The following is a 456,011-nucleotide window of genomic DNA, read 5'->3' as shown; positions in this document are numbered from 1 at the left end:
GGGTGACCGGCGGCGGGGGAGGTACGGCGGCGACCGGGACGGGCTGCTCGGTGCCCGCGCCGATGCCCAGCGCGATGGCGGTGAGCAGCGCGGCCCCGGACGTGGTCGCGGTCAGCGTCTGGCGCGGTCCGGCGCTCAGCGCGCCGCCCGCTGATCCGGCCGCGGCGGCACCGCCGACCGCTCCGGCGCCCGAGGTGCTGAGGTAGCCGGTCGCGGCGGTGCCCAGCAGCAGCGGTGCCACGATGAGCCGCAGCCCGCTGTTGACCTCGGCGAGTTCCCCGGCCAGCGCACGGCACCGGTCGCACCCGTCGAGGTGGGTGTTCACCTGCGCCGTCTCCCGCTTCGACAACCCGCCCCGGGTCCAGGCCCCGAGCCGGTCCACCACCGCGCGGCAGCGGTCCACGTCCGGGCCGAGGCGGGACAGGTGGACCTGGAGGTAGGCCTGCCGCAGCCCTTCGCGGGCCCGGTAGGCCAGCGCGGACACCCCGTTGGGCGTCAGCCCCAGCAGCGGGGCCACCTCGGTGGGGCTCTGGCCCTCGACCTCCAGGTGCCACAGCGCGGTCTGCCACCGCTCCGGGAGCCGGGCGAACGCCTGCGCGGCCAGCGAGCGCTCCAGCCCGGCCACCGCCGTGTCGGTGAACGGCACCCCGACGTCGGCCACCTCGCCCACGTCGTCGGCCAGCCGCACCTTGCGGTCCCGGCGGCCGCGGTCGTAGGCGGTGCGGCGCAGCGCGGTGAGCAGGTAGGCGCGGAACGCGGTGGTGGGGCCGCTGCCCGCGCGCAGCAGGTCGAGGACCTTGGCGAAGGACTCCGACACGAGGTCGTCGGCCTCCGCCGCCGAGCCGGCGACCTGCCGCGCCATCCGGTAGGCGGCGGCGACGTGCCGTTCGTAGAGCTGCGCGTAGGCCTCGGTGGAGCCGTCGCGGACCGCGTCGAGCAGTTCCGCGTCGCTGGGTTCCTGCGGTTCCGGCGGAGCTGTCGACACTGCACGCCCTTCCCTGGTCGCCTGTCCCGCGTTCGGCGCGCGGGCACCCCGTCGTGGGGCGCTCGGTGATCAGTCGCGCACCGAGCGTCACTCGGGGGATCATATTGTCCGCGAGATCGACCCCACGACGCCACGGTCGGCACCGTCATGGGCGACCGGTCCGCACGTCTCCCAGGTGGACGGAGCAGTTCTCCCCGAGCGGGGAGGATCCCTCCCGCTCGGGCACGCGGGAGGGCGTGGAGGAGGCGACTGTGAGCGGTCGGGAATGGAGCGGCGCGGCGTTGCCCGCGGGGAGCGGAGCGCTGCGGTCCCGGTGGCGCGCCGCGAGCTTGGCCGCCGGGTGGCCCTTCCCCGGCGACTGGCCCGGGGGCGCGGTGGACGCGGTGTGCGCGGCGGTGGTGACGGGGGCCGGCGGGCTGGTACCGCTGCTGGCCGACCTGGGCGCGGCGCGGGCCGAGGCGGGCGTCGGGCTCGCCGGTGCGCTGGACGACCTCGCCGCCTTCCACGCCGCGTCGGCGCCGGGCGCCCCGGCGGGCCTCGACCTCGACGCGGTGCCGAACTGGATGGTGCGGGCGCTGGCGCTGGGCTGGGCGGAGGTCACCGCCCGGCACGCGATCGGCCGCGAGGTGCGCGACCCGCTGACCGGCCTGGCCACCCCCGGCTACCTGCGCACCCGGCTGCACGAGGTGTACCGGTGGGCGCGGGCGGCGGGGCGCACCCCGGCCGACGAGCACGCCTTGATCACCGTTTCGCTGCGGGTGCCCGACCACGGCCACGGCTACCCGCGCTCGATGGGCATGGTGCTGGTCGCCGAGGTGCTGCGCGCGGTGTTCGACGCGGGCGAGACGGTGGCGCTGCTGCGGGCCTCGACGGCGGCCGTGCTGGCACCCCGGGACCGGACCCTGGGCGTGCGCTGCGCGCGCGTCCGCCACCTCGCCGAGCGCAAGCTGGCCGCCGACCCGGCGCTGCGCGTCCCGCGCCCCGACCCGGTCTCGGTGTCCCTGGAGGCCCTGCCCGCGGAACCGGACCAGGCCTGCGCCATGCTCGCCGCCCTGACCTGAGGCCCGAGCGTGAGCTGGGTCGCGTTCGGAGGAGTCCCGGGGCGGTGGTCGGCGGCGCCCGAACTAGGCTGGTCGTGTGGACCAGCGCACCGGAACTCCCGTCGTCGGCATGGTCGGTGGTGGCCAGTTGGCCCGGATGACCCACCAGGCCGCGATCCCGCTCGGGCAGTCGCTCAAGGTGCTCGCCACCTCCGAGGACGACAGCGCCGCGCTGGTGGCCTCGGACGTGGAGCTGGGCCACCACACCGACCTGGACGCCCTGACCAAGTTCGCGCAGGGCTGCGACGTCCTCACCTTCGACCACGAGCACGTGCCGGGCGAGCACCTGCGCGCGCTGGCCGCCGCCGGGGTGTCGGTGCAGCCGGGTCCGGACGCGCTGCTGCACGCCCAGGACAAGCTGGTGATGCGCCGCGCGCTCGCCGGGCTGGGGTTGCCGGTGCCGCCGTTCGCCGAGATCTGCTCGGTGGACGACGTGCTCGCCTTCGGCGCCGAGCACGGCTGGCCGTGCGTGCTCAAGACCGCCCGGGGCGGCTACGACGGCCGCGGCGTGTGGCTGCTCGACGGTCCGGAGCAGGCCCGCGAGACCGTCGCCGAGCTGCTCGCCGGGGGTGCGGTCCTGCTCGCCGAGCAGCGGGTGGCGCTGCGCCGCGAGCTGGCCGCGCTGGTCGCCCGGTCGCCGTTCGGGCAGGGCGCGGTGTGGCCGCTGGTGGAGACGGTGCAGCAGGACGGCATCTGCGTGCAGGTGCTGGCGCCGGCGCCGGACGCCTCGCCGGAGCTGGTCGAGCAGGCGCAGGACCTGGCGCTGACCGTTGCCGAGTCGCTCGGCGTCACCGGCGTGCTGGCCGTGGAGCTGTTCGAGACCGACGACGGCCTGGTGGTCAACGAGCTGGCGATGCGCCCGCACAACTCCGGGCACTGGACCATCGAGGGCGCCCGCACCTCCCAGTTCGAGCAGCACCTGCGCGCGGTGCTGGACTACCCGCTGGGCAGCACCGACCTCACCGCGCCCGCCGTGGTGATGGCGAACCTGCTGGGCGCGCCCGAGGAGCCCGCGATGGGCGTCGACGAGCGCCTGCACCACCTGTTCGCCCGCTACCCGCACGCCAAGGTCCACCTCTACGGCAAGAGCGAGCGGTCCGGCCGCAAGCTCGGGCACGTGACGCTGCTCGGCGACGACCTCGACGAGGTCCGCGAGCAGGCCCGGTTGGCCATCCACTGGCTGTCCCGGGGCGAGTGGGCCGACGGACACCCGATCCACTGACTGAGGAGCGAGGCGTGGCGGAGGAGCGACCCCTGGTCGGCGTCATCATGGGCAGCGATTCGGACTGGCCGGTGATGCGCGCCGCGGGCGAGGCGCTGGCGGAGTTCGAGGTGCCCTTCGAGGTCGGCGTGCACTCGGCCCACCGGACCCCGCAGCGGATGCTGGACTACGCGCGGGAGGCCGCGGACCGGGGCCTGCGCGTGATCATCGCGGGCGCGGGCGGTGCCGCGCACCTGCCGGGCATGGTCGCCTCGGCGACGGTGCTGCCGGTGATCGGCGTGCCCGTTCCGCTCAAGCACCTGGACGGGATGGATTCGCTGCTGTCCATCGTGCAGATGCCCGCCGGGGTGCCGGTGGCGGCGGTCTCGGTCGGCGGGGCGCGCAACGCGGGCCTGCTCGCGGTGCGGACGCTGGCCGCCGACTCGGGTGAGCTGGGTGCCCGGCTGCGGGCCGCGATGGCCCGGTTCCAGGCCGGCCTGGCGGACATGGTGCTGACCAAGCACGACGCGCTGCGCGCCGAGGTCCACGGCGGCTGACCGCTTCCCGCCGACGATGTGCGCGCCGGAACCCCAGTGGTGCTCTCGCCGCGCCATGATGTAGCCACCTGTCCTCGCGAGGGGATCGCTGAGCGCCCGCGGTGGCGCCGGTCGCGCGCCGCACCGCACTGCGGCTCCGCCGCGTCCGGGTCGCAGGCCTGATCGCGCGCGGACCCCGTCGTACCTGCTCCGCCGCAGGTCGGACCGGGGTGCCGGGTGGCTTTCGCGGTTCTGCGGCGGCTTCCGGACGATGCCGGGCGGCAGCGCACGCCGCGTGTGAGCATCTTCGCACCGGCCACCCCGGACTATTTGAAGCTTCATGTATATGCTCGCCGGTGGTCTACCTGATGAGGGGCTCCCGCAGCGTGGCGGCGCCCGAGGTGCCACCCGAGCGCGACATCGCGCACCTCCCGAACCCTCCCGGAAAGGGGTCACCGATGCGGCAGACCTTGTCCGACCTCGCCCTCCTCCTGGCCCGCGTCGTCGTGGGCGTGACGTTCATCGCGCACGGCTACCAGAAGCTCGCGATCAACGGCATGGACGCCACCGCGAGCGGCTTCGCATCGATGGGCATCCCGCTGCCCACCGCGGCGGCGTGGTTCGCCGCGCTGGTCGAGCTGCTGGGCGGGATCGCCCTGGTGCTCGGCGTGCTGCTGCCGGTTGCGGGCGTGCTGCTGGCCGCCGTCATGCTCGGCGCCCTGCTCTTCGCGCACCTGGGCACCACGTACTTCGTCACCGACGGCGGTTTCGAGTACGTGCTGCTGCTGGCGGCGGTGAGCCTCGCGCTCGGCTTCGGCGGTCGGCGCTACAGCGTCGACGCGGCGCTGCGCCGCCGCCAGCCCCAGCAGGACCTCGCCGGGGTCTGAGCACGCACCACCCGTTCGCGAACTGAGTGAGGGGCACCTTCATCCGGCTTACCCGGATGAAGGTGCCCCTCACTCGGCTTTCGGTCGGGTCAGGCCAGGCGGGCCGTGGTGCGTTCGTCGGCCCGGCGCCGCTCCAGCAGGGCCGGGTCGGCGTGGGCGCAGTGCACCAGGGACGCCCCGGCGGCGAGCACGGCGAGCAGGCCGTCCAGCACCCCGCCGGGCAGCGTCCACTCCACGGTGGACAGCACCCGGTCCCCGGCGCTGAGGCCGAGCCCGGCCGCCCGCTCGCGGGCGGCGGCGACCAGCTCCCCGGCGGAGTGCCCCAGCAACGCCGGGGTGTCGGCCGGGACCGGCAGCAGCGGGCTGAAGTCGTCGCCGTGCACGCGGATCTCGGTGGCGTAGTCGAGCACCCCGTCCGGCAGGTCGCGCACCGGTGCCCCCAGCGCGTCCAGGCCCACCGCGGCCACCGTCCGCGCGCCCTCGCCGCGCGCCGGGTCCGAGGCCGCCACCACGGCGAGCTCCGCGCCGTCCGGGTCATCGACGACGTGCGCGCCGCACCACCACGCGCCGAGCAGCACGCCGGCCGTCTGCCAGTGCGCGGGCAGGTCCACCGCGACCGGCGTGCCCGGTTCCACGTCGAGCTCGTCGACCAGCCAGTTCGCCGTCTTCGCGGCCCAGTTCGCCGTCGTGGCCCCGGACAGCTCCACCCGCGCACCGGTCGCGTCGTCGTAGTAGGTGATCAGCGGCTTCGCGGCGTTGCCCGCCAACACCGGGCCGAGCAGTTCCTGGGTGGCGCTCATGGCGACGAGGGTATCGCCCGGCCGCGGCTCCGGCGTGCGCCCGTCAGTTCACGCAGGGCACGCCGTCGGAGGTGATCGGCGGCGGCTGCGCGGTCGCGTCCAGCCGCAGCGGTGCCGCCGGGGCGAGCCCGGGCGGTGGCGGCGCGACCAGCCCGGCGAAGAAGTCCCGCACGGCGGGCGGGTCGACGGTGACGATGCTGCGGTCCCGGTCGTCGCGCAGGCCCACCCCGGTCAGCGGCAGCGTCACGAACGACACCCCGCCCGCGGCGAGCTCGCGCATCCGCTGCGCGAAGGCCATCACGTCCCAGTCCTGGTCCAGCACCACCGAGCGGCGCAGCGCGGCGATGAGCCCGTTCAGCCGCGCCGGATCGGTCAGCGTGCCGGAGGAGAACACCTCGCCGGCCAGCGAGGCCATGAAGACCTGCTGCCGGACGATCCGGTCCAGGTCGCCGCGCGGCAACCCGCCGCGCTGCCGGACGAACGCCAGCGCGTCGCCACCGGCGATCCGCTGCGGACCCGCGGCGAAGTCGGCGCCGGAGTCGGGGTCGCTGGTGGCCTGGCGCAGGCACACCCGCACCCCGCCGACGGCCTCGGTGATCTCGTAGAAGCCGAGCAGGTTGATCTCGGCGTAGCGGTCGATGCGCACCCCGGTCAGCCGCTGCACGGTGCGCACCAGCGCCCGCTGCCCGGCCAGCCGCGACCCGGCCTCGTCGGCGCCCTCCTCCCGGGCGGCCGCGGCCTTGGCGAGCCCGTAGACGGCGTTGATCTTCTCCGGGCGACCGCCGGGGACCTCGGTGTAGGTGTCGCGCGGGATGGACACGGCGGTCGGCGCCGCGCCGTCGTGCGGGACGCGGACCACCACCAGGGTGTCGGTGTTGAGACCCGGGCTGCTCTCGGTGCGCAGCTCCCGCAGCACGCTCTCCGGCAGCGGGTTGCCGTGGGCGTCGGTGCGGCTGTCGCTGCCGACCAGCAGCAGGTCCAGCGCGCCGTCGTCGCGCGGCGGCGGGGGTTCGGCCTCGTCCGGCGCGGCGGGTTCGGCCAGCACCGTGGAGCTGCTGACGTCGTCGAGCCGGTCCAGCAGGAACCAGCCGGTCGCCGTCGTGCCGAGCACCACGGCGGAGAACAGCGCGATCAAGCCGCGGCCGGTGATCCGGGCGGCCGAGCGCCGCCCGGTGCGCGGCGCCTCCGGCGCGTCGTCCTGCGCTTCCGCCACCTGTGCCTCCCCGATCGAGCAACCGCACAGTGCGCGGTGCGGGCCGCCCAGACCCTAACCGGAGGCCCCCCGGGCGTGTCCGGAGAACCGCGCAACGGCCACCCGGTTGCCGCAGCCGCGCGGTTCTCCGGCGCCGAGGTCAGTACACGCAGGGAACGCCGTTGGCGGTGATCGGTTCCTCGTCCGCGGTGTCCGGCGCCTGCGCCTGGACCGGGGCCCGGCGGAGACCGTCGAGCCGCACCGACTGCCGCCCGGCGAAGTCCGCGCCCGGACCGGCGTAGTCGTCGCCGAGGTAGACCTCCAGGTTGCCCGCCGACAGGTTCGTGCTCTCGGCGATCTCCACCCCGCCCAGCATCTCCGCGAGCTGCTGCGCGGCGGCCTGGTCGCCCGGCGCGTGGTAGATCAGCGAACTGGCCCGGGAGTCGGCGTTGGCGCTGCCGCCCGTGGTGAACCCGGCGGTGCCGACCTCCTCCAGCACCCGACCGGCCAGGCCGGTTTCGCCGGAGGCGTTGAAGACGCTGACCGTGGTGTCCTCGCGGGCCGCCGCCTGCTGCGCCTGCTGCTGCTCCTTGCGGGCGCGCTCCGCGGGCGGCAGCAGCAGGTTCGCCACGAACTGCCGCACCTCGGGCACCTGGATGGTGACGTCCTCCTCGCCGCTCTCGCCGACGAAGTGCACCGGCGCGGTGTGGAACTCGACGTCGCCCCCGGCGATGCCCTGCAACTGCGAGGCGAACCCGAGGATGTCGTTGGCCAGCTTGTCGTCCAGCACGACGGACCGCTCCACCGCGCTGACCAGATCGGTCAGCCGTGCCGGGTTGGCCAGCGTGCCCGCCGAGAGCACCTTGCCCACCAAGGCGGACATGAACACCTTCTGCCGGGTGACGCGGTCGAGCTCGTTGGTCAGGCCGTGCCGCTGCCGGACGAAGGCCAGCGCGTCGGCGCCTTGGATGGTCTGCGGTCCGGCGGGGAACACCGCGCCGGACCACTCGCTGTCGTCGACGGGCTCCTTCAGGCACACCTCGACGCCGCCGACGGCCTTGGTGACCTCGTAGAAGCCGAGCAGGTTCACCTCGGCGTAGTGGTCGATCCCGGCACCGCTGATGTCCTCGATCGTGCTGATCAGGAAGTTGCGCCCCGCCTCGCGGGCCTTCTTCTCGATCTCCTTGGGATCGGACAGGCCCTGCTCCTGCAGCTTCTCCGCCTCGGCGTTCTTGGCCCGGCTGAAGGCCTCGGTGAGCTTGTGCTTCCCGAACTCGCCCATGTCGACCAGGGTGTCGCGGGGGAAGGACACCGCGCTGGCCCGCTGCCCGCCGTTGGGGATCCGGACCAGGATCATGGTGTCGGTGAGGTCGCCGCTCTCGTAGGTGGTCCGCAGCTCGCGGAGCACCGATTCGGGCAGCGGGTTGCCCTCCTTGTCGTTGCGGCTGTCGTTGCCGATCAGCAGGAGGTCCACCGCGCCGTCCTCGGCGTACGGGCGCTCGGCCAGGTCCACGGCGCCCTCGCCGCCGCCGAACCGGTTCAGGTTCGCCCAGGCCAGGCCGGTGTAGCTGAGCACGATCACCGACAGCAGCGCGATGGCCGTGCGGCCGATCACCCGCCACGCCCGGCGGCTCCGGCGCTTGCTCGGCCGCGACCAGGTGTCGCCGGTCGGGGCTTCCCGCGAGCGCGACGGCGGGCGGCGGTGCTCACCGCTGCCCGCTCGGCCCGGGCCGGTGCCCGCGCCCTCGGCGGGACGGGCGCGCCGTTCCGGTCGGCGGGAGCCCGGGAGGTCCCCCGAGCCGTTTCGTGGCCCGCGGGGCGGGACGGGTCGGCCAGGTTCCCCTGGCCACCTCGGCCGGTCCTCCACGCCTGATCCTCCTTGGCACGCCGGGCGTTACACCTTCGCGAGTGATTTTGCTCGTGTTCGATGTGCAGGCTAGCGGTGATCCTTATGCCTCGGGTGAGGTCCCGGTAAGAGTGGTGAGATCATTCATAGGGTCTCGCACTCCGCGCGCCGGTTCGCGACCCGGGGGTGCGCGCGGACCGCACCCGGCCGTGTCAGACTTCGCACGCGGTCGCCCGGATGCGCGGTCGTGACGAGCTGGAATGGGGCGGAATGCGGATTCTGGTCACCGGCGGCGCCGGCTTCATCGGGTCGCACTACGTGCGGCAGCTCCTCGGCGGGGCGTACCCGGCGTTCGCCGGCGCCGAGGTCGTGGTGCTGGACAAGCTCACCTACGCGGGCAACGAGAAGAACCTGGATCCGGTCGCCGACGACCCGCGGTTGCGCTTCGTGCGCGGCGACATCTGCGACCGCGAGCTCACCCGCGAGCTGATGACCGGCACCGACGTGGTGGTGCACTTCGCGGCGGAGAGCCACGTGGACCGCTCCATCGACGGCGCGGACGCCTTCGTGGTGACCAACGTGCTGGGCACCAACACCCTGCTGAACTCGGCGCTGGAGACCGGCGTCGGCAAGTTCGTCCACGTCTCCACCGACGAGGTCTACGGGTCCATCGACACCGGCTCCTGGCCGGAGGAGCACGCGCTGGAGCCGAACTCGCCGTACTCGGCGGCCAAGGCGGGCTCGGACCTGCTGGCGCGGGCGTACTTCCGGACCCACGGGCTGCCGGTGTGCGTCACCCGCTGCTCCAACAACTACGGGCCCTACCAGTTCCCCGAGAAGATGCTGCCGCTGTTCGTCACCAACCTGATCGACGGGATCGAGGTGCCGCTCTACGGCGACGGGCTCAACGTGCGCGACTGGCTGCACGTCACCGACCACTGCCGGGGCGTCCAGCTCGTCGCCGAATCCGGTCGTCCCGGTGAGGTCTACAACATCGGTGGCGGGACCGAGCTGACCAACCGGGAGCTGACCGGACGGCTGCTCGCCGCCACCGGCCGGGACTGGTCGCTGGTCCGCGAGGTCCCGGACCGCAAGGGCCACGACCGGCGCTACTCGGTGGACCACGGCAAGATCGCCGAGGAGCTCGGCTACCGGCCCGTCGTCGACTTCGAGACCGGCCTCGCCGAGACCGTCGAGTGGTACGCGACCCACCGCGACTGGTGGGAACCGCTGAAGGCGCAGGCGGTCGCCGGGTGAGCGGGCGGCTCGCGGTCCTGGTGCCCGGCGGTCGGGGGCAGTTGGGCGGGGAGCTGAAGCGGCTCGTCCAGCAGCGGTCCGGGTGGCTGGCGCACGCCCCGGGCTCGCGCGAGCTCGACGTGACCGACGAGGGCGCCGTGGCCGACGCGGTGGACTCCTTCGCCGAGACCGCCCGGGACGCGCGGCTGCGCCCGGTGGTGATCAACGCCGCCGCCTACACCGCGGTCGACGCGGCCGAGTCCGACGCCGGGGCCGCCGAGCGGATCAACGCGACCGGTCCGCGGTTGCTGGCCGCGGCGTGCGCGGGCAGCGGCGTGCCGCTGCTGCACGTGTCCACCGACTACGTCTTCGACGGGACGGCCACCGAGCCGTACGAGCCGGACGCGCCCGCCGCGCCGCGCACCGCCTACGGCCGCACCAAGCTGGCCGGGGAACGCGCCGTGCTCGACTCCGCCGCGCCCGCCTGGGTCGTCCGCACCGCCTGGGTCTACGGCGGCGGCGGGGCCAACTTCGTGCGAAGCATGGTGCGGCTGGCCGCCGAACGCCCGGAGCTGTCCGTGGTCGACGACCAGATCGGCTCCCCGACGTGGGCCGCCGACCTGGCGGCCGGGCTGGTCGAACTCGCCGAGCGGGCGGCGCGGCGCGACGGCCCGCGGCAGCCGGTGCTGCACTGCACCAACACCGGTTCGGCGAGCTGGTGGGAGTTCGCGCGCGCCATCTTCGCCGAGCTGGGCAGCGACCCGGAACGGGTCCGCCCGTGCGGCACCGCGGACTTCCCGCGACCCGCCCCGCGCCCGGCCTACTCGGTGCTGTCCGACCGGGCGTGGCGCGACGCCGGGCTCACCCCGCTGCGCCCCTGGCGCGAAGCCCTCGCCGCAGCCTTCGAGCAGGACCCCAGGCTCACCACCTGACGGTGAACTGAGTGAGGGGCACCCTCGTCCGAGTAGGGACCGCTTTCGCCAATGGCCTGCGTGGCGGTGCGGGTGGCGGAACCTCAGCGGTCCCCTCGCTGCGCCGATCGCCTCCTGATGTACCCACGACGTGCACGGCGTCGGCGCTGTCCTCGCGAGAAGACCGCTGAGCGGTCACGTCCGAGCACGGGCCGCGGTGCCGGTTGCGTGCCTCACCGCATGCGGCTCCGCCGCATTCTGAAACGCCCCGCAACCGGGACAAGGGTGCCCCTCACTCACGTCGGGGGTCAGGTGCGGGCTGCGCGGTGGTAGGCGGCGCGGGTGGCTTCGGCGCAGGCGCGCCAGGTGAACCCGGCGGCGTGCGCGCGCCGCGCCGCGTCGGAGGTGGCGTCGCGGGGCCGGGCCGCGGCGGTGCGCAGGGCTTCGCGCAGCGCCTCGGGATCCCCGGGCGGGACCAGGTCCGCGTGCCCGCCGGTGACCTCGCGCAGCGCCGGGACGTCCGAGCACACCACCGGGACGCCGCAGGCCAGCGCTTCCAGGGCGGGCAGCCCGAAGCCCTCGTCGCGGGACGGCAGCACCAGCGCGGCGGCCCCGGCGACCAGCCCGCGCAGCACGTCGTCGTCGAGGTAGCCGGTCCGCGTCACCGCACCGTCCGGTGCGGTGAGCTCGCCCGCGGCGGCGGGGCCCGCGACGACCAGCGGCGGCAGGTCCGCCGACAGCGCCCGCAGCAGCACCGGCAGGCCCTTGCGCGATCCCCCGGCCCCGACGAACAGCAGGTACTGGCCGGGAACGCCGAGCCGGGCGCGGGCCTCGGCGTCCAGCGGCGCGGCCGACGACCACGCCGGGTCCACGCCCAGCGGGGTGACCGCGATCCGCTCGGCGGGCACGTCGAGCCGGGTCCGCACCACCTCGGCGACCGCGGCGGTCGGGGTGCACACCACCGCGGCGCGCCGCGCCGAGCGCCGGACCAGCGCGGGCAGGTCCGGTTCGGCCAGCGCCGGATCGTCCAGGAACGCCAGGTCGTGCACGGTGAGCACGCCGGGGGAGCGGGACGGCGGCAGCACGAAGTTCGTCCCGTGCACCACGTCGCCGACCGCGCCGAGCAGCTCGACCGGCGGGAGCGGCAGCCGGCGCCAGCACGCGCGCAACGCCCGCGCCGGCACCGGCGGCCCGACCACCCGGGCACCCGGCGGGACCAGCCCGGGCAGCGCGGCCCGGCCGCGCGCCGTGAGCCCGATCACCCGCAGCGGCACCGTGCCCGCGAGTTCGGCCAGCAGGCACGCGGTGTAGCGGCCGATGCCGGTGCGCCGCCCGAGCAGCGGGGTGCCGTCGACGACGACCGCGGGTTCAGCCACGGCCGGGCAGCCGGTCGGCGGCCAGCCGCCGCAACCGGCCGGTGGCCCGCCGGGCGACCTCCAGCGGCCCGCCCGCGTCGAGGTACTCGCGCACCAGCGACAGGTCCCGCCGCACCCGCTCGCCGGGCAGCAGCGGGGCGCTGCGCACCAGCGGCGCGGTGGCCCGCAGCCGGTCGGCCGCCGGACGCGGATCGCGGCAGAACGCGGTCAGCGGGGCGAGCACCGACTCCCAGGTGAACCGCTCCCGCACCGCCTCGATGCGGTCCCGGCAGCCCGCCGCGAACTCCTCGTCGTAGAGCACCTTCTCCAGCGCCTCGGCCAGCGCGGCCGGGTCCTCGGCGGGGACCACGACGCCGATCCGCTCCTGGCGCACCAGGTCGGCGAACGAGTCGCCGTCGGTGGTCACCACCGGCAGCCCGGACCACAGGTAGTCCAGCACCCGGGTGCGGAACGCGAACGTGGTCTCCACGTGCTCGAAGTGCGTGGTGGCACCGCAATCGGCGTCCAGCAGGAAGTTCTGCCGCTGCGCGTAGGGCACCCAGGTCTCGTTGAAGAACGCCGTCTTGCCCGTCATGCCGAGCTCCCGCGCCAGCGCCCGGGTCCGGTCGGCCATGCCCATCTCCGGCACGTCCGGGTTCGGGTGCTTCATGCCGAGGAAGAACAGCCGGACGTCGTTGTGGTCCTGGGCCAGCCGGTACACCGCGCGCAGCAGCGTCAGCGGGTCGAACCAGCTGTAGACGCCGCCCGCCCACAGGATCACCTTGTCGTCGGCGTCGATGCCCGGCTGCGCCCCCTTGATCGCCGGGCCGGTGCGGCGCGGCGCGACCGAGGGCAGCCCGAACGGCACCACCGACAGCAGCGAGCGCACCGTCGGGTCGTCGTCGTAGAGGCCGGGGGTCAGCCTGCCCAGCGAGGCCAGGTGGCCGAGCCAGAAGTGCCGCTGCCGCTCCGAGGCGCACAGGAAGAAGTCCCCGCGCCGCAACTGGGTGTTGAGCACCTTGGTCACCCCGGCGAGGTCGGCCGCGCGCCGCTCGTCGTCGGTGTCCCGGCCCTGCTCCAGCAGTTCCAGGTGCATCGGGTCGTAGACGTCGCAGACCACGACGGTGGTGGAGTCGAGCTTCTTCAGCGCGGGCACCATCTCCAGCACGTGCCCCTGCAGGATCACCACGTCGGCCCACTCCACGTGGCCGGGCAGCTCGCGCTGCGTCGAGGCCACCACCGGGAACGCCGCGTCCGGCGCGTCGACCCTGGAGTTGACGCTGACCAGCCGCACCTCGTGCTCGGCGGCCAGCACCTCGGCCATGTGCCAGGCGCGGATCGCCGGACCGGCCATCCGCTCGGTGACCGCGTCCCCGGTGATCACCGCGATCCGGCGCGGGCGGCCGAAGACCTCGTCGAGCTCGAACGCCTCGACCAGCGCGTCGTGCGCCGCGAGGTAGCGGGGCAGCGGGTAGGCGGGCTCCATCGCCTTGCGCATCAGCGGGACCAGGTCGGTGTCGCTGCGGACGCGGTCGCGCTGCTCCTGCTCCCGGGAGCGCTTCAGCGACGGCAGCAGCTCGACGAACTGGTCGATGGCCAGCATCCCGGCCAGCGCGCTGCGGTCCACCGGCACCGGGGAGGCGTCGTCCGGCCCGTCCGGGCGGCGGGTGATCTCCAGCTGCGTCGGGTCGACCTCGCCGCGCGCGGTGGCCCGCCGCACCGCCAGCGCCAGCGCCGCGGGCAGCGCCTTGGCCAGCGTCTCGTCGGAGACGTTCTTGTAGAGGGTGGCCAGCGCGTTGCGCTCCAGCAGGTAGTGCTCGCGGGCGTCGCCGACCTCGGCCATCGACGCGTGGTGCCGGTGGTAGGTCAGCGACCTCGGCTCGTAGCGCACCCGCCAGCCGCGCAGGTTCAGCCGCCAGCCGAGGTCGACGTCCTCGTAGAACATGAAGTAGCGATCGTCGAAGCCGCCCAGGGCGGTGAACAGCTCGGCGCGCACGAACAGCGCCGAACCGGTGCCGAACAGCACGTCGCGGGCGGCGTCGTGGGAACCGTCGTCGAGCTCGCCCGCGTGCCGCTTGTAGCCCATGCCGAACCAGGTCAGCCCGCCGTCGACGAAGTCGATCCGCTGCCCGTCCCAGTCCAGCACCTTGCTGGCCACCGCGCCCACGGTCGGTTCGCCGCGCAGCACCGCCACCGCGGCGCGCACCCACGCGCGGTCGGGCCTGGCGTCGTTGTTGAGGAAGGCCAGCACTTGCCCGGTGGCCTGCTCCGCCGCGGCGTTGCAGCCGCCGGCGAACCCGGTGTTGGTGGCGGACTCGATCACCCGCACGTCCGGCGCGGCGGCCCGGATCCGGTCCGCGCTGCCGTCCCCGGAGGCGTTGTCGAGGCAGATCACCTCCAGCAGCTCCGCCGGGTAGTCGAGCTCGTCGCGCACCGCGCGCACGCAGGTGATGGTGTCGTCGGCGCCGCGGTGGTTGACCACGATCACCGACACGAGGGGGAGCTGCTCGGCCATGCCCCAAGCCTGCACCATCAGGTGATCGCGCGGGGCCGCACCCTGTGCATCCGACGGGCGCATCCGGCGGGTGCACCCGACGGGCGCGCATCCGGCGGGTGGCTCAGCGACCCGCCCAGTCGCGCCAGACCCGGGCCCGCGCCCGGGCGTCGCCCGCGGTGCGGCGGACCCGCAGCGCGGCGGGCAGCCCGCGCAGCACCTCCGCCAGCACCCGGAGCCGCAGCGGCACCCGGAAGTTCGCCGCGTCCGGCACCGCGCGGCGCAGCGGCAGCGCCGCGGTGATCGCGGCGAACCGGGCCAGCTCCCGCGCCGCCACCCGCGCGGGGGCGCAGCGCAGCAGGGTCAGCAGCCGGTTGCGCTCGTTCCAGCGGTGGAACGGGGCCGACCCCGGAGCGCTGCTCGCCCCGTGCAGGTGCACGGCGGTCGCGTCCGGGACCGCGACCACCGAGCGACCGGCCAGCCGGAACCGCCACGCGGTGTCGGTGTCCTCGTAGTAGCAGAAGTAGTGCGCGGGAACGCCGCCCGCGGCCCGCAGCACCTCGGTGCGCAGCAGCGCGGCCCCGCCGCAGAAGCCGAACACCTCGGTCGCCCCCGGGACGTCGGCGCCGTGCCCGTCGGCGGTCAGCCGCACCCCCGACGACTGCACCCGCCCGTTCGGGGCGCGCAGCACCGACGAGGCCGCGGCGGCCGCCGGGTCCCGGTCCAGCGCCGCCTCCAGCGCGCCCAGCCAGCCCGGGTCGGGCGCGGCGTCGTCGTTGAGCCAGGCCATGAACGGCGTGCGCACCCGGTGGAGGGCGACCGCCATCGCCCCCGCGTAACCGGCGTTCACCGGCAGCCGGAGCACCTCCGGGGCGCTGGGGTGCGCCGCGAGCAGCTCGGCGGTGCCGTCGGTGGAGCCGTTGTCCACCACCAGCGCCCGGTGCGGGCTCCGCTGGGCGGCCAGCGCGTCCAGGCAGGCCGTCAGGTGCCGCGCCCCGCGCCAGGTCACCACCACCACGGTGCTGCGTGCCGTCGTCACGACCGACGACGGTAGCGGGCACCGGGCGTGGCAGGCTGGGCCGGTGCCCGAGCTCGTCGTGATCGCCGAGCAGCTGGTCGCCCCGGTCCCCGGTGGCACCGGCCGCTACACCCGCGAACTGCTGCGCGCGATGGCCCGCCTCGCCCCGCCGGGTTGGGAGCTGAGCAGCGCGGTCAGCCGCTCCGGTGATCCCGGCGCCGCCGAGGTGCCCGGGGTGCGGGGTCCCCGGGTGCTCCCGCTGCCGCGCCGCGGGCTGATCGCGGCCTGGGAGCGCGGCGTCCCGCTGTGGCCCGGCGGGGACGCGGTGCACGCCCCGACCCCGCTGGCCCCGCCCCGCCGCCGGGGTCGCCGCCTGGTGGTCACCGTGCACGACGCGGTCCCGTGGACCTGCCCGGACACGCTGACCCGGCGCGGCGCCGGGTGGCACCGGCGGATGATCGGGCGGGCCGCGCGGCACGCCGACGCGCTGGTGGTGCCCACCCGCGCGGTGGCCGCCGAACTGGCCCACCGGGTACCCGGCATACCGGCCGACTGGGCGCCACCGGTGCACGTCATCGGCGAAGGCGTCCCGCCGTCGCTGCTCGCCGAACCCGACCCCGGTCGGCTGCCGGACCTGCCGCCCCGCTACGTGCTCGCCGTCGGCACCGTGGAACCGCGCAAGGGCTACCAGCACCTGGTGCCCGCGATGGGCCTGCTGCCCGAGCGCGACCTGCCGCTGCTGATCGTCGGCTCGCCGGGCTGGGGCGGGCTCGACGTGCCCGCGCTGGCCGCCGAGCACGGCGCCGACGTGCGGCTGCTCGGTGCCGTCGACGACGCCGACCTCGCCGTCCTGCTGCGCCGCGCCACCGCGCTGGCGGTGCCCAGCCTCGACGAGGGGTTCGGGCTCCCGGCGCTGGAGGCGATGGCCTTGGGCGTCCCGGTCGTGCACTCCGACGCCCCGGCCCTGGTGGAGGTCGTCGGCGGCGCGGGCTTCGCCGTGCCGCGCGGTGATCCGGCGGCGCTGGCCGCCGCGCTGCGCCGGGCCACCGACCCCGAGGTCCGCGCCGGGGCGGCCGAGCGGGGCCGCCGCCGCGCGGCGGACTTCGACTGGGAGCGCACCGCCCGCGCCGTCTGGCACCTGCACACCGGCGACGTTCACACTGAGTGAGGGGCGCCTTCATCCGGCATGGTCGGATCCGGGCCGGTGGGCGGCGACCGTTTTCACCGGAACGTGCCCGGCCGCTCCCGGTCGTTCCGTACCCTGCTCGGGTGCGCAGAGGTGATCCGCGAATCCTGATCGACGCCACCGCGGTCCCCGCGGACCGGGGCGGCGTCGGCCGGTACGTGGACTCCCTGCTGGCCGCGCTGGACGCCGACGGCGCCCGGATCGCGGTGGCGTGCCAGCCGCGCGACGCCGAGCTGTACCACGCGCTCGCCCCGCGCTCCCGGATCGTCCCGGCGGCCGAGGCGGTGGCGACCCGCACCGCCCGGCTCACCTGGGAGCAGACCACGCTGCCCCGCCTGGTCCGCCGCCTCGGCGTCGACGTGCTGCACTCGCCGCACTACACCACGCCGCTGGCCAACCCGGTCGCCTCCGTGGTGACGCTGCACGACGCGACGTTCTTCACCGACCCGGCGCTGCACTCCCCGGTCAAGGCGCGGTTCTTCCGGGCGTGGACCCGCGCGGCGCTGCGCCGGGCCACGCTGTGCGCGGTGCCGAGCCAGGCGACCGCCGCGGAGCTCGCCCGCACCGCGGGGGCCGACCGGCGCGCGATGCACGTGATGTACCACGGGGTCGACCCGGACCGGTTCCACCCGCCCGCGCCGGAGGAGATCCGCGCCGTCCGCGAGCGGCTCCAGCTCCGCGACCAGCCCTACGTGGCGTTCCTCGGCGCGCTGGAACCGCGCAAGAACGTGCCCGCGCTGATCCGCGGCTTCACCCTCGCCTGCCTGGGCCGCCCCGACCCGCCCGCGCTGGTGCTGGCCGGGCAGCCCGGCTGGGACACCCGGGTGGAGCGGGCGCTGGAAGCGGTGCCGCACCGCTTCCGGGTCATCCGCGCCGGGTACCTGCCGTTCGACCAGCTCGCCGGATTCCTCGGCGGCGCCGACGTCGTCGCCTACCCGAGCATCGGCGAGGGCTTCGGCCTGCCGGTGCTGGAGGCGATGGCGTGCGGGGCGGCGGTGCTCACCACCCGCAGGCTGAGCCTGCCCGAGGTCGGCGGCGAGGCGGTCGCCTACGGCGGTGTCGACGAGGGCGCGATCGCCACCGCGCTCGCCGAGCTCCTCGACGACCCCGCCCGGCGCGCCGCGCTGGCCGAGGCGGCGCAGCGGCGGGCCAAGGAATTCACCTGGGCGGCGTGCGCCGTGCGGCACCGCGCCGCCTACGAGCGCGCCCACGACCTGCACGGCCGCACCCGCTGAGCGCCCGACCGGAACCGGCGAGGACCTCCGTCCGGGCGGGCACCCGCCGGACGGCAGAATCGACCGGGTGACCGACGTGCGCACCTATGGCGATGAGCTCGCCGTCGTGACCGTGACCTACTCGCCGGGCGAGACGCTGGAACGCTTCCTCGACACCCTGGCCACCGCCACCGAGCGGTCGGTGCGGGTGGTCCTCGCCGACAACGGATCGACCGACCAGGCGCCGCAGCAGGCCGCCGCAGCCCACGACCACGTCGAATTCCTGCCCACCGGCGGCAATCTCGGCTACGGCGCCGGTGCCAACCGGGGCGTCGCCGCGCTCGGCCCGGAATGCGGTTGGGTGGTGGTGGCCAACCCCGACCTGGAGTGGGGCGAGGGCTCGCTGGACGAGCTGCTCGCGGCGGCGGGCCGGTGGCCGCGCGGCGGTGCCTTCGGGCCGCTGATCACCGAACCCGACGGCGCGGTCTACCCGTCCGCCCGGCTGCTGCCCTCGCTCGGGCGCGGCGCCGGGCACGCGCTGCTGGGCAAGGTCTGGCCGGCCAACCCGTGGACCCGGGAGTACCGGCAGTCCGAGGCCGAGATCACCGAGCGCGCGGCGGGCTGGTTGTCCGGGTCCTGCCTGCTGCTGCGCCGCGAGGCGTTCGACTCGGTCGACGGCTTCGACCCGCGCTACTTCATGTACTTCGAGGACGTCGACCTCGGCGACCGGCTCGCCCGCGCCGGGTGGCGGAACGTGTACGTGCCCAGCGCCCGGGTGATGCACATCGGCGGCGCCTCCACCAGCAGCGCCTCCGGGCGGATGCTCGCCGAGCACCACCGCAGCGCCTACCGCTACCTCGCCGACCGCCACCCCGGCCCGGTCAACGCCCCGCTGCGCCTCGCGCTGCGCGGCGCCCTGTCGGCGCGCGCCAAGCTGGAGACCCGCTCGGCGAAGACCTGATGGGGTGAGGCCAGGCGTTAGGGGCCTTCCGGAATGCGGCGGGGCCGCGTGCGGTGAGGCACGCGACCGGCACCGCTGAGGTTCCGCCACCCGCACCGCCACGCAGGCCATCGGCGAGGGCGTTCCTCGCTGGTCAGTACTGGGGGTAGTGCTGGGGTGCGGAGCCGAGGGGGCCGAATTCGTCCGGGCCGCGCTGGGCGTGGTACGGGTTCGGCGGGAGCTGCCCGTAGTCCTGGGACGGCCAGCCGGTCTGCTGCTGCGGCGGTGCCTGCGGGGCCTGCGGCTGCTGGACCTGCTGGGGCGGCGCGGAGTTCGGCAGCACCTGCGTGGTGTCCGGGTGCTGCGCCTCCTCGGCGGCGCCGACCACGGAGCGCGGTATGCGGACGGTGTTCGCGGCATCCATCGGGGAGGTGGCGTTGTCGGGGTGACGACGAACGCGCTGCGTGCCCGCGCGCGAGCAAGTGCTTCGTCGGCTCGATGGCGCGGGTCCATAAGGAAGCCCTCTCAGTCGCCGGGTCGGTGTCCGCAAGGTCTGGGCATCGGGTCGGGCGTTCGGCCCCCACGAGGTGGCCCCGCCGTCCATTATGACGTGGCCCCTGCCAGAGTATTCCCCCAATGGGTTTTCGTCATGGTAAGCGCGAGGAGGAGCCGTCCCGATGTCCACCGATGCCGAAGCGGTCGTGCTGGTCGGCGGCAAGGGGGTGCGGCTGCGCCCGCTGACCCTGTCGGCGCCGAAACCGATGCTGCCCACCGCCGGAGTGCCGTTCCTGAGCCACCTGCTGTCCCGGCTGCGCGCGATCGGGGTCCGGCACGTGGTGCTGGGCACCTCCTACAAGGCGGAGGTGTTCGCCGAGCACTTCGGTGACGGATCGGAGCTGGGCCTGGACCTGGAGTACGTGGTCGAGGAGGAGCCGATGGACACCGCCGGGGCGATCCGCAACGTCGCCGACCGGCTCAGCGCGCCCGACGTGCTCGTGTTCAACGGCGACATCCTCTCCGGCGTCGACCTCGGCGCGCTGCTCGCGGCGCACCGGGCCGATGCGGCCGACGTCACCCTGCACCTGGTGCGGGTGGACGACCCCCGGCGCTTCGGCTGCGTGCCGACCGACGCCGACGGCCGGGTCACCGCCTTCCTGGAGAAGACCGACGACCCGCCGGTGGACCAGATCAACGCCGGTTGCTACGTGTTCCGCCGCGAGGTGATCGACGCCATCCCCGCCGGGCGGCCGGTGTCGGTGGAGCGCGAGACCTTCCCCGGCCTGCTGGCCGACGGCTCCCGGGTGGCGGGCTTCGTGGACTCCTCGTACTGGCTGGACATGGGCACGCCCGCGGCGTTCGTGCGCGGCTCGGCCGACCTGGTGCGCGGCGTGGTGCCCTCCGCGGCGCTGCCGGGCGAGCCGGGTGAGGCGCTGCTGCTGCCCGGGGCCGAGGTGGCGGCGGACGCGGTGGCGCGCGGTGGGAGCACCGTCGGTGCGGGTTGTACGGTCGAAGCGGGGGCCCGCGTCGACGGGTCGACCCTGTTCGACGGCGCGCGCGTGGGCGCGGACGCCGTGGTGGAGCGCAGCGTGCTCGGTGCCGGGGCCGTGGTGGGTCCGGGCGCGGTGCTGCGCGACGTGGTGGTCGGCGACGGCGCGACGATCGGCGCCGGCTGCGAACTGCTCGACGGGCTGCGCGTGTGGCCGGGCGTGGAACTGCCCCCCGGCGGCGTGCGGTTCTCGGCGGACTGATCAGGAGCCCCTCCCGGCCCCGCGCGCCGGCGGGCGGCTCCGGCTCGGAGAGGACCCGATGGACGCTGAACGGACCCGGACGTGGCTGCCGCCGTACCCGCTCGACCTGGAGCGGGTGCTGGCGCCGCTGCGCCGGGGCAGCGGCGACCCGACCTTCCTGGCCGGGCCGGACGGCCTCTGGTGGGGCACCACCACGACCGCCGGTCCGGCGACGCTGCGCCTGCGCGAGGCCGCCGGCGGCGAGGTCGTCGCGACCGCCTGGGGGCCCGGTGCGGCCCGGGTCCTCGACGGGGTGCCCGACCTGCTCGGCGCCGCCGACGACGACACCGGGTTCGAGCCCGTGCACGACGTGGTCGCCCGGGGCAGGCACCTGTCCCGGGGGATGCGGCTGGGCGCGACCGGCCGGGTGTGGGACGTGCTGCTGGCCGCGGTGCTGGAGCAGAAGGTCACCGGCCGCGAGGCGTGGCGGTCCTGGCGGGAGCTGGCCCGCCGCTTCGGCGCCGCGGCGCCCGGCCCCGCCCCCGACCGGCTGCGGGTGCCGCCGGACGCGCAGCGGGTGCGGGCCGTCCGCGACTGGGAGTGGCACCGCGCCGGGGTTGACGGCGCCCGCCGCCGCACCCTGCTCGCGGCGGCCTCGGTCGCCGGAAGCCTGGAGCGGGCCGCCGAGCTGCGCGGCACCGCCGGGCGCGAGCTGCTGCGGAAGGTGCCGGGCATCGGACCGTGGACCGCCGCCGAGATCGCCCAGCGCGCCTGGGGCGACCCGGACGCGGTCAGCGTCGGCGACTACCACCTGCCCACCATCGTGGGGCTGGCGCTCACCGGCCGCCCCGCCGACGACGAGGGCATGCTGGCCGCCCTGGAGCCCTACGCGGGCCACCGGCACCGGGCCGTCCGCTGCCTGATCGCGGCCGGGGCCGGGCGGCCGCGGTACGGCCCCAGGATGCCCGCCCGCGACTACCGGGCGATGTGAGCCGGCGGAACCTCAGCCGCCGCCGTGCTTGGTGCAACGCCGAGCAGTTCCGGAACTGAGAAGGCCGCTGCGGCCACCGGCACCGCCACGCGCACCGTTGGCGGAAGCGGTCCTCAGAACCGCCCGGAGCTGCTCAGCCGTCCCGCTGCGCGGTCAGCCGGGCGCGGGCGGCCGCGACCATCGGTTCGAGGCCGGACTCCGGCGGGAGGGCGCCCACCGGCCACCAGCGCAGGTCCAGGGACTCGTCGCTGCGCCGGGGTTCGGCCCCCGCCGGCGCGCGGACCGCGAAGCGGACGTCGAAGTGCCGGGTGGGCACGCCCAGCGAGCAGGTGATCGGGTGGACCTCCAGGTGCACCGGGTCCGGGTCGACGACCAGCCCGTCGATCCCCGACTCCTCGGTGGCCTCGCGCAGCGCGGCCCCGGCCAGCGAAAGGTCCTCCGGCTCGCAGTGCCCGCCGAGCTGCAACCACAGCCCGACCCTGGGGTGCAGGGTGAGCAGCACGTGCTCGCCTGCCGCGTCGAACAGCACCGCCGAGGCGGTCAGGTGCCCGGGCTCGCAGGCGCGCAGGCACGCGTCGTCCGGGCGGGCCGCCAGCAGGCCCAGGTAGGCGTGCCGCAACGAGCTCTGCTCGGGGCCCTCCGGCGCCCAGTCCCGCAGCACCGCGCGGGCGTCCGCGCTCAGCGCGCCGGTCACAGCTCCACCCACCCCTCGTCGAGGTCCCGGGGCGGCCGGGGGCCGGAGGCGGGTTCGGCCGGGTGCCCGATCGCGACGGCGCCCAGCGGCTCCCAGGAGTCCGGCAGGTCGAGCTGGCCGCGGACCACGTCGGGGCAGAACAGCGTCGAGGACACCCAGCAGGAGCCCAGCTCCTCGGCGGCCAGCGCCACCAGCAGCCCCTGCACCGCCGCGCCGCCGGCCACGGTGAACATCCGCTCCTCGGCCGCGGACCGCCGTTGGTCGGGGTAGTCGTGCGCGCCCTCGCGCACCAGGAACGGCAGCACCACCTCGGGGGCGTCGTAGAGCAGCCCGCCGCGAGCGGTGCGGCGCCGCGCGGCGTGCTCGTCCATCCCGTCGCCGTGCAGGTCGTCCAGCCAGGCGGTGCGCATCGCGTCCAGCAGCTTCGTCCGCAGTGGACGGTTGCGGAGCCGCACGAAGCGCACCGGCCGGGTGTGGTGCGGTGCCGGTGCGGTCAGCGCGGCGCCGACCGCCCGCCGCAGCGCCTCCGGGTCCACCGGTTCGTCGCTGAACGAGCGGATCGAGCGGCGCACCAGCACCGCCTCCCGGCGGCCCTGCTGGAGGGCCTCCCGGGTGCCCATCCGGAACAGGTCCTCCGCGGCCGGGCGGGCCAGGTCCCGCGCGGTGGAGCCGTCGTCCTCGGCGGTGAACCCGCGCAGCACCGCCACCGGGACCCCGCCGAGCTTGCCCTTGACCAGGTCGGCGGCCCCGGCGATCTCGTCGGCGACGGCGACCGAGGTGACCGCGAGCTCGTTGCCCTGCGCGTCGGTGCTGCCCGCGTAGCCGTGCAGCACCCGCAGCCCGGCGGAACCGATCGCCACGTCGGTCTGGCCGTTGCGCCAGGCCCGGCCCATGGTGTCGGTGACGACCACCCCGACCCGCACGCCCAGCCGCGCGGCCAGCCCGTCGACCAGCCGCCGCGCGGAGGCGTCGGGGTCCTCGGGCAGCAGCGCGATGCGGTCCCGCGGCACGTTCGAGGCGTCGACGCCGGAGGCGGCCTGCACGATGCCGAGCCGGTTCTCGGTGATCAGGGTCCGCCGGAACCGGGCGAGCACCGAGGTGGACTCGGCGAGCACCAGTTCGCGCCGCACCCGGTCGCGCTCCTCCGGGTCGGGCGGGACGGGCACCATCCGGTCCTCGACCTTGGACACCACCTTGCTGGTGACCACCACGACGTCGCCGTCGTCGAGCCACGGCGCGGCGGCGGCGATGGCGGCGGCCAGGTCGTCGCCCGCCCCGAACTCGGGCAGCCCGGTGACCGCGTGCAGCGCCAGCCCGGCGGCGGCGTGATCCTTCATCGGTCCCCTCCCGGCAGCCCGGCCAGCTCGAAGGCGGCCCGCGCCATCTCGGCCGTGGCGTCCACATCGGACATCAGCAGCGGCACCGCGCGGACCGCCACGCCCGGGACCTCGGCGGTGTCGCCGGAGTGCACCAGCCAGCCGTCCAGGATGCCATCCGCGCTCCGCGCGCCGTAGTGCGCGGCGACCGCCTCGGCGGTGCTGTCCACGCCGATCGCGCGCAGGCAGGCGTCGGCCATCCCGCGCAGCGGTCGGCCGCCGACGATCGGGGACAGCCCCACCACGGGAGCGGGCCCGGAGCGCAGCGCGTCCCGGAAACCGGGGACCGCGAGCAGCGTGCCGACGCTGACCACCGGGTTCGACGGCGCCACCAGCACCACGTCGGCCTCGGCGAGCGCGGCGAGCACCGCCGGGCTCGGCGCGGCCTCGTCGGCGCCCACCGGCACGATCGCGCCCGCCTCGGGCTCGGCCCGGTAGCGCACCCACCACTCCTGGAAGTGCACCGCGCGCGGCTCGCCGCTGGCCGGGTCCTCGATCGCGACGTGGGTCTCCACCCGGTCGTCGGTGACCGGCAGCAGCGCCGCGCCGGGCCGCCACCGGTCGCACAGGGCCTCGGTCACCGCCGACAGCGAGTACCCGGCGCGCAGCATCCGGGTCCGCACCAGGTGGGTGGCGATGTCCCGGTCGCCCAGGCCGAACCAGCTCGGCTCGGCGCCGTAGGCGGCCAGCTCGTCCTTGACCGACCAGGTCTCGTCGAGCCGTCCCCAGCCCTTCGCCGAGTCGATCCCGTCGCCCAGGGTGTACATGCAGGTGTCGAGGTCCGGGCAGATCCGCAACCCGTGCATCCAGGCGTCGTCACCGACGTTGACCACGGCGGTGATCTCGTGCTCCGAGGGCTGCGCGGGCTCGCCCACCGGGGGCAGGCCCAGCGCCGCCTTCACGCCGAGGAGGAAGCGGGCGCCGCCGACGCCGCCGACCAGAACTACGACCTTCACGGCTCCGATCCTCGCACGCGCGCGAGTCCGCGCGGCGGCGTCCCACCGGGCGGACCCGCGGTCAGTCCCAGAACCGGAACAGGCCCTGGCCCTGGATCGACAGCAGCGCGTCCCCGCCGACCACGTCGAAGACGAAGTAGGCCAGGCCGAAGAACGCCGGTGCCACCCCGGGAACGCCCAGGATCACCATGAACAGCACCAGCGGCGCCCACGGGCGGGCCCGCTCGCCGAACTGCCGCGCCGGACCGGACAGCCACGGCTCCAGCGCGCCGTACCCGTCCAGGCCCGGCACCGGGAGGATGTTGAGCACGAACGCGATCACCTGCAGGAAGGCCAGGTAGGACAAGCCCGCCGCGAGCCCGGGCGGCATCGGCAGCAGCGCCACCGCGGTGGCCAGCAGCAGGCCCAGCACCAGGTTCGTCGCCGGTCCGGCCAGCGACACCATCGATTCGGTGCGCCGCCCGCGCAGCGCGTGGTGGTTGATCCACACCGCCCCGCCCGGCAGCGGGATGCCGCCGATCGCCACGAACAGCAGCGGCAGCACGATGCTCAGCACGGGATCGGTGTAGCGGCGCGGATCCAGCGTCAGGTAGCCCTTCAGGGCCACTTCGCGGTCGCCGCCCCGGAACGCGGTGATGGCGTGCCCGAACTCGTGCAGGCACAGCGAAACCGCCCAGCCGCCGAGGACGATCAGCACCACCCCGGCGATCCGCAGCGGGGTGGCGTCGAAACCGGCGAGCACGCAGCCCAGGGCGGTCACGCCGAGCAGGGCGAGGAAGACGGGGCTGACCCGTGTCGCGGAATGTGTCACACCACCAGTGTCCACAACCGCTCACCGGGCGAGGTCGTCCGCGGGGTGGTATCCATGATCACGGACACCGGCGGGGCCGGAAGGACCACAGGTCGTTGCGCTGAACGAGCCCTTCCGAGCGCCGTCCGGGGAGATCCCCGCGGTGTCCCCCTACGGAAGGTTTCCGCTTGACCGCAAGGAGCTACACGGGTGTAATCACAGCAGTGTTATTCGCTGACGTGAACCGCTGCCGCCCTGGTCGGTGCGGTGATCGTGCGGCGCCCGACCGGCGCGGGAGGCCAGGTCGGGATACGGGTCGATCGAGGTCCGGCGGCCGCTGAGGAGCCGGGACCCGTCGGCGACGGTGGCGAGGACGCCGTCGAAGGTGCGGCACGCCGCGAAGAGGAGCGGTGGCAGGCCCACCGCAGCCTGGAGTGCGTCCCTGTTCCGGCCCTGGGGAGGGCCGGTGGGATCGGGAGAGACCGGGGGCTTGAGCCATGTGGGAATCAGGAGAGGGCCGGCTGATGGAGCGTGGGGACGCTCGGATCGCGGAACTCGACATGCTGTCCGACCTGTTCGAACTCGACGAGGAAGAGCAGGAGTGGCAGGAACGCGCGCTGTGCGCGCAGACCGACCCGGAGGCGTTCTTCCCGGAGAAGGGCGGATCCACCCGGGAGGCCAAGCGGATCTGCGCCGGCTGCGAGGTCCGCACCGAATGCCTCGAATACGCGCTGGCGCACGACGAGCGCTTCGGGATCTGGGGCGGACTGTCCGAACGGGAGCGTCGCAAGCTCAAGCGCCGCGCCGTGTGAGGCGGCCTCCGGACCGGTGGGGAAATCCGCCGGTCCGGAGCCGTCCCGATTCCCCCGGTGGTGCACTACCGTTGCGCGGTGGGTGGACCAGCCGTGGGGAGGTTCAGTGGCCGCGACCGCGCCGGTGCTGGCGATCGTGCTGTGCCGGGACGAGTCCCCGGTGGACGCGCTGGAAGCCTTGCGGCACCAGGAGATCCGTCCGCGCCGGGTGATCGCGGTGGGCCGGGGCGAGGAGCTCGCCGCGGCCCGCGCCGACGGCCTGGTCGACGAGGTCCTCGACGTCGGTCCCGGCACCGCCGCCGTGCGGCGGGCCGCCGAGCGCGCGACCGGCGAGGAGTGGCTGTGGCTGCTCCCGGCGGGCACCGCGCCCGAACCCGGTTGCCTGGCCGCGCTGCTCGCCGTCGCCGCGCGGGATCCGGACGCCGCGGCGGTCGGCCCGCTGGTGCTCGACCGCGACGATCCCCGGCTGGTCGTCGCCGCCGGTCTGTCCACCGACAGCAGCGGGAACCGGCGATCCGGCGGCGATCTGTCCGAAGTGGACCCGGCCTTGCTCGGCGCCGCACCCGGGATCGCCGAGGTGCTCGCCGTCCCGGCCGCCGGAGCGCTGCTGCGCCGCGAGGTCGTCGAACGGCTCGGCGGGCTCGACCCGGAGCTGCCGCTGCGCGGTGCCGACCTCGACCTGGGCTGGCGGCTCAACCTCGCCGGGCACGCGGTGGTGTGCGCGAGCACCGCGCGGGTGCGGGCGCCGCGCCCGGAACCCGCGCCCGCCGACCGCGCGGCCGGGGTGCGCACCTTCCTGGTCGGCACCGCGCGGTGGTCCGCCCTGCTCGGCGCGCCCCGGCTGGCGTGGCTGGCGCTGCTCCGGCTCGCCGGGTTCGCGCTGCTGCGCCGCTGGACCGAAGCCCGCACCGAGGCGTCGGTGCTCACCGCGCTGCTGCGCGGACGGCTCGGGATCACCGCCGCCCGGGCCCGCCGCGCCGAAGTCCTCCCGACCCGCCACGACGTGCGCGGGCTCCGCACCGGACGGCCCGAGCGGCTGCGCACCGCCCTCCGCCGCCGGGTGGCGGCGCTGGTGCGCGCCCGCGTCGCGCAGGACCCGGCGTGGGGCGATCCGGTGCCCGTCCCCGACGAGCCTCCCGGCGGGGGCGGCGCCGAACCGGTGCGGCACCGGGGTCGCCGGGGCGGCGGTCCGGTCGTGGTGACCGCCGGGACCGGGGACGTCCCCTCCCCGGTGCAGCGCCGCCCCGAGCTGCTGGCGGTGCCGGTCGACGGCCGCCGGCTGCTGCGCGCCCTGGTGCTGACCCCGCCGCTGCTGCTCACCGCCGCGCTGCTGGTGTTCGCCGTCGTCGCGGGCGGGGTGCTGGCCGAGGCGAGCAGGTTCAGCACCGAGCTGCACGGCGGCCGCCTCTTACCGGTCGCCGACCTGGGCACCACCTGGGGCGACTACCTCGCCGCCTGGCACCCGGCCGCCGGGGGCACCGCCGCCCCGGCGAGCCCGTCGCTGCTGGTGCTGGCCCTGTTCGGGTCGGTCCTCGGCGGTCCGGCGGTGGTGGTCGCCGGGCTGTTCGGCCTCGGCGTCGTGCTGGCCGGGCTCACCGCCTACGCGGCGACCCGGGCGCTGCCGGTGTCGCGCACCCGGCGCGCGCTGGTGGCGGCGGCCTACGCGCTGCTGCCCGCGGTGGCGCTGTCGGCGGTCCAGGGACGGCTCGACGTGCTCGTGGTGCACGTGCTGGTGCCGCCGGTCCTGGCCGGGATCGCCGCGGCGGCCGGGCCCTCGCCGGGCCGGAGCTGGCTGGCCACCGCCTGCCTGACCGCGCTGGGCCTGGCCGGGATCGGCGCCTTCGTCCCCCTGCTGCACCTGGTCCTGGTGGCCCTCGCGGTGCTCGGTTTCGTCGCGGTGCCCGCCGCCCCCGGCCACGCCCGCCGCCGCGCCGCCGGTCTGGCCGCGCTGGTGCTGCTCCCGGTGGCCTGCCTGCTGCCGTGGCCGCTCCAGTGGGTGCGCCACCCGGAACTCCTGCTGCACGGCACCGGCGCCCCGCTGCCCGCCGCGCCCGCCGGGCCGTGGCTGCTGGCGCTGAGCCCGGACGGCACCCCGCTCGCGCTGGCGGGCGTCCTGCTGGTGGTCGGCGCGCTGGGGGCGCTGCTGCTCGCGCCGAGCAGGCGGATGCTGCCCGGCGTCGTGGTGCTCGTCGCGGGCTGGGCGGCGGCGGTGCTGGTCGGCGCCTGGACCGCCGCGCCGATCGGGGGCGGTCCGAGCGGACCCGGTTGGGCCGGGGCGCCGCTGGTGCTGGCCGCCGCCGGGTGCTGCTGGATGCTGCTCGGCACCGGCCGGCTCACGTCCGGCCCGGGCAGCGCCTGGGTCGGACGTCGCGCGCTGCCCGTCGCCACCTGCCTCACCGCCGCCGGGTTGCTGGGGCTCGCCGCCGCGGGAGCGCTGGTGGGGGTGGACGGGCCGCTGCGCGCCCGCTCCGCCCCGGTCGATCCGGCGCTGGCCGCCGAATTGCGGGAACCCGGTCGGCTGCTGGACCTGGGCGAACCCGCCCGGCTGCCCGGTGGTGCCCGGCCGCGCTTCGGCGACGCCGACCTGGCCCCGGTGCCCTCGGCCGCCCGCTGGTGGGACCGGGCGAGCGCCGACCTGCGCTCCGGCGACCCGGAACGGGTGCGCGGGGCGCTGGCGTCGGCCGCCGCGCGCGGGGTCTCGCACGTGGCCACCGACGACCCGCGGCTGGTGTCGGCGGCGGGCAGCCTCGCCACCGAGCGCGGCCGACTGCCGGACGGGCGGGTGGTGCTGCGCCTGCTGATCCCGGGCAGCCCCGTCTCGCTGCTCGGTCCCGACCTGGCCCGGCAGGCGCGCACCGAACCGGCCCCGGCGCCGCGGGCCCGGCCGCTGCCGGTGGACGCCGCGCCGCCCGCGGTCGCGGTGCGGGTGACCCCGGGCGGGGTGGGCCGGACGCTGGTGCTGGGCGTTCCGCAGGAGCCCGGGTGGTGGGCCACCGTCGACGGTCGGGCCGCGCCGCTGGCGACCGCCTGGGGCGACCAGGTCGCGGTCCCGCTGCCGGAGCGGGCCGCCGAGGTGCGGGTCGGCTACACCGAGGCGCCGCGCACCGCGCTGCTGATCGCGCAGGCCGCGGCGATCCTGTTCACCGCGGTCGCCGCGCTGCCCGGGCGGGTCACTGCTCGTCGATGACGTCCGGGTCCAGGCCCAGGTAGGCGGCCACCTGCTCGACCAGCACGTCGTGCAGCAGGTCGGCCATGTCCGTGCCGTCGCGCGCGCGGGCCTCCAGCGGGCGCCGGTAGAGCACGATGCGGGCCCGCGTGGGCAGCCCCCTGCGGTCCACGCCCGCCGGGACGAGCCTGGCCAGCGGCACGTTGGCGTCCACCACCACGTCGTCGTCCCAGACCAGCTTCTCCGGGACGGTGGTCTCGATCTCGGGCACCTCGTCGACGGCGACGTCGAGCTGGGTCAGCTCGGCGTGCCAGCGCTGCTCGATCGGCTCCAGCGCCTCCAGCACCAGCGCGTCGAAGCGCTGCGAGCGGCTGCGCGAGACCGGCACCGACGACGGGTACAGCGGTCCGCGCAGGCCGCGGCCGCGCCGGTCCCGCTGAAGCCGGCCGCGCCGCCGAGATCCACGTGCGGTCACCACGCGCCGAGGGTACGCCTCCCACCCGGTCGCGGAAGAAGCGCTCCGCGCCGCGGCGTCGGCTTTTCGCACGGCAGGTGCGGCGGGAGCACCCGTTGTGATCCGTTCCGCCCGAGCCGTTCCCGCGTGCCTGCGGCGCGGGCCGGGCCCGGGGCGCTATCGTGCGTGTCGTGCGGAGCGTGAGGCGTTGCTCGCGGACGGGATGTACCAACCCGGCCGTCGCCACGCTCACGTATGCCTACGCCGACTCGACCGCGGTCGTCGGCCCGCTGGCCACCTCGGCCGAGCCGCACAGCTACGACCTGTGCGAGGCGCACGCGCTGCGGCTGACCGCGCCGAAGGGGTGGGAGGTCGTCCGGTACGAGGGCGAGTTCGCGATGCCCGAGCCCTCGGACGACGACCTCACGGCGTTAGCCGAGGCGGTGCGGGAGGCCGGACGCTCCGACCGCCCGGTGCCGCCTGACCTGGGCACCACCGGCATCCGCCGCGGCCACCTCCGGGCGCTGCCCGATCCAGTGGACGAATAGGGCCGGTGCACGGGAGCCGATCGAGGAGCGGACGCGGCGGTGTCGCGGATCGAACGGCTCGGTGAACACCGTGATGAACGGCTCGCGGGCGCCGAGCGACCCCCAGCGGGACGGTGCTCGCCGGTAGGCTTCGGTCCACACCGAGGCCGTATCTGGGAGGGCAAGCGTGCGGGACCTGTCCGGGATCGTCAAGGCGTACGACATCCGCGGGGTGGTGGGGGAGCAGCTCGACGAGGACCTCGTCCGCGAGTTCGGCGCCGCCTTCACCCGCCTGGTCGGCGGACCGGCGATCGTCGTCGGCCACGACATGCGGGAATCGTCGCCGGGTCTGGCCGCGGCCTTCGCCGAGGGCATCGCCGGCCAAGGCATCGACGTGATCAACATCGGGCTGGCCAGCACCGACATGCTGTACTTCGCCTCCGGTCGGCTGGAGCTGCCGGGCGCCATGTTCACCGCCAGCCACAACCCGGCGCAGTACAACGGCATCAAGCTGTGCCGGGCGGGCGCGGCCCCGGTGGGCCAGGACAGCGGGCTGTCCGAGATCCAGGAGCTCGTCACCCACGGGGTGCCGGAGTTCCTCGGCGCCCAGGGCGGCATCTCGGAGCGGACCATGCTCGGCGACTACGCCGAGTTCCTGCGCGGGCTCGTCGACCTCCGGTCGATCCGGCCGCTGAAGATCGTGGTCGACGCGGGCAACGGCATGGGCGGGCACACCGTGCCGACCGTGTTCGAGGGGCTGCCGATCGAGGTGGTGCCGATGTACTTCGAGCTCGACGGCACCTTCCCGAACCACGAGGCCAACCCGCTGGACCCGGCCAACCTGGTCGACCTGCAGGCCAAGGTGCGCGAGGTCGGCGCCGACGCGGGCCTGGCCTTCGACGGCGACGCCGACCGCTGCTTCGTGGTGGACCAGAACGCCGACCCGGTCCCGCCGAGCGCCATCACCGCGCTGGTCGCGGTGCGCGAGCTGGCCAAGGAGCCCGGCGGGACGGTCATCCACAACCTGATCACCTCGAAGTCGGTGCCGGAGATCGTCGCCGAGCACGGCGGGCAGCCGGTCCGCACCCGCGTCGGCCACTCCTTCATCAAGCAGACGATGGCCGAGACCGGTGCGATCTTCGGCGGCGAGCACTCCGCGCACTACTACTTCCGCGAGTTCTGGCGCGCCGACTCCGGGATGCTGGCGGCGCTGCACGTGCTCGCCGCGCTCGGCGGGCAGGACCGGCCGCTGTCGGAGCTGATGGCCGAGTACACCCGGTACGCGGCCTCGGGGGAGATCAACTCGACGGTCGACGACCAGGCCGAGCGGATGCGCGCGGTCGCCGACGCGTTCCGGGATCGCAACGGTGCTCGTGTCGACGACCTCGACGGGCTTACCGTGGAGCTCGGCAACGGATCGTGGTTCAACCTGCGTCCCTCCAACACCGAGCCGCTGCTCCGGCTCAACGTGGAGGCGGGGGACGCCGACACCGTGGCCGCGCTGCGCGATGAGGTGCTGGCGGTAGTCCGCGGCTGAAGACGTCGTCTACCCGACGGCCGGAGTGCGAGCCCGGGGCGATCCGGGCGACCTTGGGAGGAAATATGGCCGCCGCGCTGGAACCCCAGTTGCTGGAGATCCTGGCCTGCCCGTGCGAGCAGCACGCACCGCTGCGACCGGGACTCGTCGACGATCCGGAAGCCGACTACCTGACCTGCACCTCGTGCGGTCGCGGTTTCCCGATCCGGGACGGCATCCCGGTCCTGCTGCTGGAGGAGGCCGTCGACGGCCCCTCCGGAGGCAGGTGAGGGCGATGCTCGACGACACCCTCTTCGACGACCCCGCCCGGCTGGTAGAGGCCGACGGGCGGGGGCTGCTGCGGCAGGCGGCCCTGTCCGGGGCGCAAGTGCGCGCGGCCGTCGAGACGGCCGCCGAGAAGGGCCTCGACGACCTCGCCGAACTGCGCCCGCGCGCCCTGGTGCTGCTGGCCCGCCCCGGGGTCGGCGACGGGGTGTGCCGGGTGCTGGCGGCGCTGCTCGGCCCGGCGTGCCCGGTGCCGGTGGTGATCGCCGACAGCGCCCCGTCCTGGATCGGTGCGCTGGACGTGGTGTTCGCGCACACCGACGACGGCAACGACCAGGTGCTCGCCGAGTCGCTGTCGCGGGCCTCCCGGCGCGGCGCGACGGTCGTGGTGGCCGTGCCGCAGGACGGTCCGGTGGCCGCCGCGGGCGCCGGACGAGCCACGGTGCTGCCGCCCCGGTTGCCGGTGCCGCCGGAGCTGTCGTTCGGCCACGCCTACGCCTCCGGGTTGGCGGTGCTCGGCGCGCTCGGGCTGCTGCGCACCGACACCGAAGCGCTGGCCGACGCGCTGGACCGGGAGTCCGAGCGGGCCCACCCGGACAACGACGTGCTGGTCAACCCGGCCAAGTCGCTGGCGCTGCGGGTCGCCGAGCACACCCCGCTGCTGTGGGGGATCGAGCCGGTGGGCGCCGCGGTCGCCGCGCACGGCGGGTTCGCCTTCGGCTGCCTCGCCGGGGTGGCCTGCGACGTCGCCGACTACCACCAGGCGGTCACCCGGACCGCGCTGCTGCGCGCGGCGAGCTCGGTCGGTTCGGAGGCCGACCTGTTCGCCGACCCGGACGAGCGCGGTGCCGGGGCGCTGCGGGTCTTCCTGGTCCGGGCCCGGCAGGACGACCGGACCGAGGCCGTCGAGCGGGCGGCGGTCCGGGACCTGCCCGGCGCGGACCTGCTGAGCCCGGACGGGTCGGAGCAGGAGGACGCCGCGGTGCGCGCCGGGGTCTTCGCCGCTCGCTTCGACCTCGCCGCCGTCTACCTCGGGCTGGCCTCCGGCACCGTCAACGGCCCGGGCTGGCCGGCCCTGGCGGTGCACTGAGGGGAAAGGTCAGGGCCACCCCCGATGCGGGCGCGGCCACCGGACCGGTGTGCTGTCCCCGGTAGGTGGTCCGCCGAGCGCCCGGGCACCGGGCACGACGAGGAAGCGAGACGACTGTGGAGTTACTGCGAAACGCGGTGCGCCCCTACGCGTGGGGTTCGCGCACCGCGATCGCGGACCTGCTCGGCCGACCCGTTCCCACGCCCCACCCGGAGGCCGAGCTGTGGATGGGGGCGCATCCCGGCGATCCCTCGCGGGTGGTCCGCGGCGACGGGTCCGAGGTCACCCTGCTGTCCCTGCTCGACGACGAGCCGGACCGCCACCTCGGTCCGGACTGCCTGGACCGCTGGGGCGGGCGGCTGCCGTTCCTGCTCAAGGTGCTGGCGGCCGACGAGCCGCTGAGCCTGCAGGCGCACCCGTCGGCGGAGCAGGCGGCGGAGGGGTTCGCCCGGGAGGAGGCGACCGGGATCCCGCGCACCGCCTCGAACCGCAACTACCCCGACCCGACCGCGAAGCCGGAGCTGATCTGCGCGCTGACCGAGTTCCACGCGCTGGCCGGGTTCCGCGACGCGCAGCGCACCGTCCGGCTGCTCGACGACCTCGACGTGCCGCGGCTGCGCCCGCACCGGGACCTGCTCGCCGGCCAGCCGGACGCCGACGGCCTGCGCGCCCTGTTCACCACCTGGATCACGCTGCCCGAGCACTACCTGCGCGAGCTGATGCCGGAGTTGCTCGACGCCTGCGTCCGGCACGTCCGGGAACGCGGCGAGTTCGCGCTGGAGTGCCGCACCGCGCTGGAGCTCGGCGAGGCGTACCCGAACGACGCGGGCGTGCTGGCGAGCCTGCTGCTCAACCGGCTGGTGTTGCAGCCGGGCGAGGCGATCTTCCTGCCCGCCGGGAACCTGCATGCCTACCTGCACGGCACCGGCATCGAGATCCTGGCCAACTCGGACAACATCCTGCGCTGCGGGCTGACGCCCAAGCACGTGGACGTCCCGGAGTTGCTGCGGGTGCTGGACTTCGCGTGCGGCGACATGCGCGTGCTCAAGGGCGAGTCGCTGGACGCCAACCTGACCGTCTACCCCACGCCCGCGGAGGAGTTCGAGCTGTCCCGGTTGGACTGGTCGCCCGCCGAGCGACGTCCGGTGCACCTGGACTCCGGCGGTCCGCAGATACTGCTGTGCACCAAGGGCAGCGTCCGGCTGACCGGCGGTGGTGCGGTCCCGCGCGAGCTGGACCTGGTGCGGGGCCAGTCGGTGTGGCTGGCCGCCCACGACCCGGCGGTCGAGCTGCGCCCCTTGGAGCTCGACGCCGACGGGGCCGCGCAGGTCTTCCGGGCGGCTCCCGGGCCGACCGATTCCCACGTGCTGGAACGGTGAGACCAAGAACGCTCGACCCAGCCCGTCCGAGGGCGTTCGCGCAGCTCAGCGCCGGTTCGCACCGGGGTGTTCGCGGGCGGTCGGCGCGGCGCACCGCCCCCGGCGGGCTGCGCGCGGTGATCGCGGCGGTGCGGTACGTCGACCTCGGTGCCCGGTGCGGCGCTCCGGTGCGCGGACCCGGCCGGTGACCGGCGCGGTCGGCCAGTACCTTGGGCGCGACGTCAGAGCCGATCTCCGCCGCCTGTTCGCGGCGGCGGTCGGGGTGCGCGCGGCCGTGCCTGCTGCGAGGCTTCTCGCACGCCGGTGCGGTGCGGGCGGTGCTGCTGGGCGGAGCGGTGTTCGCTGAATCACAAGCCGTTAACGAATCGCGTGCTTGCTTCAGGTTCACTCGTTCCGGTTGCGAGACTGCGGCGCTAAGGTGCGACCCACCACATGGGATGGAAGAGGGAGGCGACAGTGCCAGGTAATGGGCTGTGGCGAACCAAGTCGGTTGAGCAATCGATCTTGGAGACCGACGAACCGGGCAGCAAGCTGAGGAAGAACCTCGGTACCTGGGACCTCATCGTCTTCGGCGTGTCGGTCGTGATCGGCGCGGGGATCTTCACCCTCGCCGCGCGGACGGCGGGCGACGTCACCGGACCGTCGGTCTCGCTGGCCTTCGTCATCGCGGCGATCGCCTGCGGCCTGGCGGCGGTCTGCTACGCCGAGTTCGCCTCCACCGTCCCGGTCGCGGGCAGTGCGTACACCTACTCGTACGCCACCTTCGGCGAGTTCATCGCGTGGATCATCGGCTGGGACCTGATCCTGGAGTTCGCCGTCGCCGCCGCGGCGGTCAGCAAGGGCTGGTCGGCCTACCTGCAGCAGGTGCTGGAGATCTTCGGCCTCGGCCTGCCCACCTCGGTCGCCCTCGGGCCGCTGGAATTCGACTGGGGCGCGGTGCTGCTGGTCGCCGTGCTGACCACGCTGCTGGCGCTGGGCACCAAGCTCTCCGCCCGGTTCAGCCTGGTGATCACCACGCTCAAGGTCGCCGTGGTGCTGCTGGTGATCGTGGTCGGCGCCTTCTTCATCAAGGCCGCCAACTACACCCCGTTCATCCCGCCGGCCCAGCCGTCCCAGGAGGGCGGCGCGGCCATCGACCAGTCGCTGCTCTCGCTGCTGCTCGGCGGTGAGACCAGCAACTTCGGCGTGTTCGGCCTGCTGGCCGGTGCCTCGCTGGTCTTCTTCGCGTTCATCGGTTTCGACGTGGTGGCCACCACTGCCGAGGAGACCCGCAACCCGCAGCGCGACGCGCCGCGCGGCATCCTCGGCTCGCTGGTCATCGTCACCGTGCTGTACGTGGCGGTCGCGCTGGTGCTGACCGGCATGTCGCACTACACCGACCTCGCCACCACCGAGGACGGCACCCAGGCCACGCTGGCCACCGCGTTCCAGCTCAACGGCATCACCTGGGCGGCGACGATCATCGCCATCGGCGCGCTGCTCGGCCTGACCACGGTGGTCATGGTCATGCTGCTCGGCCAGATCCGGGTGCTGTTCGCGATGTCCCGCGACGGGCTCATCCCGCGCGGGCTGGCCAAGACCAGCGACAAGCACGGCACGCCGGTGCGCGCCACCGTGCTGGTCGGCGTGGTCGTCTTCCTGGCCGCCGGCTTCTTCCCGGCCGAGCGGCTGGAGGAGATGGTCAACGTCGGGACGCTGTTCGCGTTCGTGCTGGTCTCGGCCGGTGTGATCGTGCTCCGCAAGACCCGGCCGGACCTGCCGCGCGGCTTCCGGGCGCCGCTGGTGCCGCTGGTGCCGATCCTGGCGATCATCGCCTGCATCTGGCTGATGCTGAACCTGACCGCCCTGACCTGGGTCCGGTTCCTGGTCTGGATGGCCGCCGGTGTGGTCATCTACTTCCTCTACGGGCGCAGCCACTCGCGGCTGGGCCGGGGCGAGTTCGACCTGCCCCCGTCGTCCTCGCCGAAGGACCAGGGCTGACCGTCTGATCGCACGTCGGAGGGCGCCGTCCCCGCTGGGGCGGCGCCCTCCGCCATTTCCGGAGCCCGGACGTGGATTCGAACTGATGTTCACACCGTCGAGCGATGACTTCCCGCCGGGAACGGCGGAACATCGAGGATGTGCGACGACGACGAGCAGTGCGAATCCCGTTCCCCGCCCCGCTTCCCGGTGTCCTTCCGACGCCGGCGCGCGCCGCGGTGGCGGCGCTCCCGCCCTTTCCCGCAGTGCCCGTTCCCGCAGTGCCCCGGGCCGGTGCCGGTCCGGGCGGAGGCCTCGGTGCGGAGGTGGTGGTCCGGCCGCCGGTCCCGCGCGCGGTGGCGCGGTGGGCGGTGGCTCGGCGGATGCGGTGCCGACCCGGCACCGGTGGTGATCCGCCGCGGGCGTCCCCACCTCCGGGGCGGCTGCCGCCCCGGGCCCCGGCCTCGGGAGAGTTCCGGACGTGCCGTGCGACCACCGGCCGCTCCGCGCGTCCGGGGTGCGACCGCCGTGGCCGCGCTCCGCGCCGCGCCGGTCCGGTGGGGTGCGGTCAGCGCTCGGAGGGCCGCAGCGACAGGCCGCGCTCCCACGGGGCGGTGCGCGCCCGGGGTTCGGTGATCTCGGGCAGGACCGCCGGTTCCGGTCGTTCGGGCGGTCCGTCGGTCTCGCGCGCGGTCTCCTCCTCGGGGACGGCGTCGACCTCGTCCAGCGGGATCGCGCCGTTCCCGGCCACCCGGTCGGTGACCACCTCGGCACCGTCGCGGGACGCCGCGCCCGCGGGCGTCGGCGGTTCGTCGTCCCCGGCGCTCACCGGGGCTCCAGCCGCCGCCGAGTCCGCCGCCGGAGCCACGCCCCGGCCACCGGGCTGGTGCTGGAGCGGCAGCGACGCGCCGCGCGCCGGGCTCTCCAACCCGGCGGCCATCGCGACCGCGCGGTCCCACTCGGGGTCGCCGGTGTAGTCGCTGTGCCCCAGCACGCCCGGCACCCAGCGGCGGCAGGCGAACGGCCCGCGCTGCGGGTCCGGGAGCCAGTGGTCGCCGCCGAGGACCAGCGCACCGGTCGGTCCCCGGGTGGCAGGCGGCAGCGGTCCTTCGGAACCCTCGCGGAAGCCCACGCCGATCAGCGTGCCGCCGTAGACCTGCCGGTTCCAGGTGCTGACCGCACCGCCGATGGGATCGGTGCCCCGGCACAGCGCGCGCCAGCGACCTTCCAGCGATCCGGCGAGGTCGCGCAGCGCGTAGTGCGGCACCACGCCGGGGAACGCCCGGGGGTAGGCCCACTGCAACTGCGAACCCGCGGTGACCAGCCCGACCCGCTCGCGGTCCTGCTCCGGCAGGGTCTCCAGCAGCCGGGCGGTGGTCACGGCGGCGAGCAGGCTGCCCTGGCTGTGGCCGACGAGCACCACCCGGGTGTTCGGGTCGGCCAGGTGCTCGGTGGCGCGGGCCGCGAGCTCCGGGATCACCTTCATCGCGTAGCACGGCGGCACCACGGGGTGCGCTTCGCGCGGCCAGAACAGCACCAGGTCGCAGAGCACGCCCAGGTACCGCCCCGCGTCCGGCTTGACCGCGGCCAGGTACACCATCCGCAGCAGCCCGACGGCCAGCGCCGCCAGCGCGAGGACGCCCAGGCCCACCAGCCAGTCGGCGAACGGCCAGCGGGGCAGCCCGAAGGTCTTGGCCGCCAGCGTCACCGCAGTGCTGCCGACCAGCACCCCGCTGATCACCAGCAGCACGCGATGCAGGTTCCGGCGTTGCAGACCGGCCCACTTCCACGCGCTCGCCGCGGACCGCTGGTCCTCCTTGCGGCCCGCGTGCAGCAGCGCGACCTCCTCCGGGATCTCCTCCGGACCGCCCCGCCACCGGCGGATCAGCAGCCACGGCCCGCCGAGCGCGGCGGCGAGCACCGCCAGCACCGCGCCGGTCCCCCAGAACAGCGTCACGTCGTCGTAGGTCGCGGGCAGCACCAGCGCCGGGTCGAGCGCCTGCCGGACGGTGAACGCCAGGCCCGCGCCGAAACCGTTGCCCAGCAGGCAGGCGATCATCAGCACCGGGGCGCCCATCCAGCCGCCCGCCCACGGGCGCAGGTCGGCGGGCAGGTCCTGCCAGGTCGGTCGCGCCAACGCGGCCGCGGGCAGCAGCAGGACCGCGATCGCCACGCAGCTCAGCACCATCGCGGCGGTGATCGACCCGGTGACGGCGCCGGAACCCGGCAGCGGGCCGGACAGCGGCCCGGGCAGCAACGCCACCGACAGCACCAGCACGGCACCGGTGGTCAGCAGCACGCGGCGCGGCACCCGGCGCAGCGCGGTGCGCAGCGCCCGACCGCCGCTCTCGGTCATCCCGGTGGGGTCGTCCAGGGCGCCGCAGCCCACCGCGCACCCGACCAGCAGCAGGACGGCGACCAGCCAGCGTGGGTCCGCGCTCGGGGCGAACGGTCCGCCGAGGGCCACCAGCGCCATCGCGGCCAGCGCCGCGGTGGTGTGCAGGACCCGCAGCGCGGCGGTGTCCGGGTCGGTGACGACGTTGGCGCCCGGCAGCATCGGCGCCCGGGCGGAGTGCTGCGCGCTCCCGCCGCGTCCCGTGGTGACCCGCCACGAGGTCCGGGACAGCCGGTGCATGAGCAGCACCACCAGGCCCACCGGCAGCAGGCCGAGGAAGGCGCGCAGCTGGTCGACCTCGCGGAACGCGTCCGGGACCCAGCCCTGGCAGGTCCCGCCGGGGCGCAGGCACTGCGCCGCGACCAGGTCCAGCAGCACCACGGTGAGCTGGCTGACGAACAGCGTGGTCAGCAGCAGCGCGGAGAGCCGGAACAACGCCCGCAGGACGGCGCTGAGCAGCCCGCTCACCCGGTGGCCCGGCCGGGCGGGCGGCAGCATCCAGTGCGCGACGTTGGCCAAGGCGAAGGGGAACAGCAGCGCCCAGGACGCCTTCGACAGGCCGCCGGAGGTCATGCCGCCCCAGACGTAGCCCTCGACGATCCGGGGCACCGAGCGGTCGCCGGCCGAGAGCATCGGGCCGGGGACCGGGCGCAGCAGCCGGTCGGCGGGGCGCACGATCCGGCCGACCCCGTCACCGGCCACGTCCACCGAGGCCACCGACTCGGTCAGCTCGTCGGGCGTGGTGCCGAGGATGCCGTGCACCCGCAGCTCGACCACTCGGGTGTCGGGCCCGGGTAGTGGCACTGGTCCTCCAGGGTCGCGGTGGGCGGGTCGTCGGCGGGCTCGCCGGTCGACGCGGCGCCGGGCGGCCGTGTCGATCTTGCGATTGTCCTCCGACGTCCCGGGCGAAGCGAGTGCTCCCCTCCGATTGTGATCGTCCGACGACCCGCTGTCCGGGATTTCGGCCGAGTCGTCCTCGGCCGCGTCATCGCACCGCGAAGGCGACCGGTCACTCCCGGTAGTATCCGGTGCGGCCCGCGCACCCACCACCAGCCGTCCCCCGTCCGTCCTTCCCGAGGCCGCGAGGAGTCCCCAGATGAGTGCCGATCGACCGAGCGGCGGTGGCGGTTTCGCCATCGCCGATCCGGAGCTGGCCGACGAAGGCCGCCACCAGATCCGGCTCGCCGAGCAGGAGATGCCGGGCCTGATGACGCTGCGGCGCGAGTACGCCGAGGTGTTCCCGCTGCGCGGAGCGCGGATCACGGGCTCGCTGCACATGACGGTGCAGACCGCCGTGCTGATCGAGACGCTGGTCGCGCTGGGCGCCGAGGTCCGCTGGGCCTCCTGCAACATCTTCTCCACCGACGACGCGGCCGCCGCCGCGGCCGTGGTCGGCCCGCACGGCACGCCGGACGCGCCGCGCGGTGTCCCGGTCTTCGCCTGGAAGGGCGAGACGCTCGAGGAGTACTGGTGGTGCACCGAGCAGGCGCTGACCTGGCCGGAGCAGCCGGGGCCGACGATGATCCTCGACGACGGCGGCGACGCCACCCTGCTGGTCCACAAGGGAGTCCAGTACGAGCGCGCCGGGGTCGTGCCCAACCCGGCGGACGACGATCCGGACGAGTTCAAGGTGGTGCTGGCGACGCTGCGCGCCTCGCTGGCCGCCGACCCGGCGAAGTGGACCCGGGCCGCGGAGAGCATCCTCGGCGTGTCCGAGGAGACCACCACCGGCGTGAACCGGCTCTACCAGCTCGCCGCGCAAGGCGAACTGCTGTTCCCCGCGATCAACGTCAACGACTCGGTGACCAAGTCCAAGTTCGACAACAAGTACGGCATCCGGCATTCGCTGGTGGACGGCATCAACCGGGCCACCGACGTGCTCATCGGCGGCAAGGTGGCCGTGATCTGCGGCTACGGCGACGTCGGCAAGGGCTCGGCCGAGGCGCTGCGCGGCCAGGGCGCGCGGGTGGTCATCACCGAGATCGACCCGATCTGCGCGCTGCAGGCCCAGCTCGACGGCTACCAGGTCGCCAAGCTCGACAGCGTCCTCGGCCAAGCCGACATCGTGATCACCACGACCGGCAACCGGGACATCATCACCCTCGACCACATGCGCCGGATGAAGCACCGGGCGATCGTCGGCAACGTGGGCCATTTCGACAACGAGATCGAGATGGCCGCGCTGCAGCGGATGCCCGACGTCCAGCGGGTGCGGATCAAACCGCAGGTCGACGAGTGGGTGTTCCCGGACGGCAAGTCCGTCATCGTGCTCTCCGAGGGCCGGCTGCTGAACCTGGGCAACGCCACCGGGCACCCGAGCTTCGTGATGTCGAGCTCCTTCGCCAACCAGACCATCGCCCAGGTCGAGCTGTTCACCAAGCACCAGGAGTACGACAACGAGGTCTACCGGCTGCCGAAGGTGCTCGACGAGAAGGTCGCCCGCATCCACGTCGAAGCCCTCGGCGGGGAGCTGACCAAGCTCTCCAAGGACCAGGCCGAGTACATCGACGTCGACGTGGAGGGGCCGTTCAAGCCGGAGCACTACCGGTACTGAACCCGGTCAGCCGGCGCGGACCTCCGGCTCGTGGCGCACCGGGAAGTTCACCGAGTTCGCGATGAAGCACTTGCGGTGCGCCTGCTCGTGCAGCTCCTCGGCGCGCGGCACCATCGCGGCCTCGGCGACCACGACCCGGGGCCGGAGCACGACCTCGGTGAACCGCCCGCCGCCGTCGCGCTGCTCGGCCATCGTGCCGACCGGCTCGTCCCGGTAGGCGGTGACCACCACGCCGGAGGCCGCGCAGAGCCCGAGGTACCACAGCAGGTGGCATTCCGAGAGCGCGGCGAGCAGGAACTCCTCCGGGTTGTGCAGCCCGGGGTCGCCCCGGAACGCCGGGTCGGCCGAGGCGGTGAGCGGGGGCTTGCCCGCGACGTCGACGACGTGCTCCCGGCTGTAGGCGGTGTAGGAGGACGTCCCGGTCCCGGTGTTGCCGGTCCAGGTCACGGACGCCCGGTAGGTGTGGGTCTGCGCGCTCATGCGGACCTCGTCTCGGGTAGCGGCGGTGGCGGGCTCCCGGCGGAGCCGTCGAGCTGATGTCTAGCGGACCGGCCCGGTCCGGCGGAAGCCGTTTCCGGCCGCGCGCCGCGCCCGCACCGCGCTCGGCTACCGTCGTCGCCGTGGGCCGACTCATCGTGATCGAGGGACTGGACGGCGCGGGCAAGCGGACGCTCGCCGACGGCATCCTCGCCGAGCTGCGCCGCCGCGGCCGCTCGGCGACCCGCACCGCGTTCCCGCGCTACGCCGAGGACGTGCACGCCGAACTCGTCGCCGAGGCGTTGCGCGGCGGCCACGGCGACCTCGGCTCCTCGGTGCACGGCATGGCGGTGCTCTACGCCCTCGACCGGCGCGGTGCGGCCGACGAGCTGCGCGCCGCGCTCGACGCCCACGACGTCGTGCTGCTCGACCGCTACGTGGCCTCCAACGCCGCCTACGGCGCCGCCCGCCTGCACCAGGACGCGACCGGGCGGTTCGTGCGGTGGGTGGCGGAGCTGGAGATCGAACGCTTCGGGCTGCCCCGGCCGGACCGGCAGCTCCTGCTGCGGGTCCCGACCGAGGTCGCCGCCGAACGCGCCCGGCACCGGGAGCGGACCGAAGCCGACCGGGCGCGGGACAGCTTCGAGTCCGACGACGGGCTCCAGCGCCGGTGCGGCGAGGTCTACGCGCAGCTCGCCGCGGCGGACTGGTGGTCGCCGTGGACGGTCCTGGACGGCGTCGCCGACGTCGACTTCGGTGCCCTGGTGGACCTGCTGGACTCCGACCGCGACGCACCTCACGTCGGCTGAAGCCGCCGGTCACCGATCCGGTGCCGAACCCCTGCTCCGTTCAGCGGTATGCAGGCCGCGGGACCGGTGCCCGCGCGGCGACCTGGGACGACCAGCAGCGGGTGGATGTTCGCGGAGTCGGTGACAAGTGCAACCATGGTGGCCATGAAGGCGCGCGTGCTCGTGGTGGACGACGATCCGGCCCTGGCCGAAATGCTGACCATCGTGCTCCGGGGCGAGGGCTTCGAGACCGCTGTCGTCAGCGACGGCACCAAGGCGATGCCCGCGCTGCGGGAGCTCAAGCCGGACCTGGTCCTGCTGGACCTGATGCTGCCCGGGATGAACGGCATCGACGTCTGCAAGGCCATCCGCACCGAGTCCGTCGTGCCGATCGTGATGCTGACCGCCAAGAGCGACACCGTCGACGTGGTGCTCGGGCTCGAATCCGGTGCCGACGACTACATCGTCAAGCCGTTCAAGCCGAAGGAGCTGGTGGCCCGGCTGCGCGCCCGGCTGCGCCGCACCGACGCCGAGCCCGCCGAGGTCCTCGCGATCGGTGACGTCACCATCGACGTGCCCGGCCACGAGGTCACCCGCGAGGGCCAGCCGATCGCGCTGACCCCGCTGGAGTTCGACCTGCTGGTCGCGCTGGCGCGCAAGCCCCGCCAGGTGTTCACCCGCGAGGTGCTGCTGGAACAGGTCTGGGGCTACCGGCACGCCGCGGACACCCGCCTGGTCAACGTCCACGTGCAGCGACTGCGTTCGAAGGTCGAGCGCGACCCGGAGAGCCCCGAGGTGGTGCTGACCGTCCGCGGCGTGGGGTACAAGGCAGGCCCACCGTGATGAGCCGTCGCCCCGCGGCGTGCTCGGCGGGGCGGCGGCGATGAGCGCCTGGGGGTACCGCGGGGGCCGGGTGCGCTGGTCGCTGCGCCGCGGTCGCGAGGAGATCCGGAACCGGTGGCACCGGTTCGAGTCGATCTGGCGCCGGTCCATGCAGCTGCGCGTGGTGGTCAGCACCCTGGCGCTGTCGACGGCCGTGGTACTGGTGCTGGGCATGGTGCTGCAGACCGAGATCACCACGCAGCTCCTGTCCGCCAAGGAGCAGGCTGCGGTCACCCAGGTCGAGGTCAGCAAGCAGACCCTGGAGCAGGAGCTCACCGCGGTCGACCCGAACGCCGAGGGCGTCTCCGACCAGCTCGAAGCCGCCCTCAACCGGTTGACCACGTCGACGTCGGAGGACAGCGCCGACGCCGCCGCCGGGGCGTTCCACCCGGTGTTGGTCGACGGGGAGGCCCCCGGGGACCCGCGGTTCGAGCCCTCCGCCGGTCCGATCGGGTACGTGCCCGGGGACCTGCGCGCGTTCGTGGAGCGCGGACAGCTCGCCACCAAGATCCACACCGTCCAGATGGACTCCGAGCCGGTCACGATGCTGACCGTCGGCATGCCGGTGAGCACCGCCACCCGGCCGTTGCAGGTCTACCTGCTGTTCCCGCTCACCGCCGAGCAGAAGACCCTCGCCGTGGTCCAGCAGACCCTGCTCGTCGTGGGCGGCGTGCTGCTGGTGCTGCTCGGCGCGATCACCAACCTGGTCACCCGGCAGGTGGTGCGCCCGGTCCGGCAGGCCGCGCAGATCGCCGAGGAACTCGCCGAGGGCGAGCTCGACAAGCGGATGCGGGTGATCGGCGAGGACGACGTGGCCCGGCTCGCCGAGTCGTTCAACGAGATGGCCGACAGCCTCAAGCAGCAGATCACCCAGCTCGAGGAGTTCGGCCAGCTCCAGCGGCGCTTCACCTCCGACGTCTCGCACGAGCTGCGCACCCCGCTGACCACCGTGCGGATGGCCGCCGACGTGCTGCACGCGTCCCGCGAGCAGTTCCCGCCCGGCCTGTCCCGGTCCAGCGAACTCCTCGTCGACGAGCTCGACCGCTTCGAGCTGCTGCTCGCCGACCTGCTGGAGATCTCCCGGCTGGACGCCGGGGTGGCCGACCTCGCCGCCGAACCGCTCGACCTGTGCGAGGTGGTCCGCGACACGGTGCGGTCGTTGCGGGCCATCGCCGAGTCCAGCGGTGTCGAGCTGCGCGTGGACCTGCCCGAGAAGGCGCAGACCATCCACGCCGACCACCGGCGCATCGAGCGCGTCCTGCGCAACCTCGTGGGCAACGCCATCGACCACGCCGAAGGCGGGCCGGTCGAGATCCGCATCGGCGTCAACGACAAGGCCGTGGCGGTGACCGTCCGCGACTACGGGGTGGGGCTGCGGCCCGGCGAGGCCGAGCTGGTGTTCACCCGGTTCTGGCGCGCCGACCCGTCCCGCAACCGGCGCACCGGCGGGACCGGGCTCGGGCTGTCCATCAGCCTGGAGGACGCCCGCCTGCACGGCGGTGGGATCGACGCCTGGGGCGAACCCGGCGAGGGCTCCTGCTTCCGCCTGACCCTGCCGCGCCGGCCCGGCGAGCCGTTCGACGCCAGCCCGCTGGCGATGCCCGAGACCCGGCGCATCGCCGCACCGGGTGCCCTGCTCGCCGCGCCCGACCCCGTCCAGGAAGGCGAGCCCGGGGAGGTCCGGGACACCGGGCCCGCGCGGCTCACCGAGCAGAGCTGGGAGGACGACCGATGAGCCGACCCGTCCGGAGGGCGGCCGCGGCCGTGGCCCTGCTGCTGGTGCCGGTCACGGCGTGCGCGTCGATCCCCGAGAGCTCCGAGCCCAGGGCCGTGCGCTCCATCGACGAGGGCAACGCCACCCAGGAGCTCAAGCCGCTGCCCAAGGGCATCGACGCCCTGTCGCTGGTCCGCAGCTTCGTCGACGACAGCGCGAAACCGGCCAGCGACCACGAGGCCGCGCGCAGGCACCTCACCCCGCAGGCCGCGCAGGAGTGGTCGCCCACGCCCGGGCTGCTCATCGTCGAGGACGTCGACACCATCCCGGTGCCGCAGGACATGCCGCTGCCCGAGGGCGTTCAGCTCGTCAGCGTGCAGGGCGACAAGGTCGGCAGGCTCCAACCGGACCAGTCGTTCGTCCCCGAGTCCGGGCCGTACCGGATCGAGGTGCGGGTGGAGCGGCAGCCCGACGGCGAGTGGCGCATCGCCGAACCACCGCCGGGCCTGGTCGCCGGCCGCGCCGCCTTCGCCGAGACCTACCGCCAGCTGCCGATCTACTTCCTCAACCACGAGGGCACCGGGGTGGTCCCCGACCTGCGCTACGTCCCCGCGCTGCCGTCGAGCACCCTGCCCCGGCGGGTGATCGACCTGCTGGTCACCGGGCCGTCCGAGGCCTTCCGCGACTCCCTGCGCAGCGCGATCCCGCCCGGGGTGGTGCCCAAGACCAACACCAGCGAGTCCCCGGACGGCGCCCTGGAGGTCAATCTCAGCGACCTCGGCGACCTCACCGCCGAGCAGCGCCAGCAGATCGCCGCGCAGACCGTGTTCTCGCTGCAGAGCGTCAGCAGCGCCCGGGTGCGGCTCAAGGAGGAAGGACGACCGCTGCTCGACGAGGCGGGAGACCTGCGGCCCAGCGACGTGGCCTCCTTCGAGACCGAGCACCAGGTGCGCGCCGACCTGCCCGGGATGGCGGTCGTCAACGAGAGCCTGGTGCTCATCGACGACAGCGCGACCCCCGTGCCCGGCGCGGTCGGCTCCGGGGAGTACCGCGTGCTGCAGGCCGGCCGCTCGCTCGACGGCGAATACCTCGCGGCGGTCACCCGCCGACCCGGCGGCGTGGCGCTGCGGGTCGGCGAGTACGGCGCCCAGCAGCTCGCCGAACTCGACGTCGCCGGCTCCTTCATGACCAAGCCGACCTGGCGCACCGAATCCGAGGTGTGGACCGTGGTCGACGGCAGCACCGTGGTCCGGGCCCACAAGGACGGCGACCGCTGGGTGACCGAACGGGTCGAGGCGCCCGAGCTCGTCGGCGCGGGCCAGATCGAGGACCTGCGGATCGCCCCGGGCGGCACCCGGCTGGCCGCGGTCGTCGACGGGCGGATCCTGGTCGCGGGCATCGGGGAGCGCGACGACCAGCTCGTCGTGCAGCACCCGACCCCGCTCGTGCCCCCGGAGAACGTGGAGATCACCGGGCTGGAGTGGCGCGGCAACGATGCCCTGGTGGCCATCACCGGCAGCAGCTCCTCGCCGGTCTACGACGTGTCCGTCGACGGCTTCGAGTGGACCCGCTACACGGCCCTGAACCTGGGGCAGCGCCTCACCGGCGTGACCGTCGCCCAGGACGGGCGCGTGATCGTCGCCGACAGCGTCGGCCTGTGGCAGACCGAGGAGCCCGACAACGTCTGGGCCGTGGTGCGCGTCCCCATCGGCGGCGGCTCGATCCCCTTCTTCCCCGGCTGACCGGCCCGCCCCGCGCCGATGGCAGCAGGGGAACCTTCCTGCCACAGATGGCAGCAGGGGAACCTTCCTGTCAGAAGTGGCGGCACCCGCTCGGCACCGCTCGCCGGAGGCGAGGGCGTTCCTGCCCGGCAGGAAGCCGAACGATCCGAGCCCGAACGCGGGGCCAGGAACGCCCGCCGCGCCGGTCGAGTCGGAGGCGTCCCGCTGGCCGCGTCGCGGCGGGATCGCGCGCTCCCGGTCGCGAACGTCCCCGCTCCACTGCTCGGCAGGGTTGCCGACACGCGTGCGGTGAGTCCGACGCGACATCGGCGCATCCTGCGGAGATGCGTGCTGATCTGTTCCGCGACGCCGCCACCGGCCTGCTCGACCTCGTGTTCCCGCTGCGCTGCGCGGGGTGCCGCCGCGGGGGCACGGCGTGGTGCCGCACGTGCGCCGGTGAGCTGGGCGGACTCCGCCGCGTCGATCGTCCGCTGTTCACCGGGGAGGTGCCGGTCTACGCGTTGGGACGCTATCGGCGCGCGGCGCGCCGGGCCGTGCTCGCGTTCAAGGAGTCGGGCCAGCGGCACCTGGCCGAGCCGCTGGGGCAGCAGCTCGGAACCGGCCTGCGGGCGCTCGCCGACCAGGTGGGCCTGGAGGGGCGCTGCTGCCTGGTGCCCGCACCGTCGAAGGCCATCGCGGCGCGGCGGCGTGGTGGCCCGCACGTGCTCCGACTGGCCGACCGGACGGCATCCGCTCTGGTGGTGCGGGGTTGGCAGGTGGAGGTCGCGGATTGCTTGGTGACCGATCGCTCGGCTGCGGACTCCACCGAGCTCGATACACCCGAAAGGGTGAAAAACCTGGCCGGTCGAGTGCTGGTCCGTTCGGGTCGGCTCCCGACTTCGGGGTGGCCGGTGGTGCTGCTGGACGATGTCGTCACCACCGGCGCGACGGTGGCCGAATGCCTGCGCGTGCTCCTGGCTTCGGGGTTCGACGTGCGCGCGGCGCTGTCGTTGACCTCGACGTCCGGGTGAGATGTGCGAACGGGAACGCCGATGCGGAACTCCCGGCGGTCGGTGTTCGTTGTCCGGGTGTGCGCAGGGTCGAGTCGCGGCTGGATCTCCCGCTCCGCGAGCGGGAGGAGCGACGTGCGCGGCGAGTGACGCCCGAACGAGTGGATTCGACCTCGATCGGACCGCACCCGTTCCGCGCTGACCGACTGCGTCCAACAGTGGCACGCGATCACTCTCCGTGGTTGCTTGACTTTCCCCGGGCCGGGGGATGTCACGAATCGGTAAAGAGGTCTACCGTGCCACTCACTCAGCCAGCCCGGCCGAGGGAAGGAGCTTCGCACCATGTTCCTGGCGCCGGAAAGAAGCTGATCAGGCCTGGCAGGCCGGCGCCGCCGTACACACCTCGCTCACGGAGCACGCAGGAACGGAGGTCGTGAATGGACATCGTCGTCAAGGGCCGCAACGTCGACGTGCCGGACCACTACAGGGAGCACGTCAACGAGAAGCTGAACCGGCTCGAGCGGTACAACAAGAAGGCCATTCGCGCAGAGGTGGAGCTGTTCCACGAGCGCAACCCGCGCCAGGCCAAGAACTGCCAGCGGGTGGAGATCACCCTGGTCGGCAAGGGTTCACCCGTGCGGGCGGAGGCGTCCGCCGGCGACTTCTACGGAGCCCTGGACGCCGCCACCAACAAGCTGGAGAACCGGCTGCGGCGGATGCACGACCGGAGGAAGGTGCACTACGGACAGCGCAACCCCACCTCGGTCGCCCAAGCGACGGCTGAGCTGGCGGACCGGCCCGTGGTGATGGGCAACACCGCGGCGGAGAGTCGCACCGCGTTGCTCGAAGCGCCCCAGGAGGTCGAGTACGAGCTTCCGGAGCAGCGTGCGTGGGCTGATGACCAGGACTACGAGCCCGGCAGGATCGTCCGGGAGAAGGACCACTCGTCCGAACCGATGACGGTCGAACAGGCGCTCTACGAGATGGAGCTGGTCGGCCACGACTTCTACCTCTTCGCGGATGCCGAGTCGGGCCAGCCGAGCGTCGTCTACCGCAGGAAGGGATTCGACTACGGGGTAATCCGGCTGGCCGACTCGCACTGACGGCGAGTCTGAGCCAAGTCGGACGGCACCCGTTGTCCCCCGCGTACCGTGGTGCGCGGGGGACAACCGTGCGCGGGGCCCGCACCCGTCACGGATGGTCCCGCGACCAGCTCTAATACGATGACCAGAAAGCGTCCGTGACGGGCGCGTCACGATCAGCTAGTGAGGTCGACCGGATGGTCCTGTCCCGACTGCTCCGCGCCGGCGAGGGCAAGTTGCTCAAGCGCCTGCGCGGCATCGCAGCGCACATCAATGAGCTCGAAGCAGACATCGTCGAGCTGTCCGACGACGAGCTGCGGGGCAAGACCGACGAGTTCAAGCGTCGCCACGAGGAGGGCGAGACCCTCGACAGCCTCCTGCCCGAAGCCTTCGGGGTCGCCCGGGAAGCGGCCAAGCGCACCCTCGGCCAGCGCCACTTCGACGTGCAGCTCATGGGCGGCGCCGCCCTGCACCTCGGCAACATCGCCGAGATGCGCACGGGTGAGGGCAAGACGCTCACCTGCGTGCTGCCCGCCTACCTCAACGCGATCAGCGGCAAGGGCGTGCACGTCATCACCGTGAACGACTACCTGGCCAAGCGCGACGCCGAGTGGATGGGCCGGATCCACCGGTTCCTCGGGCTCGAGGTCGGCGCGATCCTCGCGGACCTGACCCCGGAGCAGCGGCGGCAGGCGTACGCGGCGGACATCACCTACGGCACCAACAACGAGTTCGGGTTCGACTACCTGCGCGACAACATGGCGTGGAGCCTGTCCGACTGCGTGCAGCGCGGCCACAACTTCGCGGTCGTCGACGAGGTCGACTCGATCCTCATCGACGAGGCCCGGACGCCGCTGATCATCTCCGGTCCGGCCGACCAGTCCTCGCGCTGGTACCAGGAGTTCGCCCGGCTCGCCCCCATGCTCAAGCGCGAGGAGCACTACGAGGTCGACGAACGGAAGCGGACCGTCGGCGTCACCGAGGACGGCGTCACGATCATCGAGGACCAGCTCGGCATCGACAACCTCTACGAGGCCGCGAACACGCCGCTGGTCGGTTTCCTCAACAACGCGCTGAAGGCCAAGGAGCTCTACAAGCGCGACAAGGACTACATCGTCCGCGATGGCGAAGTGCTGATCGTCGACGAGTTCACCGGCCGCATCCTGGCGGGGCGCCGCTACAACGAGGGGATGCACCAGGCGATCGAGGCCAAGGAAGGCGTCGAGATCAAGGCCGAGAACCAGACGCTGGCCACGATCACGCTGCAGAACTACTTCCGGCTCTACGACAAGCTCTCGGGCATGACCGGTACCGCCGAGACCGAGGCGGCCGAGTTCCAGGGCACCTACAAGCTCGGTGTGGTGCCGATCCCGACCAACGAGCCGATGGCCCGCGTCGACCAGCCCGACCTCGTCTACAAGGGCGAGCCGGCCAAGTTCGAGGCCGTCGCCGAGGACATCGAGGAGCGCCACCACAAGGGGCAGCCCGTGCTGGTGGGCACCACCAGCGTGGAGCGCTCCGAGTACTTGTCGAAGCTGCTGACCAAGCGCGGCATCCCGCACAACGTGCTCAACGCGAAGAACCACCAGCGCGAGGCGGCGATCATCGCCGAGGCGGGCCGCAAGGGCGCGGTGACGGTGGCCACCAACATGGCGGGCCGCGGTACCGACATCGTCCTCGGCGGCAACATCGACCACCTCGCCGATGCCGAGCTGCGCAGCCGAGGGCTCGACCCGGTGCGCAACGGCGAGCAGTACGAGGCGGAGTGGCCGGGCGTGGTCGAGAAGATCAAGTCCCAGGTCGAGACCGAAGCCGAGCAGGTTCGCGAGGTCGGCGGCCTCTACGTGCTGGGCACCGAGCGCCACGAGTCGCGGCGCATCGACAACCAGCTCCGCGGTCGGTCCGGCCGCCAGGGCGACCCCGGGAGTCGCGGTTCTACCTGTCGCTCGGCGACGAGCTGATGCGCAGGTTCAACGCGGCGATGGTCGAGACCGTGATGGTCCGGCTCAAGGTGCCCGACGACGTGCCGATCGAGCACAAGATGGTCACCCGCGCCATCCGCAGCGCGCAGACCCAGGTCGAGCAGCAGAACATGGAGATCCGCAAGAACGTCCTCAAGTACGACGAGGTGATGAACCAGCAGCGCACCGTCATCTACGACGAGCGCCACCGGGTTCTTGCCGGCGAGGACCTGCGGGAACAGGTCTTGCACATGCTGACCGACGTCGTCACCGAGTACGTCAACGCCGAGACCGGCGAGGGCTACGCGGAGGACTGGGACTTCGAGAAGCTGTGGAAGGCGCTCGGCTCGCTCTACCCGGTGTCGCTGAACTGGGAGGAGCTCGTCGACGACGAGGAGGACCTGAGCAAGGAGCGCCTCCTCGAGCTGCTCCTGGAGGACGCCCGCAACGCGTACGAACGGCGCGAGGCCGAGGTCGACGGCAAGGTCGGTCCCGGCGCGATGCGCGAGCTGGAGCGCCGGGTCGTGCTCAGCGTCCTGGACCGCAAGTGGCGCGAGCACCTCTACGAGATGGACTACCTCAAGGAGGGCATCGGGCTGCGCGCGATGGCGCAGCGCGACCCGCTCATCGAGTACCGCCGCGAAGGCTTCGACATGTTCGGCGGGATGCTCGAAGCCCTCAAGGAGGAGTCGGTCACCTTCCTGTTCAACGCGCAGGTGGAGGCGGCCGAGCCAGAGCCCGCGCCGGAGCAGCCGTCCGTGCCGGTGTCGGTGAGCCGGGATGGCAGCGGGGTCCCGGAGGTCCCCCAGACGCCGCAGGGACAGGGCCGCGGCGGTCAGCAGGGGCAGGCTCCGCAGCGCCAGGCCCAGCAGCGCCCGGCACCGCAGCAGGCGGGGGCGCAGCCCCGTGCCAAGCGTGCTCGGACGGCCTCGGCTGGCCCGGCGCTGAGCCAGCTCGGCGGAGCGCCGCCGACCGGCGAGGGCGCCCCGGTGCCGACCGCGCTGCGCGGGACCGGTGGCCCGGACCAGCAGCGGCTGAACTACTCCGGTCCCTCGGAGACCGGGGAGGTCCAGACGAGCAGCGATGGTCCGGCCGCGCAGTCCGGGTCCAACGGCACGCGGCGCGAGCGGCGGGCCGCTGCCCGAGCGGAGCAGAAGAAGAACAAGAAGCGCTGAGACCGCTGGCGCCGTCGTGATCAGACCGGCGCCAGCAAGGTGCATCGCCATCGGTTGTGCTCCTTTTCGACGCGGAGGACCAGGGCCCGGGCCCGGCTGAGCGATCCGACGACCACGCAGGCTTCGACCAACCGGTCGGAGACGACGCAGGCGTGGACGGAACGCAGCCGGTAACCCGGGCCCTGCTCGTGGGGAGAACGTGCTCCGTGGAGCAGCCTGCGCACCGCGCCGGGCGAACAGCCCTCGATCGCCCGCCACGAGGCTTTCCCGTTCAGCACGGCGAAGATCTGCTCACCCAGGTGGTGCGCGAGTGCGTAGGCGGTGCGCCCGGCGGCGGTGAGGTCGCGCTGCGGTTCCGCCTCGAGCATTGCGGTGGTCATCGGAAACCTCCCGTGGTCCTTGTGCTTCGCCCGGTAAAGAGGCGCCCCGGCGGCCAGTGCGGTCACCGAGAACCCGGATGCAAGCCGATCGTGTGAGCTACGGTGCGATCCGTGGAGTTCAGGGGCCTGTTGCTCGACTACGCGGGTGTGCTCGACGAGCCGGTCGGCAACGGGCACGCATCGTTGCTCGACGTGGCGGGGCGTGTCCGCGCGGTCGGGATCCGCACCGGGATCGTTTCCAACGCTCGTTCGATCGCCGATCCTGATCTCGTCGATCGTTTCGACGCGGTGGTGCTCTCGGGCGAGGTGCGGGTCGCCAAGCCGAACCCCGAGATCTTCCGGCTCGCGGCGCAGCGGATCGGCGTGGATCCGTCCGAGTGCGTCTTCGTCGACGATCTGCCCGCCAACGTCGCGGGCGCGGTGGAGGCCGGCATGGTCGGTGTCCGGTACCGGGACGTCGGATCCACCATCGAGGAGCTGGAAGTCCTGTTCGGCCTCGACCTGGCACATTGACCCCCGTTGACCTGCGGTGTTGATGTTCGCAGGGGGGTGCTGCACAGGGGGTTCGGAAGGGTGTGTAAATTAGTTCAGGCCAGAGCGGAACGGGCCGGAAAACGGACCGGGCACTGGCGAACGGGATCGCATCGGACTCGATGACTGCTTTTGAGCGGTGGTCGACGATGGCCCGGACTACTGGAAAAGGATCGGAACTCGGTTGTTCCGCAGCGGTCTTCGGTGCGAACCGGACCCCCGCGCGGAAGGGTTTCGACCCCTGGTAGTCTCCGAAACTACAGCAAGACTGCTTCGGATTGACAAGTTGAGATCGCGGTTCCTGATTGCGGGAAAGACCGGTACGGCCGGTTGAACCCCGGTTTGACAATCGGAAAAGCGATGCTCTAAGCTTGGAGGCACGAAGCGAACGGGAAATGCTCCCTGCGACTGTGCGCCTTGTTGGGTGTGTGGTTGTGGTGTGGGTGTGTTCTTTGAGAACTCAACAGCGAACTGTTTTTGGCTAGTGTTCATGATGAACAGCCCCTTTTTGTTTGGGGTTTCTTTGAGTATGGCGCTCGCCGGCCTTTGCACTGTGTGTGGGGGTGTGGTTGGAGTGTCTGCTGGGATTGTTTCAACAGTCATTGTTGGAGAGTTTGATCCTGGCTCAGGACGAACGCTGGCGGCGTGCTTAACACATGCAAGTCGAACGCTGAAGCATCTTCGGGTGTGGATGAGTGGCGAACGGGTGAGTAACACGTGGGTAATCTGCCCTGCACTCTGGGATAAGCCCTGGAAACGGGGTCTAATACCGGATAGGACATTCTGCCGCATGGTGGGGTGTGGAAAGTTCCGGCGGTGCAGGATGAGCCCGCGGCCTATCAGCTTGTTGGTGGGGTGATGGCCTACCAAGGCGACGACGGGTAGCCGGCCTGAGAGGGTGACCGGCCACACTGGGACTGAGACACGGCCCAGACTCCTACGGGAGGCAGCAGTGGGGAATCTTGCGCAATGGGCGAAAGCCTGACGCAGCAACGCCGCGTGGGGGATGACGGCCTTCGGGTTGTAAACCTCTTTCGACAGGGACGAAGCTTTCGGGTGACGGTACCTGTAGAAGAAGCACCGGCTAACTACGTGCCAGCAGCCGCGGTAATACGTAGGGTGCGAGCGTTGTCCGGATTTATTGGGCGTAAAGAGCTCGTAGGCGGTTTGTCGCGTCGGCCGTGAAAACCTGCAGCTTAACTGTGGGCGTGCGGTCGATACGGGCAGACTTGAGTTCGGCAGGGGAGACTGGAATTCCTGGTGTAGCGGTGAAATGCGCAGATATCAGGAGGAACACCGGTGGCGAAGGCGGGTCTCTGGGCCGATACTGACGCTGAGGAGCGAAAGCGTGGGGAGCGAACAGGATTAGATACCCTGGTAGTCCACGCCGTAAACGTTGGGCGCTAGGTGTGGGGACCGGTTCCACGGTTTCTGTGCCGTAGCTAACGCATTAAGCGCCCCGCCTGGGGAGTACGGCCGCAAGGCTAAAACTCAAAGGAATTGACGGGGGCCCGCACAAGCGGCGGAGCATGTGGATTAATTCGATGCAACGCGAAGAACCTTACCTGGGTTTGACATGCACCAGATTGCCCCTGAGAGGGGGTTTCCCTTGTGGTTGGTGTACAGGTGGTGCATGGCTGTCGTCAGCTCGTGTCGTGAGATGTTGGGTTAAGTCCCGCAACGAGCGCAACCCTTGTCCTGTGTTGCCAGCACGTAATGGTGGGGACTCGCGGGAGACTGCCGGGGTCAACTCGGAGGAAGGTGGGGATGACGTCAAGTCATCATGCCCCTTATGCCCAGGGCTTCACACATGCTACAATGGCTGGTACAGAGGGTGGCGATACCGTGAGGTGGAGCGAATCCCTTAAAGCCGGTCTCAGTTCGGATCGGGGTCTGCAACTCGACCCCGTGAAGTCGGAGTCGCTAGTAATCGCAGATCAGCAGTGCTGCGGTGAATACGTTCCCGGGCCTTGTACACACCGCCCGTCACGTCATGAAAGTCGGTAACACCCGAAGCCCATGGCCTAACCCTGTTGGGGTGGAGTGGTCGAAGGTGGGACTGGCGATTGGGACGAAGTCGTAACAAGGTAGCCGTACCGGAAGGTGCGGCTGGATCACCTCCTTTCTAAGGAGCACGAAAACACCCGCCGAGGCCCTGTGCAGTGGTCGCCCTTTGTTGGTGGTGCTGTGGTGGGGGTGGTGGAGTGGCCTGTGGTGGAGGGACCGTGTGTGTTCCTGCCGTGGGGTGCTTGAGGGATTGTGGAACAGCACTGGTGTGATCAAGAATGGTTCGCTGTTGGGTGTCTGAGAGGGCACGCTCTGTGTGGGTGTGTTGTCTTGGGTTGTTGTTTGAGAACTGTATAGTGGGTGCGAGCATCTTTGTGGCCAAGTAATGTAGGGCACATGGTGGATGCCTTGGTACCAGGGGCCGATGAAGGACGTGGGAGGCCGCGAGAGTCCTCGGGGAGTTGTCAACCGAGCTGTGATCCGAGGGTGTCCGAATGGGGTAACCCAGCCCGGGTGATGCCGGGTTACCAGCATCTGAATGTATAGGGTGTTGGGGGGAACGCGGGGAAGTGAAACATCTTAGTACCCGCAGGAAGAGAAAACACTGGTGATTCCGTGAGTAGTGGCGAGCGAAAGCGGAGGAGGCTAAACCGTGCGCGTGGGAGACCGGACAGGGGTTGCGTGTGCGGGGTTGTGGGGCACTGTTGGAGGGGTCTGTCTGCCCTTCAGCACCGTCGGTGTGTGTTAGTTGAACAGGTTGGGATGCCTGGCCGGAGTGGGTGAGAGTCCCGTAGGCGAAAATGCATGCTGGGTGTGTGGTGGTGTTCCCGAGTAGCAGCGTTTCCGTGGAGGGTGCTGTGAATCTGGCGGGACCACTCGCTAAGCCTAAATACTTCCTGGTGACCGATAGTGGATAGTACCGTGAGGGAATGGTGAAAAGTACCCCGGGAGGGGAGTGAAAGAGTTCCTGAAACCGTGTGCCTGCAATCCGTCAGAGCTTGCCCGTTGGGTGGGTGATGGCGTGCCTTTTGAAGAATGAGCCTGCGAGTTGCTGCTGCGTGGCGAGGTTAACCCGTTGGGGGGTAGCCGGAGCGAAAGCGAGTCTGAAGAGGGCGTGGAGTCGCGTGGTGCAGACCCGAAGCGGAGTGATCTACCCATGGCCAGGGTGAAGCGCGGGTAAGACCGTGTGGAGGCCCGAACCCACCAGGGTTGAAAACCTGGGGGATGAGTTGTGGGTAGGGGTGAAAGGCCAATCAAACTTCGTGATAGCTGGTTCTCCCCGAAATGCATTTAGGTGCAGCGTCGTGTGGTGCTCGGGTGGGGTAGAGCTACTGGTTGGCTGATGGGCCTTCGCGGGTTACTGAGGTCAGCCAAACTCCGAATACGCCCGGGTTGGAGCGCGGCAGTGAGACGGCGGGGGAGAAGCTTCGTCGTCGAGAGGGAAACAGCCCAGAGCATCGGCTAAGGCCCCTAAGTGTGCGCTTAGTGGAAAAGGATGTGGGATCGCTGAGACAACCAGGAGGTTGGCTTAGAAGCAGCCATCCTTGAAAGAGTGCGTAATAGCTCACTGGTCAAGTGGTCCTGCGCCGATAATGTAGCGGGGCTGAAGCGCACCGCCGAAGCCATGCCGGCGATGCCCTGTGGGGTGTTGTTGGGTAGGGGAGCGTCCTGTATGCGGTGAAGCGCCCGAGTGATCGTGGTGTGGAGTGTGCGGGAGTGAGAATGCAGGCATGAGTAGCGAGTGCAGAGTGAGAATCTCTGCCGCCGGATGACTAAGGGTTCCTGGGGAAGGTTCGTCCGCCCAGGGTGAGTCGGGGCCTAAGGCGAGGCCGACAGGCGTAGTCGATGGAGAACGGGTTGATATTCCCGTACCCGTGTGCACGCGTCCGTGATGGAACGGTTGAGACTAACCATCCCGACGCGGCGTGGACCTTCGGGTTTGTGTCGTGGTTGGCATGGGGCCTGATGCCGGAGTAGTCAAGCGATGGGGTGACGCAGGGGGGTAGCTCTGCCAGTGAGTGGTTGTACTGGTGTAAGCCTGTAGCCCGGTGTGTAGGGAAATCCGCACATCATAGGGGTGAGGGGTGATGCGTAGCCGTGGTGGTGAAGTGAGTGATCCCGTGCTGCCGAGAAAAGCCTCTAGCGAGTGTGTGCATGGCCCGTACCCGAAACCGACACAGGTGGTCAGGTAGAGAATACCGAGGCGGTCGGGTGAACTGTGGTTAAGGAATTCGGCAAATTGCCCCCGTAACTTTGGGAGAAGGGGGGCCATTGCTGGTGAACCCACGTGCTGGGGGAGCTGGTGGTGGTCGCAGAGGCCAGGGAGAAGCGACTGTTTACTAAAAACACAGGTCCGTGCGAAGCTGTAAGGCGAGGTATACGGACTGACGCCTGCCCGGTGCTGGAACGTTAAGAGGACCCGTGAACCCCTTTGGGGTGTAGCGGAGAATTTAAGCGCCAGTAAACGGCGGTGGTAACTATAACCATCCTAAGGTAGCGAAATTCCTTGTCGGGTAAGTTCCGACCTGCACGAATGGCGTAACGACTTCTCCGCTGTCTCGACCACAGGCCCGGTGAAATTGCAGTACGAGTAAAGATGCTCGTTTCGCGCGGCAGGACGGAAAGACCCCGGGACCTTTACTATAGCTTGGTATTGGTGTTTGGTTCGGCTTGTGTAGGATAGGTGGGAGACTGGGAAGCATTCACGCTAGTGGGTGTGGAGTCGTTGGTGAAATACCACTCTGGTCGTTCTGGGCATCTAACTTCGGGCCCTGATCGGGTTCAGGGACAGTGCCTGGTGGGTAGTTTAACTGGGGCGGTTGCCTCCTAAAGGGTAACGGAGGCGCCCAAAGGTTCCCTCAGCCTGGTTGGCAATCAGGTGTTGAGTGTAAGTGTATAAGGGAGCTTGACTGTGAGACTGACGGGTCGAGCAGGTGCGAAAGCAGGGACTAGTGATCCGGCACTGGCTGGTGGAAGCGGTGTCGCTCAACGGATAAAAGGTACCCCGGGGATAACAGGCTGATCTTGCCCAAGAGTCCATATCGACGGCATGGTTTGGCACCTCGATGTCGGCTCGTCGCATCCTGGGGCTGGAGTTGGTCCCAAGGGTTGGGCTGTTCGCCCATTAAAGCGGCACGCGAGCTGGGTTTAGAACGTCGTGAGACAGTTCGGTCCCTATCCGCCGCGCGCGTTGGAGACTTGCGGAAGGCTGTCCCTAGTACGAGAGGACCGGGATGGACGAACCTCTGGTGTGCCAGTTGTACCGCCAGGTGCATGGCTGGTTGGCTATGTTCGGGAGGGATAACCGCTGAAAGCATCTAAGCGGGAAGCCTGTTCCTAGATGAGGTCTCCTGCCCCCTTTGTGGGGTTAAGGCTCCCAGGAGATGACTGGGTTGATAGGCTCGGCATGGAAGTTCGGTAACGGATGGAGTGGACGGGTACTAATAGGCCGAGGGCTTGTTCACGAGATGTTTGCACCCACTGTATGGTTCTGGGACAACAACCCAGGACGTGTTTGATAACTGGATTGTTTTGTGTGTCCGCTGGTTGGCGGCTGCTCATGGGTTTCCCCCATTGTGTGTGGGGGGTGTGGGTTGTCGGTGGCGATGGCGGGGAGGGTACGCCCGGTCCCATTCCGAACCCGGTAGCTAAGCTCCTTAGCGCTGATGGTACTGCACTCGTGAGGGTGTGGGAGAGTAAGACACCGCCGACACATTACGATGGAAGGGGCGGGGCACGAAGAATGAGGGTTCTTCGTGCTCCGCCCCTTTCTTTTTTTGCGTGTGGGGTTCCGGGGCCTGGTGGGCCTGGGGGTCCCGCTTTTTTGTCTGCCCCCGGACCGGATGGGCAGTGGCCCGTGGCGGGCTTGGCGTTCTCTGCGCGGTAGGCGGGGAGGCGCACGTATCGCGTTGGACGGAGTTCGTGGCGCCTGCTTCATGCGTCGGGATGGCAGCAGGGGAACCTTCCTCCCACCAGTGACAGCAGGGGAACTTTTCTCTCAACAGGCAGGGCCAGGTATGTTCGCCCGCTCGGGCCGGCATGACAGCAGGGGAACCTCCTGTCACCCGTGGCAAGAGGGGAACCTTCCTGTCAGGCGTTGAGCGGAAGGTTCCCCTGCTGCCATCCCAGGGGCGGGTCAGCGGCGCTGGCGGCGGAGGAGTTCGTAGCAGACGACTGCGGCGGCGTTGGCGACGTTGAGGGATTCGACGCCGCCGTGCATCGGGATGGCTATGGACTGCTCGATGCGGTCCTGGACGTCCTCGGAGAGTCCCGCGGTCTCGCTGCCGAGGACGAAGACCGCGCGCGGGCCGAAGTCGGCTTCGAACAGGTCCTGGCCGCTCCCGGCCTCGAGCGCGTAGAGGGGGTAGCCGGCTTCGGTGAGCTGTTCGGCGGCCTCGCCCGCGGTGCGGCTGCGGAGCACCGGGGCGTGGAAGGCGATCCCGGCCGACGCTTTGATCACCAGCGGATCCAGGCCCGCGACACCGCGGTGCGGCACGACGATTCCGTCGATGCCCGCGGCGGTGGCGGTGCGCAGGATCATGCCGACGTTCGCGGGGGTGGTGAGCCCGTCGAGCAGCAGCACGTTGCGCGGGGCATGGGCGGGGTCGGCGAGGGCATCGGCCAGCGGCCGCATCTTGCGGGCGACCACATCGGCGACGACGCCCTGGTCGTGACGCCCGTTGCCCGCGAGGACCTTGACTCGGTGCGCGCTGGCCCGCTGCACCCGGATGGCCCGGTCGGCGGCGGCTTCCTTGATTTCGTTGATGACCGAGCCGCCCAGCCCTTCGGCGATGATCACCTTGTCGACCCGCAGTTCGAGGTCGGCCAGCGCCTCCAGCACCGGCTTGCGGCCGTAGACGGTCACGAATCGGTCTTTGGGGGAGACTTCGCTGGTCACGCCCACCAGTGTCACACGGGCCGCCGCGACGACCGCCGCTGGTGTGCCAGGATCTGCGCATGTCCGATCGGCTCTCCGCCCTCGACGCATCCTTCCTCTACCTGGAGGACTACACGACGCCGATGCACGTCGGCGGTGTCGCGGTGTTCCGGCGTCCGCGCGTCGGGTTCGACTACGACGCCGTGCTGGCGCTGATCGAACGCAGGCTGTCGCTGGTTCCGCGCTACCGGCAGCGGGTGATGCAGGTGCCCGGTCGGCTCGCGCGTCCCGTGTGGGTGGACGACCAGGACTTCGACATCACCTACCACGTCCGCCGCTCCGCGCTGCCGCGTCCGGGCACCGACGAGCAACTGCACGAGCTGGTCGCGCGGCTGATGTCGCGCAAGCTCGACCACACCCGGCCGTTGTGGGAGACCTACCTGGTCGAGGGGCTGTCGCGGAACCGGGTCGCGGTGATCACCAAGACCCACCAGGCGATGGTGGACGGCATCGGCGCGCTGGACATCGGTCAGGTGCTGCTCGACTTCGAGTCCGGGGGTGACGGGGCGCCGACCGACGACCTGTGGATGCCGCGGCCCGAACCGAGCTCCGTCGCGCTGGTCACCGAGGCGGTCACCGACGCGGTGCAGCGGCCCGGCGAGGTGGTGGAGAACGTGCGCGCGGCCGTGGCTGACGCGACCGCGACGGTGCGGAAGGTCGGCCGCGCGGTGGGCGGGGTGGCTTCGGCGGTGCGGACCGCGGTGGTGCCCGCGCCGAGCGGTCCGCTGAACGGCCCGACCTCGACCCAGCGCCGGTTCGCGGTGGCCCGGGCGAAGCTCGACGACCTCCGCGCGGTGCGCCAGGCCCACGGCGGCACGATCAACGACGTGGTCCTCGCGGTGGTCGCGGGGGCGCTGGGGAACTGGCTGCTGTCCCGGGGTGAGATGGCCGGCCCGTCGAGCACGCTGCGGGCGATGGTGCCGATGTCGATCCGCGGCTCCTCCGGCGCTCCCGAGGTCTCGGCGTACCTGCTGGACCTGCCGGTGGGCGAGACCAATCCGGCGGTGCGGCTGCACCAGGTGGGGCACGCGATGCGGGCGCATTCCGAGTCGGGGCAGTCGGTGGCGGCCGACGCCCTGGTGAAGGTGTCCGGTTTCGCCCCGCCGACGCTGCACGCGCTCGGCGCGCGGGTCGCCAGCGGGTTCTCCGACCGGCTGTTCAACGTGCTGGTCACCAACGTTCCGGGCCCGCAGGTGCCGCTGTACGCGGCGGGGGCGAGGATGGTGGAGATGTTCCCGGTGGTGCCGTTGGCGAAGAACCAGTCCCTGGCGATCGGGGTGACCTCCTACGACGGAGGCGTGTTCTTCGGCCTCAACGCGGACCGGGACGCGATGCCCGACGTCGACGTGCTGGCGGCGATGATCGGGGAGGCTCTGGACGAGATGATCGGGACGGTCGACGCATGAGGGTTTACGTTCCTGCCACGGTGCCGATGCTGCGGCGGCTGGTGGAGGACCGGCAGTTGCAGCCGCTGTCCGGGACCGCGTTCGCGCTGACGCCGGCGTTGCGCGAGTCCTACGCGACCGGCGACACCGAGGAACTGGAGTACGCGGCGATGCGGGAGGCGGCGCGGGCGTCGCTTCGGTTGATCGCCGCGGAGCTGGACGAGTCCGGCGCGGAGGCGGAGCTGCGCCGCGTGGTGATCTCCGCCGACGTGGAGGACGCCACGCTGCGCCCGGACCTCGACTTCGCGGTGGTGCGGCTCGCCGGTCCGGTCGCGTGGAAGCTGATCGCCGCGGTGCACGTGGACGTCTCGGAAGCCGAGGAGGCGGTCCGCGCCGCCGCCGAGGTGATCGACGCCGCGGATCTGGGGGACCCGGACGCCGAGTTCACCCTCGGCGAGGCGGAGGACCACGAGCTCGCCTGGTACGGCGCCCAGGAGGTGCCGTTCCTGCTCGAGCTGATGTAGTCGCCGGTCAGCGCGGTTGCGCCTGCGGCATCGGCAGGTCGCGGAACGCGCCGACCCGGTCGGCGGGCGGCGGCTGGATGTCGACGCGGGTCCCCCAGTCGCGGTAGGACGAGGTCAGCGACATCTGGCCGGCCTGCGCGACGTCCTGGGTGGCGGCGAAGCGCACCGGCAGCCCGGACTCGTCGAGCCAGAGCTGGTAGCCGATCTCGCGCTGACCGGAGTCGGCCGCGCTCCGGTAGCGCTCCCGCTGCTGCGGGTCGGTGCTCAGCTCGGCCGCCCGCGCGGTGAGGATGCGCAGGTCGTAGCGGGTGGTCTGGCGGCCGTCGATGACTTCCGGCGCGCTGGTCTCGATCTTCGTGGCGGACTCGATGCCGGCGAACGTCGCCCGCGGGTCGATCGCGGCGAGGACCTGGGCGAGGGCCGGGGAGAACAGCTTCGCGGCGAAGTCGGTGCCGTCCGAGGCGATGCGCAGCCACGGCTTGCCCGGCTCGGGGCGCATCAGCGGGGTCTTCAGGTACCCGACCCCGTCCACGAAGGACAGTGTGACCGGATGCGGGCGCTGCCCCTCGGGCTCGGTGTGCCCGGTGAGGGAGAACTCCGCCGCCCCGCCCTGGTACTGCACGACGCCTTCGCCGTTCAGTTCGCCGACGATGCCGAGGCTGCCGCGCACGGTGTTGTGCACACCGCCGCTCCGGTTGATCTTCTCCACGGTGGTGGCCAGCAGTTGGGTGGCGTCCGGGCGCGTGTCGGTGCGCATCGTCGCGGCCCCCGACGAGGGTCTGGGCGGCGCGGGCGGCTCTGCGCAACCACCCACCAGGGCGGCCAGGACGAGGCCCGCGGACAACGCCGCGGTGGCACGGGCTCGGGACATGGTGATCGAGCTCCCTCGAAGCCGGAGGCGATGACGGACGGCAGTACCGGAAGGGAAAGCCGTTGGCAGTGCGGAAAGACCGCGTCGGTGGCGCGCCCTGGCCACATCGCGCAGCGCGCCGCCCGCACCCACGCTAGCAACGATCGCCCGCCGCGCCAGGAATGAAGCTCGTTCGGGGGAGAACGCTCAAGCCTCGTCGTAACCGGCCCGGGAGAGCAACAGGTGGCGGAGCGCGTTGAGCCGTTCGGTGGACCCCGTCTCGGTGGCGAAGACGTCCAGGTGGCAGTCCGGATCGTCCTCCCCGCCCAGGTGACCGCAGTTCGGGGGGCACTCCTCGGCGGCCTCGGCGAAGCCTTCGAAAACCGCGATGACGTCGTCGGCGGTGACGTGGGCCAGCCCGAACGACCTGATGCCGGGGGTGTCCACCACCCAGCCGCCCTCGATCAGCGGCAGGGCCAGCGCCGAGGTCGAGGTGTGCCTGCCCTTGCCGACCCCGCTGACCTCGGCGGTGGCCCGTTCCGCGGCCGGGACCAGCCGGTTCACCAAGGTGGACTTGCCCACGCCCGAATGGCCGACCAGGGCTGAGACGCGGCCGGTCAGCACGGCCCGGAGATCGTCCGGATCTTCATCCTCCCGGGTGCGCACGATCGGCATCTCCAGGGACGAGTACTGCTCGATCCACTCGCCGGGCTCGGCCAGGTCCGCCTTCGTCAGGCACAGCACCGGGGTCAGACCACCGGCGTAGGCGGCGACCAGGCAGCGGTTGATGAAGCCGGGGCGCGGCGGCGGATCGGCCAGCGCGCTGACGATCACGAGCTGCTCGGCGTTGGCGACCACCACCCGCTCGTACGGGTCGGTGTCGTCGGCGGTGCGGCGCAGCACGCTGGTGCGCTCGGCCACCCGCACGATGCGGGCCAGCGCGTCCGGCCCGCCGGAGACGTCGCCGACCAGGTCGACCCGGTCGCCGACGACCACCGGCGTGCGGCCGAGCTCGCGGGCCCGCATCGCGATCACCAGCCGCTCCGGGTCGCCGTCCAGCGCGCACGTCCACCGGCCGCGGTCGACGGTCAGCACCATCGCCTCGACGGCGTCCTCGTGCTTGGGTCTGCGCTTGCTGCGCGGCCGGGTGCCCGATCGCCCGGGACGCACCCGGACGTCCGACTCGTCCAGGTCCCGCCAGCCGCGCTTGCCCATCAGCCCCGCGCCCCCGAGCCGACCGCCGCGTCCTCGGCCGCGAGCATCGCCGCCCACATGCCGGGGAAGTCGGGGATGGTCTTGGCGGTGGTGGCGATGTCCTCCACCCGCACGCCCGGCACCCGCAGGCCGAGGATGGCGCCCGCGGTCGCCATCCGGTGATCGGCGTAGGAGCGCCAGGTGCCGCCGGTGAGCTCGCGCGGCTCGACGACCAGCCCGTCCTCGGTCTGCCGCACCGCGCCGCCGAGCCCGGTGAGCTCGCGTTCCAGCGCGGCCAGCCGGTCGGTCTCGTGGCCGCGCAGGTGCGCGACGCCGCGCAGCCGGGAGCCGCCCTCGGCCAGCGCGGCCAGCGCCGCCACCGTCGGGGTCAGCTCGCCGACCTCGTGCAGGTCGATGTCGATGCCGGTCAGCGCGGCCGGGCCGGTGACCGTCAAGCCCGCGTCGGTGCGGCGGACCTCGGCGCCCATCCGGGCCAGGATGTCGCGGATCGCGTCGCCGGCCTGGGTGGTGCGCGCGGGCCAGCCGGGGACCGTGACGGTGCCGCCGGTCACGGCCGCCGCGGCCAGGAACGGGGTGGCGTTGGACAGGTCCGGCTCCACGGCCAGGTCCAGCGCGCGGACCGGCCCCGGGGACACCTGCCAGCGCTCCGGCTGCTCGGCGTCCACCTCCACCCCGGCGTCGCGCAGCATCGCCACCGTCATGTCGATGTGCGGCAGCGAGGGGACCGGCCCGCCGCGGTGCCGGACCACCACGCCCCGGTCGAAGCGCGCCGCGGACAGCAGCAGGCCGGAGACGAACTGCGAGGACGCCGAGGCGTCGATGGTGACCTCGCCGCCGGGGACGCCGCCCGCGCCGCGCAGCTCGAACGGCAGCGCGTCACCGCCGACCTCGGCGCCGAGGGCGCGCAGCGCGTCGAGCACCGTGCCCAGCGGGCGTTCCCGGGCCCTCGGGTCGCCGTCGAAGGTGATGCGGCCCTCGGCCAGCGCGGCCACCGGCGGCACGAACCGCATCACGGTGCCCGCCAGCCCGCAGTCCACCTCGACCGGGCCGCGCAGCTCCCCCGGCTCGACCAGCCAGGAGCCGTCCGGGCCGTCCCGCACCGTCGTCCCGAGGGAGCGCAGCGCGGCGGCCATCAGCTCGGTGTCCCGGCTGCGCAGCGGAGCGCTCAGCGTGGAGGGGCCGTCGGCGAGCGCGGCGAGGACCAGCGCGCGGTTGGTGATCGACTTCGAACCGGGCACCGGGACGGTCGCGCGCACCGCACCGGGGGCGGTCGGGGCAGGCCAGAGCTGGGTCATGGGGTCAATGATCCCGCATCCTCGGCCCGGCGACCGGTGATGGGGGTGCGAGCAGGGGAACTTTCCTGTCACCGGTGACAGGAAAGTTCCCCTGCTCGCACCCCTCGTCGGGGGTTGCGAGGATGCTGGACGCACGTCGAACGGCGGGAGGGTGAGGACGATGTGCGGCAGATACGCTTCGACCAAGGACCTGGGACGGCTGGCCGCGGAGTTCGCCGCGCTGGACGCCACCGGGGGCGCGGCGCCGGGCGCCGACTTCAACGTCGCCCCGACCAAGCAGGTGCTGACCGTGGTGCAGCGCCACCCGCGCACCGAGGACGGGCAGCGCGACGAGTCGCGCACCGAGCGGTCGATCCGGGTGATGCGGTGGGGGCTGGTCCCCCCGTGGGCCAAGGACCCCAAGATCGGCAACCGGATGATCAACGCGAAGGCCGAGACGGTCACCGGCAAACCGGCCTTCCGCTCCGCGGCGAAGCGCCACCGCTGCCTGCTGCCCGCCGACGGCTGGTACGAGTGGAAGCGCGACGGCGACCGCAAGCAGCCGTACTTCACCACCTCGCCGGACGGGACCAGCCTCGCCATGGCCGGGCTGTTCGAGACTTGGCGCGATCCCGCGGCGGAAGATCCGGAACCGCTGGTCACCTGCACGGTGCTGACCACCGAGGCGCTCGGGCCTGCGGCCGAGGTGCACCACCGGATGCCGCTGGTACTGCCGTCCGAGCGCTGGGCCGACTGGCTGGACCCGGACCGCGCCGACGTCACCGACCTGCTGGCACCGGACCCGGCGCTGGTCGCGGCGCTGGAGATCCGCCCGGTGTCCAGCGCGGTGAACAACGTCCGCAACAATGGATCGGCACTGGTCGAACGGGTGCCGGACGTTGCCGGGGGTGCGGAGCACCGGCCGGTGCCGTTGGACCCGCGGCGGGAGGAGCGGTGAATGTGCGGCCGGTACGCCGTCCGGCCCGATCCGGCGGCGCTGGCGGTGGAGTTCGAGGCGATCGACCGCACCGGTGGTGAGCTCGCGCCCGACTACAACGTGACGCCGACCCGGACGGTGCCGATCGTGGTGGACCGGGGTGAGCGCAGCGTCCGCCCGGTGCGCTGGGGATACGTCCCGACGTGGGCCAAGGACGCGGGCAGCGGCCCGCCGATGATCAACGCCCGCGCCGAGTCGGTCACCACCAAGCCGTCGTTCGCCGACGCCGCGGCCAAGCGCCGCTGCCTGATGCCGGCGACCGGGTGGTACGAGTGGCGGCCCGGCGACCGGCGCAGGCAGCCGTACCTGTGCGCGCACGCGGGCGGGGACAGCCTGGCGATGGCGGCGGTGTTCTCCGCGTGGTGGCCGCCGGACTCGCGCACCCCGCTGGTGACCTGCGCGGTGGTCACGACCGAGGCGGTGGGGCCGCTGGCGGAGGTGCACCACCGGATGCCGCTGGTGCTGCCCCGCGACCGCTGGGCCGACTGGCTGGACCCGGCGCGCACCGAGATCGGCGGGCTGCTGGAGCCCGCAGCGGGGATGCTCGACGCACTGGAGATCCGGCCCGTCTCCACCGAGGTGAACGCGATGCGCAACAACCACCCGGCCCTGCTGGACCGCGCCGACGAGGTGCCCGAACCGGCCGAGCAGGCCGCCCTGTTCGAGTCATGACGCGCGCCGAGATCGACACCCCGCACGGGGCCGCCCGCGCGGAGCTGCACTCCGCCGAGGAAGGCCGGGCGGCGCTGCTGCTCGGGCACGGCGCCGGTGGCGGGATCGAGGCCCCGGACCTGGTCGCCGCCACCCGCGCCGCCACCGCCGCCGGCGTGCACGTCGCGCTGGTGGAGCAGCCGTACCGGGTCGCCGGGCGCCGGGCACCCGCTCCGGCGCGGCAGCTCGACGCGGCGTGGCTGGCGGTGGCCGCCGACCTGGGTGAGCGCTGGTTCCCGGACCTGCCGCTGCTGTTCGGCGGCCGTTCCTCGGGGGCCCGGGTGGCCTGCCGGACCGCCGATGCCGGGGCGGCCTCGGCGGTGCTGTGCCTGGCGTTCCCGGTGCACCCGCCGGGCAAGCCGGAGAAGTCCCGGATGGACGAGCTGCGGGCGGTGGAGCCGCCGGTGCTGGTGGTGCAGGGCGAGCGGGACGCGTTCGGCCGCCCCGAGCCCGCCCCGGAGCGCGAAGTGGTGCTGGTGGCGGGCGATCATTCGCTGAAGGCGGACCCGGAGTCGGTGGGGCGCGCCGTGCAGGAGTGGCTCGGCCGGGTGCTGCGGCTGATCGACTGATCGGGCGGCGCCCGATCGGGTCGGCTGGCTCGTTCGGCCGTCCGAATCGCCCGTTCGGACTCCGCTTCCTCACCCGGACGGTGGGCGAGGGCGCGGGGTTCGGAAACCCGGGGTGCTGGCGTAAGGTAGCTGGTCATCTCGATGGTGATCACCGGTCGCACGGGCCCGGCCGAGGTGGTGCGGGTGCGGGTGGGAGGGGCGCCGGAATCCGCATCGCGCGAGTCGATCGACGGCCGAGGAGAAGTGATGACACGGGGCAGCGGTGAGCCGACCCTGATCGCATCCGTGCAGCGCGCCTTCCACCTCTTGGAGGAGGTGAGCCGCAGGCCGGGTGGGGCCACCGCCAAGACCTTGTCCCGGTGCAGCGGCATCGCCCTGCCCACCACCTACCACCTGCTGCGGACGCTGGTGCACGACGGCTACCTGGCCAAGCTCGACGACGGCGCCTTCGTGCTCGGCGAGCGGGTGCGGGAGATCTCCGAGGTGAGCCGCGAGCACACCACCCGGCACCGGCTCCGGACCGCGCTGGCGAACCTGCGGGACGAGCTGCGCGCCGCGGTCTACCTGGCCCGCTACCACGACGGCGAGGTGGAGGTCACCGAGGTCGTCGACAGCCCGCGCGCACCGCGGGTGGACACCTGGGTGGACTTCCGGGAGGCCGCCCACGCCACGGCGATCGGCAAGTGCCTGCTGGCCACCCTCAGCTCGGAGGAGCGCGCCGACCACTTCAGCAGGCACCCGCCGCTGGACCTCACGCCGCGGACCCGGACCCGGGTGCGCGAGCTGGTGCGCTCCGAACCGGCCGCGCTGGCCTCCGATTCCGAGGAGTACGCGTTGGGCACGGCGTGCCTGGCCGTCGCGGTGCCCGGCTGGAGCGGCCCGGTGACGCTGGCGACCTCGTTCCCGGCGCGGCGGCTCGGGCGCAGCGACGGCTACACGGGGCCGCTGACCGAGACGGCCCGGGACATCGGCCGCCTCCTGGCGGTGTCGGGCAGCTACCCGATGCGGTAGGGGGCGGCCCGCAATCATCATCTGAAAAGCCGGGTGTTGCTGTACCACCCCGGTGGTAACAAGATCTACTCCCAGAGGGCCGGAGGTGGACGGCTCGCGGCCGGTGGCGCCGCTCGCTCCGCCTCCCTGGTCGCGGCGTGCCCGACCGGCCCGAGAGCTGCCTGGAACCGGCGAGTGCCCGCGCCGGTGTCGGGCATGGTGCGGTCCCCTGAGGGGGCTGGCCGCACCTGGTGCTCGGGGGAGCGGTTCCGTCTGACGATGGGTGATCGGAATCGCTCCTCCGGGGTCATCCCGCGATCGCGGCCACCCGGGCGTCGACCAGCCGGACCAGCTCCGCGGCGGCGAGTTCGATCTCCAGCCCCCGGCGGCCCGCGCTGCACAGGATCGTCGGGTGCTCCAGCGCCGAGGCGTCGAGCACCACCGGGAGCCGCTTGCGCTGGCCGAGCGGGGAGATGCCGCCGGTCACGTACCCGGTGGCGCGCTCCGCCTCGGCCACGGCGGCCAGCTTCGCCTTCTTCCGACCCAGCGCGGCGGCCAGCGCCTTCAGGTCGAGCTGGCCGGTGACCGGGACCACCCCGACGGCGAGCACGCCGTCGACGTCGGCCACCAGCGTCTTGAACACCTGCTCCGGCGCACGCCCCAGCGCCTCGGCGGCCTCCAGCCCGTAGGACTCGGCCCGCGGGTCGTGCTCGTAGGTGTGCACCTGGTGTTCGACACCGCGCGCGGCCAGCAGAGCCGTCGCCGGGGTTCCCCTTCCAGCCATGCCGCTCAGGTTATGGCCGGAGCGCGCCGGCGCCTCGGGCGGTGGGGTGACAGCAGGGGAACTTTCCTCCCACCCGTGACAGGAAGGTTCCCCTGCTGTCATCCCCCCGGCAGCGCGGGCGGGTGGGAATAGGTACCCGCGGGGCCGGTGTTGGAGGGAACGTGCAGACGGACCACAACACCACGTGCGTGCTCGACCGCCCGGAGCTGTCGCCACCAGGTGGGCGTTCCCGCAGGCCGGTACCCTCGGAGGCGGGCCATGCGTCGGACCGCATGGATTCGTCGCCGAACCTCACCTCGTCCAGGCGGCGGGAAAGGAGCCCGGTGCCCAGCACCCCGAAGCGCTCGGACGTGACCGAACGCCCGGACACCCCCACCGGTCAGGTCGCCGACCAGGCGGCGGACCGGGCGGAGGAGCGCGCGCCGGAAACCGAAGAGACCGAACAGCAGCGCGCCGCCCGCTTCGAGCGCGACGCCATGCCCCTGCTCGACCAGCTCTACGGCGCCGCGCTGCGGATGACCCGCAACGCGCCGGACGCCGAGGACCTGGTGCAGGAGACCTACCTCAAGGCGTATTCGGCGTTCCACACGTTCAAGCAGGGCACGAACCTGAAGGCGTGGCTGTACCGGATCCTCACCAACACCTACATCAACGGCTACCGCAAGCGGCAGCGCCAGCCCCAGCAGCAGCCCACCGACGAGATCGCCGACTGGCAGCTCGCCCAGGCCGAGAACCACACCTCGACCGGGTTGCGCTCCGCCGAGGTGGAGGCGCTCGACCGGCTGCCGGACAGCGACGTGAAGAACGCGTTGCAGCAGCTCGCCGAGGAGTTCCGCATGGTGGTGTACCTCGCGGACGTGGAGGGCTTCGCCTACAAGGAGATCGCCGAGATCATGGGCACGCCGATCGGCACCGTGATGTCGCGCCTGCACCGCGGGCGCAGGCAGTTGCGCGGGATGCTCACCGACGTCGCCCGCGACCGGGGTTTCCTGCGCGCCAAGGAGCAGGAGGTGAGCACTTCATGACCTGCGGCCAGCCGGAGGAGGCGTCGTGCGAGGACGTGCTCGCCGAAGTGTGGCTGTTCCTGGACAACGAGTGCGACCAGGAGCGCAGGCAGGCGCTCCAGCGGCACTTGGACGAGTGCGGGAGCTGCCTGGAGCACTACGGCATCGAGGAGCACATCAAGGCCCTGCTGCACCGCAAGTGCAGCGGTGAGCACGCCCCGGACGAGCTGCGCGAGCGATTGCGGTCGTCGCTGCGGCGGGCGGTGCTGACCCAGGCCGAGCTCACCGTGGAGAGCGGGCCGGAGGGCACCTCCGTCGAGGTCCGCAAGCGCACCACGCTGGAATGAACGACGCGCACGACGAGGGCCCCGGACCGTCGGTCCGGGGCCCTCGTGGCGTCGGTGGCGCCTCAGGAGTTGGGGCGCTTGCCGTGGTTCGCCTTGTTCTTCTTCCGGTCCTTCTTCTTGCGGGCCCGCTTGCCCATCGGCCCCTCCTCACTGGTCGGTTCGGCTCACTGGTCGGTTCGAGTGGGCGCGCCGACTCCGCCACCCGGCCTTCGGCCGGGGCGGGCGCGGCGGCGCTCAACCGGTTTCCAGCTCGCCAGTCTGCCATGCCCGGCACCTGCCGCCCGGAGCCGGTCGGGCACGTGGTTTCCTTGTCCCGGGGTGTTCGCCGCACCCTGGTGCGAGGGAGGAATGATGGCCGAGGAGATCCGGGCCGAGATGGTCGCCAACGTGATGACGGTGTCGGTGGCTGAGGGCGACCCGGTGGCCGACGGTGACTTCGTGGTGATGCTGGAGTCCATGAAGATGGAGATCCCGGTGCTGACCGAGCGGTCCGGCACGGTGCGCACGATGGCCGTCCGGCCCGGTGACGTGGTCCAGGAAGGCGATCTGATCGCGATCGTGGAATGACCGCGATCGCCCGCGCGGGAGGTGGGCCTTGTCCACGCTGAGCGACCTGCTCGCCGAGCACACCGGGCTGTCGGGCGCTGCCGCCGACCACCTGCAACTGGTGGTCGCCGAGTGGCAGCTGCTCTCCGACCTGTCCTTCGCCGATTTCCTGCTGTGGGTGCCGGTCGGCCCGGAGGAGGCCACCGAGACCCGCTTCCTGTGCGTGGCGCAGGCGCGGCCGACCACGGCGCCGACGGCGCACCCGGAGGACGTCGTCGGCTCGGTGGTGACCCGGGACGAGCACCCGCAGCTCCGGCGGGCCGCGCTGGACGGGCGGATCTGCCGCGAGGAGGACCCGCGCTGGCACCTGGGCGTCCCGGTGCGGCGGGAGACGATCCCGGTGCGGTTGGGCGAGGAGATCGTCGCGGTGCTCAGCCGGGACACCAACCTGGCGGTGCCCCGGGTGCCGAGCCCGCTGGAGATCTCCTACCTGGGCAGCGCCGCGGACCTGTGCCAGATGGTTGCCGACGGGACCTTCCCGACGCCGGAGCCCGCGCCGGACGTGCACACCAGCCCCCGGGTCGGGGACGGCCTGATCCGGTTGGACGGCACCGGCACGGTGGTGTTCGCCAGCCCGAACGCGCTGTCGGCGTACCACCGGATGGGGCACGCCGCGGATCTGGTCGGGGCGCAGCTCGCGCCGCTGACCCGGGCGCTGCTCAACGACCCGTTCGACGCCGACGAGGTGGCGCAGCGGGTCCGCAAGGCCCTCGGCGGGACGCCGAGCATGCGGATGGAGGCCGAGGCGCGCGGGGCGACGGTGCTGTTCCGATCGCTGCCGCTGCTGCCGCGCGGCCAGGCCGCCGGCGCCTTGGTGCTGGTGCGTGACGTCACCGAGGTCAAGCGCCGCGACCGGGCGTTGATGTCGAAGGACGCGACGATCCGGGAGATCCACCACCGGGTCAAGAACAACCTGCAAACCGTCGCCGCGCTGCTGCGGTTGCAGGGCCGCCGGACGAACAACGGCGAGGCGCGGCTGGCGCTGGACGAGTCGGTGCGCCGGGTGACGTCCATCGCGCTGGTCCACGAGACGCTGTCGATGTCGGTGGACGAGCGGGTCGACCTCGACGACGTGGTGGACCGGGTGATCCCGATGATGAGCGATGTGGCCACCGCGGAGACCGGGGTGAAGGTGCGGCGCGAGGGCCGCTTCGGCGTGGTGTCGGCGGAGCTGGCCACGCCGCTGGTGATGGTCCTCACCGAGCTGGTGCAGAACGCCTTCGAGCACGCGTTCCCGCCGGGTCAGGGCGGGGAGGTCGTGGTGCAGGCGGAGCGTTCGGCGCGCTGGCTCGACGTGGTCATCACCGATGACGGTCGCGGCCTGCCGAAGGGTTTCTCCCTCGAGCGCGCCGAACGCCTCGGCCTGCAGATCGTGCGGACCCTCGTGGAGTCGGAACTCCGAGGATCGTTGAGCCTGCGCGGTCGGGGGCGGGAGAAGGGAACGGAAGCCGTCCTGCGCGTTCCCCTGAAGTACCGCCGCTGAGAGCGCTACCGCGCAGCGGGTGTCGATATGTCCGGTGGCCCACCCGGGGTGGAGGGCCGTGGCCGATCGGATCGGTCGCCGGGAACCGCTCTCGGGGGAGTCCGGTTCCGCCGGGACCGACATCGACGGTGATCGGCCGGGGTCTCGTCGGGTCATCACATGCGATCGCCGCGGGTCACCCGGGGCGGAGGCGGAGCCGGTCGGCATTGGGGTGACCGACTCCGCTGCTCCTGCGAGTGCGCCTGTTCAGGCGTTGGTGCGAGCGGACCGGGTGCGGGCGTTGCGCCGCTTGAGCGCACGCCGCTCGTCCTCGCTCATACCGCCCCACACGCCGGCGTCCTGTCCGCTCTCCAAGGCCCAGGCCAGGCACTGGGAGGCGACGGGGCAACGGCGGCAAACGGCTTTCGCCTCGGCGATCTGCAGCAGCGCAGGCCCGCTGTTCCCGACGGGGAAGAACAGCTCGGGGTCCTCGTCACGGCAAACCGCGTCGTGGCGCCAGTCCATCGTTCCTTGCTCCTCGCTAGGCGTGCCCACGCGGCACGCCGGTTGGTTCGGTTCGGGGTGTTTGTGAATGCTTTCACGGAGTCCGTGTGCTTGTGAATGCTTTCACGAACTGCCGCAAAGTCAAGACTTCGATCTAGGCCGGTGAGGCAACTCACCCGAAAGATCGACAGTCCATGACCTGGGGGTTCGGTGGGCCACCCGGCTCAGACGGGGGTCACGAGCCTGGGGCGGCGCCAATCCGTTGCCAAAAGGTTATACGGCGACGCGGAGGGCATCGGAGATCGAGCGGAACTCGACCTCGGAGCGTTCGCCCACGCTGTCGCCGTCGACCTGCAAGCGCAACGGCTCCTCACACGTTACGCGGAGGGACCCCACGTTCGCACGTCGAAATGAGTTTCTTCCGTGTGGTTTCGCTCTATCGCGGAGCATGTCCGCTACCTGTCGCAACACTGCGTACACGTTCATGCCCGTGACGGCCATCGCGCCGAGACCGTTGTCGAAGGTGGTCTCCGGGCACATCCGCACCGGGTGCGAGCCCAGGTAGGTCCACGGGTCGGTGTTGCACACGAACAGGCTGTGCACGTGGTCGACGGGATCCTCGCCGTCGAACCGCACGGTGATCCGCGGGTCGCGCCGGGCCGTCCGGAAGTAGCAGGCCAGCGCCGTCCGCGCGTACAGCGCCGGGGTCACCTCGCGGCCGTGCTCGCGCAGCCGCTCCACCTCGGCGACCACGTCGGCGTCCCAGCCCACCCCGGCGTTGAAGGTGAACCAGCGCTCGTCCGCCCGGCCCAGCCCGACCCACCGGCTGCTGCCCTCGGCGACCGCGCGCAGCAGGCGGTAGGTGGCCTCGATGGGATCGCGCGGCAGCCCCAGCGCGCGGGCGAACACGTTGGCCGAGCCGCCCGGCACCACGCCGAGCATCGGGACCGACGGGTCGCCGACCTCGGCGACCGAGAAGATCCCGTTGACGATCTCGTTGACCGTGCCGTCGCCGCCGTGGGCGATCACCAGGTCGACCCCGTCGGCGACCGCGGCGCGCGCGGTGTCGGCGGCGTGGCCCCAGTAGGCGGTCTCGACGATCTCCAGCTTCAGCTCGCTGGCCAGCGCGTGGCCCAGCACGTCGCGACCGGCCGCGGTGGTGGACGTCGCCTGCGGGTTGACGACGAGTACGGCTCGCACACCCGCACCCTAGGCGAGCCCCGCCGACCTCGTGGCACGGCGGGCGCCGCGGCGCACCGGTTGTGGTTCAGCTCTCCCGGGTCGCCTCCTCCCGACGCGCGGCGACGGGACGGCCGGACGACCCGGGCCGGGCGGTGCGCACGGGCGCGAGGAGCAGGCGCGCCGGGCCTTCCGCTCGCCGGTCCGCACGGCGGGCGCGACCCCGGAGCGCCGTCGCGGTGCGGCCGGTGGCCGGGCGGACGGCGGCGCGGGCGGGCACCCCGACGCCCACCGCGGCCACCGCTCCAGCCATGGAACGATCATGGACCGGGCACCGAGCCGCGGTCATGCGGCGTTCGGGCGGTATTACCATCGGATGTTGCACACGCAGAGTCACCACCACCAGTTCGGAAGGGCGGACCGCCGTGTCGACAGAGGCTGTCCCGCGCGCCGTGCGCATCGCAGGGGTCCTGACCACGCTCCAGGCGGTGGCGGCGTTCGCCTTCGTCGCCGCGCTGCTCGTCCGCGGCACCGCCTCGGACCTCGGTCAGCGCGGCACCCTGTCGCCGGTCGACCTCTACGGCGAGGCGGGCTACTACGCGGTCCTGGCCGCGGGCGTGCTCGCCGCGGGCATCGGTCTGCTCAAGGGCAAGCACTGGGCGCGCACCCCGTCGCTGCTGCTGCAACTGCTGCTGCTGGGCACCGCCTGGTACGCGCTGGGGCCGTCGGGGCGACCGCTGATCGCGCTGGTCATCGCCGCGCCCGCGATCGCGGTGCTGTGGTTCCTGTTCAACCGGGAGGGCCGGGAGTGGTCCTTCCACGCCCAGGCCGCCCCCGACGCCGACTAGGCGGAACCGGTCCTCAGGCCGCGAAGTCCCGCAGCGCCGAGCCGGTGAGCCGGAACGTGGTCCACTCGTCCATCGGGACCGCGCCCGCCGCCTTGTAGAACCGGATGGCCGGTTCGTTCCAGTTCAGCACCGACCACTCCAGGCGCGCGTAGCCGCGTTCCGCGCACTCCCCGGCCAAGGTCCGCAGCAGCGCCTTGCCGAGCCCGCTGCCGCGCTGCTCGGGGCGGACGTAGAGGTCCTCCAGGTAGATGCCGTGGCGGCCTTCCCAAGTGGAGTAGTTGAGGAACCACAGCGCGAACCCGACCACCTCGCCGCCGCTCTCGGCGACGTGCCCGAACAGGGCCGGGGCGGGGCCGAACAGCGCGGTGCGCAGCTGCTCCTCGGTGAGGTGGCACTGCTCCGGGGCCTTTTCGTAGTCGGCCAGCTCGTGCACCAGGGACACCACGGCGGGCACGTCGGCTTCGGCGATCCGGCGGATCATCAGGGGCGCTCCTTCAGCGTTCGGTGGTGCCGACCGGGACGTTGCCGCGGACGAGCTGCGGCGTGCCGCGCTCGTGACCGAGCACGGTGATCCCGGCGGCGTCGAGCGCGAAGTGCACGCCCGCCGCCGCGGGCAGCCCCAGCCAGCGGGCGATGAGGACCCGGCTGAAGTGGCCGTGCCCGACCAGCACCGCGTCGCCCCCATTCTGGCGGAGCTCGGCGAGCAGGTCGTCGGCGCGGTAGGCGACGTCGGCCGCGGTCTCGCCGCCCGGGCACGGGTGCGTCCACACGGTCCAGCCCGGCACCTGCTCGCGGATCGCCGGGGTGGTCAGGCCCTCGTAGTCGCCGTAGTCCCACTCGACCAGCCGGTGCTCGGTGCGCGGGCCGGTGAGCCCGGCGAGCTCGGCGGTGCGCCGCGCCCGCACCCGCGGGCTGACCAGCACGTCGGCCGGGCCGTCGGCGAGCGCGGTGAGCAGCGGGCCGACGCGGCGCGCCTGCTGCTCACCGCCGGGGGTCAGCGGGAGGTCGGTGCGGCTGGTGTGCCGCCCGTCCTGCGACCACTCGGTCGAGCCGTGCCGGAGGAGGTAGATCCGCTGCTCGCGCGCCACGATCCGAGCCTAGGACCGCGCGGGCCGGTCAGCAGTCCGTCGTCTCCGACTCGATGTCCTGCGGAGACACCTGGTAATTCTCGCGGTCCAGCTCACCGCGGAACGCGTGCTTGAGGTGGTCCCACCAATCGCGTTGCACGTACTCCTTGAGCCAGTCCTTGACGGCAGCGCAGCTCACCGGGCTGTTCTTCGGGATGCCGATGCCGTACTTCTCCGCCGGGCCGATCTCGGGGTTCACGATCGTGAGAGCCGGGTTTCGGAGAGCCACGCCCTGGAGGATGATCTCGTCGGTGGCGACGAGGTCCACGTCACCCGCCTTGAGGCTTTCGACGCACTCGGTGACCGAACTCCTCACTAGCGGCCCCGCGCCGTCGTTGAAGTCCGTGAGGTATTCGTCCGTCGTGCTGTTGTCCAACGTGCAGATCCGTTGGACCGAAATGTTGTCCAGCTCGGTAGGGCCGGTGTAGCCGGCTTTGGCCATCAGGGCTGCCTGGGTCTCGAGGTAAGGGCCGACCATGTCGTACCGTTCGTCGTCGTTCCGTTCCGGGGACATCGACATGGACGCGATCATGACGTCGACCCTGGCAGTGCCGTCGGGCTCGTCGGTGGTCAAGTAGCTCTCCCGCGCGTGGGAGACGACCGGCTCCCACCGGGTTTCCATGTTGAGCTCTTCGGCGAGCGAATCCGCGAGCGTGATCTCGAACCCGAAGGGCGCGGTCGGGTCGGGGCCGTAGTAGGCCAGCCCGTACTGGCTGCTCTTGATCCCGACATCGAGCCATTCGTCCTCGGATGCCGAACAAGCGGTTGCGGTGGCGGCGAGCAGCACTGCGCTCGCGACTGCGGCGGTCCTCATTGTCCGTCCTCCCTACCGGTGCAGCTCGGCCTGCTGGACTGACAGCCACAGCGCGCAGAAGTTGCTGGTCCGCATGGTCACCGTGCTGTCGAATGAACTGGCTCCCCGGAGTTCCACCACGTGCTCGTCGCCGGGCTCCAGCTCCACCGCCGCCCCCGTCGTGTCCGACACCAGTTCGAGTCCTGTTTCCGGCTCGTCCGCGCACCCGTAGAGCTTGCCGAGCTCGGGATCGTCGCTCACCCGGAAGGTGATCGAGAATCGTGCCCAGCCTTGGGGTATCGGCACGCTGATGTCCGCCTCCTCGTTGCCACGCAGGAACACCCGGGGCTGCGCTTCACCGCCGCGGGGTCGGAGCAGCACGTCTTCGGTGATGTCGAGCGGGCGGAAGCGGCCGTAGGCGTGCACGGCGAGCACGGCGATCAGAACGAGCACCAGCGCGGAGGCCAGCGCCGCCAGGATCGAGCCGCGCATCTCGGTGGGGCTCACGATCAGCGCCAGGGCGCTGACCACGACACCGACCACGGCGGCGACGAGCTCGGCGTTGTCCAGCGTGAAAAGCCACGCACCCAGGCCGAACACGCAGAGGAAGAACAGCAGCGCCCAGAAGAACTCCCGGGACACCAGTGCCGCGATCCGGTCACGCACCACGTCCACCCCCTTCCGCCACGCACCGCGAAACGACCGTTCCGCGCTGTGACCCAGTAGACGAATGCAACCCGATGGCGGTTCCTGAAATGAGGGGTTTTCCGCTTTCCTCGGAGGTTTCACGCTTTCGGCGCAGTGGGGCGGGACCTGGACACGACAAGACGCCGCCGGGCGGAAGTGGTGTTCCGCCCGGCGGCGTCCGGTTGAGGAGCCGGGGCTCAGCCCTGCTTGGTCTCCCAGAAGATCTTGTCGATCTCGGCGATGTAGTCCAGGAGCTGCTGGCCGGTGGCCGGGTCCATCGAACCCTTGGTCCCGGTGGCGCCGGCCGCCTTGGTGGCCTTGTTGACCAGCTCGTGCAGCTGCGGGTACTTCTCGAAGTGCGGCGGCTTGAAGTAGTCCGTCCACAGCACCCACAGGTGGTGCTTGACCAGTTCCGAGCGCTGCTCGGCGATCACGATGGCCCGGGTGCGGTACTCCGGGTCATCGCTGTCCTGGTACTTCTGCTGGATCATCTTGACCGACTCGGCCTCGATCCGGGCCTGGGCCGGGTCGTAGACGCCGCACGGGAGGTCGCAGTGCGCGGTCGCCTCCAGGCGCGGGCTGAGGATGCGAGACAGCAGTCCCATGTTTCCTCCCTGACAGGTGAGTGCTCCGACAGCGCCGACCCTACTCCGGAAGATCCCCGGCGTCCTCTTGGAGGTGACGGTGGACTCGCGCGGCCGCTCCTCGCCTGGCGCGGCGGCCCGGAGTCGGTGTATGGGGGAGGTATGAGCGAGGGCGCCCGGAACGAGGCGACGACCGGGGTTCGGCGACGCGGGCTGCGGTCGGTCCTGGGCCGGTGGCCGGTGCGGCGGGTGCTGGTGCGCGGGGCTTCGATGGTCCCGACGTTGCGCGACCGCGACGTGGTGCTGCTGCGGGTGGGCGGTCGGCCCGCCGCGGGCAGCGTGGTGCTGGTGCGCTGGTCGGCCCGGCCGGGGCAGCTGTCGGTGAAGCGCGCGGTGCGCCCGGAGGGGCCCGGCTGGCACGTGGAGGGCGACAACGGGTACGGCTCGACCGATTCCCGCGAGCTGGGCCCGGCCGAGGTGCTGGGTTCGGTGCGGTGGCGGTTGTGGCCGAACCCGGGGCGGGTGCGCTGAGCTGCTGCCGCTCAGCCCGCCCGGCGCAGCGATTCGTAGTGCTCCAGGCAGGTCCGGTGGTCGGGCAGCAGCCCGTCGGCCTGCGCCTCGGCGAGCCGGGGGGCCTTGCGGTCCTTGTCGGACAGCACCGGTTCGACGTCCAGTTCGGACCACGGCAGGTCCAGGTCCGGGTCGAGCGGGTCGATGCCGTGTTCGGCGGCCGGGTTGTACGGCGTCGAGCACAGGTAGCTGACCACGGTGTCGTCGGTGAGGGCGGCGAACGCGTGGCCGAGCCCTTCGGCGAGGTAGAGCGCGCGGTACTCGTCGGAGTCGAGGCGGACCGCCTCCCACCGGCCGAAGGTGGGCGACCCGGTGCGCACGTCGACGACCACGTCGAGGATCGCGCCGCGCGGGCAGTACAGGTACTTCGCCTGGCCGGGCGGGACGTCGGCGAAGTGCACGCCCCGGATGACGCCGCGCGCCGAGACGCTGTGGTTGGCCTGCGCGAGCCGCATCCGGTGCCCGGTGGCCGCGACGAACGGCTCTTCCTGGAAGGGCGCGGCAAACAGTCCGCGGTGGTCCGGGAAGGACGGGGGCGTGAATTCGAACGCGCCGCTGATGTCGAGTTCGCGTACCTGCACGGTCCGAGCGTACGGAGCGGCCGGCGCGGTGCCGCGCCGCGGGTGCGGCACCGGGTCCAACCGGATGCGCGTACTGCTGAACATTGTCAACAAAGTGTTGAAAACGCTGGTCGGGTGTGATCCCCATCGCTGACAGTGATCCGCTCGCCTGGCAGACTGTCCCGACCGCAGCGTCCGCCGGACCGCTTCCCGGACCACGGAGAGCCGGCCCGGTCAACGAGGCGTCCGCCCGGTACGCCCGGGCGGACGGCCGAGTCCAGTCGAACCGGGCGGCGCACGACCGCCGCCCACCGCCGGGCCCCAGGGGCTCCCGGGCATGGCTATCAGGAGGGACGCCGTGACCACCGTGAACGACGACAAGCAGGTCTCCGGCAACGGGACCGGGCTGACGCAGGAGGAGATCTTCGCCGCGCACGAGGGCGGCAAGCTCGGCGTCGACGTGACCGCGCCGCTGGCCAGCGCGCGCGACCTGTCGATCGCCTACACCCCCGGCGTGGCGCAGGTGAGCCGCGCCATCGCCGCCGACCGCGCGCTCGTCGACCGCTACACCTGGACCCAGCGCCTGGTCGCGGTGGTCAGCGACGGCACCGCGGTGCTCGGCCTCGGCGACATCGGCCCGCGCGCCTCGCTGCCGGTGATGGAGGGCAAGTCGGCGCTGTTCAAGTCCTTCGCCGGGCTCAACTCCATCCCGCTGGTGCTCGACACCACCGACGTCGACGAGATCGTCGACACCCTGGTCCGGCTGCGCCCGTCCTTCGGCGCGGTCAACCTGGAGGACATCGCCGCGCCCCGCTGCTTCGAGCTGGAGCGGCGGCTGGTCGAGGCGCTGGACTGCCCGGTCATGCACGACGACCAGCACGGCACCGCCGTGGTCACCCTCGCCGCGCTGCGCAACGCCGCCCGGGTGACCGGGCGCGAGCTCGCCGACCTGCGGGTGGTGATCTCCGGGGCCGGCGCGGCCGGGGTGGCGTGCGCGAAGATCCTGCACACCGCCGGGGTCGGCGAGATCGTCGTGCTGGACTCGCGCGGAGTGCTGCACGCCGGGCGGGACGGCCTCACCCCGATCAAGCGGGAGCTGGTGGAGTTCACCAACCAGCGCGGCCTGACCGGCGGCATCGGTGACGCGCTGCGCGGCGCCGACGTGCTCATCGGGGTCTCGGCCGGGACCATCGACGAGGAGCTGGTCGCCGGGATGGCCGACGGCGCCGTCGTGTTCGCGCTGTCCAACCCGGACCCGGAGGTCCACCCGGACGTCGCGGGCAGGCACGCCGCGGTCGTGGCCACCGGGCGCAGCGACTTCCCGAACCAGATCAACAACGTGCTCGCCTTCCCCGGCATCTTCCGGGGCGCGCTGGACGCCGGTGCGCGGATGATCACCGACCGGATGAAGGTCGCCGCCGCCGAGGCCATCGCCAACGTCGCGGCCGACGACCTCGGCGCCGAGCACATCGTGCCGAGCCCGCTGGACCCGCGGGTGGCGCCCGAGGTCATCGCCGCGGTGGCCGCCGCCGCCCGCGAGGACGGCGTGGCCACCGCGTGAGCCGACCGGTCCGGGGCGGTCCCGCCGTCCCGGACCGGTTCCGCGCCGGGGCCGGAAAACGTTCCCCCGGCGGCGTCACGAACACACTCCTCCGTCGTCACTCGGGCGGGGCACGCCCGCGAACCTCCGGTGCTGGGCCGGTAAGGTCGCGCCGGAACTCGCTGTGGTGCCGGTCACTCGTTCGAGGCGTGCTGGAGCGACCGGAGTCCGCGTCGTACCCGACGTGACCGCTACGCAGGAGGAGTGCAGTTGACCGACGAGCCCTCGGCCGGGGCGCTGGGATACCAGCACCGCGACGGCCCCGAGGACGACGAGCGGGTGCGGACCGCGCTGCCGCTGCCGGACGCGCCCGCCCTGCTCAGCACCGCCGACGGCCTGGTGGTGCGGGCGACCGAGCACGCGGTGCGGCTGGCCGGGCTGCGCTGCGCGCGCGAGCTCACCGGGCGCCGGCTCGCCGACCTGGTGGTCCGGCACGGTGACCGGTCGGTGCTGCGCACCTCAGCCGAGGACGTCCCGGTGCGCGCGCTGACCTGGCGGCACAGCGACTCGGCGGACCTGTGGGTCACCGTCCTGGTCGACCTCTCCGACCTCGCCGCCCCCCGCGCCGCGGTCCCCGAGGACGACGACCACGCCCGGTTGCTGGAGGCCCAGCAGCTCGCCCGGGTCGGCAGCTTCGCCTACTACCCGGACACCGGCGAGTTCTACCGCAGCCCGATCCTCACCGACTTCCTCGCCGGGTCCCGCGCGGGCGAGGTCGACGACGCGCACGTCCTGGTGGACTTCACGTTCGCGGCCGACCGGCACAAGGCGCTGGCGTTCTACCGGGGGCTGTTCGAGGGCCCGCCGGGCAGCGTGCAGGAGGCCGAGCTGCGCGATCTGCCCGGCAAGCGGGTCTACCTGTGCACCGGCCGCGCCGAGCACGACCGGTCCGGCCGGGTCGTGCGGGTGTTCGGCACCGTGCAGGACGTCACCGAGCACCGCGCCGCGGTCACCCGGATGGAGCGCACCAGCAAGCGCTTCACCGACCTGGTCCACATCACCCCGGTCGGCATCGGGCTGTTCGACCCGGCCGAGCGGCTGGTCACGGCCAACGACGCGCTGTGCGAGCTGCTCGGCTACCGGCTGGAGGAGCTGCGCGGGCGCGGCATCCAGGACCTCGCCCACCCCGCGGACCAGCCGGTGGCGCTGGCCGAGCTGCCCGGGGAGCGGCGCAGGCGGGTGCCGCACCGGGTGCTGGTCCGCGCCGACGGCGAGCCGGTGCACTGTGAGCTGCACGTGTCCTCGTCGGTGCAGGACGACGGCACCCGGTTCTGGCTGGTGGTGTTCCAGGACGTCACCGAGCGGCGGCGCGCCGCCGAGGCGCTGCGCTACCAGGCCACCCACGACGACCTCACCGGGCTGCCGAACCGCGCGGCGGTCAAGGAGCTGCTGCGGTCGCTGCTCGGCGGTGCGGACCCGGTGGACGTGGCGGTGCTGTTCTGCGACATCGACAACTTCAAGCGGATCAACGATTCGCTGGGCCACGACGCGGGGGACGAGCTGCTGGTCGCGCTGGCCCGGCGGCTCGAAGGCGGGCTGCCCGATTGCTGCACCGCCGCCCGGTTGTCCGGTGACGAGTTCGTCATCATCTGCTCCGACGTGGGCGCGGTCGGCGGGCTCGACTCGGTGGCGACCCGGGTGTCCGGGTTGCTGCGCACCGCGGTCCCGGTGCACGGCCAGCTCATCCGGGTGTCGGCGTCGATCGGTGCGGCGGTGCCCAGCGGACCCGGCGCCGGGGGCGAGGACCTGCTGCGCTTCGCCGACGCGGCGATGTTCGAGGCCAAGCGGCGCGGCTCCGGTCGGGTGTCGCTGGCGAGCCCGGCGCTGATGGCCTCGGCCGACCGGCAGCTCCAGCTCGAAGGCCAGCTCCGGGAGGCGCTGCACCGCGACGGGCTCACCCTGCACTACCAGCCGGTCGTGGCCCCGGACGGTTCGGTGGTCACCGCGGAGGCGCTGGTCCGGTGGCCGCACCCGGACCGCGGGCTGCTCGCCCCGGACGCGTTCCTGCCGGTCGCCGAGCAGGGCGACCTGCTGCGCGACCTGGACCGCTGGGTGCTGCGCACCGCGTTGCGCGAGGCCGCCCGGTGGCCGCGCAGCGGCGGTCGTCAGGTCGGGGTGGCGGTGAACCTGGCCGGTCTGGTGCCCGGCGGCCCGGACTTCGTCGACACGGTGACCGACGTGGTCGCCGAGACCGGGCTGGACTGGCACCGGGTGGTGCTGGAACTGGTGGAGACGGCGCTGGTGGACCTGCCTTCGCGCACCCGGCAGGAGATGGCCGAGCTGGTCGCGCGGGGGGTGCGCTTCGCGGTGGACGACTTCGGCACCGGGTACTCGTCGCTGGCCCGCCTCAAGGAATTGCCCGCGCAGATCATCAAGGTCGACCGCCGGTTCGTCGCCGGGGTCGGCGGCGACGCCTCGGACTTCGCGGTGGCCCGCGCGGTGGTGGACATGGCCCGCGCGATGGGCCGCTACTGCGTGGCCGAGGGCGTGGAGACCGCCACCCAGTTCCACGCCCTCTGCGGCGTCGGGGTGGACGCCTACCAGGGCTGGTTGTTCTCCAAGGCGATGCCCGCCCGGGACTTCCGCGCGCTGCTGGCGGACGGCCCGCTGGCCACGCCGACACCGTGATCGGCGACCTCGCCGCGCCACTGCGGACCACGACGAGGCCGGTGAGGTCCGCGCGGCCGGACCGTTCCGGCAGCGGGTGAGCCCGTCGCTCAGGCCGTGCGGGCCGCGGTGAGGAGCTCGGCGATGCGGTGGCGGGGGAGGTCGATCAGCCGCAGCGCCAGGTCCTCGGGGTCCGGGACCAGCGCCGCGACCCGGTCGGCGGCCTCGCGCTTGGTGCCGCCTCCGGTGGCGATCAGCGCTTCCCGCCACACGTTGCCGAGCTTGCCATGGGCGCGGCGGAGCAGCCCTCCCGCCGCCGAGTCGTCGGTGACCGCCTCCGCCACGACCACCGCGTGCGCGGGATCGGGGGCGCTGCGGTGCAGCCGCAGCGCGTACTTGCCCGCGACCAGGTCGGCGAGCGCGCGCTGCCCGCGTTCGTCGGCGAGGTCCGGGTGCTGGTTGGGCAGCAGGAACGCGACCCGGTCGGCGCTGCAGGCCAGCAGCATCCGGGCCAGCCACGGCCCCGGGTCGGCGCGCAGGTCGAACACCGCCGCGGCGCTGACCGGCGCGGTCCAGTCCGGGCCGCGCAGCGCGGTGACCGGGGTGCCGAGCAGGGCGCCCAGCGCCTCCAGCGGAGCGGGCCCGCCCGCGGACTCCACCGCCTGCGGGCCGTGGGTGTAGATGGCCTGGCCGCGGGCGCCCTTCTTGCGGGCCTTGCCGGTCGGCTGGCAGACGTAGAGGTCGGCGGCGCTGCCGATGGCCTGCGCGCCCTCGTAGCGGTGGAAGCCGGGCAGCACCGCCTCGAAGACCATGCCCAGCCGCAGCAGCTCCTGCTGCACCTTCAGGCCGAGCGCGGGCGTGCGCGGGCTGAAACCGTAGGCCAGCAGCAGCCTGCTGCCCGGCCCGGCCATCGCCTCCGCCGCACGCCCGGCGAACAGCCCGATCCCCTCCGGGGTGTAGGGCGGATCGGTGAACACCAGGTCGGCCCCGGCCCGCACCGCCGGGGGCAGCCCGAAGCGCAGGTCGGCGTGCAGCGTCCGCACGCCGAGCCGGTGCTCGGCCGACAGCGCGTCGAGGTGCCGCAGGATCCGCTCGTCGACGTCGACGACGGTGATCGAGGCCTCCGGCGCCAGCAGCGCGACGGCCGTCGAGGTCAGGTCGTGGTCGCCGAGGAACAGCAGCCGGGCCCCGGTGAGGTCGTAGTGGTCGCGCAGCCATTCGGCGCGGCGCAGCACCGTCTCCGGGGTGGCGGTGACGTGGTCCAGCGCGGCCAGCGGGGCGGGTCCGGTGGCGATGAACCGGCGCAGCAGCGCGGCCACCTCGGCGTCCGGTTCGGCGGCGGGCGGCGCGAGCCTGGACCGGTACTCCGCGCGGACCGCCGGGACCAGCCGGCACCCGTCCGCATCGCGGTCGAGGTCCGGGCCCAGCGCGGCGAGCAGGTCTTCCACGGTGCGGCGGGGCAGCGCGCTGCGTCGGACCAGCTCGTCGAAGGGCAGCGGTCCGGCGGCGAGCAGCGCCAGGACCTCGCGCAACGGCCTGCTGTGCACGCCGGCGTCGTCGAGCAGGGCGTCCACGGCGTCGAGGGAGGTGGTGTTCATCGGACCTGCCAGCCTACGGACCGCGCGGAGCGCGGCACCGCCGGTCCCGTCCCACCTGGTGAGAGGGCGATCACACGAGGGTCTCGGTGCCCGGCAGGTTTCGCCTGATCGGGTTAGGGTCGGCCGGGTTCGGAGCGGTGCGGCCGCTCGGAGGGCGATCGACGAGGGGCGTCGGTGATCGAGTTCCAGGCGGTGCGCAAGGAGTACCCCAACGGCACGGTCGCGGTGCACGAGCTGAGCCTTTCGGTGCCGGAGGGGACCATCACCGTGCTCGTCGGCCCGTCCGGCTGCGGCAAGACCACGCTGATGCGGATGGTCAACCGGATGATCGACCCCACCTCGGGCCGCATCCTCGTCGACGGCGCCGACGTCCGCGACCGCGACCCCGCCGACCTCCGCCGCGGCATCGGCTACGTGATCCAGCAGGCCGGGCTGTTCCCGCACCGCACCGTGCTGGACAACGTCGCCACCGTGCCGATGCTCTCTGGCACCACCCGTCGCGCCGCCCGCGCCCGCGCCGCCGAGCTGCTCGACCGGGTCGGCCTGCCCGCCGAACTCGGCCGCCGCTACCCGGTGCAGCTCTCCGGCGGGCAGCAGCAGCGCGTCGGGGTGGCCCGCGCGCTGGCCGCCGACCCGCCGGTGCTGCTGATGGACGAGCCGTTCAGCGCCGTCGACCCGGTGGTGCGCGAGGACCTGCAGAACGAACTGCTGCGGTTGCAGGACGAACTGGACAAGACCGTCCTGTTCGTCACCCACGACATCGACGAGGCGATCACCCTCGGCGAGCGGGTCGCGGTGCTGCGCCAGGGCGGGCACCTCGCCCAGTACGCCGACCCCGACCACCTCCTCGCCGAACCCGCCGACGACTTCGTCACCACGTTCGTCGGCCGCGACCGCGGCTACCGGCGGCTGTCCTTCGTGGACTCCGCCGCGCTGCCGCTGCGGCACGCCGACCCGGTGCCGCTGGGCGAACCCGTCGCGGACGCACCGGACTGGCGGCTCGCGGTGGACGCCGACCGGCGCCCGCGCGGCTGGCTGCCGCCCGGCACCTCGGTGACCGACCCGCTCACCGAGGACCGGCTGGTCGCGGGAGGTTCGCTGCACCCCGAGCACGGCCCGCTGCGCGGCGCGCTGGACGCGGCGCTGTCCGCGCCCTCCGGCCTCGGCGTGGTCGTCGACGCCGACGGCGGGTTCCGCGGCGTGGTCACCGCCGACGACGTCCTCGCCGTCCTCCGCGACGCCCGGGACCGGCCGTGATCGACGCGCTGCTCGACTTCGCCGCCAGCCCCAGCAACCGGGAGCTGGTGCTGCGGCAGCTCGCCCAGCACGTCTACCTGGCGCTGCTGCCGCTGCTGCTCGGCGTCGCGCTGGCCCTGCCGCTGGGGCGGCTCGTGCAGCAGGTGCGGTGGGTGCGCGGGCCGGTGCAGGGCGCGGCGAACGTGCTCTACACGATCCCCTCGCTGGCGCTGTTCGTGATCATCCCCGGCATCCTCGGCACCCCGCTGCTGTCCTCGGTCAACGTGGTCATCGCCCTGACCCTCTACACCGCGGCGCTGCTGGTGCGGCCGGTCGCCGACGCGCTGCGCTCGGTGCCGGAGCAGGTGGTGGCCGCCGCGACCGCGATGGGCTACCCGCCGGGGAAGCGGTTCGTCGCGGTGGAGCTGCCGCTGGCGGTGCCGGTGCTGACCGCCGCCGTGCGGGTGGCGTCGGTGAGCAACATCAGCCTGGTCAGCGTCGGCGCGCTGGTCGGCATCGGCGGCCTGGGGCGGCTGTTCACCGACGGCTTCCAGCGCGACTACCCGGCGCAGATCGTCGTCGGCATCGTGCTGACCCTGCTGCTGGCGCTGCTGGTCGACCTGCTGCTGGTGGCGGTGTCGCGGTTGCTGACCCCGTGGGCGCGGGCGAAGGGAGCGGCCGGTGTTCGCTGAGCTGATCGCATGGCTGATCGATCCCGCGCACTGGCGCGGCCCGGACGGCATCCCCGCCCAGACCCTGCTGCACCTGTACTACTGCGTGGTGTCGGTGGCCGCCGCCTCGGTGCTGGCCATCCCGCTCGGCGTCTGGATCGGGCACACCGGGCGCGGCGGGGTGTTCGTCGTCGGCGTGAGCAACGCGCTGCGGGCGCTGCCGACGCTCGGCCTGGTCACCCTGCTGGTGCTCGGCTTCGGGCTCGGCGAGGTCCCGGCGCTGGCCGGACTGGTCGTGCTGGCCGTCCCGGCGATCCTGTCCGGCGCGCACGCGGGCGTCCGCAACGCGCCGCCGGACGCCGTCGACGCCGCGCGCGGCATGGGCATGACCCCGCGCCAGCGGCTGTGGCAGGTCGAGCTGCCGACCGCGCTGCCGCTGATCCTCGGCGGGGTGCGCAGCGCGATGCTGCAGGTCGTGGCGACCGCCGCGGTCGCCGCCTACGTCGGGCTCGGCGGGCTCGGGCGCATCCTGCTCGACGGCCTCAAGGTCAGCGACTACGCCCAGATGGCCTCGGCGGCCATCGTCATCGCGGTGCTCGCGGTGCTGCTCGACCTGGTGTTGGCCGGGGTGACCCGGTTGCTCGTGCCGCGCGGCCTCACCACGGCCGCCCGACAAGGAGGTAGTCGAGGATGAAGCGGTTGCTGCTGGGCGCGCTCGCCGCGCTGCTGGTGCTCACCGGCTGCGGCGCGCAGGACCCGCTGGAGGCCAACCGGGAGCAGCAGCGCGACAGCGGTGCGCTGGTGGTCGGTTCCGCCGACTTCGCCGAGAGCGAGCTGCTCATGCACGTCTACGCCGAGGCGCTGCGCGGCACCGGCGCGGAGGTGGAGACCCGGCCGCGCATCGGTGCCCGCGAGTTCTACGTCAACGCGGCGCGCTCCGGCGAGCTCGCCGTGGTGCCCGAGTACACCGGCAACCTGCTCCAGTACCTCGACCCGCGCGCCACCGCGACCGAGAGCACCCAGGTCACCGAGGCGCTGCGCGCCGCGCTGCCGCCGGAGCTGGAGGTGCTCACCCCGTCCCCGGCCGAGAACTCCGACGTGCTGACGGTGACCCCCGAGACCGCCGCCACCGGCGTGCGCTCGATGGCCGACCTCGGTCCCCGCTGCGGGGACCTGGTGCTCGGCGCGCCCGCCGAGTGGAAGGAGCGCTGGGAGTCGGTGATCGCCCGCGAGTACGGCTGCACGTTCCGCGAGATCCGCAGCGTCGAGGCCGGGACCATCACCGTCGACGCGCTGCTCGCCGACCAGATCCAGGTGGCGAACCTGTTCACCACCTCGTCCCAGATCGCCACCCACGGCCTGGTGCAGCTCGACGACCCGAAGAACATGTTCCCGGCGCAGAACGTGGTGCCGCTGGTCGGTTCCGGTCGGCTGTCCCCGGAGCAGACCGCGGTGCTCGACCGGGTCTCGGCGGCGCTGACCACCGAGAAGCTCACCGACCTCAACCGCCGCCTCGAAGTCGACAAGGCCAACCCGGCGGACGTGGCCCGGGACTTCCTAGCCGAAGCAGGCATCTGAACCCAGGACCGCTTTCAGCGCGATCTGCGTGGCGGTGCGGGTGGCGGAACCTCAGCGGTCTTCTCGCTCCGGGAGCCGTTCCTGATGTACCAACGACGTACACGGCGTCACGGCTGTCCTCGCGAGAAGACCGCTGAGCGGTCACGTCCGAGCACGGGCCGCGGTGCAAGCTGACAGCCGCACCGCATGCGGCTCCGCCGCATTCTGAAAGGACGCCTTACTCGGGGTGACGCGCAGCGCGGGAGCGGAGCGAGCCGGACTCCGGGCTCCCGTTCGGGTGATCTCCTGGTGAGGGGCGCCTTCATCCGACTGTGCCGGATGAAGGTGCCCCTCACTCACCACCCTTCCGGGGGTTTCCGGGGGACGGGGCGGCCGTCGAGGCGGGCCGCGAGTTCGGCGGCCGCCCGGCGGACCTGGGCGGCGAGGTCCGGCCAGGTCCGCTCGCACCCGTCCGGGCAGTGGTGCCGGAAGGTGACGCTGATCGCCGCCACCGGCCACCCCGACCGGTCCAGCACCGGGCAGCCCACGGAGGCGAACCCCGCGGTGACGTGGCCGTCCTCCACCGACCAGCCCCGGCGCCGCTCCACCGCCAGCACCCGGCGCAGTCCCGGCAGGTCGCGCGGGCCGCGTCCGGTGCGCAGCACGAACCGCTCCTGGCCCGGCAGCAGCGCCCGCACCTGCGCGGCGGGCAGCCGGGCCAGCATCGACCGGCCGGACGCGGTGAGCTGCGCGGGCAGCCGCACCCCGACGGCGGTCACCAGCGTCTGCGGTCGCGCCGGGCGCTGCTTGACCACGTACCGGGCCTCGCCGCCGTGCAGCACGCCCAGGTGCGCGGTGGCCCCGACCTCGTCGACCAGCCTGCGCAGCAGCGGATCGCCGAGGCGCCGCAGCGGGAGGTGCCGCAGCGACGCCGCGCCCAGCTCGAACGCCGCCGCGCCCAGGCCGTAGCGGTGCTCCTCGGGCAGGTGCGTCACGTACCCGGCGGCGACCAGCTCGGCCAGCAGGTGGTAGGTCGTGGAGCGGGGCAGCCGCAGTTCGCGGACCAGCACGTCCGCCGGGACCGGGCCGGCGTGCCCGGCCAGCACCCCCAGGATGTCCAGGCCGCGCCGCAGCGCGGGAACCTTGCCGCTGGTGCCCATGCGCCCTCCCGCGTTCATCCGGGAGTCTGGAATCCCGGACACCGACAGCGCAACCGTCCGCCGCGGGGACCGCGAGCCGCGTTCAATGGGGCCCATGCCCGAGATCGCGATCGGTCCCGAACCGCTGACCCGAGACCAGGTCGTCGACGTCGCCCGGCGCGGCGCCGCGGTGGCGCTGAGCCCGGCCGCCGAACGGGGCATCGCCGCCACCCGCGAGCACATCGCGGCGCTGGCCGCCGATCCCACCGCCACCTACGGGGTGTCCACCGGGTTCGGCGCGCTCGCGGTGCGCCGCATCCCGGCCGAGCTGCGCGCCGCCATGCAACGGTCCTTCGTCCGCTCGCACGCGGCGGGCGCCGGCGCCGAGGTGGAGTCCGAAGTGGTGCGGGCGATGGCGCTGCTGCGCCTGCGCACCATCGCCAGCGGTCGCACCGGCGTCCGCCCGGCCACCGCGCACGCGCTGGTCGCGCTGCTCAACGCCGGGATCACCCCGGTGGTCCACGAGCACGGGTCGCTGGGCTGCTCCGGCGACCTCGCGCCGCTGGCCGCGGTGGCCCTGGCGCTGACCGGTGAGGGCGAGGCGCACGACGCCACCGGCGGCCGGGGCCGCGCCGCGGACCTGCTCGCCGCGGCGGGGATCACCCCGGTGGTGCTCGCCGAGAAGGAAGGGCTGGCGCTGACCAACGGCACCGACGGGATGCTCGGGATGCTGGTGCTGGCGCTGCACGACCTGACCCGGCTGGTGGAGGTCGCCGACGTCACCGCCGCGATGAGCGTCGAAGCGCTGCTGGGCACCGACCGGGTGTTCGCCGCCGACCTCCAGCGGCTGCGCCCGCACCCCGGCCAGGCCGTGTCGGCGGCCCGGATGCGCGCCGCCCTCGCCGATTCGCCGATCGTGGCCAGCCACCGGGGCCCCGAGTGCTCGCTGGTGCAGGACGCCTACTCGCTGCGCTGCGCCCCGCAGGTGCACGGCGCGGCCCGCGACACCCTGGCCCACGCCACCGGGGTCGCCGACCGGGAACTGGCCGCCGCCATCGACAACCCGGTGGTGCTCGACGACGGCCGGGTCGAGTCCAACGGCAACTTCCACGGCGCCCCGCTGGGCTACGCGCTGGACTTCCTGGCGATCGCGGTCGCCGACGTCGCCTCGATGGCCGAACGCCGCACCGACCGGATGCTCGACGTGGCCCGCTCGCACGGGCTGCCGCCGTTCCTCGCCGACGACCCGGGAGTCGACTCCGGGCACATGATCGCCCACTACACCCAGGCCGGGATCGTCAGCGAGCTCAAGCGGATCGCGGTACCGGCCTCGGTGGACTCGCTGCCCACCAGCGCCATGCAGGAGGACCACGTGTCGCTGGGCTGGTCGGCGGCCCGCAAGCTGCGCCGCGCCCTCGACGGGCTCACCGAGGTCCTCGCGGTGGAGCTGCTCACCGCCGCCCGCGCCCTCGACCTGCGCGCCCCGCTGCCTCCCGGCCCGGTCACCGGCGCGGTCCGCGACCTGCTGCGCGAGCACGTGCCCGGACCCGGACCGGACCGCCACCTCGCCCCCGAGATCGCCGCCGCGGCGGCGCTGATCCGCACCGGCGCGGTGCACACCGCCACCGCGCACCTACCCGACGGGAGCCGACGATGACCGGAGCCAGGACCGTGCGCGCCCCGCGCGGACCCACCCGCACCGCCCGGAGCTGGAGCACCGAAGCCGCGCTGCGGATGCTGCGCAACAACCTCGACCCCGAGGTCGCCGAACGCCCCGAGGACCTCGTGGTCTACGGCGGCAGCGGTCGGGCGGCCCGCGACTGGGCCAGCTTCGACGCGCTGGTCGCCGAACTCACCGGGCTCGCCGAGGACGAGACGCTGCTCGTCCAGTCCGGCAAACCGGTCGGCGTGCTGCGCACCCACGAGTGGGCGCCCCGGGTGCTCATCGCCAACTCCAACCTGGTGGGGGACTGGGCGAACTGGCCGGAATTCCGCCGCCTCGACGCCCTCGGCCTCATGATGTACGGGCAGATGACCGCCGGGTCGTGGATCTACATCGGCACCCAGGGCATCCTGCAGGGCACCTACGAGACCTTCGCGGCCGTCGCCGAACAGCGCTTCGGCGGCAGCCTCGCCGGGACCCTCACCGTCACCGCCGGGCTCGGCGGGATGGGCGGCGCGCAACCGCTGGCGATCACCATGAACGGCGGCGCCGCCCTGGTCGTCGAATGCGATCCCGAGCGCGCCCACCGCCGGGTCCGGCACGGCTACCTCGACGAGGTCGCCGACGACCTCGACGACGCGGTGCGCCGCGCGGTCGCCGCCAAGGACGCCCGCCGGGCGCGGTCGGTCGCGGTCCTCGGCAACGCCGCCGAGGTGCTGCCGGAACTGCTGCGGCGCGGGGTCCCAGCCGACGTCGTCACCGACCAGACCTCCGCGCACGACCCGCTGGCCTACCTGCCGCGCGGCGTCGCGCTCGCCGACTGGGCCGACCGCGCCCGGCGCGACCCCGAGGACTTCACCGCGCGGGCGCGGGAATCGATGGCCGAGCACGTCGAGGCGATGGTCGGGTACCTCGACGCCGGGGCCGAGGTCTTCGACTACGGCAACGCGCTGCGCGGGGAGGCGCTGACCGGCGGCTGCGCCCGCGCCTTCGACTACCCGGGCTTCGTGCCCGCCTACATCCGGCCGCTGTTCTGCGCCGGCAAGGGGCCGTTCCGGTGGGCCGCGCTGTCCGGCGACCCCGCCGACATCGCCGCCACCGACCGCGCCGTGCTGGAGATGTTCGGCGACGACGACCACCTCGCCCGGTGGATCCGGCTGGCCGGGGAGAAGGTCTCCTTCCAGGGCCTGCCCGCGCGGATCTGCTGGCTCGGGTACGGCGAGCGCGCCCGCGCCGGGCAGCGGTTCAACGAGATGGTCGCCGCCGGCGAGCTCGCCGCGCCGCTCGTGCTCGGCCGCGACCACCTGGACTGCGGATCGGTGGCCTCGCCGTACCGGGAGACCGAGGCGATGGCCGACGGCTCCGACGCCGTCGCCGACTGGCCGATGCTCAACGCCCTGGTCAACACCGCCTCCGGCGCCACCTGGGTGTCGCTGCACCACGGCGGCGGCGTCGGCATGGGCCGGTCGCTGCACGCCGGACAGGTCACCGTCGCCGACGGCACCGACCTCGCCGCCCGCAAGCTCGACCGGGTGCTCACCAACGACCCGGCGACCGGGGTGCTGCGGCACGCCGACGCCGGGTACCAGCGGGCCCGGCAGGTCGCCCGCGACGGCGGACTGCGGGTGCCGCTGTGAGCGGGCTCCTCGACGACCTCGCCGACATCGGCCGCGACCCGCACCGCGGCGGCTACTCCCGGCACGTCTTCGACGACGCCGACCGCCGGTCGCGGAAGTGGTTCGCCGACCGCGCCGCCGCCTGCGGGCTGACCACCACCACCGACCGCAACGCGAACCTGTGGGCGTGGTGGGGCCCGCCGGGACCGGACGCGGTGGTCACCGGCAGCCACCTCGACTCGGTGCCCGGCGGCGGCGCCTTCGACGGCCCGCTCGGCGTCGCCTCCGCCTTCGCCGCCGTGGACTCGTTGCGGCAGGCGGGTTTCCGGCCCGCCCGACCGGTGGCGGTGGTGGCCTTCGCCGAGGAGGAAGGCGGCCGGTTCGGGGTGCCGTGCCTCGGTTCCCGCCTGCTCACCGGGGCGATCGACCCGGACCGGGCGCGGGCCCTGCGGGACGCCGACGGCACCACCTTCGCCGAAGCGATGCGCGCCGCCGGGGGCGCCCCGGAGCACCTCGGCCGCGACGAGGAGGCGCTGCGGCACCTCGGGCGGTTCGTCGAGCTGCACGTCGAGCAGGGCCGGGCGCTGGACCGGGCGGTCGGCGTGGCCCGCAGCATCGACGCGCACGGCCGCTGGCGGTTCCGGTTCACCGGGCGGGGCGACCACGCCGGGACCGCCCGGCTCGACGACCGGCGCGACCCGATGCTGCCCGCCGCCGCGCTGGTCACCGCGGCCCGCCGGGTCGCCGCCGCCACCCCCGACGGCCGGGCGACGGTCGGGCGGCTGCGGCCCGTCCCCGGCGGCACCAACGTCATCGCCTCCGCCGTGGACGTCTGGCTCGACGCCCGCGCCCCCGGCGACGCGCGGGTGCGGGACGTGGTCGCCGAACTCACCGTGCTCGCGCGGCAAGCCGCCGCCGACGAGGGCTGCGCGGTCGTCGTCACCGAGGAATCCCGCAGCGGCGCCGTGCGCTTCGACGCCGCGCTGCGGGACCGGTGCGCCGCCCTGCTCGACGACGCGCCCGCGCTGCCCACCGGCGCCGGGCACGACGCGGGCGTGCTCGCCGCCGAGGTGCCCACCGCGATGCTGTTCGTCCGCAACCCCACCGGCATCAGCCACGCACCGCAGGAGCACGCCGAACCCGACGACTGCGCCGCGGGCGTGCGGGCCCTGACCCGCGTGCTGCGCGAGCTGGCCGCGCCGTGACCGCCTACTGGTGCGAGCGCGCGTGGCTGCCCACCGGCCCCGCGCCCGCCGTGCTGCTCGACGTCGACGGCGACCGGATCACCGCGGTGCGCCCCGGCGCCGAACCCGGCTTCGCCACGCGGCTGACCGGGCTCGTGGTCCCCGGCGCGGCCAACGCGCACTCGCACGCCTTCCACCGGGCGCTGCGCGGCGCCGGCGGACCCGGCACCTTCTGGACCTGGCGGGACCGGATGTACCGGCTCGCGCGGCGCCTCGACCCCGACCGCTACCACCGGCTCGCGCGGGCCGTCTACGCCGAGATGGTGCTCGCCGGGTACACCGCCGTCGGCGAATTCCACTACGTCCACCACGCGCCCGGCGGTACCCGCTACGCCGACCCCAACGCGATGGGGGAGGCGCTGCTCCAGGCTGCGCGGGACGCCGGGATCCGCTGCACGCTGCTCGACACCTGCTACCTCGCGGGCGGTTTCGGCACCCCGCTCGGCGAACCGCAGCTGCGCTTCTCCGACGGCGACGCGCACGCCTGGGCCGAGCGCGTCGACGCGCTGCGCCCCGGACCGGGCCAGCGCATCGGCGCCGCCGTGCATTCGGTGCGCGCGGTGCCCGCCGAGCAGATCCCGCACGTCGTCGACTGGGCGCGCCACCGGGGCGCACCGCTGCACGCGCACCTGTCCGAGCAGCCCGCCGAGAACACCGCCTGCCGCGCCGCGCACGGCACCACGCCCACCGGGCTGCTCGCCGCGCGCGGCGCGCTCGACGCCGAGTTCACCGCGGTGCACGCCACCCACCTCACCGACGAGGACGTCACCTCGCTCGGCGGCGCCGGGGTCTGCCTGTGCCCGACCACCGAAGCCGACCTCGCCGACGGCATCGGCCCCGCCGGCGCCCTCGCCGCGGCGGGCGCGTCGCTGTCCATCGGCAGCGACGGGCACTCCGCCGTCGACCCGTGGGCCGAGGCGCAGGCCGTCGAAGCCGGGCAGCGGCTGGCCACCGGTCGGCGCGGCCACTTCACCTCGGCCGCGCTGCTCGGCATGGCCACCGCCGCCGGACACCGCGCCCTGGGCATGCCCGGCGGGGCCCTCGCCCCCGGCGCCCCTGCCGACCTCGTCGCCCTCGACCTCGGCTCGGCCCGGTTGGCCGGGGTCGAACTCACCGACGTGCCCGCCGTCGCCGGGGCCGCCGACGTCCGCGACGTCGTCGTCGGCGGCGAGCACGTCGTCCGCGACCGCGCGCACCGCACCATCGACGTCCCGGCCGCGCTGAGCTCCGCGATCGACGACCTGCGGGAGGACCCGTGACCAGCACCGCCATCACCGGCATCGGCGAACTCACCACCCACGACCCCGAGCTCGGCACCCCGCGCGGTGCCGCCCTGGTCCTCGACGGCGAGCGGGTCGCCTGGGTCGGCCCCGACCACCGGGTACCGCCCGCCGACACCCGCGTCGACGTCGACGGCGCCGCGGTGCTGCCCGGCTGGGTCGACAGCCACACCCACCTGGTGTTCGCCGGGGACCGCACCGACGAGTTCGCCGCGAGGATCGCCGGGGAGCCCTACCGGGCGGGCGGCATCGAGGAAACCGTGCGCGCCACCCGCGCCGCCACCGACGAGCAGCTCGCCGCCACCCTCCGGCGGCACCTCGACGAAGCGCTCGCCCAAGGCACCACCTGCGTCGAGACCAAGACCGGCTACGGGCTCACCGTCCACGACGAACTCCGCGCCGCCCGGATCGCCGCGACCGCCGCCGACGAGGTCACCTTCCTCGGCGCCCACGTGGTGCCGCAGGACGCCGACGACTACCTCGACCTCGTCTGCGGCGCCATGCTCGACGCCGTGGTGCCGCACGTCGGCTGGTGCGACGTGTTCTGCGAGCGCGGGGCCTTCGACGCCGAGCAGTCCCGCCGGGTGCTGCGCGCCGCCCGCGCCCAAGGCCTCGGCCTGCGCGTCCACGGCAACCAGCTCGGCCCCGGCCCCGGCGTGCGGCTCGCCGTCGAGGAAGGCGCCGCCAGCGTCGACCACTGCACCCACCTCGAACCGTCCGACGTGGAGGCGCTGGCCGGGTCCGGAACCGTCGCGACCCTGCTGCCCGCCTGCGACCTGTCCACCCGGCAGCCCCTGCCGCCCGCCCGCGCGCTGCTCGACGCCGGAGCCGTCGTCGCCCTCGCCACCAACTGCAACCCCGGCTCCTCCTACACCACCTCGATGGCGCACTGCGTGAGCACCGCCGTGCTGCAGATGGGCATGAGCGTCGCCGAGGCCGTGCGGGCCGCGACCTGGGGCGGGGCGCGAGCGCTGCGGCGCGACGCGGGCGACGGTGCCGTCGGCGTGCTCCGCCCCGGCGCCCGCGCCGACGTGCACGTGCTCGACGCGCCGAGCACGACGTGGCTCGCCTACCGGCCCGGCGTCCCCCTCACCCGCGCCGTCTGGCGCCTCGGCATCCGGCGGTGAGGGGTGGCAGCAGGGGAACCTTCCTGTCATGGGTGACAGCAGGGGAACTTTGCTGTCACTGGTGGCAGGAGGGGAACCTTCCTGTCACGGATGAGAGGAAGGTTCCCCTGCTGCCACTCACCCCGCACGTCAGCTGAAGGGCTCGGCCCGGGACGGCTTCGGCGCGGGTCATCAGCACTGCGCCGTCATGGTCGTCGTGATCGGTATCGGTCGGGGGAGCGCCGGTGCGGTGGCCCGTCGCGCGGTTCCCTGGACGGCCGAATCATGTCCGCCTACTTGTGCTGTGCGCACAAACGCAACGGGCGAAGCTCATCGCGCGGGCATGATGCGACCGCTCCGCATGCGGTGGAAGGTGGGATCCAACATCAACGAAAGGACTCGCCGTGAAGATCGCCGTACCGCGCGAGATCAAGAACAACGAGTACCGGGTCGCGATCACCCCGGCGGGAGTCCACGAGTTGGCTTCGCGCGGGCACGAGATCTTCCTCGAGGCGGGCGCCGGTGCCGGGTCGGCCATCCCGGACGAGGACTACCTCGGGGCGGGAGCCACGGTGCTGCCGGATGCCGACGAGGTGTGGTCGCAAGGCGACGTGGTCCTCAAGGTGAAGGAGCCGATCGCCGAAGAATACCCGCGGATGCGCCGTGACCAGGTGCTGTTCACCTACCTGCACCTGGCGGCTTCGGCGGGGCTGACCGAGGCGATGCTGGCGTCCGGGACGACCGGCATCGCCTACGAGACGGTGCAGAACGCCGCGGGCGCGCTTCCGCTGCTGGCCCCGATGAGCGAGGTCGCGGGCCGACTCGCTCCCCAGGTCGGAGCCTATTCGCTGATGACGCCCGAGGGCGGTCGCGGGGTGCTCCCCGGCGGCGTCCCCGGTGTCCACCCCGCGCGGGTCGTCGTGATCGGTGGCGGGGTCGCCGGCCTCAACGCCGCCCGCGTCGCGCTCGGGCTCGGTGCCGATGTCGAACTGCTGGACACCAACGTCGACAAGCTCCGCGACATCGACCGCGACTTCGCCGGACGCATCCGGACGGTGACGTCCAACCGGTACTCCGTCGAGAAGTCGGTCCGGGCTGCCGATCTCGTCATCGGTGCCGTGCTCATCCCGGGAGCCAAGGCCCCGACGCTGGTGTCCAACGAGCTCGTCTCCACGATGAAGCCCGGCAGCGTGCTGGTGGACATCGCGATCGACCAGGGCGGGTGCTTCGCCGATTCGCGTCCGACCACGCACGACGCACCGACCTACCGGGTCCACCAGTCGGTCTTCTACTGCGTGGCGAACATGCCGGGGGCGGTGCCCAACACCTCCACGCACGCGCTGACCAACGTCACCCTCCCGTACGTGCTGCGGATCGCCGAGCAGGGCTGGCGGCAGGCCGCCCGCGACGACGCCGCGCTGGCCCTCGGGCTCAACACCCACGGCGGCGACCTCGTCAACCAGGCGGTGGCCGAGGCGCACAGCCTCTCCAGCACCTCGCTGGCCGCCGTGCTCGGCTGAACAGGGATGACAGCAGGGGAACTTTCCTCCCACAGGTGAGAGGAAGGTTCCCCTGCTGTCACGGGTGACAGGAAGGTTCCCCTGCTCGCAGCTGCTGAGGGAGCACCCTTTTCCGCAGCGGTGCTCGGCTCGTCGTATCCCGCGCGGATGCGGAGGGCGCGCTGCGCTGCGATGGAAAGGCGACGGTGCGTGAGGAGTCGTTCACCTCTAGGGGGCGGCCCGCTCAACCGGCCTGGGGGTTACCGGGAGCAGGCCGCCACTTTCAGTGTACGGCAGCTTCCTTCCTCTGCCGACGTTTCGGACCTGCTCGTCCGCCGGTCGGTCCGGACCCGAATCGATAAGCACTCGATAGGGTGAGCATCAAGCGTCACCCGTGCAGGCCTGGATTCACCGTGCCGATGTCACCCGTTGGAGTCGATCACTGACCCGATCGGGCTCTCCGTCGTTCCGGCGAGCGGCGGCTGTGACGAGTGGGGAGGCGACGTGGAGCACGGGACGCTGCGCAAGGCGGTCCTGGACCGATTGGATGACCTCGACCGGGTGGCCGCCGATGGTGCGGTCGAGATGCTGCTCCCGGTGGCGCGGGCCGAGCTGCCGCGGCTCGCGGAGAGCATGCGGGCACTGCTGCGGGACCACCGCCCGGACTCCGACGGCCGGTGCCGGAACTGCCTCGTGCGGGCCCGGCCGTGGCCGTGCCGGGTGTGGTCGACCGCACACCGGCAGCTCGTCGTCGAGCACTCCGCGATCCCGTACCGCCGCGCCCTGCGGTTGCGCCGCGCGGCGGAGCCGACCGCGGTGGTCGACCCGGTGCTGCCCGAGGTGCAGGCCACCATCGTCACCGAGGGCGGTCGCGGCCCGAGCGACTGGGACACCGAGGAGTTCACCAGACCGGAGCTGACGACGCCGCCGCCGAACCCCACTCCGGTCGGCGGCCACCTGGAAACCGCGCACGAGAAGATCCACCGGGCCTCGGTGGTCGACCGGGACATCCGGTGGCCGCCCTGAACGTCGCCGCGAAAACGTCCACTCCGCACGAGTCGCTGAGCGGCGTCGGGCAGGATGGGGCCCAGGCCACGACCGACCGCGACGATGGAGGAGCGTGTGCACGATGGCAGCGGCCGGATCCTGGTGCAGGGTCTGAGCAAGGACTTCGGCCCCGTCCACGCGGTGCGGAACCTGGACTTCGCCGTGCACCCGGGGACGGTGACCGGGTTCCTCGGCCCCAACGGCTCGGGCAAGACCACGACGCTGCGGATGGTCCTGGGGCTGGTGACACCGACGGCGGGGACCGCGACGATCAACGGGGTGCCGTTCGAACGGCTCGCCAACCCCGGGTCCATTGTCGGCGCGGTGCTGGAGGCCCAGAGCTTCCACCCGGGGCGCACCGCCCGCAACCACCTGCGCAGCTACGCGGCCGCGATGAACGTGCCGGACGCGCAGGCCGACCGGGTGCTGGAACTCGTCGGCCTGGCCAGCGCCGCCCAGCGCAAGGCCGGGACGTTCTCGATGGGGATGCGGCAGCGGCTGTCGCTGGCGACCGCACTGCTCGGCGACCCGCAGGTGCTGGTGCTCGACGAGCCGGTCAACGGGCTCGACCCCGAAGGCATCGCGTGGCTGCGCAACTTCCTCAAGGCCTTCGCCGCGAACGGGCGGACGGTGCTGGTCTCCAGCCACCTGCTGCGCGAGATGGAGCACACCGTCGACCACGTGGTGATCGTCAGCCGCGGGGAGTGCGTCTACAACGGTCACCTCGACGATTTGCGCGCCGCCCAGCGCGCTCGCGTCCTCGTCCAGGCCGGTGACCCGAACACCCTGGTCGCCGCGCTGCACCAGGAATCCTTGACGGTCGAGCACCTGCCGGACGGTCGGCTCGCGGTGACCGGAGCCGACGCCCCCCGGGTGGCCGACCTCGCGTTGCAGGCCGGTGTCGCCCTGTACGGGATGCAGGAGGAGCGCGTCGACCTGGAGCAACTGTTCTTCCAGCTCACCCAGGGCCAGTACGGCGGAGCGCAGATCCAGCAGCCGGGTCAGTGGGGCCCGCCCGGCGGTGCCGGCTTCGGCGGCCCCGGAGGGGGCTACTGATGCGCGGGCTGGTCAAGGCCGAGATCCGGAAGATCTTCACGATCAACCTGTGGTGGGGGCTGCTGATCCCCGTCGTGGTGCTCAGCTTCGGCGCGGGATGGCTCGGCACCGCGGTCGGCACCATCAACGAGCTGGAGTCGATGCTGGGCGCCACGTTGCCCATCGGGCTGCTCACGGTGTCGATGTCGACGAACTTCAGCACCATCTTCGCCGCGCTGTTCGGGGCGCTGGCGGTCTCCGGCGAGTACTGGAACAAGAGCATCACCACCAGCTACCTCACCGGGAACCCGCGCGGCGCCGTGCTCGGGGCGAAGCTCATCGTCTACACCGCCATGGGCCTGCTCTACGGGATCGCCAACGTGGTGTGCGCCAGCCTCGGCGGGCTCGTCGGGGCCGGGCTCGACGGGTTCGGCAACCCCGCCGACTGGTTCACCGTCGGTGCGGCCGGGGTGCTGTCGATGGTGCTGTGGACGCTGCTCGGGGTCGGGTTCGGTGCGCTGGTCGCGAACTCCGTCGCCGCGATCCTGTCGCTTGTCCTCTACCGGTTCGCCTTCGAGTTCATCGTTTCGGCGTTCCTGATCGGTTCGGGCACCGGCGTCGACGCGTACCTGCCGGTCGCGGCGGGAAGCGGCATCGTCGGCAACCTCGCCGTTCCGATCTTCATCAGCGCCGTCGCCGGGGCCGACGAGCCCTACGTCCCGGCGGAGGTGTTCGAGCTGCTGCACTTCTTCGCCGGGGGCAGCTACGGCAACCCGTGGTGGGCGAGCCTGCTCACGTTCATGGGCTACACCGCCGTCATCGTCGCAGGTGGCTGGCTGCTCAGCCGTCGGCGCGACGTCACCTGAGTTCTGGCAGCAGGGGAACCTTCCTCCCACGGGTGACAGGAAGGTTCCCCTGCTGTCACGGGTGACAGGAAGGTTCCCCTGCTGTCACGGGTGACAGGAAGGTTCCCCTGCTGCCACCTGTGACAGGAAGGTTCCCCTGCTCGCACCTGCGGGTGGTGGGCGGGCGACGCCCGCCCGGCCGGGCTGCGACGTCGGGGGCTCGGCATAGGCTGGCGGGGTGAGCGACTCCGGTGATCCCCGCCAGCACCGCGGCGGCTGGATCCGTCGCCTCTTCGCCGCGTGCCGTCGGCATCCGGTGGCGCTCGCGCTGGCGCTGGGCGCCTCGGTGACGGCGGTGGGGCTGGAGGCGGCGGTCCCGCTGCTGACGAAGGTCGCGGTGGACGACGCCGTCGCGGGCGGCTCGGACCGCCTCGGGTGGGTGGTCGCCGCGCTGCTGGCCCTGGGGGTGTTCCGGTTCGGGGCCGCGTTCGTGCGCCGGTACACGGCGGGGCGGCTGGCCCTGGACGTGCAGCACGACCTGCGGCGCGCGGTGTTCGGGTCGGTGCAGCGGCTGGACGGCGGCAAGCAGGACGCGCTGCGCACCGGCCAGGTGGTGTCCCGCTCGATCAGCGATCTGCAACTGGTGCACGCGCTGCTGTCGATGGTGCCGCTGGCGGCGGGCACGCTGGTGCTGGCGGTGATCGCGTTGACGGCGATGCTGTGGCTGTCGCCGGCGCTGACGGTGGTGGCGCTGGTGGTGGCGCCGCTGATCGCGGTGGTGACGGCGCGCAGCAAGAAGCGCTTGTTCCCGGCGACGTGGGCCGCGCAGCAGCGGGCCGCCGACATCGCGCAGCAGGTGGAGGAGACGGTCTCCGGCGTCCGGGTGGTGAAGGGCTTCGGGCAGGAGGAGCGCGAGGTGTCCCGCCTGGAGGGGCGCGCGCGCACCTTGTTCGGCGCGCGGCTGCGGGCCGCGCGGCTGACCGCGCTGCCGACCGCCAGCCTGGCCGCCCTGCCGTCGGCGGGCCAGGTGGGCGTGCTGGGCCTCGGCGGCTGGATGGTGCTGCAGGACCAGGTGAGCCTGGGCACGTTCGTGGCCTTCGCGGGCTACGTGTCGATGCTGGGCGGACCGGCGCGGATGCTGTCCAGCGTGGTGATCCAGGCGCAGCTCGCGCGGGCGGGCGTCGAGCGGATCCACGAGCTGATCGACTCCCGCCCGGACGTCCGCGACGCGCCGGACGCCGTGTCGCTGCCGGACGCCCCGCTGGAGGTGCGGCTGGACGGCGTCGACTTCGGCTACACCCACGACCAGCCGGTGCTGCGGGACGTGTCGCTGCGGGTCCGGCCCGGTGAGACGGTGGCGGTGGTCGGACCGGCCGGCTCGGGCAAGTCGACGGTGTCGTTGCTGCTGCCGCGCTTCTACGACGTGCACGCCGGGTCGATCACCCTCGGGGCGGCGGGGGAGCCGGCGCACGACGTCCGGCAGGTGCGGCTGGACTCGCTGCGCGGCGCCGTCGGGGTGGTGTTCGAGGAGGCGTTCCTGTTCTCCGACACGATCCGCGGCAACATCGCCTACGGGCGGCCGGACGCCTCCGAGGCGGAGGTGATCGCCGCCGCCGAGGCCGCCGAGGCGCACGGGTTCATCAGCGAGCTCGCCGCGGGCTACGACACGGTGGTGGGCGAGCGGGGCATGACGCTGTCCGGCGGGCAGCGGCAGCGGGTGGCGCTGGCCCGGGCGCTGCTGTCCCGCCCGCGGGTGCTGGTGCTCGACGACGCCACGTCGGCGGTGGACCCGACGACCGAGGCGGCGATCCACGACACCCTGCGCTCGGTGACGGCGCAGCGCACCACGCTGCTCATCGCGCACCGGCGCTCCACCTTGGCGCTGGCCGACCGGATCGCGGTGCTCGACGAGGGCCGCATCGTCGACGTCGGCACCGAGGCGGAGCTGCGCGAGCGCTGCGCGCTGTTCCGCGGTCTGCTGGCGGGTCCGGGGGAGTCGCTGGACACTGCGGCCGCCGAGCGCACCGCGATCCCGGGTCCGGACGGCATCACCCCGGAGCTGTGGCCGGAACCGGCCGAGGAAACGGGCGGGGAACCGGGCGGGGGCGCGGCGCCGGTCTCGCGGGGCGCCGACGGGCTCGCGGTGCCGCCGACCGCGGAGCTGCTGGAGGGCGTGCGCCGGTTGCCGCCCGCCCGCGACGAGCCGCCCGCGTCGACCTCCGACCAGACCGCCCCGGACCCGCACTTCCGGCTGTCCCGGATGCTGCGCGCGCTGCGCTGGGGATTGGTGCTGACGGTGCTGCTGGTCGCGGGCGACGCGGCGACCACGGTGGCGCTGCCGTCGCTGGTCCGCCACGGCATCGACGGCGGGGTCGGCACCGGTGAGGTCTCGGTGCTGTGGCAGATGACCGCGGTCGGCGCGCTGGTGGTCGTCGCCGGGTGGCTGTTCGTGCGGTTCCAGACGGTGGTCGCGGCGCGCACCGGGGAGACGCTGCTCTACCGGCTGCGGCTGCGCAGCTACGCGCACCTGCAGCGGCTCGGCCTGGACTACTACGAGCGGGAGCAGGCCGGGCGGATCATGACCCGGATGACCACCGACGTCGACGCCCTGTCGACGTTCCTGCAGACCGGCTTGGCGACGTTCGTGGTCAGCGCCCTGACGCTGGTCGGGATCGCGGTCGCGCTGCTGGTCACCGACCTGTCGCTGGCGCTGGTGGCGATGTCGGTGCTGCCGGTGCTGCTGGTGGCGACGGTGATCTTCCGCCGGGTGTCCTCGCGGGCCTACGCGGAGGCGCGGGAGCGGGTCAGCACGGTCAACGCCGACATGCAGGAGAACGTCTCCGGGTTGCGGGTCGCCCAGGCGCACCGCCGGGAGGACTACGCCGCCGACCAGTTCGCCCGGCGCAGCGACGCCTACCGGCGCTCCCGGCTGCGCGCCCAGCGCTACATCGCGACGTACTTCCCGTTCGTGGCGCTGCTGTCCGAGATCGCGCAGGCCGTGGTGCTGGGCGTCGGCGCGGCGCGGGTCGCCACCGGCGGGCTGACCCCGGGCGTGCTGGTGGCGTTCCTGCTGTACCTGGGCATGTTCTTCTCGCCGGTGCAGCAGCTGTCCGGCGTGTTCGACAGCTACCTGCAGGCGCGGGTCGGGCTGCGCCGGATCGCCGACCTGCTGCGCACCCCCACCTCGGTGCCCGCCCCGGCCGACCCGGTCGCGGTGCCGGAGCGCTTCGCCGGTGCGGTGGAGCTGGACGAGGTCACCTTCCGCTACCCGGGCACCGAGCGCAGCGCCGTGCGCGGGGTGTCGCTGCGGATCGAACCGGGGGAGACGGTGGCGCTGGTCGGGGCGACCGGTGCGGGCAAATCCACGCTGATCAAGCTCATCGCCCGGTTCTACGACGTCACCGAGGGCGCGCTGCTGGTCGACGGCACCGACGTGCGCGGCTGGGACCCCACCGCGTTCCACCGGCGGCTGGCCGTCGTCCCGCAGGAAGGCCACCTGTTCAGCGGTGACGTCGCGGACAACATCGGGTACGGGCGGCCCGGCAGCGGTCCCGCCGAGATCGAGGCCGCCGCGCGGGCGGTGGGGGCGCTGCCGGGGATCGCGATGCTGCCCCGGGGCTTCCGGCAGGAGGTCGGCGAAGGCGGGCGCGGCCTGTCCGCGGGGCAGCGGCAGCTCGTCGCGCTGGCCCGCGCCGAGCTCGTCGACCCCGATGTGCTGCTGCTCGACGAGGCGACCGCAGCGCTGGACCCGGCGACCGAATCGCTGGTGCTCGACGCCAGCGACCGGCTCGCCGCGCACCGCACGACGTTCGTGGTGGCGCACCGGCTGGGCACCGCGGCGCGGGCCGACCGCATCCTCGTGGTGGACGGCGGCGAGGTCGTCGAGCAGGGCGACCACGCCGCGCTGCTCGCCGCCGACGGCCGCTACGCGCGCCTGTGGCGGGCCTCGGACGCGTCCCGCGCCGAGCACGGGCAGCGGGTGTGAGCAACGGAACTCCGCGGGTTTCGGAGCCGGTGGAGCCACTTGATCGTGCTCGTGAACGATTCAGCGCGGCCCCCGTCCCAGGCTGCGGACGTCCGCGGCGGAACTCGGCGCGTCGCCGCCCGGTCACCCTCCGCGTTCGGCGTGCACGACCCGGACGCCGACGTCCGCCGTGCGGGAATGTCCGGTGCGGCGGAAACGTCTTACCGGTGGCGGGCGACAATCCACGGGGAGTACCTGCAAGCGGCGGGCGGGCGATCGTAGGGGCGAGCACCCGGCATCCGCGTGAGCCGAACGGGGGAGAACCGGCCCCACCTCGGCTTTCCTGATCGATCCTGTGGTCGGGCCGAGGAGGCGGGGGTGGACCACTCGTGCTGGCCGCGCCCGTCGGACCGCTAGCCTGGTACTCGAGTGTGTCTGTAAATCACGAGCAGATGGATCGAGGCGAACGCGAGCCGTGTCCAGCAGCCCTGCGTCACAGTTCGGCCCCAACGAGTGGTTGATCGAGGAGATGTACGAGCGGTACCTCCAAGATCCTTCCGCCGTAGACTCGGCGTGGCACGAATTCTTCGCCGACTACAAGCCGGGCCAGGCAACCGAGAACACCGCGGCCGGCGCCGCAGCGACCCGGGGGCGACCGCGTCGGGCACCGCATCGTCGAACGCCGGGTCCACCGGGACCGCGACCGCGGCCGCACCACGCACCGGTGCCACCAACGGCCAGGTGCCGACATCCCCGAACGCCCCGGCGGCCAAGCCCTCACCGCAGCAGGCGGCCAAGGCCGCCCCGGTGAAGCCGTCCGAGGGCGCCGAGGTCAAGACGCTGCGCGGACCCGCCGCGGCCATCGCCAAGAACATGGACCAGTCGCTGACCGTGCCGACCGCCACCAGCGTGCGCGCGGTCCCGGCCAAGCTGCTGTTCGACAACCGCATCGTCGTCAACAACCACCTCAAGCGGAACAAGGGCGGAAAGGTCTCCTTCACCCACCTGATCGGCTACGCGCTGGTCCGGGCGGTGCGCGACTTCCCGAACATGAACCGCCACTACGGCACGGACGCCAAGGGCAAGCCGGCCGTGGTCACCCCCGAGCACGTCAACCTGGGCCTGGCCATCGACATGCCGGGCAAGGACGGGTCGCGCAACCTCGTGGTCGCCTCCATCAAGGGCTGCGAGGACATGAGCTTCTACCAGTTCTGGCAGGCCTACGAGGACATCATCCGCAAGGCCCGCAGCGGCGCGCTCACCGCCGACGACTTCGCCGGCACCACCCTCTCGCTGACCAACCCGGGACCGTCCGGCACCAACCACTCGGTGCCGCGGCTGACCGCCGGGCAGAGCGCGATCATCGGCGTCGGCGCCATGGACTACCCGGCCGAGTTCCAGGGCGCCAGCGAGAAGGCGCTGGTCGACATGGGGATCAGCAAGATCGTCACGCTGACCTCCACCTACGACCACCGGGTGATCCAAGGCGCCGAGTCCGGTGACTTCCTGCGCCGGATGCACGAGCTGCTGCTCGGCGAGGACGGGTTCTTCGACGACATCTTCGCGTCGCTGCGCATCCCGTACGAGCCGATCCGCTGGGCCAAGGACATCCCCGAGGGCGCCGTCGACAAGACCGCCCGGGTGCTGGAGCTCATCGACGCCTACCGCACCCGCGGTCACCTGATGGCCGACATCGACCCGCTGAACTACCGGCAGCGCAAGCACGAGGACCTCGACGTCCTGTCCCACAGCCTCACCCTGTGGGACCTGGACCGGGAGTTCGCCGTCGGCGGGTTCGCGGGCAAGGAGCACCTCAAGCTGCGCGACGTGCTCGGCGTGCTGCGCGACTCCTACTGCCGCACCGTCGGCGTGGAGTACATGCACATCCTCGAACCCGACGAGCGCGAATGGCTCCAGCAGCGGGTCGAGAAGCCGCACACCAAGCCGGAGCCCTCCGAGCAGAAGTACATCCTGTCCAAGCTCAACGCGGCCGAGGCGTTCGAGACGTTCCTGCAGACCAAGTACGTCGGGCAGAAGCGCTTCTCGCTGGAGGGCGCCGAGACCGTGGTCCCGCTGCTGGACGCGGTGCTCGACACCTCCGCGGCCCACGAGCTCGACGAGGTCGTCATCGGGATGCCGCACCGCGGCCGGCTCAACGTGCTGGCCAACATCGTTGGCAAGCCGATCTCGCAGATCTTCCGCGAGTTCGAGGGCAACCTCGACCCGGGCCAGGCGCACGGTTCCGGCGACGTGAAGTACCACCTCGGCGCCGAGGGCAAGTACTTCCGGATGTTCGGCGACGGTGAGACCAAGGTGTCGCTGACCTCCAACCCGTCGCACCTGGAGGCCGTGGACCCGGTGCTGGAGGGCATCGTCCGCGCCAAGCAGGACATCCTGGACAAGGGCCAGGAAGGCTTCACCGTGCTGCCGGTGCTGCTGCACGGCGATGCCGCGTTCGCCGGGCAGGGCGTGGTCGCCGAGACCCTGAACCTGTCGCTGCTGCGCGGCTACCGCACCGGCGGCACCGTGCACGTCATCGTCAACAACCAGGTCGGCTACACCACCGCGCCGGAGCACTCCCGCTCCAGCAAGTACTGCACCGACGTGGCGAAGATGATCGGCGCCCCGGTGTTCCACGTCAACGGCGACGACCCCGAGGCCTGCGTCTGGGTCGCCAAGCTGGCCGTGGAGTACCGGCAGGCGTTCGGCAAGGACGTCGTGATCGACATGGTGTGCTACCGCCGCCGGGGTCACAACGAGGGCGACGACCCGTCGATGACCCAGCCGCAGATGTACGACGCCATCGACAAGATGCGCAGCGTCCGCAAGGTCTACACCGAGTCCCTCATCGGCCGCGGTGACATCACCGTCGACGAGGCCGAGAAGGCGCTCAAGGACTACGCGGCCCAGCTCGAGCACGTCTTCAACGAGGTGCGCGAGCTGGAGAAGCACCCCGCCGGGCCGAGCCCGTCGGTCGAGTCCGAGCAGCAGATCCCCAAGGGCCTGGCCACCGCGATCAGCCGGGAGATGCTCACCCGCATCGCCGAGTCGCAGACCGGCCTGCCGGAGGGCTTCACCCCGCACCCCCGGGTCAAGCCGGTGCTGGAGCGGCGCACCAAGATGGGGCGCGAAGGCGGCATCGACTGGGCCTTCGCCGAGCTGCTCGCCTTCGGCTCGATCGTCATGGACGGCCACCCGGTGCGGCTCACCGGCCAGGACAGCAGGCGCGGCACCTTCGGGCAGCGGCACTCGGTGCTCATCGACCGCAAGAGCGGCACCGACTACACCCCGCTGCAGAACCTCTCCGAGGACCAGGCGAAGTTCCTCGTCTACGACTCGGCGCTGTCGGAGTTCGCCGCCATGGGCTTCGAGTACGGCTACTCGGTGGCCAACCCCGACGCCCTGGTGGCGTGGGAAGCCCAGTTCGGCGACTTCTTCAACGGCGCGCAGTCCATCATCGACGAGTTCATCTCCTCCGGTGAGGCCAAGTGGGGCCAGCGCTCCGACGTCGTGCTGCTGCTGCCGCACGGCCACGAGGGCCAAGGGCCGGACCACTCGTCGGCGCGCATCGAGCGGTGGCTGCAGCTCTGCGCCGAGGGGTCGATGACGGTCTCCATGCCGTCCACCCCGGCGAACTACTTCCACCTGCTGCGCAGGCACAACCTCGACGGCATCCACCGCCCGCTGGTGGTCTTCACGCCCAAGTCGATGCTGCGCCTGAAGGCCGCGACCAGCTCGGTCGAGGACTTCACCGACAGCAAGTTCGCCTCGGTGATCGACGACCCGGCGCAGCCCGACCCGGCGTCGGTCCGCCGCGTCGTGTTCTGCTCCGGCAAGCTCTACTACGACCTGGCCGCGGCCAAGGAGAAGGGCGGCCACACCGACACCGCCATCGTGCGGCTGGAGCAGCTCTACCCGCTGCCCCACCGCAAGATCGGCGCGGTGCTGGAGCGCTACTCCCAGGCCACCGAGTTCCGGTGGGCCCAGGAGGAGCCGGCCAACCAGGGTGCCTGGCCGTTCCTCGGCATGGCGCTGCCCGAGCAGTTCCCGCAGCTGCTCGGCCGCCTGCAGCGGGTCTCGCGGCGGCCGATGGCCGCCCCGGCCACCGGCCTGGCCAAGGTCCACGAGGTCGAGCAGGCGGAGGTCGTGCAGGCCGCCTTCGCCTGACCCGCACCAGCCACGGGCCGCCGGTTCCCCGGAACCGGCGGCCCGTCGTCGTGCGGCGGCTGGCAGCAGGGGAACCTTCCTGTCACGGGTGACAGCAGGGGAACTTTCCTGTCACGGGTGGCCGTGCTGGCGGAGCGGATGACAGCAGGGGAACTTTCCTCCCACGGATGACAGGAAGGTTCCCCTGCTGCCACCGGCTCACACCGTGGAGTAGAGGCGCTCCGGCTCCGCCTGGGTGGTGTAGAGCTCCCAGTAGACCTCCGCGATGGTCTCGGCGGAGGTCTCCGGTCCGCCCTGCCCGATGAACGTGGCGAGCGGGACGTGCGCGGCGTAGATGCCCTTGTCGGCGAGCGAGGCGTTGAGGGCGAGCACCCAGTTGCGCAGGGCCGCCCCGGCGATGCCGACGTTGCCCATCGGCGGGAACACGAGCGTGGACGAGGCGCCGGTGGTGAACAGCAAGGTGCCGCTACCTCGCTCGATCATCCCGGGCAGCACCTGCCGGGCCGCGGTGACGGCTCCGTAGACGTAGTGCTCCACCTGCGGCTGGATGTCGGCCACGGTCACGTCCAACGCGTGCACCGGTGCGAGCCGCGGATCGGTGGCACCGCTCGGCGCGGGCGAGTACTCCAGCACGTCGACGGTGCCGTACCGGCGTTCGACCGCGCGCAGCGCGTCGATCAGCGATGGCCGGTCACCCACGTCGGCGGGGAAGCCTTCGGCTTCGACGCCGTCCCCGGCGAGGTCGCGGGCCAAGGCGTCGAGGCGTTCGGCGTCGCGGGCGAGCAGGGCGACCTGGAACCCGCGGCGACCGAACCGGCGGGCGAGCGAGGCCCCGAGCCCAGGTCCCGCTCCGACGATGGCGATGGTGGGCATCCGTTTCCTCCCCGGTCGGTGGCTCGTCCACCACGGTGGCCGAACACCTCGCCAGCCGCTCGTCGAGGACGTGGCGCTCCACACCGGACCGAGGGGGCCGCGGTGATCGGTCCCGAGCCGGTGTGGACACTGTCCCTACCGGCGGGGCCGATCGTTCCCCGACCGGCTCCCCGACTAACCCCGCTCGCCAGATGCGTGCGCCCCGATGAGGAGGAATCCGTGTACTTCACCGACCGCGGCATCGAGGAACTGGAGGACCGTCGCGGCGACGAGGAGGTCACGCTGTCCTGGGTCGCCGACCGGATGCGCGCCTTCGTCGACCTCAACCCGGAGTTCGAGGACGCCACCGAGCGGCTGGCCACCTTCCTCGCCCGCGACGACAGCGCCGAGGACTGACCCGCCGGATCATCGCTACAGCGCGCGACGGGTCCGGCCGGGCGCCGCTCGGTGACTCCCCACGCCTGTTCGACGCCGTGGGCGGATGGCGGGCGATGAACCCGCTCCCGGGCCGTGCGGAGGTCGCCGACGAACTCGCCTCCCGGCACGCCAGTGCGCTCGTCACCCGCCGCTCGTCGTCGGCGACGGTCGGCGGGACCGGCGCGGTTCGCCCCCGATACGTCGCAGCGCGTGCAGGGGTCCCGCAGCCGGGAGCTGGCAGCAGGCGTCGCGAGCGCGGTGGACCAGGTGCTCAGGGAGACGGCTCGACGAGCAGCTCGGCGGGGTCGCGGCGCGGCGTGGCCGGCACGGGAGAGCCGAAACCCAGCCGCAGCACGGCCTTCGGTCGCAGCGTCCCGCCGAGCAGTCCGCACAACGCGTCCCGGGTGTCCGGCACCTCCACGACCTGCGACAGGAACGAGGCGCTCAGCCCCAGCCCGGTCGCGGTCAGCAGCATGCGCTGCACCGCTTGCCCGGCTCGCACGTCCGCCTGCCAGTCGACGCCGCCGATCGCGACCACCACGATCAGCGGGTCGTCCTCGAAGTCCTTCCCCGGGACCCTCGGTCGCGACGCGCCCGCCGCGAAATCCCGCAGCACCCACTCGTCCTGCGGTTCCGGCTCCGGTCCGGCCGACTCGACCGGGACACCCCGACGCTCCTCCCCGGACCGCCCGGTCCACCGGGCCAGCTCGGCGCGGAACCCCGGATCGGCGGACTGCGCGGCGTGGGCGCGGTGCACCAGTTCGACCAGCCGAGCGCGTTCGGCGCGGTCCACCACGTGCAGCACCGCCCCTTCGGCTTCCACCGCTCCGGCGAGAGCGTGCCGGGCGCTCGTCGGCACCGCATCGGCCCGGAACGGCCGCCGGTTGGTGCGGCGTGCCTCGATCGACCGGAACAGGCCGTCAACACCGTCCGGACGTGACGTCGCGGCCACCCGCGCCAACAGCGTCGAGTTCGCCGCGGGACGAGGTGGCAGCACCACCGCCGCGTCGACGCCGTGGTGGGCGAGCGCGACCCGCAGGGTGAACAGCGCCGCACCGCACCCCAGCCGCAGCTCCGCATCACCCGGATCGGTGTGCGGCAGGCGGGTCGTCGGGTCCGCGTGCAGCTCCAGCACCTCGGGGCACAGCGCGAAGCGCCACGGTTGGACGTTGTGCAGCGAGGGCGCTCGGCCGGCCAACTCGACCACCTCGCGCACCTGCTCGGCGGTCAGCCCCAGGGCGGGGCGGAATCCTGTCATCACGGCCTTCCCCGTCGCCGCCTTCGCGCTCGCCGTCACCGTGGCACAGTCCACCGGCCCCTGCCATCGCGGCGGCGGGGTGACGGTGGCAGCAGGGGAACCTTCCTCCCACCGATGGCAGCAGGGGAACTTTCCTCTCACCGGTGACAGGAAGGTTCCCCTGCTGCCATGCCGCCGGTCGTCTACCGGTCGCGGGTCCAGCGGTCGGTGGCGAGCTGGATGAGCAGGGCGGTGCGGACGTCGGGGTCGTCGAGGTCGACCGGTGCGATCTCGACCAGGCGCTTCATGCGGTAGCGGAACGTGTTGGGGTGCACGCGGAGCTCGTCGGCCGCCGCGCGCGGCCGTCCGGGGTGGCGTAGCCAGGCGTGCAGGGTGCTGAGGTAGTCGGTGCCCTGTGCGCGATCGTGCTCGCGCAGCAGTCGCAGCGGACCGAGAGCGCCGATCTCGGGTCCGGCGACGGAGGCGCGATGCACCACCACCCGGTGCCACACCTGCTCGTGCACCGCGACCGGGCCCCGAACCCGCCCGCCGCGCAGCAACCCGATCAGCTCCTCGGCTTCGGCTCGCGAGTCCGCCAGACCGCTCACCGGGGACGGGCCGCCGACTGCGATCAGCGGTCGATTGGGCGACCGGTCGTCCAGCAGCGCGGCGCGCAGCGCGGGCCATCCGGCGTCGTCGTCGGGGACCACCGCGTAGAGGAGCGTGCCGATCTCGGTCAGCAGGGGACGCTGTCCGACGCCGCGGTCGAGCCGTTCCCACGTCGACAACCGGTGCGCCTCGGCGGGTGCGTCGCCGGAGGCGACGTCGATGGCGACGACCCGGTGCGGCCGGTCGCGCACGGCGAGTTCGTCCGCCGCGGTCCGCCAACCCGCGCGGCCTTCCAGCAGCAACCGGACCTGTTCGGCGGTGCGCTGCCGTTCGGTGTCGGCGAGGGACCGCCAGCGCAGCAGTTGCAGCGCGACCAGCGGCGCGGTCTCGGCGAAGGCGGCCGCCCGTTCCTCGCCGACCTCGTCGGGGACCACCGCCCACATCGACCCGAGCAACTCGCCGCCCACCCGCAGCGCGACGACCAGGCGAGGCAGCGTGCCGTCCTGCTGGGCGGGTACGAAGATCGTCGCGCTGCCCTTGCTGAGCTGCCGGAACGTGCCGCGCGCCCGGAATTTCGCGAGCACGTCGGCGGGCTGGCCGCGTCCCATGATCGTCGACACCCGGGCCGGATCGATCATGTCCTGCCGCGCGGAGTACGCGAGCACCTGCGAGCGGGCGTCCTCGATGGTCACCGGCGCGTCCACCACCTCGGCGACCGCGTCGGCCAACCGGAACAGGTCGTCGCGCCCGCCGCCGCGCGGGTCGCCGTCCGATCCCTCGGCCAGCGCCGCGCGGACCAGCCACACCAGTTGGGCCCACGCGGTCCCGGAACGCACCTCGACCAGCGCGATCTCGGCCCGCTCCGCGGCCGCGACCACGGCCGGCCGCTCGGCCAGCGGTGGTTTGAGCAGCACCGCCGCCGCGTCGAGGTCAGCGCACGCGCGTACCAGTTCCGCGGCGTCGGCACCATCGGTGACCGCCACGCCCAGCACGAGATCCCCCGTTCCGGCGGATGGTCGCTCACCCGGTTCGGCGATGACCACGTCGGTGACGCGGCGCGTCGGGTCCGGAACGACCACCGGGCGCAGCAGGGCCGGGCTCATGCGATCGAGCAGCTCCCGGACGCCGCGCACCCCTGTCCCTTCCTCCGGCCCACCGGGCGGGAGGCATTGACACCCGGGCAGGCGCGATTATCGTTGCTGAGCACGTCGACAATCGCATATCGGCCGATGATCCCGGGCGGGAGAGCCCGTGGCCGCTCACCGAGCGCAACCACGGCGCCGAAGGAGCAAGACTCCCCGCACACTCTCAGGCACCCATGACCGTCCGGGCCAGGCAACTCTGGAAAGCGCGCGTCGACGAGGACGCCCACCCACGGTGCAAGCTGCTCGCGCGGCGAAGCTCTCAGGTTCCGAAACAGAGGGGGAGGCCCAGCACACCCGGGCACCCGCGTGCCCCTGAAGCGATGGAGCCTCCCGAGATGACGCTGCCTGCGAACCTGAGCTACACCGAAGAGCACGAGTGGATCGAGGACCGCGACGAGCTGGTCCGGATCGGCATCACCCAGCACGCGGCCGAGGCCCTCGGCGACATCGTGTACGTGCAGCTCCCCGACGTCGGCGACACGATCGAATCGGGCCAGTCCTGCGGCGAACTGGAGTCCACCAAGTCGGTCAGCGACCTGTTCGCGCCGGTGACCGGCGAGGTGGTCGCCGTCAACGAGGCGGTCGTGGACGATCCCGCGCTGGTCAACGCCGAGCCCTTCGGCAGCGGCTGGCTGCTCGAGGTGCGCGTCACCGCGAGCGGCCCGGTCCTCACCGCCGAGCAGTACGCCGAACTCATCGGCTGACCGGTTCCGGCCTGTTCGCGCGCGAGCAGGGGAACTTTCCTCCCACCGCTCGTGCGGCCGCGCGCGTCCGGCCTCGGTTGGCAGCAGGGGAACCTTCCTGTCACGGGTGAGAGGAAGGTTCCCCTGCTCGCACCTGCTCAGCCGATCCCGACCAGTTCGACCTCGAAGTGCAGGGTCGCGGCGGGCGGGATGACCGGCGGCACGCCGCGGTCGCCGTAGGCCTGGTGGGGCGGGACCACGAGCTTGCGGACGTCGCCGACGCGCATGCCGACGACGCCCTTGTCCCAGCCCTCGATGACGTGCCCTTCGCCGAGCGGGAACACCAGCGGCTCGCCGCGATCCCGCGACGAATCGAACTTGCTCCCGTCGGCCAGCGTGCCGACGTAGTGGACGTGCACGGTGTCGCCCGGCTTCGCCTCGGCGCCGTCGCCCGCGGTGACTTCCTCGATCTGCAGCTCGGCCATGCGGTACCTCCTCTGGTGCAGTCGGCACATCCGATCACACCTCGGCAGGGGCGGCGCGTCCGCGGCTGGTCGATTGTGCGCAGTTGAATTGCGCGCTCCCGTGATCTCGTGGAGTCCTCGGAGTCGCGCTGTCGCTGGACGCCCAACTGTGCTTCGCGCTCTACAGCGCGTCGCGGGCGTTCACGAACCTCTGCCGTCCGCTGCTCGACGGGCTCTCGCTCACCTACCCGCAGTACCTGGTGCTGCTCGTGCTGTGGGAGCGCGAGCAGTTTGTTCGCCGCCGGATACGCGGCCTGCTTCCACAGCGCGCTGCACTGGTCACGCGCAAGGAGGAGGTCCAGCTCACCGACTCGTCGGTCACGGCACGGGTCGGTATCGGCGACAACGGTGCCGACGGGTTCCAGCTCGGCGTGGCACTGGTCGTCTCGGTGCCCGGTGTGGAGCGCGAGCACGGGTAGCGGCTCGTCGAGAGGGCCGACTCGGTGTGCCCGTATTCCAATGCGGTGCGCGGCAACGTCGGCATTCGGCTCGAGGTCGCCTGCCGGTCCGGTTCGTCCGCTTCGGATGTGGCAGCAGGGGAACCTTCCTGTCACCGGTGACAGGAAAGTTCCCCTGCTGTCACCCCCGGTGGTTGCATGGCTATGCGCGGTGAGCAATAGTCATGTCCGGAGTCGGTGAGGGGGAGGACGCCCGTGGCGGTCGTCGAGTTCGCGCAGTGGCAGGCGTCGGCGTCGCCGACCGCGCGCCGGTTGCGCGAGGGTGCTGGGCTGCTGTCCGCGATGCTGCCCAGCGGCACGCCGGTCGCGGTGCCGGTGATGGAAGCCACCGGGGTCACGGGCGAGGGGGTGCACCACGTCGACGTGCTGGCCGCGAACCTCGCCGCCGCGCGGGTGGCGGTCGCCCAGGCGGGTGGCGGTCCGCTGATCACCGTCGGTGGCGACTGCGGCGTGGACCTCGCGCCGGTGGAGGCGGCGCACCGCCGCCACGGCGCGGGCTTGGCGGTGGTGTGGTTCGACGCCCACGCCGATCTGAACACGCCGCGGTCCTCGCCGTCGGGGGCGTTCAACGGCATGGTGCTGCGCACGCTGCTGGGCGAGGGCCCGTCCGGGTTGCTGCCGGAGAACCCGCTGGCCCCTTCGCAGGTCGTGCTGGCCGGGACCCGGGACCTCGACCGGGGCGAGATCGACTGCATCGACGCGCGCGGGATCTCGGTGGTGCCGCCGGAGCAGGTGGCGCGCCCGGACGCGGTGGGCGACGCCGTGCGGGCGGGGACCACGGCGGTGCACCTGCACGTGGACCTCGACGTGCTGGATCCGGACATCGTCGGCTCGGTGGGCACGCCGGTGCCCGGCGGGTTGACGGCCGACGAGCTGCTGTCGTCCGTCGCGGCGCTGGCCGCCCGGTTCGCGGTCGCCGGGCTGACGATCGCGGAGTACCAGCCGACGGATTCGCGGGACCAGGACCTGCTGACCGGATTGGTGCCGAAGCTGGTGTGCTCGGCCGGGTTGGCGTAGCGGTGGGTCAGGACAGCGCGACGTAGACCAGGCCGCAGAACCCGACCAGGCAGGCCAGCGCGGTCAGCGCCGCGGGCAGCCTGCCGTCGGGCAGCGGCTGGTCGGCGCGCACGCTGCGGTCGACGCGGAGGTGCCTGCGCCAGGCGAAGCCGGCCACGCCGACGGCCAGCGGCAGGGTCGCTGCCGCGCAGAGGGCGGCGGCGAGGGCGCTGGCGTGCACGATGAGCCGCAGCAGCACCAGCATCCCGACGGTGAAGGCCAGCGCGGTGCGCAGCCAGGCGAGCGTGGTGCGCTCCACCTGGAGCCCGGGGTCCCAGGGGCCGAGCACGTCAGAACCCGGTGACCAGCAGCAGCACGCAGGCGGCCAGCCCGATGACGCCGAGCCCGTAGCCCAGTACCGGGGCGAGCCGGGGCGCGGGCAGCGAGCCGCCCCGGCGCAGCGCGCGTTCGGTGTTCATCCAGCGGGTGAACGCGGTGGCGGCGCACAGCACCCCGCCGAGCAGCAGCAGCACGGCCAGGGCGGTGCGCAGCGGTTCCGGCGCGGGGCTGACCGCGTTGAGCGCTTCGACGCCGACCCCGGCGGCCATGAGCGCGAGCGCGGTGCGGATCCACGCCAGGAAGGTGCGCTCGTTGGCCAGGGTGAAGCGGGCGTCGGGTTCCTCGCCGGACTCGTAGAGCCGCCGTGGCCAGCGGGAACCGGATGGTGCGTCGGACATGCCCCCACGCTAGCCGTACCGGTGCCGGGCCTCGGCCCGGCACCGGAACCGGTCAGAAGGCGAAGACCTCGCCGGTGCTCGACGTCGCGACGCAGTCGTTGGAGAACGTCTGCTCGAACGAGACCGGCTTGCCGCGCCAGGTGCCCTGGGCGGTGACCGTCACCGGCTGGTAGATCAGCGGGCACATCTTGGCCGGGCGGGACTCGGCCAGCGCGGTGAGGTCGCCCCGCACCCCGGCCAGGTCGGTGCAGGCCGCCTCGGCCTTGGGGTGGGTGCCGCCCGCCGGATCGCAGGTGAGCAGGGCGGTCCGGAGTGCTGCGCCGGGCTCCGCGGTGCTGCCGACGGCCTCGCCGTGCACGGCGAGGCGCAGCGCGCTGACCGGTTCGGGGGACGCCGCCGCCGGTGCGGCGGCGACTCCGGCGAGCGCCGCCGTGGCGAGCAGCGTGCGGCCGATCAGCCGTGGTGCAGGCATGTCGTGGTTCCTCCAGGTCGATGTGAGCGGATTCGCCTCTACTTATCGCCCCGGTCGCCCACTTCGTCGCAGGAATGTCGCGAGAACACCATTTCGTGTGACACGCGAACCGGTCTTGATTACCGGGCGTGCGTGAAATCGGCGGGCCTTCGCTCGAAAGAACCGGTCTCCGGCGAGCGGGCATCGAGTACCTTCCCGGAAGCCGGACGTGATCACCGGCACGGGAGGGAGGACCGATGGCGACGACGCCGTTGGCCCCGGACCGCACCGCCGTGCGGAAGGCGGCGTTCGCCAGCGCCGTCGGCAACACGATCGAGCTCTACGACTTCCTGATCTACGGCACCGCCGCCGCGGTGGTGTTCAACCACCTGTTCTTCCCCGCCGGCGACCCGTGGGTCGGCGCGCTGCTGGCCTTCGCCACCTTCGGCGCCGGGTTCTTCGCCCGCCCGCTCGGGGCCGCGGTCATCGGCCACTTCGGCGACCTCGTCGGCCGCAAGCGGATGCTGGTGATCACCCTCGGCGTCACCGGGGCGTGCACCGCGGCGATCGGCGTGCTGCCGACCTACCAGGAGGTCGGGGTGTGGGCACCGCTGATGCTGGTGGTGCTGCGCCTGGTGCAGGGATTCTTCCTCGGCGGCGAGCAGGGCGGGGCGGTGCTGATGGCCGTGGAGCACGCGCCGCCGCACCGGCACGGCTGGTACGGCGGGTGGACGTTCCTCGGGTCACCGGCCGGGATGTTCCTGGCCACCGGCGTGTTCGCGGCGGCGGGTGCGGTCTCCGGCGACCAGTTCCTGGTGTGGGGCTGGCGGATCCCGTTCCTGCTCAGCCTGGTCCTCGTCGGGGTCGGTCTCTACGTGCGGCTGCGGCTGGCCGAGAGCCCGGAGTTCGCCCGCATCCGGGAACGCGGCGAGCGCGCCCGCACCCCGGTGGCCGAGGTGTTCACCGGGGCCTGGCGGCAGGTCCTGCTCGCCGCCGGGGTCAACCTCGGCTTCAACACGTTCATCTTCATCCTCACCACGTTCCTGCTGACCTACGGCACCGAGGCGCTCGGCGCCCCGCGCGACCTGATGCTGCTGGGCAGCCTGTGCGGGTCGGCCGCGCAGATCGCCGGGATCCTGCTGTTCGCGCACTTGTCGGACCGGCTCGGCCGGACCCGGGTGATGCTCGGCGGCGGGATCTTCCTCGCGCTCTACGCGCTGCCGATGTTCCTGCTGCTCGACACCGCCGAACCGGCGTTGATCGTGCTGGCGATGTGCCTGGGCTACGCCGGATCGGCCGCGGTGTTCGGCCCGATGGCGGCGTTCTGCGCGGAGCTGTTCCCGACCCGGGTCCGCTACACCGGGGTGTCGCTGGGGTACCAGAGCGGGTCGGTGCTCGGCGGTGGGCTCTCGCCGTTCGTGGCGACGGCGCTGCTCGGCCTCGCGGGCGGGGCGTCCTGGCCGATCGCCGCCTACCTCGTCGGCGGGGCGCTGGTCACCGTGGTGTGCCTGGTCATCACGGGCGATCCGCGGCGCTGGGCCCGGGAGTGACCGGCCACCGACCCGGTGCGGTCAGACGTGGTCCCGGATGACCCCGTTCACGGCCTGCTGGAAGCCGTTGACCAGTACCTGGATGGTCAGCGGCCGGAGCTGGTCGGTGACCTCGCGGACCCGCTCGCGCTCCTGCTCGGGCCGGCCGGCCTCGACGTAGGGGCGCAGCACGTTGGCGACGAACAGCTCGCGCAGCTCGGTGGCGATCTGGGTGGTGTGGGAGTCGACGATCTCCTTGGCGCGCACCAGCATGTCCAGCGGCAGCCCGAGGTCCAGGATCTGCAGGCCGAAGCCGAGCATCGCCGGGTTGGGCAGCCGCAGCCGCTCGTCGTCGGGGATGCGGGCCAGCACGCCGAGTTCCACGAGCTGGTCGATCCGGTCGTCGTCGAGGTGCCTGCCGCAGCGGCGGTCGAGCTCGTGGCGGTCGAGGTCCTCGCTGTGCTCGTCGGTCCACGGCGCGATCAGCGCGCGGTGCAGCGCCAGCTCGTCGGGACCGGCGTCGGCGGGGATGCGTTCCAGGTGCCGTTCGATCGCCGACAGCGTGAACCCCAGCGCCTGCAGGTCCCGGACGAGGTCGAGCCGGGCCAGGTGCTCGGCGCCGTAGACGCCGAGCCTGCCGCGCAGCCGGGGCGGGGGCAGCAGCCCGCGCGAGGCGTAGAACCGCACCGTGCGCACGGTGATCCCGGCGCGCTGGGCCAGTTCGTCGATGGTCAGCTCGGCGTCGGCGGTACGGAGCATGGCCGCCACGCTACTCCTTGACCGCTGTGACACCAACGGTGTAACACTGATCGCGTCGCATCGGTGCGGACCGGAGGTGGGCGATGGGCGGCGGACCGCTGGCCGGGATCAAGGTCGTGGAGCTGGCCGGGATCGGTCCCGCCCCGTTCTGCGCGATGCTGCTCGCCGACCTGGGCGCCGACGTCGTCCGCGTCGACCGGCCCGGCGCGGGCAGCGACCGCCACGACCTGCTCAACCGGGGCAAGCGCTCGGTGGTCGTGGACCTCAAGCAGGAGCGCGGTCCCGCCGCCGTGCGCGCCCTCGCCGCCCGCGCCGACGTCCTGCTCGAAGGGCTGCGGCCCGGGGTGGCCGAACGCCTCGGCGTCGGCCCGCAGGACTGCGCCCGGGACAACCCGGCGCTGGTCTACGGGCGGATGACCGGGTGGGGGCAGGACGGCCCGCTGGCCAGCACCGCCGGGCACGACGTGGACTACATCGCGCTGACCGGGATGCTGCACGCGATCGGCCGCGAAGGCGGGCCGCCGCAGGTCCCGGCGAACCTGCTCGGCGACTTCGGCGGCGGCGCGCTGTACCTGGCCGTCGGGGTGCTCGCCGCGCTGCTGGAAGCCCGCGGCAGCGGTCGCGGGCAGGTCGTCGACGCCGCGATCGTCGACGGCGCCGCGCACCTCGGGTCGATGCTGTTCGGCTTCCTGGCCGCGGGCGGCTGGAGCACCCGGCGCGGCACCAACCTGCTCGACACCGGGGCGCCCCACTACGACGTCTACGAGACCGCCGACGGCGAGCACGTCGCGGTCGGCGCGCTGGAACCGAAGTTCTACGCGGCCCTGCTCGACGGGCTCGGGCTCACCGGCGAGGTGCCCGACCGCGACGACCCGGCGAACTGGCCCGCGCTGCGCGAGCGGTTCGCCGCCGAGTTCCGGCGGCGAACCCGGGACGAATGGGCCCAGGTCTTCGCGGGCACCGACGCGTGCGTCGCGCCGGTGCTGTCCATGGCCGAAGCCGCCGACCACCCGCACGTGGCGGCCCGCGGCACCCTCACCGAGCGCGACGGGGTCCGCCAGCCCGCCGCCGCACCCCGGTTCAGCCGGACCCCGAACGCGCCACCGGGCCCGGTCGCCGCGCCCGGCGCCCACGCCGCCGAGGTGGCGCGGGACTGGGACGTGCCCGCCGACCTGCTCGATCCGACCCCGGGAGCGTGACCCCATGCGCAGGGAGATCTTCGAACCCGAGCACGATGCCTTCCGCGAGGCGGTGCGGACCTTCATCAGCAAGGAACTCGCCCCGCACGTCGAGCAGTGGGAGCACGACGGCGTGGTCAGCCGGGAGGCGTGGCGGGCCGCGGGCGCGCAAGGGCTGCTCGGCTTCGCCGTCGAGGAGCGCTACGGCGGGGGCGGCATCGACGACTTCCGGTTCAACACCGTCTTCGACGAGGAGCTCGCCCACGCCGGGATCTCCGGCTTCGGCTCCCCGCTGCACAACGACATCGTGGCGCCCTACCTGACGTCGCTGGCCACCGAGGAGCAGAAGCAGCGCTGGCTGCCCGGGTTCTGCTCCGGCGAGCTGATCACCGCCATCGCGATGACCGAACCCGGCGCGGGCAGCGACCTCCAGGGCATCCGCACCAGCGCGGTCCGCGACGGCGACGACTTCGTGCTCAACGGGCAGAAGACCTTCATCACCAACGGCATCCTCGCCGACCTGGTGATCGTGGTGGCCCGCACCGACCCGGACGCCGGGCACGAGGGGATCAGCCTGCTGGTCGTCGAACGCGGCATGCCCGGCTTCGAACGCGGCCGCAACCTCGACAAGATCGGGATGAAGGCGCAGGACACCGCCGAGCTGTTCTTCTCCGACGTGCGCGTCCCGGCCGCCAACCTGCTCGGCGAGCAGGGCCAGGGCTTCATCCACCTGATGCGCAACCTCCCGCAGGAACGGCTGTCCATCGCCGTCGCCGCGGCCGCCGCCGCGGCCACCGTGCTGGAGCTGACCACCGAGCACTGCCGCACCCGCACCGCGTTCGGCCGCCCCATCGGCAAGTTCCAGAACACCCGCTTCGCGCTCGCCGAGATGGCCACCGAGGTGCAGGTTGCCCGCGAGTTCACCGACCGCTGCATCCGCGAGCACGTGCGCGGCGAGCTCGGTGTGGAGCACGCCGCGATGGCCAAGTGGTGGGTCAGCGAGATGAACCAGCGCGTCGTGGACCGCTGCCTGCAACTGCACGGCGGCTACGGCTACATGTCCGAGTACCCGATCGCCAAGGCGTTCCTGGACGCGCGGGTGCAGACCATCTACGGCGGCACCACCGAGATCATGAAGGAGATCATCGGGCGCACCATGGGCTTGTAGCCGCCGCGAGCTGCTCGTCAGCGCCGCGCACCGCCGGTACGCTGCCAGGCACGCCCCGGAGGGGAGACGGCTTTGGACTGGATCGTCGCACCGGACCGCGACGGGCGGGGCCTGCCCGACGTCGTGCCCTCGCTGCTGGGCGCGCTGGGCGTCGACGGGTGCACCGACACCATCGGGTTCCCGGAATGCCGCAGCGCGGCCGTGCTGCTGGTCGACGGGATGGGCTGGGAGCTGCTGCGGGAGCACGCCGCCGACGCGCCGTACCTGGCCTCGCTGCTCGGCGCCCCGCCGCTGACCGCCGGGTTCCCGACCACCACCGCCACCAGCATCACCTCGCTGGGCACCGGGCGCTGCGCCGGGGAGCACGGCGTCGTCGGCTACACCTTCGCCGAACCCGGCGGCGGCCTGCTGCACCCGCTGAGCTGGTCCACCCACGGCACCGCCGAGGACGCCGCCGGGCACCGCCGCAGCCTGCTGCGCCGCTGGCCACCGGAACGCGCCCAACCCGAGCCGACCGCGATGGACCGGGCCGCCGCGGCCGGGATCGACGTCCGCATCGCCGTGCCCGCCGACTTCCACGACACCGGCTTGACCCGGGCCGCCCTGCGCGGCGCCCGGTTCCGCGGCACCCACGCGCTCGGCGACCTGGCCGCCGAACTGCTCACCGCCCTCCACGCGGACGGGCCCGCGCTCTGCTACGGCTACCACGGCCACCTCGACATGCTCGGCCACCAGCACGGCCCCGGCTCGCTGCCGTGGCGGTTGCAACTCGCGCAGGTCGACCGGCTCGTCGCCGCGGTCGCCGAGCGGCTGCCCGCCTCGGCGGTGCTGGCCGTGGTCGCCGATCACGGCATGGTCGGCATCGACCGCGAGCAGGTGCTCGACGCCGACCGCGAACCCGCGCTGCGCGAGGGCGTCCGGCTGCTCGGCGGCGAGGTCCGGGCCCGCCACGTCTACGCCGAACCCGGCGCGCGCGAGGACGTCCTCGCCGCCTGGCGCGAGACCATCGGCGACCGGGGCGCGGTGCTCACCGGCGAGCAGGCCATCGACGAGGGCTGGTTCGGCCCCGTGGTCACCGACGACGTCCGGCCGCGCATCGGCGACGTGCTCGCGGTGATGCGCGAGTCCGGGGTGATCCGGTCCGTCGTCGAACCCGGTGAGTCCTCGCTGCGCGGGCAGCACGGCTCGCTGACCGCCGCCGAACAGCTCGTGCCGGTGCTCATCGCCGGAGGCCGCGGATGACCGACGCGGGCGTCTTCGGACCGGACACCGTCACCTGGCAGCTGCACGCCGACCCGGCCATGTGGGTCGCCGGGATCGCCAGCCTGCACCTGCAGGCGCTGCACCCGCGCGCGGTCGCCGGGGTGGTGCAGAACTCCCGCTTCCAGGCCGACCCGCTCGGCAGGCTGCTGCGCACCAGCGGTTTCGTCGGCGTCAGCACCTACGGCACCCGCGAGGAGGTCGAGCGCGCCGCGGCGCGGGTGCGCCGCGTGCACCGGGTGCTCACCGCCGTCGACCGGCGCGACGGCAGCACCATCCGGCTCGACGAACCCGACCTGCTGCGCTGGGTGCACTGCGCCGAGGTCGCCATGTTCGCCGCCGTCGTCCGGCGCGCCGGATTCCCGCTCACCGACCGGCTCTGCGACCGTTACTTCGACGAGCAGCGCCGCAGCGCCGCACTCGTCGGGCTCGACCCCGCCGACGTGCCCGGATCGCGCCGGGAGATGGCCGCCTACTTCGCCGAGGTGCGACCGCAGCTGCGGCGCACCGCGGACGCCGACCTCGTGCGCCGCTTCCTGCACCACCCGTTCACCGGGGCCCGCGCGTGGCCGGTGAACCTCGGCTACCGCCCCGTCGGGCACCTGGCGTACTCGGCGCTGCCCGGGTGGGCCCGGCGGCTGCACGGCCAGCGCGCCTATCCGGGGGCGGCCACCACCGCCGGTCTGGTCGCGCTCCGCTCGGCCGGGCTCGCCATCCCCGCCGAGCTCCGGCGCCGGAAGCCGCACGGCCAGCTCCACCGCGCCGTGCGCCGGCTCGGTCCCGGTGCCGTGCCCTCCGCCCGTCGGTTGTCCCGGCTGGGCGGATGACAGGAAGGTTCCCCTGCTGTCACGGGTGACAGGAAGGTTCCCCTGCTGTCACGGGTGACAGGAAGGTTCCCCTGCTGTCACGGGTGACAGGAAGGTTCCCCTGCTGTCACCCATGACAGGAAGGTTCCCCTGCTGTCATCCTCACTGCCGGAGCAGCAGGGAAGAGCCGTCGGTGAAGTCGACCCGGGCGAACGGGGCGCCGCTGAACGTGCGCCCGAGCAGTTCGTCGCGCACGCCGCGCACCACCGACGGCGGTGCTTCCCACCAGGTCACCAGCGATGTCTCCAGCCCGCGCACCGGGGCCGGTGGCGGCAGCCGGTCCGGCGGCACGTCGGTGTACCGGGCCGGGATGACGACGGCGATCCGCTGCGCGGTGGCCACCAGCCAGGCGTAGCCGTTCCCGGCGGTGAGCAGGTCCGCGACCCGCGCGGCGGCGTCTTCGGCGCGGCTCGCCGTGGCCCAGCCGCGCACGCCGTGGTCGTGCACCCACTCGTCGCCCAGGTAGCCGTGCTCGGTGACCAGTTCGGACGGGCGGAGGTAGCTGTCGGAGACCTCCTGGGTGCAGCGCGGCACCGGGCCCGGCGGCTCGTGCGGGACGGAGGTCCGCCCGGCCACGGTGGACACCAGGAAGCCGGGCCGCCGTTCGAAGATCCGCTCGAAGGTCTCGCCCGGCCGGAGCCAGGTGTGCTCGGCGACCTGCGCCAGGTCGGCGGGGCGGGCTACCACCGGGCCTCCTCTCCGCGCACGAGGCGCAGGACCCGGTCCGGGTCGGCGCCACCGGGCACGTCCAGCTCCAGCGCGGAGCCGTCGTCGAAACCGATCCGCAGGTACTTCCCGCGGCGGTTCTCGCCGTCGTAGCCGAGCCCGCGGAAAGTCCGGTCCACCACGTCGAACCCGGAGATCCGGTCGGTGGCCACGCAACCCCGCTCGACGACTTCCGGGGTCCTCGTCCGCCCCTGGTGGTCGAAGTACCGCCCGCGCGTGTTGTGCGTGGAGCCCAGGGTCCCGGCGAAGTCCTCGGCGAGGCTGTACACCGCGCCCGCGTACGTGCGCACGGCGTCGAAAGCACCGGCGCCGGCGGGATTCTCGGCAACCTCCAGCACGGCGAGCCGTCCTGGTGTCGCGACCACGATGCCCGGATCGCGTCCGGTGATGCCGGTGCCGTCCGTCCCGGTCAGCCGCACCGCGAGCGAATCGACGACGCGGGCCGTGACGATGGCGGACGGTACGGCGCGCTGGTCGGCGTTCTCCTCGGCGTTGAACGAGGACCACGCGCTGAGCCGAGCGGGCATGGCCCCCACCTGGAATGCGGCGCGGGTGAGCAGGTTGCGCTGCTTCTTCCCGTGCTCGGTCAGGCCGCGCACCTCGAACAGCGGTACCCGGAACGGGTCCAGGAACGACCACAGGATCGGCTCGCCCGGTTCGCACCACCACGACCGGGCGCTGAGCACGAGGTGTTCCACGCGGCCACCTTCCTACTGCCGGATCAACAGCGACGAGCCGTCGCTAAAGTGTAGGCGGGCGAACGGCGTCCCAGTGAGGGTGCGCCCGTGCCGCTCGTCGCGGATGCCGCGCAGCGCCCCGATCGGCGCTTCCCACCAGGTGTGGAGCGTCGGCCCGGGCACCAGCGGATCGGCGAGTTTGCGCGGTGTTTCCTCCAGCGCTCCTTCTCCGGGCGGGGCGACGACCGCGATGCGGTGCGAGGTGATGACCAGCCAGCCGTAGCCGTTCGCCGCCGTGAGCATGTCGGCGACCAGGACCGCGTGCTGGCCGGGTGCGTCAGCGATCGCCCATCCGCGCAGGCTCGGGTCGTGCGCCCATTCGTCGCCGACGTGCTGACCGTTGACGACGAGGTCCGACGGGTGACCGAAGCCTTCTTCGCGGGGGCGGGGGTAATCCGGAACGGGATTGAGCGGGGTGTGCGGCAGCGTCGTTCGCCCGCTGACGGTCGAGGCGAACAGCCCGGGGTAGTGCGGAAGGATCCGGCCGAAAGATTCACCGGGGTGCAGCCAGGGGTGCTGCGCGAGGGTCGGCTGGCGCAGGCTGGGTGGCCCGACGCTGGGGCTACCGACACCATCATGAGCCATCCGCATGATGCGTTCGTGGTCGGGATTGTCCGCGACGAGCAGGTCGAGGTGTGAACCATCGGTAAAGGTGATCCGCAGGTAGTCGCCGTTACGGTGCTCGTCCTCGTAGCCGAGTCGGCGGAACTTGCGGGAAACTATCTCGGTCCGTTCGACCTGTTCCGCCGGGACGCTCGCCTTCTCCCGGACTTTCAAGGTGTGGGTCTTTCCGCCGTGATGGAAGTTCCTGCCCTTGGAATTGATGGTGCTGTCCATCGTCCCGGCGTAGTCGTAGAACAACCGGTACACAGGACCGGTGTACTTGGCGATGTTCGCCTCGATGCGCTCTATGATGTCCGGATCGGCGGGGTTCGGTGCTTCCAAGAACGCCAAGCGGTCCGGGGTCGCGATGAGCACGCCCAAGTCCTCACCGGGAGACCGTTCGGCGCCGGTCGCGCACATCCGCACGGCCAAGTCGTCCTTGCTGCGCCCCGTGATCACGGCGCTCGGCCTGCTCCGATAGTCCGCCTGTTCCGACCCTCCGGAGAACGCCGCGCTGACCCGTTTCGGTACGGCTGCGACTTGGAAGGCGGCGCGGACGAGGGAGCTGCGCTTGGGGGTGCCGTGCTCGTTGAGCCCGCGCACCTCGAACAGCGGGACATGGAACGGATCGACGAACGCCCACAGGAACGGTTGGCCGTCGCGGTACAGCCATGCGCGTGCGCTGAGCACGAGGAATTCCACGTCGAGATGCATCGGGTCCCGTTCCGGAGATCAGAGCAGGTGTGTCGCCGCGAAAGCGGAGTCAGCGCGTGGGCGCCACCGTCACGAGAAACCCCGCTCCTGGGTGGCCTGCCGCTCCTCCGGTGTGATCTCACCGTTCAACCGCTGGTCGGCTTCGTTGTACATCTCCTTGGGAATCTGCTTGACGGCATAGCCTTCGGCGGTTTCCATCGCGCCCGCTCCGACGGCCTTGCCGATGGTGTACTCGCCACCGAGTACGGCGCCGAGGCCCTTGCCCGCAAGGTTCGCCGCCAGAGCTTCCTCACCCGTCTTGTGCAGGTCGTTGCGCCCCATGAAGACGTTCTTCGTCTTTGACGTGCCGAATTCGCCTAGCTTGTTGCCGTTCGGGTCGACGATGTCCTCCATCTTGCCCTTGGAGACCATGTTGGCCATGCGCCGCCCCCAAAAGCCGCTTTCGCGCATGCGGCTCAGGATCTCTTCCAGCTTCTTCAGCAGCTTGTAGAGCTTGGCCTGGACCTTGGCGACCTGGGTGGCGATGCGGCCGCCGGTGATGCCGACCGAGGCGGTGGTGGTGGCGCCCGCGGCGCCGACGGAGGCGCCCGCGGTGATCCAGGACGCGGCGAGCGCGGCGAGCCACTGGATGATCAGGCTGATGATCAACTCGGTGATGATGTTGATGAACAGCTCGACGAACATGTCGAAGAGGTCCGCGGCGTTGTCGAGGGCGTCCTTGAGCCCGCGCACGTCCTCGGCCAGCGCCTTGGAGCCGTCACCGAACTCGGTCATCTGCTTGCGGAAGGCGTCGCCGTCGGCGCCGACCCAGCTGGACGCGGTGGCCTCGGCGCGCTGCTTCTCCTGGTCGCCGACCTCGTCGAGCCACTGCGCGACCTGCTCCCAGCCCTTGCCGGTGGCGCGCATCTGCTCGGGGTCGCCGACGGCCTGTTCGGCGATCTCGATCAGCGGGCTCAGCACGATGGAGACCAGGAAACCCAGCCCGTTGTCGAGGAACGCCTGACCCGGGTTCTGCATCAGTTCGAGCTGCTGCTGGCGGGCCGAGATGACCGCGGAGGTCCACTCGGGTGCCGACGAGCCGTCGGCGAGGTTGCCCGCGTTGGTGTTGGCCGCTGCGTCGCGCACGCCGTAGGCCGCGTTGGCGGCGCTGGAACCGCGGGTCAGTGCCTGCTCGGCCCAGTTCTTGGTGGTCGGCCGGTCCGCGTTGAGGTCGGCGAAGGTGCCGGGCCCGTTCGGGGTGGTCATCCGCCCAGCTCCTGTCCGATCTGGTTCAGCGACTCGCTGATTCGCTGCTCGTTGTCCGCGTAGTCCTTGACGGTGTCGTCCAGGGCCTGCTTGGTGCCGGTCAGGAACTCCTTGGCCTTGCCCGACATCTCCTGGCAGCTCTGGAGCGTCTCGAAGTACTTGTCGCTGAACCCGATGGCGTTGCCGATGGGGCCGAAGCACTGGTCGTCCGTGCGTGCCTGTTCGAGGAGCTGTTCGAGCTGCCCGAACTTGTCCGCCAGGCTCTCGCTGCCCGCGCCGTGCGCGGTCAGCGTCTCCGGGTTCATCTGCAGGTTGCCGCCCACATCGGCCTCCGATCAGCGCGGGAACGAACGGGTCTCATCTTCTCCCGACGCAGCTCCCGGCGCGGCGGTTCCGAGCAATTCGCGGGCTCGGTCGTCGTTGTGTCGTGCGGCACACTGAGGTGGTCGACGCGGGAACCTTGTCGACCTCTTGTATCTATGTTGTCGACGACCTAGTGTTCCCGTGAGCCGGAACAGTGCTTCCGCAGAACGGAAACCGGAGGCTGACGATGCAGGCGCTCGATCCCCTCCGCCCCTCGACCTCGTGGTGCGGCGGTTCCGCGACGTCCTCCCGCCCGAGGCCGTGATCACCGACCCGCAGCGGTTGCGCACCTACGAGTGCGACGGGCTGGCCAGCTACCGGGTGGTGCCCGCCGCGGTCGTGCTGCCCGAGACCGCCGAGCAGGTCCGCGGCATCGTCGCGACCTGCGCCGAGCACCAGGTGCCGTTCGTCGCGCGCGGTTCCGGTACCGGCCTGTCCGGCGGCGCCCTCCCGCACGCCGAGGGCGTGCTGGTGGTGACCTCCCGGATGCGCGCCATCCGGGAGATCGACCTGGCCAACGAGCGCGCCGTGGTCGAACCCGGCGTGATCAACCTCGACGTCACCGGGGCCGTCGCCGCCGACGGCTACTACTTCGCGCCCGACCCCTCCAGCCAGCAGGTGTGCTCGGTCGGCGGCAACGTCGCGGAGAACTCCGGGGGCGCGCACTGCCTCAAGTACGGGTTCACCACCAACCACATCCTCGGCCTCGAGGTGGTCACCCCCGACGGGGAGCTGGTGCGGCTCGGCGGCGACGCCCGCGACGCCCCCGGCTACGACCTGCTCGGCGCGTTCATCGGCAGCGAGGGCACCCTCGGCATCGTCACCGGCATCACCGTGCGGCTGATGCGCTCGCCGGAGTCGGTGCGGACGCTGCTCGCCGGGTTCGACTCCACCGACGGGGCCGGGGCCGCGGTCTCGGCGATCATCTCCGCCGGGGTCACCCCCGCCGCCGTCGAGATGATGGACGCGCTGGCCATCGAGGCCGCCGAGCAGGCCGTGGCCTGCGGTTACCCCGAAGGGGCGGGCGCGGTGCTGGTCGTCGAACTCGATGGTCCGGCCGACGAGGTGGAGCACACCTTCGCCGAGGTCGAGCGGCACTGCCGGGAGCACGGCGCCTTCGAAGTCCGGGTCGCCGCCGACGACGCCGAGCGCGCGATGATCTGGAAGGGGCGCAAATCCGCCTTCGCCGCCGTCGGCCGGATCAGCCCCGACTACATCGTGCAGGACGGGGTGATCCCGCGGACCGCGCTGTCCGAGGTCCTGGGCCGGATCGCCCGGCTCTCCGCCGAATCCGGGGTGCGCGTGGCCAACGTCTTCCACGCCGGGGACGGCAACCTGCACCCGCTGGTGCTCTTCGACGGTGCCGAACCGGGTGCCGCCGAACGCGCCGAAGAGGTCTCCGGTGCCATCCTCGACCTGTGCATCGAGCACGGCGGCTCGATCACCGGCGAGCACGGCGTCGGCGCCGACAAGGTCAAGTACATGGGGCGGATGTTCACCCCCGACGACCTCGACACCATGCAGCGGGTGCGCTGCGCCTTCGACCCGGCCGGGATCTGCAACCCCGGCAAGGTCTTCCCGACCCCCAGGCTGTGCGGCGAGGTCCCCGGACCGCGCCGCGGCGTGCACCCCCTCACCGAAGCCGGATTGGCGGACCAGTTCTGATGAGCACCACACGGGACGCCCTGGTCGCCGCGCTCGGCGCCGACCGGGTGCGCGACGCGGGCCCGGACGACGAGGTGGCCGGGGCGCGGCCGCGGTGGGTCGCCTCGGTGGACTCCACCGCGAGCACCGCGCAGGCGATGACCACCGCCGCCGAGCACGGGCTGCGGGTGGTCGCGCGCGGCTCCGGCAGCGCGCTCGACCGCGGCGGACCACCGACCGGCCTCGACCTGCTGCTGGACCTGTCCGCGGTCACCGGCGTCGTCGAGCACGCCGCGGGCGACCTCGTGGTCCGCGTCGCCGCGGGCACCCCGCTGGCCGAGGTGCAGCGCGTGGTCGGCGCCGCCGGGCAGCAGCTCGCCCTCGACGCCCCCGCGCCGACCAGCACCGTCGGCGGCATCATCGCCACCGGTGCCGCCGGCCCGGGCGCGCACCTCTACGGCGGCGTCCGCGACCTGCTCATCGGCATCACCGTCGTGCGCGCCGACGGCACCCCGACCACCTCCGGCGGCAAGGTCGTCAAGAACGTCGCGGGCTACGACCTCGGCAAGCTCTACACCGGGTCGTTCGGCACCCTCGGGGTGATCACCGAAGCCGTGTTCCGGCTGCACCCGCTGGCCGCCGAGCACCGCTGGATCCGCACCCGCACCACCGACCCGGGCGGCGCCACCGCGCTGCTGCGGCGCTCCCAGGCCGTGCCCACCGCCATCGAACTCGACCGGCCCGACCCGCACGGCCCCACCGAGGTCTGCGCGCACCTCGAAGGCGGCTCCGGCGCCACCGACGCCCGGGCCCGCGCGCTGGCCGCCGAACTCGGCCCCGACGCCGAGGTGCTCGACCGCGCCCCCGACTGGTGGGGCGCGCCGCTCCCCGGCACCGCGCTGCGGCTCGGCGCCGCACCCGCCCGGCTGGGGGCCCTGCTCGACGACCTCGCCGCGCTCGCCCCGGAGGCCGCCGTGCGCGGCTCCGCCGGACGCGGCGTGCTGCACGCCGGACTGCCCGGCACCACCGACCTCGCCGCGCGGGTCGGCGCGCTCCGGGACCGCTGCGACTACGTCGTCGTCGAACGCGACCCGCACGCCGACGTCGACCCGTGGGGCCCGATCGCACCCGGCGCGCTCGCCCTGATGCGCCGCACCAAGGACCAGTTCGACCCGGAGCACCGGCTGGCCCCCGGCCGGTTCGTCGGAGGGATCTGACATGACCGACGCCTTCCACGCCGCCAGCAAGGGCGAGCTCATCGACGACTGCGTGCACTGCGGGTTCTGCCTGCCGTCCTGCCCCACCTACGAGTTGTGGGGCGAGGAGATGGACTCGCCGCGCGGGCGGATCCACCTCATGAAGCAAGGGCTCGAAGGCGAACCGCTGACCGACAACGTCGTCGAGCACTACGACGCCTGCCTCGGCTGCATGGCCTGCGTGACCGCCTGCCCCTCCGGCGTCCAGTACGGCGCGCTGATCACCGACACCCGCGCCGAGGTCGAACGCCACCATCGGCGGTCGCGCTGGGAACGGGTGCTGCGCGGCGGCATCTTCGCGCTGTTCCCGCACCCGAAGCGGCTGCGCGCGCTGCGCGGTCCGCTCGCCCTCTACCAGCGGCTCGGGATCGGTCGGCTGCTGCACCGCTCCGGCTTGCTGCGGCGGCTGCCCGCCCAGTTGCAGGTGATGGAATCGCTGGCACCGCCGGTCGGCCGCACCCCACGCCTCGGCCACCGGGTGCCCGCGCGCGGGCCGAAGCGCGCAGTCGTCGGCATGATCACCGGCTGCGTGCAGAGCGCGTTCTTCCCCGACGTCAACGCCGCCACCGCGCGCGTCCTCGCCGCCGAGGGCTGCGACGTCGTCATCCCGCCCGCCCAGGGCTGCTGTGGTGCGCTCAGCGAGCACTCCGGCCGGGAGGAAGAGGCGATCCGGTTCGCCCGTGCCCTGCTCGACACCTTCGACCGCGCCGACGTCGACCACGTCGTGATCAACTCCGCCGGCTGCGGCTCCACCCTCAAGGAGTACCCGCGGCTGCTGCGCGACGATCCCGCCTACCGGGAGAAGGCCGAGCGGTTCTCCGCCAAGGTGCGCGACATCGCCGAGCTGCTCGTCGAACTCGGCCCCGTCGCGCAGCGCCACCCGCTGCCCGTCGAGATCGCCTACCACGACGCCTGCCACCTCGCCCACGGCCAAGGCATCCGGTCCCAGCCGCGGGAGCTGCTGCGCGGCATCCCCGGGCTCGAACTCCGGGAGATCAACCGCGCCGAGCTGTGCTGCGGCTCGGCCGGCGTCTACAACCTGCTGCAACCCGGGCCCGCCCGCGAACTCGGCGACCGCAAGGCCGACAACGTGCTGCGCACCGGCGCCCGGCTGCTCGTCACGGCCAACCCCGGGTGCTCGATGCAGATCCGCACCGCCCTGGAGCGGCGGGAGGAGCGGCTCGCCATGGCCCACACCGTCGAGGTCCTCGACGCCTCCCTCCGCGGCCTCGACGTCTCGGGGTTGCTCGGGCGGGGATGACAGCAGGGGAACTTTCCTGTCACCGGTGACAGCAGGGGAACCTTCCTGTCACCAGGGCGCGGGGGCGCGGGTGCCGGCACGGGGTGGTGGCAGCAGGGGAACTTTCCTCCCACCCGTGACAGGAAGGTTCCCCTGCTGCCACCCGACACACCCACCAGGCCATTGACTGTGACAACGTTGGTGTCACATCCTCGGTGCACACCTGCCGCAACGAGGAGGCACGCCAGCCATGTCCGAGGCGTTCGTCTACGACGCGATCCGCACCCCGCGCGGGCGCGGCAAGAAAACCGGGTCCTTGCACGGGACCAAACCGATCAGCCTGGTCGTCGGCCTCATCGATGAGCTCCGGCGCCGCCATCCCGAACTCGACCCGGAGCTGATCGACGACGTGGTGCTCGGCGTGGTCTCCCCGGTGGGCGACCAGGGCGGCGACATCGCCAAGACCGCGGCGCTGGCCGCCGGACTCCCGGAGACGGTCAGCGGCGTGCAGCTCAACCGGTTCTGCGCTTCGGGCCTGGAGGCGGTGAACACCGCCGCGCAGAAGGTCCGCTCCGGCTGGGAGGACGCGGTCCTGGCCGGGGGCGTGGAGTCCATGTCGCGGGTGCAGATCGGTTCCGACGGCGGGGCGTGGGCGATGGACCCGGAGACGAACCTGGCGACCTCCTTCGTGCCGCAGGGCATCGGCGCCGACCTGATCGCGACGTTGGAGGGCTTCGACCGCGGCACCGTCGACGCCTACGCCGCCGAGTCCCAGTCCCGGGCGGACAAGGCGTGGGCCGACGAGCGCTTCGCCCGGTCGGTCGTCCCGGTGCGCGACCGCACCGGGCGCACCGTGCTGGACCGCGACGAGCACATCCGCGCGGGCACCAGCGCCGAGTCCCTCGGCGGGTTGAAACCGTCGTTCGCGGAGATGGGCGAGGCGGGCGGCTTCGACGCGGTGGCGCTGCAGAAGTACCACTGGGTCGAGCGGATCGACCACGTGCACACGGCGGGCAACTCCTCCGGCATCGTCGACGGCGCCGCGCTGGCCCTGATCGGCAGCGCCGAGCTGGAGGCGCGCACCGGGCTGCGCCCGCGGGCGCGGATCGTCTCCGCCGCGCTCAGCGGCGCCGACCCGACGATCATGCTCACCGGCCCCGGACCCGCGGTGCGCAAGGCGCTGGACAAGGCGGGCATGACGATCGGCCAGATCGACCTGGTCGAGATCAACGAGGCGTTCGCGGCGGTCCCGCTGAAGTTCATGAAGGACTTCGACGTCCCGCACGACCGGGTCAACGTCAACGGCGGCGCGATCGCGATGGGGCACCCGCTGGGCGCCACCGGGGCGATGATCCTCGGCACCCTCATCGACGAATTGGACCGGCGGAACCAGCGCTACGGCCTGGCGACCTTGTGCATCGGCGGCGGCATGGGCATCGCGACCGTCGTCGAACGGATCGGCTGAAGGACGGGACGGACATGAGCGAGCAGAACACCATCCGCTGGGACGCCGACGCCGATGGCATCGTCGTGCTGACCCTGGACGACCCGCAGCAGCAGGCCAACACGATGAACGAGCGCTACCTGCGCTCGATGGACGCGGTGCTGGAGCGGCTGCGCGCCGAGCGGGAGCGGATCACCGGCGTCGTCCTCACCTCGGCCAAGAAGACCTTCTTCGCTGGCGGCGACCTCCGCGAGCTGGTCCGGGCCCGCCCGGAGGGCGCCGAGCAGGTCGCCGGCAGCGTCGGTACCGCCAAGCGCCAGCTCCGCGAGCTGGAGACCCTCGGCGTCCCGGTGGTCGCCGCGCTCGGCGGCACGGCGCTGGGCGGCGGGCTGGAGATCGCGCTGGCCTGCCACCACCGCATCGCCGCCGACCTGCCGGGCACCCGCTTCGGCTTCCCCGAGGTCTCCCTCGGCCTGCTGCCCGGCGGTGGCGGGGTCGTGCGCAGCGTCCGGTTGCTCGGCATCGCCGAGGCGCTGCTGAACCTGCTGCTGCAGGGCCAGCAGGTGCGCCCGGGCAAGGCGCGCGAGCTGGGCATCGTCGATGCCCTGGTGGGCGGTCCGGAAGAGCTGCTGCCCGCCGCGAAGGAGTGGATCAAGGCCAATCCGGACGCGGCCCAGCCCTGGGACCGCCCGAAGCACCGCATCCCCGGCGGCACTCCCGCCGACCCGAAGTTCGCGGCGAACCTCCCGGCGTTCCCGGCCAACCTCCGCAAGCAGCTCAAGGGCGCTCCGCTGCCCGCTCCCCAGCACATCCTGTGCGCGGCGGTCGAAGGGGCCCAGGTGGACTTCGACACCGCGCTGGAGATCGAGGGCCGCTACTTCCTGGACCTGGTGTGCGGGCAGACGTCGAAGAACATGAGCAAGGCGTTCTTCTTCGACCTGCAGCACGTCAACTCCGGTGGCAGCAGGCCCGACGGCGAGCCGGAGAACCCGGCGCGCAAGGTCGCGGTGCTCGGCGGCGGGATGATGGGCGCGGGCATCGCCTACGTGTGCGCCAAGGCGGGCATGGAGGTGGTGCTCAAGGACGTCTCGCTCGCCGCGGCCGGGCAGGGCAAGGCGTACTCGGCGGGCCTGCAGGACAAGGCCATCGCCAAGGGCAGGTCCACCGAGGACAAGCGGGATGCGCTGCTGGCCCGGATCACCCCGACCGACCAGGTGGAGCCGGTGCGCGGGTGCGACCTGGTGATCGAGGCGGTGCCCGAGGACCCGGCGGTCAAGCACCGGGTCTACGCGGAGGTGCAGGACCTGCTCGCCGACGGCGCGCTGATCGCCTCCAACACCTCGACGCTGCCGATCACCGAACTCGCCGAAGGCGTCGCCCGACCGGCGGAGTTCATCGGACTGCACTTCTTCTCACCGGTGGACAAGATGCCGCTTGTCGAGATCATCCGCGGCGAGCGGACCGGCGACCGGGCGCTGGCCACGGCGTTCGACGTGGTGCGCCAGATCGGCAAGACGCCGATCGTGGTCAACGACAGCCGGGGCTTCTTCACCAGCCGGGTGATCGGCACCTTCCTCAACGAAGGGGTGGCGATGCTCGCCGAGGGCGTCCACCCGGCCTCGATCGAGCAGGCCTCGGCCCAGGCCGGCTACCCGGCGCCGGTGCTGCAACTGTTCGACGAGCTGACCCTGACCCTGCCGCGCAAGATCCGCGATGAGACCCGGCGCGCGGTGGAGGCCGCGGGCGGCACCTTCGCCCCGCACCCCGCCGATTCCGTGCTGGACCGGATGGTCGAGGAGTTCGGCCGCGCGGGGCGTTCCAGCGGTGCCGGCTTCTACGAGTACGGCGAGGACGGTGGGCGCACCCGGTTGTGGCCCGACTTGGCGGAGCACTTCAGCACCGGCGACCCGTCCGCTGTGGACATCGCCGAGCTGGCCGAGCGGATGCTGTTCGTCGAGGCGCTGGAAACGGTGAAGTGCTTCGACGAAGGCGTGCTGACCTCGGTGCCGGACGCCAACGTGGGCTCGATCCTCGGGATCGGTTTCCCGCCGTGGACCGGGGGAGTCGTGCAGTACGTCAACGGCTATCCCGGCGGGCTCGCGGGATTCGTGGCGCGCGCCAGGGAACTCGCCGCCCGGCACGGCGAGCGCTTCGAGCCGCCTGCCTCGCTGGTGGCGACCGCGGCGGCGGGCGGGACGCTCGACGCCGGTGAGCCCGACGCCGAGATCGTCGCGGCCACCGCCGCGCCGGCGCGGGACGCGGCGACCACCGCGGCCTGACGAGCGGAGGCGCCGGAACCCGCTGGGCTCCGGCGCCTCCGCCTGCCGACCAGCTCAGTCGACGTGCGCGTGGTCCACGATCGGCGAGTTGTTGCAGTCGGGGACCTGCGGGGAAGCGACCGGCACGATGACCCCGATGAGGGCGGCGACGTTGTTGCCGCAGACGTTGATCGGCACCGCGTTGATGTTGTTGTCGTTCACGGCGTTGATGCCGTCGTTGCCGATGCTGTCGGCGAAAGCGGGGGACGCAACCGCCAGCAGGCTGGCCGCACCCGCGGCGACGCCGGCAATCCGTGCAGTGGTACGCACTGTGTTCTCCTTCGTGGAAGCGATCTTGCGCGCCAGAGTTTGGCCGACGCGCGTTGATCGCGTCGAATTCTTCCGGGCGTTTTCCGGGGATTTCCCACGATGGTGTGAAGTGTCCGTTGTGGACTCCATCGCCCCCCGTCGGGACCATCCGGCGTCCACGGTCCGGAGCTCGTCGAGCGCGGTGCGACCGCGCCTCCGGACGTCTCCGCCGGGCGTGTCCTTCGCGCTTCCATCGGGAGCTGTCGGGAAGGCCTTGAGGAGCTCTCCGTCGAAGTCGCCCGGAGGGGTGACGGTCGTCGATTCCCGGCCGGACTTCAGGCGCCGGTGCCGAGGCTCGGCAGCAGCAGCGACATGAGGTGCTCGGTGGCCTGCCGCGCGGTGACCTCGGGGCGCCGCTCGCGCCACAGGGCCAGCCGCTCGCAGGCGCCGATGATCGACTCGGCGTAGGCCTCCAGCCGCACCTCGTCGAGGTCCGGGCGGGCTCCGCGCAGCAGTTCCGCGGTGAACCCGATCTGCTGCAGCCGGATGGACTCCAGCTCCGAGCTCACCGAGGAAACCGGCACGGCGGCCTCGTTGCGCAGCAGCGCCCACGCCTGGGCGTGGTCGTCGCTGAACCGGAAGAAGGCGAGCAGGCAGTCGTGCAGCAGGTCGTCCGGGCCGTTCGCGCCCGCCGCCGCGGCCGTGGTCGTGTCGAACAGTTCCTGCTTGGCGCGGTGCAGGCACGCCATCAGCAGGCCGTCCTTGGAGCCGAAGTACTCGTAGAGCATGGGCTTGGACAGCCCGACGCGGTGCGCGATGTCGTCCATCGAGGCGGCTTGGTAGCCCTCGTCGGCGAAGACCTGCTCGGCCACCGCGAGGATCTGCCGCTCGCGCTCGGCGCGGGACCGGCGCTTGCGGGGAGACGCGGTGGGGGCGGGGCGAGCGGTCACGACAACACCCTACCGCAGGTAACTTACTCGTAGTAGGCTACTGCGCAGTAGTCCTGATCGCGCCCCCGGCGGAGGAGGTCCGAATGGTGCAGGAGCAGGCTCGGGAGCAGCGGGGCGAACGCGCCTCGGTGGTCATCGTGGGCACCGGGTTCTCCGGGCTGGGGATGGCGATTCGGCTCAAGCAGGCCGGAATCCACGACTTCCTGGTGCTGGAGAAGTCCGACGGCCTCGGCGGGACCTGGCGGGACAACACCTACCCGGGTTGCGCCTGCGACGTCCCCTCGCTGATGTACTCCTTCTCCTTCGAGCAGAACCCGGCCTGGTCGCGGCTGTTCGCCGAGCAGCACGAGATCTCCGACTACCTGCGGTACTGCGCCGACAAGTACCGGATCCACGAGCACATCCGCTACGGCACCGAATTCACCGGCGCCGAGTTCGACGAGGACAGCGCCACCTGGCGGATCAGCACCGCCGACGGCACCGAGTACGTGGCCCGCGCCCTCGTCTCCGGCGTCGGCGCGCTGCACATCCCGAGCTACCCCGAGATCACCGGGCTCGACTCGTTCCAGGGCGAGGTCTTCCACTCCGCGCAGTGGAACCACGACTACGACCTCACCGGCAAGCGGGTCGCCGTGATCGGCACCGGGGCCAGCGCCATCCAGTTCGTGCCGCGGATCGCCGAGCAGGTCGAACGGCTGCACCTGTTCCAGCGCACGCCCCCGTGGATCCAGCCCAAGCCCGACCGCGCCGTGCCCGAGCGGATCCGACGGTGGTTCCGCCGCGTCCCCGGTCTGCAGCGGTTGGCCCGCGCCGGGGTCTACTGGCTGCTCGAAGCGCGGTTCCTCGCCGTGTTCAGCCAGCGGCTGCGCCCGTGGTCCGAGCGGCTGTCCAAGCAGTACCTGCGCTCGGTGGTCAAGGACCCGGAGCTGCGCGCGGCCCTCACCCCCGACTACGCCATCGGGTGCAAGCGCATCCTGCTGTCCAGCGACTACTACCCGGCGCTGAACCGGGACAACGTCGACCTCGTCACCAGCGGCGTCCAGGAGGTCCGGGAACGTTCGGTGGTCACCGGCGACGGCGCGGAGCACCCGGTCGACGCGATCGTCTTCGGCACCGGCTTCCACGTCACCGACGCCTTCGACCACCTCGACATCGTCGGGCGCGAGGGGCGCAAGCTGCAGGACGCCTGGCGCGACGGGATGGAGGCCTACCTCGGCATCACCGTTTCCGGCTTCCCCAACCTGTTCTTCCTGCTCGGGCCCAACACCGGGCTCGGCCACAACTCCGTGGTGTTCATGATCGAATCGCAAATCAACTACGTGCTGAGCTGCCTGCGCCCGATCTGCCGCGACGCCATCGACCACCTCGACGTCCGCCAGCAGGTGCAGGACGACTTCAACCGGGAGATCCAGGGCAAGCTCACCGGGGAGGTGTGGAGCCAGGGCGGTTGCCGGAGCTGGTACCTCGACGAGAACGGCATCAACCGCACCGTCTGGCCCGGCGGCACCTGGCGGTACTGGCTGCGCACCCGCAAGGCCGACCCCGCCGACTACGAGATCGTCGCCCGCGGACGCCGTTGAGCCGTCGCACGGGCGTTCGATAGGGTGGCGCGGTCACTGTCGAGCAATCCGGCGCGACGCCGCCGGTCTCCCTGAGCAGGTGCCGATGTCCAAGGCCCGCGCCCTGTCCTCCGAGGAACTGGGCGACCTCCGCGAGCAGCTGGCCTCCGGTGCGACGCCCGTGGTGTGGTTCACCGCCTCGGCCGTGGGCGTGCCCGAAGGCCGTTCCGGAAAGGTGATCGCCCTCGGTGAACCGGCCGAGGGCGATTTCATCCAGGTCCGGCCCGCCGGCTCCAAGGACGTGCTGTCCTTCTCCGCCGCCGAGGTCACCCTGGTCAAGCCCGCCCGCAAACCCGCCAAACCGCGCAGCCAGGCGCCCGCGGCAACCCCGGTCGACGAGCCGCGCTACGAACCCGTGCCGCCCCCGGAACCGGTCCAGGCCGCCCCGCCCGCCGCCGAGCAGCCCCGCCCGGCGGCCCGCCGCAGCAAACCCCGCCCGCCCGCCGGCGCGTCCGTGGTGCTCACCGCCGATCAGGAAGGGCAGTGGAGCGTCGAGGTCACCACCGGCAAGAAGCGGGTCGTGCGGCCGACCTCCGTGCCCGCCTCCGCCGTCGCGCAGGCCGCCAAGGCGCTGCACGACGACGTCTCCGCCGCCGTCGAACCGATGATCGAAGCCGCCCGCGAGCAGCAGCGCGCCCGCGTCGAGCAGCTCCGCGAAGAACTCGACGCCGCGCAGCAGGCCTTGGCCGAGCTCACGGAGTGACAGCAGGGGAACCTTCCTGTCACCGATGACAGCAGGGGAACCTTCCTCTCACGAGTGGCAGCAGGGGAACCTTCCTGTCACCGATGACAGGAAGGTTCCCCTGCTCGCACCTCACTCGATGTCGGTCGCGGTGCGCAGGACCTGGTCGCCGCGCTGGGTCGGCGGGATCTGGTCGTAGCGGGCCGGGTCGAGGTGGTTCACCTGGCCGCTGGCGACGGACGACAGGATGCCGTCGAGCCCGATGTAGACGGCGCGGGTCAGCATCTCCCGGTGCTGCTCACCGAGGGTCTGGGTCTGGCCGCGCACCTCGAACAGGACCGCGCCGCTGCCGTTGAGCTGGAACGAGCCGAGCCCGGTCCCGGGTAGGTTCACGTCCTGCGGGTACAGCGTGATGTTGCCGAAGTCGGGGTTGCGGTTGGCGGCCGACTGCAGCGCGTTGTACGCGGCGACGTTGAGCTGCTTGGAGTACTCGGGCCGGTAGGTGTCGGCGAACTCGGCGAACGCCGCGCCCTCGGGCGTCGAGGGGTCGGCCACGAACTTGCCGGACAGGCTCAGGGTGACGAACCGGTCGGTGCCGGGCACGGTGTAGCAGGCGCCCTGGTGGTGCAGGTCGACGTAGGTGTCGACGGTGCCGAACTCCGCGCGCAGCGCGCGGTACACGTCGCGCACGGTGCGGGTCTCGGGACTCAGATACCAGCCGGGCCGGTCGCTGGCGCCGGGGAAGTCGGCGCGCTGCGGCCGGTAGTCGAGATCGGGGTGGTAGTCGCGGTTGATGTCGAAACCGGGCCGCTGCGAGTAGTCGTCGCCCTGCCGGGAGCCGGTGTAGTAGTTCCAGGGCTCCGGGGCGCCCCGGAGCTGCGGGAATTCCTGCTGGACCTGCTCCCAGGTCAGGTCGTTGCCGCGTCGGTCCAGCTCCCCGGCATCGGGGTTGATCTTCGGCATCGCGACGACGGTGAGCTCCGAGCGGATCTGCCGCGCCTTGGCGCTCTCGGAGGTGCCGAGGAATTCGAGGACGTCCATCGCGGCGTCCGGGCCGGTCTTCTCGTTGCCGTGGATCTCGGCGGTGATCAGCACCACCTTGGGTCCGGTGCCCACGCGCGCGGACATGATCTCGCGCCCGCGGTGGGACCGGCCGACCTCGCGGACCGACACCCGGCCGTCGCTGATCCGCTCGATCCGGTCGAGCTCGACGAGCATCTCGTCGTGGCTGGTGAATTCGGTGACCGAGTTCTCGCGCGGTTCCTCGCTGCACGGCGGGGGTGCGGCGGGAGCCGGTGAGCTGGTGGCCGCGGCGGGGGTGACCGCGCAGCCGAGGACGGCGGTTGCCAGGGCCCAGGCTTGCCAGCGTCGCATCTGCAACTCCTCGTTGTCCGATTCGTGCGCCCCAGCCAAACCGATCTTCCGGAGCCCCACAATCGGCCAGCAGGTGAACCTTGGTCAGGCTGTATGAAGGACGGGTGGGTTCCGAAACTGCTCCGCCGCTGTGGCGCCACCGGTCTTTCCTGCTGCTGCTGATCGCGACGTTCGGCGGCTTCGCCGGTTACGTGCTGCTGCTGCCGGTGGTGCCGCTGTGGGCGGTCCTCGGGGCGCGGGCGAGATCGCGGCCGGGGCGATGAACGCGGTGTTCATGCTGGTCACAGTGCTGGTGCAGCTCGGGATGCCATGGCTGCTGAGGCGGATCGACCACCGCGTCGCGCTCGGCCTCGGCACCGCGCTGATCGGTGCCCCGACCCCGCTGTACGCGCTGTCCGGCGAGCTGTGGCTGCTGCTGGGCGTGTCCGGGCTGCGCGGCATCGGTTTCGGCCTGCTCACCGTGGCGGGCAGCGCGATGGTCGCGGAGCTGTTCCCGCCGCAGCGGCGCGGTCGGGCGGCCGGTGCCTACGGGCTCGCCGTCGGGCTGCCGAACTTCGTGCTGCTACCGGTCGGGGTGTGGTTCGCCCAGACGATCGGGTTCGCGCCGCTGTTCTGGATCGCCGGGGTGGCGCCGCTGCTGGCCACCGCCGCCGTGCTCGGCATCGCCCCGGTGCGGGCCCGCCGGACGTCCGGGCGCCGTGCGTTCCCGGTGGTGCTGCTGCCGTCGTGGCTGGTGATGACGGCCTCGTCGATCGCAGCGGGCGGTCTGCTGGCGTTCCTGCCGCTGGCGGTCGGCGCGGTGTCCCCGCTGGCGCTCATGGCCTTCGGCGGCTGCTCGCTGCTCGGCCGGTTCGCCGCGGGGCAGTGGGCGGACCGCCGCGGCGCGGCCGCCGCGCTGACCCCGGCGCTGTGCTGCACCGGAGCGGGGGCGCTGCTGCTGAGCGTCGCGTCGTGGGGACCGGAGGCGCTGGCGGTGCTGGGGGCCGCCGCCTTCGGGCTGGGCTTCGGCGCGGTGCAGAACTCCACGCTGGTGATGATGTTCGAACGGGCCGCGTCCGGACCGGCCAGCACCGCGTGGAACATCGCCTTCGACGCGGGCAACGGGCTGGGCTCGGTCGGGTTCGGCCTGTTCATCACCTGGTCCGGCTATCCGGGGGCATTCGCCGCGGCCGCCGTCCTGGTGCTGCTGTGCACGCCGTTGGCGCTGGGGTCCGCCCGCCGGCCGGTACCGGACGGATCGGACGCACCCGAGCGGACCCGCGAGGGCACCACCTAGACTCGGGAACGTGAAACGCAGTCTGCTGACCCCGCGCTGGCTGCTCCTGCACGCGCTGTTCGTCGTGGCTTTCATCGCGACGTGCTTCCTCGCGGTGTGGCAGTGGGAGCGCGCGCACGACGCGGGCGGCAGCTTCCAGAACCTCGGCTACGCGCTGCAGTGGCCGCTGTTCGGGGTGTTCACCCTCTTCCTGTGGGTCCGCATGGCGCGGATGACGCTGCACGACGAGGCCGAGGCCACCTCGGGGCAGGCCGAGGACACCGCCGGGCAGGAACCGGCCGAGGAGCCGGAACGGGCGGCGGCCCGGGCCGGGCGCCCGCGGCCGCTGGTGCCGCCGCAGGCCCCGTCGGTCGATCCCGACGAGGATCCGGAGCTCGCCGCCTACAACCGGTACCTCGCCGAGCTCAACGAGGCCGAAGGCCGTTAGTGGAAGGTGATCCCGCCGGAGACGTCGCGGGCGTTGATCACCTTCTCGGCGTTGCCGTTGAGCACGTTGACCACCGAGCCGTCCCCGGCCGTGATCGTGTCGCCCTCGCGGATCACCCGCACGAGCTCGGCGCCCTCGGTGTTGAGCTGCTCGGCGAACTCCGCGTCGGCTCCGGCCGCGCGGTCCAGCCGCTCTGCCAACGCGGTGATCTGCGGCTGTTCCGCCTCGGGTTCCTCGGCGGCCTCGAGCGCGGCCAGCATCTCGGGATCGTCGTCGGACTTGCGCCGCACCAGGGTCCGCACCTTCTTCAACGCGGCGGCTCCCGCCGTGCCGAGAGCGGTCGCGACCTGGCCGGCGAGTGCGGCGGCCAGCGCATCGAAGAACGGGTCGGTCATCTCTCCTCCGCAGTGATCGGCGATGGCCACCAAGTGTAGTGATCCCGCTGCCCGCGGTCGGCGTTCTCGGCCCGGTTGGGCCGATCGGCTCACGATCGCCGGGGACGGGCGGTGTGATATCAACGAACTGGACAGCGATGCGCCCCCGCAGGCGTGATCGGTCGGCGGACGGGGTGGTCGCCGCGAGCCGCGGGGTTGAGGTCGGATCACGTGAATCGTTGACGATTGGGGCAGGCGTGCGCAGCGGCGTGCTGTTGAAGATGTTCGGGCTGTGCGTCTTGGCCGGCGTGCTCGTGGCGTGCTTGATGCTGCCCGCGGCGACCGGGGCCGGCGCGATGGTCAACCAGACCACCGACGCCATGTCCAGGATGTCCAGCTCCCTGGCCAAGCGGGAGATGCCGCAGGTCTCCACGGTGACCGACCGGGCGGGCGAACCGATCGCCTACTTCTTCGACCACTACCGCGTCGAGACCCCGCCGGGGCAGATCTCCGAGACCATGAAGGCGGCGATCACCGCCGTCGAGGACAAGCGGTTCTGGGACCACGGCGGGGTCGACTGGCACGGCACCATGCGCGCCCTGGCCACCAACATCACCACAGGTGAGACCGCCCAGGGCGCGTCCACGCTCACCCAGCAGTACGTGAAGAACTACCTCGTCCACGTGGCGAACCGGAACGACCCGGTCGAAGCGGAGAAGGCGCAGGAGACGACCATCGCGCGCAAGCTGCGCGAGGCCAAGATCGCCGTCGAGCTCGAACGGACCATGACCAAGGAGGAGATCCTCACCGGATACCTCAACGTGGTGCCGTTCGGGAACCAGACCTTCGGCGTCGGCGCCGCCGCCCAGACCTACTTCGGCACCACGCCGGACAAGCTCACCGTCGCCCAGTCGGCGCTGCTCGCCGCGATCGTCAACGCCCCCGGCTCGCTGAACCCCAACAGCAACCCCGAGGACGCGATCCAGCGGCGCAACCTGGTGATCGACCTGATGACCGATCCCACCAACGCCCTCAACATCACCGAGGAAGCCGCCGAAGCCGCCAAGCAGGAACCGCTCGGCGTGCTCACCCCCCTAGGCCGGCCGCCGAACGGCTGCGTCGGACTCGGCGACGGCATGACCGACGGCTTCTTCTGCCGCTACGTCTCCGACTACCTCGAACGCGTCGGCATCGACGAGGAAGAACTGCGCACCGGCGGCTACACCATCCGCACCACCCTCGACCGCAAGGCCTCGGACGCCGCCAAGCAGGCCGCGCAGCAGCAGGTGCCGACCCAGACCGACGGCATCGCCAACGTGATGGCCGCCGTCGAGCCGGGTCAGGACAAGCACAAGGTGCGCGCCCTGGTCGCGAACCGGGACTTCGGCAACGACGCCTCGAAGGGCCAACGCGCCTACGACATCGTCAGCGGTGTGCAGAAGTTCGGTGCGGGCTCGGTGTTCAAGACCTTCACCGCGGCCGCCGCGATCGAACAGGGGATGAGCATCCACGACATCGTCCAGGTGCCTCCCACCTACACCTCGCACGCGTACAAGAACAACGGCGCGCCCTACACCGTCGGCAACGCCGAGGGTTCCCAACCCGGGCCCCGAACGCTCCAGGAAGCCCTCGCCACCTCGCCCAACACCGCCTTCGTCGCCCTGCAGGAACGCGTCGGCCTGGACAACGTGGTGAACATGGCCAGCAAGCTCGGGCTGCGGCAGACGCTCAACGGGGTCGACCGCAGCGGTGATCCGATCGACCAGGACGACCCGGAATCCACCTCGCTCGGCGAGTACGTCAAGAACAACAAGATCGGCGCCTTCACCCTCGGCTACTCGCCGGTGAGCGTGCTCGAACTGTCCAACGTCGCGGCCACCATCATGAGCCAGGGCATGTACTGCCCGCCCACGCCGCTGGAGGAGATCCGGGACCGCCACGGCAACCCCGTCGACGTCAACGAGGCGCCCTGCGAGCAGGTCGTCGCCCCGCACGTCGCCAACGCGCTGGCCGTCGGCCTCAGCCGCGACCACGAGCCCGGGGGCACCGCCCACGCCGCGGCCGCCGCCGCCGGCTGGAACCGCCCCATGATGGGCAAGACCGGGACCACCCAGGCCCACCAGTCCGCGGCGTTCCTCGCCGCCACGCCGCAGCTCGCGGGCGCGGTGCTCACCTACGCCGACGGCAACCGGCCGGAGGGCATCTGCGACGGCGGTGGTGAGGCACCGCCGTACCTGTGCGGGTCCAACGGCAACATCTACGGCGGCAAGGTGCCCGCGCGCACCTGGTTCGACGCCATGAAGGTGATCCACGAAGGATGGCCGACCGCCCCGCTGCCCCCGGCGTGAGCCCCCTGCGGGTGGGGTGACAGCAGGGGAACTTTCCTCTCACCCGACGGGCCGGTGCTCCGCGGAGCACCGGCCCGTTCTCGTGTCCGCCCGCGCTGCGGGTGGCAGCAGGGGAACCTTCCTGCCACAGGTGACAGCAGGGGAACTTTCCTGCCACGACCGGCGGTGAGCGGCAGGGCTGAGTGCCCCGGCGGTAGAGCGTGGCAGCAGGGGAACCTTTCTGTCACGGGTGACAGCAGGGGAACCTTCCTCTCACCCGCGACAGGTGCCCCGCCTAACGTCGACTGCGCCGACGAACCCCCTGCGAAATGCCCGATCCATCCGTGTCCAGCCGGACCGGGAGCTTGTTGACCATCGTCAGCACGAGGATGAGCAGGCCCAGCACGATCCACCCGCTCCAGCCGAGCAACCCCTCGGAGATCCCGGTGATCGGGTGGCCCGCGGCGCCGAAGACGATCGGCAGGGCCGCCGAGGCGTTGACGAATCCGTGCGCGATGGCCGCGGGCCACACGCTCTCGGAAGCCAACCGGAGCCAGCCGAGCAGCACCCCGAGCAACGTGCAGTAGCCGACCATCATCAGCACCGCCGCCACGACCGGCGCGGTCGGGTAGTTGTAGCCGAGCACGAGCAGCGGCGTGTGCCACAGCCCCCACAGCACCCCGGTGGTCACGAACATGCCCGGCTGGCCGAGCGGCAACAACGCGCGCGACAGGTATCCGCGCCAGCCCCACTCCGTGCCGAACGCGGGGATGACGTTGAGCCACCCGAACAGGAACAGCTTGCCGATCTCGGCCATCGCCAACGAGCCCGGGGAAGTGGTCTCGGCTTCCCCGACGACCACCTGCTGCTGGGCGAGGCCGGAGAAGCCGGTCCAGTCGGCTTGGTACACGCCGAGCAGGCTGCCGACCAGCAACGCCAGCACCATCGCCACCGGAGCGCCCAGCCATGCCAGCACGCCGTAGCGCCACCACCGCCGGACCCCACCGTCGTTGGTCACACCTTCGTACCGCAGCGGTCGAGGGCGCGGGCTGATCCACTTGTCCACCACGTAGGCGGCGACCGCGGGCATGAACATCATGAGCACCAGCACCGCCGGTGACCACACCCACGTGAGGCCCTGACCGGTCAACCACAACGGCAAGGTCAGCAGCCAGGCGGGGGCGTAGGCGATGGCGACGAAGCTCACGACGCCGCGGACGTCGACCCTGTCCTGATCTGTGCGCACGGCGGCATTTTGCCAACCGATGCTGAGCGTGCGCTGAGCGTCACCGTGAAAGCATGAGGCCATGTCGACAAGCCTGTTGCCCTCCACGCAGCGCGCTCTGCTCCGCCGATTGGCCGTGGAGCAGAGCGAGAATCGGATCCCGTCGCTGATCGCCGGTTTGGTCCGCGACGGCGAAACGCTCTGGGTGGACAGCCGCGGTGCGGTCGGCGGGATGCGACCCACCACCGACACCCAGTACCGGATCGGCTCGATCACCAAGAGCTTCGTGGGGGTGCTGGTGATGCGGCTGCGCGACGAGGGCCGACTCGACCTCGCGGACCGGCTCGACGAGCACGTTCCCGGCACCGCGGTCGGCAACCGCAGCATCGGGGAGCTCCTGGCGCACTCCAGTGGCTTGAGCGCGGAGCCCGCGGGCCCGTGGTGGGAGCGCGCGCCGGGACGCCCGGCTGAGGAGTTCCTCGCCGAGATCGACCAGGACGCGGTCCGGCCCGCCCCTCGGCACACGTTCCACTACTCCAACACGGGCTTCGGCGTCCTCGGCGAGCTCGTCGCCCGGCATCGCGGTCGCCCCTGGTACGAGGTGCTGCAGGCCGAGGTCCTCGACCCGCTGGACCTCAACCGGACCACCATCGGACCGGTCGCTCCGCACGCCGACGGCTACGCCGTGCACCCGTGGGCCGACGTGGTGCTGCCCGAACCAGCCGAGGACGCGGTCGCGATGGCACCAGCCGGCCAGCTCTGGTCGACCTTCGACGACCTCGTGCGCTGGACGAAGTTCGTCGGCGGAGACACGGGGGAGGTGCTGCACCCCGACACCGTCGCCGAGATGCGCGCCCCGGGCGCTGTCGACGACGGCGCGGTGTGGCGGGCCGGTTACGGGCTGGGTTTCCAGCTCGTGCGGCACGGCGGGCGGCGGCTGGCCGGGCACACCGGGTCGATGCCCGGGTTCCTCGCGACGGTGTGGTCCGACCCGGCGGAGCAGTCCGGCGTGATCTTCATGGCCAACACCACCGCGGGCGTCGGGCCCTTGGCCACCGACCTGCTCGACCTGCTCGAAGAGCACGAGCCGCGGATCCCGGCGGAGTGGGAGCCGAGCCCGGACGTCGATCTCGCGCTGCTCGACCTCACCGGCCAGTGGTACTGGGGCCCGAGCGCCTACGTGCTGCGGGTGCAGCCCGATGGCCTGCTCGACCTCCGGCCCATGCAGGGGCGCGGGCGCGCGTCGCGGTTCCGCGCCAACCCGGACGGCACCTGGACCGGGCTGGACGGCTACTACTCCGGTGAGACGTTGCGCGTCGGGCGCGACGCCGCGGGCGTGGCCACGCACCTGGACCTCAACACGTTCATCTTCACCCGCACGCCCTACGACCCCCAGGCGCCCGTCCCCGGCGGCGTGAGCCCCTGGCGCCCGGCATCGTGAGGTGCGAGCAGGGGAACCTTCCTGTCACCGGTGACAGGAAGGTTCCCCTGCTGCCACCCGCCACCGAACCCCGGAGGAGGCCGGAGGCATGGTCGACGACCTGCGCGTGAACCACCGCTGGACGATCCCCGGCAACGAACTCTCCGAACGCTTCTCGCGTTCGTCGGGGCCGGGCGGCCAAGGTGTCAACACCACCGACTCCCGCGTCGAACTGTCCTTCGACCTCGCCCGCACCGAGGCGCTGCCGGAATCGCTCCGACAACGTGCCCTGCAGCGGCTCCACCACCGGCTCATCGACGGCGTCCTCACGCTCGCCGCCTCGCAACAACGGGCCCAGCTCGCGAACCGCCAGGAGGCACGGGACCGCATGGCGGCGCTGCTCCGCGACGCCGTCGCGGCCCCACCGCCGAAGCGACGGCGCACCAAACCCACCAGGGGATCCCAGCAGCGCCGACTCGACGCGAAGAAGCGGCGCTCCGAGATCAAACGCCGCCGCCGCGACCCGGGTGACGGCTGAGCACGCGAAATCCCGCAGCGCGATTAGCCTCGGAAGAGGTGTCGAACAGGAAGGACCACGGCATGCGGACGGCGTGGGTGTTGCCCGGTGGATCGACCTTCGGCGCGATCCAGGCAGGCCTCGTGGGGGCGTTGTTCGAAGCGGGGATCGAACCGGACGTGCTGGTCGGAACGTCGGTCGGTTCGCTCAACGCGGCGTGGTTGGCGGGTGATCCGTCCCACGGCGGTGCCGCGTCGCTGCGCTCGGTCTGGCTGTCGATGCGGCGCAACCACGTCTTCCCGATCCAGCCGTCCCGGATCCTGGCGGGCAAGCTCGGCCTGTCCAACCACGTGATGAGCAACCACGGTCTGGCGAAGTGGCTGCACGGGAAGCTGCCGTTCCGGCGGCTCGACGAAGCCAGGGTCCCGCTGACCGTCGCCACCACCGATCTGGATACCGGGGACCCGGTGTACTTCGACAGCGGCCCGGCCCTGCCGCCGCTGGTCGCGTCCTGCTCGATCCCGGGCATGTTCCCACCGGTGCGCATCGGGCAGCGCTGGCTCGTCGACGGTGGTCCCGCGGCGTTCATGCCGGTCAGCCGCGCAGTGGAGCAGGGGGCCGAGCGGGTGTTCGTGCTGCCGTGCGGAGGCACCGAACCGTTCGAGGCACCGAAGCCCCGGCGGGGCATCGGCGCCATCGCCACCTGGCCGACACCGGCGACTCCGCCGCGCTCGGTCGGCGGGGTCAACGGGGCGGCGCTCGGTGCCGCGATGGCGGCCAACGCACGGCTCGACCTCCAGCTCAACGCCCAGCGCTGCGAGCTCTACGTCCTCCCGGCGCCCTCGGTGATCGGCCTCTCGCCTTACACCTTCGAGCACGCCGCCGCGCTGATCGACGCTTCGTTCGAGATCGCCCGGGCGTGGTTGCCGGGGGCTCGTCCAGTGCCGACCGGGCCCGTTGACATCGGTGGCCGCCCCGACCCGAGCGGCGAATTCGGAGTGGAGGCCGCCGCGCGCTGAACGCTCACCCACGCCCCGGGGCGGCCACCTCTTCGACGGCGAGCCGCTCCGGCGGGGTGTCCGCCGGGCGCCAGAAGGTCACAGCGACGTTGACGGCGACGTTCACCACGAGGCCGAGCAGCCCCGCGTTGATCCCGTACCACGGATCATTGCCGGTCAGCACCAACGCCGCGACGACCACCACACCGCTGGCCAGCCCGGCTGCTGCCGCCGAGGTCGACATCCGCTTCCACAGCAGGCTCAGCAGCACGACCGGGAGCAACTGGGCCAAGCCCTGGTAGGACAGCACCGAGAGCTGCACCAGCGTGCTCGGCGAGATGAAGGTGAACAGCAGCGCCACCAAGCCCACCAAGAAGGTCACGAGCTGCGACAACTGCTTCTGCCGGGGAGCGGTGCGCGGGTGCGCCCCCAGGATCGATCGTCCCCACATCGTGCCGATGACCAGCATGAACACCGCCATCGGCACGATCGACGAGAGCGCTCCCGCCACGCCGACCAGACCGACCAGCCAGGCGGGCATGGAGTCGACCACCAGCTCGAACATCGCGAGGTTCGAATTCGTCAGGCCCGGCACCACGAAGATCGCCGCGAGTCCGAGCAGGATCGGGACGAACAGCAACACCTGGTAGAACGGCATGATCAAGGCGTTGCGGCGCAGCACCCCCGGGCTCCGGGCACCGAGATAGCCCGCCACCGTCGTCGGGAAGATCGTGTAGACCACCCCGTTGAGCAGCCCGGTGGTGGCGAACCACATCAGACCCAGCGACTCGTCGCCCTGGCCGGGCAGCACGAGCCATTCGGGGCGCTCGGTGACGAGCCGGTCCAGCATCGGCCCCAGGCCGCCGAAGTAGTGCACCGGGACGTAGACGAAGACGATCAGCAGCGTGATGATGACCAAGCTGTCCTTCAGGATCGAGACCCACGCGCTGCCGCGCAGGCCCGACAGGATGATGAAGGCCTCCGTCACCACGAACGCGATGAGGTAGCCCACGCCCAGGCTGATCGTGCCGTAGCTGATCGTGGAAACCACGACGCCCATCCCGGTGATCTGCAACTGGATGTACGGCAGGAGGAACACCGTGGTCAGCACGGCCACCACCGCGCCGAGCAGTGGGGAATCGAAGCGGTGCGAGGTGATGTCGGTGATGTTGTGCAGGTGGTTGCGGTGGGCGTAGTGCCACAGGATCGGTCCGACCAGGTAGCCGACCGCGAACCCGATCGCGAGGTAGGCGATCAGGTAGAACACCGGCATCCCGTAGTCGTACGACCAGCCGGCGGCGCCGAGGTAGCTGAAGCTCGTGTACGTCTCCCCGGCCATCAGCACGAAGATCAGCACGATGCCCAAGCTCCGGCCGCCGACCGACCACTCGGCGAGGTTCGCCCGGTCCCGGCCGCGCAGCGACAGCAGTCCCAGCGCCACCGCGGCGAGCAGGAAGGCGGCGAGGATGCCGACCGAGATCGCTGCGTCGGTGTTCATTCCGCATCACCCTTCGCGCGTTCGCGGTCGGCGATCCACAGGGGATCCTTGCGCGCGGCCAGCCAGATGAACCCGGGCGTGAGCAGCGTCGCGAGCAGCGTCCAGAACATGAAGAACGGCAGCCCGAGGATGACCGGTTCGATGCGGTTGTACAGCGGCAGCGCCACGACGTAGAGCACCACCGGGCCCAGCAGCCACCACAACGACCTGCGATTTCGGAACACGTCACCCCTCCCGCTCCGGGTTGGCAGCAGGGGAACCTTCCTCTCACCGCTGACAGGAAGGTTCCCCTGCTGCCAAACGCCCCAGTCTCCTGCACCCCCGCCGATCGCTCAGACCCGGTCGCCCTTCGACCACACCAGACGGCCACCGACCCACGTCTGCCGGACATCGATGTCGGCCAGCCGGTGAGCATCGACGGCCAGCGGATCGTCGTCGAGCACGACGAAATCGGCGAGGCAACCCGGCGAGAGCCGTCCCTTGATGTCGGCTTCGCCGGAAGCCTGCGCCGATCCGGTGGTGTAGAGCCCCAGAGCTTCGACCGCCGTGATCCGCTGCGCGGCACCGAGGACCTGCCCGGTCGTCCGGCCCGAGGTCGACTCCCTCGTCACGGTGCTCCTGAGCGCGGTCAACGGCTCGAACGGTCCGCACGGGTAGTCGCTGGACCCAGCCACCGCGATGCCGGCGTCGAGCAAGCTGCGGTGCGCGAACATGCGACCCAGTCGCTGCTCGCCGTAGTAGTCGAGCAGCTTGTCCCCGTGGAAGGCGACGTAGCTGCCGAAAGGCACCGCGATGGCGTCCAACGCCCGCATCCGGCGGAGGATCTCGTCGTCGATCACGCTGCAGTGCTCGATCCGGTGCGCCGTGCGGTGCTCCGGATGTGCTTCGCGCGCCTTCTCCAGCGCGTCCAGCACGAGCTTGATCGCGCGATCGCCGTTGGCGTGGATCGCCAGGCGACTGCCCGCCGCGTGCACCGCGCGCGCGAGATCGTCGAGCTCCGCGCTGGTCAGCGTCTGGATCCCGTGGTCCTGCGTTCCTTCGAACGGTTCCTCGACGAGGCAGGTCCCGCCGGCGACGGCACCGTCCGCGAACGCCTTGATGCCACCGATGCGCAGCCAGTGATCGCCGTACCCGGTGCGCAGGCCGATCGCGTGAAGGGAATCCACGTGCGGGTAGGTCAGCAGCGCGTTGACCCGCACCGTCAGCTCACCGCGGTCGCGGGCCGACTGCAGCAGTGCGAGCTCCGAGGGCCCGACCATGGCATCGCCGACGCTGGTGATGCCGACGGCGTTGAGCGTGCGCATGACGGCGCCGAGTTGCTCACGCCCCGTGCCGATGTCCAGAGGGGGTACGACCGGTTCCGCGCGGGACAGCGACGGGTATGCCACGTCGAACAACGCCTGCTCGTGGACCACACCGGTCAGGCGGCCCGCGGCGTCGCGCGTGAGTTCGCCACCAGGTGGGGGCTCGCTGCTGTCGGACAGTCCTGCGGCCGCCAAGCCGGCCGAATTGAGCACACCCCAGTGCGCACCGATGTTGATGACCAGGATCGGTGCGGTGCCGCTCACCTCGTCGAGGTCCGCTCGGGTCAACGGAACCCCGCCGGTGGACCTGCCGTGGTCGTAACGGGTGCCGATGACCCAGCACCCAGCGTCGACCTCGTCGGCACGCTCGCGCAGCGCCGACAAAAGCTCAGCCCGGGAGCGCGCACCGGAGAGGTCCGCACCGCGCCGGTTCGCCGCGGTCATCGTCGGGTGCTGGTGGGCGTCGTTGAACCCGGGCACGATCGTCGCGGCACCGAAGTCGACCAGTTCCGCTTCCGGGAACCGTTCGCGCGCGTCCGCGAGTTCGCCGGTCGCGACGACGCGATCGCCGACGATCGTCAAGGCGGGTTCGGCCGCGGCCAGGCGCACACCGCCTCGTTCCATCGTCACGATTGAGCTCGCGGTGACCAGGGTCGGTCGTGGTGCGCTCGTCACAGCACCTCCCAGCGTTGGCCGTTCTGGGCATCGTGCCTCGCTGACGCAGCGAAGACCAGACCTCCGGCTCAGCCCGCCCGCGCTCGGCCGCCCGTGGAGCCGGGGCCGTAGGCCACCACGTCCGGGCGTGCTCGTGCGGCGGCGGAACCGTGCGCTCGACGGATCTCCTCCAGCACCGCTTCCGGTTCCGCGCGAAGTCGTCTCGGCAGCACCTGCACCGACGACACCCCGTGCGTGCTGTACCGGTTGTTGCGCCGCAACGTCCTCGCGTAGTCGCTCTTGGAGAAGTGGAATTGCACTGAATCGATCTCCACGGCCAAGCCCACATCGTCGAACCACGCGTCCGGGCAGGCGATGAACTCACCGGTACCGCTGAACAGGCGGATGTTCCATTGCGGTTCGGGAAGGCCCGAACGCTGCAGCAGTTCGTGCGCACGGAACTCCGGCAGCGATCGGATGTCCGCGGTGATGGACCGCAGCACCTTGCGCGGCATTCGAGTCCCGCGGCGGCACCCGCGCTCCATCTCCTCGGCCAGCCGGTCCGGGTGGCAGCTCCGGGTGTGTTGGACCGCTTCCACGATGAGTTCCTCGGTCACCGCCCGCGGCTGCCAGGTCCGTGCCGCGTCCATCACGGCGCGTGTCAACGGGGCGACCGGGGTCGTTTCGACGATCACTGGATCTGGGAGCCGTTTGGTGCGTTCGAACCGGAATCCGGGGTAGTTCTGCAACTTCTTGCCGTGCGGGACCAGCACGTGCACGTCGGCGTCATCCGGCGGCATCTTCAAGCCGTGGAGCTTCGCCGCGCGAAATCCCGTGATCAGGGCCTGGGGGCCGGCGCGTAGCAGTGCTGCCTGCATCAGGTCGTCGGCCGTCGGTGGCCCTGACTCGACGAGCACGATCCCGGGCAGTAAGCGCGTCCAAGGCCCACCCGGCTGCGCCCGGCGGTACGACGTGCTTTGCGAGACCCCGAGCTGCTCGAGTTCGGTGACGCGGAAGACCCGGCGGCTGGCGACGGCGGCGATCAACGCCGTGCGGTGCGTATCCATGCCAGAAATTTGGCACGGGACGCCCTGGGAGGGCGTTCCAACATTCGTCGGCGAGTTCGACAGCGTGTCGGTCCTTCGCGTGGACAGACGGTGCGAGCAGGGGAATCTCGATCTCGCTCCCACCGGTGGGAGGAAAGTTCCCATGCTGACACGACATTCCACCGAGACGTGTTCTCGCCGGTGAGGTGACAGCAGGGCCACTTTCCTCTCACCGCTGACAGGAAGGTTCCCCTGCTGCCACTACGCCGTGCGCCGGACCCACCACTGCATGGCGTACTCGACCAGCTTGATCAGCGTTTCCTTCGTCGAATCGCGGTCGCGGGCATCGCACGTCACGATCGGTACGTCCGGGGAGATGGCGACGGCCTCCCGGATCTCCTCCACGCGGTGCAGCAGGGTGTTGTCGAAACAATTCACCCCGACGATGTACGGCAGTTTGCGGTCCTCGAAGAAGTCGATGGCCGAGAAGCAGTCCGCGAGCCTGCGGGTGTCGACGAGCACCACGGCCCCGATCGCCCCGCGCACGAGGTCGTCCCACATGAACCAGAAGCGCTGCTGGCCGGGGGTGCCGAAGAGGTAGAGGATCAGGTCGGAGTCCAAGGACAACCGACCGAAGTCCATCGCAACGGTGGTGGTGTTCTTGTACGGCGTGGCGTTGAGGTCGTCGATGCCGTGGCTGGCCTCGGTCATCACGGCTTCCGTGGTCAGCGGCACGATCTCCGAAACCGAACCGACGAACGTGGTCTTGCCGACGCCGAACCCACCCGCGACGACGATCTTCGCCGACGCAGTGGTCGCGGGAACGGCGGGCAGGTCCGTCCGGGATCGCGTGTCAGGTGTCATATCCGTGCACCTTCAGTGGTCGAGTCGAAGTGGTGGCAACGTTGCGGTTCACAGGCGGCGGAGGCCGCTGAGCACCCGCTCCATTAGCAGCAGGTGCGAGGTGGAGTCGGATTCGCTGGCGGTGTCGTGCACCGTGATCAAGCCGAGGTCCGCCAGATCGCCGACCAGCACCCGCGCCACGCCCAGCGGTACGCAGAGCATCGCCGACACCTCCGCGAGGGATTTCGGGTGCGTGCACAGCTCAGCGATCGCATGGTGCTCTGTCCGCTGCAGTCGGGACTGCTGGCCGAGTTCACTGGTGGAGACCAGGGTTTCCAGCTCCAGGCGCTGGTTGGACCGGGTGCGGCCACCGGTCCAGGCGTAGGGCCTGATCGAGGTGGACTTGATCTCCTCTTGCCCGTTGTCGGTACGGGGAGACGGCTCGTCCTCCGGCCACGAGGCCTCCGGTTCGGAGGGCTGCTGGCTGGTTTCCTCGTCAGGAGGGGAACCATCCTTGCGCTTGCGTCGGCGCCGACGGCCGCTGTCGAGCGTGAACCGGTTGAAGACCTCCGCCACGGCGTCGGCTTCGGACGATTCGCGGGCGTCCTGGTGCCCTGCTGAGTCCGGACCTGTGCTCATGACGTCCTCACACCGACTGGCTGGTCATCACTCGATTCGATCCCCGGAGCTGGGAGCGCAGTTCGGGGGTCAGAATCTGGCCCACGCGCTCGACGAGCAGGGCCATCTCGTAGGCGATCAGTCCCATGTCGCACTGCGGCGCGGCCAGCACGGTCAGGCAGGAACCGTCGCTGATAGCCATTTGCAGCATCAGACCGCGTTCCATCTCCACGACCGTCTCGACGACGGTGCCCGCTTCGAAGCATCGCGCGGCTCCCTGGGTCAGGCTGAGCAGCCCGGACGCGACCGCCGCCAACTGGTCGGCCCGGTCGGTCGGGAGCTTCGCCGAAGCCGTCAGCAGCAGCCCGTCCGCCGAGACCACGACGGCGTGGGCGACACCCGGCACGCGTTCGGTGAAATCCGTGACCAGCCAGCCGAACTGGCCGGGTTGGGATTGGTGTGAGTTCATACGGGCACGTTCTCCTCACTGGTTCGGTTGCTCGCCATTCGGCCGCAGGCTGTGCTTTCCTTCCCGAGCACCGCGCTGGAAGCTGTTCAACCGCCCGCGCAGCAGGTCGGCATCGCGCCGCGAGTGGTCGGGAGCATCGGTGCTGCTGCTCGCGGCGGACCGGGACTGCGGGGTGCGCCGGGGGAGGCCGGATTCGGTGTGCTCGGGGAGCGAATGGTCGGCCTCCGGCTGGTCGCCGCCGCCCTCGTTCGAGGTGTGTTCGCCGCCCTGACGATGGCGGCCCCGACGCAGTCCTTCTTGGAAGCTGGCGAACCGGTCGCGGGCCACGGCGGGGTCCCTCGGCGGCTGCGGCGGTGGCTCCGGGCGTGCGTTGTGGACGCTGCCCGCCACCAGATGCGCCTGCGGGATGCGGACCGGGAGGCCCGCAGGGGTGTAGTCCGCCGGCTCGGCGTTGGCCACCTGCTCCGCTCGGCGCTGCTCCAGGTCCGCGGTGAAGTGCCAGCTCTCGCCTTTGGGAGGTGGCGAGGAGGGGAATCTTCCTGCCACATCTGAGAGGAAAGTTCCCCTGCTGTCACAGCCGTCCCCACCCGAAGGCCACCGAGGCTGGGGTGGCTGGTTCGGGAGGCTGCGGAACCACGCCGACGACAGCGCGTCGATGACGACCGTGTCGTCGTCGTGCTCCGGGCGCTGCAGCGGGATCGAAGCGGGTGCGTCGCCTGCGGGCGAGTCGTGTTCCGGCCGAAAGAGGTGGAAGCCGTTGCGCATTCCGGGCTCGGCATCGCGCTCGGCTGCGGCCCAGTCGAACTGGTGCACCAGCGTGCGCTCGGCGGGGTCGGGTGCGCCGGGCAGCGCGGGCAGGCCGTTGGTCATCGCGGCCAGCGGTGGCAGGGAGACGAGCAGGTCGGCGGGCAACTGGACGGTGGCGTGGACGCCGGTGTCGTCGGCGCCCGCCTGCAGGTGCACGCCGATGCGGTGGCGCGTCGCGAGCCTGCCGACCACGAACAGCCCCATCCGCCGCGAGGTGGACGGGTCGATCTCGCCGTCGCTGGCCAGCCGCTGGTTGGCGGCGGTCAGTTCCGCGGTGCTCATCCCGATGCCCTGGTCGACGATCTCGATGACGATCGCGCCGTCGTCGAGTTCGAAGCCGGAGACGACCACTTGGGTAGTCGGGGCGGAGTACTGCGCCGCGTTGTCGATCAGCTCGGCCAGCAAGCGCACCACGTCGCTGGCCGCGTAGCCGACCACGCCGACGGCGGGCACCCGGTGGACGACCACCCGCGGGTATTCCTCGATCTCGGACACGGCGGCGCGAATGAGGTCGGCGGGTGAGGTGGGGTGCACGAAGCGGCGGGCCGGATCGGTCCCGGACAAGACCATGAGGTTCTCGTTGTTGCGGCGCATCCGGGTGGCGAGGTGGTCGAGCTGGAACAGCGTCTCGAGCTGGTCCGGGTCCTCTTCGTCGCGCTCGAGCTGCTCGAACAGCCGCAGCTGGCGTTCCAGCAGGCTCTGGCTGCGCCGCGAGACGTTGACGAACGAGTCGCTGTAGGCGCGGCGCAGTTCGGCCTGCTCGGAAGCGAGGTTGACGGCTTGCGTCTGCACCGCGTCGAACGCCTGCGCGACGTCGCCGATCTCGTCGGTGGTCTCCACCGGCACCCGGCGGATCATCGTGGGGCGGCGGCGCCCGGCGCGGATGTCGGTCACCGCGCGGGGGAGCTGGTGGGTGGCGGCGTCCAGGGCGCTGCGCCGCAGCAGGTCCAGCGACGCGACGAGCTGCCGCGTCACCAGGATCACCACGGCACTGGCGATGAGCAGCGCGGACAGCAGGATGACCGAGTCAACGCCGGCCAGGTCGCTGGCGGCGTCCTGCAAGGTGAAGGCGGTGTGCAGGATCCGCTGGTCCACCGCCGCCTGCAAGGCGCCGATCGCGGCGAGCGCCGTCCGCGATTGCTCCTTCCACCCGGACGGGGAGAACAGCGGCGAGGACGTCCCGGACGGTTCCTCGCCGCGCTCGGCCATCGCGAGCTGGACCGCGGATTCGCGGGCGGGCACGTCCGGCTCGGCGTAGAGCCGGTCGTAGCGGTTGCGCAGGTCGGCGCTCGCCGAGGCGCGGAACTCCTTGACCGCCGCGGTTCGGCGGGCCTCGCTGGCGGACAGCTTCGCGAGCGTGTCGCTGCTGAAGTGCCGGTTGTTGAGCCCGGTGAGGACCAGCGCCTGCTGGAGCTGGATCTCTTCGCTGATCTTGGCCAGTTCGTGCGCGGTGGTGGCCCTGGCGACCAGTTCGGCGGAGGAGATCTGGCTGATCAGCGTCCGGTCGAGCGCCATCAGCACGCCGATGACCTCGGTGTAGGAGCTGGTGACCACGTCGGGGTCGACGTCGGTGCCGAGCACGTCGCGGCGCAGGTCGGCGAGCTCGTCCAGCAGTCGTTCGGCGTCGTTCCGGGCGAACCGCACCGCCTCGCTGGCGGGGACCGCGTCGAGCGCGCTGCGGGCGGTGCGGACCGCCCGTTCGGAGGCGCGGTGGTACCTGTCGGGCTCGTCGGTCAGGAAGCGCGGCGCGGTCAGGTATTCGGCGGCCTGGCTGCGTTCCCGCTGGAGTTCCACGATGCTCGTGCGCACCGCCCCGGCGGCGGCCACGATGTGCTCGATCTCGCGGTACTCGTCGGCCCGCAGGATCTGGTCGCGGATCTGGACCACGCCCAGCGCCAAGGCGAAGACCACCGGCACTAGGACCACCGCGGTCAACTTGACCGGCAGCTTCCAGTTGCGCCACTTGGTGATCCGTTCGCGCCACGTCGGTGCGGCGTGTTCCTGGGCGTCTTCCCGGATCGCGCTCGCAGGGGAGTTGTCGAGTCCGCTGCTCACGACGCAGTCCTTTCCCGCGCGGCTGGATTTTTCGGCGGCAGCGCGTTCGTGTTGTGGGCAGTACGGGCCCGTCCGTGGTGCGCGGCGGCTCTCACCCGAGGGTCGCAGTGCGGTGCACGGGTGAGGGTTGCGTTCGGTTCCCGGGAACGGGCTGGTCTTCCCGTGATCCTCGGTCGTGCCGGATGCCGATTCTTGGCCGGTTGTCGGTTGCCGAACTTTACCCGATTGCCCGAATGCTCCTCGCGCTTCGCCGCCAAGGCGCTGACCAGCGATGATGGGTGTCCGGTGGGTGATCGGCGCGGAAGGTGTCGCGGTCGTGGAACCGGGCTGCGCACGGCGCGTGGTCGAAGTGCGAGGAAACGGGTTCCCGAATATCACCCGATGGTTGAAGGGGCGATGTCGTGATTCCGTTCCGGGGCGGAGCCCGCTTTGACTTCTTCGTCGAACAGTCCTCCGGGTGGTGGTGGAAAAAGCGCACGCGGGCCGAGGTCCAGCAGGCCGTGATGAATTCTTTTCAGCTTGGTGCGGCGATTGCCTGACGACCGGCGATGCTGACGAAGCGTGACCGCCCAATTCATCAATGTGTGTGCAGCGTCGTCGCAGGCCTCGGGAAAACGAGCATTGCTGGCTAGAATTCCGCCCTGGTCGCGGTTCGGTTCCTCCGCCCGGATGTACGTCGAGTCGGCGGTCGTGCGTCCGGGGGACGGTCGGTGCTCGGAAATGCCGTCGCGAAAGGACAGAGGAAAGGACGCATGCCCCAGCCCACCCGCACCTCGCACCGCCAGCCCGCCGACCCACCGGCGACGTTCGGCGAGATCGGCCGGGCACCGGCCCGGGATCCCGGTGCCCCGCCCGACTTCGCCGCGATCGCCGCCAGCCCAGAGTTCCAGGAGCTGCGCAGGCGGCAGCGGCGGTTCATCTTCCCGATGACCTCGCTGTTCCTGCTCTGGTACATCGGCTTCGTCGTGCTGGCGGCGTACCTGCCGGAGCTCATGGCCGTTCGCGTGGTCGGCGTCATCAACGTCGGCCTGCTCCTCGGCCTCGCCCAGTTCCTCAGCACGCTGCTGATCACCGCGCTCTACGTGCGCTTCGCGACCCGCGTGATCGACCCGCGGGTGCGCGAGATCCACCTCGAGGCCACCGGGGAGGAACCGCGGTGATCGACGCCAATCCGGTGCTCAACGCCGGGATCTTCGGCCTCTTCGTGCTGATCACGCTGTACATCGTCTACCGGGTCAGCAGCCGAGGCACCGCCAGCGACTACTTCGCCGCCGGCGGCCGGTTCACCGGTGCGCAGAACGGCATCGCGCTCTCCGGCGACTTCCTGTCCGCCGCCTCGTTCCTCGGCATCGCCGGGGCGATCGCGGTGCACGGCTACGACGGCTTCCTGTACTCCATCGGCTTCCTGGTGGCCTGGCTGGTCAACCTGCTGCTCATCGCCGAGCCGCTGCGCAACACCGGCCGCTTCACGATGGGCGACGTGCTCAGCTTCCGGATGCGCCAGCGCCCGGTGCGGGCCGCCGCGGCGGTGTCCACGATGATCATCTCGGTCGTCTACATGGTCGCGCAGATGGCCGGCGCGGGCGGACTCGTCGCCTTGCTGCTCAACGTGCACAGCGCTCAAGGGCAAGCGATCGTGATCGTCGTGGTGGGCGTGGTGATGGTCGCCTACGTGCTCATCGGTGGGATGAAGGGCACCACCTGGGTGCAGATCATCAAGACCAGCTTGCTGCTGCTGTGCGTCGTGCTGATCACCCTGTTCCTGCTCGGCAAGTTCGGGTTCGACATCAGCTCGCTGTTCCAGCAGGCGGCCGCGAACAACCCGCTCGGCGAGCGGATCCTCGAACCCGGCGCGCAGTACGGGCAGACCCCGCTGAGCCGGATCGACTTCCTCTCCCTGTCGCTGGCCCTGGTGCTCGGCGTCGCGGGGTTGCCGCACGTGCTGATGCGCTTCTACACCGTGCCCAACGCCCCGCAGGCGCGGCGCTCGGTGGTCTGGGCGACCAGCGGGATGGCGCTGTTCTACCTGTGCACGCTGGTGATCGGCTACGGCGCCGGCGCACTGGTCGGCAGTGAAGCCGTTCTCGGTGCGCCCGGCGGGGAGAACTCCGCCGCGCCGCTGCTGGCCTACCGGATCGGCGGAACCGTGCTGCTCGGAATCGTCGCCGCCGTGGCGTTCGCGACGATCCTCGCCGTGGTCGCGGGGCTGACCCTGACCGCCTCGGCCTCCTTCGCCCACGACGTCTACGCCAACGTGATCAAGCGGGGCAACGCCGAACAGGACGCCGAAGTCCGCGTCGCCCGGTGGACGGCGCTGGTCATCGGCGCGGGTTCCATCCTCGGCGGCATCCTCGTCAACGGGCAGAACATCGCCTTCCTCGTCGGCCTGGCGTTCGCCTTCGCCGCCTCGGCGAACTTCTCCACGCTGCTGTTCAGCCTGTTCTGGCGGCGGTTCAACACCACCGGCACGCTGTGGGGCATCTACGGCGGATTGGCGTCCTGCCTGGTGCTCGTCGTGTTCTCGCCGGTGGTGTCCGGCGCACCCGACGCGGTCGTGCCCGACGTGGACTTCGCCTGGTTCCCGTTGAGCAATCCCGGCATCGTGTCGATCCCGGTCTCGCTGCTGTGCGGCTACGTCGGCACGTTCGTCGGCGAGGGCGTCAGCAGGCGGCGCAGTGCTGAGATGGAGGTGCGCGCTCTCACCGGCATCGGCGCTTCGTGAGTGGCAGCAGGGGAACCTTCCTCTCATGCGTGACAGGAAGGTTCCCCTGTTGCCAGTGGTGACAGGAAGGTTCCCCTGCTGCCACCGGTGACAGGAAGGTTCCCCTGCTCTCACTCGAACAACGACCAGAGCCCGGTGAGCAAGGCTCGTATCTCGCTGGTGCGGGGAGCCGGGTGCAGGCCGTGGGTGGTGACGGGCTCCTCCACCGGTTGCTGGAGCACCAGCGTTGCCGGGCCTGGGAGCACGGTGATGTCACCGCAGGGAGGCCCGGCCGGGATCATCCGGTGCGCGGCCGCACGGGGACTGAGGTGTCCTTTCTGGTCTCCTCCGGATCCGCTCGGCGGCTGTGGCCGCCCGTCGGAGTCGGTCGTCGAGCGGGAACCGACCAGCTCGTGGGGTCCCGATCGGCACAGGTGGATCTCCGCCGGCGGTTCCCCGGTGGCGTGGGCCACTTGCGGTGGAAGCGAGCAGGCGAGCGACAGGAGGCCTGCGGCAGCAGCGCGTCGACGCCGGTTCACGTCGGGTCTCCTCGATGGCGGGCGAGTCGGCGAGAGGTTCGTGGAACATTCCGCCGAACGGGACTGTGTTGATCATGCCAACGGAGCGGTCCTGAAGTCCACGGCTCCGTGTTCAGGACCGACGGCCTTCCCGTCGCTATCGCCGCAGGTCACGTCGGGTACACCGGTCGTCGGCGGAGGCGTTATGGGTAGCCGACGGTGGGGATAACCGGTCCTTAACCGGTCACCGCCCGATGGCCGGTTCGCCGCGACCGGTGGGCTTCCGCGCGATGCGGTCCTGTGGGGTTCGCCGCGACCGTAGGCTGGCGTTCCCAACCGTCCGATCCGAGGAGTGATGTGGGTTCGGCGAGTCAGAGCCCGTGGGAGCCGGTCCGGAAGATCCGCGCCTACGAGCAGGTGATGGCACAGATCGAGCAACGCATGTTGGACGGCCTGCTGGCTCCCGGCGATCGGTTGCCCAGTGAGCGCGAACTCTCGCAGCTCCTGGGGGTGAGCCGACCGTCGTTGCGCGAAGCACTGCGCGTGCTCGAAGCGCTCGGGATCGTCGAGGTGCGCGTCGGGCGGGGACCGGATGGCGGCACCGTTTTCGTCGGAACCCCGGGGTCCGGATTCGCGAACCTGCTGCGGATGCAGCTCGCGCTCGGGCATTTCGGTGACGGTGATGTCCTGCGCACCCGTTCGATGCTCGAAGAGTGGGCGATCGTGGAAGCCTCTGCCCACGCGGGAGAGCAGGACTTCCGCGAGCTCGAAGCCTTGCTCGGCGAGATGGACGCGCCGGAGCTGACCGCGCGCGGCTTCAATCGCCTCGACACCGAGTTCCACGTCCGCCTCACCGAGGCGACCGGCAATGCGCTGGCGTCGTACTTGATGAGCTCGTTGCGCATGGCCATCCAGCGCAACATGATCGAGGCGTACGAGAAGCTGCCGGACTGGCGCCGGACGGCCAGGTCGGTGCAGGAGGAGCACCGGGCGATCCTGCACGCCGTCCGCACTGGTGACACGCAACGCGGTGTGGAGCTCGTGCGTCATCACATCATCGACTTCTACGCCGTTGGGCGGCCGTGAACCCGGTGGGAGGAAGGTTCCCCTGCTGTCACTCCACCTCGATCGCGCGCACCGTTGGTGAGGGCTGCGCGGCTGTGCGGTTCGCCGGGGTGGCCGTCAGTGCCAACGTCATGAAGGTGCTGTTCGGGCTCGGAGCGTAGTCGGCGAACGGAGGGCATGCGGTGAACCCCGCGCTGGTGTACAAGGTCCGTGCCGGCGCGAAAGCTGACATGGATCCCGTTTCCAAGCTGACCCTGGCCAGCTCGCGTTCGCGAGCGATTTCGAGTAGGTGGGTGACCATGGCCCGTCCGACCCCCTGCCCGCGTGCTGCTCGCGCGGTGTGCATCGACTTGATCTCCGCGTGGTGGTCGTCGAGCTGCTTCAACGCACCGACGGCGAGGAGTTGGCCGCCGGTGCGGTAGCTCCAGAACGTGACCGCGGGATCCAGCAGGCCGTCGAGGTCCAGTGCGTGGACGTCCTCGGGTGGACTGTGCGTGCGGGTGAACTCCCAGTGGTGCCCCAGGAACGCGCGCACGTCGGCCGCGCGAGGGTCGTCCAGCGCGATCAGGGGCTCGGGCACGCGTGGAGGTTACGAGGTCTGCGTTTCGTGCGAATCACCGATTCGAGAAGCCGGGATGCACGGTTCCTGTGGTGTCGGACACGCCGCGCAGGCGAGTGTCAGTCGGCGCCAGAAAAACGAGAACGCCCCTGCTGGCATCCTGCCTGATCAGGGGCGTTCACATGTCTTCGTTGGGCGCCCTCGGCAGGACTCGAACCTGCGACACCTGCCTCCGGAGGGCAGTGCTCTATCCGCTGAGCTACGAGGGCCCGTCGTTTTCGACGTTGACTAGCTTAGCGCACGCCTGCGGCCAGCTGTGCCGGGGGTGGGCCCTGTTGTTCGCGTGCTGCTCATCGGTGGTTTTCGTTCCTGAGGTGGCAGCAGGGGGAACCTTCCTGTCACGGATGGGAGGAAGGTTCCCCTGCTCGCGTCACTCAGGTTGCACTCATGCGTACTTGACTATATATCTTGGGGTGTCGACGAGAGGAAGTGATCATGGGGCACGGACACGGGCACGGCTCGGCTGCTGATGCGGCCAGCGCGTCGGGGCGGTACGTCACACGACTGGCATGGTCGTTCGGAATACTGCTCGTCTTCTTCGTGCTCGAAGCCGTGGTCGGCTTCATGACCTCTTCGTTGGCGCTGCTCTCCGACGCCGGTCACATGCTGACCGACGTGCTCGGGGTCGGCATGGCATTGGCGGCCATCACCGCTGCCCGCAGTTCCGTCGGGGACAAGCGGACCTTCGGCCTGTACCGGATGGAAGTGCTGGCCGCGCTGGCCAACGCCGTGCTGCTGTTCGGCGTCGCCGGCTACATCCTCTACGAGGCGATCGGGCGTTTCCGGGAACCCCCGGAGGTGGCTGGCCTGCCGATCATGTTGACGGCTGCGGTCGGCTTGATCGCCAACCTCGTGGTGTTCGCGCTGCTGCGCAGCGGCTCCAAGGAGAGCCTCAACGTGCGCGGGGCGTACCTGGAGGTGCTCGCCGACACCATCGGGTCCGTCGGGGTGCTGATCGGCGGCTTCGTGACCTGGGCATTCGGCTGGTACCTGGCCGACCCGATCATCGGTGTGGCGGTCGGGCTGTTCGTGCTGCCCCGGACCTGGCGGCTGGCGCGGCAGGCGCTGCGGATCCTGGTCCAGCAGGCCCCCGAAGGCATCGACGTGACGGAGCTCCGCGCGGAGCTCGCGGCACTGCCTGCGGTGGCTGAGGTGCATGACGTGCACGTGTGGACCCTCACGTCCGGCATGGAGGTGGCTTCCGCGCACCTGACCATCCGGGCCGGCGCAGACCACGGCGGCGTGCTGACGGCAGCGCAACGGTTGCTTTCGGAGCGGTACGAGATCGAACACGCCACCTTGCAGGTCGAACCGGCCGAGTGCGCCCGCCGTTGCCAGGAGCTGACGTGGTGACAGCAGGGGAACCTTCCTCCCACCTGTGACAGGAAGGTTCCCCTGCTGCCACCCGCCGCAAGCAGGCGAAAGGGCCGGCGCTCGGGTGGAGCACCGGCCCTTCCGGGTGGCAGGGGTGGGTCAGCCCGTGGCGAGGGGGGCGGCGTCGCGGTCGCCGAGCATCCGGCGCATGAGGTCGCTCTCGGTGGCCTGCGAGCCGAGCATGTTGGTCGCCAGGTTGCGCACGGCGGGCAGCGCGGCGTGCTGCGCGCCGTGGCGGGCCATCGCGGCGCCGCCCTCGTGGTGGCGCAGCATGAGCTGGAGGAAGTAGACGTCGAACTCGGGGCCGCGCAGCCCTTGCAGCCGGGAGATCTCCTCGCTGCTGGCCATGCCGGGCATCAGGCCGCCGCTCGGCGTCGAGGGCTGGCCCCGGTGGTGCTGGTGGCCGTCGCTGCCGCTCATCCAGGTCATCGGCGGGCCGACGGCCTGGGCGGGCTGGTGCCACAGGCTCAGCCACCCCTGCATCCGGCCGATCTGGTCGCGCTGGTTGGTCTCGATGTCGAACGCGAGCTGCCGGACGGCGACGTCGTGGCCGAACTCGCGGGCCAGCGTGGCCATGGTGACCGCCTGCTGGTGGTGGACGGTCATGTCCTGGGCGAAGCCGATGTCGACCGCGGTCGGCCGGGGCTCGGCGCGGTCCGCCTCGGGGACCTTGATCAAGAGCCCGAGGGTGGCGCCGAGCAGCAGCAGGGCCACCGCCGCGGCGACCGCGACGAAGATCCGCGCGGACAGCGGTCGCCGGGGCGGTTGCTCAGCGGCCACGGCTCACTGCCCCATGTCGCCGGCGGGGGCGGTGCCGCTGGTGGCGTTCATCGGCACCGCGTCGGGACCCGGCGGGGCGGGGTTGAAGGCGGGCGGGTCGTTGGTGTTGAACGCGCCCGGGTAGGCCTGGCAGGAGCCGCCGATCTCGGGGTAGACGCCGTGCCCGTTGAGCCGCAGCGCGGTGATGAACTGGTCGATCCGCTCGTCGTCGGCGTTGTCGACCTTGAGCTGGTGCCCCCAGGACTGCACGGAGATGGGGCTGTCCATCCCGGGGAAGGGCGACATCATGGTGTAGGGCTTGCCGTCGACCCGGGCCTCGAGCTTGGCCAGGGCGTCGGGACCGACCCGCGCCGGGTCGTAGGTGATCCACACGGCGCCGTGCTCCAGCGAGTGGACCATGTTCTCGGTGCGCACCGGCTCCGGGTAGACGACACCGGTGCAGTCGGCCCAGATGCCGTCGTGCGGTCCGCCGAACGGCGGCGACTGGTCGTAGGCGACGCGCTGGTCGGGGCGCACGTGGATCTGGCCCTGGTAGTCGACGATGGTGACGCCGGGGATGTCCTTGGACGGGTCCGGGTTCTCCGGGCTCGGCTTGAACGGCGCGCTGGCCTTCTCGGCCTCCGCCTGGGCCTGGCGGACGTCCGCGTTGTCCTGCCACCGGGTGAACACGAACCCGAAGATCACGGCCGCGAACACGACCACCACGGTGATCCCGGAGACCAGCACCCAGGGGAAGGAGCGCTGTGCGACCACCGGGCCGCGGTTATTGCTCTTCTTTGCCATGCTCGTCGGACCTCGTCTCGCCAGCCGTGTCGGGAGCTGATCACCAGTCTAGAGACCGGCGCCACCCCCGGATCCCGCCTGTGTACACCACGGTCCGCCGAAACGCGATCAGCCGTTCACCCGGCGTGTTGGACCGGCTCCGCCGCACCGCAACCCGGCCGCTGAACAGCGCGGACGCATCCTTAAACTCCGAGAGGTGACTCCTGCCGCGCTCGCTGAACTCGTCCGCACCACCGCCGTCGACGTCCTGGCCGCCCGAGGGCTGGACACCTCCGTGCTGCCGGAGGCGGTGACCGTGGAGCGACCCCGCAATCCCGAGCACGGCGACTACGCGACGAACGTGGCGATGCAGGTCGCGAAGAAGGCGGGGGTGCCGCCGCGCGAGCTGGCGGGCTGGCTGGCCGAGGCGCTGACCGACAACGCGTCGATCGCCGAGGTGGACGTCGCCGGTCCGGGCTTCCTCAACCTGCGGCTGGCCGCCGACGCGCAGGGACAGATCGTGCGCGACGTGCTCGGCGGCGCCGACGCCTACGGGCAGGCCGACCTCTACCGGGGCCTGAAGGTCAACCTGGAGTTCGTCTCGGCGAACCCGACCGGTCCGATGCACCTCGGCGGCACCCGCTGGGCGGCCGTCGGCGACGCCCTCGGCCGCGTGCTCGCCGCGCAGGGCGCCGAGGTGACCCGGGAGTACTACTTCAACGACGCGGGCGCGCAGATCGACCGGTTCGTGCGCTCGCTGCTGGCCGCCGCGCGGGGCGAGCCCGCGCCGGAGGACGGCTACGGCGGGTCCTACGTGGCCGACATCGCCGCCGCCGTGCTCGACGCGGAACCGGGCGCCCTGGAGCTGCCCGAGGGCGAGCGGCACGAGGCGTTCCGCCGGATCGGCGTCGGGCTGATGTTCGACGAGATCAAGCGGAGCATGCACGACTTCGGCACCGACTTCGACGTCTACTTCCACGAGGATTCGCTGCACACCTCCGGCGCGGTCACCGAGTCCGTGGAGCAGCTCAAGACCTCCGGGCACGTCTACTTCGCCGACGGGGCGTGGTGGCTGCGCTCCACCGAGTTCGGCGACGACAAGGACCGGGTGCTGATCAAGAGCGACGGCGCGCCGGCCTACATCGCCGGGGACGTGGCCTACCTGCGGGACAAGCGGCACCGCGGCTTCGACCTGTGCGTCTACATGCTCGGCGCCGACCACCACGGCTACATCGCCCGGCTCAAGGCCGCCGCCGCGGCCTTCGGCGACGACCCGTCGGTGGTGGAGGTGCTGATCGGCCAGCTCGTCAACCTGGTCAAGGACGGCAAACCCGTCCGGATGAGCAAGCGGGCCGGCACCGTGGTGACGATGGAGGACCTCGTCGAGGCCGTCGGGGTGGATGCCGCCCGCTACTCGCTGATCCGCTCGTCGGTGGACTCCGCGCTGGACGTCGACCTGGACCTGATCAGCAAGCGCAGCAACGACAACCCCGTGTTCTACGTGCAGTACGCGCACGCCCGGCTGTCGTCGTTGCAGCGCAACGCGGCCTCGCTGGGCATCGACCGGGGGCCGGTGGCCGAGGCCGACCTCGCGCTGCTCACCCACGACCGCGAGGGCGACCTGATCCGTACCCTGGGCGAGTACCCCCGGGTCGTGCGGTCCGCCGCGGAGCTGCGGGAACCACACCGCATCGCCCGCTACCTGGAGGACGTCGCCAGCGCGTACCACAAGTTCTACGACGCGTGCCGGGTGCTGCAGCCCGGCGACGACCAGGCGACCGCGCTGACCACCGCCCGCCTCCACCTCTGCGAGGCGGCCCGGCAGGTCCTGGCCAACGGGCTCGGACTGCTCGGCGTCAGCGCACCGGAACAGATGTAACGAGCTATCAACCGGCCTGCCCGCAGGCCGTCCGAAGGAGCGTCCGCCATGCGCGCCCATCCCGCCGGGCCCCGGCACGCCGATGTCGTGCCGCCCGGCAACACCGCTGGCCCCGTTCCGGCCACCACGCAGGACCTCGACGAGCTGCACCCCCTGGTGTGGCCGCGCGGCTGCGCCCGGAGCGAGGACGGCGCCGTCCGCTTCGCCGGGGCCGACGTCCGCGAGCTGGCCGAGGAGTACGGCACCCCGCTGTTCCTGTTCGACGAGGACGACTTCCGGTCCCGCTGCCGGGACTACGCCACGGCGTTCGGCGACCCGGCCTCGGTGCACTACGCGGCGAAGGCGTTCCTGTGCACCGAACTGGCCCGCTGGGTCGGCGAGGAGGGCCTGAGCCTGGACGTGTGCAGCGGCGGCGAGCTCGCGATCGCCTTGCGCGCCGACTTCCCCGCCGAGCGGATCACCTTCCACGGCAACAACAAGTCGACCGAGGAGCTGGCCGCGGCGGTGGACGCCGGGGTCGGGTCGGTGGTGCTCGACTCGTTCCACGAGATCGCCCGGCTGGAGCACCTGGCCGCCGAGCGCGGGGTGCGCCAGCGAGTGCTGGTCCGCGTCACGGTGGGTGTCGAAGCGCACACCCACGAGTTCATCGCCACCGCGCACGAGGACCAGAAGTTCGGCTTCTCGCTGGCGTCGGGGCAGGCCGCCGAGGCCGCGCACTGGGCGATCAAGTCGGAGTCGCTGGAGCTGGTCGGGCTGCACAGCCACATCGGGTCGCAGATCTTCGACGTGGACGGCTTCGAGCTGGCCGCGCACCGGGTGGTGCGGCTGCTGGCCGACCTGCGCGCCGAGCACGGGGCCGACGCGGTGGCGTCGGTGACCACCGTGGACCTCGGTGGCGGGCTCGGGATCGCCTACACCGCCGCCGACGACCCGCTGCCGCCCGCGGAGCTGGCCTCCCGGCTGCGCGAGATCGTCGGCAAGGAGTGCGCCGACGCCGGTTTCGAGCCGCCGCAGATCGCCGTCGAGCCGGGCCGGGCCATCGTCGGGCCGGGCATGATCACCGTCTACGAGGTGGGCACCACCAAGGACGTCGACCTCGACGGGGGAGCGGTGCGCCGCTACGTCAGCGTCGACGGCGGCATGAGCGACAACATCCGCACCTCGCTGTACGGGGCCGGCTACGACTCCCGGCTGGTCTCCCGGAGCGCCGAGGCGGGCCCGGCGCTGTCCCGCATCGTGGGCAAGCACTGTGAGTCCGGTGACGTAGTGGTGCGCGACTGCTGGTTGCCGGAGGACATTGCTCCGGGAGACCTGCTCGCCGTCGCGGCGACCGGTGCGTACTGCTACTCGATGGCCAGCAACTACAACCGGTTGCCCAAGCCGCCGGTGGTCGCGGTCCGCGAGGGCCGCGCGCGGCTGCTGCTGCGCAGGGAGACCCAGGACGACCTGCTCCGGCTGGAGGTGTGAGTGAACGTCAACCGTGAACCGATCAGGGTCGCGCTGCTCGGCTGCGGCACCGTCGGCACCGAGGTGCTGCGCCTGCTGCAGGACCAGCCCGAGGAGTTCGCGGCCCGGACCGGTGCGCCGATGCAGGTGACCGGGGTCGCGGTGCGCCGGCCCGACAAGCACCCGGAGGTGCCGCCGGGCCTGCTCACCGCCGACGCCTCCGCGCTGGTCGACGGCGACGTCGACGTGGTGGTGGAGCTCATCGGCGGCATCGAACCGGCGCGGTCGCTGCTGCTGCGGGCGCTGCGCTCGGGCAAGTCGGTGGTCACCGCGAACAAGGCGCTGCTGGCCGAGCACGGTTCGGAGCTGTACGCGGCGGCCGACGAAGCCGGTGTCGACATCTACTTCGAGGCCGCGGTGGCCGGGGCCATCCCGCTGCTGCGCCCGCTGCGGGAGTCGCTGGCCGGGGACCGGATCCACCGGGTCATGGGCATCGTCAACGGCACCACGAACTACATCCTCTCGGAGATGGACGCCACCGGCGCCGGGTACGCCGAGACGCTGGACGAGGCCGGTCGCCTGGGCTACGCCGAGGCCGACCCGACCGCGGACGTGGACGGCTTCGACGCCGCCTCCAAGGCCGCGATCCTGGCCTCGCTGGCCTTCCACACCCGGGTCACCGCCAGCGACGTGCACCGCGAGGGCATCTCCGGGGTCACCCCCGGCGACCTGGCCGCGGCCCGGCAGCTCGACCGCACGGTGAAGCTGCTGTCGATCTGCGAGCGGGTGGTGGACGAGGACGGCGGCGAGTCGGTCTCGGCCCGGGTGCACCCGGCGATGATCCCCAGCACGCACCCGCTGGCCCGGGTCGGCGACGCCTACAACGCGGTGTTCGTCGAGGCCGAGGCGGCCGGTGAGCTGATGTTCTACGGGCGCGGCGCCGGTGGTGCGCCGACGGCCAGCGCGGTGCTCGGCGACCTCGTCGCGGTGGCCCGCAACCGGGTCGTCGGCGGGCGCGGACCGCGCGAGTCGGCGCACGCGAAGCTGCCGGTGCAGCCGATGGGCAAGACCCCCACCCGCTACCACGTGAGCCTCGACGTGGCGGACAAACCCGGGGTGCTCTCGCAGGTCGCCTCGACCTTCACCGACCACGAGGTGAGCATCTCGGTGGTGCGGCAGCAGGGGCGCGGGGCCGACGCGAGCCTGGTGGTGGTCACCCACACCGCCGCCGACGAGGCATTGAGGTCCACAGTGGAAAGCGTCGCGCGGCTACCGGTGGTGCGCGACGTGGTCAGCGTGATGCGCGTGGAAGGTGAACCGTCGTGACGTCGAACATCCAGGATGCCCAGGTGCGCTCCGGGGCCGGCTGGCCGGGCCTGATCGAGGCGTACCGGGGCCGCGTCGCGGTGCCCGACGGCGCCAGGGTGGTGACGCTGCGGGAGGGCGGCACCCCGCTGGTCCCCGCCCACCACCTCTCCGAGCTGACCGGCTGCGAGGTGCACCTCAAGGTCGAGGGCGCCAACCCCACCGGTTCGTTCAAGGACCGCGGCATGACGGTGGCCATCACGCACGCGCTGGCGGCCGGCAGCAAGGCCGTCATCTGCGCCTCCACCGGCAACACCTCCGCCTCGGCCGCCGCGTACGCCGCGCGCGCCGGGCTGACCTCCGCGGTGCTGGTGCCGCAGGGCAAGATCGCCCTGGGCAAGCTCGCCCAGGCGGTCGTGCACGGCGCGAAGATCCTGCAGGTGCAGGGCAACTTCGACGACTGCCTCGAACTGGCCCGCAAGACCTCCGCCGAGCACCCGGTGACCCTGGTCAACTCGGTGAACCCGGTGCGCCTGGAGGGCCAGAAGACCGCGGCCTTCGAGATCGTCGACACCCTCGGCCGCGCCCCCGACGTGCACTGCCTGCCGGTGGGCAACGCGGGCAACATCACGGCCTACTGGAAGGGCTACTCCGAGTACGCCGAGGACGGGATCATCGGCGGCACCCCGCGGATGTTCGGCTTCCAGGCTGCCGGCGCGGCGCCGCTGGTGCACGGTCGGCCGGTCACCGAGCCGGAGACCCTGGCCACCGCCATCCGGGTCGGCAGCCCCGCCTCCTGGGACGGCGCGTCGAAGGCCAAGGACGCCTCCGGTGGGCTGTTCGCCGCGGTCACCGACGACGACATCCTGCACGCCTACCGCACGCTGGCGTCCCGCGAGGGCGTGTTCGTCGAGCCTGCCTCGGCCTCCAGCGTCGCCGGCCTGCTGGCCAGCGCCGCCGACGGCACCCTGCCCACCGGTTCGGTCGTGGTCTGCACGGTGACCGGGCACGGCCTGAAGGACCCGGACACGGCGCTGTCGGGCATGGTCGAGGTGGAGCCGCTGCCGGTGGACCCGGAGGCGGTGGCCACCGCGCTGGAGCTGCGGTGAGGGCCTCGGCCGACGCGCGGTTGCCGGTCGGCTCGGTGCGGGTCGAGGTGCCCGCGTCCAGCGCCAACCTCGGCTCCGGGTTCGACGCCTTGGCCGTGGCGCTGTCGCTGCACGACACCGTCGAGGTCGAGATCGTCGACGGGCCGCCCGGCTCGGCCCGGGTGACCGTCGAGGGGCAGGGCGCCGGACGGGTGGCCACCGACGAGCGGCACCTGGTGGTGCGCGCGGTGCACCGGGCGCTGGCCGACCTCGGCCATCCGGCCCCGGCGCTGGGCCTGTTCTGCCGCAACGCCGTTCCGCACTCCCGGGGGCTCGGGTCCTCGGCCGCCGCGCTGGTCGCGGGATTCGCCGCCGGGTACGCGCTGGCCGGGCTGGACCCGACCGCGCAGCCGGCCGCCGCCCGGGTGCTGCAGGGCGCCGCGGCGTGGGAGGGCCACGCCGACAACGCGGCGGCCAGCCTGTACGGCGGTGCCGTGGTGGCCTGGCAGCAGGACGGCCGGTTCGACGCGGTGCGGATGCCCGTGCATCCGGACGTGCACCCGGTCGCGCTGGTCCCGGACTCGGAATCGGCCACCCACACCACCCGCGGCCTGCTGCCCGAGCAGGTGCCGCACGCCGACGCCGCGTTCGCCGCGGGCCGCACCGCGCTGGCGGTGCACGCGCTGACCCGCGACCCGTCGCGGCTGCTGGCCGCCACCGAGGACCGGCTGCACCAGGCGTACCGGGAGTCGGCCTGGCCGGACACGTACGCGCTGGTCCAGCGGTTGCGCGCGGCCGGGGTGCCCGCCGCGGTCTCCGGCGCGGGCCCGACCGCGCTGGCGCTGACCTCCGGCGGCGCGCTGCCCGGGGAGGTCCCGGTGGTGGGTTTCCGGGTGCTGCCGCTGCCGGTGGACGACGCCGGCGTGCGCGTGCTGGCCTGACCACCTCCCGCCGGGAGGCCCCAGCGGGAGGGGCGGCCACCCCGGAGTGGTACAAAGGAGGTGTCGGGGCCGTGAGGTGCGGCTTCGACGGCACGACCAGCGGAAGCGCGCCGCGCTCCCGGGGGTTGTTGCACCTGGCTCACAGGGCGTCTACCCTCAAGGTCAATCAGTCACCGCGCGCAGGGCGCCGGTGCTCCATCCGGAACATCGTTTCCGGAGCGCATCTTCTCGCTGTGAAAGGGCTTCACCCGACCACGGGTGAAGATCAAGTTGGCGGGGTTCCGATCGCGGTGACCGAGGCAGGGGTTGTCAACTCAATCGAGTTCGCTTCACGCCCATCGACGGGGTTCATCGTTGCCGAAGTAGGGGCGGGGGCCTTAGATTCCACGCTGTGGCCCCCGTGGTGACCACGACACCGCATGGACGGGAGCCGTCCCGGTCGGATCCCGCGGTCCTGCCCGCAGGGCAGCTGCGGCAACCGGGTCGTTCCCCGAACTCGATCGAATCGGCAGATCCTGAAACGAGGCGGCAGCAGGGCGTGCATCGGCGGGTGTGGATCGGAGTGGATGCGTCGCACGTGGCTCACCATTCGAGCGTTCCGACGTACCGGACTGGTACCACGACATGGCATCGGAAGGATCACGCGAGCCGAGTACCTCCCACTGCTCGAGCTGCTGGTTCCCGGAGCCATCGCCGATGTCGGTCGTGCCGTGTGCGCGGGTGAGAACCGACCGGCACAGAGCTGGTAGCACACACCGGCCGCCCGCACTCCAAGAGCGGGCGGGCAATCCGCTGGGGCGCGTAGGAGGCGCGGCTCCGGTCAGGAAGGACATTCGTGAGCAACACCGAACTGTTGAGCAGCGAGGCCGCCAACGGCAGCTCTCCGGCTGGCCAGCAGGAATCCGAGGCCAACGGCACCCCGCGTCGCCGCGGTGGGCTCTCCGGCATGGTTCTTGCCGAGCTGCGCCAACTCGCGGGGGAACTGGGGATCGAGACAGGGGGCCTGCGCAAGGGCGACCTGATCGCCGCCATCAAGGAGAAGCAGGGCGCCGGGAGCGCGCCGCGTTCGCGTTCGCCGAAGAAGTCCGGCGGGGACGCCCCGGCCGAGAAGGCCAAGGCGCACCAGCCCGCGCTCGACGACTCGTCCGACAGCGACAACGCGCCGCGCGAGAACGAGTCCGGCAGCAACGGCAGCAGCGCGCCGAGCCGGAACCGCTCCCGCAGGCAGCAGCCCGCCGACGGCACCGCCGGGGACGACGAGAACCGCCGCAACGGCGGCGGGGGCGGCGGCAACCGCCGGCGCCGGTCCTCCGGTCGCCCGTCCGGGCAGGCCGACTCCGGCTCGGACGACAACCAGGGCCAGCGCTCCGACCGCGGTGACCGCCAGTCCGGTGGCCGTCAGGACGGCAACCAGCAGCGGGACAACCAGCAGCGCGGCGGCGGCAACCGGGACGACGACGCCGACGACGACGGCGGGCGCCGCCGCGGTCGGCGGTTCCGCGACCGCCGTCGCAACCGCGGTCGCGGGGAAGGCGGCGCCGAGCCCGAGGTCCGCGAGGACGACGTGCTGCTGCCGGTGGCCGGCATCCTCGACGTGCTGGAGAACTACGCCTTCGTGCGCACCTCCGGCTACCTCGCCGGACCGAACGACGTCTACGTCTCGCTGTCCCTGGTCCGCAAGTACGGCCTGCGCCGCGGCGACGCCATCAAGGGCGTCATCCGGCAGCCCCGCGAAGGCGAGCAGCAGCGGCAGAAGTTCAACCCGCTGGTGCGGGTGGACTCCATCAACGGCCTGGAGCCGGACGCCGCCAAGGGGCGTTCCGAGTTCCACAAGATGACGCCGCTCTACCCGAACGAGCGGCTGCGCCTGGAGACCGAGCCGAGCAACCTGACCGGCCGGATCATCGACCTGGTGATGCCCGTCGGCAAGGGGCAGCGCGCGCTGATCGTCTCGCCGCCCAAGGCGGGCAAGACCATGGTGCTGCAGGCGATCGCCAACGCCATCAGCACCAACAACCCCGAGTGCCACCTGATGGTCGTCCTCGCCGACGAGCGTCCGGAAGAGGTCACCGACATGCAGCGCTCGGTGAAGGGCGAGGTCATCGCCTCGACCTTCGACCGGCCGCCGTCGGACCACACGACCGTCGCCGAGCTGTCCATCGAACGGGCCAAGCGGCTCGTGGAGATGGGGCACGACGTGGTCGTGCTGCTGGACTCGATCACCCGGCTGGGCCGCGCCTACAACCTCGCGGCCCCGGCGTCCGGGCGCATCCTGTCCGGTGGTGTGGACTCGACCGCGCTGTACCCGCCGAAGCGGTTCCTCGGTGCCGCCCGCAACATCGAGAACGGCGGCTCGCTGACCATCTTCGCCACGGCGCTGGTGGAGACCGGTTCCACCATGGACACGGTCATCTTCGAGGAGTTCAAGGGCACCGGCAACGCCGAGCTCAAGCTCGACCGCAAGCTCGCCGACAAGCGGCTGTTCCCGGCGGTCGACGTCGACTCCTCCAGCACCCGCAAGGACGAGATCCTGCTCTCGCCCGACGAGCTGGCGGTGACCCACAAGCTGCGCCGGGTGCTCGCCGCGCTCGACGCGCAGCAGGCGCTGGAACTCCTGCAGGACCAGTTGCGCAAGGCGCGCACCAACATCGAGTTCCTGATGCAGGTCGCCAAGAACACCCCGGGCAAGGACGACGACTGACGTCCACCCACCCGGACGCAGGGGCCCGCACCGCTCTCGGTGCGGGCCCCTGCGCTTTGGGGCGGGTGACAGCAGGGGAACTTTCCTCCCATGGGTGACAGGAAGGTTCCCCTGCTGCCATCGGTGGGAGGAAGGTTCCCCTGCTGCCATGGGTGACAGGAAGGTTCCCCTGCTGTCATCACCGGCAGGGAGCGTTCCCGGTGCTGGCGAGCAGGCGGCACAGCAGCACCAGCGCGACCGAGCCGAAGCCGAGCGCGGCGGCGGAGGGAAGGTGGAGCCCGTCCACCGCCACCGCGCAGACGACCAGCGCCAGCGGGTAGGTGAAGCGCAGCGCGTAGCGCTGCCACCGTCCCCGCCAGTCGACGTGGCCGTCGGCGAGCAGCATCAGCCCGGCGGCGGCGCCGAACAGCAGCGGGGCGGACAGCACGGTCTCGTGCCCGATCACGGGGTGCCCCAGCAGCACGTCCAGCGCCGCGGCGATGCCGGCGGCGCTGGTGAGGAAGAGCACGGGCAGCAGCGCCCACGACCGGATCGTGAGCCGCCCCATGACCGAGCACAGCAGCACGCGCCGAGGATGCTCGATCCCGTTCCGGGGCGCATCCGGGAAGCGGTCCGCAGCGGTGGAAGGCGGGTGTTCTGCGCCGAGCGGCTCGGCGGCTGCTGCGTTCGGGGGTACCGGAATACCGCAGCTCCACCCTGCGTTGCAGGTCAACAGCCGTCATCTGGCAGAATCACAGGTTGGTTCCGGTTCCGGTTCACCTCGCGGTGAGGGCCGTGAGGACCCGGCGGCCACGAGGAGAGGACAACCCTTGAAGAGCGAGATCCACCCGCAGTACGTGGACACCCAGGTGAACTGCGGTTGCGGGAACAGCTTCACCACCCGCAGCACCCGCAAGTCGGGCCAGATCACCGTCGAGGTCTGCTCGAACTGCCACCCGTTCTACACGGGCAAGCAGAAGATCCTGGACACCGGCGGCCGCGTCGCCCGCTTCGAGGCGCGCTACGGCAAGCGGCAGAAGTCGGCCAACTAGCCAGCTCGACGGCGCCCGTCCCACCCGAGGTGGGGCGGGCGCCGTCGTTGCGTTCAGCCGCCGTCCGCACAGAAGGGTCGTCAGTGGAGACATCGAAGCTCGAAACCTTGCTCACCGAGTACGCGGAGCTGGAACAGCGTCTCGCAGACCCGGCCGTGCACGCCGACCAGGGCACGGCTCGCAAGCTCGGCCGCCGCTACGCGGAGCTGGCGCCGATCGTGCGGACCGCCCGCGAACTCGACGTGAGCCGTTCGGATCTCACCACCGCCCGGGAGCTGGCCGCTGAGGACTCGGCGTTCGCGGAGGAGGCCGACCGCCTCGCCGCGGCGATCCCGGAACTGGAGACCAAGCTCACCGAACTGCTCCTGCCGCGCGACCCGCACGACGGTTCCGACGTGCTCCTGGAGGTCAAGTCCGGGGAAGGCGGGGAGGAGTCCGCGCTGTTCGCCGGCGACCTCCTCCGGATGTACCTGAGGTTCGCCGAGCGGCAGGGATGGCGCGCGGACGTCCTCGACGCCACCGAATCCGACCTCGGCGGCTACAAGGACGCCACGGTGGCGATCAAGGGCAAGTCGGGGGAGACGACCCCGGACGGCGTTTGGTCGAAGATGAAGTACGAGGGCGGGGTGCACCGGGTTCAGCGGGTGCCGGTCACCGAATCGCAGGGCCGGGTGCACACGTCCGCGGCAGGTGTCCTGGTCTACCCCGAGCCGGAGGACGTCGAGGTGGAGGTCGACGAGAAGGACCTCCGGATCGACGTCTACCGGTCGTCGGGTCCCGGCGGGCAGAGCGTGAACACCACCGACTCGGCGGTGCGCATCACCCACCTGCCGACCGGCATCGTGGTGTCCTGCCAGAACGAGAAGTCGCAGCTCCAGAACAAGCAGCGGGCCATCCAGGTGCTCACCGCGAGGTTGCAGGCCCTCGCCGAGGAGGAGGCCGAACGGGAGGCCGCGGAGACCCGCCGCAGCCAGGTCCGCACCGTCGACCGCTCCGAGCGGGTGCGCACTTACAACTTCCCGGAGAACCGGATCTCCGACCACCGCGTCAACTACAAGGCCTACAACCTCGACCACGTCCTCGACGGCGACCTCGACGCGGTGCTGGGCGCCCTCGTCGCCGCCGACCGCGCCCAGCGGCTGTCGGCTACCGCCTGAGCCCCCGCTCTAAGCTTGCGCACGTGACCCGCCAACCACTGCGCCTGGCCATCCTCGACGCGGAGCGCGCGCTCGCGGCCGCCGGGGTGGACAGCCCGCGCACCGACGCGGAGCTGCTCGCGGCGCACCTGCTCGGCGTCGAACGCACCAAGCTCATGATGGTGCCGCTGGTAGACCCGCCGATGGTCGACGCGCTGCGGGACCTGGTGCACCGCCGCGCCGCCCGGGTGCCGCTGCAGCACCTCACCGGCCAGGCGGCGCTGGCCGGGGTCTCCCTCGAAGTGGGCCCCGGGTCTTCATCCCGCGGCCGGAGACCGAACTGCTGCTCGCCTGGGGGCTCGGCCTGCTCGACAGCGTGGCGCGGCCCACCGTCGTCGACCTGTGCACCGGTTCGGGGGCGCTCGGCCTGGCGGCCGCGCACAGCAGACCGGACGCCACCGTGCACGTCGTCGAGAAGGACCCCGCGGCGCTGGCGTGGGCACGGCGCAACGCCCAGCGCTGTTCGGAAGCCGGGGACACCGCCGTCACCCTGCACGCCGGGGATGTCGCCGACCCGGCGCTGCTCGCCGACCTCGAAGGCCGCGTCGACCTCGTGCTCTGCAACCCGCCGTACGTCCCGGAGGGGTCTCCGGTGCCGCCGGAGGTGGGCCACCACGACCCGCACGCCGCCGTCTTCGGCGGCCGCGACGGGCTCGACGTGGTGCGGCACGTCGTGACCTGCGCCGCCCGGCTGCTGCGCCCCGGGGGCGGCGTCGCGATCGAGCACGACGACACCCACGGCGGCTCGGTGCCCGCGCTGCTCACCGCCCGCCGGGTGCTCACCGACGTGCAGGAGCATCCCGACCTCGCCGGACGCCCCCGCTTCGCCACGGCCCGCCGCACGGATCCGCCGATGTGAGCAGGGGAACCTTCCTGTCATGGGTGGCAGCAGGGGAACCTTCCTGTCACTGGTGCGAGGAAGGTTCCCCTGCTGCCACGTTCAGGACCGTGCGTTCACGAACTCGCGCAGCGCCGCGTTGAACTCGTTCGGCCGCTCCCGGTTGGGCCAATGCCCGGCGCCACCGATGACCCGCAGCGACGCGTCCGGGATGGCGCCGGCGGTGTCCTGCCCCGCGGCGGCGGGCACCAGCGCGTCCGAGTCGCCCTGGATGACCATCGTCGGGCACCGCACCTGGTCGAGCAGGGGCAGGTGGTTGATCCGCATCGAACGGCTGCCGATGGTGTCGTGATGCCAGTCCGCGAAGATCGACCCGCGGTCGCGGGCTTCGGTCCGCACCTCGTCGATGATCTGTGCCAGGTCCCTGACCTGCGACGGGTCGCTGAACATCACCGACTTCAAGACCCGTCGCACGAGTCCTTGACTCATCCCCAGCAGCTTGGCCGCCAGCGGCCCGGCGAAGCGCGAGCGCAGCGCGAGGTAGGCGAGCAGGTGTTGGTTGAGCCGGTGTTGGACACCCATCGGGTCGACCAGGACGAGCCCGCGTACCCGCTGCGGGTTGCGCAGGGTGAAACCGGTGGCGACGCTCGCGCCCATCGACAGCCCGACCAGCGCCGCGTCCGGGACCTGCCACGCGTCCAGCAGCCAGCGCAGGACCTCTTCGAAGGTGCGCTGGTTCGCGCGCCCGTGCCACGGGATGCTGCCGCCCTGCCCGGGGAGGTCAGGTGCGTACACCTGGTGGTCGACCGCGAGCACCGGAATGGCGTGGCGCCAGCTCAGCAGCGCGTTGTCCGGACCGCCGCCGTGGAGGAGGACGATCGCAGGCCCGGATAGTCCCGCGCGGTAATACCGGATCTTCCCGGCGGGGAACTCGATGTGGTCGACCTCGACACCCTCGGGTGGGGCGGTCATCGTCGTCTCCTCGTGCTCTCTCGAGTGGTCGATGTGCGCGGTGCGGCACGTCACGGGTACCGGGTGGCAGACGTCCGAGGCGGCCCGGGCGTTGCGGTCGGCGATGGTGACGTGCGCAACTTGTCTCGGAAGTGAACAACGCGCTTCGAATCGTGCCCGAGCCGGGCCTCCGCATCGGGCGAACTCCTCGGCGGTCGCTACCCGCACCACCCGAACGAGGTGCATCCGCGCGTGCCAGTATCGAGGTGTGAGCACTGTCTACGACTGCAGTCGTCCCGAAAGCCGCGCGTCCGGCCTGTCCGCCGCGGCGAACACGGTCCGCGCGGGTGGGCTCGTGGTCCTGCCCACCGACACGGTGTACGGCATCGGTGCGGACGCCTTCGACTCCAACGCCGTGGCCGCGCTGCTGGCGGCCAAGGGCCGTGGACGGGACATGCCGGTGCCGGTCCTGGTCGGCTCCTGGTCCACGCTGGACGGCCTGGTGATGTCCGTGCCGCGGTCGGCTCGGGCGCTGATCGAGGCGTTCTGGCCGGGTGGACTGTCCATCGTGCTGCCGCAAGCGCCGTCGCTGTCCTGGGACCTCGGCAACACCCGCGGCACGGTGAACCTGCGGATGCCGCTGCACCCGGTCGCGCTGGAGCTGCTGCGGGAGGTCGGACCGATGGCCGTCTCCAGCGCCAACCGCAGCGGTCTGCCCGCGGCCGCCACCGCGGGCGAGGCCGAGGAGCAGCTCGGTGATTCGGTCTCGATCTACCTCGACGCGGGACCCTCCGGGGAATCGGTCGCGTCCACGATCGTCGATCTCACCCAGGGGCAGCCGCGCGTGCTGCGCGAGGGCGCCGTGCCGCTCGCCGAGCTGTCCGAAGTGCTCGGCGTGGAGGTCGAGCCCGCTTCCTGAGCCGGGTGCGTGACAGCAGGGGAACCTTCCTCCCACTGGTGACAGGAAGGTTCCCCTGCTGCCACCGAACCAGCACGGGATGGTGCGTCGGGATCGGGCGCCGGGCGGTGACAGGAAGGTTCCCCTCCTGTCATCTGTGACAGGAAGGTTCCCCTGCTGCCATCCCCGGGGCGGTGCACGGCGGACCAACCGGGGGACCAGCTGTGGGGTGACAGGAAGGTTCCCCTGCTCGCAGCCCGCTCACCGGGAGCGTCGGCGAGGACGGCGGACCGGTGGCGACCGCCCATCGGCGGGCCGATAGCGTTACTCCCCGGATGCGCCGAGTGGACAGCGGTGAGGAGCGCCGAGTGTGAACATTCCGTTCTGGGGGCCGGACAGCGATCTGCCGCTCGCCGCAGAACGACGAGGGTGAGCCACCGGCATGGACAATTTCCCTGGTTGGGTCTCCGTCGGTCTCCCCGCGCGGGAGTACCTGCTGGTCCTGCTCACCGCTGCGGCGGTCACGTTCCTGCTGACCGGGTTGGTCCGGTTGGTGGCGATCCGGTTGGGCGCGGTGGCGTACCCGCGGCAGCGCGATGTGCACGTCAAGCCGATACCCCGGATGGGTGGCGTGGCGATGTACGGCGGGGTGCTGGCGGCCATGTTCCTGGCGAGCAACCTGCCCGCGTTGTCGCGCGGTTTCGACTACTCGCGGGACGCGGTGGCGGTGGTGCTCGCGGGTGCGCTGATCGTGCTGGTCGGCGCCTTGGACGACCGGTTCGAGATGGATTCGCTGACCAAGCTCGCGGGGCAGGTGACGGCGGCGGGCATCCTGGTGCTGTTCGGCGTGCAGTGGTTCATGCTGTGGGTGCCGTGGGGCGGGACCGAGGACCAGCTCGGCCAGTACCTCGCACTGGGCACGAACCAGGGCCAGCTGCTGACCGTGCTGCTCATCGTGGCGATGGTCAACGCGATGAACTTCGTGGACGGGCTGGACGGGCTGGCGTCCGGGATCGGGCTGGTCGCGGCGAGCGCCACCTGCGTGTTCTGCCTGGGCCTGCTGGACCGGCAGGACGGTGACGTCAACGCCTACCCGCCGGCGCTGATCGCGGCGACCATCGCGGGTGCGTGCCTGGGCTTCCTGCCGCACAACTTCCAGCCCGCGAAGATCTTCATGGGCGATTCGGGTTCGATGCTGATCGGCCTGATGCTGGCCACCGCGAGCACGACCGCGTCGGGGAAGATGGACTACCTGGCGCAGAACCCGACCGACACGATCGCCCTGCTGTCCCCGCTGCTGGTGGTGGCCGCGGTGCTGTTCGTGCCGCTGCTGGACCTGATCATGGCGGTGGTGCGCCGGACCCGCGCGGGCAAGAGCCCGTTCCACGCGGACAAGATGCACCTGCACCACCGGCTGCTGGAGATCGGCCACTCGCAGCGCCGCGCGGTGCTGCTGATCTACCTGTGGGCGGCGGTGATCGCCTTCGGCGCGGTGTCGTTGACGCTGTTCAACGCGGTGCTGGTCGCGTGGGTCGTCGGACTGGGAGTCGTCGTGGCCGCTATCATCTCGGTGATTCCCCGGATGCGGACCCGAGCCGATCGAGAGAGCAGATGAGCGACGACACGGACAGGCCGGCCCACGAGCCGTCGGAGGACGCCGACGCGCCGCGGGTGAACCCGCACGCGCAGACGGTCCGCACGCTGTCGGACGCGATGCTGCGCACGGCCGCGCTGCCGGTCGGCGGCACCGTCCTGATCGCCGCCGCGATCGGCTTCGCCGTGGCCGGGGTGCCGGGGATCGCCGCGGCGGTGACCGCAGGGGTGGTGACCACCGGGGCATCGCTGTTCACGATGGGTCTGATGCGGGTGACCGCGCCGATGGCCCCGTCGATGGCGATGGGCGCGGTGCTCGGCGGGTTCTTCGTCAAGATGTTCGTGCTGTTGCTCACCATGTCGGCGCTGAGCGGGGTGGACGCGGTGCACTCCGGGACGCTGGCCGCCACGTTCGGCGTGATGGTGCTCGTCTGGGCGGCGGCCCAGCTGGTCGCGTTCCGCCGGACCCGGACCCCGACCGTCATCCCCGACTCCTGACCTCGGTGTCCGTCGTGCTCCGCGCCCCGGATCCCGTGCGGGACGGCGGATTACCCGCTGGTACCTTGTCCCGGGAGGACGACCACCTCACCGCGAGGGCGGACTTGCGAGCTCCCCGTGTCCGTGACCAGATCCCCGGAGAGGCCCCTCCGCAACCCGATCAGGTATCAGGTACGTTAAGTGCAAATCGTGACGATTCCCCCGATCGAGCGACCTCGGTCGGGAGAACCGGAAGGAGCCCAGTTGGGCACGCTGGTGATGGCCGAGGGCGGGCAGTTCGTACCGCCAGGTGCCGATAGTTTTGTCCTCCCGCCGATCGTAGGCGGAATCACCAAGCCGATGGTGCTGGTCGCGATTTCGGCTGTGCTGATCGCCGCGTACTTCGTGGTCTCCACCCGCAACCTCAAGGTGGTGCCCACCAAGAACCAGTTCGCGGCGGAGTTCCTCTACGGCTTCAGCCGGGACTCGATCGCCCGCGACCAGATCGGCGCCAAGGACTTCCGCCCGTTCGTCCCGCTGATCTTCGCCCTGTTCACCTTCGTGCTGGTGAACAACATCTTCGGCATCGTGCCGTTCCTCCAGTTCCCCACGATGTCCAAGATCGGTTTCCCGGTCGCGCTGATGCTCGTGGTCTACGTGGTGTTCCACGGAGCGGGATTCAGGCGGCACGGGTTCCTCGGCTACTTCAAGCACGTCATGTTCCCGCCGGGCGTGCCGAAGGCCATCTACGTCATCCTGGCGCCCATCGAGTTCCTGCAGAAGTTCGTCGCTCAGCCGCTGGCGCTGGCGATCCGAGTCTTCGCAGCGATGTTCGCCGGCCACCTCATGCTGCTCGTGTTCATCCTCGGCGGTGAATACCTGCTCCTCGAGGCGAGCGCGGGGTTCAAGCCCATCTCGATCGTCGCCTTCGCCTTCGCCATTGCCTTGACCTTCGTCGAGGCCTTGATCCAGGTGCTCCAGGCATACATCTTCGCGCTGCTGACCGCCAACTTCATCGGTGCGGCGCTGTCCGAGGGCCACTGAGAGAAGACCAAGACCTCCGATCCGCAAGTTCTGCGGACCGAGTTGAAAGGTAGTGAAAGTGAGCAACATCGTTCTTGCGCAGGCCGCCGAAGCCGTGAACCTCAACCCGGGTCTGGCCGCGATCGGGTACGGCCTGAGCGCCATCGGTGCCGCCATCGGTGTCGGCATGATCTGGGCCGCCGTCATCAACGGCACCGCCCGGCAGCCGGAGGCCGAGGGCCAGCTCCGCGGCATCGCCTACATCTCCTTCGTGCTGGTCGAGGTGCTGGCGCTGCTCGGCCTGGTCTTGTACTTCATCGCCTCCAATGCCTGAGTCAGACTCCACGCTTAGGGAGACCTTGTGGTGAAGACGCAGATTCTGGCGGCGGCAGGTGAGCACAACCCGATCCTGCCGGCGACGTCGGAGATCATTGTCGGCCTGATCGCCTTCCTCCTGCTGCTGTTCGTGCTCTGGAAGTACGCCGTCCCTCGCTTCGAGAAGGTGTACGCCGAGCGCAGCGAGCGGATCGAGGGGGGCATCGCCAAGGCCGAGGCGGCCCAGGCCGAGGCGCAGCGGACGCTGGAGCAGTACAAGTCCCAGCTCGCCGAAGCCCGTGCCGAAGCCGCCCGGATCCGCGACGACGCACGCGCCGAAGGCCAGCAGATCCTCGAGGAGATGCGCACCCAGGCCCAGGCGGAGTCGGAGCGGATCGTCAACCAGGGCCAGTCCCAGCTCGCGGCGCAGCGCGCCCAGATCGTGGCCGAGCTGCGCGCCGACCTCGGTCGGCACGCGGTCGAGCTGGCCGGTCGCGTGGTCGGGGAATCCCTGGAGGACGAGGCCCGCCGGCGCGGGACCGTCGACCGGTTCCTCGACGAGCTGGAGACCGCTTCGGCCCCGGCTTCGGGATCGGCCCAAGCCTGATCAAGTGAAAGGCGCTGAGAGTTGAGCACCCTCGTGAACGCCGCGAGCCGTGAGGCGCTGGCAGCCACCGAGCTGCAGTTGCTGCAGGCCACCGACGGGGCCCAGGCCGCGGAGATCACCGGGCTCGCCGACGAGCTGTTCGGCGTCGCCGCTCTGCTGGGCCGCGAGTCCACGTTGCGGCGGGCGCTGGCCGATGCCTCCACCGACCCGCGGTCCAGGGAAGACCTGGCCCGCGGGCTGTTGGCGGACAAGCTCGGCGCCCGGGCGCTGCCGGTGGTCGTCGAAGCCGTTCGGTCCCGCTGGTCGGGGCCCGGCGACCTGGTCTCCGGGCTGGAGCGGATGGCCCGCACCGCGTTGCTGGTGCAGGCCGAACGCGCCGACCGCCTCGACGACGTCGAGGACGAGCTGTTCCGGCTCGGCCGGATCATCGGCGGTCAGGTCGACCTGGAACGGCTGCTGTCGGACCCCGCGGGCGCCGTGGAGGGCAAGAAGGCTGTCGTGGACCAGCTCCTCGACGGCAAGGTCGAGCCGGTCACCCTGAGCCTGGTGGAGCAGCTCGTCACCCGCCCGCGCGGTCGTCGGGTCAGCGAAGGCCTGGAGGAGCTGGCCGCCCTGTCGGCCAAGCGCCGGGAACGTTCGGTCGCGCACATCCGCTCGGCCGTGCCGCTCACCGACGAGCAGCAGGACCGGCTGTCGCGGACCTTGCAGCGGATCTACGCGCGTCCGATCGCCCTGCACCTCGAGATCGATCCCGAGGTGGTCGGTGGACTGCTGATCCGGGTCGGTGACGAGGTCATCGACGGCAGCGTCGCGGGACGCCTGCAGTCCCTCCGGCGCGAGCTCGCCGACTGACGGCCCCTGGCTGGGCGGCGGCAACACGAACCCCCTTCCACGAACGAACCGAGAGCAGGACTGAGACATGGCGGAGCTGACGATCTCGTCGGACGAGATCCGCAGTGCGATCGAGAAGTACGTCTCCAGCTACTCCCCGGAGGTCAGCCGCGAGGAGGTCGGGGTCGTCACCGATACCGGTGACGGCATCGCCCATGTCGAGGGTCTGCCTTCGGTGATGACCGAGGAGCTGCTGGAGTTCCCGGGCGGCATCTACGGCGTCGCGATGAACCTGGAGTCCCAGGAGATCGGTGCCGTCGTCCTCGGCGAGACCGAGAAGATCGAGGAGGGCCAGGAGGTCAAGCGGACCGGCAAGGTGATGTCGGTCCCGGTCGGCGACGGCTTCCTCGGTCGTGTGGTCAACCCGCTGGGCGAGCCGATCGACGGTCTCGGCGAGGTCAGCGCCGAGGCCGAGCGCCCGCTGGAGCTGCAGGCCGCGACGGTCGTGCAGCGCCAGGGCGTGAGCGAGCCGATGCAGACCGGCATCAAGGCCATCGACTCGATGACCCCCATCGGTCGCGGCCAGCGCCAGCTGATCATCGGTGACCGCAAGACCGGCAAGACCACGGTCGCGGTCGACACGATCCTGAACCAGAAGGGCAACTGGGAGAGCGGCGACCCGGAGAAGCAGGTCCGCTGCATCTACGTCGCGATCGGCCAGAAGGGCTCCACGATCGCCGGCGTGAAGCGGTCGCTGGAAGAGGCCGGTGCGATGGACTACACCACCATCGTCGCCGCCCCCGCGTCGGACTCGCCCGGTCTGAAGTGGCTGGCCCCCTACGCCGGTTCGGCCCTGGGCCAGCACTGGATGTACCAGGGCAAGCACGTCCTCATCGTCTTCGACGACCTCACCAAGCAGGCCGAGGCCTACCGCGCGATTTCGCTGCTGCTGCGGCGTCCGCCGGGCCGCGAGGCCTACCCGGGCGACGTCTTCTACCTGCACTCGCGCCTGCTGGAGCGCTGCGCGAAGCTCTCCGACGAGATGGGCGCCGGGTCGATGACGGGTCTGCCGATCATCGAGACCAAGGCCAACGACGTGTCGGCCTACATCCCGACCAACGTCATCTCCATCACCGACGGGCAGTGCTTCCTGCAGTCGGACCTGTTCAACGCGGGTCAGCGCCCCGCCATCGACGTCGGCATCTCGGTGTCCCGAGTCGGTGGTTCGGCGCAGATCAAGGCGATGAAGTCGGTCACCGGTTCGCTGCGGCTGGACCTCGCGCAGTACCGCGAGCTGGAGGCCTTCTCCGCGTTCGCCTCGGACCTCGACGCCGCCTCCAAGGCGCAGCTCGACCGCGGTGCCCGCCTGATGCAGGTCCTCAAGCAGGGCCAGGGGCAGCCGCTGCCGGTCGAGGAGGAGGTCGTGTCGCTTTACATCGCGACCAAGGGCCACCTCGACTCGGTGCCGGTGGGCGACGTGCCGCGCTTCGAGCAGGAGTTCCTGGCGCACATGCGGCGCACCCACGAGACCGCGCTCAAGGACATCGTCGAGACGGGCAAGCTGTCCGACGACGGCGCGAGCACCCTGGTCTCCGCGGTCGAGGAGTTCAAGAAGCAGTTCACCGCCTCCGGCGCCTCCGCTCCCCTGAACGAGCCGGACGCCGAGGCGATGGAATCCGACGCGGTGGAGCAGGAGACCGTCAAGGTCAACCGCCCCGCCCCGAAGAAGTGACCGGGTAGACCATGGCTCAACTTCGGGAACTCCGGAATCGCATCCGGTCGATCTCGTCGACCCGGAAGATCACCAAGGCGCAGGAGCTCATCGCGACCTCGCGCATCACGAAGGCGACGGCCAGGGTCGAGGCGGCGCGTCCGTACGCGGACGAGATCACCAACGTGCTCACCGCCCTGGCCGACCAGAGCACGCTGGACCACCCGCTGCTGACCGAGCGCTCCAACCCCAAGCGGGCCGGGGTGCTGGTGGTCACCAGCGACCGCGGGTTCTGCGGCGGCTACAACGCCAACGTGATCCGCGCGGCCGAAGAGCTGCAGTCGATGCTGCGCGAGCAGGGCAAGACCCCGGTGCTGTACGTGATCGGCCGCAAGGGCGAGTCGTACTACCGCTTCCGGGAGCGGCCGATCGAGGCGAGCTGGTCGGGCTTCAGCGACTCGCCCGGCTACGGCGACGCCGCCGACGTCGGGGAGCACCTGGTCAAGGCGTTCCTGGCGGGCGCCGACGACTACCTCGACGACGGTGGTCCGGACGGTACGCTGGGGGTGGACGAGCTGCACATGGTCCACACCGAGTTCGTCTCGATGCTCACGCAGGCCCCGGTGGTCCGGCGGATCGCCCCGATGGAGGTCGAGTACGACTCGGGGACGACGCTCAAGTCGGGGTACGACTTCGAACCCGATGTCGAGACCCTGTTCGCCGCGCTGCTGCCCAAGTACATCAAGACCCGGTTGTTCGCGGGCCTGCTGGACGCGGCGGCCTCCGAGCACGCCGCGCGCCGGACGGCGATGAAGTCGGCCACCGACAACGCCGACGAGCTGGTGCGCACGCTCAGCCGCGAGGCCAACCAGGCACGCCAGGCCCAGATCACCCAGGAAATCAGCGAGATCGTCGGTGGAGTCGAGGCGCTCTCGTCAGCAGGAAGTGAGTGACATGACCGCTACTGCCACCAGCACCGCGACGGGCACGGGGCGCGTCGTCCGCGTCCTCGGCCCGGTCGTGGACGTCGAGTTCCCGCGCGACCAGGTGCCGGACCTCAACAACGCCCTCACCGTGGACATCACCGCTGAGGACATGGCCAAGACCCTCACCCTGGAGGTCGCCCAGCACCTGGGTGACGCCGTGGTGCGGACCATTTCGATGCAGCCCACCCAGGGCCTGGTGCGCGGCGTGGCCGTCGCCGACACCGGCACCGGCATCTCCGTCCCGGTCGGCGACATCGTCAAGGGCCACGTGTTCAACGCGCTGGGCCACTGCCTCGACGAGCCGGGCTACGGCTCGGACGCCGAGAAGTGGGAGATCCACCGCAAGGCCCCGAGCTTCGACAAGCTCGAGGGCAAGACCGAGATGCTGGAGACCGGCATCAAGGTCATCGACCTGCTCACCCCGTATGTCCAGGGCGGCAAGATCGGCCTGTTCGGCGGTGCGGGTGTCGGCAAGACGGTGCTCATCCAGGAGATGATCCGCCGCGTCGCCAAGAACTTCGGCGGCACCTCGGTGTTCGCCGGCGTCGGCGAGCGCACCCGCGAGGGCAACGACCTCTGGGTCGAGATGGCGGAGTCCGGCGTGCTCGCCGACACCGCCCTGGTGTTCGGCCAGATGGACGAGCCGCCGGGGACCCGCATGCGGGTCGCGCTGTCCGCGCTGACCATGGCGGAGTATTTCCGCGACGTCCAGAACCAGGACGTGCTGCTGTTCATCGACAACATCTTCCGGTTCACCCAGGCGGGCCAGGAGGTGTCCACCCTGCTGGGCCGGATGCCCTCCGCCGTGGGTTACCAGCCGACGCTGGCCGACGAGATGGGTGAGCTGCAGGAGCGGATCACCTCGACCCGGGGCCGCTCGATCACCTCGATGCAGGCGATCTACGTCCCCGCGGACGACTACACCGACCCGGCGCCCGCCACGACGTTCGCCCACCTGGACGCCACCACCGAGCTGGCCCGGTCCATCTCGCAGAAGGGCATCTACCCGGCGGTGGACCCGCTGACCTCCAGCTCCACCATCCTCGACCCGGCGATCGTCGGCGACGAGCACTACCGGGTGGCCCAGGAGGTCAAGCGGATCCTGCAGAAGTACAAGGAGCTGCAGGACATCATCGCCATCCTCGGCATGGACGAGCTGTCCGAAGAGGACAAGGTGACGGTGCAGCGGGCGCGTCGCATCGAGCGCTACCTGTCGCAGAACTTCTTCGTGGCCAAGCAGTTCACCGGCCAGGAGGGCTCCTTCGTCTCGCTGAAGGAGACCATCGAGGCCTTCGACAAGCTCTGCCGCGGCGACTTCGACCACTACCCGGAGCAGGCGTTCCTGTCCATCGGTGGTCTGGAGGACCTGGAGCAGGCCTACAAGAAGCTCACCGAGAGCTGAGCTCACCGGTCCCCGCCGCGCTTCGGTGCGGCGGGGACCGCGCATCGGGGTCGGGGCCGCAGGGGCCCCGACCTTCGTGCACCGGGCCGACGTCGTCCGCGGCGGGCCCGGCCAGTCACGATCGCCCGGCAGGCATTGGCTAGACTGCGGGCAGACACCCGACAAAGGAGACGCGCGTGGCCAACATGTCCGTCCAACTGGTCGCCGTCGAGCGCCGCCTGTGGTCCGGGGAGGCGACTTCGGTGGTCGCGCAGACCACCGAAGGCGAGATCGGCATCCTGTCCGGGCACGAACCCGTCCTGGGTCAGCTCGTCGAGGGCGGCGTCGTCCGGATCACCACGCCCGAGAAGGAGACCGTCACCGCGGCGGTCCACGGCGGATTCCTGTCGGTCACCGGCGACGGCGTGAGCGTGCTCGCCGAGGAGGCCGAGCTTTCCACCGAGATCGACGTCAGCCAGGCCAAGGCCGACGTCGAGAGCGAGGACGAGCAGGAACGGGCACGAGCGCGGACGCGGTTGCGGGCAGCGGGCCAGTCGGCCTGACGGGGCACCCCGATGGGCTCCCTGGTCGTGTGGTCCGCGGTGATCGGGCTGGCGCTGCTGTTCGGCGCGGCGCTGGTCGTCACCACGCTGGCGTGGCGACGCCTGCGCGAACTGCGCGTCGGGGGGATCGACGTCGCCCTCCGCGACACCAGGGACGACCGGGGCCGGGGCTGGCACCTCGGCGTCGCGCACTACCGGGGCGAGGAGTTCGCCTGGTATCGCGTGCTGAGCCTGCGATCGGGCCCCAACTGGGTGGTCAACCGGCGCGAGGTCGAGATCGTCCAGCGCCGCGAGCCCTCCGTGGCCGAGAGCTACGCGATGCCGCCCGGCGCGACCGTCCTCGACCTCACCGGGCGATCCTCCGAGCTGGAGCTCGCAATGGGCGCGGACGCCCTCACCGGGTTCCTGTCCTGGCTCGAGTCCGCTCCGCCCGGGCGATCGGTGCCCTGGGCGTCCTGATACCGGCCGCACACCACGAGCGGGGTCTGCCGACCCCGCTTTTTTCTTGCCCGGATGGCAGCAGGGTCGCCTTTCTGTCACTGGTGACAGCAGGGGAACTTTCCTCTCACTGGTGACAGCAGGGTCGCCTTTCTGTCACCGATGGCCACGGGGATGCTCATGTGCCACTGGCGGAGCAGCGGGACCTTCCTGCGACTCATGACAGCAGGGGAACTTTCCTCTCACCGGTGACAGGAAGGTTCCCCTGCTCGCATTCGCCGTCAGCCGGGCAGCAGTGGGTGGGCGTGGGTGACGACGGCGAGCGAACCGGAGACGGCGACTCCGGCGATGAGGGCCACGGCGGACAAGCACAGGCCCGTGATGGCCAGCCCCCGCGAGCTGTCCGGCCGGGTGCGCAGGCCACCGAGGGCGATGACGCCGAAGATGCTGCCGATCACGCCGAGGACCACGGCGAGCACCGAGGTGACGATGAGGAAGCAGCAGAACAACCCGATGACGCCGAGCACGACCGCGGTGACGGCGGCCCCGTTGGAACGCCGCTGCTCTGGTTCGGGTGTGCCGTCCGGGCGAGGTTCGTCCGGGTAGGCCGACATGGTCCCCTCCTCGACGTCGGGGTGTCGCTGACTGTCGCATGCGGAGCTGCTGTGCGCAGCCCGGACGCTTCCTGGCGGGTCGGGCGGGGAAGAGCCACCGGTACACTCCGCGAGGTGCTCATCACGCCCGTCGACTACGACCACGAGGACGCCCAGCACCTGATCGACGAGGTGCAGCAGGAGTACGTCACCCGCTACGGCGCTCGCGATGTCACGGTGGTCGATGCCGACGACTTCCGCCCGCCGAACGGGCTCTTCCTCCTCGGGTACCTCGAAGGTCGACCGGTCGCCTCCGGATGCTGGCGCACGGCGGATCCGTCCGATCCCGCGCTGCAGGACGGCGACGTCGAGATCAAGCGGATGTACGTCGTGCCCGAGGCGCGCGGTCGCGGGGCGGCGCGCGCGATGCTGGCCGAGATCGAACGCACCGCTGCGCTGGCCGGCGGCAAGCGGTGCGTGCTGGAGACCGGGACCCAGCAGCCGGAAGCCATCTCGCTGTACCGGTCGTGCGGGTACGAGCGCATCGACGGGTTCGGTCCGTACCACGACGATCCGCTCAGCCGGTGCTTCGCCAAGGAGATCTAGCGGGGCCCGCCCGCACACGGGCCCCGGACCGGGTCAGGCGTTGCCGCCCGGCTTCCACAGCACGTCGCCGTCCGGGTTGGCGACCCTCGCCAGGATGAACAGCAGGTCGGACAACCGGTTGAGGTACTTCGCGGGCAGTTCAGCCGTGTGCTCGCCGTCCGCGGCGAGCAGCGCCCAGGCCGAGCGCTCGGCGCGGCGGGCGACGCAGCGGGCCTGGTGCAGCAGTGCGCCACCCGGGGTTCCCCGGGGAGGATGAACGAGTCGAGCTTGCCGAGCCGCTCGTTGAACCGGTCGCACCAGCCTTCGAGCCGGTCGACGTAGCCCTGGTCGATCCGCAGCGGCGGGTACTTCGGTGCCTCCGCGAGCGGGGTGGACAGGTCCGCGCCCACGTCGAACAGGTCGTTCTGCACGGCCCGCAAGACCTCGACCACGTCCTGCTCCAGCTCGGCGGTGGCCAGGGCGACACCGATCACCGAGTTCGTCTCGTCCACGTCGGCGTAGGCGATCAGGCGTGGGTCGGTCTTGTGCACCGTGGAGTTGTCGGACAGGCGGGTCGTGCCGCCATCACCGGCCCGCGTGTAGATCTTCGTCAGGTGGACTGCCATGCCCGACACCCTATGCGGCCCGGCGCGCCCGGGTGGGGTGTGAGCAGGGGAACCTTCCTGTCACAGGTGGGAGGAAAGTTCCCCTGCTCGCAGCCCTCGTGACGTGGTGGCGGTCGCGCTCGGCGAAGGTCGTCCGCCGCCTCCTGAGCCGAATCCGCGCGGCTGTGCGCAGGTGTTTCGCCGCGTTCTGCTCGGGCGGGTCGGTCCGCGGCGTGGTGGGTGGCAGCAGGGGAACCTTCCTGTCACAGGTGGGAGGAAAGTTCCCCTGCTGCCACTTCGGCCCGGGACGGGGCCGGTGGTGCGGGCGGGCCCGGCCCGACGGAGACGGAGCTCAGCCCGTACGCTCGGTGCTCGTGAGTGAGCACTTCCGGGTACACGGTGGCGCGCGACTGGTCGGTGAAGTCGACGTGGTCGGCGCGAAGAACAGCGTGCTGAAGCTGATGGCGGCGGCACTGCTGGCCGAGGGCACGACGACGATCACCAACTGCCCGGAGATCCTGGACGTCCCGCTGATGGCCGAGGTGCTCCGCAGCCTCGGCTGCGAGGTGTCCATCGACGGGACCACGGTGTTCATCACGACCCCGGCCGAGATCAGCCACGAAGCCATTTCGCCGTCGATGGGCAAGCTGCGGGCGTCGGTGTGCGTGCTCGGTCCGCTGGTGGCCCGTTGCCGCCGTGCGGTGGTGACCCTGCCGGGTGGCGACGCGATCGGCTCGCGTCCGCTGGACATGCACCAGAACGGCCTCCGGCAGCTCGGTGCGACCAGCCACATCGAGCACGGTGCGGTGGTCGCGAGCGCGGAGAACCTCAAGGGCGCGCAGATCTGGCTGGACTTCCCGAGCGTGGGCGCGACCGAGAACATCTTGATGGCCGCCGTGCTCGCCGAAGGCACCACCATGATCGACAATGCCGCGCGGGAGCCCGAAATCGTCGACCTGTGCGTGATGCTGCAGCAGATGGGTGCCCAGATCGAGGGCGCGGGCACCTCGACGCTCACGGTGCACGGCGTGCCTGCGCTCAACGCGGTCGAACACCGGGTAATCGGCGACCGCATCGTGGGCGCGACCTGGGCTTTCGCCGCTGCGGCGACGCGGGGGGACCTCTCGGTGCGCGGCGTGGATCCGAGCCACGTGAACCTGGTCCTGGAGAAGCTGCGCAGCGCCGGTGCCGAGGTGGCCGTCGACGACAACGGTTTCCGGGTCGACATGGGGCGTCGACCGACCGCGGTGGATTACGTGACGCTGCCCTACCCGGGCTTCCCGACGGACCTGCAGCCGATGGCGTTGGCCCTGTCAGCGGTGGCCGACGGCACCTCCATGATCACCGAGAACCTCTTCGAGTCGCGCTTCCGCTTCATCGAGGAACTGGTCCGGATGGGAGCTGACGCTCGCACGGACGGCCACCACGCCGTGGTGCGCGGGCTCGACCGGCTCTCCAGCGCCCCGGTGTGGGCCACCGACATCCGCGCGGGGGTCGGGTTGGTGTTGGCCGGGCTGTGCGCCGACGGCGTGACCGAGGTCTGGGACGTCTTCCACATCGACCGGGGCTATCCGAACTTCGTCGAGAACATGCGCGATCTCGGTGCCGAGATCGAACGCGTCGTCGACTGACCTCAGAGCTGCTGCTCGTGCAGCCGGAGCAGCAGGTACGCGGCGATCGATTGCGCGTCGGTGACCACGCCGGTGCGGATCATCCGCTCGAACTCGTCCCGGTCGAACCAGGCGGCCCGCATGTCCTGCTCCTCGGCTTCGCGCTCGTGCTCACCCGCGGTGAGCCCGGTCGCCAGGAAGGCGCGCCCGCGCTGGCTGGTGAGTCCGGGCGCCACGTCGAGGGTGCCGAGATCGGTGAAGTGCTCGGCGCGCAACCCGGTCTCCTCGCGCAGCTCGCGCGCGGCGAGTTCGGCCACGGGCACGTCGGCGCGGTCCGGTGCCGTTCCCTGCGGGAACTCCCAGCGGCGCAGCCCGAGCGGGTACCGGAACTGCTCGACCAGGTGGAGCCGCCCGGCCTCGAGCGGGATGACGAGGGCGTAGTCCGGCTTGTCCACCACGCCGTAGACGCCCGGTGAACCGTCGGCGCGCCGGACCTGGTCTTCGCGCACGGTCATCCAGGGGTTCTCGTACACCTCGCGGGTGCTCGTCTGCTCCATGCGGTCATCGTGCCGGACGCATGAGCCGCCGCACGGGTGGGAGGAAGGTTCCCTTGTTGCCATGGGTGACAGGAAGGTTCCCCTGCTGTCATGCGTGACAGGAAGGTTCCCCTGCTGCCATCCCGGCAGGTGCTCGCCGGGGGGATGGTGCGGGCCCGGAGATCGGCGTCCGTACCCTGTGCCGGGTGCGACTCGTCATTGCCCGCTGCCAGGTCGACTACATTGGGCGGCTCACCGCGCACCTGCCGATGGCGCAGCGCCTGCTGCTGGTGAAGTCCGATGGCTCGGTGTCGGTGCACTCGGACGACCGGGCTTACAAGCCGCTGAACTGGATGAGCCCGCCGTGCTGGCTGATCGAGGACCCGGGCGTGTGGACGGTGCAGAACAAGGCCGGCGAGAAGCTGGTGATCAGCCTGGACGAGGTGCTGCACGATTCCCGGCACGAGCTCGGCGCGGAGCCCGGCCTGGTCAAGGACGGGGTGGAGGCGCACCTGCAGGAGCTGCTGGCCGAGCACGTGACGACGCTCGGTGACGGCTGGTCGCTGGTGCGGCGGGAGTACCCGACGGCGATCGGACCGGTGGACCTGATGTGCCGGGACTCCTCGGGCGCGAGCGTGGCGGTGGAGATCAAGCGGCGCGGTGAGATCGACGGGGTCGAGCAGTTGACCCGCTACCTGGAGCTGCTCAACCGCGATCCGCTGCTGGCCCCGGTGACGGGCATCTTCGCCGCGCAGCAGATCAAGCCGCAGGCCCGGACGCTGGCCGAGGACCGCGGCATCCGTTGCGTGGTCCTGGACTACGAGAAGCTGCGCGGGATCGAGCCCGACGAGTACCGGCTGTTCTGAGCCCGCGGATCCGGCGGGGCCGCCGAGTCCCGCGCGGGCGTCGAGGCGGGAGCCTCGTCAGGTCACCAGCCGCCGCCCGGGGCGTCGGGTGCGCAGTCGCCGGGCGAGGGCCTCGGCGGCGCGGTGCAGGAATCCGTCGGGTTGGTTGCCGCCTCTGGGCGGCGGTTCGTTGAGCCCGTGGCTGATGGCGAGATCGATTCGTGCATTCACGGCTCGGCCCCCAGTCGTCGCGCGTGTACGCCTGATCATGTTACCGCCGGGTTTTCCCACGTCGACGCCTTGAGCGCGCATACCACTCGCATGGACCCGCGCACTGCTCCGACCGCGCGCGCCGGGGAGGTCGTCGAGCTCGCCGGGTGACGACGCTCCGGCGCCACCCGGCGAAGCGCGCCAACCCGACCTACTGTCCGATCCAACGAATTGATATCGGCTCGAGGTGGGCGGTTCTTCTGTGCGGTACTGTCCGTCTGCTGTCGCAAGAGTGGTGATTCACGTTTGACTTTGTTGGTTCTGGAGGTGGGGTAGCAGTGGATGTGCTAGCCCAGGAGCAGTTGAGGCTCGACGCGGGTGTCGTCGACTACGTGCTGCTGGCGATCTACTTCGCGTTCGTCCTCGGGATCGGCTTCCTGGCCCGCCGTTCGGTCTCCACCAGCCTGGACTTCTTCCTCTCCGGCCGTTCGCTGCCGGCGTGGGTGACAGGTCTGGCGTTCATCGCGGCGAACCTCGGGGCGATCGAGATCATCGGCATGTCGGCCAATGGCGCCGAGTACGGCATGCCGACCATGCACTACTTCTGGATCGGCGCGGTCCCGGCGATGCTGTTCCTCGGCGTCGTGATGATGCCGTTCTACTACGGCTCGAAGGTCCGCAGCGTTCCGGAATTCATGCTGCGCCGCTTCGGCAAGCCCGCCCACCTGGTCAACGGCATCAGCTTCGCGCTCGCCCAGGTCCTCATCGCGGGCGTGAACCTCTACTTGCTCGGCAGCATCGTCAACGTGCTCCTGGGCTGGGAGCTGTGGCTGTCGGTGCTGGTCGCGGCGCTGATCGTGCTGTCCTACATCACGCTCGGCGGGTTGTCGGCGGCGATCTACAACGAGGTGCTGCAGTTCTTCGTGATCGTGGCGGCGCTGCTGCCGCTGACCCTGGTCGGGTTGCACGAGGTCGGCGGGATCTCCGGCCTGGTCGACAGGGTCTCGGCCAGCCCCGGCGGGGCGGAGCAGCTCAGCGCCTGGCCGGGCACCGAGCTGACCGGGTTCACCAACAACATCCTCAGCGTGGTCGGGATCGTCTTCGGTCTGGGCTTCGTGCTGTCCTTCGGCTACTGGACCACCAACTTCGTCGAGGTCCAGCGCGCGATGGCGTCCAAGAGCATGTCGGCCGCCCAGCGCACCCCGATCATCGGCGCCTTCCCGAAGCTGCTGATCCCGTTCATCGTGATCATCCCGGGCATGATCGCCGCCGTCGTGGTGCAGGACCTCGCGGTGTTCAAGCAGACCGGCGAGGGTGCCGTCGACTACAACGACGCGCTGCTGCTGCTGATGCGCGACCTGCTGCCCAACGGCATCCTGGGCGTCGCGCTGGCCGGTCTGCTCGCTTCGTTCATGGCGGGCATGGCGGCCAACCTGAGCTCGTTCAACACGGTGTTCACCTACGACATCTGGCAGTCCTACGTGGTCAAGGACCGGCCGGACGACTACTACCTGAAGATGGGCCGCTGGGTGACCGTCGGCGCCACCTTCGGTGCGGTGGGCACCGCGTTCATCGCGGCGGGCTACGAGAACCTGATGGACTACCTCCAGCAGTTGTTCTCGTTCTTCAACGCGCCGTTGTTCGCCACGTTCATCCTCGGCATGTTCTGGAAGCGGATGACGCCCACGGCGGGCTGGGTGGGCCTGGTGCTCGGCACCGTGTCCGCGGTCGCGGTGTTCGCGCTGGCCGAGACCGGCGTGCTGAACCTGCCCGGTCAAGGCGCCAGCTTCGTCGGTGCCGGGGTGGCGTTCGTGGTGGACATCGTGGTCAGCGTGGTCGTCAGCTACGCGACCCGGCCCAAGCCGGTGACCGAGCTGACCGGTCTGGTGTACTCGTTGACGCCGAAGGCGTCCCGCACCGCGTCGTCCACCGGCGAGGACGCCGGCTGGTACCGCAAGCCGGGACTGCTGGCCGGGATCGCACTGCTGATCACCATCCTGCTCAACATCATCTTCGGATGACGCCAGGAGGCATCCCATGACCGCTGAAACCCGCCGTTCGGGACACCGCGCGGGCGCCTTCGACGTCCGCTCGGTCATCGCCCTGCTGTTCGCCATCTACGGGGTGGTCCTGACCATCGTCGGCCTGGTGCAGTCGCCCGCGGCGACCGAGAAGGCCGCGGGCATCAACATCAACCTGTGGTCCGGCATCGGCATGATCGTGTTCGCGCTGATCTTCGTGGTGTGGACGAAGTTGCGGCCGATCGTCGTGCCCGACGAACCGGAGGAGTCCGACCCGGCGCAGCAGTGATCGGAACTCTCGACCGGCGCCCCCGCTGAACCGGCGGGGGCGCCGTCGTGCGTTCGCACCGCGGGCGCTGAACGGCGGGGAACGCGACGGGGTTCCGGAGGTTGCGCGGTTCCGTAAGCTTCGCGATGACAACGAACGATGTAAAGGTGGGAGGCCGGCCATGACCCAGACCGCCCGACGCGACGTCGACCCGTCCACCGGGGAGGCCGCGCCCCCCGCCTTCGAATCCCTCGATCCGCGCACCGGTGAGGTCGTCGGCCGCCACCCGATCCACGACGAGGCCGACGTCGCGGCGGCCGTGCGCGAGGCCCGCCAGGCGCAGACCGCGTGGGCCGAGCTCGGGTTCGCCATCCGCAAGCAGCACCTCGACGCGTGGCGCCGGATGCTCGCCCGGCGCCTCGACGAGATCGCCGGGCTGGTGTGCGCCGAGACCGGCAAACCGCTCGACGACGCCAAGCTCGAACTCGTCCTGGTCATCGACCACCTGCACTGGGCCGCGGCCAACGCCGAGAAGGTGCTCAAGCGGCGCAAGGTCCCCGCCGGGTTCCTGATGGCCAACCAGGCCGCCACCGTCGAATACCTGCCGCTCGGCGTCGTCGGAGTCATCGGGCCGTGGAACTACCCGGTGTTCACCCCGATGGGTTCCCTCGCGTACGCCCTGGCCGCGGGCAACGCCGTGGTGTTCAAGCCCAGCGAGCTCACCCCCGGTGTCGGCGCCTGGCTGGCCCGCAGCTTCGCCGAAGCGGTGCCCGATCACCCGGTGCTGCACGTCGTCACCGGGTACGGCGAGACCGGCGCCGCGCTGTGCACCTCCGGCGTCGACAAGATCGCCTTCACCGGGTCCACCGCCACCGGCAAGCGGGTGATGGCCTCCTGCGCCCAGAGCCTCACCCCGGTGCTCGTCGAGTGCGGGGGCAAGGACGCGCTCATCGTCGACGTCGACGCCGACCTCCCCGCCGCGGCCGAGGCCGCCGTGTGGGGCGCCATGTCCAACGCCGGGCAGACCTGCATCGGCGTCGAACGCGTCTACGTCGTCGACGCCGTCGCCGACCGGTTCCTCGAGCTCGTCACCGAGCGGGCCCGCAAGCTCCGGCCCGGCGGCGAACCCAACGCCCACCTCGGGCCCATCACGATGGCCTCGCAGGTCGACGTGATCCGCGGGCACATCGACGACGCGCTGCGCGGCGGTGGGCGGGCCGTGGTCGGCGGCGAGCACTCCGTGCGTCCACCGTTCGTGGAACCCGTCGTGCTCACCGACGTCGCCGCCGACTCCGAAGCCATCACCGAGGAGACCTTCGGTCCGACGATCGTCGTGCAGCGGGTCCGCGACGCCGACGAAGGCGTGGCGCAGGCCAACAGCTCCCGCTACGGGCTCGGCGGCACGGTGTTCTCCCGGTCGCGCGGGCTCGAGCTGGCGCGCAGGCTGCGCTCCGGGATGGTCTCGGTCAACTCGGTGATCTCCTTCGCGGCCGTGCCCGCGCTGCCCTTCGGCGGGGTCGGCGACTCCGGGTTCGGACGCATCCACGGCGCGGACGGGCTGCGCGAGTTCACCCGCTCCCAGGCCGTCACCCGCGCCCGGTTCGCGATGCCGCTGAACCCGATGAGCTTCGGCCGGTCCAAGGGCACCGTGCGGCGGCTCGTGCGCCTGGTCCGGCTGATGCGGGGGCGTTGAGGGGCAGGTGGCAGCAGGGGAACCTTCCTGTCATCTCCGGTCGGTGGGAAGCCGGTCCGGTCGGTGGCAGTAGGGGAACTTTCCTCTCACCGGTGACAGGAAGGTTCCCCTGCTGCCACCCCGTGCGGATGCGAGGAGGGCAACCTTGCATGCACAGTTGATCGAGGGAACCCTCGGCGTCCGTACCGGCGGACGCCCCGATCCGCTCAGCCCCGGCAAGGAGGCCTTCGGGTGAAGAAGATCATCAACGACCCGGCCGACGTGGTCGTCGAATCGCTGCGCGGTATGGCCGCCGCGCATTCCGATCTGATCGCGGTGTCCTTCGACCCGGCGACCATCGTGCGCGCCGACGCGCCGGTCACCGGTCGGGTGGCGGTGATCTCCGGAGGAGGTTCGGGGCACGAACCGCTGCACGGCGGCTTCGTGGGCTCCGGGATGCTGGCCGCCGCCGTCCCGGGTGCGGTGTTCACCTCGCCCACGCCGGACGCGGTGCAGGCCGCGATCGGTGCCGCGCACGGCGGTGCCGGCGTGCTGCTGGTGGTGAAGAACTACACCGGCGACGTGCTCAACTTCGAGACGGCGGCCGAGCTCGCCGGGGTCGACGGCCTCGACGTGCGCACCGTGGTCATCGACGACGACGTCGCGGTGAAGGATTCCACGCACACCGCCGGACGTCGCGGGGTCGGCGGCACCGTGCTGCTGGAGAAGATCGTCGGCGCGGCCGCGGAGCGCGGATCCGATCTGGACACCTGCGAGCGGTTGGCCCGGCGGATCGTCGACCAGGTCCGCTCGATGGGGCTGGCGCTGACCGCCCCGACCGTCCCGCACGTCGGGGAGCCGAGCTTCGCGCTCCCGGCCGACGAGATGGAGCTCGGCATCGGCATCCACGCCGAACCGGGACGGGCGCGGGTTCCCGCGGCTTCGGCGGACGAGGCGGTGCGGGCCCTGCTCGACCCGATCCTGGAGGATCTGCCGTTCGCCGAGGGCGACGACGTCCTGCTGTTCACCAACTCGATGGGCGCCACTCCGCTGATGGAGCTCTACCTGGCGCACGGCATCGCCGAGCGGCTGCTCGCCGAACGCGGCATCCGGGTCCGCAGGCGCCTGGTCGGCCCCTACACGACGAGCCTGGAGATGCAGGGCATGAGCCTGACGCTGCTCAAGCTCGACGACGAACTCACCGAGCTGTGGGACGAGCCGGTCCGCACCGCGGCGCTGTGCTGGTGACCGGAGGAACGGGTGGATTGATGGGTTGTACGGCACAGAACGTGATCGAGGCGCTGCGCGCCGGGGCGGAATCGATCGCCGAGCACCGCGACGAGCTGGTCGCTCTGGACCGCGAGATCGGCGACGCCGACCACGGGGAGAACATGGACCGCGGATTCCGCGCGGTGGTCTCCGCCGTGACTTCGACCCCGCCGGAAACACCCGGCGCGGTGCTCAAGTCGGCGGCGACGGTGCTGATCTCCACCGTCGGCGGTGCGTCGGGCCCGCTCTACGGCACGGCCCTGCTGCGGGCCGCGTCGGCGGTGGGTGACGCCGCCGAGCTCGACGGTGCGGGAGTGGCGAAGGCGCTGGAGGCGGCCTCGGGCGGTGTGGTGGCCCGGGGCAAGGCCGTCGCCGGGGACAAGACCATGCTCGACGCGCTGTCCCCGGCAGTGGAGGCGGCCAAGGCGGCCGCCGATTCCGGAGCCACCCCACGAGAGGTGCTCACCGCAGCCGCGGAGGCCGCGGCGGAGGGCGCGCGGGGGACCGGCGAACTCGTGGCGCGCAAGGGCCGGGCGTCGTACCTGGGCGAGCGCAGCGCCGGGCACGTCGATCCGGGAGCCCGGTCGACGGCGCTGCTGCTGGCCGCATTCGCGGGGGCGGTCGCGTGAGCGTCGGACTGGTGATCGTCTCGCACAGCGCCGCCCTCGCCGAAGGGGTGGTGGAACTGGCCGCCCAGATGGCGCCGGACGTGGTGGTGGTCGCGGCCGGTGGGCTGCCCGGCGGCGGTATCGGCACCGACTACGAGCGGGTGTCCGCAGCGTTGTCCGACGCCGACAGCGGGGACGGCAGCGTCCTGCTCTACGACCTCGGCAGCGCGCAGATGACCGCGGAACTGGTCGTCGAGATGCTCGGTGACCCGAACTCGGCCGTCGTCGCGGACGCGGCCCTGGTGGAAGGCGCCGTCGCGGCGGCCGTCGCGGCGCAGGGCGGTGCCGATCTGCGGGCCGTGGCCCGCGCCGCCGAAGCCGATCCGCGGCAGAGCCCCCGCGCCGAGGACGGCGACGAACTCGGCGGTCCCGCCGAGGAGGTCAGGGAAGAGCTGGAGCTGACCAACGACGTCGGCCTGCACGCCCGACCGGCCGCGCTGCTCGCCCGGTCGCTGACCGGGCTGCAGGCCGAGGTGCTGATTTCGCTCGGCGAGCAGGAAGCCGATGCCGCCAGCGTGCTCGGGCTGATGGGGCTGGGCGCCCGCAAGGGCGACCGGATCGTGGTGCGCGCCACCGGGCCGGACGCCACCCAGGCAGTCGCTCGCATCCGCGAGCTGGCCGAACGCCACTTCGACGAGTAGCGACCTCTCGGGAACCCCCGGTCTCCGGTGGATTCCAGGGGTTGTTGCAACACCGCTGCTAGTTGGTGTTGGTGAGTAGCGTAGCGAGACGCTCGGCTGGGGTTTTCCAGCCGAGCGTTTTGCGTGGACGGCCGTTGAGTTCGGCGGCGACGGCATCCAGGTGCTCGCGGCTGTGGATGCTGAGGTCGGTGCCTTTCGGGAAGTACTGGCGCAGCAGGCCGTTCGTGTTTTCGTTCGAGCCGCGTTGCCAGGGTGAGTGCGGATCGCAGAAGTAGACCGGGATGCCAGTGGCCAGGGAGAACTCGCGGTGCAACCCCATCTCCACGCCCTGGTCCCAGGTCAGCGACCGGGTCAGGTGCTCAGGCACTCGCCGCATGGTGCGGATGAGGGCATCGCGAACAGCCACGGCGTCGCGGCTGCCCGACAGGTGCATGAGCATGACGTAGCGGGTGCTGCGTTCGACCAGGGTGCCGATCGCCGAACCGCTGTCCCGGCCGATGATCAGATCGCCTTCCCAGTGGCCGGGCACGGCCCGGTCAGCGACTTCGGCCGGCCTCTGGCTGATCATCAGCATAGGATGGGTGAACCGGGGAAGTCGCTGGTCAGGCTTGCGGTGGGGCTTGCGTATCGCCCGGCCGGTGCGCAGCGCCTTGGCCAGCTCACGCCGTAGCTCGCCGCGGCCCTGGACGTAGAGCGCCTGGTAGATCGTCTCGTGAACCACGTGCATCTCCTGGTCATACGGGTAGTCCTGGCGGAGCATGGTCGCGATCTGTTCCGGACTCCACTTGCGGTTCAACCCGTCCTGAATGACCGCTCTGAGCTGCGGAGTCGTGTGGATCTTGCGTGGTTTGGGCCGTTTGCGGCGCGTTTTCGCACGTCGATGCGCTGAGTGAGGCCGGTAAGACCACCGGCGAGCATCGCCCCGCAGCGGCATCCCATTGCGGCGGATCTCCCGGCTGACCGTCGACGGTGCGCGCCCCAGCTCCTGGGCGATGGTGCGGATCGACGCCCTCTCCCGCCACCGGTCGGCGATGTGAACCCGCTCGTCCTCGCCTAGGTAGCGCGAGGACCCGCGTACCTCGATCGACCTGCCCGAACGAGAAAGAGCCACGGGACCGGCCGCATCAGCCGGAACCCGTGGCCTCTTCTTACGTCCGTCCGGTCGCCCGTGACGCCATTCCCGCCCGGTCCGCTCATTCACACCGACGAGCGCGCACGCCTGCCGGTTGCTCAACCCCTGCCGCACAAGATCAAGATAGGCAGCCCGCTCCTCGTGGAGCTTCTTGCCTCCCTGCGGCTTGCGGTCCTTGCGGATCTCGAAGTCCATCGCATCCCCGGAACCCGGGTGTTGCAACGACCACTAGAACCCAAGTCCGTTGATCGGGGGTTCCGTCGTGCGTGCGGGGATGGCAGCAGGGGAACCTTCCTGTCACCGGTGGCAGCAGGGGAACTTTCCTCCCACCTGTGACCGGAAGGTTCCCCTGCTGCCACGCCGGAGCGGATCCGGCCCCGGCGGCGGGGTTAGGCTGGGTCGGTGCCGAAGCGGGTCCGCCTCCTCCGCCTGCCGCTCGTCCTGGTGTGGCTGCTCGCCGTCGTGGGGGGCTGCACCCCGCCCGGCGAGAAGGTGGTCGCTGAACCCGCCGGGGCTGCGGAGATGCTCGGCGATCTGCGCACGGTGGATCCGTGCACGCTGACCGACCCCGCCGCTCTCGCCCACGTCGGCGTCGCCCGGTCGGCGGCGACGGTGTCCCTGGACTACTGCCTGCTGCATGTGGAGCTCCCGGACGGCTCGCTGGCGCAGCTCAGCGTCGGGGAACTGGAGCGGGTGCCGCCGGGGCCGCCGAGCGGGCCGGTGCGGCAGCACGGCGCGCTGCGCCTCCGCCACGACGCCCCGATCCCGGGCCACTGCGCGCGCCCGCTGCTGTTCGGCGACGGGATCGCGATGAACGTCAGTGCCGATCTGCTCAGCGGCGACCCGGGAGCCGGGCTGTGCGGGGTGGCGCAGGCCGGGGCCGAGTTCGCCGCCGAGGTGGTGCAGCGCGGCGAGGTGGGGCACCACCGGTTCCCCGCCGACTCGTTGGCGCTGGTCGATCCGTGCGCGGTGCTGGATACCGCGGTGGTGGCCCAGGTTCCGGGCCTGGCCGACGCCGAGCCCGTCTCCGCCCCGGCTCGGCACCAGTGCCGCTGGGGCGAACCCGCGGCCGACGCACCGCGGATCCAGTACTCGCACACGGCTGGCGCACCGCCGACCGTGCTGCACGGCGCGGCCGTGGAGGAGGTGATCGCGGGTCGGCGCACCGTCCTCAGCGTCGTCGGGGGCGACCCGAGCGTCCCGCTGTGCTCGGCGGAGACGGCGCACCGCCCCTTCGGTGATCCCGCTTCCGGTCAGGTCGAGGTGGCCATGCTGGTCGTCGCCGTACCGGGGGAGACGGGGATCGACGCCTGCGAGTACGCGCGCGGCCTGGCCGCCGCCACCTGGCCGCGACTGCCCGCGGCCTGACCGCCGCGCCACCGCACCGCGACCCGCGAGCTACCGTGGTCGGGTGCCACGACGCAACCGCCCCCGGCGTCCGAGGGGAGCCGACACCACCACCCGGTCGATGGGTACCGGGTTCGGCTGGTCGCGCGTCGAGCAGGCCGCGGACGGCGAGTGGATGGTGCGGACCGTGCCCGCGGCGCAGGCCACCAAGCACTACCGCTGCCCCGGCTGCGACCACGAGATCCGGCCCGGCATCGCGCACGTGGTCGCCTGGCCGGGGGCTGAAGAGGGCGGGGTCGGCGATCGCAGGCACTGGCACAACGGGTGCTGGAACGCGCGCAGCCGTCGTGGGCCCACCCGGCGCTGGTCCTGAGGCCGCGGCGACCGGAATCATCCGTTCGTGGCAGTATCTGAGGCGATGAGCACCGAGATCCGCGCCAACACCGTGCTCCCGGCCCACCGGGAACCGATCACCCTGCACACCGCGGACGACCTGGAGCTGATCGGCGAGCTGTCGGTGCCGCAGGACCGGCCGCCCCGGGCGACGCTGGTCTGCCTGCACCCGCTGCCCACCCACGGCGGCATGATGGACTCGCACCTGTACCGCAAGGCCGCGTTCCGGCTGCCCGCCCTGGCCGACCTCGCCGTGCTCCGGTTCAACACGCGGGGGACCGCCAGTGAGGCCGGGCGCAGCCAGGGCACCTTCGACCACGGCAACGCCGAGCGCCACGACGTCGTCGCCGCCCTCGAGTACGCCGAGTTCCACGACCTGCCGCACGTGTGGCTCGTCGGCTGGTCGTTCGGCACCGACCTGACCCTGGTGCACGGCCTCGATCCGCTGGTCGAAGGCGCGGTCCTGCTGTCCCCGCCGCTGCGGTGGAGCACCGAGGAGCACCTCCGGGCGTGGGGCGAGTCCGGCAAGCCCGTGCATGCGCTGATCCCCGAGCACGACGACTACCTGCAGCCCGACGAGGCGCGGCAGCGGTTCGCGCCGATCCAGCAGGCACGGGTCGTCGGCTTCCCGGACACCAAGCACCTGTGGGTCGGCAAGGCGGAAGCGGCGCTCGACGCGATCGTGCAGGCGGTGGTGCCCGAGGTGCCGACGCCGCTGCCGCGCACCTGGGACGGGCCGTCGGAGACCCGCCAGGTCACCATCGTCGACTCCTGACCGCCTCGGGCTCCGGCGCGCTGGTGGCAGCAGGGGAACTTTCCTGTCACCGGTGGCAGGAAAGTTCCCCTGCTGCCACCGGCACCCAGCCGCCACGTCCGGCAGGATGGGGGCGTGCATTACGTCGAATCCGGCGCTGGAACGCCGCTGGTGCTGCTGCACGCCTTCCCGGTGGACGGGCGGATGTGGGACGAGGTGCGTCCGCGGCTCGACTCCCAGGTCCGGGTGATCGCACCGGACGTGGGCGGGCTCGGCGCGTCCGCGGCCGAGGTCGACGAGCCGGGGATCGACATCGCCGCCGCCGGGGTGCTGGGACTGCTGGACCGGCTGGAACTCGACCGGGTGGTGCTGGGCGGCTGTTCGATGGGCGGCTACGTGGCGATGGCGCTGCTGCGCGCCGCACCGGAGCGGGTGGCGGGGCTGCTGCTGGCCGACACGAAGGCGGTGGCCGACGACGCGGACCAGCGGGCGAACCGGTTGTCGGTGGCCGAGCGCGCCGAGCGGGAGGGCACCGCGGGCTGGCTGGCGGAGAGCAGCGCGGCGAACCTGGTCGGACGCGCCTCGCACGACCAGCGCCCGGAGGTCGTGGCGCGGGTGCGGGGGCTGATCGAGGACCAGCCCGCGGCGGGGGTCGCCTGGTCGCAGCGGGCGATGGCGGCCCGGCCGGACAGCACGGCGGTGCTGCGCTCCTTCACCGGTCCGGCGCTGGTCGTCGTGGGTGCTGAGGACGTCCTGACCCCGCCCGCGGCCGCGCAGGTGCTCGCCGACGCGGTTCCCGGCGGTGAGCTGGTGGTGCTCCCGGAGGCGGGCCACCTGCCTCCGGTGGAGACGCCGGAGGCCTTCGCCGCGGTGGTGCGCACCTGGCTGGAGCGCACCGGCCTCGGCTGAGGCTCAGCTCTTCTCGACGCGGGTGGCGCTGTGGCTGCGCTGCGGCTGCTCCTCGGGCACCGGTAGCTGGATGCGCCGGGTGGGCTCCTCCGGGTTGTAGCCGGGCATCTTGTCGCGGCGGATCTTCTCGGTGGGCCCGTCGTTGGCGGTCTTCCCGGACTCGTCCGCGGTCTCGGCGGGTGCGGCCTGGTCGGGCCGGTCGGCGGCGACGGCCCCTTCGGCGTCCTTGCGGGCCTGCTCGCGGGCCTCGGCCGCGGTCTCGCGGAGCTTGGCCTCCTCGGTGTCCTCCTGGGCGAGCCGCTCCAGCAGGGGCGTGGTTTGGCCGAGCAGCCCGGCCGCGTCGCGGAGCTTGGCGGCGACGGTGTCGCGCAGCTCGGTGAGCGAGTGCACGTGCTCGTCGGCCTTGGCCAGCCGCCGCTGGCACTCCTCGGTGGTGGCGCCGAGGCGGCGTTCGGCGTCCGCGCGGGCCTCGTTGACCAGGCGCTTGCTCTCCCGCCGGCCGTCGTCGATGACCCGGGTGGCCTCCTCGGTGGCCTCCCGGACCATGGTGGTGGCCTTCTCGGTGGCCGCGGCGATCCGTTCCTCGGCCTCGCGGGTGCTGTCCGCCTCCCGCTTCTCGGCCGCGGCGATGCTGTCCTTCTCGCGCTTCTCGGCGGCCTCGGTGGACTCGCGGGTGAGGGTGTCGACCTTGGTCTTGGTCTCCTGGGTGAGGCGGTTGGCCTCGTCGGTGGCCTCGCGGACCCGGCGGTGCGCCTCGGTGGTGCCCTCCCGCAGTCGCCGGTTGGCTTCTTCGGTGGCCTCGCGGACGCGCCGCTCGGCTTCGTTCTTGCTGGTGGTCTCCTGCTCGGCGAGCAACCGCATGGACTCGGTGCGCCGGGCCGCCATGGCGATCTCGAAGTCCTCCTCGACCTGGGTGCGCCGGGCCTCGGACTCCTGGTCGGAGCGCTTGCGGTTCTCCTCGGCCTCGCGGGTGATCCGCTCCGCCTCGGCCTTCGCGCCCTCGATGAGGGTGCGGTGCTCGGTCTCCATCTCGCTGCGTCTGCTGTCGAGCTCGGCGATGAGCTGCTCGTAGCGGGTGCGCAGGGAGCCCGCCTCGGCTTCGGAACGCCGCCGGACCTCACCGGCATCGGCTTCCGCGCGGGAGCGGATGTCGTTGGCCTCGTCCTGGGCGAGGCGCAGCATCCGCTGCAACCGCTCGCTGAGGCCCTCCAGCGTTGTCGGCGGCTTGGCGAGGCGTTCCACCTGCCCGCGCAGGTTCTCGACCTCGGAGCGGGCCGCCTCCAACTGCTTGGAGAGGTCACTGGCCTGCGACACGGCGGCATCGCGGTCCGAGGTGAGGATCCGGATGTCGGCGTCGAGGCGCTCCAGGTGTTCGTCCACCTGTGCGCGGTCGTACCCGTTCTTCCGAGCGAGGTCGAAGCCGGAGCCCAGTGGCAGCAGATCGCGGTCGTCGGCAAGGCCCATGCTCCCCAAGCTACCTGCAAGACGACGTCCGCGTGCAGCGCGCACCCCGTCTTCCGGGGCTTTTTCTGTGGTGGTCGTCGCCCGCACGAGGGGACCAAAGGCCCGGTCGCGGCGTCTTGACCGGTCGGCCGACCAAGCGAACCCTGGAACTTGTCCGACACCCTCGTGGAGGTGATCGACGTGGCTGAGTCGAACGGTTCGACCACGAAGCCGTGGGTCCGCTGGCAGGACTGGCTCGGGGTGGTGCTGGGCGCGTACCTCGTCCTGTCGACCCTGTGGACCACCACCAACGGCGGTGCGCTGTCGGCGATGATCGTGCTCGGTGCGCTGCTGGTGATCGCCAGCGCCTGGTCGCTGGCCATGCCGAGCTCGATGACCAGCGAGTACGTCCACATGGCGTTGGGCGTGCTGATGTTCATCGCACCGTGGGTCCTGGGTTACGCGGACCTGACCGGTGCGGCGTGGACCTCCTGGATCGTCGGCGCGCTCACGGTGCTCGCGGGGGCCGCCGCCTTGCCGGAAGCCGGCTCGATGCACCGGCGGGGCATGGCGGGCCAGCACTGATGACAGCCGCCCGGGCGGTGCCGCGCCGTCCCGGGCTCCGCACGACCGCGCGGCCGAAAGGTCGCGCGGTCCCTTCCCCGAGGAGGGGAGGGGCGATGTCGCACGATGCGCGGCAGCGCATCCTCACCGCGGCGGGCGAGCTGTTCGCCGAACGCGGTTTCGATGCGACGCCGACGTCCCGGATCGCCGAACGGGCCGGAGTCCCGAAGGGCTTGATCCACTACTACTTCCGGCGCAAGCAGGACCTGCTGACCGCGCTCGTCGAGGGGCTGCCGGAGCCGGCGGTGCCCGACGTGGCGGTGCGCGGTGATCTGGCGGGCAGCCTGCGGCGCTTGGTGCGCGAGTTCGACGCGCGGCCGGTGGCCCGGGTGCTGTGGCGGGAAGCCGACACCCACGCCGCCGTGCGCGACGCGTCGCAAGGCCGGTTCCGCCTCCTGGTGGAGCAGATCCGCGCCGTGATCGCCACCGCGCTGCCCGTCCGAGGAGGTGATGCCGACGTCGACGCGGCGGCGTTGCTGCTGGCCCGGGCGCTGCACCAGCGCGCGGGGAACAGCTGCGGCGGAGGCTGCGGGCTGGACCGGGAGATCGGGTTCATCGCCCGCGCCTTGCGGCGGACCCGCCCGGCGTGACCCACGTGCATCCTTGTGAAAGTCCTTCCACCGCTGAACAATCTCCCTGTCGGCGGCGGGGAGGGGTTGTGGTGGGCCTTGGTGATGTGCGCTTGTCCCGGCGGCAGGGGATGGTCGCGACGGTCGCGGGAGCGGCGGGGGTCGCGGGAGCAGCGGGGGCGGGGTTGGTGAGCCCGTCCGGGCACGCCGCCGACCGCGAAGACGGGCGGTACCGGGTTCCGGGGCTGAGCGCACCGGTCGAACTGGTGGAGGACCGCTACGGCGTGCCGCACCTCTACGCCGCCACCGAGGACGACGTGTTCCTCGCCCAGGGGTTCAACGCCGCCCGCGAGCGGCTGTTCCAGATCGACCTGTGGCGGCGGCGCGGTCTCGGGCTGCTCTCCGAGGTGCTCGGCCCGGACTACGTCGAGCAGGACCGCGCCACCCGGCTGTTCCTGTACCGGGGCGACATGGCGGCGGAGTGGTCCCGCTACGCGCCGGACGCCGAGCGCATCGCGACCCGCTTCACCGCCGGGATCAACGCCTACCTCGACTGGTTGGAGGCGCACCCGGAGGCGCTGCCGGAGGAGTTCGGGCTGCTCGGTTACCGCCCGGCGCGCTGGGAAGCGGCCGACGTGGTGCGCATCCGCAGCCACGGGCTCACCCGCAACCTGGCCAGCGAGGTGCAGCGAGCGCGGGTGGCCTGCGGCGCCGACGTCGACACCGACCTGGTCCGGCAGGGGCTGCAACCCGCGCACCGGACGGTGGTGCCCGACGGGCTCGACCCGTGCGCACTGCCGGACGCGGTGCTCGACGTGTTCGCGCTGGCCGTCCAGGAAGTCGAGTTCACCGGCGGCGAGGTGCGGCCGAAGCCGCTGCCCGACATGCACACCGAGGGCAGCAACAACTGGGCGGTCAGCGGCGCGCGCACCGCCACCGGACGGCCGGTGCTCGCCAACGACCCGCACCGGTCCTACGCCGCGCCCTCGCTGCGCTACCTGGCGCACCTGTCCGCGCCGGGGCTCGACGTGATCGGCGCGGGCGAGCCGGCGCTGCCCGGCATCTCCATCGGGCACAACGGCACCATCGCGTTCGGGCTCACCATCTTCCCCGTCGACCAGGAGGACCTCTACGTCTACGAGCTCGACCCGGCTGACCACTCCCGGTACCGCTACCGCGACGGCTGGGAGCCGATGGTGGTGCTGCGCGAGCAGGTCCCCGTGCGCGACGGGGGCGCCGAGGTCGTCGAGCTGCCCTTCACCCGGCACGGTCCGGTGATCCACGTCGACGCCGAGCAGCACCGCGCCTACGCGGTGCGCACCGCCTGGCTGGAACCCGGGATGTCGCCGTATTTCGGCAGCATCGCCTACATGCGGGCCCGCAGCTTCGAGGAGTTCACCGCCGCGATGCGCAACTGGGGCGCGCCCACCGAGAACCAGGTGTACGCCGACACCGCGGGCAACATCGGGTGGGTCCCCGGCGGGCTGGCGCCCAACCGGGTCGGCTACGACGGGCTGCTGCCGGTGCCCGGCGACGGCCGCTACGAGTGGGACGGTTTCCGCTCCGGCGACGACCTGCCCCGGTCGCTGAACCCGCCCGAGGGGTTCGTCGCCACCGCGAACCAGTTCAACCTCCCGCCCAGCCACCAGGACCTCGGGCTCGGCTACGAGTGGACCAACCCGTTCCGCCACCAGCGGATCGTTGAGGTGCTGTCCCGCCAACCGAGGCACTCGGTGGCCGATTCGCAGCGGTTGCAGCTCGACCAGCTCTGCCTGCCCGCGCGCCGGATCATCCCGCTGCTGCCGGACCCGGACGGGCGGGATGCCGGGCTGGCGCGGGCGGTGCGGCTGCTGCGCGGCTGGGACTGCGTGGAGTCGGCGGACTCGGCGGCGGCGGCGCTGTTCGAGGTCTGGCTCGGCAAGCACCTCGGTCCGGACTTCGTGGTGGCGGCCGCGCCGACCGTGGCCCAGCACATCGGCTCCCCGGACACCCTGGTTCTGCTCGAGGAGCTGGAGCACCCCGGGCGGTGGCTGCGCGACCCCGCGGCCCGCGACGCGCTGCTGCTGGACAGCCTCGCCTCGGCGGTGGCCGAGGTGCGCGAGAAGCTCGGTCCGGGCCAAGGGCGGTGGGCGTGGGGTTCGCTGCTGCACACGCTGTTCGAGCACCCCGCCTCCGATGCGTTCGACGACGCGCAGGACCGCCGCTTCACCGTCGGACCGATGCCCCGCGGCGGCTCACCCGACACGGTCAACCAGTCCGGCTACCAGCTCACCGACTTCCGGCAGCTCAACGGCCCGTCGTTCCGGATGGTGCTCGACGTCGGCGGCTGGGACAGTTCCGTCGCGATCAACGCGCCCGGGCAGTCCGGGGATCCGGCCAGCCCGCACTACCGGGACCTGGCCGAGCCGTGGCGCGCCGGGGAGTACTTCCCGCTGGCCTACAGCAGGGCGGCGGTGGAGCGGATCGCCGAGCGCCGGTTCGTCCTGCTGCCCGGGTGACGGCTGCGGCTTGGTGGCAGCAGGGGAACTTTCCTGTCACGGGTGGGAGGAAAGTGGCCCTGCTGTCACCGGTCGTGGTCGGCGGAGCCGGAGCGCCGACGACCCGATCAGTCCGGCGCGCGAGCCGGGGAAGTAGCGGCCGAGCAGGTGCGCCGCGAGGGCGTCGCGGCGCACCGGGTCGAATTCAGGCCGGTTCCACGAGTTCGACGAGCACGCCACCGGCGTCCTTGGGGTGCACGAAGTTGATCGCGCTGCCCGCGGTGCCCCGGCGCGGTTCGTCGTAGAGCAGCCGCAGCCCCTGCGCCCGCAGGGCGTCCATCGCCGCCCGCACGTCGGTCACCCGGTAGGCGAGCTGCTGCAAGCCGGGCCCGTTGCGGTCCAGGAACTTGGCGATCGCCGAGTCCGCGCTGACCGGGGCGATCAACTGCACCTGGGCGCCGCCCGCCGCGGCACCGGGCGCCCGCAGCATCGCCTCCCGGACCCCTTGGTCCTCGTTGACCTCCGTGTGGGCGACCTCCAACCCGAAGGTGTCCCGGTGGAAGGCGATCGCCTCATCGAGGTCGGCGACGGCGATGCCGACGTGGTCGATCGCGGTGACGAGGCCGTTCAAACCTGCGCGCATGGGAGGAGCCTAACCCGCGCCCGCACCCCGTGACGATCGTCGAACGAGCCCGGGAAAGGCGGGAAAAGCCCGAAGATCCACTGGCCCGGACGGCGGAGCCGGGCAACCCTTGCCGCGATCAGGATGTCGCTGGACCACGCGGGAGGAGCAGTCATGGTCGGAGGTCGGGACTTCCGGAGGCGGCGGGCGGTGCTGGCGGGCGGCCTCGCGACCCTGCTGCTGGCGCCCGCGACGGCGTGGGCCGCGGGCGGGGACGGGGTGCGCTCCGGCGGGGGCGGCGACAACCCGACCGCCGAGCGGCTCACCCGCGAACGGGCGTGGGTGCAGGCGGGCCCGCTGCGGTTCGGCGCCGAGCCGCTCGCCGCCGTCGAATCCGCCGCCACCGCCGCCGCGGCCGACGCGACCTGTTCGATCAGCGCCACCACCGCCACGCACCTTTTGCTCGCCCCGACCTGGCCCGAGGTCGCCCCCTCCGGAGCGGCGCCCTCGCCCATGACGCTGTCCCGCTACGACGACCAGCCCGCCCTCGCCGACCCCGAGCAGCGCTCGCCCGGGTTGTTCTTCAACCCCGGTGTCGGCATGTGGCAGCTCGACTCGGCCGGGCTCGGCGCCGATGTCACCGCGGCCACCGCCATCGACGCGGGCAGCGCCGCGCGGGAGGTCGCACCGGGCATCGTCGCCGCCTACTGCACCGCCCTGTCGGCCGGGCGCGGAGCGGCCGAGGCCCGGGCCACCGCCTGGCGCCCCTGGCACGCCTGCGACGACGGCGCGTGCGAGGACGTCTTCGCCCGGCTCGGGTCCGAGGGCGTCACCACCGATCGGGCGACGTCCCGGCACGGCGGGGCGGAGCCGCGCCGCTGCACCTACCAGGGCACCGCCTACGACTGCCTCTACGTCGATCCGGCCGCCGCCGAGGGCGAGGACGCCTGGACCTTCCCGGGCTACGGCCCGGCCCCGGTGGCCGACCCCTTCTACGCGTTCCGCCACGCCGAGGGCGGCGTGGCGTACGAGGTGCGCTATTGGTTGAGCGCCGACTCCGGGGCCGGCACCGACGTCTCCGCGTCCCGCCGCCTCGGGGTCAACGCGCGCACCGCGCTGACCTGGGCCGCCGAGAGCGACCTGTGCGACACCACCGCGGGGCGCGGCCACTGCTGAGCGCTCGCCCCGCCGGGCGGTCGGTGGGTGAGCGGTCATCGCTTCCGGCCGGCCGCCGGGCCGTGCTGGGCGTCACAGAGGCCCGCCGGGTGTGCCGGGTATGGTCCCGGAGGCCCGCACGGGCCCAGAATGGTGAGTGGCAACGCAGCTCGACACCCGGGAGGAAGCAGTGGGTACATCGGTGATCGTGGCGGGAGCGCGGACCCCGATGGGCCGCTTGCTCGGCTCGCTCAAGGACTTCTCGGGTGCCCAGCTCGGCGGGTTCGCCATCCGGGCGGCGCTGGAACGCGCCGGGGTCGCTCCGGAGCAGGTGCAGTACACGATCATGGGCCAGGTGCTGACCGCCGGTGCGGGGCAGATCCCGGCCCGCCAGGCCGCCGTGGCGGCGGGCATCCCGATGGGCGTGCCGGCGCTGAGCATCAACAAGGTGTGCCTGTCCGGGCTCGACGCCATCGCGCTGGCCGACCAGCTCATCCGCGCCGGTGAGTTCGACGTGGTCGTCGCCGGTGGCCAGGAATCCATGACCCAGGCCCCGCACCTGCTCACCGGCTCCCGCGAGGGCTTCAAGTACGGCGACGCGCAGCTGCTCGACCACATGGCCCACGACGGCCTGTTCTGCGCCTTCGACCAGGTCGCGATGGGCTTGTCCACCGAGAAGCACAACGCGCGCTACGAGCTGACCCGCGAGGAGCAGGATGCCTTCGCCGCGCGGTCGCACCAGCGGGCCGCGGCCGCCGCCGAGCGCGGTGCGTTCGCCGACGAGATCACGCCGGTCGAGGTGCCCCGGCGCAAGGGCGATCCGGTCGTCGTCGACACCGACGAGGGGGTGCGCGCCGACACCACCGCCGAATCCCTCGGCAAGCTGCGGCCCGCCTTCGCCGCAGACGGGACCATCACCGCCGGTTCGGCCTCGCAGATCTCCGACGGTGCCGCCGCCGTCGTCGTGATGAGCAAGGCCAAGGCCGAGGAGCTCGGGCTCGACTGGCTCGCCGAGATCGGCGCCCACGGCGTCGTCGCCGGCCCAGACGCGAGCTTGCACGAGCAGCCGTCCAACGCGATCAAGACCGCTTGCGCCAAAGCGGGAATCGAGGCCGCCGCGCTCGATCTGGTCGAGATCAACGAAGCTTTCGCCGCCGTCGGCCTGGTCTCCGCCCGCGAGCTCGGCCTCGGCGAGGACGTCGTCAACGTCAACGGCGGTGCCATCGCGCTCGGCCACCCCATCGGCATGTCGGGTGCCCGGCTGGCCCTGCACCTCGCGCTGGAGCTCAAGCGGCGCGGCGGCGGAACCGGGGCCGCGGCGCTGTGCGGCGGTGGTGGGCAGGGCGATGCGCTGCTCATCGAGGTCCCGCGCGGCTGACCGGAGCCGAACGTGATCGGACCGTTCCGGTCTCGCTACCCTGGTAGACATGAAGTGGCTTCCAGGTGGCTGGCAACGAGCTGATCGTCCGGACCCGGAACGCACGACGGTGCGGCGCGGTGCGGTGGGTGACCAGGGCACCGCGCGCTACACCTCCGATCACGCCGCGCAACCGACGCGCGCCCCCGCCGGGCCGAGCCAGCCGGTGCCCACGGTGCTCAGCGCCGACGCCCAGGACGTCGACGTCAGCGCGAGCAGCTTCCGACTCATGCTCATCGGTGGCGGCCTCAGCGGTCTCGTCGCCGTCCTGTGCGCCGCGGTGATCGCAGCCGGTCGCGCGGGTGTCGGGGTGTGGATCGCGCAGCTCGTGTCCGGCATCCTGTTCATCGGGTTCCTGCTCAGCGCCCGCGGGATGCTCAACAGCCGGGGATTCCTGTTCGACCGCAACGGTTTCTACGCCCGCACCAAGGGTGAGGTGTTCGGCGTCGCCTGGGACGAGATCTCCGCCATCGGCATCGGCACCCTGCCCTGGATCCAGCACGGCCGCCCCGTGCACCCGGAACGCAGGCAGGCGCTGGAGTTCTACCCCGCCGACCCCGGATTCGCCGCCCGGCACCCGGAGTGGGAGCGCTGGCGGGTGCAGGAGCGGCCGTCGATGCCCGGGTTGCCCGGTGAGCGCTACCGATTCCACCTGCCGCCCTTCAGCCGCCTGTCGCGGAGCCTCGAAGGCGCCGTGCAGACCGTCGCGCCCCGCAAGTGGGTCGGGCAATACCGCCGGGAGTCGCCCGCGCCGGAGTGACCGGGTGGGAGGAAAGTGGCCCTGCTGTCACCGGTGACAGGAAGGTTCCCCTGCTGCCACGGGTGGGAGGAAAGTGGCCCTGCTGTCATCGGTGACAGGAAGGTTCCCCTGCTGCCACGGGTGGGAGGAAAGTGGCCCTGCTGCCATCGGTGACAGGAAGGTTCCCCTGCTGCCATGGGTGGGAGGAAGGTTCCCCTGCTGTCACGGGTGGGAGGAAAGTGGCCCTGCTGTCACCGGTGACAGGAAGGTTCCCCTGCTGTCACGGCCGCGCGGTCACCGGCCGAGACTGGCCAGCGGGTCGGCATCGGTGAGCAACGGGTCGTCGGCGGCGAAGGTGCGCGCCACGCCGCGCCCCGTCATCGCCGTCTCGAAGCGCACGGTGACCCGCCCGTGCCCGGCGCCCTGAACCCAGCCATGCCCGTGCTCGGGGTGCGCCACGTCGTCCCCGGCCCGCCAGGGGCGAGGCTGCGGGGCGTGGGATTCCGGCTCGCCGGCGGGCGGTGCGGCCGCCTCGCTGGTGCGTTCCGCCGGGTGTTGGAACAGCGGTTCCTGCTCCGAGGTGGCCAGTCCCGAGTAGGACACGCCGACGAGCCGGACAGGCGTCCCCGGCGGCACCGCGATCCCCACCAGGCGGCGGGCGGCGGCACCGAGCACGGCGCGGTCGCTGGTCGCCGAAGGCAGGGTTTCCGCCCGGCTGATCGTCGTGAAGTCGGAGTCGCGGACCTTGACCGTCACGGTCCGCGCCGCGCGCCCCGAGGAAGCCAGTCGGCGATGGGCGTTGGCGGCCATCCCGTCCACCTCGGCCGCGAGCCGGGCCGGATCGGTGACGTCCACGTCGAAGGTCGTCTCAGCGCTGACCTGCTTGGCCTCGGCTCGTTCGGCGACGGCGTGGTCGTCGAGCCCGTGCGCCAACCGGTGCAGTTCGGCGCCGTGGGCCTGCCCCAGCAACGCGGTGACGTCGTTGAGGTGCAGCGCGGCGAACTCCCCGATGGTGCTGACGCCGATGCGGTGCAGCTTGCCTTCGGTGACCGGACCGACGCCCCACATCGAGCGCACCGGCAACCCGGACAGCAGCGGGAGCTGCTCCTCGGGCGGGACCACCAGCATCCCGTCGGGTTTGGCGAGCCCGGAGGCGATCTTGGCCAATTGCTTGCCCGCCCCGGCGCCGATCGAAGCGTTCACCCCGACTTCGCGGTGGACCCGACCGCGCAACGCGGCGGCGAAGCGCTCGACCTCCTCGGTCTCGGCGCCGCCGAGGTCGGGAGGCTCCAGGAACGCCTCGTCGATCGAGACTTGCTCCACCACCGAGGAGGACCCCCGCACGATGGCCAGCACGTCGGCGCTCACCGCCTGGTACACGCGGAACCTGGGCGGCAGCACGATCGCGGGTGGGCAGCGACGCCTCGCCTCGGCCATCGGCATCGCCGAACGGGCGCCGTACTCGCGCGCCTCGTAGCTGGCCCCGGCGACGGTGCCGCGCGGTCCGAGGCCGCCGACGAGCACCGGTCGGCCCCGCGTCGTGGGACGGGTGAGCTGCTCCACGGACGCGAAGAACGCGTCCATGTCCATGTGCAGCACCCACCTCCGCATGCCCTCCATTCAACGGGATGGCCCCGACAGCACGTTCGCACCAGTCGCGACCGCCCACGATGGGGTTACGGTGGGGTCATGGCTTCCTACGGCGAGCTGGTTCCCGGGCGCAAGCTCCGGCACGACGGTGACCAGGGCGGTATCTCGCGGGGCCATGACCCGGGGGGACCGCTCGACCTCGACAGCGGTGTGGTGTTCCTCGCGCCGCCGAAGCGGGACCAGCCGGACGACGACGCCCCCGACGAGCCGCGCGACGACTCCTGAACGCTGACGTCCGCGCCCCGGCGCACCAACGCGGCTTCGCGCCGCTCTCCCGCACTGCCGCTGCGCTCTCGTGCGGCCTCGTGACGGGGCAGCAGGGGAACCTTTCTGTCACTCGTGGCAGCAGGGACGCCTTCCTGTCACCAGTGACAGCAGGGGAACTTTCCTCCCACCCGTGACAGGAAGGTTCCCCTGCTGCCACCTCAGCACCGGGCGCGGTAGAAGAACTCCGACTGCTCGTCCATGGTGTCGCGGGTGAGGGCGATCATCGGGGTCTTGGTCTCCCGCTCGACGGGTTCGCCCTTGATCGCGGCGATCGCGCGCCGCACGCCTTCGCGCCCGATCTTGGCCGGGTCCTGCGCGATGAGCGCCTGCACCCGGCCGTTGCGCAGGTCCTCCACCTGCTTGGGGCTCGCGTCGAAGCCGACGAGCGGCACGTCGCCAGAGCGGCCCGCGTTGGCCAGGGCGGTGGCGGCGCCTTCCCCGGTGTTGAGGTTGGAACCGAACACCCCGACGAGGTCCGGGTGGGCGCCGAGGGTCGCCGAGACGACCTGCGCGGCGGTGGCGGGTTCGTTGTCGGTGTACTGGCTGGGCAGCAGCGTCAGGTGCGGGTGGTGTTCGCGGATCTCGTCCTCGAACCCGGCGACGCGCGCGTCGGTGGTGGAGGTGCCCGCCTTGGTGTTGAGCGCGAGCACCGAGCCGGGTCGTCCGGCGGTGAGCTCGGCGAGGGTGCGCGCGGCGAGCCTGCCGCCGGCGTAGTTGTCGGAGGACAGCGAGCTGACGGCGATCGAGCGGTCCGCCAGCGCGGTGTCGACCTCGACGACCTGGATCCCGTTGTTCTTGGCCTGGCGCAGCGGCGCGGCGAGCGCCTGGTCGTCGGTGGGGGCGATGATGATCGCGCCGGGACGGGTGCTGATCGCGCTGCCGAGGATCTGGGACTGCTCGGCCTGCTCGAAACGTTCGGGCGCTTGCGCGTTGAGCTCGTAGCCCTGCGCGACGGCCTCCGCCTCGGCCGCGCATTCCATCGAGACGTAGAACGGTTCGCCGCGCATCCCGGTGATGAGCACGAGCCGCTCGTTGCCGGGGTCGGTCGCCGCGCCGCCGGTGTCGCCGATCTGCCCGCTGCCGCAGCCGGTCAGCAGCAGCGCGCCGGTGAGCAGCGCCGCGATCTGCTGGGTCCTCATCGCATCCTCCACACGTCGTCGTGCCGTCTACCGCCCTGCGCGGGCCCGCCGTCGCCGCTGGTCCCACCACACCGCCGCGATGAGCACCGCGCCGACCGCGATGGGCTGCCAGAACGGCTGCACCCCGACCATGACGAACCCGGTGTCGAGCACCGCGGGGATGAACACCCCGATGACGCTGCCGAGGACGCTGCCGATGCCGCCGAACAGGCTCGTGCCGCCGAGCACCACCGCGGCGATGGCGTTGAGGTTGTCGTTGCTGTGCCCGCTGATCGTGGTGGTGCCGAAGTAGGCCAACGACAGGAATCCGGCCAGCCCGGCGAGCAGCCCGCTCAGCGCGTAGACCTGCACCAGGTGGCGGGTGACCCGGATGCCCGCGCGCCGCGCCGCTTCGGCGTTGGACCCGATGGCGTAGGTGTGGCGGCCGAACCGGGTGGTGCGCAGCAGCCACGCCGCCAGCAGGGTCACGGCCGCCACCACCAGCACCAGGTTGGGGACCACGGCGAACGAGGTGCCGGTGCCGAAGGTCAGCCGCAGCGCGCTGGGCACGGTGCGCACGTCCACGCCGTTGGTGAGCAGTTGCGCGGCGCCGAGCGCCGCCCCGAACGAGCCGAGCGTGACGATCAGCGCGGGCACCCGCGCCACCGCCACGAGCAGCCCGTTGAGCACTCCCCACAGGGCGCCGCCGGCCAGCGCGACGAGGAGGCCGACACCGATCGCGCCCCAACCGAGGTCGGTCGCGTCGCCCCCGCCGAGGGCTTCCATCGTCTTGGCGGACACGACACCGGAGAACACCAGCACCGATCCCACCGACAGGTCGATGCCGGAGGTGATGATCACGAAGGTCATGCCCACCGCGAGCAGCAGCAGCGGCCCCGCCTGCACCAGCAGCGTCTGCGCGTTGTAGAGGGTCGGGAACGCGGCCGGTCGCAGCAGGCTGAACAGCGCGCACAGCCCGATCAGGACCAGTCCGGTCCACAGCGTGGGAGAGGCGGTCGGCCTGCGGCGCATCAGTCCTCCTGGGACAGGGCGCCGGTCATGGCGCCGACGAGTTCCTCCAGCGACGACTCGGCGGCCCGGAAGCGGGCCACCCGCCTGCCCAGCCGCAGCACCTCGACGCGGTCGGCGACCGACCGGACCTCGGGCATGTTGTGGCTGATCAGCACCACCGCGATGCCCGAATCCCGGACCCGCCGGATCACTTCGAGGACCCGTTCGCGCTGCACCACGCCGAGCGCGGCGGTGGGTTCGTCGAGGAACACCAGCCGGTCGGCCCAGGCCACCGACCGGGCCACCGCGACGCTCTGCCGCTGCCCGCCGGACAGCGACCCGGTCGGCACCGCGAGATCGGGCAGCTCGACGCCGAACGCGGCGAACCGCTCGGCGGCCTGGGCGCGCATCGCGGTGTGGTCGAGCATCCCGAGCCGGCCCAGCACCCCGCGGCGGCGCAGTTCCCGGCCGAGGAACAGGTTCGCCGCCGGGTCGAGGTCCGGGGCCACCGCGAGGTCCTGGTAGGCGGTTTCGATGCCGTGGGCGCGGGCGGCGGTGGGGGAGTCGAGGACGACCGGCCGCCCGTCGACCAGCACCTGCCCGGAGTCGGGACGCTCCACCCCGGACAGGCACTTGACCAACGTGGACTTGCCCGCCCCGTTGTCGCCGATGAGCGCGACGACCTCACCGGGGTGGGCGGTGAACGCCGCACCGCGCAGCGCCTCGACGCCGCCGTAGCGCTTCACCAGGTCGCGGGCTTCGAGCAGCGGTGCGGTCATCTCGCCTCCGTCGGGTCAGCCGATGCGGGGTGGTCTGCAGCGCACGGCGGTCAGGTCGCCTTCCACGGTGGCCGCGCCCGCGCCGTGCGGGACGACGAGCGTGCCGCCGGGGCGCAGCGGCACCGCGCCGTGCTCGGTGCGCAGCGTTCCGGTGCCGTCGAGCACCACCAGCACGCCGAACGACGGCTCCAGCTCGATCCCGCCGTTCCGCGATTCCGCGCGCAGCCGCTCGGCGTGGAAGAACTCGTCGGCCTGCTCGGACAGCAGCGGCACCCGGGCAGCCGGGTCGTCACCGGTGCGCTTGATCAGCGAGGTCAGCAGGTCGTCGCCGAAGCCGCGGTGGTTGAGCGTGCGCAGCGCGGTTTCCCGGTCGAGCCCGAGGAACGCCTGCTCCGCGTCGGCGAGGAAGCCGCTCCACTCCAGCGTGACGGAGAAGTCGGTCGGCTGCTGGAGCTCGACGAGGAACACCCCGGGGCCGATCGCGTGCGGGGTGCCCGCCGGGACGTGCACGGTGTCCCCGGCGCGCACCGGGATCTCGTTGAGCGAGCCCAGCAGCGCAGAGGAATCCTGGGTCGCCACCCACCGCTGCACCGCGGCCGGGTCGGCGTCCTGGCGGAAACCGCAGTACACCACGGGCTTCGCGCCAGAGGTGCCGATCACGATCCACGCCTCGGTCTTGCCGAACCGGGAGCCGAGGTGCTGCTGGGCGAAGCGGTCCGACGGGTGGCAGTGCACCGGCAGGCGCTGGCCCGCGTCGAGGAGCTTGACCAGCAGGGCGGTGCTGTCGCCGAACGCGGCGACGTGCTCCTCGCCCAGCCAGCCCCGCGGATCGGCCTGCACGGCATCGCGCAGCAGGCGCCCGTCGGGCAGCCGGGACAGCCCCGCTTCGGCCTGGCCGAACCGGGTCGTCGTGGACGCGACCCAGTCCTCCGGGCCGTAGTCCCGCTCGGGCGCGCCGCGCAGTGCGGCGATCGACGCGCCACCCCGGTAGAACTGCTGCGGCTGGTTCGCGGGCAGCTCGATCGGCGCGCCGGTCGCGGGGGTGTGGGCAGTCACGGGGAAACCTCTCCGGATCGTCGGGGCAGCAGCCGGGTGGGGATGACGAGGTGCCGCGCCGGTGCGGTGTCCCCGTCGAGCCGGCTGAACAGCAGCTCGGCGGCCGTGCGGCCGAGTTCGCGGGTGTCGTGGGTGATCACGGTGACCGGCGGGTCCACCAGATCGGCCAGTTCGAAGTCGTCGAAGCCGACGAGCGCGGGACGCCGCTGCGCGCCCGCGAGCACGCGCAGCAGGTGCACCGTGATCCGGTTGTTCCCGGTGATCACGGCGGTCGCCGGGCGCAGCGGGCCGGTGAGCGCGGCGCGGACCGACTCGGCGGTGTGCGGGCCCATCGCGGTCAGCGCCGGCTCGGCCGCGATCCCCGCCCGGTGCAGCCCGCTGCGGTAGCCCCGCAGCCGCTCGGCGGCGGTGTGGATCGCGGGATCGTCACCGAGGAAGCCGATCCGCCGGTGCCCTCGCCCGACCAGGTGGTGCACCGCCTGCTCGGTGCCACCCGCGTCGTCGAGCAGCACCGTGTCGGCGTCCAGGTCCCCGGCGGGGCGGTCGACGAACACCACCGGCGTGCCCGCGTCGATCTCCGGGCGCAGGTAGCCGTGCTCACGACCGGCCGGGACGACCAGCAGCCCGTCGACCCGGCGGGCGCAGAACTCCCGGACCAGCTCGCGTTCGCCCGCGGGGTCCTCGTCGGAAGAACCGGTGAGCACCCGTCGTCCGCGCGCCCGGGCGACCTCCTCCACCGCGCGGGTCAGCAGCGAGTAGAAGGGGTTGCCGACGTCCTCGACGACCAGCCCGACCATCCCGGTGCCGACACCGCGCCGCAGGTCGCGGGCGCCGAGGTTGCGGGAGAAGCCGAGCCGGGCGATCGCCTCGGCCACCCGCTCGGCCGTCGCGGGCTGCACCCCGGCCTCCGCGTTGACCACGCGGGAGACCGTCTTCACGCTCACCCCGGCGAGCCGCGCCACGTCGCTCATCGTGGCGCGCTTGCCGGACGGCCGGTGCGACAACGTTGTCATGGTGAGCGGCATTGCACCGCATCCCGTGGATCACTGTCAACGGCCCGCGGCGGAGGAGGGCGCCCACGGCGGACGGGGTGCCGCCGGACGGCGCAGCCCGGTGGCGTCCGGGGACGGCGTGCCCGGACCGGTCGCGGCGTGATGCCGGACACGCGCCACACTACGGGTAAGCAGTGCGAGGGGAGTGGGTGCGACGTGCCGCGGACGTACGGTGGCTGGTTCCGGCTGGTGGCGATCGCCGAGGCGATCTCGTGGGCCGGGCTGCTGATCGCGATGGTGCTCAAGTACGGCTTCGACATGCCGTTCGCCGTCACCGTGATGGGTTCGGTGCACGGTGCCCTGTTCACCGCCTACGTGCTCGTCTGCCTGATCGTCTTCAGCCCGCTGCGCTGGAGCTTCGGGGTGCTGGTGCTCGCCGGGGTCGCGTCGGTGCCACCGCTGGCGACGATCTGGTTCGAGCGCTGGGCCGCCAAGCGCGGTCTGCTCACCGTGGTCGAGTCCGACGAGCCGACGTTCTGGGGCAAGGTCCGCCAGATCAACTGAACGCCCGCCTTCGGCGTTGTCCTCGCAGGCGTGACAGGAAGGTTCCCCTGCTGTCACCGGTGGGAGGAAAGCGGCCCTGCTGCCACGGGTGACAGAAAAGCGGCCCTGCTGTCATCCCCGCGGCTCGCCGGTGGGTCAGAAATCGCCCGCGGCGTGGCGGACCTTGCCGAGCAGGTCGGTGAGCTGCTGGGTCTGCCGCTCGGTGATGCCGTTGAGCCCGAAATCGATGGCGGTGACCGAGTCCGTCGCCTTGTTCATGAGGTCGCGGCCGTCGTCGGTGATCTCGACCAGGGTGGTGCGCCGGTCGGTGGGGTGCGGCGTGCGGCGGACCAGGCCGTCCTGTTCCAGGCGGTCGACGATGTTGGTGACGCTGGTCGGGTGGAGCTGGAGGCGGTCGCCCATCACCCGCATCGGCAGCGAACCGCGCCGGGAGAAGGTCAGCAGCACCAGCGCTTCGTACCGGGCGAAGGTCAGGTTGTGCGGGCGCAGCGCGCTGTCGACGGCGGACTGGAGGATCTGCTGCACGCGCATGATGCTGGTGACGGCGGCCATCGTGGTGGCCGGACCCACCCGCTCGGTCCAGGTCTCGGCGGCGCGGGCGATGGGGTCGAAGGGAAGCGGACTGCGGGGGGTCATGGTGTCCGACGCTAGCAGCGGGTACCCATCCGATGGATGACTGCGGTCGTTCAGGATGTGATACGCGCCGCACCGGACTCGTGGGCCGGTGCGCGGACCAAGAGGAGGACACCAGTGCTGGTGGCGTTCAGCGTGGCACCGACCGGTGCCGGGGATGACGACAGCGTGAGCGAAGCGGTCGCGGCCGCGGTGAAGGTGGTGCGCGAGTCCGGGCTGCCGCACGAGACGACGGCGATGTTCACCACCGTCGAGGGCGAGTGGGACGAGGTGATGGACGTGGTCAAGCGGGCCACGGAGGCGGTTTCGGCCACGGCGCGCCGCACCAGCTTGGTGCTCAAGGCCGACATCCGTCCCGGCCACACCGGCCAGTTGGCCGAGAAGGTGCGCCGGGTCGAGGAGCACCTGGGCGACGAGCGGTCGTGAAGGTCGAGCAGGGGTGGCACCGGCCGGTGCCACCCCTGCTCGGGAGCGAGGTCGCTCAGTCGACCTTCGGGTGATCCACGATGGCCGAGTTGTTGCAGTCGCTGGCCTGCGGCGACGCGATCGGGATGATGACGCCGATCGCGGCGGCGATGTTGTTGTCGCAGAGGTTGATCGGGATGGCGTTGATGTTGTTGTCGTCCAGCAGGTTGATGCCGTCGTTGCCGGCGGTGTCGGCCAACGCGGTCCCGCCGAAGGTCATGGCGCCGAGGGCGGCAACGCCGGCGACGCCGGCGACACGGGCTGCACTACGCATTTCGTACCTCTCGTCGAACTACGGTCCGGGAGCTCGCACCGCTCGGTGGGCTCCTCGAGAGCCGGGCAGGGACGGCGAGTCCCTGACGAGCTCCGTCCCTACTTCGGCGGGCAGCCCCGCCGAGCCTGAGAGGTACTCGCCTATCGTCACCCTTCCAGGGTGCCGTCTTCATCATTTCGACTTGATCTTCACCGTTGTCGGTGTGTCGCGCTGCTCCTTTCCGGTGCGCGTCGATCCGGAACACCGCTCGGAACCAATCCCCGCCCAGCCGCCACCCGGTCCGCGCGACGTGTCAGGATGGGGGTGTGACGAGGCCGGATCCACGCCAGAACGCAGCAATGTCCGCCGCGATGGCGGGCGCGGTCGACCTGTCGGGTCTGAAGAACCGCGCGGAGGCCGCCGGCAAGGCGGCGCCCGGGGGAACCGCACCCGCCGACGGCTCCGCAGCGAGCGCGAGCCCCGCAGTCATCGACGTCACCGAGGCCGACTTCCAGTCCGAGGTCGTCGACCGGTCGATGCAGGTGCCGGTCGTGATCGACCTGTGGGCGACCTGGTGCGGCCCGTGCAAGCAGCTCTCCCCGGTGCTGGAGAAGCTCGCGGCCGAGGCCGGCGGCACCTGGGTGCTGGCCAAGATCGACGTCGACGCGAATCCGCGGATCGCCCAGCTCTTCCAGGTGCAGTCGGTGCCGATGGTGATCGCCGTGGCGGGCGGTCAGCCGGTGGACGCCTTCGCCGGGGTGCAGCCGGAGCCGCAGCTCCGGCAGTGGATCGATTCGCTGCTCGACGCGCTGCGGGACAAGCTGCCCGGCATCCGGGCCGCGGAGCAGGGCGGCGAGCAGGAGGCGCCCGCCGAGGAACCGGAGGACCCGCGCTTCACGGCCGCCGAGGACGCCTTGGAGCGCGGTGACTTCGCCGCCGCCGAGGCCGCCTACCAGGAGATCCTGGCCGCCGAGCCGGGCAACGAGCTGGCCAAGGCCGCGCTGGCCCAGGTCCGCTTCACCGCGCGCGCCGAGCAGGCCGACCCGGCCGCGGTGCAGCGCGCCGACGCGGCTCCCGACGACGTCGAAGCCCAGCTCGCCGCCTCCGACGCGGAGCTCGCCACCGGCGAGGTGGCGGCGGCGTTCGACCGCCTGGTGCGCACCGTCAAGCGCACCGCGGGCGAGGATCGCGACCGGGTGCGGCGGCACCTGATCGACATGTTCGAGCTGTTCCCGGAGGGCGACGACCGGGTGCTGGCCGCGCGCCGGGCCCTGGCCAGCGCCCTGTTCTGAGCGCGGTGCCGCGCCCGGCCGCCGCTGCGGCGCCGTCCGCGCGATGCGGTCCAGCTCGTCCACCGTTCCTCCGTGGTCGGCGGCACCCGTCCGGGCGCCGCCGACCATGATCGGCTCGGCGGTGCCGCGCCACCAAGGGGTGACCGGCGGATTCACCCGCCGGAGGACACCAGGTTCACCGGGTCCGGGTCGAGCAGTCGCGCGCGCAGCGCCGCGAGGTCGTCCGGGGTGAGGCCGCCCGCGCGCAGCAGCTCGGCCGCGTCGAACCCGGCCAGCGCGGCGCGCAGCGACGCCTCGACGCTGGTGCCCCGCCCAGCGAGGAACTCGTCGAGCGGTGCCGAGTCGTCCGGCATCCCGAACCGGGCGGTGACGGCGGCCCGCGTCCGCTCGGTCTCCCGGTAGTCGGCGACGATGTCCGCCGCGCCCACCCCGGCGAAGGCCAGCAGCACCAGCACGACCAGCCCGGTGCGGTCCCGGCCGCCTGCGCAGTGCACCAGCACGCCGCCCGGCCGGGCGCGCGCCAAGGCGCCGACCGCCTCGGCGATCGCCTCCGGGTGTTCCCGCAGGTAGGCGGGGTAGTACAGCGGGGTGCCGGACACCGGACCGCTCCAGCGCTGCTGGAAGGCGTCCCCGGCGCGCTCGTCGAGCGGGACCCGCACGGTGTCCAGCTCGGCGGGCCGGGGCGCCAGGTCGGGTTCGTCCTCGGGGGTCAGCGCGAGGACGGTGCGCACGCCGTGCGCCAGCAGCGCATCCCAGCCCGCCGCGGTGAGGTGGTCGAGGGCTTCGGAGCGGACCACGGCACCGCGCCGGGTCCGGCCGCCGCCGGTGGTGGGCAGGCCGCCGAGATCGCGTCCGTTGAGCAGGCCGTCCCAGTCGAGTCGTCGCGTCATGTCCGTTCGGACGTGCCGCGGCCCGGTGGGGTTGCCCGGTACGGGGGTTGCCCGGCACCGGCGGATCAGCGGTGGGAGGTCAGGCGCCGTACTTGGTGGTGCAGGGCGAGATGCCCTCCTGGAAGCCGATCCGGAACGCCTCGACGCGGGCGAAGCCGGTGGGCACCTGGTCGCCGGAGATGTCCGCGGCGATCAGGCTGTCCTCGCCGAGCAGCGCGGCCACGCCCTCGTCGACGTCGCCGGGGGCGACCCGCAGGGTGCCGACCGGGTTGCGCTGGCCGATCGGGTCCTCGATGAGCAGACCGCTCCAGGAGCCGACCAGGCACGCCGTGCGCAGGCCCGCCTGCTCGTCGTCCAGGGAGAGCCCGGCGGCGTGCTGCACCGACAGCGCGTAGCGGGAGGCGACCTGGGCGTAGGCGGCGAAGTCACCGTAGCCCGAGGACTCGGCGTTCTTCGTCGGCGGCTGGGCGATCCGCTGGAGCTCCGCCACGTCGAGCGACACGGTGTTGGTGTCCGGGCAGTAGGAGGCGGGCGACGTCGTGGGCACCCCACCGCACGAGGTGCGCTCGGTGACGATCTCCGGCGGTTCGGCGCCGGTGTCCCGGAACACCGCCCGCAGGCTCTCCTCGACGGCGGCGAGGGTGGCGGCGTCGACGGGCAGGTCGCTGTCCTGCCCGTCCTTCCAGAACTGGAACTGGGTGGTGCGCTGCTTGACGTCGGCGACGTCCATCGCGGCGCAGCGCTTCGGGCCCTCGCTGAAGCCGTACTGGAAGGCGGTGACCCGGTCGAACGCACTGCCGTGCGCGTTGGCCCCGGTGAAGCCGCTGTCGCCCGGGGCGTCCCGGATGTAGTTGAGCACGCCCATCACCTGGTTGAGCCCCGGGCCGGTGGAGACCTCGAAGTGCTCGCTGGAGCCCTCGGCGACGTGCCGGAAGAACGCGCCGGTGAAGCAGTCGGCCTGCTGCTCCAGCACGATCACCGGGTCGTTGCCGGTCGCGGTGCCCGCGCGGTGCTGCACCGCGTGCCCCATCTCGTGCGCGAGCACCGCCACCACGGCCATCGGCCCGAAGCTGTTGTCGAGCATCGGCAGCAGCTCGGCGCGGTCCCACGCGATGACGTCCTCGGACGGGCAGTAGAACGCGTTGGCCAGCCCCGCGGTGCTCTCGCCGCAGAGCCGGATGCCCGCGCCGCCGGAGTCGTAGGAGGCCAGCCGCTTCACCGGCTGGAACTCGGTGCCGAAGGCGTCGGGGAAGACCTCCGCCCAGTACGCCGAGACGTCGGCGACCGCGTTGCGGGCGAGCCGGTCCATCTCGCCGCCGTCGCTGCCCTCGACCGGGAGTTCGGCGTCCGGGACGCCGTCGCGCGGCCCGGACGGGCCGTCGGTGACGGGAAGCCCGGCCACGTCGGTGGTGGAGTAGCTGCCGAACGTGGTGGGGGTGCCGCTGATGGCCTGGGAGCACCCGCCGACGAGCGCGGCGCACGCGAACGCGGAGAGCACGGCGCTCGCGGTGCGGGCGCGCCTCCGCCGGGGTGTCGGAACCGGTGCCACTGAGGTGTCCCATCCTGGTCGGGGTGCTGCCGAGCGGCAAGCCTATCCGGTGATCTTCGGGCGAAGACCGGGATCGTCGAAAACCCGGGCGGTGGCCCGTCAGCGCGGCGGCAGGCAGGCCGGTGCGCCGCCGAGCACGCCGTCGCGCAGCGCGGTGACGCGCTCGGATCCGGTCAGCGCGGAGCGGCCCGCCGCGTCGGCGGAGACCCCGTCCACGATGAGCGCGGCTTCCACGGCTTCGTCCAGATCGGCGGGCGAGAGCGCGGGGTCCGACGCGGTGGCGGCGCCGGTGAGGCAGAGCACCGCCGTCCCCGCGGCCGGACCGGTGGTCGGCCGTCCGAGGGCGCGCAGCGCGGTCAGCGCGTAGCGGGAGGCCAGCGCGGTCCCGGTCGCCCGGTCGCCGATGTCGTGGTCGACCTCGGCCAGCGCGGCCCGGTCCAGCAGCACGGTCGGCGGTTCGGCGCAGGCGGCCACCGGCCGCGGACGCGGGCAGCCCGGCGCGGTGCCGGCACGCACCCGGGGGTCCGGCCAGGCGCCGCCCCGCTGCGCGACCACCTCGGCGAAGAAGGCGTCGAGCCGGGCGGTCCGCCCGGGATCGTCGAGCGGCTGCACCGGGTCGTCCGGGCCCGGTTCGGCGACCTCGGGCACCGTCAGCTCCGCGCAGTGCGCCGCCCCGCGGTCGAGGCCGTCCTGGAACGCCGAGATCCGGGCGAAGGCGGTGCCGTGCGTGGTGGTGCCCACCGGGTCGCGGAACACCAGCAGCGCGCGCAGCGCCCCGTCCACCGCGCGCGCGTCCAGCCGCAGGTGCTCCGAGCCGCCCGCGGCGACCCAGCCGAAGAACGCACCGGCGTAGCAGTCGGCCATCGCCTCCACCCGGATCGGGTAAGCGCCGCCGCCGACGTCCATCCCGGTGCGCTGCTGCACCGCGTGCCCGAGCTCGTGGGCCAGCACCAGCAGCACGGCGGCGTCGCCGTAGTGCTCGCGGAGCACCGGCAGCAGTGCCGCGCGGTCCCACGCGATCGCGTCCACGGTCGCGCAGTAGTAGGCGTTGCCTTCGACGTCCTCCACGCCGGCCGAGCACGGCGGGGGCGGCGCCGTGCCGTTCGGGTCGACCGAGAAGAAGCCCCCGTCGAGGTCGCGCCACGGCGCGTCGAACACGGCGGGGAACTCCGCGGCCCAGTACCGCTGGACCTCGGTGACGGCGGTCGCGGCGATCCGGTCGGTGTCGCCGTGGTCGGTGCCGTGCACGAACGCCGGGTCGACGGTGCGCAGCACCACGTCGTCCGCCGGGGCCGTGCACCCGGTGAGCGCGGTGATCAGGGCCAAGGCCGCGAGCAGGGCCCGCCGCGCGGGGAACCCGGTCCCGCGCGGGCGGACCCGCGGCCCCCGGCTGCCGCCGCGCCGGGGAACCGCTGGAGCGCGTTCGAAGGCTGGCACCGGTCCAGCCTCCCACCGCCGGGTGCCGGGCGGCGCGCCGCCACCCGCCCCCGGGATAGGGTCCGCTCCCGTGAGAGCCGTCCACCGCTTCACCGTTCGAGCACACCTGCCCGAGCCGCTCAGCGCGCTCGGCACCCTGGCCACCAACCTCCGCTGGACCTGGCACCCGCCCACCCAGGACCTGTTCGCGGCGGTGGACCCGGAGGTGTGGGCGCGGGTCGGCGGCGATCCGCTGCGGCTGCTCGACGAGGTGCCCGCGGAGCGGTTGCGGCTGCTGGCCGAGGACAAGGAGTTCCTGGCGCGCTGCCGCGCCGTCGACGACGACCTGCGGCGCTACCTGACGGTGCCGCGCTGGTACCAGCAGCGCCAGGACGAGGGGGCCGGGCTGGCCGCGTCGATCGCCTACTTCTCGATGGAGTTCGGGCTCACCGAGGCGATGCCGAACTACTCCGGCGGGCTGGGCGTGCTCGCCGGGGACCACCTCAAGTCCGCCTCGGACCTCGGGGTGCCGATGCTCGGGGTCGGGCTGCTGTACCGCTCCGGCTACTTCCGGCAGGCGCTGTCGGCCGAGGGGTGGCAGCTCGAGCGGTACCCGGTGCTCGACCCCCGCGGGCTGCCGCTGGAACCGCTGTGCGACGAGGGCGGCGCGCCGGTGCTGATCCGGGTGGCGATGCCCGCCGAGCGCACGTTGCACGCGCGGATCTGGAAGGCCCAGGTCGGTCGGGTGCCGCTGCTGCTGCTCGACACGGACCTGCCGGACAACGACGACGACCTGCGCGGCACCACCGACCGGCTCTACGGCGGTGACGCCGAGCACCGCATCCGGCAGCAGATCCTCGCCGGGATCGGCGGGGTCCGCGCGGTCCGCGCCTACTGCGACCTCACCGGGCACCCGCATCCCGAGGTCTTCCACACCAACGAGGGCCACGCCGGTTTCCTCGGGCTGGAGCGGCTGCGCGAGCTGCAGGACGATCCGGGGCTGGAGTTCGACCAGGCGATGGCCGCGGTCCGCGCCGGGACCGTCTACACCACGCACACGCCGGTGCCCGCGGGCATCGACCGGTTCCCGGTGGACCTGGTGCGGCACTACTTCGGCGACGGCTCCCGCCGCGGCCTGCTGCCCGGGGTGCCGACGAACCGGGTGCTGGCGCTGGGCGCGGAGGACAACCTCGGCATGTTCAACATGGCGCACATGGGGCTGCGGCTGGCCCAGCGCGCCAACGGGGTGTCGAAGCTGCACGGGAAGGTCATCCGCACCATGTTCGCCGGGCTGTGGCCGGGTTTCGGCGAGGCGGAGGTGCCGATCAGCTCGGTCACCAACGGGGTGCACGGCCCGTCCTGGTCGGCGCGCGAACTCGGCAAGCTGCTCGGCGAGTCCGAGATGGACAGCGGCGCCGGGCTGCGCGGCATCGAACCGGTCAGCGATTCGCTGCTGTGGGAGCTGCGCTGCTCGCTGCGCCAGCGGCTCGTCGACGAGGTGCGGCGCCGGTTGCGCGAGGCGTGGCTGGAACGCGGCGCCTCCGACCTCGAACTCGGTTGGTGCGACGGGGTGTTCGACCCGGACGTGCTCACCATCGGCTTCGCCCGCCGGGTGCCGACCTACAAGCGGCTGACCCTGATGCTGCGGGACACCGAGCGGTTGCGCGGTCTGCTGCTCGACCAGCGGCGGCCGGTGCAGATCGTGGTCGCCGGCAAGTCGCACCCGGCCGACGAGGGCGGCAAGGCGATGATCCAGAAGATCGTCGAGTTCGCCGACCGCGCCGACGTGCGGCACCGGATCGTCTACCTGCCCAGCTACGACATGGCGCTGGCGAAGTACTTGGTGACCGGGTGCGACGTGTGGCTGAACACGCCGGTGCGCCCGCTGGAGGCGTGCGGGACCTCGGGGATGAAGGCGGCGCTCAACGGCGTGCTGAACCTGTCGGTCCGGGACGGCTGGTGGGACGAGATGTTCGACGGCGACAACGGCTGGGCGATCCCGAACGCGCGCGGCGTCACCGACCCGAACCGGCGCGACGACCTGGAGGCCGGCGGGCTCTACGAGCTGATCAGCGACCAGGTGGCGCCGATGTTCTACGAGCGCGACACCGATGGTGTGCCGGGCAAGTGGATGTCGATGGTCCGGCACACGCTGGCCACCCTCGGACCCCGGGTGCAGGCCTCGCGCATGGTGCGGGAGTACGTCGACGACCACTACACCCCGGCCGCGAACTCGGCGCGCGCCGTGGCCGCCGACGGTTTCCGGGGCGCGAAGGAGGTCGCCCGGTACCGGGAGCGGCTGCACGCCTCCTGGACCTGGGTGCGGGTCGGTGCCACCGGGATGTCGGTGCCCGGCGGCGGCGCGCCGCTGCTCGGCGGCGACGTGGTGGTGCACGCGGAGATCGACCTGGCCGGGCTCGACGAATCCGATGTGGACGTCGAGGTGGTGGTCGGCCGCGTCGACGACTCCGACGAGCTGCACGACTTCGTCACCCGCTCGATGCACCCGGTCGGCGGCGGCCGGTACGAGGCGGAGGTGACCCTCCCGCACGCCGGACCGGCCGGCTACACCGTGCGGGTGCTGCCCACCCACCCGCTGCTGTCCGGTCCGGCGGAACTCGGCAAGGTCGTCCTCGCGGGCTGATCCGTCGAGGGCCGGTCGGGTCGACGCGGCTGGTGCGTCAGGCGACGTGGAGCCGTTGGTGGGTCTCGACGACGCGGGGCCACCACGGGGCGAGGTCTTCCGCGCGGGCCAGGGCAGCGCGGGCGGCGGCGTTGTCCTGCTTGGCCATGTGCGCCCGAGCCAGGGTTGCGAAGTCGTCGGCGCGGGACAGCGGCGAGGTGTTGTGCTCGGCGCCGATCGCCGCGAGCCGGGCGGCCTCGTCCGGTTCGCCTTCGATCAGCGCCAGCAGGCCCTTGGTGCCGCTGAGCTGGAATTCGGGGTAGCCGAGCCGGATCGCGTCGTCCAGCGCCTTCTTCGCCAGCGGCAGCAGGTCGTCGGGCGGGAGCTGTTCGGCTTCCACCGCGGCGAAGCCGAGTCCCGCCATCCCGGCCAGCAGGTAGGACATCTCGCGCGGTCCGGCGTCCCGGCCGGACAGGTGGTCGAGCAGCAGCAGGCAGGCCTGCGCGTACTCCCCGCAGGCCTCGTGCAGGCTGACGCGGCAGGACACCGTGGCGTTGAGGTCGGGGTGCTGCCGCACCAGCTCGTCGACGTGGGCCCGCGACCCGTCGATGTCGCCCGCGCGCAGCGCCTCGTATGCGCGGGCGGCCATCGGTGCCGCGCGGAACTCGTCGCGCTCGGGCCGCGGCATCCGGGGCAGGCCGAACAGGAGCCACCCGGTCGAGGTCGCCATCGGGGCCCGGCGCGGCCAGAGCTTGTACAGCATCAGCGGGGTCGCCGCCAGCGCCGCGCCCCGGCCGAACGGCAGCTCCGCGAGCGTCCACGCGCCCACCGCGGCGGCGACCCCGGCCAGCGCCGACACGAGTCCGGCCAGCCAGCAGCGCAGCACCACCGGGGAACGCCACGGACCGATCTCGGCGCTGAGGGTCACCGGCAGCGCCCGGACGGTGATCGTCACCCGGCCCGCCTGCCAGGACGCCACCCGGCGCATCGCGCCGAACACCACGTGCCGGACCCGGAGGCCGAACAGCGCCGAGCCGAGCAGCAGGCCGAGCTGCGTCGCGATCGGCAGCGCGATCACGCCGACGAGCGCACCGAGCAACCCGAGCGCCACCCCGGAGCCCCCGGTGCCGAGCGTGGCTTCGACGGCGGTCACGACGACCGCACCGATCACGGCCGCCACGAACCACGGGCGGGACAGCAGGTTCTGCGCGCGCACGGGACGAACCTACGGGACCGCCGGGGCCCGGTGGGCTGGCTTCGGCGAACCCACCGCGTCCCGGCTGCGGCACCCGACCCGGAGGCCGCCCGGACAGCAGGGCGGCGCCGCCCGGGACGGCGCGCGCAGTGCTCGTCAGGGCGGGTGGTGCACCGGCAGCCCCGCCGACTTCCACGCCCGGAAACCGCCGTCCAGGTCGGTGGCGCGGGTCAGCCCGAGGTCCTGCGCCTGCGCCGCGGCGAGGCTGGACGCGTAGCCCTCGTTGCAGACGAGGATGACGGGCAGATCGGTGCGCAGTCCCGCGAGGCGGTGCGGTCCGCCGGGATCCAGCCGCCACTCCAGCACGAGCCGCTCGACGGTCAGCGCACCGGGGATCTCGCCGTCGGCCAGCCGGTCGGACTGCGGCCTGATGTCGACGATCAGGCCGCCGTCGCGTTGCGCGGCGAACGCCTGCTGCGGGGTGAGCCGCTCGAGCTGCTCGCGCGCATCGGAGAGCAGGTGGTCGATCCCGAACGGTCCGGCGGAGAGGCTCAGCCCCCGGCGCACGGCGTCCTCCGGTGCCGGATCGACCGCTGCCGGATCGACCGGTGCCGGATCGACGGAGCCCGAGCGGGCGGGTCCGCGGGGAACGGGGTGGCCGCCGGTGGTCGTCATCGCGTCCCCTCGGAGCCGTGCGGGAAGGCGACATCGGTCGTACCGGTGGCGTCCACTGCGGACAGGTCGTCGTAGTGGCGCACCGGCCGCAGCGGCGGGGAGTGGGCGTGGACGCTGGCCGCGTTGACCGAAGACGTGTTGACGACCTGGTGGGCCCGGTCGCCGCCGAAGCCGATCGCGGTGCCGAGTTCGCGATCCGCGGTGCGGACGGGGCCGTGCGGGTGGCGGTAGTGCTCGCGGAGTTCGCCGAAGAGCACGGCGAAGGAACCGGCGGCGCCGTCGTGGTCGTGCGGTCGGGTCCTCTGGCCCGGTGCCCAGGACAGCAGCCAGAGCTCCACGCCCCGGGTGAGACCGAGCTTGACCGACCACCGCCGGTCGTCGTGGATCTCCACCACGTCGAGCAGCGGACCCGCGAATTCGGCGATCACCCGGGCGGTCAGGTCCCGGAGCTCGCGCGGGGTCCAGCGGAGGTGCTCGGGGCGGAGCAGATCGTGCGGGAACGCCCGTTCCACGCCGGGATGCAGGTGGGCCGTGCCGGGTGCGGGCAGGTCGTCGGTGGGGACGTAGGTGTCGAGCGGGGCGGGGGCGTCGAGCGGGGCGGGAACCTCGAGCGGGGCGGGGCCGCTGGGGATGTGCTGCTGCGGTAGCGCGTTCATCGGATCTCCGGGAGGGCGTCGCGAGGGCGTGCGGGTGGCGCGGCAGCAGCGCTCCGCGAGCAGGAGCGGTGAGCGGTGGACGCGCCGCGCAGGCGCGCCCCGAGCGGGGCGCGCGGACGTTCGCCTCAGCGACAGGCGGAGGTGACGACCCGGAACAGGTCGGTCACGCGATCGCGGGTGAGCAACGAATCGGCCACGCCGCCGAGAGTGGCACGTCGACAGCCCCGGTACCAGCAGGAGCACCGCCGTCCCGGCATCTGGACCACCCGCGACGCCATGATCACCCGCGCGGGGGAAGCGCAGGGTCCTCCCCGGCGCAGCGCAGCCAGGTGGGGACGGAACAATGACTTCCCGGAGGGGACCTGCCGGACACCTGCGGCGGTCCGGACGGAGACGAACCGGGCGCGCGTCGCCGCGGGCGCCGCGGTCAGTCACGGCTGGGAGGTAGACGTGGACGACCTCGTCATCCGCATGGATGGCGTCGGGGTCCGGCGGGGCAAGACCGCGCTGGTCGCTGACGTGAATTGGTCTGTCGAGCTCGATGAGCGCTGGGTCGTCCTGGGCCCCAACGGCGCGGGCAAGACGACCCTGATGAAGCTCGCCAGCACCGAGATGCACCCCAGCGACGGGGTCGTGGAGGTGCTCGGTGAACGCCTCGGCAAGACCAACGTCTTCGAACTGCGCCCGCGCATCGGGTTGAGCTCGGCGGCGCTGACCAACCGGATCCCCGCCGACGAGGCCGTGCGCGACGTGGTGGTCAGCGCCGGGTACGCCGTCCTCGGCCGGTGGTCCGAGGAGTACGAGGAGATGGACACCGAGCGCGCCGAGGAGCTGCTGGACCTGCTCGGCGTCGCGCACCTGGCCGAACGTCCGTTCGGCACCCTGTCCGAGGGCGAGCGCAAGCGCACCACCATCGCGCGCGCCCTGATGACCGACCCGGAACTGCTGCTGCTCGACGAGCCCGCCGCCGGGCTCGACCTGGGCGGCCGCGAAGACCTGGTGGCGCGGCTGTCGGCGTTGGCGCTGGACCCCGACGCCCCGGCCTCGGTGCTGGTGACGCACCACGTGGAGGAGATCCCGCCCGGGTTCACCCATGCGCTGCTGCTGCGCGGCGGCACGGTCGTCGCCCAGGGCCTGCTCGACGACGTCCTCACCGAGGACAACCTCTCCGCCACCTTCGGTCAGGACCTGGAGCTCCAGCGCAGCGGTGACCGGTTCTTCGCCCGTCGGCGCGGCTGACCGCCCGCCCCGGACCTCGCCGTGCTCGTCGGTGCGGACGGCCGGCGGCCGGGCGCTGCCGCACCGGGGAGCGCGGGCGGCGGGGTGAGCGCCGGGCCCGCTCGCGGGCGGTGCCGGAACCGGGCCCTGCGCGATAGCCTTCCCGTCGAGGTGGCTGTTCGACGAGGAGGTTGCTGCGTGGGCGAGTTCGTCAAGCTCGAAGTGGACGGTGCTGTCGGGACGATCCGGTTGGACCGGCCCCCGATGAACGCGCTGAACCGGCAGATCGAGCAGGAGCTGCACGAGGTCGCGATCGAAGCGTCCCGGCGCGAGGACGTCCGCGCCGTCATCGTCTACGGCGGGGAGAAGGTCTTCGCGGCAGGCGCGGACATCAAGGAAATGGCGGACATGTCCTACGCCGACATGGCGACCAAGGAGCAGCACGGGCTGTCCGCCGCGATGAGCGCCGTCGCCGCCATCCCGAAGCCGACGGTGGCGGCCCTCACCGGCTACGCCCTTGGCGGCGGGTTCGAGCTCGCCCTGGCGTGCGATCGCCGGATCGCGGGGGACAACGTCAAGGTCGGGCAGCCCGAGATCCTGCTCGGCACGATCCCGGGGGCGGGCGGCACGCAGCGGCTGGCGCGGCTGGTCGGGCCGAGCAAGGCCAAGGACATCATCTACACCGGTCGGTTCGTGGCCGCCGATGAGGCGCTGGCCTGCGGCATGGTCGACGAGATCGTGCCGCAGGACGAGGTGTACGCGGCCGCCCGGCGCTGGGCGGAGCAGTTCACCGGGGGTGCGGCCCGGGCGCTGGCGGCGGCCAAGGCGGCCATCGACGGCGGCCTGGACGTCGATCTGGACAGCGGGCTGAAGCTGGAGACGCACCTGTTCGCCGGCACCTTCGCCACCGAGGACCAGGGCATCGGGATGCGGTCCTTCGTCGAGAACGGACCGGGCAAGGCCGAATTCACCGGTCGGTGAACCGGCGGGCCGCCATGCCCGTCGGCGCCTCCGGGAGTGGTCCGGGTCACCGCTGCTCCCGGAGGTGGGCCCGCTCGCTGTGAGCGGTGCGAAAACCGGAAGCGCCGCGCGCGGGTGCTTCTCTATGCTGGAAGCGGTATGGGTACCCCCGCTGCGACTTCTCCGCTCGTCGACCTGCGCGATCGCTTGCCCCGGCTGATGCTGCACGACCAGCGTCGGCTGCGTCGGCGCATCGAGGGCGCCCGCAAGATCCGCGATCCCGAGGCGGTCCGGTCGGTCGCCGCCGAGATCGCCACCGATGTCCAAGCCGCCGAACACCGCGTCGAGCAGCGCGAGGCGGCGGTGCCGGAACTCCGCTACCCGGAGTCGCTGCCGGTCAGCCAGCGCCGGGAGGACCTGCTGGCGGCGATCCGGGACAACCAGGTCGTGATCGTCGCGGGCGAGACCGGCTCGGGCAAGACCACCCAGCTCCCGAAGATGTGCCTGGAGCTGGGCCGCGGCGTCCAGGGCATGATCGGCCACACCCAGCCGAGGCGGCTCGCGGCCCGCACCGTGGCCGAACGGGTCGCCGAGGAGCTCGACACCGAGCTGGGCACCGCGATCGGCTACCAGGTGCGGTTCACCGAGCGCGCCGGCGAGGACACCCTGGTCAAGCTGATGACCGACGGCATCCTGCTCGCCGAGATCCAGCGCGACCGGATGCTGCGCCGCTACGACACCCTGATCATCGACGAGGCGCACGAGCGCAGCCTCAACATCGACTTCCTGCTCGGCTACCTCAAGCAGCTGCTGCCGCGCCGCCCCGACCTCAAGGTGATCATCACCTCGGCCACCATCGACCCCGAGCGGTTCTCCCGGCACTTCGACGACGCCCCGGTCGTCGAGGTGTCCGGTCGCACCTACCCGGTGGAGGTCCGCTACCGGCCGCTGGTCGACGACTCCGACGAGGCCGAGGACGTCGTGCGCGACCAGACGCAGGCGATCTGCGAGGCGGTCGACGAGCTGGCCGCGGAGGGGCCCGGGGACGTCCTGGTGTTCCTCAGCGGCGAACGGGAGATCCGGGACACCGCGGAGGCGCTCGAGCGGCAGGACCGGCCGGGCACCGAGGTGCTGCCGCTGTACGCGCGGCTGTCGGCCGCCGAGCAGCACCGGGTGTTCCGGCCGCACGCGGGACGGCGGATCGTGCTCGCCACCAACGTGGCCGAGACCTCGTTGACGGTGCCGGGGATCAAGTACGTGATCGACCCGGGGACCGCCCGCATCTCCCGGTACAGCTTTCGCACCAAGGTGCAGCGGCTGCCCATCGAACCGATCTCGCAGGCTTCGGCGAACCAGCGCAAGGGGCGGTGCGGTCGCGTCTCGGAGGGCATCTGCATCCGGCTGTACTCCGAGGAGGACTTCCTCGCGCGCCCGGAGTTCACCGATCCGGAGATTCTGCGGACCAACCTCGCCTCGGTGATCCTGCAGATGACCTCGCTCGGGCTCGGCGAGATCGAGTCGTTCCCGTTCGTCGAGCCGCCGGACCGCCGCCAGATCACCGACGGGCTCAACCTGCTGCACGAGCTGGGTGCGCTGGACCGCACCAAGAAGGACCTGACCAAGCAGATCACGGCGGTCGGCCGGAAGCTGTCGCAGCTGCCGATCGATCCCCGGCTGGCCCGGATGGTGCTGGAGGCCGAGCGCAACGGGTGCGTGCGCGAACTGCTGGTGCTCACCGCGGCGCTGTCCATCCAGGACCCGCGGGAGCGGCCCGCGGAGAAGAAGGAGGCGGCCGACCAGCAGCACGCGCGCTTCGCCGACAAGGAGTCGGACTTCACCGCGTACCTGAACCTGTGGACGTACCTGCGGGAGAAGCAGCGGGAGCTGTCCAGCAACCAGTTCCGCCGGCTGTGCCGCAGCGAGTACCTCAACCACCTCCGGGTGCGGGAGTGGCAGGACCTCTACGCCCAGCTCCGCCAGCTGGTCAAGGGCATGGGGCTGTCGCTCAACGACGAGCCCGCCGACAGCGCGCGGGTGCACCAGTCGCTGCTCGCCGGGCTGCTCTCGCACGTCGGCCTCAAGGACGCGGAGAAGAAAGCCGGACCGCAGGGCAGGGGCGCCACCGAGTTCCAGGGCGCGCGCAACGCGCGGTTCGCGATCTTCCCCGGTTCGGCGCTGTTCAAGAAGCCGCCGCGCTGGGTGATGGCCGCCGAGCTGGTCGAGACGTCCCGGCTGTGGGCGCGGATCGCGGCCCGGATCGAACCCGAGTGGGTGGAGCGGCAGGCGCAGCACCTGGTCAAGCGCAGCTACAGCGAGCCCCACTGGGAGAAGGACCGCGCGTCGGTGGTGGCCTACGAGAAGGTCACCCTCTACGGCATCCCGCTGGTCGCCTCGCGCAAGGTGCAGTACGGGCGGATCGATCCGGAGCTGTCCCGGGAGCTGTTCATCCGGCATGCGCTGGTGGAGGGCGACTGGGAGACCCGGCACGCCTTCTTCCGGGAGAACCGGGCGCTGCTCGAGGAGGTCGAGGACCTCGAGCAGCGGGCCCGCCGTCGGGACATCCTGGTCGACGACGAGACCCTGTTCGACTTCTACGACCGGCGCGTGGGGGCGGAGGTCGTCTCCGGGCGGCACTTCGACACGTGGTGGAAGCAGGTCCGCAAGGAGCGGCCGGACCTGCTCAACTTCGAGAAGCCGATGCTCATCAACGAGTCGTCGGCGGCGGTCAGCGACCAGGACTACCCGGACACCTGGCAGGTCGGGGCGCACCGGCTGCCGCTGACCTACCAGTTCGAACCGGGTGCCGACGCCGACGGCGTCACGGTGCACATCCCGGTGGCCGTGCTGAACCAGGTGGACGGTGCCGGCTTCGACTGGTTGATCCCCGGGCTGCGCGAGGAACTGGTGACCGCGCTGCTGAAGTCGTTGCCCAAGCAGCTCCGGCGCAACTTCGTGCCCGCCCCGGACTACGCCCGCGCGGTGCTGGCCCGCACCGCGCCGTCCCGGGGGCCCCTGGTGGACGCGGTGCGCGACCAGCTCCGGGCGATGACCGGAGTGGTGGTGCCCCCGGCGAGCTGTCCCTCGACCGGCTGCCGGACCACCTGCGCATGACCTTCCGGGTGGTCGACGGGAAGGGGCGCTCGCTCGGCGAGTCCAAGGACCTGGAGTCGTTGCGCGAGCGGCTGCGGCCGCGGTTGCGGGCCGAGATCTCCGCCGCCGCGGACGACGTCGAGCGCAGCGGTCTGCGCTCCTGGGACTTCGACCGGCTCCCGGACACCTTCGAGCAGTCCCGCGGCGGTCACGCCGTCAAGGCCTTCCCCGCGCTGGTGGACGAGGGCGACAGCGTCGGGGTGCGGGTGTTCGACACCGCCGACGAGCAGCGCCAGGCCCTGTGGCGGGGCACCCGCCGCATGCTGCTGCTCAACCTGCCCTCGCCGGTGAAGTCGCTGCAGCGGGGCCTGAGCGGGACCAGCAGGCTGCTGCTGGGCAGCAGCCCGCACGGTGACCTGACCGCGGTGCTGGAGGACTGCGCGAGCTGCGCGGTGGACCGGCTGATCGCCGACCACGGCGGGCCCGCCTGGGACCGGTCCGGCTACGCCGAGCTGGAGGCGTTCGTGCGGGCGCGGCTGGGCAGCGCCACCGCAGGCATCGTTTCCGTCGTGGAGAAGGTGCTGACCGCCGACCAGCAGGTGCGCGCGCGGTTGGCCGACCGGCCTGCCGGGGCTCCGGCCGAGTCGATCGCCGACATCGAGGACCAGCTCGCCGGTCTGCTGCACCCCGGGTTCATCACCGGCACCGGGTGGCGGCGGTTGTCCGATGTGGTCCGCTACCTGCGCGGTGTCGAGCAGCGCTTGGACAAGCTGGTGCACCACCCGAAGCGCGACCTGGAATGGATGGCGCAGGTGCACGAGGTCGAGGACCGCTACCGCGCGCTGCTGGACGAGGTGCCGTCGGGGCGCCTGCCGAGCGAGGCGCTGCTCGCGGTCGGGTGGATGATCGAGGAACTGCGGGTGAGCCTGTTCGCGCAGACGGTGGGCACGGCGCACCCGGTGTCGCCCAAGCGCATTCACCGCGCGATGGACAAGGCCGCCGGGGGCGCCTGACACCGGCGGTCGTCTCCGCGGCCGCCGCGGTGGTGGTTGCGGGGGCCGGAGCCGCCGCGCATCCTCCCTCGGCGGTGCGCCGACCGGGCGAGGACGCGGTGCGGTGGTGCTGGACGGGGTTCGGGGGTGCGGATCCACGGTGTCTCCTCGGGACGGGAGCATCCCGACGCCGGTCGCCTCGGTGCCGCAGGGAACAGCGACGGGCGCGCCGGGGCTACCGCGCATTCCGGCGGAAAGCGCGGTCGTGTTCGTCGGGGTGCGTCGTGGCGGTGCCGGAACTCGTTGGCACCGCGCGGATAGGTTCGGGAGCGGCCAGCACGGTCCGATGTGGACCGCTGCGGAACGCTCAACACCGAGTATCCGGACTCGAACACCTGTTTGTCATCACTCGGTGGAGTGGATCGCTCCGGCGAACCGGCATCTGCGCTCGGCGCCGGGGATCAGGACGGCGGGGACCAGCGCGCCGGCGAGCAGCGCACCGGCGATCAGGGCACCGGCGACACCGTGACGCCGAGCGCGCCCGGCCCGGCGTGGGCGCCCAGGACCGCGCTGGTCTCGGCCAGGGTGGCCCGCCGCACCTGGGGGATCCGGGACCGCAGCTCGTCGAGCACCTGCTGGGCCCGCTCGGCGGCCTCGAAGTGCTCGACGCCGATGTCCACGGGGGCGCCGCCCGCCTTCCGCGCCGCACCGGCCACGGCCTTCTTCAGCGCGCGCTCCGGTCCGATCCCGGTGGTGTGCTGCCCGATGATGCCGTCCTCGAGCGCAAGCACGGGCTTGATCGACAAGGTCTGCCCGAACCAGGCGCGGGCCCGGCCGATCCGCCCACCGCGCTGCAGGTACTCCAGGGTGTCCACGTAGAGGAGCTGCATCGTGCTGCGCAGCCGCAGGTCCAGCACGTTCATCACGCCCTGGGCGGTCGCACCGCCCGCGGCGGCCTCGGCGGCGGCGATCACCGGGTAGCCGAGCCCGAGCCCGACCAGGCGGGAGTCCACCACGTACACCGGGATGCCGATCTCGGCGGCTGCGGCGCGGGCGGATTCGCAGGTGCGGGAGAGCCCTTCGGAGATGTGGATGGACAGGATCGCCTCGGCGCCCGCCGCGGCCGCGTCCTGGTAGTTCCAGAAGAACGCGGGCGCCGGGGGCTCGGCGGTCGTGACCGGGACGTCGGCGCGCATCGCGTCGGCGACATCCCGGTGCGGCACCCGGCGCTCGTCGTTCTGCTCGTCGCCGACCGCCAGCTCGAGCTGGACGACGGCGATGCCCAGCCGCTCGGCGATCTCCGGCGGGATGGAGGCCGTCGAGTCGGTGACGATGGCGACGCGTTGGCTCATGCGATCCAGGCTACTCATGGGTAAAGCGTTTCCAAGGCCTCCGCGGCGAGCTGCCCGTTCGGCCGGACCTGGGGTGGAATCGTGAGTACCATCACCCGTCGTCGCAGGTTGCGTGGCTGCTACCCGCAAGTAACATCCAGGGTGGTTGCCATCACTGTGCTTGCGGTGTGGTGACATGGCAAGGTCAACCTTTCCCGGGACCGCGTTCCGGGCGCAGCAACCGCAGCGACACCGTCGTCAGTCCGCAGGAGGTCGAAGAGGGCCCATGAACATCGTCGTCCTGGTCAAGCAGGTGCCTGACACGTATTCCGAGCGGAAGCTCACGGACGCGGACCACACGCTGGACCGCGAATCCGCGGACGCGGTGCTCGACGAGATCAACGAGCGCGCGGTGGAAGAGGCGCTGCAGCTCACCGAGGCCCACGGCGGCGAGGTCACGGCCGTCTGCATGGGTCCGGACCGGGCGACCGACGCGATCCGCAAGGCGCTGTCGATGGGCGCGCACAAGGCGGTGCACCTGTCCGACGAGGCGCTGCACGGCACCGACGCCCCCGCGACCGCGCGGGCGCTGGCGAAGGTGATCGGGGCCCAGGAGTCCGTCGACCTGGTGGTCGCGGGCAACGAGGCCACCGACGGCCGCAGCGGCGCCGTCCCGGCGATGATCGCGGAGGCCCTGGGCTGGCCGCAGCTCACCTTCGCCCGCAAGGTCGAGGTGGACGGCAGCACGGTGCGCATCACCCGGGAGACCGACGCGGGCCTGGTCGACGTCGAGGCGTCCACCCCCGCGGTCGTGTCCGTCACCGAGAAGATCAACGAGCCCCGGTACCCGTCCTTCAAGGGCATCATGGCCGCCAAGAAGAAGCCCGTCTCGGTGCTGACCCTGGCCGACGCCGGGATCGACGCCTCGGAGGTCGGGCTGGCCAACGCCGCCTCGCAGGTGGTGGAGTCGGCGCCGAAGCCGCCGAAGCAGGCCGGGCAGAAGGTCACCGACGAGGGCACCGGCGGTTCGCAGATCGCCGAGTACCTGGTCGGCCAGAAGTTGATCTGAAGTCGTTCACGAGCATTCGAGGAGGCGTAGAGATGTCTGAGGTCCTGGTCCTCGTCGACCACGTGGACGGCGAAGCCAAGAAGGTCAGCTACGAGCTGCTGACGGCGGCGAAGCGGCTCGGTGAGCCCGCCGCGGTGGTCGTCGGCGAGCCCGGCACCGCCGAGAAGCTGAGCTCGGCGCTGGGCGGCCACGGGGCGGCGAAGGTGTACGCCGCCGAATCCGCCGAGGCCGGTTCCTACCTGGTCACCCCGCAGGTCGACGTGCTCGCGGAGCTGGTCGGCAAGGTCTCGCCCGCGGCGGTGCTGATCCCGGCGTCCACCGACGGCAAGGAGATCGCCGGCCGACTCGCGATCCGGCTGGGCTCCGGGCTGCTGTCGGAGGTCGTGGACGTCGACGCCGAGGGCGTGGCCGCGCACTCGCTGTTCGGCGGCTCCTACACCGCCAAGGCGAAGGTGGCCACCGGCACGCCGGTGATCACCGTGCTGCCCGGCTCGGTGGAGCCCGAGGAAGCCGCCGGTGCCGGTGCCGTCGAGCAGGTCGAGGTGCCCGCCCAGGACGCCGCCAAGGCCGCGCGGATCACCGGCCGGCAGCCGGTGGAGGCCGGTGACCGGCCCGAGCTGACCGAGGCCGGCGTGGTCGTCTCCGGTGGCCGCGGCGTCGGCTCGGCGGAGTCCTTCGAGGTCGTCGAGAAGCTGGCGGACTCGCTGGGCGGGGCCGTCGGGGCCTCCCGCGCCGCGGTGGACTCCGGCTTCTACCCGCACCAGTTCCAGGTCGGCCAGACCGGCAAGACGGTGTCCCCGCAGCTCTACATCGCGCTGGGCATCTCGGGTGCGATCCAGCACCGCGCCGGGATGCAGACGTCCAAGACGATCGTCGCGGTGAACAAGGACGCGGAGGCCCCGATCTTCGAGATCGCCGACTACGGCGTCGTCGGCGACCTGTTCCAGGTGGCCCCGCAGCTCACCGAGGAGATCGGCAAGCGCAAGGGCTGAACGACCCGCCCGCGGTGGGCGGCCCGCACCAGTGCGGGCCGCCCACCGCTGCGTTCGGGGGCGGTCTCCTCGCAGCGGGGTCTCAGCGGGCCTCGTCGCGGCCCCGGCAGGCGAGCCGGTCGGCCCGCTCGTTCTCGACGTGCCCGTTGTGCCCCTTGACCCACTGCCACTGGATGTCGCCGTGCCGGGCGCATTCGGCGTCGAGCCGCTGCCACAGCTCGGCGTTCTTCACGGGTTGCTTGGCGGCGGTGCGCCAGCCGTTGCGCTTCCAGCCCGGCAGCCACTTGGTGATCCCGTTGAGCACGTAGCTGCTGTCGCTGTGGACCCGCACGGCGGGCACCGGCCGGGTCAGCGCCGCGAGCCCCTCGATGACCGCCGTCAGCTCCATCTTGTTGTTGGTGGTGGCGGCATCGCTGCCGTGCAGCTCGCGCTCGTGCGTCCCGTAGCGCAGCACGACGCCCCAGCCGCCCGGGCCGGGGTTGCCGCTGCACGCGCCGTCGGTGTAGATCTCGACGATGGCTCGGTCCTCGGTGCTCACCCGGGCAATCTAGGCGATACCGCGCGGAGTTCCCCCGGGCGGGCGCGAGCGCTCGGCGCGTCGCGCGCGGTTCACCGGATGTTCGGCCCCAGGGCCCGTCTTCGGCCTACCGGCGGTTCTCCGCCCGGCGGTACACCTGCGTCATGTCGCCAGACGCTGCACTCGCCGCCGCGACAACCCCGGCGGCCGCCCGGTATTCGATGGTCGTCACCCGCGACCCGCTCGACGTGCTCGCCGCCCAGCGGTTGCGCGCGCAGGTCTTCGGCGCCGAGTGGGGAGTGGCCCTCGGCGCGTTCGACCAGGACCGGTTCGACGACCACTGCGACCACCTCCTCGTCCGCGACGACCTCAGCGGTGCGGTCGTCGGCACCTATCGCCTGCTGCCCCCGCAGCGGGCCGCGGCGGGGCTGTACTCGGCGGAGGAGTTCGACCTCACCGCGCTCGACCCGCTGCGCCCCGGCCTGGTGGAGGCGGGCCGCTCCTGCGTGCACCCGGACCACCGCAACGGCGCGGTCGTCGGCCTGGTGTGGTCGGGGATCGCGCGCTACCTCGACGAACACGGCCACCGGTGGCTCGCCGGGTGCGCCTCGGTGCCGCTGGACGACGGCGGGGCGCTGGCCGCGCGGGTCTGGGACGCGGTGTCGCGCAGGCACTACGCCCCGCCGCGCCACCGGGTCCACCCGCACCGCGAATTCCGCCCGGGGCCGACCACCGCGCGCGGCCCGCTGCCGCCGCTGCTGCGCGGGTACCTGCGGCTCGGTGCGCAGGTCTGCGGCAGGCCGGCGCACGACGAGGAGTTCGGGGTGGCGGACTTCTTCGTGCTGCTGGACTTCGCCGCGGTCGACCACCGCTACCTGCGCTACTGGGGCGTGGCCGGATGACCGGTCCGTGGTCGCCGGTGTCGCCGTGCGGACCGACCTGCCTGCCGGACCGGGGCCGGGAGGTTCCCGCCGCCCTGGTGCTGCTGCGGCTGGCGGTCCTGATCGGGTTGCTGCCGCTGGGCGTGCTGCTGGCGCTGCTGCCCGCGGGGCTGCGGAGGTGGTGGTCACCGCGGTGGTTCCGCGCCGTGCTGCGCGCGGTCGGCGTCCGGTGGGTGGTGCGCGGGACCCCGCCGGAGCGCGGGGAGCTGGTGGTGGCCCACCACGTGTCCTGGCTGGACGTGGTGCTGCTGCAGGCGGTCGGGCCGCTGCGCATGGTCGCGAAGGCCGAGCTCCGGGACTGGCCGCTGCTGGGCGGGGTGGCGCATCGCTTCGGCGTGCTGTTCCTGCACCGGGACCGGTTGCGGGCGTTGCCGGGCGCGGTCGCCGAGGTGTCCGGTGCGCTGCGCTCCGGCGCGGTGGTGGGCGCGTTCCCGGAGGGGACCACGTGGTGCGGCCGGTCGGCGGGGCGGTTCCGGCCGGCGCTGTTCCAGGCCGCCCTCGACGCCGGTGCCCCGGTGCGCCCGGTGGCGCTGCGCTACCTGGCGGCCGGGGCGCCGACCACGGCGGTGGCGTTCGTCGGGGAGGCGTCCCTGCTGAGCTCGGTGCTCGGGGTGGCGCGCTGCTCCGGGCTGGTCGCGGAGGTGGTGTTCCGGCCGCCGTGCCGGGCGGAGGACCGCCGCGGGCTCGCCCGGTCGGCCCAGCTGTCGGCCCAGGAGTCGGCGCTGCCGGTGTGACCTGCCTCGCCGGGGGTGCGGAGCTGGGTACTCGGCTCGGCGGCGGGTGCGGCTGCATTACCCTGGACGTGCGATGACTTATCTTGACCACGCCGCCACGACCCCGATGCGGCCCGCGGCGGTCGACGCGATGAGCGAGGCGCTGGCCCGGTTGGGCAACGCCTCGTCCCTGCACACCTCGGGGCGGCGGGCCCGCCGGGCGGTCGAGGAATCGCGCGAGGACCTGGCCGACGCGCTGGGCGCCCGGCCCTCCGAGGTGCTGTTCACCGCGGGAGGGACGGAGAGCGACAACCTGGCGGTGAAGGGCATCTTCTGGGCGCGGCGCGCGGCCGATCCGGCGCGGCGCCGGATCCTCGCCTCGGCGGTGGAGCACCACGCGGTGCTCGACGCGGTGGAGTGGCTGGTCGAGCACGAGGGCGCCGAGGTGACGTGGCTGCCCGCCGACGCCCACGGCCGGGTGCGGGCCGAGGTGCTGGCCGAGGCGCTGGCCGCGCACTCCGCCGACGTGGCGCTGGTGACCTGCATGTGGGCCAACAACGAGGTCGGCACCGTCAACGCGATCAGCGAGCTGGCCGGGATCGCCGAGGAGCACGGGGTTCCGCTGCACACCGACGCGGTGCAGGCGGTGGAGTCGCTGCCGGTGGACTTCGCGGCCTCCGGGGTGTCCGCGTTGACGATGACCGGGCACAAGGTCGGCGGCCCCTACGGCGCCGGGGTGCTGCTGCTGGCCCGCGACGTGCCGTGCGCCCCGCTGCTGCACGGCGGCGGCCAGGAGCGGGAGGTTCGCTCCGGCACCCTCGACGTGCCCGGTGTGCTCGGGCTGGCGCGGGCGGTGCGCGAGGCCGTCGAGGCCCGGGAAGCGCACGCCCCGCAGCTCGCCGCGCTCCGCGACGAACTGGTCCGCGGCGTGCTCGCCGAGGTGCCCGACGCGGTGCTCAACGGCGATCCGGGGACCGGCCGCGTCGGCGCCGGACCGTCGCGGTTGCCGGGCAACGCGCACTTCACCTTCCCGGGGTGCGAGGGCGACAGCCTGCTGATGCTGCTGGACGCCAACGGGATCGAGTGCTCCACCGGTTCGGCCTGCACGGCGGGCGTCGCCGAACCGAGCCACGTGCTGCTGTCGATGGGAGCCGAGCCGGAGGCCGCGCGCGGATCGCTGCGGTTCTCCCTGGGGCACACCTCGACCGCGGCGGATGTCCGAGCGCTGACCGGGGCCATCGGCCCGGTGGTGCGACGAGCGCGCGACGCCGGCCTGGCCGGGTCGCGCCGGTCTTCGGCGTCCGCGGGCGCCAGGGAGGTGTGAGGCGTGCGAGTGCTGGCCGCGATGAGCGGTGGGGTGGACTCGGCGGTCGCCGCGGCCCGCGCGGTGGCGGCCGGGCACGAGGTCGTCGGCGTGCACCTGGCGCTGTCGGCCAAGCCGGGAACGCTGCGCACGGGCGCGCGGGGCTGCTGCACCGTGGAGGACTCGCGGGACGCGCGGCGGGCGGCGGACCTGCTCGGCATCCCGTTCTACGTGTGGGACTTCGCCGAGCGGTTCACCGAGGAGGTCATCGACACCTTCGTCGGCGAGTACGCCGCGGGCCGCACCCCGAACCCGTGCCTGACCTGCAACGAGAAGATCAAGTTCGAGGCGTTGCTGGACAAGGCGATCGCGTTGGGCTTCGACGCGGTGTGCACCGGCCACTACGCGCGGCTGGAGCTGGTCGACGGGGTGCCGGAGCTGCGCCGCAGCCGGGACGCCGACAAGGACCAGTCCTACGTGCTGGCCTCGCTGACCGCCGAGCAGCTCCGGCACTCGATGTTCCCGCTCGGCGACTCGCTGAAGTCCGAGGTGCGCGACGAGGCGGGGCGCCGCGATCTGGCGGTCGCCGAGAAGCCGGACAGCCACGACATCTGCTTCATCCCCGACGGCGACACCCGCTCCTTCCTGGAGGACCGGCTCGGCAGGTCCCCGGGCAAGCTGGTCGACGCCGAGAGCGGCGCCGTGCTCGGCGAGCACGCCGGGGTGCACGGGTTCACCGTGGGCCAGCGCAAGGGCCTGGGCATCGACGCCCCCGCCCCCGACGGCAGGCCGCGCTACGTGCTGTCGCTGGAGCCGGTGTCCGGCACGGTGGCGGTCGGCTCGGCCGAGCACCTGGCGGTCACCGAGGTCGACGCCCGCCGCCCGATCTGGCCGGGTCGTCCGCTGGCCGGGCCGACCGAGTGCGTGGCGCAGGTCCGGGCGCACGGCGGGCTCGCGGACGCGGTCGCCGAGGCCGACGACGACGGCATCCGGGTGCAGCTCCGCCAGCCGCTGCGCGGGGTGGCGCCGGGGCAGGCGATCGTGCTCTACCGGCCGGAGGAGCGCGGTGACCTGGTGCTGGGCAGCGGGCTGATCTCCGCGACGCGCTGACCGGGGGGCCACCTCACCGGCGCCCGAACCCGGCCAGCACGGCGCGGCCGGGAGCCGATCCCGCGTCGAGGTCCCAGACCTGGTGGTCCGGCACGATCGTGGCGGGCACGTCGGTGGCCAGGACCACGACCCCGGGGTAGTCCGCCAGCAGCCGTTCGAGCAGGGCGCGGCCGTCGGCGCCGAGCTGGTCGTCGATGTGGTCGAGCACCAGCAGCGGCGGTTCCTCGTGGAGCGCTCGGGCCAGCTGGAGGCGTGCGAGCTCGGGCAGCGACAGCGGTTCACCGCCCCGCCGCAGCTTCGTCCGCTCGCGATCGGGCAGGGCGGCCACGCGTTCCTCGAGCCCGACGTCGCGCAGCGCGGGCCAGACCGGGCGCTTCGAGTCCGGGGTGCGGTAGCGCACCGCCCTGGCGATGGTGCCGCGTTCGACGGCGAGCCCGCGCGCGGCGTACCCGACCTGGCTGCGCCGCTCCGTCGGGGACCGGTCGCCGAGGTCACGTCCGGCGACCCGCACCCACGCCTTGGCCCGGCCGTCGACGCCGGCCAGGAACCCGAGCACCGCGTCGACGCGTTCCGGGTCCTGGCTGCGCAGGACGACCCGGGCGCCCGGAGCGGCGATCAGCCCGGGTGCGTCGACGCGCCCGATGCGGAGTTCGGAGACGTGGATCTCGGACGGCGCGGTGCCGCGGTCGGCGCGGGAGGATCCCGAGCGCGGCCACCGGCGCTGCGCCGCTTCGGCGCCGGGGGCGAGCGCGGGCGAGAGGATCCGCCGCGCCGCCAGGTACGACTGGCGGTACTCCACGACCCGGCCGAGGTCGTGGGTCGGTGCGGCCAGCACGCCCACGACGGTGATCGCGGTGGCGATCGAGGCGTGGTCGATGCCGGCCCAGGAGCCGGCGGTGATGACGCAGAGGGTCGAGACCGCCGCGGTGGCCGCGCCGATGCCGCGCAGGTACCCGGCGACCTTCGAGCGGTGCACCGCGGCCGATCCGACGTTCGTGCTGAGCTGGTCGATCTTCTTGAGCTCCCGGTGGATCCCGCCGCCCGCGCGGATCGACGAGCCGGCGGCGACGGTGTCGCTGACGTGCGAGGCGAGCCGCCCGCGGGCCTTGCGCACCGCCCGGGCCCGGTTGAACGCCGGCCGGGCGAGGAGCGCGAGACCACCGCAGAGGACGAGGATCGGGGCGAGCACCGCCAGCGCCAGCATCGGGTGCATCACCGCCAGCACCACGACCACGCCGACGATCAGCGGGACGCCCCCGGCCAGGGGGGCGATGCCCCACGCCACCCAGTTCCGGATGGCCGAGAGGTCGTTGGTGGTGCGGGCGATGGTGGTCCCGAGGGAAGGCCCGCCCGCCCCGGCGAGGCTGGAGGCGACGAGTCCGGCCCGCATCTCGTGCACGTAGTCCTGGGCGAGCTTCTCGGCGAACACCCGCTCCAGGACCCGGACGAGCCCCACCCCCAGCGCGGCCAGCAGCAGGACGCCGAGCGCGGTCCACCGGTGGCCGGGGGCGTCGGCTTGCATCAGGCGCGGCATGGTGACCGCGGTGATCCCGGCCAGCGCCGCCTGCCCCGCCCCGGTGGAGACGAGCACGGCGAACATCGCCCGCCGGCCGCCGGTGAGGAGGTCCGGCATCGGCTCCGCGGCTGCCCGGCTCACAGCAGCGCCCGCGCCACGTCGGGGTCGGCGAGCTCGTAGGTGTTGACCACGGGGACGTCCAGCACTTCCCGCGTTTCGCGCACGGCCAGCGGTGCCGAGGTGACCACCCCGCTGACGGCCGAGACGTGGAGTTCGTGGCGGCGCAGCAGCTCCACCCCGGCGACGGCGCCGAGCGCCCCGGACGAGGCGAACACGACCTGGTCGACGTGCCGGGCGAAGACCGGGTCGGCCAGCAACCGCTTGGTCTCGCCCTGGTACAGGCCGTCGGCGATCTCGACGACGATGACGTCGGTCCCCGGCACCGACAGTTCCTCGATGAGCGACACGAAGATCGATCGGACCCGGTCGTGGTCGAGCCGGAAGGTGGTGGCGTAGCCGAAGTCGGTGAAGTCGAGGACCTCCGCCGCTCCCGCGTCGAGGAAGCCGTGCGGGTCGCTCCCGGCGCCGGTACCGGTCGCCTTGCCCGCGCTGACCCGCAGCCCGGACTGCGCCAGCCCCCGGATGAGGAAGTTGACCGTGGTCGACTTGCCCGCGTTCATCGAGGTGCCGAGCACGCCGATGACCCGGGGACGACCTCCGGTCGCGGGCCCGCGGCCACCGGTGCGGCGCGGCGCCGACCGCTGGAGGGTGACGATGCCTTCCGCGTCGGCGAGCAGGCCCACCGGGCGCACCACCGTCGGATCGTCGACGTCGTCGTGCTTGGCGGTCACGAACCCGGCCAGGCCGCCCGCGGCGACGAGGTGGAGGGGGCGCAGGTCGCCGGGCACCTCGGCCTCGAACTGGTCGGGGGCGTAGCGGTGCCCGTAGGCGATCAGCACCTCGTCGCCGGGGAACAGGGTCTGGCGCCGGCTCACCGGGCTCTCCAGCTTCGTGTGCAGCCCGATCTCGTCGACGCGGGCGAGCACCACATCGCCCGGCTGCGGGACCACGCCCGGTCCGCTGAGCAGCGCGTAGCCGGAAGGGTCGTCGTCGATGCGGGCGGCGAGATGTCGGGTGGTGTACGCCTTCTTCGCCCGGTTCAGCCGAACGGGGTCGAGATCGTCCCGCCGGGGGAGTGCGTCGACCTCGCGGACCGGGCCCGGTCCGGTCTGCTGGGCGGTGGCGACGGGCATCATGACGTTCCTTCTTCCCTCGAACGAGTGGCGGAGCTTCGACGGGGACGAAGTTAGGGAGACCGGGTGAGAGCACCGTGGGGCCAGGATGAAGGGATCTTCAGCCGGGTATCGCCCACGTCACACGCGGCCGTGCTCCGGGTGCGCCGCTGACGCCCCGGCCGTCCGCGGCGGATAATGGAGCCATGCCAGAGCAACTGCGCGGTTCCGACATCACCATTGCGCCCGGGGTGGCCACGGCCATCGGTTCGATGCCGGGGTCGGACCCGGTGGAGGCGGCGCGCACCGTCGTCGGCGAGCTGCCCGAGCTGATGCCGTTCCCCGAGCTGCCGGGCCGGGGCGTGGGTGCCGACATCATCGGTCGCACCGCGGCGATGCTGGTCGACCTCGCCGTCGAACTGGTGCCCTCCGGCTACCGGGTCGCGGGCAAGACCGGTCGCGACCACCGGCGGGGGCAGGACCTGCTGCGCTGGGACCTGGACGCGGTGGAGCAGGCCGTCGGCGAGGCCGGGGCGCCGCGCGCGGTGAAGGTGCAGGCGGCCGGTCCGTGGACGCTGGCCGCCGAGGTCGAGCTGGCCCGCGGCCACCGGGTGCTCACCGATCCGGGTGCGCTGGCCGACTTCACCGAATCGCTGGTCGAGGGCCTGCGCGGGCACGTCGAGGCGGTCGCCGCCCGCACCGGGGCGCCGGTGGTGGTGCAGCTCGACGAGCCGGTGCTGCCCGCGGTGCTGGCCGGTCGGCTGCCCACGCCCTCGGACTACGGCACCGTGCCCGCGGTCCCCGAACCGGAGGCGCAGCGGCTGCTGGCCGGGGTGATCGAGCGGCTCGGGGCGCCGGTGGTCGTGCACTGCTGCGCCGGTCGGCCGCCGGTGGCGCTGCTGCGCCGCGCCGGGGTCGCCGCGATCGCGCTGGACGCCACCGGACTGGGCGAGGTCACCGGGGCGCTGGCCGACGAGCTCGGCGAGACCTGGCAGGAACGGGTGCCGCTGCTGCTCGGGCTGGTGCCCGGCACCCCGGCCACCGACGCACCGGTCGGACCGGGCAGGCTCGCCGAACCCGCCTTCGCGCTCGCCGCCCGCCTCGGCTTCGCCCGCCGCGCCCTCGCCGAGCTCGCCGTGCCCACACCGACCTGCGGACTCGCCGGAGCCGACCCGGCGTGGGCCCGCCGCGCGATCGCGCTCAGCCGCGACCTGGCGGGCGTCTTCGCCGAGCACGCGGAGAGCTGAGCCCGGTCCGCTGCTGAACCGGCCCCGGGCCGGGTGATCACTGGGTTACCGTGAGCGAGCACGCTCGCGGCTCCGGAGGGAACCCAGATGGCCCGGCTCATGGTGACTTTCGCCCTGCAGGACGACGACCCGCAGCGCCGGGAGGAGGCGACGCAACGGCTGCTCGGTGAGCTGCGCGACCTCGCGGTGCTGCGGGTGGACCGGGTGCGCGGTGCCGTCGAGGAGGGCGCCAAGGCCGGTGCCGCCCTGGAGATCGGGCAGCTCGTGCTCAGCGGGGTGTTCTCCACCGCGGCCCTCACCGCGGCGACGAAGGTGCTGGTGGCCCGGTTGCAGCGGGAAGGCGCGCGCCAGGTCGTCCTCGGTGAGGGCGAGAACCGGATCGAGATCACCGGGTTGTCCGGCAAGGACCAGAGCGCCGTGGTGCACGCCATCACGGCGGCCCTGGCCTCCTCGGGGGCGATCGACGAGGGCGAGCCCGCGGAGAGGTGATCGCGTGCGCCTGGCCTTGCTGATCGCCACCTCGATGTACGCCGATCCGGGCCTGCGCGCGCTGCGCGCCCCGGCCGACGAGGCGGAGGAGCTCCGCCAGGTGCTGCTCGCGCAGGGCGACTTCGACCAGGTCGAGGTGCTGCGCAACGAATCCCGGAGCCAGCTCGAACGCGCGGTGGACGACGTGTTCCGCAACGCGGGCCCCGGCGACCTGGTGCTGCTCTACCTGAGCTGCCACGGCCTCAAGGACGACCGGGGCAACCTGGTGTTCGCCGCCTGCAACACCGAGCTGGACCGGCCCGATTCCACCGCGCTGACCGCGTCGTTCGTCCGGGAGCGGGTGCACGCCTCGCAGGCCTCCACCAAGGTGCTGCTGCTGGACTGCTGCTACAGCGGCGCGTTCTCGCTGAGCGGCGCCAAGTCCTCGGCGCTGGTCGACCACGCCCAGCTCACCGGGCGCGGCACCTTCCTGCTCACCGCGACCAGCGCCCTGGAGTACGCCTACGAGGACGACCGGCTCACCGACAACGCGGCGATCGCCTCCTCGCTGTTCACCGACGCTCTGCTGGAGGGCATCCGCACCGGTGCGGCCGACGCGGACGGCGACGGGCTGATCACCGGGGAGGAGCTCTACCTGTACGTGGCCGCGAAGCTGGCCGGGCGCCAGAGCCCGCAGCGCACCAACGACGGCTACGGCACCTTCTACGTCGCGCGGACCGGTGGGACGGTCCCGGCGCCGCCCTCGACCGCCGACCTGCCGGAGGTCTCCCTTGGCGAGCTGCTCGGCGACCCGCTGCGGCGCCCGGACGAGCCGCTGGGGCGCACCGTGGAGCCGGTCGTCGGCGTGCGCGGCGCGGCCGGGGAACCCTTCACCGTCGACTTCGCCGCGCACAACCTCGCCGTGCTCGGCCCGAGCGGCTCCGGCAAGAGCCGGTTCCTGCGCACCGTCCTGCTCGGACTGGCGGCGGGCGCCGACCCGTCCGAGGTCCGGATCAGCTGCGTGGACTCGGAAAGCCGGTTCGGCGCGTTCGCCCGGCTCGACCACGTCGACGCGGTCGTCGGACCGGACGAGCACGAGGCGATCGGTCGGGTGGTGGCCGCCGCCGGGCGGACCCTGGCGGCGCGGCGGGCGCTGTTCCGCGAGCGGGACTTCGACTCGGTCCGCGACTTCCGCGCCGCCCGGCGCAACGGTGAGCTCGACGACGCGCACCCCGACCTGTTCCTCGTCCTCGACCGCTGGGAACCCTTCGCCGACCACAACCCCGACCTGGTGCGCGAGGTCGTCATGCTCGCCCGCGACGGGCTCCAGTTCGGGCTGCACGTGGTGGCCACGGCGCGGCGGGACTCGGACCTGCCGCCGCGGGTGCACAGCCAGCTCACCGGTCGGATCGAGCTGGGCGAGGGCCTGGCGCGCTCGCACACCGGACCGTTCCGCCCCGCCCTGCCCCGGCTCGGGCGCTACAGCGGGCGGATCGCCGAGGACGTCGCCTCGGTGGAGGAGTACGGCCAGCGGCCGGTTCCCCGGACGATCGGCCCGGCGGGCCTGCGCGACCTCGGCCTGCTCCGCGATCCGGCGGCGGAACCGGCCCGCCCGCCGCTGCGGGTCCCGCTCGGCGTGGACCGGTCCGGTCGCCCCGTCGTGCTCGACCTCCGCGCCGGGGCAGGGGCCGGACCGCACGGACTCGTCGTGGGACGGCCGGGAGCGCGGGTCGCCCAGACGGTGCGCGCGGTGGTGACGCTGCTCGCGCTAGCCCATTCCCCGGACGAGCTGTCCTTGGCCCTGCTCGGCAGCGCCAAGCGGATCGAGCTGCGGGGTCTGATCGATCTGCCGCACGGCGTGCTGGACCGGTCGGTACCGCTGCCCACCGGACTCGACCGCGTGCAGCGCGAGATCTACCGGCGGCGCGGGGCGGAACCGGGTTCCTGGTCGCCCTTGGTCGTCACCATCAACCTGGAATTCCCGCACTTCTCCGCGCCTCGGCTGATGGACAAGATCCTCGCGGTGATGCGCAGCGGTGGGGAGGTGGACGTCCACGTGCTCCTGCACGGCTACGAGCTCGGACCTGAGCAACCGGACGAACTGCTGGACCTGTGCGGTTTCCGCATCGTGCACCGGACCACCGCGCAGGCCGAGTCCTGGCGCTTGCTCGGCAGCGGTGCCGCGGCGGAGGCCACCGACGTTCAAGGGCTCGGGTGGCTCAAGAGGGCGGACGACCCGCCGGTCCGGTTCCAGGGCTGGGAGCGGCACACCGAGTTCGCCGAGGAACTGCGCGCGCTCGATGACGCCTCGACGCGGGCCGTGGTGCTCGCCGATCCGCTGGACGGGTCGATCACCCTCGCCGACGTCCTGGGCGAGCCGTCGTCCGACCCGGTGCGCGGGGCGTCCACCGCCGCGCCCGGCGCGGATCGGGTGCCGGTGGGAACCGTGGACGACTTCGAGAGCGCGACGACCGCGCCGCTCACGCTCCCGGTGGGGCGCAACCTCCTCATCAGCGGGCCGCCGCGGTCCGGCCGCTCCTCCGCAGCGCGGACCGCGGTGCTGGCGCTGGCGCTGAGCCGGACGCCCGAGGAGCTGGTGTTCTACTTCCTCGGCCGGGGCGACGGCTTCTCCTGCGGGGACGTGCTCGCCGCGCTACCGCACGTGGCGGGGACGGCGTCGTTCGGCAGCGCAGAGGCCGAGGCGGCGGTCATGATCCGCGAGGTCACCGCGGTCCTGGGTGCGCGCGAAGCGGGCGAGGGCGGCCCGGCGCCGCTGCTCTACCTGGTGGTCGAGCCGTGGCACGCGATGCTGGACCGGTTCGGCGACCTCGCGGCCGAGATCGAGCGGATCGCCGAGCGCGGCGCGAGGTTCGGGGTCCACGTCATCGCGGTGGTGGAGCCCGGAGGAGGGGGACCGGACCTACCAACCCGCTGGGAGCTGAGCCGGGAGACGCCTGGTACCGGGGTCCTCGGGGGTTCCCGGTTCCGGTTGGCGCTGCCGTGGTTCGAGGACGCGGGGCCCGAGCCGAGTGCGGCCTTGGCCCGGCGGATCGCGGCGGCCTGGCCCGGTCTCCCCGCGAGGGCGTCCGCAGCGGTGACCGCGCCCCCGGTGGTCCCGTACTCGGCGGGCAGCGGGACCGGCTTGCGGATCGGTTGGCTGGAGCGCGAAGGTGCCTGGCTGGACGTGGACCTCGACGAGACCGCGCACCTGCTCTGCGTCGGCTCCCGCAGTTCGGGGACCGGCTCGCTGCTGCGGGTCGTCCACCGCGAGGTCGAACGCCTCCACCCGGGGAGCCGGGTCGTGGTCCTGGATCCGCGCCGGGAGCTGTTGGGCGAGTTCCCCGCGTGGATGAGCTACCTGGCGGTGCCCAGCGGGTTCCGCGCGGCGGTCGAGCCGCTGCTGGCCGAACTCGGCAGGCGCTCGCGCGGCGGGCGGTGGGACCGGCGGGTGTTCCTCCTGGTCGCCGACGCCGAGCTGATCGCCCCGGAGGTGCTCGACGGGCTGGTCGACCACCTCGCCGAGGGCGCGCGGATCGGGTTCCACCTCGTGCTGACCCACAACTCGGTCAACCAGGCGGGGGCCTTGCGCTCCGGGGTCGCGGCCGCGCTGCGCGACGCCGGGTGCACGGCGGTGGTGCTCAACGGCGACCCCCGGGACGGGGAGCTGTGGCCGGGGTGGTGGCCACCGCGCAACCGCCCGGTCGCGGGCGGGCGCTGCGGCCCGGCCGCGAGCCGGAAGTGGTCCGGTTGTCGTGGCCGGACGCCGGTGCGCCGGACCCGGGTGAGCAGCGCGCCCCGGCCTCCGACCTGACGCCGCTCGGCTGGGCCGCGACGCCGCCGGTCACCGGGCACCCGGGCGGCCGAACCGCTGACGGGATTTCGTGAACGGTCGGTGGCCGCGGCGTGCTGCTGGTAGGAAGAAGTCCGTGGTACAGGACTCCGGGCAGGACGAGGTGGAGCGCGCCGGGTGGCTGCGGCGGAGCACGCTGCACGAGGCGGCGTGCCTGACGCTGGTGCGCGGTGCGGACGTCGAACGGGTCGCCGCCGGGTTCGGGGCGGTCGCCGACCTGGCGCGTCCGCTGGACATCGACGAGTTCTGCGAGGAGTCCTTCGCCCAGCAGGAGCGGTACCCGATGATCGCGGTGCGCCCGCTCGGCGACTGGCTGCTGGTGGTCGAGGACGGCGGGTCCCAGGGGCGGCGCCCGGAGGTGCTGCGCCGGATCACCCGGGGCACCCGCGGGGTGTCGCTGTTCTGGGACGCCGCGGCCGTCACCCGCTTCTCCAGCGCCGCCGCCGGCGAGCTGCGGACCACGTTCGAGGCGGTGCTGCCGGAGATCCGGGAGGGCGCCGCGCCCGACGAGCTGGAGGGCGCGCGGGCCGGGCTGCCGTGGTCGCGGGCGGAACCGGTGTCGCTGATGCTCGCGCTGGCGGGCCGGGTCACCGGGATCGAACCGACGCGGGAGTGGCTGGCCGGTGAGTTCCGGACCTTCCCGGTCGCCCCGTGGCCCGACGACCTGGCCTCGCTGCCCGCCCCGCCGTCGGAGATCACCGGCTACCCGCCCGAGCTGGCGCCGCTGCTGCGGGCCGCCGGACCGGCCGAGCGGCGCAGCGCCGCGCTGGCGGTGGCCCGGCACGTGCTCGGCTCGGTGGGCTTCCTGTGCCATCCCGTCGTGGACCAAGTGCTCGCCGCGATGCGCGGCCGCCGCGGGGTGGACCACGCGCGGCTCAACGAGACCGTCCGGGAGTGGAGCTGGCGCAGCGTCTTCAACCGGCCGCGCGGCAGCGCCGTGCGCAACGAGCTGCACGCGCTGGAGGTGCTGCGCCGCGCCGCGCACGACGACCCGCTGACGGCGGTGCTGGCCGCGCTCGCCGAGGCCCGCCGGGTGCGCGGGATCGATCCGGCCGAGCTGGCCCACGTCGCCTCCGCCGCGCTGGACGCGTCCTGCCGGTCCTGACCCGTCCCGCCGGTCCGTTGCGTTCGGTGCCGAACCGGCCCCGCCGCGCGGACCAGACCGGCACAATGGGGCCATGCTGAAGTTCTTCCGCCGCCGCTCGGCGCCCGAGTCCGAACCGGCCGACGCCGACGCGCTCGCGCGGGAGTTCTGGCAGCGCTGGGACGCGATGCTGCCCGAGATCGCCGCGGCGCTGGGCGACGAGTCCCCGCAGCGGGTCGAGGCGCTGGTCGCCGACGCGGTCGCCGCGCTGCACCCGCGGCTGACCTTCGGCATCGAGCGCGGCGAGCAGGCCGTCTACGCCCTGGTGGTGAGCGGGCAGGCCGACCCGGAGCTGCGCCGCTTCACCGACGCCTGGAAGGCCACCGCGCCCGCGCCCGGACCGCTGTGGGAGTACCACGACTCGGTGCCCGCGGTGCCCGACCCCACCGAGGTCACCGTCAACCTGCGCGGTGAGCGCTACCCCCTGGCGGAGGTCCGGGTGGTGGCGCAGGTCGACGAGGCGGAGGGCTTGGTGGACGTCGCGGTGTACCACCCCGGCTTCGCCGCCCTGGACGACGACGTGAAGCGGGCGCTGACCTTCCTGCCGCTGGATGCCGCCCTCGGCGAACGGCTGGCCGCCGACCGGCTCGGCCGGGTGGAGACCGCCGACCGGGAGCCGCAGGGCGCGATCGGCCTGCTGGAGCTGCGCGAGCTGGTCCGCGAGCTCGATCGCGGCTGAGCTCGCGCCGCGACGGCGAGGCGCTGCGTGCCGTTGTCGGGGCGGCTCGTTAACCTCGGCACGTGACCAGCGAAGACCCGCGCCGCGCAGACCTCGACGGCCCCGACCTCGACGGCGCAGACCTCGACGGCGCAGACCTCGACGGCGCCGGCGAGCTGCCCGGCGATCCCGCCGCGGGCGGTGCGGCGGAAGGGGCCGAGGACGTTCCCGCTGACGTGCGGGAACGCTATTCCGCACTGGTCGAGGAGGTGCGCGGGCACCAGTTCCGCTACTACGTGCTCGACGCCCCGACGATCTCCGACGGCGAGTTCGACGAGCTGTTCGGCGAGCTCCAGCGGATCGAGGAGCAGCGCCCGGCGCTGCGCCTGGCCGACTCGCCCACGCAGGTGGTCGGCGGCACGTTCTCCACCGAGTTCACCGCCGTGGGGCACCTGGAGCGGATGCTCAGCCTGGACAACGCCTTCGACACCGACGAGCTGCGCGCCTGGGTCGAGCGGGTGGAGCGCGAGGTCGGCGGTCAGGTCCACCACCTCTGCGAGCTCAAGATCGACGGGCTGGCGATCAACCTGCTCTACCGGGACGGGCGGCTGGAGCGGGCCCTGACCCGGGGTGACGGCCGCACCGGCGAAGACGTGACGCTCAACGTGCGCACCATGGCCGACGTACCGGAGCGGCTCACCGGCACCGACGAGTACCCGGTGCCCGCCCTGGTGGAAGTCCGCGGCGAGGTGTTCTTCCGCGTCGAGGAGTTCGCCGAGCTCAACGCGAAGCTGGTCGAGGCGGGCAAGCCGCCGTTCGCCAACCCGCGCAACGCCGCCGCTGGCTCGCTGCGGCAGAAGGACCCGCGGATCACCCGCACCCGCCCGCTGCGGCTGATCTGCCACGGGCTCGGCAAGCGGGAGGGTTTCGAACCGGCCCGCCAGTCCGAGTCCTACGCGGCGCTGCGCGCTTGGGGGCTGCCGGTGTCCGAGCACACCGTCGTGCTGACCACCGAGGACGAGCTGGTCGAGCACATCCGGTACTGGGGCGAGCACCGCGACTCCGCCGCGCACGAGATCGACGGCGTGGTGATCAAGGTCGACGAGGTGCCGTTGCAGCGCAGGCTGGGCACCACCTCGCGGGCCCCGCGCTGGGCGATCGCCTACAAGTACCCGCCGGAGCAGGCGACCACGACGCTGCAGGAAATCCGGGTCAACGTGGGGCGCACCGGGCGGGTGACCCCGTACGCGGTGATGGAGCCGGTCAAGGTCGCCGGGTCCACGGTGTCGATGGCCACCCTGCACAACGCCGATGAGGTGCGCCGCAAGGGCGTGCTGATCGGCGACCGGGTGGTGATCCGCAAGGCGGGCGACGTGATCCCCGAGGTGCTCGGCCCGGTGGCGGACGTGCGCACCGGTGAGGAGACCGAGTTCCAGATGCCCACCCTGTGCCCGGAGTGTGGGACGGAGCTGCGCCAGCAGAAGGAGGGCGACGTCGACATCCGCTGCCCGAACAGCCGGTCCTGCCCGGCGCAGCTCCGGGAGCGGTTGTTCCACCTCGCCGGGCGCGGCGGCTTCGACATCGAGGTGATGGGCTACGAGGCGGCGGCGGCGCTGCTGGACTCCGGGGTGCTCACCGACGAGGGCGACGTGTTCGACCTCGACGAGGACGCCCTGCTGCGCACCCCGCTGTTCCGCACCAAGGACGGCGCCCTGTCGGCCAACGGCGCGAAGCTGCTGCGGAACCTGGAGTCGGCGAAGAACCAGCCGCTGTGGCGGGTGCTGGTGGCGCTGTCGATCCGGCACGTGGGGCCGACCGCCGCGCAGGCGCTGGCCCGCGAGTTCGGGTCGCTGGACCGCATCGAGCAGGCGACCGAGGAGGAACTGGCCGCCACCGACGGGGTCGGCCCGACGATCGCGACGGCCGTGGTCGAGTGGTTCGAGGTGGACTGGCACCGCGAGGTCGTGCGCAAGTGGCGCGCGGCGGGCGTGCGGATGGCCGACGAACGCGACGAATCCGTCCCGCGCACCCTCGAAGGTCTGTCCATCGTGGTCACCGGGACGCTGACGACCTACTCCCGGGACGAGGCCAAGGAACTGATCATGGAACGCGGTGGCCGCGCGGCCGGTTCGGTGTCGAAGAAGACGGCGTTCGTGGTGGTCGGGGACTCGCCCGGGTCGAAGTACGACAAGGCGATGCAGCTCAAGGTGCCGGTCCTCGACGAGGACGGGTTCACCGCGCTGCTCCAGCAGGGCCCCGAGGCCGCCGCCGAGCGCGCGCTGCCCGCGGAATGAGCACCGCACCCCGAGTGGCAGCATCCGGTGGCATGACGACGATCCGCGCTGCCCGGGCGGCCGACTTCGAGGCCATCGGCGAGCTCTGCGTCCGCGCCTACGCCGAGGCGGGCAACCTCCCGGCCGACGACATCGACTACGCCACCGAGCTGCGCAACGCCGCCGACCGCGCGGCGAAGGCGGAGCTGCTGGTGGCGGTGGACGACGACATGGTGCTCGGCACGGTCACCGTGGCCCGGCCCGGCGGCGTGTACGCCGAGATCGCCCGGCCCGGCGAGGTCGAGTTCCGGATGCTCGCGGTGGCCCCCGAAGCAGCCGGGCGCGGCATCGGCGCCGCCCTCGTCGGCGCGGTGCTCGATCGGGCCCGCCAGGAGGACGCGAAGCAGGTCGTGCTCTGCGTCTCGGAGGTCGCCACCGCCGCCCAGCGCCTCTACCGGCGACTGGGCTTCGAGCCGATGCCGGAGAGGGATTGGATTCCAGTACCAAACTTCCGCCTCACCGCTCACCGTCTTTTGCTGTTCTGAACTCGCCTTGCGGAGCGGTGCGGGTGGCGGAACCTCAGCGGCCTTCTCGTCGGGAAGGTGTTGTGGTCCATTTAGCGCGCGGTGCGGGTGGCGGAACCTCAGCGGCCTTCTCGCTCCGGGCGCCCTTCCTGATGTACAACCACGTACACGGCGTCAGGGCGTCCTCGCGAGAAGGCCGCTGAGAACCCGCGGCGGTGCGAGCTGCGAGGGTGGGGCAAGGCGGAAGCGGCTTCGCCGCTTGCCCGGCGGTGGCCGGGTGGTGTTGCGCGCCGCGGGGCTTCTTGCTCGTCGTGCTGGTGGGTTTTGCTGGGTGAGGGGCACCCTTGTCCGAGTTAGGAACGCTTTCAGAATGATCTGGGTGGCGGAACCTCAGCGGTCTTCTCGCTCCGGGAGCCGTTCCTGATGTACCCACTTCGTACACGGCGTCACGGCTGTCCTCGCGAGAAGACCGCTGAGCGGTCACGTCCGAGCACGGGCCGCGGTGCAAGCTGACGGCCACACCGCATGCGGCTCCGCCGCATTCTGAAAGAACCCCTTACTTGGGCAAGGGTGTCCCTCACTCCTGTTCCGAACGGGTGAGCTGCGGTCGTCAGTTGTCCAGGACGACGGCGACGATTCCTGCGAGGTGGGAGAGCCGGGCGAGCTCGGCGGTGCGGAACAGCGGTCCGCCCGGTCGTCCGGCCAGCAGCACCCGGTCGGGCTTGCCGATCGGGGTGGCGGCGAGTTCGGTGCCGAGCTCCTGCCACGTCCCGGGCACCCACTCGGCGTCGCTGTCCAGGATGGTGCCGCGGTCCAGCGGCAGCCACGGCAGCTCCAGGTAGCCCTCCTGCGGGGCGGAGGTGCTGGCGGCGAGCTGCTCGGCGCCGCCGGAGCGGTGCCCGAACACCATCGCCCAGCCCGACCGGATGATCCGCGGCACGCCTTCGGCGAAGATCTGCAGCCCGTTGCCCGGGTCGGCGGCGATCTCCTCGACCAGCTCCAGCTCGCGGTGGGTGTCCAGCACGCCGGAGTAGGGCCGGACCGCGTCCACCTCGACGCCCTCGATCGATTCGGCCGCCGTGATCAGCACGTCCGGCAGCCGACCGGAGGGCAGCTCCACCACCAGGTCGTCGATGGCCACCCCGCCGCCGCGCTCCACCACGTCGACGCTGAGGATGTCGGCGCCGATCTCGCCGAGAGCGCTGGCGACCGAGCCGAGGGTGCCCGGCTGGTCCGGTATCTGCACCCGAACGAGGAAGGACACCGGACTCAACGCCTCCAGCTTCGTGCGCGGCACCTCGCCGGCCGCGCGGCTCCACGACCGCGCTGGTCCGGCGGCCGGGGTTGGCGCTGGAATTGTGGCAGATCCGGGGCCGCTGTGGTGATCCCGGCGTCCACGCAGTGGAATGACCTGCGCTTTCCGGGACCCCGGCGACCCCGCCCGGCCCGGCGCGCCCCCCGGACCCCACCGGGCGGGTTCACCATAGACTTCACGGGTACCCGTGAACCGCACATGACCAGGGAGCCTTCGCAGTGTCCAAGATCTCCCGCGACGAGGTCGCGCACCTCGCAGGGCTGGCGAGGCTGGCCGTCACCGAGGCCGAGCTCGACACCTTCGCAGGCCAGCTCGACGTGATCCTGGAATCGGTGGCCAGGGTCGGGGAGGTCGCCGCGGACGACATCCCGCCGACGTCCCACGCGGTGCCGGTGACCAACGTCTTCCGCGACGACGAGGTCCGGCCCGGCCTGAGCCGCGAGCAGGCGCTCTCCGGAGCCCCCGCGGCCGAGGAGGACCGGTTCCGCGTGCCGCGGATCCTGAGCGAGGAGGCCTGATGACGCAGACCGTATCCGGTGACGACCCGACCGGGCTGAGCGCGTCCGAGCTGGCCGACCGGTTGCAGGCGGGTGAGCTGACCTCCGTCGAGGTGACCCGCGCGCACCTGGACCGCATCGACGCGGTGGACACCGCCGTGAACGCCTTCCTGCACGTCGACGTCGAGGGCGCCCTGGAGGCCGCCCGCCGCGCCGACGCGGACCGGGCCGCGGGCACCCCCGCGTCGCCGCTGGCCGGGGTGCCGGTGGCCGTCAAGGACGTGCTGACCACCAGCGACATGCCCACCACCTGCGGCTCCAAGATGCTGGAGGGCTGGGTCCCGCCGTACGACGCGACGGTGACCCGGCGGCTCCGCGAGGCCGGCATGGTGCTGCTGGGCAAGACGAACATGGACGAGTTCGCGATGGGCTCGTCGACCGAGAACTCCGCGTACGGGCCGACCCGCAACCCGTGGGACCTGGACCGGATCCCGGGCGGTTCCGGTGGTGGCTCGGCCGCCGCGCTCGCCGCCTTCGAGGCCCCGCTGTCGATCGGCACCGACACCGGCGGCTCGATCCGCCAGCCGGGCGCGGTCACCGGCACCGTCGGCGTCAAGCCGACCTACGGCGGGGTGTCCCGCTACGGTCTGGTGGCTTTCTCCTCCTCGCTGGACCAGGCCGGTCCGTGCGCCCGCACGGTGCTGGACGCGGCGCTGCTGCACGAGGTGATGGCCGGGTCGGACCCGATGGATTCCACCTCGATCGACGCGCCGGTGCCGCCGGTGGTCGCCGCCGCCCGGGACGGGGCCGCCGGTGACCTCGCCGGGGTCCGCGTCGGCGTCGTCCGGGAACTCTCCGGCGAGGGCTACCAGCCCGGCGTGCAGCGGGCGTTCGACGCCGCGGTGCAGCAGCTCACCGCGCTGGGCGCCGAGGTCGTCGAGGTGTCCTGCCCGCACTTCGACTACGCGCTGGGCGCCTACTACCTGATCGCGCCGAGCGAGTGCTCGTCGAACCTGGCCCGCTTCGACGCGATGCGCTACGGCCTGCGGATCGGCGACGACGGTTCGCGCAGCGCCGAGGAGGTCATGTCGCTGACCCGGGAGTCCGGTTTCGGCCCCGAGGTCAAGCGGCGGATCATGCTCGGCACCTACGCGCTGTCCTCCGGCTACTACGACGCCTACTACGGGCAGGCGCAGAAGGTGCGCACGCTGATCACCCGGGACTTCGGCGCCGCCTTCGAGCAGGTCGACGTGCTCGTCTCGCCGACCACGCCGACCACCGCGTTCCCGATCGGCGACCGGGTCGACGATCCGCTGGCGATGTACCGTGCGGACCTGTGCACCATCCCGTCGAACCTGGCGGGCAACGCGGCCATGAGCCTGCCCTGCGGCCTCTCCGACGAGGACGGCCTCCCGGTCGGGTTGCAGATCATGGCTCCGCCGATGGCCGACGACCGGCTCTACCGGGTCGGGGCGGCCTACGAGGCCGCGCGCGACGCCGCCCTGGGCGGCGCACTGATCAACAGCGTTCCGCAGTTGGAGGTGGCGTGATGAACCCGAAGATCAAGGCGGCGTTCCAGCTCGCATCCGTGCTCTCCGCGGCGTTCGGCCTGCGGGCGAGCCTCCGCGACGCCCGGGCCAAGAACGACAAGCTGGCGATGGCGGACGTGCTGATCACCGCGGCGGGCCTGGTCACCGGCACCGCGCTGGCGGTCCGCACGCTGCGGCGCAAGGAGGACGACGAGTGACCGCGGTGGCGGAGATCATGGACTACGAGCAGGTCCTGGAGCGGTACGACCCGGTCCTGGGCCTGGAGGTCCACGTGGAGCTGTCCACGCGGACCAAGATGTTCTGCGGCTGCGCGAACGCCTTCGGCGCCGAGCCCAACACCCAGGTGTGCCCGGTGTGCCTGGGAATGCCCGGCGCGCTGCCCGTGGTCAACGGCAAGGCCGTGGAGGCCGCGATCCGGATCGGCCTCGCGTTGAACTGCCAGGTCGCGGAGTGGTGCCGGTTCGCCCGGAAGAACTACTTCTACCCGGACATGCCGAAGAACTTCCAGACCTCGCAGTACGACGAGCCGATCGTGTTCGACGGCCACCTCGACGTGGTGCTCGACGACGGCGAGCTGTTCCGGGTCGAGATCGAGCGCGCCCACATGGAGGAGGACACCGGCAAGTCGCTGCACGTCGGCGGCGCCACCGGCCGGATCCACGGGGCCGAGCACTCGTTGCTGGACTACAACCGCGCCGGGGTGCCGCTGATCGAGATCGTCACCAAGCCGATCACCGGCGCGGGGGAGCGGGCGCCCGAGGTGGCCCGCGCCTACGTCACCGCGCTGCGCGATCTGCTGCGGGCGCTGGACGTCTCCGACGTGCGGATGGACCAGGGCTCCCTGCGCTGCGACGCGAACGTGTCGCTGATGCCCAAGGACATCGCGGAGTTCGGCACCCGCACCGAGACCAAGAACGTGAACTCGCTGCGCAGCGTGGAGCGCGCGGTCCGCTACGAGATGCAGCGGCACGCCGCGGTGCTCGCCTCCGGCGGCTCGATCCGGCAGGAGACCCGGCACTTCGACGAGGCGAGCGGCGGCACCTCGGCGGGACGTCCGAAGGAGACCTCCGAGGACTACCGCTACTTCCCGGAGCCGGACCTGGTGCCGATCACACCGTCCCGCGAGTGGGTCGCCGAGCTGGCGGGCACCTTGCCGGAGCTGCCGTGGGAGCGCCGCAAGCGGGCCAAGGACGAATGGGGGCTGTCCGACGAGGAGCTGCGCGACCTGGTCAACTCCGGTGCGCTGGAGCTCGTCGCGGAGACTGTCGAGGCCGGGGCGCCGTCCGGCGACGCCCGGTCCTGGTGGGTCGCCTACCTGTCCCAGCAGGCCAACACCCGCGGCATCGAGCTGACCGAGCTGGCGATCACGCCCGCGCAGGTGGCGCGGGTGATCGCGCTGGTCGCCGCCGGCGAGCTGACCAACAAGCTGGCCCGGCAGGTCGTCGACGGCGTGCTGGCCGGGGAGGGCGAGCCGGACGAGGTCGTCGCGGCGCGCGGGCTGGCCGTGGTCTCGGACGACTCGGCGCTGCAGGCGGCGATCGACGAGGCGCTGGCCGCCCAGCCCGACGTCGCGGACAAGATCCGGGGCGGCAAGGTCCAGGCGGCGGGCGCAATCGTCGGCGCGGTCATGAAGGCCACCAAGGGCCAGGCCGACGCCAAGCGGGTCCGCGAACTCGTCCTCGCCGCCTGCGGCCAGTAGCCACCGCGCCCGTTCACCCGCAAGGGACGTGAGTGAGGGGCACCCTTGTCCAAGTTTCTCGGACAAGGGTGCCCCTCACTCCGCGTTGGCCAGGGATGATCAGGTGGTGAAGCGGGCGGGGTCGGAGGCGGCCCAGCCGGGGTTGCCGGTGCGGGCGAAGTCCACCCAGGCGCCGTGCAGGCGGGTGGCCAGTTCGGCCGGCGGGGCGGGGCGGCCGAGCAGCCCGTGGGGACCGCGCAGCGCGGGGACGTGCAGGTTGTCGAACGCGAACGGCAGCTCCACCGCGTGCGCCGCGCCGAGCGAGCCGTCCAGCGCGGGGGAGCGCCAGGCGAACTCGTAGCGGTGCGTCGGTCGTCCCCGTGCGGCGTGGGCGTCGGCGAGGCGGCGGCTGCCGGTCCGGAACAGCGCGTCGCCCAGGATCGCCGAGCGCAGCCCGCCCTCGGTCGCCGCCGGGTGCTCGGCCCGGAGCCGCGCCACGAGGGCGGCCGGGTCGGCGGTCACCCGGGCGGCGGTGTCGTGCACGTCCTGGGCGGTCGAGGTGGTGAGCTCGCCCTGCGGCGCGAGGTAGAGGTTGCCCTCCTCGGCGTTGGTGCCGACGAGGAGCGCGACGTCGGCGGTCGCGCCTTCGGCGGGCTGGCGGTCGAGCACGAGGCTGAACGGGCTGAGCCCGACCAGCGGGTCGAACCGGGTCGCGGTGCGCAGGTCGAGGCCGCCGAGCTCCGGTGCGATCTCGACGAGGCGCCCGTCCGGTACCCCGGCGAAGTCGGCCGGGCCGATGCCGAGGGCGTCGGCCGCCGCTCGGGTCACCCGCGCCGCCTGCTCCGGGGAGAACGCGCCGAGCCCGCTGCCGCTCTGCACGATGGCGCGCTGGAACAGCCCCGCCGCCTCGGGGGCGGCGAGCACCCCGGCCGCGATGGTCGCCCCGGCGGACTGGCCGGCGAGGGTGACGGTGCCGGGATCACCGCCGAACGCCGCGATGTTCTCCCGCACCCAGCGCAGCCCGGCCACCACGTCGAGCAGCCCCCGGTTGGGCGGTGCGCCGGGCACGTCGAGGAACCCGGGGATGCCCAGCCGGTACTGGAGGGTGACGAGGACGACGCCGTCGCGGGCGAAGGCCGTCCCGTCGTAGAGCGGGGTCCGGGCTGATCCGGCGACGAACCCGCCGCCGTGCACGAAGACCAGCACCGGCTTGCGGTGCGCGTTCGGCGGGGTCCACACGTCGGCGGTCAGGTAGTCCGCGCCGGGAACCCATCCCGCGCCGAAGTAGGGCGACATGTCCAGCGCCCCGAAGTCGCGGCGCGGTTGGGGTGCGGTCGGGCCGGGCGCCGTCGCGTCGCGGACGCCGGACCACGGGGCGTGCGGGGCCGGCGGGGCGAACCGGGCCGCCCCGGTGGGCGGTGCGGCGTAGGGGATGCCGTGGAAGACGTGCGCGGTGCCGCCGGCGCGGCCCCGGACGGCCCCGGCGGTGGTGGTGACGATCGGGTCGGACACCCGGTCCTCCTTCGGGTTCGCGGGAAATCGGCGCTCGGTGCGGGCCTGGTCAGAGGCGGGAGAAGGGCGCCCAGCCCTTGATGGCGAACGAGTCGCCCTCGCGGATCACCTCCGCGCCGCCGTGCCCGCCGAGGTGCGCGGGCAGGACCAGCGCCCCCGCGTCGGCGGCCCAGCCGAGCAGCTGCCGCCGGGTGGCCCGGGACCGCGCCGGGTCCTCGCAGAAGCAGCTGTTGGTGTCGGGTTCGACGAACTGCAGCGGGGTGTGCAGCAGGTCGCCCGCGAACAGCGCGCGGTCGGTGCCCGATTCGAGCACCACCACCGACGAACCGGGGGTGTGGCCGGGCGCGGGTTCCAGCCGCAGGTTCGCGTCGATCCGGTGGCCGTCCTCCCACAGCTCGGTGAGCCCGGCCTCGTGCACCGGGGCGACGCTGTCCTCGAACACGTTCTGGTTGCCGTGCCCGACGGCCGGGGTGCGCCCGTTCGCGGGGTTCCAGAACTCGAAGTCGGCCCGGGGCAGGAGGTAGGTGGCGTTGGGGAAGGTCGGCACCCACGTGCGGCCGTCGAGCCGGGTGTTCCAGCCGACGTGGTCCACGTGCAGGTGGGTGTTGATGACCAGGTCGACGTCCTCCGGCCGGACCCCGGCCGCGGCGAGGCGGCCGAGGTAGTCCGTGTCCAGCCGGCTCCACACCGGGGCGTGCGGGCGTTCCTTGTGGTTGCCCGCGCCGGTGTCGACGAGGATCGTCCGGCCCTCGCTGCGCAGCAGCCACGTCTGGGCGGCGGCGACGACGGTCCCGGTGGCCGGGTCGAGGAAGTCCGGTGCGAGCCAGTGCTCGCCGTCCCGCCAGGACTCCGCCGGGCTCTCCGGGAAGAAGGTGCCCGGTGCCATTCCGACCGAGCCGTAGTACTCCACGATCCGGGTGATCGTGACGTCTCCCAAGACGATCTCGTGCATGTCCGCTCCTCGCTGGTATCGCTGCGGACCAGCGTGCGGTGGCGGATCCGGGCGGGACCAGACCCGCCCGCGCCTATCCCTGGCGGGGCCAGGCTCGGCGGCCGGTCGCCGCGCATACTCGGGAGCATGGCGACTGGATTGGGTGAGTTCCTCAGGGCTCGGCGGGCGGGGCTGCGCCCCGAGGACGTCGGGCTGCCCGAGTTCCCCGGGCGGCGGCGCGTGGCCGGGCTGCGGCGGGAGGAGCTCGCCCAGCTCGCCGGGGTGAGCGCGTCCTACTACACGCGCTTGGAGCAAGGTCAGTCGAGCAACGCCTCCGGCGCCGTCCTGGACGCCCTCGCCGGAGCGCTGCGGCTCGACGAGCACGAGCGCGACCACCTGCGCGAGCTCGCCCACCGGCGCCCCCGGCCGCAGCGCCGCCCGGCTCCGGAGCGGGTCGACCGCACGACCCGGGAGCTGATGCGTTCCTTCGACGCCGCGCCCGCGCTGCTCGTCGGGCGGCGCACCGATGTGCTGGCCTGGAACGCGCTCGGGCACGCGCTGCTGGCCGGGCACGTCGACCGCACCGCGCCGGACCGGCCCGCCGACCGGCCGAACCTGGCCCGGATGCTGTTCCTCGACCCGCATACCCGCGAGCTCTACGCCGACTGGAAGCGCAAGGCCCGCTCCCTGGTCGGTACCCTGCGGCTCGCCGCCGGTCGGCACCCCGAGGACGCCCTGCTGGCCGCCCTGATCGGGGAGCTGTCCATGCGCAGCCCCGAGTTCGTGGCGATGTGGGGCGACCACCGGGTCAAGCCGTGCCAGGCCGACGAGTTCGAGCTGCGGCACCCGCTGGTGGGCGCGCTCACCGTCACCAAGCAGGCCCTCGTGGTGGGCCGTTCCCCGGAGCAGTCCCTGATCGTGGCGACCACGGCGGAGGGCTCCAGCTCCGAGCACACCTTGGACCTGCTCGCCCGGACGACCGCCGAACCGATCGAGGCACCCGCGCCCGCCCGGTGACGTCCCCGTCAGCGGGCCAGGTAGCCGCCGTCCACGTGGAGTTCCGAGCCGGTGATGAAAGAGGCGTCGTCGGAGGCCAGGAAGGCGATGGCGGCGGCGATCTCCTCGGGGCGGCCGAGGCGGCCCAGCGGGGTCACCGCGACCAGCGGTCGGCGCTGCTCGGTGGCGTCCGGGTCGCCTAGGATCGGGGTGTCGACGAAGCCGGGGTGCACGGAGTTGACCCGCACGCCCGACTCCGCCCAGTCCAGCGCCACGTTCTTGGTCAGGGTCCGCACGGCGCCCTTCGCGGCGTGGTAAGCGGGGCTGCCGCCGAGGCCGCCGCTGACCCCGTAGATCGAGCTCACGTTGATCACCGAGCCGTGGCCGGACGCCTTGAGCGCCGCCGAGGCGGTCTTCATGCCGAGGAACATCCCGGTCTGGGTCACCGCGATGACCCGTTCGTAGCTCTCGGCGGTGCTGTCCTCGATGCTGCCCCGATCGCCGATCCCCGCGTTGTTGACCAGCACGTCCAGCCGTCCCCACGTGGCGAGCACGGCCTCGATCGCGGCGGTCCAGGCGGCTTCGCCGGTGACGTCGTGGTGGACGAACACCGCCCGTCCGCCCCGTTCCCGGACCTCGGCGACGACCTCGGCGCCCGCCTCGTCCTGGACGTCGGTGACCGCGACGGCCGCGCCCTCGTCGGCCAGCCGCAGCGCGGTGGCCCGGCCGATCCCGCTCGCCGCACCGGTGACCAGCGCCACCCGGTCGCTCAGCCTCGCCGCCATGTCCCGCTCCCTCCGTCGACTCACCCGATCGTGGCAGAACGGGTGAATCGGGTGGAAGCTCAGTCCTTGCCAGCGGTCCCGCCGGTGGGCGGTTCGATGCGGATCACCCGGTCGTCGCTGGACACGGGCTGCCCGCCCGCCTTGTTCGCGGTGCCCAGCCAGACCAGGCCGTCCGGGCCGAGCGCCGCGGCGGTGAAGCGGCCGTAGGTGCCCTCCATCACCTTCGTCGGCTGGCCGGTGAAGGCCCCGTCCGGGGACGGGTGCAGCGTGTACAGCGCGGCGGCGTCGCGCAGCGCCACCACCACGGTGCCCGGGTCGGCGGCGCAGCCCGTCACGCCCGGCTGCTCCCGCCAGCTCCAAGCGGGCGGCCCGATCGGTCGGCCCGGACGCACCTGGTGCAGCACGTCCTCGCCCGCCCGGCGGTCGGTGACCCAGAACGAGCCCAGCCCCGGGACCCCGCAGATGCCGCCCGGATCGGACAGCCCGGCGGCGACCACCGGCGAGTCCGGCCGCGGGTTGCCCTCGGCCGGATCGCCGAAGCCGTTGATCCGCAGCACCTTCCCGGCCAGCGACGCCGGATCGGTCGCGGCGGCCGGGTTCCCGGCGTTGCCGGTGGCCACCAGCAGCGCGCCCTGCCCGTCGTCGAACAGCGCGCCGGAATTCCCGCTGCCGCCCTTGGGGATGCCGGTGAACACCGGTTTCGGGCTGTCCCCGGCCGCGATCCGCACCACCCGGTTGTCGCCGCCGGTGGTGATGTAGGCGTAGAACAGCTCGTCCTCGTGGTAGCTCGGGGACAGCGCGAGCGCGGTCAGCCCACCGCCGGAGGAGGCGTCCACCGGCAACCGGGCCAGCTCCACCGGCTCGGCGTCGCGGCGCACCAGCAGCACCCGGCCGGTGGCCCGCTCGCCGACCAGCGCGCCCTGCCCGTCGGGCAGCACCGCGACGGCGCCGACCGGCTCCAGGCAGGTGGCGATCACCGCGGTGTCCGGGTCCTCGCAGCCGACCGGCTCGGCGGGCGCGGACTGCGGGGCGTCCGGGTCCGGCGGCGGCGCCTCGCCCTCGATCGACGGCTGCGGACCCGCCTGCGGTTCCAGGCTCGGCTGTTCCGACCACGGCCGGGGGTGCTCGTCGGGGAACTGGGCGCACCCCGCCAGCAACGCGCCGACGACGGCGGTCGCGCTCAGCAGGAGACGCCGGTTCCGGTGGGAGGCTGCCACGGCCACGAGGGTAGCCCGGCCGCGGTGAACGCCGGGTGAGCCAGGCACTCGCGGCCGGTGGTCACGTGTCGAGCGAGATTCCTTCGAAAGGGTCGCACTTCGCGGTCGCCATGCCTTAGCCTCACGCGGCGTGAGGATCCACGACGATCGCCCCGGTGGTGCCGGCGGCTACCCCGACGATCGCAGCTACGGCCGCCACGCCAGCGGCGGAGCGGCGGGTGGTCCGGGCAGCGCGCACGGCTACGACTACTACGACGACGCCTACAGCGACGCGGAAGCGACCTCGCTCGTCGCGTCCGACAGGGACTACTACTACGACGACGAGGCCGAACCCGGACTCCAGCCCGAGCGGTCCGGCTGGAACGCGGGCGCCGACCTCGGCCTGCTGGTGCTGCGATGGACCCTCGGCGGGATCTTCCTCGCCCACGGCGCGCAGAAGCTGTTCGGCGCGTTCGGCGGACCCGGCCCCGAGGGCTTCGCCGGAGCGCTGACCGGGATGGGCTTCCAGCAGAGCGCGCTGCTCGCGCTGATCACCGGCGGCACCGAGCTGGGCGCCGGAGCGCTGCTGGTGCTCGGGCTGTTCACCCCGCTGGCCGCCGCCGGCGTGCTCGGCGTGATGGCCAGCGCCATCGCGCTGAACTTCGGCAACGGGTTCTTCGCCTCAGAAGGCGGGGTCGAGTTCGAGGTGGTGCTCGCCGCGCTCGCGCTGGGCTTGATGTTCACCGGGCCGGGCCGGGTCGCGCTGGACCGCGGCCGGGTCTGGGTCCGCCGCCCGCTGATCTTCGGCACCGTGTCGTTGGTGATCGCGGCGGCGGCCAGTGCAGCAGTGCTACTCCTCCTGCGGTGAGGTTCGTGGTTTCGGGCTCGCTCTGCGTGGCGGTGCAAGTGGCGGAACCTCAGCTGTCTTCTCGCTCCGGGCGCCCTTCTTGATGTATGCCGATACACGGCATCAGGGCGTCCTCGCGAGAAGACAGCTGAGAACCCGCGGCGGTGCAAGCTGCGAGGGTGGAGTAGTGCGGAAGCGGCTTTCGCCGCTTGCCTGACGGGGGTGCCGTTCGGCGCGTGCGTTCGGGTGTGGCGTTCGCCCGATGGGGCCTTGAGTGCGGGGCACCTTCATCCGGGTATGTCGGATGAAGGTGCCCCGCACCAGGGAACGTCACCGGGTGGTCACTTGCCGATGTCGCGGACCGCGCCGTAGGAGGCGGAGGTGGCGAGCTTGGCGTAGGCCCGCAGCGCGGCCGTGACCTTGCGCTCCCGGCCGACCGGCTCCCACGGGTGCTCGCTGGCGTCCATCTTGGCCCGGCGTTCGGCGAGCACCGCCTCGTCGACCAGGAGCTCCAGCTTGCGCTCCCGCACGTCGATGAGCACCTGGTCGCCGTTCTCGACCAGGCCGATGGTCCCGCCGTTGGCCGCCTCCGGGGAGATGTGCCCGATGGACAGCCCGGAGGAGCCGCCGGAGAAGCGCCCGTCGGTGATCAGCGCGCACTTCTTGCCCAGCCCGGAGCCCTTGAGGAAGGCCGTCGGGTGCAGCATTTCCTGCATCCCCGGGCCGCCGGAGGGACCCTCGTAGCGGATCACCAGGACTTCGCCGGGCTGGATCTCCTTGTTCAGGATCGCCGAGACGGCCTGCTCCTGGCTCTCCAGCACCCGCGCCGGGCCCTGGAAGTGCCACAGCTCCTCCTCGACGCCCGCGGTCTTGACCACCGCGCCGTCCACCGCGAGGTTGCCGCGCAGCACCGCCAGCCCGCCGTCGGCGGTGTAGGCGTGCGCGACGTCGCGGATGCAGCCGCCCTCGGAGTCGGTGTCCAGGCTCGACCAGCGGTTCTCGGTGGAGAACGCCTTCGTGGTGCGGACCCCGCCCGGCGCGGCGTGGAACATCTCGACGGCCTCGGCCGACGGCGAGCCGGAGCGGATGTCCCACTTGGTCAGCCACTCGGTCAGGTTCGGGCTGTGGATCGCGGTGACGTCGCGGTGCAGCATCCCGCCCCGGTCGAGCTCGCCGAGGATCGCGGGGATGCCGCCGGCCCGGTGCACGTCCTCCATGTGGTAGTCGGAGTTCGGCGCGACCTTGGACAGGCAGGGCACCCGGCGGCTGGTCGCCTCGATGTCCTCCAGGGCGAAGTCGATCTCGCCCTCCATCGCGGCGGCCAGCGTGTGCAGCACCGTGTTGGTGGAGCCGCCCATCGCCATGTCCAGCGCCATCGCGTTCTGGAACGCCTTCTGGTTCGCGATCGAGCGGGGCAGCGCCGACTCGTCGTCCTGGCCGTAGTAGCGGCGGCACAGGTCCACGACGGTGCGCCCGGCGTTCTCGAACAGCGCCCGCCGGGCCGCGTGGGTGGCCAGCGTGGAGCCGTTGCCGGGCAGCGCGAGGCCCAGCGCCTCGGTGAGGCAGTTCATCGAGTTGGCGGTGAACATGCCGGAGCAGGAGCCGCAGGTGGGGCACGCGGAGCGCTCGACCTCGGAGAGCCCCTCGTCGTCCACCGCCGAGTTGGCCGAGGCCGAGATCGTGGTGATCAGGTCGGTCGGGGCCTGCGCGACGCCGTCGACGACCACCGCCTTGCCCGCCTCCATCGGCCCGCCGGAGACGAAGACCGTCGGGACGTTGAGCCGCATCGCGGCGTTGAGCATCCCGGGCGTGATCTTGTCGCAGTTCGAGATGCACACCAGGGCGTCGGCCTGGTGCGCGTTGACCATGTACTCCACCGAGTCGGCGATGATCTCCCGCGAGGGCAGCGAGTAGAGCATCCCGCTGTGGCCCATCGCGATCCCGTCGTCCACGGCGATCGTGTGGAATTCGCGCGGCACCCCGCCCGCTTCCCGGACGGTCTCGGCCACCACGTCACCGAGGTCGCGCAGGTGCACGTGGCCGGGAACGAACTGGGTGTAGGAGTTGGCGATCGCGACGATCGGCTTGCCGAAGTCGTCGTCGGTCATGCCGGTGGCACGCCACAGCGAGCGGGCGCCTGCGGCGTTCCGCCCGTGGGTCGTGGTGCGGGAGCGGAGCTGGGGCATTGTCCACCTCGTTTGTCGCCAGCGAGGACCGGTCCCGCGGACGGGGGAGCCCTCGGCACGTGTTCCGGGACGCGGGGGACCCCAGCCGCGATCGACGGCCGAGCCCTGGCGTCGGCGGGATCCGGCCTATCGGCCGGGAACGCCCAGGAGGCGCCTTGTGGGCGCGCGGAGCAGCGGTGACTCCGACACTACTCCGCGGTGGCGGGGTCGGTCAGCCGCCCGCCGCTCATCACCGCGAGCCGGGGCAGGTCGCGCACCCGGATCGCGGGCAGCACGACCTCGTCGCCGGAGCGCAGCACGGCCTTGAGCCAGCGCTTCTCGTCCAGCCGCAGCGAGACCACCTCGTCCCAGGTGAACCGCTTGCCGCCGAAGACCGTGCGGGTGCGGACCTCGTCGGGGCCGACGGTGGTGCGGGTGCGCAGGATCCAGACCGCGATGGCCAGCGGGATCAGGTAGACCAGCAGCGCCCACGGTCCGGCCGTGGTCGCCAGCGGGGTGGCGCAGGCCGCGATGGCGAGCACGGCGAGCAGCGACACGGGGTTGATCCGGAAGGCCAGCGAGGACGGCAGCGGCCGCTCCTCGGCGGTCGCCTGCGCGGTGGTGCCCGCCGCCGGGTCCGCGTCCTCGGCGCTGTCGGCCTGCTCCGGGGCTCCCGCCTGTCCCGGGGTTCCCGCCTGTCCCGGGGTTTCCGCCTGCTCGGACCGCTCCGGCCGTTCCGGGGTCTCGGCTCGCTCCGGGGTCTCGGGCTGCTCCGCGTCCTGCTGGGTCTGGCTCACCCCTCGATGGTCCCACCTGCGGCGGGAGGTGCGGACCGGGGTGCCGCCGCCCGCACCACCGGGGGAGGCGCACACCACACCCGGACGGGTGAGGAAGGGGGCGGGAGCCGTGCTGAACTGGTCGAACGCCGGACCGCGCACCGGACCGGGCGTCCACGACGTGGGAACGGCGTCCCGCAGGTTTGACTCGGCGACCGAGCGCGGACTACCGTCCAGGCCATGCTGCGACTGCACGACATTCTCGTACTTCCCCGGCGCGTCGACGCCTAGGAAGTTTCGCAGCGTCGACGCGCCAACCCTCGTGGGGCCATTTCCCGGTCCGCGGGGTTTTTTCGTGTCCGACCCCACTCCCCGACCCCGAGGCAGACCTGATGACCAGCGCCAACACCAGGCAGAATCCGGTCCCGACGCCGCCCCCAGGACGCCGGCCCAAGCCCGCTCCGCCCACCGGTGCGCCGGTGAAGCTCAGCGGTGCGCAGGCCCTGGTGCGCTCGCTCGAATCCGTCGGTTGCGAGATCGTCTTCGGCATTCCCGGCGGCACCATCCTCCCGGCCTACGACCCGCTGCTGGACTCCCAGAAGGTGCGCCACGTGCTCGTCCGCCACGAGCAGGGGGCCGGGCACGCCGCCACCGGGTACGCCCAGGCCACCGGCCGGGTCGGGGTGTGCATGGCCACCTCCGGCCCCGGCGCGACCAACCTGGTCACCGCCCTGGCCGACGCCCAGATGGACTCGGTGCCGCTGGTGGCGATCACCGGCCAGCAGTCCACCTCGCTGATCGGCACCGACGCCTTCCAGGAAGCCGACATCTGCGGCATCACGCTGCCGATCACCAAGCACAACTTCCTGGTCACCGACCCGGCGGAGATCCCGAGGACCATCGCCGAGGCCTTCTACATCGCCTCCAGCGGCCGTCCCGGACCGGTGCTGGTGGACATCCCCAAGGACGTCCAGCAGGCCACCACCTCGTTCGCCTGGCCGCCGGAGATGAAGCTGCCCGGGTACCGGCCCGCCACCAAGCCGCACGGCAAGCAGGTCCGGGAGGCGGCGCGGCTGATCACCACCGCGCAGCGGCCGGTGTTCTACGTCGGCGGCGGGGTGCTCAAGGCGGAAGCCACCGCGCAGCTGCGCGAGCTGGCCGAGCGCACCGGCATCCCGGTGGTCACGACCCTGATGGCGCGCGGCGCCTTCCCCGACTCGCACCCGCAGCACCTCGGGATGCCGGGGATGCACGGCACCGTCGCGGCGGTCGCCGCGATGCAGCGCGCCGATCTGCTGGTCGCGCTCGGCGCCCGGTTCGACGACCGGGTCACCGGCCAGCTCTCCTCCTTCGCGCCGGAGGCCAAGGTCGTGCACGCCGACATCGACCCGGCGGAGATCTCCAAGAACCGCTACGCCGACGTGCCGATCGTCGGCGACTGCAAGGACGTGCTCGGCGAGCTGATCGAGACCGTGGCGGGGCTCACCGCCGAGGAGGGCAGCGCCGACCTGGCGCCCTGGTGGCAGACGCTGAACAACTGGCGCTCCCGGTTCCCGCTGGGCTACGAGTGGCCGGCCGACGGCAGCCTGTCGCCGGAGTACGTCATCGAGCGGATCGGCGCGCTGGTCGGCCCGGACGCGGTCTACGCCGCCGGCGTCGGCCAGCACCAGATGTGGGCCGCCCAGTTCATCGGCTACGAGAACCCCCGGACCTGGCTGAACTCCGGCGGCCTGGGCACCATGGGCTACGCGGTGCCCGCCGCGATGGGCGCCAAGGCCGGGGTGCCGGACAAGCAGGTCTGGGCCATCGACGGCGACGGCTGCTTCCAGATGACCAACCAGGAACTCGCCACCTGCGCCATCGAGGACATCCCCATCAAGGTCGCCGTCATCAACAACGGCAACCTGGGTATGGTCCGGCAGTGGCAGAACCTCTTCTACGCCGAGCGTTACTCACACAGCGACCTCGGCACCCACAAGCACCGCATCCCGGACTTCAAGCTGCTGGCCGAGGCCTACGGCTGCGCGGGTCTGCGGTGCGAGTCCGCTGAGGACGTCGACAGCGTCATCCAGCGGGCCATGGAGATCGACGACCGACCCGTCGTGATCGATTTCGTGGTGGGGCAGGACGCGCAGGTCTGGCCGATGGTGGCCGCCGGGACCGGCAACGACGAGATCATGGCGGCGCGCGGCATCCGCCCGCTGTTCGCCGAGGACGAGGGGTGAGCGCGGCGATGACACGGCACACGCTCAGCGTGCTGGTGGAGAACGTCCCGGGTGTGCTGGCCAGGGTTTCCGGCCTGTTCTCCCGGCGCAGCTTCAACATCGAGTCGCTCGCGGTGGGCCCGACCGAGCACCCGGACATCTCCCGGATGACGATCGTGGTCGCCGTCGGCGAGCAGCCGCTGGAGCAGGTCACCAAGCAGCTCAACAAGCTCGTCAACGTGATCAAGATCGTGGAGCTGGAGCCGGACGCCGCCGTGCAGCGGGAGCTGCTGATGGTCAAGGTGCGCGCCGACGCCTCGGTGCGCAGCCAGGTGCTGGAGACCGTGCAGCTCTTCCGGGCCAAGGTCGTCGACGTCTCACCGGAGGCGCTGACCATCGAGGCCACCGGCACCGCCGACAAGCTGGGCGCGCTGCTGCGGATGCTCGAGCCCTACGGCATCCGGGAGATGGTGCAGTCCGGCTCGATCGCCATCGGCCGGGGACCGCGTTCGATCACCGCCACCGCGGTGCGCTGACACCCCGCCACAGCCGAACGAAGAAGTGCGAAGGGAACAACGAGATGGCAACTGAGATCTTCTACGACGCCGACGCCGATCTGGGCATCATCCAGGGCCGCAAGGTCGCCGTGGTGGGCTACGGCAGCCAGGGCCACGCCCACGCGCTGAGCCTGCGGGACTCGGGCGTGGACGTGCGGATCGGGCTGCCGGAGGGCTCCAAGTCCCGCGCCAAGGCCGAGGAGGAGGGCCTGGCGGTCGGGACGGTCGCCGAGGTCGCCGCCGAGGCCGACGTGATCATGATCCTGGCGCCCGACACCAAGCAGCGCCAGATCTACGCCGAGGAGATCGCGCCGAACCTCAAGTCGGGTGACGCGCTGTTCTTCAGCCACGGCTTCAACATCCGCTACGGCCTGATCCAGCCGCCGTCCGATGTGGATGTCGCGATGGTCGCGCCGAAGGGCCCGGGCCACCTGGTCCGCCGCCAGTTCGTCGACGGCAAGGGCGTGCCGTGCCTGATCGCGGTGGAGAACGACGCCTCCGGCGGCGCGCAGGCGCTGGCGCTGTCCTACGCGGCCGCCATCGGCGGTGCCCGCGCGGGCGTCATCAAGACCACCTTCAAGGAGGAGACCGAGACCGACCTGTTCGGTGAGCAGGCGGTGCTCTGCGGCGGTGCGAGCGCGCTGGTGCAGAACGGTTTCGAGGTGCTGGTCGAGGCCGGGTACCAGCCGGAGATCGCCTACTTCGAGGTGCTCCACGAGCTCAAGCTGATCGTGGACCTGATGTGGGAGGGAGGCATCGCCGGGCAGCGCTACTCCTGCAGCGACACCGCCGAGTACGGCGACCTCACCCGCGGCCCGCGGGTGATCGACGCCCACGTCAAGGACTCGATGCGGGCCATCCTGGGCGAGATCCAGGACGGCACGTTCGCCAAGGAGTGGGTGGCCGAGGACGAGGCCGGCCGGCCGAACTTCACCAAGCTCCAGGAGGCGGGCAACGCCCACCAGATCGAGGAGGTCGGGCAGAAGCTGCGCGGCCTGATGTCCTGGACCGGCAAGTGAGGCAGCGGCGCAGGTGAACCGGGGCCGCACGGCCCGGGTGGACGGGCCCGGTGGATCCCCGCGGGGGAGCACCGGGCCCTCCGGTGCGCGAGGCCGGTCCTCGCGTCGACAGCGGAGGGTGAGCGATACAGTGCACGACGTGAGTGGTTCAGACAACGACATCGTCGACGACAAGGCGCACATCCGGCACGAGCTCGACTTCTCCGACGCCGAGTGGATCACCAGCACCGACGACCCGGACGAGCCCGGGGTGGAGATCGCCTTCGTCGACGGCTACATCGGGATGCGCAACGGCGCGCAGCCGGAAGGACCGGTCCTGGTGTTCACGCCGGAGGAGTGGGACGCCTTCGTCGCGGGGGCCAAGGACGGCGAGTTCGACGAGCCGTGAGCCGACCCCTCCGCACCTCCGCGGCGACCGCGGGGGTGCGGAACTTCACCGGATCGATTCCGAGTCTCGTGACCTGCGGTGATGACCGGGGTGCCGGGGGTGGTCGGTGCGGTGATCCGGGCTACACCCTTGTGAACTCTTTCTCAATCTCCCGTTAAACTCCCACCCCGTCCGGGCACAACGCCGTGCCCCAGCGCCGACCGTCTCTCTCACTGGAGCGCCCGTGACCAATGCAAGCCGTCCTGTCGTTCTGATCGCCGAGAAGCTGGCCCCCTCCGTCATCGACGCCCTCGGTGGCGAGGTCGAGGTGCGCCACGTGGATGGAACCGACCGACCGGCCCTGCTCGCCGCCGTCGCCGACGCCGACGCGCTGCTGGTCCGCTCCGCGACCAAGGTCGACGCCGAGGTGCTCGCGGCGTCGTCGAAGCTCAAGGTGGTCGCCCGCGCCGGTGTCGGGCTGGACAACGTCGAGGTCCCCGCCGCCACCGAGCGCGGCGTGATGGTCGTCAACGCGCCGACCTCCAACATCGTCTCCGCCGCCGAGCACGCGATGGCCCTGCTGCTGTCGCTGGCGCGCAATGTCGCACCGGCCGACGCCAGCCTGCGCGCCGGCGAGTGGAAGCGCAGCGCGTACTCCGGCGTCGAGCTCAACGGCAAGACCATCGGCGTCGTCGGCCTCGGCAAGATCGGGCAGCTGTTCGCCCAGCGCGTCGCGGCCTTCGGCACCGAGCTGATCGCCTACGACCCCTACGTCTCGGCGGCCCGCGCCGCGCAGCTCGGCATCGAGCTGGTGAGCCTGGAGGAGCTGCTGCGCCGGGCCGACGCGCTGTCCATCCACCTGCCCAAGACCGCCGAGACCCTCGGCCTGATCGGTGCGGAGGAGCTCAAGCTCGCCAAGCCGAACCTGTTCGTCATCAACGCCGCGCGCGGCGGCCTGGTGGACGAGGAGGCGCTCGCCGACGCGCTGCGCAACGGCACCATCGCCGGGGCGGGCATCGACGTCTACAAGACCGAGCCGACCACCGACAGCCCGCTGTTCGAGCTGCCCAACGTGGTGGTGACCCCGCACCTGGGCGCCTCCACCGCCGAGGCGCAGGACCGCGCGGGCACCGACGTCGCCAAGTCGGTCAAGCTGGCGCTGCGCGGCGACTTCGTGCCGGACGCGGTGAACGTGCAGGGCGGCGCGGTCGGCGAGGAGGTCCGCCCGTACCTGCCGCTGGCGCAGAAGCTGGGCCAGCTCCTGTCGGCGATGCTGGCGGGCACCCCGAGCTCGGTGACCGTCGAGGCCCGCGGCGAGCTGGCCGACGAGGACGTCTCGGTGCTGCCGCTGGCCGCGCTGCGCGGGCTGTTCGCCGGCGCGGTGGAGAACCAGGTCACCTTCGTCAACGCCCCGCAGCTCGCCGAGGACCTCGGCGTCGACGTCGAGGTGAAGAAGACCTCGGAGAGCAAGAACCACCGCAGCGTGGTGTCGCTGCGCGCGACGCTGCCCGACGGCCGCACCGGCGTGGTGTCGGGCGCGCTGTCCGGCCCGAACGAGGTGCAGAAGCTCGTCGAGGTCAACGGCCGCCACTTCGACCTGCGCGCCGAGGGCCACGTGCTGCTGCTGGAGTACCCGGACCGCCCGGGGGTGATGGGCACCGTCGGCACCCTGCTCGGCGAGGTCGGGGCGAACATCGAGGCCGCCACGGTCAGCCAGACCAAGGACGGGTCCGACGCGATCATGCTGCTGCGCGTGGACCGGCCGGTCGAGCAGGGCGTGCTGGAGCCGATCGGCGCCGCCGTCGGCGCCCGGATCGTGCGCGCGGTGAGCTTCGAGGACTGATCGCCGCGGACGCGCGGACCGCTCGCTCGGAGTGTTCGCGCGGATCCTTCGGAAGCGGGACGCCCGGGGCCGTCGCGGGAACGCGGCGGCCCCGGAACCGTCCGCGTCAGCCGAACGGCGGTCCCACCAACCGGGAAGGATCAACCACTTGGTGGTCCGGCGTGCCTGCGCCCACGGGCGCCCCGGTAGCCTTCGGCGCAACAGTTCGAGCCCCGCACAGGTCGGGGTCTTCTCGGGAGGTGTGTAGATGCGGCTCGCTGTGATCCCCGGTGACGGGATCGGGCCGGAGGTGGTCGCCGAGGCGTTGAAGGTCCTCGGTGAAGTGGTGCCGGATACCGAGATCACTCGATACGACCTCGGTGCCGCGCGCTGGCACTCGACCGGGGAGCTGCTGCCCGAATCGGTGCTCGGCGAACTGCGCCAGCACGACGCGATCCTGCTCGGTGCGGTCGGCGATCCTTCGGTGCCCAGCGGCATCCTGGAGCGCGGCCTGCTGCTGCGGCTGCGCTTCGAGCTCGACCACCACGTGAACCTGCGCCCGGCGCGGCTCTACCCCGGGGTGAAGAGCCCGGCCGCCGACCCCGGCGAGATCGACATGGTGGTGGTCCGGGAGGGCACCGAGGGCCCGTACGCGGGCAACGGCGGCCTGCTGCGCAAGGACACCACGCACGAGATCGCCACCGAGGTCAGCATCAACACGGCGTTCGGCGTCGAGCGGGTGGTCCGGGACGCCTTCGCGCGCGCGGCGGCCCGCCCGCGCAAGCACCTGACCCTGGTGCACAAGACCAACGTCCTCACCCACGCCGGGTCGCTGTGGTCCCGCGTCGTGGAGGAGGTCTCGCTGCAGTACCCGGACGTCACGGTCGCCTACCAGCACGTGGACGCCACCACGATCCACCTGGTCATCGATCCGTCCCGGTTCGACGTGATCGTCACCGACAACCTGTTCGGCGACATCATCACCGACCTCGCCGGGGCCGTCACCGGCGGGATCGGGCTGGCCGCCAGCGGCAACATCGACGCGACCCGGCGCAACCCGAGCATGTTCGAGCCGGTGCACGGCAGCGCCCCGGACATCGCCGGCCAGGGCGTCGCCGACCCGACGGCTGCGGTGCTGTCGGTGGCGATGCTGCTCGACCACGTCGGCCTGTCGGAGGCCGCCAAGCGGGTCGAGGCCTCGGTGGCCTTCGACCTCGCCACCCGCGACCACTCGGCCCCCGGCGCGACCTACGCCATCGGAGACCGGCTGGCCGCGCTGGTGTCCTCCCGGGAGGTCGCACCGCAGGCCTGAGCACTCGCTCACCGGGCGTCTCCCCAGGCGGGGAGGCGCCCGGTGTCGTGAGCGGTCGCGCAGGCCGGGTTAGGCTCGACCCGCAGTCCACATCGAACGCGGAGGTCCCCCTTGCGCCTGGCACGTGTCGCCCACTCCGACGGGGTGTCGTTCGTCGCCCTCGAACCGGATCCGTCGGCGCCGCGGGAGAAGATCCTGGCCGTCGAGATCGACCAGCACCCCTTCGGCGAGCCGACCTACACCGGGCGCACCTGGCCGATGGCCGACGTCCGGCTGCTCGCGCCGATCCTGCCGACCAAGGTGATCTGCGTCGGCAAGAACTACGCCGAGCACGCCCGGGAGATGGGCGGCGAGCCGCCGGAGAACCCGGTCATCTTCATGAAGCCGTCGACGACGGTGACCGGCCCGAACGCGCCGATCAAGCTCCCCGCCAGCTCCGAGCGCGTCGACTTCGAGGGCGAGCTCGCCGCGGTGGTCGGCCAGCCCTGCAAGAACGTGCCCGCCGCGCGCGGCGGCGAGGTGCTGCTGGGCTACACCATCGCCAACGACGTCACCGCGCGCGACCAGCAGCAGGCCGACGGGCAGTGGACCCGGGCGAAGGGCTACGACACCTTCTGCCCGCTCGGTCCGTGGATCGACACCGAGGTCACCCCGAACGACCTGGCCCTGCGCACCGAGCTCGACGGCGAGGTCAAGCAGGAGTCCCGGACGTCGCTGCTGCTGCACGACGTCGGCTCGCTGGTGGCCTGGATCTCCCGGGTGATGACGCTGCTGCCCGGCGACGTCATCCTCACCGGCACCCCCGCCGGGGTCGGCCCGATGCAGGACGGGCAGACCGTGTCGGTGTCGATCGACGGGTTGGGGGCACTAACAAACCCGGTCCAAGCCGAACGTTGAGGTTTTTGGTTTCGGGCTCGTTTTGCGGTGCGGTGCGGGTGGCGGAACCTCAGCGGCCTTCTCGCTCCGGGCGCCCTTCTTGATGTATGCCAATACACGGCATCAGGGCGTCCTCGCGAGAAGGCCGCTGAGAACCCGCGGCGGTGCCAGCTGCGAGGGTGGGGTAAAGCGGAAGCGGCTCGCGCCGCTTGTCTGACGGTGGTTCCGTTCGGCGCGTGCGTGGGGTGGAAGCGGCTCGCGCCACTTGCCTGACGGTGGTTCCGTTTGGCGTGTGTGTTGCTTCGCCGCTTGTCTTGCCGTGGTGCGTGGTTTCGTCGTTAGCGGCGGGCTGGTTCGGGTGGGCGTTCGCGTAGGGCTCCGAAGGCCAGGACGTAGGGCGGGATTCGGCGCAGCCACGGCACCCTCTGGAGCAGGCGCAGCGGTAGCGGTAGTGCCGCCCGGTCGCTGAACTCGATCTCGCCGCGCAGGGCGGGCGCCACGACCCGGCGGTGCAGCACGCGCTGGAGGCCCTGCACGAGGACCGTGGTCGGCCGGCGCCGCCGCTGCACGGCGACGACGTGCCGCCGCCGCAAGCGCCCGTCGCGCAGCGGTGCGGCGAGGTGGCGGGCCGCCGCTACGGCGTCCTGCACGGCGAGGTTGATGCCGATGCCGCCGACCGGGGACATGGCGTGCGCGGCGTCGCCGATGCACAGCAGTCCCGGCACGTGCCAGCGGCGCATCCGGTCCAGGGTGACGTGCAGGACCTTCACGTCCGCCCAGTCCTGGACCAGGTCCCGGCCGTCGCCGAGCCACGGCAGCCGCTCGACCAGGGCGCGGTTGAACGCCTCGATCGGCTCCGAGCGGCCTTCCCGGTCGGTGCCCTTGGGGATGATCGAGGCCATCTGGAAGTAGTCGCCCCGGTCCAGCATCGCGGTGAACGAACCGCGGTGGATCAGCGCGACCCCGCCCGCCGGGTCGCTGTCCCGGCGGGGGACCTTGAACCAGCGCACGTCCATCGGGGTCGCGAAGTCGTGGACACCGAGCTCGGGCAGCTCGCGGGCGATCGAGTCCCGCCCGTCGCAGGCGACCACGAGGGTGGCGCGCAGCTCCCCGGCGGTGCCGTCGGCGGTGCGGTAGCGCACGCCGCGCACCCGCCCGCCTTCGCGCACGAACTCGGTCGCCTCGGTCTCGCGCCGCAGGGTGAACAGGGGTTCGCGGGACCCTTCGTCGGCCAGCAGGTCGAGGAAGTCCCACTGCGGCACCATCGCGATGTAGTCGCGTTCGACGGGCAGCGTCCGGAAGTCGGCCAGCGTGGCGAACTCCCCGTCCTCGCCGACCGGGATCCGCATCCGGTCCAGCCTGCGCTGCGGCAGCGCGTCGAAGCGCTCGCCCAGGCCGAGGTCGTCCAGCAGCGCGAGGGTGGAGGGGTGCACGGTGTCGCCCCGGAAGTCGCGCAGGAAGTCGGCGTGCTTCTCCAGCACGGTGACCTCGACGCCGGACCGCGCCAGCAGCAGTCCGAGGACCATCCCGGCGGGTCCGCCGCCGATCACGCAGCAGGTCGTGCGCTCCATCGCGCCCTCCTCTGGTCGGACCGTTATTCAACGACCGTTGAAAACCAGGATGCGCTCCCCGGGCGCGCTCGTCAACCAGCGCACTGGCTAGGCTGGGAGCCGTGATGAGCACGCCAGCAGCAGCGACCCCGTCCAGCGTCCGAGCCCGGTTCTGCCCCTCGCCGACCGGTGTCCCGCACGTGGGGCTCATCCGCACCGCGCTGTTCAACTGGGCCTTCGCCCGGCACCACGGGGGTTCCCTGGTGTTCCGCATCGAGGACACCGACGCCTCGCGGGACACCGAGGAGTCCTACCAGGCGATCATCGACGCCCTGCGCTGGCTCGGCCTGGACTGGGACGAGGGCATCGAGGTCGGCGGCGAGCACGGGCCGTACCGGCAGAGCCAGCGCCGCGAGATCTACGACGACGTCGCGCGGCGGCTGCTGGAGGCGGGCGAGCTCTACGAGTCCTTCTCCACCGCGGAGGAGGTCGAGCAGCGGCACCGCGCGGCCGGCCGCGACCCGAAGCTCGGCTACGACAACGCCGACCGCGAGCTCACCGAGGAGCAGAAGGACGCCTTCCGCGCCGAGGGCCGCGCCGCCGTGCTGCGGCTGCGGATGCCCGACCGCGACATCGCCTTCACCGACCTGGTGCGCGGCGAGATCACCTTCAAGGCGGGCACCGTGCCCGATCCCGTGCTGGTGCGCGGCAACGGCGATCCGCTCTACACCCTGACCAACCCGGTCGACGACGCGCTGATGCGCATCACCCACGTGCTGCGCGGCGAGGACCTGCTGGCCTCCACGCCGCGGCAGATCGCGCTCTACGAAGCGCTGCGGCGGATCGGCGTCACCGACTTCACCCCCGAGTTCGGCCACCTGCCGTTCGTGATGGGGGAGGGCAACAAGAAGCTCTCCAAGCGCGACCCGCAGTCGGACCTGTTCCACCACCGGGAGCGGGGATTCCTGCCCGAGGGGCTGCTGAACTACCTGGCGCTGCTCGGCTGGTCCATTTCGGAGGACCGCGACGTGTTCACCCTCGACGAGATGGTCGAGGCGTTCGACATCGGCCGGGTGAGCTCGAACCCCGCGCGGTTCGACCAGAAGAAGGCCGACGCGATCAACTCCGCGCACCTGCGCGCGCTCGCGCCCGACGACTTCGTCGGCCGGGTGGTGCCGTACCTGGTGCTCGGTGGCGTGCTGCCGCCCGAGCCGAGCGAGCAGCAGCTCGACCTGGTGCGGGCCGCGGCGCCGCTGGTGCAGGAGCGGCTCGTGGTGCTCTCCGACGCGGTCGGGATGATGCGGTTCCTGTTCGCCGGGGACGACTTCGCGCCGGACCCGGCTTCGGCCGAGAAGGCGCTCGGCGAGGACGCCCGGCCGGTGCTGGAAGCGGCCGTCGGCGCGCTGGCGGAGCTGCCGGACTGGACCGCCGCGGCGATCGAGGAGGCGCTCAAGGCCTCGGTCGTGGACGGCTTGGGCATCAAGCCGCGCAAGGCCTTCGCGCCGGTGCGGGTGGCCGTCACCGGCCGCACCGTGTCGCCGCCGCTGTACGAGTCGATGGAGCTGCTGGGCCGCGAGGTTTCCCTGAGCAGGCTGCGCGCCGCGCTGGCCTGAACCGCCATGCCGTGTGAAACTGCGCGCTGTTACTGAAACAACGCGCAGGATCACCGCCTTGGCCGAATCGGATTCGCCCGGTGAGCGCCTAGCCTCTCGGGGTGACATCCGTGGCTGAACCCTCCCGCACCACCGGGCAGATCAAGGCCGTCTGCCTGGACATCGACGACACGCTCGTGGACAGCGAGCGCGCTTCGCGGGAGGGGCTGCGGGCCCTCGTGGGCACCGACCGCGCCTGGCAGGTGTGGCGGCGCATCACCGACGAGCACTTCGGCGACCACGCCGCCGGGGACGGCGATTTCGACGCGACCTCCGCCGCGCGCACCCGCGCGTTCTTCGCCGCCTTCGGCCACGAGATCGACGACGCCGAGCTCGCCCGGCGGGAATCCGACCGGATGGCCGCGATGCGGCGCGCCTGGCGGCTGTTCGACGACGCGCTGCCCTGCCTGGACTGGTTGCGCGCCACCGGACTCCGGCTCGTCGCGATCACCAACGCGCCGAGCGCCTACCAACGCCGGAAGATGGCCGACGTCGGCCTCGCCGGAACGTTCGACACCGTGCTGCTCTCCGAGGAAGTCGGTGCGGCCAAACCGGATTCGCGGATCTTCGCCGCCGCGTGCGGCGGGCTCGGGCTGCGCCCGGAGGAGGTCGTCCACGTGGGCGACCGGCTCGACGCCGACGCGGTCGGCGCCGTCCGAGCCGGGATGCACGGCATCTGGCTCGACCGCCGGGACACCGGCCGGACCGCGCCGGACGGCGTGCGGGTCATCAGCAGCCTCTTCGACCTGCCGGAGCTCCTCGTGTGCGACCTGCCCGCCGTGCCCGGGCCGACCGCCGCGCCCGCCGTCGTGGGCGAGGTCGTCGGCCTGCCCCGCTGACCCCGCCACGACCAGCCCGAACACCGAAGGGGAGGGGGTGTTTCGAAGGGCTCCGCGGGGTTGTGTAGTATTCTCATCAACGGCGCGGACAGCGGTCCGGGGTCGAACTCCCGAGCGGGAGGGCGAACCGGGCGGATGGCCGGGCCAGCCGGTGGGGTATGGTGTAATCGGCAGCACGACTGATTCTGGTTCAGTTAGTCTAGGTTCGAGTCCTGGTACCCCAGCGAGCAGGTGGATTTCCACCGCTCAACTGAATGAGGTCCCGTCGTCTAGCGGCCTAGGACGCCGCCCTCTCAAGGCGGTAGCGCGGGTTCAAATCCCGTCGGGACTACGCAAAAGGGACCGGTGTGTGCACTGTTGTGCGCACACCGGTTTTTGCTTCGTCGTGTTGTCCGGGGGGCCGAGCCCCCCGGGCCCCCACGGTGCGGCACCCTCACCCTGACGAGTACGGCGGGATCACCTTTTACCCGTTTGTTGCGCTTGGAGCGGGGCACTTTTCTCTGGGTGTTGGCTCGCGCTTCGCGCTTGACCCTCCCTGGTGAGGGCTGGGGTCGCTTTCTGCCTGGTTGTTTGGTTTGGGGTGTGGCGCCTTCCTGCTGGGTGTTGGCTCGCGCTTCGCGCTTGACCCTCCCTGGTGAGGGCTGGGGTCGCCTTTTGCCCGGTTGTTTGGTTTGGGTGTGGTGTCTTCGGCTGGGTGGCTCGCGCTTCGCGCTTGTCTTTGGGGTTTTCGGGGTCTGGTTGGTGGGTGGGGTGGGGTCGCCTTTGCTTGCTTGTGCTGCCTTGGGTTGGCTTGTTCGGTGCGACTGTGGGGTTGCTTTTGGTGCGTCGCCTGATGGGGTTTTGAGTGAGGGGCACCTTCATCCGGCATAGTCGGATGAAGGTGCCCCTCACTCAGGTCTTGGGGGCTGTGTTGTTCGGGTGGGGGCTTCAGCGGCTGAGGTCGCGGTTTTGTCTTGTCCTGGTTGTTTTGGGGTTTGTGCCTGGGTGGGCGGTGGTTTGGTCCTGCTTTTGAGGGCTGTCGTGCGGGGAGCGTGGTGGTGCGGACGTCTTCCCGGGGTGGTGCAGCTCCGGTGACGTGGTTTGTGGTTGGGGGCGGGCTGTGTGCAGGTGGGAGCGGAGCCTGGACTGCTCGGCTTTCGGGGGTTGGCGGTTGGGGCCTTGGGGTTCGGTCGGTGGTGGGTGGGGTTGGCTCCTGTCTTCTGTTTGGTGGGTGAGCTGGGGTTTTCTTGTGAGGGTGGGGGTGGTTGTGGGTGGGGTGGGGTGGGCGTGTAGAGTTGTCGTCGTAGCGCGGTCCCGTCGTCTAGCGGCCTAGGACGCCGCCCTCTCAAGGCGGTAGCGCGGGTTCAAATCCCGTCGGGACTACGTCTAGCGGGCCCCTCGCTCTGGTGAGCGCGGGGCCCGCTTCGTTGTGCTGGTCGAGGGGCTGAGCAGGTGTGCGGTTGGCTTCCTGCCCAGCCCGCTCGTGGTCCTACAGGCGGTTCTGGAGGGCGTCCGCGGCGGCCAGGAGGTCGGCGGCCCAGCGGGCACCCGGGCGGCGGCCCATGCGGTCGATGGGGCCGGAGACCGAGATGGCGGCGACCACGGTGCCCGCGGTGTCGCGGACCGGGGCGCTGACGCTGGCCACCCCGGACTCGCGTTCGGCGACGCTCTGCGCCCAGCCGCGGCGGCGGACCTCCATCAGGGTGCGCTCGCCGTAGACCGCCTCGCCGAGCACGGCGCGCTGGGTGGCCGGATCGGCCCAGGCCGCCAGCACCTTCGCCCCCGAACCCGCCGTCATCGACAGCGCGGTGCCCACCGGCACCGTGTCGCGCAGGCCGCTGAGCGGTTCGGCGGCGGCGACGCAGAGCCGCTGCATCCCGTCCCGCCGGTAGAGTTGGACGCTCTCCCCGGTGACGTCCCGCAGTTTGGGCACCACCGCGGCCGCCGCCTCCAGCAGCGGATCGACCGCTCCGCCCGCGAACTCGGCCAGCGCCGGGCCGGGCCGCCAGCGGCCGTCCGAGCCCCGGCGCAGCAGCCGGTGCACCTCCAGGCCCACGGCGAGCCGGTGGGCCGTCGCCCGGGGCAGGCCGGTGCGGCCGCACAGCTCGGCGAGGCCGCAGGGTTCCTCCGCGACCGCCTGCAACACGGCCACTGCCTTGTCCAACACTCCGATACCGCTATGCTGTCCCACGTACCGATATTAACTTCCCGATATCTGGGAAGTCCACTCTGTGGGAGTGACCCGACTCGGGTCACACCAGCCTCGACGGGGAGCAGCGATGGGAAAAACGCTCGCGGAGAAGGTTTGGGACGCGCACATCGTGCGCCGGGGTGAGGGGCACGAGCCCGACCTGCTCTACATCGATCTCCACCTGGTCCACGAGGTCACCAGCCCGCAGGCCTTCGAGGGGCTGCGGTTGGCCGGCCGACCGGTGCGCCGCCCCGACCTGACCCTGGCCACCGAGGACCACAACGTCCCGACCACCGGGCTCGACCTGCCGATCGCCGACCCGGTGTCGCGCACCCAGGTCGACACGTTGCGCAAGAACTGCGCCGAGTTCGGCATCCGGCTGCACCCGATGGGCGATGCCGAGCAGGGCATCGTGCACGTCGTCGGCCCGCAGCTCGGCCTGACCCAGCCGGGCACCACCGTCGTCTGCGGGGACAGCCACACCTCCACGCACGGCGCGTTCGGCGCCCTGGCGTTCGGCATCGGCACCTCCGAGGTCGAGCACGTGCTGGCCACCCAGACGCTGCCGCTGCGGCCGTTCAAGACGATGGCGGTGAACATCGAGGGCGAGCTGCGCCCCGGCGTGACGTCCAAGGACGTCATCCTCGCCGTGATCGCCAAGATCGGTACCGGGGGTGGCCAGGGCTACGTCCTGGAGTACCGGGGCGAGGCGGTGCGGAAGCTGTCCATGGAAGCCCGGATGACGATCTGCAACATGTCGATCGAGGCGGGCGCCCGGGCCGGCATGATCGCCCCGGACGAGACGACGCTGGCCTACCTCCAGGGCCGTCCGCACGCGCCGAGCGGGGCCGACTGGGACGCCGCGGTGGAGCACTGGCGGTCGCTGCACACCGATCCCGACGCCGAGTTCGACGCCGAGGTGACCATCGACGCCGACGCGCTCACCCCGTTCGTCACCTGGGGCACCAACCCCGGCCAGGGACTGCCGCTGGGCGAGCGGGTGCCGGACCCGGCGCGGATCGCCGACGAGGCCGAGCGGGCGGCCGCCGAGAAGGCGTTGTCCTACATGGGACTGACCGCGGGGATGCCGCTGCGCGAGGTGGGCGTGGACACGGTGTTCCTGGGCTCCTGCACCAACGGCCGGATCGAGGACCTGCGGGCCGCCGCCGAGGTGCTCCGGGGCCGCACGGTCGCCGGGGACGTCCGGATGCTCGTGGTGCCCGGCTCGATGAAGGTCCGGCAGGAGGCCGAGGCGGAGGGGCTGCACGAGGTTTTCACCGCCGCGGGGGCGGAATGGCGTTCGGCCGGTTGTTCGATGTGCCTCGGGATGAACCCGGACCAGCTCTCGGCGGGGGAGCGCAGCGCCTCCACCTCCAACCGCAACTTCGAGGGCAGGCAGGGCAAGGGCGGCCGCACGCACCTGGTCTCCCCGCTGGTGGCCGCCGCCACCGCCGTGCGCGGCACGCTGTCCTCGCCCGAGGACCTCGACTGAGCCGCTGAACCGCCCTGCCGACGACACAACCTGGAGCGTTGATCGTGGAACCTTTCACCACCCACACCGGGGTCGGCGTCCCGCTGCGCCGGTCCAACGTGGACACCGACCAGATCATCCCGGCGGTCTACCTCAAGCGGGTCGCGCGGACCGGCTTCGAGGACGCCCTGTTCGCCGCCTGGCGCGGTGACGAGGACTTCGTGCTCAACCAGGAGCCCTTCAAGGCGGGCAGCGTGCTCGTCGCGGGGCCGGATTTCGGCACCGGGTCTTCTCGCGAGCACGCCGTCTGGGCGCTGAAGGACTACGGCTTCCGGGTGGTCATCTCGTCCCGCTTCGCCGACATCTTCCGGGGCAACTCGGGCAAGCAGGGCCTGGTGGCCGCCGAGTGCGCGCAGTCCGATGTGGAGCTGCTCTGGAAGCTGCTGGAGAACGAGCCGGGGACCGCGGTGACCGTGGACCTGGAGCAGCGGACCGTGCACGCCAAGGACCTCACCGTGTCCTTCGGCATCGACGACTACACGCGCTGGCGGCTGCTGGAGGGCCTCGACGACATCGGGCTGACGCTGCGGCACGCCGAGACGATCGACACTTTTGAGCAGAACCGGCCGGGCTTCAAGCCCGCCACGCTGCCCGCCCCGCAGGGCTGAGCAGGAACCGTCGGGAAGCGCGTTCTCCGCCGCACAAAAGGAAAAACGCGCTTCCCGGCGGACAACTGAACAGTTGCTCCACCGGCCCCGGAGCCGCCTGCGGGCGGAGTCGAATGCACCGCGCCCCAACAGAAAACGGGGCGTGGCGAATGGCATTTATTTCTCCGGGGCTTTACCGTGGCCTTGAGTCGGCCCAACGGGGCCGTTGTTGTCCTGGGAGGGACTGAAGTGAACAAGGCCCAACTCATCGAGGCTCTGGCCGAACGTCTCGGCGACAAGAAGACCGCCAGCCAGGCGGTGGAAAACGTGGTGGACATCATCGTCCGCAACGTCAACAAAGGCGAGAAGGTCAACATCACCGGCTTCGGCGTTTTCGAGAAGCGGGCGCGTGCGGCCCGCACCGCTCGCAACCCGCGCACCGGTGAGACCGTGAAGGTCAAGAAGACCAACGTTCCCGCCTTCCGCGCCGGCACCCAGTTCAAGGAAGTCGTGGGCGGGCAGCGCAAGCTGCCGCGGGCCACCACCGCCAAGGCCGCCACCACCCGCGGGGCGACCACCAAGACGGCCGGTACCCGCACCAAGGCCGCCACCTCCGGCACGTCGACCCGTTCGACGTCGTCGAAGACGGCCGCCGCCCGCACCTCGACCCGCGGCACGACGTCGAAGGCCAGCAGCACCAAGGCCGCGGCGCCGAAGAAGTCCACGGCGACGTCCAAGCCGGCCGCCAAGTCGACGACGTCGAAGGCCAGCACCTCCAAGGCCGCGCCGAAGAAGTCCACGTCGACGTCCAAGGCCGCGCCGAAGTCCGCGCCCAAGAGCACGGCCAAGGCGAGCACGGCCAAGTCGTCGACGAGCCGTCCGGCGGCCAAGAAGGCGTCGACCACGCGCAAGTCCACCAAGAAGTGAGCGCTCGCGGTACGGCGAGCTCCACGTCGACCGGGCGGGCGGCGCGGTAAGTCCCCACCGCGGGGCGCTGCGCCGCCCGCTCACGGTCCTGGTGGCCGTCCGGGAGCGGCCCTCCGGGAGCGGCCCTCTCCGAGCGGCGCTGTGCGGCTGCGCGGAGCGCCGTCCGGTGCGGTCCCCGGACCGGTGCCCGTTCGGGCGGCAGCGGGCGAATCAGGCGGTGCTGCGGCGGTCCCGGTCGCGGCCCCTCCGGTGTCCGTCCCGGAGTTCGCGCGTCGCACGTGAAGTGCTTTCGCGGAAACGGCGGCTCAGGCCACCGGATCGGCCAGGTAGTCGGCCGCCACCAGGCGCGGTCCACCCGCTTCGCGGCGGAAGGTCAGCGTCCACACGCTGCCCTTCCGGCTGGCGACCTCCCCGAGGTCCAGCCCGCCGTCGGCGGCCAGCCGCGTCACCAGATCGGGGATCACCCCGCCCTGACTGCACACCAGGGCGGGGCCCGCACCGTCGGCGATCTCCCGCAGCCGCCGCACCGCCTCGGCCGGCCGGTCGCGGTACACCTCTTCGGAGAACAGCGGTTCGCCGCCCACTTCCACGCCGAGGTCCGCGGCGATCGGGGCCACCGTTTCGGTGCAGCGCAGCCGCGGCGCCGAATAGATCCGGCGGGGGCCGAACACCGGCAGCAGCGAATGCAATGCGTCGCGCTGCGCGATTCCCGAATCGTCCAGCGGACGCAGCACGTCGTCCCCGGTCCATTCGGAGCGGCTGCCCGCATTCGCGTGGCGCACCAGCAGCACGGTGGTCACGTCGGTGGGCAGCCGTTCGAAGGCGTCGAGCACGACGGCGTCGAACCGGTAGGTCATTCGCTCCCGCGCCGCCTCGGCGGGCAGCCAGCGCAGTTCGTCGACTTCGCCGTTGGGTTCGAAACGGCCGCCGCGCACGCTCGCGGCGAAGTAGTCCACGACCTTCGCCACCGGGCCGCCCGGACCGGGCACCGAGTAGCGCGCCCGGGTCAGGAAGCGCGACAGCACCGCGGTGAAACCGGTTTCCTCGGCGACCTCGCGGGCAGCCGCGTGCGCGGCGAGCTCGCCCGGGTCGAGCTTGCCCTTGGGCAGCGACCAGTCGTCGTAGCGGGGCCGGTGCACCACCGCCACCTCCACGCCGGACTCCCCGTGCCGCCACAGCACCGCGCCCGCGGCCCGGACCACCGGACTCCCGGCGTCGACGTCCTCCAGTTCGGACACCGACCGCTCCTCGGTCACACCATCACCTGATCCCGCCTCGAATCGGACGACGCCGCGCTCAGGAGACCTTGGCGCCGTGCAGCCGGAGCATCTCGACCTGGTGGTCCTTGACCTGCTCGCCGCTGCTGGGGGAAGCCTCCCAGTCGCCCTTGGCGTTGAGCACCCAGCACCGGGTGGCCGGGTGCAGGGCCGAGTCCAGGATCGCGTCGAGCTGCCCGACCAGCTTCGGGTCGGTCACCCGCACCTGCGTCTCGATGCGGCGGTCGAGGTTGCGGTGCATCATGTCCGCGCTGCCGATCCAGCGCTCGCCCGCGCCGACGAAGTGGAACACCCGGGAGTGCTCCAGGAACCGGCCCAGGATCGAGCGCACCTCGATGTTCTCGCTCAGGCCGGGCACCCCCGCCTTCAGCGCGCAGATCCCGCGCACCACCACCCGCACCGGCACCCCGGCCAGCGAGGCGCGGTACAGCGCGTCGATGATCTGCTCGTCCACCAAGGAGTTGACCTTCATCCGGATGCCGCTGGGCGAACCGGCGCGGGCCAGCTCGATCTCCTGCTGGATGCGCTCCACGATGCCCCGGCGGATGCCCTGCGGCGAGACCAGGATGCGCCGGTACGCGCCGTGCCGCGCGTAGCCGGTGAGCACGTTGAACAGGTCGGTGAGATCGGCGCCGACTTCCGGGGAGGCGGTCAGCAGCCCCATGTCCTCGTAGACCCGAGCCGTCTTCGGGTTGTAGTTGCCGGTGCCGAGGTGGCAGTAGCGGCGGATCGTGGCACCCTCCTGGCGCACCACGAGCGCGGTCTTGCAGTGCGTCTTGAGCCCCACCAGGCCGTACACCACGTGCACGCCCGCACGTTCCAGGGTGCGCGCCCACTGGATGTTGGCCTGCTCGTCGAAGCGCGCCTTGAGCTCCACCAGGGCGACGACCTGCTTGCCCTCCTCGGCGGCGTCGATGAGCGCGTTGACGATCGGGGAGTCGCCGGAGGTGCGGTAGAGGGTCTGCTTGATGGCCAGCACGTTCGGGTCCACCGCCGCCTGCTCGATGAACCGCTGCACCGAGGTGGAGAACGAGTCGTAGGGGTGGTGCACCAGGACGTCGCCGTCGCGCAGCGTGGCGAAGATGCTCTTGGGCGTCTTGCCCTCGGCGAAGGCCGGGTGGGTCGCGGGGACGAACGGCGCGGACTTGAGGTCCGGCCGCTGGAGCTTGTCGAGCTGCGCCAGGCAGGTCAGGTCCAGCAGGCCCTTGACCTCCACCACGTCGTGCTGGTCCACCTCGAGCTCGCGCAGCAGGAGTTCGAGCATGGTCTCGCTCATCGTGTCGGTGACCTCCAGCCGCACCGGCGGGCCGAACCGCCTGCGGGCCAGCTCCCGCTCCATCGCCTGCAGCAGGTCCTCGTCCCGGTCCTCCTCGACCTCCAGGTCGGCGTTGCGGGTGACCCGGAAGATGTGGTGCTCGGTGACCCGCATCCCGGGGAACAGCTTGTCCAGGTGCGCGGCGATGAGCTCCTCCAGCGGGAGGAAGGTGGCGCGCTCGTTCTCCCGGTCGGCCTCCACCCGGATCAGCCGGGGCACGTTGTCCGGCACCTTCACCCGCGCGAAGCGGCGCACCCCGCCGTCCGGGTCGGCCACCGTCACCGCGAGGTTCAGCGAGAGCCCGGAGATGTAGGGGAACGGGTGCGCCGGGTCGACCGCCAGCGGGGTGAGCACCGGGAAGATGTGGTCCTCGAAGTACCGCGACTGCGACCGCTGCTCGGCCTCGTCGAGCTCCGACCAGGTCAGGATGCGGATGCCCTGCGCCTCCAGCTCCGGGCGCAGCTCGTCGACGAAGACCCGGCCCAGCTTCGCGGTGAGGTCCTGGTTGCGCGCCGAGATCCGGGCGAGCTGCTCGTGCGGCGTCAGGCCGTCCGCGCTGCGCACCGACAGGCCGGTCTCCTCGCGGCGCTTCAACCCGGCGACCCGCACCATGTAGAACTCGTCCAGGTTGGACGCGAAGATCGACACGAAGCGGGCGCGCTCCAGCACCGGCTGCGAGCGGTCCTCGGCGATGGCGAGCACCCGGGCGTTGAAGTCCAGCCAGGAGAGCTCGCGGTTGAGGTAGCGGTCCTCGGGCAGGTCCGTGGTGGCCGCCGCCCGGGTCACGGCGGGCGGCGCGGCGGGCACCCGGGCGCCGCCGGCGTCCGGGCCGGGCAGGGGCGCGGGGGCGGGCCCGCTCGCGGGCACGGGTGGCCGGGCGGTGCCGCGGTCGCTGTCGTCGCTCACGGTTCCATTGTCCCGCATCGGAGCCCCCCGGCTAGACCGCCGAGGGCGGCTCGGCCGACGTCACAGGCGCGCGCCGCAGCAGCGCCCCGGTGTTCGGTCCCAGGCCCAGCGCGGTGGCCGCGCCGAGGTCGTCCGGGGTGTCCACATCGCAGCGCACCGATTCCCACGGGCCGAGCAGGGGGACCGCCCCGGAGCCGGTGTGCGCGGCGGCCGAACCGGGCCCGAACCGCGGGTCCAGCGGACGGCCCGGCGCCGCGAGCAGCAGCGTGGTGCCGGTCGCCTGCCGGTCCGGGCAGAACGCCCGGCGCGGTCCCGCCGCGCGCAGCGCTGCGTCCAGTTCGGCCGGACGCAGCGCGGGCAGGTCGGCCTGCAGCGCGCCGACCCGCCGCACCGCGGTCCGGTCCCGCAGCACCGCGTCCCCGTGCCGCAGCGCCGCGTTCAGCCCCGCCTCCGGGCGGTCCGCCAGCACCTCCACCCCGGCCCCGGCCAGCACCGCGGTGAGCACCGGGTCGGAGGTCACCGCGACCACCGCGGTCACCGCATCGGCGGTGCGCGCGGCGGCGACCGTGTCCCGCACCACGGCGACGACCAGTTCCGCGTGCGCCGCGGCGCGGCCCGCGCCGCCGTCGGCCGCGCCCAGCAGCCGGGACTTCGCCGCGGCCAGCGACTTGATCGGCAGGAGGAGGTACAGGCCAGCGCTCACCCGGCCATCCTCCCCCGCGCCCCGGGCGGGCGAGCCGCCCCACGCCGCTCCGGTCCGGGCAGCGGGTAACTTGTCCAGCGCTCGCGACGAAAAGGAGTAGCCGTGGCCGAACCCAGGAGCCTCCGGCGCAGGCGGAGGCGGACCAGCGAAGGCGGCAAGGGGACGGGCAAGTTCTGGCTCGGGCTGGCCCGCGCCGTCTTCTACCCGCTCACCGGCGCGCTGGCCCGCACCCGGGTCCGTGGCCTGCACCACATCCCGGCCGAGGGCCCCGCGCTGATCGTGCTCAACCACGTGTCGCACCTGGACCCGGTCTTCGACGCGGTGACCGTGCACCGCGCCGCCCGGGTGCCGCGGTTCATGGCCAAGAACTCGCTGTGGAACGTCCCGGTGCTGCGCAACGTGCTGGTCGGCGTGGAGCAGATCCCGGTGTTCCGCGGCACCGTCGACGCGCAGAAGGCGCTCCGGCAGGCCCACGAGGCGCTGGAGAACGGCAAGGTCGTCCTGATCTACCCGGACGGCACCATCACCAAGGACCCCGACGGCTGGCCGATGACGCCGAAGCTGGGCGTGGCGCGGCTGGCCCTCACCCACGACGTCCCGGTCATCCCCGCGGCCCGCTGGGGCACCCGCGCGGTCTACGACCACTACCGGAAGAAGTTCCGGCCGCTGCCGCGCAAGCGGATCGACTTCGCCTTCGGCGAGCCGATGGACCTGTCGGCCCACCGCGACGGCGAACCCGACACCCCGACGCTGCGGGAGGTCAGCGGGCTGACCATGAGCCGGGTGCGGGAGCTGCTCGGGGAGATCCGCGGCGAGCAGCCGCCCGCGGACTTCTACAGCGCCGTGCGGCGACCGGGCAAGGACGACGATGGCGCCGGTTGAGCCGGTCCGCCGCGTCGCCGTGCTCGGCGCCGGTTCGTGGGGCACCACGTTCGCCAAGGTGCTCGCCGACGCGGGCACCGAGGTGCGCCTGTGGGCGCGCCGCCGCGAGGTCGCCGACGAGATCAACGCCGAGCGCCGCAACGGCGGCTACCTGCCGGGCGTCGAGCTGCCCGAGGGGCTGCGCGCCACCGACGACGCCGCCGAGGCGGTGCACGGGGCCGACGCGGTGGTGCTCGCGGTGCCCAGCCAGACGCTGCGGGAGAACCTGGCGGGCTGGCAGCCGCTGCTGCCGCCGGAGGCCACGCTGGTGAGCCTGGCCAAGGGCGTGGAGCTCAGCACCCTGCACCGGATGAGCCAGGTGATCGGCGAGGTCGCCGACGTGCCGATGGACCGGGTCGCGGTGGTCTCCGGGCCCAACCTCGCCGTGGAGATCGCCGCCGAGCAGCCGACCGCCACCGTCGTCGCGTGCCCCGACCACGACCGCGCGGTGGCCTTCCAGCGGGCCTGCTCGACGCCGTACTTCCGGCCTTACACCAACGTGGACCTGATCGGCATCGAGCTCTCCGGCGCGTGCAAGAACGTCATCGCGCTGGCCTGCGGGATGGCCGTCGGCCTGGGCTTCGGCGACAACACCGCCTCCTCGCTGATCACCCGCGGCCTGGCCGAGACGACCCGGCTGGGCGTGGCGCTGGGCGCCGAACCGATGACCTTCGCCGGTCTGGCCGGGCTCGGCGACCTGGTGGCCACCTGCATGTCGCCGCTGTCGCGCAACCGCACCTTCGGCGAGCGGCTGGGGCGCGGGGAGACCGTCGCCGAGGCGCAGCGCGCCGCGCACGGGCAGGTCGCCGAGGGCGTGAAGTCGTGCTCGTCGATCCGGCAGCTCGCCGCGCGGTACGGGGTGGAGATGCCGATCGCCGACGTGGTGCACCGGGTCTGCCACGAGGGGCTGGCCCCGGCGCCCGCCGCCGTCGAACTGCTGGGCCGCGAGCGCAAACCGGAATGACCGGGGAGGAACCATGAGCACGACCGGACCGGGCGACGGCACCCGCAGCGTGCACGGCGGGCACCCGCCCGCGGTGGCGGGCACGCCGCTGCTGGCCGGGCCGGTGTTCGCCGCGCCGTACCACCTCGGCGAGGGCGCCGACTTCTACGGCCGCGCGGGCAACCCGACCTGGCGCGCGCTGGAAGCGGCGATCGGCGACCTCGACGGCGGGCGGTGCGTGCTGCTGCCGTCGGGGATGGCCGCCATCAGCACCCTGCTGCGGACGCTGCTGCGCCACGGCGACACCCTGGTGCTGCCCAGCGACGGCTACTACGCGACCCGCCAGCTCGTCCGCGACGAGCTCGCCGCGCTGGAGCTGGAGGTGCGGGAGATCCCGACGCCGGGGCCGTGGACCGACGAGGTCTTCGCCGGGGCCGCCCTGGTGCTGCTGGAAACCCCGTCCAACCCCGGGCTGGACGTGTGCGACATCGCCGAGCTGGCCGAGCGCGCGCACGCGGCCGGGGCGCTGCTGGCGGTGGACAACACCACCGCGACGCCGCTGGGCCAGCGCCCGCTGGAGCTCGGCGCCGATGTCGTGCTCGCCAGCGACACCAAGGCGCTGGCCGGGCACAGCGACGTGCTGATGGGGCACGTCTCGACGCGCGACGCGGAACTGGCGCAGCGGCTGGAACGCGCCCGGACGCTCTCCGGCGCCATCCCCGGCCCGTTCGAGACCTGGCTGGTGCACCGCAGCATGGGCACCCTCGACCTCCGGCTGGCCCGGCAGGCCGAGAACGCGGCGGCGCTGGTGTCGGCGCTGCGCGGGCACCCGGCGGTCGGCGGGCTGCGCTGGCCGGGGGACCCGGACGACCCGTCGCACGCGGCGGCCGCCCGGCAGATGCGGCGGTGGAACGGGGTGTTCCGGTTCGAGCTGGCCGACGCGGCGGCCGTCGAGGAGTTCGTGCGGCGCAGCAGCCTGGTGGTGCCCGCGACGAGCTTCGGCGGCCTGCACAGCACCGTCGACCGGCGGGCGCAGTGGGGCGACCCGGTGGCGCCGGGATTCGTGCGGTTCTCCTGCGGCTGCGAGGATTCCGCCGATCTGGTCGCCGACGTGCTGCACGCCCTCGGCTGAGCCCCGGGCCGCGCCGGACGGCCGCGTTCCGGGGCGACGACGGTTACCCCTCCGTGTGAGATGACGCGGCGGCGCCTTGACCGGTCCCGCGCGCGCTGGTTCAGTTCCTGGCGTGTTGTTGCGCGCCATGACCGTCCGGCGAGGTCACATCGACCTGCGCCGCGTCGCCAGCGCGCTGTGTCCTTCCTGCTGATCGACTCCCGCAAGCCGAGCGGCCCGCGCCGCCCGGATCAGCCGTCATCGCGAAGGACACCCGTGTTCGCCGTACCGCCCAACACCCTGCCCGCCTCCTCCGGTCTCGCCGTCGCCCACCCGGTGCGCATCGCCCGCGAGCTCGCCGCCGACCGCACGTCGTGGGCGCCGCTGCTGCGCTACGACCCCGACCAGCGCTGGGCGGGGCTGCTGCACCGCGCCGACGGCTGGGAGGCCTGGTTGCTGAGCTGGCTGCCCGGCCAGCGCACCGACCTGCACGACCACGGCAGCGCCACCGGTGCGTTCACCGTGATCTCCGGCACGCTCACCGAAACCGTCGTGCGCTCCGCCGGCGAGGCGCTGCACGTGCTGCGGCCCGGGCAGTCCCGGGTGTTCGGCCCGGACCACGTCCACCGGGTGCGCAACGACGGCCCCGACCCGGCGGTGAGCCTCCACGTCTACCGCCCCGAGCGGGCCAGGACGACCCGCTACGGCCACGACCCGGTCACCGGCCGCCTCCGGCACGACTGACCACACCGGACCCGAACCGGCGCTCCGTTCCGAGTGAGGGGCACCCTTGCCCGAATTGGGGGTCCTTTCGGAATGCGGCGGAGCCGCATGCGGTGTGGCCGTCAACCGGCACCGCGGCCCGTGCTCGGACGTGACCGCTCAGCGGTCTTCTCGGGAGGACAGCGCCGACGCCGGGTACGTCGTGGGTACATCAGGAGGTGATCGGCGCAGCGAGGGGACCGCTGAGGTTCCGCCACCCGCACCGCCACGCAGGCCATTGGCGAAAGCGGTCCTTACTCGGACAAGGGTGCCCCTCACTCCGGTCGCTTCCTGGGGCGGTCGCGGACGTGCGGGGGTACGGGCAGGGGCGGGGACAGGTCGGGGCTGGGTTCCGGGTCGCCCCAGGCGGTGCGGAGCGGGAGCACGCCCGCCCAGGCGGTGCCCGCCGCCACGTCCTCGGGGTCGTCGTTCGGGCCGGTCGCGCGGACCTTCACCGCCGCCTCGGTGAGGTCGAGCGCGAGCACCGCCGTCTTCGCCAGCTCGCGGCGGTCGGGCTGCCGGGCGTGCTGCCACGAACCGGGGGCGAGCTGCTCGCTGATGACCCGCAGGGCGAGCAGCCGTTCGTCCTCGTCGGTGACCTGCCGCGCTTCGCCGTGGACCACCGCCGAGCGGTAGTTGACCGAGTGGTGCATCAGCGACCGCGCGTAGACGATGCCGTCCAGGTGCGTCACGGTGGCGCACACCTGGGTCCGCGGCGCCTCGCGCAGGCTCCGCGCCCCGGTGGAGCCGTGCAGGTAGAGCGTGTCGCCGTGCCGCCCGAAACAGGTGGGCAGCACCCGGGGCGCGCCGTCGACGACCACGCCGAGGTGGCAGATCAGCGCGTCGTCGAGCAGCCGGTGCAGCGCGTCGCGGTCGGGGCGGGCCCGGTGGGCGCCGCGGCGGACGGTGGAGCGTTCGGTGGGGGAGAGCGTCACGTGGACCAGCATCACGACGCGATTGGCCGTGTTGAAGGGCCAATCTGGGAGAATTCCGGAATGCCACACGCCGTGCCCGCGGCGAGCTCCCCGCTGCTGGAGCTCGCCGTCGAACTCCGCCGCGAGGACCCGCGCCCGCTGGCGGTGCAGCTCGCCGACGCGCTGCGGCACGCGGCGACGATCGGGACCTTGCGCGGCGGCGACCGGCTGCCCTCGACCCGCGCGCTGGCCCGCCACCTCGGGATCAGCCGAACGGTCACCGCCGCCGCCTACGAGCAGCTCCACGCGGAGGGCTGGATCGCGGGCCGGCGCGGTTCGGGCACCTTCGTCACCACCACACCGCCGGGCGCGGTGGCCGCCCCGATCGCCGCGGCGGCCGGCGGTGCCGAGCAGCGGACGCCGCACGAGGTGGTGCTCACCCCCGGGGTCCCGTGGGCCGAGGGCATCGACCGGGCGGCGTGGCGGCGCGCCTGGCGGGCGGCGGCCGACGCACCGCCGGATCCGCACCCGCAGCGCGCCGGGCTCGTCGAGTACCGGGAGGCGGTGGCCGAGCACCTGCTGCGCCACCGCGGGCTGGTCCCGGGCGGGTTGGACGTGCGCAGCGTGCTGGCCACCGCGGGGACGACCGCCGCGCTGGGCGAGCTGGCCGCCGCCGTGCTGGGCCGCGGCTGCGCGGTCGCGGTGGAGGAACCCGGCTACCAGCGGGCGGTGGGGGCGCTGCGCGCCGCCGGGATCGAGGTGGTGCCCGCGCCGGTGGACCACTCCGGGATCGTGGTGGACGCCCTCCCGGACCGGGTGCGCGCGGTGTACTGCTCGCCCGCACACCAGTACCCGCTCGGCGGCCGGTTGCCCGCCGAGCGCCGGATCGCGCTGGTGGAGCGGGCCCGGGCGGCGGGGTGGCTGGTGGTGGAGGACGACTACGACGGCGAGTTGCGCTACGACGTGGCGCCGCTGCCGGTGCTGGCCTCGATGGCCCCCGACGTCGTGGTCCACCTCGGCACCACGAGCAAGATCCTGTCCCCGACGCTCGGCGCGGGCTGGATGCTGGCGCCCGAGGACGTCGCCGCGGCGGTGCTGGAGCACCGGCACCGGACCGGGACCACGCCCGCCCCGGCCGGGCAGCGGGTGCTCGCCGAGTTCGCCCGCAACGGCGATCTGGGCAGGCACCTGCGCCGGTTGCGCCGGGAGCTCTCGCAGCGGCGCGCGCTGGTCGTCGACGAGCTCACCGCGCGCGGGGTCGCGGTGTTCGGCGACCAGGCCGGTGCGCACGTCGTGGTGCCGCTGCCGGACGCCGCCGCGGAGGCGGCGGTGATCGCCGCGGGGCGGGAGCGCGGGCTGGTGCTGGACGGGTTGCGGCGGCACCACTGCGGCCCGCAGCGGTGGTGCGGGCTCGCCCTCGGTTACGCCGCCTGCTCGCGTTCCGAACTGGAGCGCGCACTCCCCGAACTCGCCCGCGCGTGCGCGTCGATCACCGGCTGATACCGGGCCACCCGGCGGTGACACACGAGTGGCCCAGCGGCACCCGGCAGGTAGGGTCGCGCGCATGACACAGCGCAAGATCCGGGTGGCGGTCGTCTTCGGCGGACGCAGCACCGAACACGGCATTTCCTGCGTGTCCGGGGGCAGCGTCCTCGAACACCTCGACCGCGACCGCTTCGAGGTGGTGCCCGTCGGCATCACCCGCGAAGGCGCCTGGGTGCTCGGCACCGAGGACCCGGAGCAACTGCGCATCCGCGACCGGGCGGAGCCGGAGGTGACCTCGGGTACCGCCCTGGCGCTGCCCGGCGACCCGACCCGGCGGGAGCTGGTCCTGCTCGAACCGGGCCGCGGCGGCGAGGTGCTGTCCGCGGTGGACGTGGTGTTCCCGGTGCTGCACGGGGCGTTCGGCGAGGACGGGACCATCCAGGGCCTGCTGGAGATGGCCGACGTGCCCTACGCGGGCCCCGGCGTGCTCTCCAGCGCGGTGTCGATGGACAAGGAGTACACCAAGAAGCTGCTCGCCGCCGAAGGGCTCGCGGTCGGGCGCTACGAGGTGCTGCGGCGCGACGAGGCGACGCTGGAGCAGGCCGGGCGCGACCGGCTCGGGCTGCCGGTGTTCGTCAAGCCGGCGCGGGCCGGTTCCTCGCTGGGGATCACCAAGGTCACCGACTGGGCCGATCTCGATGCGGCGATCGCCGAAGCCCGCCGGACCGACCCCAAGGTGATCGTCGAGGCCGCCGTGGTCGGCCGCGAGATCGAGTGCGGCGTGCTGGAGTTCCCGGACGGCCGGATCGAGGCCTCGCAGCCCGCCGAGCTGCGGGTCACCGGGGACGTCGACTGGTACGACTACGAATCCAAGTACCTCGACGACGTCACCGAGTTCGACCTGCCCGCCAAGATCGACGACGCGGAGATCGAGGGGTTGCGCGCCGCCGCGCTGCGCGCCTTCCGCGCCCTGGAGTGCCAGGGGCTCGCGCGGGTGGACTTCTTCCTCAGCGACGGCGGCGAGCTGATCGTCAACGAGGTCAACACCATGCCGGGCTTCACCGAGATCTCCCTGTACCCGCGGATGTGGGCGCACTCCGGGGTGGACTACCCGACGCTGCTGACCACGCTGATCGACACCGCGCTCAGCCGGGGGACCGGCCTGCGCTGATCGGGAAGCGGCGCGAGCGGACCCTCAGTCGAACAGCCCTCAGCCGAACACCGGGGTCCGGGGCAGCGCGTCGCCCACCACGCGGGAGAGCTCCTGCAGCGGCGCGGTCCCGGAGCCCTCGGGCATGGTCAGCGCCACCAGCACCGGGCGGTCCACGGCGAAGTACGACGTGTTGCCGCCGGTGCTGACCTCCAGCCAGCCGACGCCGGAGACCGACAGCAGCGGGGAGGTCGGGGTCAGCTCGGCGGGCGCGCCGACCCCGCACCGGACGGTGATCGGATCGTGCTCGGCGTCGCCCCACGCCGCGGTGGCCTCCGGAGCGGGCTCGGCCAGCTCCCGGCGCGGCACCCGGGCGTCGCCGACGGGCATCTCCTCGGGCAGCGCGGCCAGCACGGCGCCGCACCCCGGGCTCCCGGCGTCCGGGGCGGGCACCGGCGCCAGCGGGAGCGGACCGGTGCGCCGCTCGCGCTCGGCCTGCTCGACGGCGGCCTGCCGCTGGTTCTCGGTGTAGGTCGCGTAGCCGCCGATACCGGCGACCGCGACGGCCAGCAGCACGGCCAGGCCGATCGCCACGGCCAGCACCGGACGGGGGATCGCGGGTTCGTCAGCCACGCCGACCACTACAGCACGCGCCGCGCCGCCGTCCGCCGACGGGGTGACCTGCGACAGGGCGCTCCGCACCGGCCCGGTGCGGAGCGCTGCGGTACCTCGGGGGCGCAGCGAGACGCCACCCGAGGCGGGTCAGGCGCTCAGAGGTGGACCACGGGGCAGGTGAGGGTGCGGGTGATCCCCTCGACGTTCTGGATCTTGGCCACGACCATCTTGCCGAGCAGGTCGACGTTCTCCGCCTCGGCGCGCACGATCACGTCATACGGTCCGGTGACGTCTTCGGCGCTGATGACCCCGGGTGATCCGGAGATCTCGGCGGCGACGGCGGCGGCCCTGCCGACTTCGGTCTGGATGAGGATGTATGCCTGAACCACGGCGCGCCCTTCGATCAGCTCGGATTATCGGGTAGGAAACTGGCAGGGAAGCTACCCCATCGGACCGAGCGGACGCTCAAGGAAGGAAGGTCCCAGTTGGGTCCGGATTCGTCGCAGGACGCACAGACCGTCTCCCAGGTGGGTGAGTTCGGTCTCATCGACCGGGTGACCACCGGTCGGGAGCAGCCCGCGGGCACGCTCCTCGGTCCCGGCGACGACGCGGCGGTGCTCGCGGCGCCGGACGGCCGGGTCGTCGCCACCACCGACGTGCTCGTGGAGCAGGTGCACTTCCGTTTCGACTGGTCCGCGCCCCGGCAGGTGGGTCGCAAGGCGGTGGCGGTGAACCTCTCCGACATCGCGGCGATGGGCGCGGTGCCGACCGGTCTGCTGGTCGGGCTGGCGTGCCCGCCGGACTCGTCCACCGAGCTGGTCGACGAGCTGTTCGGGGGCATGTGGGAAGAAGCACAGGCCGTCGGGGCCGGGGTGGTCGGCGGTGACGTGGTGTCGGCCACCGCGCTGACGATCTCGATCACCGCCCTCGGCGACCTCCAGGGCCGCGAGCCGGTGACCCGCGCGGGCGCGCGGCCCGGGGACGTGGTCGCGGTGGCCGGGCGCCTCGGCTGGTCGGCGGCCGGGCTCGCCGTGCTGGGGCGGGGTTTCCGCTCCCCGGTCGCGGTGGTCGGCGCGCACCGGGTGCCGGAACCGCCGTACGCGGCCGGGCCGCTGGCCGCCGCCGGGGGAGCGACCGCGATGGTCGACGTCTCCGACGGGCTGCTCGCCGACCTCGGCCACGTCGCCGCCGCCTCCGGGGTCGGCATCGACGTGCGCACCGAGCAGCTCGACGTGCCGCAACGGCTGCTGGAAGTGGGTTCGGCGCTGGGCGCCGACGCCCGGCACTGGGTGCTCACCGGCGGCGAGGACCAGGCGCTGGCCGCGACGTTCCCGGCGGAGGTGGCGCTGCCCGAGGGGTGGCGCGCGATCGGGGCGGTGACCGCGGGCGGCGGCGTCGTCGTGGACGGCGCCGAGTACGAGGGCCCCTCGGGCTGGCAGCACTGGCGCTGAGCACGAATTCGGGCCCCCGGCGCACCGGGGGCCCGAATTCGCCATGCGGTCAGTTCGTCGGCATCCGCGCCGTCTCGGATTCCGTGGAACCCATCAGCGGCTGCTTCGCCGTCTCCTTCATCAGGATGATCGGGATCAGCGCGATCAGCGCGGCGCCCATCAGGTAGTACGCCGGGAAGAAGGTGTTCCCGGTCGCCCCCACCACGGCGTCGTTGATCAGCGGCGCGGTGCCGCCGAACAGCGCGGTGGAGATGTTGTAGCCGATGGAGAACGCCGCGTAGCGCACCGTGGTCGGGAACATCGCGGGCAGCGTCGAGGCCAGCGGCCCGATGAGCTGCACGTGCCCGACGCCCAGCAGCGCCAGGCCCAGGACCGTGGTGAGCACGGTGCCCTGCGAGATCAGCATGAACGCCGGGATCGGCAGCACCAGGAAGCAGATCGCCGCGGACAGGAACAGCGGTTTGCGGCCGACCTTGTCCGACAGCGCGCCGACCGGGGTGATCAGCACCATCATGAAGACCACGGTGAGCAGCAGCGGGACCAGGACCTGGTACTCCTGCCCCTCCGGCACCTCCAGGGTGTCGGCCAGGTAGGTCTCCATGTAGGTCAGGATCGTGTAGTTCGCGACGTTGATCAGGACGACGATGCCCATCAGGATCAGCAACTGCCGCCACCACTGGCGGACCAGCGCCTTCAGCGGCGACTTCGCGATCTTGTGCGATTCCTTGAGCTCGTTGAATGCCGGGGTGTCCTCCAGCTTCTTCCGGAGGTAGAGCCCGACCCCGCCGAGCGGACCGGCGATCAGGAACGGCACCCGCCAGCCCCAGGTCTCCATCTGCGCGGAGTCCAGGTTGAGGATCAGCAGCGTCGGCACCAGTGCGCCGAGTCCGAATCCGAACAGCGTGCCGAATTCGAGCCAGCTCCCGTAGAAGCCGCGCCGCTTGGTCGGGGCGAACTCCGCGATGTAGGTCGCGGCGCCGCCGTATTCACCACCGGTCGAGAATCCTTGCAGCAACCGGCAGAGCAGCAGCAGCATCGGCGCGAAGATGCCGATCGTGTCGTAAGTCGGCAACAAACCGATCACGAAAGTCGAGCCCGACATCAGCAGGATCGTGATCGCGAGTACGCGCTGCCTGCCGATCCGGTCGCCGAGCGGCCCGAAGAACAGGCTGCCCAGCGGGCGGAACAGGAAGGAGATCGCGAAGACACCGAAGGCCGAGACCGTCTCCAGCGGCCCGGGGAAGAACTGGTGTCCGACGTAGGCCGCCACGTAGGCGTAGACGCCGAAGTCGTACCACTCCGTGGTGTTGCCGATCGCCGCCGCACCGACCGCGCGGTGCAGCAGCGACCGCTGTTCGGCTTCCGTGCGGGCATTTCCTTGCGAAGTCATGGGTTTGCGGGCCACCTCCGGGCGTCCACGTTCGTGGTCGATTCGGAATACGCAGAACCTAGCCCAGTGGCCAGGACGGGGCCACCAATTGACCGAGTTGTGTCCATTCCGCGTCTATTTGCTTTATGGAAAAGATCACCGGAGCCGCGTCCCGCCCCCCGTCCCGGCGCGCGCCCGAGAGGACCGCGCGCGCTCCGGGTGACGGGCGGAAACGACCCGGGGAGGGGGTCTGGTGCGGTGGTGGTTACCCGGATCTCCGCCCGTATTACCGCGAACGGGTGTGCGGTCGGTCACAGCGGCGGAGCCGCCACGGCGGGGGCGGGGCCTGGCGGCGGGACGATCTCGGCCCTCGCTATCGTGTTCGGCCATGGCCGCACGTCCGCTGCACGACACCGTGGAAGCCGGCTGGGCGCAAGCCCTGGAGCCGGTCGCCGACCGCATCGCCGCGATGGGCGAGTTCCTGCGTGCGGAGGTCGCCGACGGGCAGACCTACCTCCCCGCCGGCGAGCACGTGCTGCGCGCGTTCCAGCAGCCGTTCCGGGACGTGCGGGTGCTCATCGTCGGTCAGGACCCGTACCCGACCCCGGGGCACGCGGTGGGCCTGAGCTTCTCGGTGGCGCCGGGCGTCCGCCCGCCGCGCAGCCTGGTCAACATCTTCAAGGAGTACAGCGACGACCTCGGGCACCCGCTGCCGACCAGCGGCGACCTCACGCCGTGGGCGGAGCGGGGCGTGCTGCTGCTCAACCGGGCGCTCACCGTCCGCCCCGGCAAGCCCGCCTCGCACCGGGGCAAGGGCTGGGAGGAGGTCACCGCGCAGGCGATCCGCGCGCTGGCCGCCCGGGAGGAGCCGATGGTGGCCGTGCTGTGGGGCCGGGACGCCCGCGACCTGCGCCCGATGATGCCCGGCGTGCCCTGCGTCGAGTCCCCGCACCCGAGCCCGATGTCGGCCGACCGCGGCTTCTTCGGCTCCCGCCCGTTCAGCCGGGTCAACGAGATCCTCGCCGAGCGCGGCGACGAGCCGATCGACTGGAAGCTGCCGTAGCGAACCGCCCCCTCGGGCCTCCCGCGAGGTGCGGCCGTGGACCGAGCGGCGTCGGAGATCCGCTGCACGGCGGCGTCCTGCGAGGTGCGGTCGCGGTCGGCTGGTGACCACTGCGGCCCGGTCGTACCGTGGCCGTCCACCGCCCGCATCGCGGAGGACGTCGTCATGGGGGGACTCGAACGCTTCGTCCGGCGGATCTGGCCCGGACCCAACCCGCTGCGCCGCCGCACGGACCGCTTCGAACCGATCGCGCTGGTCGTCGTGCTGCTGCTGGCGGCCATCGCGGTGGGTGCCGCCGCCGGGATCGCCGAGCAGCAGCGCAGTTCCGGGATGCGCCAGGCCGAGCGGGAGCGCGCCGTCCGGCGCCAGGTCGTCGCGGACGTCGCGGAGGTGCGGTCGGCGGGCACGCTGGAGCGCTCGGTGACGGTGCGGTGGGGGCGACCACCGGACGAGCGGGTCGCGACGGTGGAGATCCCGGCGGAGGCGGGGGTGCCCGCCTCGATACCGCTGTGGCTGGACGAGCGCGGGCGGGTGACCGCGCCGCCGCTGTCGGCGGCCGAGGTGGCGCGCGGCGCCGGACTGGCCGGGGCGGCGGTGCTGCTCGGCTCGGCGTCGGTCACCGCGCTGCTCTACGCGGGCGCGCGCTGGTGGGTGCTGCGCCGACGGCTCGCGGCGTGGGACGCGGAGTGGCGCGAGATCGAACCCCGCTGGCGCTCCTGGTTCGGCTGACACGCCGGAACCCCACCCACCCGAGCGGACTTCACCGAGGTGAGGGGCACCCTTGTCCAAGTTACTTGGGCAAGGGTGCCCCTCACTCACGGATCTTCCGAGTGACGCCCGGTGGTGGTTGGGGTCTCGGGGCCGCGGGGCGCGTGCCGGGGCACCCGGTGATGCGCACCACGGGAGCTGCGAGCGGGCGCGCGAAAGAGCCCCGGGCCGCTGGCGGTCCCGGGGCTCGACGCACGTTCCTCAGCCGCGCACGACCTTGCCCGCCTTGAGGCAGGAGGTGCACACGTTCATGCGCTTGCGCTGGGACAGACCGATCTTGGCGTGCACGGTCTGGATGTTCGGGTTCCACCGGCGCTTGGTCTTCCGGTGGGAGTGCGAGACCGAGTTGCCGAAGCCTGGTCCCTTGTCGCAGACGTCGCAGACGGCAGCCACGTCAGACACCCCTTAACTTTGCTCGACGGTTGCGGCGATGAGGGCCGCGCAAGCCGTTCCCGCGATCGGGAGGACTCGTCACCCAGGGGTGACCGCGCTTGGCGCTCACCGCCGTTGGCTGCGCGTGCAGCCCGGAGAACCGGTCGCCCAGGCATCGCCACCCGGGACCGGATCAGTGTAGCCGACAGGTCCGCGCACCCCTGGTGAGGGGGCCGCGCGGTCACCTGACCACGGCGCCGTGACGAGCAACTACGCTCGGACGGATTCGTTCGTACCGTACCAGCGTGGGGAGGTCCGATGCTGCGCGCGCTGGACGCGTCGGCGGTGCGCCGGTGGGCCGAGCTGGCGCTGGCGGCGCTGACCGCCGAGCGGGAGGCGATCGACCGGATCAACGTCTACCCGGTGGCCGACGGCGACACCGGGACGAACCTGCTGCAGACCGCGCGGGCCGGTGCCGCCGAACTCGTCCGCCGGGACCCGGCCGGTGCCGGCGCCGCGCTCGACGCCTGGGCCGTCGGGGCGCTCGGCGGGGCGCGCGGAAACTCCGGCGTGCTGCTGTCCCAGGTGTTGCGCGGGCTGGCCGAGGCGGTCGGCGCGGCCGAGGAGATCGACGGACCGCTGCTGCGGGCGGCGCTGGCCGGGGCCGAGGCGCGGGCGGTCCGGGCGGTGGCCGAGCCGGTGGAGGGCACGCTGCTGACGGTGCTGCGCGCCGCCGCCGCCGCGCCGGAGGACGGTCCGCTGCCCGCGGTGGTGCGCGCCGCGACCGGCGCCGCGTCGGCGGAGCTGGCCGCGACCCCCCGGCGGCTGCCGGTGCTGGCCGAGGCGGGCGTGGTGGACGCGGGGGGCCGGGGGCTGCTGGTGCTGCTGGACGCGCTGCACGCGGTGGTGCACGACGGCGTCCGGCTGGCCGCCGCACCACCGGATCCCCCGGTGTCCCCGCTGCGGCACGACTCCGGCTACGACTACGAGGTGATGTACCTGCTCGCCGAGCCCGATGCCGACCGCATCGAGCCGCTGCGGGCGGAGCTGCTCGGGCTCGGCGACTGCGTCTCGGTGGTCGACGACGGCGGCGGGACGTGGGCGGTGCACGTGCACTGCGACGACATCGGCGGCGCGATCGAGGCCGGCATCCGCACCGGCCGGGTCAGCCGGATCAAGGTGGAGCGCTTCGCCGACCAGGTGCCCGACGGGTTCGCCCGGACCGCCGCCGTGCTGGCCTGCGTGCCCGGGGCGGAGCTCGGCGCGCTGTTCGCGGCCGAGGGTGCCGACGTGTTCGGCGGGCGGCGGGACAGCGCCGAGGAGCTGCACGCGGCGATCGCGGGGACCCGCGCGGCGCACGTGGTGGTGCTGCTCAACGGGGCGGAGTGCGTGGCGGGGGTGGCCGCGCGGGCCGCCCGGCGGGCGATCCGCGCCGGGCAGGACGTCGTGGTGGTGCCCACGTCCTCGCCGGTGCAGGGGCTGGCGGCGCTGGCGGTGCACGATCCGGACCGGCGCCGGGCCGAGGACCAGGTGGCGATGGCCGAGGCGGCGGCGGCCACCCGTCGCGGCGAGCTGCGGATCGCCGAGTCCGAGGCGCTGACCTGGGTCGGCCGCTGCCGGCCCGGTGACGTGCTCGGGTTGATCGACGGCGAGGTCGTGCTGATCGGCGCCGAGGTGCCGCGCGCCGCGGTCGAGCTCGTCGACCGGATGCTGACCTCGGGCGGCGAGCTCGTCACGGCACTGGTGGCCGCGACGGCCGGGGACCTGCCCGAGTCCCTCGGGGAGCACCTGCGGCGGACGCACCCCGAGGTGGAGCTGACCTGCTTCCCGATCGGCGGGAACGCCCCGCTCCTCCTGCTCGGCGTGGAGTGAGCCCCGCACCGCTTCGCCCGCACGGGTGGTGAGTGAGGGGCACCTTCAGCCGACCATGCCGGATGAAGGTGCCCCTCACTCGGGACGGCGTTCGCTCCTGGCGAAACCGCTCGGATCGATCCCTCGGTCACCGGACGAGGCGCGTCCATGTTTGGTGCTAATGTTGATAGCACCATGTTGCTCTCCCTCGATCTGAACGATCAGCGGCCGCTGCACGAGCAGGCCGCCGACGCCCTGCGCCGGGCCATCGCGGAGGGCGAGGTGCGCCCCGGCGACCGGCTGCCCCCGGCGCGCGATCTCGCGACCGCGCTCCAGATCAACCCGAACACCGTGCTCCGCGCCCTGCGCGGGCTGCGCGAGGAGGGGCTGCTGGAGTTCCGCCGGGGACGCGGCGTCACCGTGCTGCGCCGACCGGACCCGGAGGCCGCCCTGCGCGAGCGCACCCGCGAGCTGGTCGCCGAGGCGGCGCGGCACGGGTTCGGGTCGGCCGACGTCATCGGCTGGATCAGAGCGGACGAACCGGAGGAGGCTCGATGAACGCGCGGCGATTCCTGATCGGTGCGGGCACCTGGCTGGTGGTGGCGACGGCCGCGCTCGTCGCGGTCCCGCTGGCGCTGCGGGACCGGCTGCCGGACCCGATCGCCTCGCACTGGGGGTTCTCCGGGCAGCCGGACGACTCCATGCCCGCGGCCGGGCTGTTCGCGATGGTGCTGGTGATGTGGGCGATGTGCGTCGCCGGGGTGGGCAGCTACCTGCGGGGCGGTGGCCTGCGGGACCGGCAGCGGCGGGGGAGCGCGGGGGCGCTGCTGGCCGCGGGCACCGGATTCGTCGGCGGGCTCACCGCGCTCACCCTCTGGGCCAACCTGGACCTGGCGCACTGGCAGCAGGCGCGACCGCTGAACTGGCAGGCGCTGCTGATGATCGGGGTCAGCGCGGGTCTGGGCTGGCTCGGCTGGCGGGTCGGCGTCGCCGGGTTGGAGCCGGACAGCGCCCCGGAGTCCGAGGCCGCCGCCGAGCTGCCGCTGCGCGGTGACCGGCGGGCGGTCTGGGTGTCCGCCGTGACCAGCCGGACGCTGCGGGCGGTGGCCGCGGTCGCGGTGCTGGTGGGGGTCGGGCTCGCCGTGGTGGTCGGCTGGCCCGCCGGGCTCGCCGCGCTGCTCGCCGGGCTGGTCTGCTTCGCGCTGTCCTCGGCGCGGGTGCAGGTCGACGAACAGGGCGTGCTGGTGGTCTTCGGACCGCAGCGCTGGCCGTCCCGGCGCATCCGGCTGGACCGGATCGTCGACGCCCGGGCCGAGCCGCGGCGCGCGGTGGAGGCCGGTGGCTGGGGCTACCGGGTGCTGCCGCACTTCACCGCGATCATGCTGCGCGGCGGCGACTGCCTGGTGCTGCGGCTGAGCGGTGGCCGGGACTTCGTGATCAGCGTGGACCACCCGCGGCGCGGTGCGGAGTACCTCAACGCCTTGATCACCGAACGCTCCGCGACCGAGTGAACAGGAGATCCCGTGCGACGTGATCTGGTGCTCTTCCTGCTGGTGGCCCTCGGCGGGGCCTGGCTGCTCGCCGCTCCGCTGTGGTGGAGCGGCGCGGGCCTGGCCACGCCGGGCTTCGCGCTGGTCGCCTCGGCGATGATGCTCACCCCGGCGCTCGGCGTGCTCGCCGTGCGGCTGGCCGACCGGAGCACCCCGGCGCGGCGGTGGGCCCGCGACACCGGGCTCGGCTTCGGCCCCAGGCCCAAGCGCACCGTCGGGCTGCTGCTCGCCGCGTACTTCGGCACCCCGCTGCTGAGCGCGCTCGCGGTGGGGATCAGCGCGGCCGTGGGCGTCCTGGAGCTGGACCTGGCGGGCTTCGGCCTGTTCACCGCCCAGCTCGAAGCGGCCGGGGTGCAGCCGCGCGGCGGGGCCGGGGCGCTGGTGGCGGTGCAGCTCGTGACGATGGTGCTGGTGGCGCCCGCGCTGAACGCGGTGCTGGCCTTCGGCGAGGAGTGGGGCTGGCGGGGCTGGCTGCTGCCGAGGCTGGCCCGGCACGGGGTGTGGCCCGGGTTGCTGCTGTCCGGGCTGATCTGGGGGATCTGGCACGCGCCGGTCACCGCGCTGGGCTACAACTACCCGCACCTCGGAGCCTGGGCGGCGGTGCTGTTCACCGGTTTCTGCGTGCTCTGCGGCCTGCTGCTGGGCTGGCTGCGGCTGCGGTCCGGGAGCGTGTGGCCCGCGGTGGTCGGGCACGGCGCGCTCAACGCCTCGGCGGGGCTGCCGCTGCTGCTCGGTTCGGCGGAGGCGCCGCCGGACATGGCGCTGGCCGGGCTCGTCGGGCTGGTCGGCTGGGCGGTGCTCGCGGTGCTGGCCGCCGTGCTGCTGCGGTCGTTGCCAGGTGGTGCGGACGTGCCGGTCGAGCGGGGCCGACTACGGTCGTCGGCGTGAACGCCCGTGCCCGATTCCTCGTCGCCACCGGGAGCTGGACGCTGCTGGTGGCGGTGGTGATGGTCGCCGTGCCGGTGCTGCTGCGCGGCAGGCTGCCCGATCCGATCGCCGTGGAGTGGACCTACTCGGGCACCCCCGAGGGCTCCCGCTTCCTGGGCGATTACCTGTTCGGCAACGTGCTCTGGTGGCTGGTGATCGCCGCGGTGTGGGCGCTGCTCGGCGTGCGCGGGGTGATCCGCCGCCGCGGTCGGTCCTGGGTCGCCGCCGCCCTCGGGGCCTTCGGGGTGGTGATGCTCGGCACGGTGGTGACGACCGTGCTGGCCAACCTCGACGCCGGTTCCTTCCAGAACGCCGCCGAGCGCACCGGCCACGGCTGGCTGCTGCTCGGTGCCGCGTTCGCCGCCTGGGCCGGGTGGCGGCTCGCCGGTCGGGACCAGGGCGGTCCGGCGGGCGGCGTCGGGTAATTTTTCCGGCGTCGGGACGAGGAGGAGTGCGGTGACCTCATGGGACGTCACGCTCGACCGGGTGCTCGGCGCCAAGACGGGCAAGGCGCTCGACTCGGCGCTCGGGTTGAGCACGGTCGGTGACCTGCTGCGGCACTACCCGCGGCGCTACGCCGAACGCGGTGAGCTCACCGCCATCGCCGGGCTGGAGCTGGGCGAGCACGCCACCGTGCTGGCCCAGGTCGAGCGGGTCGCCAAGCGGAGCATGAAGTCCCGGCGGGGCACCATCGTGGAGGCCCGGATCACCGATGGCCACCGGTCGCTGACCATCACGTTCTTCAACCAGGCGTGGCGGGAGCGCGAGCTGCTGCCCGGCCGGCGGGGCATGTTCGCGGGCAAGGTCACGGCCTACCGCAACAACCTCCAGCTCGCGCACCCCGAGTACCAGCTCTTCGGCGAGGACGCCGACGTCGGTTCGGCGGCCGAGGAGTTCGCCGCCGCGCTGCTGCCGGTCTACCCGGCGGCCCAGGGGCTGCCGTCGTGGTCCCTCGCCCGCTGCGTGCGGCAGGTCCTCGACGTCTGGGACGGCACCGACGACCCGCTGCCCGCGGAGCTGCGCGAACGCCACGGGCTCAGCGACCTCGACACCGCGCTGCGCCGGATCCACCAGCCGCAGGACCACGAGGACCTGGCCACGGCGCGGCAGCGGCTGAAGTGGGACGAGGCGCTGTCGGTGCAGCTCGCGCTGGCCCGGCTGCGCGGTTCCGCCGGGTCGCACCCGGCGCCGTCCTGCCCGCCGCGCCCGGACGGCGTGCGCACCGCCTTCGACGAGCGGTTGCCGTTCGAGCTGACCGCCGGGCAGCGCGAGATCGGGGAGCGCGTCGCCGTCGACCTCACCGCCGAGCACCCGATGAACCGGCTGGTGCAGGGCGAGGTCGGCAGCGGCAAGACGGTGGTGGCGCTGCGCGCCATGCTGCAGGCGGTGGACGCCGGGCGGCAGGCGGCGATGCTGGCGCCCACCGAGGTGCTCGCCGCGCAGCACGCCCGCTCGCTGTCCGAACTGCTCGGCGACCTCGGCCGGGCCGGGGAGCTGGGCGCGGCCGAGCAGGCGACGTCGGTGACCCTGCTGACCGGTTCGCTGCCCACCGCGCAGCGCCGCGCCGCGATGCTGGCGGCGGCCTCCGGCGAGGCGGGCATCGTGGTCGGCACCCACGCGTTGATCCAGGACCGGGTGTCGTTCGCCGACCTCGGGCTGGTGGTGGTCGACGAGCAGCACCGCTTCGGCGTGGAGCAGCGGGACGCGCTGCGCGCCCGCGGTCCGGCGGGCACCTCGCCGCACGTGCTGGTGATGACGGCGACGCCGATCCCGCGCACGGTGGCGATGACGGTCTACGGCGACCTGGAGGTCTCGGCGCTGCGGGAGCTGCCGCGCGGGCGTTCGCCGATCAGCACCAGCGTGGTGCCGGTCGCGGAGAAGCCGGGGTGGCTCGACCGGGCGTGGGCGCGGGTCCGCGAGGAGGTCGCGGCCGGGCACCAGGCGTACGTGGTGTGCCCCCGGATCGGCGACGACGAGGACGAGAAACCCGCCAAGGGCAAGAAGAAGTCCGCCGAGCCGGAGGAGCCGCCGAGCGACGGCGGCCAGCAGCGCAGGCCCCCGCTGGCCGTGCTGGAGGTCGCCGAGCAGCTCACCGCCGGTCCGCTCGCGGGACTGCGGGTCGCGGTGCTGCACGGGCGGTTGCCCGCCGACGAGAAGGACGCCGTGATGCGCGGTTTCGCAGCGGGCGAGGTCGACGTGCTGGTGGCCACCACGGTCGTCGAGGTCGGCGTGAACGTCCCGAACGCCACCGCCATGGTGATCATGGACGCCGACCGGTTCGGGGTGAGCCAGCTCCACCAGCTGCGCGGCCGGATCGGCCGGGGCAGCGCGGCGGGGTTGTGCCTGCTGGTCACCGACGCGATGGGCGGCACCACCACCCGGGAGCGGCTCGACGCGGTCGCGTCCACCACGGACGGTTTCGAGCTGGCCCAGCTCGACCTGGAGCTGCGCCGCGAGGGCGACATCCTCGGCGCGGCGCAGTCCGGCCGCCGGTCGGGGCTGAAGATGCTGTCGCTGCTGCGCGACGAGGACGTCATCGCCGAGGCGCGCGCCGAGGCCGAGCGCGTGGTGGGCGCCGATCCGGAGCTGCGCGCGCACCCCGGCCTGGCCCGCATGGTCGCCGAGGTCGTCGACGAGGAACGCGCCGGTTTCCTGGAGAAGTCCTGAGCGTCGCCCGTTCGGGTAAATGCTGCTCAGCGCGTTGTCGGCCACCGACTTTTCAAGTAGTTTTCAAGTCATGCCGGATCTCGCCGAAGCTTCCTTCTCGGAGCTCCTCAACCACCCCAAGGCCACGGTTGACCGACTGGGGCGGACCAAGGCTCGCGCCCTGCGTCTGCGGCGTCGCGGTGAAGAAGATCTGGTGCTGACCACCGCGTCCCGCGCCGAGCAGGAGAACGAGCTCACGTCCGCGACGACGAGGATCTTCGTGGCCCTGGTGCGGCACGATCGCGCGTCGCTGTCCTTGCTGGTCGACGTCGTCCCCGAAGCGTTCCCGTGGGTGCGTTTCCTGCCGTCGGAGGACGTCCGCCGATTCGTGGTCGAACTCGTCGAAACCCTGCGCGCGGCGGAGACCATCGAGAACTCGGCGCCGGTGGTCCAACTCATCACGGCCTGGCGCCACACCGCGGAGGTCTACGCCGATCCGGCACTGCTCGCCCAGCTTTCCGGGGAGCTCTCCGATCACGGGCCGATCGCGCCTCCGCCTTCATGAGCGGTCAGGTGAAGCGCAAAGCTCGATTGGCGCCGCCGGCGGGACCGGGGCAGTGGGAGATCCGTGCCGGCACCAGCGAGGCCGCCAAGGGGTGGGAGGACCTGTGCTGCCACCCCTTGGCAACACGCGGCGGTCCTGGGAAGTGATGAGCAACGACCCCGCGCCTGCTGTGGAAACAGCGCGGCACCACCGGTTGAAGGGTCCGCTCGGCAGCCGTGCCTTCGACGGCCGGGAACTGGCGATGTGGCAGATCGAGGTGACCGGCGGTGGCCGAATCTGGTACGTGCTCGATGAGGAGCGCACCACGGTGTGGGTCGTCGCCGCCGGCACCGGGCACCCCAAGGTGACCGGCTAGGTGATCGCGGCCTCGGCGGGGGATCCGACGCGGCTCGACTTCGGCTTCGAGGACGGCGACTTCCGGATGATCTTGGAACCCGACTGGTACTGCGACGCCCGCCCGGTCCTGCGGTCCTGAGGCGGTTCTGCTTCGCCTGTTGTGCCGGCAGCGGAACCTCGGCGGCTGCGCCGATCCGCTCGGCGGTGCCGGTTGCGGGGGTGGCAAGGCGGAAGCGGCTTCGCCGCTGTGCGAACGGGCTCCGAGGCCCGTCCCCGGCCCTCCGCGGCGCGGTGTCGGGCGCCGGTCGGGGCCGACTCGCGCGGGATGTGCCGCATCACACGTGGGGGCCGGTACCCGTTCGCGCGCGGGTGCCACGGCGGTCCGGGGGTGAATTGGCCCGGGTGATGTTGCCCGACGCGAAACTTTCACGGATTTTCTTCCCCGGCTGCCTTGTGCGGGCGCTGGTTTCGGCTGGTCATCGCTTTGCCGGGTGGTCCGAACCGTGGAACGTTCTCCCGACTTCGGGAAAATTCGCGGTAGTGTTCTCCGCACCGACGACACCCGTCCTGGAGGTAGCCGGCATGTTCCGCAAGGTCCTCGTCGCCAACCGAGGCGAGATCGCGATCCGAGCCTTCCGCGCCGCGTACGAACTGGGGGCGGGCACCGTGGCGGTGTTCCCCCACGAGGACCGCAACTCGCTGCACCGGCTCAAGGCCGACGAGTCGTACGAGATCGGCGAACCCGGCCACCCGGTGCGGGCCTACCTGTCGGTCGAGGAGATCATCGAGGCGGCGCGCACCGCGGGCGCCGACGCGATCTACCCCGGTTACGGGTTCCTGTCCGAGAACCCGAAGCTGGCCGAGGCGTGCCACCGGGCCGGCATCACCTTCGTCGGCCCGAGCCACGAGATCCTCCAGATGACCGGCAACAAGGCCACCGCCGTGGCCGCCGCCCGCGAGGCCGGGGTACCGGTGCTGGACTCCTCGGCACCGTCCCGCGAGGTGGACGAACTGCTCGCCGCCGCCGCGAGCATGACCTTCCCGGTGTTCGTCAAGGCCGTCGCGGGCGGCGGCGGGCGCGGGATGCGCCGGGTCGACCAGCCGGAGGCGCTGCGCGAGGCCCTCGAAGCGGCCATGCGCGAGGCCGAGTCGGCCTTCGGCGACGCCACGGTGTTCCTGGAGCAGGCCGTGGTCAACCCCCGGCACATCGAGGTGCAGATCCTCGCCGACGGCGCCGGCGAGGTGATCCACCTCTACGAGCGGGACTGCTCGGTGCAGCGGCGGCACCAGAAGGTCGTGGAGATCGCCCCGGCGCCGAACCTCGACCCGGCACTGCGGGAGCGGATCTGCGCCGACGCGGTCGCCTTCGCCCGCACCATCGGCTACGTCAACGCGGGCACCGTGGAGTTCCTCGTCGACGAGCGCGGCAACCACGTGTTCATCGAGATGAACCCGCGCATCCAGGTCGAGCACACCGTGACCGAGGAGGTCACCGACGCCGACCTGGTGCAGTCGCAGCTGCGCATCGCGGCCGGGGAGACGCTGGCCGATCTGGGCATGTCGCAGGACTCGGTCCGGCTGCGCGGCGCCGCCCTGCAGTGCCGGATCACCACCGAGGACCCGTCCAACGGGTTCCGCCCGGACACCGGCATGATCAGCGCCTACCGCTCGCCGGGCGGCGCGGGCATCCGGCTCGACGGCGGCACCGCGTTCGCCGGGACCAGCGTGAGCGCGCACTTCGACTCGATGCTGGTCAAGCTCTCCTGCCGGGGGCGCGACTTCGGCACCGCGGTGGCCCGGGCCCGGCGGGCGCTGGCCGAGTTCCGGATCCGGGGCGTGGCGACCAACATCCCGTTCCTGCAGGCGGTGCTGGAGGACGACGACTTCGCCGCGGGCCGGGTGACGACCTCGTTCATCGACGAGCGCCCGCACCTGCTCACCGCGCGGCACTCCGCCGACCGCGGCACCCGGCTGCTGAACTACCTCGCCGACGTCACGGTGAACCACCCGAACGGGCGGCGGCCCGGCGTGCCGGAACCGGCGCTGAAGCTGCCGCAGGCGGACCTGGCGGTCCCGCCGCCCGCCGGGTCCAAGCAGCGGCTCACCGAGCTCGGCCCGGAGGGATTCGCTCGCTGGCTGCGCGAGTCCGACGCCGTCGGTGTCACCGACACCACCTTCCGGGACGCCCACCAGTCGCTGCTGGCGACCCGGGTGCGCACCCGAGACCTGCTCGCGGTGGCCCCGCACGTGGCGCGGATGACCCCCGAACTGCTGTCCCTGGAGTGCTGGGGCGGGGCGACCTACGACGTGGCGCTGCGGTTCCTCGCCGAGGACCCGTGGGAGCGGCTGGAGAAGCTGCGCGAGGCGGTGCCCAACATCTGCCTCCAGATGCTGCTGCGCGGGCGCAACACCGTCGGCTACACGCCTTACCCGACCGAGGTGACCGAGCACTTCGTGCAGGAGGCCGCCGCCACCGGCATCGACATCTTCCGGATCTTCGACGCGCTCAACGACGTGTCCCAGATGCGCCCGGCGATCGAGGCGGTGCGCGGCACCGGCACCGCGGTGGCCGAGGTGGCGCTGTGCTACACCGGCGACCTGTCCGACCCGGCCGAGGACGTCTACACCCTGGACTACTACCTGCGACTGGCCGAGCAAATCGTGCAGGCCGGGGCGCACGTGCTGGCGGTGAAGGACATGGCCGGGCTGCTGCGCGCCCCCGCCGCGGCGACCCTGGTCTCCGCGCTGCGCCGGGAGTTCGACCTGCCGGTGCACCTGCACACCCACGACACCCCCGGCGGCCAGCTCGCCACCTACCTGTCGGCGATCCAGGCCGGGGCGGACGCGGTGGACGGGGCGACCGCCTCGATGTCCGGCACCACCTCGCAGCCCGCGCTGTCCTCGGTCGTCGCCGCCACCGACTACACCGACCGCGCCACCGGGCTGGACCTGGGCGCGGTCTGCGACCTGGAGCCGTACTGGGAGGCGGTGCGCAAGGTCTACCAGCCGTTCGAGGCGGGCCTGGCCTCGCCGACCGGCCGGGTCTACCGGCACGAGATCCCCGGCGGCCAGCTCTCCAACCTGCGCACCCAGGCCGTCGCGCTGGGCCTCGGCGACCGCTTCGAGGACATCGAGGCGATGTACGCGGCGGCCGACCGCATCCTCGGCCGGCTGGTGAAGGTGACCCCGTCGTCGAAGGTGGTCGGCGACCTCGCCCTGCACCTGGTCGGCGCCGGCGTCGCCCCGGCCGACTTCGAGGCGGAGCCGCGCAAGTTCGACATCCCGGACTCGGTGATCGGCTTCCTCCAGGGCGAGCTGGGTGATCCGCCCGCGGGCTGGCCCGAGCCGTTCCGCACCCGGGCGCTGGCCGGGCGGACCGCCACCCGCACCGTCGCCGACCTCGCCGAGGAGGACCAGCGGGGCCTGCGGGAGGACCGCCGCACCACGCTGAACCGGCTGCTGTTCCCGAAGCCCACCCAGGAGTTCGGCGAGCACCGCGAGGCCTACGGCGACACCTCGCTGCTGCACAGCAAGGACTTCTTCTACGGCCTGCAACCCGGGGAGGAGTGCGCGGTGGACCTGGAACCGGGGGTGCGGCTGCTCATCGGGCTGGAGGCGATCAGCGAGGCCGACGAGCGCGGCATCCGCACCGTGATGACCATCCTCAACGGCCAGATGCGGCCCATCCAGGTGCGGGACCGCTCGATCGCCTCCGAGCTGCCGGTCGCCGAGAAGGCCGACCGCGGGCACCCGGGCCACGTGCCCGCCCCGTTCTCCGGGGTGGTCACCCTGGCGGTCGCCGAGGGCGACGCCGTGGAGACCGGGCAGACGGTGGCGACCATCGAGGCGATGAAGATGGAGGCCGCGATCACCGCCCCGCAGGGCGGCCAGGTCAAGCGGCTGGCGATCGGCGGGGTCCAGCAGGTCGAGGGCGGCGACCTGATCGTCGAGATCGGCTGACGGCCCGCGCGGACCCGGGCGGTGGACCCGCGATCGGGTTCACCGCGCCGTGCCGGGCAACCCCGGCGGCGCTCGGCGCGTCTTCCTCGCAGCGGCGGTCCGGGGCCGCCGCCCGGCGACGGGGGTCGAGAATGCGGGTCAAGTGGGTGACGGGTGTGCTGGCGGCGGTGTGCGCGGTGGCGCTGCTGCCGGGAGCGGCGGCCGGGGCGGCGGCGGGCGACGTCCGCGACGTGGAGTGGCGGGACAGCCGGTACGCGGTGCCGCCGGTGGGCGGCTGCCCCGCGCAGGAGGTGCCGTTCGCCGACGGTGCCGCCGTGGTGGGCGACAGCGTCTACCGGTTCACCCCGCGGGAGCGCGTCCGCTACGCCGACGTCACCGGTGAAGGCGTCGAGGACGCGCTGCTGTTCCTGGACTGCGGGCCGCGCAACTCCGAGTACTCCACCGCGCTGGTCGGGATGACCACCGCGCCGGACGGCTCGCCGACGCCGCTGGGGACCGTGGTCAACCCCGAGGTGTGGACCACGGTGCCGACCGGCGTCGTCGTCCGGGACGGGCTGATCTCGGTCGGCCTGGAGAGCTGGGACACCGGCCGCACCTGGACCGAGCACTACCGCTGGGCCGCGTCGGCGGCGGCGTTCGTCCGCGTCGGATAATCGCGTTCCGTGGCCGCCGGCCGGGGTGTCCCGCTACCTTCGCGCCCGAGCGGGTGCCGCGCCGGGCGGTGCCCCCGGTGAGCGGAGGACCGGTGGAGCAGATTCGGCGGCCGAGGTCGCGGCCGGACAACGAGGTGCCGGTGCCCGTGGTGGTGGACTCCCCGGTGCTCAGCACCGGGGACCACGCCACGTGGCTGGAGTCCTGCCGGGTCTACTCGACCGGCATCGAGCTCGAATTCGTCCTGCTGACCCGCGATCCCGAGCGGCGGCGACCGCACCAGCTCGAACTGCTGGTGGGTGTCGAGTTCGCCGACGGCCGCTGGACCAGCACCTACGGGGCCCAGCCGGACGTCGACCCGGAGGCGCCGGTGCTGCACCCGCAGGGCGGCGGCGGTAGCGACAACCGCATGAACGAGCGCTACTACCTCAGCCCGGTGCCGCCGGAGGGGCCGTGCACGGTGCACTTCGCGATGCCGGACACCGACCTGGCCGACGGGGAGGTGGTGCTCGCCGGAGCGCGGCTGAACACCGCGGCGGCGGCCGTGCGGGAGCTGTGGCCGTGGCGGCCGAAGGAGTCGAGCACAGCCCCGGTGCACGTCCCGGTCCCGCCCCCGGGAAGCTGGTTCCGCTCCCACCCGGAACCCGAAATGCCCGGCTGACCCGATCGATTTTTTCAGGTGAGGGGCACCCTGTACCACGTCACCGGGTACAGGGTGCCCCTCACTCAGCTCATGAACGGGTGGGTCTTCGCCTTGCGCGTCGCCACCGGCCAAGCTGAAAAGGGGCGCCGCCCCCTTGGTGGGAGTCGGCGCCCCTTGAGCCGCAATCAAAGCGGTGTGGCCTGCATCGAGTGCTACCAGGGACCGGCCTTCGATCTTCGTCCGCCACGATACGCCCCGGCTCCCGTTGGTTTTTCAGGTGAGGGGCACCCTTGTCCCAGTATGTCGGGCAAGGGTGCCCCTCACTCACGTCACGAACGGGTGAGTCCTCAGTGGATGGCTGGTTCCGGGACGCCGCCGGAGCCGGTGAGGAAGTCGAAGTCGCAGCCCTGGTCGGCTTGGGTGATGTGGCGGTGGAACAGGGTGCTGTAGCCGCGCGCGGCCACCGGCGCGGGCGGGGTCCAGGACGCGCGCCGCCGGGTGAGTTCCTCCTCGGGCACCCGCAGGTCGAGGGTGCGGCGGGCGGTGTCGAGCTCGACCACGTCGCCGTCGCGGAGCAGGGCCAGCGGGCCGCCCGCGACCGATTCCGGGGCCACGTGCAGCACGCAGGTGCCGTAGCTGGTCCCGCTCATCCGGGCGTCGGAGATGCGCACCATGTCGGTGACCCCGGCGCGCAGCAGCTTCTTCGGGATCGGCAGCATCCCCCACTCCGGCATCCCCGGACCGCCCAGCGGTCCCGTGCCGCGCAGCACCAGCACGGTGTCGGCGTCCACGTCGAGGTCCTCGTCGTCGATCCGCGCGGCCATGTCCTCGTAGCCGTCGAAGACCAGCGCGGGCCCGATGTGCTGGAGCAGCCCGGGACTGGCCGCGGAGGTCTTGAGCACGCAGCCGTCCGGCGCGAGGCTGCCGCGGAGCACCGCGAGCCCGCCCTGCTCGGACAGCGGATCGGCGCGCGGGCGGATCACCGCCGGGTCGTGGACCTCGGCACCGTCCAGGTTCTCGCCGAGGGTGCGCCCGTTGATGGTGAGCGCCTCCCGGTGCAGCAGCCCGCCGAGCTCGGCCATCAGCGCGCGCAGCCCGCCCGCGTCGTGGAAGTCCTCCATCAGGTGCGCCCCGGAGGGCCGGATGTCGGCGAGCACCGGCACGTCGCGGGAGGCGGTGTCGAAGGCGTCCAGCGGGAGGTCGATCCCGGCCCGCCCGGCCATCGCGATCAGGTGGATCACCGCGTTGGTGGAGCCGCCCATGGCCACCACGACGGCGACGGCGTTGTCGAACGCCTCCCGGGTCAGCAGCTCGCCGGGGCGCAGGTCGTCCCAGACGGCCGCGACGATCCGCCTGCCGGTGGCCACCGCCATCCGCTGGTGCGGGGAGAAGGCCGCCGGGATGGACGAGGCGCCGGGCAGCGTCAGGCCGAGCGCTTCGGCGGCGGCGGTCATGGTGGAGGCGGTGCCCATCGTCATGCAGTGACCGGGGGAGCGGGCGATGCCGTCCTCGATCTCGGCCCACTCCCGGTCGCCGAGGGTGCCGGCGCGCTTGCGGTCCCAGTACTTCCAGGTGTCCGAACCGCTGCCCAGGGTGGTGTCGCGCCAGCGGCCCTTGAGCATCGGCCCGGCGGGCAGGAAGATCGAGGGGAGACCGGCGCTGGTGGCGCCCATGATCAGGCCGGGGGTGGTCTTGTCGCAGCCGCCCATCAGCACGCAGCCGTCGACCGGGTAGCTGCGCAGCAGCTCCTCGGTCTCCATCGCGAGCAGGTTGCGGTAGAGCATCGTGGTCGGCTTCTGGAACGGCTCGGACAGCGACATCGCGGGCAGTTCCAGCGGGAAGCCCCCGGCCTGCCAGATGCCGCGCTTGACCTCCTCGGCGCGTTCCCGGAAGTGCGCGTGGCACGGGTTGATCTCGCTCCACGTGTTGACCACGGCGATCACCGGCTTGCCCGCGTAGTCCTCGGCGTCGTAGCCCATCTGCTTGGCGCGGGACCGGTGGCCGAAGGAGCGCATGTCGTCCGCGCCGAACCAGCGGTGGCTGCGCAGTTCCTCGGCGGTGAGCGGTGAACGGGGCATGACCGGCCTTTCGGAGAAGTGCGGCGGTCGATCCAAGGTATATGATATCTCAGTCGGTGACCAGGGGTGCTCGACCGCGACGGCCGAGCACCCCGCGACGCCGGAATCGGCGCTCCGGAGCCCTTTTCGATGAGCTGCTAACGTGCGATCGGGTGGCTGGTCAGTTGCCCGCTCGCGTCGGTCAGGAGTGGCCGCTCCTGGCCGACGCCCACCGCCCTCGGTGCCGGGATGCCGAGCAGGAGTTCCTCGGTCTCCCACGACGAGGGCGCGTGCTCGCCGCGCGCGGCGGTGGCGGGGCGCAACCCGGCCTCGATCGCCTGGTTCAGGTGCGCCCTGGTCGTCTCCCGCGCGCTCAAGCACGCCTCGCACGGCACGCCGCCGCGGTCGCCCAGCCGACCGGGCCGCCCGATCCGGGTCCACTCCCCGCGCAGCGGGTGACCGCACAGCGCCCGGCCGTCGCCCCGCGTGAGGTGCACCCGGGTTTCCCGCGAGCCCACCGCCCAGTGGACGTCGATCCGGTGGACGTCGACCCGCTGCGCACCGAGCGCCCGGACGGGTGGTCCCGTTCCCGCGCGTTCCGGTGTCGGCGAGGCCCCCTCCGTGCGCCGCGCCGCGCCCTCGATCCCGAGCCACAGGCCCACGAGGAACACGACGTACACGATCGCCCAGACCATCGGCTACCTCCTGCCTTCCGCCGCGAGTGCGGCTCCCTCGTCCCGTGTCGTGCGGACCTGGCGCAGTCGTCGACTCATCGGGCCAGCGATCCCCACATGTCGCGCGGACCGTTGACCAGGAGGTGCGCCTCGGCGTTGCACGCGGCGCAGGTGCTCCACAGCCACGCCTCCCAGGAGAGGACGACCCGGTGCGTCGCCCCGCAGAGCATCAGCGCCTCCGCGCCGTCGGAGAGGTCGTCGGCCTTGCTGGCATGGCGCTCCCGCGCAGCAGGACGCCACAGGAACGCGTGCGGTCGGTACATGTGCCGCCTCCTTGCTGATCACTTGCTGTAATCAGAGCGTACAAGTGAGTCTCAATCGACGACACTTTCAAGGCGGGCCCATTAGGGCTAATCTTGAGACTCAATCGAACCCGCGCGGGCTACTGCGGGCGATGAGGCAGACTGACGGCCATGCCTGAAGAAGATCCGGGTCCGGTAGTCCAGCGGCTCATCCTCGGTGAGCGTCTCCGCACCCATCGGGAGGCGGCGGGCGTCGGTCTGGACGATGCCAACTCGGCGCTCGGCTGGTACCGAGGCAAGCTGTCGAAGGTGGAGACCGGCACTCTCGGTGTTTCCGAGAAGGAACTGGTCGTGCTGCTCAGTCAGTACGGCGTGACCGGACCGGACGCTGAGCAGGTACGGCAGTTGGGCAGGGAAGCCCGCCGCCGAGCTGCTCCAGAACGCGTGAGCGACTGGGCAAAGCAGTACATCCCCCTCGAGCGGGCCGCTTCAGAGATCCGCATGGTCTACAGCGAGATTCCGGGGATGCTTCAGACGAGGGACTACGGGAGGGCGCAGCTCTCACGCTCGCCGGTTGTCACTGCTGCTGATCTGGAACCGATGTCTACAGCTCGCGAAGAACGTGGCAACCGTCTGTACCTCGACGGCGCGCCTCGCGTGAAGGCTGTCCTCGGCGAGGAAGCGCTGCTTCGACGTGTCGGTACGCCACAGCAGATGAGAAGTCAGCTCGTGCGGCTTCGGGAGATGGCCGACTTGCCCACTGTTTCGTTGCGCGTGGTACAGCTGACCTGCGGACCTCACGCAGGTCTGAGCTGTCCGTTCACGTTGCTTTGGATCGAGCAGGCTCGGGCGACCATCGCGTATGTGGAGACGCTGACGGGAGCTGACTACGTGAAAAGCACGGGCGCATATACGCTCGCCTTTGAGCAAGCCGAAGCCGACGCGCTGTCGGAAGACGACACGCGCACTCTCATTGACGACTTCATCGGCAAGGAATAGGGGTACGCATGAGCAACACTATCGGCGGTACCGAGGGTGCGAAGTGGCGCAAGTCCTCGCGTAGCGGGGGAGCTCAGCAGTGCGTTGAAGTTGCCACCAACCTTGTGGACACGGCCCTGATCCGGGATTCCAAGCTCGGGGACTCCTCCCCGGTCCTGGGCCTGGAACCGACCGCGTTCTCGGCGTTCGTCGGTGCTGTGCGGGCGGGGCGCTTCGACGGCTGACGCTCGTTCGGCGCGGAACCCCCACCGTCCCGGTGGGGGTTCTTCTCGTCGCGGCGGCGTCTTGACGGTGTGGGGTGGGCCACTTTAGCTTGGCGTATCAGATATCATGCGCCAACACGATGAGGTGCGTCGCATGGAGCAGCCCGAGTCCAGCCGTCCGCGCCGCACCCGGGTCCGGTGGCTGATCGTCGTCCTGATCGCCGTGGCCACCGCCATCGCCTACATCGACCGCGCCAACCTCAGCGTCGCCAGCGATCAGATGCAGCAGGAGCTCGGCTTCTCCGACGAGCTCAAGGGCATCATGCTCTCGTCGTTCTTCTGGACCTACGCGCTGTTCCAGCTCCCCGGCGGCTGGCTGGTGGACCGCTTCGGCCCCCGGCTGCTCTACCCGCTGGCGGTGCTCTGGTGGTCCATCGGCACCGCGGCCACGGCGCTGGTGCGCGGCTTCGCCGGGGTGATCGGCTGGCGGCTGGTGCTCGGCGTGGGCGAGGCGCCGATGCAGGCGGCCAACGCGCGGGTGGTGTCGGAGTGGTTCCCGCGCAAGGAACGCGCCTTCGCCTCCTCGATCTTCGACACCGGCTCGGAATTCGGGTCGGCGCTGTCGGTCCCGCTGGTCACGCTGCTCATCGCGCTGGTCGGCTGGCGCGGTTCGTTCGTGGTGACCGGCGCGCTGGGGCTGGTGTGGGTCGCGGTGTGGCTGTGGATCTACCGCTCACCGCGCCGCCAGCGCTGGACCAACCAGGCCGAAGTGGACTACATCGAGCAGGGTGGCGGGCGGACCGAGGAGAAGGAACTCGGCGACGACGGCAGGCAGCCGATGCCCTGGCGGCACCTCTTCCGCTACTCGACCACTTGGGCGCTGGTCGCCGGCTACACCTGCCGCGGCGTGATCATCTACTTCTTCATCACCTGGTACCCGGACTTCCTGGTGAACCAGCAGGGTTTCAGCCTGCTCCAGCTCGGCCTGTTCGGCGCGATCCCGGGCCTGGCGGCGATGGTGGCCAACTGGCTCGGCGGGCTGCTGTCGGACTGGCTGGTGCGCCGCGGCACGCGGCTGGCGCTGGCCCGCAAGATCCCGCTCGTGGTGGGGATGCTCGGCGCCTCGACGATCGCGCTGGCGTCGGTCGCGCCGAACCCGGTGGCCGCGCTGACCTTCCTGACGCTGTCCTACTGCAGCGTCGCGGTCGCGACCGGAGCGCTGCTGTCCCTGCCCGCCGACATCGCGCCGTCCCCGCGCAACGTCGCGTCCCTGACCGGGGTGCAGAACTTCGGCTCGCAGCTCGGCGGCGTGATCGGCCCGATCGTGATCGGCTTCCTGATCGGCACCGGGCAGTACGCCTACGTGTGGCCGCTGCTGTTCGCCGGGGCGATGAGCATCATCGGCGCGGCGATCTACGCCTTCGCGGTGAAGATCGAGCCGCTCGACGAGCAACACCCGATGCTCCGCTGACCCGCACCCGAACGGGAGCTGAGTGAGGGGCACCCTTGACCAACATACTTGGGCAAGGGTGCCCCTCACTCATGACGAGAACGGGTGACGTCGGGGTGCCGGTTCAGCTCTCGGCTTCTTCGACCTTGGCCATGGCGCTGCGGAGGTGTTCGCGGGAGAGCCGTTCGACGTCCTCGGCGCTGCCGTCGGTGGCGGCGGCCAGGATCTCGGCGTGCTCGACGAACTCGTCGCGCCAGGAGGGCCAGCGGTCCCACAGCATGCTGACCACGCCGAGCGAGGTGAGGTCGCGCAGGCCGTCGAGCTGGTCGACGACCAGCTCGTTGCCGCAGCCGCTGTAGAGCGCGCGGTGGAACCGGCGGTTGGCGGCGCTGAGCTCGGAGTTGCGGCCCGAGCTGAGCAGCCCGGCGGCCTCGTTGAGCGCGTCCTGCGCCTGCCGCAGCGGCTCGGGGGCGCCGGAGCGGGTGGTGGTCATCGCGGCCCACGGCTCCAGCAGCAGCCGGACCTGGTAGACGGCGCGCAGGTCGGCGAGTGCGAGGCGGCGCACCGTGAAGCCCTTGTTCGGGGCCACGGTGACCAGGCCGGTGTGCGCCATGCCGATCAGCGCCTCGCGGACCGGCGTCTTGGACACCCCGAGCTGCTCGGACAGGCGCCGCTCCACCAGGGTCTCGCCCGGCTGGAGCGCGCCGGTGAGGATGGCGTCGCGCAGGGTGGCGGCGACCAGGTCGGTGCGGCTGGCCGGGCCGTCCAGCGGAGGCAGTCCGGGGGTATCGCTCAGCGTGGACACGAGGTCGATGATATATCGACCCCGGCGCGCCCTCGTCCGGCCCAGGTATTTCGTCGTTCGAACCACCGTTTCCGGTGAAGCGATGTACGATATATCAACCTGACGAAGGGAGTCCCCCGTGGAACGCACCGTGGCCCGCGCCGTGGTCGAGGTCCTCGCCGACGCCGGGGTGCGGCGCGGCTATACCGTGCCGGGCGAGTCGTTCCTCGGGCTGCTCGACGCGCTGGCGGCCGAACCCCGGCTGACCCTGGTCTCCACCCGGCACGAAAGCGGCGCGGCGTTCATGGCCGAGGCCGACGGCAAGCTGCGCGGCGCCCCCGCCCTCGCGCTGGCCAGCCGCGGTCCGGGCGCCACCAACCTCGCCATCGGCGTGCACACCGCCGAGCAGGACGGGACCCCGATGCTGGTGCTGCTCGGCCAGGTCCCGTCCACCAAGCTCGGCAGGCGGAGCTTCCAGGAGGTCGACCTGGCGGCGATGTTCGCGCCGCTGGCGCGATGGTCGGCCCAGGCGGGCACCGCCGCCGAGGTCCCCGGGCTGGTCGCCGAGGCGCTGTCCGCCGCGACCGGGCGGCGTCCCGGACCGGCGGTGCTCGCGGTGCCCAGCGACTTCTGGGACCAGCCCGCGCCCGATCCGGTCCCGGCCGCCCGGCCCACCGTCCCGGCGGCCCCGGACGCCGCCGAGGTGGCCGCGCTGCTCGACGCCGCCGAACAGCCGGTCGTCATCACCGGCACCCGGTCGCCCGAGGACCACGCCGAACTCGTCACCACCGCCGAACGGCTCGGCCTCGGCGTGCACACCGGGTTCCGCAGGCAGGACTCCTTCCCCGAGGACCACCCGCAGCACCTCGGCCACCTCGCCCTCGGGGTGCCCGCGCTGGACGCGCTGGAGTGCGCCGATCTGCTGCTGGTGCTGGGGATGCGGCTCGACGAGGTGACCACCCAGGGCTTCCGCTACCCGCTGCCGCACCAGCGGGTGATCGACGTCGAGCACGGTGTCGCCGGTTTCCTGCGCGAGCTCCGCGCCACCGCCGCGTCCCGGACCCGGGACTGGTCCCAGGCGCGCGCCGCCGTGCGGGCGTTCACCACCGCGCCCGCGGGCACCGACGGCCTGCACCCGACCGACGTGGTGCGCACCCTGCGCCGGCTGGCCCCGGAGGACGCGATCGTGACCAACGACGCGGGCAACTTCGCCGGATTCGTGCACCGCTACTGGTGCTTCACCGAACCGCGCACCCAGCTCGGGCCGTGCAACGGCGCGATGGGCTACGCCGTCCCGGCGGCGGTGGCCGCCAAGCTCGCCGCGCCGGAGCGGACCGCGCTGGCGATGGTCGGCGACGGCGGCGCGCTGATGACCGGCCAGGAGGTCGAGACCGCGGTGCGCCTCGGTGCGCCGATCGTCGTCGTGGTCTTCCAGAACGGGCTCTACGGCACCATCGCGATGCACCAGGCCAAGGCCGGTTTCCCGCTGTCCGCGGTGGACATCGGCGGGGTCGACTTCGCCGGCTGGGCGCGCTCGCTCGGTGCCGCCGGGTACACCGTCGCCTCCCGCGCCGAGCTGGAACCGTCGATCCGCGCCGCGCTCGCCGCGGACCGCCCCGCCGTCCTCGACGTCCGCACCGACCCGGACGTGCTCACCGCCGACACCCGGCTCGCCGACTTCCTGGAGTCCTGAGGACTGCTTTCGTCACGCGCCTTGCGTGGCGGTGCGGGTGGCGGAACCTCAGCGGTCTTCTCGCTGCGCCGATCGCCTCCTGATGTACCCACTTCGTACCCGGCGTCGGCGCTGTCCTCGCGAGAAGACCGCGGAGCGGTCACGTCCGAGCACGGGCCGCGGTGCGAGCTGCGTGCCCCACCGCATGCGGCTCCGCCGCATCCTGCAAGGACTCCTGAGCCCGTCGGGCGTGCGCCGCTCAGGCGAGGTCGAAGGCGACCCCGGCGCGCTCGGCCACGCCCCGGAGCTGGTGCAGCGCCTCGGCCGACAGCGGGACGCCGGTGGCGGTGCGCTCGGCGCGGGCGCGCGCCTGCGGGTCGCCCGCGACCAGCACCGGGTGGTCCGGGTCGACCGGTGGGGTGTCGTGCAGCAGGTCGATCGCGTCGTCCAGGTCGTCGGCGAAGGAACCGGCGGTGCGGAACGCGGCCGGGTCCAGCGCCAGGAAGAAGTGCCCGATGTCGTGCGGGCTCGCGGGGTCGTCGCGTTCGCGCAGCGCCGGGAACACCCCGCCGCACAGGGTCGCGCCGAGCACGTGGGCCATCATGCTCAGCCCGTAGCCCTTGTGGCTGGACATCTCCGGGGTGCCGCCGAGCGGGGTGAGCCCGCCGACGTCGTCCTCCTTGATGATCCGCTGCGCTTCGGCGGCGTCGCGCACCGGTTCGCCCGCGGCGTCGAGCACCCAGCCCGGGGGCAGCGGGCGGTCCTCGTAGTCGTAGACCTTGACCTTGTTGGCCGCGACGGTGGTGGTGGCCATGTCCAGCAGGAAGTGCGGGTTGCGCCGGGCGGGTGCGGCGAACGCGATCGGGTTGGTGGCCAGCATCGGCACCACCGCCCCGGTGGGCACCCCGCAGGACAGGTTCGCCGAGCTGGTGACCATGCCGATCAGGCCCCGATGGGCGGCCATCTCGGCGTAGTACCCGGCGGCGCCGAAGTGGTGCGAGCGGGCCACCGAGACCACGCCGACGGCGTGCTCGCGGGCCTTGTCGACGGCCAGCCGCATGGCGAACTCGCCCGCCGGGTGGCCGAGCCCGCGCCCGGCGTCGACCAGCGCGGTGGCGGCGTTCTCCCGCACCACGACCGGCCGCGCGGTGAGGTCGAGGCGGCCCTGCTCGTGGAACCGCTCGTAGGTCATCAGCAGCGAGACGCCGTGCGAGTCGATGCCCGCGAGATCGGTGTCGACGAGCACGTCCGCGGTGGTGGCGGCGAGGTCGTCGGCCATCCCCCAGGCGGTCAGCACGTCCCGGGCCAGCGTCCGGATCCGGTCGGCGGGAACTCCCACGGTCAGCTCCTCGGCGGGTGGTGGCGGGCCCATTCCCGGTAGCGCGCCCGGGTGGCCTCGTCCGGCGGGTAGGTGCCGCGCAGCGGTCGTCCGGCGGCCACTTCGGACAGCACGAACTCCTCCAGGTGCTCCTGCTCCGCGGCTTCCTCGGCGACCTCGGCGGCGAGGTGGCGCGGCAGGCACGCCACGCCGTCGGCGTCGCCGATCAGCACGTCGCCGGGGTAGACGGCGACCTCGCCGCAGCCGATCGGCACCTGGAGGTCGACGGCGTGGTGCTGGACCAGGTTGGTGCTCGCCGAGATCCCGGCGGCGAAGGCGGGCATCGCCAGCTCGGCGAACCCGGCGGCGTCGCGGACGGCGCCGTCGGTGACCACCCCGGCGACCCCGCGCACCTGCAACCGGGTGGCCAGGATGTGCCCGAGCGAGGCGGCGCGCCGCTGACCCCGGCTGTCGATCACCAGCACCTGACCGGCGGGGACGGCCTCCACGGCGCGGCGCTGCGGGTGGTCGTAGTCCTGGAACACCGAGAGCACGTCGAGGTCCTCGCGGGCCGGGATGCAGCGCAGCGTGAAGGCCTCGCCGACCATCGGGGAGTCCACCGGGTGCAGCGGACGCGGCCCCTGGAGCAGGGCGCCGCGCAGGCCCCGGGTCAGCAGCCGGGTGGTGATCGTCGCGGTGCTGGTGCGGCGCAGCAGGTGCCACGTCCGCTCGGGCAGCGGGTCGGCCATCGGACGCCTCCGGGCGACGCTGGGCAGAGACCGAGATATCATATACCGGGTTCGGGGAGCCGCGTTCCGCCGAAAGGCCGGTCCTGGCGGTCACGGGACGTGCGGACGGAAGGAAACCCCACCGGGCGGTGGGGGTCTCGCGCCGAACGGGCCTCAGCCGTCGAAGTGCCCCGCCCGCCCGTCAGCCGACTTCGAGCACGGTGAGCTGCTGGGTCGCCCGGCTCAGCGCGACGTAGAGGGCGCGGCGGCCGGTGCTCGATTCGGCGGCCAGGCCCGCCGGGTCGACCACGACCACGCCGTCGTACTCCATGCCCTTGGCCTCCAGGCTGCCGACGACCCGGATGCGCTCCGGATCGGCTTCGGCCAGCCACTCGCGGACCTCGGCGCGGCGGTCCATCGTGGTGATCACGCCGACGGTGCCGTCGGTCCCGGCGGCCAGCTCCAGCGCCACCGCGCGGGCCCGCGCGGCCAGCTCGTCCGGCGCGGCGGTGAGCGTCCGCGGCGGCACCCCGGTGCTGCGGACCGCGATCGGCAGGTCCTCCGCCGGGACCAGGTCGCGCACCGCGTCGGCGGCGACGGCGAAGATCTCCGCCGAGTTGCGGTAGTTGGTGCGCAGCCGGAAGCGTCGGTGCGCCCCCGCCGGGCGCAGCGCCTCGTCGCGGGCCCGCGACGCCTCCTCCGGGTCCGGCCAGGAGGTCTGCACCGGGTCGCCGACCACGGTCCAGCTCGCGTGGGCTCCGCGGCGGCCCACCATCCGCCACTGCATCGGCGAGAGGTCCTGCGCCTCGTCGACGACGACGTGGGCGTACTCGTCGTAGTTCACCCGCCGCCGGGTGCCCTCGGGCGGCTCCTCCGCGCGCCGCTTCGGCGGCGGCCCGGCGAGGTGGCGCAGCTCGTCGATCAGCGCGACGTCGGCCACCGTCCACTCCGGACCGGTGTCGGCCGGCCCCCAGGACTTCGCCAGCAGGTCGACCTCCTCGGCGCTGAGCAGCCGGCGCGCCGCGGTGGCCAGCCGCTGCGGATCGGACAGCCACCGCAGCACCTGCATCGGGTACACCGCGGGCCACCAGGCCACCAGGAAGCGGTGGAACTCGATGCGCTCGCCGAGCTCGGCGAACAACCGGTCCCGGTCCGGCCGGAAGTCCTCATCGGCGGCCTCGCGGGCCTGCTGCCACAGCGCTTCCAGCAGCGCGTCGGCGGCCTTCATCCGGATGCGGTTGGGCGGCGCGCCCTTGGCGTGCAGCGACCGGCGGATCTTCGCCAGCTCCTCGGCGCGCAGCTTGAGCACCGCGCCCCGGTAGAACAGGCTCAGCTCCTCGGGCGCGTCCGGCGGGGCCAGCCGCAGCGCCCGCCGCAGCACCTTCACCATCCGCGCCGACCCCTTGATCCCGGCGGTGCGCGGCTCGTCGACCGCGGTGGCGCCCAGACCGTCGAGCACCTCGCCGAGCGCGCGCAGCTCCACGTTGTGCTCGCCCATCGACGGCAGCACCCGCGAGATGTAGGACATGAACACCGGGGACGGGCCCACCACCAGCACACCCGGTCCGGCGAGCCGCCGCCGGTCCCGGTACATCAGGTACGCCGCGCGGTGCAGCGCCACCGCGGTCTTGCCGGTGCCCGGACCGCCGGTGATCTCGGTGACCCCCGACTCCGGCGCCCGGATCGCGTCGTCCTGCTCCTTCTGGATGGTGGCCACGATGTTGCGCATCGCATCGCTGCGGGCGCGGGTGAGCGCGGCCATCAGCGCGCCGTCGCCGACCACCCGCATCCCCTCCGGGGCCCGGTGCGGATCGAGCAGGTCGTCGGAGACGTCGACGACCTCCTCCTTCGAGGACCGGATCACCCGGCGCCGCACCACGTCCATCGAGTGCTCCGGCGTCGCCTGGTAGAACGCCGCGGCCAGCGGCGCCCGCCAGTCCACCAGCAGGTCCTGGAACTGCGGATCGCGGATGCCCAACCGGCCGATGTGGACCGCGTCGCCGCCCGCAAAGTCCAGCCTGCCGAACACCAGGCCCTCCGACTCGGCGTCCAGCGCCTGCAACGTGCGGTGGGCGTGGTGCAGCATCACGTCGCGCTCGTACAGCGCGTCCGGAGTGGCCTCCCGGCCGTGCTCGTAGCTCTGGTCGCGCAACCGCGCCGCGTCGGCGCGCAGCTCGGCGAGCCGGGCGTAGACCCGGTCGACGTGCTGCTGTTCGAGCCGGATCTCGGCCTGCTTGATGGATGCTTCGGACACCTGTGCTTCGTCTCCCCGTTGCTGTGGGCGACCTGGAAGCCTACGGCCCGGCGGCGGAGCCGACGACGCCTCTCCCGGGCGCTCGGAGCCCGCCCCGGCAGGCGTAAAATGGGCGCCCAGCAGCCGACGCCGACCGTGGGCGACGATGTCCGGGTGACACGGATCGTTGCCGGGAGCGTCGGCGGGCGCCGCCTCGAAGTGCCGCCGCGCGGTACCCGACCCACCTCCGAACGGGTGCGGGAAGCCCTGTTCAGCTCGCTGGAATCGCTGCTCGACCTCGCCGGAGCGCGGGTGCTCGACCTCTACGGCGGTTCCGGGGCGCTCGGCCTGGAGGCGCTGTCCCGCGGTGCCGCGCACGCCACCTTCGTCGAGCACGACCGGCGCGCCGCCGGGCTCATCCGCCGCAACGCCACCGCCCTCGGGCTGACCGGGGTGCGCGTCGAGCAGGCGAAGGTGGAGACCGCGCTGGCCGCCGGGTGCGCCGAGCCGTTCGACGTGGTGCTCGCCGATCCGCCGTACGACCTGGGCACCGCCGCGCTGGACCGGGTGCTGGCCGCGCTCGTCGACGGCGGCTGGACCGCGCCGGGTGCGGTCGTGGTGGTGGAGCGCTCGACCCGCGACGCCGAGCCGGACTGGCCGCCGCCGCTGGCCGCGCTGCGCACCCGCCGCTACGGCGACACCGCCGTGCACTGGGCCGAACACGAGCACCGGGCCGAACACGAGCACCGGGCCGAACACCCGGGCTGAGCCGAACACGAGCACCGGGCCGAACACGCTGAGCGCGGGCCGTGACCCCCACCACGTCGCCGGGGCGGTCGCCGGGCCGCTGCTGCTACCGTCCCGCGTCATGAGACGTGCCGTGTGTCCGGGCTCTTACGATCCGGTGACCAATGGCCACCTGGACATCATCGAGCGCGCGTCGGGGCTGTTCGACGAGGTCGTCGTCTCGGTCCTGATCAACAAGAACAAGAAGAGCCTGTTCGACGTGGACGAGCGGCTGGAGATGCTGCGCGAGGTCACCGCGCCGTGGTCGAACGTGCGCATCGACGCCTGGCACGGGCTGCTCGTCGACTACTGCCGGGACCACGGCATCGGCGCGATCGTCAAGGGCCTGCGGGCGGTCAGCGACTTCGACTACGAGCTGCAGATGGCGCAGATGAACCAGCGCCTGTCCGGGGTCGAGACGCTGTTCATGTCCACCAACCCGCTCTACAGCTTCCTGGCCAGCTCGCTGGTCAAGGAGGTCGCCACCTACGGCGGGGACGTCTCCAACCTGCTGCCGCCCGAGGTCGAGCGCCGGATGCGCGAACGGCTCGCCGAGCAGTCCTGAGCCGGCTGCGCCCGCGCGCTGCTCCGTTCGGGTGGGGGCGGGTCACCGGGCCGAGCGGAGCGACGGTTCGGGTTCACGTCACGGCCCCGGGCTGATCACCTACGGCGGTTAGCGTCGGTCGCCATGAAGCGGATCACGTCGAAACCAGTGCAGTTGCTCCTGGCCGGGCTGCTCGCCGTGACGGGGCTGTTCGGCTTCCAGCTCGTCGCCGCCGCGCAGGTGCCCGAGACCGCCCCGGCCGCCGCCGCGCAGCCGGCGTGCGGGGACACGTCCGGGTTCCAGCGCGTCGACCTGTCCCAGCTCCCGCCCGAGGCCACCGACACCGTCGAGCTGATCCAGCGCGGCGGCCCCTACCCGTACCCGCAGGACGGGGAGACCTTCCAGAACCGCGAGGGCATCCTGCCGGACTGCGCCGAGGGGTACTACCGCGAGTTCACCGTCGAGACGCCGGGGAGCCCGGACCGGGGCGCCCGGAGGTTCGTCGTCGGGGACGGCGGCGAGTACTTCTACACCGAAGACCACTACGAGAGCTTCCGGCTCACCGACATCGGCGCGTGATCTCCCCGCCGACCGGCGGCACCGCGCGCGGGCGCCGGTGCCGCCGGTCTGACACGCGGGCGCCCGGATATCCCGGCGCCGGGCGGGTCGCGCGGGCAGACTGGGAGACCGGGCTGGTCGCGGCGTGATCGGGACGGGCCGTCCGCCGGGGCCCCGGTGGTTCTGGGATGCTTGCCGCTGCAGCGGCCACGACGGCGAGGAGATCAACGTGTACCGGGTGTTCGAGGCGCTCGACGAACTCGTCACGATCGTCGAGGAGGCGCGCAGCGTCCCCATGACGTCGGGTTGCGTGGTGCCGCGCGGTGATGTGCTGGAGCTGCTCGACGACGTGCGCGACGCGCTGCCGCAGGAGCTCGACGACGCCCAGGACGTGCTGGACCACCGCGACGACGTGGTCTCCAAGGCCGAAGCGCACGCCGAGCAGGCGATGACCGGTTCCCGCAGCGAGGCCGAGCGCACCGTCTCCTCGGCCCGCGCCGAGGCCGAGCAGATCCTGGCGCAGGCCCGCGAGCAGGCCGACGAGCTGATCGCCGAGGCCCGCGCCACCGCCGAGCAGACCGTGACCACCGGTCGCCGCGAGTACGAGGACTACATCGGCCGCGCCCAGTCCGAGTCCGACCGCATGGTGCAGGCCGGGCGGGCCGCCTACGAGCAGTCGGTGCACGAGGGCCGGTCCGAGCAGGCCCGGCTCGTCGCCGACACCGAGGTCGTCCACGCCGCCAACTCCGAGGCGAAGCGGATCGTGGACCAGGCCAACGAGGACGGCGAGCGGCTGCGCAGCGAATGCGACGCCTACGTCGACTCGCGCCTCGCCGAGTTCGAGGACCTGCTGGGCCGCACCCTGCGCACCGTCGGCAAGGGCAGGCAGCAGCTCCGCAGCCCGGTCGGTGCGCCGTTCGACTACGAGGAGTGGAGCCCCGGCGGAAGCACCGCGAACTGAGCCGACCTTGCCGTAGGACCTTCTTCGGAATGGCCTGCGTGGCGGTGCGGGTGGCGGAACCTCAGCGGTCCCCTCGCTGCGCCGATCGCCTCCTGATGTACCCACGACGTACCCGGCGTCGGCGCTGTCCTCCCGAGAAGACCGCTGAGCGGTCACGTCCGAGCACGGGCCGCGGTGCCGGTTGCGTGCCCCACCGCATGCGGCTCCGCCGCATTCTGAAAGACCCCTTCACCGCAGCAACCGCCACCCGACGACCGCCGGGCATCACACGTTCGGGTCAAAGCCGTGCGGTGGCGGGATCGTCGGCCGCACCCGTCCGGGACGTGCTCAGCGGCGCCTCCGGCCCGGGACGCCGGGTGTCGGTGGCCCTCACCTGGGGCGACGTGGCGGGAGGGGTTGTGCCGGGAGCCCGGGCCGGTCGCGTAGGCTGGAAGGGCTGACCACGGGTGCGCAGCACCTGGTCGCCCCGTGCGACCGTCGGCGCCTACAGACCGTTCCTACCTGCCGAAACTTGTGATGTCACAGAACCGCGAAGAGCGCATCTCCCGCACCGGTCCCTGGGTGCTCGACACCCGGGAGCTCGGGCAACGCGCGGGCAACAGCCGCTCGTACTCCCGCCAGGCCCCGGCGCCGGCCGGGTTCGGCCTGGACATGATCAAGGTGCCGGAGGGCGAGCCGGTGCGGCTCGAACTGCTGGCGGAATCGGTGGTGGAGGGCGTCCTGGTGTCCGGTACCGCCAGCGCCGATCTGGTGGGCGAGTGCGCCCGGTGCCTGGACCCGATCTCCGAGGAGATCGAGGTCGAGTTCCGGGAGCTGTTCGCGTACCCGGACAGCGCCACCGACACCAGCACGGACGAGGACGAGGTCGCTCGCGTGGTCGACGACCTGATCGATCTCGAACCGGTGGTGCGGGACGCGATGCTGCTGTCGTTGCCCACGTCACCGCTGTGTTCGCCGGACTGCCCGGGGCTGTGCTCCGGGTGCGGCGCGAAGTGGGCCGAACTCGGCTCCGATCACACGCATGAGACCATTGATCCTCGCTGGGCCGCGCTGAAAGAGCGGTTCGGCGGGACCGAGGAGGAGAACTAGTCGTGGCCGTCCCGAAGCGCAAGATGTCCCGGGCCAACACCCGTCACCGCCGGTCGCAGTGGAAGGCCTCCGCGCCGACCCTCGTCCAGTGCGAGAACCGCTCCTGCCGCGAGCAGAAGATGCCGCACATGGCTTGCCCGTCCTGCGGCCAGTACGGCGGCCGCCAGGTCACCCAGCCTGCCTGAGCGGCGGTCGCGCAGTGGGGGGAAAGCAATCGCGGAACCGGAAGGTCGACCGGGCTCCGCTGCTGAAAGCGCTCGGCGTCGATCTCGACGCCGAGCTGCTCACCCTGGCCCTCACCCACCGCTCGTACGCCTACGAGAACGGTGGACTGCCGCCGAACGAGCGGCTCGAATTCCTGGGTGACGCGGTGTTGGGCCTGGTCATCACCGACCGGCTCTACACCGATCACCCGGAGCTGCCCGAAGGCCAGCTCGCGAAGCTCCGGGCCAGCGTGGTGAACATGCACGCGCTGGCCGGGGTGGCGCGGGAGCTCGGCGAGGGCGGGCTGGGCCACTACCTGTTGCTCGGTCGCGGTGAGGAGCTGACCGGGGGACGCGACAAGGCCAGCATCCTCGCGGACGGCCTGGAGGCGGTGCTCGGGGCGGTCTACCTCGAGAACGGCATCGAGGTCGCCCGCGACGTGGTGCACCGGCTGTTCGCGCCGCTGCTGGCCGAGGCGCCGCAGCGGGGTGCCGGGCTGGACTGGAAGACCAGCCTGCAGGAACTCACCGCGGCGGCGGCGCTCGGCGTCCCGGAGTACCGGGTCGAGGAAGAGGGCCCGGACCACCGCAAGGAGTTCAGCGCGTTCGTCTCCGTCGGCGGGGACACGCTCGGCCGCGGTGACGGCCGCACCAAGAAGGAAGCCGAGCAGAAGGCCGCCGAGGCGGCGTGGCGCTCCCTCTCCGAGCGCCTGAACAGCGCCGCGACCGGCGAGGACACCGCCGCCACCGAGTGATCCCGCCCGGGTGCGGGGTCGTTCGGTGCGTCGGCGAAGATGCTGGGCGTGCCCGAGTTGCCCGAGGTCGAGGTCGTCCGGCGCGGAGTCGCCGCGCACGTGGTCGGCCGCACCGTGTCCAGCGTCGAGATCCACCACCTGCGTTCGGTGCGCAGGCACGTCCCGGGGCCGCAGGACCTCGCCGGACGGCTGGCCGATCGGGTGCTCAGCGCGGCCCGGCGGCGCGGCAAGTACCTGTGGCTGGAGCTGGCCGGGCCCGCCGCCGGATCCCCCGCCGGTGAAGCCCTGGTCGTGCACCTCGGGATGAGCGGCCAGCTCCTGGTCCAACCGCCGGACGCGCCGGACGAGAAGCACCTGCGGGTGCGCTTGCGGTTCGCCGACGGCGGTCCCGAGCTCCGGTTCGTCGACCAGCGCACCTTCGGCGGGGTGCACCTGGAGGACCTCGTCGAGGCCCACGGCCTCGCGGTGCCGAGCGCGGTCGCGCACATCGCGCCGGACCCGCTGGAGCAGGTCTTCGACATCGCGGCGGTGACCACCCGGTTGCGGGCCAAGCGCACCGGCATCAAGCGCGCGCTGCTGGACCAGTCGCTGGTCTCCGGCATCGGCAACATCTACGCCGACGAGGCGCTGTGGCGGGCGCGGCTGCACTGGGCGCGCCCCACCGCCACCCTGACCCGGCCGAAGATCCGCGAGCTGTTCGGCGCGGTCGCCGAGGTCATGCAGGAGGCGTTGCGGGCGGGCGGCACCTCGTTCGACGACCTCTACGTCAACGTCAACGGCGAGTCGGGCTACTTCGACCGGTCGCTGGCGGTGTACGGGCAGGCGGGGAATCCCTGCCCGCGGTGCGGCACGTCGGTGCGCCGGGACGCGTTCATGAACCGGTCGTCCTACACCTGCCCGGCCTGCCAACCCCTGCCGCGCAACGCGCACCGCTGAACCCGGCCGCCGCCGCGGGTGAAGCCGTTCTCATCCGCGGCTCATCGACCGGCCATCGGGCCGGAGCACAGTGCGCGCATGAACTCCTCATCGCACCCGCCGCGAAACCCGTCCACGCCCGCGGACCCGGAACCGCCGACCGATCTGGAGCTGCTGACCGGTGACGGGGCCGCGGAGCTGGTCGCCGGGGTGTTCTCCGCCGTCGGTGGTGAGGTGCTGGATTGGCGGGTCCGGCACGTCGACCACCGGCCGGCGGCGGGCACCACCGCCGGCTACCGCGCGCGGGTGCGCTGGAGCGGCGGCGCGGTCACCGACGAGGTCCTCGGGGCGTGTTCCGGGCGGTTGCCCGCCGGGGTGGCGCGGCTGTCGGACGGCCGCACCGAGATCGGGATGTGGCGGTACCCGCACGACCCCGACCTGCCTGCGCTGCCCGCGGCGGCCGACCCGGAACGGATGCGCGGGATCGTGGCCGAGCTCGGGCTGCGCACCGAGGAGCCGCCGCGGGTGCGCCTGCGCGCCTACCGCCCGCGCCGCCGGGCGGTGTTCCAGGTGGACGTGCCGGGCACGACCGTCTTCGTCAAGGTCGTCCGGCCCGCCGCCGCCCGCGGGTTGCACGCCCGGCACCGCGCCGCCGTCGAAGCCGGGTGCCCGGTGCCCGACGCGCTCGGGTGGACCGGCGACGGGATGGTGCTGCTCGCCGCGCTGCCCGGACGCACGCTGCGCGCCCGGCTGACCGGGACGGAGCCGGTGGACCTGGACGTCGACGGCGTGCTCGGCGTGCTCGACGCGTTGCCCGCCGGGCTGGCCACCACCCGTCGCGAGACCTGGGGCCAGCAGGCGCCGCACTACGCCGCGGTGCTCGCCGCCGCGGTCCCCGACCTCGGCCCGCGCGCCCGCGCGGTGGCCGCCGAGGTCGACCACGGCACCGCACCGGAAGGCCCGGACGTGCCGGTGCACGGCGACTTCTACGAGAGCCAGCTCGTGGTCGACGGCGGCCGGGTCACCGGGCTGCTGGACATCGACACCGCCGGGACCGGGGAGCGGCTCGACGACGCGGCGTGCCTGCTCGGCCACCTCGACGTGCTGACCTACCGGCATCCGGCCCGGGCCGGCGTGATCAGCGGTCTCGGCGCGGCCCTGCAGCGGCGGTTCGAACAGCGGCTCGACCCGCTCGCGCTGCGCCGCCGCGTCGCCGCGGTGGTGCTCTCGCTGGCCACCGGGCCGCACCGGGTGCAGGAGCCCGACTGGCGGGCGAGCACCTACCACCGGGTCGCGCTCGCCGAGCGGTGGCTGGCCGAGATGAACGGCTTCTCACCGGCTCGCCACGGCAGCCTTCATCCGGGCCGGAGAAGCTGAACGAGCAGGACGGAGAGGAGTTATCGGACATGGACGTCAAGAGACCCTGGATCGTGGCCAGCGCCACCCTCGCCTTGGCCGGGTTCGGCACCGCCGTGGCGGTGGCCGACGACGGTGGCGAGGTCAACGACCCCCGACCGGCCCCGGTCGTGCAGATCGCCGACGAGCAGCCGCTCATCCCGGTCGACGGCTCGCCGGAATCCCCCGACTCGCCCGGCGAGTCACCGGTCGACTCGGCCAACAGCCCCAACGACAGCGTGAACAGCCCGGACCGCAGTGAAGACAGCCCCAACGGCAGCGTGAGCAGCCCGGACCGCAGTGAAGACAGCCCCAACGGCAGCGTGAGCAGCCCGGACCGCAGTGCGGACAGCCCGAACAGCAGCCCCGACCGCAGCGCGGACAGCCCGGACGGCAGCGCGGACTGACCCGACGCGTGGTTCCGCGGTCACCCGCTGGCCGCGGAACCGCACCGCGCGCCGACCATCACGCCCCTCGACCGCACCACACCTCAGGACGGCGTCAAGGTCCCGGTCGGGGGCGTCAAAACGGCGTCATGGGTCTTCCGGCGCCGCTCCCGAACCGGTTTCGCTGGACAGCGCAAGTCACCCGAGTCGGTGAAAGTCGTTCGTCCAGTGAGGAGTGCGCAGCGGTGGCCGATCTCGCCTTCGCCGGGCTCGTGCTCGGCGGTTTCCTCGTCCTAGCGCTCGCCCGGCGCGGATTGGAGCGCCTGTGATGACGGCGCTCGCCAACGGCGCGGGCGGTGTCCTGGCGCTGCTGCTGCTCGGGTACCTGTTCGTCGCGCTGGTCCGACCGGAGCGGTTTTGATGAGCCCCTTCCTGGTCGGCCTCGTCCAGGTCGTCCTGCTGCTGGTGCTGCTCGCCGCGGTGCACCGCCCGTTCGGGGACTACCTGGCCCACGTCTACTCGACCGAGCGGCACTGGCGCGTCGAGCGGGCCGTCTACCGGCTGGTGGGCGTCGACGGCTCCGCGCGCCAGCGCTGGCCCGGCTACGCCGCCGGGGTGCTCGGCTTCTCGCTGGCCTCGGTGCTGCTGCTCTACCTGCTCCAGCGGCTGCAACCGCTGCTGCCGCTGGACCTCGGCCGCGGTGCGGTGGAACCGGCGATGGCGTTCAACACCGCGATCAGCTTCGCGACCAACACCAATTGGCAGTCCTACGTCCCCGAGCAGGTGCTCGGGCACGGGGTGCAGCTCGCCGGGCTGACCGTGCAGAACTTCCTGTCCGCCGCGGTCGGCATGGCGGTCGCCATCGCCTTGGTGCGCGGCTTCACCGCCGACGGCGACGACCGGATCGGCAACTTCTGGGTGGACATCACCCGGGGCGTGACCCGCGTCCTGCTGCCGGTCGCCGCGGTGGCGGCGGTGCTGCTGGTGGCCCTCGGCGCGGCGATGAGCTTCGCCGCGGGGATCGAGGTGGTCGGGCTCGACGGCCGGACGCACACCGTCGCCACCGCACCGATCGCGAGCCAGGAGGCGATCAAGGTGCTCGGCACCAACGGCGGCGGGGTGCTCAACGCGAATTCCGCGCACCCGCTGAGCAATCCGAGCGGCGCGAGCAACCTGCTCCAGCTCTTCCTGATCCTGGTGATCCCGGTCAGCCTGACCCGCGCCTTCGGCACCCTGGTCGGCGACCGCGCGCAGGGGCGGGTGCTGCTGTCGGTGATGGCCGGGATCTGCGGCGCGATGCTGGCGGTCGCCTGGTTCGCCGAGAGCCACCCGAACGGTCCGGCGGCGCTCGCGGCGGGCGCGGCGGTGGAGGGCAAGGAGACCCGGTTCGGGGTGCCGCTGTCCGCGCTGTACGCGGTGATCACCACCGGCACCTCCACCGGTGCGGTCAACGCCGCCCACGACAGCCTCACCGGGCTCGGCGGCGGCGCGGCGCTGCTGAACATGCTGCTCGGCGAGATCGCGCCCGGCGGGGTCGGTGCCGGGCTCTACGGCATTCTCGTGCTCGCCGTGGTCGCGGTGTTCCTGGCCGGGCTGATGGTCGGCCGCACCCCGGAATACCTGGGCAAGAAGCTGGGCCGCCGGGAGATCACCGCCGCCGCGCTCTCGTTGCTGGTGATGCCGACCGCGGTGCTGCTGGGCACCGGTCTCGCGCTCCTCGTGCCGTCCACCGCCGCGGCGCGGGACGAGGGCGGACCGCACGGGCTCACCGAGGTGCTCTACGCCTTCGCCTCGGCGGCCAACAACAACGGCAGCGCCTTGGCCGGGCTCACCGCCACCGGGGACTTCCTCCAGATCGGCCTCGGGCTGGTGATGCTGTTCGGCCGGTTCCTGCCGATGCTCGCGGTGCTCGCCTTGGCGGGGGCGCTGGCCCGGCAGCGGTCGGCCCCGCGCACCGCGGGGACCTTGCCCACCGGCGGCCCGCTGTTCGCCGGACTCCTCGGCGGCACCGCCGTGCTCGTCGCGGCGCTGACCTTCCTGCCCGCACTCGCCCTCGGACCGATCGCGGAGGCACTCGCATGACCGGCGTCGTCGACCACCCCGCACCGGCGGAACCGGTGCGCGCGGGAACCTCCCGCGCGGTGCGGGCGGCGCTGCCCGCCGCGCTGCGCAAGCTGCACCCCCGGCACCAGCTCGCCAACCCGGTGATGTTCGTGGTGTGGGCCGGTTCGGTGCTGGTCACCGCCCTGACCGCGGTCGACCCCTCGGGGTTCGGCCTCGCGGTGGCGGCGTCGCTGTGGGGCACCGTGCTGTTCGCGAACCTGGCGGAGGCCGTCGCCGAGGACCGCGGCCGGGCCCAGGCCGCCGCGCTGCGCCGCACCACCGCCGAGACCACCGCGCGGCGGCTCACCGGGGGCGGCGAGGAACGCGTGCCGGGCACCGCGCTGCGGATCGGCGACCGGGTGGTGGTCGAGGCGGGCGAGGTGATCCCCGGCGACGGCGAGGTGGTGGCCGGCATCGCCAGCGTCGACGAGTCGGCCATCACCGGGGAATCCGCGCCCGTGGTCCGGGAATCCGGCGGCGACCGGTCCGCGGTCACGGCGGGCACCACCGTGCTGTCCGACCGGATCGTGGTCGAGGTGACCGCGCGCCCCGGCGAGACCTTCGTGGACCGGATGATCGCGCTGGTCGAGGGCGCCCGGCGGCAGAAGACGCCGAACGAGATCGCGCTCACCATCCTGCTGTCCGCGCTGACCGCGATCTTCCTGCTCGCGGTCGTCGCCCTGCAGCCGATGGCCGGGTACTCCGGCGGTCCGCTGCCGGTGGTCGTGCTCACCGCGCTGCTGGTCTGCCTGATCCCCACCACGATCGGCGCGCTGCTGTCGGCGATCGGCATCGCGGGCATGGACCGGCTGGTGCGGCGCAACGTGCTCGCCACCTCGGGACGTGCGGTGGAGGCCGCCGGGGACGTGGACACGCTGCTGCTGGACAAGACCGGCACCATCACCTACGGCAACCGGCGGGCCACCGCGCTGCACCCGGCCGACGGGGTGGCCGAGCAGGAGCTCGCCGAGGCCGCCCGGTTGTCCAGCCTCGCCGACGAGACCCCGGAGGGCGCCAGCGTCCTCGCGCTGTGCGCCGAGCGGTGCGGTGCGTCCGGTCACCCGGTGGGCGCCGAGCACGTGCCGTTCACCGCGCGGACCCGGATGAGCGGGGCGGACCTCGACGGCCGCCGGGTCCGCAAGGGCGCGGCGAGCGCGGTGCGGGACTGGGCGGGCGGCCTGCCCGCGGGCGTGGACGCCGCCGTCGAGCGGATCTCCTCGGGCGGCGGCACCCCGCTGGTGGTCGCCGAGCGCCGCGCCGACGCCGTCCGGGTGCTGGGCGTGATCGCGCTGTCCGACGTGGTCAAGCCGGGGATGGCCGAGCGGTTCGCGGCGCTGCGCGCGATGGGCATCCGCACCGTGATGGTGACCGGGGACAACGAGCGCACCGCGCGGGCCATCGCCGCCGAGGCCGGGGTCGACGACCACCTCGCCGAAGCCCGCCCGGAGGACAAGCTGGAGCTGATCCGCGCCGAGCAGCGCGGCGGACGGCTGGTCGCGATGACCGGCGACGGCACCAACGACGCCCCCGCGCTGGCCCAGGCCGACGTGGGCGTGGCGATGGGCAGCGGCACCGCCGCCGCCAAGGAGGCCGCCAACATGGTCGACCTCGACTCCGACCCGACGAAGCTGATCGAGATCGTCGAGATCGGCAAGCAGCTCCTCATCACCCGGGGCGCGCTGACCACCTTCAGCATCGCCAACGACCTGGCGAAGTACTTCGCCCTGCTGCCCGCGCTGTTCGGCGCGATCCACCCGCAGCTCGACGCGCTGAACATCATGCGGCTGGCCACCCCGACCTCCGCGATCCTGTCCGCGGTGGTGTTCAACGCGCTGATCATCGTGGCGCTGATCCCGCTGGCCCTGCGCGGCGTGCGCTACCGGCCCACCGGGGCGGGACCGCTGCTGCGGCGCAACCTGCTGATCTACGGGTTGGGCGGGTTGGTGGCGCCGTTCGCCGGGATAACGCTCATCGACCTCCTGATCCGCGTTGTTTGAGCTTCTTCGGGGCGCCTGGCGTGGCGGTGCCGGTGGCGAGGGTGGGGCGAGGCGGAAGCGGCTTCGCCGCTTGCCTGGCGGTGGTGGGTGGTCGGGTTCGGCTGGTTTTCGTTGGCTGGGACGGGCTTTTCGGGAGGGGTCATGGACGGTGGTTGGTGGCGGCAGGTCGTCGCCGGGGTCCGGTTGCTGCTGGTGGCCACGGTGGTGCTCGGCATCGGGTATCCGCTGGCGGTCTGGGGCGTGACCCGGTTGCCGGGGCTGCACGCCCACGCGGAGGGCTCGCGGATCGTGGTGGACGGCCGGGTGGCCGGTTCGGAGCTGATCGGGATCGACCCGGTGCCGGCCGATCCCGCGCGGGACCCGTACTTCCACACCCGGCCCTCGGCGTCGGCGGAAACCGCGCTGGGACCGGGAGATCCGGCGACCAGCGGCGGGTCGAACCAGAGCGGCTCCAGCCCGGAGCTGCTGGCGCTGGTCGTCGAGCGGCGGGCGCTGATCGCCGCGCGGGAGGGCGTCCTGCCCGGACTGGTGCCGCCCGACGCGGTGACCGCCTCGGCCAGCGGCGTCGATCCGCACATCAGCCCGGCCTACGCTGAGCTGCAGGTCCCGCGGGTGGCGCGGGTGACCGGGCTGGGCGAGGAGCAGGTGCGCGCGCTGGTCACCGAGCACACCGGCGGCGGGGTGCTCGGGCAGCGGGCGGTGAACGCGACCCTGCTCAACCTCGCGGTCGAGCGGGCGCGGGGAGGGAGCTGAACGCGTGGACGGGCGCGCTGAACTGCGGATCCACTTCGGGGCCGCACCGGGGGTGGGCAAGACCTACGCGATGCTCACCGAGGCGCACCGGCGCGCCGAGCGCGGCACCGACGTGGTGGTCGGCCTGGTCGAGACGCACGGCCGCGCCCGGACCGCCGCCCTGCTCGACGGCCTGGAGCAGGTGCCGCGCCGCCGGGTGCGGCACCGGGGCGTCGAGCTCACCGAGCTGGACCTGGACGCGGTGCTGGCCCGGCGCCCCGAGGTGGTCGTCGTCGACGAGCTCGCCCACACCAACGCGCCCGGCTCGCGCAATGCCCACCGCTGGCAGGACGTCGACGAGCTCCTCGACGCCGGGATCAGCGTGCTGTCCACCGTCAACGTGCAGCACCTGGAGAGCCTCAACGACGTGGTGGAGACCATCACCGGCGTCCGCCAGCAGGAGACGGTGCCCGACGAGGTGGTGCGCCGCGCCGAGCAGGTCGAGCTCGCCGACATCACCCCGGAGGCGCTGCGCCGCCGGATGGCGCACGGCAACGTCTACCCGGCCGACCGGGTCGACGCCGCGCTGAGCAACTACTTCCGCGCCGGCAACCTCACCGCGCTGCGCGAGCTGGCGCTGCTCTGGCTGGCCGACCAGGTCGACGTGGCGCTGCGCCGGCACCGGGCCGAGCAGCGGATCACCCGCACCTGGGAGACCCGGGAGCGGGTGGTGGTGGCGGTCACCGGCGGTGCGGAGAGCGGGACGCTGATCCGCCGCGGCGGCCGGATCGCCGCCCGCACCGGCGCCGGGTTGCGGGTGGTGCACGTGCTGCGCGGCGACGGTCTGGCCGGGACCTCGGCGGGCGGGCTCGCCCGGGTCCGGCGGCTCGCGGAGGCGGTCGGCGCCAGCTTCCACACCGTCGTCGGCGACGACGTGCCGACGGCGCTGCTGGAGTTCGCGCGCGGCGCCGACGCCACCCAGCTCGTCGTCGGCACCTCGCGGCGCTCCCGGTGGGCGCGGTTGTTCAGCGAGGGGATCGGCGCCGGGGTCGTGCGCGAATCCGGCGGCATCGACGTGCACATGGTCAACCACGACGTCGGCGGCCGGTGGTTCGGCCGCGACCCCGACCGCAACCCGCTGCCGTGGCCGCGCCGGCTGTGGGGCTGGGCGCTGGCCGTCGCGCTGCCCGCCGGGGTCACCGCCGCCGCGTCCCTGCTCGAACCGGGGCTGTCCGCCGACGTGATCGGGTACTTCCTGGTCACCGTGCTGGTCGCGCTGGTCGGCGGGGTCGCCCCGGCGCTGACCGCCGCGCTGCTGTCCGGCGGACTGCTGAACTTCTTCCTCACCCCGCCGCGCTACACCCTGGCCGTGTCCGACCCGGCCAACGTGGTCGCGCTGGTCGCGATGATCGCCGTCGGGCTGCTGGTGGCGGTGCTGGTGGCCCGCGCCGCCCGGCTCGCCGAACGCGCCGCCGACGCGCGCACCGAGGCGACGCTGCTCACCTCCTACGCCCGCACCGTGCTCACCCATCCCGACCCGCTGCCCCGGCTGCTGGCGAAGTTCGTGGAGAACTTCGGGCTCGCCTCGGCGGCGCTGGTGGAACGCGACGGCGAGCGCTGGCAGCGGGTGGCCGCGCACGGCGAGCCGCCCGACCCCGAGTCCGATGTGGACATCGAGGTGGCCGATGACGTGCACCTGGTGCTGTCCCGGCCGGACGGCCGCCCGCTGCCGGCCACCGACCGGGCGGTGCTGGAAGGCGCGGCCGGGCAGGCGCTGGTCGCGCTGCGCCAGCAGCGGATGGCCGCCGGGGCGGCCGAGGCGCAACGGCTGGCCGACGCCTCCCGGCTGCGCACCGCGCTGCTGTCCGCCGTCGGGCACGACCTGCGCACCCCGCTGGCCTCGATCAAGGCGTCGGTGAGCAGCCTGCGCGCCGAGGACCTGCGGCTGTCCGCCCGGGACACCGCCGAACTCCTCGCCGGGGTCGAGGAATCGGCGGACCGGCTGACCGGGCTGGTGGACAACCTGCTGGACTCCTCCCGGTTGGCCACCGGCGCCATCGCCCCGCACCTCGCCCCGGTCGGCTACGACGAGGTGGTGGGCGCGGCGCTGGCCGGGCTGGACGGCGCCGAGCACGTCGCGGTGGACGCCGACGAGTCGCTGCCGCCGGTGCTGGCCGACGCGGGACTGCTGGAACGGGTGGTGGCCAACGTGGTGCAGAACGCGCTGCGCTACGGCAGACCGGCCGGCGGCCGGGTGGTGGTGCGGGCCAGCGCGCACGCCGAGCGGGTCGAGCTGCGCGTCGTCGACCGCGGCCCCGGGCTGCCCGGAGGCACCGCGGAGCGGGTGTTCGCGCCGTTCGAGCGGCTGGGCGACCGGGGCGCGCGCGGCGACGCCGGGGCGCCCGGGGTCGGGCTGGGCCTCAACGTGGCGCACGGTTTCATGACGGCGATGGGCGGCGGCATCGCCGCGGAGGACACCCCGGGCGGCGGGCTGACGATCGTGCTGTCGTTGCCCGCGGTGCTCGGTGCGGGAGGGCAGCGGTGCTGACGCGGGTGCTGGTGGTCGACGACGAGCCGCAACTGCTGCGCGCGCTGCGGATCAACCTCACCGCGCGCGGCTACCAGGTGCTCACCGCCGTCGACGGGGCCGCCGCGCTGCGCGCCGCCGCCGAGGGCAGGCCCGACGTGGTGGTGCTCGACCTCGGGCTGCCGGACCTGGACGGCACCGAGGTCATCGCCGGGCTGCGCGGCTGGAGCACCGTCCCGATCCTCGTGCTCTCCGCCCGCACCGACTCCCCCGACAAGGTCCGGGCGCTCGACGCGGGCGCCGACGACTACGTCACCAAGCCCTTCGGGATGGACGAGCTGCTGGCCCGGCTGCGCGCCGCGGTCCGCCGCGCCGCCACCGGGGTGGTTCCGGAGGAACCGGTGGTGGAGACCGCCACGTTCAGCGTCGACCTGGCGGCCAAGAAGGTCCGCCGCGGCGGTGCGGAGGTCCACCTCACGCCGACGGAGTGGGGGATGCTGGAGGTGCTGGCCCGCAACCGCGGCCGGCTGGTCGGGCAGCGGGAGCTGCTGCACGAGGTGTGGGGTCCGCGCCACGCCGGGGAAACCCACTACCTGCGGGTCTACATCGCCCAGCTCCGGCGCAAGCTGGAGGCCGACCCCGCGCGCCCGCAGCACCTGCTCACCGAACCCGGCATGGGCTACCGCTTCGAGCGGTGAGCCCCCGCGTCGCGGCGGTCGGCGTGGGGTCCGTGTGAAGTTCGGCGGACTTGCTGACCGGGGGGAACCGCGCTGCTAAGGTCACCGTCCAACGGGCGATCACACGCCGCGACCTGGGGGTTCCCCGCGATGACGACACCAGCAGCACCGCCTCCGCCGCCCGTCCCCGGTGGTGCCGGGCAGACCGTCGCGGTCAACCAGGACAACGTCCTGGAGGCCAGGAAGATCATCCTCGCGGCGACGCATGAGGCCGAGGAGCGGCTGGGGGGACTCCAGTGGTCCCTCGCCATCGACCCGCCCGCCAAGGACGACATCAGCGTCGCGGCGGCGACGGAGTGGAACCGGAACCTGCTGACTAACCCGGATTCGCACTACAACCGGCTGATGCAGTACGTCCTCAACGTCAAGCAGCTCGCCGTGCAGATGGAGGACGCGGCCAAGCAGTACGGCTACACCGAGGAGGAGATCCGGGCCTCCTTCGACGACGTGAACAGGGGAGCGGAGTGAGCAGCGCGGCTGTGACGGGACGAGTTCGGTACGCGGCGCTCGCGGTGGTGTCGGCGGCCTTGCTGGTCGGGGGGTGCGCGGCGGAGGAACCCGCCCCGGCGGGCGCCACCGCCCAGCCGGAGCAGCCGTCCCGCCCGGTCGAGCTCCCGGTGACCACGATGTCCGAGGAGCAGCTCTGCACCCTGCTGACCCCTGAGCAGCAGGCCGAACTCGGCGTCGCCAACCCGAGCATCGGGGCGAACACCGACGACGTGCGCCAGCCGGGGAATGCGGACCACCAGCACTGCTCGTGGCGCAGCCCGCCGAACGTGGAGCCGTCGTTCGGCGTCATCGTCGCCGCGATCCCCCAGTCGCTCGACGCCTTCACCGAGCAGCTCGGCGAGCCCTTCCCGGAGACGGCCGCGTCGTACGAGGTCGCCGGGTTCCGGGCCGAGCAGCAGCAGGCGGGCGCCGGTCTGGAAGGACTCGGCTGCAGCGTGTTCGTCGACGTGGCCGAGGGCCAGACGTTGCAGGCGTGGGGGTCCCCGAGCCTCACCTACGGGCTCACCAACCAGCAGATGTGCGATCTGGCGAAGCGGGTCGCGGAGTCCGCCGTGGCCACCTTGCAGGGCTAGGGGGAGACATGACCGGCATCGAGGAGATCCGCGGTCTGCGGTTCGAGGGGATGGACATCCCGCAACTGCTCGACTGGATCGGCAAGATCAAGCAGGGGCGCGGGTCGGAGTCGATGCACGAGGCGGTGCAGGCGCTCGACGAGTGCGTGCGGGTCGTCGTCGACCTCGACGAGACGTTGCGCACCGAGCTCGGCAAGCTGGGCGTGGCCTGGGAGGGCAACGCGGGGGCGCTGGCGCAGGAGGCCTCGGCGCAGCGCAGCGTGGTCCTCCAGGAGTCCGAGGAACCGCTGCGGGCCACCGCGACCAGCGTGGACGCGCAGGGCCGCAGCTTCGAGTCGGCCCGGAACACGCTGCCCAACGGCGAGGAACTCCGGCACCAGGAATCGGAGCACTTCTTCGAGTGGGCCGGGGGCGGCTTCGGCTACGAGAGCGACTACGACCAGGAGGCCAAGCAGATCGCGCAGCAGCGCTCGGCGGCGCAGGCCGCGCTGGGCTCCTACCGGGACGGCACCGTCGGCGAGGCGGAGAAGTTCCGCCCGCTGCCCGAGATGGGGCCCGCCCTGGTGAGCCCGCAGGGCCTGGCGGCGACCACGGGCACGGCGGGCGTCGCCGGCGGCGGTGCGGCGGCCTTCGGCGGGGTGGCGACCGGCGGTGCGGTCGGCGGTGGCGCGGTCGGTGGTACCGGGACCGGCGCGGGCGGCGGAGTCGTCCCCGGGACCCCGGGCTCCGGCGGTGGGTCCGCCGATCCGCGCGGTGGCGGGTACGCGGGCGTCGGCAACCGGCCCGACGCGCCGAGCAGCGGCAGCTTCGCCGACCGCACGCCCAGCGGCGGCGGTCGCGGCGGCATCGGGGTCGGCACCGCGCTGGGCATCGGTGCGGGCGGTGCGGCGGCGGCCGGGCTCGGCGCCGCGGCGGCGGGCAAGCTGCTCGGCGGGCGCGGCGCGGGAACGGCGACTCCGGGGACGGCCCGCGGCGGCGGCTCCGCTCCGGTCCGGGGTGGCTCGTCGGGCATCGGCGGCGGTCCCGGGGACACCACCGCGGGGCGCACCGCGGGCGGGAGCCCGGGCAGCCGGCCGGCGGGCGGCGCGCTGATGGGACCGGCCGCGACGCGCGGCGGTCAGGCCCGGTCCGAGGAGGACCAGGAACACGACAACCAGTACGCCGTGGACGAGACCCCGTTCGACGACGAGCGGCTCGTCGCCCCGGCGGTGCTGGGCGGCGAGGCACCGCAGCGCGACGAGGAATCCGGCCGCGGTGAGGAATCCGGGTCCGGCGACGAACCGAAGCGGGACTGACGTGCGACCAGGGGCCGAGGCCGATGCGGTCATGCTCTCCGCCGCCGAGTTCGACGTGGTGTGCGAGGCGGAGAAGCTCACCGAGCACCGGCACGTGGTGCTGGAGGTGCCGAGCCCGGGCGCGTCCCGCGCCGAACGCGACCGGCTCGTCGCCGAGGTCTGGGAGGGCCTGCGCGGCAGGCGGTTGGCGGAGACCGGGCGGGACCGGGTCGACGTCGACTTCGGCGATCTGCTGACCCTGCTGGACCGGCCGCAGCGCAGCGTGGACGTGCGGATCTGGGCCGACCGGCGGATCCGGGCGCTGGCCGCGGGTTCCGGCGAGGCGGGGGTGCTGGCCGTGGTGGACGGCGACGTCGTGGAGCTCACCGCGCTGCGCGGCGGCGCGCTGGCCGAAGCGGCCGTGTCGGTGGCCGGGGACGTGCCCGCCGGGCGCGGGCGCTCGGTGAGCCTGCCCAACGACGTGCTGCGGGAGGCGGGCCGGCTCGCCGGAACCGACGATCCGCACCTGTTCTCCGACGAGCTGCGCGCCCTCGGGGTGCCCGGTGACGACGCGGTGGACGTCTCGCACATGACCGCGGGGATGGGGGTGCGCGGCCAGTTCGGCGCGGAGAGCCGCCCCCGGCGCGGGGGTCGGGCCGACCGCGCGGAGCGGGTGGTGGCCTTCCACGACACCCCGTCCGGTCGCTACCTGCACGTGGTGCGCCCCAGCGGGGACGGCCGCCGGTGGAGCACCATCGCCCCCGCCGACGGCAACCGCATCGCCGAGTACGTCCGGGACCTGCTGGCCGAGGTGCACGAGGACCGGCCGTAGCCTGGGCGCGTGATCGGCTTCGACGAACTGCTGGCCCGGGCCCGGGCGCTGGCCGGGACCGGCTCGCGGCGGGTGCTGGGCATCGCGGGCGCGCCGGGCGCGGGCAAGGGCACGGTGGCGCAGCGGGTGCTCGCCGAGCTCGGTGCCGAGGCGGTGCTGGTGCCGATGGACGGCTTCCACCTGGCGGGCGCCGAACTGCGCAGGCTGGGGCGGCAGGACCGCAAGGGCGCGCCGGACACCTTCGACGCCGCCGGGTACGTCGCGCTGCTGCGCCGGCTCCGGGACCCGGGTGGGGAGACGGTGTACGCGCCGGAGTTCCACCGCGAGGTCGAGGAGTCCTACGCCGGGTCGATCGCGGTGCCGCCGGACGTCCCGCTGGTGATCACCGAGGGCAACTACCTGCTGCTGGACACCCCGCCGTGGGCCCCGGTCCGCGGGCTGCTCGACGAGTCCTGGTTCCTGGCCCCCGACGACGGGCTGCGGGTGCGGCGGCTGATCGACCGCCACGTGCGCTACGGCCGCACCCCGGAGCAGGCCCGGGAGTGGGTGCTGCGCAGCGACGAACGCAACGCGGCGCTGGTCGCCCCCACCGGGTCCCGAGCCACCCTGCGCATCCCGAACGACCCGGCCTGAACGCCCGCGCACCGCAGCCCCGAGCGCCCCGCACCACCGGGTGATCTTTCCCAGGTGAGGGGCACCCTTGCCCAAGTATGTTGGACAGGGGTGCCCCTCACTCAGTCCCCTTCCGGGTGAAAAGCGGTGGTGCGGCGGAGTTCGGCGCGGACGTCGTCGGGGATGCGGCCGGTGTGGTCCACCGGCGTCCACGGTTCGGTGCGCACCCACTGCGACCCGCAGCCCCGGCAGGCCAGCAGCGGCAGCCCGTCGAGCTCCGCGCGGGTCCGGTGCCACGAGCACAGCGACCGGCAGGCGTGCACGGCCAGGCGCGTCACGGCGTGCCCGGGGGCGTGGCGCCCCCGGTCGTGGTCCTCGACGCGGCGGTGCCGTAACCCGTGGTGCCCTGGGTCGTGGTGCTGGTCGGTTCCTCGGTGGTCGGCGGCGTTGTCGACGTCTCAGGGGGCGTCGTTGACGGCTCCGAGGGGGTGGTCGGCGGCTCCGGTGGCAGTTCCGGATCGTCCGAGGACGGCGGCGGCGGTGGCGTGGGGCGATGCGGTGGCCGGTGCCCGGGGGCGGTTCCTCGCCGGTGGGCGTGCGGGTCGGGGAGTCCGAGCTGGTCGGGGGCGTCGTGGACGACGTGGCCCCGCCGGTGGTCGTGCTGGTGCCCGGCGGCGGGGGCGGGGGAAGCTGCCCGGACGAGTCCGCGGAGGTCGGGACCGGCCGGGAGGTGGCGGTCGGCTTCAGCGAGAAGTCGGGGGCGTCGCCCGCCTGCGTGCCGGGTCCCGCGGCGATCGCGGCGGCGGTGGCGAACACGGTGGAGATCACCATGCCGGAAGCGGCCCACAGCACGAGGCGCTTCGGTCTGGCGTCCGGGTCTTCCTGCCGCATCGCATCCCTCGGTGTTCTCGTCGTCCGCACCGTTCAGCGCGCACCGGGCGGGTCGTGCCGGGGGCCACCGTAGCGATCCGGGTCCGGGGCCGGGCCCGCAGGGCGCCGACCGCGGCCGTGCGGGATCATGCGGGCGTGACGGATACCGGAACGCGGCGGTTGACCGCATGGGTGCACGGTGAGGTCCAGGGCGTCGGATTCCGCTGGTGGACGCGGTCCCGCGCGCTCGAACTGGGTCTCGTCGGCAGCGCCACCAATCTGCCGGGGCGGCGGGTCGAGGTGGTCGCCGAAGGTCCGGCGCAGGCGTGCGAATCGCTCCTGGTGGCGCTGCGCTCGGCGGACGCGCCGGGATCGGTGGAGCACGTCGCCGAGCAGTGGTCGGACCCCAGGGGCGGGCTCGACGGCTTCGTCGAACGCTGAGCGCCCGGGCGGTCACCGGGGCGCCGATGGCGGGCACCCGCGGACGCACGGACGGTTCTGCGGCAACTCCGACGTCGTCGCAGGTAGAGTCGGCCGGACGTGGCAGGAACCGGGCGATCCGGTGCGCCGAGCGGTAACGGGAAGGTCGACGCCGTGCACCTCAAGAGCTTGACGCTCAAGGGATTCAAGTCCTTCGCCTCGGCCACCACGCTGCGCTTCGAACCCGGCATCACCTGCGTCGTCGGGCCCAACGGCTCGGGCAAGTCGAACGTGCTCGACGCGCTCACCTGGGTGATGGGCGAGCAGGGCGCCAAAGCGCTGCGCGGCGGCAAGATGGAGGACGTCATCTTCGCGGGCACCGCGGGCCGGGCGCCGCTGGGCCGCGCCGAGGTGACGCTGACCATCGACAACGGCGACGGCGCGCTGCCGATCGACTACACCGAGGTCTCGATCACCCGGCGGATGTTCCGCGACGGCGCCAGCGAGTACGAGATCAACGGCAACTCCTGCCGCCTGATGGACGTGCAGGAACTCCTCTCCGACTCCGGCATCGGCCGGGAGATGCACGTGATCGTCGGGCAGGGCCAGCTCGCCACCATCCTGCAGGCCAAGCCCGAGGAGCACCGGCGGCTGATCGAGGAGGCCGCCGGGGTGCTCAAGCACCGCAAGCGCAAGGAGAAGGCGCTGCGGAAGCTCGACGCGATGCAGGCCAACCTCACCCGGCTGACCGACCTCACCGGCGAGTTGCGCCGCCAGCTCAAGCCGCTGGGCAAGCAGGCCGAGATCGCACGCAAGGCGCAGACCGTGCAGGCCGACCTCCGGGACGCGCGGCTGCGGTTGATCGCCGACGACCTGGTCACCGCCCGCGCCGAGCTGGCCCGCGACGAGGCCGACCAGGAGACCGCCCGGGTCAAGCGCGCCGAGGTGGAGCGGGCGCTGCAGTTCGCCCAGTCGGAGGAGAAGACCCTCGAGGAGAAGGTCGCCGCCGACGCGCCCCGGTTGGAGAAGGCCCAGGAGACCTGGTACCGCCTCTCCGCGCTGGAGGAGCGGCTGGGCGGCACGCACCGGCTCGCCGCCGAACGGCACCGGCACCTCACCGCCCAGGCCGAGGAGCACCGGCCGGGCCGCGATCCCGAGGAGCTCGACGCCGAGGCCGAGGAGGCCGCCGAGCAGGAGGTCGAGCTGCGCGAGGCGATGGAGGAGGCCCGCGACGCGCTCACCGAGGTCGTCGAGCGCCGCTCCGAGCTGGAGGCGGCGCTGAAGGAGGCCGAGCAGGCCCACCTCGCGGCGGTGCGCGCCATCGCCGATCGCCGGGAGGGCGTGGCCCGGCTGTCCGGCCAGGTGGAGTCGATGCGCGGCAAGGCGGAGTCGGCCGAGGAGGAGCGGGAGCGGCTCTCCGGCGAGCTGGAGGAAGCCGCCGCGCGCGCCGAGGAGGCCGAGCGGCGGCACGCCGACGCTGAGGAGGAGGGCGGCGGGCAGGACGCCGACGACGCCGGTCTCCAGGAACGCCGGGAATCCGCCGCCGAGGCGCGGGACGCGGCGCGGGCCCGGGTCGAGGAGCTGGTCAAAGCCGAACGCGCCGCCGAGCGCGACATCGCGTCGTGGAAGGCGCGGGTCGAGGCGCTGGCGATGGGCCTGCAGCGCAAGGACGGCGCCGGGACGCTGCTGGCGGCCGAGCTGCCCGGCGTGCTCGGGACGGTGGCCGGGTTGGTCACCGTGGAACCGGGCGCCGAGGTGGCGCTGGCCGCGGCCTTGGGCGCGGTGGCCGACGCGGTCGCGGTGCGGGGGGTGGCCGACGCGGTGAGCGCGCTGGAGCTGCTCAAGACCGACGAGGCGGGGCAGTCCGGGCTGCTGGTCGGCGGCGCGGAGTCCCCGGACCGCTCGGGGTGGCCGCCGGAAGCGGCGCGCTGGGCGGTGGACCTGGTGCAGGCCCCCGACGAGCTGCGGCCGGCGCTGACCCGCGCGCTGGAGCGCGTCGCGGTGGTCGACTCGCTCGACGAGGCGCGGCCCCTCGTCGAGGCCGATCCGGCGGTGCGCGCGGTGACCGCGCAGGGCGACGTGCTCGGCGTGCACTGGGCCAGCGGCGGTTCGGCGGACCGGCAGAGCGTCATCGAGGTGCGCGCCGCCGTCGACGAGGCCGAGGCCGAGCTGGCCGCCGCGCAGCGCAGGCTGGACCAGCATTCGGCGGCGCTGGAAGGCGCCCGCGCCGAGGAGGAAGCGCGGCGCGGCGAGGTCCGCGCGGTCCAGGAGGAGATCAACGAGGCGAAGGTGCGGCGGGCGCGCAGCACCGAGCGGGTGTCCAGCCTGGCCGGGGCGGCCCGTTCCGCTTCGGCGGAGGTCGACCGGCTGCGCCAGCAGAGCGTGCGGGCCGAGCAGACCCGCACCGACGCGCTGGCCAAGCTGGAGGAGCTGCAGGCGCGGCTGGACGCGGTGCAGCGGGAGCAGGACGACGCCGCCGAACCCGACACCGACGAGCGCGACCGGCTCAACACCGAGCTGGTGACCGTCCGGCAGCAGGAGATGGACGCGCGGCTGGGGCTGCGCACCGCCGAGGAGCGGGCCCGCGCGGTGCAGGGCCGCGCCGACCAGTTGCGCCGCGCCGCCCGGCACGAGCGCGAGGCCCGGGCCCGCGCCGAAGCCGCCCGCCGGGCCAAGGAGCGCGCCGCGCGGGTGACGCAGGCGGTGGTCGAGGGCTGCCGGACCGCGCTGGACCGGATCGCGGTCTCGCTGCGCACCGCCACCGAGGAGCGCGACCTCGCCCAAGCCCAGCAGCGCGAGCACGACCAGTCCCTCGGCGTGGTGCGGGCGCGGGTCCGCGAGCTCAGCGGCGAGCTGGAGAAGCTCACCGACGCGGTGCACCGCGACGAGGTGGTCCGCGCCGAGCAGCGGCTGCGCATCGAGCAGCTGGAGTCCAAGATCATCGAGGACTTCGGGATCGGGCTCGACGACCTCGTCGACGAGTACGGTCCCACGGTGCCGATCCCGCCCAGCGCCGCCGAACTCGCCGAGTACGAGGCGGCCCGGGAGCGCGGCGAGGAGGTCAGCGCGCCGCCGCCGGTGCCCTACGACCGCGCCGCCCAGGAGCGGCGGGCCAAGCGCGCGGAGAAGGACCTGTCCCTGCTGGGCAAGGTGAACCCGCTGGCGCTGGAGGAGTTCGCCGCGCTGGAGGAGCGCTACAAGTTCCTGTCCACCCAGCTCGAGGACCTCAAGGCCACCCGCCGCGACCTGCTCAGCGTGGTCAAGGAGGTCGACGAGAAGATCCTCGAGGTCTTCACCGCCGCCTTCCACGACGTCGCCGCCGAGTTCGAGAAGGTCTTCACCGTGCTGTTCCCCGGCGGGGACGGGCGGCTGGTGCTCACCGACCCCGAGGACATGCTCACCACCGGCGTCGAGGTGGAGGCCCGCCCGCCGGGCAAGAAGGTCAAGCGGCTGTCCCTGCTGTCCGGCGGCGAGAAGTCGCTGACCGCGGTGGCCATGCTGGTGGCGATCTTCCGCGCCCGGCCCTCGCCGTTCTACGTGCTCGACGAGGTGGAGGCGGCGCTGGACGACACCAACCTGCGGCGGCTGATCACGCTGCTCGACCAGCTCCGGACGACCTCGCAGCTGCTCATCATCACCCACCAGAAACCGACCATGGAGATCGCCGACGCGCTCTACGGCGTGACCATGCGCGGCGACGGGATCACCCAGGTGATCTCGCAGCGCCTGAGCGGCCAGCCGACCGCGCCGCAGGAGGAGCTCCCCGAGGCGCCGGCCGAGGGATGACCCTCACCAGGAGCAGGCGGCGTGGGCGACCGCGGTGACCACGAGCGCGGCCACCGCGAGCCCGCCGCAGACCACCGGCCAGCGCGGCGGTGCCGGGCGGGGCCGGGGCGCGGTCGCGGCGGGATGCGGCGCGGTGCGGCCCTGGTGCGCGGCGCCGGGTGCTCCACCTCCGCCCGGCAGGCCGCGCACCCGGCGACGTGGGTGTGCAGCAGCACCCATTCGACGCCGTCGACCTCGCCCGTCGAGTAGGGCGCCAACCTGCGCTGGATCGCCGCGTGTTCCGTGCCGCGCACCGTCTCCCGCTTCCGTCCGCCGTGTCCGTCGCGTTCTCCATCGACTTCGCCGGACCGGCGCTGAAGGCCCGGGACCGGGAAGTAGGGTGGGCGCCGGTGTCGACGCCAGGAGGCTGCTCATGACCCACCCCTACGGCCAGCCGCCGGGGAACCACCCGCCGCAGCAGGGCCAGCCGATGCCGCCGCCGGGTGGTTACGCGCCGCCGTCGGGCGGGTTCCCGTCCGCGCCCCAGGGGACGCCGCAACCCGGCATGCCGCCGCAGCCCGGCATGCAGCCGCCGGGCATGCAGCCGCAACCGGGGATGCAGCCACCGGGGATGCCACCGCAGCCGATGCCCGCCGGTCCGCAGCTCCCGCCGCCCCCGCCGGGGATGGGCCGCGTGGTGCTGGACTGCTCGTACTTCCCGCTGGCGTTCATCCTCGCGCTGTTCAAGCCGACCATCACGATCAACGGCCAGCCCGGCCCGCCGGGGGTCTGGGGCAAGCTGCCGATCGACCTCCCGCCCGGCCAGCACCACATCCAGGTGCACACGCCGTACCTGTGGGCCTTCGGGCACGCCGTCGCCGTGGTGCCGGTCGCCGCCGGTCAGCAGGTCGACGTCTACTACAAGCCACCGGCGATCGCCTTCGGCGCCGGTGCGATCGGCCCCGTCCCGCAGGAGACCCCGCAGCTCGGCCTCACCCTGGGCATCATGGGCGGGATCTTCGTGCTGTGCCTCCTCCTGGGCCTGCTGCCGATGCTGATGCTGTAACCCGCGCGCACCCGAACCCGCGCGCACCCGAACCCGCGCGCACCCGTTCGTGAACTGAGTGAGGGGCACCCTCGTCCAAGTAAGGGGTCCATTCAGAATGCGGCGGAGCCGCATGCGGTGAGGCACGCAGCGTGCACCGCGGCGGGTTCTCAGCGGTCTTCTCGCGAGGACAGCCGTGACGCCGTGTACGTGTTTGGTACATCAGGAGCGGATCCCGGAGCGAGAAGACCGCTGAGGTTCCGCTACCCGCACCGCCACGCAGGCCGTTCTGAAAGCGGTCCTAACCGGGACAAGGGTGCCCCTCACTCACAACCCTTCCGGGTGGGTGGGCCCGGGTGGTGGCGCGGGTGCTCAGGTGGTCTCGGCGGGTTCCGGGCGGTCGCCCCGATCGCGGTGGCGCAGCGACAGCAGGCCGCCGACCAGCAGCGTCACGATCACCCCGAGCGGGGTGTACCAGGGGTAGGCGAGCGGGGCGGAACCGCCGTCGCCGTCCGGGAAGCGCACCGCGAGGATCACCACCGCCATCACCGCGACGGTGGCTGCGAAGGCGATCACCGCGTCGGCCTGCCGGGCGCGCCGGACGAACAGCCCCAGGAAGAACGCGCCGAGCAGCGCCCCGTAGGTGTAGCCGGTGATGCCCAGGCCGAGCTCGATGACCGGGTTGTCGGTGCCGGTGAACATCGAGGCGAAGACGAACAGCACCGCACCCCACACCAGCACCCAGAGCTTCGCCTGCCGCAGCACGGCCGCGTCGTCCAGCGGACGCTTGGCGAAGCGCCGGGTGATGTCGGTGACCGTGGAGGTGGCCAGCGAGTTCAGCGAGGAGCTCATCGCGGCGGCCAGGATGCCCGCGATGAGCAGCCCGGAGATCCCCGGCGGCATCTGGGTCACGATGAACGTCGGGAACAGGTCGTCGTCGGTGGCCATCCCCATGGCCTCCGGGGCGACGCCATCGTAGAGCACCCACAGCATCGCGCCGATCAGCAGGAACAGTCCGAACTGGAGGAACACCAGCACGCCGCTGCCGATCAGCGCGGTCCGCGCCGCGCCCAGCGTCCGGGTCGCCAGCAGCCGTTGCACGATGAGCTGGTCGGCGCCGTGCGAGGCCATCGACAGCATCGCCCCGCCGATGACCGCGGTGACGAACGAGTACGGCGAGGTGAGCACCGAGGCGCCGAAGTCGAGGAACTGGAACTTGCCCGCCGCCAGCGCCGTGCCGAACCAGTCGTCCGGCAGCATCCCGGCCAGCACCACCACCGCGATGATCCCGCCGACCACGTAGAGCACCATCTGCAGCGCGTCCACCCACACCACCGCGCGGGTGCCGCCGACGTAGGTGTAGAGCACCGTCACGGCCGTGATGACCAGCAGGATCTGCCAGAACGCCACGTCGATCCCGGCGACCGACAGCATCACCTTCACCGGGATGGCGGTGGCGAACAGCCGCACCCCGTCGGCGAGCAGCCGGGTGACCAGGAACGTCGCCGAGGCGGTGGCCTGCAACCCGGAGCCGAACCGCTGCCCGAGGTAGGCGTAGGCGGTGACCAGCTCGCCGCCGTAGTAGCGGGGCAGCAGCAGGAACGCCACCACGATCCGGCCGAGCAGGTAGCCGATCGCGAGCTGCAGGAAGGTGAAGGAGCCGAGGTAGGCCACCGTCGGCGTGCTGATCACCGTCAGCGTGGAGGTCTCGGTGGCCACCACCGCGAAGCACACCGTCCACGACGGCAGGTTGCGGTCGCTGACGAAGAAGTCCTTCGCCGTGCGCTGCCTGCCCGCCAGCAGCATGCCCAGCACCGGGACCAGCAGCAGGTATCCGACGATGATCACGACGTCCACTGGGTGCACGGGACCTCCTTGGTCGGGCGCGGGATGCGCAGGCGCCGCGGCCGCCGGTCGGCGGGCGCGGGCAGCCGCAGCGGCCCGGCGCCGGGGGTGAGGGCGCCGAGCAGCCGGGGTCCGGTGGCACCGGTGGCGTCCGGGTAGGTGCCCGGGAGGCCGTGCCAGGTGAGGAAGCCGAGCAGCGCGGTGAGCAGGGCTTCCTTGCTCCCCGCGGGGAGGCCGAGTTCGTCGCTGAGCCGCAGCGGCACCGGCATCCGCCGCCGCAGCGCGGCCAGCAGCACGGGGTTGCGGACGCCGCCGCCGGAGACCACCGCGGAGCGCACCCGCTCGGCGCGGCAGGCGTCGGCGATGGTGGCGGCGGTGAGCTCGGTGAGGGTGGCCAGCAGGTCGGGGCCCTCGACGGGCGGCACGGCGGCCAGCGCGCGGGTCAGGTGCTCGCGGCCGAACAGCTCCTTGCCGGTGGACTTCGGCGGCGGGCGCCGGTAGTGCGGTTCGTCGAGCAGCACGGCGAGCAGGTCCGGCCGCACCGCGCCGCGCGCGGCCAGGGCGCCGTCGACGTCGGCCCGGGCACCGCTGACCATCCCGGCGGCCAGGTCCAGCAGCGCGTTGCCCGGTCCGGTGTCGTAGGCGCGCGGCCGGTCGCCGCCGACCACCGTGAGGTTGGCGATCCCGCCGATGTTCAGCGCGGCGACCGGGCCCGGCTCGTCGGCCAGCCACAGCGCGTCGAGCACCGCGGCCAGCGGCGCGCCGTGTCCCCCGGCGGCGACGTCGCGGACCCGCAGGTCGGCGAGCACCGGCAGTCCGGTGGCCTCGGCGATCCACGCGGGCTGCCCGAGCTGGAGGGTGCCGCGCACCGCGCCGCCCTCGACCCAGTGGTGCACCGTCTGCCCGAGCGAGGCGACCAGGTCGGCCCGTCCGCCCGCCAGCTCCACCCCGCGGCGGGCGGCGTCGGCGAAGGCCTGGCCGATCTCGGTGTCCAGCCGGCACAGCTCGGCGGCGCCGCAGGGCCCGGACAGCGCGCGCAGCAGCCGTTCGCGCAGCTCAGCCGGGTACGGGAGCTCGGTGTCGCCCAGCGGCCGGAGTTCGACGGCGTCGCCGTCGAGCCGCAGGTCCGCCGCGGCGACGTCGATGCCGTCCATCGACGTGCCGGACAGGATCCCGAGGACCCGACACGACTCCACTTCTGTGGTGTAGTCCACATCCCGGGTGAATGGCAAGCGTCCGCCGGGGCGGGATGGTGAATCGATCACCGCGCGGGGGAACCGGCCGGGGCGCGTTCCGGCGACGCGCCGCACGGGTGCGAGGATGGCGCGGTGACCACCTCCAACGTGATTCTGATCGTCGTCGTGGCGCTGGTGGTGCTGGCGATCGCCGTCGTCGCCGGCATCGCGCTGCGTCGCAAGCGCCGGATCAGCCTGGGCGAACAGGACGAGACCGCGGGCGGTTCGGAGGCCGTCAAGGACGGCGGCTACCGGGCGGGCGGTGGCATCAGCCTGTCCAGCGGTGGGGCCGGTACCGCCGCACCGGAGCACCCCGCGGGGGACCGCACCGAGGTGGAGGGCCAGCCCGGGATCGGGGACGACGCGGCCGTGCCGCGCGACAGCGCGCGGCGCGACATCGTCGACGTGCCGCTGCCGGACCAGGGCACCGCCGAAGCCCCGCCGTCGGCCACCGCGCCGGAAGCGCCGGCCGAACCCGAGGCGCCGGCCGAACCCGAGACGCCGGAGCCCCGCGCACCGGAGCGGCCCGCGGAACCCGAGGCGCCCGCCGAACCGAAGGCACCCGCCGAGCCGGAAGCACCGGCGCGCCCGGAGGTCCCGGCCGCGCCGACCGCCCCGCCGCAGGAGCGGGTCGAGCCGGTGCCGGAGCCCGAACCGGCGGTCGCCGAGGAGATCGAGGAGATCGAGCCGACCACCGGGCGGCTGGAGCGGCTGCGCGGCAGGCTGTCGCGCTCCCGCTCGTCGCTGGGGCAGGGCCTGCTCGGCCTGCTCGGTGCGGGCGACCTCGACGAGGACTCCTGGGAGGAGGTCGAGGACACCCTCCTGCTCGCCGACCTCGGCGCGGCGACGACCGCCGAGGTGATCGAACGGCTGCGCGGCGAGCTGGCCTCCCGCGCGGTGCGCACGCCCGAGCAGGCGCGCGCGCTGCTGCACGAGGTGCTGGTCGACGCGCTGGGCCCGGACATGCCGCGCTCGGTGCAGGCGCTGCCGCACGGCGACCCCGCCGAGGGCGGGAAACCGGCCGTGGTGCTGGTGGTGGGCGTCAACGGCACCGGCAAGACCACGACCACCGGCAAGCTGGCCCGGGTGCTGGTCGCCGATGGCCGGAAGGTGCTGCTCGGCGCCGCGGACACCTTCCGCGCCGCCGCCGTGGAGCAGCTCGCGACCTGGGGCGGCCGGGTCGGCGCCGAGGTCGTCAAGGGCAAGGAGGGCGCCGATCCGGCGAGCGTGGCCTTCGAGTCGGTCAGCCGGGGTTCGGACACCGCGGTGGACGCCGTGCTGGTCGACACCGCGGGGCGGCTGCACACCAAGACCGGTCTGATGGACGAGCTGGGCAAGGTCAAGCGCGTCGTCGAGAAGAAGGCCCAGGTCGACGAGGTGCTGCTGGTGCTGGACGCGACCACCGGCCAGAACGGGCTCACCCAGGCCCGGGTGTTCTCCGACGTCGTCGACGTCACCGGCATCGTGCTGACCAAGCTCGACGGCACGGCCAAGGGCGGCATCGTCTTCCAGGTGCAGCGCGAGCTCGGCGTCCCGGTCAAGCTGGTCGGGCTCGGCGAGGGCCCGGACGACCTGGCGCCCTTCGAACCGCACGCCTTCGTCGACGCCCTCCTGCGCTGAGGCGAACCTGGTGAGGGGCACCTTCATCCGGCACAGTCGGATGAAGGTGCCCCTCACTCGGTTCCGTCGGGGGAGGTTGTCCGGGCGGTGCGCGCTGCTTAGGGTCTGCTGCGGCCCGCCGGGCCGGGAGGAGGCGCCGTGAGCACCGGAGTCCGGGGCACCGCGAGCACGACCGCCGTCGCCACGATCGTGCTGATCGTGCTGACGGCGTTGGCGCTGCGCACGCCGTTCACCGCCGTCGCGCCGCTGCTGGAGGGCATCCAGCGCGACCTCGGGGTGTCCACCACCTTCGGCGGGGTGCTCACCACGCTGCCGGTGGTGTGCCTCGGCGTGTTCGCCTTCGTCGCGCCCCGGTTGCGGCAGCGCTTCGGCGACGAGCGGGTGCTGCTGGGCTGCTTGGTGGTGCTGCTCGTCGGCAACTCGGTCCGCGCGCTCGGCCCGGCGTGGGCGCTGCTGGCGGGCACGGTCGTCGTCGGCGCGGGCATCGCGGTCGCCAACGTGGCGGTGCCCGGTTTGATCAAGCGGGACTTCGCGGAGCGGGTGCCGGTGCTCACCGCGGTGCACACGGTGTGCATGACGCTGGGCGGCGCGCTGGCGGCGAGCCTGGTGGTGCCGGTGGGACGCGCCCTGGACTCGGCCTGGCGGCTCCCGCTGGGCCTGGTCGCGGTGCCGGTGCTGGTGGCGCTGCTGATCGGCGCTGCGGTGCTGCGCGGTCGGCCGCGCGCCGCCGCGGCACCGCCGACCGGCTCCGCGGTGCTGTGGCGGGTGCCGCTGGCCTGGCAGGTCACCGCGTTCATGGGCACCCAGTCGTCGATGGCCTACGTGGTGTTCGGCTGGCTGCCGACGATGGTGCAGGCGCGCGGGCTGAGCCCGGCGGCGGCCGGGTTCGCGCTGGGCGTGCAGGCCGCGGTGCAGGCGGTCGGTTCGCTCGCGGTGCCGCTGCTGTGCCGCCGGTTCCGCGACCAGCGGGGGATCGCGGTGGCGCTGGCCGCCCTGATCGCGCTCGGCTTCGCCGGTGTGCTGCTGGCCCCGGCGCCCGGCGGGGTGTGGACGGCGGTGGTGCTGCTCGGGGTGGCCCAGGGCGCGGCCTTCGGCCTCGCGGTGACGCTGTTCGGACTGCGCTCGCCGGACAGCACCACCACGGCCGCGCTGTCCGGGATGGCGCAGGGCGCCGGGTACCTGCTCGCGGCGGCGGGTCCGCTGCTCATCGGCCTGCTGCGCGACCTCACCGGCGGGTGGACGGCTCCGCTGGTGCTGCTGCTGGGGATCTGCGCCGCGATGGCCGTCGCCGGGCTGCTGGCCGGACGCCCGCTCCAGCTCGACCGGTCGGCCCGCGACGCGGGTGCCGAGCCGTAACACGACGCGCGGCTGCGTTCACCACGCCGAAACAGCGGATCGCACCGGCGGAAACAGGCGCCGCCCACACTCCGGCGCAACGAGGTCCGCACGGGGGAGGCAAGGTGAATTCAGGCGACACGGCATGGGTGCTCACGAGCGCGGCGCTGGTGCTGCTCATGACGCCCGGACTGGCGTTCTTCTACGGGGGCATGGTGCGCGCCCGAGGCGTGCTGAACATGCTCATGATGAGCTTGGGCAGCATCGGGGTGGTCGGCGTGCTCTGGGTGCTGTTCGGCTACTCGGCGGCGTTCGGCACCGATCTCGGCGGGCTCGGCCTGCTGGGCAACCCGGCCGAGTTCTTCGGCATGAGCGGGCTCCTGGGGCCCGACCGGCTCTCGGACGGCATCCCGACGATCGCGTTCGCCGGTTTCCAGGCGATGTTCGCGATCCTGACCGTGGCGCTGATCTCCGGCGCCATCGCCGACCGGGCGCGCTTCGGCCCGTGGCTGCTGTTCGCCGGGCTGTGGGCGGTGGTCGTCTACTTCCCGGTCGCGCACTGGGTCTTCGCGTTCGACTCGACCGACGAGGCGGGCAACGTCACCGCGGTCGGCGGCTGGATCGCCAACCGGCTGGCCGCGATCGACTTCGCCGGCGGGACCGCGGTGCACATCAACGCCGGAGCCGCCGCGCTGGCCCTGGCCCTGGTGCTGGGACGGCGTTCGAGCTGGCCGAAGGACCCGGGCAAGCCGCACAACCTGCCGCTGGTGGTGCTCGGCGCCGGGCTGCTGTGGTTCGGCTGGTTCGGCTTCAACGGCGGTTCGGCGCTGGCCGCGGACGCCACGGCCGCCGTCGTGCTGGTCAACACCCTGGTGGCGACGAGCGCCGCGATGCTCGGCTGGCTGCTCGTCGAGCGGTTCCGGGACGGGCACGCGACCACCCTGGGCGCGGTGTCGGGCATCGTGGCCGGCCTGGTCGCGATCACCCCGGCCTGCTCGTCGGTGACGCCGCTGGGCGCCATCGCGATCGGCGCGATCACCGGTGCGGTGTGCGCGCTGGCGGTGAGCCTCAAGTTCCGGTTCCGCTACGACGACTCGCTGGACGTCGTCGGCGTCCACCTGGTCGGCGGTCTGGTCGGCACCCTGCTCGTCGGGTTCTTCGCCTCGTCGTCGGCCCCGGCGGGCGTCGACGGGCTGTTCTACGGCGGTGGGCTCGACCAGTTGTGGCGGCAGGCGGTCGGTGCGATCGCCGTGCTGGTCTACTCCTTCGCGCTGAGCCTGCTGCTGGCGCTGCTGGTCAAGGCCGTCGTCGGGTTCCGGGCCACCGAGGAGGCCGAGTCGATCGGCATCGACGAGACCGAGCACGCCGAGTCCGCCTACCACCTCGCCGGTGGTGGCCGCGGCACCGCGACGACCGACGAGGCGCAGCGCAGGCTGGAGGGCAGCCGGGCATGAAGCTGGTGACGGCGATCGTTCAACCATCCACGGTGGACGATCTGAAGGAAGCGCTGGGCGCGCTCGGCGTGCTGGGCATGACGATCAGCCAGGCCCAGGGGTACGGCAGGCAGAAGGGCCACCGCGAGGTGTACCGGGGCGCGCGGTACGCGGTGGACTTCATCGAGAAGCTGCGGGTCGAGGTGCTCGTCGACGACGCCGCCGCCGACGAGGTGGTGGACGGCATCGTCCGCGCCGTCCGCACCGGCAAGGTCGGCGACGGCAAGGTCTGGGTCACCCCCGTCGAGTCGGTGACCCGGGTCCGCACCGGGGAGACCGGGGTGGCGGCGATCTGAGAGCTCGTGCGGCGAACTCGCCGGGGTGGGGCGCGGACCGGGCGGTTCGCGCCCCACCGGTGCGTTTCGGCCCTCCCGCCGGAATTGCGTAGCACTACGCAGGCCCACTCAGGTGTCCTCACGGTCTCGCCGCGCCTCCGGAGACGGCAGACTTCTCCTCGCGACGCGGTGGTCAGGGGGAAACACCGGTGCAGGGGGAAACCCCGCCCGTTCTGGGGTCGGGCGGGGGTGCGCCGGGGCCACCGCATCGCACGGGGGACCGAGGAGGGGGGAGGTGCTCCGCCGGGCACCTGGGAGGTGGCTCGTCCGAGGACGGGCCACCTCTTTGGCCCGCGCGGTGCCGTGGCGCACAGCCCGGACGATCAAGATCGTCCGTCGCGTAATCTGGCCGGGTCGTGGTCACATCGGACAAGCCCCCCAGTGGTCGGCCGCCCTCGTTGCGCGTGGACCGTCGTTCGCTCGTGGTGCTCGCGGGGTTGCCCGGGGCGGGCAAGAGCACCGCGCTCCGCAAGCTGGGCGGTGACGTCTCCCGCGTGGTCGTGCTCGACTCCGAGCAGGTCCGGGCGGTGCTGCGGGTGCGGCTGCCGGATTCGCTGGAGTACCGCTACTACCGGCCGCTGGTGCACCTGCTGCACCGCGCCCGCATCCTCTGGTACTGCGTCGCGGCCCGGGATCCGGTGCTGGCGCACGAGCCCGCCACCCGCGCCTCCACCCGGCTGATGCTGCTGCTGTTCGCCGCGCTCAGCGGGCGGCGCGCGGTGCTGCTGTGGTTGCACGCCGACGCGGGCGAGGCGCTGGCCGGGCAGCGGGCCCGGGGCAGGCTGATCCGCTCCCGCTCGTTCCGGCGGCACATCGCCCGGGCCGGCCGGATGCACGTGCGGCTGGTCGGCGGCGCGGTCCCGGCCGGATGGTCGGCGGTCGCGGTGCTCACCCGCCGGCAGGTGTCGGACGGGCTGCGCCTGGAGGTGCGCGGGTGATGTGCGTCCCGTTGTCCGGGTCGGCTCGCGGGTGGTGGATCGCCGTCGGCTAGGCTGGACCGGCATCGCGGACGTTCCGCGGTGCCAGGCTGAGATCATCGAGCTGCGAGTGACTGGCAACGGGTGTGCGTCCAGGTGAGCGCGGTTCGACCAAGCGCAAGCGGCGCCTGCCCCACGGTTTGTTCTGCCGACCAACTCGACTGCCGCCGACCACCCGGGCCCCGGGCGAGGCAGTGCTGGGCCGTGACGCGTTTTCATCAGCCCCACGCCGACCCCTTGAGGAGACCCGCGTCCAGCATGTCGACCTTCGACGAACTCGCCCTCGATGCCCGCGTCCGCCAGGTGCTGAGCGAGATCGGGTACGAGACCCCGTCGCCCATCCAGGCGCAGACCATCCCGCCGCTGCTGGAGGGCCGCGACGTGCTCGGCCTCGCGCAGACCGGCACGGGCAAGACCGCCGCCTTCGCACTGCCGATCCTGTCCAACGTCGACCTCGACGCCACCAATCCGCAGGCGCTGGTGCTGGCGCCCACCCGTGAGCTGGCGATCCAGGTCTCCGAGGCGTTCGAGCGCTACTCCAAGCACCTGCCGGGCCTGAACGTGCTGCCCATCTACGGCGGCACCAGCTACACCCCGCAGCTCGCCGGGCTGCGGCGCGGCGCGCACGTCGTCGTCGGCACCCCCGGCCGGCTGATCGACCACCTCAACAAGGGCTCGCTCAAGCTCACCGACCTCAAGCACGTGGTGCTCGACGAGGCCGACGAGATGCTGCGGATGGGCTTCGTCGAGGACGTCGAGACGATCCTGCAGTCGGTGCCGGAGACCCGCCAGGTGGCGCTGTTCTCGGCGACCATGCCCGCCGCCGTGCGCAAGATCAGCCAGTCCTACCTGCACGAGCCGGTGGAGATCTCGGTCAAGACCAAGACCAGCACCGCCACCAACATCAACCAGCGGTACGTCCCGGTGCGCGGCGCGGACAAGCTCGACGCGCTGACCCGCATCCTCGAGGTAGAGCCGTACGACGCGATGATCGTGTTCGTCCGCACCAAGCAGCTCACCGAGGAGATCGCCGAGAAGCTCCAGGGCCGCGGCCTGAGCGCGGCGGCGATCAACGGCGACATCCCGCAGCCGGTGCGCGAGCGCACCATCGGGCAGCTCCGCGACGGGCGCACCGACATCCTGGTCGCCACCGACGTGGCCGCCCGCGGGCTCGACGTCGAGCGCATCTCGCACGTGCTCAACTACGACATCCCGCACGACACCGAGTCCTACGTGCACCGGGTCGGCCGCACCGGCCGCGCCGGGCGCAGCGGGGAGGCGATCCTGTTCGTCTCCCCGCGCGAGCGGCACCTGCTGCGCTCGATCGAGAAGGCGACCCGCCAGTCGATCGCCCAGATGGAGCTGCCCAGCGTGGCGGCGGTCAACGAGCGGCGGCTGGCCAAGTTCGCCCAGGGCATCACCGACGCGCTGGCCACCGGTGGCCTGGAAGTGTTCCAGGAGCTGGTGCGCGAGTACGAGCGCGAGCACGACGCCTCCGCGCTGGACATCGCCGCGGCGCTGGCCAGCATGGCGCAGGGCGACCGGCCGCTGCTGATGCAGGAGGCGCCGGTGGACCGGGAGGGGCCGAAGTTCGAGCCCGGCAGCCAGGACACCGAGACCTACCGGGTCGAGGTGGGCCGTCGCAACCGGGTGACCCCGCGCGCGCTGGTCGGGGCGCTGGCCAACGAGGGCGGCCTGGCGACCAAGCACATCGGGCACATCGACATCCGGGCCGAGCACACCCTGATCGAGCTGCCCGCGGACCTGCCCGAGGACCTGCTCACCCGGCTGCGCAAGACCCAGGTGGCCGGGCGCGGGCTGCGGATCAGCAGGGCCGACGGCGAGGTCATCACCCGCCGTCCGCGCAGGCAGGGCGGTCCCCGGGACGCCAAGCCCAAGACGCACCGCAAGGGCCAGCGCTCGCCGCAGTCGGGCGCGCGCGTCGGCTCCGGCAAGCGGCGCGGCGACTACTCGATGAACTGATCGTCGTCGACGCGGGGTTGCGCCATTCCGGTGCGGCGCGACCCCGCGTCCTCGACCGGGTGCGCGGGTGGCCGGTTACCCTCGCATAGGTACTCAGGTACACCTCTCGACTCTGGAGCCCGTGTGTTCGACACCCTCTCCGACCGGCTCACGTCGGTCCTGACGAATCTGCGCGGCAAGGGGCGGCTCTCCGACGCCGACATCGACGCGACCGCGCGCGAGATCCGCATCGCCCTGCTGGAAGCCGACGTGGCCCTGCCAGTGGTGCGCAGCTTCATCCAGGGTGTCAAGGAGCGGGCCAAGGGCGCCGAGGTCTCGCAGGCACTCAACCCCGCCCAGCAGGTCATCAAGATCGTCAACGAGGAGCTCGTCGGCATCCTCGGCGGCGAGACGCGGCGGCTCGACCTGGCCAAGACCCCGCCCACCGTCATCATGCTCGCCGGTCTGCAGGGCTCCGGGAAGACCACGCTGGCGGGCAAGCTGGCCAAGTACCTGGCCGGCCAGGGGCACACCCCGCTGCTGGTGGCCTGCGACCTCCAGCGGCCGAACGCGGTGAACCAGCTCCAGGTGGTCGGCGAGCGCGCCGAGGTGCCGGTGTTCGCGCCGGAACCGGGCAACGGCGTGGGCGACCCGGTGGAGGTGTCCCGCCGCAGCATCGAGGAGGCTCGCCGCAGCCAGCACGACATGGTCATCGTCGACACCGCCGGACGGCTGGGCATCGACGAGGAGATGATGCGGCAGGCCGCCGACATCCGGGAGGCGGTCAAGCCCGACGAGGTGCTGTTCGTGCTCGACGCGATGGTCGGGCAGGACGCGGTGAACACCGCCGAGGCGTTCCGCGACGGCGTCGGCTTCACCGGTGTGGTGCTCACCAAGCTCGACGGCGACGCCCGCGGTGGTGCCGCGCTGTCGGTGCGCGAGGTGACTGGTCAGCCGATCATGTTCGCCTCCAACGGCGAGAAGCTGGAGGACTTCGACGTCTTCCACCCGGACCGGATGGCCAGCCGGATCCTGGGCATGGGCGACATGCTCACCCTGATCGAGCAGGCCGAGCAGGCCTTCGACGCCGACCAGGCCGAGCAGGCCGCCGCCAAGCTGGGCAGCGGGCAGCTCACCCTGGAGGACTTCCTGGAGCAGATGCAGGCGGTCCGGCGGATGGGCCCGCTGCAGAACCTGCTCGGGATGCTGCCCGGCGCGGGCCAGATGAAGGACCAGCTCGCCAACTTCGACGAGAAGCAGCTCGACCGGGTCCAGGCCATCATCCGGGGCATGACGCCCGCCGAGCGGGCCGACCCGAAGATCATCAACGCTTCCCGCAGGCAGCGCATCGCGCGCGGCTCCGGGGTGACCGTCAGCGACATCAACGACCTGGTCAGCCGGTTCTTCGAAGCCCGCAAGATGATGCAGCAGATGGCCGGGCAGTTCGGCGGCTTCGGCGGCGGTGGCGGCGGCAAGTCCAAGAAGGGCAAGAAGGGGAAGAAGGGCAAGAAGGGCAAGGGCCCGACGCCCCCGAAGGGCGTGCGCGGCGGGATGCCCGGCGGCTTCCCCGGCCTGCCCCCGGGGTCGATGCCCGGCGCCGGCGCCGGGCCCGACATGTCGAAGCTGGAAGGCGGCATGAACGAGCTGCCGCCCGGGTTCGACCCGTCCAAGCTCAACTTCGGCAAGAAGAAGTGACCTCGCTGCACCTGCGCGGTGCGGTGCTCCCCGGCGGCGAGCGCCGCGACCTGTGGATCCGGGACGGCCTGCTCAGCACCGAGCCGGTGCCGGGCGCCCGCACCGTGTTCGACGGCGGGTACGTGCTGCCCGGCCTGGTCGACGCGCACTGCCACGTCGGCATCGGCGCCGACGGGCCGACCGGGCTGGAGGAGGCCGCCGAGCAGGCGGAGACCGACCGCGACGCCGGGACGCTGCTGATCCGCGACTGCGGCGCGCCGCTGGACACCCGGCCGTTGCAGGAGCGCGCCGACCTGCCCCGGATCATCCGGGCGGGACGGCACCTCGCGCGGCCGAAGCGCTACATCCCGCGCCTGGCCGAGGATCTGGAGGACGAGTCCCAGCTCCCCGCCGCGGTGGCCGAGCAGGCCGCCGCCGGGGACGGCTGGGTCAAGCTCGTCGGCGACTGGATCGACCGCTCGGCGGGCGACCTGGCGCCGCTGTGGAGCCGCGGGGTGCTCGTCGAGGCGATCGAGGCGGCGCACCGCGCCGGCGCCCGGGTCACCGCGCACGTCTTCGGCGAGGACGCGCTGCCGGACCTGATCGAGGCGGGCATCGACTGCATCGAGCACGGCACCGGCCTCACCGACGAGACCGTCGAGCTGATGGTGCGGCACGGCACCGCGCTGGTCCCGACGCTGATCAACGTGGAGAACTTCCCCGGCTTCGCCGCCGCGGCCACGAAGTACCCCGACTACGCCGCGCACATGACCCGGCTGCACGAGCGCTGCGACCGGACGGTGGCCGCCGCGGTCGAGGCCGGCGTGCCGGTGTACGCGGGCACCGACGCGGGCGGCGGCATCGAGCACGGCAGGCTGGCCGACGAGGTGCTGGCGCTGCACCGGATCGGGATGAGCCCGGAGCAGGCGATCGGGGCGGCCTCCTGGGCGGCCCGCGAGTGGCTCGGCTGGTCCGGCCTGGACCACGGCAGCCCGGCCGACCTGGTCTGCTACGACGACGATCCGCGGCAGGACCTGCGCGCGCTGCGCCACCCCCGGCGGATCGTGCTGCGCGGCCGGGTGATCACCTGATCCGCTCGGCGGAGGCGCACCCGGCATAATCGGGCACTGTCGAGGGGAGCAGCGTGGGCGAGTCCGACGAGCAGCAGTCCAGACCGCCGGGGGTCGGCCCGGTGCCGTTCCAGCCGATGCGCCCGGTCGAGGACACCACCGGGGACCTGCACCCGAGGTACTGGGAAGCCCAGCTGGAGGCCGCCCGCCGCGGTTCGCTGGCGTGGGGCTTCGCCGCGTTCTTCCTCGGCTACGGCGGGTACTACCTGGTCGGCATGGTGATGTCGGCGTTCAGCCCGAACGAGGAGACCGGGTTCGACCCGACCGCGCCGCCGCAGACCGGACCGCTGCTGCTGCTCGCGTTCGCGCCGAACATCCTGCTCGGCTTGGTCCCCGCGGTGCTGTCCTGGTGGCGCGGGCGCGGCCTGCGCTCGGACTTCGGCATCCTGCCGCGGCGGCGGGACTGGAAGGTCGGCCTGGCCTGCGGCGGCGTGGCGCTGCTCGGGTCGCTGGTGCTGAGCCTGATCGTGATCAGCGTGTCCGGCCCGCCGCCGGAGAGCGACCTCACCCGGTTGATGCAGGGCGAGCGCACCGTGTGGCTGTTCCTGTTCGCGCTGTTCGCGTTCATCGGCGCGCCGCTGACCGAGGAGCTGCTGATGCGCGGGGCGCTGTGGGGCGCGCTGGAGCACTACAAGGTGCCGCGCTACGCGATCCTGCTGCTGACCGCGCTGATCTTCGCGTTGATCCACCAGGAGGCGTGGCGCACCCTGGTGCTGTTCTTCGGCGGTGTCGCGATGGGCGCCGCGCGGATGATCACCGGCCGGGTCTCGGCGAGCATGATCGCGCACGCGACGAACAACTTCCTCCCGGCGGTGCTGCTGTTCGCCACGGCGGGGTGACCCGGTGCGACCGGCGTCGCCGGAACGCTGGGCCATCGGCGGTAATCTGGCTGCTCCGCCGGTGTCCGCGCGACGGGCCGGCAGCCGCCGCGGGCGAACCCGGACCGGGGAGCAGGGAGGCGCACGTGAACGACCAGCCGGAGACCGCCGTCGACGCCCGCACGCACCGCTGGGGGATGGGTGCGTTCTTCGCCGCGCAGGCGGTGTTCGTGCTGGTCTCGGTGCTGCTCGCGGCCGCGCTGGGGAACTCGGGCGCCAGCGCCCTGGTGCTCATGCTGGTGCTGCCGACGATCTTCGCGGGCGCGGTGGCGGTGGTGATCACCCTGGTGCGGGGCAACGGTCCCCGGCTGGACTTCGGGTTGCAGTGGCGCTGGTCGGACGTCACCACCGGGCTGACCATCGGCGGCATCGGGATGATCAGCACGACGATCGCCACCGTCCTCTGGACCCGCTGGGGCCCGGAGGAGGCGGAGTCCACGGTCGGCGGGCTGCTCGACGAGGCGCAGTTGTCGCCCGCGCTGGCGGTGGTGATCTTCCTGCACGTGTGGCTGGTCGCGCCGCTGTGCGAGGAGATGGTCTTCCGGGGGCTGCTGTGGGGTGCGATGGAGCGCCTGCGGTGGAGCCGGCTCACCGCGTTCGTGCTGAGCACGGCGGTGTTCGCGATCAGCCACCTGGAGCCGGAGCGCACCGTGCTGCTGCTGGTCATCGCGATCCCGATCGGGGTGGCGCGGCTGGTCACCGGCAGGCTGACCGCCAGCGTGGTGGCGCACCAGGTGAACAACTTCATCCCGGCGCTCGGGTTGCTGCTGCTCTCGCTCGGCCTGCTGCCCGCGTAGCGGCCTCGGCCGGTCGTCCGGGGTCCCGGCCCATCTGGCACAATGGTCTGTCGGCTGCCGCGATCGGACCCTCTCACCGTCCGCGGCCGGTAGAACGTACGAGCGTTCCATCCGTTGTTCCCCACTCGGCGTGGATGCTCGCCCACACACGAACGAGAGTCTGAGGAGCACCACCACCCGTGGCTGTGAAGATCAAGCTGGCCCGGATCGGTAAGATCCGCGAGCCGCACTACCGCATCGTGGTCGCCGACGCCCGCACGCGCCGCAACGGCCGGGCCATCGAGACGATCGGTCAGTACCACCCCAAGGACGAGCCGAGCCGCATCATCGTGGACTCGGAGCGCGCGCAGTACTGGCTGGGCGTCGGCGCGCAGCCGACCGAGCCGGTGCGCAGCATCCTCGAGGTCACCGGTGACTGGCAGAAGTTCAAGGGCCTGCCGGGCGCCGAGGGCACGCTGAAGGTCGCGGAGCCCAAGCAGACCAAGCAGGAGCTGTTCGAGGCCGCGCTGGCCGCCGCCGAGTCGGAGCCGACCGTCGAGGCCGTCACCCCGAAGAAGAAGGGTGGCAAGAAGGCCGACGAGGCCAAGGCCGAGGAGTCGAAGTCCGAGGAAGGCCAGGCGTGACGGTCCTCGCGGACTCCCTCGAGCACCTGGTGCGGGGCATCGTCGACAACCCCGACGACGTGCGGGTGCAGCTCCTCACGACCCGCCGGGGCCGCACCCTTGAGGTTCACGTGAACCCCGACGACCTGGGCAAGGTCATCGGGCGCGGTGGGCGCACCGCCACGGCGTTGCGCACCGTGATGACCGGCATCGGTGGTCGCGGCATCCGCGTGGACGTGGTCGACACCGACCGCTGAGCCCGTTGCCGAACCGGGGCCACCGCCAACGCGCGGTGGCCCCGTTTCGCACTCGACGCCCGGTCCGGCGACCGGCGCACCGCATCGGGGCCGTCCTCGCGGAGAGCCCCCACCAGCGCAAGAAGGCGAGCATGAACCAGCAGGAAACCCTCGCGGTCGGGCGGGTGGTCAAACCCCACGGCGTGCAGGGCGAACTCGTCGTCGAGGTGCGCACCGACAGCCCCGAGCTGCGGTTCGTCCCCGGCGCGGTGCTCGGCGTGCGCCGCCGGGGCGGCGGCCGTCCCGGCGAGTCGCTCACCGTGGAGTCCACGCGCCCGCACGCGGGACGCCTGCTGCTGCGGGCCGAGGGCGTGGTCGGCCGGGAGGCCGCCGAGGACCTCCGCGGCGTGCTGCTCACCGTGGGCGTCGACGAGCTGGGGCCCACCGACGACCCCGAGGAGTTCCACGACCACCAGCTCGAAGGGCTGCGGGTGGTGGACACCGCCGGGCAGGAGCGGGGCGTGGTGCGCGAGGTGGTGCACACCCCGGCCGGCGAGCTGCTGGCGGTGCGCACCGACGGCGGCGAGGTGCTGGTGCCGTTCGTGCTGGACATCGTGCCCGAGGTCGACGTCGCCGCCGGTCGGTTGGTGGTGGACCCGCCGGAAGGGCTGTTCGACCCGAGCTGACCCGAACGGAGCACCATGCGCATCGACGTCATCACGATCTTCCCCGACTACCTCGCGCCGCTGCGCGAGGCGCTGCTGGGCAAGGCCATCGATCGCGGCCGCATCCAGGTCGACGTGCACGACCTGCGCACCTGGACCCACGACGTGCACAAGGCGGTGGACGACAGCCCGTACGGCGGTGGCCCGGGGATGGTGATGAAGCCCCAGGTCTGGGGCGAGGCGCTGGACGCCGTCTGCGGCGACGAGGCGCCCCGGCTGGTGGTGCCGACCCCGGCGGGCCGCCCGTTCACGCAGCGCGACGCGGTGCGCTGGTCCGCCGAACCCCGGCTGGTCTTCGCCTGCGGTCGCTACGAGGGCATCGACCAGCGGGTGATCGACGACGCCGCCGAGCGGATGCCGGTCGAGGAGGTCTCGCTCGGCGACTACGTGCTGGTGGGCGGCGAGGTCGCGGTGCTCACCATGGTCGAGGCGGTGGCCCGGCTGCTCCCGGGCGTGCTGGGCAACCCGCTGTCGGCGGAGCAGGACTCGTTCTCCGACGGCCTGCTGGAAGGTCCCTGCTACACCCGCCCGGAGGTGTGGCGCGGGCGGCCGGTGCCGGACGTGCTGCGCTCCGGCAACCACGCCGCGATCGACCGCTGGCGGCGCGACCGGGCGCTGGAGCGCACCTGGTACCGGCGCCCGGACCTGCTGGCCGCGCTGCCCGAGGGCACCCTGACCGCACGGGACCGGGAGCAGCTCGATACGCTCGGGGAGTCGGAGCATTCCGACGAGTCCCGCGATGCCGGAGACGTGGCGCGCTGACCCCCTGAACGGGGTCGCTGTCGGTGCGGTGAAGCGGATCTGGCACACTGGGGAGGTTGTCGCAGCCGGACGGTGCTCCGGCGCGCCAAGACGAAGTTCACCCCGTGTCAAGCGGTGCCCCACCGAGCAGGCTGGGCCATCGGCATGTGAGAACACGGGTGCCATCGACACGGATGAGGACGGACCACCGATGAACACCCTGGACGCTCTGGACGCCCAGTCGCTGCGTTCCGACATCCCGGCCTTCCGGCCTGGCGACACGCTGAAGGTCCACGTCCGCGTCATCGAGGGTTCGCGCGAGCGGACCCAGGTCTTCCAGGGCGTGGTCATCCGCCGTCAGGGCGACGGTGTCCGGGAGACCTTCACCGTGCGCAAGATTTCCTTCGGTGTCGGCGTGGAGCGCACCTTCCCGGTGCACACCCCGAACATCGCCAAGATCGAGGTCGTGACGCGCGGCGACGTGCGACGGGCGAAGCTGTACTACCTGCGCGAGCTGCGCGGCAAGAAGGCGAAGATCAAGGAGAAGCGCGAGCCCGCCTCCTCCTGATCACCGCCGCAGCGGAACCGCTGAACGGCCCGGGTGCGCGCACCCGGGCCGTTTCGCATCTCGTTATCCCGTTCGGGTGAAGGGCAGCCGGCCTGCGGAGGCGTTGACCACGCCATCGGCCGCCCCCGGCGCGGGGGCGGCGGGAAAACACCACGTCAGCGCGCGGGGGCGGTCGCGGTCGCAGCTCGGGGCAGCGCGCGGGAGCCCGCCCGGGTTGAAGTAGCCTGGCCGGGTGGCCGACGTCATGCGCTCCACCGGACCAGAGGACGACCCCCAGGACGGGGAGCACCGCGACCGTGCCTCCGCCTCGTCGGAGGAGCGTGCCCGAACCGGCGAACCGCGGAGCGAGAAGAAGAGCAAGGGCAAGAAGAAGGGCTCGTTCTGGCGCGAGCTGCCGATCCTGATCGTCACCGCGCTGGTGCTGACGGTCCTGATCCAGGCGTTCGTGGCGCGGGTCTACGTCATTCCGTCGCAGTCGATGGAGCAGACCTTGCACGGTTGCCCCGGCTGCAACAACGACCGGGTGCTGGTGGACAAGATCTCCTACCGGTTCACCGATCCGGAGCCGGGCGACGTGGTGGTCTTCCGCGGCCCGCAGCCGTGGGTGCAGGACGGGTTCCGCAGCTCGGAACCCGCGAACCCGGTCGCCGGCTTCTTCCAGAACGTCTCCTCGCTGCTGGGCTTCGGTGCGCCGGACGAGAAGGACTTCGTCAAGCGGGTCATCGCGGTCGGCGGCCAGACCGTCGAGTGCTGCGATCAGCAGAACCGGGTCCTGGTCGACGGCGAGCCGCTCGACGAGCCCTACCTGTACTTCGAGCCGGGCAGCGGCGACGTCCAGAAGCCGTTCGAGCCGGTGACGGTCCCCGAGGGGCACCTGTGGGTGATGGGCGACAACCGGAACGACTCGGCGGATTCCCGGGTCCAGGGCGGCGGCGGTCCCCGGGGCGCGGTCCCGGTCGAGAACGTGATCGGCAAGGCGCAGGTCATCGTGCTGCCGCCGACCCGCTGGCAGAGCATCCCGGAGCCGAACCCGCAGGCCCTCGCGCTGGGGGCGCCCGGGTGGCAGTCCGGTCTGCCGCTGGGCGCCGGGTTCGCGGCCGCGTTCCCGGTCGTGCTCGCGGGACGTAAGCTGGTGGGTGTGGTGACCGAACGACGTGCTCGGGAGCGGCGCTGACAGTGGCGGCGAGGTCGCTCCGGCCGCCTCGGACGGTGATCCGGCGCAGCAGCGGCAACTGGGCGTTGCAGAGCGCGCTGGACCGGCGGGGGCTGGGACCGGTTGCGGGCGTGGACGAGGCCGGTCGCGGTGCGTGCGCCGGCCCGCTCGTGGTGGGCGCCTGCGCGCTCAAGGCCGGTGACGCCAAGCGCTTCGAGGGCCTGACCGACTCCAAGGTGCTCACCGAGGCCGAGCGCGAGCGCCTCTTCGACGTCATCACCCGCCGGGCGATGAGCTGGTCGGTGGTGGTGATCGACGCCGAGGACGTGGACCGGCTCGGCGTCCACGTGGCGAACCTCGAGGGGATGCGCCGCGCGGTGGCGCGCCTGAGCGTCCACCCCGGGTACGTGCTGACCGACGGCTTCCGGGTCCACGGCCTGCCGTCGCCGAGCGTCGCGGTGGTCAAGGGCGACCTGGTCGCGGCCTGCGTGGCCGCGGCTTCGGTGCTGGCCAAGGTGACCAGGGACCGGATCATGACCTCGATGGCCGAGGACTTCCCGCAGTACGGCTTCGACGAGCACAAGGGCTACAGCACGGTGGACCACGCCGCGCGCCTGGCCGAGCACGGTCCGTGCGCGGAGCACCGCTGGTCCTACGCGAACGTGGTCGGTGCGGCGCGGGCCCTCGGGTTGCGCTCGCCGCGGACCGTGACCAGCAAGCCCGGTTTGTTCGATGCCACGACGGCGGAAGTGGTGGACAATGAGGAGTCGTAGTCCGAACGGCAACGCGGAAGGGCTCGCACAACGATGAGCGCCGAGGATCTCGAGAAGTACGAGACCGAGATGGAGCTGCAGCTCTACAAGGAGTACCGCGACATCGTCGGGCAGTTCACCTACGTCGTGGAGACCGAGCGGCGCTTCTACCTGGCCAACGCGGTGGACGTGCAGGTCCGCAACTCCGACGCGGAGGTCTACTTCGAGGTGGCGATGTCCGACGCGTGGGTGTGGGACATGTACCGGCCCGCGCGGTTCGTGAAGAACGTCCGGGTCATCACGTTCAAGGACGTCAACGTCGAGGAACTGGACAAACCGGAGCTCCGGCTGCCGGAGAACGGTCCGTTCGGCGGCTGATCGCGGAAGGCGCAGCCCGGGTGGTCGTGGACCACCCGGGCTGCGCTGCTTCTCGGGCGCTGATGTGTTCGCCGCCGTCGGAGGCGCAAAAAATCACCCGGCAGAATTGCCTATCAGAGTGATGTGATCCCTCGCCCGTGTGACCGAGTTGTCCACAGGGCACCGAGTTGTCCACAGATTTCGGAATTGCCCCTTGGCGCGGTCGTCCGCCCTGGGCACGGTGGAGCCATCGATCGTTTTCGGCGTGGAGAGCCGAATGCGAATTCTCCGCTCATCCCCGGGAGGCAACGTGCGCCAGTTCATGGGTTCCCTTTCCGACGACGACACCAGGGGACGCAGGCACGCGCTCGGCGTCGAGTCCGAGAAGCTGGCTGCGCGGATGCTGGAGCAGACCGGCCTGACCGTGCTGGAGCGCAACTGGCGCTGCCCGCGAGGCGAGCTGGACATCGTGGCCACCGACGGCGACGTGGTGGTGTTCTGCGAGGTCAAGGCGCGCGCCGGGAACGACTACGGCGGCCCCCTCGCCGCGATGACCCCGCTCAAGATCACCCGGGTGCGCGAGCTCGCCCGCACCTGGTTGCACGAACGCGGTCTCACCGGCAGACCGGTGCGCTTCGACGTCGTCGCGATCCTCTGGCCGCTGCACCAGCGGCCGAGCGCGCGGCACCTCCCGGGGGTGTTCTGAATGGCGCTCCGGAAGACGTGGGCGGTCGCGCTGTTCGGCCTGGACGGCGTGCTGGTGGAGATCGAGTCGGACGTGCGGGCGGGCGGATTGCCCGCGCTGAACCTGCTCGGACTGCCCGACACCGCGCTTCAAGAGGCGAAGAACCGGATCAAGGCGGCGGTCCAGAACTGCGGGGAGCAGTGGCCGGAGCGCTGCGTCACGCTCGCGCTCTCCCCGGCGTCGGTGCCCAAGACCGGTACGTCCTACGACCTGGCGCTGGCGTGCGCGGTGCTGGCCGGGGCGGAGCTGGTCCCACCGCACCGCCTGGAGGGGACCGTGCTGTTCGGGGAGCTGGCGCTGGACGGCCGCATCCGCCAGGTGCGCGGACTGCTGCCCGCGCTGCTCGCGGCGCGCGGGCAGGGGATGCGCCGCGCCGTCGTGCCCCGCGCGGGACTGGCCGAAGCCCACTTGGTCGCCGGTCTCGACGTGCTCGGCGCGGAGCATCTCCGGGAGGTGACGGCCTGGCTGCGCGAGCTCGACGACCTGCACCGGGAGCCGGTGCCGCGACCGGAGCCGGAGCCGCGCGGGAACGCACCCGACCTGGCCGACGTGTTCGGGCAACCCGAAGCGCGCTGGGCCCTGGAGGTCGCGGCCGCGGGCGGGCACCACCTGCTCATGGTCGGCCCGCCGGGCACGGGCAAGACCATGCTGGCCCGGCGGCTGTGCGGCCTGCTGCCCGAGCTCACCGACCAGGAAGCGCTGGAGGTGACCGCGCTGCGCTCGGTGGCCGGGGAACTGCCGGAAGCCGCCTCCCTGGTCCGCGCCCCGCCGTTCGTGGCGCCCCACGCGTCGCTGTCGGTGCCGGCGCTCATCGGCGGTGGCACCGGATGGGCGCGGCCCGGCGCGGTCAGCCGGGCGCACCGCGGGGTCCTGCTGCTGGACGAGGCGTGCGAGCTCGGGCCGAAGCGCTTGGAGGCGCTGCGGACCGCGCTCGAGGAGGGCGAGGTCCGGTTGGCCCGCCGGGACGGAACGCTGCGCTACCCGTCGCGCTTCCAGCTCGTGCTGGCCACCAACCCCTGTCCCTGCGCCCCGGCCCGCGACATCGACTGCCAGTGCGCGCCGCAGGCCCGGCGCCGGTACCTGGGCAAGTTGTCCGGTCCACTGCTGGACCGCGTCGACCTGAGGGTCCGGATGCGTCCGATCACGGCCATGAACGCGGTCGGCCTCGCCCCGCCGGAGTCCAGCGCGGTGGTGCGCACCCGGGTCGCCGAGGCGCGGGCCGCCGCGATCGACCGCTGGTCGCCGCACGGTTGGCAGAGCAACACCGATGTGCCGGGTCCGGTGCTGCGCCGGGAGTACGCGCTCCCACCGGCCACGACGGCGCTGCTCGACCGGGGACTCGAGGTCGGCGCCATCACGGCACGGGGGGCGGACCGCTGCCTCCGGGTGGCGTGGACGCTCGCGGACCTGGACGGAGCGACCACCCCGACGAACGAGCACGTGGCCGCCGCGCTGGAGTTCCGGGACCGACGGGCGACCTGACCGGCGGGCACCGACCGGCGGCCGCGGCGCGGGCTCGAGCAGCCGGAGACCGCCGCCGGGGGAGTGGGACGGCCCCGCCGCCCGGCGAACCCGGGCATCCCACCCCGCGCCGGGGATGGCCGGGCCCGCCCCGCGCCCGCGCGAGCGCGGCACGTCACCGGCAGCCGCACGGCACCGGCGGGCACGTCACCGGGGAGCCACGGCGCCGACAGCCACGGCAGCGCGGCAGGCACGGCAGCGACAGCGTGGCCGCGAGGCCACCGGACGAGCGAGGAGAGCAGGATGAGCACCCGAACCGAACGCGAGGAACTGCTGGTCGCCCGGGCGTACCTCTCGGCCGTGGCGGAACCGCCCGCCCCGGCGCTGACCGAGTTCGTCGCGGCCCGCGGGCCGCGACGCGCGGCCGAGGAGATCAAGCGCGGAGGCGTGCCGCCCCCGCTGGCCGATGTCGTCGAAGCGCGGCGGGAGCACGTCGACGGTGCGGCGCTGCTCGACGCGGGCCGTCGGGTCGGGGCGCGGCTGGTCGTCCCGGAGGACCCGGACTGGCCGGGCGAGTTGGTCGAGTGCCTCGCGGGCGCGCGGACGGTCGGCCTCGCCGGGATGGCCGAACCGGTCGCGCTCTGGGTGCGCGGCAGCGCGCCGCCCGACGTCGCGCTGGCGAACGCGGTCGCCGTGGTCGGAGCGCGGGCGGCCAGCGGCTACGGCGAGCACGTGGCCGCCGAACTCGCCCACGGCGTCGCCCGGAGCGGCTTCACCGTGGTCTCCGGCGCGGCGTACGGCATCGACGGGGCCGCCCACCGCGGCGCGCTGGCCGCGGGCGGCAGCACGGTGGCGTTCCTGGCCTGCGGGGTGGACGTGGACTACCCGGCCGGGCACGGCAGGTTGCTCAAGGTCATCGCCCAGCAGGGGCTCGTGGCGAGCGAACACCCGCCGGGCACGCCACCGCGCAAGCACCGCTTCCTGGTCCGCAACAGGCTGATCGCGGCTGCCGGGCAGGCGACCGTCGTGGTGGAGGCGGGCGCGCGCAGCGGCGCGGGCAACACCGCGCACACCGCGGACGCCCTCGGCAAGCCAGTGCTGGCCGTTCCCGGTCCGGTCACGTCGAAGACCTCGGTGGGCTGCCACGACCTCGTGCGCACCGGTACCGCCGTGCTGGCGACCGGGGCGCACGACGTCCTCGAACTGCTCCAGCCGCTCGGGCAGGCCGACGCCGCGCCCGCGACCGACACCCGGCGGCGCACGGACGCGCTGCACCCGCACGCGCGGCGGGTCCACGACGCGCTGAGCGGCTGCGATGGCAGCGGCGTCGACGCGCTGGCCCGGGAGTGCGGCCTGCCGCTGCGGACGGTGCGGGCGCTGCTGCCGGAGCTGGAACTGTCCGGGCTCGCCGTGCGCACCGAAGCGGGGTGGTCCGCCACGACCTGAGCGACCAGAGAGCCGGAACCTCGCCGACGACCGCGCGAGCCGTTCCCGCGCGCGTCGGCGGGGGAGCCGCTCGGCCCCAAACCACGCGTGCGCTGGAACCGCAGCCGCCTCGGGTCGTGCGGAGCGCAACGGCCGCAGTCCCGGCGACAGGGGCGGGACTGCGTCCGGTGGCCTCACCGGATCGCGGACCCGGCGCTGCGCCCCCGACGCTCCCCGGACGCGGCCCGTAAGTGCTCCCGACGTGCCCGGAGCCACCCGGACAACGGACGGAATTCGGTTTCGATCGCGGGACCACCGAGCGTCCGTGCTGCCGTGCTGCCGTGGAAGTCGGGGTGGACCGGGCGGCGCGGAAGCGGACGGCGCGCAACCGGGCTCGCGCGAAGCGGCCGGCACGGGGCCGGGGCTCCCCGGCATCGACGACGGCCGGGGAGTTGATCACGAACAGTGATCTCCTCCGGTGGGCGTGGCGGTCGGTGACGGGTGGGCGGGGAGCTCGTCGAACGGGTGGTGTCGCAGATGGTGGCGTTGTGCGGGGCCTGGGTGGGTGAGTGCGCTCGGCCGGGCGCCGCCGGGCGGTGACGACTGTCCGTGATCGCTGGTCCGGAGTGATCAGCTTTTGGCGTGGCGATGCTTGACCGGCGCCGGTGCAGACGCGAGCGTCGGATCATGGATCGCACGCAATCGACCCGGAGCGCGCATCCCGGCAGACCCGATCTGCGCTCGGCGCGGGCGCGGCTGCCGGCGGAGTTCGGCGAGACGGTCGACGCGTTCGAACGGCACCTCGCGTCGGAGCGCGGGTTGTCGGGGAACACCACCCGGGGCTACGTCGGTGACGTCGTCTCGCTGCTCGACCACGTCGCCGCCGTCTCGGGCGGGGACGCCGCCTTGGCCGAGCTCGACCTGGCGACGATGCGGGAATGGCTCGCCCGGCAGCACGCCGCCGGGGTGAGCCGGTCGACGCTGGCGCGGCGCACTGCCTCGGCGCGGACGTTCACCGCGTGGGCCGTGCGCGCCGGGCGGCTCGCGACCGACCCGGGGGCCCGGCTGTCCGGGCAGGCCCGGCCGCGTGCGCTGCCCGCCGTGCTCCGGGTCGACCAGGCCGCTTCCGCGCTGCACGCGTCGGCGAGCGGGTCCGGGCAGGGAGATCCGGTCGCCCTGCGGGACCACGCCGTGCTCGAGCTGCTGTACGCCACCGGGGTGCGGGTCGGCGAGCTCTGCGGACTGGACCTCGACGACATCGACCGCGAGCGCCGGATGGTCCGGGTGATCGGCAAGGGCGACCGGGAGCGCGCCGTTCCGTTCGGCGTGCCCGCGGAGCAGGCACTCGACCGGTGGCTCGCGAGCGGGCGACCCTCACTGGTGCGTCCGTCGTCCGGACCGGCGATCTTCCTCGGGGTTCGCGGCGGCCGCCTCGACCCCCGCGCCGTCCGCCGGATCGTGCACGACGCGGTCGGGACGGTGCCCGGTGCGCCGGACGTCGGCCCGCACGGGATGCGTCACTCGGCGGCCACCCACTTGCTCGAAGGCGGAGCCGACCTCCGTAGCGTTCAGGAGTTGCTCGGTCACGCTACGCTCGCAACGACGCAGCTCTACACCCACGTGACCGTCGAACGGCTGAAGGCGATCCATGACCGAACCCACCCCCGTTCCTGACCGCGCCGGGGGCGGCGCCGACACGGTGACCGCGAGTCCGACCTCGACTCGGACCTCCGCGAGGGTCACGACGGGGCCACCCCGGGAGCCCCAGGTGAAGGCCAACGGCCACCGCTTCTCCGAACGCCTGACCGAACGCGCCCTGTCATCGATCGCCTCGGCGGGCGATCCCGAACGGGGGAGCACGGGTGATCCGCGCAGCGGCGACGAGGTCGAAGCCGGCATCGTCGCGCTGTGGCAGGCCTTCGGCGACCACCGCGATCAGGACCGCCGCGACCGCCTCGTGCTGCACTACGCGCCCCTGGTCAAGTACGTCGCCGGCCGGGTCGGCACCGGCCTGCCCTCGCACGTCGAGGTCTCCGACCTGATCCAATCCGGCATCTTCGGCCTCGTCGACGCGATCGAGAAGTTCGAGCCCGAGCGCGGGCTGAAGTTCGAGACCTATGCGATGCAGCGCATCCGAGGTGCCATCCTCGACGACCTCCGCGCGCAGGACTGGGTGCCCCGCTCGGTGCGCAGCCGGGCGCGGGACGTCGAACGCGCGCTGGAACGCCTCGAGGCCCGGTTGCAGCGCACCGCGACCGACGCCGAGCTCGCCGACGAGCTGGAGCTGACCGTCGACGACCTGCGCGAGCTGTTCGCGCAGCTCCAGATGACCAGCGTCATCGCGCTCGACGACCTGATCGGCGGCGGTCCGGCCACCGCTTCGCTCGCCGAGACGCTGCCCGACGACCGCGCGGAGGACCCGGTCGCCGCGCTGGTCGACCGGGACAGCCGCCGCCAGCTCGCCGAGGCCGTCGAACGGCTCAGCGAGCGCGACCGGGTGGTGGTGACCCTCTACTACTTCGAGAACCTCACCCTGGCCGAGATCGGCAAGGTCCTCGGGGTCACCGAGTCCCGGGTCTGCCAGCTCCACACCCGGGCGGTGCTGCGGCTGCGGACCAAGCTCACCGAGCCGTCCTGACCTCGCCCCCGCCCGGGTGCGCGCCTCACCAGGGCAGCAGCCGGACGCGGCCCGCGCCGAGCAGCGCGTGCGGGTCGTAGTAGGTCGCGTCCCGCCGGGCGCCCCAGTGCAGGCAGGCCGCCGCCGCGCACCCCGGGTGCCCCGGCTCGAGGTGGCCGATCGGCCGGCCCCGGGCGACCCGGTCGCCGACCGCCACCAGGGGGCGCACCGGCTCGTAGGTGGTGCGCAGCCCGCCCCGGTGCCCGATCGACACCACCGGGCGGCCCGCCACCTCCCCGGCGAACAGCACCGTCCCGTCGCCCGCGGCCAGCACCGGCTGCCCCGGGCGCCCCGCCAGGTCCACGCCCCGGTGGCCCGGCCCGTACTGGTGGGCCGGGGGGTCGAAGGGCCGGACCGCGGTGGCCGGGACCAGCGGCCAGCCGAACCGCTGCGCCGTCCGGCTCGACGTCCCGCCGGGCGGATCGCCGCTGGTCGTGGCTCCGGCCGGGGTGCAGTCGACGGCGTGGCACGCGGACCGCTGGGGAGCGGCGCCGGGATCGGGCGGCGCGGCGACCAGCGCGGCACCGGTGGCGGTGACCAGCAGGAGGCTTGAGATCAGCGGGTGCATGGCATCACAGTGGAGAGGTCAGCACCGCGAGCACCAGGGTGAACGGAAAATCTGTGGACAAACCGGGCACCTGTGGAGAACTCTGACTCCACGATCGGGTCAACGGGCCGCGAGGTACACTGTTGGCGCGGTTTCGTGTCCGCACGGACCGACTTCGCGCGTCCGCAGCGCCTCCGCACCACACCTGCTCAGGGAGCGGTTGCCCCGCAACCGGCCTCCAGGCGGGGAGGAGGTACCGACCCCCCGCGGTCCCGGCTCAGCCGGGTGGGGAGTCGAGGCGGGCGCCAGGGCGGCAGGCCACCCGGCCTGCTGCGGCAACCGATCGCGCGCTCCGGCGCGCCCGACACACGAGGTGCGAACCAGGCCATGGCCGTCGTCACCATGAAGCAGCTGCTCGACAGCGGCGTGCACTTCGGGCACCAGACCCGTCGGTGGAACCCGAAGATGAAGCGCTACATCTTCACCGAGCGCAACGGCATCTACATCATCGACCTGCAGCAGACGCTGTCGTACATCGACGCGGCGTACGACTTCGTCAAGCAGACGGTCGCCCACGGCGGGACGATCCTGTTCGTCGGCACCAAGAAGCAGGCGCAGGAAGCGATCGCCGAGCAGTCCCAGCGGGTCGGCATGCCCTTCGTGAACCAGCGCTGGCTGGGCGGCATGCTCACCAACTTCCAGACCGTCCACCGGCGTCTGCAGCGTCTCAAGGAACTCGAGACCATGGAGCAGACCGGTGGCTTCGAGGGTCGCACCAAGAAGGAGATCTTGATGCTGACCCGCGAGAAGGACAAGCTGGAGAAGACGCTCGGCGGTATCCGCGACATGAGCAAGGTGCCCAGCGCCGTGTGGATCGTGGACACCAAGAAGGAGCACATCGCCGTCGGCGAGGCCCGCAAGCTGGGCATCCCGGTGGTGGCGATCCTGGACACCAACTGCGATCCGGACGAGGTCGACTACCCGATCCCGGGCAACGACGACGCGATCCGGTCCGCCGCGCTGCTGACCCGCGTGGTCGCCGACGGTGTCGCCGACGGGCTGATGGCCCGCAGCGGCCGCACCAACGGTGCCGCCGAGGCCGCGGAGAAGCCGGCCGCCGGTGAGGAGCCGCTGCCGGAGTGGGAGAAGGAGCTGCTGGCCGGCTCCGCCCAGGCCGCCGGTTCCGCCGACGCGGGCCAGGCCGGGGAGACCCCCGCCGCCGACGAGCAGTCCGCGCAGTCCTGATCGGCCGCCCCGCGCCCGCCGCACCCCGGCGGGCGCGGGGTCCGGTCGCGCCGCCGGCGGCAGCCGGGCGGCGTCGCGCGATGTCCCGCCCGGACCGCGCCGGTGCGCTGCGCCGAACCGCCCAGCCGGTAGCCAGTCGCACAACTCCACCGCGGACCCCACCGCCACCCGGCGCGTGCTCGTGGACCGCCCCAGACATTCCCGCTGCGTACGAAGAAGGACGGACAACGCACGATGGCGAACTACACCGCTGCTGACGTCAAGCGTCTTCGGGAGAAGACCGGCGCCGGCATGATGGACTGCAAGAAGGCGCTCGAGGAGGCCGCGGGCGACTTCGAGAAGGCCGTGGAGGCGCTGCGCATCAAGGGCGCCAAGGACGTGGGCAAGCGCGCCGAGCGCTCCACCGCCGAGGGCCTGGTCGCCGCCGAGGGCGGCGTGCTCATCGAGCTGAACAGCGAGACCGACTTCGTCGCCAAGAACGACGAGTTCATCGAGCTGGCCGCCAAGATCGTCGGCGCCGTGAAGGGCGCCGGTGCCACCGACCTGGGGTCCGCGCTGGCCGCGCCGCTGGACGGCAAGACCGTCGGCGAGATCATCCAGGACCTGTCGGCCAAGATCGGCGAGAAGCTGGAGCTGCGCCGGGTCGCCAACCTCGACGGCGAGGTGGCCACCTACCTGCACCGCCGCGCCACGGACCTGCCCCCGGCGGTGGGCGTGCTGGTGCAGTACACCGGCCCCTCCGAGGAGGCCGCCCGCGCCGCCGCGATGCAGGTCGCCGCGCTGCGGCCGAAGTACCTCAGCCGCGACGACGTCCCGTCCGAGATCGTCGAGGACGAGCGCCGCATCGCCGAGGAGACCGCGAAGGCCGAGGGCAAGCCGGAGCAGGCGCTGCCCAAGATCGTCGAGGGTCGCCTCAACGGGTACTTCAAGGAGAACACGCTGCTGGAGCAGTCCTCGGTGCAGGACAGCAAGAAGACCGTGAAGGCGCTGCTGGAGGAGGCGGGCGTGACCGTGACCGGGTTCGTCCGCTTCGAGGTCGGCCAGGTCTGACCCGCTCCCACCGCTCCCGAGCGGACGGGCCGCCCGGCGGGTGCGCCGGGCGGCCGCTGGGTACTGTGTGACGCCGACCGGGTCCGCCCGGTCGGTCGACGTGACGAGCCGTCGGATTCGGCATCGGCGCCCCGCCTTGGTCGCAAGGCGGGGCGCTTTGGCGAGGGGACGGCTCCCGCGCACCGCGACGAGACGTAGTTCCACCGAACCTCGCAGGAGGATCCAGTGACCGACGACGGCCCCATGCATCGCGGCTACGGGCGAGTGCTGCTCAAGCTGGGCGGTGAAATGTTCGGCGGCGGCGGCGTCGGAATCGATCCCGACGTGGTCGGCACGGTCGCCCGGCAGATCGCCGATGTCGTCGCCGACGGGGTCGAGGTCGCCATCGTGATCGGGGGCGGCAACTTCTTCCGCGGGGCTGAGCTGCAGCAGCGCGGCATGGAACGCGCGCGCGGCGACTACATGGCGATGCTCGGCACGGTGATGAACTGCCTCGCGCTGCAGGACTTCCTGGAGCGCGAGCACGGCATCGACACCCGGGTGATGACCGCGATCACGATGGGCCAGGTCGCCGAGCCCTACATCCCGCGCCGCGCCATGCGCCACATGGAGAAGGGCCGCGTGGTCATCTTCGGCGCCGGGACCGGGATGCCGTACTTCTCCACCGACACCACGGCCGCGCAGCGCGCGCTGGAGATCGGCTGCGAGGTGGTGCTGATGGCCAAGGCCGTGGACGGCGTCTACAACGCCGACCCGAAGACCACCCCGGACGCCACCCTGTTCGAGGCCATCACCCATCGGGAGGTACTCGAACAGGGGCTGAAGGTGGCCGATGCGACGGCGTTCAGCCTGTGCATGGACAACCACATGCCCATCCTGGTGTTCAACCTCCTGGAGGAAGGCAACATCGCCCGCGCGGTCGGCGGTGAGAAGATCGGCACGCTGGTGAGCACCCCGGCGGCCCCGCCCGCCTGACTGAGCTGGGATCATCCTGGCGGTTCGCGGGGGTGCCCGGCGGCTCGCGAACCGCAGCACGCACACTTGCAGTGTCCATCGGTGACTTAAGGAGCAGCCGTGATCGACGAAGCGCTTCTCGAAGGCGAGGAGAAGATGCAGAAGGCGGTGGAGGTGGCCAAGGACGACCTGTCCACGGTCCGCACCGGCCGCGCCAACCCCGCCATGTTCTCCGGCATCGTCGTCGACTACTACGGTTCGCCGACGCCGCTGAACCAGCTCGCGAGCGTGTCGGTGCCGGAGGCCCGGCTGGTCGTCATCAAGCCCTACGACGCCAGCCAGCTCAAGGCGATGGAGACCGCCATCCGGGACTCCGACCTGGGCGTCAACCCCTCCAACGACGGTCAGCTGATTCGGATCGCCATCCCGCAGATGACCGAGGAGCGCCGCAAGGACATGGTCAAGCTCGCCAAGCAGAAGGGCGAGGAGGGCAAGGTCACCGTCCGCGGCATCCGGCGCAAGGTCAAGGAGCAGATCGACAAGATCGTCAAGGACGGCGAGGCCGGCGAGGACGAGGGCACCCGGGGCGAGAAGGAGCTGGAGAACCTCACCCAGCGCTACGTCGCCCAGATCGAGGACCTCGTCAAGCACAAGGAATCGGAACTCCTCGAGGTCTGATCGGTGACCGCCGGCCAACGCGAAGGTGAGTTCGGAATGTCCGCTGACAAGCCGGGCGAGCCTTCGCGTCCCTCCAGGGCCGGGCGTGATCTCCGCGCCGCCATCGGCGTCGGGCTGGTGCTCGGCGCGGCGATCGTCCTGTCGCTGCTGATGGTGCGGTTCCTGTTCATCGGGATCGTGGCCGCCGCGGCGGCGGTGTCCAGCATCGAGCTGGCCGGGGCGCTGCGCCGCGGTGCGGGGATCCGGGTCTCGCTGCTGCCGGTCCTGGTCGGCGGGCAGGCGATGATCTGGCTGTCCTGGCCGTTCGCGCTGCACGGCGCGCTGGTCGCGTTCGTGCTCACCACCCTCGCCTGCCTGGCCTGGCGCTTCCGGCACGGCGTGGACGGCTACCTCCGCGACGTGACCGCCTCGGTGTTCACCGCCGCCTACGTGCCGCTGTTCGCCGCGTTCGCCGCGATGCTGGTGGTGCCCGAGGACGGGGCGTTCCGCGCGCTGTGCTTCATGATCGTCGTCGTCGCCTCGGACACCGGCGGGTACGCGTTCGGCGTGCTGCTGGGCAGGCACCCGATGGCGCCGAAGGTGAGCCCGAAGAAGTCCTGGGAGGGCTTCGGCGGTTCGATGCTGGTCGGCGCCGTGGCCGGGGTGCTGTCGGTGACGTTGCTGCTCGGCGGCCAGTGGTGGGACGGCGTGGTGTTCGGCGTCGCGCTGGTGTGCTGCGCGACGGTGGGCGACCTGATGGAGTCGCTGATCAAGCGCGACCTCGGGATCAAGGACATGGGCACGATGCTGCCCGGGCACGGCGGCCTGATGGACCGGATGGATTCGCTGCTGCCGTCCGCGGTGGTGGCCTGGCTGGCGTTGTCCTGGCTGGTCCCGACCTGATGCGGACCTGGCGGCAGCGGTCGCGGCCGCAGGTGACGCCGAGCCCCAACATCTGGCACTGGCCCGAGGTCTACGCGGTGGAGAACCGCGCGCAGGACAGCACCGGTGCGGTGTGGCGGGCGCTGCGGGAGCGCTGCGACTGGACCGGCGCGGACGTGCTCGACGTGGGTTGCGGCGACGGTTTCCACCTGCCGGTCTTCGCCGCGACCGCGCGCACCGCGGTCGGTGCCGAACCGCACCCGCCGCTGGCCGAGGCGGCGCGGCGCCGGATGGCCGGGACGCCGGGTGCGCGGGTGGTGACCGCCCCGGCGCAGCGGTTGCCGCTGCCGGACGCCTGCGTCGACGTGGTGCACGCGCGCACCGCGTACTTCTTCGGCCCCGGGTGCGAGCCGGGGCTGGCCGAGGCCGAGCGGGTGCTGCGGCCCGGCGGTGTGCTCGCGATCGTCGACCTGGACCTCGCCGCCCCGCCCTACGGCGACTGGATGCGCGCCGACGCCCCGCAGCTCGACCCCGCCGAGGTGGAGCGCTTCTTCGACCGGCACGGCTTCGAGTCGGTCCCGGTGGCCTCGCAGTGGCGGTTCGACGACCGGGCCGAGCTGGAGGCGGTACTGGGCATCGAGTTCTCCGCACCGGTCGCGGCGCGCGCCCTCCGGGAGACGCCGGGCCGCACGCTGCCCGTCGACTACCGGGTGCGGACCCGGCGCAAACCCACCGGCCTGCTCGGGGCGCGGTCCACCGGCCTCAGCGGCGGACGCTGATCGACAGGGCGGCGGCGATCTCGTCGCCGAGGAAGTGGGTCTCGGGTTCGCCCTCGCCGACGCGGACCACCAGCGGCCCCCCGAACGGCTTGCGTTCGACCACCTCGATGCGGGCGCCGAGGATGATGCCGTGCTCGGTGAGGTAGCGCAGCAGCTCCGAATCGGTGTCCCAGACGCGCGCGACGGTGCCCACGGTGCCCGGCGTCACCCGGTCGAGCAGCTCGGTCTGCGGTTCGGCCACGTCGCCCTCGGCAGTCGGGATCGGGTCGCCGTGCGGGTCGATCGTGGGGTGGCCCAGCTTGGCCTCGATGTGCGCGATGAGCTCGTCGGAGACGGCGTGCTCCAGCGCGTCGGCCTCGCGGTGCACCTCGTCCCAGGTGTAGCCGAGCTCCTCGACCAGGAACAGCTCGATCAGCCGGTGCCTGCGCAGCACGTCGTTGGCCAGCCGCTCGCCCCGCGGCGTCAGCTCCACGCTGCGGTAGCGCTGGTGGGTGACCAGGCCGAGCTGCGCGAGCTTGGTGATCATCCCGGACACCGAGGACGGGCTCAGCCCGAGCCGCTGGGTCAGGGTGGCGTTGGTGACGGGCACGCCGCGTTCGCTCAGCCCGTAGATCGTCCGGAGGTAGTCCTCCACGGACGGCGACGGGCGCTCGGCCATACTCGTCATGCCCTCACGATAGAGGCGTCGCGGCGTCCGCAGGACTCCGGTGGGGCCCGCGCGACCGGTGCCGCCGCAGCTGGCGGGCGATGATCCCGTGCCGCGGTGCGCCCAGGTAGGCCAGCGCGAACACCACCGCCTGGCACAGCACGACCATCCCGCCGGTCGAGGTGTCGACGTGGAAGCTGAGGTAGGTGCCGAGCACCGCGCTGAGCACCGCCACCGCCGCCGCGGCCGCCAGCATCCGGGGGAAACGCCTGGTCAGCAGGAACGCCGTCGCGCCCGGCGTGATCAGCATCGCGGTCACCAGCACGACCCCGACGGCCTGCAGCGCCACCACCACGGTCAGCGCCAGCATGGTCAGCAGCAGCGCGCCGATCCGCTTCGGGCTCAACCCGATCGCGTGCGCGTGGGTCGGGTCGAAGGCGTAGAGCGTCAGGTCCCGCCGCTTGGCCAGCGCGACCAGCAGCACGGCCCCGGCGATCACCAGCACCTGCGCGATGTCCTGGTCGCTGACGCCGAGGACGTTGCCGAACAGGATGTGGTTGAGGTCCACCTGGCTGGGCACGCGCGAGACCAGCACCACGCCCAGCGCGAACAGGCCGGTGAACACCACCCCGATCGCGGTGTCGCCCTTGAGCGCGGTGGTGCCGCGCACCCCGGCGATGAGCAGCACCGCCAGCACCCCGAACAGGAACGCGCCGACGGAGAACGGGGCGCCGACGACGTAGGCGAGCACCACGCCGGGCAGCACCGCGTGCGAGACCGCGTCGCCGAGCAGCGACCAGCCGATCAGCGTCACCCAGCAGGACAGCACCGCGCAGACCAGCCCGGCCACCGCGCTGATCAGCAGCGCGCGCCGCATGAACCCGAACTCCAGCGGTTCGGCCAGCCACTGCAGCACGTCGATCATCGCGCCTCCTGGTCGGCGAGCCCGAAGGCGCGGGCCAGCGCTTCGGGGGTGAGCACCTCGTCGAGCGGTCCGTGCGCGATGACCCGGCGTTGCAGCAGCACCGCCTCGTCGCACAGCGCGGGCACGCCGGCCAGGTCGTGCGTGGAGATCACCGCGGTGCGGCCCTCGGCGGCCAGCTCGCGCAGCAGCTCGACGAGCACCGCCTCGGAGGACGCGTCGACCCCGGCGAAGGGTTCGTCGAGCAGCAGCAGCGCGGCGTCCTGGGCGAGGGCGCGGGCCGCGAAGGCGCGCTTGCGCTGCCCGCCGGAGAGCGCGCCGATCGACCGCCCGGCGAGGTCGGCGAGCCCCACCCGGTCCAGCGCGGCGTGCACCGCTTCGGTGTCGGCGCGGCGGGCCCGCCGGGTGGGGCCCATCCGCCCGTAGCGGCCCATCAGCACCACGTCGGCGACGGTGACCGGGAAGTCCGGGTCGATCGCCTCGGCCTGCGGCACGTAGGCGACGGCCCCGGAGCGGCGGGCGCGCCGCGAGCCGGTGCCCAGCAGCCGGATCTCGCCCCGATCCGGCCGGACCAGCTCCAGCAGGGCCTTGAACAGCGTCGACTTCCCCGATCCGTTCATCCCGAGCAGGCCGCAGATCCGCCCCGGGGCGACGGTGAGCGTCACGTCGTCGAGGGCGAGCACCGGTCCGTAGCGCACCGCGACGCCGCGGGCCTCGATCGCGTTCACCGGGCACCTCCGCGCAGCCCCTCGACGATCACCCGCGCGTCGTGGCGCAGCAGGTCGAGGTAGGTCGGCACCGGGCCGTCCGGCCCGGACAGCGAGTCGACGTGCAGCGGCGGCCCCAGCGCCGCGCCGGTCTCCTCGGCGACCTGCCGCTGCGCCTGGTCGTTCACGGTCGACTCGCAGAAGATCGTCGGCACCTCGTTCGCGCGGACGAACTCGGTGGTGGCCTTGATCTGCTGCGGGGTGCCCTCCTGCTCGCTGTTGACCGGCCACAGGTACGCCTCGCGCAGCCCCGCGTCGCGGGCCAGGTAGGAGAACGCTCCTTCGCAGGTGACCAGCGCCCGGTGCTGCTCGGGGACGGTGGCCAGCTCGGCGCGGAGCGAGCGGTCGACGGCGTCCAGCTCGGCCAGGTAGGCCTCGGCGTGGGCGCGGAAGGCGGCTTCGTGGGCGGGATCGAGCCGGATGAAGGCGTCCCGGATCGCGGTCACGTAGTGGCGGGCGGTGCGCGGCGACATCCAGGCGTGCGGGTTGATGGCGTCGCTGCCGCTGATCGGGATCGGCGCCACGCCCTCGGTGAGGGTGACGTGCTCGGCCTCGCTGCGCTGCACGAACCGCTCGAACCAGCGTTCCAGGCCGAGCCCGTTGTCCAGCACGAGATCGGCCTTGGCCGCGGTGAGCAGGTCGCTGGGCGTGGGTTCGTACTCGTGGACCTCGGCGCCGGGCTTGGTGATCGAGTCCACGGCGATCAACCCGCCCGCGACGTTGCGCGCCATGTCGGCGATGACGGTGAACGTCGTCACCACCTGCGGTCGTTCGTCGGCGGGCCGGCCCGCGCCGGTGCCGCACCCGCTGAGCAGCAGCACGAACGACGTCAGGGCGGCGATCCGTTTTCGCCCGGCAGCGGGTACGGTTTTCGGCACGCCGAAAACTGTACCCGGCCCGGTGGCCCGCACCAAGGTCGAGTCCGGGCGTGGGACACTGGGAGCGCTATGTCTGCGACCTCCCTCCCGCTCGTCTTCGACGCACCGCGCCGCGGGCTGCCGCCGCGCCACCTCGCCGACCTCTCCGCCGAGGAGCTCAAGGCCGCCGTGGCCGAGCTGGGGGAGAAGCCGTTCCGCGCCAAGCAGCTCGCGCACCACTACTTCGGACGGCTCACCGACGACGTCGAGTCCATGACCGACATCCCGGCGGGCAGCCGCACCCGGCTCGCCGAACAGCTGCTGCCGAAGCTGCTCAGCCCGGTCCGCGACGTCGACACCGACGGCGGCACCACCCGCAAGACGCTGTGGCGGGCGCACGACGGGACGATGCTGGAGAGCGTGCTCATGCGCTACCCGGACCGGGCGACGGTGTGCATCTCCAGCCAGGCCGGGTGCGGGATGGCGTGCCCGTTCTGCGCGACCGGCCAGGGCGGGTTGCAGCGCAACCTGTCCACCGCCGAGATCGTCGACCAGGTCCGCGCCGCCGCGGCGGCGATGCGCGACGGCGACGTGCCCGGCGGGGCCGGACGGCTGTCGAACGTCGTGTTCATGGGCATGGGCGAGCCGCTGGCGAACTACAAGCGGGTGGTCCAGGCGGTCCGGCACATCACCAGCCCGTCCGGGCTGGGCCTGGCGCAGCGCTCGGTCACGGTCTCGACGGTCGGCCTGGCCCCGGCGATGCGCAAGCTCGCCGACGAGGGGATGCAGATCCGACTCGCGGTCTCGCTGCACACCCCCGACGACGAGCTGCGCGACACGCTGGTGCCGGTGAACAACCGCTGGTCGGTCGACGAGGTGCTGGAGGCGGCGCGCTACTACGCCGACGCCAGCGGCCGCCGGGTCTCCATCGAGTACGCCCTGATCCGCGACGTCAACGACCAGCCCTGGCGGGCCGACCTGCTGGCCAAGCGGCTGCGCAAGCACCTCGACCAGCTCGCCCACGTCAACGTCATCCCGCTGAACCCCACCCCGGGCAGCAAGTGGGACGCCAGCCCCAAGCCGGTCGAGCGCGAGTTCGTCCGCCGGGTCAACGACGGCGGCGTGGCGTGCACCGTCCGCGACACCCGGGGCCAGGAGATCGCCGCGGCCTGCGGCCAGCTCGCCGCCGAGGAGTGAGCCCGGAACGCCACCGCTGAGCGGGGCTCGGCGTGGTGGTCGGCAAGGTGGAGCGGGGAGCGGAGCTGCGGCGACCGACGCTGGCCCGCGCAGGTCGTGGGTACATCAGGAGGCGATCGGCGCAGCGAGAAGGCCGCTGAGGTTCCGCTTCGCGCGCAGGCAGGCGGACCCTATTGACGAAGGATCCGAGCCCAAGACGACGACGCCGCCGGGAGCGGGGCTCTCCGGCGGCGTCGTTCGTCGGCTGGGGTCAGCTCCAGGACTGGCGCTTCTTCTTCCGCAGGTCGTAGATCAGGGCGAGGGCCATGACGGCGGCGATGAAGACCAGGTAGCCGTCCTCGGTCTTGAAGGAGTCGCCACCGCTGAGGATGCCCTGGTGATTGCCGATCAGCATCATCACCATCGCGAACACGGAGAACCACCCGGCGATCTGGGTGCCCTTCGGGAAGCCGCCGTGCCAGCCCCACTCCGCCGACGGCTCTTCGGCCGGGTCGACGGCCTGGCCGGGCTTCTTCTCCAGCTCCGTGCTCGCCACGTTGCCCTCCCCTGTACCACACCGGCCGCGCGGGCCGGACCGATCCGCTTCACGCGCCGTTCCATCTTCGCACACCGCCTCGGGACGACGATCGTCCGGCGGGCCGAGCGGACCCGTGGTGCGGTCGGCAATCGTGATTTGCGCACCGCGCGCGTCCCACCGCGACCGGGTTCGGGAAGAATGGCGGCGATGCGCGCCGAGACCCCGAACCACACCGACACCGCGAACCGCGCGGGCACCTCCCGCACCGTGCTCGTCCTGGGCTCGACCGGCTCCATCGGCACCCAGGCGCTCGACGTGATCCGCCGCAACCCGGACCGCTTCCGGGTCGCCGGGCTGGCCGCGGGCGGATCCGATCCGCGCGCGCTGGCCGCTCAGGCGCTGGAGTTCGAGGTGGAGGCCGTGGCGGTGGCCAAGCCCACCGCGCTGGAGGACGTCCAGCTCGCCCTGTACGCGGAGGCCCAGCGGCGCGGGTACGCCTCCGGCGAGTGGCGGGTGCCCCGGCTGCTCACCGGACCGGACGCGGTCACCGACCTGGTGGAGAGCACGCCCGCCGACGTGGTGCTCAACGGCGTGGACGGCTCCCGGGGGCTCAAGCCGACCCTGGCCGCGCTGGACAGCGGCGCCCAGCTCGCGCTGGCCAACAAGGAGTCGCTCATCGCAGGCGGCCCGCTGGTGCTGGAGCGGGCCGCGCCCGGCCAGATCGTGCCGGTGGACTCGGAGCACTCCGCGCTGGCGCAGTGCCTGTTCGGTGGTCGCGCGGACGAGGTGGACCGGCTGGTGCTCACCGCCTCCGGCGGTCCGTTCCGGGGCCGCACCAAGGCCGACCTGGGCGAGGTGACGGTGCAGCAGGCGCTGGCCCACCCGACCTGGTCGATGGGCAGCGTGGTCACCATCAACTCGGCGACGCTGGTGAACAAGGGCTTGGAGCTGATCGAGGCGCAGCTGCTGTTCGGCGTCGACTACGACCGGATCGACGTGGTGGTGCACCCCCAGTCGATCGTGCACTCGATGGTCACCTTCACCGACGGCTCGACGCTGGCCCAGGCCAGCCCGCCGAGCATGATGATCCCGATCTCGTTGGGCCTGGACTGGCCGAACCGGGTGCCCGGCGCCGCCCCGGCCCTGGACTTCCGGGACGCCCAGTCGTGGACCTTCGAGCCGGTCGACGACGCGGCGTTCCCGGCGGTCGAGCTGGCGCGCTACGCCGGGCGCACCGGCGGCTGCGTGCCGGCCATCTACAACGCGGCCAACGAGGAGGCGCTGGCTGCGTTCGTCGACGGCCGGACCGGCTTCCTCGGCATCGTGCACACTGTGGGTGAAGTGCTCGCCGAGGCCGACCGGTGGAAGGACGGCCCGGTGGACCTCGCGGAAGTCTTCGCGGCCGAGGACTGGGCCCGGACCCGGGCCCGCGAGCTCGTCGCGACGGGAAGGGCGAAGTAGTGGTGCGCGCAGCGCGGTTCGCGGAGCGGGGCGGGCGGCGCCGCGCTGCGGGAGCCCGTCCTGGTGCGGGTCGAGGCGCGGCGTGCCCGCGAGGCGGCGCCTGAGGACCCTCGGCGGTGCCGGTGGGGCGGCCCACCGCAAGGCGGCTGTCGCCGCTTTTCGAAAGGAGTCATTGGATGCTGGTCGTCGTGGGCATCGTCATATTCTTCGTCGGCCTGCTGTTCTCCATCGCCTGGCACGAGCTGGGCCACCTGCTGACCGCGAAGATGTTCGGCGTCAAGGTCACGCAGTACATGGTCGGCTTCGGCCGGACGCTGTGGTCGCGGAAGAAGGGCGACACCGAGTACGGGATCAAGGCCGTCCCGTTCGGCGGCTACATCCGGATGATCGGCATGTTCCCGCCGAAGCGCGAGGAGGAGTACGGGCGCACCGCCTCCTCGGCGCCGTGGCGGGTGATGATCGAGGACGCTCGCGAGGCCGCCTCCGAAGAGGTCACCCCGGAGGACGCGCACCGGCAGTTCTACCAGCGCAAGCCGTGGAAGCGGATCATCGTCATGGCCGCCGGCCCGGTGATGAACCTGATCCTGGCGGTGGGCATCTTCGCCGCGATCCTGATGGGCTACGGCGTCTCCACCCCGACCACCACGGTCAAGGCGGTCAGCGAATGCGTGCTGCCCGCCGACGCGGCGGACACCACGACCTGCCCGGCCGGCGCCCCGGCTTCCCCGGCCGCGGCGGCCGGGTTCCGGCCGGGTGACCGCATCGTCGAGTTCAACGGCCGTTCGTACGCCGAGTGGGAGCAGTTGCAGCGGGCCATCCGGGACTCCTCCGGGACGGTGCCGGTGGTGGTGGAGCGCGACGGTCAGCGGGTGAACCTGTCGGCCGACCTGATGCAGACCGAGCGGCCCCGGCTGGACGACACCAGCGAGAGCGTCACCGTCGGCTTCCTCGGCCTCACGCCCACCATGCACCTGGTCAAGCAGGACGTCGGCGGCGTCGTGGGCACCATGACGAACATGGTGACCCTGACCGCGCAGAAGGTCATCGAGCTGCCGCAGCGGGTGCCCGACCTGGTCAACGCCATCGCCGGGGGCGAGCGGGAGCAGGACTCGCCGGTCGGCATCGTCGGGGCCAGCCGGCTCGGCGGTGAGGTGCTCTCCTCCGACCAGATGGGCGTGGACGCCCGGATCATCATGATGTTCAACCTGCTCGCCGGCGTGAACCTCTCGCTGTTCGTGTTCAACATGCTGCCGCTGCTGCCGCTGGACGGCGGGCACATCGCGGGCGCGGCGTGGGAGTCGATCCGGCGCGGGTTCGCGAAGGTGGTGCGTCGGCCCGACCCGGGACCGTTCGACACGGCCAAGCTGATGCCGGTGGCCTACGCGGTGAGCCTGCTGTTCATCGGGTACTCGCTGCTGGTGCTGGTCGCCGACGTCGTCAACCCCGTCACGCTGTTCTGACGCCCCGCCCGGCGATGGGCCGAGCGGGCTCCGCCGGGCGGTGGGACGACCGCGTGCGTGGTGCGGTGGTGGGCCGCTCCACCGAGCGGGGTGGTGTCGACCGTGGGTGGGTTCGGCGGCCGGTGTTCGCCCGGTCGGGGCCGTCCCCCTGCTGCGTCCCGCTTCCGAGTGCCGACATCCGGGTGAACTGGTGCCGACGATCACGTGACGTGAGCTCGCCTACCCCGGGCGCGCCGGGCCGGGGCGGTGCACGTCGGTATCGTGGAGCCGGGCGGTGCTCGCCGCCCGGTGACGACCCAGAGGTGGAGAGGAATCGATGACCGTCGATCTGGGGATGCCCGTGGGGCCGGCGCCGGTGCTCGCGGAGCGGCGCAAGACCAGGCAGTTGCAGGTCGGTCCGGTCGGGGTGGGCAGTGAGTCCCCGATCTCCGTGCAGTCGATGACCACGACGAACACGGCGGACATCAACGGGACGTTGCAGCAGATCGCGGAGCTGACGGCGGCGGGCTGCGACATCGTGCGGGTGGCGTGCCCGAGCGCCGACGACGCCGAGGCGCTGCCCGCGATCGCGGGCAAGTCGAAGATCCCGGTGATCGCCGACATCCACTTCCAGCCGAAGTACGTCTTCGCCGCGATCGAGGCGGGGTGCGCGGCGGTGCGGGTGAACCCGGGCAACATCCGCAAGTTCGACGACAAGGTCCGCGAGATCGCCCAGGCCGCCACCGATCACGGCACGCCGATCCGGATCGGGGTCAACGCCGGGTCGCTGGATCCGCGGCTGATGGAGAAGCACGGCAAGGCCACCCCGGAGGCCCTGGCGGAGTCGGCGCTGTGGGAGGCGTCGCTGTTCGCCGAGCACGGCTTCCACGACCTGAAGATCTCGGTCAAGCACAACGACCCCGTGGTGATGGTGCGGGCCTACGAGATCCTGGCCGAGCGGTGCGACTACCCGCTGCACCTGGGGGTGACCGAGGCGGGGCCGGCGTTCCAGGGCACGATCAAGTCGGCGGTGGCGTTCGGGGCGCTGCTGCGCCAGGGCATCGGCGACACCATCCGGGTGTCGCTGTCGGCGCCGCCGGTGGAGGAGATCAAGGTCGGCACGCAGATCCTGCAGTCGCTGAACCTGCGGCCCCGCAAGCTGGAGATCGTGTCCTGCCCGTCCTGCGGCCGGGCCCAGGTCGACGTCTACAAGCTGGCCGAGGAGGTCACCGCCGGGCTGGAGGGCATGGAGGTGCCGCTGCGGGTCGCGGTGATGGGCTGCGTGGTCAACGGACCCGGTGAGGCCCGCGAGGCCGACCTCGGCGTGGCCTCCGGCAACGGCAAGGGCCAGATCTTCGTCAAGGGCGAGGTCGTCAAGACCGTCCCCGAAGCGCAGATCGTGGAGACCCTCATCGACGAGGCCATGCGCATCGCCGAGGACATGGGCGAGCCCGTGGACGGCGCCAGCCCGGTGGTCACCGTCTCCTGACCGGGGGCCGAACCCACCGCGTTGCTCCGATCGGGTGACCTGCCGGTCGGGTGGCTGTGGTGCACGCCCGCCGGGGACGTCCTCCGGCGGGCGTTTCTGGCACTCTTGGCGGGTGCTCAAGCTCGCCGGTGCACGGCTACTGGAAGAACGCGACGCGCCGGTCGTCCGTTCGGCGCTCGACGCCGCCCCGGTCGCGGCCTGCATGGTCGCCTCGCGGGTCGAGGAGGTCGGGCTGCACCCGCTGCGCCTCGGCGGTGAGCTCTGGGGCTACGGCAACCGGCTGGAGGGGCTCTGCTTCTCCGGGGCCAACCTGATCCCGCTGCGCGGCGGTTCCGATGCCGTGCGGGCCTTCGCCGACCGTGCGCTGCGCCGCCGCCGGATGTGCTCCTCGCTGGTCGGCCCGGCCGACCAGGTGCTCGCCCTGTGGGACGCGCTGGCGCCGCACTGGGGTCCGCCGCGGGAGGTCCGCGCCGACCAGCCGTTGATGGTGCTGTCCGAGCGGCCGATGGTCGTCCCCGACCCGCTGGTGCGCCCGGTGCGCCCCGACGAGCTGGACCGCTACCTGCCCGCGGCGGTCGCGATGTTCACCGAGGAGGTCGGCGTCGACCCGAACGGCGAGGGTGGCGGCGCGAGCTACCGGGCCCGGGTCGCGGACCTGATCGCCTCGGGACGGGCGTTCGCCCGCTTCGAGGGCGGCGAGGTGGTCTTCAAGGCCGAGGTCGGGGCCCTGTCGCGCACCGTGGGCCAGATCCAGGGCGTGTGGGTGCACCCGGACCGGCGCAGCACCGGGCTCGGCACGGCCGGTACCGCGGCGGTCGCCGATCGGCTGGTGCGCGGGTTGGGCCGCACCGCGAGCCTGTACGTCAACGACTTCAACATCGCCGCCCGCCTCGCCTACGCCAAGATCGGCTTCCGCAGCGTCGGCTCCTTCGCCACCGTGCTGCTCTGAGCTCCGGACCCGCGGTCAGGGCAGGTAGGCGAGGGCGCCGTAACCGTTGGCGACGGGTTCGCCGGTGGTGTCGGGGCGCCACTGGTCGAGCGGGACCAGCCCGGGGTCGAGCAGTTGCCAGCCGGTGAGCATGGCCATGATCGCGTCGTGGGCACGCGGTGTGATGGGGGTCGTGGTGCTGCGGTAGACCTCGCGGCCGCCGGCGACCTGATCGGCGGTCATGGTGATCGCGCTGGCGTGGGACAACCCCAGGTAGCTGCCCGGAGCGCAGGCGCGGTGGTAGGAGGCGACGAGGCCCGCCGGGTCGTCGTCATCGGTCACGAAGTGCAGGATGGCCACGGCCAGCACCGCAACGGGGCGGGTGAAGTCCAGCAGACCGGCCACGCCGGGGGCGGACAGGACCGCCTCGGGGGAGCGGATGTCGGCCTGCGTGATGGTCACGTGCGGCTGGCCGTCCAGCAGCGACCGCGCGTGGGACACGGCGACGGGCTCGACGTCGACGTAGGCCACCCGCGCGTGCGGGTCGTGGCGGTGCGCGATCTGGTGGACGTTGCCCACGGTGGGCACACCGGAGCCCAGGTCGAGGAACTGGTCGATGCCGAGGTCGCAGAGGTGCGCGACCAGGCGGCCGAGGAAGGAGCGGTTGGCGCGGGCGAACCGGCCGATCTCCGGCGTCACCGCGAGCGCCTGTTCGGCGGCGATGCGGTCGACGGCGAAGTTCGCCGCTCCGCCGAGGAAGTAGTCGTACATCCGCGCCGCGTTCGGGCGGTCCACGTTCGGGCCGTCGAAGTCCGACCGTTCCATCGAGTCCCCTCCGGGTGCCGCGTGCGGGGTCGGCCCCCGGCGTGTGCGTCCAGACCCTAGCCAGGAGCGGCCGCGTGCTCCACCCCCGGAGAACGCGGGTACCGGTCGGCGGACCGCCGCGGCAGGTGCGGGCAGCGCGGGACGAGGTCATCCCGGCGTGTCTCCCGCTCCCGTTCCCGACCGGGATGCTCCGCCGTGCCCGGACGTCGCCCGGCTGGCGATCGAGCACCCTGGGGCGCCGGAGCGCGGACGCCGAACCGAGTTGCATCTTCCGGGGCGATCTTCGGCATACTCGCGGGGGTGTTCTCCTCGCGGATCTTCGCAAGCCTGGCTTCGCTCGCGGTCGCGCTCCCGCTGACGGCCGCCTGCTCCACCGGACCGTCGGAGCAGGACGTGGCGACGGCCTTCCTCGACGCGGTGGCGGCCGGGGACGCCGGGGCGGCGGCGCAGCGGACCGACGCCCCGCAACCGGCCCGGCAGGCCATCGACACCACGCGGCAGGCGCTGTCCCCGGAGTCGGTGCGCGCGACCGTGCGCGGCGTGACCGAGACCGAACGGGGCGCCCGCGCCGACTACGACATGTCCTGGGACCTCGGCGGCGGCCGGGTGTGGGAGTACCGGGGTTCGGTGCCGCTGACCGAGACCGACCAGGGCTGGCGGGTCCGCTGGTCGCCGTCGGCGCTGCACCCCGAGCTCGGGCCCGGGCAGACCGCGGCCCTGCGGGTGGACGAGCCCGAGCCGGCGCCCGTGCTGGACCGCGACGGCACGCCGCTGATGACCCCGGAACAGCTCATCACCGTCACCCTGCAACCGAACGAGGCCGGTGACGTCCCCGGCGTGGCGGCGGCGCTGGCCGACGCGCTCGACGACATCGAACCGGCCATCACCCAGCAGACCATCATGGACGGGGTGGGCCGCACCCAGCCCGGCGCCCCGTACGCGGTGGTGACCCTGCGGCAGGGCGACTACGAGCGGGTCCGGGACCGGATCTACGACCTGCCCGGGGTGCGGTTCCCGGCGCAGACCCGGCTGGTCACCGCCGAGCGCGGCTACGCCTCGCAGGTGCTCGGCGGGGTCCAGCGCAAGGCGCGGGAGCAGGTCGAGGCCGCCGCCGGGTGGCGGGTCGTGGCCGTCGACGGCGGCGGGGCGGATACCGCCGTGCTGCACGAGGTGGCGCCGCGCCCCGTCGAGCCCATCGGCACCACGCTCAGCGACCCGACCCAGCGGGCCGCCGAGCAGGCCGTCGACCCGGTGCCGCAGGCCGCGATGCTGGTCGCGATGCGCCCGTCCTCCGGTGAGGTGCTCGCCGTCGCGCAGAACGATCCCGCCGACCGGCAGGGCCCGGTGGCGCTGACCGGCCAGTACCCGCCCGGCTCCACGTTCAAGGCGGTGACCGCCACGGCCGCGCTGGAGTCCGGGGCGGTCGGCATCGACACGCCGGTGGCGTGCCCGGCGCGGCAGACGTTCGACGGGCGGGTCATCCCCAACGACAAGGAGTTCGAGCTCGGCACGGTGCCGCTGCGCACCGCCTTCGCCCAGTCCTGCAACACCACGTTCGCGCAGCTCGCGGTGGACCAGCCGCCGGAGGCGCTGCCGGACGCGGCGCAGCGCCTGGGCCTCGGCGTCGACTTCGACATGCCCGGCGCGATCACCATCACCGGTGACGTGCCGCCCGCCGAGTCGGTGGTGCAGCGCGCGGCGAACGGCATCGGGCAGGGCGAGGTGCTGGCCAGCCCGTTCGGCATGGCGCTGGCGACCTCGTCGATCGTCAACGGCCGGATGCCGGTGCCGACGCTGATCCGCGGCGAGGAGACCACCGCCAACGCCACCCCGCAGCCGCCGTCGCCGCAGACCCTCGACCAGGTCCGGGCCATGATGCGCGAGGTGGTGACCAGCGGAACGGCCACCGGGGTGGCCGGCTCCGGCGAGGTGTCGGGCAAGACCGGCACCGCCCAGTACGGCGACGGGACGCGCTCGCACGGCTGGTTCATCGGGTTCCGCGGCGATCTGGCGTTCGCGGTGCTGCTGACCGACGCGGGCAGCTCGGGTCCGGCGGTGGACACCGCCCGGGCGTTCCTCGGCGGGCTCTGATTCACGTCATCGAGTGATCACGGAGAGCGACGGAACTGCTATTTTGGAGTGACGGGGCGTCGTCGCGCGCGGGTGCGCCGCGACGCCTCCGGAGGAGTCCCGCCCGGGTCCGGTGACGCCCGGCGCCGGCGGCTCCCACTCGGGAGGTCCCCGCCCGGGGGATTCCCGTCCGCTGGTTCCCGTCCCCGCTGGATCCCCGTCCGCACGCCGACCGGTCCGGTCGCGCCGCCGAACAGGAGTGCTCGTGATCTACTTCGATTCCTCCGCGCTGATCAAGCTGATCGCCCCCGAGCCGGAGAGCCCGGCGCTGAGCTCGTGGGTGCGGGAACGCCTGGAGCGGCGCCGCGCCACCAGCGCGTTGGCCAAGGTCGACGTGATGCGCCGGTTCCGGGTGGACGGCCCGGCGGCCGAGGACCTCGCCGAGATCGTGCTGTCGAAGCTGGACCAGTTGCCGGTGGAGCAGGAGGTGCTCGACCAGGCTGCCGAACTGCGCTTCGGGGTCGGCCCGGTGGACGCCGTGCACCTGGCCACCGCGATGGCGGAGCCGACGCTGCACGCCTACCTGTCCTACGACCCGGTGCTGCTGGACATCGCGGGCAAGCTCGGCCTGCGGACCGCCTCCCCGGGCTTCGACGGCGTCCTGGTGTGACCGGGTGCGGCGACGGGTCACCGCGCCGAGGGTGTCGCGGCACGCGTGGTTAGAGTGGAGGACATGCCGGTACGAGCCCCGCTGAACCCAGGTGTGCAGACCCCGCGTCGCGCCGTTCCCGCCACGATCGAGCGGCCGGAGTACGTGGACCGGCCAGCTCCGCAGCGCAACACCGACCCGGACGTGCAGCCGCCCGAGGTCATCGAGGCGATGCGCGCCGCGGGACGGCTCGCCGCGCAGGCCCTCGCCGAGGCGGGCAAGGTCGTCCGGCCGGGCGCCACCACCGACGAGATCGACGCGGTGGTGCACGAGTTCTTCTGCGACCACGGCGCCTACCCGTCCACGCTGGGCTACCGGAGCTTCCCGAAGTCCTGCTGCACCTCGCTCAACGAGGTGATCTGCCACGGCATCCCGGACTCGACGGTGATCGAGGACGGCGACATCGTCAACGTCGACGTCACCGGCTATCTCGGCGGCGTGCACGGCGACACCAACGCGACGTTCCTGGCGGGCGAGGTCTCCGAGGAGGTCCGGCTGCTCGTCGAGCGGACCCACGAGGCGACGATGCGCGGCATCAGGGCGGCCAAGCCCGGTCGGCAGCTCAACGTGATCGGTCGGGTGATCGAGTCCTACGCCAAGCGGTTCGGCTACGGCGTGGTCCGCGACTTCACCGGCCACGGCATCGGCCGGTCCTTCCACAGCGGACTGGTGGTGCTGCACTACGACGAGCCGTCGGTGCAGACCATCCTCGAACCGGGCATGACCTTCACCATCGAGCCGATGATCACCCTCGGCACCCACGAGTACGACCTGTGGGACGACGGCTGGACGGTCACGACCAAGGACAAGAGCTGGACCGCCCAGTTCGAGCACACCATCCTCATCACCGAGGACGGCAACGAGATCCTCACCCAGCTCTGACCCCGGTAGGGTGACCGCCGTGCACGGTGCTGCGGGGGCACCCCAGGCGACCGCGACGGTCATCCGCTATCGCGAGGGCTGGGGGATGCTGGCCGGGGCGCTGCTGGTGTGCGGATTCGTCGGGTCGTTCGGCTACTTCCTGGTCAACCCCGATGACGCCGTCCGCGGGGGCGGCTCGTTCGTCCCGTGGTTGGTGGTCATCGTCTTCGGGCCGCTCGCGCTGCTCTTCCTGGCGTTGGCGTTGTTCTTCGTGTCGGTCCCGCAGCGGCTCCACGTCGATGAGCGGGGCCTGTGGCACCGGATGCGCAAGGACGCGAACTTCATCGCGTGGGCCGAACTGAGCGGTCTGCGCGGTCAGGAACCGCAGCCGAAGCGCAAGGACGATCCCGACTCCGAACCGGTACCGGGCGCGCTGGTGTTCGACCCGGTCGACGCCGGTTTCGCCGAGCGCCACGCCGGGCTGCTCGACCGCCGAGCTCCCGAGGGCTGCCATCGGATGCTGCTCCGACGCGGCGTGGTGCGCCGGATCGTCCGTGCCGTGTCCGACCGGCGCCCCGACTTGCTCCGCTAGCCGGTCACCCGCTCCGCGGATCCGCGCATCGCCGCGCCCCGGAACCGGGTAGCGGCGGGGCGGGCCACCCGCCCGCGCCGCCTACCGGCCGGATGCCCCGCGTTCGGCGGGGATCAGGACCGGGTCTGCTTGCGCTGCCTCCGGGCTTGCTTGCGCTGCTCCCGGTTGCGCCGCATCTGTGCCCAGAATTCCTCGTCCTCCTTTTTCTTGGCGGCCTGCTCTTCCGGGGTGCCGTTGACCCTTTCCCGGTCCTTCCGCTGTTGTTCCTGGGTTCCCGACCACCGGAGCGACCTGATGAACATGAAGATGGCGGGCACGACGACCAGGACGGCGGCCCCGATCGCGATGGCCGTCCGCGCACCGCTGGAGACGCCACCTTCCGCCAAGGTGTAGGTCCGCAGTTCCGTGTTGTGGCTGCTGCGGCTCCCGCCGTAGCCCCACACGATCTCCTTCGGCTCGCCGATGTCCTCGGGGGTGAAGAAGTTCATGTCGATTTCCGCGGTCCACGTTTCGCCGGACTCGTGGTCGCGGATCGTGGCCACGCAATTCCAGTTGATGCCGAAACCGCGCCGGGTGACGGGGCCGGTGTCTTCGCAGGAATGTGCAGTGGCCGTGCCGTTCGGGTTGTCCTTCTCCAAGGGGAAGGTGAACACGATCGTCGGCCACAGCATGAGCAGCAACGCGACGATGACGAAGCCGCCGAGCATCTTCGCCAAGCGGATGGCGAGGTTGTCCGATCTCCACAGTTCTGTTCGCATGATGGGGCCTACTTCTTCTCCTGGTCCTCGGCTGTCGAGTCCGCGCCGTCATCGAGCTTGGCGGTTTCCTTGACGACCTCGTAGGTCATCTTGGCGCGACCGCCGTCCGGACCCATGTCCAGGTGCGGGCTCCAGATCTCGCCGGAGGTGAAGGGCTTGTACTCCGCGCCGCCTGCCTTGAAGCCCGACCACGCGTCCTGGAACGCGGAAGCCCCTTCGGTCTGCGCCCCGGTGCCGACCGAATCGAGGTGGTTGCCGGACAGCGCGGGCTGCGTCCGCACGTTGACCAGGTTGCCGCTCGGCGGATTCGCCAGACCGGCGAAGAAGTCGTCGACCTTCGTCTTGAGCGACTGTCCCGCCGACCCCAACTTGTCCAGGCACGAGGACAGGCTCTTGAGCGCATCGGCGAGCTTGGTCATCCACCCCGAGATCTTGTCCGCCCACTTCAGCGCGATTCGGATCGCGTCGGCGATCAGGCCGCCCGCGGCGATGCCCGCGGTGCACGCCGCGGCGATGCCCCACTTCAGCACCGCGGAGACGATCTCGCCGATGGCGCCGGCGATGAGATCGCGGACGATCCCGCGCACGGCACCCACCACCGTGCCCGCGCCTTCCACCGCGGCCTTCATGCCGTGGCACGTTTCACCCACGGCGTCGAGGGTCTTGGCGGTCTCGGCTCCGAGAGCGCGGTAGGCGTTGCCGCTCCGACCTTCCCAGGCGGTCGTCGACTGCGCCGACTGCCCGTACCCCTGGGCGACCGACTTGAGCTCCTCGCCGATGTTCTCCCAGGTGCTGGCCATCCCGCTGATGGCATCGGGATTGCCCATCAGCGCGTCGAAGGGTTCGCGGAGGAACGAGACGTTCTCGATGAGCCAGCCGACGCCCCAGCTCGCGAGGCTGCCCAACGGGTCGGCGGCGAAGCCGACCGCATCGAGCCCGACGCCGAGCGCGCTCAGTCCGGCGGTGTCCCAATCGCCGTTCGTGAGGGCTTGCGTGGCCCCGTAGACGTTCTCCACGCCACCCGCGCCGCTGAACGGATTGGCCGCGTTCTTCGCTTCCGTCAGCGCCACCGATTCGTCGGCGGTGACGACCAGGTCACTGGTGGAAGTCACGCTCCACCTCCTCGATGATGGCGCTGCTCTCCCGGTCGGTCGCCTCGTAGTCGGCGGCGGTCTCGTCCAGAGCCTTGCGGACCGACTCCAGTGCCTTGGCGCCGGAGTCGATGGTGGACTTCGCCAGCTCGGCCTGGGCGAGGCACTGGGCCGCCAGGAACTGGCCGAAGAGACCGAAGGCGTTGCTGTCCAGGGTCGTCTGGGCGGCTCGGTGCGCGGTCTTCACCGTGTCGGCGAAGCCTTGGACCGCGCTGCTGTGCTCGGTGATCAGCGGCACGTCCGCTCGGAAGCCGCTCATCGCAGGAAGTCCTCGTCGGTGTTGTCAAAGTCCTCGGGCTCGGCGGCTTCGCGGCGGCGGACCGGCTGGTCGTCCTCGTCGCTGCCGTCACCCGCGTAGCCGTGCGGGAGGCTGTTGCGGACGAAGTCCATCGCATCGCCTTCGCCGACGAACTGCTGCATGACGTCCATCGTCCGGCCGGCCGCGTCCCGCTGGGCCTTGCGGACGCATTCCATGATCGAGGCGGCGACCTCGTTCGGCTTCGGGTGCGGGAAATCGCGGCTGAAGCTGATGTCCTCCAGCACGCCGCTGCCGTTGACCCGCACGGTGACCTGCCCGTCCCGCGAGGTGGCGGATCCGCCGATACCGCCGAGCTGCTCCTTGGCCCGGTCGGTGTCCGCCTTGAGCTGTTGGAGCTTGGTGTTGTACTGGGCGAGCCAGTCGTCGGGCTGCACGGATTCCCCCGGTGGTGTCGTGATCGGAAAGGCCCGCAGCAGGTTAGCGGCATTCGGCGGCCTGGTTGGTCCGTTTCGTCGAACGAGCCTGCGTCCGAAGCGATGCTCGCCCGCCGGTGACCTTGCTCGCCTGCTGTCCCGCTCGCGCGCGGCGTGGGGTAGGAACGGGTGGTGCACGGGTTGTTGATCGCCGGGACGACGTCGGACGCGGGCAAGAGCGTGGTCACCGCGGGCATCTGCCGCTGGTTGGCCCGGCAGGGCGCCCGGGTCGCCCCGTTCAAGGCGCAGAACATGTCGAACAACTCCGTGGTCACCCCGGACGGCGGGGAGATCGGCCGGGCGCAGGCGTTGCAGGCCGCGGCCTGCGGGCTGGAGCCGTCCGTGCGGTTCAACCCGGTGCTGCTCAAGCCGGGCAGCGACCGGCGATCGCAGGTGGTGGTGCTCGGCTCGGTCGACGGCGAGGTGACCGCGCTGTCCTACCGGGACCGCAAGGCCGCCCTGCTGGAGACCGTGGTGTCCGCGCTGGAGGGGTTGGCCGCCGAGTTCGACCACGTCATCTGCGAAGGCGCCGGCTCGCCCGCCGAGATCAACCTGCGGGGCAGCGACATCGCCAACATGGGTTTGGCGCGGGCGGTGGACCTGCCGGTGCTGGTGGTCGGCGACATCGACCGGGGCGGGGTGTTCGCCCAGCTCTACGGGACCCTGGCGCTGCTCGACGCCGCCGACCAGGCGTTGATCGGCGGCTTCTTGATCAACAAGTTCCGCGGGGACCCGGCGCTGCTGGAACCCGGCCTGGAGCAGCTCCGGGCGCTGACCGGGCGACCGGTGCACGGGGTGCTGCCGTGGGCCGAGGAGCTGTGGATCGACGCCGAGGATTCGCTGTCCTACGTCGCCGACGGCGTGATCGGCCGCCCCGCGCCGCCGGTGGGCGAGCAGTGGCTGCGGGTCGCGGTGCCGCGGCTGCCCCGGATCTCCAATGCCACCGACGTGGAGGCGCTGGCCGCCGAGCCGGGCGTGGCGGTCCGGTTCGTCACCGAGCCCTCGCGGCTGTCCGACGCCGACCTCGTCGTGCTGCCCGGCTCGAAGTCGACGGTGGCGGACCTGGCGTGGCTGCGCCGCACCGGGCTGGCCGACGCCGTGCTGGCGCACGCGCGGGCCGGGCTCCCGGTGGCCGGGATCTGCGGCGGCTTCCAGATGCTGACCACCGGCATCACCGACCACGTCGAATCGGGCGACGGCCGGGTGGACGGGCTCGGACTGCTCGATCTGGAGATCGAGTTCGCCGCGGCCAAGACGCTGGCCCGGCCGCGCGGCACCGCGTTCGGCGAACCGGTCGGCGGCTACGAGATCCACCACGGGACCGTGGTCGGCCGGGAGGAGCAGGCACCGCTGGTGGAGCTGCCGGACGGCGAGGTCGAGGGCGGTGTGCGCGGGCCGGTGCTCGGCACCCACTGGCACGGGCTGTTCGAGAACGACGCGTTCCGCCGGGAATTCCTGCGCTGGGCCGCGCGGCGGGCCGGGCGGGACGGTTTCACCCCCGCCGAAGGCACCTCGTTCGCCGCGATCCGCGCCGGTCAGCTCGACCTGCTGGGCGATCTGGTGGAGCGGCACGCCGACACCGGCGCGCTGCTGCGGCTGCTGGACGGCGGCGCGCCCGCCGGATTGCCGGTACTACCGGCCGGTACGGCCCCGGGAGCCGTCGCGGCCCGGTAGCGTCGATCCCATGGCTGCCGAGTTCACCGCCGACGAAGCGCGGGCGCGACTGGACGAGCTGCTGGACCGGGCCGAGGCGGGCGAAGAGGTCGTCATCACGCGCTTCGGCGCCCCGTCGGTGCGGTTGCAGCCGACCACCGGCCGCTCCCGGACCGGATTCGCGGCGGGCGTGTTCACCGGGGTGTGGGCGGTGCCGTTGGCGGCGGAGGCCGGGCAAGAAGCGTTCGACATGGGCACCGACTATTGATCGCCTGTTCGGGCTCGCCTTGCTGGGCGGTGCAAGCAGCGGAACCTCAGCGGCCTTCTCGCTCCGGGCGCCCTTCTTGATGTATGCCCATACACGGCATCAGGGCGTCCTCGCGAGAAGGCCGCTGAGAACCCGCGGCGGTGCAAGCTGCGAGGGCGGGGCAAAGCGGAAGCGGCTTCGCCGCTTGCCTGACTGTGGTTGCGGGTGGCGTGCGCCGTGCTGCTGCGGGTCAGCCTTCGGCGAGGAGGTCTTCGAGGAAGCCTCCTGCCTCTTCGGCGGCGCGCTTGGGGTCGCGGTCCCGGACGGCGTCGAGGAGTTCGCGGTGCGAGATGTGCTCCTCGGCGGGCAGGTCGGGGTCGAAGCAGGTGGCGACGCTGGACACGACGGCTTCCCGGATGCCCTGGTAGAGCGCGACCAGCACCGGGTTGTGGGAGGCGTCGACCAGCCGGAGGTGGAACGCGGCGTCGGCGGCGATGGCCTGGTCGGCGAGCCGGTCGCGCAGCGCGGTGGCGCGCTCGTCGAGCAGGGCGGTCAGCTCGGCGAGGTCCTGCTCGGTGCGGGCGGTGGCGGCGAGCCGGGCGGATTCGACCTCCAGCGCGCGGCGCACCTGGTGGATCTGGCGCAGCTCGTCACCGCAGAGACCGCGGACCGCGCCGGAGAGCTCGCTGGTGGCGCGGACGAAGGTGCCGTCGCCCTGGCGGACCTCCAGCAGTCCGGTGTGGGAGAGGGCGCGCACCGCCTCGCGGACCGTGTTGCGGCCGACGCCGAGGGCGGTGACCAGCTCGGCCTCGGGCGGGATCTTCTCGCCCAGCGGCCATTCGCCGGAGGACACGAGGGCGCGCATCTGGTCGATGACCTGGTCGACCAGGCCGGTTCGCTTCGCGGTGACCAAGGGCACGATTAGGTCCTCTCATCCAGACATCCCATGTTTGACATACTAGGCGCGATGTCCACCCACCTGCCGCCCGTGACCGAACAGGATGCCAGCTCCGCCGCCGCACCCGCGCAGCCGCCGCCCACCGATCGCCGCGGTGCGCTCGGCGGCGTCCTGCTGCTGATCGGGGTCGCGCTCGCCGCCGCGAACATGCGCCCCGCCGTGACCAGCCTGGCCTCCGTGCTCGGCGAGGTCCGCGATTCGCTCGGCGCGAGCACCACGTGGGCCAGCGCGGTCACCTCCGTGCCCACGCTGTGCTTCGGCGTGGCCGGGATCGCCGCGCCGCTGCTGGCCCGCCGGCTCGGCAGCGGCCGGGTGATCGCGGTGTCCCTGGCGGTGCTCACCGCGGCGATGGCGCTGCGCGTGCTCGACGGCCCGTGGACCGTGCTCGGCGGGACGGTGCTGGTCTGCGCCGCGATCGCGATGTGCAACGTGCTGGTCCCGGTGGTGGTCAAGGAGTCGTTCCCGAACCGGGTCGGGATGGCCACCTCCCTCTACACCACCGCGATGGCGGCCGGTGGCGCGCTGGGTTCGACGCTCACGCCGATGCTGAACAGCGCGACCGGCAGTTGGCGGCTGTCCCTGGGCACCTGGCTGGTGCTCGCGCTGGCGGCGCTGGTCGTGTGGGTGCCCGCGACCGTCCGTTCCGGGCGCACCGCGGCGCCCGCGGCCCCGGCCGATCCCGGCCGTTCGATGCTGCGCAGCCCGCTGGCCTGGGTGATCACCGGTTACTTCGCGATGCAGTCGCTGGTCGCCTACGTGGTGATGGGGTGGCTGCCCGAGGTGTTCAAGGGCGCCGGGATCGATGCGGGGACCGCCGGGGCGCTGCTCGGTTTCCTGCTGCTGGTGGGCGTGCCGATCAACATGGTGCTGCCGTCGCTGGTCACCCGCAGCCGCAGCCAGTCCGGCTGGGCGGCGGGTCTCGCGGTGCTGACCATCACCGGGATGCTCGGGCTCCTCCTCGCGCCGACCACCGCGCCGTGGCTGTGGGCGCTGATCATCGGAGTCGGGATGAGCGCCTTCCCGCTCGCCTTGGTGCTGCTGTCGCTGCGCACCGCCAGCGCGGCCGACACCGCGCGGCTGTCGGCGATGGCGCAGAGCGTCGGCTACCTGATCGCCTCGGTCGGCCCGTTCCTGTTCGGCGTGCTGCACGACCTCACCGGGGCCTGGTCGAGCTCGCTGCTGGTGGTGATCGCGGTCGTCGTGGTGCAGGGGATCATCGGGACCGTGGCCGGACGCCCGCGCACCGTGTGAGCCGCGCGCACCCGCCCGCACACCCAGCACGCCACCCGTTCGTGCCATGAGTGCGGGGCACCTTCAGCCGACTGTGCCGGATGAAGGTGCCCCTCACCCAGGTCTCAGTCGAGGGGGAGGTTGAGGAGGGCGTTCTCCACGAGCTCGGGCATCGCCGGGTGGATCCAGTACTGGCCCTTCGCCATCGAGCGGGCGTCGAGGCCGAAGTGCATCGCCTGGATCAGCGGCTGGATCACCGTGGGCGCCTGCGGGCCGATGATGTGCGCGCCGAGGATCAGCCCGGTGCGCGGGTCGGCCAGCAGCTTGGCGAAGCCGGTGGTGTCCTCCATCGCCCAGCCGTAGGCGATCGCGGCGTAGTCCTGCGTGCTGACGACGTGGTCGATGCCGCGCCGCCGCGCCTGCTCCTCGGTGAGCCCGACCGAGGCGATCTGCGGCGCGCTGAACACCGCGTGCGGTACGAACCGGTGGTCCGACTCGATCGGGTCGTCGGGGTGCAGCAGGTTGTGCTGGACCACGCGCATCTCGTGGTTGGCCACGTGCTTGAGCTCGAAGTGCGAGCTCACGTCGCCGAGCGCCCACACGCCGTCCACCGAGGCCCGCTGGGTGGAGTCGACCTTGACCTTGCCGTCCGCGGTGAGCTCGATGCCCCCGGCGGGCGCGTCGAGCAGGTCGGCGTTGGGCCGTCGCCCGGTCGCGACGAGCAGCGCGTCGCCGGGGACGGACTCGGCGCCGTCGGGACCGTCGAGGTGCAGCACGATCCCGTCGCCGTCGCGCTCGACGGAGGTGGCGTGCCGGTTCAGCCGCACGTCCCACTTGCGCGTGGCGATCTCGGTGAACCGCTCGGCGATGTCGGCGTCCTCGGCGCGCAGCGCCACCCCGGACCGGCCGACCAGGGTGACCTCGACGCCCAGCGACGAGAACACGTGCGCGAACTCGGCGCCGACGAACCCGGTGCCCATGATGATCATCCGGCGGGGCAGCTCGTCGAGCCGCATCACCGTGTCGCTGGTCCAGTACGGCACGTCGAGCAGCCCCGGCAGATCGGGCAGGTCGGGGCGCCCGCCCGCGGCGATGACGAACCGGTCGGCGGTGATGGTCTCCGGCCCGTCCTCGGTCTCGACGGTGAGCCGCTTGACCCCGCTGAACGTCGCGACGCCGGTGAACAGCGTCACGTTCGGGCTCTCCTCGGCGCGGTAGTGCCTGCCGCCCGCGGAGATGGTGTCGATCCGCTCGAAGATCCGGTCCCGGATCTCCCGCCAGCGCACCCCGCGCAGCTCCAGGTCCACCCCGAGCCGCTCCCCGGCGGCGGGACCGGCGGCGACGTCGGCGGTGTGCACGAACATCTTCGTCGGGATGCACCCGACGTTGAGGCAGGTCCCGCCGTAGGCGTCGTTGGGGCCGATGCCCTTGTCGACGATGGCGACGTTCCAGCCGTCGAACCGCTCGTCCAGCAACGAGTTGCCGGAGCCGGAACCGATGATGACGAGGTCGAAGTGGCGCACGGATCCATCCTGCCTCAGGTCGGGGGAGCGCGGGACCGCCCGGTCCAACCCGTCACGACCCCCGCTGATTCCCGGCGTGAGCCCGGCCACGTCCACTGTGGAAGGGGGGAGGCCGGTGCTCACACCTTCGAGCGAGCTCGGGACCGAACCCGCGACCGGGGGCGATGCCGCCGGGCATGATCGTCGGCAGCCGCACCGAGGGAAGTGGTGGACATGGCCCGCACCCGACCGGCGGGGAGCCTGCGCGACCCGGACGATCTCGGCATCCGGCTGCGCGCCGGGTACCGGGGGCTGTCCGAGGCCGAGCTCCGCACGACGGCCGTCACCTACCTGCACCAGCTCACCGCGGGCAAGGTCGTCGGCGGCCTGCACCGGCTCGGCCCGCTGCTGGACTGCCCGCCCCGCGCGCTGCACGCGGCGCTGCCGCTGCTCCAGCACCTGGAGGCGCTGGTCCACCGGGTCGACCTCGGCGCGGGGACCGGGGAGGAGGACCGGATCGCCTTCGACGGCATCGAGCACCTGCTCGACGCGCACGGCCTCGACCACCCCGGCATCCGCCGCCAGGTCGCGCTGCTCAAGGCCTACGGCAGGCAGCGGCGCCGGGTGGTGCACGAGCTCGCCGAGGTCGACGAGGAGGCGCTGCGGGTGCTCACCCACCAGCGCTGCTCGGACGTCCGGCTGCTGGTCCAGGTGCTGTGCGACGTGGTCGGGCGGGACGCCGCCGTGGCGCTGCACGCCCTCGACCCGCTGCTGGCGCTGCGCGAGATCCGCGACGACCTGCGGCCGCACGCCGCCGACCGGGCCTTCGGGCACGTCAACGTGCTGGCCGAATACCGGAGGCTGTTCGGCGAGGTCGACGGCCCGCACCGGTTGCACCGGGAGCAGCTCCGGCTCGTCGAGGAGCTGCTGGCGCGCTGGTCGCGCCTGCCCAGGAAGCGGGCCCGCGCGCTGTGGCCCGCGGTGTTCGACGCCCCGATCCCGCGGCGGTTGCGCCGGCTGCCCCGGGTGCTGCTGGTCCGGCAGGCCCGCGCCCGGCTGCTCGCCTCGGTGCCCGAGCCGGTGCTCGCGGCCCCCGTCGGAGCCCCCGGACGCTGACGGAAGAGGGGGCTCCTCGGGTGCGGAACCCCCTCGACCGAACCCTCAGTGCGCGTAGGTCGGGGCGATCACGGCCCGCGCGACGGTGTGGAAGGCCAGGTTGAAGCTGACCACCGCCGGGCTCACCGTGTCGTCGACCCCGAGCTTCTCGGTGTCCACCGCGTGCACCGCGAAGTAGTAGCGGTGCGGGCGGTCACCGGGCGGCGGCGCGGCGCCGCCGAAGGCCCGCTCGCCCATGTCGTTGGGGACGTGGAAGGCGCCCTCCGGGATGCCGGAGCCGCTGCGGTCGCCCGCGTCGGCGGGCAGCTCGGTGACCCCGACGGGCACGTCGACCAGCACCCAGTGCCAGAAGCCGCCCGGGATCGGGGCGTCCGGGTCGAAGCAGGTCACCACGAAGCTCTTGGTGGTGTCCGGGAAGCCCGACCAGCTCAGTTGCGGCGAGCGGTTCTCGCCCTCGGCGCCCATGCCGTCGTAGGCGTGGGCCTTGCCCATCGGCTCGCCGTCGGTCACGTCCTCGGACGTCACGGTGAACGACGGAACCTCGGGGAGAAGGGAATACGGGTCCGGATCGACCGGGCGCTCCAAGCTCATCAAGCATCCTCCTCTTCGTCGCGGACGGCGTGATCGGATTACCCGCAGCCCACCCTAATGACCCGGGCCACCCGCCGGGCCGGGACGCCTCCGCCCCGAAGGGGGAGATCCGCGGGATCCGGTATCGGACTCATACCCATGCTGCACCGGTGCTCTGGTGGGTCAACGTGCACATGTTGCAAGGGTGGTGTGCCATGCGCAGTCGGGCGGGTAGGCTGCGCCACGGCCGAAAGCGGAGGAGGCGGTGTGGAGCCCGACGAAGCCCTCGAAGTGCTGTGCGTGGGCGAGACGATGTCGCTGGTCGCGCCCGCGGACGCGACGCCGCTGGAGCGGGCACCGGCGTTCACGCTCTCCGCGGGCGGCGCCGAGTCGAACGTGGCGATCCACCTGGCCTCGCTGGGGCACCGGGTCGGCTGGGCGAGCCGGGTCGGGGACGACCCGTTGGGCAGGCGGTTGGTCGCCGACCTCGCGCGCGCCGGGGTGGACACCGCGCTGGTCGAGGTGCACCCGGCGGCGCCGACCGGCGTCTACTTCAAGGACCCGCGACCCGAGGGCACCCGGGTGCACTACTACCGGGCCGGGTCGGCGGCGTCCACGATGGACCAGGACTTCCTGGCCGACGTGGTGCTCGACGCCCCGGCCGCGGTGCACCTCAGCGGCATCACGCCGGTGCTGTCCACCGGCTGCGACCGGCTCGTCCGGCGGCTGCTGACCCGCCCGCGGCGGTCCCGGCTGAGCTTCGACGTGAACCACCGGCCCGCGCTGTGGAGCGCGGCGGAGGCGGCGCCGGTGCTGCGGGAGCTGGCGCAGCTCGCCGACGTGGTGTTCGTCGGGCTCGACGAGGCCGCGGCGCTGTGGTCGGTGCGCACCCCCGAGGAGGTGCGCGCGCTGCTCGACCGGCCCGAGCTGGTGGTGGTCAAGGACGGCGCGCTGGCCGCGTACGAGTTCGGCGTGGGCACCACGTCGGTCCCGGCGCCCCGCGTGGAGGTCGTCGAGCCGGTCGGGGCCGGGGACGCCTTCGCCGCCGGGTACCTGTCCGGGCTGCTGCGCGGTGCGGACGCCTCGCGCCGGCTGCGGCTCGGGCACCTGCTGGCGGCCCGGAGTCTGCTCAGCACCGAGGACCACCAGGCGCTGCCCGACCTCGCCGAGCTGGAGGAACGACTGGCCTACGACGAGCGGGCCTGGGGCGGCCTGCGGATCGGCGGTGACGCGTGAGGGGTTTCGACGAGCTGCTGGCCGCGCCGGTGCTGGCGATCCTGCGCGGGATGACCCCGCAGCGGACCGCCGAACTGGCCGAGCGGGCCTGGGACCTGGGCATCGAGGCCGTCGAGGTGCCGATCGAGACTCCGCGCGCCGAACCGTCGCTGCGCGCCGCCGTCGAGGCCGGTGCCCGGCGCGGGCGCCCGGTGGGCGCGGGCACCGTGACCTCGCCCGAGCAGGTCCGCACCGCGCAGGAGGCCGGGGCCGCGTTCACCGTGGCGCCCGGCCTGGACGCCGAGGTGGTGCGGCTCAGCGCCGACGTCGGGGTGCCGCACCTGCCCGGCGTGGCGACCCCGAGCGAGGTCCAGCAGGCCCGGCGGCTCGGGCTGGACTGGGTCAAGGCGTTCCCGGCCGCGCAGCTCGGCGCCGGCTGGTTCAGCGCGGTGCTCGGGCCGTTCCCCGACCTCAAGCTGGTCGCCACCGGCGGGATGAACGCGCGCAACGCCGCGGAATTCCTCGCCGCGGGCGCCCGCGCGGTCGCGGTGGGCTCGGCCCTGGACGATCCCGAGCAGCTCCCCGCCCTGGCCGGGTTGTTGCGCGACGGCAGGAGGGCGTAGTGCGGGTGCACGTCGGTCCGGAACCGGCCGCCGAACTCCAGGACGCGGTGCTGGCCGCGGGCGCGGAACTCGCCCCGGCCGCCGAGGCCACCGGGCTGGTGTGGTTCGGCGCCGGGCCGGAGCGGTTCGCCGAGTACGACCACCCGGGGCTGGAATGGGTGCAGTTGCCCGCCGCCGGGATCGAACCGTGGCTCGCGGCGGGCGCGCTGCGCGAGGGCATCACGGTCACCTCGGCCGCGGGCAGCTACGCCGAGACCGTCGCCGAGCACGCCCTCGGGCTGATGCTGGCCGGTGCCCGCGGCCTGCACCAGGCCGCCCGCGCCGAGCGCTGGGACCGCCCGGGGCGGGCGCGCACCCTGTTCGGCGCCACGGTGGGCATCGTCGGCGCGGGCGGCATCGGGCGGGCGCTGATCGGGCTGCTGCGCCCCTTCGGCGTCCGGGTGCTGGCGATCAACCGCTCCGGCCGCCCGGTCGACGGCGCCGAGCGCACCTGGCCCGCCGACGCCCCGGACGCCCTCGGCACCCTGCTGGAGCGGTCGGATCACGTGGTGGTCGCGGCTCCGGCCACCGCCGCCACCGCCGCGCTGATCGACGCCGCCGCGCTGGCGCGGATGAAGGACGACGCCTGGCTGATCAACGTGGCCCGCGGCTCGCTGGTCGACACCGGCGCGCTGGTCGAGGCCCTGGACGCCGGGCGGATCGGCGGGGCCGCGCTGGACGTCACCGACCCGGAGCCGCTGCCGGACGGACACCCGCTGTTCGGCCACCCGCGCGCCCTGATCACCCCGCACTCGGCGAACCCGAAGCCGCTGCTGCTCCCGGCGCTGGCCCGCCGGGTGCGGGACAACGTGCGGCGGCGCCTGGCGGGCGAGCCGCTGATCGGCGTCGTCGACCTCGAAGCCGGGTACTGACCGCTCCGGGGGACGACCGGGGCCCGGCCCCTCGGGCGGGAGCCGGACCCCTGGCCTCGATCAGGAGGCTTTTCAGAATGCGGCGGAGCCGCATTGCGGTGAGGCACGCAACTTGCACCGCGGCCCGTGCTCGGACGGTGCCGCTCAGCGATCTTCTCGCGAGGACAGCCGTGACGCCGTGTACGAAGTGGGTACATCAGGAACGGCTCCCGGAGCGAGTGGGCCGCTGAGGTCCCGCTACCGGCACCGCCACGCAGACCATTGGCGAAAGCGATCCTTCAGGGCAGGAAGTAGCCGTTGCCGTCGACGTACTCGCCGCTGCCACCGAGGGTGTCGGCGGTGAACTCGCCCAGCTCGGCCAGTTCGGGGGTGCGGTAGGTGGTCTCGGTCATGGTCGTCGCCTCCATGTCGTTGACGTGGCGCCCGCCGCGGGCACCTGCCCCTGTGATCGGCGGCGTCCCGGACGCCTTGAGGTCCCCGCGGCGGGGGTTCACCCGGGTTCCGCAGCACGACTACTCGGCCGTGCCTCCTGGTCCCTGCTCCGCCGGCGTGTCCGGGGGGCGCGCGGGAGGCGGCCCGGAGGGCTGCCGGGTGCGGGGTGAACGACGTCTCACGGCGGGCGCGCCGGTGGCCGTTAGGATGATCGGCGTCAGACGGCGGTGACGCGGAGGAACCCGGTGCGAAACCGGGGCGGTCGCGCCACTGTGACCGGGGAGCGCACTCCGACGAGCCACGGCCCGCACGGGCCGGAAGGCGGGGCCGCGCGCCGATCCGGGAGCCAGGACACTCCGGCCGCCGTGGATCCCGATCGGGGCGCGCACCCCGAGGAAGGACGCGCCGTGTCCGACGCTGCCCGCACCACCAGGATCCTGCTGCTGTCCACGGCGGACACCGATCTGCTGGCCGCCAGGGCCTCCGGTGCCGACTACGCGGTGGCCAACCCGTCCCGGGTCGCCGCCGAGGACGTCCCCGACCTGCTCACCGGGGTCGATCTCGTGGTGGTCCGGCTGCTCGGCGGCAAGCGCGCCTGGGCCGAAGGGCTGGAGGCGGTGCTGGCCTCGGGCCTGCCGACCGTCGCGCTCAGCGGCGAGTCCACCCCGGACGCCGAGCTGATGGCGCTGTCCACCGTCCCGGCCGGGGTCGCCACCCAGGCGCTGACCTACCTGGTCGAAGGCGGACCGGGCAACCTCGGGCAGCTCGCCCGGTTCCTGTCCGACACGGTGCTGCTGACCGGCGACGGCTTCGAGCTGCCGGAGCGGATGCCGGAGTTCGGCCCGCACGGCGAGCGGGCGCACGACCCGGCGCGGCCCACCGTGGGCATCGTCTTCTACCGGGCGCACGCGCTGGCGGGCAACACCGGGTTCGTCGACACCCTCGCCGACCAGGTCGAGCGGGCCGGGGCCAACGCGCTGCCGGTGTTCTGCGGCTCCCTGCGCGGGCTGTCCGACGCCGCCGGGCTGCGCGACCTGCTCGGCGGCTGCGACGTGCTGGTGGCCACGGTGCTCGCCGCGGGCGGCTCGGTGGCCGCCGACGCCAGCGCGGGCGGCGACGAGGACTCCTGGGATGCCGGGGCGCTGGCCGAGCTGGACATCCCGGTGCTGCAAGGGCTCTGCCTCACCACCAGCCGCGCCACCTGGGAGGGCAGCGACGCCGCGCTGTCGCCGATGGACGCCGCGATGCAGGTCGCGGTGCCGGAGTTCGACGGCCGGCTGATCAGCGTGCCCTTCTCCTTCAAGGAGGCCGGGGACGACGGCATCCCGGTCTACCTGGCCGATCCCGAACGCGCCCGGCGGGTCGCGGGCACCGCCACCGCGCTGGCCCGGCTTCGGCGCACCGCCGACTCGGACAAGAAGCTGGCCGTGGTGCTGTCGTCCTACCCGACCAAGCACTCCCGGGTGGGCAACGCGGTCGGCCTGGACACCCCCGCCTCGGCGGTGGTGCTGCTGCACGCCCTGGCCGAGGCCGGGTACGACCTCGGCGGCCTGGACCTGTCCGGGGTGGACGGCGACGGGCTGATCCACCGGCTGATCGCCGCGGGCGGCCACGACGTCGAATGGCTCACCGACGACCAGATGTCGCAGGCCGCGATCCGCGTCCCGGCGCCCCGCTACCGGGAGTGGTTCGACGCGCTGCCCACCGCGCTGCGCGAGGCCATGGCCGAGCACTGGGGTCCGCCGCCGGGCGGCCTGTACGTCGACGACGAGGGCTCGATCTACGTGGCGGCGCTGCGCTTCGGCAACGTGGTGCTGATGATCCAGCCGCCGCGCGGCTTCGGCGAGAACCCGATCGCCATCTACCACGACCCGGACCTGCCGCCCTCGCACCAGTACTTCGCCGCCTACCGCTGGCTGGCCGAGGAGTTCGGCGCCCACGCCGTCGTCCACCTGGGCAAGCACGGCACCCTGGAGTGGCTGCCGGGCAAGGGCCTCGGCCTGGCCGCCGAGTGCGCGCCGGACGCCGTGCTGGGCGACCTGCCGCTGGTCTACCCGTTCATCGTCAACGACCCGGGCGAGGGCACCCAGGCCAAGCGCCGCGGGCACGCCGTCGTGGTGGACCACCTGATCCCGCCGATGGCCCGCGCCGACAGCTACGGCGACATCGCCAAGCTGGAGCAGCTCCTCGACGAGTACGCCCTGGTCACCGACCTCGACCCGGAGAAGAAGCCCGCGCTGCGCAACCAGATCTGGGAGCTGGTCACCGCCGCCGAGCTGCACCACGACCTGCACCAGCAGGACCAGCCCGACGCCGAGTCGTTCGACGACTTCGTGATGCACATCGACGGCTACCTGTGCGAGATCAAGGACGTGCAGATCCGCGACGGGCTGCACATCCTCGGCCGGGCGCCGGCGGGCGAGGAGCTGGTCAACGACGTGCTGGCGATCCTGCGCTCGCGGCAGGTCTTCGGCGGGAAGGTCGGGGCCCTGCCCGGGCTGCGGACCGCCCTGGCCGAGCGCTTCGGCCTCGACGAGCAGCACCTGCTGGCCGAGCCCGGTGCCGCGGTGGCGGTCCCGGGCGCGCTGACCGGACTGGTGGCGGGTCCCGCGGCGTCCGCATCGGACGCGGTGGACCTGCTGGAGGAGCTGGCCCGGCGGCTGGTCACCGGCCTGGCCGAGGCGGGCTGGCGGGCCGACGGCGTCGCCGCGTCGGTGCTGGGCGGTCCCGACGAGCAGGTCGACGCGGTGCTGCGGTTCGCCTGCGAGGAGCTGGCGCCCCGGTTGGCCCGCACCACCGACGAGGTGGACAACGTGGTGCACGCCCTCGGCGGCGGCTTCGTGCCCGCCGGACCGTCCGGGTCACCGACCCGGGGCCTGGTGTCGGTGCTGCCGACCGGCCGCAACTTCTACTCGGTCGACCCCAAGGCGATCCCGTCCCGCAACGCCTTCGAGGTCGGCTCCGCGCTCGCCGATTCCCTGCTGGCGCGGCACGTGCAGGACACCGGGGAGCACCCGCGCTCAGTCGGGCTCACGGTGTGGGGCACCTCGGCGATGCGTACCCAGGGCGACGACATCGGCGAGCTGCTCTGGCTGCTCGGCTGCCGCCCGACCTGGGACGACGCCTCCCGCCGGGTCACCGGTTTCGAGGTGGTGCCGCTGGCCGAGCTGGGCCGTCCCCGGATCGACGTGGTGGTGCGCATCTCCGGCTTCTTCCGGGACGCCTTCCCGCACGTGGTGTCGCTGCTCGACGACGCGGTCCGGGCGGTGGCGGTGCTCGACGAGCCGGACGAGGACAACTTCGTCGCCGCGCACTACCGCGCCGACCTGGCTTCGCACGGCGACGACCGGCGCGCCTCCACCCGGATCTTCGGGTCCAAGCCGGGCGCCTACGGGGCCGGGCTGCTGCCGCTGATCGACGCCCGGAACTGGCGCAGCGACGCCGACCTCGCCGAGGTCTACGCCACCTGGGGCGGGTTCGCCTACGGTCGGGGGCTGGACGGCCGGGAGGCGCGGACGGACATGGAGACGGCGTTCCGGCGCATCCAGGTGGCGGCCAAGAACGTCGACACCCGCGAGCACGACATCGCCGACTCCGACGACTACTTCCAGTACCACGGCGGGATGGTCGCCGCGGTGCGGGTGCTCGCCGGCGCCGACCCGGCCGCCTACGTCGGCGACTCCGCGGTGCCGCACGCGGTGAAGACGCGGACCCTCGGCGAGGAGACCAAGCGCGTCTTCCGGGCCCGGGTGGTCAACCCCAAGTGGATCTCGGCGATGCGCAGGCACGGCTACAAGGGCGCCTTCGAGCTCGCGGCCACCGTGGACTACCTGTTCGGCTTCGACGCGACCGCGGGCGTGGTGGACGACTGGATGTACGCCAAGCTCGCCGAGTCCTACGTCTTCGACGGCGAGGTGCAGGAGTTCCTGCGCACCTCGAACCCGTGGGCGCTGCGCGGGATGACCGAGCGGCTGCTGGAGGCCGCCGACCGCGGCCTGTGGGAACGCCCCGATGAGGCGGTGCTGGCGGAGCTGCGCGAGGTGTACCTGGAACTCGAGGGCAGCCTGGAGGGCTGAAGCACTCCTCTGTGGACGGTGATATCCCGCCGGACGGGTGTATTCAGCCGCGCGTCCAGTAGCTCGACCGAGTGGTTAACGGTCGGCGTGCGGCGCCCTCCGGTGCGCTGTGATCCGCTGGGGTCGTCAAGTGGTTCGGACCGGTGGGGGACCGGTTCGCGCGGACGGCGCCGGCCCACCCCCGCCTGTGGGGGAGGAGACAGCGATGACAGGAGTTCCGCGCAGGGGAGCGGCGGCGCTGGGCGTGCTGGCGATGTCGGCGGCGCTGGCGACCGCACCGCTGACCGCCGGTGCCGCCGAAACCGCCGGTGCCGCCGAGACCGGGCCCGCCGCCTCGAAGGCACCGCCGATCGTCGGCGGCTCCCCGGCCCCGATCGCCGAGCACCCGTGGGTGGTCTACCTCGCCAACCCGCGGGGCGACCAGTTCTGCGGCGGCACCCTCGCCGCTCCCGACAAGGTCGTCACCGCCGCGCACTGCGTGGACGGCGAGCGGCCGGGGGCGGTGCAGGTCGTCGCGGGCCGGGAGGACAAGCGGACCACCGCGGGCACCGTCGCCGGGGTCCGGGACATCTGGACCCACCCGGACTACCAGAGCGCCACCGCGGGCGCCGACGTCGCGGTGCTCACCCTGGACACCCGGCTCCCGCAGCAGCCGCTGCCGCTGGCCACCCCGGCCGATTCCGCGCTCTACCAGGCGGGCACGCCGACCACGGTGCTCGGCTGGGGCAACGTCGCCGAGGGCGGTCCCAGCTCCGACGTGCTGCGCTCGGTCCAGGTCCCGGTGGTGGCCGACCCCGACTGCTCGCGCGCCTACTCGCAGTTCGACCCGCGCACGATGGTCTGCGCGGGCGTGCCCGAAGGCGGCAAGGACAGCTGCCAGGGCGACTCCGGCGGGCCGATGGTCGCCGACGGGAAGCTGACCGGCATCGTCTCCACCGGCAACGGCTGCGCCCGCCCGGGCTACCCCGGGATCTACACCCGGGTCGCCACCTACCAGGCCGACATCGCCGCCCAGCTCGGCACCTGAGGACCTGTGCCTGGGGACGGGTGAGAGGGACGTCACGGCCGCCCGGGGGCTGCGCCACCGCGCGGCGCGGGCATACAACGGGTGGCTGTGACGTCGATGTGGTTGCGCGCGGCCTTCCTGCTGACCGTCGCGGGCTGGGGTGCCAACCAGTTCTCCCCGCTGCTGGCCGCCTACCAGCGGGGGCTCGGCGTGTCCGGCACCGCCGTCACCGGGCTGTTCGCGCTGTACGTGGTGGGTCTGGTCCCGGGCCTGCTGCTCGGCGGACCGCTGGCCGACCGGCGCGGGCGCCGACCGGTGGTGCTGGGCGCGGTGCTGCTCAACGGGGTGGCCACGCTGGCGCTGATGGCCGGGGTGCTGGCCGTGCCCTGGCTGGCCGTCGGGCGGGTGCTCACCGGCGTCGGCACCGGGGCGGTGCTGGCCGCGGGCACCGCCTGGGTCCGCGAACTGACGCTGCTCGCGGGCGCGACCGACGACGGCGCGGGCGCCCGCCGGGCCGGAGTGCTGCTGTCGGCCGGGTTCAGCCTCAGCGGACTGGTCGCCGCGCTGCTCGCCCAGTGGGCACCGCGGCCGCTGGTCGTCGCCTACCTGCCGCACCTGGTGCTGTGCGTGGCCGGGCTGCTGCTCGCGCTGGCCTGCCCGGAGACCCGGCCGAGCCGACCGGCGGCGACGCGGGTGCGGCAGCGCGACCGGCGGTTCCGCGCGCTGGTGCTGCCGGTGGCGCTGTGGGTGTTCGTCGGCCCCTCGATCAGCTTCGGCGTGCTGCCGGGGCAGGTCGCCCCGGCGGAGTGGGAGACGCTGCACGCGGGACTGGCCGCGCTGCTCGCCCCCGGCACCGGCGCGCTGGTGCAGCCCCTGGCCCGCCGCCTCGCGGCCCGCGGCGAACGGGTCCCGGCGGTGGTGGGGCTGGGCCTGCTGGGCCTCGGGCTGGCGCTGGCCGCGCTGACCGCGGCGCGCGGGATGCCGCTGGCCGCCCTGGCCTGCTGCGCGCTGCTCGGCGCGGGCTACGGGTGCTGCTCGACCTACTGCCTGACCGTGGTCGGGCGGATCGCCGCGCCCGGCGGGCTGGCCCGGCTCACCTCGGTGTTCTGGGTGGTCGCCTACCTCGGCTTCGCCGCGCCGTACCTGTTCGCGCTGGCCGCCCCGGTCGCCGACGCCCCGGCGCTGCTGGCCGGGCTGGCGGTCCTGGCGCTGCTCACCGGCCTGCGGTCAGCTCGCCACCAACCCGACCGAGATGGTCAGGAACGCCGCCACGCTGACCAGGTCCAGCGAGTGGGAGACCCGGGGATGCCGGAGCCGGTCGGCGATGCGGGCGGCGGCCAGCACGATGGTCAGCTCCCAGAACGCGGCGAGCACCAGGAAGATCACGCCTAGCACCACGAGCTGCACCGCGGGCTGCGCGGCGGCGCCGACGAACTGCGGCAGGAACGCCAGGCTGAACAGCAGCATCTTCGGGTTGGTCAGGTTGCTCAGCAGCCCGCGCAGGAACGGGTTGGACCGGTCGGGCACCGGCTCGGCCAGCCCTTCGGCGCCGGCCCGGCGGGCCAGCCAGAGCCCGCGCAGGATCGATCCGGCCAGGTAGACCAGGTACGCCGCGCCGACCCACTTCAGCACCGACAGCACCGCCGGGTGCCGGGTGATCAGCGCGCCGAGGCCGCCGATCACCGCCGCGACCTGGAGCACGCTGGCGGTGTGGATGCCGACCAGGGCGAGCAGCCCGGCGCGGCGGCCCGCGTTCAGCGAGGTGCGCAGCAGCAGGAAGGCATCGACTCCGGGGGTGAGGATCACGACCGCGCTCGCCAGCAGGAAGGCGGGCAGCGGAGTGGGGTCCAGGAGCACGTGCGGTTCCTCCTCGCGCTGATCTCGTGTCACCCGACCAGGCGTAGTTCGCCGCTCCGCCTGCGGAGACGCGGCGGAGCCGGTGGTACTGGTTCGGGAGGATCGGCGAACGATCGCGCATCGGTGCGCAGATTTTGTCGCCGAGAGCCATCATAGCGAAATATTTTCCCGGAACCGTGTGACTCCCCTCTCGTCATTCCCGGTATCGGTCCGGCTACGGTCCGTCCGGCGACAGGGTTCCGGCGGTGGAGGGCCGACGTGGTGGGCAGCAGCAGGAGCGGACCGGTGCGGATCGCGCTCGCGGGCGCGATGACCGTGCTCGCGGGGGTCCAGCCCGCGTACGCGGACGAGCGGCCCCAGGAGCGCGTCCTCGGCGGCGGGCCCGACTCCACCGACCGGGCGCCGTGGGCGGTCGCGCTCACCGACGGGTCCGGGCGGCACTTCTGCGGTGGCGCGCTGGTCAGCCCCGTCGAGGTGGTCACCGCCGCGCACTGCGTGGTCGACGGGACGGGCTCTCGGCGCGGGCCCGCCGACCTGCGGGTCGTCGCCGGGCGCACCGACCTCGGCACCGGCGCCGGTGTCGTCGGGCGCGTGGTGCGGACCTGGGTGCACCCGGAGTACGCGGGCTTCGAGCAGGGCGACGACCTCGCCGTGCTCACCCTGGACGCGCCGCTGCCGCAGCGGCCGATCCCGGTGGTCGCCCCCGGCGACCCCGCGCCGTACCGGCCGGGCACCACCGGCCGGGTCCACGGCTGGGGGCGCACCAGCGAGGGCGGTGCGTCCTCATCGACGTTGCGCTCGGTGACCGTGCCGGTCACCGACGACCAGACCTGCGCCGCGGCCTACTCCACCTACGACAGGACCGAGATGTTCTGCGCCGGGGTGCCCGAGGGCGGTCGCGACGCCTGCGCAGGCGACTCCGGCGGGCCGTTCGTGGTGGGCGGGCGGCTCGCCGGGGTCGTCTCCTTCGGCACCGGCTGCGGCCGGCCCGGCGTCCCCGGCGTCTACACCAGGCTCGGGGGTTACCCGGAGCTCGCCGACCAGCTCCAGCCGAGTGGTGTGGGCAACTCCCGGCCCGGGTGACCAGGGCCTCCGGCCGGATGCTGTGATATCCAGGTTCAGGTGACCCTCCAGCCGCTCGCGACCGCCGTCCACCGCGCCTACACCGCGGACCTGGACGCCGACGACTTCTACCGGATGCTGCGCCTGCGCGTCGACGTCTTCGTCGCCGAGCAGCAGTGCGCGTACCCGGAGCTCGACGGCAGGGATCTCGAGGAGACCACCCGGCACTTCTGGATCGATTCCGCCGATGGTTTCGTGCTCGGCTACCTGCGCCTGCTGGAGGACCCCGACGGCGTCTACCGGATCGGCCGGGTGTGCACCGCCCAGGGCGCCCGCGGCCTCGGGCTGGGGCGCAAGCTGATGCGCGCCGCCGTCGCCGAGGTCCGGCGCAGACCGGTCGTGCTCTCCGCGCAGACCTACGCCGTGGACTTCTACCGCTCCTTCGGCTTCGCCGAGGACGGCGAGGAGTACCTGGAGGACGGCATCCCCCACGTCCCGATGCGCCGCGCCTGATCCCCCGCGCCGCAACGACGACGGCACCGCTGAGCTCCGAAAGCGGCCGACGCCCCACTCATCTCATCCGAAAGGAACTGAGTGAGGGGCACCCTTGCCCGAGTTCGGGGTCTTTTCGGAATGCGGCGGAGCCGCATGCGGTGCGGCCGTCAACCGGCACCGCCGCCCGTGCTCGGACGTGACCGCTCAGCGGTCTTCTCGCGAGGACGCCCTGATGCCGTGTATTGGCGATCCATCGAGAAGGGCGCCCGGAGCGAGAAGGCCGCTGAGGTTCCGCCACCCGCACCGCCACGCAGGCCATTCTGAAAACAGTCCGTGGGGTGGGGACGTGGCGCTGGTCTCGGGTGTGTTGGTCCGGTGATCGGGGTCTGCGACGATGCCGGGTGATCCACGCGAGGGGTGCGGCAGGAAGCCGGTGCGAATCCGGCGCGGTCGGCGCCACTGTGACCGGGGAGCGGTCCGCCACCACGTGCCACCGGGCGATGCCTGGGAAGGCCGGCGGCCCGCGCCGATCCGGGAGCCAGGACACTGCGGCCCCTCCTTCCCGATACCCGGGGCGTCCGACACCCGAGGAAGGAACCCGGCATGACCGCTCCTCCGCGCGCCGCCGCGCGCTTCCCGTTCTCCGCCGTGGTCGGTCACGACGACCTCCGGCTCGCGCTGCTGCTCAACGCGATCCACCCGCGCATCGGCGGGGTGCTGGTGCGCGGTGAGAAGGGCACCGCCAAGTCGACCGCGGTGCGGGCGCTGGCGGGGCTGCTGCCCGCGCTCGACGTCGTCGAGGGCTGCCGGTTCGGGTGCGCCCCCGACGCGCTGGACGACCGGTGCCCGGACGGCCCGCACGACGCGGTGGTGGCCCAGCGCCGACCGGCCGGGCTGGTGGAGCTGCCGGTCGGGGCCACCGAGGACCGGCTGATCGGCTCGCTGGACCTGGAACGCGCGCTGACCGAGGGCGTCCGCGCCTTCCAGCCCGGCCTGCTGGCCGCCGCGCACCGGGGCGTGCTCTACGTCGACGAGGTCAACCTGCTGCACGACCACCTGGTCGACCTGCTGCTGGACGCCGCGGCGATGGGTCGCGCGCACGTCGAGCGCGACGGGGTGTCGGTCTCGCACGCCGCGTCGTTCCTGCTGGTCGGCACGATGAACCCGGAGGAGGGCGAGCTGCGCCCGCAACTCCTGGACCGGTTCGGCCTGACCGTGCACGTCGCCGCCGCCCGCGAGGTCGCCACCCGGACCGAGGTGGTGCGCAGGCGGCTGGCCTTCGAGGACGACCCGGAGGGCTTCGCCGGGCAGTGGGCGGAGGCCGACGCGGAGCTGGCCCGGCGCATCGTCGAGGCCCGCGCCCGGCTGGATGCCGTGGTGCTGCCGGATTCCGAGCTGCGCCGCATCTCCGCGCTGTGCGCCGCGCTGGAGGTCGACGGGATGCGCGCCGACCTGGTGCTGGCCCGCACCGCCGTGGCGCACGCGGCGTGGCGCGGCGCGGACGCGGTGGCCGAGCAGGACGTCGAGACGGCGGCCCGGCTGGCGCTGCCGCACCGGCGCAGGCGCGACCCGTTCGACGAGCCGGGGATGGCGGAGGACCAGTTGCAGCAGGCCCTCTCCGAGGCCGCCGAGCACGCCGGGGACGGCGACGACGACCCGCCGCCGGACGGCCCGGGCGGCGGTGCTCCCGAGGACGGCGGCCCCGATGACGGCGGTCCGGACGACGGCGGACCCGATGACGGCGGACCCGATGACGGCGGGCCCGATGACGGCGGGCCCGGGGCCGGTGCGCCCGACAGCGGCGACGAGGGCGACGGCGGCCGCAGCGGTGGCGCTGACGGCGACGAGGGCTCGGGCGGTGCCGACCGGCAGCCCGCGGCACCGGAACCGGCCTTCCGGGCGCGGCTGCTGGAGGTGCCGGGACTCGGCGAAGGCGCCCCGGGACGGCGCTCGCGCAGCCGGTCCCGCACCGGGCGCGGGGTCCGCGCTTCCGCGGTGGAGGGCAACGGCGTGCACCTGACCGCCACGCTCGCCGCGGCGGCCCCGCACCAGCGGGCGCGCGGGCGCAGCGGACCCGGCCTGCTGCTGCACCGCGAGGACGTCCGCCGGGCGGTCCGGGAGGGCCGCGAGGGCAACCTCGTGCTGTTCGCGGTCGACGCCTCCGGGTCGATGGCGGCGCGGGAGCGGATGTCGGCGGTCAGCGGTGCGGTGCTGTCCCTGCTGCGGGACGCCTACCAGCGGCGGGACAAGGTCGGCGTGGTCGCGTTCCGGGGCGACGGGGCGGAGGTGGCGCTGCCGCCCACCTCGTCGGTGGACGTGGCCGCCACCCGGATGCGCGCGCTGCGCACCGGTGGCCGGACCCCGCTGGCCGACGGGCTGCTCACCGCGCGGTCGGTGCTGCGCACCGAGCGGACCCGCGATCCGCAGCGCCGCCCGCTGCTGGTGCTGCTCACCGATGGCAAGGCCACCGTCGCCGTCGACGCGGCGGCGGGTTCGGCCCGGGAACGCGCGCGCCGCGCGGTGGACGACGCGGTGCGCGCCGCCGGGCTCCTCTCCCGGATGGAGGTGGCCTCGGTGGTCGTCGACTGCGAGAGCGGTCCGGTCCGGCTCGGCCTGGCGGGACGGGTAGCGACGGCCCTCGACGCGCCCCGGCTGCGGTTGGAGGAGCTGTCCGCGGAGAACGTCGCCGGGGTGGTCCGGGCGGCGCGTCCGGACCGGGAGCGCGCCGCCTGATCTCGGTTCGGTCACGAGATTCGGCGTTTCGCGGCCGGGATCGCGCGGCGCATTGGTACCGTTGCCGCTGTCCGCCTGACCCCCAGAGGTGGACTTCCCGAGTGCCCCCGCGCTCCCGGCAACCCCCAGGCCGGTGGAGCGCGGGGCCTTGTGGTTACCGGGCCGGGTCCGGCGGTGCGCGGGAGGATTCCCGTCCGCGGCCGTTCGGGGCCATCCCGTTGGCCCATTCGGGTCCAGTTCGCCGCGCGGTCCCGGGTGCGGCGGGCGTCGCACGGGTGCGGGACATCGCGCTCAGATCAACAGGTGCTAACTTTCCGTTTGCCGGGGCGTGTCGAAACGAATCGGGGACGGTGCGAGATGGCCGAATCGGCCGGTGCCGTGGCGGGACTCGCCGCCGCGAACGAAGCCATGATGGGAATCATCAACGCGGCCAACGGCGGCCGGTTCCAGGTGACTCCCGAAGCGGGTGAGGAGCTCATCCGGATCTTCGAGGACATGGGCGAGGAAATGCGCGGCATGTGGCAGGACCTCGACCTGCTCAAGCAGAAGGTGCCGCTGGGTCCGAGCCCCGCCGGGCAGGAGATCGCGCACTTCGACCGGCTCGTCGCCGCGGGCGACGACGGCCGCTCGTACGAGGAGATGCTCCGGCAGTTGCGCAGCCGGGTGCCGGAGGTCGTCGAGGCGATCCGCAAGGGCATCGAGCTCTACCAGGAGGTCGACGACGGGAACTCCCGCCGCTTCGACGTGCAGGCTTGAGATCAGGAGTGTGAATCCGTTGCGTCGTCCGATGCCGCGAGCGCTCGTCACCGGCGGGATCGCCGTGGCGCTGACCTGCACGGCCTGCGGCGGCCCGAGCGCCTCGCCGCCGCCCGAGCAGTCGGCGACCACCGCCGCCGGGGAGACGGCCACGAGCGCCGGGCCGTTCGCGGAGGTCGACCCGTGCGGCCTGCTCGACCCCTCGGCGGGCGTGCCGGGCCCCGGGGAGCGCGAGGACAAGCTCGGCTCGCTGGTGTGCCGCTGGGAGGTCCCGGAAGGCGGGGTGGCGGTCAACCTGCACCCGGACCGCGCGGTCGAGCAGCTCGACCTGTCGCAGTACCAGGTCTCGGAGACCACCGTCGGCGACCGCCCGGCGAAGCTGGCGCGCGGCGCCGAGGGCGACGGGACCTGCGAGGTGCTCCTCCCGGTCTCCGGTACCGCCTCGGCCGGGGTCGCCGCCATCACCGACGACATGAACAACGACACCGCGTGCGCGGTGGCGCAGCGGCTGGCGCCGGTGGTGGCCGAGAAGCTCCCGGCCGGCTGACATGAGTCCGTGGATTCATCCGCCTGGATCGATCTTCCTGGGATATCCTCCGCGTGCGGGGGCCCGGTTCGACGCCGCCCCGCGACCGGTCGCCGGTCGGCGCGGGACGTCCCGAGCAGCCGTCCTGACGCGGTGGTCCACGCGCTCGGCGCCGGGCGGGTTCACGGCGGACAACGGTGTCCGATCCGCAGTCGCCGCGAACGGGTACTCCGGCGGACACCTCGGAACGCAGGACGCACCGATGCCGGAAGCCGGGCTTCCGGAGGACTTGGGCAGGGGGCAGCATGACGTCGCCACCGGGTGGTGAGTCGGAGTACATCGCCGACCGCGAGCAGGCCATGTACGAGGAGCGGGTGCGGGAGATCCAGGAGGAGCACCCCGATTCACCGCTGCACCTGCTCTTCGGCGCCTTGGCTTCGCACGTGCAGGCCGACAAGCAAGCCGACGAGTACGGGAAGCGGCGGGCCGAGGAACTGGCCGAGGAGCAGGAGCTGCGCGCCCGGCCCGGCCCGCTCGGCGGCACGAACTACCTGTCGTACGAGCACAAGGAGCTCGACCGCTTCGTCCGGGAGGACTTCGACCCCGGTGCGGTGCACGAGATCGGCCGGGTCTACCACGACCACGGCGCGAAGCTGCGCGACTTCTCCGACCGGATCCGGCAGGCCGCGACCAAGACCGAGGAGAACTGGCAGGGCGAGGCGGGCGACGCGATGCGCGCGCACGTCACCAACGTCGCCGACCACATGGGCCACTCCGGCAAGGCCGCGCAGCTCACCGCGAACCAGGTCGGGATGCAGGCCGAGGCCGGGGAGCGGGCGCGCAACGCGATGCCCGAGGTCGTCGAGTTCGACCTGCAGCAGGAGATGCAGGGCCTGGCGGCCGAGCAGAACCCGATCATGATGATCGCCCGCGTCGGCCAGATGGTGCAGAAGCAGGAGGAGTCCCGCGCCGCGCACCAGGAAGCGGCGCAGGTGCTCACCACGATGGAAAACGACTTCGGCACGGCGGCCGAGCAGACTCCGACGTTCCTCCCCGCGCCGAAGGATCCCGACCAGGCGCAGGAGCTCAGCCGGCTCAAGCCGACCACGATGCTCAGCGCGTTCCAGGAGCCGGCCACCCCGATGCAGACCCGGTCGGCGTTGGCCGAGGGGACTCCGGCCGCGGGCGGCCAGGGTCCCGGCGCCGCCGTCCCGGGCGCGCCGCCCGGCTCGGTCCCGCCGGGCTCGGTGCCCCCTGGTTCGGCTCCCGGTTCGACCCCGCCCGCTTCGGTCACCCCCAGCTCGTACACCCCCGGCTCGGTGCAGCCGAGTTCCCCCGGAACGGCGCCCGGCCAGGGCGGAGGCGGCGGCACGCCGCAGTACAGGGTCCCGGACGTGCCCTCCTACACCACCGGGCCGAGGTCCACCACCTCGCAGTGGCACTCCGGTCACGGCGGTGGCACCGGTCCCGGCGGCGGTGACACCCGCTGGAACCCGCAGACGGGCACCTGGGAGAAGCGCAACCCCTACAACGGCAACTGGGCCCCGATCCCCGGTGGCTACCGGCCCGGCGGGCGGGACGGTTCCGGACCGTCCGGCGGTCGCGGTCCCGGCGGCTTCGGGCCGAACGGCCCCCACGCGCCCGGTGTGCCCAACCCCGGAACGCCCGGTGCACCCGGTGGCGCCGGACGCGGCTTCGGCGGTGCGGGCGGCCTGGGCGCGGCCGGCGGCGCGGGTGGTCTCGGCGCCGCCGGTGGTGCGGGCGGCGCGGGCACGTCGGCCCAGCCCGGTCCGGGTGGCCGCGCCGGTGTCGGCGGAGTCCCCGGCACGCCCGGTGGTGCGGCGGTGACCGGGGGCGCGGTGGCCGGTGGCCGGGGCGGCGCCGGGATGGCCGGGCCCGCCGGCGGCGCCCCGACCGGCCGGGGCCAGGGCGGCGACGACGACCTCGACCACCAGAACAAGTACCTGCAGGAGAACGACGACGCGTGGCGGGACCTCGGGCTGCCGCCGGTGGCGCCGCCGGTCTTCGAGTAGCGCTGTTCCCGCGGTGCGGGCGGCGGCACCTCAGGCGCCGCCCGCACCGGTACGGACGTCCTGAGGCAGACCGGCGGCTCGCACGCGCCGTCGGCGGAGCGGTTCCGCCGACGGCGCCGGTGGTGATGGGGTTCTCGATGCTCGATTCGTTCACGCTCCCGCTCGCGGCGGCGGACCTGCTCGGCGAGGAGCTGCGGCTGGACCTGCGGCGGTTCCCGTTCGAGGTGCCGCACTTCGCGGCGACCTTCGACGAGCGGCGGGCGCTGCGCGAGCGCATGTGGGCCGACCTGGAGCAGCGCAACCTCGCGTACCGGGGCCAGGTCGAAGCGGAGGTCGAGCAGGCGCTGTCGCTGCTGGACCGCGCTGCGGTGTCGATCGCGGTGGCGGTGTACGAGACCGGTGCCGACGACGTGTTCCGGGCCCGGATCGCGGCCGCCGGGCGCACCGGCGTGCTCGCCGTGCAGGACCCGCGCGGCTTCCAGGTGCGGTTCCTCGACGTGCGCGGGCTGGCCCGCCAGTGCGCCGAACTGGTCCCGGACGAGCCCGCCGGTCGGCTGGAGGCGGCGTCGGTGCTGGTGCCCGCTGAACCCGAGGCGCAGCAGGAGGAGAGCGAGGAGCGGGGACCGCGCTGGCTCGACTACGGCCCGACCACCTCGACGGGCGGCCGGGACGCGGAGCGGGCCGCGGCGATCATGGCGCTGCCGGTGCGGCGCCTCGGCTACTTCCTGATCAGCGGTCCCTCGGGGCAGGCCCCGGCCATCGGGTTCCGCGACACCGAGCAGGGCCGCTACTCGATGACCACCCGGCGGAACCAGGACGGCCAGCGGTGGAACACCTTCGCCGGGGCGGACCGGGCGACGCTCCAGCGCCACCTGGACGAACACCTCGCCAGGTTCCGCTGACCCGCTCCCGCGGGAGACGGCGCCCGTGGGAACCGGGTGAGGGGGTCCCGAACGGGGTGCGCGGACCGCGGTGGCGGGCGGGTTCTGCGGTGACATCACCCACGCTTGACTTCCGGCGGGGCCGCGCGGACCGGCTGAAACCCCGGTTCCGGTGTTCGTCGAGCGCAGGGGCCCGCCGCCGGTGCCGTTAGGGTCGGTCCATGCCTCAGGGACAGCCGACCGCGGTACCGGCCGACGGTCTGACCACGCGACAGCGCCGCAACCGCCCGCTGGTCGTGGTGCACACCGGTGAGATGAAGGGCAAGTCCACCGCCGCGTTCGGGCTGGCGCTGCGCGGCTGGAACCAGGGCTGGCCGATCGGCGTCTTCCAGTTCGTCAAGTCCGCGAAGTGGCGGGTCGGCGAGGAGAGCGCCTTCCGCGCGCTCGGCAGGCTGCACGAGGAGACCGGCGAGGGCGGCCCCGTCGAGTGGCACAAGATGGGCGAGGGCTGGTCCTGGGCGCGCAAGCAGGGCACCGAGCAGGACCACGCGGCGGCGGCGCTGGAGGGCTGGCGCGAGATCGCCCGCCGACTGCGCGACCAGCGCCACGGGCTCTACGTGCTCGACGAGTTCACCTACCCGCTGCACTGGGGCTGGGTGGACGTCGCGGAGGTGGTGGCGGAGCTGCGCGACCGCCCCGGGCACCAGCACGTGGTGATCACCGGCCGGTACGCGCCGCAGGAACTGCTCGACGCCGCCGACCTGGTCATGGAGACCACCAAGGTCAAGCACCCGATGGACGCCGGGCAGAAGGGGCAGAAGGGCATCGAGTGGTGACGCCCCGGATCGTGGTGGCCGCCCCGGCTTCCGGGCAGGGCAAGACGACGGTGGCCACCGGATTGCTCGCGGCGCTGCGGGCGCGCGGCACGGAGGTGGCGCCGTTCAAGGTGGGGCCGGACTACATCGATCCCGGCTACCACCGGCTCGCCGCCCGCCGCCCGGGGCGCAACCTCGACCCGGTGCTGGTCGGCGAGGAGCGGATCGCGCCGCTGTTCCGGCACGGCGCCACCGGTGCCGAGGTGTCGGTCGTGGAAGGCGTGATGGGCCTGTTCGACGGCCGCCTCGACTCGCCCGGGCCGGTCGCCTTCGGCTCGACGGCGCACGTCGCCGAACTGCTCGGCGCCCCGGTGCTGCTGGTGGTCGACGCCAAGGGCCAAGGGCAGAGCCTCGCCGCGCTGCTGCACGGCTTCCGCGACTTCCACCCCGGGGTGCGGATCGGCGGCGTGGTGCTCAACCGCGTCGGGTCGCAACGCCACGAGCAGGTGCTGCGGGCGGCCGCCGACGCCGCCGGGCTGCCGGTGCTCGGCGCGCTGCCCCGGCACGCGGCGCTGGAGGTGCCGTCCCGCCACCTCGGGCTGGTCACCGCCGCCGAGCGCGGGGCCGAGGCGGTGCGGGCGGTGGACGCGATGGCCGAGGTCGTCGCCGCCTCGGTCGACCTGGACGCCGTGGTCGCGCTGGCGGGTGCCGCGCCGGATCCGGCAGGACCGGCCTGGGATCCCGCCGCGGAGGTCGAGGCCCGGCCGGGCGGGCCGCTGATCGCGGTCGCCGGGGGAGCGGCGTTCACCTTCGGCTACGCCGAGCACGCGGAACTGCTGGCCGCCGCCGGGGCCCGCGTCGCACTGCTGGACCCGCTGCGCGACGAGGCGCTGCCGCCCGGGACGCGCGGTGTGGTGCTGCCCGGCGGGTTCCCGGAGCAGCACGCCGCCGAGCTGACCGCGAACACCGCGCTGCGGCGGGAGATCGCCCGGTTCGCCGGTGCGGGCGGCGCGGTGCACGCCGAGTGCGGCGGGCTGCTGTACCTGGCCGAGGAGCTCGACGGGCACCCGCAGTGCGGGGTGCTCCCGGCGCGGGCGCGGATGACCGAGCGCCTGGTCCTCGGCTACCGCGACGCGGTGTCCGCCGGGGATTCCCCCGTCTTCGCAGGAGGAGAACGCGTGACCGGACACGAATTCCACCGCACAGCCCTGGAACCGGGCGGCGGGACGCAGCCCGCCTGGTTCTGGCGCGGCGGGCGGGAGGGCTTCGCCGGGCCCCGGCTGCACGCCTCGTACCTGCACACCCACCCCGCCGGGCAACCCCGGTCGGTCCAGCGGTTCGTCGAGGAGTGCGCGCGATGAAGCTGATCGGCATCGGTGTCGGCCCCGGCGACCCGGAACTGCTGACCCTGGCGGCGCTGCGCGCGCTGCGGGAGGCCGACGCGGTCTACGTGCCGGTGCTCGCGTCGGACGAGCAGGGCCGCGCCGAAGCGGTGGTGCGCGCGCACCTGGGCGCCGACGAGCGGGTGCGGCGGCTGGTGTTCGCGCTGGCCGATCCGGTGGACGGCCCGCAGGAGCGGCGCAGGCGGCACTGGGACGCCGCGGCCGAGGAGGTCGCCGGCCGGTTGCGCGAGCGGGGCGGCACCGCGGTTTTCGCGACCCTGGGCGATCCGGCGGTGTACTCCACGTTCAGCTACCTCGCGAGCACCGTTCGGGAGCTGGTGCCCGAGGTCGAGGTGACCACCGTGCCGGGGATCACCGCGATGCAGGCGACCGCGGCGCAGGCCGGGGTGGCGCTCACCGAGGGCGCCGAACCGCTGACCGTGATCCCGGCGATGCGCGACGTCGCGGCGTTGCGGGAGGCGTTGCGCGCACGCGGTACCGTCGTCGCCTACAAGGGCGGCAGGCGGTTGGGCGAGCTGCGGTCGGTGATCGCCGAGAGCGGTGCCTCGGACCGCGCGATCTACGCCGAGCACCTGGGCACCCCCGACGCGCGGGTGCTCCCCTTGTCCGAAGTGGACGACGACGGGGCGCCGTACCTGTCCACTGTGGTAGTCCTTCCCCCTCGACGCGGCAGAGGAGAGCAATGGTGAGTGGCCGGATCTCGTTCATCGGTGCCGGACCCGGCGCGGCCGATCTGATCACCGTGCGCGGTGCGCGGCGGATCGCCGAGGCCGACATCGTGGTGTGGGCCGCGAGCCTGGTCGCCCCGGAGTGCATCCAGGAGCACGCGCGCCCCGACGCCGAACTCGTCGATTCCTCGCGGCTGACCCACGAGCAGGCGGTGGAGATCTACCGCCGGGCCGAGCGCGAACGGCTCAACGTCGCGCGGGTGCACTCCGGGGACCCGTCGCTGTGGGGCGCGGTGCAGGAGCAGTACGACGCGTGCGCGAGGATGGCGCTGGAGGTCGAGATCGTGCCGGGCGTGGCGGCGTTCTCCGCCGCGGCGGCCTCGGTCGGCCGGGAGCTCACCGTGCCCGAGGTCGCCCAGTCGCTCGTGCTGACCCGGCTGGAGGGCGGCAAGACCCCGATGCCGGACGGCGAGAAGGTCCGCGAGTTCGCCAAGCACGGCACCACGATGGCGCTGTTCCTGTCCGCCGCGCGCACCGGGCAGCTCGTCGAGGAGCTGCGGGCGGGCGGCTACGACGACGACACCCCGGTGCTGGTGGCCTACAAGGTGACCTGGCCGGACGAGCTGATGCTGCGCACCACGCTGGGCGAGCTGGAGCAGACGGTCAAGCAGCACAAGCTGTGGCGGCACACCCTGTTCATCGTCGGCAAGGCGCTGACCAGCGGCGGCACCCGGTCGCACCTGTACCACGCCGGGCACTTCCACACCTACCGCCGCGCCGATCCCGCCGCCCGCCGGGCGTTGCGCGCCGAACGCCCCTCGCGGCGCGCGAAGCCCGCCGAGCCGGAGCCCGCCGAGCCGGGGCCCGGGGCGGTCCGCGACTCCGACGTCGCCTGGTGGGCGGTGCGCGACTGGCAGGCGACCGCGCGCGGTGCCGCCAAGGTCGCGGCGCACCGCTCGGCGGCGCGGGTGGATTCCGCCCAGCCGGAGCTGTTCGCCGAGCAGGACGCGGACGCCGCCCCGGCGGAGGCTCCGGAGCAGCGCCCCGCGCCGGAACCCGAGCAGGTCCCGGAGCGGACCGCCGAACCCGCGGCGGCCCAGCCGAAGCAAGCCGAGCCGGAGCAGCCCGAGCCGGAGCAAGCCGAGCCCAAGCAGCCCGCCGCGGAGCAGGCGGAGCCGGAGCAGGCGGCGCCGAAGCGGACCTCCCCGGCGAGCACCGGCACCGCGAAGGCCACCGCGAAGACCTCCACCGCGAAGACCTCCACCGGGAAGTCCGCGCCGAAGCGCCGCACCACCAAGGCCGCCGAGCCCAAGGCGGCGAAGTCCCGCTCGACCGCGAAGGGCAAGCGCACGTCAGATGAGCGGTGACCCGGCCGGGCCGGAGCTGCGCGAGCCGGACCTGCCGCGCACCGCGAAGGTCCGGCCCAAGGCGCTGCGCACCGGCTTCACCACCGGCGCGTGCTCGGCGGCGGCGGCCAAGGCGGCGGCCGAGCTGATGGTCACCGGCGCGCTCCCGCCGGTGGTCGACGTGGTCTTCCCGGACGGCAGGCCGCGCCGCTTCGAGGTGGATTCCGCGCACGTCGGCCCGGCCGCGACGGCCGTGGTGGTCAAGGACGCGGGCGACGACCCGGACGTCACCCACGGCGCCCGGCTGACCGCGACGGTGACCCCGCGCGCGGACGGCGCGGTGGACCTGCGCGGCGGTGAGGGCGTCGGCGTGGTGACCAAGCCGGGCCTGGGCTTGGAGGTCGGCGGTCCGGCGATCAACCCGGTGCCCCGCCGGATGATCACCGAGGCGGTGCGCGAGGTGCTCGGCGACGGCGGCGCGGACGTCACGATCAGCGTGCCCGGCGGCGAGAAGATGGCCTACAAGACCACCAACCGGCGGCTGGGCATCTTCGGCGGCATCTCGATCCTGGGCACCACCGGGATCGTGCGCCCGTTCTCCACGGCGTCCTGGCGCTCCAGCGTCGAGCAGGCGGTGGCGGTGTCGGCGGCGCAGGGCGGCCGGACGGTGGTGCTGTCCACCGGCGGGCGCACCGAGCGGGCCGCGATGCGGCTGCTGCCGGACCTGCCGGACGTGGCCTTCGTCGAGGTCGGTGACTTCACCGGTGCGGCGATCCGGCGGGCCGTCGAGCACGGGCTGACCGACGTCGTCTTCGTCGGCATGATCGGCAAGCTCACCAAGCTGGCCTCCGGCGTAGTCATGACGCACTACACGAGGTCCAAAGTGGACACGCCGCTGCTGGGGCGGATCACCGCCGAGTTCGGCGGGACCCCGGAGCAGGTCGAGGAGATCGGTGCGGCGGCCACCGCGCGCCGGGCGTACGAGGTGTGGCAGGACGCCGGGCTGCTCCCGGCGTGTGCGCACCGGCTGTGCACGTCGGTGGCCGCAGTATTGGAGCGGTTCAGCGAGGAGACCGGCCGCCGGCTGCGCGCTCGGGTCGCTATGGTGGACTTCGAGGGCGAGCACGTGGTGGCGGCCACCGAGGCGAGGTGGGTGACGTGGCGGTCACGGTGATCGGAGTCGACGGCGGCGCGCTGCCGCAGGGCGCCGAGGAGGCGCTGCAATCGGCGCGCCTGGTGATCGGCGGGCGCAGGCATCTGGCGGCGCACGCCCCGGCGCACGTGCGCACGCTGGAGCTCGGCGCGCTGGAACCGGCGCTGGGCGCCCTGGGCGCGCTGACCGGTGCGGAGTCCGCCGTGGTGCTGGCCTCCGGCGACCCGGGGTTCTTCGGCGTGCTGCGGGCCCTGCGGGAGCGGGGCCTGCGCTGCGCCGTGCTGCCCGCGACCTCCAGCGTGGCCCGGCTGATGGCCCGCGCGGGCCGGTCCTGGGACGACGTCGCGGTGGTCAGCGCGCACGGCCGCGACCTGCGGCAGGCGATCAACGTGTGCCGGGCCCGCCCGGCGGTCGCGGTGCTCACCGCGCCCGGGGCCGGACCGGCGCAGCTCGGCTCCGGCCTCGACGGCTGGCGCCGCACCCTCACCGTCGCCGAGGACCTGGGCGGCGAGCACGAATCCGTGGTCACCGTCGATCCGGCCGAGGCGGCCACCCGCACCTGGCGCGAACCCAACGTGGTGCTCTGCCAGGCCGATCCGGACGCGGTGCCGGCGCGCGGCTGGTCCGCCGGCGGCGAGCCGCTGCCGCCGGCGTCCGGCTGGGCGCTGCCGGAGGACGAGTTCTCCCACCGCGACGGCATGATCACCAAATCCGAGGTGCGCGCGGTGGCGCTGGCCCGGCTCGCGCCGCGCCCCGGCACCCTGGTGTGGGACGTCGGCGCCGGATCGGGGTCGGTCGCCGTGGAGTGCGCCCGGCTCGGCGCCGCCACCATCGCCGTCGAGCGGGACGAAGCGCAGGTGGTGCGGCTGATCACCAACGCGACCGGGCACGGCGTGGACGTCCGGGTGGTCGAGGGCGCCGCCCCGCAGGCGCTGCGCGAGCTGCCCCGGCCGGACGCGGTCTTCGTCGGCGGTGGCGGGTCCGAGGTCGTCGCCGCCTGCGCGCACGCCGGGGCCGAGCGGGTGGTGGTGGCGCTGGCGGCGCTGGACCGGATCGCGGGCACCCGGGACGCGCTGCGCGCCGCCGGTTACCAGGTCGAGGGCGTGCAGCTCGCCGCCGCCCGCCTGGCCGAGCTCCCCGACGGGTCCTCCAGGCTGGAGGGCACCAACCCGGTGGTCCTGCTGACGGGAGTGCGGTGAGGGCGACTGCGCGGGGAAAGCCGAACGGAGTGCGGGGCACCCGGTACCACGTCACTGGGTACGGGGTGCCCCGCACCCAGGTACCGAACGGGTAGTGCGCGTCGACGACGGGTGCTGGACCGGTGATCAGGTCCGCGGTGGCGGGCCGGGAAGCAGGGGAGACGACGTGATCGGGCTGTTCGCGGTGACCGCCGCGGGACGACGGGCCGCGACCGAACTGGCCGCCCGGCTGGGGCCGGACGCGGTGCTGGTGGACGGGCCGCCCGGCCCGGCGCTGCGCCGCGTCTGGGACCACCTCGACGCGGCGGTGTTCTTCCTGGCCAGCGGAGCCGCCGTGCGGCTGGTGGCGCCGCTGCTGCGGGACAAGCACACCGATCCCGGCATCGTCTGCGTCGACGAGGCCCGCCGGTTCGCCATCGCGCTGGCCGGTGGCCACTCCGGGGGCGCCAACGCGCTCGCCGAGCAGGTCGCCGACGTGCTGGGCGCGACCCCGGTGGTGACCACCGCGACCGACAGCACCGGCAGCACGCCGCTGGACGAGCTCGTCGACCTCCTCGACGCCGCGGTGGACGGCGACCTCGCCGGGTGCGGTGTCGCGGTGCTCGACGGCGCCCCGGTGCGCATCGAGAACCCGCTGGGCTTCCCGCTGCCCGCGCTGCCCGACAACGTCGGTCCCGACGTGGTGGATCCGCAGTGGACGGTGGTGGTCGACGACCGCCGCGCGGCCCCGGACGACGAGGGGCCGACGCTGCGGCTGGTGCCGCGCACCCTCGTCGTCGGCGTGGGTTCCGAGCGCGGGGTGGACCGCACCGAGGTGACCGAGACGATCGCCCGCCTGGAGCGCGAGCACGGCCTGGATCCCCGCGCGGTCCGGGCGTTCGCCAGCGTCGACCTCAAGGCCGACGAGACCGGGATCCTGGAGGCGGTGCAGGACCTCGGGTTCTGGTACGCCGACGGCGACGAGCTGCGGCTGCTCACCTACCCCGCCGCCGAACTCGCCGGGATCGAGGTGCCCAACCCCAGCGAGGTGGTCCGCGCCGAGGTCGGCACCGCCAGCGTCGCCGAGGCCGCCGCGCTGCGCGGCGCCGCCGAGTGCGCCGCGGGCGGACCGGTGGAGCTGGTGGTGCCCAAGATCAAGGGGCGCGGGGTGACCGCGGCGGCGGCCCGGATCCGGCCGCGCGGACGGCTCGCGCTGGTCGGCATCGGTCCCGGCGCGGCGGAGCTGCGGACCCCGCGCGCCGACGCCGAGCTGCGCCGCGCCTCCGTCGTGGTCGGGCTGGACCAGTACCTCGACCAGGTGCGCCACCTGTTCCGGCCGGGCACCGAGGAGCGCGCCAGCGGCCTCGGCGCGGAGGAGGCCCGCGCGGCCGAAGCGGTGTCGCTGGCCCGCGAGGGCCGCGCGGTGGCGCTGATCGGCTCCGGTGACGCCGGGGTGTACGCGATGGCCAGCCCGGCGCTGGAGCAGGCCGACCGGGACGTCGAGTTCGTCGGGGTGCCGGGGGTGACCGCCGCGCTGGCCGCCTCGGCGCTGCTGGGCGCGCCGCTGGGCCACGACCACGCCCTGATCAGCCTGTCCGACCTGCACACCCCGTGGGAGGTCATCGAGCGCCGGGTGCGCGCGGCGGCCGAGGGCGACCTGGTGGTGTGCTTCTACAACCCGCGTTCGGCGCAGCGGCACTGGCAGTTGGGGCGGGCGCTGGAACTGCTCGCCGAGCACCGCCCGGCGGGCACGCCGGTCGGCGCGGTGCACCAGGCCACCCGCGACGACCAGCGGGTGTGGTGCGCGCCGATCGGCGAGTTCGACCCGGGCGAGGTGGGCATGTTCACCACCGTGGTCGTCGGCTCCTCGCAGTCGGCGATGATCGGCGGCCGGATGGTCACCCCGCGCGGCTACCGCTGGATGGCCGATGCCCGCTGATCCGCTGGTGATCTCCGCGGCCTGCACCGCGTGCGGGGCGTGCCTGCTGACCTGCCCGGAGCACGCGCTGCGCCCGGCGCCGGGCCGCCCCCGGGTGCTGGCCGAGGCGTGCACCTCCTGCGGGGAGTGCGTGGAGATCTGTCCGGCCGACGCCATCGACCTGCGCGCGGGCTAGCGCTGCCGAGGACCGCATTCGCCGATGATCTGCGTGGCGGTGCGGGTGGCGGAACCTCAGCGGTCCCCTCGCTCCGGGAGCCGCTCCTGATGTACCAACGACGTACACGGCGTCGCGGCTGTCCTCGCGAGGGGACCGCTGAGCGGTCACGTCCGAGCACGGGCGGTGGTGCCGGTTGACGGCCGCACCGCATGCGGCTCCGCCGCGTTCTGGAAAGCCGTGCAACGCGAGTTCAGGGATGGGCACCGAAGTGAGCGAGCACATGACCCCCGAGGAGTTCCGGGCGTGGGGCAAGCAGGTCGTCGACTGGATCGCGGACTACCAGGCCGGGATCGAGCGGTACCCGGTGCGGTCCTCGGTGGCGCCGGGGGAGATCCGCGCCGCGCTGCCCGCGCACCCGCCGGAGCGCGGTGAGCCCTTCGACGCGGTGCTGGCCGACCTGGACCGGGTGCTGCTGCCCGGCATCACGCACTGGCAGCACCCGGACTTCTACGCCTACTTCCCGGCCAACGCCAGCGGTCCGGCGATCCTCGGCGACCTGCTCTCCAGCGGCCTCGGCGTGCAGGGCATGGTGTGGGCGACCAGCCCGGCGTGCACCGAGCTGGAGACCGTGGTCGTCGACTGGCTCGCCGAGCTCCTCGGGCTGCCCGGGCACGTCCGCACCGACGCCGCGGGCGGCGGGGTCATCCAGGACTCGGCCTCCAGCGCGGCCCTGGTGGCCTGCCTGGCCGCGCTGCACCGGGCCAGCGGCGGGCGCGCGGCCACCGAGGGCATCACCCGCCGCTACGCGCTCTACGTCTCGGCGCACACCCACTCCTCGCTGGAGCGGGCCGCGCGGATGGCCGGGATCGGGGCCGACAACGTGCGGGTGGTCGACGTGGACCCCGCGACGCAGGCGATGGATCCGGAGCACCTGGCGGCGCTGCTCGCCGCGGACCTCGCCGCGGGCGTGGTGCCCGCGCTGGTCTGCGCCACCGTCGGCACCACCTCGACCACCGCGATCGACCCGGTCCCCGCGATCGGGCGGATCTGCCGCGAGCACGGGGTGTGGCTGCACGTCGACGGCGCCTACGCCGGGGTCGCGGCGGTGTGCCCGGAGCTGCGCTGGGTGCTCGACGGGGTCGGGGAGTTCGCCGACTCGTTCTGCACCAACCCGCACAAGTGGTTGCTGACCAACTTCGACTGCTCGGTGCTGTGGATGGCCGACCGGGCCCCGCTGGTGGCGGCGCTGTCGATCCTGCCGGAATACCTGCGCAACGCGGCGACCGCCTCCGGCGAGGTGATCGACTACCGCGACTGGCAGGTCCCGCTGGGCCGCCGGTTCCGCGCGCTCAAGCTGTGGGCGGTGCTGCGCTGGTACGGCGCGGAGGGCCTGCGCGCGCACATCCGGCGGACCGTCGCGCTGGCCCAGGAGTTCGCCGCGCTGGTCCGCGCCGACGAGCGGTTCGAGGTGCTGGCACCGCACCCGCTGGGCCTGGTGTGCTTCCGCCCGCTCGGGCCGGACGCCGACGGGCGCGCGCTGGCCGGGATGGAGGAGCTCAACGCCTCCGGCGCGCTCTACCTGACCCACACCAAGGTCGACGGCCGGGTGGTGCTGCGCTTCGCGGTCGGCTCGCCGCGCACCGAGCGGCGGCACGTCGTCGCGGCGTGGCAGCGGATCCGGCGCGCGCTGACGTGAGGTGGCGGGTCAGGCCCGGAGGGCCGCCGCCGTCCCGGCGGCCACGGCGCAGCCGGCCAGCAGCAGCACCGGGACGGCGGTCGGCTCGCCCGCCGCGCCCTGCGCCAGCGCGCACCGCGCGAGCAGCGCGGGACCGAGCAGCAGCACCCCGGCCAGGACGGCCGCCGGGCGCGGTCCCCGGGTCAGGAGCCCGGCCAGCGCCCCGCATCCGGTCAGCGCCGCCGCCGCCAGCACCAGCGCCACCAGGTAGGCCCCCGGCGCGCGCGGGGCGGCGGTGCCGGTCGCGGCGAGCCCCAGCAGCGCGACGCCCACCGCTCCCGCGGTCAGCAGCGCGTGCGCGCGCAGCAGCAGCGCCGGATCGGCGCGGTGCGACCGGACCGCCAACACCGCCCCGGTGCCCGCCAGCACGCCCGCGACCAGATCCCCGCCCGCACCCGCGAGCACCGCCGGCAGCAGTCCGCAGGTCAGCGCCAGCGGATCGCGCCCGCTCCGGCCGACCTCGGCGACCACCGCATCCGCTCCTGCCATCGCGACCACCTCCGCGCCGAGCGTGGCGGTGGGCGGGGCGGCTCCGGTACCGCGCTGCCTCCCGTCCGGGGGTGGGGTTTTCCCCACCCCGACCGGGGAGCTGGCAGCAGTGCGCCGCGCCCCGGTGACCGGCGAGGATCGTCGCCATGACGAGGTGGTTGTTGGATCGAGGACGAGGGTTCGCCGTGGCGGCGGTCGCCGTGACCGGACCGGTCTGGTTCGCACTGGAGGTGGTCGCGCTGAGCATCGCGACGTGCGGGCTGCTGCGGGTCGGGGAGGTGCTGCTCGGGGCGACCCGCGCGGCCGCCGACCTCTCCCGCCGGCTCGCCGGGCGGTGGGGTGGGGTGCCGGTCGGATCCCCGTACCGGCCGCCACCACCGGACCCCGAACCCGACGCCGAGGGCTGGTACCGGCAGGACAACATCGTCTACCGGTCGCCGCGGCTGCCGCGCTGGGTGCGCCGCGTGCAGTGGCTCGCCGAGGACCCGGCCACCGGGCGCGACCTGGACTGGTTCCTCACCAACGCGGTCGTCGGCCTGGTCCTCGGGCTCGCCGCCGCCGTGGGCGGACGGCCGGTGCTGCGGCTGCACGCCCGCTGGTCGGCCCGCAAGCTCGGGCCCGCCCCGGACCGGAGCTGCCGGCCCAACGCCGTGGTCCGCCGGCTGCTCGCGACTTGGCGGCTGCTGGTGCTCGGCGCGCTGTCCGCGCTGAACTTCCTGGTCGCCGTGCTGGCGGTGCTGGCGCTGCTGATCGCCACCCCGCTCGGCGCGATCGTCGTCTGGCCGCGACTGGTCGACGGGGTGCGGTGGCTCGCCGGGCTGAACCGGCGCCTGGCCCGGGACTGGTCCGGGGTCGAGGTCGGCGAGGCGTACCTGCCGGTGGAGCCGCCGGTGCCGACCGCCGACGGCCTGTACCGGTCCGGTCGCTCGCTGGTCGAGTCCCCGGCGCCCGCGTGGCGCAGCGCCCGGCTGCGGCGCGCGCTGCGCGATCCGGCGACCTGGCGGGACCTGCTGTGGCTGGCGGGGGACCTGGTGGTCGGCGGGCTCGGCCTGGCGTTGCCGGGACTGCTCTGGCTGTTCGCCGCCGGTTTCTGGGTGCCGCTGTGGTGGGCCGTGCTGGGCGTGTTCCTCGACATGTCCGCGGCCCGCGCCGGCTGGACCGGGTTCGCCCGCTGGCTGGTGGACAACCCGGCGATCGGGATGCCCGCCGGGCTGCTCGCCGCTGCGGTGCTGGTGCTGCTCGCGCCGATCACGTTGCGCTGGCACGGGTACTGGGCCCGGCTGCTGCTCGCCCCGACCGAGCGCGCGCTGCTCGCCCAGCGCGTCGAGCAGCTCACCGAGACCCGCACCGACGCCACCGAGGCCGAGACCGACCGGCTGCGCGACATCGAGCGCGACCTGCACGACGGGCCGCAGGCGCGGCTGGTGTCGCTGGGGCTCAAGCTGGCCGCCGCGGAACAGCTCCTGGCCACCGAACCGGAGCGGGCCCGCGCGCTGCTCGCCGAGGGCCGCGACGAATCCGGCGCCGCGCTGGCGGAACTGCGCGGGCTGGTGCGCGGCATCCGGCCCCCGGTGCTCGCCGAACGCGGTCTCGGCGACGCGGTGCGGGCGTTCGCCCTGGAGTCGGCGGCCCCGGTGGAGGCGGTGGTGGACCTGCCCGGTCGGTGCCCGCCCGCCGTCGAGGCCGCCGCCTACTTCGCCACCCGCGAGCTCGTCACCAACGCCGTCAAGCACGCCGCCGCCGCGGCCATCCGCGTCGAGGTGTCGCACGACGGCACCGCGCTGCGGATCACCGTCACCGACGACGGGTCCGGCGGTGCGGTCGTCGGGCACGTCGGCGGACTCGCCGGGATCCGGCGCAGGCTCGGTACGTTCGACGGCGCACTCGCGCTGTCCAGCCCGGACGGCGGTCCCACCCGAGCGACCTTGGAGATCCCGTGCGCGTCGTCCTCGCCGAAGACCTCTTCCTCCTCCGGGACGGCCTGAGCGCGCTGCTCACCGCGCACGGCTTCGACCTCGTCGCGGCGGTGGAGACCGGCCCCGAACTCCAGGCCGCGCTGTTCGACCACCGCCCCGACGTCGCCGTCGTCGACGTCCGGCTGCCGCCCACCAAGACCGACGAAGGGTTGCAGGCCGCGCTGGTCGCCCGCCGCGCGATCCCCGGCCTGCCGGTGCTCGTGCTCTCCCAGCACGTCGAGCAGCTCTACGCCCGCGAGCTCCTCGCCGACGGCGCGGGCGCCGTCGGTTACCTGCTCAAGGAGCGGGTGTTCAACGCCGAGCAGTTCGTCGACGCGGTCCGCCGGGTCGCCGCGGGCGGCACGGCGATGGACCCCGAGGTCATCTCGGCCCTGGTCGCCCGCCGCGCCGCCCCGCTCCAGGACCTCACCGACCGGGAGCGCGGCGTCCTGGCCCTGATGGCGGAGGGTTGCTCCAACGCCGCCATCGCGCAGCGCCTCGTGGTGAGCGAGGGGGCGGTGGGCAAGTACATCGCGAGCATCTTCGGCAAGCTCGGGCTCGCGCAGGAACCGGAGACCAACAGGCGGGTCCTGGCGGTCCTGGAATACCTCGAGCGCTGACCTCGCGACCCTGGTGAGGGGCGCCTTCATCCGACATAGCCGGATGAAGGCGCCCCTCACTCGGCACCCTCCCGGGTGAGGTGGGCGTCCTCGGGCCGGGTGCGTGATCGAATTCACGGGGTTTGACCTGGGGTGCTCGGCAGGTCAGGATACGTCGGCTGGCAGTGCAGGAACCCGGTGCGAATCCGGGGCGGTCCCGCCACTGTGACCGGGGAGCGGACCCCACCGATGGCCACGGCCGCAAGGCTGGAAGGCCGGGGACACCGCGTCGATCCGGGAGTCAGGACACTGCGCGCCGGCCCCGCGTCGCGCCGCGGCGCGCGGACACCCCACCCCGGGCGGGAGAACCCAGGAGGTCGGGCTCCCATGCGGGATGCCGGAACGCGGTCGCCGACGGCGGCCCGCGCGCTCCGCTGCGGCCGTCGCTCCCCGTCCGGCCGGAGTCGAGGAGCCGGAGCGAGCATGACCACGTTCGACCCGCCACCGCGGCGGGTGCACCCGATCGAGATCGAGTCGTACCGGATCATGCGGGAGCGCGCCGATTTCGGGCACTTCGCCCCGCTGACCCGCGCCGTGGTGGAGCGCGTCGTGCACACCACGGCGGACCCGAGCTGGACCGGCGAGGTGGTCACCACCGAGGACGCGGTGCGCGCCGGGCGGCGGGCGCTGCTCGACGGCGCCGCGCTGATCACCGACGTGCGCATGGTGGCGGTGGGCATCACGTCCCGGGAACCGCTGGTCGCGTTGGACCTCCCCGGGGTCGCCGCCGAGGACGGGCTCACCCGGTCGGCCGCGGGCATCCGGGCCGCCGCCGAACGCCATCCCGACGGCGCGGTGTGGGCGATCGGCAACGCCCCGACCGCGCTGGCCGAACTGCTGCGGCTCGCCGAGGCGGGCGCGGTGCGACCCGCGCTCGTCGTCGGCGTGCCGGTGGGCTTCGTCGGCGCCGTGGCCGCCAAGGCGGCGTTGCGGCGCAGCGGACTCCCCGGGGTGAGCACGCTGACCGAACGCGGCGGTGCGGCGATCGCCGCCGCCGCCGTCAACGCCCTGCTGTACTGGCGGGAGAACCAGGAGGAGGACCGGTGACCGCACCGCAGCCGCTGCTGATCGTGGGCCACGGGACGGTGGACGACGGCGGGGTCGAGGAGTTCCGCGCGTTCATCGACCGGGTGCGCGGCCGGATGGCCCCCGCCGGGATCGACGTCGCGGGCGGCTTCATCGAGCTGTCCGCACCGGCCGTCACCGAGGCGTGGGGCGAGCTCGCCGCGCGCGGCCACCGCACCATGGCGGCGGTTCCGCTGGTGCTGGTCGCCGCCGGGCACGGCAAGGGCGACATCCCCGCCGCGCTGGAGCGGGAGGTCCGCCGCCACCCGGGCACGTCGTTCGCCTTCGGCCGCCCGATGGGCCCGCACCCGGTGCTGCTGGACCTGCTGGCCGAGCGGATCGCCGCGGTGGTGCCGCGCGAGGAGTGGGCGGACACGGCCGTGGTGCTGGTCGGCCGGGGCTCCACCGACCCGGACGCCAACGCCGAGGTGTGCAAGGTCTCCCGGCTCTTGCAGGAGACCTGCGGTTTCGACACGGTCGAGACCGCGTTCGTCTCGCTGGCACCGCCGGACGTCGCGGCCGGGCTGGAACGGGCCCGCCGCCTCGGCGCGCGGAAGGTCGTGGTGGCGCCCTACTTCCTGTTCGACGGGGTGCTGCCGCAGCGCGTGGCCCGACAGGCCCGGGAGTACGCCCGCGCGGCACCGGACATCGACGTCCACGTCTCCGGTTACCTCGGTGACACCGACGCCCTGGCCGAGCTCGTCGTCGAGCGCTACCACGAGGCGCTGCACGGCGAGATCCGGATGAACTGCGACACCTGCGCCTACCGGGTGCTGCTGCCGGGCTTCGAGGACAAGCTGGGTGCGCCGCAGACGCCGCACCACCACCCCGACGATCCGACCGGGCACGGTCACGGACACGGACACGCACATGGACACTCCCGCTAACCCGCCCGCCGAGCACCACTACCTCGCCGGACTCGACCTCGCCGGACGCCGGGTCGTGGTGGTCGGCGCGGGAACCGTCGCGCAGCGCCGGCTGCCCCGCCTGGTCGGCGCCGGTGCCGCCGTCGAGGTGATCGCCCCCGAGGCCACCCCCGCGGTGGAGGCGCTCGCCGACGCCGGCGAGATCACCTGGACCCGGCGCGGCTACCGCGACGGCGATTTGGACGGCGCCTGGTACGCGGTGGCCGCCGCCTCCCCCGACGAGGTCAACGCCGCGGTGGGCGCCGAGGCCGAGCGGCGGCGGGTGTTCTGCGTGCGCTCCGACCGGGCGGTGTCCGGCAGCGCGGTGACCCCCGCGGTCGCCGAGCACGACGGGCTGCTGCTCGGGGTGCTCGCCGGCGGATTCCCCCGGCGCAGCGTGGCGGTGCGCGATGCGCTGCTGGAGGCGTTGCAGTCCGGTGTGGTCGACGAGCACGCCGACGCCCCGGCGCCCGGGGTGGTGCTGGTCGGCGGCGGTCCGGGCGCGCCGGACCTGATCACGGTGCGCGGCAGGCGGCTGCTGGCCAAGGCCGACCTGGTGGTCACCGACCACCTCGCCCCCCGCGAGCTGCTGGAGGAGCTGGGCCCGCACGTCGAGGTGGTGGACGCCTCGAAGATCCCGTACGGCCGGGCGGCGAACCAGGACGTGATCAACCGGACGCTGATCGACGGCGTCCGCGCGGGGCGGTTCGTGGTCCGGCTCAAGGGCGGCGACCCCTACGTGTTCGGCCGGGGCTTCGAGGAGCTGCTGGCCTGCGCCGAGGCGGGCGTGCCGGTGACGGTGGTGCCGGGGATCACCAGCGCCTTCTCGGTGCCCGCGGTGGCCGACGTGCCGGTGACGCACCGCGGGGTGGCGCACGAGGTGGTCGTCGTCTCCGGGCACGTCGCACCCGACGACGAGCGCTCGCTGGTGGACTGGCCCTCGCTCGCCCGGCTGCGCGGCACCCTGGTGCTGCTGATGGCGGTGCAGCGCATCGAGTCCTTCGCCGAGGTCCTGATCGAGCACGGCCGCCCCGC

Annotated in this window: 414 protein-coding genes, 4 tRNA genes, 3 rRNA genes, 7 pseudogenes and 5 riboswitches (2 of these 433 cut by a window edge); of the genes and pseudogenes, 291 read left to right on the top strand and 137 right to left on the bottom strand. The window is 72.8% G+C overall.

Going from position 1 to position 456,011, the window contains the following annotated elements; translation table 11 throughout:
• Positions 1-985 carry the 5' portion of a sigma-70 family RNA polymerase sigma factor gene (locus ACQP0T_RS23655; RefSeq protein ID WP_433870030.1) on the bottom strand. The gene continues 185 nt to the left of window position 1, outside the view, so the window shows 985 of its 1,170 coding nt (coding positions 1-985); the start codon lies at positions 983-985; its stop codon lies off the left edge, out of view.
• 251 nt (positions 986-1,236) lie between these two features.
• On the opposite strand from ACQP0T_RS23655, the gene ACQP0T_RS23650 reads away from it, so the two are divergent.
• From ACQP0T_RS23650 to ACQP0T_RS23635, 4 genes are all read left to right on the top strand, one after another.
• Positions 1,237-2,046 carry a hypothetical protein gene (locus tag ACQP0T_RS23650; RefSeq protein WP_433870029.1) on the top strand — a complete coding sequence of 270 codons (810 nt, stop codon included), beginning with the start codon at positions 1,237-1,239 and terminating at the stop codon, positions 2,044-2,046.
• A gap of 76 nt (positions 2,047-2,122) precedes the next feature.
• Positions 2,123-3,307 (top strand): 5-(carboxyamino)imidazole ribonucleotide synthase, encoded by a 1,185-nt coding sequence (locus tag ACQP0T_RS23645; protein WP_433870028.1) that lies wholly within the window; start codon positions 2,123-2,125, stop codon positions 3,305-3,307.
• Positions 3,308-3,354: 47 nt separating this feature from the next.
• Positions 3,355-3,843: a 5-(carboxyamino)imidazole ribonucleotide mutase gene (gene purE / locus ACQP0T_RS23640; RefSeq protein WP_433873825.1), complete on the top strand. Its 489-nt coding sequence runs from the start codon at positions 3,355-3,357 to the stop codon at positions 3,841-3,843.
• A 437-nt stretch (positions 3,844-4,280) separates the two neighbouring features.
• The gene (locus tag ACQP0T_RS23635; protein ID WP_433870027.1) at positions 4,281-4,709 is read left to right on the top strand and encodes a DoxX family protein; all 429 of its coding nucleotides are present in this window, start codon (positions 4,281-4,283) and stop codon (positions 4,707-4,709) included.
• Positions 4,710-4,798: 89 nt separating this feature from the next.
• Here ACQP0T_RS23635 and ACQP0T_RS23630 read toward each other — a convergent pair whose 3' ends face one another.
• The 3 genes from ACQP0T_RS23630 to ACQP0T_RS23620 all read right to left on the bottom strand — a co-directional run bounded on the left by ACQP0T_RS23630 (position 4,799) and on the right by ACQP0T_RS23620 (position 8,316).
• Entirely contained in the window at positions 4,799-5,509 is a 711-nt protein-coding gene (locus ACQP0T_RS23630) for a TIGR03089 family protein (protein ID WP_433870026.1), read from the bottom strand.
• 43 nt (positions 5,510-5,552) lie between these two features.
• Complete coding sequence (locus ACQP0T_RS23625) at positions 5,553-6,722, bottom strand: LCP family protein (protein ID WP_433870025.1); 1,170 nt, start codon at positions 6,720-6,722, stop codon at positions 5,553-5,555.
• Between the two features lie 139 nt (positions 6,723-6,861).
• Positions 6,862-8,316: an LCP family protein gene (locus ACQP0T_RS23620; RefSeq protein WP_433870024.1), complete on the bottom strand. Its 1,455-nt coding sequence runs from the start codon at positions 8,314-8,316 to the stop codon at positions 6,862-6,864.
• A 501-nt stretch (positions 8,317-8,817) separates the two neighbouring features.
• Between ACQP0T_RS23620 and rfbB the strand changes: the two genes are divergently transcribed.
• Both rfbB and rfbD read left to right on the top strand, forming a co-directional pair.
• Entirely contained in the window at positions 8,818-9,804 is a 987-nt protein-coding gene (gene rfbB, locus ACQP0T_RS23615) for a dTDP-glucose 4,6-dehydratase (protein WP_433873823.1), read from the top strand.
• Positions 9,801-10,715: a dTDP-4-dehydrorhamnose reductase gene (gene rfbD / locus ACQP0T_RS23610; protein ID WP_433870023.1), complete on the top strand. Its 915-nt coding sequence runs from the start codon at positions 9,801-9,803 to the stop codon at positions 10,713-10,715. The genes rfbB and rfbD overlap by 4 nt, the downstream gene beginning before the upstream one ends.
• Positions 10,716-11,002: 287 nt before the next feature.
• On the opposite strand, the gene ACQP0T_RS23605 is transcribed toward rfbD, so the two are convergent.
• From ACQP0T_RS23605 to ACQP0T_RS23595, 3 genes are all read right to left on the bottom strand, one after another.
• Complete coding sequence (locus tag ACQP0T_RS23605; protein WP_433870022.1) at positions 11,003-12,070, bottom strand: glycosyltransferase family 4 protein; 1,068 nt, start codon at positions 12,068-12,070, stop codon at positions 11,003-11,005.
• A complete protein-coding gene (locus ACQP0T_RS23600) occupies positions 12,063-14,582 on the bottom strand; it encodes a glycosyltransferase (protein WP_433870021.1) in 2,520 nt (839 codons plus the stop codon). The genes ACQP0T_RS23605 and ACQP0T_RS23600 overlap by 8 nt, the downstream gene beginning before the upstream one ends.
• A gap of 85 nt (positions 14,583-14,667) precedes the next feature.
• Positions 14,668-15,582 (bottom strand): glycosyltransferase family 2 protein, encoded by a 915-nt coding sequence (locus ACQP0T_RS23595; RefSeq protein ID WP_433870020.1) that lies wholly within the window; start codon positions 15,580-15,582, stop codon positions 14,668-14,670.
• 43 nt (positions 15,583-15,625) lie between these two features.
• Here ACQP0T_RS23595 and ACQP0T_RS23590 point away from each other — a divergent pair, with 43 nt between their 5' ends.
• From ACQP0T_RS23590 to ACQP0T_RS23580, 3 genes are all read left to right on the top strand, one after another.
• Entirely contained in the window at positions 15,626-16,729 is a 1,104-nt protein-coding gene (locus ACQP0T_RS23590) for a glycosyltransferase family 4 protein (protein ID WP_433870019.1), read from the top strand.
• A gap of 122 nt (positions 16,730-16,851) precedes the next feature.
• Positions 16,852-17,982 carry a glycosyltransferase family 4 protein gene (locus ACQP0T_RS23585; protein ID WP_345358761.1) on the top strand — a complete coding sequence of 377 codons (1,131 nt, stop codon included), beginning with the start codon at positions 16,852-16,854 and terminating at the stop codon, positions 17,980-17,982.
• A 67-nt stretch (positions 17,983-18,049) separates the two neighbouring features.
• Entirely contained in the window at positions 18,050-18,922 is an 873-nt protein-coding gene (locus tag ACQP0T_RS23580; protein WP_433870018.1) for a glycosyltransferase, read from the top strand.
• A 133-nt stretch (positions 18,923-19,055) separates the two neighbouring features.
• Here the strand turns inward: ACQP0T_RS23580 and ACQP0T_RS23575 are convergent, their stop codons facing one another.
• A complete protein-coding gene (locus ACQP0T_RS23575) occupies positions 19,056-19,325 on the bottom strand; it encodes a hypothetical protein (RefSeq protein WP_345358579.1) in 270 nt (89 codons plus the stop codon).
• Between the two features lie 253 nt (positions 19,326-19,578).
• On the opposite strand from ACQP0T_RS23575, the gene ACQP0T_RS23570 reads away from it, so the two are divergent.
• A complete protein-coding gene (locus ACQP0T_RS23570) occupies positions 19,579-20,649 on the top strand; it encodes a sugar phosphate nucleotidyltransferase (RefSeq protein WP_433870017.1) in 1,071 nt (356 codons plus the stop codon).
• 58 nt (positions 20,650-20,707) lie between these two features.
• The gene (locus tag ACQP0T_RS23565; protein WP_433870016.1) at positions 20,708-21,619 is read left to right on the top strand and encodes a DNA-3-methyladenine glycosylase family protein; all 912 of its coding nucleotides are present in this window, start codon (positions 20,708-20,710) and stop codon (positions 21,617-21,619) included.
• Between the two features lie 133 nt (positions 21,620-21,752).
• On the opposite strand, the gene ACQP0T_RS23560 is transcribed toward ACQP0T_RS23565, so the two are convergent.
• The 5 genes from ACQP0T_RS23560 to ACQP0T_RS23540 all read right to left on the bottom strand — a co-directional run bounded on the left by ACQP0T_RS23560 (position 21,753) and on the right by ACQP0T_RS23540 (position 25,858).
• On the bottom strand, positions 21,753-22,313 hold the full coding sequence (locus ACQP0T_RS23560) for an NUDIX hydrolase (RefSeq protein ID WP_433870015.1): 561 nt from the start codon (positions 22,311-22,313) through the stop codon (positions 21,753-21,755).
• On the bottom strand, positions 22,310-23,650 hold the full coding sequence (locus tag ACQP0T_RS23555; protein ID WP_433870014.1) for a coenzyme F420-0:L-glutamate ligase: 1,341 nt from the start codon (positions 23,648-23,650) through the stop codon (positions 22,310-22,312). The genes ACQP0T_RS23560 and ACQP0T_RS23555 overlap by 4 nt, the downstream gene beginning before the upstream one ends.
• Positions 23,647-24,645 carry a 2-phospho-L-lactate transferase gene (gene cofD / locus ACQP0T_RS23550; protein ID WP_433870013.1) on the bottom strand — a complete coding sequence of 333 codons (999 nt, stop codon included), beginning with the start codon at positions 24,643-24,645 and terminating at the stop codon, positions 23,647-23,649. The genes ACQP0T_RS23555 and cofD overlap by 4 nt, the downstream gene beginning before the upstream one ends.
• A gap of 61 nt (positions 24,646-24,706) precedes the next feature.
• Positions 24,707-25,456 carry a site-2 protease family protein gene (locus ACQP0T_RS23545; protein ID WP_433870012.1) on the bottom strand — a complete coding sequence of 250 codons (750 nt, stop codon included), beginning with the start codon at positions 25,454-25,456 and terminating at the stop codon, positions 24,707-24,709.
• 195 nt (positions 25,457-25,651) lie between these two features.
• Positions 25,652-25,858: a hypothetical protein gene (locus ACQP0T_RS23540; RefSeq protein WP_345358597.1), complete on the bottom strand. Its 207-nt coding sequence runs from the start codon at positions 25,856-25,858 to the stop codon at positions 25,652-25,654.
• Positions 25,859-25,995: 137 nt separating this feature from the next.
• On the opposite strand from ACQP0T_RS23540, the gene ACQP0T_RS23535 reads away from it, so the two are divergent.
• Complete coding sequence (locus ACQP0T_RS23535) at positions 25,996-26,247, top strand: WhiB family transcriptional regulator (protein ID WP_433873822.1); 252 nt, start codon at positions 25,996-25,998, stop codon at positions 26,245-26,247.
• 106 nt (positions 26,248-26,353) lie between these two features.
• Entirely contained in the window at positions 26,354-29,434 is a 3,081-nt protein-coding gene (locus ACQP0T_RS23530) for a glycosyltransferase (protein WP_433870011.1), read from the top strand.
• On the opposite strand, the gene ACQP0T_RS23525 is transcribed toward ACQP0T_RS23530, so the two are convergent.
• Positions 29,418-29,891 (bottom strand): metallopeptidase family protein, encoded by a 474-nt coding sequence (locus ACQP0T_RS23525; protein ID WP_345358603.1) that lies wholly within the window; start codon positions 29,889-29,891, stop codon positions 29,418-29,420. The two genes, ACQP0T_RS23530 and ACQP0T_RS23525, sit on opposite strands and share 17 nt — an antisense overlap.
• Before the next feature lie 167 nt (positions 29,892-30,058).
• Between ACQP0T_RS23525 and ACQP0T_RS23520 the strand changes: the two genes are divergently transcribed.
• The 6 genes from ACQP0T_RS23520 (at position 30,059) to ACQP0T_RS23495 (ending at position 36,644) form a co-directional block, all read left to right on the top strand.
• The gene (locus ACQP0T_RS23520; RefSeq protein WP_345358606.1) at positions 30,059-30,415 is read left to right on the top strand and encodes a DUF3499 domain-containing protein; all 357 of its coding nucleotides are present in this window, start codon (positions 30,059-30,061) and stop codon (positions 30,413-30,415) included.
• 166 nt (positions 30,416-30,581) lie between these two features.
• Entirely contained in the window at positions 30,582-31,931 is a 1,350-nt protein-coding gene (locus ACQP0T_RS23515) for a phosphomannomutase/phosphoglucomutase (protein ID WP_433870010.1), read from the top strand.
• A gap of 65 nt (positions 31,932-31,996) precedes the next feature.
• On the top strand, positions 31,997-32,200 hold the full coding sequence (locus ACQP0T_RS23510) for a Trm112 family protein (protein ID WP_433870009.1): 204 nt from the start codon (positions 31,997-31,999) through the stop codon (positions 32,198-32,200).
• Between the two features lie 5 nt (positions 32,201-32,205).
• Positions 32,206-33,285 carry a hypothetical protein gene (locus tag ACQP0T_RS23505; protein WP_433870008.1) on the top strand — a complete coding sequence of 360 codons (1,080 nt, stop codon included), beginning with the start codon at positions 32,206-32,208 and terminating at the stop codon, positions 33,283-33,285.
• A 116-nt stretch (positions 33,286-33,401) separates the two neighbouring features.
• Positions 33,402-34,664, top strand: coding sequence for a mannose-6-phosphate isomerase, class I (manA, locus tag ACQP0T_RS23500; RefSeq protein WP_433870007.1), 1,263 nt, complete (start codon positions 33,402-33,404; stop codon positions 34,662-34,664).
• Positions 34,665-35,120: 456 nt separating this feature from the next.
• Entirely contained in the window at positions 35,121-36,644 is a 1,524-nt protein-coding gene (locus ACQP0T_RS23495; RefSeq protein ID WP_345358621.1) for an amino acid permease, read from the top strand.
• 547 nt (positions 36,645-37,191) lie between these two features.
• On the opposite strand, the gene ACQP0T_RS23490 is transcribed toward ACQP0T_RS23495, so the two are convergent.
• Positions 37,192-39,822 (bottom strand): hypothetical protein, encoded by a 2,631-nt coding sequence (locus ACQP0T_RS23490; protein ID WP_433870006.1) that lies wholly within the window; start codon positions 39,820-39,822, stop codon positions 37,192-37,194.
• Between the two features lie 292 nt (positions 39,823-40,114).
• Here ACQP0T_RS23490 and ahcY point away from each other — a divergent pair, with 292 nt between their 5' ends.
• Complete coding sequence (ahcY, locus tag ACQP0T_RS23485) at positions 40,115-41,572, top strand: adenosylhomocysteinase (protein ID WP_433870005.1); 1,458 nt, start codon at positions 40,115-40,117, stop codon at positions 41,570-41,572.
• A gap of 6 nt (positions 41,573-41,578) precedes the next feature.
• Here the strand turns inward: ahcY and ACQP0T_RS23480 are convergent, their stop codons facing one another.
• Positions 41,579-42,052 carry an OsmC family protein gene (locus ACQP0T_RS23480; protein ID WP_433870004.1) on the bottom strand — a complete coding sequence of 158 codons (474 nt, stop codon included), beginning with the start codon at positions 42,050-42,052 and terminating at the stop codon, positions 41,579-41,581.
• Positions 42,053-42,192: 140 nt separating this feature from the next.
• Between ACQP0T_RS23480 and ACQP0T_RS23475 the strand changes: the two genes are divergently transcribed.
• From ACQP0T_RS23475 to secA, 7 genes and pseudogenes are all read left to right on the top strand, one after another.
• The gene (locus tag ACQP0T_RS23475; protein ID WP_433870003.1) at positions 42,193-42,858 is read left to right on the top strand and encodes a dTMP kinase; all 666 of its coding nucleotides are present in this window, start codon (positions 42,193-42,195) and stop codon (positions 42,856-42,858) included.
• Positions 42,859-43,002: 144 nt separating this feature from the next.
• Positions 43,003-43,680, top strand: coding sequence for an MtrAB system response regulator MtrA (gene mtrA, locus ACQP0T_RS23470; RefSeq protein WP_345358642.1), 678 nt, complete (start codon positions 43,003-43,005; stop codon positions 43,678-43,680).
• A 40-nt stretch (positions 43,681-43,720) separates the two neighbouring features.
• Entirely contained in the window at positions 43,721-45,454 is a 1,734-nt protein-coding gene (gene mtrB, locus ACQP0T_RS23465; RefSeq protein WP_433870002.1) for an MtrAB system histidine kinase MtrB, read from the top strand.
• Positions 45,451-47,175 carry an LpqB family beta-propeller domain-containing protein gene (locus tag ACQP0T_RS23460; protein WP_433870001.1) on the top strand — a complete coding sequence of 575 codons (1,725 nt, stop codon included), beginning with the start codon at positions 45,451-45,453 and terminating at the stop codon, positions 47,173-47,175. The genes mtrB and ACQP0T_RS23460 overlap by 4 nt, the downstream gene beginning before the upstream one ends.
• A gap of 323 nt (positions 47,176-47,498) precedes the next feature.
• Positions 47,499-48,185 carry a ComF family protein gene (locus tag ACQP0T_RS23455; protein WP_433870000.1) on the top strand — a complete coding sequence of 229 codons (687 nt, stop codon included), beginning with the start codon at positions 47,499-47,501 and terminating at the stop codon, positions 48,183-48,185.
• A 416-nt stretch (positions 48,186-48,601) separates the two neighbouring features.
• Positions 48,602-49,267, top strand: coding sequence for a ribosome hibernation-promoting factor, HPF/YfiA family (hpf, locus tag ACQP0T_RS23450; RefSeq protein ID WP_433869999.1), 666 nt, complete (start codon positions 48,602-48,604; stop codon positions 49,265-49,267).
• 176 nt (positions 49,268-49,443) lie between these two features.
• Positions 49,444-52,382: pseudogene (secA, locus tag ACQP0T_RS23445) on the top strand (preprotein translocase subunit SecA).
• Between the two features lie 20 nt (positions 52,383-52,402).
• On the opposite strand, the gene ACQP0T_RS23440 reads toward secA, so the two are convergent.
• Positions 52,403-52,762 (bottom strand): Rv3235 family protein, encoded by a 360-nt coding sequence (locus tag ACQP0T_RS23440; protein ID WP_433869998.1) that lies wholly within the window; start codon positions 52,760-52,762, stop codon positions 52,403-52,405.
• Positions 52,763-52,909: 147 nt separating this feature from the next.
• Here ACQP0T_RS23440 and ACQP0T_RS23435 point away from each other — a divergent pair, with 147 nt between their 5' ends.
• From ACQP0T_RS23435 to rrf, 4 genes are all read left to right on the top strand, one after another.
• Complete coding sequence (locus ACQP0T_RS23435) at positions 52,910-53,275, top strand: HAD-IA family hydrolase (RefSeq protein WP_433869997.1); 366 nt, start codon at positions 52,910-52,912, stop codon at positions 53,273-53,275.
• Positions 53,276-53,895: 620 nt separating this feature from the next.
• Positions 53,896-55,418, top strand: a 16S ribosomal RNA gene (locus ACQP0T_RS23430).
• 258 nt (positions 55,419-55,676) lie between these two features.
• Positions 55,677-58,764, top strand: a 23S ribosomal RNA gene (locus ACQP0T_RS23425).
• A gap of 131 nt (positions 58,765-58,895) precedes the next feature.
• A 5S ribosomal RNA gene (rrf, locus tag ACQP0T_RS23420) occupies positions 58,896-59,012 on the top strand.
• The 16S, 23S and 5S rRNA genes sit together here, the layout of an rRNA operon.
• 423 nt (positions 59,013-59,435) lie before the next feature.
• On the opposite strand, the gene ACQP0T_RS23415 is transcribed toward rrf, so the two are convergent.
• On the bottom strand, positions 59,436-60,203 hold the full coding sequence (locus ACQP0T_RS23415; protein ID WP_433869996.1) for a TrmH family RNA methyltransferase: 768 nt from the start codon (positions 60,201-60,203) through the stop codon (positions 59,436-59,438).
• Positions 60,204-60,256: 53 nt separating this feature from the next.
• Here ACQP0T_RS23415 and ACQP0T_RS23410 point away from each other — a divergent pair, with 53 nt between their 5' ends.
• Complete coding sequence (locus tag ACQP0T_RS23410; protein ID WP_433869995.1) at positions 60,257-61,642, top strand: WS/DGAT/MGAT family O-acyltransferase; 1,386 nt, start codon at positions 60,257-60,259, stop codon at positions 61,640-61,642.
• Positions 61,639-62,145, top strand: a complete 507-nt coding sequence (locus ACQP0T_RS23405; RefSeq protein WP_345367448.1) for a DUF6912 family protein — start codon at positions 61,639-61,641, stop codon at positions 62,143-62,145. Before ACQP0T_RS23410 ends, ACQP0T_RS23405 begins: the two co-directional genes overlap by 4 nt.
• Positions 62,146-62,152: 7 nt before the next feature.
• On the opposite strand, the gene ACQP0T_RS23400 is transcribed toward ACQP0T_RS23405, so the two are convergent.
• From ACQP0T_RS23400 to aroA, 3 genes are all read right to left on the bottom strand, one after another.
• Positions 62,153-63,016, bottom strand: coding sequence for a hypothetical protein (locus ACQP0T_RS23400; protein ID WP_433869994.1), 864 nt, complete (start codon positions 63,014-63,016; stop codon positions 62,153-62,155).
• Positions 63,017-63,202: 186 nt separating this feature from the next.
• Positions 63,203-64,210, bottom strand: coding sequence for a ribosome small subunit-dependent GTPase A (gene rsgA, locus ACQP0T_RS23395; RefSeq protein WP_433869993.1), 1,008 nt, complete (start codon positions 64,208-64,210; stop codon positions 63,203-63,205).
• The gene (aroA, locus tag ACQP0T_RS23390; RefSeq protein WP_433869992.1) at positions 64,210-65,505 is read right to left on the bottom strand and encodes a 3-phosphoshikimate 1-carboxyvinyltransferase; all 1,296 of its coding nucleotides are present in this window, start codon (positions 65,503-65,505) and stop codon (positions 64,210-64,212) included. Before aroA ends, rsgA begins: the two co-directional genes overlap by 1 nt.
• Before the next feature lie 160 nt (positions 65,506-65,665).
• Between aroA and ACQP0T_RS23385 the strand changes: the two genes are divergently transcribed.
• The 4 genes from ACQP0T_RS23385 (at position 65,666) to ACQP0T_RS23370 (ending at position 68,772) form a co-directional block, all read left to right on the top strand.
• Entirely contained in the window at positions 65,666-66,442 is a 777-nt protein-coding gene (locus tag ACQP0T_RS23385) for an SOS response-associated peptidase (protein WP_433869991.1), read from the top strand.
• Positions 66,443-67,153, top strand: coding sequence for an SOS response-associated peptidase (locus tag ACQP0T_RS23380; RefSeq protein ID WP_433869990.1), 711 nt, complete (start codon positions 66,443-66,445; stop codon positions 67,151-67,153).
• A complete protein-coding gene (locus tag ACQP0T_RS23375; RefSeq protein WP_433869989.1) occupies positions 67,150-67,761 on the top strand; it encodes an alpha/beta hydrolase family protein in 612 nt (203 codons plus the stop codon). The genes ACQP0T_RS23380 and ACQP0T_RS23375 overlap by 4 nt, the downstream gene beginning before the upstream one ends.
• A 246-nt stretch (positions 67,762-68,007) precedes the next feature.
• Positions 68,008-68,772: an IclR family transcriptional regulator gene (locus ACQP0T_RS23370; RefSeq protein WP_433869988.1), complete on the top strand. Its 765-nt coding sequence runs from the start codon at positions 68,008-68,010 to the stop codon at positions 68,770-68,772.
• 286 nt (positions 68,773-69,058) lie between these two features.
• Here the strand turns inward: ACQP0T_RS23370 and ybaK are convergent, their stop codons facing one another.
• On the bottom strand, positions 69,059-69,535 hold the full coding sequence (ybaK, locus tag ACQP0T_RS23365) for a Cys-tRNA(Pro) deacylase (protein ID WP_433869987.1): 477 nt from the start codon (positions 69,533-69,535) through the stop codon (positions 69,059-69,061).
• A 272-nt stretch (positions 69,536-69,807) separates the two neighbouring features.
• Here ybaK and ACQP0T_RS23360 point away from each other — a divergent pair, with 272 nt between their 5' ends.
• Complete coding sequence (locus ACQP0T_RS23360; protein WP_369775615.1) at positions 69,808-70,560, top strand: sigma-70 family RNA polymerase sigma factor; 753 nt, start codon at positions 69,808-69,810, stop codon at positions 70,558-70,560.
• Entirely contained in the window at positions 70,557-70,886 is a 330-nt protein-coding gene (gene rsrA / locus ACQP0T_RS23355) for a mycothiol system anti-sigma-R factor (protein WP_345367460.1), read from the top strand. Before ACQP0T_RS23360 ends, rsrA begins: the two co-directional genes overlap by 4 nt.
• A 62-nt stretch (positions 70,887-70,948) precedes the next feature.
• Here rsrA and ACQP0T_RS23350 read toward each other — a convergent pair whose 3' ends face one another.
• On the bottom strand, positions 70,949-71,023 hold the full coding sequence (locus tag ACQP0T_RS23350) for a 50S ribosomal protein bL37 (RefSeq protein WP_103908190.1): 75 nt from the start codon (positions 71,021-71,023) through the stop codon (positions 70,949-70,951).
• Positions 71,024-71,237: 214 nt separating this feature from the next.
• Between ACQP0T_RS23350 and ACQP0T_RS23345 the strand changes: the two genes are divergently transcribed.
• Together ACQP0T_RS23345 and ACQP0T_RS23340 are read left to right on the top strand one after the other, a co-directional pair.
• On the top strand, positions 71,238-71,453 hold the full coding sequence (locus tag ACQP0T_RS23345; protein WP_433869986.1) for a biotin/lipoyl-binding carrier protein: 216 nt from the start codon (positions 71,238-71,240) through the stop codon (positions 71,451-71,453).
• Positions 71,454-71,481: 28 nt separating this feature from the next.
• Positions 71,482-72,975: a histidine kinase N-terminal domain-containing protein gene (locus ACQP0T_RS23340; protein ID WP_345367464.1), complete on the top strand. Its 1,494-nt coding sequence runs from the start codon at positions 71,482-71,484 to the stop codon at positions 72,973-72,975.
• Between the two features lie 246 nt (positions 72,976-73,221).
• On the opposite strand, the gene ACQP0T_RS23335 is transcribed toward ACQP0T_RS23340, so the two are convergent.
• The 3 genes from ACQP0T_RS23335 to ACQP0T_RS23325 form a co-directional block, all read right to left on the bottom strand.
• Positions 73,222-73,479: a WhiB family transcriptional regulator gene (locus ACQP0T_RS23335; RefSeq protein ID WP_345367466.1), complete on the bottom strand. Its 258-nt coding sequence runs from the start codon at positions 73,477-73,479 to the stop codon at positions 73,222-73,224.
• Positions 73,480-73,731: 252 nt separating this feature from the next.
• Positions 73,732-74,658 (bottom strand): diacylglycerol/lipid kinase family protein, encoded by a 927-nt coding sequence (locus tag ACQP0T_RS23330; protein WP_433869985.1) that lies wholly within the window; start codon positions 74,656-74,658, stop codon positions 73,732-73,734.
• A gap of 67 nt (positions 74,659-74,725) precedes the next feature.
• Positions 74,726-74,950 (bottom strand): hypothetical protein, encoded by a 225-nt coding sequence (locus tag ACQP0T_RS23325; protein ID WP_433869984.1) that lies wholly within the window; start codon positions 74,948-74,950, stop codon positions 74,726-74,728.
• 139 nt (positions 74,951-75,089) lie between these two features.
• Here ACQP0T_RS23325 and ACQP0T_RS23320 point away from each other — a divergent pair, with 139 nt between their 5' ends.
• Positions 75,090-75,485 carry a hypothetical protein gene (locus tag ACQP0T_RS23320; RefSeq protein ID WP_433869983.1) on the top strand — a complete coding sequence of 132 codons (396 nt, stop codon included), beginning with the start codon at positions 75,090-75,092 and terminating at the stop codon, positions 75,483-75,485.
• A 13-nt stretch (positions 75,486-75,498) separates the two neighbouring features.
• Here ACQP0T_RS23320 and ACQP0T_RS23315 read toward each other — a convergent pair whose 3' ends face one another.
• The 5 genes from ACQP0T_RS23315 to sodN all read right to left on the bottom strand — a co-directional run bounded on the left by ACQP0T_RS23315 (position 75,499) and on the right by sodN (position 78,697).
• Positions 75,499-75,966, bottom strand: a complete 468-nt coding sequence (locus ACQP0T_RS23315; protein ID WP_433869982.1) for an N-acetyltransferase family protein — start codon at positions 75,964-75,966, stop codon at positions 75,499-75,501.
• Between the two features lie 13 nt (positions 75,967-75,979).
• The gene (locus ACQP0T_RS23310; protein WP_433873820.1) at positions 75,980-76,576 is read right to left on the bottom strand and encodes a histidine phosphatase family protein; all 597 of its coding nucleotides are present in this window, start codon (positions 76,574-76,576) and stop codon (positions 75,980-75,982) included.
• Between the two features lie 25 nt (positions 76,577-76,601).
• Positions 76,602-77,426, bottom strand: coding sequence for a transporter substrate-binding domain-containing protein (locus ACQP0T_RS23305; RefSeq protein WP_433869981.1), 825 nt, complete (start codon positions 77,424-77,426; stop codon positions 76,602-76,604).
• Positions 77,427-77,438: 12 nt separating this feature from the next.
• Positions 77,439-78,080 (bottom strand): hypothetical protein, encoded by a 642-nt coding sequence (locus ACQP0T_RS23300; RefSeq protein WP_433869980.1) that lies wholly within the window; start codon positions 78,078-78,080, stop codon positions 77,439-77,441.
• 209 nt (positions 78,081-78,289) lie between these two features.
• Positions 78,290-78,697, bottom strand: coding sequence for a superoxide dismutase, Ni (gene sodN / locus ACQP0T_RS23295; RefSeq protein ID WP_425570125.1), 408 nt, complete (start codon positions 78,695-78,697; stop codon positions 78,290-78,292).
• A 141-nt stretch (positions 78,698-78,838) separates the two neighbouring features.
• Between sodN and ACQP0T_RS23290 the strand changes: the two genes are divergently transcribed.
• Positions 78,839-79,207, top strand: a complete 369-nt coding sequence (locus ACQP0T_RS23290; RefSeq protein ID WP_433869979.1) for a S26 family signal peptidase — start codon at positions 78,839-78,841, stop codon at positions 79,205-79,207.
• Between the two features lie 11 nt (positions 79,208-79,218).
• Here ACQP0T_RS23290 and ACQP0T_RS23285 read toward each other — a convergent pair whose 3' ends face one another.
• Complete coding sequence (locus ACQP0T_RS23285; RefSeq protein WP_433869978.1) at positions 79,219-79,827, bottom strand: dTDP-4-dehydrorhamnose 3,5-epimerase family protein; 609 nt, start codon at positions 79,825-79,827, stop codon at positions 79,219-79,221.
• A gap of 337 nt (positions 79,828-80,164) precedes the next feature.
• On the opposite strand from ACQP0T_RS23285, the gene ACQP0T_RS23280 reads away from it, so the two are divergent.
• Positions 80,165-81,367, top strand: coding sequence for an NAD(P)-dependent malic enzyme (locus ACQP0T_RS23280; protein ID WP_433869977.1), 1,203 nt, complete (start codon positions 80,165-80,167; stop codon positions 81,365-81,367).
• Positions 81,368-81,616: 249 nt separating this feature from the next.
• On the top strand, positions 81,617-84,034 hold the full coding sequence (locus tag ACQP0T_RS23275; protein WP_433869976.1) for a putative bifunctional diguanylate cyclase/phosphodiesterase: 2,418 nt from the start codon (positions 81,617-81,619) through the stop codon (positions 84,032-84,034).
• An 89-nt stretch (positions 84,035-84,123) separates the two neighbouring features.
• Here the strand turns inward: ACQP0T_RS23275 and ACQP0T_RS23270 are convergent, their stop codons facing one another.
• Positions 84,124-85,611, bottom strand: coding sequence for a bis-aminopropyl spermidine synthase family protein (locus tag ACQP0T_RS23270; protein ID WP_433869975.1), 1,488 nt, complete (start codon positions 85,609-85,611; stop codon positions 84,124-84,126).
• A 174-nt stretch (positions 85,612-85,785) separates the two neighbouring features.
• On the opposite strand from ACQP0T_RS23270, the gene ACQP0T_RS23265 reads away from it, so the two are divergent.
• From ACQP0T_RS23265 to ACQP0T_RS23250, 4 genes are read left to right on the top strand one after another with little or no spacing between them, the layout of a single operon-like run.
• On the top strand, positions 85,786-86,868 hold the full coding sequence (locus tag ACQP0T_RS23265) for an ABC transporter ATP-binding protein (RefSeq protein WP_433869974.1): 1,083 nt from the start codon (positions 85,786-85,788) through the stop codon (positions 86,866-86,868).
• Complete coding sequence (locus tag ACQP0T_RS23260) at positions 86,865-87,539, top strand: ABC transporter permease (RefSeq protein ID WP_433869973.1); 675 nt, start codon at positions 86,865-86,867, stop codon at positions 87,537-87,539. Before ACQP0T_RS23265 ends, ACQP0T_RS23260 begins: the two co-directional genes overlap by 4 nt.
• Positions 87,529-88,212 (top strand): ABC transporter permease, encoded by a 684-nt coding sequence (locus ACQP0T_RS23255; RefSeq protein ID WP_433869972.1) that lies wholly within the window; start codon positions 87,529-87,531, stop codon positions 88,210-88,212. The genes ACQP0T_RS23260 and ACQP0T_RS23255 overlap by 11 nt, the downstream gene beginning before the upstream one ends.
• Positions 88,209-89,096, top strand: coding sequence for an ABC transporter substrate-binding protein (locus tag ACQP0T_RS23250; RefSeq protein ID WP_433869971.1), 888 nt, complete (start codon positions 88,209-88,211; stop codon positions 89,094-89,096). Before ACQP0T_RS23255 ends, ACQP0T_RS23250 begins: the two co-directional genes overlap by 4 nt.
• Before the next feature lie 335 nt (positions 89,097-89,431).
• Here the strand turns inward: ACQP0T_RS23250 and ACQP0T_RS23245 are convergent, their stop codons facing one another.
• Entirely contained in the window at positions 89,432-90,235 is an 804-nt protein-coding gene (locus tag ACQP0T_RS23245) for an IclR family transcriptional regulator (RefSeq protein WP_433869970.1), read from the bottom strand.
• Between the two features lie 94 nt (positions 90,236-90,329).
• On the opposite strand from ACQP0T_RS23245, the gene hutH reads away from it, so the two are divergent.
• The 12 genes and pseudogenes from hutH to ACQP0T_RS23185 all read left to right on the top strand — a co-directional run bounded on the left by hutH (position 90,330) and on the right by ACQP0T_RS23185 (position 109,680).
• A complete protein-coding gene (gene hutH, locus ACQP0T_RS23240) occupies positions 90,330-91,871 on the top strand; it encodes a histidine ammonia-lyase (protein WP_433869969.1) in 1,542 nt (513 codons plus the stop codon).
• The gene (hutU, locus tag ACQP0T_RS23235; RefSeq protein WP_433869968.1) at positions 91,868-93,514 is read left to right on the top strand and encodes a urocanate hydratase; all 1,647 of its coding nucleotides are present in this window, start codon (positions 91,868-91,870) and stop codon (positions 93,512-93,514) included. Before hutH ends, hutU begins: the two co-directional genes overlap by 4 nt.
• Positions 93,511-94,698: an allantoate amidohydrolase gene (locus ACQP0T_RS23230; protein WP_433869967.1), complete on the top strand. Its 1,188-nt coding sequence runs from the start codon at positions 93,511-93,513 to the stop codon at positions 94,696-94,698. The genes hutU and ACQP0T_RS23230 overlap by 4 nt, the downstream gene beginning before the upstream one ends.
• Complete coding sequence (locus tag ACQP0T_RS23225; RefSeq protein ID WP_433869966.1) at positions 94,695-95,996, top strand: formimidoylglutamate deiminase; 1,302 nt, start codon at positions 94,695-94,697, stop codon at positions 95,994-95,996. Before ACQP0T_RS23230 ends, ACQP0T_RS23225 begins: the two co-directional genes overlap by 4 nt.
• Positions 95,993-97,144, top strand: a complete 1,152-nt coding sequence (gene hutI / locus ACQP0T_RS23220; protein ID WP_433869965.1) for an imidazolonepropionase — start codon at positions 95,993-95,995, stop codon at positions 97,142-97,144. The genes ACQP0T_RS23225 and hutI overlap by 4 nt, the downstream gene beginning before the upstream one ends.
• A 383-nt stretch (positions 97,145-97,527) precedes the next feature.
• Complete coding sequence (ald, locus tag ACQP0T_RS23215) at positions 97,528-98,643, top strand: alanine dehydrogenase (RefSeq protein ID WP_433869964.1); 1,116 nt, start codon at positions 97,528-97,530, stop codon at positions 98,641-98,643.
• Between the two features lie 483 nt (positions 98,644-99,126).
• A complete protein-coding gene (locus ACQP0T_RS23210) occupies positions 99,127-99,648 on the top strand; it encodes a hypothetical protein (protein WP_433869963.1) in 522 nt (173 codons plus the stop codon).
• A 96-nt stretch (positions 99,649-99,744) separates the two neighbouring features.
• The gene (locus ACQP0T_RS23205) at positions 99,745-100,725 is read left to right on the top strand and encodes an ABC transporter ATP-binding protein (protein ID WP_433869962.1); all 981 of its coding nucleotides are present in this window, start codon (positions 99,745-99,747) and stop codon (positions 100,723-100,725) included.
• Entirely contained in the window at positions 100,725-101,570 is an 846-nt protein-coding gene (locus tag ACQP0T_RS23200) for an ABC transporter permease (protein WP_433869961.1), read from the top strand. Before ACQP0T_RS23205 ends, ACQP0T_RS23200 begins: the two co-directional genes overlap by 1 nt.
• 217 nt (positions 101,571-101,787) lie before the next feature.
• Complete coding sequence (locus ACQP0T_RS23195) at positions 101,788-105,534, top strand: ABC transporter ATP-binding protein (protein WP_433869960.1); 3,747 nt, start codon at positions 101,788-101,790, stop codon at positions 105,532-105,534.
• A gap of 508 nt (positions 105,535-106,042) precedes the next feature.
• Positions 106,043-106,123, top strand: a pseudogene (locus ACQP0T_RS23190) (2-oxoglutarate dehydrogenase E1 subunit family protein); the annotation flags it as partial.
• Positions 106,087-109,680 carry a multifunctional oxoglutarate decarboxylase/oxoglutarate dehydrogenase thiamine pyrophosphate-binding subunit/dihydrolipoyllysine-residue succinyltransferase subunit gene (locus ACQP0T_RS23185; RefSeq protein WP_433869959.1) on the top strand — a complete coding sequence of 1,198 codons (3,594 nt, stop codon included), beginning with the start codon at positions 106,087-106,089 and terminating at the stop codon, positions 109,678-109,680. The pseudogene ACQP0T_RS23190 and the gene ACQP0T_RS23185, both read left to right, overlap by 37 nt.
• 198 nt (positions 109,681-109,878) lie before the next feature.
• Here ACQP0T_RS23185 and ACQP0T_RS23180 read toward each other — a convergent pair whose 3' ends face one another.
• Entirely contained in the window at positions 109,879-110,553 is a 675-nt protein-coding gene (locus ACQP0T_RS23180; RefSeq protein ID WP_433869958.1) for an SDR family NAD(P)-dependent oxidoreductase, read from the bottom strand.
• Between the two features lie 219 nt (positions 110,554-110,772).
• On the opposite strand from ACQP0T_RS23180, the gene ACQP0T_RS23175 reads away from it, so the two are divergent.
• On the top strand, positions 110,773-110,949 hold the full coding sequence (locus ACQP0T_RS23175) for a DUF6104 family protein (protein ID WP_433869957.1): 177 nt from the start codon (positions 110,773-110,775) through the stop codon (positions 110,947-110,949).
• Positions 110,950-111,241: 292 nt separating this feature from the next.
• Here the strand turns inward: ACQP0T_RS23175 and ACQP0T_RS23170 are convergent, their stop codons facing one another.
• Both ACQP0T_RS23170 and ACQP0T_RS23165 read right to left on the bottom strand, forming a co-directional pair.
• The gene (locus ACQP0T_RS23170) at positions 111,242-112,228 is read right to left on the bottom strand and encodes an Acg family FMN-binding oxidoreductase (protein WP_433869956.1); all 987 of its coding nucleotides are present in this window, start codon (positions 112,226-112,228) and stop codon (positions 111,242-111,244) included.
• Positions 112,229-112,410: 182 nt separating this feature from the next.
• Complete coding sequence (locus ACQP0T_RS23165) at positions 112,411-113,949, bottom strand: PucR family transcriptional regulator (RefSeq protein ID WP_433869955.1); 1,539 nt, start codon at positions 113,947-113,949, stop codon at positions 112,411-112,413.
• A 97-nt stretch (positions 113,950-114,046) separates the two neighbouring features.
• Positions 114,047-114,151: riboswitch (glycine riboswitch) on the top strand.
• A riboswitch (glycine riboswitch) is annotated at positions 114,152-114,246 on the top strand. It begins immediately after the preceding riboswitch.
• A 50-nt stretch (positions 114,247-114,296) separates the two neighbouring features.
• Here ACQP0T_RS23165 and gcvH point away from each other — a divergent pair.
• On the top strand, positions 114,297-114,665 hold the full coding sequence (gcvH, locus tag ACQP0T_RS23160) for a glycine cleavage system protein GcvH (protein ID WP_433869954.1): 369 nt from the start codon (positions 114,297-114,299) through the stop codon (positions 114,663-114,665).
• 137 nt (positions 114,666-114,802) lie between these two features.
• Here the strand turns inward: gcvH and ACQP0T_RS23155 are convergent, their stop codons facing one another.
• Positions 114,803-115,129: an FKBP-type peptidyl-prolyl cis-trans isomerase gene (locus ACQP0T_RS23155; RefSeq protein ID WP_345367530.1), complete on the bottom strand. Its 327-nt coding sequence runs from the start codon at positions 115,127-115,129 to the stop codon at positions 114,803-114,805.
• Between the two features lie 128 nt (positions 115,130-115,257).
• Here ACQP0T_RS23155 and ACQP0T_RS23150 point away from each other — a divergent pair.
• The 3 genes and pseudogenes from ACQP0T_RS23150 to ACQP0T_RS23140 form a co-directional block, all read left to right on the top strand.
• A pseudogene (locus ACQP0T_RS23150) lies at positions 115,258-115,389 on the top strand (MarR family transcriptional regulator); the annotation flags it as partial.
• Positions 115,369-115,587, top strand: coding sequence for a hypothetical protein (locus ACQP0T_RS23145; RefSeq protein ID WP_433869953.1), 219 nt, complete (start codon positions 115,369-115,371; stop codon positions 115,585-115,587). The pseudogene ACQP0T_RS23150 and the gene ACQP0T_RS23145, both read left to right, overlap by 21 nt.
• 234 nt (positions 115,588-115,821) lie before the next feature.
• Positions 115,822-116,643: an arginase family protein gene (locus ACQP0T_RS23140; RefSeq protein ID WP_433869952.1), complete on the top strand. Its 822-nt coding sequence runs from the start codon at positions 115,822-115,824 to the stop codon at positions 116,641-116,643.
• Positions 116,644-116,650: 7 nt separating this feature from the next.
• On the opposite strand, the gene ACQP0T_RS23135 is transcribed toward ACQP0T_RS23140, so the two are convergent.
• Genes ACQP0T_RS23135 through ACQP0T_RS23125 form a run of 3 tightly spaced genes read right to left on the bottom strand, consistent with a single transcriptional unit; the run spans position 116,651 to position 117,831 of the window.
• A complete protein-coding gene (locus ACQP0T_RS23135) occupies positions 116,651-116,971 on the bottom strand; it encodes a DUF202 domain-containing protein (RefSeq protein WP_433869951.1) in 321 nt (106 codons plus the stop codon).
• A gap of 1 nt (position 116,972) precedes the next feature.
• The gene (locus ACQP0T_RS23130) at positions 116,973-117,359 is read right to left on the bottom strand and encodes a YidH family protein (protein WP_433869950.1); all 387 of its coding nucleotides are present in this window, start codon (positions 117,357-117,359) and stop codon (positions 116,973-116,975) included.
• A gap of 52 nt (positions 117,360-117,411) precedes the next feature.
• Complete coding sequence (locus ACQP0T_RS23125; protein ID WP_433869949.1) at positions 117,412-117,831, bottom strand: SSI family serine proteinase inhibitor; 420 nt, start codon at positions 117,829-117,831, stop codon at positions 117,412-117,414.
• A 236-nt stretch (positions 117,832-118,067) separates the two neighbouring features.
• On the opposite strand from ACQP0T_RS23125, the gene ACQP0T_RS23120 reads away from it, so the two are divergent.
• Positions 118,068-119,360, top strand: a complete 1,293-nt coding sequence (locus ACQP0T_RS23120; RefSeq protein ID WP_433869948.1) for an MFS transporter — start codon at positions 118,068-118,070, stop codon at positions 119,358-119,360.
• Positions 119,361-119,381: 21 nt separating this feature from the next.
• Here ACQP0T_RS23120 and ACQP0T_RS23115 read toward each other — a convergent pair whose 3' ends face one another.
• Positions 119,382-120,098, bottom strand: a complete 717-nt coding sequence (locus ACQP0T_RS23115) for a MerR family transcriptional regulator (protein WP_433869947.1) — start codon at positions 120,096-120,098, stop codon at positions 119,382-119,384.
• Between the two features lie 83 nt (positions 120,099-120,181).
• On the opposite strand from ACQP0T_RS23115, the gene ACQP0T_RS23110 reads away from it, so the two are divergent.
• The 4 genes from ACQP0T_RS23110 to ACQP0T_RS23095 all read left to right on the top strand — a co-directional run bounded on the left by ACQP0T_RS23110 (position 120,182) and on the right by ACQP0T_RS23095 (position 124,531).
• The gene (locus tag ACQP0T_RS23110; protein ID WP_433869946.1) at positions 120,182-121,297 is read left to right on the top strand and encodes a CaiB/BaiF CoA transferase family protein; all 1,116 of its coding nucleotides are present in this window, start codon (positions 120,182-120,184) and stop codon (positions 121,295-121,297) included.
• A gap of 4 nt (positions 121,298-121,301) precedes the next feature.
• Positions 121,302-122,444 carry an acyl-CoA dehydrogenase family protein gene (locus ACQP0T_RS23105; protein ID WP_433869945.1) on the top strand — a complete coding sequence of 381 codons (1,143 nt, stop codon included), beginning with the start codon at positions 121,302-121,304 and terminating at the stop codon, positions 122,442-122,444.
• 72 nt (positions 122,445-122,516) lie between these two features.
• Positions 122,517-123,686 (top strand): alkaline phosphatase family protein, encoded by a 1,170-nt coding sequence (locus ACQP0T_RS23100; RefSeq protein ID WP_433869944.1) that lies wholly within the window; start codon positions 122,517-122,519, stop codon positions 123,684-123,686.
• Positions 123,683-124,531, top strand: a complete 849-nt coding sequence (locus ACQP0T_RS23095; RefSeq protein ID WP_433869943.1) for an oxygenase MpaB family protein — start codon at positions 123,683-123,685, stop codon at positions 124,529-124,531. Before ACQP0T_RS23100 ends, ACQP0T_RS23095 begins: the two co-directional genes overlap by 4 nt.
• A 141-nt stretch (positions 124,532-124,672) precedes the next feature.
• On the opposite strand, the gene ACQP0T_RS23090 is transcribed toward ACQP0T_RS23095, so the two are convergent.
• The 5 genes from ACQP0T_RS23090 to ACQP0T_RS23070 all read right to left on the bottom strand — a co-directional run bounded on the left by ACQP0T_RS23090 (position 124,673) and on the right by ACQP0T_RS23070 (position 128,918).
• Positions 124,673-125,257 carry a hypothetical protein gene (locus ACQP0T_RS23090; protein ID WP_345367554.1) on the bottom strand — a complete coding sequence of 195 codons (585 nt, stop codon included), beginning with the start codon at positions 125,255-125,257 and terminating at the stop codon, positions 124,673-124,675.
• Complete coding sequence (locus ACQP0T_RS23085; protein WP_433869942.1) at positions 125,251-125,994, bottom strand: hypothetical protein; 744 nt, start codon at positions 125,992-125,994, stop codon at positions 125,251-125,253. Before ACQP0T_RS23085 ends, ACQP0T_RS23090 begins: the two co-directional genes overlap by 7 nt.
• 12 nt (positions 125,995-126,006) lie before the next feature.
• Complete coding sequence (locus ACQP0T_RS23080; protein ID WP_433869941.1) at positions 126,007-127,350, bottom strand: hypothetical protein; 1,344 nt, start codon at positions 127,348-127,350, stop codon at positions 126,007-126,009.
• A gap of 69 nt (positions 127,351-127,419) precedes the next feature.
• Positions 127,420-128,595 (bottom strand): WXG100 family type VII secretion target, encoded by a 1,176-nt coding sequence (locus tag ACQP0T_RS23075; protein WP_433869940.1) that lies wholly within the window; start codon positions 128,593-128,595, stop codon positions 127,420-127,422.
• Positions 128,592-128,918: a hypothetical protein gene (locus tag ACQP0T_RS23070; RefSeq protein WP_345367564.1), complete on the bottom strand. Its 327-nt coding sequence runs from the start codon at positions 128,916-128,918 to the stop codon at positions 128,592-128,594. Before ACQP0T_RS23070 ends, ACQP0T_RS23075 begins: the two co-directional genes overlap by 4 nt.
• Positions 128,919-129,180: 262 nt before the next feature.
• Between ACQP0T_RS23070 and ACQP0T_RS23065 the strand changes: the two genes are divergently transcribed.
• The 5 genes from ACQP0T_RS23065 to ACQP0T_RS23045 all read left to right on the top strand — a co-directional run bounded on the left by ACQP0T_RS23065 (position 129,181) and on the right by ACQP0T_RS23045 (position 136,821).
• A complete protein-coding gene (locus tag ACQP0T_RS23065; RefSeq protein WP_433869939.1) occupies positions 129,181-130,623 on the top strand; it encodes an FAD-linked oxidase C-terminal domain-containing protein in 1,443 nt (480 codons plus the stop codon).
• The gene (locus ACQP0T_RS23060; RefSeq protein ID WP_433869938.1) at positions 130,623-131,819 is read left to right on the top strand and encodes an FAD-binding oxidoreductase; all 1,197 of its coding nucleotides are present in this window, start codon (positions 130,623-130,625) and stop codon (positions 131,817-131,819) included. Before ACQP0T_RS23065 ends, ACQP0T_RS23060 begins: the two co-directional genes overlap by 1 nt.
• A gap of 1 nt (position 131,820) precedes the next feature.
• Positions 131,821-133,119: a (Fe-S)-binding protein gene (locus ACQP0T_RS23055; protein ID WP_433869937.1), complete on the top strand. Its 1,299-nt coding sequence runs from the start codon at positions 131,821-131,823 to the stop codon at positions 133,117-133,119.
• A gap of 229 nt (positions 133,120-133,348) precedes the next feature.
• Positions 133,349-134,563: an acetyl-CoA C-acetyltransferase gene (locus tag ACQP0T_RS23050; protein ID WP_433869936.1), complete on the top strand. Its 1,215-nt coding sequence runs from the start codon at positions 133,349-133,351 to the stop codon at positions 134,561-134,563.
• Between the two features lie 14 nt (positions 134,564-134,577).
• Complete coding sequence (locus ACQP0T_RS23045) at positions 134,578-136,821, top strand: 3-hydroxyacyl-CoA dehydrogenase NAD-binding domain-containing protein (RefSeq protein ID WP_433869935.1); 2,244 nt, start codon at positions 134,578-134,580, stop codon at positions 136,819-136,821.
• A gap of 54 nt (positions 136,822-136,875) precedes the next feature.
• Here ACQP0T_RS23045 and ACQP0T_RS23040 read toward each other — a convergent pair whose 3' ends face one another.
• A complete protein-coding gene (locus ACQP0T_RS23040; RefSeq protein WP_433869934.1) occupies positions 136,876-137,130 on the bottom strand; it encodes a hypothetical protein in 255 nt (84 codons plus the stop codon).
• Positions 137,131-137,444: 314 nt separating this feature from the next.
• Positions 137,445-138,059 (bottom strand): TetR/AcrR family transcriptional regulator, encoded by a 615-nt coding sequence (locus tag ACQP0T_RS23035; protein ID WP_433869933.1) that lies wholly within the window; start codon positions 138,057-138,059, stop codon positions 137,445-137,447.
• Positions 138,060-138,142: 83 nt separating this feature from the next.
• Here ACQP0T_RS23035 and ACQP0T_RS23030 point away from each other — a divergent pair, with 83 nt between their 5' ends.
• A complete protein-coding gene (locus ACQP0T_RS23030) occupies positions 138,143-139,639 on the top strand; it encodes a flavin-containing monooxygenase (protein WP_433869932.1) in 1,497 nt (498 codons plus the stop codon).
• An 85-nt stretch (positions 139,640-139,724) separates the two neighbouring features.
• Positions 139,725-140,381: a DUF6319 family protein gene (locus ACQP0T_RS23025; RefSeq protein WP_433869931.1), complete on the top strand. Its 657-nt coding sequence runs from the start codon at positions 139,725-139,727 to the stop codon at positions 140,379-140,381.
• 111 nt (positions 140,382-140,492) lie between these two features.
• On the opposite strand, the gene ACQP0T_RS23020 is transcribed toward ACQP0T_RS23025, so the two are convergent.
• Positions 140,493-141,734: a M14 family zinc carboxypeptidase gene (locus ACQP0T_RS23020; RefSeq protein ID WP_433869930.1), complete on the bottom strand. Its 1,242-nt coding sequence runs from the start codon at positions 141,732-141,734 to the stop codon at positions 140,493-140,495.
• Between the two features lie 104 nt (positions 141,735-141,838).
• Here ACQP0T_RS23020 and ACQP0T_RS23015 point away from each other — a divergent pair, with 104 nt between their 5' ends.
• Genes ACQP0T_RS23015 through ACQP0T_RS23005 form a run of 3 tightly spaced genes read left to right on the top strand, consistent with a single transcriptional unit; the run spans position 141,839 to position 143,437 of the window.
• Positions 141,839-141,997 carry a hypothetical protein gene (locus ACQP0T_RS23015; protein WP_433869929.1) on the top strand — a complete coding sequence of 53 codons (159 nt, stop codon included), beginning with the start codon at positions 141,839-141,841 and terminating at the stop codon, positions 141,995-141,997.
• Positions 141,952-143,010 (top strand): MFS transporter, encoded by a 1,059-nt coding sequence (locus ACQP0T_RS23010; protein WP_433869928.1) that lies wholly within the window; start codon positions 141,952-141,954, stop codon positions 143,008-143,010. Before ACQP0T_RS23015 ends, ACQP0T_RS23010 begins: the two co-directional genes overlap by 46 nt.
• A 10-nt stretch (positions 143,011-143,020) precedes the next feature.
• Entirely contained in the window at positions 143,021-143,437 is a 417-nt protein-coding gene (locus tag ACQP0T_RS23005) for a hypothetical protein (RefSeq protein WP_433869927.1), read from the top strand.
• Here ACQP0T_RS23005 and ACQP0T_RS23000 read toward each other — a convergent pair.
• Positions 143,434-143,832: a hypothetical protein gene (locus ACQP0T_RS23000; protein ID WP_433869926.1), complete on the bottom strand. Its 399-nt coding sequence runs from the start codon at positions 143,830-143,832 to the stop codon at positions 143,434-143,436. The two genes, ACQP0T_RS23005 and ACQP0T_RS23000, sit on opposite strands and share 4 nt — an antisense overlap.
• Before the next feature lie 260 nt (positions 143,833-144,092).
• On the opposite strand from ACQP0T_RS23000, the gene ACQP0T_RS22995 reads away from it, so the two are divergent.
• Positions 144,093-146,159: a transglycosylase domain-containing protein gene (locus ACQP0T_RS22995; protein ID WP_433873819.1), complete on the top strand. Its 2,067-nt coding sequence runs from the start codon at positions 144,093-144,095 to the stop codon at positions 146,157-146,159.
• Between the two features lie 274 nt (positions 146,160-146,433).
• Here the strand turns inward: ACQP0T_RS22995 and ACQP0T_RS22990 are convergent, their stop codons facing one another.
• Positions 146,434-147,384, bottom strand: a complete 951-nt coding sequence (locus tag ACQP0T_RS22990) for a CPBP family intramembrane glutamic endopeptidase (protein ID WP_433869925.1) — start codon at positions 147,382-147,384, stop codon at positions 146,434-146,436.
• A 61-nt stretch (positions 147,385-147,445) separates the two neighbouring features.
• Here ACQP0T_RS22990 and ACQP0T_RS22985 point away from each other — a divergent pair, with 61 nt between their 5' ends.
• From ACQP0T_RS22985 to ACQP0T_RS22975, 3 genes are all read left to right on the top strand, one after another.
• On the top strand, positions 147,446-148,804 hold the full coding sequence (locus ACQP0T_RS22985) for a serine hydrolase domain-containing protein (protein WP_433869924.1): 1,359 nt from the start codon (positions 147,446-147,448) through the stop codon (positions 148,802-148,804).
• A gap of 88 nt (positions 148,805-148,892) precedes the next feature.
• Positions 148,893-149,321: an alternative ribosome rescue aminoacyl-tRNA hydrolase ArfB gene (gene arfB / locus ACQP0T_RS22980; protein WP_433869923.1), complete on the top strand. Its 429-nt coding sequence runs from the start codon at positions 148,893-148,895 to the stop codon at positions 149,319-149,321.
• A 38-nt stretch (positions 149,322-149,359) separates the two neighbouring features.
• Positions 149,360-150,319: a patatin-like phospholipase family protein gene (locus tag ACQP0T_RS22975; protein ID WP_433869922.1), complete on the top strand. Its 960-nt coding sequence runs from the start codon at positions 149,360-149,362 to the stop codon at positions 150,317-150,319.
• 4 nt (positions 150,320-150,323) lie between these two features.
• On the opposite strand, the gene ACQP0T_RS22970 is transcribed toward ACQP0T_RS22975, so the two are convergent.
• The 8 genes from ACQP0T_RS22970 to ACQP0T_RS22935 all read right to left on the bottom strand — a co-directional run bounded on the left by ACQP0T_RS22970 (position 150,324) and on the right by ACQP0T_RS22935 (position 159,592).
• On the bottom strand, positions 150,324-151,796 hold the full coding sequence (locus tag ACQP0T_RS22970; RefSeq protein WP_433869921.1) for a sodium:solute symporter family protein: 1,473 nt from the start codon (positions 151,794-151,796) through the stop codon (positions 150,324-150,326).
• The gene (locus ACQP0T_RS22965) at positions 151,793-152,020 is read right to left on the bottom strand and encodes a DUF3311 domain-containing protein (RefSeq protein ID WP_345367600.1); all 228 of its coding nucleotides are present in this window, start codon (positions 152,018-152,020) and stop codon (positions 151,793-151,795) included. The genes ACQP0T_RS22970 and ACQP0T_RS22965 overlap by 4 nt, the downstream gene beginning before the upstream one ends.
• 108 nt (positions 152,021-152,128) lie before the next feature.
• Positions 152,129-153,724: an amidohydrolase gene (locus ACQP0T_RS22960; RefSeq protein WP_433869920.1), complete on the bottom strand. Its 1,596-nt coding sequence runs from the start codon at positions 153,722-153,724 to the stop codon at positions 152,129-152,131.
• Positions 153,725-153,843: 119 nt separating this feature from the next.
• The gene (locus ACQP0T_RS22955) at positions 153,844-154,821 is read right to left on the bottom strand and encodes a hypothetical protein (protein ID WP_433869919.1); all 978 of its coding nucleotides are present in this window, start codon (positions 154,819-154,821) and stop codon (positions 153,844-153,846) included.
• A 240-nt stretch (positions 154,822-155,061) separates the two neighbouring features.
• Positions 155,062-155,664: a GTP-binding protein gene (locus tag ACQP0T_RS22950; protein ID WP_345367606.1), complete on the bottom strand. Its 603-nt coding sequence runs from the start codon at positions 155,662-155,664 to the stop codon at positions 155,062-155,064.
• A gap of 48 nt (positions 155,665-155,712) precedes the next feature.
• Complete coding sequence (locus tag ACQP0T_RS22945; RefSeq protein WP_433869918.1) at positions 155,713-156,219, bottom strand: DUF742 domain-containing protein; 507 nt, start codon at positions 156,217-156,219, stop codon at positions 155,713-155,715.
• A 70-nt stretch (positions 156,220-156,289) separates the two neighbouring features.
• On the bottom strand, positions 156,290-156,730 hold the full coding sequence (locus ACQP0T_RS22940; RefSeq protein WP_345367610.1) for a roadblock/LC7 domain-containing protein: 441 nt from the start codon (positions 156,728-156,730) through the stop codon (positions 156,290-156,292).
• A 15-nt stretch (positions 156,731-156,745) separates the two neighbouring features.
• Positions 156,746-159,592 carry a nitrate- and nitrite sensing domain-containing protein gene (locus ACQP0T_RS22935; RefSeq protein ID WP_433869917.1) on the bottom strand — a complete coding sequence of 949 codons (2,847 nt, stop codon included), beginning with the start codon at positions 159,590-159,592 and terminating at the stop codon, positions 156,746-156,748.
• A 401-nt stretch (positions 159,593-159,993) separates the two neighbouring features.
• On the opposite strand from ACQP0T_RS22935, the gene ACQP0T_RS22930 reads away from it, so the two are divergent.
• The 3 genes from ACQP0T_RS22930 to ACQP0T_RS22920 all read left to right on the top strand — a co-directional run bounded on the left by ACQP0T_RS22930 (position 159,994) and on the right by ACQP0T_RS22920 (position 162,314).
• Positions 159,994-160,131: a hypothetical protein gene (locus tag ACQP0T_RS22930; RefSeq protein ID WP_433869916.1), complete on the top strand. Its 138-nt coding sequence runs from the start codon at positions 159,994-159,996 to the stop codon at positions 160,129-160,131.
• Positions 160,132-160,344: 213 nt separating this feature from the next.
• Positions 160,345-160,752, top strand: a complete 408-nt coding sequence (locus ACQP0T_RS22925; protein ID WP_433869915.1) for a DUF485 domain-containing protein — start codon at positions 160,345-160,347, stop codon at positions 160,750-160,752.
• On the top strand, positions 160,749-162,314 hold the full coding sequence (locus ACQP0T_RS22920) for a solute symporter family protein (protein WP_433869914.1): 1,566 nt from the start codon (positions 160,749-160,751) through the stop codon (positions 162,312-162,314). Before ACQP0T_RS22925 ends, ACQP0T_RS22920 begins: the two co-directional genes overlap by 4 nt.
• 110 nt (positions 162,315-162,424) lie before the next feature.
• Here the strand turns inward: ACQP0T_RS22920 and ACQP0T_RS22915 are convergent, their stop codons facing one another.
• A complete protein-coding gene (locus ACQP0T_RS22915) occupies positions 162,425-162,559 on the bottom strand; it encodes a hypothetical protein (RefSeq protein ID WP_433869913.1) in 135 nt (44 codons plus the stop codon).
• 672 nt (positions 162,560-163,231) lie between these two features.
• On the opposite strand from ACQP0T_RS22915, the gene ACQP0T_RS22910 reads away from it, so the two are divergent.
• A complete protein-coding gene (locus tag ACQP0T_RS22910) occupies positions 163,232-163,897 on the top strand; it encodes a FadR/GntR family transcriptional regulator (protein ID WP_433869912.1) in 666 nt (221 codons plus the stop codon).
• Between the two features lie 28 nt (positions 163,898-163,925).
• On the opposite strand, the gene ACQP0T_RS22905 is transcribed toward ACQP0T_RS22910, so the two are convergent.
• Positions 163,926-164,456, bottom strand: coding sequence for a GNAT family N-acetyltransferase (locus tag ACQP0T_RS22905; protein ID WP_433869911.1), 531 nt, complete (start codon positions 164,454-164,456; stop codon positions 163,926-163,928).
• Between the two features lie 175 nt (positions 164,457-164,631).
• Positions 164,632-164,704 (bottom strand) — tRNA-Arg (locus ACQP0T_RS22900).
• Positions 164,705-164,930: 226 nt separating this feature from the next.
• Here ACQP0T_RS22900 and ACQP0T_RS22895 point away from each other — a divergent pair.
• Complete coding sequence (locus ACQP0T_RS22895; protein ID WP_433869910.1) at positions 164,931-165,848, top strand: cation diffusion facilitator family transporter; 918 nt, start codon at positions 164,931-164,933, stop codon at positions 165,846-165,848.
• A gap of 120 nt (positions 165,849-165,968) precedes the next feature.
• On the opposite strand, the gene ACQP0T_RS22890 is transcribed toward ACQP0T_RS22895, so the two are convergent.
• Positions 165,969-166,649 (bottom strand): DUF305 domain-containing protein, encoded by a 681-nt coding sequence (locus ACQP0T_RS22890; protein ID WP_433869909.1) that lies wholly within the window; start codon positions 166,647-166,649, stop codon positions 165,969-165,971.
• Between the two features lie 3 nt (positions 166,650-166,652).
• On the bottom strand, positions 166,653-167,432 hold the full coding sequence (locus ACQP0T_RS22885; RefSeq protein ID WP_433869908.1) for a DUF3105 domain-containing protein: 780 nt from the start codon (positions 167,430-167,432) through the stop codon (positions 166,653-166,655).
• 196 nt (positions 167,433-167,628) lie between these two features.
• Here ACQP0T_RS22885 and argS point away from each other — a divergent pair, with 196 nt between their 5' ends.
• From argS to rho, 6 genes are all read left to right on the top strand, one after another.
• Positions 167,629-169,290: an arginine--tRNA ligase gene (argS, locus tag ACQP0T_RS22880; RefSeq protein ID WP_345367626.1), complete on the top strand. Its 1,662-nt coding sequence runs from the start codon at positions 167,629-167,631 to the stop codon at positions 169,288-169,290.
• 48 nt (positions 169,291-169,338) lie between these two features.
• Positions 169,339-170,757 carry a diaminopimelate decarboxylase gene (gene lysA, locus ACQP0T_RS22875; protein ID WP_345367628.1) on the top strand — a complete coding sequence of 473 codons (1,419 nt, stop codon included), beginning with the start codon at positions 169,339-169,341 and terminating at the stop codon, positions 170,755-170,757.
• Positions 170,758-172,062 (top strand): homoserine dehydrogenase, encoded by a 1,305-nt coding sequence (locus ACQP0T_RS22870; RefSeq protein ID WP_345367630.1) that lies wholly within the window; start codon positions 170,758-170,760, stop codon positions 172,060-172,062.
• The gene (gene thrC / locus ACQP0T_RS22865; protein ID WP_433869907.1) at positions 172,059-173,150 is read left to right on the top strand and encodes a threonine synthase; all 1,092 of its coding nucleotides are present in this window, start codon (positions 172,059-172,061) and stop codon (positions 173,148-173,150) included. Before ACQP0T_RS22870 ends, thrC begins: the two co-directional genes overlap by 4 nt.
• Positions 173,147-174,070 (top strand): homoserine kinase, encoded by a 924-nt coding sequence (thrB, locus tag ACQP0T_RS22860; RefSeq protein WP_433869906.1) that lies wholly within the window; start codon positions 173,147-173,149, stop codon positions 174,068-174,070. The genes thrC and thrB overlap by 4 nt, the downstream gene beginning before the upstream one ends.
• 835 nt (positions 174,071-174,905) lie before the next feature.
• Complete coding sequence (gene rho / locus ACQP0T_RS22855; RefSeq protein WP_433869905.1) at positions 174,906-176,771, top strand: transcription termination factor Rho; 1,866 nt, start codon at positions 174,906-174,908, stop codon at positions 176,769-176,771.
• A gap of 178 nt (positions 176,772-176,949) precedes the next feature.
• On the opposite strand, the gene ACQP0T_RS22850 is transcribed toward rho, so the two are convergent.
• Positions 176,950-177,336, bottom strand: a complete 387-nt coding sequence (locus ACQP0T_RS22850; RefSeq protein WP_433869904.1) for a hypothetical protein — start codon at positions 177,334-177,336, stop codon at positions 176,950-176,952.
• A 244-nt stretch (positions 177,337-177,580) separates the two neighbouring features.
• Between ACQP0T_RS22850 and rpmE the strand changes: the two genes are divergently transcribed.
• The 3 genes and pseudogenes from rpmE to prmC all read left to right on the top strand — a co-directional run bounded on the left by rpmE (position 177,581) and on the right by prmC (position 179,857).
• Positions 177,581-177,802, top strand: a complete 222-nt coding sequence (gene rpmE, locus ACQP0T_RS22845) for a 50S ribosomal protein L31 (RefSeq protein WP_433869903.1) — start codon at positions 177,581-177,583, stop codon at positions 177,800-177,802.
• 83 nt (positions 177,803-177,885) lie between these two features.
• Positions 177,886-178,959: a peptide chain release factor 1 gene (gene prfA / locus ACQP0T_RS22840; RefSeq protein WP_345367641.1), complete on the top strand. Its 1,074-nt coding sequence runs from the start codon at positions 177,886-177,888 to the stop codon at positions 178,957-178,959.
• Positions 178,960-178,982: 23 nt separating this feature from the next.
• Positions 178,983-179,857 (top strand): annotated as a pseudogene (prmC, locus tag ACQP0T_RS22835) (peptide chain release factor N(5)-glutamine methyltransferase).
• A gap of 81 nt (positions 179,858-179,938) precedes the next feature.
• On the opposite strand, the gene ACQP0T_RS22830 reads toward prmC, so the two are convergent.
• On the bottom strand, positions 179,939-180,808 hold the full coding sequence (locus ACQP0T_RS22830) for an alpha/beta fold hydrolase (protein WP_433869902.1): 870 nt from the start codon (positions 180,806-180,808) through the stop codon (positions 179,939-179,941).
• Positions 180,809-181,055: 247 nt separating this feature from the next.
• On the opposite strand from ACQP0T_RS22830, the gene ACQP0T_RS22825 reads away from it, so the two are divergent.
• The 12 genes from ACQP0T_RS22825 to ACQP0T_RS22770 all read left to right on the top strand — a co-directional run bounded on the left by ACQP0T_RS22825 (position 181,056) and on the right by ACQP0T_RS22770 (position 191,631).
• A complete protein-coding gene (locus tag ACQP0T_RS22825; protein WP_433869901.1) occupies positions 181,056-181,706 on the top strand; it encodes an L-threonylcarbamoyladenylate synthase in 651 nt (216 codons plus the stop codon).
• A gap of 421 nt (positions 181,707-182,127) precedes the next feature.
• A complete protein-coding gene (locus ACQP0T_RS22820) occupies positions 182,128-183,300 on the top strand; it encodes a glycosyltransferase family 4 protein (protein WP_433869900.1) in 1,173 nt (390 codons plus the stop codon).
• Complete coding sequence (locus ACQP0T_RS22815) at positions 183,297-183,776, top strand: hypothetical protein (RefSeq protein WP_433869899.1); 480 nt, start codon at positions 183,297-183,299, stop codon at positions 183,774-183,776. The genes ACQP0T_RS22820 and ACQP0T_RS22815 overlap by 4 nt, the downstream gene beginning before the upstream one ends.
• A 243-nt stretch (positions 183,777-184,019) precedes the next feature.
• Positions 184,020-184,799: a F0F1 ATP synthase subunit A gene (gene atpB / locus ACQP0T_RS22810; protein WP_433869898.1), complete on the top strand. Its 780-nt coding sequence runs from the start codon at positions 184,020-184,022 to the stop codon at positions 184,797-184,799.
• A gap of 58 nt (positions 184,800-184,857) precedes the next feature.
• Positions 184,858-185,112 (top strand): ATP F0F1 synthase subunit C, encoded by a 255-nt coding sequence (locus ACQP0T_RS22805; RefSeq protein ID WP_433869897.1) that lies wholly within the window; start codon positions 184,858-184,860, stop codon positions 185,110-185,112.
• Positions 185,113-185,142: 30 nt separating this feature from the next.
• Positions 185,143-185,700 (top strand): F0F1 ATP synthase subunit B, encoded by a 558-nt coding sequence (locus tag ACQP0T_RS22800; protein ID WP_369774691.1) that lies wholly within the window; start codon positions 185,143-185,145, stop codon positions 185,698-185,700.
• 21 nt (positions 185,701-185,721) lie between these two features.
• Entirely contained in the window at positions 185,722-186,552 is an 831-nt protein-coding gene (locus ACQP0T_RS22795) for a F0F1 ATP synthase subunit delta (RefSeq protein WP_345367657.1), read from the top strand.
• Between the two features lie 67 nt (positions 186,553-186,619).
• Entirely contained in the window at positions 186,620-188,263 is a 1,644-nt protein-coding gene (gene atpA, locus ACQP0T_RS22790) for a F0F1 ATP synthase subunit alpha (protein WP_433869896.1), read from the top strand.
• Between the two features lie 11 nt (positions 188,264-188,274).
• Positions 188,275-189,195 carry a F0F1 ATP synthase subunit gamma gene (locus ACQP0T_RS22785; protein ID WP_345367661.1) on the top strand — a complete coding sequence of 307 codons (921 nt, stop codon included), beginning with the start codon at positions 188,275-188,277 and terminating at the stop codon, positions 189,193-189,195.
• 1 nt (position 189,196) lies between these two features.
• A complete protein-coding gene (gene atpD / locus ACQP0T_RS22780) occupies positions 189,197-190,630 on the top strand; it encodes a F0F1 ATP synthase subunit beta (RefSeq protein ID WP_345367663.1) in 1,434 nt (477 codons plus the stop codon).
• A gap of 176 nt (positions 190,631-190,806) precedes the next feature.
• Positions 190,807-191,172, top strand: coding sequence for a F0F1 ATP synthase subunit epsilon (locus ACQP0T_RS22775; RefSeq protein WP_433869895.1), 366 nt, complete (start codon positions 190,807-190,809; stop codon positions 191,170-191,172).
• A gap of 12 nt (positions 191,173-191,184) precedes the next feature.
• Complete coding sequence (locus tag ACQP0T_RS22770) at positions 191,185-191,631, top strand: DUF2550 domain-containing protein (RefSeq protein WP_345367666.1); 447 nt, start codon at positions 191,185-191,187, stop codon at positions 191,629-191,631.
• 260 nt (positions 191,632-191,891) lie between these two features.
• Here ACQP0T_RS22770 and ACQP0T_RS22765 read toward each other — a convergent pair whose 3' ends face one another.
• A complete protein-coding gene (locus ACQP0T_RS22765; protein ID WP_433869894.1) occupies positions 191,892-192,224 on the bottom strand; it encodes a DUF4190 domain-containing protein in 333 nt (110 codons plus the stop codon).
• 114 nt (positions 192,225-192,338) lie between these two features.
• On the opposite strand from ACQP0T_RS22765, the gene ACQP0T_RS22760 reads away from it, so the two are divergent.
• Positions 192,339-192,809, top strand: coding sequence for a GNAT family N-acetyltransferase (locus tag ACQP0T_RS22760; protein ID WP_433869893.1), 471 nt, complete (start codon positions 192,339-192,341; stop codon positions 192,807-192,809).
• Positions 192,810-192,842: 33 nt separating this feature from the next.
• Here the strand turns inward: ACQP0T_RS22760 and ACQP0T_RS22755 are convergent.
• Positions 192,843-193,414 (bottom strand): annotated as a pseudogene (locus tag ACQP0T_RS22755) (cob(I)yrinic acid a,c-diamide adenosyltransferase).
• Positions 193,415-193,767: 353 nt separating this feature from the next.
• On the opposite strand from ACQP0T_RS22755, the gene murA reads away from it, so the two are divergent.
• A complete protein-coding gene (gene murA, locus ACQP0T_RS22750; protein WP_345367672.1) occupies positions 193,768-195,024 on the top strand; it encodes a UDP-N-acetylglucosamine 1-carboxyvinyltransferase in 1,257 nt (418 codons plus the stop codon).
• 2 nt (positions 195,025-195,026) lie between these two features.
• Here murA and ACQP0T_RS22745 read toward each other — a convergent pair whose 3' ends face one another.
• Positions 195,027-195,560 (bottom strand): NUDIX domain-containing protein, encoded by a 534-nt coding sequence (locus ACQP0T_RS22745; protein ID WP_433869892.1) that lies wholly within the window; start codon positions 195,558-195,560, stop codon positions 195,027-195,029.
• Positions 195,561-195,745: 185 nt separating this feature from the next.
• On the opposite strand from ACQP0T_RS22745, the gene nucS reads away from it, so the two are divergent.
• The gene (nucS, locus tag ACQP0T_RS22740) at positions 195,746-196,405 is read left to right on the top strand and encodes an endonuclease NucS (RefSeq protein WP_345367676.1); all 660 of its coding nucleotides are present in this window, start codon (positions 195,746-195,748) and stop codon (positions 196,403-196,405) included.
• 57 nt (positions 196,406-196,462) lie between these two features.
• Here nucS and ACQP0T_RS22735 read toward each other — a convergent pair whose 3' ends face one another.
• The gene (locus ACQP0T_RS22735) at positions 196,463-196,615 is read right to left on the bottom strand and encodes a hypothetical protein (RefSeq protein ID WP_433869891.1); all 153 of its coding nucleotides are present in this window, start codon (positions 196,613-196,615) and stop codon (positions 196,463-196,465) included.
• Positions 196,616-196,932: 317 nt separating this feature from the next.
• On the opposite strand from ACQP0T_RS22735, the gene ACQP0T_RS22730 reads away from it, so the two are divergent.
• From ACQP0T_RS22730 to dhaM, 6 genes are all read left to right on the top strand, one after another.
• Positions 196,933-198,615, top strand: a complete 1,683-nt coding sequence (locus ACQP0T_RS22730; RefSeq protein WP_433869890.1) for a sodium:solute symporter family protein — start codon at positions 196,933-196,935, stop codon at positions 198,613-198,615.
• A gap of 16 nt (positions 198,616-198,631) precedes the next feature.
• Positions 198,632-198,904 carry a hypothetical protein gene (locus ACQP0T_RS22725; RefSeq protein WP_433869889.1) on the top strand — a complete coding sequence of 91 codons (273 nt, stop codon included), beginning with the start codon at positions 198,632-198,634 and terminating at the stop codon, positions 198,902-198,904.
• 160 nt (positions 198,905-199,064) lie between these two features.
• Positions 199,065-200,576, top strand: coding sequence for an aldehyde dehydrogenase family protein (locus ACQP0T_RS22720; protein ID WP_433869888.1), 1,512 nt, complete (start codon positions 199,065-199,067; stop codon positions 200,574-200,576).
• 231 nt (positions 200,577-200,807) lie between these two features.
• Positions 200,808-201,803, top strand: a complete 996-nt coding sequence (gene dhaK / locus ACQP0T_RS22715; protein ID WP_433869887.1) for a dihydroxyacetone kinase subunit DhaK — start codon at positions 200,808-200,810, stop codon at positions 201,801-201,803.
• A gap of 20 nt (positions 201,804-201,823) precedes the next feature.
• On the top strand, positions 201,824-202,453 hold the full coding sequence (gene dhaL / locus ACQP0T_RS22710) for a dihydroxyacetone kinase subunit DhaL (RefSeq protein WP_433869886.1): 630 nt from the start codon (positions 201,824-201,826) through the stop codon (positions 202,451-202,453).
• Positions 202,450-203,133, top strand: coding sequence for a dihydroxyacetone kinase phosphoryl donor subunit DhaM (dhaM, locus tag ACQP0T_RS22705; protein WP_433869885.1), 684 nt, complete (start codon positions 202,450-202,452; stop codon positions 203,131-203,133). Before dhaL ends, dhaM begins: the two co-directional genes overlap by 4 nt.
• Positions 203,134-203,191: 58 nt before the next feature.
• Here the strand turns inward: dhaM and ACQP0T_RS22700 are convergent, their stop codons facing one another.
• Complete coding sequence (locus ACQP0T_RS22700) at positions 203,192-204,367, bottom strand: IS30 family transposase (protein ID WP_433873818.1); 1,176 nt, start codon at positions 204,365-204,367, stop codon at positions 203,192-203,194.
• A gap of 300 nt (positions 204,368-204,667) precedes the next feature.
• On the opposite strand from ACQP0T_RS22700, the gene ACQP0T_RS22695 reads away from it, so the two are divergent.
• The 4 genes from ACQP0T_RS22695 (at position 204,668) to ACQP0T_RS22680 (ending at position 207,668) form a co-directional block, all read left to right on the top strand.
• A complete protein-coding gene (locus ACQP0T_RS22695; RefSeq protein ID WP_433869884.1) occupies positions 204,668-205,633 on the top strand; it encodes a hypothetical protein in 966 nt (321 codons plus the stop codon).
• A gap of 43 nt (positions 205,634-205,676) precedes the next feature.
• A complete protein-coding gene (locus tag ACQP0T_RS22690; RefSeq protein WP_369774692.1) occupies positions 205,677-205,985 on the top strand; it encodes a hypothetical protein in 309 nt (102 codons plus the stop codon).
• A gap of 45 nt (positions 205,986-206,030) precedes the next feature.
• Complete coding sequence (locus ACQP0T_RS22685; RefSeq protein WP_433869883.1) at positions 206,031-206,780, top strand: alpha/beta hydrolase; 750 nt, start codon at positions 206,031-206,033, stop codon at positions 206,778-206,780.
• A 114-nt stretch (positions 206,781-206,894) separates the two neighbouring features.
• Complete coding sequence (locus tag ACQP0T_RS22680) at positions 206,895-207,668, top strand: alpha/beta fold hydrolase (protein ID WP_433869882.1); 774 nt, start codon at positions 206,895-206,897, stop codon at positions 207,666-207,668.
• A 3-nt stretch (positions 207,669-207,671) separates the two neighbouring features.
• On the opposite strand, the gene ACQP0T_RS22675 is transcribed toward ACQP0T_RS22680, so the two are convergent.
• On the bottom strand, positions 207,672-209,132 hold the full coding sequence (locus ACQP0T_RS22675) for a M protein (RefSeq protein WP_433869881.1): 1,461 nt from the start codon (positions 209,130-209,132) through the stop codon (positions 207,672-207,674).
• 180 nt (positions 209,133-209,312) lie between these two features.
• Here ACQP0T_RS22675 and ACQP0T_RS22670 point away from each other — a divergent pair, with 180 nt between their 5' ends.
• The 3 genes from ACQP0T_RS22670 (at position 209,313) to ACQP0T_RS22660 (ending at position 212,802) form a co-directional block, all read left to right on the top strand.
• Positions 209,313-209,696 carry an SPW repeat protein gene (locus ACQP0T_RS22670; RefSeq protein ID WP_433869880.1) on the top strand — a complete coding sequence of 128 codons (384 nt, stop codon included), beginning with the start codon at positions 209,313-209,315 and terminating at the stop codon, positions 209,694-209,696.
• A gap of 95 nt (positions 209,697-209,791) precedes the next feature.
• On the top strand, positions 209,792-210,325 hold the full coding sequence (locus ACQP0T_RS22665; RefSeq protein WP_433869879.1) for a TetR/AcrR family transcriptional regulator: 534 nt from the start codon (positions 209,792-209,794) through the stop codon (positions 210,323-210,325).
• 71 nt (positions 210,326-210,396) lie between these two features.
• A complete protein-coding gene (locus ACQP0T_RS22660; RefSeq protein WP_433869878.1) occupies positions 210,397-212,802 on the top strand; it encodes a penicillin acylase family protein in 2,406 nt (801 codons plus the stop codon).
• A gap of 184 nt (positions 212,803-212,986) precedes the next feature.
• Here the strand turns inward: ACQP0T_RS22660 and mce are convergent, their stop codons facing one another.
• A complete protein-coding gene (gene mce / locus ACQP0T_RS22655; RefSeq protein ID WP_345367691.1) occupies positions 212,987-213,424 on the bottom strand; it encodes a methylmalonyl-CoA epimerase in 438 nt (145 codons plus the stop codon).
• A 153-nt stretch (positions 213,425-213,577) separates the two neighbouring features.
• On the opposite strand from mce, the gene ACQP0T_RS22650 reads away from it, so the two are divergent.
• The 3 genes from ACQP0T_RS22650 to ACQP0T_RS22640 all read left to right on the top strand — a co-directional run bounded on the left by ACQP0T_RS22650 (position 213,578) and on the right by ACQP0T_RS22640 (position 216,735).
• A complete protein-coding gene (locus tag ACQP0T_RS22650) occupies positions 213,578-214,579 on the top strand; it encodes a hypothetical protein (protein ID WP_433869877.1) in 1,002 nt (333 codons plus the stop codon).
• Between the two features lie 169 nt (positions 214,580-214,748).
• Complete coding sequence (locus ACQP0T_RS22645) at positions 214,749-215,936, top strand: acetyl-CoA C-acetyltransferase (RefSeq protein ID WP_433873817.1); 1,188 nt, start codon at positions 214,749-214,751, stop codon at positions 215,934-215,936.
• Between the two features lie 49 nt (positions 215,937-215,985).
• Positions 215,986-216,735, top strand: coding sequence for a hypothetical protein (locus tag ACQP0T_RS22640; RefSeq protein ID WP_345367694.1), 750 nt, complete (start codon positions 215,986-215,988; stop codon positions 216,733-216,735).
• Between the two features lie 273 nt (positions 216,736-217,008).
• On the opposite strand, the gene ACQP0T_RS22635 is transcribed toward ACQP0T_RS22640, so the two are convergent.
• A complete protein-coding gene (locus tag ACQP0T_RS22635) occupies positions 217,009-218,325 on the bottom strand; it encodes a DNA polymerase IV (protein ID WP_433869876.1) in 1,317 nt (438 codons plus the stop codon).
• Between the two features lie 78 nt (positions 218,326-218,403).
• Between ACQP0T_RS22635 and ACQP0T_RS22630 the strand changes: the two genes are divergently transcribed.
• Entirely contained in the window at positions 218,404-218,589 is a 186-nt protein-coding gene (locus tag ACQP0T_RS22630) for a hypothetical protein (protein WP_433869875.1), read from the top strand.
• A gap of 200 nt (positions 218,590-218,789) precedes the next feature.
• Here ACQP0T_RS22630 and ACQP0T_RS22625 read toward each other — a convergent pair whose 3' ends face one another.
• The 5 genes from ACQP0T_RS22625 to ACQP0T_RS22605 are packed head-to-tail and all read right to left on the bottom strand — an operon-like array spanning position 218,790 to position 223,566.
• Entirely contained in the window at positions 218,790-219,770 is a 981-nt protein-coding gene (locus ACQP0T_RS22625) for an ABC transporter substrate-binding protein (protein WP_433869874.1), read from the bottom strand.
• Positions 219,771-219,797: 27 nt separating this feature from the next.
• A complete protein-coding gene (locus tag ACQP0T_RS22620) occupies positions 219,798-220,781 on the bottom strand; it encodes an ABC transporter permease (RefSeq protein WP_433869873.1) in 984 nt (327 codons plus the stop codon).
• A complete protein-coding gene (locus ACQP0T_RS22615) occupies positions 220,781-221,539 on the bottom strand; it encodes an ATP-binding cassette domain-containing protein (RefSeq protein WP_433869872.1) in 759 nt (252 codons plus the stop codon). Before ACQP0T_RS22615 ends, ACQP0T_RS22620 begins: the two co-directional genes overlap by 1 nt.
• 15 nt (positions 221,540-221,554) lie before the next feature.
• Positions 221,555-222,595: a class I mannose-6-phosphate isomerase gene (locus ACQP0T_RS22610; protein WP_433869871.1), complete on the bottom strand. Its 1,041-nt coding sequence runs from the start codon at positions 222,593-222,595 to the stop codon at positions 221,555-221,557.
• Positions 222,592-223,566 (bottom strand): LacI family DNA-binding transcriptional regulator, encoded by a 975-nt coding sequence (locus ACQP0T_RS22605; RefSeq protein ID WP_433873816.1) that lies wholly within the window; start codon positions 223,564-223,566, stop codon positions 222,592-222,594. Before ACQP0T_RS22605 ends, ACQP0T_RS22610 begins: the two co-directional genes overlap by 4 nt.
• Before the next feature lie 237 nt (positions 223,567-223,803).
• Between ACQP0T_RS22605 and ACQP0T_RS22600 the strand changes: the two genes are divergently transcribed.
• Positions 223,804-224,151 (top strand): DUF3817 domain-containing protein, encoded by a 348-nt coding sequence (locus ACQP0T_RS22600; RefSeq protein ID WP_433869870.1) that lies wholly within the window; start codon positions 223,804-223,806, stop codon positions 224,149-224,151.
• A 135-nt stretch (positions 224,152-224,286) separates the two neighbouring features.
• Here ACQP0T_RS22600 and ACQP0T_RS22595 read toward each other — a convergent pair whose 3' ends face one another.
• Positions 224,287-224,787, bottom strand: a complete 501-nt coding sequence (locus tag ACQP0T_RS22595) for a MarR family winged helix-turn-helix transcriptional regulator (RefSeq protein ID WP_345367702.1) — start codon at positions 224,785-224,787, stop codon at positions 224,287-224,289.
• A gap of 114 nt (positions 224,788-224,901) precedes the next feature.
• On the opposite strand from ACQP0T_RS22595, the gene ACQP0T_RS22590 reads away from it, so the two are divergent.
• On the top strand, positions 224,902-225,210 hold the full coding sequence (locus ACQP0T_RS22590) for an MTH1187 family thiamine-binding protein (RefSeq protein ID WP_433869869.1): 309 nt from the start codon (positions 224,902-224,904) through the stop codon (positions 225,208-225,210).
• 55 nt (positions 225,211-225,265) lie between these two features.
• Here the strand turns inward: ACQP0T_RS22590 and ACQP0T_RS22585 are convergent, their stop codons facing one another.
• Positions 225,266-225,523, bottom strand: a complete 258-nt coding sequence (locus tag ACQP0T_RS22585; RefSeq protein ID WP_433869868.1) for a hypothetical protein — start codon at positions 225,521-225,523, stop codon at positions 225,266-225,268.
• A 338-nt stretch (positions 225,524-225,861) separates the two neighbouring features.
• Here ACQP0T_RS22585 and ACQP0T_RS22580 point away from each other — a divergent pair, with 338 nt between their 5' ends.
• Positions 225,862-226,794: a tetratricopeptide repeat protein gene (locus ACQP0T_RS22580; RefSeq protein WP_433869867.1), complete on the top strand. Its 933-nt coding sequence runs from the start codon at positions 225,862-225,864 to the stop codon at positions 226,792-226,794.
• 152 nt (positions 226,795-226,946) lie between these two features.
• On the opposite strand, the gene ACQP0T_RS22575 is transcribed toward ACQP0T_RS22580, so the two are convergent.
• The 3 genes from ACQP0T_RS22575 to ACQP0T_RS22565 form a co-directional block, all read right to left on the bottom strand.
• Entirely contained in the window at positions 226,947-227,684 is a 738-nt protein-coding gene (locus ACQP0T_RS22575) for a tyrosine-protein phosphatase (protein ID WP_433869866.1), read from the bottom strand.
• A 79-nt stretch (positions 227,685-227,763) separates the two neighbouring features.
• The gene (locus tag ACQP0T_RS22570) at positions 227,764-229,182 is read right to left on the bottom strand and encodes a neutral zinc metallopeptidase (RefSeq protein ID WP_433869865.1); all 1,419 of its coding nucleotides are present in this window, start codon (positions 229,180-229,182) and stop codon (positions 227,764-227,766) included.
• A gap of 150 nt (positions 229,183-229,332) precedes the next feature.
• The gene (locus ACQP0T_RS22565) at positions 229,333-230,670 is read right to left on the bottom strand and encodes a peptidase (protein WP_433869864.1); all 1,338 of its coding nucleotides are present in this window, start codon (positions 230,668-230,670) and stop codon (positions 229,333-229,335) included.
• Between the two features lie 70 nt (positions 230,671-230,740).
• Here ACQP0T_RS22565 and glgP point away from each other — a divergent pair, with 70 nt between their 5' ends.
• On the top strand, positions 230,741-233,293 hold the full coding sequence (gene glgP / locus ACQP0T_RS22560; protein WP_433869863.1) for an alpha-glucan family phosphorylase: 2,553 nt from the start codon (positions 230,741-230,743) through the stop codon (positions 233,291-233,293).
• Between the two features lie 37 nt (positions 233,294-233,330).
• Here the strand turns inward: glgP and ACQP0T_RS22555 are convergent, their stop codons facing one another.
• From ACQP0T_RS22555 to ACQP0T_RS22545, 3 genes are all read right to left on the bottom strand, one after another.
• Positions 233,331-234,488 (bottom strand): hypothetical protein, encoded by a 1,158-nt coding sequence (locus ACQP0T_RS22555; RefSeq protein WP_433869862.1) that lies wholly within the window; start codon positions 234,486-234,488, stop codon positions 233,331-233,333.
• A gap of 135 nt (positions 234,489-234,623) precedes the next feature.
• On the bottom strand, positions 234,624-235,022 hold the full coding sequence (locus tag ACQP0T_RS22550; RefSeq protein ID WP_433873815.1) for a rhodanese-like domain-containing protein: 399 nt from the start codon (positions 235,020-235,022) through the stop codon (positions 234,624-234,626).
• 116 nt (positions 235,023-235,138) lie between these two features.
• Positions 235,139-235,798, bottom strand: coding sequence for a cysteine dioxygenase (locus tag ACQP0T_RS22545; RefSeq protein WP_433869861.1), 660 nt, complete (start codon positions 235,796-235,798; stop codon positions 235,139-235,141).
• Between the two features lie 471 nt (positions 235,799-236,269).
• On the opposite strand from ACQP0T_RS22545, the gene ACQP0T_RS22540 reads away from it, so the two are divergent.
• The 3 genes and pseudogenes from ACQP0T_RS22540 (at position 236,270) to hrpA (ending at position 242,079) form a co-directional block, all read left to right on the top strand.
• On the top strand, positions 236,270-237,037 hold the full coding sequence (locus ACQP0T_RS22540; protein ID WP_433873814.1) for an ABC transporter ATP-binding protein: 768 nt from the start codon (positions 236,270-236,272) through the stop codon (positions 237,035-237,037).
• Between the two features lie 177 nt (positions 237,038-237,214).
• Entirely contained in the window at positions 237,215-237,997 is a 783-nt protein-coding gene (locus tag ACQP0T_RS22535) for an enoyl-CoA hydratase/isomerase family protein (RefSeq protein ID WP_433869860.1), read from the top strand.
• A gap of 198 nt (positions 237,998-238,195) precedes the next feature.
• Positions 238,196-242,079: pseudogene (hrpA, locus tag ACQP0T_RS22530) on the top strand (ATP-dependent RNA helicase HrpA).
• A 485-nt stretch (positions 242,080-242,564) separates the two neighbouring features.
• Here the strand turns inward: hrpA and ACQP0T_RS22525 are convergent.
• A complete protein-coding gene (locus ACQP0T_RS22525) occupies positions 242,565-243,410 on the bottom strand; it encodes a DegV family protein (RefSeq protein ID WP_433869859.1) in 846 nt (281 codons plus the stop codon).
• A 265-nt stretch (positions 243,411-243,675) separates the two neighbouring features.
• Between ACQP0T_RS22525 and ACQP0T_RS22520 the strand changes: the two genes are divergently transcribed.
• Positions 243,676-244,458, top strand: a complete 783-nt coding sequence (locus tag ACQP0T_RS22520) for an electron transfer flavoprotein subunit beta/FixA family protein (protein ID WP_345367715.1) — start codon at positions 243,676-243,678, stop codon at positions 244,456-244,458.
• 32 nt (positions 244,459-244,490) lie between these two features.
• Positions 244,491-245,450, top strand: coding sequence for an electron transfer flavoprotein subunit alpha/FixB family protein (locus ACQP0T_RS22515; protein ID WP_433869858.1), 960 nt, complete (start codon positions 244,491-244,493; stop codon positions 245,448-245,450).
• A gap of 82 nt (positions 245,451-245,532) precedes the next feature.
• On the opposite strand, the gene rnhA is transcribed toward ACQP0T_RS22515, so the two are convergent.
• Positions 245,533-245,988 (bottom strand): ribonuclease HI, encoded by a 456-nt coding sequence (gene rnhA / locus ACQP0T_RS22510; protein WP_433869857.1) that lies wholly within the window; start codon positions 245,986-245,988, stop codon positions 245,533-245,535.
• Positions 245,989-246,131: 143 nt separating this feature from the next.
• Between rnhA and ACQP0T_RS22505 the strand changes: the two genes are divergently transcribed.
• From ACQP0T_RS22505 to mnmA, 4 genes are all read left to right on the top strand, one after another.
• Entirely contained in the window at positions 246,132-246,869 is a 738-nt protein-coding gene (locus ACQP0T_RS22505; protein ID WP_433869856.1) for a GNAT family N-acetyltransferase, read from the top strand.
• Positions 246,866-247,642, top strand: coding sequence for a lysophospholipid acyltransferase family protein (locus ACQP0T_RS22500; RefSeq protein ID WP_433869855.1), 777 nt, complete (start codon positions 246,866-246,868; stop codon positions 247,640-247,642). The genes ACQP0T_RS22505 and ACQP0T_RS22500 overlap by 4 nt, the downstream gene beginning before the upstream one ends.
• A 73-nt stretch (positions 247,643-247,715) precedes the next feature.
• On the top strand, positions 247,716-248,945 hold the full coding sequence (locus ACQP0T_RS22495) for a cysteine desulfurase family protein (protein WP_433869854.1): 1,230 nt from the start codon (positions 247,716-247,718) through the stop codon (positions 248,943-248,945).
• Between the two features lie 3 nt (positions 248,946-248,948).
• Entirely contained in the window at positions 248,949-250,034 is a 1,086-nt protein-coding gene (gene mnmA / locus ACQP0T_RS22490) for a tRNA 2-thiouridine(34) synthase MnmA (protein ID WP_433869853.1), read from the top strand.
• A 13-nt stretch (positions 250,035-250,047) separates the two neighbouring features.
• On the opposite strand, the gene ACQP0T_RS22485 is transcribed toward mnmA, so the two are convergent.
• Positions 250,048-251,667 (bottom strand): ABC transporter transmembrane domain-containing protein, encoded by a 1,620-nt coding sequence (locus ACQP0T_RS22485; protein ID WP_433869852.1) that lies wholly within the window; start codon positions 251,665-251,667, stop codon positions 250,048-250,050.
• 20 nt (positions 251,668-251,687) lie between these two features.
• Positions 251,688-252,806, bottom strand: coding sequence for a DUF1611 domain-containing protein (locus tag ACQP0T_RS22480; RefSeq protein ID WP_433869851.1), 1,119 nt, complete (start codon positions 252,804-252,806; stop codon positions 251,688-251,690).
• Between the two features lie 182 nt (positions 252,807-252,988).
• Between ACQP0T_RS22480 and ACQP0T_RS22475 the strand changes: the two genes are divergently transcribed.
• The 7 genes from ACQP0T_RS22475 (at position 252,989) to ACQP0T_RS22445 (ending at position 262,967) form a co-directional block, all read left to right on the top strand.
• Positions 252,989-254,029, top strand: a complete 1,041-nt coding sequence (locus tag ACQP0T_RS22475; protein WP_433869850.1) for a methionine synthase — start codon at positions 252,989-252,991, stop codon at positions 254,027-254,029.
• Between the two features lie 87 nt (positions 254,030-254,116).
• The gene (locus ACQP0T_RS22470; RefSeq protein WP_433869849.1) at positions 254,117-254,518 is read left to right on the top strand and encodes a hypothetical protein; all 402 of its coding nucleotides are present in this window, start codon (positions 254,117-254,119) and stop codon (positions 254,516-254,518) included.
• A 4-nt stretch (positions 254,519-254,522) separates the two neighbouring features.
• On the top strand, positions 254,523-258,308 hold the full coding sequence (locus ACQP0T_RS22465; protein WP_433869848.1) for a caspase, EACC1-associated type: 3,786 nt from the start codon (positions 254,523-254,525) through the stop codon (positions 258,306-258,308).
• Between the two features lie 115 nt (positions 258,309-258,423).
• Entirely contained in the window at positions 258,424-259,452 is a 1,029-nt protein-coding gene (locus tag ACQP0T_RS22460) for a DUF6461 domain-containing protein (protein ID WP_433869847.1), read from the top strand.
• Positions 259,453-259,525: 73 nt separating this feature from the next.
• Entirely contained in the window at positions 259,526-260,170 is a 645-nt protein-coding gene (locus tag ACQP0T_RS22455) for a hypothetical protein (protein WP_433869846.1), read from the top strand.
• Between the two features lie 62 nt (positions 260,171-260,232).
• Positions 260,233-262,443 (top strand): NAD-dependent DNA ligase LigA, encoded by a 2,211-nt coding sequence (gene ligA / locus ACQP0T_RS22450; RefSeq protein ID WP_433869845.1) that lies wholly within the window; start codon positions 260,233-260,235, stop codon positions 262,441-262,443.
• 32 nt (positions 262,444-262,475) lie between these two features.
• Entirely contained in the window at positions 262,476-262,967 is a 492-nt protein-coding gene (locus tag ACQP0T_RS22445) for a GNAT family N-acetyltransferase (RefSeq protein ID WP_433869844.1), read from the top strand.
• Between the two features lie 589 nt (positions 262,968-263,556).
• Here ACQP0T_RS22445 and ACQP0T_RS22440 read toward each other — a convergent pair.
• Positions 263,557-264,210: an amino acid-binding protein gene (locus ACQP0T_RS22440; protein WP_345367730.1), complete on the bottom strand. Its 654-nt coding sequence runs from the start codon at positions 264,208-264,210 to the stop codon at positions 263,557-263,559.
• A gap of 269 nt (positions 264,211-264,479) precedes the next feature.
• Between ACQP0T_RS22440 and gatC the strand changes: the two genes are divergently transcribed.
• Genes gatC through gatB form a run of 4 tightly spaced genes read left to right on the top strand, consistent with a single transcriptional unit; the run spans position 264,480 to position 268,007 of the window.
• Positions 264,480-264,779, top strand: a complete 300-nt coding sequence (gene gatC, locus ACQP0T_RS22435; RefSeq protein WP_345367731.1) for an Asp-tRNA(Asn)/Glu-tRNA(Gln) amidotransferase subunit GatC — start codon at positions 264,480-264,482, stop codon at positions 264,777-264,779.
• Positions 264,779-266,308 (top strand): Asp-tRNA(Asn)/Glu-tRNA(Gln) amidotransferase subunit GatA, encoded by a 1,530-nt coding sequence (gene gatA / locus ACQP0T_RS22430; RefSeq protein WP_433869843.1) that lies wholly within the window; start codon positions 264,779-264,781, stop codon positions 266,306-266,308. Before gatC ends, gatA begins: the two co-directional genes overlap by 1 nt.
• Positions 266,308-266,505, top strand: a complete 198-nt coding sequence (locus tag ACQP0T_RS22425; protein WP_345367733.1) for a hypothetical protein — start codon at positions 266,308-266,310, stop codon at positions 266,503-266,505. The genes gatA and ACQP0T_RS22425 overlap by 1 nt, the downstream gene beginning before the upstream one ends.
• A complete protein-coding gene (gatB, locus tag ACQP0T_RS22420; RefSeq protein WP_433869842.1) occupies positions 266,502-268,007 on the top strand; it encodes an Asp-tRNA(Asn)/Glu-tRNA(Gln) amidotransferase subunit GatB in 1,506 nt (501 codons plus the stop codon). The genes ACQP0T_RS22425 and gatB overlap by 4 nt, the downstream gene beginning before the upstream one ends.
• Positions 268,008-268,106: 99 nt before the next feature.
• Here gatB and ACQP0T_RS22415 read toward each other — a convergent pair whose 3' ends face one another.
• A complete protein-coding gene (locus ACQP0T_RS22415) occupies positions 268,107-269,498 on the bottom strand; it encodes a carboxylesterase/lipase family protein (RefSeq protein WP_433869841.1) in 1,392 nt (463 codons plus the stop codon).
• 49 nt (positions 269,499-269,547) lie between these two features.
• Positions 269,548-270,450, bottom strand: coding sequence for an MBL fold metallo-hydrolase (locus tag ACQP0T_RS22410; RefSeq protein ID WP_433869840.1), 903 nt, complete (start codon positions 270,448-270,450; stop codon positions 269,548-269,550).
• A 126-nt stretch (positions 270,451-270,576) separates the two neighbouring features.
• Between ACQP0T_RS22410 and ACQP0T_RS22405 the strand changes: the two genes are divergently transcribed.
• Entirely contained in the window at positions 270,577-271,446 is an 870-nt protein-coding gene (locus ACQP0T_RS22405) for a helix-turn-helix transcriptional regulator (protein ID WP_433869839.1), read from the top strand.
• Between the two features lie 8 nt (positions 271,447-271,454).
• Here the strand turns inward: ACQP0T_RS22405 and ACQP0T_RS22400 are convergent, their stop codons facing one another.
• The gene (locus ACQP0T_RS22400) at positions 271,455-272,210 is read right to left on the bottom strand and encodes an SDR family NAD(P)-dependent oxidoreductase (RefSeq protein WP_433869838.1); all 756 of its coding nucleotides are present in this window, start codon (positions 272,208-272,210) and stop codon (positions 271,455-271,457) included.
• A gap of 59 nt (positions 272,211-272,269) precedes the next feature.
• Positions 272,270-273,427 (bottom strand): PQQ-dependent sugar dehydrogenase, encoded by a 1,158-nt coding sequence (locus ACQP0T_RS22395; RefSeq protein ID WP_433869837.1) that lies wholly within the window; start codon positions 273,425-273,427, stop codon positions 272,270-272,272.
• 130 nt (positions 273,428-273,557) lie between these two features.
• Between ACQP0T_RS22395 and ACQP0T_RS22390 the strand changes: the two genes are divergently transcribed.
• Entirely contained in the window at positions 273,558-274,274 is a 717-nt protein-coding gene (locus ACQP0T_RS22390) for a DoxX family protein (protein ID WP_345367740.1), read from the top strand.
• Positions 274,275-274,594: 320 nt separating this feature from the next.
• On the opposite strand, the gene ilvD is transcribed toward ACQP0T_RS22390, so the two are convergent.
• Both ilvD and ACQP0T_RS22380 read right to left on the bottom strand, forming a co-directional pair.
• Positions 274,595-276,439: a dihydroxy-acid dehydratase gene (gene ilvD, locus ACQP0T_RS22385; protein ID WP_433869836.1), complete on the bottom strand. Its 1,845-nt coding sequence runs from the start codon at positions 276,437-276,439 to the stop codon at positions 274,595-274,597.
• Positions 276,440-276,627: 188 nt separating this feature from the next.
• Positions 276,628-277,215 carry a PH domain-containing protein gene (locus tag ACQP0T_RS22380; protein WP_433869835.1) on the bottom strand — a complete coding sequence of 196 codons (588 nt, stop codon included), beginning with the start codon at positions 277,213-277,215 and terminating at the stop codon, positions 276,628-276,630.
• 371 nt (positions 277,216-277,586) lie between these two features.
• On the opposite strand from ACQP0T_RS22380, the gene ACQP0T_RS22375 reads away from it, so the two are divergent.
• The 7 genes from ACQP0T_RS22375 to ACQP0T_RS22345 all read left to right on the top strand — a co-directional run bounded on the left by ACQP0T_RS22375 (position 277,587) and on the right by ACQP0T_RS22345 (position 285,372).
• Positions 277,587-279,419 (top strand): acetolactate synthase large subunit, encoded by a 1,833-nt coding sequence (locus tag ACQP0T_RS22375; protein WP_433869834.1) that lies wholly within the window; start codon positions 277,587-277,589, stop codon positions 279,417-279,419.
• An 8-nt stretch (positions 279,420-279,427) separates the two neighbouring features.
• Positions 279,428-279,934, top strand: coding sequence for an acetolactate synthase small subunit (gene ilvN / locus ACQP0T_RS22370; RefSeq protein ID WP_345367744.1), 507 nt, complete (start codon positions 279,428-279,430; stop codon positions 279,932-279,934).
• Positions 279,935-279,978: 44 nt separating this feature from the next.
• Positions 279,979-280,974 (top strand): ketol-acid reductoisomerase, encoded by a 996-nt coding sequence (ilvC, locus tag ACQP0T_RS22365; RefSeq protein WP_433869833.1) that lies wholly within the window; start codon positions 279,979-279,981, stop codon positions 280,972-280,974.
• 139 nt (positions 280,975-281,113) lie between these two features.
• Positions 281,114-281,362, top strand: coding sequence for a DUF397 domain-containing protein (locus tag ACQP0T_RS22360; RefSeq protein ID WP_433869832.1), 249 nt, complete (start codon positions 281,114-281,116; stop codon positions 281,360-281,362).
• Between the two features lie 223 nt (positions 281,363-281,585).
• The gene (serA, locus tag ACQP0T_RS22355; protein ID WP_433869831.1) at positions 281,586-283,184 is read left to right on the top strand and encodes a phosphoglycerate dehydrogenase; all 1,599 of its coding nucleotides are present in this window, start codon (positions 281,586-281,588) and stop codon (positions 283,182-283,184) included.
• Positions 283,185-283,431: 247 nt separating this feature from the next.
• The gene (locus ACQP0T_RS22350; protein ID WP_433869830.1) at positions 283,432-284,475 is read left to right on the top strand and encodes a 3-isopropylmalate dehydrogenase; all 1,044 of its coding nucleotides are present in this window, start codon (positions 283,432-283,434) and stop codon (positions 284,473-284,475) included.
• 111 nt (positions 284,476-284,586) lie between these two features.
• Positions 284,587-285,372, top strand: a complete 786-nt coding sequence (locus ACQP0T_RS22345) for a fumarylacetoacetate hydrolase family protein (RefSeq protein WP_433869829.1) — start codon at positions 284,587-284,589, stop codon at positions 285,370-285,372.
• 317 nt (positions 285,373-285,689) lie between these two features.
• On the opposite strand, the gene ACQP0T_RS22340 is transcribed toward ACQP0T_RS22345, so the two are convergent.
• A complete protein-coding gene (locus ACQP0T_RS22340) occupies positions 285,690-286,922 on the bottom strand; it encodes an FAD-dependent oxidoreductase (RefSeq protein WP_433869828.1) in 1,233 nt (410 codons plus the stop codon).
• Positions 286,923-287,026: 104 nt separating this feature from the next.
• Here ACQP0T_RS22340 and gltX point away from each other — a divergent pair, with 104 nt between their 5' ends.
• The 5 genes from gltX to ACQP0T_RS22315 all read left to right on the top strand — a co-directional run bounded on the left by gltX (position 287,027) and on the right by ACQP0T_RS22315 (position 290,754).
• Positions 287,027-288,514, top strand: a complete 1,488-nt coding sequence (gene gltX, locus ACQP0T_RS22335) for a glutamate--tRNA ligase (RefSeq protein WP_433869827.1) — start codon at positions 287,027-287,029, stop codon at positions 288,512-288,514.
• A gap of 110 nt (positions 288,515-288,624) precedes the next feature.
• Positions 288,625-289,392 carry an HAD family hydrolase gene (locus ACQP0T_RS22330; RefSeq protein ID WP_433869826.1) on the top strand — a complete coding sequence of 256 codons (768 nt, stop codon included), beginning with the start codon at positions 288,625-288,627 and terminating at the stop codon, positions 289,390-289,392.
• A gap of 152 nt (positions 289,393-289,544) precedes the next feature.
• Positions 289,545-289,616 (top strand) — tRNA-Gln (locus ACQP0T_RS22325).
• A gap of 34 nt (positions 289,617-289,650) precedes the next feature.
• Positions 289,651-289,723: transfer RNA gene (locus ACQP0T_RS22320), tRNA-Glu, on the top strand.
• Positions 289,724-290,681: 958 nt separating this feature from the next.
• Positions 290,682-290,754 (top strand) — tRNA-Glu (locus ACQP0T_RS22315).
• 106 nt (positions 290,755-290,860) lie between these two features.
• Here ACQP0T_RS22315 and ACQP0T_RS22310 read toward each other — a convergent pair.
• Positions 290,861-291,562, bottom strand: a complete 702-nt coding sequence (locus ACQP0T_RS22310; RefSeq protein ID WP_433869825.1) for an IclR family transcriptional regulator — start codon at positions 291,560-291,562, stop codon at positions 290,861-290,863.
• A gap of 88 nt (positions 291,563-291,650) precedes the next feature.
• On the opposite strand from ACQP0T_RS22310, the gene leuC reads away from it, so the two are divergent.
• From leuC to ACQP0T_RS22295, 3 genes are all read left to right on the top strand, one after another.
• Complete coding sequence (leuC, locus tag ACQP0T_RS22305) at positions 291,651-293,054, top strand: 3-isopropylmalate dehydratase large subunit (protein ID WP_345367754.1); 1,404 nt, start codon at positions 291,651-291,653, stop codon at positions 293,052-293,054.
• Positions 293,055-293,098: 44 nt separating this feature from the next.
• On the top strand, positions 293,099-293,701 hold the full coding sequence (leuD, locus tag ACQP0T_RS22300) for a 3-isopropylmalate dehydratase small subunit (RefSeq protein ID WP_433873813.1): 603 nt from the start codon (positions 293,099-293,101) through the stop codon (positions 293,699-293,701).
• 228 nt (positions 293,702-293,929) lie between these two features.
• Positions 293,930-294,607, top strand: coding sequence for an HU family DNA-binding protein (locus ACQP0T_RS22295; protein ID WP_433869824.1), 678 nt, complete (start codon positions 293,930-293,932; stop codon positions 294,605-294,607).
• Between the two features lie 305 nt (positions 294,608-294,912).
• Here the strand turns inward: ACQP0T_RS22295 and ACQP0T_RS22290 are convergent, their stop codons facing one another.
• The 3 genes from ACQP0T_RS22290 to cofC are packed head-to-tail and all read right to left on the bottom strand — an operon-like array spanning position 294,913 to position 298,808.
• A complete protein-coding gene (locus ACQP0T_RS22290) occupies positions 294,913-295,845 on the bottom strand; it encodes an NUDIX hydrolase (RefSeq protein WP_433869823.1) in 933 nt (310 codons plus the stop codon).
• A gap of 58 nt (positions 295,846-295,903) precedes the next feature.
• Entirely contained in the window at positions 295,904-298,123 is a 2,220-nt protein-coding gene (locus ACQP0T_RS22285; protein ID WP_433869822.1) for an RNA degradosome polyphosphate kinase, read from the bottom strand.
• Positions 298,124-298,136: 13 nt separating this feature from the next.
• Positions 298,137-298,808, bottom strand: a complete 672-nt coding sequence (gene cofC, locus ACQP0T_RS22280; protein WP_433869821.1) for a 2-phospho-L-lactate guanylyltransferase — start codon at positions 298,806-298,808, stop codon at positions 298,137-298,139.
• Between the two features lie 102 nt (positions 298,809-298,910).
• Here cofC and ACQP0T_RS22275 point away from each other — a divergent pair, with 102 nt between their 5' ends.
• The 5 genes from ACQP0T_RS22275 to ACQP0T_RS22255 all read left to right on the top strand — a co-directional run bounded on the left by ACQP0T_RS22275 (position 298,911) and on the right by ACQP0T_RS22255 (position 302,527).
• Positions 298,911-299,690 carry a lysophospholipid acyltransferase family protein gene (locus ACQP0T_RS22275; protein ID WP_433869820.1) on the top strand — a complete coding sequence of 260 codons (780 nt, stop codon included), beginning with the start codon at positions 298,911-298,913 and terminating at the stop codon, positions 299,688-299,690.
• The gene (locus tag ACQP0T_RS22270; protein ID WP_433869819.1) at positions 299,677-300,693 is read left to right on the top strand and encodes an NAD(P)H-dependent glycerol-3-phosphate dehydrogenase; all 1,017 of its coding nucleotides are present in this window, start codon (positions 299,677-299,679) and stop codon (positions 300,691-300,693) included. The genes ACQP0T_RS22275 and ACQP0T_RS22270 overlap by 14 nt, the downstream gene beginning before the upstream one ends.
• 13 nt (positions 300,694-300,706) lie before the next feature.
• Positions 300,707-301,804, top strand: coding sequence for a cystathionine gamma-lyase (locus ACQP0T_RS22265; RefSeq protein WP_345367761.1), 1,098 nt, complete (start codon positions 300,707-300,709; stop codon positions 301,802-301,804).
• Between the two features lie 127 nt (positions 301,805-301,931).
• Positions 301,932-301,997, top strand: a complete 66-nt coding sequence (locus ACQP0T_RS22260) for a putative leader peptide (protein ID WP_369774600.1) — start codon at positions 301,932-301,934, stop codon at positions 301,995-301,997.
• Between the two features lie 62 nt (positions 301,998-302,059).
• Positions 302,060-302,527 carry a cysteine dioxygenase gene (locus ACQP0T_RS22255; protein WP_433869818.1) on the top strand — a complete coding sequence of 156 codons (468 nt, stop codon included), beginning with the start codon at positions 302,060-302,062 and terminating at the stop codon, positions 302,525-302,527.
• 293 nt (positions 302,528-302,820) lie between these two features.
• Here ACQP0T_RS22255 and ACQP0T_RS22250 read toward each other — a convergent pair whose 3' ends face one another.
• Positions 302,821-303,492 carry a pyridoxamine 5'-phosphate oxidase family protein gene (locus ACQP0T_RS22250; RefSeq protein WP_433869817.1) on the bottom strand — a complete coding sequence of 224 codons (672 nt, stop codon included), beginning with the start codon at positions 303,490-303,492 and terminating at the stop codon, positions 302,821-302,823.
• Positions 303,493-303,540: 48 nt separating this feature from the next.
• Between ACQP0T_RS22250 and ACQP0T_RS22245 the strand changes: the two genes are divergently transcribed.
• Positions 303,541-304,959, top strand: a complete 1,419-nt coding sequence (locus ACQP0T_RS22245; RefSeq protein ID WP_433869816.1) for a PLP-dependent aminotransferase family protein — start codon at positions 303,541-303,543, stop codon at positions 304,957-304,959.
• Between the two features lie 64 nt (positions 304,960-305,023).
• On the top strand, positions 305,024-306,115 hold the full coding sequence (locus ACQP0T_RS22240) for a D-alanine--D-alanine ligase family protein (protein ID WP_433869815.1): 1,092 nt from the start codon (positions 305,024-305,026) through the stop codon (positions 306,113-306,115).
• Between the two features lie 39 nt (positions 306,116-306,154).
• On the opposite strand, the gene ACQP0T_RS22235 is transcribed toward ACQP0T_RS22240, so the two are convergent.
• Complete coding sequence (locus ACQP0T_RS22235; protein ID WP_433869814.1) at positions 306,155-306,727, bottom strand: DUF3515 domain-containing protein; 573 nt, start codon at positions 306,725-306,727, stop codon at positions 306,155-306,157.
• 137 nt (positions 306,728-306,864) lie between these two features.
• Positions 306,865-307,098, bottom strand: coding sequence for an Lrp/AsnC ligand binding domain-containing protein (locus ACQP0T_RS22230; RefSeq protein ID WP_345367767.1), 234 nt, complete (start codon positions 307,096-307,098; stop codon positions 306,865-306,867).
• A 96-nt stretch (positions 307,099-307,194) separates the two neighbouring features.
• Between ACQP0T_RS22230 and ACQP0T_RS22225 the strand changes: the two genes are divergently transcribed.
• Positions 307,195-308,160 carry a thiamine-phosphate kinase gene (locus tag ACQP0T_RS22225; RefSeq protein WP_433869813.1) on the top strand — a complete coding sequence of 322 codons (966 nt, stop codon included), beginning with the start codon at positions 307,195-307,197 and terminating at the stop codon, positions 308,158-308,160.
• Positions 308,161-308,209: 49 nt separating this feature from the next.
• On the opposite strand, the gene ACQP0T_RS22220 is transcribed toward ACQP0T_RS22225, so the two are convergent.
• Complete coding sequence (locus ACQP0T_RS22220; protein WP_433869812.1) at positions 308,210-309,550, bottom strand: MFS transporter; 1,341 nt, start codon at positions 309,548-309,550, stop codon at positions 308,210-308,212.
• A 367-nt stretch (positions 309,551-309,917) separates the two neighbouring features.
• On the opposite strand from ACQP0T_RS22220, the gene ACQP0T_RS22215 reads away from it, so the two are divergent.
• Positions 309,918-310,592, top strand: a complete 675-nt coding sequence (locus ACQP0T_RS22215) for a uracil-DNA glycosylase (RefSeq protein WP_345367770.1) — start codon at positions 309,918-309,920, stop codon at positions 310,590-310,592.
• Positions 310,593-310,757: 165 nt separating this feature from the next.
• Positions 310,758-311,321 carry an Rv1733c family protein gene (locus ACQP0T_RS22210; RefSeq protein ID WP_433869811.1) on the top strand — a complete coding sequence of 188 codons (564 nt, stop codon included), beginning with the start codon at positions 310,758-310,760 and terminating at the stop codon, positions 311,319-311,321.
• A gap of 240 nt (positions 311,322-311,561) precedes the next feature.
• Here ACQP0T_RS22210 and rpmB read toward each other — a convergent pair whose 3' ends face one another.
• Positions 311,562-311,753: a 50S ribosomal protein L28 gene (gene rpmB / locus ACQP0T_RS22205; RefSeq protein WP_345367831.1), complete on the bottom strand. Its 192-nt coding sequence runs from the start codon at positions 311,751-311,753 to the stop codon at positions 311,562-311,564.
• Positions 311,754-312,050: 297 nt separating this feature from the next.
• Between rpmB and ACQP0T_RS22200 the strand changes: the two genes are divergently transcribed.
• From ACQP0T_RS22200 to ACQP0T_RS22150, 11 genes are all read left to right on the top strand, one after another.
• A complete protein-coding gene (locus tag ACQP0T_RS22200; RefSeq protein WP_433869810.1) occupies positions 312,051-313,604 on the top strand; it encodes a DAK2 domain-containing protein in 1,554 nt (517 codons plus the stop codon).
• A gap of 174 nt (positions 313,605-313,778) precedes the next feature.
• Complete coding sequence (locus tag ACQP0T_RS22195; protein ID WP_345367773.1) at positions 313,779-314,141, top strand: GntR family transcriptional regulator; 363 nt, start codon at positions 313,779-313,781, stop codon at positions 314,139-314,141.
• Complete coding sequence (locus ACQP0T_RS22190; RefSeq protein WP_433869809.1) at positions 314,138-315,094, top strand: DUF1648 domain-containing protein; 957 nt, start codon at positions 314,138-314,140, stop codon at positions 315,092-315,094. Before ACQP0T_RS22195 ends, ACQP0T_RS22190 begins: the two co-directional genes overlap by 4 nt.
• A 12-nt stretch (positions 315,095-315,106) precedes the next feature.
• Complete coding sequence (locus ACQP0T_RS22185) at positions 315,107-316,021, top strand: lysostaphin resistance A-like protein (protein ID WP_433869808.1); 915 nt, start codon at positions 315,107-315,109, stop codon at positions 316,019-316,021.
• Positions 316,018-316,485 (top strand): hypothetical protein, encoded by a 468-nt coding sequence (locus tag ACQP0T_RS22180; protein WP_433869807.1) that lies wholly within the window; start codon positions 316,018-316,020, stop codon positions 316,483-316,485. Before ACQP0T_RS22185 ends, ACQP0T_RS22180 begins: the two co-directional genes overlap by 4 nt.
• 31 nt (positions 316,486-316,516) lie before the next feature.
• Positions 316,517-318,727, top strand: coding sequence for an ATP-dependent DNA helicase RecG (gene recG, locus ACQP0T_RS22175; RefSeq protein WP_433869806.1), 2,211 nt, complete (start codon positions 316,517-316,519; stop codon positions 318,725-318,727).
• Positions 318,728-318,797: 70 nt separating this feature from the next.
• Complete coding sequence (locus ACQP0T_RS22170; RefSeq protein ID WP_433869805.1) at positions 318,798-319,271, top strand: hypothetical protein; 474 nt, start codon at positions 318,798-318,800, stop codon at positions 319,269-319,271.
• A gap of 145 nt (positions 319,272-319,416) precedes the next feature.
• Entirely contained in the window at positions 319,417-319,626 is a 210-nt protein-coding gene (locus ACQP0T_RS22165; RefSeq protein WP_433869804.1) for a hypothetical protein, read from the top strand.
• Positions 319,627-320,189: 563 nt separating this feature from the next.
• A complete protein-coding gene (locus ACQP0T_RS22160) occupies positions 320,190-323,567 on the top strand; it encodes a pyruvate carboxylase (protein WP_433869803.1) in 3,378 nt (1,125 codons plus the stop codon).
• A 146-nt stretch (positions 323,568-323,713) separates the two neighbouring features.
• A complete protein-coding gene (locus ACQP0T_RS22155; RefSeq protein ID WP_433869802.1) occupies positions 323,714-324,220 on the top strand; it encodes a hypothetical protein in 507 nt (168 codons plus the stop codon).
• 92 nt (positions 324,221-324,312) lie between these two features.
• Positions 324,313-324,879: a hypothetical protein gene (locus tag ACQP0T_RS22150; protein WP_433869801.1), complete on the top strand. Its 567-nt coding sequence runs from the start codon at positions 324,313-324,315 to the stop codon at positions 324,877-324,879.
• A gap of 329 nt (positions 324,880-325,208) precedes the next feature.
• Here the strand turns inward: ACQP0T_RS22150 and araD are convergent, their stop codons facing one another.
• From araD to ACQP0T_RS22135, 3 genes are all read right to left on the bottom strand, one after another.
• Entirely contained in the window at positions 325,209-326,939 is a 1,731-nt protein-coding gene (gene araD, locus ACQP0T_RS22145) for an L-arabinonate dehydratase (RefSeq protein WP_433869800.1), read from the bottom strand.
• A gap of 137 nt (positions 326,940-327,076) precedes the next feature.
• Complete coding sequence (locus ACQP0T_RS22140; RefSeq protein WP_433869799.1) at positions 327,077-327,613, bottom strand: hypothetical protein; 537 nt, start codon at positions 327,611-327,613, stop codon at positions 327,077-327,079.
• Between the two features lie 74 nt (positions 327,614-327,687).
• Complete coding sequence (locus ACQP0T_RS22135) at positions 327,688-327,915, bottom strand: hypothetical protein (protein ID WP_345367784.1); 228 nt, start codon at positions 327,913-327,915, stop codon at positions 327,688-327,690.
• A gap of 150 nt (positions 327,916-328,065) precedes the next feature.
• Here ACQP0T_RS22135 and ACQP0T_RS22130 point away from each other — a divergent pair, with 150 nt between their 5' ends.
• From ACQP0T_RS22130 to ACQP0T_RS22120, 3 genes are all read left to right on the top strand, one after another.
• Complete coding sequence (locus ACQP0T_RS22130; RefSeq protein WP_433869798.1) at positions 328,066-328,893, top strand: helix-turn-helix domain-containing protein; 828 nt, start codon at positions 328,066-328,068, stop codon at positions 328,891-328,893.
• 8 nt (positions 328,894-328,901) lie between these two features.
• On the top strand, positions 328,902-329,117 hold the full coding sequence (locus tag ACQP0T_RS22125) for a DUF397 domain-containing protein (protein WP_433869797.1): 216 nt from the start codon (positions 328,902-328,904) through the stop codon (positions 329,115-329,117).
• Positions 329,118-329,250: 133 nt separating this feature from the next.
• The gene (locus tag ACQP0T_RS22120; protein WP_433869796.1) at positions 329,251-330,567 is read left to right on the top strand and encodes an MFS transporter; all 1,317 of its coding nucleotides are present in this window, start codon (positions 329,251-329,253) and stop codon (positions 330,565-330,567) included.
• A 103-nt stretch (positions 330,568-330,670) separates the two neighbouring features.
• Here ACQP0T_RS22120 and ACQP0T_RS22115 read toward each other — a convergent pair whose 3' ends face one another.
• Positions 330,671-331,351, bottom strand: a complete 681-nt coding sequence (locus ACQP0T_RS22115; protein WP_433869795.1) for a GntR family transcriptional regulator — start codon at positions 331,349-331,351, stop codon at positions 330,671-330,673.
• A 118-nt stretch (positions 331,352-331,469) separates the two neighbouring features.
• Between ACQP0T_RS22115 and ACQP0T_RS22110 the strand changes: the two genes are divergently transcribed.
• A complete protein-coding gene (locus tag ACQP0T_RS22110; protein WP_433869794.1) occupies positions 331,470-333,023 on the top strand; it encodes a thiamine pyrophosphate-dependent enzyme in 1,554 nt (517 codons plus the stop codon).
• A 238-nt stretch (positions 333,024-333,261) separates the two neighbouring features.
• Here the strand turns inward: ACQP0T_RS22110 and ACQP0T_RS22105 are convergent, their stop codons facing one another.
• From ACQP0T_RS22105 to ACQP0T_RS22095, 3 genes are all read right to left on the bottom strand, one after another.
• The gene (locus tag ACQP0T_RS22105) at positions 333,262-334,341 is read right to left on the bottom strand and encodes an Ldh family oxidoreductase (protein WP_433869793.1); all 1,080 of its coding nucleotides are present in this window, start codon (positions 334,339-334,341) and stop codon (positions 333,262-333,264) included.
• Positions 334,342-334,343: 2 nt separating this feature from the next.
• Positions 334,344-335,069: a ribonuclease activity regulator RraA gene (locus tag ACQP0T_RS22100; protein WP_433869792.1), complete on the bottom strand. Its 726-nt coding sequence runs from the start codon at positions 335,067-335,069 to the stop codon at positions 334,344-334,346.
• Positions 335,070-335,250: 181 nt separating this feature from the next.
• Positions 335,251-337,302 (bottom strand): HelD family protein, encoded by a 2,052-nt coding sequence (locus ACQP0T_RS22095; protein ID WP_433869791.1) that lies wholly within the window; start codon positions 337,300-337,302, stop codon positions 335,251-335,253.
• A 153-nt stretch (positions 337,303-337,455) separates the two neighbouring features.
• On the opposite strand from ACQP0T_RS22095, the gene rsmD reads away from it, so the two are divergent.
• The 21 genes from rsmD (at position 337,456) to ACQP0T_RS21990 (ending at position 356,790) form a co-directional block, all read left to right on the top strand.
• On the top strand, positions 337,456-338,049 hold the full coding sequence (gene rsmD / locus ACQP0T_RS22090; RefSeq protein ID WP_433869790.1) for a 16S rRNA (guanine(966)-N(2))-methyltransferase RsmD: 594 nt from the start codon (positions 337,456-337,458) through the stop codon (positions 338,047-338,049).
• A gap of 100 nt (positions 338,050-338,149) precedes the next feature.
• A complete protein-coding gene (coaD, locus tag ACQP0T_RS22085) occupies positions 338,150-338,632 on the top strand; it encodes a pantetheine-phosphate adenylyltransferase (RefSeq protein ID WP_433869789.1) in 483 nt (160 codons plus the stop codon).
• Between the two features lie 123 nt (positions 338,633-338,755).
• On the top strand, positions 338,756-339,190 hold the full coding sequence (locus ACQP0T_RS22080) for a ribonuclease domain-containing protein (protein WP_433869788.1): 435 nt from the start codon (positions 338,756-338,758) through the stop codon (positions 339,188-339,190).
• Between the two features lie 208 nt (positions 339,191-339,398).
• Positions 339,399-340,130: a DivIVA domain-containing protein gene (locus tag ACQP0T_RS22075; protein WP_433869787.1), complete on the top strand. Its 732-nt coding sequence runs from the start codon at positions 339,399-339,401 to the stop codon at positions 340,128-340,130.
• 516 nt (positions 340,131-340,646) lie between these two features.
• Positions 340,647-341,219, top strand: a complete 573-nt coding sequence (locus ACQP0T_RS22070) for a YceD family protein (protein ID WP_345367801.1) — start codon at positions 340,647-340,649, stop codon at positions 341,217-341,219.
• Between the two features lie 2 nt (positions 341,220-341,221).
• Entirely contained in the window at positions 341,222-341,404 is a 183-nt protein-coding gene (rpmF, locus tag ACQP0T_RS22065) for a 50S ribosomal protein L32 (protein ID WP_345367802.1), read from the top strand.
• A 14-nt stretch (positions 341,405-341,418) separates the two neighbouring features.
• A complete protein-coding gene (gene rnc, locus ACQP0T_RS22060; RefSeq protein ID WP_433869786.1) occupies positions 341,419-342,177 on the top strand; it encodes a ribonuclease III in 759 nt (252 codons plus the stop codon).
• Positions 342,178-342,225: 48 nt separating this feature from the next.
• Complete coding sequence (gene mutM / locus ACQP0T_RS22055) at positions 342,226-343,113, top strand: bifunctional DNA-formamidopyrimidine glycosylase/DNA-(apurinic or apyrimidinic site) lyase (RefSeq protein ID WP_433869785.1); 888 nt, start codon at positions 342,226-342,228, stop codon at positions 343,111-343,113.
• A 78-nt stretch (positions 343,114-343,191) separates the two neighbouring features.
• A complete protein-coding gene (locus ACQP0T_RS22050; RefSeq protein ID WP_433869784.1) occupies positions 343,192-344,469 on the top strand; it encodes a phosphotransferase family protein in 1,278 nt (425 codons plus the stop codon).
• A gap of 29 nt (positions 344,470-344,498) precedes the next feature.
• The gene (locus ACQP0T_RS22045; protein WP_433869783.1) at positions 344,499-344,894 is read left to right on the top strand and encodes a hypothetical protein; all 396 of its coding nucleotides are present in this window, start codon (positions 344,499-344,501) and stop codon (positions 344,892-344,894) included.
• A gap of 307 nt (positions 344,895-345,201) precedes the next feature.
• The gene (kdpF, locus tag ACQP0T_RS22040) at positions 345,202-345,294 is read left to right on the top strand and encodes a K(+)-transporting ATPase subunit F (protein ID WP_345367811.1); all 93 of its coding nucleotides are present in this window, start codon (positions 345,202-345,204) and stop codon (positions 345,292-345,294) included.
• Complete coding sequence (kdpA, locus tag ACQP0T_RS22035; protein ID WP_433869782.1) at positions 345,294-346,955, top strand: potassium-transporting ATPase subunit KdpA; 1,662 nt, start codon at positions 345,294-345,296, stop codon at positions 346,953-346,955. Before kdpF ends, kdpA begins: the two co-directional genes overlap by 1 nt.
• Positions 346,952-348,973: a potassium-transporting ATPase subunit KdpB gene (gene kdpB / locus ACQP0T_RS22030; protein ID WP_433869781.1), complete on the top strand. Its 2,022-nt coding sequence runs from the start codon at positions 346,952-346,954 to the stop codon at positions 348,971-348,973. The genes kdpA and kdpB overlap by 4 nt, the downstream gene beginning before the upstream one ends.
• Positions 348,974-349,114: 141 nt before the next feature.
• Positions 349,115-349,726 carry a potassium-transporting ATPase subunit C gene (locus ACQP0T_RS22025; protein WP_433869780.1) on the top strand — a complete coding sequence of 204 codons (612 nt, stop codon included), beginning with the start codon at positions 349,115-349,117 and terminating at the stop codon, positions 349,724-349,726.
• A 4-nt stretch (positions 349,727-349,730) separates the two neighbouring features.
• Positions 349,731-352,253 (top strand): DUF4118 domain-containing protein, encoded by a 2,523-nt coding sequence (locus tag ACQP0T_RS22020; RefSeq protein WP_433869779.1) that lies wholly within the window; start codon positions 349,731-349,733, stop codon positions 352,251-352,253.
• The gene (locus ACQP0T_RS22015) at positions 352,250-352,930 is read left to right on the top strand and encodes a response regulator (RefSeq protein ID WP_433873812.1); all 681 of its coding nucleotides are present in this window, start codon (positions 352,250-352,252) and stop codon (positions 352,928-352,930) included. Before ACQP0T_RS22020 ends, ACQP0T_RS22015 begins: the two co-directional genes overlap by 4 nt.
• A gap of 129 nt (positions 352,931-353,059) precedes the next feature.
• The gene (locus ACQP0T_RS22010) at positions 353,060-353,437 is read left to right on the top strand and encodes a hypothetical protein (RefSeq protein WP_433869778.1); all 378 of its coding nucleotides are present in this window, start codon (positions 353,060-353,062) and stop codon (positions 353,435-353,437) included.
• Positions 353,438-353,448: 11 nt separating this feature from the next.
• Positions 353,449-354,051: a DUF3558 domain-containing protein gene (locus ACQP0T_RS22005; protein ID WP_433869777.1), complete on the top strand. Its 603-nt coding sequence runs from the start codon at positions 353,449-353,451 to the stop codon at positions 354,049-354,051.
• Between the two features lie 8 nt (positions 354,052-354,059).
• Positions 354,060-355,346: a hypothetical protein gene (locus ACQP0T_RS22000; RefSeq protein WP_433869776.1), complete on the top strand. Its 1,287-nt coding sequence runs from the start codon at positions 354,060-354,062 to the stop codon at positions 355,344-355,346.
• 1 nt (position 355,347) lies between these two features.
• Positions 355,348-356,157, top strand: a complete 810-nt coding sequence (locus ACQP0T_RS21995; protein WP_433869775.1) for an ESX secretion-associated protein EspG — start codon at positions 355,348-355,350, stop codon at positions 356,155-356,157.
• 9 nt (positions 356,158-356,166) lie between these two features.
• Positions 356,167-356,790, top strand: a complete 624-nt coding sequence (locus ACQP0T_RS21990; protein ID WP_433869774.1) for a nucleoside/nucleotide kinase family protein — start codon at positions 356,167-356,169, stop codon at positions 356,788-356,790.
• A 101-nt stretch (positions 356,791-356,891) separates the two neighbouring features.
• Here ACQP0T_RS21990 and ACQP0T_RS21985 read toward each other — a convergent pair whose 3' ends face one another.
• Entirely contained in the window at positions 356,892-357,107 is a 216-nt protein-coding gene (locus ACQP0T_RS21985) for a hypothetical protein (RefSeq protein ID WP_433869773.1), read from the bottom strand.
• A 215-nt stretch (positions 357,108-357,322) separates the two neighbouring features.
• Here ACQP0T_RS21985 and ACQP0T_RS21980 point away from each other — a divergent pair, with 215 nt between their 5' ends.
• The 3 genes from ACQP0T_RS21980 (at position 357,323) to smc (ending at position 361,845) form a co-directional block, all read left to right on the top strand.
• Positions 357,323-357,733: a hypothetical protein gene (locus ACQP0T_RS21980; RefSeq protein WP_433869772.1), complete on the top strand. Its 411-nt coding sequence runs from the start codon at positions 357,323-357,325 to the stop codon at positions 357,731-357,733.
• A gap of 62 nt (positions 357,734-357,795) precedes the next feature.
• A complete protein-coding gene (locus ACQP0T_RS21975) occupies positions 357,796-358,080 on the top strand; it encodes an acylphosphatase (RefSeq protein WP_433869771.1) in 285 nt (94 codons plus the stop codon).
• Positions 358,081-358,233: 153 nt separating this feature from the next.
• Positions 358,234-361,845 (top strand): chromosome segregation protein SMC, encoded by a 3,612-nt coding sequence (smc, locus tag ACQP0T_RS21970; protein WP_433869770.1) that lies wholly within the window; start codon positions 358,234-358,236, stop codon positions 361,843-361,845.
• A gap of 3 nt (positions 361,846-361,848) precedes the next feature.
• On the opposite strand, the gene ACQP0T_RS21965 is transcribed toward smc, so the two are convergent.
• Positions 361,849-362,034 (bottom strand): hypothetical protein, encoded by a 186-nt coding sequence (locus tag ACQP0T_RS21965; RefSeq protein WP_433869769.1) that lies wholly within the window; start codon positions 362,032-362,034, stop codon positions 361,849-361,851.
• Positions 362,035-362,257: 223 nt separating this feature from the next.
• On the opposite strand from ACQP0T_RS21965, the gene ACQP0T_RS21960 reads away from it, so the two are divergent.
• Positions 362,258-362,890, top strand: coding sequence for a hypothetical protein (locus ACQP0T_RS21960; protein WP_433869768.1), 633 nt, complete (start codon positions 362,258-362,260; stop codon positions 362,888-362,890).
• 351 nt (positions 362,891-363,241) lie between these two features.
• Here the strand turns inward: ACQP0T_RS21960 and ACQP0T_RS21955 are convergent, their stop codons facing one another.
• Together ACQP0T_RS21955 and ACQP0T_RS21950 are read right to left on the bottom strand one after the other, a co-directional pair.
• Positions 363,242-364,735, bottom strand: a complete 1,494-nt coding sequence (locus tag ACQP0T_RS21955; protein WP_433869767.1) for a sodium:solute symporter — start codon at positions 364,733-364,735, stop codon at positions 363,242-363,244.
• Entirely contained in the window at positions 364,714-365,910 is a 1,197-nt protein-coding gene (locus ACQP0T_RS21950) for an anhydro-N-acetylmuramic acid kinase (RefSeq protein ID WP_433869766.1), read from the bottom strand. The genes ACQP0T_RS21955 and ACQP0T_RS21950 overlap by 22 nt, the downstream gene beginning before the upstream one ends.
• A gap of 132 nt (positions 365,911-366,042) precedes the next feature.
• On the opposite strand from ACQP0T_RS21950, the gene ftsY reads away from it, so the two are divergent.
• The 23 genes from ftsY to ACQP0T_RS21835 all read left to right on the top strand — a co-directional run bounded on the left by ftsY (position 366,043) and on the right by ACQP0T_RS21835 (position 389,553).
• Entirely contained in the window at positions 366,043-367,569 is a 1,527-nt protein-coding gene (gene ftsY, locus ACQP0T_RS21945; protein WP_433869765.1) for a signal recognition particle-docking protein FtsY, read from the top strand.
• A gap of 138 nt (positions 367,570-367,707) precedes the next feature.
• Positions 367,708-368,925, top strand: a complete 1,218-nt coding sequence (locus tag ACQP0T_RS21940; protein WP_433869764.1) for a CynX/NimT family MFS transporter — start codon at positions 367,708-367,710, stop codon at positions 368,923-368,925.
• A gap of 104 nt (positions 368,926-369,029) precedes the next feature.
• Positions 369,030-370,358, top strand: coding sequence for an ammonium transporter (locus ACQP0T_RS21935; RefSeq protein WP_433869763.1), 1,329 nt, complete (start codon positions 369,030-369,032; stop codon positions 370,356-370,358).
• Entirely contained in the window at positions 370,355-370,693 is a 339-nt protein-coding gene (locus ACQP0T_RS21930; protein ID WP_345355614.1) for a P-II family nitrogen regulator, read from the top strand. Before ACQP0T_RS21935 ends, ACQP0T_RS21930 begins: the two co-directional genes overlap by 4 nt.
• A gap of 443 nt (positions 370,694-371,136) precedes the next feature.
• Entirely contained in the window at positions 371,137-371,670 is a 534-nt protein-coding gene (locus tag ACQP0T_RS21925) for an AAA family ATPase (protein WP_433869762.1), read from the top strand.
• A gap of 297 nt (positions 371,671-371,967) precedes the next feature.
• Positions 371,968-373,692 carry a DEAD/DEAH box helicase gene (locus ACQP0T_RS21920; protein WP_433869761.1) on the top strand — a complete coding sequence of 575 codons (1,725 nt, stop codon included), beginning with the start codon at positions 371,968-371,970 and terminating at the stop codon, positions 373,690-373,692.
• 123 nt (positions 373,693-373,815) lie between these two features.
• A complete protein-coding gene (ffh, locus tag ACQP0T_RS21915) occupies positions 373,816-375,366 on the top strand; it encodes a signal recognition particle protein (protein WP_433869760.1) in 1,551 nt (516 codons plus the stop codon).
• On the top strand, positions 375,363-376,436 hold the full coding sequence (locus ACQP0T_RS21910; protein ID WP_433869759.1) for an amidohydrolase family protein: 1,074 nt from the start codon (positions 375,363-375,365) through the stop codon (positions 376,434-376,436). The genes ffh and ACQP0T_RS21910 overlap by 4 nt, the downstream gene beginning before the upstream one ends.
• Before the next feature lie 53 nt (positions 376,437-376,489).
• Positions 376,490-377,314 (top strand): CPBP family intramembrane glutamic endopeptidase, encoded by an 825-nt coding sequence (locus ACQP0T_RS21905; RefSeq protein ID WP_369775495.1) that lies wholly within the window; start codon positions 376,490-376,492, stop codon positions 377,312-377,314.
• 125 nt (positions 377,315-377,439) lie between these two features.
• Positions 377,440-378,150, top strand: a complete 711-nt coding sequence (locus ACQP0T_RS21900; RefSeq protein WP_345355600.1) for a type II CAAX endopeptidase family protein — start codon at positions 377,440-377,442, stop codon at positions 378,148-378,150.
• A gap of 179 nt (positions 378,151-378,329) precedes the next feature.
• Positions 378,330-378,773 carry a 30S ribosomal protein S16 gene (gene rpsP, locus ACQP0T_RS21895; RefSeq protein ID WP_433869758.1) on the top strand — a complete coding sequence of 148 codons (444 nt, stop codon included), beginning with the start codon at positions 378,330-378,332 and terminating at the stop codon, positions 378,771-378,773.
• Positions 378,770-379,009 carry an RNA-binding protein gene (locus tag ACQP0T_RS21890; RefSeq protein ID WP_344134710.1) on the top strand — a complete coding sequence of 80 codons (240 nt, stop codon included), beginning with the start codon at positions 378,770-378,772 and terminating at the stop codon, positions 379,007-379,009. Before rpsP ends, ACQP0T_RS21890 begins: the two co-directional genes overlap by 4 nt.
• Before the next feature lie 131 nt (positions 379,010-379,140).
• Entirely contained in the window at positions 379,141-379,674 is a 534-nt protein-coding gene (rimM, locus tag ACQP0T_RS21885; RefSeq protein ID WP_345355594.1) for a ribosome maturation factor RimM, read from the top strand.
• A 15-nt stretch (positions 379,675-379,689) separates the two neighbouring features.
• Positions 379,690-380,475, top strand: a complete 786-nt coding sequence (gene trmD, locus ACQP0T_RS21880; RefSeq protein WP_433869757.1) for a tRNA (guanosine(37)-N1)-methyltransferase TrmD — start codon at positions 379,690-379,692, stop codon at positions 380,473-380,475.
• Positions 380,476-380,665: 190 nt separating this feature from the next.
• Entirely contained in the window at positions 380,666-381,022 is a 357-nt protein-coding gene (gene rplS / locus ACQP0T_RS21875) for a 50S ribosomal protein L19 (protein WP_345355588.1), read from the top strand.
• Between the two features lie 232 nt (positions 381,023-381,254).
• On the top strand, positions 381,255-382,196 hold the full coding sequence (gene lepB / locus ACQP0T_RS21870) for a signal peptidase I (RefSeq protein ID WP_433869756.1): 942 nt from the start codon (positions 381,255-381,257) through the stop codon (positions 382,194-382,196).
• A gap of 35 nt (positions 382,197-382,231) precedes the next feature.
• Positions 382,232-382,948, top strand: coding sequence for a ribonuclease HII (locus ACQP0T_RS21865; RefSeq protein ID WP_433869755.1), 717 nt, complete (start codon positions 382,232-382,234; stop codon positions 382,946-382,948).
• Positions 382,949-382,981: 33 nt separating this feature from the next.
• On the top strand, positions 382,982-383,305 hold the full coding sequence (locus tag ACQP0T_RS21860; protein ID WP_345355578.1) for a DUF2469 domain-containing protein: 324 nt from the start codon (positions 382,982-382,984) through the stop codon (positions 383,303-383,305).
• 301 nt (positions 383,306-383,606) lie between these two features.
• Complete coding sequence (locus ACQP0T_RS21855; RefSeq protein WP_433873810.1) at positions 383,607-383,990, top strand: YraN family protein; 384 nt, start codon at positions 383,607-383,609, stop codon at positions 383,988-383,990.
• Positions 383,991-385,511 (top strand): YifB family Mg chelatase-like AAA ATPase, encoded by a 1,521-nt coding sequence (locus tag ACQP0T_RS21850; RefSeq protein ID WP_433869754.1) that lies wholly within the window; start codon positions 383,991-383,993, stop codon positions 385,509-385,511.
• A 282-nt stretch (positions 385,512-385,793) separates the two neighbouring features.
• Positions 385,794-386,936, top strand: a complete 1,143-nt coding sequence (dprA, locus tag ACQP0T_RS21845; RefSeq protein WP_433869753.1) for a DNA-processing protein DprA — start codon at positions 385,794-385,796, stop codon at positions 386,934-386,936.
• A 666-nt stretch (positions 386,937-387,602) separates the two neighbouring features.
• Positions 387,603-388,589: a tyrosine recombinase XerC gene (locus tag ACQP0T_RS21840; protein ID WP_433869752.1), complete on the top strand. Its 987-nt coding sequence runs from the start codon at positions 387,603-387,605 to the stop codon at positions 388,587-388,589.
• Positions 388,564-389,553, top strand: coding sequence for a FliA/WhiG family RNA polymerase sigma factor (locus ACQP0T_RS21835; protein ID WP_433869751.1), 990 nt, complete (start codon positions 388,564-388,566; stop codon positions 389,551-389,553). The genes ACQP0T_RS21840 and ACQP0T_RS21835 overlap by 26 nt, the downstream gene beginning before the upstream one ends.
• Before the next feature lie 25 nt (positions 389,554-389,578).
• Here ACQP0T_RS21835 and ACQP0T_RS21830 read toward each other — a convergent pair whose 3' ends face one another.
• Positions 389,579-390,160 carry a M23 family metallopeptidase gene (locus tag ACQP0T_RS21830; protein ID WP_433869750.1) on the bottom strand — a complete coding sequence of 194 codons (582 nt, stop codon included), beginning with the start codon at positions 390,158-390,160 and terminating at the stop codon, positions 389,579-389,581.
• A gap of 366 nt (positions 390,161-390,526) precedes the next feature.
• Between ACQP0T_RS21830 and rpsB the strand changes: the two genes are divergently transcribed.
• The 6 genes from rpsB (at position 390,527) to ACQP0T_RS21800 (ending at position 395,706) form a co-directional block, all read left to right on the top strand.
• Entirely contained in the window at positions 390,527-391,384 is an 858-nt protein-coding gene (gene rpsB, locus ACQP0T_RS21825; protein ID WP_433869749.1) for a 30S ribosomal protein S2, read from the top strand.
• Between the two features lie 234 nt (positions 391,385-391,618).
• Positions 391,619-392,434 carry a translation elongation factor Ts gene (gene tsf, locus ACQP0T_RS21820; protein WP_433869748.1) on the top strand — a complete coding sequence of 272 codons (816 nt, stop codon included), beginning with the start codon at positions 391,619-391,621 and terminating at the stop codon, positions 392,432-392,434.
• Positions 392,435-392,659: 225 nt separating this feature from the next.
• The gene (gene pyrH, locus ACQP0T_RS21815; RefSeq protein WP_433869747.1) at positions 392,660-393,409 is read left to right on the top strand and encodes a UMP kinase; all 750 of its coding nucleotides are present in this window, start codon (positions 392,660-392,662) and stop codon (positions 393,407-393,409) included.
• 99 nt (positions 393,410-393,508) lie between these two features.
• Positions 393,509-394,066, top strand: a complete 558-nt coding sequence (gene frr / locus ACQP0T_RS21810; protein ID WP_345355551.1) for a ribosome recycling factor — start codon at positions 393,509-393,511, stop codon at positions 394,064-394,066.
• Positions 394,067-394,102: 36 nt separating this feature from the next.
• On the top strand, positions 394,103-394,948 hold the full coding sequence (locus ACQP0T_RS21805) for a phosphatidate cytidylyltransferase (protein WP_345355548.1): 846 nt from the start codon (positions 394,103-394,105) through the stop codon (positions 394,946-394,948).
• Positions 394,948-395,706, top strand: a complete 759-nt coding sequence (locus ACQP0T_RS21800; RefSeq protein ID WP_433869746.1) for a class I SAM-dependent methyltransferase — start codon at positions 394,948-394,950, stop codon at positions 395,704-395,706. The genes ACQP0T_RS21805 and ACQP0T_RS21800 overlap by 1 nt, the downstream gene beginning before the upstream one ends.
• Here the strand turns inward: ACQP0T_RS21800 and ACQP0T_RS21795 are convergent.
• The 4 genes from ACQP0T_RS21795 to ACQP0T_RS21780 are packed head-to-tail and all read right to left on the bottom strand — an operon-like array spanning position 395,690 to position 398,919.
• Entirely contained in the window at positions 395,690-396,364 is a 675-nt protein-coding gene (locus ACQP0T_RS21795; RefSeq protein WP_433873808.1) for a metal-dependent transcriptional regulator, read from the bottom strand. The two genes, ACQP0T_RS21800 and ACQP0T_RS21795, sit on opposite strands and share 17 nt — an antisense overlap.
• Before the next feature lie 13 nt (positions 396,365-396,377).
• Complete coding sequence (locus tag ACQP0T_RS21790; protein ID WP_433869745.1) at positions 396,378-397,277, bottom strand: metal ABC transporter permease; 900 nt, start codon at positions 397,275-397,277, stop codon at positions 396,378-396,380.
• Positions 397,274-398,002: a metal ABC transporter ATP-binding protein gene (locus tag ACQP0T_RS21785; protein WP_433869744.1), complete on the bottom strand. Its 729-nt coding sequence runs from the start codon at positions 398,000-398,002 to the stop codon at positions 397,274-397,276. Before ACQP0T_RS21785 ends, ACQP0T_RS21790 begins: the two co-directional genes overlap by 4 nt.
• A complete protein-coding gene (locus ACQP0T_RS21780; protein ID WP_433869743.1) occupies positions 397,999-398,919 on the bottom strand; it encodes a metal ABC transporter substrate-binding protein in 921 nt (306 codons plus the stop codon). The genes ACQP0T_RS21785 and ACQP0T_RS21780 overlap by 4 nt, the downstream gene beginning before the upstream one ends.
• A gap of 69 nt (positions 398,920-398,988) precedes the next feature.
• Between ACQP0T_RS21780 and rlmN the strand changes: the two genes are divergently transcribed.
• Entirely contained in the window at positions 398,989-400,095 is a 1,107-nt protein-coding gene (gene rlmN, locus ACQP0T_RS21775; RefSeq protein WP_345355530.1) for a 23S rRNA (adenine(2503)-C(2))-methyltransferase RlmN, read from the top strand.
• 250 nt (positions 400,096-400,345) lie between these two features.
• Here rlmN and ACQP0T_RS21770 read toward each other — a convergent pair whose 3' ends face one another.
• Positions 400,346-400,630, bottom strand: a complete 285-nt coding sequence (locus ACQP0T_RS21770) for a DUF2631 domain-containing protein (RefSeq protein WP_433869742.1) — start codon at positions 400,628-400,630, stop codon at positions 400,346-400,348.
• 189 nt (positions 400,631-400,819) lie between these two features.
• Here ACQP0T_RS21770 and dxr point away from each other — a divergent pair, with 189 nt between their 5' ends.
• The 4 genes from dxr (at position 400,820) to ACQP0T_RS21750 (ending at position 405,950) form a co-directional block, all read left to right on the top strand.
• The gene (gene dxr / locus ACQP0T_RS21765; protein WP_433869741.1) at positions 400,820-402,073 is read left to right on the top strand and encodes a 1-deoxy-D-xylulose-5-phosphate reductoisomerase; all 1,254 of its coding nucleotides are present in this window, start codon (positions 400,820-400,822) and stop codon (positions 402,071-402,073) included.
• Between the two features lie 176 nt (positions 402,074-402,249).
• Positions 402,250-403,533 (top strand): M50 family metallopeptidase, encoded by a 1,284-nt coding sequence (locus ACQP0T_RS21760; protein WP_433869740.1) that lies wholly within the window; start codon positions 402,250-402,252, stop codon positions 403,531-403,533.
• 316 nt (positions 403,534-403,849) lie between these two features.
• Positions 403,850-405,001, top strand: coding sequence for a flavodoxin-dependent (E)-4-hydroxy-3-methylbut-2-enyl-diphosphate synthase (gene ispG / locus ACQP0T_RS21755; RefSeq protein WP_345355512.1), 1,152 nt, complete (start codon positions 403,850-403,852; stop codon positions 404,999-405,001).
• 112 nt (positions 405,002-405,113) lie between these two features.
• A complete protein-coding gene (locus ACQP0T_RS21750) occupies positions 405,114-405,950 on the top strand; it encodes a GNAT family N-acetyltransferase (RefSeq protein WP_433869739.1) in 837 nt (278 codons plus the stop codon).
• A 15-nt stretch (positions 405,951-405,965) separates the two neighbouring features.
• Here ACQP0T_RS21750 and ACQP0T_RS21745 read toward each other — a convergent pair whose 3' ends face one another.
• Positions 405,966-406,754, bottom strand: coding sequence for an SAM-dependent methyltransferase (locus ACQP0T_RS21745; RefSeq protein ID WP_433869738.1), 789 nt, complete (start codon positions 406,752-406,754; stop codon positions 405,966-405,968).
• Positions 406,755-407,054: 300 nt separating this feature from the next.
• On the opposite strand from ACQP0T_RS21745, the gene ACQP0T_RS21740 reads away from it, so the two are divergent.
• The 4 genes from ACQP0T_RS21740 (at position 407,055) to ACQP0T_RS21725 (ending at position 410,986) form a co-directional block, all read left to right on the top strand.
• A complete protein-coding gene (locus ACQP0T_RS21740) occupies positions 407,055-408,845 on the top strand; it encodes a penicillin-binding transpeptidase domain-containing protein (RefSeq protein ID WP_433869737.1) in 1,791 nt (596 codons plus the stop codon).
• A 244-nt stretch (positions 408,846-409,089) separates the two neighbouring features.
• Positions 409,090-409,494, top strand: a complete 405-nt coding sequence (locus ACQP0T_RS21735; RefSeq protein ID WP_345355494.1) for a type II toxin-antitoxin system VapC family toxin — start codon at positions 409,090-409,092, stop codon at positions 409,492-409,494.
• Positions 409,495-409,557: 63 nt separating this feature from the next.
• Positions 409,558-410,415 (top strand): type I methionyl aminopeptidase, encoded by an 858-nt coding sequence (gene map / locus ACQP0T_RS21730; RefSeq protein ID WP_433869736.1) that lies wholly within the window; start codon positions 409,558-409,560, stop codon positions 410,413-410,415.
• 19 nt (positions 410,416-410,434) lie between these two features.
• Positions 410,435-410,986 carry a hypothetical protein gene (locus ACQP0T_RS21725; protein ID WP_433869735.1) on the top strand — a complete coding sequence of 184 codons (552 nt, stop codon included), beginning with the start codon at positions 410,435-410,437 and terminating at the stop codon, positions 410,984-410,986.
• A gap of 113 nt (positions 410,987-411,099) precedes the next feature.
• Here the strand turns inward: ACQP0T_RS21725 and ACQP0T_RS21720 are convergent, their stop codons facing one another.
• The 4 genes from ACQP0T_RS21720 to ACQP0T_RS21705 are packed head-to-tail and all read right to left on the bottom strand — an operon-like array spanning position 411,100 to position 413,588.
• The gene (locus ACQP0T_RS21720) at positions 411,100-411,693 is read right to left on the bottom strand and encodes a DUF6346 domain-containing protein (protein WP_433873806.1); all 594 of its coding nucleotides are present in this window, start codon (positions 411,691-411,693) and stop codon (positions 411,100-411,102) included.
• 59 nt (positions 411,694-411,752) lie between these two features.
• The gene (locus ACQP0T_RS21715) at positions 411,753-412,856 is read right to left on the bottom strand and encodes a WXG100 family type VII secretion target (RefSeq protein ID WP_433869734.1); all 1,104 of its coding nucleotides are present in this window, start codon (positions 412,854-412,856) and stop codon (positions 411,753-411,755) included.
• The gene (locus ACQP0T_RS21710; RefSeq protein ID WP_433869733.1) at positions 412,840-413,154 is read right to left on the bottom strand and encodes a type VII secretion target; all 315 of its coding nucleotides are present in this window, start codon (positions 413,152-413,154) and stop codon (positions 412,840-412,842) included. Before ACQP0T_RS21710 ends, ACQP0T_RS21715 begins: the two co-directional genes overlap by 17 nt.
• Positions 413,151-413,588 (bottom strand): YbaB/EbfC family nucleoid-associated protein, encoded by a 438-nt coding sequence (locus ACQP0T_RS21705; protein ID WP_433869732.1) that lies wholly within the window; start codon positions 413,586-413,588, stop codon positions 413,151-413,153. The genes ACQP0T_RS21710 and ACQP0T_RS21705 overlap by 4 nt, the downstream gene beginning before the upstream one ends.
• Positions 413,589-413,759: 171 nt before the next feature.
• Here ACQP0T_RS21705 and ACQP0T_RS21700 point away from each other — a divergent pair, with 171 nt between their 5' ends.
• Both ACQP0T_RS21700 and ACQP0T_RS21695 read left to right on the top strand, forming a co-directional pair.
• Positions 413,760-415,301 (top strand): cobyric acid synthase, encoded by a 1,542-nt coding sequence (locus ACQP0T_RS21700; RefSeq protein ID WP_433869731.1) that lies wholly within the window; start codon positions 413,760-413,762, stop codon positions 415,299-415,301.
• A gap of 10 nt (positions 415,302-415,311) precedes the next feature.
• The gene (locus ACQP0T_RS21695; protein WP_433869730.1) at positions 415,312-415,548 is read left to right on the top strand and encodes a type II toxin-antitoxin system Phd/YefM family antitoxin; all 237 of its coding nucleotides are present in this window, start codon (positions 415,312-415,314) and stop codon (positions 415,546-415,548) included.
• 229 nt (positions 415,549-415,777) lie between these two features.
• Here the strand turns inward: ACQP0T_RS21695 and ACQP0T_RS21690 are convergent, their stop codons facing one another.
• A complete protein-coding gene (locus ACQP0T_RS21690; RefSeq protein WP_345355483.1) occupies positions 415,778-416,446 on the bottom strand; it encodes a FadR/GntR family transcriptional regulator in 669 nt (222 codons plus the stop codon).
• A gap of 48 nt (positions 416,447-416,494) precedes the next feature.
• On the opposite strand from ACQP0T_RS21690, the gene ACQP0T_RS21685 reads away from it, so the two are divergent.
• A complete protein-coding gene (locus ACQP0T_RS21685; protein WP_433869729.1) occupies positions 416,495-417,736 on the top strand; it encodes a CynX/NimT family MFS transporter in 1,242 nt (413 codons plus the stop codon).
• Positions 417,737-417,840: 104 nt separating this feature from the next.
• Here the strand turns inward: ACQP0T_RS21685 and ACQP0T_RS21680 are convergent, their stop codons facing one another.
• On the bottom strand, positions 417,841-419,238 hold the full coding sequence (locus ACQP0T_RS21680; protein ID WP_433869728.1) for a mycothione reductase: 1,398 nt from the start codon (positions 419,236-419,238) through the stop codon (positions 417,841-417,843).
• 213 nt (positions 419,239-419,451) lie between these two features.
• Here ACQP0T_RS21680 and ACQP0T_RS21675 point away from each other — a divergent pair, with 213 nt between their 5' ends.
• Positions 419,452-420,333, top strand: coding sequence for a hypothetical protein (locus ACQP0T_RS21675; RefSeq protein ID WP_433869727.1), 882 nt, complete (start codon positions 419,452-419,454; stop codon positions 420,331-420,333).
• Positions 420,334-420,378: 45 nt separating this feature from the next.
• On the opposite strand, the gene ACQP0T_RS21670 is transcribed toward ACQP0T_RS21675, so the two are convergent.
• On the bottom strand, positions 420,379-420,924 hold the full coding sequence (locus tag ACQP0T_RS21670) for a YbhB/YbcL family Raf kinase inhibitor-like protein (RefSeq protein ID WP_433869726.1): 546 nt from the start codon (positions 420,922-420,924) through the stop codon (positions 420,379-420,381).
• A 246-nt stretch (positions 420,925-421,170) separates the two neighbouring features.
• On the opposite strand from ACQP0T_RS21670, the gene ACQP0T_RS21665 reads away from it, so the two are divergent.
• The 3 genes from ACQP0T_RS21665 to ACQP0T_RS21655 are packed head-to-tail and all read left to right on the top strand — an operon-like array spanning position 421,171 to position 423,652.
• Complete coding sequence (locus ACQP0T_RS21665; RefSeq protein ID WP_433869725.1) at positions 421,171-422,139, top strand: sugar kinase; 969 nt, start codon at positions 421,171-421,173, stop codon at positions 422,137-422,139.
• Positions 422,136-422,741 carry a bifunctional 4-hydroxy-2-oxoglutarate aldolase/2-dehydro-3-deoxy-phosphogluconate aldolase gene (locus ACQP0T_RS21660; protein WP_433869724.1) on the top strand — a complete coding sequence of 202 codons (606 nt, stop codon included), beginning with the start codon at positions 422,136-422,138 and terminating at the stop codon, positions 422,739-422,741. Before ACQP0T_RS21665 ends, ACQP0T_RS21660 begins: the two co-directional genes overlap by 4 nt.
• Positions 422,741-423,652, top strand: a complete 912-nt coding sequence (locus tag ACQP0T_RS21655) for an NAD(P)-dependent oxidoreductase (protein WP_433869723.1) — start codon at positions 422,741-422,743, stop codon at positions 423,650-423,652. The genes ACQP0T_RS21660 and ACQP0T_RS21655 overlap by 1 nt, the downstream gene beginning before the upstream one ends.
• Positions 423,653-423,930: 278 nt before the next feature.
• Here the strand turns inward: ACQP0T_RS21655 and ACQP0T_RS21650 are convergent, their stop codons facing one another.
• Positions 423,931-424,044: a lasso RiPP family leader peptide-containing protein gene (locus tag ACQP0T_RS21650; RefSeq protein WP_345355457.1), complete on the bottom strand. Its 114-nt coding sequence runs from the start codon at positions 424,042-424,044 to the stop codon at positions 423,931-423,933.
• Between the two features lie 276 nt (positions 424,045-424,320).
• Positions 424,321-424,440, top strand: a riboswitch (cobalamin riboswitch).
• A 51-nt stretch (positions 424,441-424,491) separates the two neighbouring features.
• Here ACQP0T_RS21650 and cobN point away from each other — a divergent pair.
• The 3 genes and pseudogenes from cobN to ACQP0T_RS21635 all read left to right on the top strand — a co-directional run.
• Positions 424,492-428,160 (top strand): cobaltochelatase subunit CobN, encoded by a 3,669-nt coding sequence (gene cobN, locus ACQP0T_RS21645; RefSeq protein ID WP_433869722.1) that lies wholly within the window; start codon positions 424,492-424,494, stop codon positions 428,158-428,160.
• 205 nt (positions 428,161-428,365) lie between these two features.
• Complete coding sequence (locus tag ACQP0T_RS21640) at positions 428,366-429,187, top strand: S1 family peptidase (RefSeq protein WP_433869721.1); 822 nt, start codon at positions 428,366-428,368, stop codon at positions 429,185-429,187.
• Positions 429,188-429,283: 96 nt separating this feature from the next.
• Positions 429,284-430,288: pseudogene (locus ACQP0T_RS21635) on the top strand (MFS transporter); the annotation flags it as partial.
• 105 nt (positions 430,289-430,393) lie between these two features.
• Here the strand turns inward: ACQP0T_RS21635 and ACQP0T_RS21630 are convergent.
• Entirely contained in the window at positions 430,394-431,056 is a 663-nt protein-coding gene (locus ACQP0T_RS21630; RefSeq protein ID WP_433869720.1) for a LysE family translocator, read from the bottom strand.
• 228 nt (positions 431,057-431,284) lie between these two features.
• On the opposite strand from ACQP0T_RS21630, the gene ACQP0T_RS21625 reads away from it, so the two are divergent.
• From ACQP0T_RS21625 to ACQP0T_RS21550, 16 genes are all read left to right on the top strand, one after another.
• Positions 431,285-432,106 carry a S1 family peptidase gene (locus tag ACQP0T_RS21625; RefSeq protein ID WP_433869719.1) on the top strand — a complete coding sequence of 274 codons (822 nt, stop codon included), beginning with the start codon at positions 431,285-431,287 and terminating at the stop codon, positions 432,104-432,106.
• Between the two features lie 39 nt (positions 432,107-432,145).
• On the top strand, positions 432,146-432,598 hold the full coding sequence (locus ACQP0T_RS21620; RefSeq protein ID WP_433869718.1) for a GNAT family N-acetyltransferase: 453 nt from the start codon (positions 432,146-432,148) through the stop codon (positions 432,596-432,598).
• 405 nt (positions 432,599-433,003) lie between these two features.
• Positions 433,004-433,129: riboswitch (cobalamin riboswitch) on the top strand.
• Between the two features lie 54 nt (positions 433,130-433,183).
• Positions 433,184-435,313, top strand: a complete 2,130-nt coding sequence (locus ACQP0T_RS21615; protein ID WP_433869717.1) for a VWA domain-containing protein — start codon at positions 433,184-433,186, stop codon at positions 435,311-435,313.
• Positions 435,314-435,670: 357 nt separating this feature from the next.
• Positions 435,671-436,069, top strand: a complete 399-nt coding sequence (locus ACQP0T_RS21610; protein ID WP_345355436.1) for a hypothetical protein — start codon at positions 435,671-435,673, stop codon at positions 436,067-436,069.
• A 31-nt stretch (positions 436,070-436,100) separates the two neighbouring features.
• The gene (locus ACQP0T_RS21605; protein ID WP_433869716.1) at positions 436,101-436,616 is read left to right on the top strand and encodes a DUF3558 family protein; all 516 of its coding nucleotides are present in this window, start codon (positions 436,101-436,103) and stop codon (positions 436,614-436,616) included.
• A 284-nt stretch (positions 436,617-436,900) separates the two neighbouring features.
• On the top strand, positions 436,901-438,628 hold the full coding sequence (locus tag ACQP0T_RS21600) for a hypothetical protein (RefSeq protein WP_433869715.1): 1,728 nt from the start codon (positions 436,901-436,903) through the stop codon (positions 438,626-438,628).
• Between the two features lie 137 nt (positions 438,629-438,765).
• Positions 438,766-439,530, top strand: coding sequence for an ESX secretion-associated protein EspG (locus ACQP0T_RS21595; RefSeq protein WP_433869714.1), 765 nt, complete (start codon positions 438,766-438,768; stop codon positions 439,528-439,530).
• A gap of 200 nt (positions 439,531-439,730) precedes the next feature.
• Positions 439,731-440,345 (top strand): cob(I)yrinic acid a,c-diamide adenosyltransferase, encoded by a 615-nt coding sequence (gene cobO, locus ACQP0T_RS21590; protein ID WP_345355425.1) that lies wholly within the window; start codon positions 439,731-439,733, stop codon positions 440,343-440,345.
• On the top strand, positions 440,342-441,685 hold the full coding sequence (locus ACQP0T_RS21585; protein WP_433869713.1) for a cobyrinate a,c-diamide synthase: 1,344 nt from the start codon (positions 440,342-440,344) through the stop codon (positions 441,683-441,685). The genes cobO and ACQP0T_RS21585 overlap by 4 nt, the downstream gene beginning before the upstream one ends.
• On the top strand, positions 441,682-442,416 hold the full coding sequence (gene cobI, locus ACQP0T_RS21580; protein WP_433869712.1) for a precorrin-2 C(20)-methyltransferase: 735 nt from the start codon (positions 441,682-441,684) through the stop codon (positions 442,414-442,416). Before ACQP0T_RS21585 ends, cobI begins: the two co-directional genes overlap by 4 nt.
• Complete coding sequence (gene cobM, locus ACQP0T_RS21575; RefSeq protein ID WP_433869711.1) at positions 442,410-443,762, top strand: precorrin-4 C(11)-methyltransferase; 1,353 nt, start codon at positions 442,410-442,412, stop codon at positions 443,760-443,762. The genes cobI and cobM overlap by 7 nt, the downstream gene beginning before the upstream one ends.
• The gene (locus tag ACQP0T_RS21570) at positions 443,752-444,915 is read left to right on the top strand and encodes a cobalt-precorrin-5B (C(1))-methyltransferase (protein ID WP_433869710.1); all 1,164 of its coding nucleotides are present in this window, start codon (positions 443,752-443,754) and stop codon (positions 444,913-444,915) included. Before cobM ends, ACQP0T_RS21570 begins: the two co-directional genes overlap by 11 nt.
• On the top strand, positions 444,900-446,093 hold the full coding sequence (cbiE, locus tag ACQP0T_RS21565) for a precorrin-6y C5,15-methyltransferase (decarboxylating) subunit CbiE (RefSeq protein ID WP_433869709.1): 1,194 nt from the start codon (positions 444,900-444,902) through the stop codon (positions 446,091-446,093). The genes ACQP0T_RS21570 and cbiE overlap by 16 nt, the downstream gene beginning before the upstream one ends.
• 166 nt (positions 446,094-446,259) lie before the next feature.
• Positions 446,260-448,011: a precorrin-3B C(17)-methyltransferase gene (cobJ, locus tag ACQP0T_RS21560; RefSeq protein WP_433869708.1), complete on the top strand. Its 1,752-nt coding sequence runs from the start codon at positions 446,260-446,262 to the stop codon at positions 448,009-448,011.
• Entirely contained in the window at positions 448,001-448,186 is a 186-nt protein-coding gene (locus tag ACQP0T_RS21555) for a 4Fe-4S binding protein (RefSeq protein WP_433869707.1), read from the top strand. Before cobJ ends, ACQP0T_RS21555 begins: the two co-directional genes overlap by 11 nt.
• 262 nt (positions 448,187-448,448) lie before the next feature.
• Positions 448,449-449,864 (top strand): pyridoxal-dependent decarboxylase, encoded by a 1,416-nt coding sequence (locus ACQP0T_RS21550; protein ID WP_433873805.1) that lies wholly within the window; start codon positions 448,449-448,451, stop codon positions 449,862-449,864.
• A gap of 9 nt (positions 449,865-449,873) precedes the next feature.
• Here ACQP0T_RS21550 and ACQP0T_RS21545 read toward each other — a convergent pair whose 3' ends face one another.
• Positions 449,874-450,392 carry a hypothetical protein gene (locus ACQP0T_RS21545; protein WP_433869706.1) on the bottom strand — a complete coding sequence of 173 codons (519 nt, stop codon included), beginning with the start codon at positions 450,390-450,392 and terminating at the stop codon, positions 449,874-449,876.
• 161 nt (positions 450,393-450,553) lie between these two features.
• Between ACQP0T_RS21545 and ACQP0T_RS21540 the strand changes: the two genes are divergently transcribed.
• From ACQP0T_RS21540 to cobA, 5 genes are all read left to right on the top strand, one after another.
• Positions 450,554-452,377 (top strand): sensor histidine kinase, encoded by a 1,824-nt coding sequence (locus tag ACQP0T_RS21540; RefSeq protein WP_433869705.1) that lies wholly within the window; start codon positions 450,554-450,556, stop codon positions 452,375-452,377.
• Positions 452,329-452,967, top strand: coding sequence for a response regulator transcription factor (locus ACQP0T_RS21535; protein ID WP_433869704.1), 639 nt, complete (start codon positions 452,329-452,331; stop codon positions 452,965-452,967). The genes ACQP0T_RS21540 and ACQP0T_RS21535 overlap by 49 nt, the downstream gene beginning before the upstream one ends.
• 167 nt (positions 452,968-453,134) lie before the next feature.
• Positions 453,135-453,258: riboswitch (cobalamin riboswitch) on the top strand.
• A 171-nt stretch (positions 453,259-453,429) separates the two neighbouring features.
• The gene (locus ACQP0T_RS21530; RefSeq protein WP_433869703.1) at positions 453,430-454,053 is read left to right on the top strand and encodes a precorrin-8X methylmutase; all 624 of its coding nucleotides are present in this window, start codon (positions 453,430-453,432) and stop codon (positions 454,051-454,053) included.
• Positions 454,050-454,958 carry a sirohydrochlorin chelatase gene (locus tag ACQP0T_RS21525; protein ID WP_433869702.1) on the top strand — a complete coding sequence of 303 codons (909 nt, stop codon included), beginning with the start codon at positions 454,050-454,052 and terminating at the stop codon, positions 454,956-454,958. Before ACQP0T_RS21530 ends, ACQP0T_RS21525 begins: the two co-directional genes overlap by 4 nt.
• A protein-coding gene (cobA, locus tag ACQP0T_RS21520) for a uroporphyrinogen-III C-methyltransferase (protein WP_433869701.1) crosses the window boundary here: on the top strand, positions 454,942-456,011 show its 5' portion. It continues 154 nt past the right edge of the window; only the first 1,070 of its 1,224 coding nucleotides appear in the window; its start codon is at positions 454,942-454,944; the stop codon falls past the right edge of the window. Before ACQP0T_RS21525 ends, cobA begins: the two co-directional genes overlap by 17 nt.

Origin of the sequence: Saccharopolyspora sp. CA-218241 (genome assembly GCF_050954615.1) — a bacterium.
GTDB classification, from domain to species: domain Bacteria; phylum Actinomycetota; class Actinomycetes; order Mycobacteriales; family Pseudonocardiaceae; genus Saccharopolyspora; species Saccharopolyspora cebuensis.
This window is presented reverse-complemented; position numbering and strand designations above follow the sequence as displayed.

What these genes read in the sequence shown, in the direction of transcription:
- ispG (WP_345355512.1), top strand. Translation starts at nt 403,850, where the DNA reads ATGACCGTCGATCTGGGGATGCCCGTGGGGCCGGCGCCGGTGCTCGCG.
- ACQP0T_RS21980 (WP_433869772.1), top strand. Translation starts at nt 357,323, where the DNA reads ATGCGGTGGCCGGTGCCCGGGGGCGGTTCCTCGCCGGTGGGCGTGCGG.
- kdpB (WP_433869781.1), top strand. Translation starts at nt 346,952, where the DNA reads ATGACCGGCGTCGTCGACCACCCCGCACCGGCGGAACCGGTGCGCGCG.
- ACQP0T_RS23440 (WP_433869998.1), bottom strand. Translation starts at nt 52,762, where the DNA reads ATGACCACCGCAATGCTCGAGGCGGAACCGCAGCGCGACCTCACCGCC.
- atpA (WP_433869896.1), top strand. Translation starts at nt 186,620, where the DNA reads ATGGCGGAGCTGACGATCTCGTCGGACGAGATCCGCAGTGCGATCGAG.
- ACQP0T_RS23535 (WP_433873822.1), top strand. Translation starts at nt 25,996, where the DNA reads ATGCTGTCCGACCTGTTCGAACTCGACGAGGAAGAGCAGGAGTGGCAG.
- ACQP0T_RS22770 (WP_345367666.1), top strand. Translation starts at nt 191,185, where the DNA reads ATGGGCTCCCTGGTCGTGTGGTCCGCGGTGATCGGGCTGGCGCTGCTG.
- tsf (WP_433869748.1), top strand. Translation starts at nt 391,619, where the DNA reads ATGGCGAACTACACCGCTGCTGACGTCAAGCGTCTTCGGGAGAAGACC.
- ACQP0T_RS22445 (WP_433869844.1), top strand. Translation starts at nt 262,476, where the DNA reads ATGACGACGATCCGCGCTGCCCGGGCGGCCGACTTCGAGGCCATCGGC.
- ACQP0T_RS22400 (WP_433869838.1), bottom strand. Translation starts at nt 272,210, where the DNA reads ATGGCGGCGAGGCTGAGCGACCGGGTGGCGCTGGTCACCGGTGCGGCG.
- ACQP0T_RS22615 (WP_433869872.1), bottom strand. Translation starts at nt 221,539, where the DNA reads ATGACCGCACCGCTGCTCGAAGCCCGCGACCTGGTGAAGCGCTACGGC.
- ACQP0T_RS23125 (WP_433869949.1), bottom strand. Translation starts at nt 117,831, where the DNA reads ATGCCTGCACCACGGCTGATCGGCCGCACGCTGCTCGCCACGGCGGCG.
- mtrA (WP_345358642.1), top strand. Translation starts at nt 43,003, where the DNA reads ATGAAGGCGCGCGTGCTCGTGGTGGACGACGATCCGGCCCTGGCCGAA.
- ACQP0T_RS22665 (WP_433869879.1), top strand. Translation starts at nt 209,792, where the DNA reads ATGTCGCACGATGCGCGGCAGCGCATCCTCACCGCGGCGGGCGAGCTG.
- ACQP0T_RS22505 (WP_433869856.1), top strand. Translation starts at nt 246,132, where the DNA reads ATGTCGCCAGACGCTGCACTCGCCGCCGCGACAACCCCGGCGGCCGCC.
- ACQP0T_RS23095 (WP_433869943.1), top strand. Translation starts at nt 123,683, where the DNA reads ATGACCGACGCGGGCGTCTTCGGACCGGACACCGTCACCTGGCAGCTG.
- ACQP0T_RS22955 (WP_433869919.1), bottom strand. Translation starts at nt 154,821, where the DNA reads ATGGATACGCACCGCACGGCGTTGATCGCCGCCGTCGCCAGCCGCCGG.
- mtrB (WP_433870002.1), top strand. Translation starts at nt 43,721, where the DNA reads ATGAGCGCCTGGGGGTACCGCGGGGGCCGGGTGCGCTGGTCGCTGCGC.
- sodN (WP_425570125.1), bottom strand. Translation starts at nt 78,697, where the DNA reads ATGGGACTGCTGTCTCGCATCCTCAGCCCGCGCCTGGAGGCGACCGCG.
- ACQP0T_RS22480 (WP_433869851.1), bottom strand. Translation starts at nt 252,806, where the DNA reads ATGATGCCCGTCGCCACCGCCCAGCAGACCGGACCGGGCCCGGTCCGC.
- ACQP0T_RS23380 (WP_433869990.1), top strand. Translation starts at nt 66,443, where the DNA reads ATGTGCGGCCGGTACGCCGTCCGGCCCGATCCGGCGGCGCTGGCGGTG.
- ACQP0T_RS23315 (WP_433869982.1), bottom strand. Translation starts at nt 75,966, where the DNA reads ATGATCCGCCGGATCGCCGAAGCCGACGTGCCCGCCGTGGTGTCCCTG.
- ACQP0T_RS22010 (WP_433869778.1), top strand. Translation starts at nt 353,060, where the DNA reads ATGACGACACCAGCAGCACCGCCTCCGCCGCCCGTCCCCGGTGGTGCC.
- ACQP0T_RS22985 (WP_433869924.1), top strand. Translation starts at nt 147,446, where the DNA reads ATGTCGACAAGCCTGTTGCCCTCCACGCAGCGCGCTCTGCTCCGCCGA.
- ACQP0T_RS21720 (WP_433873806.1), bottom strand. Translation starts at nt 411,693, where the DNA reads ATGCTCGGCGGCTTCGTCATCGTCGCGTTGCTGCTCATGCTGTGGCCG.
- ACQP0T_RS22350 (WP_433869830.1), top strand. Translation starts at nt 283,432, where the DNA reads ATGCGGCTCGCTGTGATCCCCGGTGACGGGATCGGGCCGGAGGTGGTC.
- kdpF (WP_345367811.1), top strand. Translation starts at nt 345,202, where the DNA reads ATGACGGCGCTCGCCAACGGCGCGGGCGGTGTCCTGGCGCTGCTGCTG.
- ilvC (WP_433869833.1), top strand. Translation starts at nt 279,979, where the DNA reads ATGGCAACTGAGATCTTCTACGACGCCGACGCCGATCTGGGCATCATC.
- ACQP0T_RS22340 (WP_433869828.1), bottom strand. Translation starts at nt 286,922, where the DNA reads ATGGAGCGCACGACCTGCTGCGTGATCGGCGGCGGACCCGCCGGGATG.
- ACQP0T_RS22605 (WP_433873816.1), bottom strand. Translation starts at nt 223,566, where the DNA reads ATGAGCGACGTGGCGCGGCTCGCCGGGGTGAGCGTGAAGACGGTCTCC.
- ACQP0T_RS23345 (WP_433869986.1), top strand. Translation starts at nt 71,238, where the DNA reads ATGGCCGAGGAGATCCGGGCCGAGATGGTCGCCAACGTGATGACGGTG.
- ACQP0T_RS22405 (WP_433869839.1), top strand. Translation starts at nt 270,577, where the DNA reads ATGGCGACTGGATTGGGTGAGTTCCTCAGGGCTCGGCGGGCGGGGCTG.
- aroA (WP_433869992.1), bottom strand. Translation starts at nt 65,505, where the DNA reads ATGACCCAGCTCTGGCCTGCCCCGACCGCCCCCGGTGCGGTGCGCGCG.
- cobO (WP_345355425.1), top strand. Translation starts at nt 439,731, where the DNA reads ATGCCTCAGGGACAGCCGACCGCGGTACCGGCCGACGGTCTGACCACG.
- ACQP0T_RS22595 (WP_345367702.1), bottom strand. Translation starts at nt 224,787, where the DNA reads ATGACCCCCCGCAGTCCGCTTCCCTTCGACCCCATCGCCCGCGCCGCC.
- ACQP0T_RS22160 (WP_433869803.1), top strand. Translation starts at nt 320,190, where the DNA reads ATGTTCCGCAAGGTCCTCGTCGCCAACCGAGGCGAGATCGCGATCCGA.
- ACQP0T_RS22410 (WP_433869840.1), bottom strand. Translation starts at nt 270,450, where the DNA reads ATGCACGAGATCGTCTTGGGAGACGTCACGATCACCCGGATCGTGGAG.
- ybaK (WP_433869987.1), bottom strand. Translation starts at nt 69,535, where the DNA reads ATGGCTGGAAGGGGAACCCCGGCGACGGCTCTGCTGGCCGCGCGCGGT.
- ACQP0T_RS21615 (WP_433869717.1), top strand. Translation starts at nt 433,184, where the DNA reads ATGACCGCTCCTCCGCGCGCCGCCGCGCGCTTCCCGTTCTCCGCCGTG.
- ACQP0T_RS23570 (WP_433870017.1), top strand. Translation starts at nt 19,579, where the DNA reads ATGTCCACCGATGCCGAAGCGGTCGTGCTGGTCGGCGGCAAGGGGGTG.
- dxr (WP_433869741.1), top strand. Translation starts at nt 400,820, where the DNA reads ATGCGCGCCGAGACCCCGAACCACACCGACACCGCGAACCGCGCGGGC.
- ACQP0T_RS21555 (WP_433869707.1), top strand. Translation starts at nt 448,001, where the DNA reads ATGCCCGCTGATCCGCTGGTGATCTCCGCGGCCTGCACCGCGTGCGGG.
- ACQP0T_RS21835 (WP_433869751.1), top strand. Translation starts at nt 388,564, where the DNA reads ATGACCGAACCCACCCCCGTTCCTGACCGCGCCGGGGGCGGCGCCGAC.
- ACQP0T_RS22650 (WP_433869877.1), top strand. Translation starts at nt 213,578, where the DNA reads ATGGTCGGAGGTCGGGACTTCCGGAGGCGGCGGGCGGTGCTGGCGGGC.
- ACQP0T_RS22640 (WP_345367694.1), top strand. Translation starts at nt 215,986, where the DNA reads ATGAAGTGGCTTCCAGGTGGCTGGCAACGAGCTGATCGTCCGGACCCG.
- dhaL (WP_433869886.1), top strand. Translation starts at nt 201,824, where the DNA reads ATGGGTTGTACGGCACAGAACGTGATCGAGGCGCTGCGCGCCGGGGCG.
- ACQP0T_RS21685 (WP_433869729.1), top strand. Translation starts at nt 416,495, where the DNA reads ATGTCCACCCACCTGCCGCCCGTGACCGAACAGGATGCCAGCTCCGCC.
- ACQP0T_RS22270 (WP_433869819.1), top strand. Translation starts at nt 299,677, where the DNA reads ATGGCGCCGGTTGAGCCGGTCCGCCGCGTCGCCGTGCTCGGCGCCGGT.
- ACQP0T_RS23120 (WP_433869948.1), top strand. Translation starts at nt 118,068, where the DNA reads ATGGCGACGACGCCGTTGGCCCCGGACCGCACCGCCGTGCGGAAGGCG.
- ACQP0T_RS23335 (WP_345367466.1), bottom strand. Translation starts at nt 73,479, where the DNA reads ATGGACTGGCGCCACGACGCGGTTTGCCGTGACGAGGACCCCGAGCTG.
- ACQP0T_RS23305 (WP_433869981.1), bottom strand. Translation starts at nt 77,426, where the DNA reads ATGAGGACCGCCGCAGTCGCGAGCGCAGTGCTGCTCGCCGCCACCGCA.
- rplS (WP_345355588.1), top strand. Translation starts at nt 380,666, where the DNA reads ATGAACACCCTGGACGCTCTGGACGCCCAGTCGCTGCGTTCCGACATC.
- ACQP0T_RS22495 (WP_433869854.1), top strand. Translation starts at nt 247,716, where the DNA reads ATGACTTATCTTGACCACGCCGCCACGACCCCGATGCGGCCCGCGGCG.
- ACQP0T_RS21805 (WP_345355548.1), top strand. Translation starts at nt 394,103, where the DNA reads ATGTCCGCTGACAAGCCGGGCGAGCCTTCGCGTCCCTCCAGGGCCGGG.
- ACQP0T_RS22830 (WP_433869902.1), bottom strand. Translation starts at nt 180,808, where the DNA reads ATGACCGCCCCACCCGAGGGTGTCGAGGTCGACCACATCGAGTTCCCC.
- gcvH (WP_433869954.1), top strand. Translation starts at nt 114,297, where the DNA reads ATGACGCTGCCTGCGAACCTGAGCTACACCGAAGAGCACGAGTGGATC.
- ACQP0T_RS23045 (WP_433869935.1), top strand. Translation starts at nt 134,578, where the DNA reads ATGAGCGAGCAGAACACCATCCGCTGGGACGCCGACGCCGATGGCATC.
- ACQP0T_RS23410 (WP_433869995.1), top strand. Translation starts at nt 60,257, where the DNA reads ATGTCCGATCGGCTCTCCGCCCTCGACGCATCCTTCCTCTACCTGGAG.
- ACQP0T_RS23020 (WP_433869930.1), bottom strand. Translation starts at nt 141,734, where the DNA reads ATGCGACGCTGGCAAGCCTGGGCCCTGGCAACCGCCGTCCTCGGCTGC.
- ACQP0T_RS22745 (WP_433869892.1), bottom strand. Translation starts at nt 195,560, where the DNA reads ATGGAGCAGACGAGCACCCGCGAGGTGTACGAGAACCCCTGGATGACC.
- ACQP0T_RS22895 (WP_433869910.1), top strand. Translation starts at nt 164,931, where the DNA reads ATGGGGCACGGACACGGGCACGGCTCGGCTGCTGATGCGGCCAGCGCG.
- ACQP0T_RS23180 (WP_433869958.1), bottom strand. Translation starts at nt 110,553, where the DNA reads ATGCCCACCATCGCCATCGTCGGAGCGGGACCTGGGCTCGGGGCCTCG.
- ACQP0T_RS21640 (WP_433869721.1), top strand. Translation starts at nt 428,366, where the DNA reads ATGACAGGAGTTCCGCGCAGGGGAGCGGCGGCGCTGGGCGTGCTGGCG.
- dprA (WP_433869753.1), top strand. Translation starts at nt 385,794, where the DNA reads ATGAGCACCCGAACCGAACGCGAGGAACTGCTGGTCGCCCGGGCGTAC.
- ACQP0T_RS23635 (WP_433870027.1), top strand. Translation starts at nt 4,281, where the DNA reads ATGCGGCAGACCTTGTCCGACCTCGCCCTCCTCCTGGCCCGCGTCGTC.
- ACQP0T_RS22520 (WP_345367715.1), top strand. Translation starts at nt 243,676, where the DNA reads ATGAACATCGTCGTCCTGGTCAAGCAGGTGCCTGACACGTATTCCGAG.
- ACQP0T_RS21675 (WP_433869727.1), top strand. Translation starts at nt 419,452, where the DNA reads ATGGCCCGCACCCGACCGGCGGGGAGCCTGCGCGACCCGGACGATCTC.
- map (WP_433869736.1), top strand. Translation starts at nt 409,558, where the DNA reads ATGCCGGTACGAGCCCCGCTGAACCCAGGTGTGCAGACCCCGCGTCGC.
- ACQP0T_RS22100 (WP_433869792.1), bottom strand. Translation starts at nt 335,069, where the DNA reads ATGGCCGACCCGCTGCCCGAGCGGACGTGGCACCTGCTGCGCCGCACC.
- ACQP0T_RS22475 (WP_433869850.1), top strand. Translation starts at nt 252,989, where the DNA reads ATGCCAGAGCAACTGCGCGGTTCCGACATCACCATTGCGCCCGGGGTG.
- araD (WP_433869800.1), bottom strand. Translation starts at nt 326,939, where the DNA reads ATGCCCCGTTCACCGCTCACCGCCGAGGAACTGCGCAGCCACCGCTGG.
- ACQP0T_RS21855 (WP_433873810.1), top strand. Translation starts at nt 383,607, where the DNA reads ATGGGTTCCCTTTCCGACGACGACACCAGGGGACGCAGGCACGCGCTC.
- ACQP0T_RS22210 (WP_433869811.1), top strand. Translation starts at nt 310,758, where the DNA reads ATGGGGGGACTCGAACGCTTCGTCCGGCGGATCTGGCCCGGACCCAAC.
- ACQP0T_RS22765 (WP_433869894.1), bottom strand. Translation starts at nt 192,224, where the DNA reads ATGTCGGCCTACCCGGACGAACCTCGCCCGGACGGCACACCCGAACCA.
- ACQP0T_RS21595 (WP_433869714.1), top strand. Translation starts at nt 438,766, where the DNA reads ATGCTCGATTCGTTCACGCTCCCGCTCGCGGCGGCGGACCTGCTCGGC.
- ACQP0T_RS21610 (WP_345355436.1), top strand. Translation starts at nt 435,671, where the DNA reads ATGGCCGAATCGGCCGGTGCCGTGGCGGGACTCGCCGCCGCGAACGAA.
- ACQP0T_RS22285 (WP_433869822.1), bottom strand. Translation starts at nt 298,123, where the DNA reads ATGCGGGACAATGGAACCGTGAGCGACGACAGCGACCGCGGCACCGCC.
- ACQP0T_RS21570 (WP_433869710.1), top strand. Translation starts at nt 443,752, where the DNA reads ATGAGCGGTGACCCGGCCGGGCCGGAGCTGCGCGAGCCGGACCTGCCG.
- ACQP0T_RS22950 (WP_345367606.1), bottom strand. Translation starts at nt 155,664, where the DNA reads ATGACACCTGACACGCGATCCCGGACGGACCTGCCCGCCGTTCCCGCG.
- ACQP0T_RS22470 (WP_433869849.1), top strand. Translation starts at nt 254,117, where the DNA reads ATGGCCCGGCTCATGGTGACTTTCGCCCTGCAGGACGACGACCCGCAG.
- ilvN (WP_345367744.1), top strand. Translation starts at nt 279,428, where the DNA reads ATGACACGGCACACGCTCAGCGTGCTGGTGGAGAACGTCCCGGGTGTG.
- ACQP0T_RS21795 (WP_433873808.1), bottom strand. Translation starts at nt 396,364, where the DNA reads ATGGCCGAGCGCCCGTCGCCGTCCGTGGAGGACTACCTCCGGACGATC.
- ACQP0T_RS23105 (WP_433869945.1), top strand. Translation starts at nt 121,302, where the DNA reads ATGCGCAGGGAGATCTTCGAACCCGAGCACGATGCCTTCCGCGAGGCG.
- ACQP0T_RS22580 (WP_433869867.1), top strand. Translation starts at nt 225,862, where the DNA reads ATGTCCGCCGCGATGGCGGGCGCGGTCGACCTGTCGGGTCTGAAGAAC.
- ACQP0T_RS22140 (WP_433869799.1), bottom strand. Translation starts at nt 327,613, where the DNA reads ATGGTCTGGGCGATCGTGTACGTCGTGTTCCTCGTGGGCCTGTGGCTC.
- ACQP0T_RS22675 (WP_433869881.1), bottom strand. Translation starts at nt 209,132, where the DNA reads ATGGGCCTTGCCGACGACCGCGATCTGCTGCCACTGGGCTCCGGCTTC.
- ACQP0T_RS22455 (WP_433869846.1), top strand. Translation starts at nt 259,526, where the DNA reads ATGCTGAAGTTCTTCCGCCGCCGCTCGGCGCCCGAGTCCGAACCGGCC.
- ACQP0T_RS23290 (WP_433869979.1), top strand. Translation starts at nt 78,839, where the DNA reads ATGAGCGAGGGCGCCCGGAACGAGGCGACGACCGGGGTTCGGCGACGC.
- ACQP0T_RS22000 (WP_433869776.1), top strand. Translation starts at nt 354,060, where the DNA reads ATGACCGGCATCGAGGAGATCCGCGGTCTGCGGTTCGAGGGGATGGAC.
- trmD (WP_433869757.1), top strand. Translation starts at nt 379,690, where the DNA reads ATGCGCATCGACGTCATCACGATCTTCCCCGACTACCTCGCGCCGCTG.
- ACQP0T_RS21550 (WP_433873805.1), top strand. Translation starts at nt 448,449, where the DNA reads ATGACCCCCGAGGAGTTCCGGGCGTGGGGCAAGCAGGTCGTCGACTGG.
- ACQP0T_RS21650 (WP_345355457.1), bottom strand. Translation starts at nt 424,044, where the DNA reads ATGACCGAGACCACCTACCGCACCCCCGAACTGGCCGAGCTGGGCGAG.
- ACQP0T_RS21695 (WP_433869730.1), top strand. Translation starts at nt 415,312, where the DNA reads ATGGCTGCCGAGTTCACCGCCGACGAAGCGCGGGCGCGACTGGACGAG.
- mce (WP_345367691.1), bottom strand. Translation starts at nt 213,424, where the DNA reads ATGCGCGCAGGTTTGAACGGCCTCGTCACCGCGATCGACCACGTCGGC.
- ACQP0T_RS23565 (WP_433870016.1), top strand. Translation starts at nt 20,708, where the DNA reads ATGGACGCTGAACGGACCCGGACGTGGCTGCCGCCGTACCCGCTCGAC.
- ACQP0T_RS21710 (WP_433869733.1), bottom strand. Translation starts at nt 413,154, where the DNA reads ATGAGCGGCTTCCGAGCGGACGTGCCGCTGATCACCGAGCACAGCAGC.
- ACQP0T_RS22125 (WP_433869797.1), top strand. Translation starts at nt 328,902, where the DNA reads ATGAGCAACACTATCGGCGGTACCGAGGGTGCGAAGTGGCGCAAGTCC.
- ACQP0T_RS23130 (WP_433869950.1), bottom strand. Translation starts at nt 117,359, where the DNA reads ATGTCCGACGCACCATCCGGTTCCCGCTGGCCACGGCGGCTCTACGAG.
- ACQP0T_RS22575 (WP_433869866.1), bottom strand. Translation starts at nt 227,684, where the DNA reads ATGACGCGACGACTCGACTGGGACGGCCTGCTCAACGGACGCGATCTC.
- ACQP0T_RS23155 (WP_345367530.1), bottom strand. Translation starts at nt 115,129, where the DNA reads ATGGCCGAGCTGCAGATCGAGGAAGTCACCGCGGGCGACGGCGCCGAG.
- ACQP0T_RS22815 (WP_433869899.1), top strand. Translation starts at nt 183,297, where the DNA reads ATGAGCGACGACACGGACAGGCCGGCCCACGAGCCGTCGGAGGACGCC.
- ACQP0T_RS21600 (WP_433869715.1), top strand. Translation starts at nt 436,901, where the DNA reads ATGACGTCGCCACCGGGTGGTGAGTCGGAGTACATCGCCGACCGCGAG.
- rimM (WP_345355594.1), top strand. Translation starts at nt 379,141, where the DNA reads ATGAACCAGCAGGAAACCCTCGCGGTCGGGCGGGTGGTCAAACCCCAC.
- hpf (WP_433869999.1), top strand. Translation starts at nt 48,602, where the DNA reads ATGGACATCGTCGTCAAGGGCCGCAACGTCGACGTGCCGGACCACTAC.
- lysA (WP_345367628.1), top strand. Translation starts at nt 169,339, where the DNA reads ATGCGCGCCCATCCCGCCGGGCCCCGGCACGCCGATGTCGTGCCGCCC.
- ACQP0T_RS22485 (WP_433869852.1), bottom strand. Translation starts at nt 251,667, where the DNA reads ATGCCGGACCTCCTCACCGGCGGCCGGCGGGCGATGTTCGCCGTGCTC.
- purE (WP_433873825.1), top strand. Translation starts at nt 3,355, where the DNA reads ATGGGCAGCGATTCGGACTGGCCGGTGATGCGCGCCGCGGGCGAGGCG.
- ACQP0T_RS22685 (WP_433869883.1), top strand. Translation starts at nt 206,031, where the DNA reads ATGAGCACCGAGATCCGCGCCAACACCGTGCTCCCGGCCCACCGGGAA.
- ACQP0T_RS23030 (WP_433869932.1), top strand. Translation starts at nt 138,143, where the DNA reads ATGGTGCAGGAGCAGGCTCGGGAGCAGCGGGGCGAACGCGCCTCGGTG.
- ACQP0T_RS23555 (WP_433870014.1), bottom strand. Translation starts at nt 23,650, where the DNA reads ATGAAGGATCACGCCGCCGCCGGGCTGGCGCTGCACGCGGTCACCGGG.
- ilvD (WP_433869836.1), bottom strand. Translation starts at nt 276,439, where the DNA reads ATGCCCCAGCTCCGCTCCCGCACCACGACCCACGGGCGGAACGCCGCA.
- ACQP0T_RS22820 (WP_433869900.1), top strand. Translation starts at nt 182,128, where the DNA reads ATGGACAATTTCCCTGGTTGGGTCTCCGTCGGTCTCCCCGCGCGGGAG.
- ACQP0T_RS23510 (WP_433870009.1), top strand. Translation starts at nt 31,997, where the DNA reads ATGGCCGCCGCGCTGGAACCCCAGTTGCTGGAGATCCTGGCCTGCCCG.
- ACQP0T_RS23405 (WP_345367448.1), top strand. Translation starts at nt 61,639, where the DNA reads ATGAGGGTTTACGTTCCTGCCACGGTGCCGATGCTGCGGCGGCTGGTG.
- ACQP0T_RS21850 (WP_433869754.1), top strand. Translation starts at nt 383,991, where the DNA reads ATGGCGCTCCGGAAGACGTGGGCGGTCGCGCTGTTCGGCCTGGACGGC.
- ACQP0T_RS23170 (WP_433869956.1), bottom strand. Translation starts at nt 112,228, where the DNA reads ATGACAGGATTCCGCCCCGCCCTGGGGCTGACCGCCGAGCAGGTGCGC.
- ACQP0T_RS23455 (WP_433870000.1), top strand. Translation starts at nt 47,499, where the DNA reads ATGCGTGCTGATCTGTTCCGCGACGCCGCCACCGGCCTGCTCGACCTC.
- ACQP0T_RS22635 (WP_433869876.1), bottom strand. Translation starts at nt 218,325, where the DNA reads ATGCGGAGGTGGGTGCTGCACATGGACATGGACGCGTTCTTCGCGTCC.
- ACQP0T_RS22630 (WP_433869875.1), top strand. Translation starts at nt 218,404, where the DNA reads ATGGCTTCCTACGGCGAGCTGGTTCCCGGGCGCAAGCTCCGGCACGAC.
- ACQP0T_RS23505 (WP_433870008.1), top strand. Translation starts at nt 32,206, where the DNA reads ATGCTCGACGACACCCTCTTCGACGACCCCGCCCGGCTGGTAGAGGCC.
- ACQP0T_RS22220 (WP_433869812.1), bottom strand. Translation starts at nt 309,550, where the DNA reads ATGACTTCGCAAGGAAATGCCCGCACGGAAGCCGAACAGCGGTCGCTG.
- arfB (WP_433869923.1), top strand. Translation starts at nt 148,893, where the DNA reads ATGGTCGACGACCTGCGCGTGAACCACCGCTGGACGATCCCCGGCAAC.
- ACQP0T_RS22025 (WP_433869780.1), top strand. Translation starts at nt 349,115, where the DNA reads ATGGACGGTGGTTGGTGGCGGCAGGTCGTCGCCGGGGTCCGGTTGCTG.
- ACQP0T_RS22165 (WP_433869804.1), top strand. Translation starts at nt 319,417, where the DNA reads ATGAGCAACGACCCCGCGCCTGCTGTGGAAACAGCGCGGCACCACCGG.
- ACQP0T_RS22925 (WP_433869915.1), top strand. Translation starts at nt 160,345, where the DNA reads ATGCCCCAGCCCACCCGCACCTCGCACCGCCAGCCCGCCGACCCACCG.
- ACQP0T_RS23325 (WP_433869984.1), bottom strand. Translation starts at nt 74,950, where the DNA reads ATGGCTGGAGCGGTGGCCGCGGTGGGCGTCGGGGTGCCCGCCCGCGCC.
- ACQP0T_RS21830 (WP_433869750.1), bottom strand. Translation starts at nt 390,160, where the DNA reads ATGCACCCGCTGATCTCAAGCCTCCTGCTGGTCACCGCCACCGGTGCC.
- ACQP0T_RS23385 (WP_433869991.1), top strand. Translation starts at nt 65,666, where the DNA reads ATGTGCGGCAGATACGCTTCGACCAAGGACCTGGGACGGCTGGCCGCG.
- ACQP0T_RS21930 (WP_345355614.1), top strand. Translation starts at nt 370,355, where the DNA reads ATGAAGCTGGTGACGGCGATCGTTCAACCATCCACGGTGGACGATCTG.
- ACQP0T_RS21745 (WP_433869738.1), bottom strand. Translation starts at nt 406,754, where the DNA reads ATGGAACGGTCGGACTTCGACGGCCCGAACGTGGACCGCCCGAACGCG.
- ACQP0T_RS23480 (WP_433870004.1), bottom strand. Translation starts at nt 42,052, where the DNA reads ATGAGCGCGCAGACCCACACCTACCGGGCGTCCGTGACCTGGACCGGC.
- ACQP0T_RS23200 (WP_433869961.1), top strand. Translation starts at nt 100,725, where the DNA reads ATGCGCGGGCTGGTCAAGGCCGAGATCCGGAAGATCTTCACGATCAAC.
- ACQP0T_RS22200 (WP_433869810.1), top strand. Translation starts at nt 312,051, where the DNA reads ATGCTGCGCGCGCTGGACGCGTCGGCGGTGCGCCGGTGGGCCGAGCTG.
- ACQP0T_RS23250 (WP_433869971.1), top strand. Translation starts at nt 88,209, where the DNA reads ATGAAGCGGTTGCTGCTGGGCGCGCTCGCCGCGCTGCTGGTGCTCACC.
- ACQP0T_RS21530 (WP_433869703.1), top strand. Translation starts at nt 453,430, where the DNA reads ATGACCACGTTCGACCCGCCACCGCGGCGGGTGCACCCGATCGAGATC.
- ACQP0T_RS22625 (WP_433869874.1), bottom strand. Translation starts at nt 219,770, where the DNA reads ATGAGGACCCAGCAGATCGCGGCGCTGCTCACCGGCGCGCTGCTGCTG.
- ACQP0T_RS21960 (WP_433869768.1), top strand. Translation starts at nt 362,258, where the DNA reads ATGACCCACCCCTACGGCCAGCCGCCGGGGAACCACCCGCCGCAGCAG.
- ACQP0T_RS22080 (WP_433869788.1), top strand. Translation starts at nt 338,756, where the DNA reads ATGAAGCGGATCACGTCGAAACCAGTGCAGTTGCTCCTGGCCGGGCTG.
- ACQP0T_RS22960 (WP_433869920.1), bottom strand. Translation starts at nt 153,724, where the DNA reads ATGGAACGAGGCGGTGTGCGCCTGGCCGCGGCCGAACCCGCCTTGACG.
- coaD (WP_433869789.1), top strand. Translation starts at nt 338,150, where the DNA reads ATGAGACGTGCCGTGTGTCCGGGCTCTTACGATCCGGTGACCAATGGC.
- ACQP0T_RS22245 (WP_433869816.1), top strand. Translation starts at nt 303,541, where the DNA reads ATGCCACACGCCGTGCCCGCGGCGAGCTCCCCGCTGCTGGAGCTCGCC.
- ACQP0T_RS22215 (WP_345367770.1), top strand. Translation starts at nt 309,918, where the DNA reads ATGGCCGCACGTCCGCTGCACGACACCGTGGAAGCCGGCTGGGCGCAA.
- ACQP0T_RS23630 (WP_433870026.1), bottom strand. Translation starts at nt 5,509, where the DNA reads ATGAGCGCCACCCAGGAACTGCTCGGCCCGGTGTTGGCGGGCAACGCC.
- ACQP0T_RS21920 (WP_433869761.1), top strand. Translation starts at nt 371,968, where the DNA reads ATGTCGACCTTCGACGAACTCGCCCTCGATGCCCGCGTCCGCCAGGTG.
- ACQP0T_RS23110 (WP_433869946.1), top strand. Translation starts at nt 120,182, where the DNA reads ATGGGCGGCGGACCGCTGGCCGGGATCAAGGTCGTGGAGCTGGCCGGG.
- ACQP0T_RS23115 (WP_433869947.1), bottom strand. Translation starts at nt 120,098, where the DNA reads ATGCTCCGTACCGCCGACGCCGAGCTGACCATCGACGAACTGGCCCAG.
- ACQP0T_RS22940 (WP_345367610.1), bottom strand. Translation starts at nt 156,730, where the DNA reads ATGAACTCACACCAATCCCAACCCGGCCAGTTCGGCTGGCTGGTCACG.
- ACQP0T_RS22190 (WP_433869809.1), top strand. Translation starts at nt 314,138, where the DNA reads ATGAACGCGCGGCGATTCCTGATCGGTGCGGGCACCTGGCTGGTGGTG.
- kdpA (WP_433869782.1), top strand. Translation starts at nt 345,294, where the DNA reads ATGAGCCCCTTCCTGGTCGGCCTCGTCCAGGTCGTCCTGCTGCTGGTG.
- ACQP0T_RS22585 (WP_433869868.1), bottom strand. Translation starts at nt 225,523, where the DNA reads ATGCGTAGTGCAGCCCGTGTCGCCGGCGTCGCCGGCGTTGCCGCCCTC.
- ACQP0T_RS23080 (WP_433869941.1), bottom strand. Translation starts at nt 127,350, where the DNA reads ATGCATCTCGACGTGGAATTCCTCGTGCTCAGCGCACGCGCATGGCTG.
- ACQP0T_RS21840 (WP_433869752.1), top strand. Translation starts at nt 387,603, where the DNA reads ATGGATCGCACGCAATCGACCCGGAGCGCGCATCCCGGCAGACCCGAT.
- ACQP0T_RS22050 (WP_433869784.1), top strand. Translation starts at nt 343,192, where the DNA reads ATGAACTCCTCATCGCACCCGCCGCGAAACCCGTCCACGCCCGCGGAC.
- cobM (WP_433869711.1), top strand. Translation starts at nt 442,410, where the DNA reads ATGGTGAGTGGCCGGATCTCGTTCATCGGTGCCGGACCCGGCGCGGCC.
- ACQP0T_RS22500 (WP_433869855.1), top strand. Translation starts at nt 246,866, where the DNA reads ATGACCGGTCCGTGGTCGCCGGTGTCGCCGTGCGGACCGACCTGCCTG.
- ACQP0T_RS22135 (WP_345367784.1), bottom strand. Translation starts at nt 327,915, where the DNA reads ATGTACCGACCGCACGCGTTCCTGTGGCGTCCTGCTGCGCGGGAGCGC.
- leuC (WP_345367754.1), top strand. Translation starts at nt 291,651, where the DNA reads ATGGGAAAAACGCTCGCGGAGAAGGTTTGGGACGCGCACATCGTGCGC.
- ACQP0T_RS22525 (WP_433869859.1), bottom strand. Translation starts at nt 243,410, where the DNA reads ATGAGCCAACGCGTCGCCATCGTCACCGACTCGACGGCCTCCATCCCG.
- ACQP0T_RS22195 (WP_345367773.1), top strand. Translation starts at nt 313,779, where the DNA reads ATGTTGCTCTCCCTCGATCTGAACGATCAGCGGCCGCTGCACGAGCAG.
- ACQP0T_RS22120 (WP_433869796.1), top strand. Translation starts at nt 329,251, where the DNA reads ATGGAGCAGCCCGAGTCCAGCCGTCCGCGCCGCACCCGGGTCCGGTGG.
- ACQP0T_RS23400 (WP_433869994.1), bottom strand. Translation starts at nt 63,016, where the DNA reads ATGTCCCGAGCCCGTGCCACCGCGGCGTTGTCCGCGGGCCTCGTCCTG.
- gatA (WP_433869843.1), top strand. Translation starts at nt 264,779, where the DNA reads ATGACGCAGACCGTATCCGGTGACGACCCGACCGGGCTGAGCGCGTCC.
- ACQP0T_RS22375 (WP_433869834.1), top strand. Translation starts at nt 277,587, where the DNA reads ATGACCAGCGCCAACACCAGGCAGAATCCGGTCCCGACGCCGCCCCCA.
- ACQP0T_RS22540 (WP_433873814.1), top strand. Translation starts at nt 236,270, where the DNA reads ATGGATGGCGTCGGGGTCCGGCGGGGCAAGACCGCGCTGGTCGCTGAC.
- ACQP0T_RS22130 (WP_433869798.1), top strand. Translation starts at nt 328,066, where the DNA reads ATGCCTGAAGAAGATCCGGGTCCGGTAGTCCAGCGGCTCATCCTCGGT.
- ACQP0T_RS23600 (WP_433870021.1), bottom strand. Translation starts at nt 14,582, where the DNA reads ATGGTGCAGGCTTGGGGCATGGCCGAGCAGCTCCCCCTCGTGTCGGTG.
- ACQP0T_RS23060 (WP_433869938.1), top strand. Translation starts at nt 130,623, where the DNA reads ATGAGCACCACACGGGACGCCCTGGTCGCCGCGCTCGGCGCCGACCGG.
- ACQP0T_RS21800 (WP_433869746.1), top strand. Translation starts at nt 394,948, where the DNA reads ATGCGGACCTGGCGGCAGCGGTCGCGGCCGCAGGTGACGCCGAGCCCC.
- ACQP0T_RS22725 (WP_433869889.1), top strand. Translation starts at nt 198,632, where the DNA reads ATGACCGCTGAAACCCGCCGTTCGGGACACCGCGCGGGCGCCTTCGAC.
- ACQP0T_RS21605 (WP_433869716.1), top strand. Translation starts at nt 436,101, where the DNA reads ATGCCGCGAGCGCTCGTCACCGGCGGGATCGCCGTGGCGCTGACCTGC.
- ACQP0T_RS22265 (WP_345367761.1), top strand. Translation starts at nt 300,707, where the DNA reads ATGAGCACGACCGGACCGGGCGACGGCACCCGCAGCGTGCACGGCGGG.
- ACQP0T_RS23375 (WP_433869989.1), top strand. Translation starts at nt 67,150, where the DNA reads ATGACGCGCGCCGAGATCGACACCCCGCACGGGGCCGCCCGCGCGGAG.
- gltX (WP_433869827.1), top strand. Translation starts at nt 287,027, where the DNA reads ATGAGCACGCCAGCAGCAGCGACCCCGTCCAGCGTCCGAGCCCGGTTC.
- ACQP0T_RS22515 (WP_433869858.1), top strand. Translation starts at nt 244,491, where the DNA reads ATGTCTGAGGTCCTGGTCCTCGTCGACCACGTGGACGGCGAAGCCAAG.
- ACQP0T_RS22170 (WP_433869805.1), top strand. Translation starts at nt 318,798, where the DNA reads ATGCCGGATCTCGCCGAAGCTTCCTTCTCGGAGCTCCTCAACCACCCC.
- ACQP0T_RS22910 (WP_433869912.1), top strand. Translation starts at nt 163,232, where the DNA reads ATGGCACAGATCGAGCAACGCATGTTGGACGGCCTGCTGGCTCCCGGC.
- ACQP0T_RS22995 (WP_433873819.1), top strand. Translation starts at nt 144,093, where the DNA reads ATGTTCGGGCTGTGCGTCTTGGCCGGCGTGCTCGTGGCGTGCTTGATG.
- ACQP0T_RS23000 (WP_433869926.1), bottom strand. Translation starts at nt 143,832, where the DNA reads ATGACCGACCCGTTCTTCGATGCGCTGGCCGCCGCACTCGCCGGCCAG.
- ACQP0T_RS23370 (WP_433869988.1), top strand. Translation starts at nt 68,008, where the DNA reads ATGACACGGGGCAGCGGTGAGCCGACCCTGATCGCATCCGTGCAGCGC.
- ACQP0T_RS22970 (WP_433869921.1), bottom strand. Translation starts at nt 151,796, where the DNA reads ATGAACACCGACGCAGCGATCTCGGTCGGCATCCTCGCCGCCTTCCTG.
- rpsB (WP_433869749.1), top strand. Translation starts at nt 390,527, where the DNA reads ATGGCCGTCGTCACCATGAAGCAGCTGCTCGACAGCGGCGTGCACTTC.
- ACQP0T_RS23025 (WP_433869931.1), top strand. Translation starts at nt 139,725, where the DNA reads ATGTCCAAGGCCCGCGCCCTGTCCTCCGAGGAACTGGGCGACCTCCGC.
- rsrA (WP_345367460.1), top strand. Translation starts at nt 70,557, where the DNA reads ATGACCTGCGGCCAGCCGGAGGAGGCGTCGTGCGAGGACGTGCTCGCC.
- ACQP0T_RS22045 (WP_433869783.1), top strand. Translation starts at nt 344,499, where the DNA reads ATGGACGTCAAGAGACCCTGGATCGTGGCCAGCGCCACCCTCGCCTTG.
- ACQP0T_RS23460 (WP_433870001.1), top strand. Translation starts at nt 45,451, where the DNA reads ATGAGCCGACCCGTCCGGAGGGCGGCCGCGGCCGTGGCCCTGCTGCTG.
- ACQP0T_RS23245 (WP_433869970.1), bottom strand. Translation starts at nt 90,235, where the DNA reads ATGGGCACCAGCGGCAAGGTTCCCGCGCTGCGGCGCGGCCTGGACATC.
- rfbB (WP_433873823.1), top strand. Translation starts at nt 8,818, where the DNA reads ATGCGGATTCTGGTCACCGGCGGCGCCGGCTTCATCGGGTCGCACTAC.
- ACQP0T_RS21670 (WP_433869726.1), bottom strand. Translation starts at nt 420,924, where the DNA reads ATGAGCTTGGAGCGCCCGGTCGATCCGGACCCGTATTCCCTTCTCCCC.
- ACQP0T_RS21790 (WP_433869745.1), bottom strand. Translation starts at nt 397,277, where the DNA reads ATGATCGACGTGCTGCAGTGGCTGGCCGAACCGCTGGAGTTCGGGTTC.
- ACQP0T_RS22250 (WP_433869817.1), bottom strand. Translation starts at nt 303,492, where the DNA reads ATGCTGGTCCACGTGACGCTCTCCCCCACCGAACGCTCCACCGTCCGC.
- ACQP0T_RS23360 (WP_369775615.1), top strand. Translation starts at nt 69,808, where the DNA reads ATGGATTCGTCGCCGAACCTCACCTCGTCCAGGCGGCGGGAAAGGAGC.
- rlmN (WP_345355530.1), top strand. Translation starts at nt 398,989, where the DNA reads ATGTCTGCGACCTCCCTCCCGCTCGTCTTCGACGCACCGCGCCGCGGG.
- ACQP0T_RS22785 (WP_345367661.1), top strand. Translation starts at nt 188,275, where the DNA reads ATGGCTCAACTTCGGGAACTCCGGAATCGCATCCGGTCGATCTCGTCG.
- ACQP0T_RS22720 (WP_433869888.1), top strand. Translation starts at nt 199,065, where the DNA reads ATGACCCAGACCGCCCGACGCGACGTCGACCCGTCCACCGGGGAGGCC.
- ACQP0T_RS21760 (WP_433869740.1), top strand. Translation starts at nt 402,250, where the DNA reads ATGCTGGTCGTCGTGGGCATCGTCATATTCTTCGTCGGCCTGCTGTTC.
- ACQP0T_RS22620 (WP_433869873.1), bottom strand. Translation starts at nt 220,781, where the DNA reads ATGCGCCGCAGGCCGACCGCCTCTCCCACGCTGTGGACCGGACTGGTC.
- ACQP0T_RS23055 (WP_433869937.1), top strand. Translation starts at nt 131,821, where the DNA reads ATGACCGACGCCTTCCACGCCGCCAGCAAGGGCGAGCTCATCGACGAC.
- rsgA (WP_433869993.1), bottom strand. Translation starts at nt 64,210, where the DNA reads ATGGGCAAGCGCGGCTGGCGGGACCTGGACGAGTCGGACGTCCGGGTG.
- ACQP0T_RS23075 (WP_433869940.1), bottom strand. Translation starts at nt 128,595, where the DNA reads ATGACCACCCCGAACGGGCCCGGCACCTTCGCCGACCTCAACGCGGAC.
- ACQP0T_RS23270 (WP_433869975.1), bottom strand. Translation starts at nt 85,611, where the DNA reads ATGAACACCACCTCCCTCGACGCCGTGGACGCCCTGCTCGACGACGCC.
- ACQP0T_RS22240 (WP_433869815.1), top strand. Translation starts at nt 305,024, where the DNA reads ATGACACAGCGCAAGATCCGGGTGGCGGTCGTCTTCGGCGGACGCAGC.
- ACQP0T_RS23050 (WP_433869936.1), top strand. Translation starts at nt 133,349, where the DNA reads ATGTCCGAGGCGTTCGTCTACGACGCGATCCGCACCCCGCGCGGGCGC.
- cobI (WP_433869712.1), top strand. Translation starts at nt 441,682, where the DNA reads ATGAAGCTGATCGGCATCGGTGTCGGCCCCGGCGACCCGGAACTGCTG.
- ahcY (WP_433870005.1), top strand. Translation starts at nt 40,115, where the DNA reads ATGAGTGCCGATCGACCGAGCGGCGGTGGCGGTTTCGCCATCGCCGAT.
- ACQP0T_RS22425 (WP_345367733.1), top strand. Translation starts at nt 266,308, where the DNA reads ATGAACCCGAAGATCAAGGCGGCGTTCCAGCTCGCATCCGTGCTCTCC.
- hutU (WP_433869968.1), top strand. Translation starts at nt 91,868, where the DNA reads ATGACCGGAGCCAGGACCGTGCGCGCCCCGCGCGGACCCACCCGCACC.
- ACQP0T_RS21545 (WP_433869706.1), bottom strand. Translation starts at nt 450,392, where the DNA reads ATGGCAGGAGCGGATGCGGTGGTCGCCGAGGTCGGCCGGAGCGGGCGC.
- atpD (WP_345367663.1), top strand. Translation starts at nt 189,197, where the DNA reads ATGACCGCTACTGCCACCAGCACCGCGACGGGCACGGGGCGCGTCGTC.
- ACQP0T_RS21860 (WP_345355578.1), top strand. Translation starts at nt 382,982, where the DNA reads ATGAGCGCCGAGGATCTCGAGAAGTACGAGACCGAGATGGAGCTGCAG.
- ACQP0T_RS22545 (WP_433869861.1), bottom strand. Translation starts at nt 235,798, where the DNA reads ATGAACGCGCTACCGCAGCAGCACATCCCCAGCGGCCCCGCCCCGCTC.
- ACQP0T_RS22885 (WP_433869908.1), bottom strand. Translation starts at nt 167,432, where the DNA reads ATGGCAAAGAAGAGCAATAACCGCGGCCCGGTGGTCGCACAGCGCTCC.
- ACQP0T_RS23575 (WP_345358579.1), bottom strand. Translation starts at nt 19,325, where the DNA reads ATGGATGCCGCGAACACCGTCCGCATACCGCGCTCCGTGGTCGGCGCC.
- hutH (WP_433869969.1), top strand. Translation starts at nt 90,330, where the DNA reads ATGCCCGAGATCGCGATCGGTCCCGAACCGCTGACCCGAGACCAGGTC.
- ACQP0T_RS22070 (WP_345367801.1), top strand. Translation starts at nt 340,647, where the DNA reads ATGTCACAGAACCGCGAAGAGCGCATCTCCCGCACCGGTCCCTGGGTG.